General features: G+C 34.7%; 351 protein-coding genes and 2 tRNA genes (2 of these 353 cut by a window edge). 160 read left to right on the top strand and 193 right to left on the bottom strand.

Going from position 1 to position 461,373, the window contains the following annotated elements:
* Both BLR17_RS01345 and BLR17_RS01350 read left to right on the top strand, forming a co-directional pair.
* Positions 1-479, top strand: partial view of an efflux RND transporter periplasmic adaptor subunit gene (locus BLR17_RS01345; protein WP_066328349.1) — the 3' end only. The gene continues 589 nt to the left of window position 1, outside the view; only the last 479 of its 1,068 coding nucleotides appear in the window; its start codon lies off the left edge, out of view; its stop codon occupies positions 477-479.
* 117 nt (positions 480-596) lie between these two features.
* Entirely contained in the window at positions 597-3,773 is a 3,177-nt protein-coding gene (locus tag BLR17_RS01350; protein ID WP_066328348.1) for an efflux RND transporter permease subunit, read from the top strand.
* A 129-nt stretch (positions 3,774-3,902) separates the two neighbouring features.
* Here BLR17_RS01350 and BLR17_RS01355 read toward each other — a convergent pair whose 3' ends face one another.
* Entirely contained in the window at positions 3,903-4,103 is a 201-nt protein-coding gene (locus BLR17_RS01355; RefSeq protein WP_066328347.1) for a hypothetical protein, read from the bottom strand.
* Positions 4,093-4,503, bottom strand: a complete 411-nt coding sequence (locus BLR17_RS01360) for a carboxymuconolactone decarboxylase family protein (protein ID WP_066328346.1) — start codon at positions 4,501-4,503, stop codon at positions 4,093-4,095. The genes BLR17_RS01355 and BLR17_RS01360 overlap by 11 nt, the downstream gene beginning before the upstream one ends.
* A 362-nt stretch (positions 4,504-4,865) precedes the next feature.
* Here BLR17_RS01360 and BLR17_RS01365 point away from each other — a divergent pair, with 362 nt between their 5' ends.
* The 4 genes from BLR17_RS01365 (at position 4,866) to BLR17_RS01380 (ending at position 9,584) form a co-directional block, all read left to right on the top strand.
* Positions 4,866-7,328 carry a TonB-dependent receptor gene (locus tag BLR17_RS01365; RefSeq protein WP_066328345.1) on the top strand — a complete coding sequence of 821 codons (2,463 nt, stop codon included), beginning with the start codon at positions 4,866-4,868 and terminating at the stop codon, positions 7,326-7,328.
* A 63-nt stretch (positions 7,329-7,391) separates the two neighbouring features.
* The gene (locus BLR17_RS01370) at positions 7,392-7,721 is read left to right on the top strand and encodes a hypothetical protein (protein WP_066328344.1); all 330 of its coding nucleotides are present in this window, start codon (positions 7,392-7,394) and stop codon (positions 7,719-7,721) included.
* A 9-nt stretch (positions 7,722-7,730) separates the two neighbouring features.
* A complete protein-coding gene (locus tag BLR17_RS01375; protein WP_066328343.1) occupies positions 7,731-8,033 on the top strand; it encodes a hypothetical protein in 303 nt (100 codons plus the stop codon).
* Between the two features lie 3 nt (positions 8,034-8,036).
* Positions 8,037-9,584: a PepSY-associated TM helix domain-containing protein gene (locus BLR17_RS01380; protein WP_066328342.1), complete on the top strand. Its 1,548-nt coding sequence runs from the start codon at positions 8,037-8,039 to the stop codon at positions 9,582-9,584.
* Positions 9,585-9,649: 65 nt separating this feature from the next.
* On the opposite strand, the gene BLR17_RS01385 is transcribed toward BLR17_RS01380, so the two are convergent.
* Entirely contained in the window at positions 9,650-10,018 is a 369-nt protein-coding gene (locus BLR17_RS01385) for a toxin-antitoxin system YwqK family antitoxin (protein WP_066328341.1), read from the bottom strand.
* Between the two features lie 308 nt (positions 10,019-10,326).
* Between BLR17_RS01385 and aspS the strand changes: the two genes are divergently transcribed.
* The 18 genes from aspS (at position 10,327) to BLR17_RS01475 (ending at position 27,704) form a co-directional block, all read left to right on the top strand.
* Positions 10,327-12,075, top strand: coding sequence for an aspartate--tRNA ligase (gene aspS / locus BLR17_RS01390; protein WP_066328340.1), 1,749 nt, complete (start codon positions 10,327-10,329; stop codon positions 12,073-12,075).
* Positions 12,076-12,203: 128 nt separating this feature from the next.
* Positions 12,204-12,398: a cold-shock protein gene (locus BLR17_RS01395; protein ID WP_035634121.1), complete on the top strand. Its 195-nt coding sequence runs from the start codon at positions 12,204-12,206 to the stop codon at positions 12,396-12,398.
* Between the two features lie 236 nt (positions 12,399-12,634).
* Positions 12,635-13,000 (top strand): NADH-quinone oxidoreductase subunit A, encoded by a 366-nt coding sequence (locus BLR17_RS01400; RefSeq protein ID WP_066328339.1) that lies wholly within the window; start codon positions 12,635-12,637, stop codon positions 12,998-13,000.
* A 143-nt stretch (positions 13,001-13,143) separates the two neighbouring features.
* The gene (locus BLR17_RS01405) at positions 13,144-13,692 is read left to right on the top strand and encodes an NADH-quinone oxidoreductase subunit B (protein WP_066328338.1); all 549 of its coding nucleotides are present in this window, start codon (positions 13,144-13,146) and stop codon (positions 13,690-13,692) included.
* A 1-nt stretch (position 13,693) separates the two neighbouring features.
* The gene (locus BLR17_RS01410) at positions 13,694-14,215 is read left to right on the top strand and encodes an NADH-quinone oxidoreductase subunit C (RefSeq protein ID WP_066328337.1); all 522 of its coding nucleotides are present in this window, start codon (positions 13,694-13,696) and stop codon (positions 14,213-14,215) included.
* Positions 14,216-14,247: 32 nt separating this feature from the next.
* Entirely contained in the window at positions 14,248-15,486 is a 1,239-nt protein-coding gene (locus BLR17_RS01415) for an NADH-quinone oxidoreductase subunit D (protein WP_066328336.1), read from the top strand.
* Positions 15,487-15,489: 3 nt separating this feature from the next.
* Positions 15,490-16,020, top strand: coding sequence for a complex I 24 kDa subunit family protein (locus BLR17_RS01420; RefSeq protein ID WP_066328335.1), 531 nt, complete (start codon positions 15,490-15,492; stop codon positions 16,018-16,020).
* A 1-nt stretch (position 16,021) separates the two neighbouring features.
* Positions 16,022-17,389, top strand: coding sequence for an NADH-quinone oxidoreductase subunit NuoF (gene nuoF, locus BLR17_RS01425; RefSeq protein ID WP_066328334.1), 1,368 nt, complete (start codon positions 16,022-16,024; stop codon positions 17,387-17,389).
* 71 nt (positions 17,390-17,460) lie between these two features.
* Positions 17,461-18,510 carry an NADH-quinone oxidoreductase subunit G gene (locus BLR17_RS01430; protein WP_066328333.1) on the top strand — a complete coding sequence of 350 codons (1,050 nt, stop codon included), beginning with the start codon at positions 17,461-17,463 and terminating at the stop codon, positions 18,508-18,510.
* A gap of 3 nt (positions 18,511-18,513) precedes the next feature.
* Entirely contained in the window at positions 18,514-19,566 is a 1,053-nt protein-coding gene (gene nuoH, locus BLR17_RS01435; RefSeq protein WP_066328332.1) for an NADH-quinone oxidoreductase subunit NuoH, read from the top strand.
* A 91-nt stretch (positions 19,567-19,657) separates the two neighbouring features.
* Positions 19,658-20,203 carry a NuoI/complex I 23 kDa subunit family protein gene (locus BLR17_RS01440; RefSeq protein WP_066328331.1) on the top strand — a complete coding sequence of 182 codons (546 nt, stop codon included), beginning with the start codon at positions 19,658-19,660 and terminating at the stop codon, positions 20,201-20,203.
* A 1-nt stretch (position 20,204) separates the two neighbouring features.
* Positions 20,205-20,744: an NADH-quinone oxidoreductase subunit J family protein gene (locus tag BLR17_RS01445; RefSeq protein WP_066328523.1), complete on the top strand. Its 540-nt coding sequence runs from the start codon at positions 20,205-20,207 to the stop codon at positions 20,742-20,744.
* A 1-nt stretch (position 20,745) separates the two neighbouring features.
* Complete coding sequence (gene nuoK / locus BLR17_RS01450) at positions 20,746-21,066, top strand: NADH-quinone oxidoreductase subunit NuoK (protein ID WP_026712543.1); 321 nt, start codon at positions 20,746-20,748, stop codon at positions 21,064-21,066.
* A 6-nt stretch (positions 21,067-21,072) separates the two neighbouring features.
* A complete protein-coding gene (gene nuoL / locus BLR17_RS01455) occupies positions 21,073-22,956 on the top strand; it encodes an NADH-quinone oxidoreductase subunit L (protein WP_066328330.1) in 1,884 nt (627 codons plus the stop codon).
* A 9-nt stretch (positions 22,957-22,965) separates the two neighbouring features.
* Complete coding sequence (locus tag BLR17_RS01460; RefSeq protein ID WP_066328329.1) at positions 22,966-24,408, top strand: complex I subunit 4 family protein; 1,443 nt, start codon at positions 22,966-22,968, stop codon at positions 24,406-24,408.
* 52 nt (positions 24,409-24,460) lie between these two features.
* Positions 24,461-25,831 carry an NADH-quinone oxidoreductase subunit N gene (locus BLR17_RS01465; protein ID WP_066328328.1) on the top strand — a complete coding sequence of 457 codons (1,371 nt, stop codon included), beginning with the start codon at positions 24,461-24,463 and terminating at the stop codon, positions 25,829-25,831.
* A 156-nt stretch (positions 25,832-25,987) separates the two neighbouring features.
* Positions 25,988-26,704, top strand: a complete 717-nt coding sequence (locus BLR17_RS01470; protein ID WP_066328327.1) for a DsbA family oxidoreductase — start codon at positions 25,988-25,990, stop codon at positions 26,702-26,704.
* 10 nt (positions 26,705-26,714) lie between these two features.
* Positions 26,715-27,704 (top strand): Gfo/Idh/MocA family protein, encoded by a 990-nt coding sequence (locus BLR17_RS01475; protein WP_066328326.1) that lies wholly within the window; start codon positions 26,715-26,717, stop codon positions 27,702-27,704.
* 142 nt (positions 27,705-27,846) lie between these two features.
* On the opposite strand, the gene BLR17_RS01480 is transcribed toward BLR17_RS01475, so the two are convergent.
* Positions 27,847-28,191: a hypothetical protein gene (locus BLR17_RS01480; protein ID WP_139068366.1), complete on the bottom strand. Its 345-nt coding sequence runs from the start codon at positions 28,189-28,191 to the stop codon at positions 27,847-27,849.
* Between the two features lie 214 nt (positions 28,192-28,405).
* Here BLR17_RS01480 and BLR17_RS01485 point away from each other — a divergent pair, with 214 nt between their 5' ends.
* On the top strand, positions 28,406-29,275 hold the full coding sequence (locus tag BLR17_RS01485) for an AraC family transcriptional regulator (protein ID WP_066328324.1): 870 nt from the start codon (positions 28,406-28,408) through the stop codon (positions 29,273-29,275).
* A gap of 56 nt (positions 29,276-29,331) precedes the next feature.
* Here the strand turns inward: BLR17_RS01485 and BLR17_RS01490 are convergent, their stop codons facing one another.
* From BLR17_RS01490 to BLR17_RS01500, 3 genes are all read right to left on the bottom strand, one after another.
* A complete protein-coding gene (locus BLR17_RS01490) occupies positions 29,332-31,566 on the bottom strand; it encodes a glycoside hydrolase family 3 C-terminal domain-containing protein (RefSeq protein ID WP_066328323.1) in 2,235 nt (744 codons plus the stop codon).
* Positions 31,567-31,618: 52 nt separating this feature from the next.
* The gene (locus BLR17_RS01495) at positions 31,619-33,622 is read right to left on the bottom strand and encodes a glycoside hydrolase family 97 protein (RefSeq protein WP_066328322.1); all 2,004 of its coding nucleotides are present in this window, start codon (positions 33,620-33,622) and stop codon (positions 31,619-31,621) included.
* Between the two features lie 284 nt (positions 33,623-33,906).
* A complete protein-coding gene (locus BLR17_RS01500; protein ID WP_066328321.1) occupies positions 33,907-34,308 on the bottom strand; it encodes a hypothetical protein in 402 nt (133 codons plus the stop codon).
* Positions 34,309-34,593: 285 nt separating this feature from the next.
* Between BLR17_RS01500 and BLR17_RS01505 the strand changes: the two genes are divergently transcribed.
* Together BLR17_RS01505 and BLR17_RS01510 are read left to right on the top strand one after the other, a co-directional pair.
* On the top strand, positions 34,594-35,868 hold the full coding sequence (locus tag BLR17_RS01505) for a Y-family DNA polymerase (RefSeq protein WP_066328320.1): 1,275 nt from the start codon (positions 34,594-34,596) through the stop codon (positions 35,866-35,868).
* Positions 35,859-36,299 carry a LexA family protein gene (locus BLR17_RS01510; RefSeq protein ID WP_066328319.1) on the top strand — a complete coding sequence of 147 codons (441 nt, stop codon included), beginning with the start codon at positions 35,859-35,861 and terminating at the stop codon, positions 36,297-36,299. The genes BLR17_RS01505 and BLR17_RS01510 overlap by 10 nt, the downstream gene beginning before the upstream one ends.
* A gap of 144 nt (positions 36,300-36,443) precedes the next feature.
* On the opposite strand, the gene BLR17_RS01515 is transcribed toward BLR17_RS01510, so the two are convergent.
* The 36 genes from BLR17_RS01515 to BLR17_RS01690 all read right to left on the bottom strand — a co-directional run bounded on the left by BLR17_RS01515 (position 36,444) and on the right by BLR17_RS01690 (position 100,413).
* The gene (locus tag BLR17_RS01515) at positions 36,444-37,238 is read right to left on the bottom strand and encodes a hypothetical protein (protein WP_066328318.1); all 795 of its coding nucleotides are present in this window, start codon (positions 37,236-37,238) and stop codon (positions 36,444-36,446) included.
* A gap of 191 nt (positions 37,239-37,429) precedes the next feature.
* Positions 37,430-38,311 carry a pirin family protein gene (locus BLR17_RS01520; RefSeq protein ID WP_066328317.1) on the bottom strand — a complete coding sequence of 294 codons (882 nt, stop codon included), beginning with the start codon at positions 38,309-38,311 and terminating at the stop codon, positions 37,430-37,432.
* Positions 38,312-38,313: 2 nt separating this feature from the next.
* Positions 38,314-38,928, bottom strand: coding sequence for a hydrolase (locus BLR17_RS01525; RefSeq protein ID WP_066328316.1), 615 nt, complete (start codon positions 38,926-38,928; stop codon positions 38,314-38,316).
* 28 nt (positions 38,929-38,956) lie between these two features.
* On the bottom strand, positions 38,957-39,274 hold the full coding sequence (locus tag BLR17_RS01530; protein ID WP_066328315.1) for a GNAT family N-acetyltransferase: 318 nt from the start codon (positions 39,272-39,274) through the stop codon (positions 38,957-38,959).
* A 269-nt stretch (positions 39,275-39,543) separates the two neighbouring features.
* Positions 39,544-40,128 (bottom strand): PH domain-containing protein, encoded by a 585-nt coding sequence (locus BLR17_RS01535; protein ID WP_066328314.1) that lies wholly within the window; start codon positions 40,126-40,128, stop codon positions 39,544-39,546.
* A gap of 184 nt (positions 40,129-40,312) precedes the next feature.
* The gene (locus BLR17_RS01540) at positions 40,313-41,998 is read right to left on the bottom strand and encodes a sodium/sugar symporter (protein WP_066328313.1); all 1,686 of its coding nucleotides are present in this window, start codon (positions 41,996-41,998) and stop codon (positions 40,313-40,315) included.
* 52 nt (positions 41,999-42,050) lie between these two features.
* Positions 42,051-43,064 carry a UDP-glucose 4-epimerase GalE gene (gene galE, locus BLR17_RS01545; RefSeq protein WP_066328312.1) on the bottom strand — a complete coding sequence of 338 codons (1,014 nt, stop codon included), beginning with the start codon at positions 43,062-43,064 and terminating at the stop codon, positions 42,051-42,053.
* Between the two features lie 176 nt (positions 43,065-43,240).
* Positions 43,241-44,290, bottom strand: a complete 1,050-nt coding sequence (locus BLR17_RS01550) for a UDP-glucose--hexose-1-phosphate uridylyltransferase (protein WP_066328520.1) — start codon at positions 44,288-44,290, stop codon at positions 43,241-43,243.
* Between the two features lie 5 nt (positions 44,291-44,295).
* Entirely contained in the window at positions 44,296-45,462 is a 1,167-nt protein-coding gene (gene galK / locus BLR17_RS01555; RefSeq protein ID WP_066328311.1) for a galactokinase, read from the bottom strand.
* Between the two features lie 46 nt (positions 45,463-45,508).
* Positions 45,509-46,528, bottom strand: coding sequence for an aldose epimerase family protein (locus tag BLR17_RS01560; protein WP_066328310.1), 1,020 nt, complete (start codon positions 46,526-46,528; stop codon positions 45,509-45,511).
* A 242-nt stretch (positions 46,529-46,770) separates the two neighbouring features.
* On the bottom strand, positions 46,771-47,553 hold the full coding sequence (locus BLR17_RS01565) for a gluconate 5-dehydrogenase (RefSeq protein ID WP_066328309.1): 783 nt from the start codon (positions 47,551-47,553) through the stop codon (positions 46,771-46,773).
* 105 nt (positions 47,554-47,658) lie between these two features.
* Positions 47,659-49,674 (bottom strand): DUF2264 domain-containing protein, encoded by a 2,016-nt coding sequence (locus tag BLR17_RS01570; protein WP_066328308.1) that lies wholly within the window; start codon positions 49,672-49,674, stop codon positions 47,659-47,661.
* Positions 49,675-49,704: 30 nt separating this feature from the next.
* Positions 49,705-52,167: a glycoside hydrolase family 2 TIM barrel-domain containing protein gene (locus BLR17_RS01575; RefSeq protein ID WP_245683102.1), complete on the bottom strand. Its 2,463-nt coding sequence runs from the start codon at positions 52,165-52,167 to the stop codon at positions 49,705-49,707.
* 152 nt (positions 52,168-52,319) lie between these two features.
* Complete coding sequence (locus BLR17_RS01580) at positions 52,320-56,375, bottom strand: FG-GAP-like repeat-containing protein (protein ID WP_066328307.1); 4,056 nt, start codon at positions 56,373-56,375, stop codon at positions 52,320-52,322.
* A gap of 101 nt (positions 56,376-56,476) precedes the next feature.
* Positions 56,477-57,892 (bottom strand): glycoside hydrolase family 30 protein, encoded by a 1,416-nt coding sequence (locus BLR17_RS01585; protein WP_217635882.1) that lies wholly within the window; start codon positions 57,890-57,892, stop codon positions 56,477-56,479.
* Positions 57,893-58,031: 139 nt separating this feature from the next.
* Positions 58,032-59,975: a glycoside hydrolase family 127 protein gene (locus BLR17_RS01590; protein WP_066328306.1), complete on the bottom strand. Its 1,944-nt coding sequence runs from the start codon at positions 59,973-59,975 to the stop codon at positions 58,032-58,034.
* Between the two features lie 162 nt (positions 59,976-60,137).
* The gene (locus tag BLR17_RS01595; RefSeq protein ID WP_066328305.1) at positions 60,138-61,337 is read right to left on the bottom strand and encodes a hypothetical protein; all 1,200 of its coding nucleotides are present in this window, start codon (positions 61,335-61,337) and stop codon (positions 60,138-60,140) included.
* Positions 61,338-61,350: 13 nt separating this feature from the next.
* The gene (locus BLR17_RS01600; RefSeq protein WP_066328304.1) at positions 61,351-62,478 is read right to left on the bottom strand and encodes a glycoside hydrolase family 43 protein; all 1,128 of its coding nucleotides are present in this window, start codon (positions 62,476-62,478) and stop codon (positions 61,351-61,353) included.
* 4 nt (positions 62,479-62,482) lie between these two features.
* Positions 62,483-63,337 carry a glycoside hydrolase family 16 protein gene (locus BLR17_RS01605; RefSeq protein ID WP_083189403.1) on the bottom strand — a complete coding sequence of 285 codons (855 nt, stop codon included), beginning with the start codon at positions 63,335-63,337 and terminating at the stop codon, positions 62,483-62,485.
* A gap of 97 nt (positions 63,338-63,434) precedes the next feature.
* Complete coding sequence (locus tag BLR17_RS01610; protein ID WP_066328303.1) at positions 63,435-64,133, bottom strand: glycoside hydrolase family 78 protein; 699 nt, start codon at positions 64,131-64,133, stop codon at positions 63,435-63,437.
* Positions 64,134-64,137: 4 nt separating this feature from the next.
* A complete protein-coding gene (locus BLR17_RS01615; protein ID WP_083189400.1) occupies positions 64,138-68,334 on the bottom strand; it encodes a glycosyl hydrolase in 4,197 nt (1,398 codons plus the stop codon).
* 726 nt (positions 68,335-69,060) lie between these two features.
* Entirely contained in the window at positions 69,061-70,335 is a 1,275-nt protein-coding gene (locus tag BLR17_RS01620) for a DUF4998 domain-containing protein (RefSeq protein ID WP_074517105.1), read from the bottom strand.
* 25 nt (positions 70,336-70,360) lie between these two features.
* On the bottom strand, positions 70,361-71,557 hold the full coding sequence (locus BLR17_RS01625; protein WP_066328300.1) for a DUF4959 domain-containing protein: 1,197 nt from the start codon (positions 71,555-71,557) through the stop codon (positions 70,361-70,363).
* 16 nt (positions 71,558-71,573) lie between these two features.
* A complete protein-coding gene (locus BLR17_RS01630) occupies positions 71,574-73,544 on the bottom strand; it encodes a RagB/SusD family nutrient uptake outer membrane protein (protein WP_083189398.1) in 1,971 nt (656 codons plus the stop codon).
* A 37-nt stretch (positions 73,545-73,581) separates the two neighbouring features.
* Positions 73,582-76,794: a SusC/RagA family TonB-linked outer membrane protein gene (locus BLR17_RS01635; RefSeq protein WP_083189395.1), complete on the bottom strand. Its 3,213-nt coding sequence runs from the start codon at positions 76,792-76,794 to the stop codon at positions 73,582-73,584.
* 458 nt (positions 76,795-77,252) lie between these two features.
* A complete protein-coding gene (locus tag BLR17_RS01640) occupies positions 77,253-77,954 on the bottom strand; it encodes a SusE domain-containing protein (RefSeq protein ID WP_066328299.1) in 702 nt (233 codons plus the stop codon).
* Between the two features lie 9 nt (positions 77,955-77,963).
* Positions 77,964-81,167, bottom strand: coding sequence for a LamG-like jellyroll fold domain-containing protein (locus BLR17_RS01645; RefSeq protein WP_066328298.1), 3,204 nt, complete (start codon positions 81,165-81,167; stop codon positions 77,964-77,966).
* 511 nt (positions 81,168-81,678) lie between these two features.
* Entirely contained in the window at positions 81,679-82,929 is a 1,251-nt protein-coding gene (locus tag BLR17_RS01650; protein ID WP_066328297.1) for a DUF4998 domain-containing protein, read from the bottom strand.
* 11 nt (positions 82,930-82,940) lie between these two features.
* Positions 82,941-84,155: a DUF5000 domain-containing lipoprotein gene (locus tag BLR17_RS01655; RefSeq protein WP_066328296.1), complete on the bottom strand. Its 1,215-nt coding sequence runs from the start codon at positions 84,153-84,155 to the stop codon at positions 82,941-82,943.
* A 20-nt stretch (positions 84,156-84,175) separates the two neighbouring features.
* Positions 84,176-86,146: a RagB/SusD family nutrient uptake outer membrane protein gene (locus BLR17_RS01660; RefSeq protein WP_083189389.1), complete on the bottom strand. Its 1,971-nt coding sequence runs from the start codon at positions 86,144-86,146 to the stop codon at positions 84,176-84,178.
* Between the two features lie 12 nt (positions 86,147-86,158).
* Positions 86,159-89,428 (bottom strand): SusC/RagA family TonB-linked outer membrane protein, encoded by a 3,270-nt coding sequence (locus BLR17_RS01665; RefSeq protein ID WP_074517106.1) that lies wholly within the window; start codon positions 89,426-89,428, stop codon positions 86,159-86,161.
* Between the two features lie 533 nt (positions 89,429-89,961).
* Entirely contained in the window at positions 89,962-91,116 is a 1,155-nt protein-coding gene (locus tag BLR17_RS01670; protein WP_074517108.1) for a glycoside hydrolase family 88/105 protein, read from the bottom strand.
* A gap of 29 nt (positions 91,117-91,145) precedes the next feature.
* The gene (locus BLR17_RS01675) at positions 91,146-92,390 is read right to left on the bottom strand and encodes a DUF2264 domain-containing protein (RefSeq protein ID WP_066328295.1); all 1,245 of its coding nucleotides are present in this window, start codon (positions 92,388-92,390) and stop codon (positions 91,146-91,148) included.
* Positions 92,391-92,449: 59 nt separating this feature from the next.
* Entirely contained in the window at positions 92,450-96,544 is a 4,095-nt protein-coding gene (locus BLR17_RS01680; RefSeq protein ID WP_169817164.1) for a hybrid sensor histidine kinase/response regulator transcription factor, read from the bottom strand.
* Between the two features lie 153 nt (positions 96,545-96,697).
* Positions 96,698-99,817, bottom strand: a complete 3,120-nt coding sequence (locus tag BLR17_RS01685; RefSeq protein ID WP_066328293.1) for a beta-galactosidase, LacZ type — start codon at positions 99,815-99,817, stop codon at positions 96,698-96,700.
* A gap of 516 nt (positions 99,818-100,333) precedes the next feature.
* Positions 100,334-100,413 (bottom strand) — tRNA-Leu (locus BLR17_RS01690).
* A 288-nt stretch (positions 100,414-100,701) separates the two neighbouring features.
* On the opposite strand from BLR17_RS01690, the gene BLR17_RS01695 reads away from it, so the two are divergent.
* The 3 genes from BLR17_RS01695 (at position 100,702) to pth (ending at position 103,218) form a co-directional block, all read left to right on the top strand.
* Entirely contained in the window at positions 100,702-101,643 is a 942-nt protein-coding gene (locus BLR17_RS01695; RefSeq protein ID WP_066328292.1) for a ribose-phosphate pyrophosphokinase, read from the top strand.
* Between the two features lie 94 nt (positions 101,644-101,737).
* Positions 101,738-102,349: a 50S ribosomal protein L25/general stress protein Ctc gene (locus tag BLR17_RS01700; protein ID WP_066328291.1), complete on the top strand. Its 612-nt coding sequence runs from the start codon at positions 101,738-101,740 to the stop codon at positions 102,347-102,349.
* A 242-nt stretch (positions 102,350-102,591) separates the two neighbouring features.
* Complete coding sequence (gene pth, locus BLR17_RS01705) at positions 102,592-103,218, top strand: aminoacyl-tRNA hydrolase (RefSeq protein WP_066328290.1); 627 nt, start codon at positions 102,592-102,594, stop codon at positions 103,216-103,218.
* Positions 103,219-103,265: 47 nt separating this feature from the next.
* On the opposite strand, the gene BLR17_RS01710 is transcribed toward pth, so the two are convergent.
* Positions 103,266-105,944: a reprolysin-like metallopeptidase gene (locus tag BLR17_RS01710; protein ID WP_066328289.1), complete on the bottom strand. Its 2,679-nt coding sequence runs from the start codon at positions 105,942-105,944 to the stop codon at positions 103,266-103,268.
* A 209-nt stretch (positions 105,945-106,153) separates the two neighbouring features.
* Between BLR17_RS01710 and BLR17_RS01715 the strand changes: the two genes are divergently transcribed.
* The 4 genes from BLR17_RS01715 to bioB all read left to right on the top strand — a co-directional run bounded on the left by BLR17_RS01715 (position 106,154) and on the right by bioB (position 109,319).
* Positions 106,154-107,083 carry a bifunctional riboflavin kinase/FAD synthetase gene (locus BLR17_RS01715; RefSeq protein ID WP_066328288.1) on the top strand — a complete coding sequence of 310 codons (930 nt, stop codon included), beginning with the start codon at positions 106,154-106,156 and terminating at the stop codon, positions 107,081-107,083.
* 114 nt (positions 107,084-107,197) lie between these two features.
* Complete coding sequence (locus BLR17_RS01720; protein ID WP_066328287.1) at positions 107,198-107,635, top strand: hypothetical protein; 438 nt, start codon at positions 107,198-107,200, stop codon at positions 107,633-107,635.
* Between the two features lie 62 nt (positions 107,636-107,697).
* Entirely contained in the window at positions 107,698-108,135 is a 438-nt protein-coding gene (locus tag BLR17_RS01725) for a hypothetical protein (RefSeq protein WP_066328286.1), read from the top strand.
* Between the two features lie 98 nt (positions 108,136-108,233).
* A complete protein-coding gene (bioB, locus tag BLR17_RS01730; RefSeq protein ID WP_066328285.1) occupies positions 108,234-109,319 on the top strand; it encodes a biotin synthase BioB in 1,086 nt (361 codons plus the stop codon).
* A gap of 75 nt (positions 109,320-109,394) precedes the next feature.
* On the opposite strand, the gene BLR17_RS01735 is transcribed toward bioB, so the two are convergent.
* Both BLR17_RS01735 and BLR17_RS16355 read right to left on the bottom strand, forming a co-directional pair.
* Positions 109,395-112,826 carry an Ig-like domain-containing protein gene (locus BLR17_RS01735; protein ID WP_066328284.1) on the bottom strand — a complete coding sequence of 1,144 codons (3,432 nt, stop codon included), beginning with the start codon at positions 112,824-112,826 and terminating at the stop codon, positions 109,395-109,397.
* 281 nt (positions 112,827-113,107) lie between these two features.
* Complete coding sequence (locus BLR17_RS16355) at positions 113,108-117,088, bottom strand: T9SS sorting signal type C domain-containing protein (protein WP_083189386.1); 3,981 nt, start codon at positions 117,086-117,088, stop codon at positions 113,108-113,110.
* 203 nt (positions 117,089-117,291) lie between these two features.
* Between BLR17_RS16355 and BLR17_RS01745 the strand changes: the two genes are divergently transcribed.
* Complete coding sequence (locus BLR17_RS01745; protein ID WP_066328283.1) at positions 117,292-117,774, top strand: regulatory protein RecX; 483 nt, start codon at positions 117,292-117,294, stop codon at positions 117,772-117,774.
* Between the two features lie 81 nt (positions 117,775-117,855).
* Here the strand turns inward: BLR17_RS01745 and BLR17_RS01750 are convergent, their stop codons facing one another.
* The 4 genes from BLR17_RS01750 to BLR17_RS01765 all read right to left on the bottom strand — a co-directional run bounded on the left by BLR17_RS01750 (position 117,856) and on the right by BLR17_RS01765 (position 122,341).
* Complete coding sequence (locus tag BLR17_RS01750) at positions 117,856-119,010, bottom strand: beta-ketoacyl synthase N-terminal-like domain-containing protein (protein WP_066328282.1); 1,155 nt, start codon at positions 119,008-119,010, stop codon at positions 117,856-117,858.
* Between the two features lie 160 nt (positions 119,011-119,170).
* The gene (bioA, locus tag BLR17_RS01755) at positions 119,171-120,442 is read right to left on the bottom strand and encodes an adenosylmethionine--8-amino-7-oxononanoate transaminase (protein ID WP_066328281.1); all 1,272 of its coding nucleotides are present in this window, start codon (positions 120,440-120,442) and stop codon (positions 119,171-119,173) included.
* A 110-nt stretch (positions 120,443-120,552) separates the two neighbouring features.
* On the bottom strand, positions 120,553-121,170 hold the full coding sequence (gene bioD, locus BLR17_RS01760) for a dethiobiotin synthase (protein WP_066328280.1): 618 nt from the start codon (positions 121,168-121,170) through the stop codon (positions 120,553-120,555).
* A 52-nt stretch (positions 121,171-121,222) separates the two neighbouring features.
* A complete protein-coding gene (locus tag BLR17_RS01765) occupies positions 121,223-122,341 on the bottom strand; it encodes an aminotransferase class I/II-fold pyridoxal phosphate-dependent enzyme (RefSeq protein WP_245683103.1) in 1,119 nt (372 codons plus the stop codon).
* Positions 122,342-122,606: 265 nt separating this feature from the next.
* Here BLR17_RS01765 and BLR17_RS01770 point away from each other — a divergent pair, with 265 nt between their 5' ends.
* From BLR17_RS01770 to BLR17_RS01780, 3 genes are all read left to right on the top strand, one after another.
* Positions 122,607-123,143, top strand: coding sequence for a hypothetical protein (locus BLR17_RS01770; protein ID WP_066328278.1), 537 nt, complete (start codon positions 122,607-122,609; stop codon positions 123,141-123,143).
* Positions 123,144-123,485: 342 nt separating this feature from the next.
* On the top strand, positions 123,486-124,385 hold the full coding sequence (locus BLR17_RS01775; protein ID WP_245683104.1) for a transporter: 900 nt from the start codon (positions 123,486-123,488) through the stop codon (positions 124,383-124,385).
* Positions 124,354-125,910 carry a vanadium-dependent haloperoxidase gene (locus BLR17_RS01780; protein ID WP_083189439.1) on the top strand — a complete coding sequence of 519 codons (1,557 nt, stop codon included), beginning with the start codon at positions 124,354-124,356 and terminating at the stop codon, positions 125,908-125,910. The genes BLR17_RS01775 and BLR17_RS01780 overlap by 32 nt, the downstream gene beginning before the upstream one ends.
* A gap of 166 nt (positions 125,911-126,076) precedes the next feature.
* Here BLR17_RS01780 and BLR17_RS01785 read toward each other — a convergent pair whose 3' ends face one another.
* From BLR17_RS01785 to BLR17_RS01810, 6 genes are all read right to left on the bottom strand, one after another.
* Positions 126,077-126,358, bottom strand: coding sequence for a F0F1 ATP synthase subunit delta/epsilon (locus tag BLR17_RS01785; RefSeq protein WP_066328275.1), 282 nt, complete (start codon positions 126,356-126,358; stop codon positions 126,077-126,079).
* Between the two features lie 82 nt (positions 126,359-126,440).
* Entirely contained in the window at positions 126,441-127,952 is a 1,512-nt protein-coding gene (atpD, locus tag BLR17_RS01790; RefSeq protein WP_066328274.1) for a F0F1 ATP synthase subunit beta, read from the bottom strand.
* Positions 127,953-128,259: 307 nt separating this feature from the next.
* On the bottom strand, positions 128,260-131,124 hold the full coding sequence (locus BLR17_RS01795; protein WP_066328273.1) for a TonB-dependent receptor: 2,865 nt from the start codon (positions 131,122-131,124) through the stop codon (positions 128,260-128,262).
* 227 nt (positions 131,125-131,351) lie between these two features.
* Positions 131,352-133,196: a glutamine--fructose-6-phosphate transaminase (isomerizing) gene (glmS, locus tag BLR17_RS01800; protein ID WP_066328272.1), complete on the bottom strand. Its 1,845-nt coding sequence runs from the start codon at positions 133,194-133,196 to the stop codon at positions 131,352-131,354.
* A 9-nt stretch (positions 133,197-133,205) separates the two neighbouring features.
* Positions 133,206-134,888, bottom strand: coding sequence for a BamH family beta-barrel-assembly machinery protein (locus BLR17_RS01805; protein ID WP_066328507.1), 1,683 nt, complete (start codon positions 134,886-134,888; stop codon positions 133,206-133,208).
* 22 nt (positions 134,889-134,910) lie between these two features.
* Positions 134,911-135,714, bottom strand: coding sequence for a glycogen/starch synthase (locus BLR17_RS01810; protein WP_066328271.1), 804 nt, complete (start codon positions 135,712-135,714; stop codon positions 134,911-134,913).
* Positions 135,715-135,792: 78 nt separating this feature from the next.
* Here BLR17_RS01810 and panC point away from each other — a divergent pair, with 78 nt between their 5' ends.
* The 4 genes from panC to radA all read left to right on the top strand — a co-directional run bounded on the left by panC (position 135,793) and on the right by radA (position 139,681).
* Positions 135,793-136,671 (top strand): pantoate--beta-alanine ligase, encoded by an 879-nt coding sequence (gene panC / locus BLR17_RS01815; protein WP_066328270.1) that lies wholly within the window; start codon positions 135,793-135,795, stop codon positions 136,669-136,671.
* A 14-nt stretch (positions 136,672-136,685) separates the two neighbouring features.
* Positions 136,686-137,036, top strand: coding sequence for an aspartate 1-decarboxylase (gene panD / locus BLR17_RS01820; protein ID WP_066328269.1), 351 nt, complete (start codon positions 136,686-136,688; stop codon positions 137,034-137,036).
* Positions 137,037-137,171: 135 nt separating this feature from the next.
* Positions 137,172-138,320, top strand: coding sequence for an alpha/beta hydrolase (locus BLR17_RS01825; protein WP_066328268.1), 1,149 nt, complete (start codon positions 137,172-137,174; stop codon positions 138,318-138,320).
* Positions 138,320-139,681 carry a DNA repair protein RadA gene (gene radA, locus BLR17_RS01830; protein WP_066328267.1) on the top strand — a complete coding sequence of 454 codons (1,362 nt, stop codon included), beginning with the start codon at positions 138,320-138,322 and terminating at the stop codon, positions 139,679-139,681. Before BLR17_RS01825 ends, radA begins: the two co-directional genes overlap by 1 nt.
* 70 nt (positions 139,682-139,751) lie before the next feature.
* Here radA and BLR17_RS01835 read toward each other — a convergent pair whose 3' ends face one another.
* From BLR17_RS01835 to BLR17_RS01860, 6 genes are all read right to left on the bottom strand, one after another.
* Positions 139,752-140,516, bottom strand: coding sequence for a LytR/AlgR family response regulator transcription factor (locus BLR17_RS01835; RefSeq protein WP_066328506.1), 765 nt, complete (start codon positions 140,514-140,516; stop codon positions 139,752-139,754).
* Between the two features lies 1 nt (position 140,517).
* The gene (locus tag BLR17_RS01840) at positions 140,518-142,503 is read right to left on the bottom strand and encodes a sensor histidine kinase (protein ID WP_066328266.1); all 1,986 of its coding nucleotides are present in this window, start codon (positions 142,501-142,503) and stop codon (positions 140,518-140,520) included.
* Positions 142,504-142,679: 176 nt separating this feature from the next.
* The gene (locus tag BLR17_RS01845; RefSeq protein WP_066328265.1) at positions 142,680-145,091 is read right to left on the bottom strand and encodes a M20/M25/M40 family metallo-hydrolase; all 2,412 of its coding nucleotides are present in this window, start codon (positions 145,089-145,091) and stop codon (positions 142,680-142,682) included.
* A gap of 23 nt (positions 145,092-145,114) precedes the next feature.
* Positions 145,115-145,465 (bottom strand): hypothetical protein, encoded by a 351-nt coding sequence (locus tag BLR17_RS01850; protein WP_066328264.1) that lies wholly within the window; start codon positions 145,463-145,465, stop codon positions 145,115-145,117.
* Between the two features lie 5 nt (positions 145,466-145,470).
* Positions 145,471-146,022, bottom strand: a complete 552-nt coding sequence (locus BLR17_RS01855) for a YfiT family bacillithiol transferase (protein ID WP_066328263.1) — start codon at positions 146,020-146,022, stop codon at positions 145,471-145,473.
* Between the two features lie 2 nt (positions 146,023-146,024).
* Positions 146,025-147,554, bottom strand: a complete 1,530-nt coding sequence (locus BLR17_RS01860) for a carbon-nitrogen hydrolase family protein (RefSeq protein ID WP_066328262.1) — start codon at positions 147,552-147,554, stop codon at positions 146,025-146,027.
* A gap of 202 nt (positions 147,555-147,756) precedes the next feature.
* Here BLR17_RS01860 and BLR17_RS01865 point away from each other — a divergent pair, with 202 nt between their 5' ends.
* Complete coding sequence (locus BLR17_RS01865) at positions 147,757-148,092, top strand: single-stranded DNA-binding protein (protein ID WP_066328261.1); 336 nt, start codon at positions 147,757-147,759, stop codon at positions 148,090-148,092.
* 292 nt (positions 148,093-148,384) lie between these two features.
* On the opposite strand, the gene BLR17_RS01870 is transcribed toward BLR17_RS01865, so the two are convergent.
* The 8 genes from BLR17_RS01870 to metG form a co-directional block, all read right to left on the bottom strand.
* On the bottom strand, positions 148,385-148,570 hold the full coding sequence (locus tag BLR17_RS01870) for a hypothetical protein (protein WP_066328259.1): 186 nt from the start codon (positions 148,568-148,570) through the stop codon (positions 148,385-148,387).
* 80 nt (positions 148,571-148,650) lie between these two features.
* Entirely contained in the window at positions 148,651-149,169 is a 519-nt protein-coding gene (locus BLR17_RS01875) for a ferritin (RefSeq protein WP_066328258.1), read from the bottom strand.
* A 102-nt stretch (positions 149,170-149,271) separates the two neighbouring features.
* Positions 149,272-150,693 carry a hypothetical protein gene (locus BLR17_RS01880; RefSeq protein WP_139068365.1) on the bottom strand — a complete coding sequence of 474 codons (1,422 nt, stop codon included), beginning with the start codon at positions 150,691-150,693 and terminating at the stop codon, positions 149,272-149,274.
* Positions 150,694-150,794: 101 nt separating this feature from the next.
* A complete protein-coding gene (locus BLR17_RS01885) occupies positions 150,795-151,478 on the bottom strand; it encodes an HAD family hydrolase (protein WP_066328256.1) in 684 nt (227 codons plus the stop codon).
* A 112-nt stretch (positions 151,479-151,590) separates the two neighbouring features.
* Positions 151,591-152,229, bottom strand: a complete 639-nt coding sequence (locus tag BLR17_RS01890) for a hypothetical protein (RefSeq protein ID WP_066328254.1) — start codon at positions 152,227-152,229, stop codon at positions 151,591-151,593.
* A 132-nt stretch (positions 152,230-152,361) separates the two neighbouring features.
* The gene (locus BLR17_RS01895) at positions 152,362-153,234 is read right to left on the bottom strand and encodes a DMT family transporter (protein ID WP_066328253.1); all 873 of its coding nucleotides are present in this window, start codon (positions 153,232-153,234) and stop codon (positions 152,362-152,364) included.
* 99 nt (positions 153,235-153,333) lie between these two features.
* Positions 153,334-154,845, bottom strand: a complete 1,512-nt coding sequence (locus BLR17_RS01900) for a hypothetical protein (protein ID WP_139068364.1) — start codon at positions 154,843-154,845, stop codon at positions 153,334-153,336.
* Positions 154,846-154,998: 153 nt separating this feature from the next.
* On the bottom strand, positions 154,999-157,062 hold the full coding sequence (metG, locus tag BLR17_RS01905; RefSeq protein ID WP_066328249.1) for a methionine--tRNA ligase: 2,064 nt from the start codon (positions 157,060-157,062) through the stop codon (positions 154,999-155,001).
* A gap of 544 nt (positions 157,063-157,606) precedes the next feature.
* Between metG and BLR17_RS01910 the strand changes: the two genes are divergently transcribed.
* The 10 genes from BLR17_RS01910 (at position 157,607) to proC (ending at position 167,846) form a co-directional block, all read left to right on the top strand.
* Entirely contained in the window at positions 157,607-158,068 is a 462-nt protein-coding gene (locus BLR17_RS01910; protein WP_066328247.1) for a hypothetical protein, read from the top strand.
* Positions 158,069-158,200: 132 nt separating this feature from the next.
* Positions 158,201-158,740 carry a DMP19 family protein gene (locus tag BLR17_RS01915; protein WP_066328245.1) on the top strand — a complete coding sequence of 180 codons (540 nt, stop codon included), beginning with the start codon at positions 158,201-158,203 and terminating at the stop codon, positions 158,738-158,740.
* A gap of 119 nt (positions 158,741-158,859) precedes the next feature.
* Positions 158,860-160,251 (top strand): sensor histidine kinase, encoded by a 1,392-nt coding sequence (locus BLR17_RS01920; RefSeq protein ID WP_066328243.1) that lies wholly within the window; start codon positions 158,860-158,862, stop codon positions 160,249-160,251.
* Between the two features lie 191 nt (positions 160,252-160,442).
* The gene (gene serS, locus BLR17_RS01925) at positions 160,443-161,714 is read left to right on the top strand and encodes a serine--tRNA ligase (RefSeq protein WP_066328239.1); all 1,272 of its coding nucleotides are present in this window, start codon (positions 160,443-160,445) and stop codon (positions 161,712-161,714) included.
* Positions 161,715-161,733: 19 nt separating this feature from the next.
* Positions 161,734-162,681, top strand: coding sequence for an energy transducer TonB (locus BLR17_RS01930; RefSeq protein ID WP_066328238.1), 948 nt, complete (start codon positions 161,734-161,736; stop codon positions 162,679-162,681).
* Between the two features lie 21 nt (positions 162,682-162,702).
* The gene (locus tag BLR17_RS01935; protein WP_066328237.1) at positions 162,703-164,481 is read left to right on the top strand and encodes a tetratricopeptide repeat protein; all 1,779 of its coding nucleotides are present in this window, start codon (positions 162,703-162,705) and stop codon (positions 164,479-164,481) included.
* A gap of 75 nt (positions 164,482-164,556) precedes the next feature.
* On the top strand, positions 164,557-164,868 hold the full coding sequence (locus tag BLR17_RS01940) for a DUF4286 family protein (RefSeq protein ID WP_066328234.1): 312 nt from the start codon (positions 164,557-164,559) through the stop codon (positions 164,866-164,868).
* Between the two features lie 68 nt (positions 164,869-164,936).
* The gene (gene rsmA, locus BLR17_RS01945; RefSeq protein WP_066328232.1) at positions 164,937-165,716 is read left to right on the top strand and encodes a 16S rRNA (adenine(1518)-N(6)/adenine(1519)-N(6))-dimethyltransferase RsmA; all 780 of its coding nucleotides are present in this window, start codon (positions 164,937-164,939) and stop codon (positions 165,714-165,716) included.
* Positions 165,706-167,055 (top strand): magnesium transporter, encoded by a 1,350-nt coding sequence (gene mgtE / locus BLR17_RS01950; protein WP_066328231.1) that lies wholly within the window; start codon positions 165,706-165,708, stop codon positions 167,053-167,055. Before rsmA ends, mgtE begins: the two co-directional genes overlap by 11 nt.
* 11 nt (positions 167,056-167,066) lie before the next feature.
* Positions 167,067-167,846: a pyrroline-5-carboxylate reductase gene (gene proC / locus BLR17_RS01955; RefSeq protein WP_066328230.1), complete on the top strand. Its 780-nt coding sequence runs from the start codon at positions 167,067-167,069 to the stop codon at positions 167,844-167,846.
* Between the two features lie 81 nt (positions 167,847-167,927).
* On the opposite strand, the gene BLR17_RS01960 is transcribed toward proC, so the two are convergent.
* Complete coding sequence (locus BLR17_RS01960; RefSeq protein WP_066328229.1) at positions 167,928-168,968, bottom strand: glycoside hydrolase family 43 protein; 1,041 nt, start codon at positions 168,966-168,968, stop codon at positions 167,928-167,930.
* A gap of 623 nt (positions 168,969-169,591) precedes the next feature.
* On the opposite strand from BLR17_RS01960, the gene BLR17_RS01965 reads away from it, so the two are divergent.
* The gene (locus BLR17_RS01965) at positions 169,592-170,539 is read left to right on the top strand and encodes a 2-hydroxyacid dehydrogenase (protein WP_066328228.1); all 948 of its coding nucleotides are present in this window, start codon (positions 169,592-169,594) and stop codon (positions 170,537-170,539) included.
* 92 nt (positions 170,540-170,631) lie between these two features.
* A complete protein-coding gene (locus BLR17_RS01970) occupies positions 170,632-170,913 on the top strand; it encodes a TM2 domain-containing protein (RefSeq protein ID WP_066328226.1) in 282 nt (93 codons plus the stop codon).
* Between the two features lie 55 nt (positions 170,914-170,968).
* Here BLR17_RS01970 and BLR17_RS01975 read toward each other — a convergent pair whose 3' ends face one another.
* Positions 170,969-172,774: a GNAT family N-acyltransferase gene (locus BLR17_RS01975; RefSeq protein WP_066328225.1), complete on the bottom strand. Its 1,806-nt coding sequence runs from the start codon at positions 172,772-172,774 to the stop codon at positions 170,969-170,971.
* 139 nt (positions 172,775-172,913) lie between these two features.
* On the opposite strand from BLR17_RS01975, the gene BLR17_RS01980 reads away from it, so the two are divergent.
* The 3 genes from BLR17_RS01980 to BLR17_RS01990 all read left to right on the top strand — a co-directional run bounded on the left by BLR17_RS01980 (position 172,914) and on the right by BLR17_RS01990 (position 175,835).
* Positions 172,914-173,678: an exodeoxyribonuclease III gene (locus tag BLR17_RS01980; RefSeq protein WP_066328504.1), complete on the top strand. Its 765-nt coding sequence runs from the start codon at positions 172,914-172,916 to the stop codon at positions 173,676-173,678.
* A 24-nt stretch (positions 173,679-173,702) separates the two neighbouring features.
* Positions 173,703-174,644 carry an OmpA/MotB family protein gene (locus BLR17_RS01985; RefSeq protein WP_066328224.1) on the top strand — a complete coding sequence of 314 codons (942 nt, stop codon included), beginning with the start codon at positions 173,703-173,705 and terminating at the stop codon, positions 174,642-174,644.
* A gap of 153 nt (positions 174,645-174,797) precedes the next feature.
* Positions 174,798-175,835, top strand: a complete 1,038-nt coding sequence (locus BLR17_RS01990) for an NADP(H)-dependent aldo-keto reductase (RefSeq protein ID WP_066328223.1) — start codon at positions 174,798-174,800, stop codon at positions 175,833-175,835.
* Positions 175,836-176,004: 169 nt separating this feature from the next.
* Here BLR17_RS01990 and BLR17_RS01995 read toward each other — a convergent pair whose 3' ends face one another.
* Positions 176,005-177,966: a transglycosylase domain-containing protein gene (locus BLR17_RS01995; protein ID WP_066328222.1), complete on the bottom strand. Its 1,962-nt coding sequence runs from the start codon at positions 177,964-177,966 to the stop codon at positions 176,005-176,007.
* A 271-nt stretch (positions 177,967-178,237) separates the two neighbouring features.
* Between BLR17_RS01995 and BLR17_RS02000 the strand changes: the two genes are divergently transcribed.
* Positions 178,238-178,810: a porin family protein gene (locus BLR17_RS02000; RefSeq protein ID WP_066328221.1), complete on the top strand. Its 573-nt coding sequence runs from the start codon at positions 178,238-178,240 to the stop codon at positions 178,808-178,810.
* Between the two features lie 370 nt (positions 178,811-179,180).
* On the opposite strand, the gene BLR17_RS02005 is transcribed toward BLR17_RS02000, so the two are convergent.
* Both BLR17_RS02005 and BLR17_RS16460 read right to left on the bottom strand, forming a co-directional pair.
* Positions 179,181-179,588, bottom strand: coding sequence for a hypothetical protein (locus tag BLR17_RS02005; RefSeq protein ID WP_139068363.1), 408 nt, complete (start codon positions 179,586-179,588; stop codon positions 179,181-179,183).
* A gap of 11 nt (positions 179,589-179,599) precedes the next feature.
* The gene (locus BLR17_RS16460; RefSeq protein ID WP_169817163.1) at positions 179,600-179,740 is read right to left on the bottom strand and encodes a hypothetical protein; all 141 of its coding nucleotides are present in this window, start codon (positions 179,738-179,740) and stop codon (positions 179,600-179,602) included.
* 198 nt (positions 179,741-179,938) lie between these two features.
* On the opposite strand from BLR17_RS16460, the gene BLR17_RS02015 reads away from it, so the two are divergent.
* The 6 genes from BLR17_RS02015 to BLR17_RS16390 all read left to right on the top strand — a co-directional run bounded on the left by BLR17_RS02015 (position 179,939) and on the right by BLR17_RS16390 (position 184,995).
* Positions 179,939-180,763: an NAD-dependent epimerase/dehydratase family protein gene (locus BLR17_RS02015; RefSeq protein ID WP_066328217.1), complete on the top strand. Its 825-nt coding sequence runs from the start codon at positions 179,939-179,941 to the stop codon at positions 180,761-180,763.
* Entirely contained in the window at positions 180,763-181,707 is a 945-nt protein-coding gene (locus tag BLR17_RS02020; RefSeq protein WP_139068362.1) for a DMT family transporter, read from the top strand. Before BLR17_RS02015 ends, BLR17_RS02020 begins: the two co-directional genes overlap by 1 nt.
* A gap of 48 nt (positions 181,708-181,755) precedes the next feature.
* Positions 181,756-182,421, top strand: coding sequence for an SCO family protein (locus BLR17_RS02025; RefSeq protein WP_066328216.1), 666 nt, complete (start codon positions 181,756-181,758; stop codon positions 182,419-182,421).
* Positions 182,422-182,522: 101 nt separating this feature from the next.
* Entirely contained in the window at positions 182,523-182,762 is a 240-nt protein-coding gene (locus BLR17_RS02030) for a FeoA family protein (protein ID WP_026713995.1), read from the top strand.
* Positions 182,762-184,861 carry a ferrous iron transport protein B gene (gene feoB / locus BLR17_RS02035; protein WP_066328213.1) on the top strand — a complete coding sequence of 700 codons (2,100 nt, stop codon included), beginning with the start codon at positions 182,762-182,764 and terminating at the stop codon, positions 184,859-184,861. The genes BLR17_RS02030 and feoB overlap by 1 nt, the downstream gene beginning before the upstream one ends.
* A gap of 5 nt (positions 184,862-184,866) precedes the next feature.
* A complete protein-coding gene (locus tag BLR17_RS16390) occupies positions 184,867-184,995 on the top strand; it encodes a FeoB-associated Cys-rich membrane protein (RefSeq protein ID WP_139068361.1) in 129 nt (42 codons plus the stop codon).
* Positions 184,996-185,096: 101 nt separating this feature from the next.
* Here the strand turns inward: BLR17_RS16390 and BLR17_RS02040 are convergent, their stop codons facing one another.
* Together BLR17_RS02040 and BLR17_RS02045 are read right to left on the bottom strand one after the other, a co-directional pair.
* Positions 185,097-185,750 (bottom strand): metal-dependent transcriptional regulator, encoded by a 654-nt coding sequence (locus BLR17_RS02040; protein ID WP_066328212.1) that lies wholly within the window; start codon positions 185,748-185,750, stop codon positions 185,097-185,099.
* 82 nt (positions 185,751-185,832) lie between these two features.
* Positions 185,833-187,710: an Nramp family divalent metal transporter gene (locus BLR17_RS02045; protein ID WP_066328211.1), complete on the bottom strand. Its 1,878-nt coding sequence runs from the start codon at positions 187,708-187,710 to the stop codon at positions 185,833-185,835.
* A gap of 108 nt (positions 187,711-187,818) precedes the next feature.
* On the opposite strand from BLR17_RS02045, the gene BLR17_RS02050 reads away from it, so the two are divergent.
* The 5 genes from BLR17_RS02050 (at position 187,819) to BLR17_RS02070 (ending at position 192,826) form a co-directional block, all read left to right on the top strand.
* On the top strand, positions 187,819-190,071 hold the full coding sequence (locus BLR17_RS02050) for a TonB-dependent receptor (protein WP_066328210.1): 2,253 nt from the start codon (positions 187,819-187,821) through the stop codon (positions 190,069-190,071).
* A gap of 2 nt (positions 190,072-190,073) precedes the next feature.
* Complete coding sequence (locus tag BLR17_RS02055) at positions 190,074-190,577, top strand: thioredoxin family protein (RefSeq protein ID WP_066328207.1); 504 nt, start codon at positions 190,074-190,076, stop codon at positions 190,575-190,577.
* Entirely contained in the window at positions 190,574-191,719 is a 1,146-nt protein-coding gene (locus tag BLR17_RS02060) for a lycopene cyclase family protein (RefSeq protein WP_066328205.1), read from the top strand. The genes BLR17_RS02055 and BLR17_RS02060 overlap by 4 nt, the downstream gene beginning before the upstream one ends.
* A gap of 114 nt (positions 191,720-191,833) precedes the next feature.
* Positions 191,834-192,244 carry a BrxA/BrxB family bacilliredoxin gene (locus tag BLR17_RS02065; protein WP_066328203.1) on the top strand — a complete coding sequence of 137 codons (411 nt, stop codon included), beginning with the start codon at positions 191,834-191,836 and terminating at the stop codon, positions 192,242-192,244.
* A 249-nt stretch (positions 192,245-192,493) separates the two neighbouring features.
* On the top strand, positions 192,494-192,826 hold the full coding sequence (locus BLR17_RS02070; protein WP_066328202.1) for a 2Fe-2S iron-sulfur cluster-binding protein: 333 nt from the start codon (positions 192,494-192,496) through the stop codon (positions 192,824-192,826).
* A 291-nt stretch (positions 192,827-193,117) separates the two neighbouring features.
* Here BLR17_RS02070 and BLR17_RS02075 read toward each other — a convergent pair whose 3' ends face one another.
* The 36 genes from BLR17_RS02075 to BLR17_RS02250 all read right to left on the bottom strand — a co-directional run bounded on the left by BLR17_RS02075 (position 193,118) and on the right by BLR17_RS02250 (position 265,644).
* Positions 193,118-195,007 carry a peptidase U32 family protein gene (locus BLR17_RS02075; protein WP_066328201.1) on the bottom strand — a complete coding sequence of 630 codons (1,890 nt, stop codon included), beginning with the start codon at positions 195,005-195,007 and terminating at the stop codon, positions 193,118-193,120.
* A 175-nt stretch (positions 195,008-195,182) separates the two neighbouring features.
* On the bottom strand, positions 195,183-195,695 hold the full coding sequence (locus BLR17_RS02080) for a hypothetical protein (protein ID WP_139068360.1): 513 nt from the start codon (positions 195,693-195,695) through the stop codon (positions 195,183-195,185).
* The gene (locus BLR17_RS02085; RefSeq protein ID WP_066328199.1) at positions 195,688-197,076 is read right to left on the bottom strand and encodes an AAA family ATPase; all 1,389 of its coding nucleotides are present in this window, start codon (positions 197,074-197,076) and stop codon (positions 195,688-195,690) included. Before BLR17_RS02085 ends, BLR17_RS02080 begins: the two co-directional genes overlap by 8 nt.
* 180 nt (positions 197,077-197,256) lie before the next feature.
* Positions 197,257-199,695: a glycoside hydrolase family 2 TIM barrel-domain containing protein gene (locus BLR17_RS02090; RefSeq protein WP_066328198.1), complete on the bottom strand. Its 2,439-nt coding sequence runs from the start codon at positions 199,693-199,695 to the stop codon at positions 197,257-197,259.
* A gap of 127 nt (positions 199,696-199,822) precedes the next feature.
* Positions 199,823-203,320 carry a malectin domain-containing carbohydrate-binding protein gene (locus tag BLR17_RS02095; protein WP_066328502.1) on the bottom strand — a complete coding sequence of 1,166 codons (3,498 nt, stop codon included), beginning with the start codon at positions 203,318-203,320 and terminating at the stop codon, positions 199,823-199,825.
* A 105-nt stretch (positions 203,321-203,425) separates the two neighbouring features.
* Entirely contained in the window at positions 203,426-206,152 is a 2,727-nt protein-coding gene (locus BLR17_RS02100; protein ID WP_066328197.1) for an alpha-d-galacturonidase, read from the bottom strand.
* A gap of 44 nt (positions 206,153-206,196) precedes the next feature.
* A complete protein-coding gene (locus tag BLR17_RS02105; protein ID WP_066328196.1) occupies positions 206,197-207,090 on the bottom strand; it encodes a sugar phosphate isomerase/epimerase family protein in 894 nt (297 codons plus the stop codon).
* An 88-nt stretch (positions 207,091-207,178) separates the two neighbouring features.
* Entirely contained in the window at positions 207,179-208,324 is a 1,146-nt protein-coding gene (locus BLR17_RS02110; RefSeq protein ID WP_066328195.1) for a sialidase family protein, read from the bottom strand.
* 26 nt (positions 208,325-208,350) lie between these two features.
* On the bottom strand, positions 208,351-211,104 hold the full coding sequence (locus BLR17_RS02115; RefSeq protein ID WP_066328193.1) for a glycoside hydrolase family 78 protein: 2,754 nt from the start codon (positions 211,102-211,104) through the stop codon (positions 208,351-208,353).
* Between the two features lie 121 nt (positions 211,105-211,225).
* A complete protein-coding gene (locus BLR17_RS02120) occupies positions 211,226-212,785 on the bottom strand; it encodes an MGH1-like glycoside hydrolase domain-containing protein (protein ID WP_066328191.1) in 1,560 nt (519 codons plus the stop codon).
* Positions 212,786-212,922: 137 nt separating this feature from the next.
* Complete coding sequence (locus BLR17_RS02125; protein ID WP_066328189.1) at positions 212,923-215,385, bottom strand: glycoside hydrolase family 95 protein; 2,463 nt, start codon at positions 215,383-215,385, stop codon at positions 212,923-212,925.
* Positions 215,386-215,456: 71 nt separating this feature from the next.
* Entirely contained in the window at positions 215,457-215,984 is a 528-nt protein-coding gene (locus tag BLR17_RS02130; protein ID WP_139068359.1) for a hypothetical protein, read from the bottom strand.
* A gap of 50 nt (positions 215,985-216,034) precedes the next feature.
* Positions 216,035-217,447, bottom strand: coding sequence for an alpha/beta hydrolase family protein (locus BLR17_RS02135; RefSeq protein ID WP_066328501.1), 1,413 nt, complete (start codon positions 217,445-217,447; stop codon positions 216,035-216,037).
* 41 nt (positions 217,448-217,488) lie between these two features.
* A complete protein-coding gene (locus tag BLR17_RS02140; protein WP_066328187.1) occupies positions 217,489-220,278 on the bottom strand; it encodes a glycoside hydrolase family 78 protein in 2,790 nt (929 codons plus the stop codon).
* Positions 220,279-220,347: 69 nt separating this feature from the next.
* Positions 220,348-222,213 carry an exo-alpha-sialidase gene (locus BLR17_RS02145; protein WP_066328186.1) on the bottom strand — a complete coding sequence of 622 codons (1,866 nt, stop codon included), beginning with the start codon at positions 222,211-222,213 and terminating at the stop codon, positions 220,348-220,350.
* Complete coding sequence (locus BLR17_RS02150) at positions 222,213-223,130, bottom strand: glycoside hydrolase family 43 protein (RefSeq protein WP_066328185.1); 918 nt, start codon at positions 223,128-223,130, stop codon at positions 222,213-222,215. Before BLR17_RS02150 ends, BLR17_RS02145 begins: the two co-directional genes overlap by 1 nt.
* Before the next feature lie 60 nt (positions 223,131-223,190).
* Positions 223,191-224,771: a glycoside hydrolase family 28 protein gene (locus tag BLR17_RS02155; protein ID WP_066328184.1), complete on the bottom strand. Its 1,581-nt coding sequence runs from the start codon at positions 224,769-224,771 to the stop codon at positions 223,191-223,193.
* A gap of 120 nt (positions 224,772-224,891) precedes the next feature.
* The gene (locus BLR17_RS02160; protein WP_066328183.1) at positions 224,892-226,298 is read right to left on the bottom strand and encodes a glycoside hydrolase family 140 protein; all 1,407 of its coding nucleotides are present in this window, start codon (positions 226,296-226,298) and stop codon (positions 224,892-224,894) included.
* A 1-nt stretch (position 226,299) separates the two neighbouring features.
* On the bottom strand, positions 226,300-229,404 hold the full coding sequence (locus tag BLR17_RS02165; protein ID WP_066328182.1) for a DUF6298 domain-containing protein: 3,105 nt from the start codon (positions 229,402-229,404) through the stop codon (positions 226,300-226,302).
* 225 nt (positions 229,405-229,629) lie between these two features.
* Complete coding sequence (locus BLR17_RS02170) at positions 229,630-231,315, bottom strand: thrombospondin type 3 repeat-containing protein (protein ID WP_066328181.1); 1,686 nt, start codon at positions 231,313-231,315, stop codon at positions 229,630-229,632.
* A 33-nt stretch (positions 231,316-231,348) separates the two neighbouring features.
* Positions 231,349-232,017, bottom strand: coding sequence for a DUF3826 domain-containing protein (locus tag BLR17_RS02175; protein WP_245683105.1), 669 nt, complete (start codon positions 232,015-232,017; stop codon positions 231,349-231,351).
* 93 nt (positions 232,018-232,110) lie between these two features.
* Positions 232,111-233,832: a polysaccharide lyase gene (locus BLR17_RS02180; protein ID WP_066328179.1), complete on the bottom strand. Its 1,722-nt coding sequence runs from the start codon at positions 233,830-233,832 to the stop codon at positions 232,111-232,113.
* A 123-nt stretch (positions 233,833-233,955) separates the two neighbouring features.
* Positions 233,956-235,968, bottom strand: coding sequence for a RagB/SusD family nutrient uptake outer membrane protein (locus tag BLR17_RS02185; protein WP_083189436.1), 2,013 nt, complete (start codon positions 235,966-235,968; stop codon positions 233,956-233,958).
* A gap of 19 nt (positions 235,969-235,987) precedes the next feature.
* The gene (locus BLR17_RS02190) at positions 235,988-239,320 is read right to left on the bottom strand and encodes a SusC/RagA family TonB-linked outer membrane protein (protein ID WP_066328174.1); all 3,333 of its coding nucleotides are present in this window, start codon (positions 239,318-239,320) and stop codon (positions 235,988-235,990) included.
* Positions 239,321-239,689: 369 nt separating this feature from the next.
* Positions 239,690-241,708 carry an aceric acid hydrolase gene (locus BLR17_RS02195; RefSeq protein WP_066328173.1) on the bottom strand — a complete coding sequence of 673 codons (2,019 nt, stop codon included), beginning with the start codon at positions 241,706-241,708 and terminating at the stop codon, positions 239,690-239,692.
* Between the two features lie 143 nt (positions 241,709-241,851).
* Complete coding sequence (locus BLR17_RS02200; protein WP_066328172.1) at positions 241,852-244,320, bottom strand: pectate lyase family protein; 2,469 nt, start codon at positions 244,318-244,320, stop codon at positions 241,852-241,854.
* A gap of 5 nt (positions 244,321-244,325) precedes the next feature.
* Positions 244,326-246,659: a DUF5703 domain-containing protein gene (locus tag BLR17_RS02205; RefSeq protein WP_245683106.1), complete on the bottom strand. Its 2,334-nt coding sequence runs from the start codon at positions 246,657-246,659 to the stop codon at positions 244,326-244,328.
* 121 nt (positions 246,660-246,780) lie between these two features.
* Positions 246,781-248,205, bottom strand: coding sequence for a sialate O-acetylesterase (locus BLR17_RS02210; RefSeq protein ID WP_066328170.1), 1,425 nt, complete (start codon positions 248,203-248,205; stop codon positions 246,781-246,783).
* A gap of 95 nt (positions 248,206-248,300) precedes the next feature.
* The gene (locus BLR17_RS02215; protein WP_066328167.1) at positions 248,301-251,729 is read right to left on the bottom strand and encodes a glycosyl hydrolase; all 3,429 of its coding nucleotides are present in this window, start codon (positions 251,727-251,729) and stop codon (positions 248,301-248,303) included.
* A 102-nt stretch (positions 251,730-251,831) separates the two neighbouring features.
* On the bottom strand, positions 251,832-255,137 hold the full coding sequence (locus BLR17_RS02220) for a glycoside hydrolase family 2 TIM barrel-domain containing protein (RefSeq protein WP_066328166.1): 3,306 nt from the start codon (positions 255,135-255,137) through the stop codon (positions 251,832-251,834).
* Positions 255,138-255,216: 79 nt separating this feature from the next.
* Positions 255,217-256,335, bottom strand: a complete 1,119-nt coding sequence (locus BLR17_RS02225; RefSeq protein WP_245683107.1) for a glycoside hydrolase family protein — start codon at positions 256,333-256,335, stop codon at positions 255,217-255,219.
* A 112-nt stretch (positions 256,336-256,447) separates the two neighbouring features.
* On the bottom strand, positions 256,448-258,118 hold the full coding sequence (locus BLR17_RS02230; RefSeq protein WP_066328163.1) for a glycoside hydrolase family protein: 1,671 nt from the start codon (positions 258,116-258,118) through the stop codon (positions 256,448-256,450).
* 4 nt (positions 258,119-258,122) lie between these two features.
* Positions 258,123-260,324 carry an alpha-L-rhamnosidase-related protein gene (locus tag BLR17_RS02235; RefSeq protein ID WP_066328162.1) on the bottom strand — a complete coding sequence of 734 codons (2,202 nt, stop codon included), beginning with the start codon at positions 260,322-260,324 and terminating at the stop codon, positions 258,123-258,125.
* Between the two features lie 53 nt (positions 260,325-260,377).
* The gene (locus BLR17_RS02240; RefSeq protein WP_066328161.1) at positions 260,378-261,961 is read right to left on the bottom strand and encodes a sodium:solute symporter; all 1,584 of its coding nucleotides are present in this window, start codon (positions 261,959-261,961) and stop codon (positions 260,378-260,380) included.
* Entirely contained in the window at positions 261,958-263,022 is a 1,065-nt protein-coding gene (locus BLR17_RS02245; protein WP_066328160.1) for a Gfo/Idh/MocA family protein, read from the bottom strand. Before BLR17_RS02245 ends, BLR17_RS02240 begins: the two co-directional genes overlap by 4 nt.
* 120 nt (positions 263,023-263,142) lie before the next feature.
* Positions 263,143-265,644, bottom strand: coding sequence for an L-rhamnose mutarotase (locus BLR17_RS02250; RefSeq protein WP_066328159.1), 2,502 nt, complete (start codon positions 265,642-265,644; stop codon positions 263,143-263,145).
* 282 nt (positions 265,645-265,926) lie between these two features.
* Here BLR17_RS02250 and BLR17_RS02255 point away from each other — a divergent pair, with 282 nt between their 5' ends.
* A complete protein-coding gene (locus BLR17_RS02255) occupies positions 265,927-266,877 on the top strand; it encodes a helix-turn-helix domain-containing protein (protein ID WP_066328157.1) in 951 nt (316 codons plus the stop codon).
* 34 nt (positions 266,878-266,911) lie between these two features.
* Here BLR17_RS02255 and BLR17_RS02260 read toward each other — a convergent pair whose 3' ends face one another.
* Positions 266,912-267,868 (bottom strand): HU domain-containing protein, encoded by a 957-nt coding sequence (locus BLR17_RS02260; RefSeq protein ID WP_066328156.1) that lies wholly within the window; start codon positions 267,866-267,868, stop codon positions 266,912-266,914.
* 102 nt (positions 267,869-267,970) lie between these two features.
* Here BLR17_RS02260 and dprA point away from each other — a divergent pair, with 102 nt between their 5' ends.
* Positions 267,971-269,071 (top strand): DNA-processing protein DprA, encoded by a 1,101-nt coding sequence (gene dprA / locus BLR17_RS02265; RefSeq protein ID WP_066328154.1) that lies wholly within the window; start codon positions 267,971-267,973, stop codon positions 269,069-269,071.
* Positions 269,072-269,182: 111 nt separating this feature from the next.
* Positions 269,183-270,457, top strand: a complete 1,275-nt coding sequence (locus BLR17_RS02270) for a TlpA family protein disulfide reductase (protein ID WP_074517112.1) — start codon at positions 269,183-269,185, stop codon at positions 270,455-270,457.
* 88 nt (positions 270,458-270,545) lie between these two features.
* On the opposite strand, the gene trpS is transcribed toward BLR17_RS02270, so the two are convergent.
* Complete coding sequence (gene trpS, locus BLR17_RS02275; RefSeq protein WP_066328151.1) at positions 270,546-271,523, bottom strand: tryptophan--tRNA ligase; 978 nt, start codon at positions 271,521-271,523, stop codon at positions 270,546-270,548.
* 292 nt (positions 271,524-271,815) lie between these two features.
* On the opposite strand from trpS, the gene BLR17_RS02280 reads away from it, so the two are divergent.
* A complete protein-coding gene (locus tag BLR17_RS02280) occupies positions 271,816-272,577 on the top strand; it encodes a lysophospholipid acyltransferase family protein (RefSeq protein WP_066328150.1) in 762 nt (253 codons plus the stop codon).
* 53 nt (positions 272,578-272,630) lie between these two features.
* Here the strand turns inward: BLR17_RS02280 and BLR17_RS02285 are convergent, their stop codons facing one another.
* The 12 genes from BLR17_RS02285 to BLR17_RS02340 all read right to left on the bottom strand — a co-directional run bounded on the left by BLR17_RS02285 (position 272,631) and on the right by BLR17_RS02340 (position 291,107).
* Positions 272,631-273,050, bottom strand: a complete 420-nt coding sequence (locus BLR17_RS02285; protein ID WP_066328148.1) for a hypothetical protein — start codon at positions 273,048-273,050, stop codon at positions 272,631-272,633.
* A 109-nt stretch (positions 273,051-273,159) separates the two neighbouring features.
* Positions 273,160-276,861, bottom strand: coding sequence for an ELWxxDGT repeat protein (locus BLR17_RS02290; RefSeq protein ID WP_066328147.1), 3,702 nt, complete (start codon positions 276,859-276,861; stop codon positions 273,160-273,162).
* Between the two features lie 184 nt (positions 276,862-277,045).
* Positions 277,046-278,053: a recombinase RecA gene (gene recA, locus BLR17_RS02295; protein WP_066328146.1), complete on the bottom strand. Its 1,008-nt coding sequence runs from the start codon at positions 278,051-278,053 to the stop codon at positions 277,046-277,048.
* A gap of 179 nt (positions 278,054-278,232) precedes the next feature.
* Positions 278,233-278,742, bottom strand: a complete 510-nt coding sequence (locus BLR17_RS02300) for an acyl-CoA thioesterase (protein WP_066328145.1) — start codon at positions 278,740-278,742, stop codon at positions 278,233-278,235.
* Positions 278,743-278,802: 60 nt separating this feature from the next.
* Positions 278,803-279,186, bottom strand: a complete 384-nt coding sequence (locus BLR17_RS02305; protein WP_066328144.1) for a DoxX family protein — start codon at positions 279,184-279,186, stop codon at positions 278,803-278,805.
* Positions 279,187-279,191: 5 nt separating this feature from the next.
* Positions 279,192-280,340 carry a DNA polymerase III subunit gene (locus BLR17_RS02310; RefSeq protein WP_066328143.1) on the bottom strand — a complete coding sequence of 383 codons (1,149 nt, stop codon included), beginning with the start codon at positions 280,338-280,340 and terminating at the stop codon, positions 279,192-279,194.
* Positions 280,341-280,450: 110 nt separating this feature from the next.
* Positions 280,451-280,795 (bottom strand): L-rhamnose mutarotase, encoded by a 345-nt coding sequence (locus tag BLR17_RS02315; protein WP_066328136.1) that lies wholly within the window; start codon positions 280,793-280,795, stop codon positions 280,451-280,453.
* Positions 280,796-280,842: 47 nt separating this feature from the next.
* Complete coding sequence (locus BLR17_RS16395; protein WP_066328130.1) at positions 280,843-283,428, bottom strand: glycoside hydrolase family 2 protein; 2,586 nt, start codon at positions 283,426-283,428, stop codon at positions 280,843-280,845.
* A 24-nt stretch (positions 283,429-283,452) separates the two neighbouring features.
* A complete protein-coding gene (locus tag BLR17_RS16400; protein WP_066328128.1) occupies positions 283,453-285,906 on the bottom strand; it encodes a glycoside hydrolase family 95 protein in 2,454 nt (817 codons plus the stop codon).
* Between the two features lie 38 nt (positions 285,907-285,944).
* Positions 285,945-287,870, bottom strand: a complete 1,926-nt coding sequence (locus tag BLR17_RS02330) for a glycoside hydrolase family 97 protein (RefSeq protein WP_066328125.1) — start codon at positions 287,868-287,870, stop codon at positions 285,945-285,947.
* 35 nt (positions 287,871-287,905) lie between these two features.
* Positions 287,906-289,417, bottom strand: coding sequence for an alpha-L-fucosidase (locus BLR17_RS02335; RefSeq protein ID WP_083189376.1), 1,512 nt, complete (start codon positions 289,415-289,417; stop codon positions 287,906-287,908).
* Between the two features lie 46 nt (positions 289,418-289,463).
* Positions 289,464-291,107: an alpha-L-fucosidase gene (locus BLR17_RS02340; protein WP_066328119.1), complete on the bottom strand. Its 1,644-nt coding sequence runs from the start codon at positions 291,105-291,107 to the stop codon at positions 289,464-289,466.
* A 292-nt stretch (positions 291,108-291,399) separates the two neighbouring features.
* Between BLR17_RS02340 and BLR17_RS02345 the strand changes: the two genes are divergently transcribed.
* The 15 genes from BLR17_RS02345 to BLR17_RS02415 all read left to right on the top strand — a co-directional run bounded on the left by BLR17_RS02345 (position 291,400) and on the right by BLR17_RS02415 (position 322,237).
* On the top strand, positions 291,400-292,233 hold the full coding sequence (locus BLR17_RS02345; RefSeq protein ID WP_245683108.1) for a helix-turn-helix domain-containing protein: 834 nt from the start codon (positions 291,400-291,402) through the stop codon (positions 292,231-292,233).
* A gap of 358 nt (positions 292,234-292,591) precedes the next feature.
* Positions 292,592-293,035 carry a hypothetical protein gene (locus BLR17_RS02350; protein ID WP_066328111.1) on the top strand — a complete coding sequence of 148 codons (444 nt, stop codon included), beginning with the start codon at positions 292,592-292,594 and terminating at the stop codon, positions 293,033-293,035.
* 108 nt (positions 293,036-293,143) lie between these two features.
* Positions 293,144-294,433: a hypothetical protein gene (locus BLR17_RS02355; protein ID WP_066328109.1), complete on the top strand. Its 1,290-nt coding sequence runs from the start codon at positions 293,144-293,146 to the stop codon at positions 294,431-294,433.
* 73 nt (positions 294,434-294,506) lie between these two features.
* Positions 294,507-295,952: a T9SS type B sorting domain-containing protein gene (locus BLR17_RS02360; protein ID WP_066328106.1), complete on the top strand. Its 1,446-nt coding sequence runs from the start codon at positions 294,507-294,509 to the stop codon at positions 295,950-295,952.
* A 3-nt stretch (positions 295,953-295,955) separates the two neighbouring features.
* Positions 295,956-298,907: a PorP/SprF family type IX secretion system membrane protein gene (locus tag BLR17_RS02365; protein WP_074517114.1), complete on the top strand. Its 2,952-nt coding sequence runs from the start codon at positions 295,956-295,958 to the stop codon at positions 298,905-298,907.
* Between the two features lie 130 nt (positions 298,908-299,037).
* Entirely contained in the window at positions 299,038-312,510 is a 13,473-nt protein-coding gene (locus tag BLR17_RS02370; RefSeq protein WP_074517116.1) for a T9SS type B sorting domain-containing protein, read from the top strand.
* Between the two features lie 42 nt (positions 312,511-312,552).
* Complete coding sequence (locus tag BLR17_RS02375; protein WP_066328491.1) at positions 312,553-313,527, top strand: PorP/SprF family type IX secretion system membrane protein; 975 nt, start codon at positions 312,553-312,555, stop codon at positions 313,525-313,527.
* Between the two features lie 481 nt (positions 313,528-314,008).
* Entirely contained in the window at positions 314,009-314,707 is a 699-nt protein-coding gene (locus tag BLR17_RS02380) for a sensor histidine kinase (RefSeq protein ID WP_169817162.1), read from the top strand.
* Positions 314,701-315,390, top strand: coding sequence for a LytR/AlgR family response regulator transcription factor (locus BLR17_RS02385; RefSeq protein ID WP_066328100.1), 690 nt, complete (start codon positions 314,701-314,703; stop codon positions 315,388-315,390). Before BLR17_RS02380 ends, BLR17_RS02385 begins: the two co-directional genes overlap by 7 nt.
* A 145-nt stretch (positions 315,391-315,535) precedes the next feature.
* Positions 315,536-316,297, top strand: a complete 762-nt coding sequence (locus BLR17_RS02390; protein ID WP_066328096.1) for a dioxygenase family protein — start codon at positions 315,536-315,538, stop codon at positions 316,295-316,297.
* 16 nt (positions 316,298-316,313) lie between these two features.
* Positions 316,314-316,997, top strand: a complete 684-nt coding sequence (locus tag BLR17_RS02395) for a pirin family protein (RefSeq protein WP_066328093.1) — start codon at positions 316,314-316,316, stop codon at positions 316,995-316,997.
* Positions 316,994-317,497, top strand: a complete 504-nt coding sequence (locus BLR17_RS02400; protein ID WP_066328091.1) for a hypothetical protein — start codon at positions 316,994-316,996, stop codon at positions 317,495-317,497. The genes BLR17_RS02395 and BLR17_RS02400 overlap by 4 nt, the downstream gene beginning before the upstream one ends.
* Before the next feature lie 208 nt (positions 317,498-317,705).
* Positions 317,706-318,893: a phosphoglycerate kinase gene (locus tag BLR17_RS02405; protein ID WP_066328089.1), complete on the top strand. Its 1,188-nt coding sequence runs from the start codon at positions 317,706-317,708 to the stop codon at positions 318,891-318,893.
* A gap of 107 nt (positions 318,894-319,000) precedes the next feature.
* Positions 319,001-321,007: a LysM peptidoglycan-binding domain-containing protein gene (locus BLR17_RS02410; protein ID WP_066328084.1), complete on the top strand. Its 2,007-nt coding sequence runs from the start codon at positions 319,001-319,003 to the stop codon at positions 321,005-321,007.
* 204 nt (positions 321,008-321,211) lie between these two features.
* Complete coding sequence (locus tag BLR17_RS02415; RefSeq protein WP_066328079.1) at positions 321,212-322,237, top strand: DUF4837 family protein; 1,026 nt, start codon at positions 321,212-321,214, stop codon at positions 322,235-322,237.
* Here BLR17_RS02415 and BLR17_RS02420 read toward each other — a convergent pair.
* Genes BLR17_RS02420 through rnpA form a run of 4 tightly spaced genes read right to left on the bottom strand, consistent with a single transcriptional unit; the run spans position 322,234 to position 325,957 of the window.
* Complete coding sequence (locus tag BLR17_RS02420) at positions 322,234-323,040, bottom strand: OmpA family protein (RefSeq protein ID WP_066328078.1); 807 nt, start codon at positions 323,038-323,040, stop codon at positions 322,234-322,236. The two genes, BLR17_RS02415 and BLR17_RS02420, sit on opposite strands and share 4 nt — an antisense overlap.
* Positions 323,040-324,677: a S41 family peptidase gene (locus BLR17_RS02425; RefSeq protein WP_066328076.1), complete on the bottom strand. Its 1,638-nt coding sequence runs from the start codon at positions 324,675-324,677 to the stop codon at positions 323,040-323,042. Before BLR17_RS02425 ends, BLR17_RS02420 begins: the two co-directional genes overlap by 1 nt.
* A 2-nt stretch (positions 324,678-324,679) precedes the next feature.
* Positions 324,680-325,522: a DUF4349 domain-containing protein gene (locus BLR17_RS02430; RefSeq protein WP_066328074.1), complete on the bottom strand. Its 843-nt coding sequence runs from the start codon at positions 325,520-325,522 to the stop codon at positions 324,680-324,682.
* A gap of 54 nt (positions 325,523-325,576) precedes the next feature.
* Positions 325,577-325,957, bottom strand: a complete 381-nt coding sequence (rnpA, locus tag BLR17_RS02435) for a ribonuclease P protein component (RefSeq protein WP_066328072.1) — start codon at positions 325,955-325,957, stop codon at positions 325,577-325,579.
* 124 nt (positions 325,958-326,081) lie between these two features.
* Between rnpA and BLR17_RS02440 the strand changes: the two genes are divergently transcribed.
* From BLR17_RS02440 to BLR17_RS02470, 7 genes are all read left to right on the top strand, one after another.
* Positions 326,082-326,816, top strand: a complete 735-nt coding sequence (locus BLR17_RS02440; RefSeq protein WP_066328062.1) for a lysophospholipid acyltransferase family protein — start codon at positions 326,082-326,084, stop codon at positions 326,814-326,816.
* Between the two features lie 14 nt (positions 326,817-326,830).
* A complete protein-coding gene (locus BLR17_RS02445) occupies positions 326,831-327,817 on the top strand; it encodes an acyl-ACP desaturase (RefSeq protein ID WP_066328056.1) in 987 nt (328 codons plus the stop codon).
* Between the two features lie 115 nt (positions 327,818-327,932).
* The gene (locus tag BLR17_RS02450) at positions 327,933-328,586 is read left to right on the top strand and encodes an HD domain-containing protein (protein ID WP_066328055.1); all 654 of its coding nucleotides are present in this window, start codon (positions 327,933-327,935) and stop codon (positions 328,584-328,586) included.
* 159 nt (positions 328,587-328,745) lie between these two features.
* Positions 328,746-329,177 (top strand): hypothetical protein, encoded by a 432-nt coding sequence (locus BLR17_RS02455; protein WP_139068358.1) that lies wholly within the window; start codon positions 328,746-328,748, stop codon positions 329,175-329,177.
* Between the two features lie 158 nt (positions 329,178-329,335).
* On the top strand, positions 329,336-330,418 hold the full coding sequence (locus BLR17_RS02460) for an efflux RND transporter periplasmic adaptor subunit (protein ID WP_066328053.1): 1,083 nt from the start codon (positions 329,336-329,338) through the stop codon (positions 330,416-330,418).
* Between the two features lie 23 nt (positions 330,419-330,441).
* Complete coding sequence (locus BLR17_RS02465) at positions 330,442-333,690, top strand: efflux RND transporter permease subunit (protein WP_066328050.1); 3,249 nt, start codon at positions 330,442-330,444, stop codon at positions 333,688-333,690.
* Positions 333,683-335,134 (top strand): TolC family protein, encoded by a 1,452-nt coding sequence (locus BLR17_RS02470; RefSeq protein ID WP_066328049.1) that lies wholly within the window; start codon positions 333,683-333,685, stop codon positions 335,132-335,134. Before BLR17_RS02465 ends, BLR17_RS02470 begins: the two co-directional genes overlap by 8 nt.
* Before the next feature lie 89 nt (positions 335,135-335,223).
* Here BLR17_RS02470 and BLR17_RS02475 read toward each other — a convergent pair whose 3' ends face one another.
* The 10 genes from BLR17_RS02475 to BLR17_RS02520 all read right to left on the bottom strand — a co-directional run bounded on the left by BLR17_RS02475 (position 335,224) and on the right by BLR17_RS02520 (position 342,994).
* A complete protein-coding gene (locus tag BLR17_RS02475) occupies positions 335,224-335,964 on the bottom strand; it encodes a PA3715 family protein (RefSeq protein ID WP_066328045.1) in 741 nt (246 codons plus the stop codon).
* 78 nt (positions 335,965-336,042) lie between these two features.
* Positions 336,043-336,441, bottom strand: coding sequence for a hypothetical protein (locus BLR17_RS02480; RefSeq protein ID WP_066328043.1), 399 nt, complete (start codon positions 336,439-336,441; stop codon positions 336,043-336,045).
* Positions 336,442-336,512: 71 nt separating this feature from the next.
* Entirely contained in the window at positions 336,513-337,295 is a 783-nt protein-coding gene (locus tag BLR17_RS02485) for an enoyl-CoA hydratase/isomerase family protein (RefSeq protein WP_066328041.1), read from the bottom strand.
* 9 nt (positions 337,296-337,304) lie between these two features.
* A complete protein-coding gene (locus BLR17_RS02490) occupies positions 337,305-338,777 on the bottom strand; it encodes an ATP-binding protein (protein WP_074517118.1) in 1,473 nt (490 codons plus the stop codon).
* Positions 338,778-338,833: 56 nt separating this feature from the next.
* Complete coding sequence (locus BLR17_RS02495; RefSeq protein WP_066328034.1) at positions 338,834-339,391, bottom strand: CopD family protein; 558 nt, start codon at positions 339,389-339,391, stop codon at positions 338,834-338,836.
* A 6-nt stretch (positions 339,392-339,397) separates the two neighbouring features.
* A complete protein-coding gene (locus BLR17_RS02500; protein WP_066328032.1) occupies positions 339,398-339,916 on the bottom strand; it encodes a hypothetical protein in 519 nt (172 codons plus the stop codon).
* 2 nt (positions 339,917-339,918) lie between these two features.
* Positions 339,919-340,932 (bottom strand): ferrochelatase, encoded by a 1,014-nt coding sequence (gene hemH / locus BLR17_RS02505; protein ID WP_066328027.1) that lies wholly within the window; start codon positions 340,930-340,932, stop codon positions 339,919-339,921.
* A 145-nt stretch (positions 340,933-341,077) separates the two neighbouring features.
* The gene (locus tag BLR17_RS02510) at positions 341,078-341,944 is read right to left on the bottom strand and encodes a helix-turn-helix transcriptional regulator (RefSeq protein WP_066328025.1); all 867 of its coding nucleotides are present in this window, start codon (positions 341,942-341,944) and stop codon (positions 341,078-341,080) included.
* A 124-nt stretch (positions 341,945-342,068) separates the two neighbouring features.
* Positions 342,069-342,608, bottom strand: a complete 540-nt coding sequence (locus tag BLR17_RS02515; protein WP_066328488.1) for a YceI family protein — start codon at positions 342,606-342,608, stop codon at positions 342,069-342,071.
* 17 nt (positions 342,609-342,625) lie between these two features.
* Positions 342,626-342,994 carry a c-type cytochrome gene (locus BLR17_RS02520; protein ID WP_066328023.1) on the bottom strand — a complete coding sequence of 123 codons (369 nt, stop codon included), beginning with the start codon at positions 342,992-342,994 and terminating at the stop codon, positions 342,626-342,628.
* Between the two features lie 148 nt (positions 342,995-343,142).
* Between BLR17_RS02520 and BLR17_RS02525 the strand changes: the two genes are divergently transcribed.
* The 14 genes from BLR17_RS02525 (at position 343,143) to BLR17_RS02590 (ending at position 353,731) form a co-directional block, all read left to right on the top strand.
* Positions 343,143-343,538: an OB-fold protein gene (locus BLR17_RS02525; RefSeq protein WP_066328022.1), complete on the top strand. Its 396-nt coding sequence runs from the start codon at positions 343,143-343,145 to the stop codon at positions 343,536-343,538.
* Between the two features lie 21 nt (positions 343,539-343,559).
* Entirely contained in the window at positions 343,560-344,399 is an 840-nt protein-coding gene (locus BLR17_RS02530; protein WP_066328020.1) for a DUF5777 family beta-barrel protein, read from the top strand.
* 121 nt (positions 344,400-344,520) lie between these two features.
* Positions 344,521-344,955 (top strand): hypothetical protein, encoded by a 435-nt coding sequence (locus tag BLR17_RS02535; RefSeq protein WP_066328018.1) that lies wholly within the window; start codon positions 344,521-344,523, stop codon positions 344,953-344,955.
* Positions 344,956-344,973: 18 nt separating this feature from the next.
* A complete protein-coding gene (locus BLR17_RS02540; RefSeq protein WP_066328016.1) occupies positions 344,974-345,555 on the top strand; it encodes a globin family protein in 582 nt (193 codons plus the stop codon).
* 385 nt (positions 345,556-345,940) lie between these two features.
* Complete coding sequence (gene hemA / locus BLR17_RS02545) at positions 345,941-347,197, top strand: glutamyl-tRNA reductase (protein ID WP_066328015.1); 1,257 nt, start codon at positions 345,941-345,943, stop codon at positions 347,195-347,197.
* 83 nt (positions 347,198-347,280) lie between these two features.
* The gene (gene hemC / locus BLR17_RS02550) at positions 347,281-348,207 is read left to right on the top strand and encodes a hydroxymethylbilane synthase (protein WP_066328014.1); all 927 of its coding nucleotides are present in this window, start codon (positions 347,281-347,283) and stop codon (positions 348,205-348,207) included.
* On the top strand, positions 348,207-348,872 hold the full coding sequence (locus BLR17_RS02555; protein WP_066328011.1) for a uroporphyrinogen-III synthase: 666 nt from the start codon (positions 348,207-348,209) through the stop codon (positions 348,870-348,872). The genes hemC and BLR17_RS02555 overlap by 1 nt, the downstream gene beginning before the upstream one ends.
* 94 nt (positions 348,873-348,966) lie before the next feature.
* The gene (gene hemE, locus BLR17_RS02560) at positions 348,967-349,992 is read left to right on the top strand and encodes a uroporphyrinogen decarboxylase (protein ID WP_066328486.1); all 1,026 of its coding nucleotides are present in this window, start codon (positions 348,967-348,969) and stop codon (positions 349,990-349,992) included.
* 83 nt (positions 349,993-350,075) lie between these two features.
* Entirely contained in the window at positions 350,076-350,450 is a 375-nt protein-coding gene (locus BLR17_RS02565; RefSeq protein WP_066328009.1) for a hypothetical protein, read from the top strand.
* A gap of 10 nt (positions 350,451-350,460) precedes the next feature.
* On the top strand, positions 350,461-350,880 hold the full coding sequence (locus BLR17_RS02570; protein ID WP_066328007.1) for a hypothetical protein: 420 nt from the start codon (positions 350,461-350,463) through the stop codon (positions 350,878-350,880).
* Positions 350,881-350,916: 36 nt separating this feature from the next.
* Entirely contained in the window at positions 350,917-351,819 is a 903-nt protein-coding gene (gene hemF, locus BLR17_RS02575; RefSeq protein WP_066328006.1) for an oxygen-dependent coproporphyrinogen oxidase, read from the top strand.
* Positions 351,820-351,865: 46 nt separating this feature from the next.
* Positions 351,866-352,219, top strand: coding sequence for a four helix bundle protein (locus BLR17_RS02580; RefSeq protein WP_066327998.1), 354 nt, complete (start codon positions 351,866-351,868; stop codon positions 352,217-352,219).
* A 55-nt stretch (positions 352,220-352,274) separates the two neighbouring features.
* Positions 352,275-353,270 (top strand): porphobilinogen synthase, encoded by a 996-nt coding sequence (hemB, locus tag BLR17_RS02585; RefSeq protein WP_066327995.1) that lies wholly within the window; start codon positions 352,275-352,277, stop codon positions 353,268-353,270.
* Between the two features lie 62 nt (positions 353,271-353,332).
* Entirely contained in the window at positions 353,333-353,731 is a 399-nt protein-coding gene (locus BLR17_RS02590) for a c-type cytochrome (protein WP_066327993.1), read from the top strand.
* Positions 353,732-353,928: 197 nt separating this feature from the next.
* Here the strand turns inward: BLR17_RS02590 and BLR17_RS02600 are convergent, their stop codons facing one another.
* Entirely contained in the window at positions 353,929-354,636 is a 708-nt protein-coding gene (locus BLR17_RS02600; protein WP_066327988.1) for a class I SAM-dependent methyltransferase, read from the bottom strand.
* A 91-nt stretch (positions 354,637-354,727) separates the two neighbouring features.
* On the opposite strand from BLR17_RS02600, the gene BLR17_RS02605 reads away from it, so the two are divergent.
* From BLR17_RS02605 to BLR17_RS02635, 7 genes are all read left to right on the top strand, one after another.
* Complete coding sequence (locus BLR17_RS02605; protein WP_066327987.1) at positions 354,728-355,621, top strand: LysR family transcriptional regulator; 894 nt, start codon at positions 354,728-354,730, stop codon at positions 355,619-355,621.
* Positions 355,611-356,099: a methylated-DNA--[protein]-cysteine S-methyltransferase gene (locus tag BLR17_RS02610; RefSeq protein WP_066327986.1), complete on the top strand. Its 489-nt coding sequence runs from the start codon at positions 355,611-355,613 to the stop codon at positions 356,097-356,099. Before BLR17_RS02605 ends, BLR17_RS02610 begins: the two co-directional genes overlap by 11 nt.
* Positions 356,100-356,160: 61 nt before the next feature.
* Positions 356,161-357,318, top strand: coding sequence for a serine hydrolase domain-containing protein (locus BLR17_RS02615; protein WP_066327984.1), 1,158 nt, complete (start codon positions 356,161-356,163; stop codon positions 357,316-357,318).
* Positions 357,319-357,325: 7 nt separating this feature from the next.
* Entirely contained in the window at positions 357,326-358,039 is a 714-nt protein-coding gene (locus BLR17_RS02620; RefSeq protein WP_066327983.1) for a 3'-5' exonuclease, read from the top strand.
* A gap of 116 nt (positions 358,040-358,155) precedes the next feature.
* On the top strand, positions 358,156-359,595 hold the full coding sequence (locus BLR17_RS02625) for a nucleoside recognition domain-containing protein (protein WP_066327980.1): 1,440 nt from the start codon (positions 358,156-358,158) through the stop codon (positions 359,593-359,595).
* A 152-nt stretch (positions 359,596-359,747) separates the two neighbouring features.
* On the top strand, positions 359,748-359,933 hold the full coding sequence (locus tag BLR17_RS02630; protein ID WP_139068356.1) for a hypothetical protein: 186 nt from the start codon (positions 359,748-359,750) through the stop codon (positions 359,931-359,933).
* 268 nt (positions 359,934-360,201) lie between these two features.
* Complete coding sequence (locus BLR17_RS02635; protein WP_066327976.1) at positions 360,202-361,803, top strand: fumarate hydratase; 1,602 nt, start codon at positions 360,202-360,204, stop codon at positions 361,801-361,803.
* 77 nt (positions 361,804-361,880) lie between these two features.
* Here the strand turns inward: BLR17_RS02635 and BLR17_RS02640 are convergent, their stop codons facing one another.
* The 10 genes from BLR17_RS02640 to BLR17_RS02685 all read right to left on the bottom strand — a co-directional run bounded on the left by BLR17_RS02640 (position 361,881) and on the right by BLR17_RS02685 (position 372,132).
* A complete protein-coding gene (locus tag BLR17_RS02640; protein WP_066327975.1) occupies positions 361,881-362,084 on the bottom strand; it encodes a hypothetical protein in 204 nt (67 codons plus the stop codon).
* A 3-nt stretch (positions 362,085-362,087) separates the two neighbouring features.
* Positions 362,088-363,485 carry a radical SAM protein gene (locus BLR17_RS02645; RefSeq protein ID WP_066327974.1) on the bottom strand — a complete coding sequence of 466 codons (1,398 nt, stop codon included), beginning with the start codon at positions 363,483-363,485 and terminating at the stop codon, positions 362,088-362,090.
* Positions 363,475-364,215, bottom strand: a complete 741-nt coding sequence (locus tag BLR17_RS02650; protein WP_066327972.1) for a prolipoprotein diacylglyceryl transferase — start codon at positions 364,213-364,215, stop codon at positions 363,475-363,477. The genes BLR17_RS02645 and BLR17_RS02650 overlap by 11 nt, the downstream gene beginning before the upstream one ends.
* Positions 364,216-364,222: 7 nt before the next feature.
* The gene (locus BLR17_RS02655) at positions 364,223-364,882 is read right to left on the bottom strand and encodes a CoA transferase subunit B (RefSeq protein WP_066327970.1); all 660 of its coding nucleotides are present in this window, start codon (positions 364,880-364,882) and stop codon (positions 364,223-364,225) included.
* Between the two features lie 171 nt (positions 364,883-365,053).
* On the bottom strand, positions 365,054-365,755 hold the full coding sequence (locus BLR17_RS02660; RefSeq protein WP_066327961.1) for a CoA transferase subunit A: 702 nt from the start codon (positions 365,753-365,755) through the stop codon (positions 365,054-365,056).
* Positions 365,756-365,841: 86 nt separating this feature from the next.
* Complete coding sequence (locus BLR17_RS02665; RefSeq protein WP_066327958.1) at positions 365,842-366,264, bottom strand: GNAT family N-acetyltransferase; 423 nt, start codon at positions 366,262-366,264, stop codon at positions 365,842-365,844.
* A 27-nt stretch (positions 366,265-366,291) separates the two neighbouring features.
* Entirely contained in the window at positions 366,292-368,595 is a 2,304-nt protein-coding gene (locus BLR17_RS02670; RefSeq protein ID WP_066327956.1) for a penicillin-binding protein 1A, read from the bottom strand.
* A 9-nt stretch (positions 368,596-368,604) separates the two neighbouring features.
* Positions 368,605-369,084 (bottom strand): gliding motility lipoprotein GldH, encoded by a 480-nt coding sequence (locus tag BLR17_RS02675; protein ID WP_066327954.1) that lies wholly within the window; start codon positions 369,082-369,084, stop codon positions 368,605-368,607.
* Positions 369,068-370,378: a regulatory iron-sulfur-containing complex subunit RicT gene (gene ricT / locus BLR17_RS02680; protein ID WP_066327952.1), complete on the bottom strand. Its 1,311-nt coding sequence runs from the start codon at positions 370,376-370,378 to the stop codon at positions 369,068-369,070. Before ricT ends, BLR17_RS02675 begins: the two co-directional genes overlap by 17 nt.
* Positions 370,379-370,638: 260 nt before the next feature.
* Positions 370,639-372,132, bottom strand: coding sequence for a S41 family peptidase (locus BLR17_RS02685; RefSeq protein ID WP_066327945.1), 1,494 nt, complete (start codon positions 372,130-372,132; stop codon positions 370,639-370,641).
* Positions 372,133-372,184: 52 nt separating this feature from the next.
* On the opposite strand from BLR17_RS02685, the gene BLR17_RS02690 reads away from it, so the two are divergent.
* Complete coding sequence (locus BLR17_RS02690; RefSeq protein ID WP_066327943.1) at positions 372,185-372,565, top strand: hypothetical protein; 381 nt, start codon at positions 372,185-372,187, stop codon at positions 372,563-372,565.
* A gap of 103 nt (positions 372,566-372,668) precedes the next feature.
* Here BLR17_RS02690 and BLR17_RS02695 read toward each other — a convergent pair whose 3' ends face one another.
* From BLR17_RS02695 to cysC, 6 genes are all read right to left on the bottom strand, one after another.
* Positions 372,669-372,899 (bottom strand): ferredoxin, encoded by a 231-nt coding sequence (locus BLR17_RS02695; protein WP_066327941.1) that lies wholly within the window; start codon positions 372,897-372,899, stop codon positions 372,669-372,671.
* Positions 372,899-374,140, bottom strand: coding sequence for a peptidase U32 family protein (locus BLR17_RS02700; RefSeq protein WP_066327939.1), 1,242 nt, complete (start codon positions 374,138-374,140; stop codon positions 372,899-372,901). Before BLR17_RS02700 ends, BLR17_RS02695 begins: the two co-directional genes overlap by 1 nt.
* A gap of 6 nt (positions 374,141-374,146) precedes the next feature.
* Complete coding sequence (trhO, locus tag BLR17_RS02705) at positions 374,147-375,505, bottom strand: oxygen-dependent tRNA uridine(34) hydroxylase TrhO (RefSeq protein ID WP_066327936.1); 1,359 nt, start codon at positions 375,503-375,505, stop codon at positions 374,147-374,149.
* Between the two features lie 873 nt (positions 375,506-376,378).
* Positions 376,379-378,649, bottom strand: coding sequence for a helix-turn-helix domain-containing protein (locus tag BLR17_RS02710; RefSeq protein WP_066327934.1), 2,271 nt, complete (start codon positions 378,647-378,649; stop codon positions 376,379-376,381).
* Positions 378,650-378,671: 22 nt separating this feature from the next.
* Positions 378,672-380,444, bottom strand: a complete 1,773-nt coding sequence (locus tag BLR17_RS02715) for an ABC transporter ATP-binding protein (RefSeq protein ID WP_066327933.1) — start codon at positions 380,442-380,444, stop codon at positions 378,672-378,674.
* Between the two features lie 6 nt (positions 380,445-380,450).
* Entirely contained in the window at positions 380,451-381,071 is a 621-nt protein-coding gene (gene cysC / locus BLR17_RS02720) for an adenylyl-sulfate kinase (RefSeq protein ID WP_066327931.1), read from the bottom strand.
* 537 nt (positions 381,072-381,608) lie between these two features.
* Here cysC and BLR17_RS02725 point away from each other — a divergent pair.
* From BLR17_RS02725 to BLR17_RS16465, 3 genes are all read left to right on the top strand, one after another.
* Positions 381,609-381,815: a hypothetical protein gene (locus BLR17_RS02725; protein WP_066327930.1), complete on the top strand. Its 207-nt coding sequence runs from the start codon at positions 381,609-381,611 to the stop codon at positions 381,813-381,815.
* 654 nt (positions 381,816-382,469) lie between these two features.
* Entirely contained in the window at positions 382,470-382,595 is a 126-nt protein-coding gene (locus BLR17_RS16595; protein ID WP_255283851.1) for a hypothetical protein, read from the top strand.
* A gap of 218 nt (positions 382,596-382,813) precedes the next feature.
* A complete protein-coding gene (locus tag BLR17_RS16465; protein ID WP_169817161.1) occupies positions 382,814-382,954 on the top strand; it encodes a hypothetical protein in 141 nt (46 codons plus the stop codon).
* An 84-nt stretch (positions 382,955-383,038) separates the two neighbouring features.
* Here the strand turns inward: BLR17_RS16465 and BLR17_RS02730 are convergent, their stop codons facing one another.
* From BLR17_RS02730 to BLR17_RS02745, 4 genes are read right to left on the bottom strand one after another with little or no spacing between them, the layout of a single operon-like run.
* Complete coding sequence (locus BLR17_RS02730; RefSeq protein WP_169817160.1) at positions 383,039-383,398, bottom strand: lasso peptide biosynthesis B2 protein; 360 nt, start codon at positions 383,396-383,398, stop codon at positions 383,039-383,041.
* Between the two features lie 52 nt (positions 383,399-383,450).
* A complete protein-coding gene (locus BLR17_RS02735) occupies positions 383,451-383,729 on the bottom strand; it encodes a PqqD family protein (RefSeq protein WP_066327923.1) in 279 nt (92 codons plus the stop codon).
* A gap of 2 nt (positions 383,730-383,731) precedes the next feature.
* Positions 383,732-384,592, bottom strand: a complete 861-nt coding sequence (locus BLR17_RS02740; RefSeq protein ID WP_066327916.1) for a sulfotransferase domain-containing protein — start codon at positions 384,590-384,592, stop codon at positions 383,732-383,734.
* A complete protein-coding gene (locus BLR17_RS02745) occupies positions 384,582-385,496 on the bottom strand; it encodes a hypothetical protein (RefSeq protein ID WP_066327914.1) in 915 nt (304 codons plus the stop codon). The genes BLR17_RS02740 and BLR17_RS02745 overlap by 11 nt, the downstream gene beginning before the upstream one ends.
* Before the next feature lie 57 nt (positions 385,497-385,553).
* Here BLR17_RS02745 and BLR17_RS02750 point away from each other — a divergent pair, with 57 nt between their 5' ends.
* Positions 385,554-387,359, top strand: a complete 1,806-nt coding sequence (locus BLR17_RS02750) for an asparagine synthetase B family protein (protein WP_066327912.1) — start codon at positions 385,554-385,556, stop codon at positions 387,357-387,359.
* 53 nt (positions 387,360-387,412) lie between these two features.
* Entirely contained in the window at positions 387,413-388,666 is a 1,254-nt protein-coding gene (locus tag BLR17_RS02755; protein ID WP_066327910.1) for a nucleotidyltransferase family protein, read from the top strand.
* 74 nt (positions 388,667-388,740) lie between these two features.
* Here the strand turns inward: BLR17_RS02755 and BLR17_RS02760 are convergent, their stop codons facing one another.
* The 5 genes from BLR17_RS02760 to BLR17_RS02780 all read right to left on the bottom strand — a co-directional run bounded on the left by BLR17_RS02760 (position 388,741) and on the right by BLR17_RS02780 (position 396,353).
* Positions 388,741-389,307, bottom strand: a complete 567-nt coding sequence (locus BLR17_RS02760; protein ID WP_066327907.1) for an OmpH/Skp family outer membrane protein — start codon at positions 389,305-389,307, stop codon at positions 388,741-388,743.
* 248 nt (positions 389,308-389,555) lie between these two features.
* Positions 389,556-390,404: a class I SAM-dependent methyltransferase gene (locus tag BLR17_RS02765; protein ID WP_066327905.1), complete on the bottom strand. Its 849-nt coding sequence runs from the start codon at positions 390,402-390,404 to the stop codon at positions 389,556-389,558.
* Positions 390,405-390,656: 252 nt separating this feature from the next.
* A complete protein-coding gene (mnmG, locus tag BLR17_RS02770) occupies positions 390,657-392,528 on the bottom strand; it encodes a tRNA uridine-5-carboxymethylaminomethyl(34) synthesis enzyme MnmG (RefSeq protein ID WP_066327904.1) in 1,872 nt (623 codons plus the stop codon).
* 118 nt (positions 392,529-392,646) lie between these two features.
* Positions 392,647-393,066 carry an rRNA maturation RNase YbeY gene (ybeY, locus tag BLR17_RS02775; RefSeq protein WP_066327901.1) on the bottom strand — a complete coding sequence of 140 codons (420 nt, stop codon included), beginning with the start codon at positions 393,064-393,066 and terminating at the stop codon, positions 392,647-392,649.
* Complete coding sequence (locus tag BLR17_RS02780) at positions 393,063-396,353, bottom strand: DUF4175 family protein (protein WP_066327895.1); 3,291 nt, start codon at positions 396,351-396,353, stop codon at positions 393,063-393,065. Before BLR17_RS02780 ends, ybeY begins: the two co-directional genes overlap by 4 nt.
* Positions 396,354-396,513: 160 nt before the next feature.
* On the opposite strand from BLR17_RS02780, the gene gltX reads away from it, so the two are divergent.
* Complete coding sequence (gltX, locus tag BLR17_RS02785) at positions 396,514-398,019, top strand: glutamate--tRNA ligase (RefSeq protein WP_066327888.1); 1,506 nt, start codon at positions 396,514-396,516, stop codon at positions 398,017-398,019.
* A gap of 34 nt (positions 398,020-398,053) precedes the next feature.
* Here gltX and BLR17_RS02790 read toward each other — a convergent pair whose 3' ends face one another.
* The gene (locus BLR17_RS02790; RefSeq protein WP_066327886.1) at positions 398,054-398,695 is read right to left on the bottom strand and encodes a hypothetical protein; all 642 of its coding nucleotides are present in this window, start codon (positions 398,693-398,695) and stop codon (positions 398,054-398,056) included.
* 75 nt (positions 398,696-398,770) lie between these two features.
* On the opposite strand from BLR17_RS02790, the gene BLR17_RS02795 reads away from it, so the two are divergent.
* Positions 398,771-399,742 carry an SPFH domain-containing protein gene (locus BLR17_RS02795; RefSeq protein WP_066327884.1) on the top strand — a complete coding sequence of 324 codons (972 nt, stop codon included), beginning with the start codon at positions 398,771-398,773 and terminating at the stop codon, positions 399,740-399,742.
* 16 nt (positions 399,743-399,758) lie between these two features.
* On the opposite strand, the gene BLR17_RS02800 is transcribed toward BLR17_RS02795, so the two are convergent.
* The 4 genes from BLR17_RS02800 to BLR17_RS02815 all read right to left on the bottom strand — a co-directional run bounded on the left by BLR17_RS02800 (position 399,759) and on the right by BLR17_RS02815 (position 403,229).
* On the bottom strand, positions 399,759-400,013 hold the full coding sequence (locus BLR17_RS02800; RefSeq protein ID WP_066327880.1) for a DUF6327 family protein: 255 nt from the start codon (positions 400,011-400,013) through the stop codon (positions 399,759-399,761).
* A 5-nt stretch (positions 400,014-400,018) separates the two neighbouring features.
* Positions 400,019-400,369, bottom strand: a complete 351-nt coding sequence (locus BLR17_RS02805) for a phage holin family protein (protein WP_066327879.1) — start codon at positions 400,367-400,369, stop codon at positions 400,019-400,021.
* A gap of 28 nt (positions 400,370-400,397) precedes the next feature.
* On the bottom strand, positions 400,398-400,700 hold the full coding sequence (locus BLR17_RS02810) for a YtxH domain-containing protein (protein ID WP_066327876.1): 303 nt from the start codon (positions 400,698-400,700) through the stop codon (positions 400,398-400,400).
* Between the two features lie 411 nt (positions 400,701-401,111).
* Positions 401,112-403,229, bottom strand: a complete 2,118-nt coding sequence (locus BLR17_RS02815; RefSeq protein ID WP_066327873.1) for a glutamine--tRNA ligase/YqeY domain fusion protein — start codon at positions 403,227-403,229, stop codon at positions 401,112-401,114.
* A 143-nt stretch (positions 403,230-403,372) separates the two neighbouring features.
* Here BLR17_RS02815 and folB point away from each other — a divergent pair, with 143 nt between their 5' ends.
* Together folB and BLR17_RS16470 are read left to right on the top strand one after the other, a co-directional pair.
* Positions 403,373-403,732 carry a dihydroneopterin aldolase gene (gene folB, locus BLR17_RS02820; RefSeq protein WP_066327871.1) on the top strand — a complete coding sequence of 120 codons (360 nt, stop codon included), beginning with the start codon at positions 403,373-403,375 and terminating at the stop codon, positions 403,730-403,732.
* A 117-nt stretch (positions 403,733-403,849) separates the two neighbouring features.
* Positions 403,850-403,920: transfer RNA gene (locus tag BLR17_RS16470), tRNA-Cys, on the top strand.
* Positions 403,921-404,083: 163 nt separating this feature from the next.
* Here the strand turns inward: BLR17_RS16470 and BLR17_RS02825 are convergent.
* From BLR17_RS02825 to rnr, 3 genes are read right to left on the bottom strand one after another with little or no spacing between them, the layout of a single operon-like run.
* A complete protein-coding gene (locus BLR17_RS02825; RefSeq protein WP_066327869.1) occupies positions 404,084-404,764 on the bottom strand; it encodes a LysE family translocator in 681 nt (226 codons plus the stop codon).
* Between the two features lie 39 nt (positions 404,765-404,803).
* A complete protein-coding gene (locus tag BLR17_RS02830; protein ID WP_066328484.1) occupies positions 404,804-405,472 on the bottom strand; it encodes a head GIN domain-containing protein in 669 nt (222 codons plus the stop codon).
* A gap of 11 nt (positions 405,473-405,483) precedes the next feature.
* Positions 405,484-407,676 (bottom strand): ribonuclease R, encoded by a 2,193-nt coding sequence (gene rnr / locus BLR17_RS02835; RefSeq protein WP_066327867.1) that lies wholly within the window; start codon positions 407,674-407,676, stop codon positions 405,484-405,486.
* Between the two features lie 120 nt (positions 407,677-407,796).
* Between rnr and BLR17_RS02840 the strand changes: the two genes are divergently transcribed.
* Both BLR17_RS02840 and rpiB read left to right on the top strand, forming a co-directional pair.
* Positions 407,797-408,036 (top strand): hypothetical protein, encoded by a 240-nt coding sequence (locus BLR17_RS02840; protein ID WP_066327860.1) that lies wholly within the window; start codon positions 407,797-407,799, stop codon positions 408,034-408,036.
* 670 nt (positions 408,037-408,706) lie between these two features.
* Complete coding sequence (rpiB, locus tag BLR17_RS02845; protein ID WP_066327858.1) at positions 408,707-409,138, top strand: ribose 5-phosphate isomerase B; 432 nt, start codon at positions 408,707-408,709, stop codon at positions 409,136-409,138.
* An 82-nt stretch (positions 409,139-409,220) separates the two neighbouring features.
* Here the strand turns inward: rpiB and BLR17_RS02850 are convergent, their stop codons facing one another.
* On the bottom strand, positions 409,221-409,538 hold the full coding sequence (locus BLR17_RS02850; protein ID WP_245683109.1) for a DUF1294 domain-containing protein: 318 nt from the start codon (positions 409,536-409,538) through the stop codon (positions 409,221-409,223).
* A 44-nt stretch (positions 409,539-409,582) separates the two neighbouring features.
* On the opposite strand from BLR17_RS02850, the gene BLR17_RS02855 reads away from it, so the two are divergent.
* Positions 409,583-411,706 carry a Tex family protein gene (locus BLR17_RS02855; RefSeq protein ID WP_066327855.1) on the top strand — a complete coding sequence of 708 codons (2,124 nt, stop codon included), beginning with the start codon at positions 409,583-409,585 and terminating at the stop codon, positions 411,704-411,706.
* Between the two features lie 76 nt (positions 411,707-411,782).
* On the opposite strand, the gene tatA is transcribed toward BLR17_RS02855, so the two are convergent.
* Complete coding sequence (tatA, locus tag BLR17_RS02860) at positions 411,783-411,971, bottom strand: twin-arginine translocase TatA/TatE family subunit (RefSeq protein WP_066327853.1); 189 nt, start codon at positions 411,969-411,971, stop codon at positions 411,783-411,785.
* 212 nt (positions 411,972-412,183) lie between these two features.
* Between tatA and BLR17_RS02865 the strand changes: the two genes are divergently transcribed.
* The 5 genes from BLR17_RS02865 to BLR17_RS02885 are packed head-to-tail and all read left to right on the top strand — an operon-like array spanning position 412,184 to position 417,703.
* Positions 412,184-412,687: a peptidase gene (locus BLR17_RS02865; protein WP_066327852.1), complete on the top strand. Its 504-nt coding sequence runs from the start codon at positions 412,184-412,186 to the stop codon at positions 412,685-412,687.
* A gap of 51 nt (positions 412,688-412,738) precedes the next feature.
* Positions 412,739-414,223, top strand: coding sequence for a GH3 auxin-responsive promoter family protein (locus BLR17_RS02870; protein ID WP_066327849.1), 1,485 nt, complete (start codon positions 412,739-412,741; stop codon positions 414,221-414,223).
* Positions 414,224-414,225: 2 nt separating this feature from the next.
* Positions 414,226-415,905, top strand: coding sequence for a DUF6909 family protein (locus tag BLR17_RS02875; protein ID WP_066327846.1), 1,680 nt, complete (start codon positions 414,226-414,228; stop codon positions 415,903-415,905).
* 46 nt (positions 415,906-415,951) lie between these two features.
* Positions 415,952-416,935 (top strand): UDP-glucuronic acid decarboxylase family protein, encoded by a 984-nt coding sequence (locus BLR17_RS02880; protein WP_066327843.1) that lies wholly within the window; start codon positions 415,952-415,954, stop codon positions 416,933-416,935.
* Complete coding sequence (locus BLR17_RS02885) at positions 416,936-417,703, top strand: glycosyltransferase family 2 protein (protein ID WP_066327841.1); 768 nt, start codon at positions 416,936-416,938, stop codon at positions 417,701-417,703.
* Here the strand turns inward: BLR17_RS02885 and BLR17_RS02890 are convergent, their stop codons facing one another.
* Together BLR17_RS02890 and BLR17_RS02895 are read right to left on the bottom strand one after the other, a co-directional pair.
* Complete coding sequence (locus tag BLR17_RS02890) at positions 417,704-418,234, bottom strand: ORF6N domain-containing protein (RefSeq protein ID WP_066327839.1); 531 nt, start codon at positions 418,232-418,234, stop codon at positions 417,704-417,706.
* A 41-nt stretch (positions 418,235-418,275) separates the two neighbouring features.
* Positions 418,276-419,586, bottom strand: coding sequence for a phenylacetate--CoA ligase family protein (locus BLR17_RS02895; RefSeq protein WP_066327838.1), 1,311 nt, complete (start codon positions 419,584-419,586; stop codon positions 418,276-418,278).
* A 148-nt stretch (positions 419,587-419,734) separates the two neighbouring features.
* Between BLR17_RS02895 and purD the strand changes: the two genes are divergently transcribed.
* Positions 419,735-421,009, top strand: coding sequence for a phosphoribosylamine--glycine ligase (purD, locus tag BLR17_RS02900; protein ID WP_066327835.1), 1,275 nt, complete (start codon positions 419,735-419,737; stop codon positions 421,007-421,009).
* 75 nt (positions 421,010-421,084) lie between these two features.
* Here the strand turns inward: purD and BLR17_RS02905 are convergent, their stop codons facing one another.
* On the bottom strand, positions 421,085-421,315 hold the full coding sequence (locus BLR17_RS02905) for a DUF6341 family protein (protein WP_066327834.1): 231 nt from the start codon (positions 421,313-421,315) through the stop codon (positions 421,085-421,087).
* Positions 421,316-421,450: 135 nt separating this feature from the next.
* Here BLR17_RS02905 and BLR17_RS02910 point away from each other — a divergent pair, with 135 nt between their 5' ends.
* Positions 421,451-422,380 carry a DUF6427 family protein gene (locus BLR17_RS02910; protein ID WP_066327832.1) on the top strand — a complete coding sequence of 310 codons (930 nt, stop codon included), beginning with the start codon at positions 421,451-421,453 and terminating at the stop codon, positions 422,378-422,380.
* Here the strand turns inward: BLR17_RS02910 and upp are convergent.
* Positions 422,375-423,028, bottom strand: coding sequence for a uracil phosphoribosyltransferase (gene upp, locus BLR17_RS02915; RefSeq protein WP_066328481.1), 654 nt, complete (start codon positions 423,026-423,028; stop codon positions 422,375-422,377). The genes BLR17_RS02910 and upp overlap by 6 nt on opposite strands.
* A gap of 98 nt (positions 423,029-423,126) precedes the next feature.
* On the opposite strand from upp, the gene BLR17_RS02920 reads away from it, so the two are divergent.
* The 4 genes from BLR17_RS02920 (at position 423,127) to BLR17_RS02935 (ending at position 428,573) form a co-directional block, all read left to right on the top strand.
* A complete protein-coding gene (locus tag BLR17_RS02920; protein WP_066327830.1) occupies positions 423,127-423,732 on the top strand; it encodes a DUF4254 domain-containing protein in 606 nt (201 codons plus the stop codon).
* Positions 423,733-423,777: 45 nt separating this feature from the next.
* Positions 423,778-424,776 (top strand): glycosyltransferase family 9 protein, encoded by a 999-nt coding sequence (locus tag BLR17_RS02925; RefSeq protein WP_066327828.1) that lies wholly within the window; start codon positions 423,778-423,780, stop codon positions 424,774-424,776.
* A gap of 241 nt (positions 424,777-425,017) precedes the next feature.
* Positions 425,018-427,801, top strand: a complete 2,784-nt coding sequence (locus tag BLR17_RS02930; RefSeq protein WP_066327825.1) for an outer membrane beta-barrel protein — start codon at positions 425,018-425,020, stop codon at positions 427,799-427,801.
* A gap of 10 nt (positions 427,802-427,811) precedes the next feature.
* Entirely contained in the window at positions 427,812-428,573 is a 762-nt protein-coding gene (locus BLR17_RS02935) for a GLPGLI family protein (protein WP_139068355.1), read from the top strand.
* Between the two features lie 121 nt (positions 428,574-428,694).
* Here BLR17_RS02935 and BLR17_RS02940 read toward each other — a convergent pair whose 3' ends face one another.
* Entirely contained in the window at positions 428,695-429,744 is a 1,050-nt protein-coding gene (locus tag BLR17_RS02940; RefSeq protein ID WP_066327819.1) for a ferredoxin--NADP reductase, read from the bottom strand.
* 130 nt (positions 429,745-429,874) lie between these two features.
* Here BLR17_RS02940 and BLR17_RS02945 point away from each other — a divergent pair, with 130 nt between their 5' ends.
* The 18 genes from BLR17_RS02945 (at position 429,875) to BLR17_RS03035 (ending at position 447,222) form a co-directional block, all read left to right on the top strand.
* Positions 429,875-430,210, top strand: coding sequence for a PadR family transcriptional regulator (locus BLR17_RS02945; protein ID WP_026712854.1), 336 nt, complete (start codon positions 429,875-429,877; stop codon positions 430,208-430,210).
* Positions 430,211-430,220: 10 nt separating this feature from the next.
* Positions 430,221-430,892 (top strand): hypothetical protein, encoded by a 672-nt coding sequence (locus BLR17_RS02950; protein WP_066327817.1) that lies wholly within the window; start codon positions 430,221-430,223, stop codon positions 430,890-430,892.
* A 158-nt stretch (positions 430,893-431,050) separates the two neighbouring features.
* Complete coding sequence (gene porW / locus BLR17_RS02955) at positions 431,051-433,672, top strand: type IX secretion system periplasmic lipoprotein PorW/SprE (protein ID WP_066327815.1); 2,622 nt, start codon at positions 431,051-431,053, stop codon at positions 433,670-433,672.
* Positions 433,673-433,674: 2 nt separating this feature from the next.
* Positions 433,675-434,055 carry a bactofilin family protein gene (locus tag BLR17_RS02960; RefSeq protein WP_066328480.1) on the top strand — a complete coding sequence of 127 codons (381 nt, stop codon included), beginning with the start codon at positions 433,675-433,677 and terminating at the stop codon, positions 434,053-434,055.
* Positions 434,048-434,278: an AtpZ/AtpI family protein gene (locus BLR17_RS02965; protein WP_066327813.1), complete on the top strand. Its 231-nt coding sequence runs from the start codon at positions 434,048-434,050 to the stop codon at positions 434,276-434,278. Before BLR17_RS02960 ends, BLR17_RS02965 begins: the two co-directional genes overlap by 8 nt.
* A 540-nt stretch (positions 434,279-434,818) precedes the next feature.
* The gene (atpB, locus tag BLR17_RS02975; protein WP_066327810.1) at positions 434,819-435,982 is read left to right on the top strand and encodes a F0F1 ATP synthase subunit A; all 1,164 of its coding nucleotides are present in this window, start codon (positions 434,819-434,821) and stop codon (positions 435,980-435,982) included.
* Positions 435,983-436,077: 95 nt separating this feature from the next.
* Entirely contained in the window at positions 436,078-436,269 is a 192-nt protein-coding gene (gene atpE / locus BLR17_RS02980) for an ATP synthase F0 subunit C (protein WP_026712861.1), read from the top strand.
* Positions 436,270-436,392: 123 nt separating this feature from the next.
* Positions 436,393-436,893, top strand: coding sequence for a F0F1 ATP synthase subunit B (locus tag BLR17_RS02985; RefSeq protein ID WP_066327808.1), 501 nt, complete (start codon positions 436,393-436,395; stop codon positions 436,891-436,893).
* Between the two features lie 4 nt (positions 436,894-436,897).
* Entirely contained in the window at positions 436,898-437,431 is a 534-nt protein-coding gene (gene atpH / locus BLR17_RS02990; RefSeq protein ID WP_066327805.1) for an ATP synthase F1 subunit delta, read from the top strand.
* A 37-nt stretch (positions 437,432-437,468) separates the two neighbouring features.
* Positions 437,469-439,046 (top strand): F0F1 ATP synthase subunit alpha, encoded by a 1,578-nt coding sequence (gene atpA, locus BLR17_RS02995; RefSeq protein WP_066327803.1) that lies wholly within the window; start codon positions 437,469-437,471, stop codon positions 439,044-439,046.
* Between the two features lie 79 nt (positions 439,047-439,125).
* Complete coding sequence (gene atpG, locus BLR17_RS03000; RefSeq protein ID WP_026712865.1) at positions 439,126-439,986, top strand: ATP synthase F1 subunit gamma; 861 nt, start codon at positions 439,126-439,128, stop codon at positions 439,984-439,986.
* Between the two features lie 162 nt (positions 439,987-440,148).
* Complete coding sequence (locus tag BLR17_RS03005; protein WP_066327802.1) at positions 440,149-441,624, top strand: lipopolysaccharide biosynthesis protein; 1,476 nt, start codon at positions 440,149-440,151, stop codon at positions 441,622-441,624.
* A 33-nt stretch (positions 441,625-441,657) separates the two neighbouring features.
* The gene (gene dut, locus BLR17_RS03010; RefSeq protein WP_066327800.1) at positions 441,658-442,092 is read left to right on the top strand and encodes a dUTP diphosphatase; all 435 of its coding nucleotides are present in this window, start codon (positions 441,658-441,660) and stop codon (positions 442,090-442,092) included.
* A gap of 140 nt (positions 442,093-442,232) precedes the next feature.
* Positions 442,233-442,547 carry a GIY-YIG nuclease family protein gene (locus BLR17_RS03015; RefSeq protein ID WP_066327798.1) on the top strand — a complete coding sequence of 105 codons (315 nt, stop codon included), beginning with the start codon at positions 442,233-442,235 and terminating at the stop codon, positions 442,545-442,547.
* Positions 442,548-442,587: 40 nt separating this feature from the next.
* Positions 442,588-443,598, top strand: coding sequence for a sugar nucleotidyltransferase (locus BLR17_RS03020; RefSeq protein WP_066327796.1), 1,011 nt, complete (start codon positions 442,588-442,590; stop codon positions 443,596-443,598).
* A gap of 135 nt (positions 443,599-443,733) precedes the next feature.
* On the top strand, positions 443,734-445,083 hold the full coding sequence (locus BLR17_RS03025; RefSeq protein WP_066327793.1) for a tetratricopeptide repeat protein: 1,350 nt from the start codon (positions 443,734-443,736) through the stop codon (positions 445,081-445,083).
* Between the two features lies 1 nt (position 445,084).
* Positions 445,085-445,861 carry a lipoprotein insertase outer membrane protein LolB1 gene (locus BLR17_RS03030; RefSeq protein WP_066327792.1) on the top strand — a complete coding sequence of 259 codons (777 nt, stop codon included), beginning with the start codon at positions 445,085-445,087 and terminating at the stop codon, positions 445,859-445,861.
* A gap of 26 nt (positions 445,862-445,887) precedes the next feature.
* Entirely contained in the window at positions 445,888-447,222 is a 1,335-nt protein-coding gene (locus BLR17_RS03035) for a murein hydrolase activator EnvC family protein (RefSeq protein WP_066327788.1), read from the top strand.
* Positions 447,223-447,297: 75 nt separating this feature from the next.
* Here the strand turns inward: BLR17_RS03035 and BLR17_RS03040 are convergent, their stop codons facing one another.
* From BLR17_RS03040 to BLR17_RS03060, 5 genes are all read right to left on the bottom strand, one after another.
* Entirely contained in the window at positions 447,298-448,230 is a 933-nt protein-coding gene (locus BLR17_RS03040) for a transglutaminase family protein (RefSeq protein WP_066327786.1), read from the bottom strand.
* A gap of 6 nt (positions 448,231-448,236) precedes the next feature.
* A complete protein-coding gene (locus tag BLR17_RS03045) occupies positions 448,237-449,190 on the bottom strand; it encodes an alpha-E domain-containing protein (RefSeq protein ID WP_083189369.1) in 954 nt (317 codons plus the stop codon).
* 42 nt (positions 449,191-449,232) lie between these two features.
* Positions 449,233-450,669: a circularly permuted type 2 ATP-grasp protein gene (locus tag BLR17_RS03050; RefSeq protein ID WP_066327785.1), complete on the bottom strand. Its 1,437-nt coding sequence runs from the start codon at positions 450,667-450,669 to the stop codon at positions 449,233-449,235.
* 435 nt (positions 450,670-451,104) lie between these two features.
* Positions 451,105-451,959, bottom strand: coding sequence for a polysaccharide deacetylase family protein (locus BLR17_RS03055; RefSeq protein ID WP_066327784.1), 855 nt, complete (start codon positions 451,957-451,959; stop codon positions 451,105-451,107).
* An 18-nt stretch (positions 451,960-451,977) separates the two neighbouring features.
* Positions 451,978-453,009 carry a hypothetical protein gene (locus BLR17_RS03060; RefSeq protein WP_066327783.1) on the bottom strand — a complete coding sequence of 344 codons (1,032 nt, stop codon included), beginning with the start codon at positions 453,007-453,009 and terminating at the stop codon, positions 451,978-451,980.
* A 177-nt stretch (positions 453,010-453,186) separates the two neighbouring features.
* Here BLR17_RS03060 and BLR17_RS03065 point away from each other — a divergent pair, with 177 nt between their 5' ends.
* On the top strand, positions 453,187-454,782 hold the full coding sequence (locus tag BLR17_RS03065) for a L,D-transpeptidase family protein (protein ID WP_066327782.1): 1,596 nt from the start codon (positions 453,187-453,189) through the stop codon (positions 454,780-454,782).
* A 202-nt stretch (positions 454,783-454,984) separates the two neighbouring features.
* On the opposite strand, the gene BLR17_RS03070 is transcribed toward BLR17_RS03065, so the two are convergent.
* The 6 genes from BLR17_RS03070 to BLR17_RS03095 all read right to left on the bottom strand — a co-directional run.
* Positions 454,985-455,443, bottom strand: coding sequence for a c-type cytochrome (locus BLR17_RS03070; protein WP_066327780.1), 459 nt, complete (start codon positions 455,441-455,443; stop codon positions 454,985-454,987).
* A gap of 132 nt (positions 455,444-455,575) precedes the next feature.
* Positions 455,576-456,694, bottom strand: a complete 1,119-nt coding sequence (locus tag BLR17_RS03075) for a PQQ-dependent sugar dehydrogenase (protein ID WP_066327778.1) — start codon at positions 456,692-456,694, stop codon at positions 455,576-455,578.
* 61 nt (positions 456,695-456,755) lie between these two features.
* The gene (locus BLR17_RS03080; RefSeq protein ID WP_066327776.1) at positions 456,756-457,172 is read right to left on the bottom strand and encodes a very short patch repair endonuclease; all 417 of its coding nucleotides are present in this window, start codon (positions 457,170-457,172) and stop codon (positions 456,756-456,758) included.
* Positions 457,173-457,180: 8 nt separating this feature from the next.
* A complete protein-coding gene (locus BLR17_RS03085) occupies positions 457,181-458,860 on the bottom strand; it encodes a hypothetical protein (RefSeq protein WP_066327773.1) in 1,680 nt (559 codons plus the stop codon).
* A gap of 6 nt (positions 458,861-458,866) precedes the next feature.
* Entirely contained in the window at positions 458,867-460,324 is a 1,458-nt protein-coding gene (locus BLR17_RS03090; protein WP_066327771.1) for an McrB family protein, read from the bottom strand.
* 34 nt (positions 460,325-460,358) lie between these two features.
* Positions 460,359-461,373 carry the 3' portion of a DNA cytosine methyltransferase gene (locus tag BLR17_RS03095; RefSeq protein WP_066327768.1) on the bottom strand. The gene runs 197 nt beyond the window's last position, so only the last 1,015 of its 1,212 coding nucleotides appear in the window; the start codon falls outside the window, past its right edge; the stop codon is at positions 460,359-460,361.

Here is a 461,373-nt window from a genome sequence, read left to right on the forward strand (position 1 = left end):
TCGTTAATGTAAATACTTTAAAATTAAAAGTAACGGTAAACGAATCACAAGTAGCTAACTTAAAACTTGGAAACAACATTAGTGTGACCAGCAGTGTTTATCCTGACAAGACTTTTTCCGGAAAAATCACTTTCATTGCCGCTAAAGCTGACACTGCCCTGAATTTCCCGGTTGAAATTGAAATCACTAACAATGCTAACAACGATCTTAAAGCAGGAATGTACGGAACTGCTGTTTTTAAATCAAACCAACAAAAACAAAACCTTACCGTAATTCCCCGAACAGCTTTTGTGGGTAGTGTAAGCAGTAATCAGGTTTTTGTAGTTGAGAATGGAATTGCCAAACTAAAAACAGTTACAGCAGGAAGAATATTAGGTGATAAAGTTGAAATCTTAAATGGTTTATCAGATGGTGAAACTGTTGTTACAACAGGTCAAATTAACTTACAGGAAGGAAGTAAAGTAGAAATCATTAAATAAGTTATTAGTTAAGGGTTATATGTTAGAAGTTAAGACTTACTGGTTTTAAAATAGCTAACCTATATCGCATAACTTTTAACACATAACAAATAACAACCTTCTTAAAAGAGGAAAAATATGAAATTAGCAGAAATATCCATAAAACGTCCTTCCTTAGTGATTGTATTATTTACAATACTAACACTTGGCGGACTATTCAGTTACAGCCAGCTGGGCTATGAGCTGATACCAAAATTCGAAATGAATGTAATCACGGTTTCTACGATTTATCCGGGAGCTTCTCCCAGTGAGGTTGAAAACACGGTTACTAAGAAAATGGAAGATGCTATCGCATCGCTGGAAAACATCAAGAAAATTGATTCTAAGTCTTACGAAAGTCTTTCGGTAGTTTCCATCACACTGACTTCTAATGCCAATGTTGACGTTTCGATGAATGATGCCCAACGAAAAATCAATGCCATTTTAAGTGATTTGCCAGAAGATGCTAAAACGCCTTCGCTAAATAAATTCTCGCTGAGTGACATGCCAATTATTACTATTGGTGCTAATGGAAAAATGGACGAAGCTGCTTTTTATGACTTAATTGATAAAAAAATTGCGCCTGTTTTATCCCGTGTACAAGGGGTTGCCCAGGTAAATATCATTGGTGGTCAGGAACGTGAAATTCAGGTGAATCTTGATGCCACTAAAATGCAGGGTTATGGTTTATCGATTCCACAGGTACAACAAACCATTTTAGCTTCTAACTTAGATTTCCCAACTGGTAACATCCAAACCCGTGAGCAAAAAATCCTGATTCGTTTAGCGGGTAAATATAAAAGTGTAGACGAATTAAGAAACTTAGTAGTTTCCTCTAAAAACGGAATCCAAATTCGTTTACAGGATATTGCTGATGTACAGGACACTCAAAAAATTGCCGAAAAAATTGCCCGTGTCGATCAAAAAAGTGCCATTGTATTACAAATTGTCAAACAATCGGATGCTAATGCCGTTGCGGTAAGTGAACAGGTTGCAAAAACAGTTAAGAAATTAGAAAGCGACTACAAAGCCAATGAATTGAAATTAGAAACTGCTAAAGACAGTACCATTTTCACATTGGAAGCAGCTGATTCAGTTATTCACGATTTATTAATTGCCGTAATCTTAGTGGCATTAGTAATGTTGTTCTTCCTGCACAGCATCCGAAACTCATTGATTGTAATGGTTTCTATTCCTGCCTCATTGATTGCCACTTTTATTGGTATTTACCTAATGGGATATACCTTAAACTTAATGAGTTTATTAGGATTATCACTCGTGGTTGGTATTCTGGTGGACGACGCCATTGTGGTATTGGAAAATATTTACAGGCATATGGAAATGGGTAAGAGCCGTATCCGTGCTGCCTTTGATGGTACTGCCGAAATTGGCGGAACAGTAACTTCGATTACTCTTGTAATTGTGGTGGTATTTTTACCAATTGCCATGAGTACCGGATTAGTATCTAACATTATTACACAATTCTGTACCACGGTAGTAATCTCTACTTTATTATCGCTTTTAGCATCGTTTACTATTATTCCGTGGTTGTCTTCCCGTTTTGGAAAACTGGAACATATTGAAGGCAAAAATCTTTTTGGTAAAATCATTCTTGGTTTCGAAAGCATGCTAAGTCGTTTTACACACTGGGTTACCGGAATTTTAGAATGGTGTTTAGATCATTATATTAAAACCATTTTGATAGTATTGGTATTATTCTTTTCATCAACAATCGGATTGATGGGTGGTGGTTTTATCGGTGGAGAGTTCTTCGCTTCTTCTGATAGTGGAGAGTTTTTAGTGCAAATTGAAATGCCAAAAGACGCTTCATTAGAACAAACCAATTTCATGACCCAAAAAGCAGAGGCTTACTTAAAACAACAAAAATATGTACACAGCCAAATTACAACTGTAGGTCAAACTTCTGAAGGAATGGGTGCTACTCAGGCAACAGCCTATAAAGCCGAAATTGATGTAAAAATGATTGAACAGTCCGAACGAACAGACGACGCCTCGGTCTATGCAGCCAAAATGAAACGCCAATTGGAAAAAGTATTGGTAGGTGCCAAAGTTAAAACCGTTCCTGTAGGTATTATGGGATCTGCCGAAGATGCTAAATTAGGATTAATTGTAACTGGTCCTAATGTGGAAAGCGCTATGAAATTTGCCAAATTAGCCGAAGAAGAATTGAAAAAAATCCCTGGTACTACCGAAATTAAATTGACTGTTGAAGACGGAAACCCAGAAATCAATGTTCAGGTAGACCGAGATAAAATGGCGGCTTTGGGATTAAACCTGCAAACTGTTGGTATGACCATGCAAACTGCTTATAGTGGTAACACCGACGGTAAATTTAGAGCAGGCGAATACGAATACGATATCAACATCAAGTACAATGCTTTTGACCGAAAAAATATTGACGATGTAAGCAACCTAATCTTTATTAACGATCAGGGACAACAAATTAAATTATCTCAATTTGCAACAATTACAGAAGGTTCAGGACCTAGTAAACTGGAGCGTAGAGACAAGGCAGCTTCGGTTACCGTACAGGGACAAAACATTGGTGTTCCATCGGGAACTATCGTACAACAATGGCAGGAAAAACTGGATAAATTGGAAAAACCAACAGGGGTTAACTACATTTGGGGTGGTGACCAGGAAAACCAATCAGAAGGTTTTGGAACTTTAGGAGTTGCCTTATTAGCTGCAATTATCTTGGTTTATCTGGTAATGGTAGGTCTATATGACAGTTTTGTTCACCCGTTTGTGGTATTGTTTGCCATCCCGCTTTCGTTCATTGGAGCTATGCTGGCGTTGGCTTTAACTAACAATTCATTAAACATCTTCACCATTTTAGGTATTATCATGCTGATTGGATTGGTATGTAAAAATGCGATTATGCTTGTGGATTACACCAATCAGCGAAGAGCTGCCGGTGAAACTATCCGAAGAGCTTTAATTCAGGCAAACCACGCTCGTTTGCGTCCTATTTTGATGACGACTATTGCGATGGTATTTGGTATGTTCCCAATTGCATTGGCTTCAGGAGCAGGAGCCGAATGGAAAAACGGTTTGGCATGGGTAATCATCGGAGGTTTAATATCTTCGTTATTCCTAACTCTGATTATCGTTCCTGTAATCTATGAAATCATGGAGAAAATTATTTCGAAATTCTCTAAAGAAGAAAAAATCGATTACGAAGCCGAAATGGTTGCCGATTACGAACACAAAGAACTAAGTGAAGACGGTTTTAACCCAAAACACACGATGTAAACCCATCACTTTTCGATAAAAGAAACCACCTGAGATTTACTTTCAGGTGGTTTTTTGTTTTAATCAAAAAGATTTGAAATTATTACCAATTAGATATCAAAAAACGAGAATTAAAAAGAATTTCATTCTTCATTTTGATTCCCGTTCTGTAAGCTTATCAGCTGCCCTATCATAGTTGGAAACTACCTGTTTCAACTGTTGAATAGCTTCAGCTGTAAGTTCGCCTTTGGCGCCTTCAGCCACCCAGCGTGCCGATGAAATTAAAGTTGCTAATTCGTAACCGCTGAGTGTAATATGAAAAACCAGATTATTTTTTTTCTCAATGTGCATGTTGTGCCATATTTTCTTTCACATAATTACCTATCTGTTTCAATTCGCCGGCAAACTCATCATAATCCGTTTGCATGCCATTGAGGTAGGCACTCCAGCCAAGCGACATTTTTGCATAATGAACCGCTTCCTGTATTTCTTCATCTGTTGCACCAAAGAGTTTTGCGGTCTCTGCATGAAACAAGGTACAATATCTGCATTTAGTTTCTGAATGTAATGCTACCCCCATTAATTCTTTGTATTTATTCGGAATTAGTGTTTCCCCCAATTGAAGGCTTTTAAATAATTCCCATTCAAAATCTAAATACGCCTCGGGAATATCTTTCATAAATCCCGGAACAATGCCTAAATGCTCTCTGATTTCGGCTTCTACTTCTGAACGATTTCTAGCTATTGCCATCACTTTTGCTAATTTTTAATACAATTATTTCCAATCTGGATTTCATAAAAATTTGACCTGTAAATTTACGAAAAAAAGCAGCCATAAACAATTAATTAACTGAATAACAAAAAGTTAAACTACAAGAAATTAAATTTTATTAAATCTCCAAAAAGCATTAAAATCAAGATACGACTTAAGTCTTTCCTGTCCATAGAACAATCATTTAAAAACCAATAAAACCCTTCAAATCAACAACAAAGCATTCTTATTTTGAAAACAAACCTCAATTATTTTATTTTTATTTAGAATTAATAAAAATAAATTTGTTTTCTAAATTTACGCCGTTTACTTTTGTCTTATTAAAAATTATTCTAAATAAGATGAAAACAAAATTTATTCTACCCATTCTAAGTTTATTATTCGTCCTACTATTTTCAACCTCTATTTGGTCACAGGAAAGAGCAAGTATCAAGGGACAAATCACTTTAAAAGACAATCAGTCTCCCGAAAAAATTTCGGTTATACTAAAAAACACGCGTTTTGGAACAGTAACAGATTCAAAAGGAAACTACAAAATGCAACATATCAAAGCGGGAAATTATATTTTAAGAATTTCAGCAATTGGATATATAACAAAAGAAATCAAAATCAATCTTTCAAGTGGTCAGGTATTGATTCAAAATGCTGAAATCAGTCCTGATTCGGAAGAACTGACGGAAGTAGTGATTAATGGAGGCAAAAAAAACTTTTTTGCCAAGAAAGAAAATCAGCAAATAGCAAGATTACCGCTGAGAAACCTCGAAAACCCACAGGTTTACACAACAATCTCATCAGAATTATTAAAAGATCAGGTGGTAACCAATATTGATGATGCATTGAAAAATGCTCCAGGAGTACAACCACTATGGACTTCAACAGGTCGCGGTTCTGATGGTGCAGGTTATTTTTCACTACGTGGATTCGCCGTTCAGCCCAGAGCACTTAACGGACTACCTGGTATTTCTAATGGAAGTTTAGACCCGGCTAACATTGACAGAATTGAAGTAATCAAAGGGCCTTCAGGAACTTTATTTGGAAGTACTATCGTTTCATACGGAGGTTTAATTAATATTACTACTAAAACTCCATACGACCACTTTGGCGGAGAAGTAAATTACACAGCCGGTTCTTATGGTTTGAATCGTGTAACAGCAGATATCAATACGCCTTTAAACGAAGAAAAAACCGTTAATTTAAGAATTAATACTGCCTACCACAGCGAAAACAGCTTTCAGGATGCCGGATTCAGAAAGGCCTTATTTGTTGCCCCTTCACTTTCTTACAAAGCATCAGACCGACTTTCGTTCTTATTCAATACCGAATTCTTAAGTAACGAAGCTACTAATGCAACTATGTTGTTCTTAACACGTTCGACTCCATTAAAAGTCCACAATATAGACGAATTAGGATACGACAACAAACGTTCGTACACCAGCAACCAACTATCCATTAAAACACCTTCGTACAACTTACAAGGACAAATGTTTTACAAAATCAATGATTCATGGACTTCACAAACTGCAGTTTCAAGAACATCGGCTAAATCAGAAGGATATTACAGCTATTTATTCGAAGCCACAGCCTCATTCCCTACTATTACACAAGGAGTTGTATTTGGACGTTATATCAACTATCAAAATTCAACTACATTGGCTACCGATATCCAACAAAATCTTATTGGTGATTTCAAAATTGGAAACATGAGAAACCGCTTAGTTGCCGGCTTGGATTACTTCAATCGTCAGATTACAGACAATGGTACGGGTTATGTACTTAACGGAAGAGTTTACATAGGTGATGACAGCGTACAAAATGTAAACGAAAATGTATTTGGAATCACAAATCCATCACAATACATAACAACGGGTGACAATGGAAAACTCAGCAAAAACGCTACTGATGCGTTACTAGCCGGAGCAACTGTAAACAATAGCAAAACCAAACAAGAAGTATACAGTGCTTATGTATCAGATGTAATCAACTTTTTACCAAGTTTATCTGCCATGGCAAGTTTACGTGTAGACCGTTTTATGAATGCTAATAACGGAGGTTACAATCAAACAGCTCTTTCTCCTAAATTTGGTGTAGTTTTCCAACCTATTTTAGATAAAGTATCTCTTTTTGCTAACTACATGAACGGATTCACTAACGTAGCTCCTGCAGAAGACATAAATGGAAGTACAAGAACTCCAAGAGTTTTTGACCCGGAACATGCTGACCAATTAGAATTTGGAACCAAATTAAATTTATTCAATGACAAATTGTACGCAACTTTTAGCTACTACAACATTAAAGTAACCGATCGCGTTTACAACATCCGCAATTCGGCTACAGACGTTACTTATTATCAGGACGGAGCTCAAAACAACGAAGGTTTTGAAGCCGAAATTATTGCTAATCCAATCCAAGGTTTAAATATTGTGGCAGGTTATAGCTATGTGGATGCGGGTGTTACCAAAGGAGACATTAACACAGTGGGTTACCGACCAACCAGTGCAGGGGCTTACAATACTGCCAATCTATGGGCAAGTTACCGTTTCCAAAACGATGCTTTAAAAGGATTCGGACTTGGATTTGGAGGTAATTACTCCGGAGAAAACAAAATCACTCATGGCCTTGTAACCGGAACTTTTACCATTCCTGAATATACAGTGCTGAATTCTTCAATCTTTTACGGTAACGACAAATTCAATTTAACCTTAAAAATTGATAATATCGCTAACGCAGACACTTACGACGGATGGTCGACTATTCACCCAAGAAACATGAGAAGTGCATCAGCAAGTTTCTCTTATAAATTTTAACAGCAAACAAATAACAGCTTTCTTAATCCCCAATAAGAAAGCTGTTTATTAATTCAAAAAAATATGGTCGCATTAATTAGTTTAAATATCTTTTTAGGATTTTATGTCTTATACAATACTTCCAAAAAAGCAACATTAGAAAGCAACTTACAACTGGAAAAATGGATTCAGCAAAATCCAAAACCTTCACGTTTAATAGGCTTATCGATTTTAGCAATAGCTTATAGTTTTTTAATCAGTGTAAAAGCTATAGGCGCTTCTACTTTAATTTATTTCATTCAAATTATGGTCATTGGCAGTCTAATTATAATCTTAGCTCCGCTTAGGATTATTAATTACAAATTAGTATTAGGTACATTTTTTCTGGCTATTCTTTTAGAAACCTTCTGTTAAATCTTAATCATGCCGGCAAATCCAAAATATTTAACGCAATCCAAATGGCAACGTTTTGCCAAAATAACAGCCGCCATTTTAGGCGGTTATCTGGTTTCCATTAGTTTTCACTTAGCTATTGCCTCCTGGTTTAACAAAGCCAATACAATAATCACGATGACTTTTAGTGGTTTCATCCTTTGGGTAGCACTAATGGTTGTGGCATTTTTGGCAAAAAATGGCTGGAAAATCTGGTTCATTTACTTAAGTCTCAGTCTGCTTTTTTCAGCACTGCTTTATTTAGAACAAATTGATAATCCGACAGCTAACTAAATCATGAACAATAGAAATTACAATATCTTTTTCCATACCCATACCATTAGCGGAATTGTAATCAGCGTAGTTTTGTACGTTATCTTTTTTGCGGGTTCATTTTCTTTTTTCAGGGATGATATTGCTAACTGGGAACGTGGGGAATCGGCTAGTCTGTCTAAAGGAATCCAGATCAATTACAATCAGGCTCTGAAAACATTAGACAGCATACACGATTTACAGGGGAGAAAAATCAGTATCTACCAACCTCATAACGAAAAGAAAGTCGCTTTTAGTCTGGAAGCTACTAAAGACAGTTTAGCATCTAAGAAAGCCTGTGAAGCCCAATTTTTATACCTAGACAATTCGACTTACAAGGCTTCAACCTATGCTGAAAGCTACAATTTGGGGGAATTCATATACCGACTGCATTTTTTAGCACAAATTCCTTATCCGGTGGGTTATTATTTAGCAGGATTTACAGCCTTATTTTTTCTGTTTGCCATAGTAACGGGAGTATTATTGCATTGGAAAAAAATTGTCTCCAATTTCTATGTTTTCAGACCCAAAGAAAAATTAAAAACCTGGTGGACTGATGCGCATACTTCTTTAGGAATCTTGGGACTTCCTTTCCAATTTGTATATGCGGTAACCGGAACCTTTTTTATGATTAAATTGCTAATTGTAGCCCCGGCTGTTCAATTTTTATACCAGGGTGATCAGGATAAATTATACAAAGAGCTGGAATACACCACTAACGAATATCAATTTGAAAACAAAGCCTTAAAGATAGTTTTCGACATTAACCAAATGGTCGCTGATACTAAAAAGCAATGGAAAGATTTTGACATCACTCATGTAGAAATTCAGAACTACGGCGATACTAATATGCACCTGCTTGTAGAAGGGGAAGTAACCTACGATAAAAAATTTACTGCTATTGGCAAAATAGTTTACAAAGTAGCAAGCGGAGAGATTGTTGTTAAGAAAGACCCTTATGAACCAAGCAGCTATTTAGATATAGTAAAAAATGTGTTGTATCGCATCCATTTTGGGGATTACGGAGGTTATGCTTTAAAAATTATCAGCTTTATATTGGGAATTCTGACTTGTTTTGTCATCATTTCGGGAGTCATGATTTGGCTGGTTGCCCGTGATAAGAAAAATGTACCTGAGAAAAAAAGACGCTTTAACGAAGGAGTGGTTCGGATTTACTTAGCCATTTGTTTGAGTATGTTTCCGGTAACAGCAATGAGTTTTATTGCCGCGAAAGTTTTTTATCCTTTGGGACAAAACAATCTATATAGCGTCTATTTTATCAGTTGGTTACTATTGAGTATCTTTTTTATCCTTAAGAAAAATAACAACTTCACTAATCGATTTTGTCTGTTTTCAGGAAGTATTTTAGGCTTCATGATTCCAATTGCCAATGGAATAAAAACCGGAGACTGGTTTTGGATTTCATTTACAAATCATCAATTCCAACTCTTCTTTGTAGACGTTTTTTGGATTTTCCTTTCGACAATCACTTTATATGCGGCTTACAAATTGAAAACTACAACGAAAAATTAATTCCATAAAAAAAGGCTTCGCTGAAAATTTCAGCGAAGCCTTTTTCATAATTAACTATTGTAAATCTAATCCATATTATTAACTACTGCGTCCTTTTTCCAGTTTTTCACTGAAGCAATTCGGTTATCGGAATAATCCACTTCACTTAAAGTAGCAAATCCTTTTTCGCTGGCATCTGTCCAGAAAAACCATTTCCCTACTTTTTTTCCATTTTTATATTCAGCGATTGCTGTTTTGTTACCACTCTCATCATAAGAAACCCAAGTACCTTCCAGTTTTCCATTTTTAAAGAACCCTACTTGTTGTACCTGACCATTATCATAAAAATAAGTGGCTTTTACTTTTTTACCAAATGGCTCTAAAACTGGTTTCGCTTCCTGAGCAAAAATAACCCCTGAGAATAGTACTGCTACTAAAATTACAAACTTTTTCATATCGTTAATTTTTAATTATTTACATCCTTTGAATCAAAATTAGGAACAATATTTACATTAAAAAAACATTTTGGTAACAATTTCGTAACACATGTAAAAGCTTAACATTAGAAACAAAAAAGAAAGTAAATTCTTTCTAAAAAAGTGGATTTTGAGCAAAATTCTATCAAAAAATAACTTTCAACAAAAAATTAAAAAAGGAAAATGTAAAAAATTGTCTTTATAATAAGTACAATTGAGATAAAATTAATAATTAGTCCTAAATTTGCAGCGCACTAAAAAAAGAGCAAAAATCTAAAAATTATACCATGTACAGAAGTCATAACTGTGGCGAGTTGAACGCCTCACATATCAATACCGAAGTAACACTTGCAGGTTGGGTCCAAAAATCACGTGATAAAGGGTTCATGAATTGGGTCGATTTAAGAGACCGTTATGGAATAACACAATTAATTTTTGACGAAAGCCGTACTGAAAAAGCCGTATTCGAATTAGCGAAAACACTTGGACGCGAATTTGTAATTCAGATCAAAGGAATCGTTATTGAAAGAGAAGCTAAAAACAAAAACATCCCAACGGGTGAAATCGAAATTTTAGTTTCAGAACTAAATATATTAAACAGTGCCTTGACGCCTCCATTCACTATTGAAGATGAAACGGATGGTGGTGAAGACATCAGAATGAAATACCGTTACCTTGACATTAGAAGGAATCCTGTAAAAAACAGTTTACTATTCCGTCACAAGGTAGCAATGGAAGTTCGCAAATATTTATCTGATTTGGATTTCTGCGAAGTAGAAACTCCTTACTTAATCAAATCTACTCCTGAAGGAGCTCGTGATTTTGTGGTTCCTTCCAGAATGAACGAAGGACAATTTTATGCATTGCCACAATCGCCACAAACTTTCAAGCAGTTATTAATGGTAGGCGGAATGGATAAATATTTCCAAATTGTAAAATGTTTCCGTGATGAGGATTTACGCGCTGACCGCCAGCCGGAGTTTACTCAGATTGACTGCGAAATGGCATTTGTAGAACAGGAAGATATTTTAAATATTTTCGAAGGACTGACCCGTCATTTATTAAAAGAATTAAAAGGCGTTGAAGTAGACAAATTTCCTCGCATGACGTATGAGCACGCGATGAAAACTTACGGAAATGACAAACCGGACATCCGTTTCGGAATGGAATTTGGGGAATTGAATGAGTTTGCACAACATAAAGAATTCCCAGTTTTCAACGCAGCCGAATTAGTAATAGGAATTGCCGTTCCGGGAGCCGGAAATTATACTAGAAAAGAAATCGATGCGTTAATCGAATGGGTAAAACGTCCACAAGTAGGCGCATCAGGAATGGTTTATGTAAAATGCAACGAAGACGGAACTTTCAAATCATCGGTAGATAAATTCTACGATCAGGAAGATTTAGCAAATTGGGCAAAAACAACCGGAGCTAAAGCCGGAGATATGATTTTTGTACTTTCAGGACCAGCTAACAAAACCAGAGCACAATTAAGTGCTTTACGTATGGAATTAGCCACACGTTTAGGATTGCGTAATCCGGAAGTATTTGCTCCGCTTTGGGTTGTTGATTTCCCATTATTGGAATTTGACGAAGAAAGCGGTCGTTACCATGCGATGCACCATCCTTTTACATCACCAAAACCGGAAGACATTGCATTATTAGAAACCAAACCGGGAGAAGTTCGCGCTAATGCTTATGACATGGTTTTGAACGGAAATGAAATTGGAGGAGGCTCAATTCGTATTCACGATAAAGCAACCCAACAATTAATGTTTAAATATCTAGGATTTTCTGAAGAAGAAGCCAAAGCACAATTTGGTTTCCTAATGGATGCTTTCCAATTTGGTGCTCCTCCTCATGGTGGATTAGCCTTTGGTTTAGATAGATTAGTAGCCATTTTAGGTGGTCAGGAAACCATCAGAGATTTCATTGCTTTCCCTAAAAATAACTCCGGAAGAGACGTCATGATCGATGCTCCTTCGGCAATTGACAGCTCGCAATTAAACGAATTACACATTCAGTTAGATTTATAATAAATATCTTTCGAAAAGCTTTGAATACACTGAATATCAATTATTTTATGAAAATTTTTGATATTAATCATTTTCGTATGATATTAAACATTACATTTGCCTTATTATAAATTATTATTACTATTACAATGCGTACAGGTACAGTTAAATTTTTCAATGAATCAAAAGGTTACGGATTCATTACAGACGAAGAAACAGGAAAAGACATTTTTGTTCATGCTTCAGGAATCAGCGCGGAAGAATTACGCGAAGGTGACAGAGTGAGCTACGAAGAGGAAGAAGGAAGAAAAGGAAAAGTTGCTGCTAAAGTTGCAGTAATCTAAGCAAAATATTTTTTTGTTACGAATGCTCAAAAACGTCTCGATTAGTTCGGGACGTTTTTTTTATAATTAAAAGTTAAATTTTTAGTTTTTTTTAAGAAAACTGAAAAAGCTTATTTATAATCATTAAAAACTAGAAAAAAACGTCTTAAAATCAAGCGCTAATTTTTGTTTTTAGTTTGTGTTTTATAACATTGAAGCATATCTTTGTGACTTATTTTAGCGCAAATTTTATTATTATGCAATCAGAACAATTTAACTACCTTCCAATTCTTATGCAGGCCTTACTTGCAATTGGTTTCGTAGTAGGTACTATCTTCATTTCAGGGAAACTTGGCCCTAAAAGAAAATCAGCTTCTAAAGATAAAAACTTTGAGTGTGGAATTGAGTCAGTAGGAAATGCTCGTATTCCATTTTCAGTAAAATACTTCCTTGTAGCCATTTTATTTGTATTGTTTGATGTTGAGGTAATCTTCCTGTATCCATGGGCTATCAACTTCAAAGAATTGGGCTTGGAGGGAATGATTAAAATGATTGTTTTCATGGCTTTACTTTTAGTTGGATTTTTCTACATCATCAAGAAGAAAGCTTTAGAGTGGGAATAAATAGAGAATTCAGATTTTAGATCTCAGAATTCAGATTTAAAATCAAAAACTCTTCAAACTATAAAATATTGATTTAAAAAATTGATTTTACTTTTTAGGATTTCTCAAAATCTAAAATCTAAAATCAGAAATCTAAAATAAAAATGAGCGATTCAAAAATAAATATGGTTGCCCCTCCGGAAGGTGTTGTTGGTGAAGGTTTTTTTGCCACAAAACTAAATGACGTTGTTGGTTTGGCCCGTGCCAATTCACTTTGGCCGTTGCCTTTTGCAACTTCTTGCTGTGGTATTGAATTTATGGCCACAATGGCATCTCATTATGACTTAGCACGTTTTGGTTCAGAGCGTGTAAGTTTCTCTCCTCGTCAGGCCGATATGTTGATGGTTATGGGAACAATTTCTAAAAAAATGGCTCCTATTTTACGTCAGGTTTACGAACAAATGTCAGAGCCTAGATGGGTAATCTCTGTTGGAGCCTGTGCCTGTTCAGGCGGAATTTTCGATACTTACTCAGTTCTTCAGGGAATTGACAAAGTAATTCCGGTTGATGTTTATGTACCAGGCTGTCCGCCAAGACCGGAACAAATTGTTGATGGTGTAATGAAATTACAAGAACTAGTAAAATCAGAATCTGTAAGAAGAAGAAGTTCGCCTGAGTATCAAGAATTATTAGCTTCTTATAATATCAAATAAAATGGCATTAGAAAACACCGCTATTCAAGAAAAATTAGCAGCAACTTTTGCAGGAGAGGTTTTTAATTTCCAACAGGAAAGAGATATTTTCTCCTTTGAAATCAATGCTAATAAAAACACCGCTATCATTTTATTCTTAAAAAACGACCCTGATTTACGTTTTCATTTCTTAACCGACTTATGCGGTATCCATTATCCGGATAATCCGGTAGAAAAACAATTTGCTATTGTATACCACATGCACAATTGGTACGAAAACAAACGTATTCGAATCAAAGCATTTATTAACGGGAAAAACCCGGAAATAAAAACACTATCAAATATTTTCTTAACATCTAATTGGATGGAAAGAGAAACCTACGATTTCTTTGGCGTTAACTTTATTGGTCATCCACAATTGAAACGTATTTTGAATATGGATGAAATGACTTCTTTTCCAATGCGTAAAGAATTCCCATTAGAAGACGGCGGAAGAACCGATAAAGACGACCGTTTCTTCGGTAGAACAATAGACAATTGCTAAAAAAACAATATATAATTTTTCACATTCTATAAATGTCAGAACTATTATTACCACCAGAGCATCGCTATGCTAAAATAATAAAAGAGCAACTAAACGAAGACGGAAACGAGCTTTCTATCCTGAATTTAGGACCTACTCACCCGGCTACTCACGGAATTTTCCAAAACATTCTGTTGATGGATGGAGAACGCATTTTAGATGCTGAACCAACTATTGGTTATATCCATCGTGCTTTTGAAAAAATTGCTGAAAACAGACCTTTCTACCAAATTACTCCTCTTACTGACCGTATGAACTATTGCTCCTCTCCTATCAACAATATGGGATGGTGGATGACTTTAGAAAAATTACTGGGTGTTGAAGTCCCTAAACGAGCACAATATTTAAGAGTTATTGTAATGGAATTAGCAAGAATTACCGATCACTTGATTTGTAATTCTATTTTAGGGGTGGATACTGGTGCATACACCGGTTTCCTTTATGTTTTCCAATTTAGAGAGAAAGTATACGAAATCTACGAAGAAATTTGTGGTGCCCGTTTAACAACCAATATGGGTAGAATTGGTGGTTTTGAAAGAGACTGGACTCCAAAAGCATTTGAATTATTAAACACTTTTCTTGAAGAATTTCCACCAGCCTGGAAAGAATTCGAAAACCTGTTCGAAAGAAACAGAATTTTTATAGACAGAACAGTTAATGTAGGTCCTATTTCAGCTGAAAAAGCAATGTCTTATGGATTTACAGGTCCTAATTTACGTGCTGCCGGTGTTGATTATGATGTTCGTGTTGCACATCCTTATAGTTCTTACGAAGATTTTGATTTCAAAATTCCGGTAGGAAAATCAGGAGACACTTACGATCGTTTTTGTGTTCGTAATGCCGAAGTTTGGGAGAGTTTAAGCATCATTCGTCAGGCATTGGATAAAATGCCGGAAGGAAATGAATATCACGCTGAAGTTCCTGATTACTATTTGCCACCAAAAGAAGATGTTTACCATAACATGGAGTCTTTAATCTATCATTTCAAAATTGTAATGGGAGAAGTTCCTGTTCCAGTTGCCGAAATTTACCACGCTGTAGAAGGAGGAAACGGAGAATTAGGTTTCTATTTAGTAACTGACGGAAGCCGTACTCCTTACAGACTTCATTTTAGAAGACCTTGTTTTATCTATTACCAGGCTTATCCAGAGATGATAAAAGGGGCATTACTTTCAGATGCCATCGTTATTTTATCAAGTTTAAATGTTATTGCCGGAGAATTAGACGCATAAATTATGGAACGTATACATTACAAACAAGAAATAAATATGACCGACGCATTGATGAACCGCATCAATGAATTGATTAGTCATTATCCTGAAGACAAGAAAAAATCGGCTTTATTACCTGTTTTACACGAAGTTCAGGACGCTCACGATAACTGGCTGAGTATTGAGCTAATGGATAAGGTTGCCGAAATTCTTGAAATTTTACCTATCGAAGTTTACGAAGTTGCCACTTTCTATACTATGTACAACCTAAAACCAATTGGAAAATACATGTTTGAATTTTGCCAAACATCCTGCTGCTGCCTAAACGGAGTAGAAGATTTAATGGATTATACCTGCGAAAAGCTGGGTGTGGGCATTGGCGAAACCACTGCTGACGGACTTTTTGAAGTAAGGGGTGTGGAATGTTTAGGTGCTTGTGGTTACGCTCCTATGATGCAATTAGGGGATTTTTACAAAGAGCATCTGACAAAAGAAAAAATCGATCAGTTAATTGCTGATTGCCGAGATAATAAAATAATATTACACGATAAATAAGATGTCAAAGAAAATATTATTAGACAAAATCAACGTTCCGGGGATTAAAACCTACGAAGTATATCGCCAAAACGGTGGTTATGCTTCGGTAGAAAAAGCAATAAAATCGATGACTCCGGATGAGGTTGTGGAGGAAGTTAAAAAATCAGGACTTCGTGGTCGTGGTGGAGCAGGTTTCCCTGCCGGAATGAAATGGAGTTTTATTGATAAAAAATCAGGTAAACCAAGACATTTGGTTTGCAATGCCGACGAGTCAGAACCGGGAACTTTCAAAGACCGATATTTGATGGAATTTATTCCTCATTTATTGATTGAAGGAATGATTACTTCCAGTTTTGCTTTGGGAGCTAACCGCTCGTATATCTACATTCGTGGAGAATACATGTGGGTTTTCAAAATACTAGAAAGAGCCATTGCCGAAGCAAAAGCTGCGGGTTGGTTAGGAAAAAATATATTAGGTTCAGGATACGACTTAGAATTACATGTACACTGTGGAGCTGGAGCATATATCTGTGGAGAAGAAACCGCTTTAATCGAATCTTTAGAAGGTAAAAGAGGAAATCCACGTATCAAACCGCCTTTCCCAGCCGTTTCAGGTCTTTGGGCTAATCCAACAGTGGTAAACAATGTAGAAACGATAGCAGCAGTGCCTTGGATTGTAAACAATTCAGGTGATGATTATGCTAAAATTGGAGTTGGAAGATCCACAGGAACTAAATTAATTTCTGCTTCAGGAAATATTAAAAATCCGGGAGTTTATGAAATCGAATTAGGACTAAGCGTAGATGAATTCATGAATTCGGACGAATATTTAGGAGGAATGTCTTCAAACAGACCTTTGAAAGCCTTAGTTCCGGGAGGTTCATCAGTGCCGATTTTACCAGCCGATTTAATATTTAAAACTGCTAATGGTGAAGACCGTTTAATGACTTACGAATCATTGAGCGACGGTGGATTTGCAACAGGTTCAATGCTGGGTTCAGGAGGATTTATTGTTTATGATGATACGGCTTGTATTGTTAGAAATACTTGGAATTTCTCCCGTTTCTACCACCATGAATCTTGTGGACAATGTACCCCATGTAGAGAAGGAACAGGTTGGTTAGAAAAAGTATTACACAGAATCGAAACAGGTCACGGACGTGAAGAAGACATCGATTTATTGTGGAGCATTCAATCTAAAATAGAAGGAAATACTATTTGTCCTCTTGGTGATGCGGCTTCATGGCCGGTAGCAGCAGCTATTCGTCATTTTAGAGAAGAATTTGAATACCATGTTCGTTTCCCGGAAAGAATAAAAAACAGAGATCACTTTGTGAATGAGCCTTTTGAGAAAGTAAGACATTTGGTAAGCAAGCAAGTGATTTAAAATAACGTCCCGATGACTATCGGGATTGATTTCAAAAACAAGACACTCCGCAGGAGTAAAATATTGTAATAATGAAAGTAACAATAGACGGTCAAAGCATAGAAGTAGAACCAGGAACAACCATTCTACAAGCGGCACGTATGATAGGAGGAGAATCCGTTCCGCCTGCAATGTGTTATTATTCTAAACTAAAAGGAAGCGGTGGAAAATGCCGTTGTTGTTTAGTTGAAGTTTCCAAAGGAAGTGAAGCTGACCCAAGACCTATGCCAAAATTGATGGCATCTTGTGTAACAGGATGTATGGACGGTATGGAAGTCAACAGTAAAAATTCGGACAGAGTACGTGAAGCACGTCAATCAGTTACTGAATTTTTATTAATCAATCACCCGTTGGATTGCCCTATTTGCGATCAGGCAGGAGAATGTGATTTGCAGGATTTGAGTTTTGAACACGGAAAATCAAAAACGCGCTTTATAGAAGAAAAAAGAACATTTGAGCCGGAAGATATTGGTCCAAATATCCAATTACATATGAACCGTTGTATTTTATGTCAACGTTGTGTACAAGTAGCCGATCAATTGACTGATAAAAGAGTTCATGGTGTTCTAGACCGTGGTGATCATGCTAATATTTCAACTTGTATTTCGAAAGCTATAGACAATGAATTCTCAGGAAACATGATCGATGTATGTCCTGTAGGTGCTTTGACTGATAAAACTTTCCGTTTCAAATCGAGAGTTTGGTTCAACAAACCTTTCAATGCCCACAGAGAATGTACTACTCCGGGATGTTGCGGAAAAACTACGGTTTGGATGTTTGGAAATGAAATACAAAGAGTTACCGGAAGAAAAGACCAATACCACGAAGTAGAAGATTTTATATGCAACACTTGTCGTTTTGACAAAAAAGAAGTTACTGACTGGGTTATTGAAGGACCACGAAAATTTGATAAAGATTCGGTTATCAATCAAAATAATTATACCCGTAAAATGGAAATAGTTCATATCGCTACCGAAGAAGGAATTCTGAAAGGTAGAGAACAAGACCGTAAAAAAATCAGTATGACGGCAATACCGTTAAGCAAAGAAGAGCAGGAAGAATTTAACAATGGTAATCTATAAAAAATGGACAGTACAATTATTATAGAAAAAAGTGTTATCATTCTGGCTGTCTTTGCCATTACAATGGTTATGGCAATGTATTCAACACTTGCAGAAAGAAAAATTGCAGCTTGGTTACAAGACCGTATCGGACCTAACAGAGCTGGAAAAGGTGGTATTTTACAACCTTTGGCAGATGGTATGAAATTATTTGCAAAAGAGGAATTCGAACCCAATACACCGAATAAATTCTTATTCTATGTTGGGCCGGCTATTGCTATGAGTACCGCATTAATGACTAGTGCTGTTATTCCATGGGGTGATCGTCTTCACTTATTTGGCAGAGATATTATTTTACAGGCTTCGGATATTGATAATGCCATGTTGTACATTTTTGCAATCCTTTCTATTGGTGTTTATGGCATCATGATTGGAGGATGGGCGTCGAACAATAAATTCTCTTTGATGGGTGCAGTTCGTGCTGGTTCTCAAATGGTTTCTTATGAAGTTGCTATGGGTTTATCCATCATTGCTTTATTAATGATGACCGGTTCATTAAGTTTGAGAGAAATCAGTTTGCAACAGGAAGGTTTACACTGGAATGTATTTTACCAACCACTTTCTTTCTTAATCTTTTTGATTTGTTCTTTTGCTGAAACTAACAGAACTCCTTTTGACTTAGCGGAATGTGAAAGTGAATTGATTGGAGGTTATCATACGGAATATTCTTCGATGAAAATGGGATTCTATCTATTTGCTGAATATGCAAGTATGTTTATATCATCAACCATTTTAGCTGTTTTATTCTTTGGAGGGTACAATTATCCGGGAATGAGTTGGGCAGTTGAAAACTGGGGAGTAAATATTGCTAATGTAATTGGAATTGGAGTTTTATTTGCAAAAATCTGTTTCTTCATTTTCTTTTATATGTGGGTACGATGGACAATTCCTAGATTTAGATACGATCAATTGATGCATTTGGGATGGAGAATATTAATTCCGCTATCTATTTTGAATATCATGATTACGGGAATTGTAATTTTAAGACACGAATTACTAGCATTCTTAGGATTTTAATTAAGAAGAGAGAAGCGTAAGCGAAATAAAAGATACAGCTAAAAGCGGGTCCCGATAGCTATCGGGAAGCTTCAAATAAAAATAAAAAAAGATGTCAATAGAAACCATATCCTTATCAGGAAGAAAAATGCAAGTCTCTAACAAAGAGATGACTTTTTTTGAGCGTTTATATCTTGTTGCGATTGTAAAAGGATTAATTATTACACTAAAACACTTGTTTTCGAGAAAAGTTACCATTCAGTATCCGGAACAGGTACGAACACGAAGTACTGTTTATCGTGGACAACACATGTTGAAGCGTGACGAACAAGGGAGAGAAAACTGTACTGCCTGCGGCTTATGTGCTTTGTCTTGTCCTGCAGAAGCCATTACAATGAAGGCTGCTGAGCGCAAACCAAATGAAAAGCATTTGTATCGCGAGGAGAAATATGCCGAAATATATGAAATCAATATGTTGCGTTGTATTTTTTGCGGATTATGCGAAGAGGCCTGTCCAAAAGACGCTATTTACTTGACAACATCCAAAGTATTAGTTCCTTCAAGCTATGAAAGAGAAGATTTTATCTTTGGAAAAGATCGATTAGTGATGCCGTTAGAGATGGCTATCAAGAACACTCAACTTAAAAATGCTAACTAGAATGATACACATCCCTGATTTTGCGCACGCATCTACTATACAAATTGTTTTTTGTGTTCTGGCGTTTATCACAGTTATTACTGCTTTCTTAGCTATTTTCAGTAGAAATCCTATTCATAGTGCTTTATATTTAGTGATTTGTTTTTTCACTATTGCAGGTCATTATTTACTATTAAACGCTCAGTTTTTGGCTATAGTTCATATTATAGTTTACTCCGGAGCGATTATGATTTTGTTCCTCTTCACACTGATGTTGATGAATCTTAATAAACAAAATGAAGTACACAAACCACGTATCACACGATTGGGGGCTATTGTTTCTTTTTGTTTAATCTGTATTGTTTTGATTTTGGTATTTATCAATTCAAAACCAATCGAAGGAGAATACATTGCTACAGGAGAGGATTACCAATCTATAAAAGTTTTGGGACATGTATTATTGAATGAATATATGGTTCCTTTCGAATTTGCTTCCATCCTATTGTTAGTAGCGATGATTGGAGTTGTACTATTGTCTAAAAAAGAAAAAACGGAGAAATAAAATGACTAATATTTTAAATGAAATAGGCATTGAGAATTATATCTTCCTTTCTGTAATACTTTTTTGTATTGGAGTATTTGGAGTATTATACAGACGAAATGCTATCATCGTATTTATGTCGATAGAAATTATGCTGAATGCGGTAAATCTATTGTTTGTAGCTTTTTCAACCTATCATCAGGATGCACAGGGACAGGTTTTTGTATTTTTCTCTATGGCAGTAGCTGCTGCTGAAGTTGCAGTAGGTCTGGCTATTTTGGTATCGATTTTCAGAAATTTAGGTTCGATTGATATTAATAATTTAAAAAACTTAAAAGGATAAACGATAATGAATACGAATTTAGCTTTACTCTTATTATTAGCTCCTCTTTTAGGATTTTTATTTAATATTTTCTTTGGAAAAAAGATAAGCAAAACAGCTTCAGGCATAGTGGGTACACTTACTGTAGTTTTATCATTTGCACTTACGCTTTGTTTCTTTTCGAAAATCAATATTGACCAACAACCTATAAAAATTCAATTATTCGATTGGATTCAAATCAGTAATTTCCGAGTAGATTTTGGTTTCCTTTTAGACCAGTTATCTATTTTATGGCTGCTTTTTGTAACAGGAATTGGTTCTTTAATTCACCTCTACTCTATCAGCTATATGCATGATGATGAAAATATGCACAAGTTCTTTGCCTATCTGAATTTGTTTATCTTTTTCATGATTACTTTAGTTATTGGAAGTAACTTATTAGTATTATTCATCGGATGGGAAGGCGTTGGACTATGTTCTTACCTGCTTATCGGATTTTGGCATAAAAATCAGGAATACAATGATGCTGCTAAAAAAGCCTTCATCATGAACAGAATTGGGGATTTAGGATTATTAATTGGTATCTTCATCATCGGTTCGTTATTTTCAACTTTAGATTATACTACTTTAAAAACAGCTATCGCTTCGTCTGCTAATTTAGACTTAGCAATGATTTCACTTGCTGCTTTTGCCTTGTTTATTGGAGCTTGTGGTAAATCGGCTCAAATTCCATTATACACCTGGTTACCTGATGCGATGGCAGGACCAACACCGGTTTCGGCATTGATTCACGCTGCAACGATGGTAACTGCAGGTATTTTCATGATTACGAGATTGAATTATGTATTTGATTTAGCTCCTGAAGTTCAAAATATCATTGCCATTATTGGAGCAGTAACTTCATTAGTCGCTGCAACTATTGCTTTGGTACAAACTGACATCAAAAAAGTATTGGCATATTCTACCGTTTCTCAATTAGGATTAATGTTCCTGGCTTTAGGATTTGGGGCTTACGAAATTGCCGTTTTCCACGTAATCACACACGCTTTCTTTAAAGCTTGTTTGTTCTTAGGTTCAGGATCAGTAATTCACGCTTTGCACGGAGAACAAGACATGCGCAGAATGGGTGGACTAAAAAAAGTAATGGGAATCACTTTTATTACTTTCCTGCTTTCTACATTAGCCATTTCAGGAATTCCTCCTTTTTCAGGATTCTTCTCGAAAGACGAAATCTTAATGACGGCTTTTGAACATAATCAGGCACTTTGGGTTATTGCTTCTTTAGCTTCGTTAATGACTGCTTTTTATATGTTCCGTTTGTTATACCTGACTTTCTTCAACGAATTCAGAGGAACGGAACACCAAAAAAGTCATTTACACGAAAGCCCTGCATTGATTACTTTCCCACTTATTGTATTGGCTATTTTAGCAACAATTGGAGGTTTGATTAGTTTACCAACAAACAGCTGGTTAAACAGTTATTTAGCTCCTTTATTTTCGAAAGAAGCGCACGAAGCACATCATTTCGGAACAACTGAATACAGCTTAATGGCTGTAGCGGTTCTTGGCGGATTAATCGGAATCATAATTGCCTTTGTTAAATATATCAAACAAACACAAGTTCCGGCTGAAGATGCAGAAATTACAGGTCTTGCTAAAGTACTTTACAACAAATATTACGTGGACGAAATCTATGATGCTATTTTTGTAAAATCAATAAATGCTTTGTCAAGATTCTTTAGAGACTATGTGGAAACTACATTATCATCTTTAGTTTTTGGATTAGGAAAAGTAACCAACGAAATAAGTTATCAAGGAAAGAAATTACAAACAGGAAGTATTGGATTTTACTTATTTGTTTTTGTTTTAGGACTTTGCAGTATAGTAACTTATTTATTTTTAGCTCAATAATTTTATATCATGAATGTATCAGTACTATTAATTATACTTCTTGTTGGCGCATTTGCTACTTACTTTGCCGGTGATAAACTGGCTTCAAAAGTGGCATTATTATTCAGCTTAGTTGCTTTTGGATTATCTATTGCATTGTTGAACAGTTATAATGCTGGCGAAAATATTAGTTTCTTTAAATATTGGATTAACAAACCGGCTATTGCCTATTCGCTAACAGCAGATGGGTTATCCTTAATCATGCTTTTGCTAACAACAGCACTAACTCCTTTAATTATTTATTCTTCTTTTGAAAATGAATATAAAAATGCTAAGTCTTTTTATGCATTAATCTTGTTTATGTCATTTGCTATGACAGGAACTTTCTTAGCATCTGATGGCCTTTTGTATTATATTTTCTGGGAATTATCATTAATCCCTATTTACTTTATTGCTTTAATTTGGGGAAATGGAGATGTAGAAGAACGCAAAAAAGCAGTAGTTAAATTCTTTATTTACACACTTGCCGGTTCTTTGTTCATGCTAATTGCTTTTGTGTATTTGTACCAAAAAGCGGGTAGCTTCTTAATTGCTGATTTATACAACGTAAAATTAAGCAGAGTGGAACAATTCTGGATTTTCTGGGCATTCTTTTTAGCTTATGCTATCAAAATCCCAATCATTCCTTTCCACACCTGGCAGGCAAAAGTATATCAAAAAGCACCTACTGTAGGAACTATGCTTTTATCCGGTATTATGCTTAAAATGGGATTATATAGTGTGTTGCGTTGGCAAATTCCAGTAACTCCAATCGCTTCAAAAACCTATTTACCGATATTAATTGGTTTTGGAATTGCCGGAGTAATCTATGGTTCTATTGTAGCCTTAAGACAAAAAGATTTGAAAAAATTACTAGCCTATTCTTCATTGGCTCACGTTGGTTTAATTGCAGCAGGATGTTATACTTTAAATATTGATGGATTAAGAGGTGCTGTACTGCAAATGCTGGCTCATGGTTTTGTAGTAGTAGGTCTGTTCTTTGCCGCTGAAATTATTTTTAGAAGATACGAAACCAGAACAATTGCCGACATGGGAGGTATTCGTTCACAAGCACCAAAATTCGCTTCATTATTTATGATATTGGTTTTAGCTTCTGTAGCCTTACCTACAACATTCAATTTTATTGGAGAGTTTACTGTTTTATACAGTCTTTCGCAAATTAATATCTGGTTTGCATTATTAGGAGGAACTACCATTATTTTAGGTGCTTATTATATGTTGAAAATGTACCAACAAGTAATGCTCGGCGAAACTAATGCAAGAGTTTTTGCTGATGTAAGTTTTCACGAAACTTTAGTTTTAGTAATTATAATAGCTGTAATTTTCATTTTTGGTTTGTATCCAAGACCAATCAACAATTTAATTACTCCTGCTTTAGATCAGATACTAAGAACATTGTTTAGAATTCAATAATAAAGACCGACTATTTAATATCAGGTTGTAATCCTGAATCACAATAAAAAATATGAATACATTAATAGCTATTATAGGATTAGGTGTTTTATGCCTTTTGTTTGAAATTTTTGATGCCAGAAAAGCAATCGTTCCAATAGTGATAATTGGATTACTCGCTATTCTGGGATTAGATATTTCAGAAATTAACGATACTCCTATCGCTTACTACAACAATATGATTGTGGTGGGGAAATATTCATCGGCCTTTTCTGCGTTATTTATCATTCTTACTATATTTTTAGTAAGCTTAGGTCAAAAATTCTATGAAAACCGTCCCTCTAAATTTTCTGATTTTATTGCCATAAAAATCTTCTTATTAGCCGGAGCTGTGGCAATGGTATCTTTTGGAAACCTGGCTATGTTCTTTTTAGGAATTGAAGTACTATCAATTGCGCTTTATGTATTGGCATCCAGCAATCGCTTAAGTGTCAAAAGCAACGAGGCTGGTTTAAAATATTTCTTAATGGGATCTTTCGCTTCTGGTATTATTCTTTTTGGTATCTGTTTGATTTATGGAGCTATGGGAAGTTTTGACATTACTGAAATTAGCGAATTATCACACTCTGCCGAATTACCTATTTGGTTCCCTATTGGAATTGTATTAATTTTTATTGGAATGCTTTTCAAAATTGCAGCAGTACCTTTCCATTTTTGGGCTCCGGACGTTTACGAAGGTTCACCGGCTCTAACTACTGCTTTGATGAGTACATTGGCTAAAGTAGTAGCCATTGCTACATTATATAAATTAGTAAAAACTATGAATGCTGATATTTCTCCTGCTTTTCAATTAGTAATAGTTATTGTATCTATTGCTTCTATGACTGTTGGAAACATAATGGCGTTACGTCAAATAAATGTGAAACGTATGCTTGCTTTTTCAGGAATATCTCATGCAGGTTTTATGTTAATGACTTTACTAAGTTCTGAAAAATCCTCAGGAACTTTATTGTACTATACATCAGCCTATGCATTAGCTGGTATCGCAGCATTTACTGTTATTTTATATGTTTGTAAAACAAGAGAGAATGAAGATGTTACTAATTTTCATGGTTTAGGAAAAAACAATCCGTTGATGGCTGCTGTTTTAACAGCTTCATTATTATCAATGGCAGGAATTCCAATTTTCGGAGGTTTCTTCGCTAAGTTGTTCTTATTCACACAAACAATTCAGGCTGGGTTCATCGCTTTGGTTATTGTTGCTGTTATCAATTCAATCATAAGTGTAGGCTATTATTTCAAACTAATTTTAGCCATGTACACTAAAGAACCAAATGAAGCTGCAATTCCAACTTCAAAAATCTATTATGCAGTAGCAGTCATTTCGATAATCTTAAATATTGCATTAGGTTTCTTCCCTTCTGTTGTTTTGGATTTGTTGTAAAAATATCACAAACTATATATAAACCATCAAGATTAGTTTTGATGGTTTTTTCTTTTTAAAGAATATTCCTTTCCTAATAAAAACATAAAAATCAAACACTTCCAAAATCTTTTAACTAAATTTGTATATACAAATAAACTCTGTTGTTACTAAAAAATGGAAAATAAACTTAAAATACAAATCTGGTCAGACATTATGTGTCCGTTTTGTTATATTGGAAAAAGAAGATTAGAAAATGCAATTACACTATTTGGTCATCAGGATACTATTGAAATCGAATGGAAAAGTTTTCAATTAGACCCTTATTTTGTAGCCAGTAAGGATGATAATTTAGTCGATCATCTCGCAGAAAAATACCAAAAAGATAAAGATTGGGCTATCGAAATGTTAGAAAACATGACTCAAAATGCTGCTAATTCGGGATTAGAATTTCATTTTGAAAAAGCTATTATGGCCAATTCATTTAATGCTCATCGTTTGCTGCATTTAGCAAAACAACATCATTTAGGTTCTGAATTAAAAGAATTATTGTTTAAAGCTTATTTGACGGATGGTAAAGATATAAATGACATAGAAACGCTAAAACAATTAGGAATCCAGGTTGGTCTTAATAACTATGAAATTGATCAAGTTTTAAACTCCAATTCTTACTCTAGAGAAGTTGCAGAAGACATACAAATGGCACAAAAAATCGGAATTCAGGGAGTACCCTTTTTTGTCTTCGATAATAAATATGCTGTATCAGGAGCACAACATGTGGAAACCTTTGTGAAAACACTCGAAAAAGTCTGGGAAGAAGGAAATTTCCAATCAAAAATTACTATCTTGAATTCTGAAAATACCGACGCTTGCGGTATTGATGGTTGTAATTAAATAAATAAAAATGAGTGATAGTAAACCAATAAAAAATATCAGATGGGGAATCATCGGTTGCGGAGATGTAACCGAAAAGAAAAGTGGCCCTGCCTACCAAAAAACAGAAGGTTTTGAGATTGTTGCCGTAATGCGCAGAGATGCTGAAAAAGCAGCAGATTATGCAAAAAGACACGGGATTCAAAAACATTATTCCGATGCAGATGCACTAATCAATGATCCGGAAGTAGATGCAGTTTATATTGCCACTCCACCTGATTCGCATAAACTATACGGTTTAAAAGTAGCCGAAGCTGGAAAAATTTGTTGTATAGAAAAACCTTTGGCTCCAAGCTATGAGGAAAGCAAAGCTATTTATAAAGCATTTGAAGCAAAAAACATTCCCCTTTTCACTGCATATTACCGTCGTTCGCTACCCAGATTTAAGCAAATTAAAAAATGGTTAGACGCCAATAGCATTGGGCAAATCCGACATATTAACTGGCATTTAAGCAAACCTGCCTCTGCTCAGGATTTATCTGGATTATACAACTGGCGCACCGATGCTAATGTTGCCAAAGGAGGTTATTTTGATGATTTAGCCAGTCATGGATTGGATTTATTCAACTTTTTACTTGGCGAAATTAAAGAAGTTTCAGGAATTGGTTTGAACCAACAAAACCTATATTCAGCAAAAGACGCTTTAGTTGCCTGTTGGCTACATGAAAACGGCATTACAGGAACAGGAAGTTGGAATTTTGGCTGTGCCACCAGAGAAGACAAAGTTATCATTTATGGAAGCCAGGGGACTATTGAATTTTCAATTTTCGATGAAACTCCTGTTATTCTTTCAAATGAAAACGGAATTGTTCCGCTAATGATTGAACATCCTGAGAACGTTCAATTGCATCATGTTGAAAACATGAAAGAACAATTATTAGGCAATGGAATACATCCTTCCAATGGTAAAACCGCCACACACACCAGCTGGGTTATGGATAAAATAATGGGAACAATATAAAAACAAAAAAGTCCCTAACCACAGGGACTTTCTTTTTTAACTACACAAACTAATTAATTACTAACAAATAGCAAATTCTAACCATAATTACAGTATCATAATTCGTGCCAAAAATTTATTTTTCATTTTTTTTATTAAAATTCTACAATGCTTTTTTCACTTCTTCTGAAAATGGAACAGACATTATAGTCGCCGAATCGTCCAAAACCAAAATTTCATACTTCTCAACCTTTGTTTTAGATTCTTCTACCAAATAGTAAACTCCTTCTCTAAAGTTATTTAAATCATAACTCCTCACTAATTTACCGTCTGCCATCACATTCTCGGTATGAATCAACTTTTCATCAGCATCATAAATACTTACTTTAACTTGGTCTTTATCTTCTAAACCAAATGAAATCATTTTTTCTTGTCGAAATTTATTATGTAATGAAAAATTAACTGCAACCGCATAGACATTCATAGCCAACAAAACTATTCCTACCACTAAACTAATTTTAAAAATCTTTTTCATAGTACTATGTTTTTAGATTCATAATCATTTAACGATGTAAAGGTATGGCAAGCTATTGTTCGAAAAAGACAGTAGTTTTTCCAATTGATATGTTATTTTACCTTCTACTAAAACGTTATCGCTAAATATGGTTAATATTACATATTTTTTAGTTAACTTAGTATAGCCTAAGCAAATTCAAAATAAAATGAAATCTAACATACCAACACTTAAAATAATAGAACCTTCCTTTGGAAGTTCATTCACTTTAACCAAATACGACATTAATTACAACTCGCATTTTTGGCATTACCATCCGGAAATCGAATTGATATTTGTAAATGGAGGAGCTGGAAAACGCCAGGTAGGCAGTCATATTTCCTATTACAATAATGGCGACCTGACTTTAATAGGCAGTAATTTACCTCATTGTGGTTTTACAGATGAATTAACAGGAAATAAAAACGAAATTGTTATCCAAATGAAACCGGAATTTCTGGGAGAAAACTTTTTTGACATTCCTGAAATGCGAAACATTAAAAACTTATTTAATCAAGCCAAATCAGGAATTACTTTTGGAGGGAAAACAAAAAGAAAAATTGGAAAGAAAATTGGAAAAATGGAAGAGCAGTCACCATTTGAAAGGTTACTTAGCATTATAGAAATCTTAAACGAACTTGAATTAGCCACAGAAGACGCTACAGTTTTAAATGCTGAAGGTTTTAGGATGGAAATGCATGTTCAGGACAATGAAAGAATCAACTTAATCTTTAACTATGTAAAAGATAATTTTAAAGAACCTATCCGTTTAGATGATATTGCCGGAAAAGTAAGTATGACCGTACCTTCTTTTTGCCGTTATTTCAAAAAAATAACCCATAAAACCTTTACTAAATTCGTTAACGATTACCGATTAGTTCACGCCTGTAAATTATTAGCCGAAAAACCCATCAGTATCACCGAAATTGCTTTTGAAAGCGGCTTTAACAACTTCAGTCATTTCAATAAAACATTTAAAGAATTTACCGGAAAAAACGCTTCAGACTACCGACATGAATTAAAATCGTTTTTAGAGTAAATAAAAAAGTGTTGTAAATCATTTGAAATACAGCACTTTTTCATTCAATATACATCTTACTTTATAATTACATCAATTTCTTTTTTAATATCTCTGGAAGAATTTCCTAATTTCAATTTATATTTTCCTGGCTCAACAGTCCATTTTTTATTAGCAACATCATAATAAGCTAATTCTTTAACAGGAACTTTTATAATTACTTTTTGAGTTGCTCCCGCTTTTACTAAAATTTTAGTGAATCCTTTTAATTCCTGCGCAGCACGATCAATTTTAGAATCTGTTTTTGAAGAGTACAATTGCACCACTTCTTTCCCATCTACTTTTCCTGTATTTTTCAAATCAACAGCTATGGTAATTACTTCATCATTGTTATAGATTTCTTTATCAGAAAAAGCTTTTCCAAAAGTAAAATTAGTATACGACAATCCATAACCAAAAGGATACATCGGGCTAATCTTTTTTGTATCAAACCAGCGGTAGCCCACTAAAATTCCTTCAGCATAATTAACGGTTTTGTCTCCCGGAAAACTATTTGTAGCATGAGCCGGAGAATCCATCAATTTTTTAGGCATTGTCCAAGGAAGTTTTCCTGATGGATTAACCTTCCCTAATAAAACATCAGCCAAAGCATTTCCACCTTCAGAACCATTAAACCAACTCCAAACCAAAGCATTTGTTTTTTTACTGATTTCTTCCATTTCAAAAGGAGCACCTGCAATCATAACAACAATAGTCTTGGGATTTATTGCCAATACTTTTTTAATTAATTCTTCCTGACCAAAAGGGAGTTTCAAATCTTTACGATCAGAAGCTTCTGTTTCATAATCACGGTTAGAACCCGCAAAAATAATTGCCGCACCAGAATTCTTTACAGCTTCTAAAGCTTCCTGCAATTTAGCATCATCAAGCTGATCAATAGTTACAGGTCCTTTTGAAGTTATATTCCCTAAATTCCCTTTGTTTTTCTTTTCGTATCGCTCTAAATAACCTTCTGCATAATTGATTTTGATGGATGCTGGTAATCTGTTTTTCAAACCTTCTAAAGGCGTAATTTCTCTTTTAGTTTTTACACCGGCTCCAAACCCGCCTAAAGCGTTTTTCTTAGTTGCATTATTTCCAATAACAGCAATTGATTTTATACCATCTAATTTTAGAGGCAATGCATTATTATTATTTTTCAACAACACTACCGCTTCCGATGCAATTTCATAAGCATCCTGATAATGGCTTTCGGTAGCGAGACTTCCTTTAACACGGTCTTTACCATCCATAGCTTTTACCTGAAACAAAACATGCAAAATTCGTTTTACATGCTTGTCTATTTCTTTTTCAGAAACCTCACCAGCCTTTACCGCAGCAATCAATTTATCAGCTAAGAAATATTCGTTAAAAGGTTTTTTACTTCCCATTTCAATGTCCAAACCATTTTGCAATGATTTCACCGTTGAATGCACTGCAGCCCAATCCGAAACCACAACTCCTTTAAACCCCCATTCATCACGTAAGATTGTATTGAGCATATAATCATTCTCACATAAATATTCTCCTCTAAATTTATTATAAGCCCCCATCACACTATAGACATTTCCCTCTTTAATTGTTGCTTCAAAAGTTGGTAAATAAATTTCGCGTAGTGTCCGTTCATCTATTTGTACATCAACAAAATCACGGTTTGTTTCCTGATTATTAGCCGCAAAATGTTTCACACAGGCCATAACATCATTATCCTGTAAACTAACTACTAAGGGAACCGCCATTTTTTTGTTCAAGAAAGGATCTTCAGTCATGTATTCATAAGTTCTTCCTCCAAGTGGTGTTCGAACAATATTAATTGCAGGCGAAAGCAGCATATCTTTATCTCGGGCTCGTAATTCCTGTCCAACACTATTCCCGAAAAGAGAAGCCATTCGAGTATTCCAGGTCGCAGCTAATGCACCACTAGCAGGATAATAGGTTGCAAAATCATTATCTAATCCTGCTGGCTTCCAACTATCTCGTGAAATTTCTTCCCGAACGCCCAATGGTCCATCTGCCATTTTTAACTCCGGAATTCCCAAACGTGGTACGCCGCCATTAGCAAACATACTATTACCATGCAGCATTCCTATTTTTTCCTCAAGGGTCATTTTTGAAATTAATTCCTCAATATTTGTATCAAATTCAGAGCCTAAAGGTTTTTCTATAGGTCTTGCATTTAATAATCGCATATTACTAACCGTTTGGGAATTCGCATTGAGTCCCGTAAACAGTAAGATTGAAAAAACAGATAATCTGATTATTTTATTTTTCATGGTTGGTTTTCTTGATAGTTGATTTTTAGAACTAATTTGCTTTCAATAACTCTTATATTTTTTTAAATCGAACGGCTGTTCCACCCGCACCGCCAAGATGCAACCTTAGTATATCCGTTGCTTTTACCATTTTCCTGGAAATCATTATCGCAGATGGATTGTGAGTTTCATCAGTACCTTCGGCATCAGCATAAATTTGAGCTTCATAAGTGGCATTCGAATCTAAAAATGTCAATGGAATAGCTAAATCTCTGGCTTTTTCATTAGTAATACTTCCTAAATACCAATCGGCACTATTTCGGTCTTTACGAACAGTGGTAATGTATTGCCCAATTTCCCCATTGATAACTTTAGTATCTTCCCAATCTGTTGGCACGTCTTTTAAGAATTGTAAAGCTGGTTTCCCCTCATAATTTTCAGGAAGGTCAGCCATCATTTGAATAGGCGAATAAATAGTTATATATAATGCCAATTGTTGCGCTGCTGTACCGTGAACTCTTCTACCGGCATAACCTTGTTTTACCTCAACGTCAAAAATTCCCGGTGTAAAATCCATTGGTCCGGAAAGCAATCTGGTAAAAGGAATAATAGTCAAATGATTGGGAGGATTCCCTTCACTCCAGGCATTGTACTCTTGTCCTCTTGCCGCTTCCCTTGAAATCATATTTGGAAAAGTTCTTCGTTCTCCTGTATCCTTTATAGATTCATGATACAATACTGCCAAATCATACTGAGCTGCTTTTTCCAGAACATATCTGAAATAATTCACTCCAAATTGCCCGAAATGCCATTCTTTCATATTCAATTTTGAACCTACATGACCAATTTTAACGGTATGAATTCCCAGTTTTTTATACAAAGCAAAACCTTCATCAATTTCTTTTAAATAGTTAATTAGGTTCGAACCCGTTTCATGGTAACCTATAAGTTCAACTCCTTTTTCTTTACCGTATTCTACCACCTTCTCTAAATCAAAATTATCCGCCGATTTAGTAAAACTAAACATGTGCATGTGGTTTTCATACCATTTAGGTGTCCAACCTTTATTCCAACCCTCAATTAGCAAATGATGGAAGCCTTCTTTGGCAGTAAAATCAATATATTGTTTAGCGTGTTCTGTAGTAGCACCTTGCTTTTTACTCTCCCAAAATGTAAATTTCCCGATATGCATTCCCCACCAAATTCCAAAATATTTATAAGGTTTAAAATAAGTTGGATTGGCTAATTTATTCGGTTCGTTCAGATTCAAAATCAAATAAGAAGTAATTAAATCAGTAGGTTTTTCGGCAATTTGTAAAGTTCGCCAAGAAGACGTAAAACTATCTTTGACTCTTACTTTTACACCATCTGCCCAGGGTACCAAATCCGATTTAAGCTGAGTCCCTGTAGTATTAACCAAAGTCATACTGGCAAAATCGACCAAATTTGCCTCATGAAAACTCAATGCCAGCCCGCTTTTGCTTTCAATTGTCAATGGAGTTAAAACAGTATCCAGCGTACTTACCGGAGCATCTTTAAAGAGATATTCATCACGATTTTCTCTGTTTGCCGGAATCCACCAGGCTTTTCCATCTTCTTTCAAATTAAAGGTGGTTTTTTCATCCATGATGAAAATACTGTCTTTTGTTTCTTGTTTTGGATAAACATATCTAAATGCAATTCCATCGTCATAAGCGCGAAACTGAATCTCTAACTTTCGTTTATTGCCACTTCTTTGCTGCAATTCAATCACCATTTGGTTGTAGCGATTTCTAATTTGCTTTTTCTCTCCCCAAATCTGTTCCCAGGTCTCATCAAAAGTTGAATTTTCTACTTTCTTGATTTCAAAACCGCTACTTAAATCTTCATTATTTTTTAAGACAAACCCCATATCAGATGGAGAAATCACTTCAGTTTTTCCATGAGAAACAGCATATTTTGGTGCATTGTCAACTAACTGAAATTGAATTTTATTTTTTCCTTCGGGAGAAGCTAATTCATAGGATTTTGTTTTTTTGCTTTGTGCATTACAAATAATTGCAACTAACAACGGTAGAAACAGTATTCTTTTTAACATTTATTGAGTATCTATTTTTTAATAAAAGTTGCTAAACTTGAATAATAGCTTGCAAAAACAATTTAAATCATCGCGATTTATTATTCTCGCCTTTCATTTTCTAAATACTACGTTAGTCTTTAAAGGCTTTTTCACAAACTATACCCAAACTCTAAAGATATATTTTTTTTCGAATTATTAGAATATGTAATAAATAACTTCATTTTTAATGTCTTAACTCCTAAATTTTAACCAAAAAAAAAGACTCCCAAAAAGGAGTCTTCTTAATTACTAACCAATCTAAATTATTTAACAGCAACCGTTTTATGCACTACTAAAGAAGGAGCTGACATAATTGTTGCAGTTCCATTAACTACAAGTATTTCATATTTCTCCACTTTTGTTTTTGAATCAGCAACCAGGTAATATACCCCGTCAGCCAAAGGATTTAAATCATAAGTCTTCACAATTTTTTCTGAAGATTTCAACGGATTCAAATTTAAAGTATAAAGGTTCTCAATATGCAATAATTTATCATTTGAATCATACATTGAAACTTCAGCTTTATTCACATCTTTTATTGCAAAAGTTACCATCTTTTTTGAGCTGAAACTTTCAGCTTTAGCCGTTTTATGACTAGTTGCATGTGTATTCATAGCTAATAAAACAACTACTAATACGATACTAAGTTTTAAAATCTTTTTCATAACTAGAAATTTTAGATTTACATTTCTTTTAACTGGTTCAAAGATAGTATGCTAGCACAGAATTAAACTACAGTAGTTTTTCATATTTCTATGCTAAATTACCTTTTACGAAAACGTTTTAGTCAAAAAATGATAATTTTAAACATAATAAAGTTAAAATAGCATAGTTTTTCACTGAAAACTGAACTTTATTACCTTTTCGAAAAAATCAAAACAGAACATATTATTTCTGAAAATTAACTCCAAATACCTTTAAGCAACAACTCTATTACGTAATTTTGTATCATGTATGCCTTAGTCGACTGTAATAATTTCTATGCTTCCTGTGAACGTGTTTTCCAACCCGAATTCAACGACAAGGCTGTTGCGGTTTTATCCAACAACGATGGCTGTGTAATTTCCAGAAGCGAAGAAGCCAAAGCAGCCGGAATTCCTATGGGTGCACCTGCATTCCAAATTAAAGATTTGGTAAAAGAAAAAAACATCAAACTCTTTTCTTCCAATTATGCACTCTATGGCGATTTAAGCCGCCGTGTAATGGCAATCCTAAATCAGTTTACGCCCAATGTTGAAATTTACAGCATCGACGAAGCCTTTCTTAATTTTGACGGATTAAATATTGAAGGTTATCATGATTACGGCCTTCAAATGAAAAACCGTATTCGAAAATGGCTTGGACTCCCTATATGTATTGGATTTGCAGAAACCAAAGCCTTATCGAAAGTAGCCAATAAGATTGCCAAGAAATTCCAAGACAGAACCCAGGGCGTTTATGTTATCGACTCCGAGGAAAAACGCATTAAAGCCTTAAAATGGACCAAAATTGAAGATGTTTGGGGTATTGGCTACCGAATGACTAAAAAAGTAAAACTGCGAAATATCAACACCGCATTCGATTTTATACAACCACAACACGAAGCCTGGATAAAAAGTACAATGGGTGTAACCGGCCTTCGTTTAAAAGCAGAATTAGAAGGAAAATCGGTTTTGGATTTAGAACCTAACACCGACCCAAAAAACAGCATTGCCATTACAAGAAGTTTCCCTAAACAAATCTCCGATTTTGATTTACTTCGGGAACGCATCACTACTTTTGCTGCCGTTTGTGCCGAAAAATTACGTAAGCAAGAATCCTGTTGCCATACTATAATAGTGATGCTCGTTGTGGACAAGCATACGATAAAAACATCCAAATACTATTTTAACAGCGCCATTACTTTGCCATATGCAACTAATTCGACTTTGACTATTGCCAATACCGCTGTCGAATTATTAAAACAATTGCATCAGGGAAACGACCATTTAAAATTCAAAAAAGCAGGCGTAATTGTCAGCGAACTCATTGGCGAAAACCAGAAACAATTTCAATTATTCGAAGAAGAAAACCCAAAGCATCTGGCATTGATGAAAGCCATGGATCGTCTCAATACTAAAATTGGCGATACCAAAGTAAAACTGGCCAGCCAAAATTTGAAAAAAACCTGGGATATGAAGCAGAATCATTTATCTGACAGATACACCACTAATTTTAAAGAGATTCTCGAAATAAAATGTCTATAAAGAAAAACCAAAAACTCAGCTTTTACAAACCGGATTACGAAAGTGAACTGCGAATTCCTTTTATCCCTGATGGTGTTTCGGCAGGATTTCCCTCGCCGGCAGCTGATTTCACGGAAAACAATATCGATTTGAATAAAGAGCTAAGCGAAAATCCTCTGGCTACCTTTTATATTAAGGTAAAAGGAAATTCGATGATAGATGCCGGTATTGAAGACAAAGATGTACTGATTGTAGATAGAAGTATTGAACCACAGGACAACAAAATTGCCATTTGCTTTATCGATGGCGAATTTACCGTAAAACGCATCAAACTGGAAAAAGACTGCCTCTACCTGATGCCTGAAAACAGCAACTATACTCCGATAAAAGTCACCGAAGAAAACGAATTGATAATTTGGGGAATTGTGACTTATGTGATAAAAAAAATGTAAAATCAAACGAATTCGCTTTCACATTTTTAGCTTAAAAGATCAGCACTTAAGCACCAAAATACCAGACACTTGCTTCTTTTTTAGCAAACACTATTAGAGTGTAAAAAAAGGATAAGTATTTTATTTTCACCTATTGAAATATAATTATTGAATAGGCCATTCGACAGTCAAGATAAATTGCAAATTTATGTCAGGGAAAGAATAAGTTATAGTATTGGGTTTAGAAATCAGATAATCAGTAAATGATATTTCCTTATAATCAGGAACAGCATTTAATAAATCCTGAACTACATCGCCATCCTTATCGACCAAACCTACTCTTAACTTCTTATCTGATTTAATATACAAATCATCATTAGTTAAACCCCAATTAAGGTCTCCTTGATTTTCTTTAACAGTCGATACAAACCATCTTTGCATATTGTATCCATTCTGGAATTGATTACTAATTTTTAATTTACTAAAGCCGAATACAACATCTGCTAAACGATTTGGATCATTAGCGCCGTATTCAGGATCCCACGTTTGATTGATGTTATAAAATGAAACGACTTTCATCCCTGTAATTTTAATAGTATTACCTCGGGTTACATTAACTATAACTTGTTTCTCAGATATACCATTTTTACTATTCAACGCTCTAACCCGTATTGTTTTTTGTCCTGGTGTATCAAAATTAAAATACAACACTACTGAACTTCCAAAACCCAAATTAGAAAAATTTTTCACTTCAAGATTGTCTAATGAAGTACCTAAAAGTTCTATTTTTTCGTTTGCATTTACCGTTATTGAAAGAGTTTCTTCGATAGTTACATTGACTGTAGAGGGTACAAGCTCGATGTTAAAAGTGCTTAATTCAGCTGGTGTATCAATAGAGTTATCAGAAGCACAGCCTAACAGACTAAGACAAAAGAAACTGATAATTAGTAGATTTTTCATTTATTGCTTTTATTTTTTTTGCAAAATTACTTTCACTATACCTCAGAAGCAATACCCACTTTTAGTGATATTTAATTATAACTTAATAATGTGTTACCAATACCTTAAATAATCCATTTCAATCATAAAAAATGTGAAATCAAACGAATTCGATTTCACATTTTTTATAATTTAAAATTTACAACAACAATTTAAAATTTAGGAGGTGCAGGCAAAGGAACAAATTCCGTTTCTCCGGCAATCTTAGGAAAAGCCTGTTGGGTCCATCGCTCTTTGGCTTCTTCAATCATAGCCTTATCAGTAGCTACAAAATTCCAATAAATAAAACGTTCTTCAGGAAAAGCTTCGCCTCCAAAAATATAAACGCTTGTATTTTCTCCCATTTCAAATTCGCAGAGCGTACTTTCTTTGGCAACCAAAATTTGTTTTGGCTCAAAAATAGTATCTTCACTTTTAATACTTCCTTCGAGAATATACAAGGCACTTTCTCCAAATAAGTCCTTACCAATATTGACTTTCTGAGCCTTTGTATTCTTAATTTCAATAAAATATAACGGACTGTAAGCAGGCACTCCAGATTTTCTCCCGAAAGCTTCTCCGGCAATCAATTTAAACGAAAGACCATTTTCTGTCCAATGCGGAATTTCATTCTCTTCAATATGAACAAAAGAAGGTTCCATTTTTTCTAATTCTTTTGGCAATGCCACCCAAATTTGGAATCCATGAAGCATTTTCTCTGAACTACGCAAATATTCAGGGGTTCTTTCAGAATGGACAATGCCTTTTCCGGCAGTCATCCAGTTTACGGCTCCGGGTTTTATTTCAATCTCGCTCCCAAGGCTGTCACGGTGCATGATACTTCCTTCAAAAAGATAGGTCAGTGTGGAAAGTCCAATATGCGGATGCGGTCCCACATCCAGATTCTGATAATTCGATAAATGCGTTGGCCCCATGTGATCCAGAAAGATAAATGGTCCAACAGTGCGTTTTTGACGAAACGGCAACAAACGCCCTACGAGAAAATTACCGATATCAGCAGCGCGTTCTTCGATTATTTGTTCAATATTTGACATGATTAAATAATTTTTCCATCTTTAAATAAAACCTCAAAAAATCCCGGAACAGTTTCCTCACGATTCCAATCACGCTGTAATTCACAAAGCAGTTGATTTACCGAAATAAGTTGGCTACCAGCTTGTTCTATTCTTCGCAATGCAATAGTATGCGCTTCCGATGAAGTTCCGCCAACAGCATCCACTACAGGATAAACTTCAAAACCTTCTTTTAAAGCGTCAAGAGCGGGAAAAGTTAAACAGGCTTCCGTCCAGAGTGCCGCCATGATTAGTTTTTTCCTTCCTGTCGCCTTTACAGCTTCATAAAATTCCTTGTCTTCCCAGGCATTAATACTGGTGCGGTCGTAAGACACCGTATCGGCTAAAACTTCTTTTAAAGGAGCAATCGTATCCTTATTTCTACCCGTTTGGACATTTACAGTTGATACAATTACAGGAATATTATACACTTTTGCCGTTTTGGCCAAGCGTACAATTTGTTCCACTAAATGGGTTTGATCCATCGATTTGATGGAGGATACCTGAATGGGTTGATAGTCAATAATAATAAGTGCTGCATTTTCAGGACTTAGCAAATGATCATTTTTGGGGTCTCTAATAGGTGCTATACTGCTCATAGTAATAGTGAAAAGTTAAATTGATTAATTATAAGAATTTGAATCCGTGAAAACTATCATCAACGATACGTTTCCATTCCGGATGTCTTTTGATGTAAGCAAATACTAACGGACAAAGCGGAATAAGTTTGTAATTATTGTCTTCAATATAAGCCAACGTTTTTTCGATTACGGCTGTAGCCGCGCCTTTCCCTTCCAATTCGGGTTCTACTTCGGTATGGATTAAAGAAATCACATTGGGTTGTTCTTTGTAAACGATAAAGGCTTTATGTCCTTCAACAGTAATTTCAAACTGCTGCTCTGCTACATTTTTGATAAGAGGTATATTTTCAAATTCCGGTTTCATAATTAGATTATTAAATGGTTATTAGACAAAAAAACAAGCTAATTGGTACTTGGCTTCGTGTATCTTATTTTGTTTAACAAATTTACTATTCTAAAAAAGGAAACATCTTAATCTATGTTAAGAAGATATAGCAAATCGGATTTTAACCTTATTCAAATAAAAAAATGTGAAATCAAATTGCTTCGATTTCACTTTAAACAGAATAGCTCCAAAAGACTTTATTTAATAGACAAATTATATAAAAGTCACGTATCGCAGCTAAGTATAGTCTAACAATCGTAGGTTATGATTGGAAAAAAAGTTTTGACTTTTACTATCTCGACTTCTTTAAAATTATCAGCTAAAATTTTATCAATTTTATTGGAATGTAAACAAGTAATAATAATATTTTCATTATTTATCAATTCTAACTGAGAATAGTAATAACTTTCAAAAGCAAAATTTCTAAATCCACTATCTTTTAATCCATTCATAAAAATAGATATTTTAATAATTTGATTAGCTTCTATAATCTTTTCTTTATTATTTGATATATATATTAACTTATTTTGATCTATTATAAAACTACTATGTGAGCTTTTTATATAATAATTAATATGGAGAATAAATACAGGTAAAAAATACATCACAAAAAAGTAAACGAATAAATAAGTCGTTATTTTGAAAGTTAACTCATTGTATATTATTGCCATCAAAATTAGACACACTAATGATGCTAAAATTAGGTTTTTTAGCATTTGAAAATGGCTAAATATCTTTACTGAAATTTTCATATATCCTGATTTATTAAATTTACCCACTGTCTTATCCAAACTCGCGCAAGCATCCTCCTCACTATAATATTTTATACTCATTTCCTTTTTAACCAAATGTAAGAAAAAAGATTTTTTTATCTACCTAATCAATATTGTATAAACAAAAACGTATCGAATTTATATCCTTTGCGGTCACGAGCAAGATGCTCACGCGAGCAATAAAAAAATGTGAAATCAAATTGCTTCGATTTCACATTTTAAATTTAAAACTATTATTTTAATCTTACCAGAACTTCACGTACAAAGCAGCGATAATTAATAATGTAATGATGATTAATACTGTAGTTTGAGGTTTAACTTTAAACATTTCAGTATCTAATTCAAATGCTTTAGGATTCACTTTTGGTCCTGCGTAACTCACAGCAACCATCAAAATCATTGTAAACAAGAATGATAATCCCATACATACGTGGAACGGAATTTCGAATGCTCCTTTTCCGTTAGCATAGGCCGTGTATAAGAACGTTTCGTTTCCAAACATAGCCGGTGCATATTCGTTGAATAAAACAGATAATAAGAAACCTGCCAATACTCCTACGATAGCAGCTGTTCCTGTAGTTCTCTTCCAAAACATCCCTAAGAAGAACATCGCAAATACTCCCGGACTAATAAATCCTGTATATTTTTGAATATAAGTAAATCCACCTACTCCGCCAATTCCTAATAAGTCATTCCATGTAAACAATACAGCAAGAACCATTGCAGCAAAAACTGCATAACGACCAATATTTACCTGAGCTCTGTCTGAAGCTTCTTTTTGAATGTATTTTTTATGAACATCTAATGTATAAATTGTAGAAATACTGTTTACTTTACCGGCTAACGAAGCTACAATCGCAGCAGTCAAAGCCGCAACTGATAATCCTTTTAATCCTGTAGGTAAGAAAGTCAACATCGCTGAATAAGCACCGTCTTTCCCTCCTACTAATTGAGGCAAATGTCCTCCTTCATATAAAACGTAAGCCGCAATACCAGGCAACATTACAATTACCGGCATTAATAATTTCAACATACCTGCAAATAACAAACCTGTACGAGCCGTAGTTAAATCGGCCCCCAAAGCTCTTTGCGTAATGTATTGGTTACATCCCCAATAGTTCAGGTTGATAATCCAGATACCTGCTAAATAAGATAAAACTCCCGGGAAAGTCAAATACTTATCAATTTCTAATTGTGTAGAAGAAGCAGTTGGCCTAGGGATAATCATTTTGAAATGTTCCGGAGCTCTTTCCATCAAAACCTTAAATCCTGCAATTGCATCCTGACCTACTCCGAAATATTGTCCAACAGTTGTTAAAGCAATATAAGAAGTTACTAAACCTCCAATAATCAATACAGCCACCTGAATAACATCAGTATAAGCTACAACTTTCATACCTCCTAAAGAGATAATCAAAGCAAAAATAGCCAAACCTAACATGATAACATGAAGATAATCTCCTCCAGCTAATCCGTTAATAGCAACAGCTCCTAAGTATAAAATAGAAGTTAAGTTTACAAAAACATACAAAAACAACCAGAAAACAGCCATAATCAAAGCCGTTGTATCGTTATATCTGGTTTTTAAAAATTGAGGCATGGTGTAAATCTTGTTTTTCAAATAAACAGGAATAAACCAAATACCTACTATAATTAAAGCAATTGCAGCAACCCACTCGTAAGCGGCAACAGCAATTCCTAAAAAGAAACCTTCCCCACTCATTCCGATAAACTGCTCGGCTGAAATGTTGGAAGCAATTAGCGAAGCTCCAATAGCCCACCAGGTTAATGTTCCTTCTGCCAGGAAATACGCCTTAGCATCGTGTTCGTTTTTTTCGCGCTTGCGATAGATAATATATCCGTAAATTGATACCGCTAAAAAGTAGACGATAAATACTGCATAATCTGCAAATTCGAGACTTGAGCTCATAGTTATTATTTAAAATTATTAATTGGTTAACAAAGCCATTCCAAACGAATGCCTAACTTCTGATTTTTTGTTCCCATTTCCAGGCACTTTCCATAGCTTGTTCTAAAGTAGATTGCGTTTTCCACCCAAGAACTTCATTGGCTTTAGTAGTATCGGCATAAGCCAAAGTCACATCACCTTCTCTTCTGTCAACGATTTGGTAAGCCAGTTTTTGACCACTTACTTTTTCGAAAGCATTGATAACTTCTAAAACTGAACTTCCTACTCCGGTTCCAAGGTTAAAAGTTTCTACTTTGTCCTGATTCTTTTTGTTCAACAATCGTTGTAATGCCACCACATGCGCTTTTGCCAAATCCACTACATGGATATAATCGCGAATACAAGTTCCGTCCGGCGTTGGATAATCATTCCCATAAACCATTAATTCTTTACGCAAGCCAATTCCCGTTTGCGTGATGAATGGCACTAAATTTTGTGGAACTCCTATTGGCAATTCTCCAATTTCAACAGATGGATGCGCTCCAATTGGGTTAAAATAACGCAATAAAATCGCGTTGATTCCGCTTACCTTAGCCACATCAGTAATAATTTCTTCTCCTATTTGTTTGGTATTTCCATAAGGAGACATCGCTGGTTGTACCGCTGAATCTTCATTAATAGGCATTGTCTCGGCCTGACCATAAACCGTACAAGAAGAGCTGAAGATAAAATTAGCTTCCTGTTTTTTCTCTAATTCCTGCAATATATACACTAAGGCATTGATATTGTTTTCATAATACAACAAAGGATTCCCAACACTTTCTCCAACTGCTTTAGAAGCCGCAAAATGAATTACTCCATTTACATCAGCATGTTTTTTGAAAAAATCCTGAACTGCCGATTTTTCTCTTAAATCCAGTTTTTCAAAAAGTGGTTTTTTCCCTGTTATCGCCTCAATTCCTTTTAAAACGTCTTCAGATGAATTGGATAAATTGTCAATAACAACCACTTCAAAACCTTCATTTTGCAATTCGACTACCGTATGCGAACCTATGAAACCTAAACCTCCCGTTACTAGTATTTTCATAATTTTTTGTTTTTTAGTTCTACCAGAAATATTGTAAACATTCTTTTTTTTAAACCATTAAGTGAATTAAGAAAGTTAAGCACACTGTAAATATTAATTTTCTTAAATGCCTAAATGGTTAGAATATTTAGTTTTTCATACAAACCAGTAGAGCTATTTTTTAAATATCAGTTTAGTTATTTTTGTTTGTAATGTACCTCAGATAAATTTCGCAACATTTCGGCACTTTTCTCCGGTGTAATATCTCTTTGAGATTCTCCCATCATTTCGTAACCAACCATAAATTTTTTCACTGAAGCCGAACGCAACAATGGCGGGTAAAAGTGCATGTGAAATTGCCATTCCGGATGGGCTGAACCGTCTGTTGGTGCCTGGTGAATTCCTGAAGAATAAGGGAATGATGTTTCGAAAAGATTATCATACTTTGTTGTTAGTTTTTTCAAAACCTCAGCAAAAGCAGTTACCTCATCCTCTGTAAAATCAGTGATTTTAGTAATATGACGTTTACTGATAATCATGGTTTCAAAAGGCCAGATTGCCCAGAAAGGAACAATGGCAGCAAAATGATGGTTTTCAACCACAACGCGCTCTTTTACTTTTAATTCTTCATTTAAATAATCCTGCAACAAATTAGTTCCGTTTTTATCAAAATAAGCTTTTAAATTATCCTGTGTTTTTTGAACCTGAGTTGGCAACGAAGACTGAGCCCAGATTTGTCCGTGTGGATGCGGGTTACTACACCCCATTACACTTCCTTTGTTTTCAAAAATCTGCACGTGATTGATGTAATCAATGTTACCCAAATCAGTGTATTCTTTTTGCCATGTATGGATAATATTAACAATACCGTCTACATCCATTTCAGGCAACGTCAAATCGTGTCTTGGTGAAAAACAAACCACTCTCGAAATTCCTCTTTCCGGCTGTGCTTTAAAGAAACTTCCTTCTTCATTTCCTCCAAAATCAATTGGTTCCTGTTTTAAAGCAGCAAAGTCATTTTCGAAAACAAAACTGCTTTCGTAAGGCGGATTTACTTCGCCATTAGCGCGAACATTTCCGGCACACAAATAACATTCCGGATCATATTCTGGTAAAGCAACAGTATTTACAGCCTCTTTTTGTCCCTGCCATGGTCTTTTTGAACGGTGTGGCGAAACCAAAACCCATTCGTTAATCAAAGGATTATACCTTCTGTGCGGATCTTCATTAATATCAAACTTTCTCATGCTCATTATTTAGTGTATAGTGATGTTCCGTTACTTACTTTCACGTCGTAAATTTTCAATTCGATTCCGAAAGCTTCGGTATATAATTTTGAGAATTTATCTTTAATTTCCTGTTCGTGTCCTTTTTTAACTAAGTTGATGGTACAACCTCCAAAACCACCTCCCATTAATCGGGAACCGATAACTGCTGCTTCTTCTTTGGCTAAATCAACTAATAAATCCAACTCTTCACAACTTACCTCGTAGTCTTTAGACAAACCATCGTGAGTAGCAAACATCAATTCGCCCAAGAATTCAATTTTTCCGTTATCCAAAGCCTCACAAGCCTGAATCACACGGTTGATTTCTTTTACCACAAAAAGAGAACGTCTATAAACGTCATGACTCATTTTGTCTTTCAAGTCAATAATGGTTTGCTCGGTACAATCTCTAAAACTTTTTATTTCAGGAAAATTCGCTTTTACAATAGCAATTCCTTCTTCACATTGCTGTCTTCTTTCGTTGTAAGCCGAAGTCATTAGCGAATGTTTCACATTTGAATCAAACAAAATCAACGAATAATCAGCAAAGTTGGCATCGTGATACGTATATTCTAAAGTACGGCAATCAATCTTGATCACTTTGTCTTCCTGTCCCATAACGCTAGAAAACTGATCCATAATTCCGCATTTGATTCCCACCCAATGTTCTGATTTTTGACCTAACAAAGCAATATCAATAGGTTTGATATTCAAATTAAACAAATCGTTCATCCCGAATAAGAAACCACATTCTAAAGCCGCCGATGAAGACAATCCGGAACCAACAGGAATATTACTGCTAAACACACAGTTTACCCCTTCAAACTGGAATCCGTTAATTTTTAATTGATTGATAATTCCTCTGATGTAGTTCGTCCATTCGTTTTTATCCAAACTTACCTCAGCCGTAACATCAATTTCAAACTCGTCATTCAGGTCTAAAGCTACTACTCTGGAAGTATTGGTATTGTTTTTTGCAAAAGCAAAGCAAATAATCTTATCGATAGCCGCGGGCAAAACATAACCGTCGTTATAATCAATATGTTCTCCAATAATATTAATCCTTCCCGGAGAAAGCACTATTTTATCTGGCTCATTACCAAAGATTTCTTTAAAAGAAGCCGCCGTTTTGTTAATTAAAATATCATTCATTAGTTAAAAATTGGTATAGTGTTACTATTATTTTGATAAAACCTCATTACAGAGCTTCAAATTTATAAGTAGTTTTTTGAGTGTAAATATCTCCTTTTTTCAAAACCGAACTTGGAAAATTAGCATGATTTGGAGCGTCAGGGAAATTTTGAGTTTCAAAACAAATTCCGCTTAAAGCATGATAGCTTGCATTTTCTTTTCCTTTTAAATCAGGACCACAATTTCCGCCCACATAAATATGAACTCCCGGCTGATCGGTATAAACGTCCATTTTTAAATTCGTTTTTGGACTAAACAGCGTCGCTTTCACTTCGTCATTGTTTTCAACTACAAAAGTGTTATCGATATTTTGAGGACATTTTTTAGCTGTTCGATAATCAAAAAACGTATTAGCTACTTCCAGAATATTCCCAGTTGGAATACAATCTTCTCTGGTTTCTACCACTTTTTGAGCGTGTACTACTAAATCCTGATTCGAAACATCTGATTGATGTCCGTCCAAATTGAAATAACTGTGATGTGTTAAATTGATGATAGTATCTTCAGTAGTAGTTGCTTTGTATTCCAAAATCAATTCGTTTTCTTCTGATAAAGTATAAGTCAGACTTACCGAAAGCTCACCCGGATAATTTTCTTCGTTAGCAGTACTAACATAACTCAAAGTAATTGATGGATTTTCACCGGTTGTTACTGCATCTACATTCCAGATTTTTTGACTAAAGTTGTCAATTCCTCCGTGTAAAGAATTAACGCCATTGTTAATTGCTAATTGATACGTTTTTCCGTTTAGTTCAAATTTCCCTTCACTAATTCTACCTGCATAACGCCCTACAGTAGCTCCCAAATAAGGTTTACCTTCTAATTGAAATGATTTTTCATAGCCTTCAACAGTATCAAATCCTAAAACTACATCAACTAATTCATTATTCTTAGTTGGAATTTTTAATGCAGTTACTGTAGCTCCAAAAGGAATTACACTCAATTTTGCTCCGTTTTTATTAGTTAACTCATAAAAACTTGAAACAACAGAATCTAAATGGGATAAATTATTTTCAGATGCAGACATAGAATATGGTTTATTTTTCGTTTATTGGTTGAGAAAGCAAAAATAGAAATAAAGCGCATTAAACTATACCACTACCTACCAGTTTTTAAAAATAGCCACTAGATTAATTAAAGCTGTAACAATAAAATATAAAAAACACCTGCAAAAAATTTTACAGGTGTTCTTTAAATCTTTTTGAACTAAATAATACATAGTCCTTATAGAACTATTTCATATTTTATTAATTCGAATAATTAGCAAAATTACTCATTAGCAGGCTTACCAATGGTAGCTAAAATTCCACCGTCTACATAAATCACCTGACCATTTACAAACTTACTTGCATCAGAAGCCAGGAAAACAGCTGTTCCAGCTAAATCTTCCGGATCTCCCCAGCGTCCTGCCGGAGTTCTGCTAATAATAAAATCATTAAATGGATGACCATCCACTCGAATTGGCGCCGTTTGTGAAGTTGCAAAATAGCCCGGACCTATAGCATTTACCTGAATATTGTATTTTGCCCATTCGGTTGCTAAATTTCTGGTCAACATTTTCAGTCCTCCTTTTGCAGAAGCATAAGCGCTCACATTGTCACGACCTAATTCGCTCATCATTGAACAGATATTAATAATTTTTCCTGATTGACGTGCAATCATTCCTTTAGCTACCAATTTAGACATGATAAATGGACCAACTAAATCCACATCGATTACTTTTCTAAAATCAGCTACCGGCATATCAATAGCCAAAACACGCATGATAATCCCGGCATTGTTAACCAAAATATCAATTTTACCATGATTGGCTTCCATTGCTGCCACCTGTTTTTCGGCCTCTGTCTCATCGGTTACATCAAACACATATCCGGTTGCTTTGAAACCTTTCTTCTTGTATAATTCGATAGCTTCATCCAACGGTTCTTTGACATTGTTTGTAATAATTAATTCGGCTCCCGCACTAGCCAATCCTTCGGCCATAGCCATCCCTAATCCATGGATTCCTCCAGTTACTAAAGCCGTTTTTCCTTCCAGGTTAAATAAATTCATTGTTATTGGTTTTTTAAATTATTTGGTTGTTATTTTTAGTTTACCCTTATTTTAAAAAGGATGGAAAATTACAAAATATAGTTTTATTTTTATCCAAAACTATTATTATTTAAAATCAACCCGTATAATTTTACCACTATTAAATTGAATACTAACGCCTACATCTGTTTGGTTAATACTTCTCACCGGGAGTAATTCTTTATTTTTCCATTTTTCCCCTGATTTTTTCCAAAGCATCAAAGTAGCATAAGTATTCAATCCTTTATCTTTAGAAGCAGTATTAGCTACAAGATTAATTACAGAACTTTCATTGCTTTCCGGATGCAAACCTTTTGTATTAACTACTTCTGATTTCCCCCATCCTAATAGAGAAACCATCGCTAATTGGTATTTACCGTTATCAATAATCGTTACCTCGTGACCTTTTATTTTTCTTTTTTCAACTCGAATTTCCTTATCCAATTTAGGCAAAGCATAATGCCCCAAACGCATAGAAACAACTTTATCTGAATTATTTTTATCTACTCTCAAAATTCCGTTAGCCAAAGGAATATCGGCCAGACTGAATTTGATATTCTCATCTGTTTCTAAAACCACATCACGGTAATAAACTTCGTTTTCAAACTTTTTAAAAGTGTACAATCTAAAAGCTTCCCAATTATTTTCTTTGTTTTTTATAACATAATTCATCGCCACTTCCCCATTCGTTCCATCAGCCTGCCAGGGAAAAGCACTACTGTAAGACAAACGATTATAATTTTCAGTGGAACGGAATTTTTGCCAGTCATTTTTCACCTTTTCGTGGCACCAAGCCCTAACTTCAGAAGCGCCAATATTGGGATAATCGGTAATTAAAATATTGGAATCTCCCTGGTATTTATTATAAACCGCATCTTTTTTAAACTTGGTATCCCAATCACCATTATTTTCTTTAGCAGTCCAAAAAGGATTGTTATCAGGAACCAATAAAGCCAAAAATGCTTTCCCCATCCAATACACACTGCCTCTGCAGCTATAAACCTGAACAGCAGGTTCAAAAGCGCCGTAGAAACCTAGTGTAGGCACCTTATCCTTCATAAAATCAGGATGGGTAAAAAACTGCTTAATTACCCCGGAAGAAATTCTGCGCATCCAACCATAGTTAGTATTTCCGTCATTTTGAAAACCCATCAAAGGAAAAGGAATAATCGCACCGGTTCTGTAACTGATACTTCTGCCCCACATAATCATTTCCCCATTTTTACTGAATAAATTAGGATAATTGTATTTCAAGTCGCTAAAATTTTGTTCAAACTGAGCAGCAATCTCCGGATAATGTATCTTCCCGAAATACTCTGACCAAATCATCCCGTACATCTGAAAAGCCCACATACTGTAATAATCATAAGCCGGACTATCGTTGTACCAACCATTGCCTCTATAAGCTTTAAGAGATTTTTGCAAATACTCCAAAAGTAATTTCTCATTGACAACATAGCCTTGTTCTTTGAAAAAACTTAACACAAAAACATTAAAAAACTTCCAGTTAGAATCTACAGTTGGACCATCTCCATAGCTGAGCATAGTTTTTGCCAATTTATCTTTTTGTTCCTGCGGTAACGGATTCCACAAAACTTCAGGATTAGTAAGCATTGAAACAGCCAATGCCCCAAATTCTACTAATTTCTGACTTGCTCCTCCGTTTTTAGAACGCGGCTCAATATAAGAGGCACTGGCAGGATCAGTCAATTTTGCTATTTGACACCTGTAATAATCGGCTACTTTTATATTATTAATAACCAATTCCGGATTTTCCTTCAATAAAGGCGAAGCGATAAACAACGTCCTGCAAAGCCCTTCTAATTTCTCTGTTGAAACCTGTGCTTCATTTACAGGATAACTCTTCCCTTCCTGTTTGGGAAATTTCATCGGATCATCTAAAGAATGTACGTAACTAAAAGCTCCTTCAAGCAGGTACATCGCCGCATCTTTCCAGTGCTGCTTAGTCATTCCGGTATAAGGACTCAACTTATAATCGGGATTTACTATTTGAAAAGCCTCATTAGTTGTCGCTTTTTGTTGTGCAAAACAAGTCAGATTGCACGAGATTACTAACAACAAAAATGTTTTTAATTTATTCATATTTTAAAATTTGTCTTAACTCTAAAAAATCTATTTAACTGATTTAATTTTAATTTTTCCTTTGGTCAAAGCAGGCGAACTAACCTCAATTGCTATTTCACCCCTATCCTTAGTGCTCTTTACAATAAGCAAAGCTTTTCCTTTCCAGGCTTTTCTTTTATTAGCCATATACAAATCGGTATCTTTTAAATTGGCATTATCTACCCCCGCAATCACTCCCGCCCCCGATATTTTAAATGTAAGTTGGTTCTCTGCATTTGGGTCAATATTCCCTTCTTCATCAGTAATATCAACCGCAATATAAGATAAATCCTGACCATCAGCTGCTATTTCATTTCGGTCAGCAGATAATTTTATTTTAGCTGTCTGTTGAGCCGTTTTTAAGATTGTTGTTTCTGCTTCCTTATCATTTTCTAATCCAACGGCTTTTAATTCTCCTGCAATATAAGGAATTATAAAAGTGGCTTTAAACTCTTGGCTGAGACCAGTTTCTTTTTCTCCAATGACTTTGTTATTTAGATACAGCCTTACTTTAGGATATTTCGAGTAGACCTCAACCTCAATATTTTTTCCTTCATGACCGGGCCAGGTCCAGCTTTCCCAAGTAGGCCAAACTGCCCAGGAAGTCAGTTTAATTTGACCACTTTCAGGATTAGGTTCGCGCACTGCCATATACAATTTCTCAGCATTATTATACAGCATGCTTCGGTAATGAGAAATCGGTTTTCGCCATCCTGTTAAATCCACATCGCCACAGTAAGCGCCATGCCAAGGATATAAATTTCCTTCCCAATGTTCTCCGGCTGGTTCTCCAGGGTAGACGTAACGCCCAATACCAGATTCGCCCAAATAATCCATGGCTGTCCACACAAAATCACCAATAATGTAATTGTGTTTTTGAACCAAATTCCAATTAGCGAAAGCATCCTTAGGATAGGATTCTGTTTGTACAATAACACGAGAAGGCACTCTTGTATGATCCGATTCGGCACGATGCAATTGATAATTGTAACCCGCTACATCATGAGCTGCCATTAAAGGATCAAATATTTCCCAGTCTTTAGTCCAGGTTGTCATTGCCGATGTTACGGGACGTGTTGCATCTAAATTACGAACCGCACTGGCTAACATCTTTGCCGTTTCAACCGCTTCCGATTTTGCTCGTTCAATAATTTCATTCCCTATACTCCACATAATGATAGACGGATGATTTCTGTCACGCAGAACCATCGATTCTACATCATGTTTCCACCATTTGTCAAAAATACTCGCATAATCATAGATTGTTTTTTTCTCTTTCCAGCCATCAAAAGCTTCATCAATCACCAACATTCCCAATCGGTCGCAAGCATCTAAAAAAGCTTCCGAAGGCGGATTATGGGAAGTTCTCACCGCATTAAAACCTGCTTTTTTCAGCAATTCTACTTTTCTCACTTCGGCACGGTCATAAGCCGCAGCGCCTAAAGCACCGTTATCATGATGTACACAACCTCCGTTTAGCAATGTCTTTTTACCGTTTAATACAAATCCTTTTTCAGCAGAAAATTCGATAGTTCTGATTCCGAATTGCTTTGTAACAACATCAACTGGCAAATCACCATCCTTAATTTTTCCGGCTTTCATGATTTTTATTTCTGCAGTATAAAGATCTGGAGTTTCCGGTGACCACAAAATTGGATTCTCAATTTCTATATTTTGTACAATTTCTTTTTCTTCACCAGCTTTTAAATCAATCCCAAGACCATTATCAGTACTCATCGAAATAGTTTTAGAACCATTTACTTTTTTAATAGAAATCGTTGTTGAAAAAGTCATTGTTTGCAAAGTTTCTGTATCATTTTTCACCATAGTTTTAACCTGAACTGTAGCTTTTTCATTAGTCACTTTTGGAGTCGTTATTGCCACTCCCCATTGTTTGATGTGAATTGGATTTCTTACCATCAACCATACATTGCGATAAATCCCGGATCCGCTATACCATCTGCAATTTTTTTGTTGCGAATTATCCACTTTAACTGCAATGGTATTTTGTTGACCAAATTTTAAATAAGAAGTCAAATCATATTCGAAAGATGTATAGCCATAAGGCTGCATTCCTACTGATTTTCCATTGACAAAAACCTCAGCATTCATATAAACGCCTTCGAAATAGATAGCTATTTTTTGGTTTTTCCATTCAGCAGGAACCGAAAATGTTTTTCGGTACCAGGCTGTTCCCATTGGATAAAATCCTCCATCGCCTCCGCTTGGATTATCTTTTTCTGATTTCCCCTCAATACTCCAATCGTGGGGTAAATCTAATTCCCTCCAATTCTTATCATCAAAATTCACCGAACTATTCTCAGGCGAATCTCCTAAAGCGAATTTCCAATCGGCATTGAACTTTTGATTTCTTTCAAATCCAACTTTCTTTTTCGTCTGAGCCGAAACACCATTCACCATTAAGAAACTAAGTAAAAACAAAGACGCTACAAATTGTATCTTTTTCATCATTTTTTTTCTTGTATTTATTTTAATTGGCTTATCTAAAAATATCAAAATTAAAACTATGTAATATATACTATTTCAATAACTGTTTCTAAAAACAGTCCCTAAGAAAACATCCTACACACCCTCTTTAAACTTGTTAATCAAATAATTAAGAATTACTTTTTAATTATTAATTTTTGATTATTTATTCCTCCATTTGAAACATTCAATAAATATACTCCCGCCGGCAATGTTCCCATATTAATTTTTGAAACAATATCTGCTGTATTCTTACTTATTATCAATTCTCCTCTCATATTATAAAGCATAATGCTTTTATCACTCTGGATTATCCCCGAGTTGATTGTTAATTCATCAGATACTGGATTAGGATAAGCAAAAACTTCTAATTCCTCATTAGAATTCACACCAATTTGGCCATTAAAATAAGATAATGAATAACCAAAAACTTCCTTAGCAATTTTCTCACCAATAAGTCTCCCTGGCATATCATCCTGCGGAGGATGAATTCCGCCCCAAATTCTTGACAAACTACATTGATCGGAAGCATCTCTATAAGTAGCCCATTGCAATATCACATCTTCAGATGGTCCTTCTTCAAAAACCAAAAATTCATTTTTACGAGCTACAAATTCCCCCATCCCTCCCGGAAAATAAGCATCTCCAGTCAATAAAGTCATTACTTCGGCTCCTGCTCTGGAATAAGTTGAATGCCCTGAAATATATCCGGCAAAAGGAGGCGTGACAAAAGATGGTCTTTGATAAGGCCACCAATTTTCGGCTAAAATCCAGCCCGCACCAGCTACATCCGCATTTGGATTTTTAATTTGAGTATGTCCTTTCCAACTGTATAATTTGATCTTACCCAGATTTTCATTATTTGTTCCAATTAATGGATCACCTTCTTTAACAACCTCAATGAATCCAGGTTCCAATGGAATTCCGGTTATATTATAATTAGGCAAATTAGGATCTGAACTTTGTCCTTTTGAAGCCATATAACGAATAGCCGAAATAGGCCGAATATAATCATACCACCCTTTTATTCCCCAAGCTGTTATAGCACAATCGTGCATAGCTCCTCCTAAAACAAAATACGTCTTAATATCCCAGTCTAAATCAGTTAAAATATTACCTGTTCCATTAAACCTCTTCTTAAAATACTTACTATCACTTACATAATTCAAAATAGAAAACCAATGCCCCGGAGGAGTTTCTGAATTTGGACCATCTGCCCAAAATTCGGCTAAAACCCTTGTATAATCACCTCTCAACACTTTTTGTTCTGCATATGGCTGTTTTGTATATGGATTAATAAAATATCCTTTCCCGACATCTCCTCCTTGTAATGCATTATAAAAATTAGGATATTCTAAATAATTTTTCGGCAATTTCGAGAAATCAATATTACCTAAAGATTTTGGTGAAATATCTATACGAACACCGTCTTTTGGGTCAAGATGCGAAGACCATTTAGCCACCATTGAAAATCCCCATTTATAAACTTCACTTGATTTTGTATTTTGGGTTAAATTCAAATTTGGAGGCATCCCGGGATCATGATAAACAGTATAAGCATTACCTGATTTTTCAAAAACATGCTTATCCGATTCATTAAGAGAAAAAGGAAAAACATTTCCCCATTCAGGACTTAAAAAACTTGGTGTGGAACCAGGTATTGAATTTCCATTTTGATCTATAAACGAATCAAATTTTAAAGGTTGCCACCTATTTGGATCAATAGAAGAAATAGAATATTCCGCCGGATTCAATAAATTCAGAGGCTGATTTACCGGTTGGTAAAATATATTTTTATATTGATTAGCTTCATTAGATCCGTCAACAAGACCATAATCTATAACTGTTTGTGCTATATAATTCCCTAAAGCTGCGGCATCACCATTTGAATAATCTACAGAAGTATAAGTAATATCATAACCCAATTTATTCATTAAAGCGTCAAAATTAGCCTGAGCAATTACTTTTCCCGGAGACTTACTAAAACGATGAGTCAACAATCGATATGCTGCATAGCTTATCGCTTTTTTTCTTGAATCGGTAACATTTTCAGAAGGCAAAAACCCTTTAAATTCACTTGTAAAACCATGAACTTCTTTTCCCAATAAATAGGTTTGGGCTTTATCATCAAAAACTGCCCAAGCATCATACATAGCCATAGATGTATGGAATAAATTTCGGGCATGTACTGTTGGCCTTGCAAAATCTTTTCGAATGGCTGCCAACAATGCTTCATTCCAAAGACGGGCTACAGAAAACTTAGTACTTGGATCAACAACTGGGGTAGAAGACAAATAAACATCTAATGATATTTTTTCACTAGAACACTTATTACTTTTTTCAGTTACCGATACTACACCCCGATTAGTTGTTCCCCAGCGCACTTTAATCATTCCACCCGTTCCTCCTTCTACTATTTCACCTCCCGAAACTTCCCAAATAGCAGTTGAAGATGCATCAATAGGATAGGTATAAATTTCCTCACTATTATATAAAACATTTATATTTCCTGATAATGTCTTGGATTTCAAAAGAAAACAACTTCCCGAGCTAATAGTTGCATAGGGATTATAATTACAGGAAGTTCTATCCATACAACCATGTATTTTCTTAGTTGGCTCAATAGGTAAAATCTTAAAACCAGCTCCCTCTTTGGCCTTGATTATTTTATCTATCTGTACGTTTTGATAAGTTTCAACTAATCCGGAAGGCCAGGTTATTTTTAATTCGACAATTTCATTAGCCGAACCAAAACCAAAATGAATCCCCTTTAAACTATGCGAAAGAAATCCTGACCCATAATTGTATCTATGAAATTGACCTTTGTTTGTTTTTACTGATACTTTTGCCCCTATAGCATCTCTGTTAGAAACAGTACCTTCTAAATTTATTTCCAACCAATGTAAATCGATTCTGGGATTTGTAAAATCAGTCATTTTATTTTCATAAAAAAAGGAAGCTCGATCATTATTGGTAACCAAAACATCCAAATCACCATCATTATCATAATCAAATACCGCTTGACTCACGCTTATACTGAGCTCTCCTAATTTAGTTTTACCAGAACTATCTTTAAATAAATACTCCCCGTTTGATACTAAATTTTCAAAATACTTATTGTTATCCGTAGAAGAGGAACCATACATAAATCCATTGACAACAAATAAATCTTCATCTCCGTCCAAATCAAAATCAGAAAAATTCACATCCCAGGCCCAGCCGGATTTATTCACTCCAAATTGAGTTGCCTCATTTATAAATTTTCCATTCCCTGTATTTCTAAATAAGGCATTTTGATCTATAGCAGACACAAAAAAATCGAAAAAACCATCACTATTATAATCTCCAACTGCAATTCCCATATCATCCTGAGCATGATCTAGTCCATACAAAATTGCCTGTTCATCAAATCCCTGGCCTTTATCATTAATAAACAAATCATTCTTTTGATTTGTATAATCATTTGCAACATAAAGATCCATCCAGCCATCATTATTAAAATCAAAAGGCACACTTTGATAAGACAATTTATTAACGGCGCCTCTAAAAACATTACTTACATCTGAGAAAGTACCGTTCCTGTTATTTTTATACAATTTATTACTGCAAGTGGTTGACCAAACATTAATATAAATATCCAAAAAACCATCATTGTTATAATCAAACCAAGTTGCACTTGTATTTAAACAGCCATTATATTTTTGAAATCCGACTTGCTCTGTAACCTCCACAAAAGTTCCGTTTGTTTGATTATGGAAAAGTTGTACTTTCGAAGTGTTTGTTAAAAACAAATCAGGAAAACCATCATTATCATAATCTCCCCAAAAAGCTCCATTTTTATATCCTGCTAATCCTGCAAAAGTTTCAGCAGCCTCAGTGGATGGAAATAAATTAACTAATCCTGAACTATTAGTAATATCAGTAAAAGTACCGTCATTATTGTTTCTAAATAAGCTACTATGACTTGAAGCCACACCATCTTCATCTCTTGCCTTAGCTACTACAAATACATCTAAATCGTTATCTCCATCAAAATCGGCAACAGCCACACCATTATTTTTTTCTAAACCTCCTAAACCAATTGCTTTTTCAATTCTATCAAAAGTTTGTGCATTTAGAAAATTCAGATTGATAAAACAACTGTAAATCAGAATAAATAAAGAATATCTAAAGCTTGGCTTATTTGACAACATAATTCATATATTTTAAAAATAAACTTAGATTACAACTTAGAAAACACATTACAGATAAGTTATATCAAAAACAAATAATCGCATATTTTGTCTTCAACTACTTAATTGTTAAAAACAAAAGTATTGATTGACTTACCTTTTAGATTTAAAGCTACTTTTTTATCATTTAACTCAAGTAATACAGCTTTACCTTGTTCGTCCTGATTCATTAGTAACAGAACAACTTCTCCGTTTGGGTTCACAAAAGCTAAATGATCTTTGCCTCCCGAAGTTTCAAGTCTGTAAGCATCTGGCAATACATAATGACTCAGATGTTTCATTAAATAATATTCCGGATTATACTTAACCTCTTTTGTCTCTTTGTTAACAGCTATCAACATATTCTGCTTCCATCCCCAGGTGCTTTTTCCTGTTTCGTCAAGAATCATATTCCAATACATATAGCTACTTGCTCCATTCGCAATATACTGCTGCATTAAAGACCATGTATATTCTGCCGACTTCCAATTGTTCTCTCCATTACCGCACTCTGATTCGGTTTGCATTATTTTATATCCGGGATATTCTTTGTGCAATGTTGCCACTGTATGTTTAGCATCCCACTGAAAGCCGACACCCTTGATGTATTGCGAAGCTTTTTCATCATTTAAAACAGTACGTGTAAAATTGGGATTAGAAGTATTAACCGTTCCTAACCATATCTCTGTTTTCAAACCGTCTTTTTGAAATTGTGGTCCTAAAAAATTCCCCACATAATAAGCAATATCTTCAGGACGCCAGGTACAACTTTGCCATTGTGGCTGATATACCGGTTCGTTTTGTACCTGAACTATTGAAACATCAATCCCTTCTTTAGCATAGGCTTGTACAAATTTTGAAAAATACAAAGCGTATGCCTGTAAATAACGCTCCTCCATTTTAAAAGCTGTAGCATTATTACGAATAAATTTTCCTTTATTATCAATCGGCATCGCATCATTATATTTTCCCATGGCATAATGATTATTTACTTTCATCCAGGCTGGTGGAGTCCATGGTGAAGCCCAAATTTTTAAATTAGGATTCTTAGCCTTTGCCATTTTTATATATGGAATTAGGATATAACGATCTCTGTCTATATTGAAATTCACCATATCAAAATCTTCGTATACGTCATTATACGAATAATAACTTAGTGAATAATCATTAGACCCCAGAGGCATTCGGCAGAAATTAAAATTCATACCCTCTTTAGTAAAGAAATCTGTAATTATATTTTGTCTTGTTTTTTCATCCAAACTAAGTAAAGCTTCATAACCCATTTCATTAAAACAGGCTCCAAATCCATCCATTTTTTGCACCTTTTTATCAGGATAAATAATAATATCTGCCTTTTCACCTGAATTCTTAAAGCTTAAATCAGTACCTTTTTTCCATGGTTCTTTTTCAGTAGTATATTTCCATGTTACCTTTTGAGCGTTAACCCCAAAAGTAATGGACAACACACTTAAAAACATAAAAAGATTTTTTCCTGTCATTTTTTTAATCTTTAAAATTATATCAAAATTCATTTTGTAATTTACTATTTGTTTAACTTCTCATTTAACATTCGGTTTCCATTATTCAGCCATAAAAACAAACTACACTTTTTTAAAAGACAGAAGTTGTTATTATAAATCATTTCGACTCCTTCACCCATACTTTCATTTCCCCAACACCTCTGTTAGACCAGGAATAATAAGGTATAAAATTCCATTCTTTTTGTGCATCTTTAGCAATTATCTCATTGATTCCACCCAGCTTATTTGGATTATAGTTTATTTTGAAACTTTTTGCATCAAAATTCCCATCATAAGAATCCGAATTGTCAATTTTTTCCAAACAATACATCAATGGGCCATACTGTATGGATGTTTTCCCTTTATCATCTTCTATCAAAGGATTGGCTGTAATATTTCTCACTTCCATCGGTATATTTAAATCAATCTTATCTCCCCTTTGCCAATTTCTGTGAATTTTGATATAGCCACCCTCAACTTTATAGTCTACCTTCTGATTGTTAACCAATAATTTTACAGAAGTAGCAATTGAATTTTGGTAACCGTAAAGTTCAGAAGGAAATGCATTGGTAGCCCAGTCCGGAATACGAATTTTCATTGCAAATGTTAACTTTGATTCAGGATTAACGGCAATTTTTACATTCCCGTCAAGCGGATAATTAGACGTTTGGGTAAGATTTATATTTGTCTTTCCAAAAGGAATTCTGGCTTCATTAGCAATAAATAAATTAACAAAAATACCTTCTTTGTCTACATCATAAATAAGATTGGAAACAGAAGGAAGAAAGCGAATCATATTAGTAGGACAACAAGGACACTCAAACCATCCGGCTCTTGTTAAATTCCCCTGATTAAACTTATAGACACCATCGGATTCTAATGGATTAGGATAAAAGAAACATTTTCCATCTAATGAAACACCCGATAACAATCCATTATATAAAATACGTTCCAAAATATTATAATACTTTGCTCCACCAAAAAGTCGAAACATACGATCAGCCCACATTACCCCGCCTATGGCAGCACAGGTTTCGTTATAAGCAGTCAGATTAGGCAACTCATAATTTTTTCCAAATGCCTCTCCGTTATGTTTGGCACCAAGTCCGCCTGTCACATACATTTTTCGGTTTACCATATTATTCCAAATATTTTTTATAGTCTTCTTATAGCGTTCATCACCACTTATTGCTGCGACATCCGTAACTCCAGCATAGTAATACACTGCACGAACCGCATGACCCACCGCTTCATCCTGTTCAAAAAGCGGTTTATAATCCTGCCAGTATTCACCTCTTGGTTTACGATGTTCGGAAGTACCACGTAAATCAACAAATTTTTTAGCCATATCAAAGTATTTCTTCTTACCTGTAATTAAATATAATTTAATAAGCCCTGTCTCAATAATTTCGTGTCCCGGTACATCATAATTGTTGGGGTCACTAAAAACCTTAACCACTAAATCGGCATTTTTCAAGGCTATATTTAAAAAATTACGCTTGCCCGTAGCATAAAAATGGGTAGCAGCAGCTTCGTATAAATGCCCTGCATTATAAAGTTCATGACTCATACTCTCATTATCCCAACGTTTCTTACAATCACCCACCCATTTAGCCGGAGGAGCAGCAGGATTTATTGTTCGCCAGGTTGTTAAATAGCCGTCAGGTTCCTGACCACGTGCTATAATTGAAATGTATTTGTTCAGTAAAGCATCCAACTTAGCATTAGGGGCAGACATCAGTGTCAATGAAGCTCCTTCTATTATTTTATAAGGATCGGTATCGTCAAAAGGCATTTTCCCATTTACTTTTCCCGTACCACCTTTAATCACTTTTTCTGCGATAAGAAAGTTTTCAAAAATGCCCGTTTCTTCACATTTTGCAAAAGCAACGGGAATGGTTACTTGCTGTATCTGACGAATTTTCGGCAGCCAAAAATTGTCCGTCAACCGCACATTGCGCATACCTACTTTTTGTACAGGATATTTTGCGATTTCTAATGATTGCGAGAATGTAGTTAGGCCCGAAAGCATTCCTACTATGATTACAATAATCTTTTTCATTTTTTATTTTACAATATTTTAAGAGGATACTATTTTTATTTAGTAATGTGAAATTATTAAAAAAAACGTCAGTTCGATTTCAATATGATACCATAGAAATCAAACTGACGAAAATTTACAATGAAAAACAATTTTATCCCAAAAGTTAAATTTCAACAAAAACTAATTACTTGGCATTCCATCTGTCTTCATACCCTGTAAAATTAAAGCATTCATCATATAGAGAAAATCACTGCCATCATCCTCCCATGATCCATTAATTCCATAAGGCCAAAAATGAGTATTATCTCCTTTTACTACAGCATTAGGATCATTTGTCATCATTTTAAGTATTTCGTTAGCTCTGGTACCATGCCAAGTACCTGCGTACATCAATTCCCAATATTTCGCATGTTGCCCAACTCCTACTGTATGAGCCATTTCATGCATAGCGGTACCTGCTTTTTGATAGGCTGTATTAGCTCCCATATTAATCCAACCGGCAAAATTAGCATCGGCTGTAGGGGTTCCCGGTGAATAATTCACCGTAACATTTTTTACTATTGAAGTAAAATTATTGTAATATGTTGTTGCCAAATCAAATGCTGCCTTTATTCGATTCACAGTTGCAGCATCAGCACCATTTGGGATAAACGTATAGGTAAAATTACCTTTTTTGATAGTGCTTATTACGAATTCTTCACCATACAAAACCTTCAAAGGTGTAACTGCATATGGTCTGACATAGTACAATGTTTCAGGTGTCAAATTAGAAATACGTTGTTTAAACTTACTCTCCACCGTACTCCTGGCAATTTTGTTATTCGCAACGGTAGGCTCTTTTACAGTATTATATACCAATCCTATTTCCTGAATAGCTAAATCACCGTGTTCTTTCAACTCTACATCAAAAAATAAATCTTGTGCACCGGCTACTTTAATTGCTCCTAAAACCAATAATGGCGAAGCTAAGTCTTTAGTTTTAAAACTTATCTGATTACCATAAGCAACCCCTTTTTTATTTACTGCATAAGCTCTGGCATAATAAACTGTCCCTCCTTCAAGATTTGCAAGTTCTGCTTTGAATTCACCGGTCCCCTTAACAACACTTGCAATACTTTTTGAACCCTCATAATTAGGATTAACCATTGTTCCATAACACACTCCTCGTTCTGTAACGCTGGTTCCCCCATTGTTTTCAATTACCCCCCAAACAACAGCCTGCTTTGCCGCAATTTCTTCCGCCTCATTTGTTTTTAAAGTTGCTAAACTACCTGTTACATTATCAGGTTCTTCCACCTCTGAGCCATCTGAAGAACTTGCAGATGAACAAGACCATACTATAAAAACTAACAACAGTAATACATCAATACTTTTTCTCATACTTTTATTTTTATTAATTATTGTAAAAATCTAAATCCCATTTATCAAACCATTTTAAGATTAGCTTTCCCTTATCAAATTGAATAGGAAGCCAAACATAAGTTCCATCAATAGGATTGCTTGGTTTCCAACGGTCAGCCATAAAAATGAATTGATCTTTTTTTCCCTGTACTGGCAAAACATAAGTACTCTGCGAATGAAAGGTAAGCTCCGCCTCTTTCCCAACACAAGGATTTCCTAGTGATTCCCATGGTCCCCAAATGGATTTTGAACTAAACGAACGGGCAGCATTAGGATCCCAGCCCGTACATCCGGAAGTAATCATATAATAAATTCCATTCTTTTTAAAAACTGCCGGTGCCTCATTATGACCTGCTGGTTCCATTCTTGCCCATTTTTCGGTAAAGTCTAAATAGTCGTCGGTAAGTTCAGATATATGAAGTGTCAAATTATCTTCGGAAGAATGTATAAGATAAGCATGATTATCATCATCAACATACACTGTCATGTCTCTGGACATCTGTCCTCTTTCTAAATCACTACGAACCAGCATTCCATTTTTGACCGCTGTTAACCATTCAGGAGTCCAGGATTCTAATCTTTTCGCTCTAATTACTACTGAATTGAATTTATTATCTAAATTCATTGGCCAGACTCCTTTATTAGGACGAAACGATTTTATATACTTAAAAGGTCCTTTCGGATTGTCACTTACAGCAACGGCTGCTCTTGCTGCACTATAACCCTGATTTTTTAGTTCCAAATGAAACCACATAACATATTGCCCCGTTTTTTTATTAAAAACCACTTTAGGGCGTTCGATTATACAACCTTTAGTTATTTCGGAATTAGGATTATTTTCAACTTTCAAAACAATCCCCTCATTTTTCCAATTGTACAAATCTTTGGAAGAATAACAACTTACTCCTTGCAAAGCTGTATTACCACCACGTCCTGCAGTTTTATATTCTCCATACCAATAATAGATTCCATCTCTAAAAACAACCCCACCTCCATGAGCATTAATATGTGCCCCATCAGTGTCTTTCCATTCCATTCCCGGAATAAAAGCTTTGTTCTGACTAAAAACTGCAACAGTGGTCAGACTAAAAAAGAATGCTATTGAATAAATTAATTTCATTTTACTATTTCTTTTGATAAACTCTTACGTAATCAACAATATATTTTGACGGAAAACTGCTCGCAGTAAAACCGCCTCCTTGGTCTCCACCCACAGCCAAATTCAACAACAAATAATGTGGCTGTCTAAAAGGAAAAATCTTTTGATTTTTGCCTTGCATGGTATCCTTAATAATTGTCTCATTTAATAACTGATTATCAACATACAACCTAATAAAATCAGCATCCCAATCCATTCTCCACACATGAAATTCTTCAGCCCAATTGTCTTTTTTAAAATCTCCCAGCAATTGAGTTGCACTATCCCACTGGGGATCAATCTTATCCGACTTCCAAGCTACATTGGCCAAAACTTTCCCTCTGTAATATTCCATAATATCAATCTCGCCATTTGCCGGCCAATTGCCTTTTATACCCAAAGTCCAAAATGCCGGCCACATTCCTTTGGCAACAGGTATTTTAGCCCGCATTTCAAATCGGCCATACTGCCAGGAATTTTTCCCTTGGGTTATTAAACAAGAAGAAGTTATTTTTATAGAATCTCTTTTTTTAGCCCAATCCTGATGATTTTTAGAAATAAAATCAGGATTGACTTTGTGTTCTTTTTTAGCTTCAATAATCAAAAAGCCGTCTTTACAATAAGCATTTTCTTTTTGATACCATTGGTCTTCATGATTACGAACAAAACCTGTCTCATAATTCCAATTTTTTTCATCCGGAACACCATTGACTGAAAACTCATCACTCCAAACTAACTGATAACCCTTATATCCGGAAGGTCTCTCTGTCTTAGTAACAAAACCAAATACTACAATAAAAACAATCCCTAAAACCAAAAAATTAAATGAAAACAATCTCATTTTAAACACTTTTTTTGAATAAAAACATACTCGAATAATTATCAGAAAATGAAACTGATAATTATTTTAACTCATGAAAAAATCTAATTTTTAGATTTTAGTTTGCCTTAAAATTCCAAACCTGCCCTATAGTTGTGCCTCCTTTTCCGTCTTTAACCACTACTTTCCAATAATAATTAGCTGCATTTGAAGCATTAACATCAAATGTTTTTAAAGTCAAATCGGAAGCCACTTTTTCGGTTGGTGAATTTGCTGTCCCAAAGTACACATCGTACTTTAAGACATCAGCTGCATCAGCATCGACTGCTGTCCAACTTAAAGTTATTGTTCCTTTCGTTTGGTTTGAATTTAAAACTGGGGTAACTAAAGAAGGGGCAAATGGCAAATGGTTAACAACACCTTCGCCTTCAGTATAAAAAGTATTTATTGCAGAAAAACTACTGGAGGCATTTTTACTGTCTGTCGCTTTGACTCTCCAATAATATAATTTCCCTTTTTCTAAACTAATTTGTTTTGTTAAACCACTATTAACCGTTGAATTTAGATTTTGAGTAAAAACGTTATCTGTTGCGATTTCTAATTGATAAGTAACTGCATCATTTTGTGCATCGGTAGCAGCCCCCCATTCAAATTTGATTGCATTATTGATACAAACTAAATTATTAGTTGGATAATTTAAGATTGGAACAGAAGGAGCCGTATTATTGGTTGGTGTAGGATCATCTGATCCTCCACCACCACTACTACAAGAAGAAAATATAATACAACATAAAATAAATATACTTAGTCTTTTCATCTTTTTATTTTTTAATAATTTGGATTACTTCTTCAGGATTAGATTGAATTTTAACAAAATAAACTCCTGCTGGTTCTTTGTCTATATTGATATGTACTTTACCATTTTCTATTTGATAATTTGCAATTGAAATTAGCTTAGCATCTACACTATAAATCGCAATACTTACCGAATCCTCATTTGTTGGTAAATAAATATCAAATTCGCCCGAACTAGGGTTTGGAAAAGCTCTTACTGCGTCATACAGCGCAATAGTTTTGGAAAAACTTCCTTCACAAATTTTTGAAGTCTTTACTTCTAAAACATCGCCAGCAATTACACCTACATCAAAATTTGTTTCAGAAGTTTCAAACTGAACAACCCCATTTACAACCACTTGGTATGGTGCTGTACCAGATTCAATTGTAACATTTAATTTATCGGAGTTTGAAATTGCTTTTGCTGTAATAGCATTACTTTTAGGTATCTCTATAGTATAACATTGCTCGAATGTTTTTCCTGATATACTTATACATACAGAATAACTACCCGGAGCAAGATTAGAAACAGACAATTTATTATCTGTAAAATTGTAAGCAACATTATTTATAGTAGCTACATAATTATAAGTTGAGGTCGCAACAATATTAATTTGACCATTATTTTTATTTGGACAAGTCTCTCCAACTTGAGTAATAGCAAAATTATTGACAGGAACAGCAAAACATCCATTGGCATTTACCGTTTCGCCACTTGGGGTATTTGGACATTGATCTAAACTATTAATTACACCATCTTTATCATCATCTAACTGTCCATTAGAACAACCATTCGCATTTACAGTTTCACCAAACGGAGTATTTAGACATTGGTCTACAACATCCATTACACCATCTTTATCTACATCCGGATTAATAACTGTAATAACATCTGAATAAGCAGATTCTCTATTATCCTTACCTAATACCATCATTCTATATTCTGTTTTGGTATAAAGCAGATCATTAACATTTAACTTCGTATAATCAGTTGTCTCATAGAAAACAGAAAAATTAAGTTCCCCTTCCAATTTTCTTTGCAAAACATATTTATTAACCAAATCATTATTGATTCCAGTCCAAGTCAATTTTACACTTTCATTATTAGCAGATATAACATAAGATAAAGTTTCTGTCTTTGGACTAGTCATAGTTGGAATATATTCCTTACTGATATTAAATGCTTTTTTTGAAGCATTATTGGCATAATACTGTCCGGCAGGAGTTAGCACTGTATAATTACCTGTCCAACTTGCAATTACAGGAGCAGTTTTCAACCACTGGTAATTTTGCCAATCCGGATTATTCGTCTTCCATGTATCATTAATGGTTACAAACATGGCACGTGCATCCTGCACCCAGTTATAAATTGAGTACCGTTCTACAAAATCAAGATTATCTAAAACATTTAATACCGCAACTAAATCATTTTTATGCTTAGTAGCATTAGCATCTGTAAGTAAATTAGGTCCATCAGGAAAAGAGTTTCCTGTCCAGTTAGCTCCAATATTCCACTCTGTAATCCATATTGGTCTTTTACCATTTATATTATTATACACATATTCAAGATCAGATTTCCATTGAGCAGCTGTTTTATACCAATAACAGTGAATAGCTGTAAAATCAACACGATAATTATTTTCATCTGCTTTTTTCAAAAAGTTCGGAAGCCAACCGTTAAATGGATCTGATGGGGCAGGTGACCCCAATCTTAATCCTGATGCCAGAAGTCCCGGCCAACCACTAATTGCCTGATCAACCGTCATATTCGCCTGATCCGGACGATCCGGCTCATTATATCCTAAAAGATGTGTATAGCCTTCTTTAGTATAGGCAGCTTCAAAACCAGGCCAATATTGTGTTTGCCTTATAGGTACATACTCTACTTGCGGAGTGGTTGCGCTTCCAGAATTCCAGTTATAATACCAACTAACTTTTGTTCCATTACGTTCATCTAAACTACCTCCGGCTAAACCTTTTTTAGTAACCTGATGCCATATCATGGCTCTTATAAATGACACAGTACCTTTTAAATAAGCTGGCATAACCGGTATTTCTAAGTCTGCATCTTCAGCTATAAACACTCTGCTATAACCTGTACCGTCCGCATTTGATGCAAAAGTCACCATATGTCCTTTTTTTAATTTAAAAGACTTTATTTTATTGTCCAAAACACCTAAAGCTGTATATCGAATAATATCTTGATATTGTTGAGATGTCCCTCCATAATTTTCTTCAGTAAAAACTTCCAATGGTACATTAGCTATATAAGGAATAACAACTGAACCTGCCCCACTATTTAAAACATATACATTTCCATTACTTACAGCCGGAGCACCATTTACTGATACAAAAGTCAAATGAGAGCTAATAACATCATTAGGTGTACTATTTTGAAAATAAATTCTCGCGTCATAAGACTTCAAGTCGACTGTTGAATTTATTAATGGTGTATAGGCATTCTTGAGAGTTAATGAAGCGGCAGAATTTAAAACAACTTTGGATTTAGCAAAAGTGTTTGCATTTAAATTACTTGTAGTTTCCAAAGTTAATACTGAAGGAGCAATAATTTTTTCCGGTGCATATGCTTTATCTTCATATGTAACAGAACTAACAACCATATCTACTGTTCCATCAGCATAATTCTTACCTATTACAATATTTGATGCAGTATTCATAACCTCTTTTATCCCTAATTTTCCTATTGCAAAAGATGCCGCATCTCCCTTTAATGTAATATAGTATGTACCATCTGCAGTAGGATTAAATTTTAACTGACCTGTTCTCAATTTATTTAGATCTCCACAAGTAAAATTTTGAGTCGCTATAGGTGTACCTCCATTTTCAGAAGCTGAAACACTAACTGTCATACTATTACCAGTGGTACCTGATAATAATTCATAAATCCATGAAAAAGCATAACTTTTACCCCCCGTAACGGTGACCGGAAAAGAATAAACCGAAGTTTGATAAGCCGGATCACTCCAATTTAAATACATTAAACGACCACTGAAATTAGTTCCATCAGACTCATAGCTGTGTCCTGAAGTAACATCAACGTAACGAACTCCGGAAGTAGTATTTGCAGCATTCCAAGGAATACCGGAATAAGTATTTTTCCAACCGTATGCTGCGGGTGTACCAGTATTATTATTTGTTAAACCAGCCCATGTATTAATTAAATTTGAAGATTTAAGTTTTAAATCAGCAATACCAAAAAGCGCATAATCACCCGTTATTGTCAAATAATAGGCACCCTCTAATTCTGACATAAAAGTCAGATCTCCTTTTCTAATTTTATTAGCACTCCCAGTTGTAAATATTTTTGAAAATAAAGCACCCGATCCGTCTGCAGATTTGGATATAGAAACGTTCATTTTAGCACCTGCTGCAGCATTAGCTAAATATTCATACAACCAAGAAAATTCATACTGATAACCATATTCCAACTTAATTGGATAACTGTAAGTTGATGATGAATAAGTACTTCCATCCCAACGAATATACATCAAACGCCCTTGAAATGTTGAACCATCAGATTCAAACGTATGCCCGGATGTTACATCCATATACCTTACTCCACCACTGGAATTAGCAGTATTCCATGGCAAACTTGTTGAAGTATTAGCCCAGCCATAATCGGAGGGTTTTCCTGAATTATTCCCAATAAATCCAGCCCAGTTACTTAGCCCATTATCTGCACCATATTCAACTACCTGAGTTGTGGTGCTACCATCTGTAAGGTAATCCAATGTCTTAGAAGTCAGGTAATGCCCATCTTGGTATATATGTACCACTCCGTCTTTTACCGCATATCTGTAGGTTTGTTCCTGAGCATTATCGATTGAAGTACTTAAATTTTCTATTGCAGCTAAATTAACTGTATTATTAAAAGTAGTCTTATCTAAAGAAGTCCTGAATCCAAAATTATTGCCTTTATTTAATTGGACATCAAGCCCTCTTCCTACTGCAGAATTCACTTTTGCTTTTACTTCAAGAGTAAATTCACTAGCACCTGTAAATGGCAAAACCATAGTATCAAATCCTGTTGCATTACTAAATGCTCTTGTACCACTTAAACTCGTACTCAAAACCGTTTTAACCGGTAAATTTGGAACTTGGGCAAACATCCGTATGCTAAAGACTACTAGTGTCAACAATAAAAAGTATTTTTTTTCATTCATATTATAGAATTTTATAATTAGATTAAATTTTAGAAATTAAGACATTTAAAAAAGGATGCTTAATTAAAAAGAAGAACTCATTTTGTTTTAGACACTTAAAATGATGATTATATTTTTCATACATAAAAACAGTAAGCTTAAGCTTAGGGTACAGATATGTAAATCAAAAAACAAACCGTTGATTCAGTTTTATTATGAATGGAATAAGTCGAAAAAAAACTAATATTATTCAAAAATATGCTACACACATTTTTATCTGTTGACTTTATATAAATCCAATCGCAATTAACTTTTAGATTCATTAACTCAATCCAATTATGAATTAATGAATCTAAAATCTAATCCAATTGCCGTAGCAAACTCAACATTAACTAATAAATATTTGATTCGAAAAAATGATACGCATAATATTGTAACTGTAATCAATATGATTGTTTAATAACTCAAATAGCATAAATGAAACTGTAATTTTAATTACAATAAGTAATCATAATTATTTAAGTTGAAGTAATACACTTAAACAAACCGGAATTACAATAGAAATATTTTAAAATTTAAAACAGTCCTAAGTATGATTAGTTTTCTAAAATAAAATATTTCAGCTCTTCAACTCAATAGTTCGACACAAAAAACTGAGAAATAAAAACACATAAGCTTATTGTAGGAGTAATAATTTTTAAATATTACTCCTACAATAAAAAACTTATATTTTAATTCAATGTATTATTACAACTTAGCTTGCAACAACTTAAGATTATCTACAAAAAGAATTGGACTAGAACCACCTCCAACATTGGCTGTTTTATTGTATCCCATTCTAAATTTAACTGTTTTCGGTGTGGTAACTACAAAAACCAAACTATGATTTTTCCAAGTATCTGTAGCTGATGAAAAACCATCATAAATACCTAAACCATCCATCTCATAGCCCATCATACTAGATGCTCCGGTAACAGTTTGACCAACTAATGATTTCCATGTCAAAGTATATGTCCCAACCGGCAACGTAACCGACTGTTCTATATACAATTGAGACGGCGAAGGCAACCAATGCTGCTTAATTCCTAAAAGAGTTGTTTCTCCAATCGAATTAGTTGAAGCCAAAGGAGCAATTCCAAAAGGGACAGTATTACTTCCATAATTAATTGTTCCCAGTTTCTTATAAGTAAAACTACCAGATACAGGATATTCGGTCCAACCAGAAACATCATAAATATAATTATCTGTTGCTGCACCTGTTGGATTCGTTTCAAAACCTGCATTTACAATATAAGTACTAGTAACATCTGTTTGCGTATAAAAAGTTTTTTCAGGTGTAAAGAAAACATCTATGGAGCCTTCTTCCGGTTTATAAGCAGTCTTATACTTTAAATCTGTACCTGATTTAAAATCAGTTATAGTAAAAGCACTTTGAGTTGACGGAATAATTAATTGCTTTTGTGTATCATTAGTAGCGGTATACGTAAGAATAGAATATGCAGATTTTTTAGTATAATCATTTAAAGTTTCTAAAGTTCCATTAAGTACTCCACCACTACTAATCCCCGTGCTTATCTTTCTATTCATTATGTCTGCCAATAAAGTAGCTTCATAACGTTGTCCATATGTATTACCAATCTTAAATACAGGAATAGATTTATTACCTAGTTTATCATAGGTACGAACTTCAAAATTATAAATGTTCTCATCTAAACCATTAATAATAACATCCAGAACATCAACACCTGATGTCCTGGTAATTGGCACCACTACAGAATCTTTTCGGGAGTTCCAAAAAACACGCACTTCAGTCACTTTTGGATCAGAAATAATTAATCCTTTCACATTAACTCTGTTTTTTCCTCCATAGATATGCAAGGAATCTATCTTTCCAGTATAAGAAATTTCACCATTTCTTATAGAGTCCTGATACCCCTCGTCCATACTCGAGCAAGACCACAAACCAGCCAATAAAGCCACTAGCATTACGGTTTGTAAACCATATTTTTTTATTTTGTTCATAACAATATTTTTTTCTCGTTAAACATTAATTAGCACCATAAACCTGAATTTCACCAATAGCCATGGTTCCAATTCCACCCCAGTTTTTAAGAGATACAATTCTCAAATATCTAATAGGTGGTGCTGTTGCATCGAAATCCCAACTAAATCCAGCCGCTGCAGTATTGTAATCCTCTGCCGTTTGTTCTCCGAATGGAAGACCGGAAGGCTTAACCGCATTATAACTTCCTAATTTTACCCAAGTTTGATCAAGACTACCATCTGGATTTGGATTTGCAGAACCCCAAACTTCAAATTCTTTCAAATCTCCTGTGTAATAATAAGTTCTACCATTGTAATATTCCGGATAATCCCAAATAACAATACGACTCATCCTTTTCAATGCACCTGTATCAAAAGTTACTACATGTTGTCCCGGTACAGCACCATCAGTTAAAAATACTTTTGGCCAGTCCATAATATTTCCATCCCACATACCCGAAGGAATAGCTGTTGGATGTGTTTTTGTATCACCAGGTAAAGGAAAATGCTTATAAGCTGATTTAGGCAAGGCAAATTCTTCTAAAGGTGTTATACTCGTAAAGATTGTATCAGTAGTATTTAACCATCTGTCCCTTACAGTAATTGCGAAATTCTGTGCAACAGGCAAAAATCCTCTTACTGTTTTATTAATTACATCAGTAGAAGTATAAATACTTTTAGGATTAACAACCCAATCTCCCTGCACATCTTTTTGCATAACCAAAATTGAAAGATTTTCTCTTGTAAGATTTTTACCCGTAACATAAATACCTCCGAAAGCAGAACCTGTTTGAATACTTCTATAAACTTCCCATATCGCTGCTTCCAATGGTTTAATTTTTACAACAACAGGCTTAGAAGCTGTTTCACTCCTATTCACAGCATACAATTTAACATCATGTTCATCTGTATCTGCAAATCCTTCTACTGTAAGTGTATTATTATAATAAGAAGATTTTACTTCCATTTTTCTACCAGTAGCAAGAGTATATTCAGCTTTAACATACAATAAATCCTGATCTGATGGTAAGCTGTAAGTCAATTTAGCCTTGCCAGGTAAATTCTCAACAGTTACATTCTCGACTTCTCCTGGAGGAGTCGAATTATGTTCTAAAGGCTCTAAATTATTTTGATCACAACTGATAATCAACAAAGTTATCATTGTTGCAAAAACGCTTCTATTTACTATTTTCCAATTCATAACTATATATTTTTAATTACCAACCTAAATTTTGAACTAAGTTTGGATTTTGAATCATTGCGCTTTCTGGTATTGGCCAGAAATAATCTCTAGGACCAATAAACTGTTGTTGTGAAACAGTTACTTCCTGATAATATGAAGTCTGATCGGTACCTTTGATATTCCAACCTGTAATTGGGGCATTTAAATTTTGAGTAGCTAATTTCCATCTTTTCAAATCCCAAAAACGATGTCCTTCAAAAGCCAATTCAATTAATCGTTCTCTTTGAATAATATCTCTAAGACCTGTTTGAGTTGTTGGTTTAGATGGATTTGAAGAAAAATTTGTCCAAGATTCAACTACTCCTGCTAACCCTGCTCTTGTTCTGATACGATCTAAATATTGATAAACTGTTGCAGAAGGTCCTTCAGATTCGTTCAATGCCTCTGCATACATTAAATACAAATCTGCTAAACGAATTTCCGGCCATGCATATCCTTTATAAAATGAACCTCCTGTCGTATACGTAATCTGATTCCAATCAACTAATTTCTTTATAAAATAACCTGTTACATTCATATGAAATGAATGTGAAGCACCAGCCGGATCCCCAAATTTGCCTTTCAATCCCCAAACTGTTCCATCATCTGATTTTGAAGGACTATCGTATTTATACCATACTCCTCCATCAAAACTTAAATCTGCATAAAAACGGGGTTCTCTATCAAAATTAATTCTTGCTGTAACAAAACCTTCTTTTATATTAAATCTTTCTGCATTGGTTGCGACACGTAATTTTGTATCATTCGAAAAATCTAATGTTTTATCCTCATTGATTGGTACTCCATTTTTAGAATAAAACATTCTGGCTAGTTTAAGCGGTGGAGAAAGTATCTTTCTTGCATCATTATGATTATGCGCCGGATCCAGTGGAGGCATAGCTAACTTTTGTATATCTGAAGTCTGACTATTAGAGTTCCCCCAGATAATTTCTGAATTCCATCTTTCACACACTGCCTGACGAATACTCATTTGAGTCATAGTACCCGCTGAAAGAGTAAAAGGTGATTGAGGAAAAACATATAAACTTTTCCCATTTGCTTCAGCCGATTGAATTGCAGCTAAAGCTGCATCAGCGGCTAACTTCCATTTATTCGCATCGTATGTTGCATTAAATAAAGGAGTTCCATCTTTATTCACTAAAGTAGCATAATCATTATTCCCATTAAACAATGGACTTGCCGCCATTAACAATAATTTTGCCTTAACACTTAAAGCAATAGTTTTAGTGATTCTTCCTGCTTCTGTTGTTGGTACAAGCGCATTATCTTCTGGTAATTTTGCTGTTGCCGTATCCAATAAATCAGCTATATAAGATACACATTCGTCAACGGGTTGTCTTTTAACATTAATCTGATTTTCAGGAGCATCAATAGGAATGTTCGTTTTCATAAGAGGAATAGGGCCATACATTCTTAATAAATAAAAATGATAATAAGCTTTTAAAAACTCTACTTCTCCAATCCATCGTTGTCTTTCCGCAGCATTTAAATCTGGGACTTTGGATTCATCTGTAACATTCTCTAAAAAAATATTACAGTGACGAATTCCTGTAAACAATCGATAATTATCCCCAGGACCTCCTCCTGAATAATTCCCATCCCATACATTAAAATAAGGATTCGCTCTTCTTTGACTACCTCTTGCTATTTCAAACACATCACTGGTAATAGAAGTTTTGTAAGGAATCCAAATTTCATCCCCTCCTAAAAATCCAGGATTGTGATAAATACTCCCATCTTTTGGAAGATAGGAATAACAAGTAAATAGATATTTCTCCGCTTCGTTTCTTAGCTTAAAAGCATTATCAATAGTTGCTACATTATCAGGTATCACATCCAGGAAATCGCTGGAACATGCACCTACAGCAAACAAGGTTATAAATGATGATGCTATTGGTATAATAGATTTTCTTAATCTATTTATTATAGTGTTATTTTCTTTCATGATTATTATTTTTTTATGCCTTTATCATATTCACACATTACAAATCAAGTAATATTCCAAAATTGTAGGTTACCTGAATAGGATACCCTAAACCATTACCACCCATTTCAGGATCCCATAACTTAAATTGACTAAACACTACAGGATTCATTGTATTAGCATATAATCTCAAGCTCGAAATCTTAAACTTATCTAAAAATTCTTTAGACACATTATAACCTAGTTCAACACTTTTAAGTCTTAAGAAAGCTCCATTTCTCATCCACCATGTTGATACCTGATTATTATTTTCAATGAAAGTATTACTCAATCTTGGCCAAAAAGCGTATAAATTTCTATTGTCTTCTGACCAGTGATCGTCAGCAACCACTTTCAACAATCCATTTTGAGCTCCTCCATTAGTAACAAAAGGAGAAATATTTTGCGGATTGATAAAGAATGAAGAACGGGCAGAACCCTGAAAGAATATACTAAAATCAAATTTTTTATACCCCAATGTACCCCCAAAACCATATATAATTTCCGGTGATGTTGGATAACCGATAGGCATCTTATCTAATGCTGAAATCACACCATCACCATTGACATCTCTGTATTTAATATCCCCTCCTCCGTAAACTCCAAATTGTTTTGGGGAGTTAGCTGCTTCCTGATCATCAACAAATAATCTTTCAGCAATGTATCCATAATTTTGAGCAATAGAATTTCCTTTTCTATACAAATAACTTAATTCTGGCGGATAATAATTCTCATCATATTTTAAAATTTTACTCGTTGAATAGGTTAGATTTCCTCTTAAATTTGTAAACCAATTATCCCCAAAATGCTTGTTATAATTGATGGACATATCCAGACCTTTACTTTCGGCAGCTCCAAAATTGGTAGCAGGTGTTACAGAAAGTCCTAAAGTAGAACCAATATTGGAACGTGTTTGCAGAATATTAGAACGCGTTTGCTTAAATGCATCAATTACAATATCAATAGAATTGAATAATTTCAAATCCATTCCAATATTGATTTGTTTGGAACGTTCCCAACTAATTTTATCGTTGGCATATCTTGAAATAGAAACTCCATTACGGTAATATCCATTTAAATCTCCAAAACTGGCTCCGTAAGTACCATCATTCAAATTAACATTTGATAAATAAAAGAAACGATCTGTTCTATCCCCTATTTGATCATTACCAACCCATCCAAAACTGGCTCTGAATTTTAAATTACTCACAACATTAAGTAAGGGCTCAAAAAATTTCTCATTAGAAACTACATATCCTAATGCTAATGAAGGAAAGAAACCATATCGATTGTTTTTAGCAAAACGTTCTGAACCATTATAACCAAAGTTGAACTCCGCTAAATATCTTTTATCATATCCATAAGTAAAACGTCCTGAAAGACCAAAGTTCCTGGAAGGTAATGAAGCTTGAAGACTACCCGGATTACCTGATTCAGTATTTTGCAAAATATTAATTAACATACCCGAAACATCATGTTTTTCTGCAAAAGTTCTGTTATAATTAATAGCTGTTTGAAGATAAATTTCTGAATTAAGATTTTTGGTACCTTCACTATAATTTAAATATTCTGTACCAGCAATACCAATAGAACCCTCTCCTCCTGGATTTAGCAAGTTTAAAAACACCTCATCAGTATCAGGATTAATTGTGGCATTATAATAAAAAGGATTATACTGCCTTGAAAGACTATAGAAAGAATACCTTCTAACATATGCCATAGCTCTTGCACTTAAACCTTGGGTAATAGCTTTAAGATCTTGTTTCAATTCCAATTGCGTTTGAATTGTAGAAGCTTTACTGACCTGATACCCTCTTACCATTTCTGCATAAGGATTCGTTAACAAAGTAGTACTTCCATAACCTGCAACAGCTCCACCAAACAAAGGATGTTCAATATAAGGTAAATATTTAGATGGATAAACAGCTGGAAAAGCAACTGGATTAGACCAAATCGCTCTATTAAATAATGCCGTTCCTCCACCAACAGGACCAGTATAATCATCAAACTGACTATAAAATCTAATAATCCCCTCAGTACTTGGAGTTAGCTTAATATTAACATTACTTCTAAAGGAATAATTTCGTAATTTAATATTATTGTTGAAGTTATTTAAATTATCAACTTTCAACACTCCATTATCAATATTATAAGTACTCGCCACATAATATTGGGTTTTATCACTACCTCCACTTACACTCAAATTATATCCTTGATTGAACGTATAATCTTTTATCAGTTGATCAATCCAGTTATTATTAGGATATAGAATAGGATCAGCGCCAGCTGCAGTTCTGTCAATTTTAATTTGAGAATAAGGTAAAACACCTATTGGGTTACGGGTCAAAACAGCCTCATTAGCCAAATTCATATAGGTAATATTATCCGCAAACTTAAAATTCCTAGTATTACTAGACAGCTTATTTTCTTCACGGAATCTAACTTTTAATTTACCCGCTTTACCTGATTTAGTAGTAATCAACACCACCCCATTAGCACCACGAGCGCCATAAATAGAAGCTGCCGAAGCATCCTTCAATACCGAAAAAGCCTCGATATCATCCGGTTGTAAACGTGCCATGTCAGTAGTACTGGATTCAACACCGTCTATCAAAATTAACGGATTTACTTTTCCTGCTCCGAAAGAGCCTAATCCACGAATAAAGAAATCGGAATTATCAGCGCCTGGCTCACCACTTCTTTGGTAAGCAATCATTCCTGATACCCTTCCCGCCATCATAGTCGTTAAGTTACTTGAAGGCCCTTTGATTTCTCCAACAGGAATAGTTGTAATAGCGCTCACTAAACTTTCTTTCTTTTGGGTACCATAACCAACAACAACAACTTCATCTAAACCTTCAGAACTTGGCTTCAATGCTATTTTAAAATCCGTACGACTTCCTATTACTATATCTTGTGTTGTATAACCTACTGAACTCACCACTAATACTTTTGAATTAGCATCTAACTTCAACGTAAATTTTCCATCAAAATCGGTTATGGTTCCAATTTTTGAATCCCTTATCGAAACTGTTGCTCCAGGGATAGGCATTCCATTCTCGTCATTAATCTGTCCACTTATACTTTTTTGTTGCTGTACTTTTTCCTGTACTGTTTCACTTTTAAAACTAATAGTGTACGCATGAACCTGAGGCAAAGAAGCCAATACACAAAAAAGCGTAAGTTTCTTTTTCAAATCAAATCCAGATACACAATCAGGAGCTTTTTTCATCCTAATAAAGTTTGTCATGTTTGTTTGTAATTTTGTTGGTTAATTAATAGTTTGTTAATCTGTAAACAAATGAAGCACTAGATGAAATCTAAAATTAATTTAAAAATTTTAAATATTTTTTAAGACAATCTCAACTAATATTAACATATCATTCACATCACAAATTTACACGAACAGCTAAGTTCAAAAGGGGGTAATTACAAGATTAATAGAGGGTGAAATTAGTATTACACAACAAAAACACCTTATTTTTTAATATATTATAAAAAATTAGCTATAAAATCACACACTACATAATCCCCTCCCCCTTCAAACTGACAAATCTATTCTTAATAAAAATTTAAAAAATCCATTCGAATTTACACTTTACTTTTCTGCTAACAATTCAGGACAATCTTTCCATGATTAGTATTTTCAACAAACCATTAGTAGATTATTAAAAAGATATTTTTCTATTATTAGTTAACTTTAAAATTCCAAACCTGCCCTATAGTTGTGCCTCCTTTTCCGTCTTTAACCACTACTTTCCAATAATAATTAGCTGCATTTGAAGCATTAACATCAAATGTTTTTAAAGTCAAATCGGAAGCCACTTTTTCGGTTGGTGAATTTGCTGTCCCAAAGTACACATCGTACTTTAAGACATCAGCTGCATCAGCATCGACTGCTGTCCAACTTAAAGTTATTGTTCCTTTCGTTTGGTTTGAATTTAAAACTGGGGTAACTAAAGAAGGGGCAAATGGCAAATGGTTAACAACACTCTCACCTTCAGTATAAAAAGTATTTACTGTAGAAAAACTACCTGAGGCATTTTTACTGTCTATCGCTTTGACCCTCCAATAATATAATTTTCCCTTTTCTAAAGTAATTTGTTTACTTAGGGTTGTAATAGTAGAGGAGTTTACATTTTGAGTAAACGCATTATCAGTTGCAATTTCCAATTTATAAGATATTGCATCATTTTGAGCATCGGTAGCAGCACTCCACTCAAAAGTGAGTACATTATTGATACAAACTAAATTATTAGTTGGATAGGTTAAACCGGGAGTAGTTGGTGCTGTATTAGTTGTTGATGCGGGATCTTCCGAGCCCCCATCGCCACCACTACTACAAGAAGAAAATACAACTAAACTTAAAATAAAAAGGCTTATTTTTTTCATCTTGAAATCTTATTTTTTTATAATTTTAATAGTCTCCAGCGGATTTGAATCAACTCTCACCAGATATATACCAGTTGCCTCCTTCTCGATATTGAGATGTACTTTCCCATTCTCAATCAAATAATCTCTTTTAGACAATAACTTACCGTCAATAGTATATATACCAATAGCAACTTTACTATCATTTGTTGGCAGATAGATATCAAATTCACCTGAAGTTGGATTTGGTGATGCCGTTGCAACATCATAAAGTGTAATTTTTTTCGAAAGAACCCCTTCGCACACCTTGGCAGTTGAAACCTCCAATAAATCTCCCGGAGCCACAGCAACTTCAAAACCTGTATTATTAGTCTCAAACTGTAGCTGACCATTAACAGACACCTGATAAGGTGCCGTACCTGACTGAATATCGACCTGCAACTTATCTGAGGTCACTACAGTTTTGGCAGTTATAGCAGCACTCTCAGGTACAACTACTGAATAACATTGCTCGAAATTTGCTTCGGCAACAGTGATACAGATATCATAGGTTTTGGGTTCTAAATTTGGCAATGATAAGGTCTTATTCGTAAAAGAATATACTATGCCGTTTACCTTTGCACTATAGGTATAATCCGCTGATGCAGTAATGGTAATTTTCCCATTATTCTTATCCGGACAACTTTCTCCAACACTCTCAATTACAAAATTATCATTAGCTAAAGTGAGCTGGGCAATTTCCTGAGCTGTCAACGCATAATTATATACTTTAAAGTCGTCCACTTTGGCATTCAATAAAGAATCTGAATACTGACTACGTCCTATATAATTGAATATAGGTTTAAAATCCAACGGACTTATATTGATAGTATTTGACGTTGCAACCAATTTACCGTTAACATACATACTTGCACCCGAAGCACTAAGAGTAACCGCCACGTGAGACCATTGAGAAGTAACTAACTGCGGTGCTTCTAAAACTTGTTCGGAACCACCATTCTTAATAGCGAAACGTAATTTACCAAAATCCGATTTAGCCGTTAAAAACATATACTGATCTGTTCCATTCCCAAAATCAAAAATGCGCTGCCATACATTTCCTCCATTATAGTAAACCCAAGCCGCAACAGTAATTTCCTTATGATTGGCTATATCGGATGAAAGCTGTACGAAATTCGTAGTTCCATCTAAAGACAATGCCTTAGAACCCACTTTTCCTGTAGAATAGGCGGCAGTCCCATACACAGCAGCATGATTTAAATTCACTGAAGAATCGGATAAATTATTCTCAAATTTTAATTCTTCCACCAATGCATTCTCTCCTGTTGCCGTTGCAGAAACCTCACTTGAATAAGCCGAACGATTCAAAGATTTATCGACCGTCTTAATTTTATAAAAATATTGTTTCCCAGTAAGCACTGTATTATCAACAAATGAAGTGGCTTTTACATTTCGTGCAATCGTATTATACTCTCCGCCGGCTGACTCGGCACGAAAAACAATATAACTATCCACATCAGCCTCAGGACTGGCAGTCCAATTTAATTTTACAGATACTGCCTGAGCGGTAGCTACTAAATTAGAAGGCACACTTGGCGCTACAAACTCTATTGGTGCATCTACAGGAAGGAAACGCCATTGCTGATTAAAACCGCCATTTTTTTCCCATTGAAAAATATTTGCTCCCTCGGCTGTACTTGCATTATCTACATCCAAACAATTTGCACTATGACGGCTACGAATATAAAACCACCCATCTCCTGCATAGTCAAGATACCATTGTTGATTTGCGCTTTTAACATTATCCCACACAAGAATATTAGCTCCATTATCCAATGAAAAATTTAAAACATCCGGAGACTTAGCACTATTCACATTCGCAAATGTAAAATAACTAAAATCACCTCCTATCCTTGAGTCAACCGGAGTCACATCCCATTGCTGATAAGTTCCGCCTGTGTTTGCACCTTGTTGAACATTCGCTCCACGGTCTATAGAAGCACCTGCCACTTCGATTACTTTTCCACTATTACGGTTTACCAGTTTATAGCGTCCATTAATTACCGGCTGAATATCTTCACCATAAGTAATATTGATAACCCGTTCTGCATTAGTTTGTCCATTCTGATAACTTCCAACTGTTCCTCCCGGCATTTCTAATACAAACTCACGTTGTGGTCCCTGACCATCATAATAGACTGCTCTATCTTTAGAAACATAACGATAGGTTGTAGTTGCAGCCTGACGCTCAGAAGTTCCTCCAAAAGCCTGAACTTTACCTTGAGGACTTCGATATACTGCTGCTGCTGTCCAATTAGGACGGTGTTCTGCATATCCTAAACGCACACCATTACTGGCTTTACAAAGTTCACCGCGTGCATATTCTGCCCATCCCCACCAAATACCTGTTTGCATACCATATTCTATCCCAACAATAGCATCCATAACATTATGCATCTCATCTGCGGTAGCATAATCGCCATTAGATCTAACTGTCTGAAAAAAATTAGCGTAAGTATCAAAACTACCTGCTAACTGATGCGTATTCCCTTCGGTTAACCCGGCAGGATTCAGGTAATTGTACCAGTACAATGCCTGATCATTATTAAGTGTATTACCTCCGGAAATACGTATTGCATCAAATCGGGATTTTTTTTTCAATTCAAGGATAATATTATAAAAATCCTGAATTGTACCTTGGCCCGTAGCTGAATAGTCCGGTTCGTTAAAAGGTGAAACCGTAACCACATTAAAACCTGCATCCTGATGCATCGCAGTTGTAACATCTATTAATTTAGCCCAATTTACAGCACTACCATTAAAATAAGAATTCACACTAGGATGATCTGAATTTAGAGCGACCTTAATGTTAGTACCAAAATTTCTTTTAATGATATCTATTCTTTTATTGGTATTGGTAAGTGCATCACCCTGTAATTGTAAATCATTAAGTAAAGGCTGTGTAGGCATAAAAGACGATCTTATTATGCTCACATTTTCTTTCCCCATAAAACGAGACCCCTTGATGATATTTGCTTCATCAAGCCAGGCTAAATCCAATCCCCAAACTACAGGTTTAGAAACACCTGTACCTTTAAAATCATACATTATGGTTCTATCAGTAGCCCGATAAGCCTGTATTTTATCAGCTGTACTTGCTGTCTGCGCATTAGTTTGAGTAATCTTGACTCCAAACAACAACAGCATAATTATTATAATAGTAGTTTTTTTCATCAATTTGGTTTTTAATTAATTATACCCCCTTTACAATAGCAAAGGGAGCATAAGTTTATTTAGTAATAAATTTTCAACCCTAACCTACAGTTTTGCCTCCTTTACCAGCTGTTACATTAACTTGCAATTATTATTAATGTCACTTGTACAGTTAGTATATCCTTATCCGGACACATATCTGATCCATTATTTTAAAAGATGTATATAATCTTCCAGTAAAAGCGGCCTAAAGCCCAGTCACTACAAAATTTATATTGTTAAGAATCTATCCTTTATTAGATTTAGAATCAATAAGGAATTACAATTCCATATCATGGTTCTTGTTAAGGTTTAGTGCGTAGCAATCTATTACACCTATTTTCAAAGGCATTTTTAAGATTCTGATTCAGTAAGATTCTGGTAAAAAAAACAGTTGAAATACTTTGAAGAAGTAGTAATTACAACTTTAAAAAAAATAAAAGCAGCACGATAACTTTCATTATTATGCTGCTTTTTAAACTACAGAGTCAAATTAATTATTCTTTTTAAATAAACTGAAAGATAAAAAATGACCATATCTTTGATCTCCCTGTGTTGTTGAAATCCCTAGTGTAATTTGTTGAGACTGGGTAATCGTAAATGTAATAACTGCACTTTCAGAATTCATGGTATTTACAATTCTTTTAAACCCTAAAGTTGCTGAATTTGTTTCAAGAGCTCCACCACTTGAATCAGGCATTACAGTACCCTTTGCAACTGCCAGATAAACATAATCAGCTGTGGTGTAACCACTATTAAGACCGCTTCCTGATGCTAATAAAGGAGCATTGAAAATATAAGTCCCTGCATCTAATGTTATAGTTTGGTATATTTTTCCGTTAGTAATTACCGGAGCACCCCAACCAGATTCTAAATTGATTGTCCCCGGAGGGTTTCCGCAACAACCACCGTCCCAGCCACCATAACCGCCGTGATTTTTACAAGCATCATTAGTCGTCCAATCGGCTAATGTACCCCATCTGCCTCCATCTGTTGAAGAAGTTAAAAACGGACGCTTATTATTTTTAATCAAATAAGTAAGATCGATAACCTGAGGATCTTTCGAAACAAAATCTGTGTAAAAAATATCTATCGCATTTTTAACCGGTAAAAACAAGGAACGTTGTTTAAATTTACTTCCTATTTTATAATTTGTCACCACCAGTTGATTTTGAGTAACAGGCACTGTTACTGTATGCTCTACGTTAGAACCATCTGTATAGACAATTTCAGTTGCAAAAGCTCCTGTAGTTAAATCCATTGTTGCAAAATCAATTGTAAGAGAGAAATCACTGGATAATTTACTGGTAACAATCTTTCTATCTGTTAAACTTGCCTGATAGCGGGCTCCATAAGTCTGAGCACTAACAGATTGAGACACTGAACCATTCCCTTTAGCATCAAAAGTTTTCACTTCAAAATTATAAATGTTTTCCGGTAGATTTTCTATAATTTTAGATACTGCATCAATTCCTGAAGTCCTGTTAATAGCTACCACAGCAGAATCTCTTTTAGAATTCCAATAGACTCTCAATTCAGAAACCTTAGGATCTGAAATAATAAGTCCCTCAACCTTTACTCTATCCCTACCGGGAAAAAACTTTAAAGAATCTATTTTACCTGTATAGGAAATTGGTCCTCCTTCAGTAAATTTCAAATACTCATCAGCATTTGTGCAAGAGAATATACTTAAAACAATTCCTAACAAAATGACTACGTATAATTTATATTTTAAAAATTTCATAATATTTAAATTTAAAAGTTAGGATTACCATATACATGTACTTCAGAAACAGCCATAAATTTACCTCCAATCCAGTTTTCTAAACATTCTATTCTAAGATAACGAACTGCTTGTTTATCCAAAGGTATCTCATAATCTGCACCATCTCTGGCCGCTAAAAGATCATCATTATTTTCCTGTCCATAAGGCAAACCTGACGGTTTCTTAATTTCATATTCGCCTAATAATGTCCAATTACTGTCGAGCGTACCATCATTTAAGGTATTGCTTCCCCATATTCTGAACTTTTTCATAGCACCTAAGTAATAGTACATTCTTTGACCTCCAATAGGCTCTGAAAACTGCCAAAGTCTTAAACGGCTTAACTTTGTTTTTGCACCAATATCAAAGGTCACCAAATGATTCCCTACATCAATGGTTCTGTCTGTAAAATAAGACCCCCAATATTCTAAAAACTGACCATCAAATAAATTAGAAACAGGATAAGCATTATTAATTGTTTTTGCATCATTAGCAAGATGAACTCCAACATAAGCCGATTTAGGCATTAATTGCTCAAACAATGGTTTTATTGTAGTAACCAGAGTATCAGTATAATTCAACCATTTATCTCTAACCACAATTGCAAATTCCTGATCTACTGATTCAAAACCTCTTAAACTTCGTTTAATTTCATCTACCGAAGTATAAATACTTGTACGAAGAGGTACCCAATCTCCCTGTATATTTTTTTGCATCACTAAAATACCTATTTCTTCTTTAGTAGGGTTAGCAGCTGTGACGCGTATACCTCCAAAATCAGGTTGGACATTCAATGAATCAAAAATATCAAAAATTGGTGCAGGACCTGGATTTACAGATACCACAACCGGTTTTGATTCCGTCTCACTATTGTTAACCGCATAAATCTTAACCTCAGTAGTAGATCCACCAGCAAAACCTTCTAAAAGTAAAGAATTAGAATAATAAGAAGCTTTAGCCTCCATTGGCGTTCCATTTTCCAGAGTATATCGGGCAACTACATACAACAAATCATCATCTGTTGGTAAAGTATAAGTCAATTTAGCTTTTCCTGGTAAATTCTGAATGGTAATATTTGTTACCACCGCTGGCTGATTAGAATTGTGCTCTAAAGGTTCAGGGCCTCGATCCTCGCTACAAGCTGCAAAAACAAAGGTCAAACACAACAATAATATGTTTATAGGGGATTTTATAATTCGTTTCATAATCTTCATTTTTATGATTATTACCAACCTGGATTTTGAATCAGATTAGGATTTCTAATAAGTGTTGTTTCTTCAATAGGCCAAAAATAATCTCTTGGAGCTACAAAACGTTGTTGACTTAAAGTGACTACCTGATAGTAATTAGCCTCTGTAATTCCATAAACATTCCAGCCTTTTACAGGTTCATTAAATTCCTGAGTTGCTTTTTTCCAACGTCTGATGTCCCAATAGTTTTTACCCTCAAAGGCCATTTCAATGCTGCGTTCTCTATGAATAATTTCACGCATACCGTCTTTTGTAGTATATTTAGATGGATTATTAGAAAAATTAGTCCAGGAATCTACCACGCCGCTTAATCCGGCACGAGTACGAATAGCATCTACATATTTCAATACTTCTGTTGTAGCGGCAGTTCCGTCAGCTTCATTAAGTGCTTCAGCATACATCAAATACAAATCAGCCAAACGCAATTCAGGCCAGGCGTACTCTTTATACATAGTTCCTCCTCCAAAAGTTTGATCCCAGTTTATCAATTTTTTAATATAATATCCTGTTACGTTAAAATCAAAAGCATCTGCACTTCCTGCATAATCCTGGTATTTAGCTCTAATAACTTCTTTTGTTTCATCAGAACCACTAGAAGATTTATAAAAAATAGCTCCGTCAAAACCTAAATCAGCATAAAAACGCGGCTCTCTGTTAAAATTTAAAATCGAAGTTCTGTAACCTTCTTTAATATTAAATTTATCAGCTGTAGTAGCTTCTTTCAACTCTGTAATATCTCCAAACGTCAATGTTTTATCTTCCTCAATAGGCACTCCATTTTTAGTATAAAAATTAGTTGCCGATTCTATTGTAGGCGAAAACACTTTTCTGGCTTGAGAATGTGATACCGTAGTTGCTAAAGGCATCATACAAAGTCGTTGTAATTCATAAGTACGGCTATTTGGGTTTGCCCAAATAACTTCGTCGTTCCAAGGTTCTGTTACTGCTTGTGTAATATTCAGTTTCGTTTTAGCAGTTTGAGAAATAGTAAATGCCACATTGTTTTTATAGAATATTTTATGCCCATTAGCTTCGGCAGCATCTATTGCTTCCTTTGCAGCATCGGCTGCTCTTTTCCATTTGGTGGCATCATAAACCGGATTAAACAATGGTGTTCCATCTTTAGCATTTAATCCTACCATATCTGAATTCCCATTAAATAATGGACTTGCAGCCATTAGTAACAACTCTGCTTTAATACCAAGTGCCACTGGTTTTGTAACTCTACCTAATTCATTTAGCCTGTCTGTAATCTGTGGAGGCAATGCAACAGCAGCTTCATCCAGCAAACTCACTAAATAATCAACAGACGAGTCAATTGGCTCTCTTGGAACCTGAATCTGATCATTTGATGCATCAATAGGAATATTGACACGAACAACTGGAATAGGTCCATACATGCGCATCAAATAATAGTGGTAATAGGCTTTTAAAAATTTTACTTCAGCTATCCATCTTAAACGCTCCCCTTCTTGTAAATCCGGCACTTTAGTTCTGTCTTCAACATTCTCCAGAAAAACATTGCAATGTCTGATACCATCATAAAGTGGATAACGATCTCCAGGACCAGCTCCCTGATAATTACCTTCCCAAGCATTCATATAAGTATTTGCTTTTCTTTGTGTACCTGTTGCAATATTAAACGCATAACTGGTAATCGCAGCACGATTAGGCGGTATCCATGTCTCGTCTCCTGCCAGCATTCCTATATTATATACTCCATCCCCATTTTTAGGGATATAGGCATAACAGGTATACAAATATTTTTTAGCTTCATTCCTCAATTTAAAAGCAGACTCAACTGTAGTAATGTTATCCGGAACTACATCCAAAAAACTATTTTCACATGATTCTAAACCGAACAAACAAAGTACTACCATTGACGCTCCAAAAACTTTTTGAATTTTCTGGAAACTCTTATTTACTATACTATTTTTAGTCTTCATACTTTCTATTTTTTAAAAATCAACTTTTAGTCCCAGATTGTAAACCGATTGAATTGGGTAACCTAAACCATTTCCTCCCATTTCCGGATCCCATAGTTTGAACTTACTCCAAACTGCAATATTGTTTCCGCTCAAATAGACTCTTAAACCCTTAACCCCTATTTTAGACATTAATTTTTCAGGAGCATTATAGCCTACTTCAATTGATTTTAATCTTAAAAAGGCTCCGTTACGCATCCACCAGGTTGATACCTGATTATTATTAGCCACAAATGTATTACTCAATCTTGGCCAAAAAGCGTATAAATCTTTATTGTTTTCAGACCAGTGATCCTGTGCTATAACATTCAATAAATTATTCTGATAAGAACCATTTAACACAAATGGCGCTATATTTTCCGGATTAATAAAAAAGGATGTACGTGCTACACCTTGAAAGAAAATACTAAAATCAAATTTCTTATAACCTACTGTACCTCCAAAACCATACACTATTTCCGGAGCAGTAGGACTTCCTATTGGCACCATATCTGCTGCTGTAATCTGACCATCTCCGTTTACATCACGGTATTTAATATCCCCACCAGTATACTCTTTTACATCTCCTGTTCCCGGTCCACCAAATTGCAATGGCGAATTCACAACCTCATTTTCATCAACAAACAAACGTTCGGCTATATAACCATAAGTTTGATTCCAACTTTGACCTATTCTTGAACGATAAGCCATACTTTCCGGATAATTAATCTCATCATACACTAACACTTTATTAGCAGCATACGTAAAGTTACCTCTTAACTGTGTGTACCAATCATTATTGAATTGTTTATTGTAAGTAACAGCTAGGTCTAAACCTTTGCTCTCCACTTCTCCAAAATTAGTAGCAGGAGTTGCCGTAAGTCCCATTGTAGCACCAATATTTTCTCTGGTTTGAAGAATATGAGTTCTATTCTGTTTGTAAATATCTACTACAAAATTTAATGACTTAAACAATTCCAAATCCATACCTAAATTGATTTGTTTTGACTTTTCCCAACCAATGTTATTATTGGCATAACGACTTACATAAACACCTGGGTTACTATCTGTATACTGCTCTCCAAAAGCAGCACCATAATTACCATCATTAATATTAACATTTGACAGATAGAAAAAACGATCATCAATATTTCCTATTTTATCATTACCCACTAATCCATAAGTAGAACGAATTTTAAAATTAGTCACTACATCTTTAATAGGCTCCCAAAATTTCTCATTAGAAATATGATAAGCTAAACCAAAGGAAGGAAAGAATCCATAACGATGTCCACTGGCAAATCGTTCTGATCCATTATATCCAAAATTAAATTCAGTCAAAAATCTATTATCGTAACCATAAGTAAACCTACCTGAAAGTCCCTGATTTCTGTTAGGAAGTGTTTTCGCAACATCTGACGGATTTACCCAAGCAGAATTAGCCTGTACATAACTGGATAATAAATTAATCAACATACCACTTACAGCATGCTTTTCATTAAAAGTTCTATTATAATTAACCGCAGTTTCAAGATAAATACGAGAATCTAATACTTTATCTCCTGCTACATAATCCAAAGTTTCTGATCCGGTTGTACCAAAACTTCCCTGACCACCCGGATTTATAACTGAGATTTCAAGTTCTCCGGTAACAGGACTTATAAAAGATTTATAATAAAATGGATTGTATTTTCTGGATTCATTGTAATAAGCATACCTTCTAACATATCCCATAGCTCGGGCACTAAGTCCCGGAGTTATTGCTTTTAAATCCTGTTGCAATTCAACCTGTGCCTGAATTGTAGAACCTTTTGAACTTTGATACCCACGAACCATTTCGGCATAAGGGTTGACCAATATGGCTCCATTATCTCCTCCTGTCAAGGCACCTCCAAATAACGGATGCTCAATAAAAGGAAGATAACTGGATGGATATACTTTAGGAAATGCCACTGGGTTAGACCACATGGTAAGATTAAAAATACGAGCTCCTCCACCGATAGGCCCATTATAATCATCAAACTGACCGTAAAGACGAATAATTCCTTTAGTAGTAGGAGTTAATGTCATATCTACATTAGAACGTAAAGAATAATTTCTTAATTTAATATTAGAATTAAAATTATTCAACCCATCCACTTTTAAAACACCGTTATCAACGTTGTAAGTACTCGCCACATAATATCTTGCTTTTTGTCCACCACCGCTAACACTAAAATTATAGCCTTGATTAACTGTATAATCTTTAATTAATTGATCAACCCAATTATTACTTGGATACAAATACGGATCATCCCCTGCAATGGTTCTGTCAATTTTATTTTGATCATATACATCACCAAGACGAGGATTACGAGTACGTGTAGCTTCATTAGCCAATCTCATATACGTAATATTATCAGCATAATTAAAATTTCTGGAATTAGACGACATTCTGGTTTCTGTCCTGAAATTGAATTTAGTGATTCCATCTTTACCCATTTTTGTAGTAATCAATACAACCCCATTAGCTCCACGAGCTCCATACACAGCAGCAGCAGCAGCATCCTTCAACACAGAAAAAGTATCGATGTCATCCGGCTGTAAACGTGCCATATCAGTTGTTGTAGATTCTATACCATCAATTAAAATTAATGGATTTGAAGCTCCTGAACCAAAAGTTCCTAAACCACGAATAAAAAAATTCGCATTATCGGAACCTGGCTCTCCACTTCTTTGATAAGCTATCATACCCGAAACTCTTCCTGCTAACATATTAGTCAAGTTACTGGTAGGCCCTTTCAGTTCTTTAGGATTAATAGTAGTAATTGAACTCACCATACTGGCTTTTTTCTGAGTTCCAAAACCAACAACAACAACCTCTTTTAATCCTTCTGAACTTGGTTTTAAATTTACTTCAAAAACGGATTTGTTTTGAATTAATACGTCTGTTGATTCATAACCAACAAAAGCTACTACTAATATTTTGTCTCCTTCATTGATCTTTAATGTAAATTTTCCGTCAAAATCGGTCATCACAACATTCTTAGTACCTTTTACAAGTACACTTGCTCCCGGAAGCGGCATTCCATTTTCATCAGTTACCTGCCCACTAATTGTTCTTTGTTGTTGTACTATTTCTAGTTTTGTTATACTTATAACATTAGAAGCATGTGCCTGAACCTGAGATAGAGAAACCAATACAGACAATAATGTAAGTTTCTTTTTTAAATCAAATTCTAAAACACTATGAGTCTTTTTCTTTATTTTAATAAAGTTTGTCATGTGTGGTTTTAATTTTTAATGGTTAGTTAAATTATTATCATCTATTACTAATACTATTCGTAGATGAAGTTTTAGAGTTTTTAAAAGGCTATTTCATATAATTAATAATTAGAATTAGTTAGTTAGCGTGTCTGTGAAAATATATTAGCAATTAACGAAATAAATAAATGTTTATTTAACACTTACAAAAAAGGACGTGCAACTCCTCAAATGTTTTTTACAAAACAAGTATTAATTGGTTTAACCAGATATTAACATATAATTCACATCACAAATCTAGCACAAGGCTCTTAGCTTAAAGAGGGGTGTTTTGGAATAAAACAAGGGGTAAATTTACTATCTCGACTATAAATAACTATATTATTATACTTATAATAAAAAAGTATCTAAAAAAATTAACACTAATCATTTTTTCAAGACATATAAAATACTTTAAATACGAGAGAAAATTCTTTTATTTACTAAATAAACGTTAAAAAAAGAGCTGCATTTCCTGATTGAAACACAGCTCTTTTTTTAAGTTAATTATAAAACTATTTCACAAAACGATACATCTCTGATGCTGCCAATAAAAAAGCCCCTACACCAAAATCGGCTGTTGATTTTTTATCGACTACCTGCCCGGGAATAGCTTTTTCACCTATAGGCTGTACATACCCCACAGCTCCATCGGCCTGCAATGCAACATTAGTTAAGTAATTCCATGATTTTTCAACCACAGGCAAATAGGTCTTTTTATCTAAAATACCATTATTGATTCCCCATAAATAACCGTAAGTAAAAAATGCTGTTCCGCTGGTTTCAGGTCCAGGAGCATGTTCCGGGTCTAAAATACTTCTGGTCCAATAGCCTTCTTTTTGTTGGGCTGCCGCCAATGACTTAGCCATATCTTTAAAGCGGTTGATATATTCGTTTCTATGCTTAGCATTCTTTGGTAAATCCTGGATAATTTTGGCATAGCCAGCAAAAATCCATCCGTCTCCTCTGGCCCAAAAGTCTTTTTTACCATTGGCACTCTTGTGTTTAGGATAAACATATTTGGCATCTCTAAAATACAATTTAGCCTCATCGTCATACATAATGCTATTGGCATGTGTTAAATATTCTTGTAATTTTTCAAGATACAATTCGTTTCCTGTCACCTTATACAACTTAGTCATTACCGGCATTACCATATACAAACCGTCAACCCACCACCAATAATCGTTAGCAGCAGTACTCATCTCATACTCCATTACCTCACGGGCACGCGCAATTTTATGAGCATCCTTTTTTCCTGTAAAATTGTACAAATCAATATAGGTTTGAAAACAAATCTGCCAGTCTCCGAATAATACATGCTTGTCAGTTTCGCCATAATTGTATTTCCATTCTGATTTATCTTGAGATTTGGCTCCCATCCATTGGTTTTTCTCTGCCCAGGACATCGAATAATCCAGGTATTTTTTGTTTTTGGTAATCTTATAAGCTTCCATATTCCCGGTATGATAAGCTGCTATATTCCAAAAAGAATTCCCAAGTTCCGGATGTGTATCCTGCCAGTGAGTATTTACTTTATCAATAATAGCAACAATCTCCTTTTTAGACTGGGGAATTACTGTTTTTTCTTTTATTGCACTGGTTTTACAACTAACGATTACTAAAGAAAAAGCAATCATCAGTGCATAAAATAAATTTCTAAAATTCATAATTATAATAATTGGTTTAAGTGATATTATTATTTTATAGCATGGTCAATTGGAATTTGTTGTCCCGACCAAATTTTCTTTTGAGTCCAGGGCTGGTAACCCTCACTCCAAAAAGCATCGTTAACCGGTAACCCCAATACTAAAAAAGCTTCTGCACATAAATACAAACTTCCTGTTGAAATATACCCTTCCCCAATATTAGGCTGATGACCATAAAGTCCAATTTGAAGCCAACCATTCTTATCGAAAGTTTCCGGAGCATTGATCTGACGATGGACCATCGTGTACAATGCCGAACGAACCTGTGCCAGACTCACTTCTTTAGGCAATTCTTTCCAAAGCGCAATTTGCGATAATAATTGGAAAGCGCCAAAACGATAAGCTAAGGATCTCCCTATAGGAGGATAAGTTCCGTCAGGCGAAATAAGACGCTCCTGAATAGCCGCATAACGACGGGCTCTGTCCAATTCGGTTTTAAACTCATCCTTGCGCTGCCCATTTTGTTCATTAAGCGTTTTAAAAATATCCAATTGCATTGGATGAATCACAAAACTATTGTAATAATCCCAATGAAAATCAGGACCATCTCCATACATACCATCACCTAAATACCATTTTTTGTGTTGATCCAAGGCGTAATTTAATCGTTCCTTATCTTCATCCTTATCAAATTTAATGATAGCAGCTTCTACCATCCCTGCAAAAAGCAACCAATTGCTTTCGTATGGCTTGATAACCCTTGATGATTTTAATGCTTTAATCACATTCTCTTTTGTTGTTGTATCTAATGGTTCCCAAAGCTGTTTTGGTGCACGCAACAAAGCCTGAGCAAAAAAAGCGGCATCAACGAGTGGTTGTCCTCCTTTAACAAAATTCATAAAATCAGCAGCATTAGGATCAGTCGCATTATGAATGGATTTTTGGGCCAAAGCAATATACTTTGCCCTTAATTTTCCTTCAGTAGTTTCATCCGGACCTAATTCCAGCCACGGAGCCATTCCTGACAGCAATCGACCAAAAGCTTCCAGATGCGTTACATGGGTTCTGTCATCCCATGCGCCCGGAGATTTCTCAACAGGCATTTGCGCTTTTAATTGATTCTTACTTAAAGCATTCAGAACAGGATCCCCAATTTTAACCAAAGAAGACACAAAAAACTCCCTAACTTTTTCAGGCGAATCTTTATGAAGCCTTTTAGACTGTGAACAAAGTGTATGGATAACTCCAAAAAAGAGAAAGCCCAACAAAACAGCTTTCTGCAAATAATTTTTCATGAATTTTTAATTTAGTTTCTAATTTTTTCTTCTTCTGAATCAACAAGTTAAAACAGCAATTAAGTTGATTTCCAAAAACTTTCATTGAGAATGTATTTGTTATCTTTTACATTTTGATACTTCTTCTTAAATTCAGAAGGATTCATATCATAAAATTGCTGGAATTGCTTTCTAAAATATTTAATATCTCCAAAACCGGCCATGGAAGCCGCCTGACTTATTTGTAAATCGGTTGTAATTAATAAGGTAGCTACTTTTCTTAATCGCACATTACGTGTAAACTCAGTCACCGACTTACCAGTAATCTTTTTAATTTTTTTATAGACTAAAGAATGGCTCATCCCCATTTCACTGGCCAAATCTTTAATATTATAGTTTTCTACATCTAAATTAGCATCAATAACTTCTACAATTTTATCCAACAATTTTTTGTCTTCATCGGACAATTTTGGACTTGCCACATTTTTTGTAACCGAATTGAGCAAATAATTTTGTTCACTATCACGTCGGGTCAGGATTCCGTTAATTCGCGCCAGCAGATAATCATTATCAAACGGTTTGGTAATGTAATCGTCAGCACCTACTTCGGCACCTTTCAATTTCACCTCTTCCGAAGTTCCTCCGGTAAGCAATATTACAGGAATATGTTTTAAATCCTCATCTGTTTTTATATGTTTACAAAAGCTTACCCCGTTCATATCGCCCATTACCACATCAGAAATAATCAAATCAGGCTGTACTTTCCTGATTATTTCCAATGCTTTTTCGGCACTTTCGGCCGAAGTAACCCGGTATTTAGGCCCTAAAATTTTCTTTAAATAATTTCTGATTTGCGGATTATCATCAACCACTAAAATACTTTTTGCATCCTTAACTAATTCGTCAGCAATAACTCCTTCATCTATTTTCTCTAAAACATCTTCCTGCAAAGCCCTTTCCTCCAAAACATCCTCTAAAAACAACGTTCGATCACTTAAATCTTCCCTTATCTCTATATCTCCAAAATGCTCTTTCCCTGACAGCAATTTAATTTCAAATGTCGTCCCTGCTTTTTCATTATCAAAACAACGCACCTCTCCATGATGCTGACTAACAAATTGTTTCACTAAATAAAGACCAATACCAAATCCTTTACGCTTATTTGTAATATTTTTATTGGACTGATAAAACAAATCAAATATTCTCTTTTTATCATCATCCAAAACCCCTTCACCATTATCAGTCACATTAATAATTATCTGATTTTCGGTAGAACGCAAATTAACAGAAACCGCTCCGTTTTCTTTCTCTGTAAATTTCAGAGCATTCGAAATTAAATTAAACAAGGCTATTTCTATTTTTTCCCTATCTACATAAGCAAAAATCTTTTCTTCGGAAATACTAAAACTATAATCAATACCCTTTGTTTTAGCATGATGTACAAAACAACTAAACACTTCTTTACAAAGCTCGACAATATCGATTTTGGCAATTTTAAGTTTTCCCGTCTCGGTTTCCGTTTTTCTAAAAAGCAACAACTGATCTACCAAACTCAGTAATCTTCGGGAATTACTATACACCATTTCTATAGCTCCCGGCTCAATTTTTTGATTATCCCCATAAATAATATCTTTCAGCGGATTGATAATCATCGTTAAAGGCGATCGGAACTCATGAGAAATATTAGTGAAAAAAGTCAGCTTTTTTTCATTCAATTCCTTTTCCTGTTTAGCTAAATCCTGTGAAAGTTTCACTTCATACTTAAGTTGTGCTTGTTTTTTCTGGTATTTATCAACAACATATATTATAAAAGCAACTGCTAATAAATAAATCAGATAAGCAAACCAACTTCTGTACCACGGCGGCAAAATAGTAATAGGCAATGAAATAGTTTGAGAATTCCAAACCCCTTCTACATTAGTCGATTTGATTTTTAAGACATAATTTCCTTCAGTTAATTTAGAATAATTAGCACTTCGGATATTATTCACATAATGCCATTGAGAATCCCAACCTTCTAAGAAATAAGCATAAGATATTTTCTCGGGCAAACTATATTCTAAAGCTGCATAATCTATATTCAACATTGACTCATCATAAGGAAGCCTGAGCTTGTCTATTCCAAAAGCAGTCATCCCTGACTCTTCCAAAGCCTTATTGTTGACTTTAATAGAAGTAATAACCAGTTTAGGAAAATCATGAATTAAACTATTTATCTTAGTATCAATAACATTAAATCCTTTAATCCCGCCAAAGACAATTTCACCCGTAGAGAGTTTAAGAGCAGCATTATAATTAAATTGATTACTTTGAAGTCCATCGACATCATAATAACTTGTAATTTTTTCACTAGTTTGATTATACACAAAGACACCATTATAAGTACTACACCAATAAAGACCTTGATTATCTTGAACAATATTAAGTACCGAATTATTTGGAAGCCCATTCACTTGAGTTAAAAAACGCATTTGTAGGGTTTGGGGATTAAAAACTATTAAACCGGCACCTTCTGTCCCAACAAGCATTTTAGAACTTGAAACAGCAATAATAGAGCGTACAGGATATTTAACTTCAATGCTTTGACTTTGTAATGTCTTTGGGTTAAGCTTAATTAACTTGGTAAATGTTCCTAACCAAATATTACCCTGAATATCTTCGGCCATAGAAACAATCCCACTAATTTTAGCATCCACAAAGTCAAATTGATCAATTGCTTCATTGTAACGATACAAGCCCTCTTCATCAGGAGAGGCAGCCCATAAAACCCCTTCTTTACTCTTAAAAAGTACCCAGATATTTTTTTGAACAATATTATAGGTAAGATTAAAAAGTCGATACCTCTTAAAACTATGTGTTTGTTGATTAAAAACACAAACTCCACCTCCATAAGACCCAAACCAGATTCCTTTATGGTCTTTTAAAATTGTCGAAACGAAATCATTCGTTAACGAATTAGGGTTTTTTGGATTATAAGAATAATTGGTGAACACATTATTTTTTCTATCCCATAAACTGGCTCCGGCTCCGTCAGTTCCTATCCAAATGTGATCCTTATCCTGTTCACATAACGATAAGATAAAATCGCTAGGTAAAGTATTACCTAATTTTCCGCTTCTTGAAATAGTCAAAAAAGGACTTTTTCTATTTTCAACTTTATTTACACCTCCCCTTAAAGTTCCTATCCAAACCCTATTATCACTATCTAAGCACAAAGAAGTAATAGCATTACTGTTAAGTTTTTCTTCACCCAAATAATTACTTAATAAAGTAAAAGAATCAGAGGAAAAGTTGTACTTCACAACTCCATTGCCATTTGTAGCAATCCAAATTTCTTTTGTATCCGGCTTATATACTAAATCAGCAATAGGATATTGAATTTCTTGATTATTATAGAAACGATATGATTTATCTACAATATTGTATTTTAACAATCCCCCTTCAGTTGAAATCCAAACATTTGAAAATCCGTCATAAAAAACACATGTTCCAATCAAAAGTTCAGAAAAAACTACCGACAATCTATTGTTTTTAGTATCCATACTCACAATCCCCACACCTTGAACAAAACCCCATAGCCTACCCGATTTATCAAAATCGATGCCTTGCATATGGTAATTCCATCGCAATTTTCCTTTTACATAAAGAGGAATCTCTAAAATTGCACCTCCTTGTACAGAGCAATACAACAATCCTCCTCCTGCGGTAGCAATATACATCTTACCCTTATGATCCTCAACCTCATTAATAGTTATTTCTATCGGTTCTTTCTTAGCTGTCAGAGGATTTACAAAATACCTTCTGCTAAAACGATTAGTCAAATAACTGTAAACACTCAGTCCGGTTTTTGTCCCAATCCAAACTTCATCTTTAGTCCCTGCAATACTAACTATCCTATTATTGATTAAAGAATTGAAATCTCCGGGTTCGTTTCTGTAATTCAGAAAATTATAACCGTCATATCTGCTTATCCCATCATAAGTACCAAACCACATTAAGCCTCTCTTATCCTTATAAACAGCTGTTACTGCATTATTCGCCAATCCATTTTCTATACCCAAATAGCTAATACTGTATTTTTCCCCAACAGAATTTGGAACTATTGCCTGCAACTTTGCGGAGAAACAGAGTAATAATGCAATAAATAAAAGAGTTTGGTTTTTAAATGTAAGCATGTGGTTAGTCATTTGGTTAAATAGTAAAATTTTATTTTTTTAAAATCAAATTTTATTTTTTGGAAGAACTTAAATATATATGATTCTAAAAGTAGAAAAAACCTATGAAAAATATCATAGGTTTTTTAAAATAAAAAAACACATAAACCACTATTAATTTACTATTGAAATCACATAAGAATAACTATATTTTTTATCTAACAATCGATAGCTGTCATGAGGCAAACTTCCCCAACTATCATCACCTCCTACTCCTCTTTGTTTATAATCTAAATGCAGGTAAACCACCTCTTTAGAATCTAAATCCAAATCCGATGGATGTCGCTGCGACTTACGCTTTCCTGGATCCAAATCTTCGGTTGGAATATTCAGTGTACTAAAACCAATCGGCTGAACTCCTTCTATTTTCAGACCTTTCCCTTTAGAGTCATTTAGAACTAACCAGCGAACATCTGTTTTATAACCTGATTCCTGAGGACGTATGTAGTTTCTTGTAAACTGATTAATCACCTTATCTGAATAGACACCCATAAATGATGCAGTATTTCTATCTGCATAATTTTCCCAAGGACCTCTTCCGTAATAACTTAAATTATCATAAGCTCCGTTTAATTTCATACGCATCCCAAAACGAGGCAATTCAGGCAATTCTTTTCCATTCATATCAACAGAAGCTGTAATTTTTACAGAACCATTGTTTTGAATTAGATAATCTACACTATACGGAACTTCTACCTGAGCTAATTTGTATACCACTTTAACCAAAACTCCTTCTGAAGATTTTTTATCAAGATTAACACTTACCACAGTTGGATTCTTATGCGCTTCCCTCCAGATAACTAATTTATTTTGCATTCCGCTTCCAAAATCATTATCTGTTGGCGCACGCCAGAAATAAGGCGTTGGAAAACCAGAAATTATAGTTGACGGATCATTTTTCAATCCATACTTTACCAGTTCACCATTTTTCAAATCAAATTCACCCATTATATTTTCTGTTTCAAAAGAAAGCACATTACCCTTAACAGCATACTTAAATTTGGATGGACTTTTTGAAGCCAAAACATTATTTTTAAAATAATCTCCCTGTCCTATAGCAAATTGTTCTCTTGCGAATTCATGACCTTTAACAACTAAAGGTGTATCGTATTTTGAAACCGCAAATACATTTAAGAAATATTCTGCACCAGCATCAAGAGTTCCATAGTTGAGTTTTATTTCTTTGGTCTCTTCTGGATTTACATCTAAATTGAATTCACCTGAATTAACTTTTAACCCATTTTTTATTAACTCCCATTTAAAAGTATAATTAGACAGATTTGTGAAATTAAAATAATTTTTCACCAATAAATCCGTGTCATTTTTAAGCTGAAACTGAATATCCTGATACACTTTTTTCACTTCAAACAAACCAGGATGCGGAATTCTGTTTGCCGAAACCAATCCGTTAGAGCAGAAGTTTTCATCGTTATGCAAATGAGCACTTCCTAAATCTCCACCGTAAGCCCAAAACTCTACACCTTTTTCATTTTTAGTTTTCATACCCTGGTCTACCCAGTCCCAAATAAAACCACCCTGCATATGCTTACTTGCATGGATAATATCCCAATATTCCTGAAAATTACCGCTACTGTTTCCCATAGCATGTGAATACTCACACATAATATAAGGACGATCTTTTTTGGCATCTGCATATGTTTTCATACTCTTAATACTTGGATACATTGGACACACAATGTCAGTATTTTTATTTTCTCCAGCTTGTTCAAACTGAACCAGACGAGTGGAATCCGCCTGTTTTAACCAGTTGTACGCATCATAAAAAACAGGACCGTTACCACATTCGTTTCCTAAAGACCAAATAATTATCGATGGATGATTTTTATCAAAAGCAAACATTCTTTTGATACGGTCTAAATGAGCCGGAGCCCATTCCGGTAAATAAGCAGGATGCTTTTTCTGATCAAACCAATTTTGCCATTCGGCGCCCATTCCATGAGTCTCGATATTGGCTTCATCAACTACATAAAAACCATATTCATCACATAAATCGTAAAACTGCGTATCATGCGGATAATGACACATTCGAATCGAATTAATATTAAACTCCTTCATTAACTGAAGGTCTTTCTTCATTAAATCTTTATTTGGTACATGACCATTTACATCATCATGTTCATGTATATTAACCCCTTTTACAAGAACAGCTTTTCCGTTTACTAACAACTGAGCATTCTTAATCTCTACCTTTCTGAATCCTGTTTTCTTAGAAATAACTTCAAAAACATTTCCTTTACTATCGAGCAAAGTAATTGTATAACGATATAGATTAGGCGTTTCAGCATTCCATTGTTTTACGTTTTCAATTGTCTTTTGAAAGCTGATTTTTGGTTCTTTCGAATTTACTTTTTTGCTTTCCGAAAAAACAACTTTACCATCCTTATCAAACAATTCCACTTTAACAGCAGGATTTTTAATCTTATTGTTTTCGAAAGACTTTAAAGTAACATCAAGATTAAAAATCCCGTTTTTATATTGATAATCTAAATCACTTTTTACAAAATAATCCCAAACAGTCGTTTTAGGCATCGCCTGTAAATAAACATCACGCTCAATTCCGCTTAATCTCCAGAAATCCTGATCTTCTAAATAACTTCCATCATGCCAACGGAAAACCTGTACTGCAATTAGATTGTCTCCTTTCTTTAAAAATGAAGTAATATTAAATTCGGCTGGAGTTTTAGAAGCCTTTGTCATCCCTACCTCTTTTCCATTCAAAAATACTTTGGCATAACCAGTAATAGAACCAAAATGAAGTATGATTTCTTTGTCTTTCCAGAAATCGGCAATAGTAAAAGTACGTCGGTAACTTGCAACAGGATTATAATCTCCCCCAATGAAAGGAGGATTTTTAGGAAATGGATAGGTAATATTAGTATAAATAGGAATATCATAACCTTGCATTTCCCAGTTTGAAGGAACTTTTATTACATTCCATTTTGAATCATCTAAATTTTCAGAATAATAATCTAATGGTCTTTGTATCGGATTTTTAACAATATTAAATTTCCAATCTCCGTTCAAACTTTGATACAGCACTGACTTTCTAGGATCATTCCTCTTTAGTTCAGCATGATTACTGTATAAAAGAAACGAACTTCTCCCTTCAATTTTTCCTCTATCCAAAAGCTGAGGATTTTCCCAATCATTATTTTGTGCAAAATTAATTTGCGCCCCTAAAAACAGAACAAGGGCTAAAAAGACATTCTTCATCTAACTATTTTTGATTATCTAAATTTTAATTCCAAAACAAAATAGAAAATCGTCATTCCAAACCAGCTTAATAAAAACACACATTAAAAAACCATCCTAATTATTAACCAAAAAATAAAAATAGCCAACTGAAATAAGGAATGACAAAATCTACATCACAAATTTAGATAACGCCACAAAAGAAGGGAGGGGTAATACAATACAATAACGGGGACATTTCGACATTAACAGCCTAAAAACAGCCTTTATTCCAATATTTTAAACAAAAACCTTTTAAAAACAACCCAAAATCTATTTGAATATTCACCTAAAAAGAGGCACTAAAAAAGTGCTGTTTTCAGTCCCGAAATCACTCCAAAACGACAATAAAAAAGAATAAAAAAAGAGGCTATCTCAAAAATGAGACAACCTCTTTTAATTGGAACCAGAGCCGAACTTTTTTTGGTATGACTCCTATATTTTTTTTTTAATATTTCTTGTAAAAAAGAAAAGCCTCTTCTTTCGAAGAGGCTTTTGTACCCGGAGCCGGAGTCGAACCGGCACGGTTTCCCACAGGTGTTTGAGACCAGCGCGTCTACCAATTCCGCCATCCGGGCTTAGCAGACAAGAATAATAAACAATTATTCTAACGCAATAAAGAAAATCAGTCTGAGACCAAATGTCTTTCCTTTAACACGGTGCAAATGTAGAAAATATTATTTAAGTTTCTAATAAAAAATCTTAAAATTTTACTTTCACAGTCAAATTAATTTTCTAATTTTGCAGCTCGATAAAACAACATATACTAACACACTCCATCCGAGGTACTTACATACATTTTAAACTTTCAAAAAAAGTAAAAACCGAACTGTATCAAGCACAACGGAATAAAAACAACAAATTAAATGTCACAAAGAGAACCAGAAGCTAAAATTTTTGCTTGTTCAAAAAGTGTCTATCTAGCTGAAAAAATTTCCGAAGCATACGGAATTCCGCTAGGGAAAGTTTCTTTATCCCATTATAGTGATGGCGAATTCCAACCATCATTTGAAGAATCAATCAGAGGTTTACGTGTTTTTCTAATTTGCTCTACATTCCCTGACTCAGAGAATTTAATGGAGTTGTTATTAATGATTGACGCCGCAAAAAGAGCATCAGCAAGACACATCACCGCTGTTATGCCTTACTTTGGATGGGCAAGACAAGACAGAAAAGATAAGCCAAGAGTTCCGATTGGAGCAAAATTAATTGCTAAAATGCTGGAAGCAGCCGGAGCTACAAGAATCATGACCATGGATTTACATGCTGACCAAATCCAGGGATTCTTTGAAAAACCGGTTGACCATCTTTTTGCTTCAACAATATTTCTACCTTATGTAGAAAGCCTTAAGTTAGACAACCTAACTATTGCTTCACCTGACATGGGAGGATCAAAAAGAGCTTATGCTTATTCTAAATTTTTAGAATCTGACGTTGTTATTTGTTACAAACAAAGAAAACAAGCTAACATTATCGACACCATGGAATTGATTGGTGAAGTTAAAGGCCGCAATGTTATCTTAGTTGACGATATGATTGACACAGGAGGAACTTTAGCAAAAGCTGCCGACTTAATGATCGAAAGAGGAGCCTTAAGCGTTAGAGCTATTTGCACGCACGCTATCTTATCAGGAAACGCATACGAAAGAATAGAAGAATCAAAATTAAGCGAGTTAATCGTTACCGATTCTATCCCATTAAAGAAAGAATCAAAGAAAATCAAAGTGGTAAGTTGCGCTCCACTTTTTGCAGAAGTAATGCACATGGTACAAAACAACAATTCCATCAGCGGAAAGTTTATCATGTAGTCATTGCGAGGAACGAAGCAATCTCACTATAAAATGCACTGAAATATAGTGCTCAAAAAAAAGAGTTTAATTAATAACTATATAAATATTTAAAATGAAATCGATTACAATTAAAGGATCAGAAAGAGAAAGCGTGGGCAAAGTTGCTACTAAAGCCTTACGTAATGCTGGAGCGGTTCCTTGCGTGTTATACGGAGGAGATCAACCAGTTCATTTTTCAGCAGAAGAAAAAGCATTCAAAAACTTGGTTTACACTCCAAACGCTCACACAGTTGTGATCGAATTGGGTAACGGTAAATCATTCAATGCAATTTTACAAGACATTCAGGTTCACCCAATTTCTGACAAAATCTTACACATTGACTTTTTCCAATTGTATGATAACAAAGAAATCACTATTGAAGTTCCTGTAAAAATCGTTGGTAACTCTAAAGGAGTTATGGCAGGTGGAGATTTACGTATCAACAACCGTAAATTAAAAGTGAAAGCTTTACCAAAAAATCTTCCGGATTTCGTTGAAGCTGACATCACTCCTCTTGACATGGGTAACAAATTATATGTTACTAAAGTACCTACACCAGACTTCAAAATCATGCACCCGGATAACACAGTTATTTGCCAGGTGAAGATGTCTCGTGCTGCTATGAAAGCTGCTCAAGAAGCTGCAAAAGCTGCAAAAGCACCAGCAAAAGGAAAGAAAAAATAATCTTTTTTCAATCATACTTAAAAGCATCAGTTTTCCAACTGGTGCTTTTTTTTTGATTTAAAGCGAAACACAAGTCCTTCCAGCCAGCAAATGTTCCCGCTATCACCTTTATCTCTCCGTCCCAAAAGGACTTCGAGGATACCGGCTCTATCGGAGCTACAACAGCCAAGATAATTGCATATCCTGGAACAAAAATCCTCCAAGCAAATCAACAAATAACCAAATTAACTTATTTTTGCTACATGAAAAATTGGTTAATCAACCTCTATACAAAATCAAAAACAGAGGAAAACATAGACAACATGAAGAAATACCTAATAGTAGGGCTGGGAAATATAGGCGCAGAATATGTAAACACCCGCCATAACATTGGATTTAAAGTATTAGATTATTTAGCCAAAAAAGAAAAGCTTGATTTTCAAACAGTAAAATTAGGCTCCCTGGCCGAATACAAATTCAAAGGAAGAAGTTTTTTTCTTTTAAAACCGAATACCTATATGAATTTAAGCGGCAAAGCCGTTCAATATTGGATGGAAAAAGAAAATATTCCATTGGAAAACATCTTTGTTATTACCGACGATTTAAATCTTCCATTTGGCACCATCCGCATCAAACCCAAAGGAAGTGATGGTGGCCACAACGGATTAAAAAACATCAATCTTGTATTAAACACAAATCAATATACCCGTTTCCGTTTTGGAATTAGTGATGAATTCAAAAAAGGAAAACAAGTAGACTATGTACTGGGCGAATGGAACTCTGCAGAAAATGAAGCATTAACAGAGCGACTAGAGTTAGCTTCAGAAGTCATAAAATCTTTTGGAACTGCAGGCTTAGAAAACACTATGACTACATATAATGGAAAATAAAAAGAGGCGAGATATGTTCTCGCCTCCTCTATTTAAATCAGAAAACCTTACTTAATAATCATCTTAGCTGTTTTCTTTACAGACCCATCTAACAAAACCACAAAATAAACTCCTGATTGCGGTTTATGAGGCATCTGAATATTTTTATTAAACCCTCCGTTATTAGGATATTTTTCATCAAACAATCTTTTTCCTGCAAAATCATACACAAAAACCTCAAGTTCTTTATTAGCAGAAGTACTAATATACTGAACATTAAAATTCCCATCATTAGAAGCAGAACTTACGATTAAATCATTACTAGCATCACCATAAGGGATCAACTTATAATTTTGAGTACAAATCGAAACTGAAGCAGCATTTAAAACCCCCGAATCATTGGTATAAACATCCCTAATGCGCAAAGTCCAGGTACCTTGAGGATTTTCCCCATTAAAATCACTTAAAACCCCTAAAGGCACAACAGTTTGCAAAGCAGAATTACCACACGCCAATTCATCTCCAGCATCATCATAAATCAAATTCAATCTGCCATTAGTACTACCACAAACACTATATAATAACTTAACTATTGTTCCTTGAGGACTTACTAAATCCATTTGAATATCTGAAAAATAAGTATGCGTTATATCCAAGTTCACATTGACATCAGCAACAGATGAAGTAGTAGATGGAAAATTGATAATTCTGCTTGTATTAAAATTAGATTGTTCAGGAATAGCAAATGGAGTATCAAAATTAAAAGTCTGACAGCTCGACTCAACTATATATCCTATTGCAAATGCCTTGCTATTTACAGCATAGAAAATATTATCAGTAGGCTCAATTAAGATTCTGCATAATTTAGAAGAAACATTAGGAACTTTTATCGTCTCTGTTCCATCATTAGCAACAGCTGTAGCTAATGTAATTGGAAAAGTAACCCCATTATCGGTTGACAGTTTGATATTAACAGTAGAAGCTCCCGCCAAAGCATTTGTCCCGTTTACATTCCAGGTAATTGCCTGCTCCGTATCCTGAAACCAACTCAAATTCTCAACATTTTGAGAAGTCACCTCAAAAGGACCAGTTGAAGCATTTACAGTAACTACCATTTCATCTGATAAAGTTTGAGCCAAACCTTCGGCGGCATTATCTCTGGCCGTCAAAACAAAATGAAGTGTTCTCCCCACATCTGACACTGATTCCCATTTACTCCTTAATCTCCCCGCTAAAACATTATCAAAACCAGGCATATATCTTACTGGAGTACTAACAGGAGGAAACGATCTAAAAAGAGGACCATTGGTTTTTGTACTCACAGCCAAACTTAAATCTCCACTTGCAGACGTAGCCGTATCATCTTCTTCCCAAGTATATGTCACCACAGATGACGTGCTCCCTGTACCTTTTAGAACAAAAGCTGTACCTTTAGGAATAGTATAATCGGCACCCGCACTCACAGTTGGAGCAGCAGCAGCAATAGTTGTAACTACCGGACAAGACTTAGTTGCTAAATTATTCTGAATTTGACCAATACTTATGAATGAAAAATAATCACTGGAATGCAATTCCACATCATAATCTTCGGTAATACCTGCATAACCCATAATTGTAGAACCACTCCCCGGTTCAACACTCACACCTGTTCCTTCGATATCATAAGAAAAAGTATGATTTGCCCCTAACTGATGCCCCATTTCATGAGCAACAAAATCAATATCAAAAGTATCTCCTTTAGGAATATTATTTGAAGGTGAAGTATATGCACTACCTTTTCCAGCATTACAAACACAACCTATACAACCAGCATTTCCGCCTCCACCGGAAGCCCCAAACAAATGCCCAACATCATAATTAGCATTCCCAATTACAGCTGTCAAATTATTCTGCAACTCCGTTCCCCAAGTTCCATCAGTCATTGAAGTTCCCACTCCTACGTTGGCAACCGAATAAGGATCAGTTGAAGCATTAGTATAAATTATTTGATCATTATTTGCGATAAGCACAAGCTTTACAGCCAAATCCCTATTGAAAATTCCGTTAACCCTGGTTAAAGTTGCGTTCATAGCTGCTAATGCCGCACTAACAGTTCCTCCGAAATAAGCAGTATATTCCCCTGTACAAGACAATGCTAATCGTAAAGTTCTGAACTTTTTATCACTGGATACAATTTTTGATGTTTTGCTGCTAACTTTAGTTGAGATGGACTCGTCTACAGTAGTACAACTGAAAGGGAAGCGCTCTTTTATTTTACTTTTGGAATCAAAAACCACATAAACATCTTTGTTTTCTACAGCTTTCTCAATAAACTCCATCTGATTCCCTTTTCTGCTAATCATCGTTTGAATCCCCAAAGAGGACATACTAAAATTCAACAGAGCTGTCGCATCAGTAATCCCAACACCGGAATAGGAACGAATATCGGGATATTTAGCCTGAAGTTCCGGTTCAAAATTAGAATCTTCATGAACTAAAAATTTCTCTAAAACACCATTAGCATTGGGCACCGTAATAACAATATTATCAATCTCAGTCTGTTTCTTATCATGAATATTTTTTAATCTTGTCTTTAATGCTTCTTCTTCTAATTGAAACAAAACAGCATCTGTAGATTCTAAATTACCTAAAGCTTTGGCTGTAATTTGAACTGAAGACGGATCTATTCGTTTCCACGGATCTTTGTCCTGAGCATTAACTGCCGAAAAACACAATAAAAGAAACACAAACAGACTACTTATTTTCATGACCAACTGGATTTATGTCTCAAAAATAAAGTATTTAAATCAAAATGTATTCAACAGAACCGTTAATTAATACACGAAAACCAATCCGTTATTTAAATATTATTCGTCTTTTTAATGAAATCAACTAAAATCCATCAAAAAAATAGAATCGGCATACTGTAAAATTTAATTTAGATAGTATAAATTTGCACTACTATAAAACAATTGCTTTGAAGATTTTTCATTCTATAAAAGATTTCAGTTCTCCCAAAAAAACAATCCTAACCTTAGGAACTTTTGACGGGGTACATATTGGACATAAAAAAATACTTGAAAAAGTAATTCAGCATACACATGACGAAACATACGAAAGTCTGGTGTTGACTTTTTTTCCACATCCAAGAATGATTTTACAGGAGCGTTCAGAAATAAAATTACTAAATACTATTTCTGAAAAAATTGATTTGCTAGAACAATTAGGGATTCAAAATTTAGTCATACATCCTTTTGATGAAAGTTTCTCAAGATTAACAGCCGAGGAATTTGTAAAAACGGTATTAGTGGAACAATTCAAAATCCACAAAATTATTATCGGTTACGATCATCGATTTGGCAGAAACAGAACTGCTGACATCAATAATCTGATTGAATTTGGAGAAAAATATGACTTTGAAGTAGAGCAAATATCCGCTCAGGAAATCAATGATATTTCTGTAAGTTCAACTAAAATCAGAAATGCCATTAACGAAGGAAATATGTTTTTGGCCAACAAATATTTAGGCTACGACTATTTTTTAACCGGCACAATAATTAAAGGAAAACAACTCGGAAGAACGATTGGCTTTCCTACTGCCAATCTTAAGATTGAAGAAGACTACAAACTAATTCCGCTAAAAGGCGTTTATATTGTATCGAGTCAAATCAACAACCAAAAAGTTTTTGGCATGATGAATATTGGCCTTAACCCAACAGTGGGAGGCGAACAGCTATCGATTGAAATTCATTTTTTAAATTTTGATGGTGATTTATATGATCAAAAAATCAGTATTGCTATTCTAAAACGCATCCGCGGCGAGGAGAAGTTTGATTCTATTACTTTATTAAAAGAACAAATTGAGAAAGACAAAACCCAAACACTTTCTTATATCGAAACGCTTTAGAATCAAATAAAAAACAAGGCCGTTTTTTAAAATAACTCCTATATTTTACGTAAATTTGATAGACACATACCCTGTTTATCAAACATTTATTTTTTAACCCTAAAAATTAAGCGTATGAAACTGCCAAAAGAATTTTATAATGGAGTTATTATTTTTACAGGTATTGCTCTTTACTTTTTGTTGATGGAAGCGCTTCACCTTTCCAATGTCTACTTTTTACGACTATTCAACATCATTTTTGTTTATTATGGTGTAAACAGAACCCTGAAATCTAATTTTGCGGAAGGGAAAACAAATCTTCCTGACAATGCCATTTCAGCATTAACAACTTCACTAACTGGTGTATTTTTAAGCATTTCGGGCTTAGTTGCCTACATCTATGCCAAAGGAGGAGACAGCTACATTAAAACCTTATCGGATTCATTATTGTTTGTAGGAAGTCCTTCGGTAATGACTTATAACATTTCTTTACTTTTTGAAGGAATTGTTTCCGCTGTAATTGTAACTTTTTCACTCATGTTATTTTGGAAAAAGAAATATCCAACGGACTAAAATAACAAAGACATATCAACAAATATTTATAATTAGGTTACTAAATTTTAAATGCTATCCAAATGAAACCACCTAAAGAAATCTCAAACGGATTTATAATTTTTATAGCCATTGGAATTTACTTTTTACTCATGGAAGTCTTAAACCTATCTAATTTATTTTATTTACGACTTTTAAATATCTTTTTTGTTTTTTATGGAGTAAACAGAACAATTCAGATGAACCTTACTGAAGGAAAGAAAAAATTTGTTTCAAATGCAATCTCAGCCTTATTCACTTCAATCGTTGGTGTTATTCTTAGCATCATCGGTCTTATAGTATACAGTTATTTACAAGGAGGAGATGCATTTGTACAATCTTTATCTGCCACTTTTCTTTTTGGCGGAAATCCATCCATAGATGCTTATTCCATCTCATTATTGTTTGAAGGACTAGCTTCCTCGGTAATTGTGACCTTATTATTAATGCTCTATTGGAACAACCAATTTTCTACAGATTAAATTCATTTATCTTCTTTTAATCCAATTCCTTTTTAAAGCTATTGCATTGCTATTTTGAACATTTTGACTACTTTTGACCCATCAAAAAACACAATACAATGAGTATTACAAAACACAATTGGACAAAAGAAGAGATTATTGCTATATATAATAAACCGATGATGGATTTGCTTTACGAAGCAGCATCTATTCACAGAGAACATCACGACCCAAATGTGGTTCAGGTGTCTACTTTATTATCTATTAAAACAGGAGGTTGTCCGGAAGATTGTGGGTATTGCCCTCAAGCCGCACGCTATCATACTGGTGTTGAAGGAAACGATTTAATGTCAGTCAATCAGGTAAAAGCACAGGCATTACGTGCTAAAGAATCCGGTTCTTCACGTGTATGTATGGGAGCAGCCTGGAGAAACGTAAAAGACGGACCCGAATTTGATCAGGTATTGGAAATGGTTCGTACCATTAACAAACTGGATATGGAAGTATGTTGTACTCTGGGCATGATTACTGAAAATCAGGCACAACGTCTGGCTGAAGCAGGACTTTATGCTTACAACCACAACTTAGATACTTCTGAGGAATATTATAAAGAAGTAATTTCGACCAGAGGTTTTGAAGACCGTTTAGAAACTATTGAAAATGTTCGTAAGACCAATGTTACCGTATGTAGTGGGGGAATTATCGGAATGGGAGAAAGTATCGAAGACCGTGCTGGTATGTTAGTCGCTCTTTCTACTTTAAACCCTCAACCAGAATCAGTACCTATTAATGCCTTAGTTGCTGTTGAAGGAACACCTCTTGAAGAAGAAAAACCGGTTGAAATTTGGGAAATGATTCGTATGGTAGCTACTACCCGAATTGTGATGCCAGAAACACAGGTACGCCTTTCAGCAGGAAGAACTAATATGAGTCGCGAAGGACAAGCAATGTGCTTTTTTGCAGGAGCTAACTCGATTTTTGCAGGAGACAAACTTCTAACCACCCCTAATCCGGATGTAAATGAAGACATGAAAATGTTTGAGATGTTAGGTTTGAATCCACAAAAACCATTCACTAAGGTTTCACAACCAAAAACAGTTGAAGCCGAAGACTCTCAATTTGCTCCTCTGGGTGAAAAACCAAAATGGTCACGTCCGGGACACACTATTGAACGTAATGTGGAAGCATCAATTAAAGGAAAATAAACCTATTTACATACAACTAAAAAGCCATTAGATAAATAATTTTCTAATGGCTTTTTAGTTTGCGAACTCAACTCTCTAATAAATAATTTTACTGCTTACTTTTGTACCATCTGCCATCAATATATCAACTAATAACACTTGATGAGTTGCAAGCAGTTGTTGAATAGCAAATACACTAGCATTGATATCTTCTTTTCTATAAAGAGTTCTTCCTGCAGTATCATAAACAACTACCGTTTGCAATGAGATTACTGAAGATTTTACAGTTATAACTCCGTCTTGTACTGAAACCAAAACTTCATTGCTTGAAACTCCTTCTTTAACCGAATCTCCGGCACTTGTAGTTCCACTGTTTGAAGTTCCGTTATTTACAACTTCAGTAGTAGTAGTAGTAGTAGTAGTAGATGGTGTTGTTGAAACCACCACTTCTTCAACTGCATTTTTATCTGTATAACGCAATACAAAACGATTATTGAAAGCCCCTTTTTCAGTAGTAAAAGTATACGGACCTTTTTTAAGATCATGAAGCACTTTCAAATCCTTATCTTCTAAGAAAACATTCTGAGTAGCTAAAACCCCATCTGTACGATCAATACTAATCTGGAATTCCCCCACAATAGTCGATTTATACCCTAAAACTACACTGTCTTGTTTTACAAAAGGCAAGGCACGACCTTGAATAGTATATTTTTTAGTTTGATTCACACTATAAAAATCAACAAATTGATTCCCATCATAAGTTAAACCATCAAAACCTCCATCATATTCATTTGTAGCTCCTGTTATGTAACCTACCAATGTTTGCTTAAAAGCTCCTTCTTTATTAGATAAGTTCAGCCAAATTCTACTTTTTTGAATCGCTACAGTACTTGTCTTAGCTGAAGAGTTCAATTTAAAAAATTGCGAATTATTCACTCCTGAAGTACCTCCTTCAACACGCATGCTATTATTAAAAGTTAATGTTCCCCCTGAAGTGCTTGACGGCGCAAAGAACCCCTGACCAGCAGCAATTTTACCATCAAAATTATTAGCAGAACTATTAGTCACAACTCCTCCTGTACGATTATAAATAGCATAATCACTTGTTGTATAATTATAAGTTGCATCTCCTGCAACAGCACTACTTGGTGCCGAATTATGTGTCCAAAAATAAAGTGTTCCTTCTAAAACAGCCGCATTTGTATTCAAAAACACATCGGCATCAATAGCTGACGGATAAGGATTACCCAAAAGATGCACCTGATTCCCGGCTACTATGAAAGACACCACTCCATTATTAGGCGTTCCAATAAATGTTGGATTAGTATCAACAGCAGCAACAGTAATACTAAAAGTTTGTGGTGCTCTGACAAGATAACCTCTTCCTGCAGTCATAGTAGCCGCACCATTATAAATAATTTGCCAACCATTATTGTAACTATAGTATTTATCATAAAGTGTATTAGGCGACAAATTCTTTAAAGTTTGTGGTGTAACCGGCGAAGACCAATAGGTAAAATCATATCGTTTTACAGCAGCGGTATAACGTTTATAATTAATATTCCCTGTATTTACCGCATCATCATTAATTTGCACTAAACTCGCATTGTTTTCAAAAGTTAATGAAGCAGTAGTAGCTACATCAATACCATTTTCAATTTTCAAAGTACGTCCTGATTTTATAGTTACAGCAGTCGAACCTGTAATCTGACATGAACAACCTACAATATCAACATCGTTTGCATTTGTATAATCAGAAGCAAAAACTAATCTTTGATTAATCGTTGGAGTTCCATTAGACCAAGAACCAGTAGACCAAGTATTGGTTTCAGGAGCTACAATAGTAACTGTTACAGTATTCGAAGTACAACTTCCATTAGATACTGAAAAATAATAAGTACCCGGTAAAAGACTAGATATTGTTTGTGTTCCTCCAGCTGTAATAGCATAAGTATCATTATGTGTTCCTGTTTGAACAATAGTTCCAGATGTTGGTAATCCATTTAAAGGCACACTACCTGTAGGCACTTTACAAGTTGGATTTGTAGGGGTTCCTGCTGATGGAGTTGCTGGCACATTATTAACCGCAATTGACAACGCATTTGATACCGTTCCATTTCCACAAGCATTAACACCATAAACTGTAAGATTCCCCGAAGTAGCACCAGATGCAAAAGATATTGTTACATTATTTGTTGTACCTGAAATTACAGCTCCCGTCCCGGAATATGACCAAACATAGGAAGTTGCATTAGTTATTGTCGAAATAGAATACGAAACAGATAATGTTCCTTTACACACCGTAGCAGCTCCTGAAATTGTTCCCGCAGCAATAGGAAGAGGATTTACAACAACTGTTGTTGAAGCACATGATGTTGTATTACAAGTTCCTTCATATCGAACATAATAAGTTGTTGTTGAAGCAGGAGAAACAGTTATACTAGTTCCTGTTCCTACTAAAGTTCCTCCACAAGAACCTAAATACCATGTCGCTACAGCTCCTGTACCAGCTGTACCACCACTCAAAGTCAAAGTTGTTGAATTACCATTACAAATTGTAGTAGTTCCGGTAATACCTGTTGGAGCAACAGAAGATGAATTTACAATTGCTGTAACATCTAATCTTGAGGAACTCTCACAACCAGATACTGTTTGAGACGCATAATAATGAGTCCCATTAGTCAAAACTGTAGTTGATGCTAAAGCAGAACCACCAGTTGAAACCGAATACCAATTTATCCCAGTTCCTGTTGCTGTTAAATCTGAAACTTTTGGATTACCAGAACAAAATGATTGCGAAGCAGTTCCTGTTGGTGCAGCAGTATTAGTTACTGTTACAGTTACCGCTTTTCTTACGGTTGTATATCCACTATAAACAGCTTCTACATAATAAGTTTTTGTCGAATTAATTGTACCCGTATTATAAGTTGAACCTGTATATAGAAGATTCCCTCCAGTTTGTGAATCATACCATTTAATTGTAGCGTCATTTGATGGAGAAGCTGTTGCTGTTAAGGTTGAACTACCAGAATTGCATATTGAAGCTGGACTTGCACTAACTGAAACAGAGCTATAACCCCCATTATTCACTAAATCTTCAAAATTGGTCAATGCACTATTTCCCGTACATGATGCCACTTTAACACTTCCAATTTTTATTAAATCGGACGCACTACAATTCGAACCTGCACCAATCTGCCCTCCTGACTCTACTTCAATTGAAGAACCATTCGCTAATTGTAAATCATAATTCCCAGTTGAAAAATCTATTGATGCTCCATTTCTAACTATAAATCTTATCGGTCCTAAACATGATAAATCTAAATTAGAAGTCATTGTCAAAGTCATAGCATTTGTACCATCACCGATATTCAAAACACCTCCACAACTATTTAAAGGAGAAGTACCGCAAGTTAATCCTGTTGTAGTTCTTGATGTAGTAATAGAACATTGCGAAAACCCTTTAATTGAAAAGAATAAAACAACAATAAGAATTAAAAAATTTTTATAAGTAAAAATAGGTCTCATATTTTTTTGATTTGGGGCGGGCAAGCCTTTAATACTTTAATATTCAATTCATCAAACATGAATTATGAGACAAGATTAAATCTAATTTTTTGTTAGATAAACTAAAAACGTTGATGTACTTATATTCTCGTTGAAGTGCGTTTTACACACTTAAAAAAGTCTTATTTCTTAAGGGTTTTCAAATAAAAACAAAAACCATTTCTTAGTATTTAAACTGCATTTTTAACGAAAAAATCCCGAAAGCTAAAGCTATCGGGATGAAAAAAATTGATAATTTTACTTTAATAAACAATTTTTACGGTATCTGTTTTTTCATTTGCCAAGACAACTTTTACAACCAATACCTGATGTGCTATATGCAAATTTTGAATTAAATAATCCCTCAAGTCTATGGCATCATCCTGATAAATAAGCTGTCCTAAAACATTATAAACACTAACTTTTGAAATTACTGCTGATGAAGAACTTAGTTTTATATCATCAGCATCAACAGCAACCGATACATTTTTATCTAATGATGAAATCTCTGTATTTTTATCGGTATAACGCAAAACAAAACGATCATTAAAAGTACCTTTTTCAGTAGTAAATAAGTAAGGTTCTTTTTTTAGATTGTGAGTTACATTTAAATAGCTGTCTTCCAAAAATACATCTTGTGAATCCAAAATACCATCAGTTTGATTAATACTAATTTGATACTTCCCTTTATTAACAGATTGATATCCTAAAATCACTGTGTCTTTTTCATCAAAAGGCAAAGCCCGTCCTTGTATTGCTAAATGCAATCCTTGGTTCACAGTATAAAATTCAACCTCCTGATTCATTTTTAGAATACTTCCGTCAAAACCGGCATCATAATCATTAGTTGCCCCCTTTAAATACCCTACTAAAATTTGTTTAAAAGCCCCTTCTTTGTTGGTTAAATTCAACCAAACGCGATTTCTTTCTATCTGAGATTTAGAACTAAGCTTCTCATTTGTATTAATTTTAAAAAACTGAGAATTATTTACCCCATAATCTCCTCCATTAACTCGCATGCTATTATTAAAAATCAACGATCCGCCAGCAGCACTGGATAAAGCAAAAAAACCTTGCCCTGCAGCAATCTTTCCACTTGGCACATAACCTCCTGAAACAGCTTTAGTAGCAGTACTTACTATACCTGTTCGGTTATATGCAGCATAATCATTCGAACTATAATTTAAATTTGCAGTACCAGCTGTAGTAATTAAAGGTGCCGTGTTATGTGTCCAAAAATACAGAGTCCCTTCTAAAACCGTCGAATTTATATCTAAAAACAAATCTGCATCAATAGCTGAAGGATACGGATTGCCTAGTAAATAAAGTTTGTTTACTCCTAAAGACAAATTAATTACTCCATTATTTGGAACCCCAATAAAAACAGGATCAGCATCAACCTGAGGATCTGTAATACTAAATGTTTGTGGTGCTCTTATTGAATAACCATTCCCTGGCTGCATTGTTCCAGCTCCATTATAATAAATCACCCAACCAGTATTAGGATTATACCCATAATACTTGTCTGATAAAGTATTTGGTGATAAATTTTTCAACGTTTGACCAATAACAGGTGATGACCAATACGTAAAATCAAAACGTCTAATAGGAGTAGTAAAACGTTTATAATTAATTATTCCAGTATTAATTGCTGCATCATTTATTTGAACTAAACTCGCATTATTTTCAAAAGTCAAACTACCACTAGCAACATTAACTTCATCGGTCACTTTCAAGCTGTGAGTACCATTTATTACCACATTAGCTCCATTTGTCACTTGGCAGGAACAGCCTTCTAAATTAGAATTTGAATTAAAATTCTGTTGAAAAACAATTTTTCTATTAGCATCCGGGTCACCATTTATCCAGGTTGTTCCATCCCATGTTGAAATCTCACTTAATATTTGGCAATTCGTTGCCGAAGACACACATCCTGCTATATTTTTTATAATTACATTATAAGAACCAACCGCCAATCCTGATTTTACATTACTTGCCTGATAGTTCACACCATTATCAAAACTATAGGTATCAGTTGCACTCTGAACAGTAACTGTAACAGTACCCGTATTTACAGAGCATGTTGGTTGTATAATTGTGGTTACCGGAGTGGTCAACTGTGGTAAAAAAGTAATTTTCCTTGTTCGGGTATAACTGGCTACATTACAATCAGCTCCGGAAGAATGTAAAGTTACAAAAACACGATATTCAGCTGACTCAGCCGGAGTTCCGCCAGTTATACTCAATGTAGCAGTAGTGGCACCCGAATAAGCTCCTCCATCATTAACCACATTCCAGACTCCCGAAGTAACCGATTTTTTCCACTGATACGAAACTACATTTGCAGGGTAAGAAGTAGTTACTGTATACAAATAATTAGTTCCATAACACTGTGTCACGTTTGTTCCTCCAGAAACATTCGTAATTTCATTCACTGAAAGAGTTACAGTATTGGAAGTCACACTACAACTGCCATTAGAAACTACAACCTGAAATTGAGTACCATCAGGATATTGTGTACTACTTACATTATCAATTTTAATTTCTCCTGTCGAAGGATAAGAAGTATTTGATTCAGAACCTGTAAGTGTTATAAAACTCACATCTGTAAGTCTTTTGTATTTCCAGGTATAAGTCAATCCCGACCCCGAAGCTACTACTTTAAATTTCACCGAATTTCCTTCACATTCCAATTGATTTGTTGGCTGAGTAGTTATAACCGGCAGGGAATTCACTATAATAGTACCAGTAGCACTTATATTTCCGCAACCTCCGGTTAAAGGCACATTATAATTAAAAGTTCCAGATTCTGTCGGAGTACCACTAATTGTAATTACATTAGCTGACCAAGAAGCATTCAGCCCCAAAGGCAATCCTGTTACAGTGCCAATTCCTGTAGCTCCGGTTGTATTATGAGCAATAGAACTCATTAATGTATTCACGCATAAATTAGGAGAAGAGGATGCCGCAGTCACAGTATTCAAATTAACTACAAAAGCTCCCGACACAGCAGTAGTAACAGGTATTCCACAAGAACTATTTATAACGCAATAATAATATTTTGTACCTGCTGTTGAACTTGAAGGTGTATAAACATTTGAAATTGCCCCCGAAATAGAAGTCCCTCCTGAATTACTCGCCGTATTATTACTATACCACTGATAACTAAGAGAACTCCCAATAGCTGTAACCGAAATAGGCCCAAAATTTCCACCACATGTAGATTGTCCGGCCAAGGATTGACCAACAGACACTCCTGATACATAAACCGGCACTGGTGCTGAGTACTTTGTTCCACAGCTACTGGCACTTGAAGTATATTTCACTCTATACCAGGTCGTAACAGTCAAAGAAGAAGGAGAATAAGTATTTGAAGTAGCCCCTGAAATTGCGGTGTAAGTTCCTCCTGAAGACAAACTGTATTCCCATTGATAAGTAGGAGAAGGTGAATTAGTAGTAAATGTCAATGTTGACGGTGTGTCTCCAGAACAAATTGTTTGATTTTGTGGAGTTATTGTAGCTGTATAAGCATTCCCTCCTGTACCACACTCTAATGAAGTTCCGGAACAATTTGTTGTACAATCATTTCCAGAACCATAAATATTCGATGATCCCTGTGTTGTCATCGAACCTGTGGTATAAAACTGCCCGGTAGTTCCTGAAATAACTATATTACCATTATTCGTAGAATAATTTCCATAAACCTGAAACAATCCATTTACAGTAAAAGTTCCATTACTGTCACTATTAACAGTATTCCCATAGACAATTAAAGTAGCTCCTTGTTCAATTGTAATATTCACTTTATCGCCAATAATAAAATTATTTGAAGTAGAACCCAACGTACCTAATACCAAAGCAGCTCCGCTTTTTACTGTCAATGAAAAAGCAGTATTTCCTCCAATACTAGTAATACCACCAATAGTAGTAGTTCCCGAAGCAATGGTTAAACTCCCTCCTGCGTTTAAATTAGTAAGATTATAGCTAGAACCTCCGGGTTGATCCGTTACATCATTATTAAAAGTATAAGCACCGGTACTGATAATTAAATCCTGATCAAGAGTTAGAGGATTATTTACAGTTACGGTACTAGTGCCGGAAGGCACTCCGCTGGGTGTCCACGATGAAGCTGTAGACCAAACATAAGCAGAACCGGATGTAGTAATTTGACCGTGTATTTTTACAGAAAAAACAAATAAAAGAAAAAATGGAGAAAAGAGCCCTTTACGTAAAGTTATTCGCATAAATTTATAATTATCCAATTAAATGAAATATATTTTTAAGAAAAGAGGCGATTTAAATTAAACCATTAAGAATCAGAGATTAAAAGAAAATCGACAACAAGCATTTTTCATCGCCAATCAGCATTTTTTTCACAAAAAACAAACTTTTTAATAGAAATAAGTACTTTTACAACAGCAATCTAAGTCTAAATGAGGATTCAAAAATGAAAGAATTTTTTACTACAAAAGAAGCTTTACAAAAAATAGAACATTACTGTGCTTATCAGGAACGTTGTCATGAAGAAGTAGAACAAAAACTACGCAGCATGAAAATGAATTCGGATGAGATTGACCAAATCATTACCCAACTTATCAATGACAATTTCTTAAACGAAGAGCGTTTTGCCTGCAGTTTTGCCAGAGGCAAACACCGCATCAAATATTGGGGAAAAATTAGAATTACTAATGAATTAAAATTCAGAGGCATCAATCAAACGCTGATTAACATTGCCCTGAAAGAAATCAACAATGAAGAGTATTACACTACTTTTGACACTCTGGCAAACAGACATTGGGAATCCATTCGCGAAACTAATTCACTAAAAAAAAGAAAAAAATTTTGCGATTTTATGATTAGAAAAGGATTCGAAAGTAATCTTGTTTATGAGAAAGTCCGGGAATTGGAAAATAATACAACAGAAGAATAGATTTCTTTCGCAAAGACACACAAAGAAAAACAAAAAGATATACGAAATAAAAAATCACTTAGCGGAACTTTGTGTAACAACTTAAACACTCAACAAAACACTCACGGCATTTCCACCAAAACCTACAGCATTTACCAATACTTTTTTTATTGATTTGGTTTGTGTTTGTGCTTTCGCAAAAGGAACTCCGATAAACTGATTGTGTTGCATCATCAAAATAGCTAATTCCACACTTAAAATCCCTGAAGCTCCAAAAGTATGACCTATTTTCCACTTATTTGTAGTTAATAAAGGTAGGCTGTCGCCAAAGATTTTTTGAATCGCTTTATACTCGGTTAAATCGCCGGCTTTAGTTCCCGGAGCGTGCATTACAATGGCATCAACTTCGTCAGGATTTGTATTTTGCAAAGCCATTTTCATTGATTTCTGGAAACAAGTTGCTTCTGCCGAAATAGAAATATTGTGTTCTAAAATCTCTGTGGCATAACCAATTCCTTCGATGAAAGCCAAGGCATTTTCTTTTTTCCCTATTTCGAGACAACACACCGAAGCGCCTTCACCCAGAATCATCGAATTGAGTTTTTTATCCAAATTCAACGCCTGATTTGGATAAGCTTCTTCGCTGTGAGAATATATTTTTAAAGCTCTCATTTGGCCAATGGTAAAATCGGTAAGAGGTGCTTCACTTCCACCAACCAAAAATTTATCAGCCATACCGGCACGTAACCAAGCCACGCCATTTAAAAGCGAATGCAAAGCCGTAGAACAGGTAATAGAATGCGAAATTTCAGGTCCGGTACTTTGTAAATCATGTCCCACCCAGGAAGAAATATTCCCTAAAGTGGTTGTTGGTGAAGCCAAAGTTTGAGCTTTACCGGTTTCTAAATATTCCTGAAAATGTCTTTCAAACAAATCAGTCGCTCCTCGAGAAGAACCGATGTTTATTCCAAAAACCGAATTCTTATCCCACCCTGCATTTTTAACAGCCTGTCGCGAAGCCACCATGGCATACAAAACCGAGTTATCTAAGGATTTGTATTTGACATCTGACGCTTGTAATTCGGAGATTATTTCTTTCGAAACATCATCCAAAGAAGCAACCCAAGTTTCCTGATTATCTAACTTCTTTTTAGAGAAAAAATGTTTTTCAGAAAGGTAATTTTCCCAAATTGCTTTCGGGTCATTGCCCAATGGAGAAATGGATGCTAAAGCTGTTATTGAAATTATTGTTGACAAGACTTTTTTATTTTTAACCGCAAAGGTCGCAAAGTTTTTTATAAAAATGACAACTATTTAAACACGAAGAACACAAAGAAAGCACAATGCTCACAAAGCAACATTTAAAAAAATTAAATTGTGTTCTTAGCGCCTCCTTTGTAACCTTTGCGGTTAAACTTTAAACTATTTCCAATGCGTTTTCAACCACTTCATAGACTTTTTGCAATTGTGCATCAGTAATAATATAAGGCGGTAAAATGTAAACAATATTTCCTACCGGACGCAGAATGATTCCGTTTTCAATAAAGAAATTATAGAGTTTGGTACGCATGGTTCCGTAATAAGTTTCTTCGTTTTCTTTTCTTATTTCCAATGCAAAAATAGTCCCTAAAACCCTTGTTGCAATTACCTTTGGATGATTCTTAATACTTTCCTGAAACACCAAGTGATTCGCATTTACTCTTACCAAATTCGCCTGCATTTCTGGAGTTTGCAACAACTCAAAACTCGCTAAAGCAGCTGCACAACCCGTTGGATTAGCCGTAAATGTATGTCCGTGAAACAAGGCTTTATTGATATCATCATCATAAAAAGCATCAAATATTTCCTGTGTAAAAGTAGTAATCGCCATCGGAATTGTTCCGCCTGTCAAGGCTTTAGACAAACACATCATATCAGGAATTTGTTGACAATAATCCATCGCAAAAGTTTTTCCCGTTTTACCAAAACCAGTCATGACTTCATCAGCAATAGTCAAGACATTATTTGCTGCACAAATTTGGATTAACTCATCCAATGCTTCTGGTTCATACATCACCATTCCGGCTGCTCCTTGCACCAGAGGTTCAAAGATAAAACCCGCACAATTGTACTCCCGAATCACTTTTTTCAAAGCATCAAAACTGGCTTGCTCCTTACCTTTTACAGGAACAGGAATACGTACCACATCAATAAACATTCCTTGAAAGGCCTGCGTATAAAACGAAATTCCGCTGGCTGCCATAGCCGCAAAAGTATCACCATGAAAAGCATCTTCAAAAGCAATAATCGTAGTTCTCTTTTCGCCTTTATTGAAGAAAAACTGTAAAGCTACTTTTATAGCCACTTCCACCGAAGTAGAACCGTTATCCGAAAAGAATATTTTTTGTTGATTTTCAGGTAAAATTTGCATCAGCTTTTCAGCCAAAACTACGGCTGGTTCATGAGTAAACCCACCAAAAAGCACGTGTTCCAAAGTCGTTAATTGCTTATAAATCGCATCGGCAATAAATTTATTGGAATGTCCAAAAGGATTCACCCACCACGAAGCAATTGCATCGATATATTCTTTGTTGTTTTCGTCCCAAAGCAAAGCTCCCTGACCTTTTGTAATAGCTATAGGAGTTTGAGCAGTTTTATGTTGCGTATAAGGATGCCAAAGGTATTGACTGTCTTTTTCGATTAAGTTCATGTGTTAAGAATATAGAGAATAGAAAATAGAGAATAGAAAAAAGACTAAACGCTATAATTTTCGACAAAGATAAGAAAGTCTATTCTCTTTATTCTATACTCTATTTTCTGCTATAAATTCATTAATTTTTCCCGAAACAAATCGGCATATTCCCAAATTACATTTTGATCAAAATAGGGTTCTTCCTCAATTCTTCCAATGCAATTAATTCCGGTTTTTTTCAAAATTATAGATTCTGTTGCTTGATTTTCTTTTCCGTTAAAAAGAATCCCAGCTATAGCGATTTTTCTATTTTGTAATGCTTCAATTGTGAGCAATGTATGATTAATACTTCCCAAATAATGACGGGAAACTACAATTACTTTATAATCAGGTTTTATTAAATCAATGACACAATCGGTATCATTCAATGGGACAAATATCCCTCCTGCCCCTTCAACCACAAGATTATTGTTAGTAACCGGCTCTGTTATTTTTTTTAAATCAATAACAATATTATCCAATTCGGCAGCCAAATGTGGACTAGCCGGAGTGTTTAAAGCATAACTATTCGGATGAATTACAGTCTTATCATTAGACAAATAGGCTTTTATTTTATGACTATCTGAAGTAGCTAAATCACCAGCCTGAACGGGCTTCCAGTAATCTGCTTCTAATGCTTCTGTTATAATTGCTGAGGCAATCGTTTTACCTACATCGGTTCCAATTCCTGTTATAAATAATTTCATAATTTGGGTTTAACCGCAAAGTTCGCAAAGAAAGCGCAAAGTTCACAGAGAATTAACTTTTAAAAACCAATTCGCTCAACAACTGTAAAACATTTGAGATTTCATCCTTTGAATTAAAAGCATGCAAACAAAATCGTAATCGTTCCTGTCCTTCCGGAACAGTTGGCGAAAGTATGGGTTTGACATCAAACTCTTTTTCCTGAAGTTGTTTAGCAATCCATTTCACTTTTTCATTTCCTGGAATAATCGCCGACTGAATTGCCGATTTACTGCGAACAAATATTGGCTTTAAACCCAATAAATTCTTTTGCTGATTAAAATGAATGATATTTTCTCTTAACAAATGAATGTTGTTTTTTTCGGTTTCCAAATGCTGATAAGCAACTAAAATTGTGGCAACAGAATGAGGAGAAAGTCCTGTTGTATAAATAAAACTTCGGGCAAAATTGACCAAATAGTTTTTTAATTCTTCAGAACCTAAGATTGCAGCTCCATGACATCCCAATCCTTTCCCAAAAGTCATAATTCGGGCAAAAACCTTATCCTGTAAGCCAAACTGCTGAACTAATCCTGATCCGTTTATACCAAAAACACCTAAAGCATGCGCTTCGTCAAAAACTAAATAACAACCGTATTTTTCAGAAACAGTAATCAGCTCTTCTATATTTGGGCAATCACCATCCATAGAGAAAACACTTTCGGTAACAATATAAATGGTTGATGGTTTGAATTTCAGAATCAATCTTTCTAAATCTTCAAAATCGTTGTGTTTAAACTTATAGGATTTAGCATTAGACATCGAAATTCCGTCACGAATGGAAGCATGACTTAATTCATCGTATAAAATAATGTCGTTTCGCTGTGGCACAGCACTAAAAAAACCCACATTGGCATCATAACCCGAATTAAAAATTAATGCCGATTCTGATTGATGAAATTGAGCAATAAAATTCTCCGTTGCACTATACAAATTATGATTCCCAGAAAGCAATCGCGAACCTGTAGCTCCGTTTTGAGTATAGCCATTATCAACTAAATACTGATGGGTTTGATTAAAAATCAACTCTGACTTTGAAAAACCAAGATAATCATTGGAAGAAAAATCGATTAAATCTAAAGTTGAATTGAGTTTTCTAAGAGAATTGTTATTTTCTCTGTTTTTCAATTTCATATAAAGATTTAATGGCAATTTTTTCATAGAAGACAAAAATAAGTATCTTTTTTGATTTTTGTATTTTAAGAAAAATTTGTTTTTGTTTTAATCATTAAAAAAACGGTAAAAGAATTAGCTAAAAACTTAAAATTCACTTGTTATTTTTAAACAAACTATTTGTTTCGAAAACGTTTTAGATAGGATATACTGTTAACAAAACGTTAATATAGATAAAAAAAGAACTAAAAAATGTTCCTTTATCCGCCTTTTTCTACCGAACCACATGAAACAAATTGTTTATTTATTCTTATTTGTAACATTGTTTTACAATGCCTTAGGGCATTATCTGATATTTTCTTTTCAGGAAGAACAGGAATGGATAAGTGCAATGGAAAAAAGTAAAGATGAAGAATTCCAAGTCCTAGAATTAAATGCCTCATTATACTCATTCATTGAAGATACTGATTTTGAATATGTAAACGAAAATGTGATAATTGAAAATAAAAGTTATCATATCTTCAAAAAAAGAATTCAAAATAACATATTGAGTCTCTATTATTTACCCAATTCTTATGGTGATGTAATTGGTAAAAACTTAAATGAAATTGTAGATAATCAATTATTTAATTGTAGTTCTAAAGATTCTCCGGTAAAAAGATTATTGAAATCATTTTTGAAAGATTATATACCAAATACTTCTTTTTCTACTAATTTTTCAATCGATAATAATTGGGACACAAAACAGTGTTTCACATTATTAAACACTACGTTGCATTCAGGTTATTTGATTGGGCTAAGCCCTCCTCCTGAATTGATCTAATTTTATCCTCATTTCGGTGTTATTTAGTTGAATTGACTTATTGCCATAATTTGGCAAGTTAGGTTAAATGACTCTATGAATATAGTTTCCAAATACTATGATAGGTACATTTAATCTTGTTCAATTTGACTTGAACTCTTATGTCTAAATTTTCATAGTAAGAATCGCACATAGGAGTAAATAGTATTCCCGAATAATTTTATCCAGGGCATTTATAAATGCCGATCTATTTAATGCATTTCTTTTTGATGTATCAATCAAAAAGTCATGTATAATATCAATTTATAAAAATTAAAAATGAAGAAATTATACTTAAGCTGTATTCTGTTAATACCACTATTTATGAGCTCACAAACAGATATTGATGGCATTATGATGAGCAAAAACAATTTTTGTGTTGGAACTGTTTACCAGTATAGTAGCTGGGATAAGTATTGGGAAGGTACTTTTAAAAGAGAAAATTTAAATCTCGGTACTGTTTCTACAAAAAGCATAGGACTAATGGGTAACTATGGTCTTTCGGATAAACTTAATATTCTCTTTAGTCTGCCTTATGTTGAGACTAATGCTTCTGCCGGCACCATGAAAGGACAGAAAGGAATTCAAGACTTAACTCTTACCGTAAAATATGTCCCTTTCGAAAAAAAAATAGGTCATACAACTTATTCATTATATGCGCTTGGAAGTTTTTCTGTTCCTGTTACTGATTACGCTGCGGATTATTTGCCATTAAGTCTTGGTTTAAAAAGCAAAACAGCTTCGCTACGATTAATGGGTGATGTTCAGTCAGGTAACTTCTTTTCTACATTATCTGCTGCTTATATTAAAAGAGCCAATATAACTATTGACAGAAATTCATATTATACAAATAATGAAGTGCATTATACAAATGAAGTAGCTATGCCCGATGCCATTTCTGTAAACTTTAGATTTGGTTATCGCTCCAACCGATTAATTGCAGAAGCAATTATAGATAGCTGGACCACACAAGCTGGGGGTTTTGACATCACAAAAAACAACATGCCTTTTCCCAGCAATACCATGAATGCATTGAAATTAGGTCTGAATACAAAATACACCCTAAAAAGAATTCCTGAACTGGCTGTTGTTGGGGGGTATAATTTCGTAACCGAAGGAAGAAATATAGGGAAATCAACTGCTATTTATGGCGGTTTATTCTATGTTATTAATTTTAAAAAAACTGAACACGATGAAAAATGTACTACAAAAACTTGTAAATAAAAGTCTTTTCGTTTTGTTATTTGCATTCAGCTATTCTTGTAGTAATGACATAACAGAACGTAATGAAAATTTCACAAAATTAAATCCTTCCAATACTGATGAAGCTGCAGGTAAATGGAAAACATACCTTTTGACTACACCTGATGAATTTTCTTTAGATGTCCCGATAGCTACAAACACAGCAGCATACACGAGAGAAATCAACGAAATAAAAAGCTTTCAAGCTAATATAACTAGTGAACAAAAACGGATTATTAACTATTGGGCTGCTGGAGGTGTATTACGATGGAATGAAATAATGAGAACTTTGGTAGCCAGACATAACCGTCCGCCATATCAAAATGAAGATGGAACTTATCCGGCACCATCAAGTGCCAACCCTTTTGATAATCCGCAATTTCCATTTTCTAATCCTCCGTATGCTGCCAGAGCTTATGCTTATGTAAGTGCGGCTCAATATGATGCGCTAGTTGCTGCTTGGCATTATAAAAAATTATATAACAGAGCGGCACCCTTTACTGTAGATAATAATTTACAAGTTTTAGTTCCAAAAAGTTCTTTACCTTCTTATCCATCGGAAGATGCTGTATTAGCCGGAGTCACCATTGAGTTACTAAAATTATTATTTCCAACAGAAATTGCATACATAGACGGGAAAGCTGAAGAGCAAAAACTATATCGTATCATTAGCGGAGCCAATGTTCGTTCTGATGTAGATGCCGGAATAATACTTGGAAGAAAAATTGCAGGAAAATTTATAAACCGGGCTGCCGGTGATGGTGCCGGAGCTGCAATAGGAACTCCGGAATATTGGTCACAGTTACAAACACAAACAGCTGCAACAGGAGAAATACCATGGAAATCTCAAGAATCACCAATTAGACCACCAATGCTTCCTTTGTTCGGAAAAGTAAAATCTTTCCTTATGTCAGCCAACGATGTTATTGCGAATCGTCCTGTTCCACCGCCTTCAACAAAATCAGAGCAGTTTGCCAAAGAATTAGCAGAAATTAAAAGATATAGCCAAAATAATTCTAAGAAAAATATGCAAATAGTAACATTTTGGGCAGATGGAGTAGGGACTTATACTCCTCCAGGACATTGGAACGCTATAGCAGCCGAATCATTTGCAGAACAAAATTACAGCGAAGTTAGGTGGGCCAGAAACATGGCTTTATTAAACATTGCCATGATGGATGCTGCTATCAGTTGTTGGGATGCTAAATATACTTATTTTAATCCAAGACCATCACAGATAGATCCATCAATTAAAACAACTACCGGACTTCCGAACTTTCCGTCTTATGTTTCTGGGCATTCTACTTTTAGTGGAGCTGCTTGTACTGTTTTATCTCATATTATCCCCGCTAAAGCAAAAGACTATCAAGCTATGGCCACAGAAGCATCAAACTCCAGAATGCTTGGCGCTATTCATTACCGAAGCGATTGTGAAAAAGGGCTTGAATTAGGAAAAGCTGTGGGTGCTTTTGCTGTTGCAAGAGCAATTACAGACGGAGCTGAATAATAAGACAAGGCTGATTGATATTTGTTCAATTAGCCTGTTTTATATTGTCAGTTTATAATTTTGATAACTACTAAAAAGTCTGTTATGCTTTTTTAAATATCACAAATTTTGTCCATAAAAAAAACGTCAAGCAATGCTTGACGTTTTTCTATTTACACAAATTGTCTTAGTCGGCTAAAACAATTACTTTATTGTCTTTCATTTCAATAGTTCCTGAAGAAATAGCTAAAGTATAGTTTTGATCATTTACTTTCGAAAACAACTTTGCTGATTCTTTGCTAAACTTAAAACTTGGCGCTGTAATTTTTACAGTTCCTTTTTGAAGCAAGGAAACAATTGGAGCGTGATTATTCAAAATTTGGAAACTTCCATCAACACCTGGTAAAGTTACTGATGTTATTTCTCCTTTGAATAAAGATGCCTCTGGTGATACTATTTCTAAAATCATAATTTTTTGAGTTATGAATTATAAATTATGAATTATAAGTTTCGTAAAAAACTCATAACTCATAACTCATAACTTATTTATATTAAGCTTCAGCTAACATTTTTTCTCCGGCTTCGATAGCTTCTTCGATAGTCCCTTTAAGGTTGAATGCTGATTCTGGCAAGTGATCTAATTCACCGTCAATAATCATATTAAATCCTTTGATAGTATCTTTAATATCAACTAATACCCCTGGAATACCTGTAAATTGCTCAGCTACGTGGAACGGTTGAGACAAGAAACGTTGTACACGACGTGCTCTAGATACAGCTAATTTATCTTCTTCAGATAACTCTTCCATACCTAAGATCGCGATGATATCCTGTAATTGTTTGTATTTTTGAAGAATCTCTTTTACTCTTTGTGCACAATTATAGTGATCATCACCTAAGATGTGTGGAGTTAAAATTCTAGAAGTAGAATCCAATGGATCTACCGCAGGATAAATACCTAACTCAGCAATTTTACGAGACAATACAGTTGTAGCATCTAAGTGCGCGAAAGTTGTAGCTGGCGCAGGGTCAGTTAAGTCATCCGCAGGAACGTAAACCGCTTGTACAGATGTAATAGATCCTTTGTTTGTAGAAGTAATACGCTCTTGCATAGCACCCATCTCAGTTGCCAATGTTGGTTGGTAACCTACCGCAGAAGGCATACGTCCTAAAAGTGCCGATACCTCAGAACCTGCTTGTGTAAAACGGAAGATATTATCAACGAAGAATAATACGTCTTTTCCTTGATCAGATCCTGCTCCATCACGGAAATACTCAGCAATAGATAATCCTGAAAGCGCTACACGAGCACGAGCTCCAGGTGGCTCATTCATTTGTCCGAAAACGAAAGTAGCTTTAGACTCTCTCATTCCTGGCAAATCTACTTTAGACAAATCCCATCCTCCATTTTCCATAGAGTGCATGAATTCCTCACCGTATTTAATAATCCCTGACTCTAACATCTCACGAAGCAAGTCATTTCCTTCACGTGTTCTTTCACCTACCCCAGCGAATACTGAAAGTCCACCGTGACCTTTTGCAATATTGTTAATCAACTCCTGAATCAATACTGTTTTACCTACTCCAGCACCTCCAAACAATCCAATTTTACCTCCTTTTGCATAAGGCTCAATCAAATCGATTACTTTAATACCTGTAAATAAAACTTCAGAAGAAGTTGATAAATCTTCGAATTTTGGTGCCTGACGGTGGATTGACATACCATTCTCACCAGTTTTTGGCAATTCTGGCAAACCATCAATAGCATCACCTACTACGTTAAATAAACGACCGTAAACATCTGCTCCAATCGGCATTTGAATAGGACTACCTGTTCCTACTACTTCATATCCTCTGCTCAAACCATCTGTTGAATCCATCGAAATGGTACGAACAGTATTTTCTCCAATGTGAGATTGTACCTCAAGGATTAATTTAGTACCATCTTTTTTAGTGATTTCTAATGAATCATAAATTTTTGGAAGTTCAACATCCTTACCGTTGAAAACAACGTCAACTACTGGGCCAATGATTTGGGCAACTTTTCCTATTACTCTAGACATTACTTATGTATTTATTAAACAGCTATTTAGGTTTATGAAACTTACCTTATCAAAATTCAATGAATTAGGTGTTTTTTCAGAGCGCAAAGATAATTTTTTAAAATAAAAAATCAACAATTTTATTCAAAAAACATAAAAAAATAAAATGAGGCATAAAAACAGCCCTAAAACCGACTTTTAAAAGACGCTTTTTCCTAAAAAACAAAAAATCACTTCTTTATAAAAACAAGTGATTTTTTGTTAAGACTAATCTTCTAACATTCGCCCTAAAAACAGCAAAGATTAAAAGATAAAACTACCGACACCGCTATGGATTTATTGTCCATGAAGCAAAATACTGCTGACCTATCAATCCTGCGCCTAAAACCTGCGCATATTCTTTTCCGCCAATATTTGAAGCAGCAATTTTCAAAGTTGATTTAAGCGAAGGAATACTATAATTAATTTGCGCATCAAACACAGTAGCCGATTTCACCATCCCATCAACCATTGAAGACTCCCACTTATAATCAGAATTCCATCTTCCACTGATATTAAAACCAAAATTTTTAAATAATTTTTCATTTCCAAAAGAAGCTTTCACTCTATGCTTAGGAGTATTAAAACCGGCTTCAAAACTAGGATCTTTAGCCTGATTAAAATCAAATTCAGCATAATTATAATTCACACCAAATTCATAATCTTTATATATTTTTCTGGATAATCCTAAACCAAATCCAAAAGACCGAATTTCAACATCAGTATTAGTAAACAATTGATACACCCTAAAATTATCATTTTGCAACGCATGTAATGTTTGAACTCCGGGATCTGTGGGTCCGGCTAATACATTAGGAGCATCTTGCACCGTTCCATAATAAGGCGAAACAACATTTAAATTCCCAATAAAGTCATTATAAATATTATAGTATCCGCTTATATCTACCGACATTTTGTTTACATACGATCGATAACCTAATTCAAAAGCTTTCACTTTTTCCGGTTTCACATAATCCACATTTGCTTTTCTCAACAAAGCCGAAGCAGCAACGGGATTTGTAGGCGCCAGAGCGGCAAATGCCTGAACAGTTGTAGCCACATACGAATTTCCATAAGCCTCTTCTCCCGTCATAACTTTTGTTGCTCCACCATTAAAAAACTGGCCAGTAGTAGTGCTAACAGGCAAAGTTTCTGAATATCTGGACAAATTCTCCGGAGCCGAACCAATCAAAACTGCGTTCCCCACATTAAATCCTATATATTGATCCTGAGTCGTTGGGTTTCTAAAACCGGTTTGAAACGAAGCTCTGAAATTATGCTGCTTATTCTCTCCGGCCGCATACACCAAAGAAAGCCTTGGCGAAAAATTCCCATTAAAATTTTGTGATTTATCATAACGAACAGAACCTGTAAACTTCAACCTGTCATCCACAAACTTTTTCACCAACTGAGTATATGCACCATATTCATTATAATGAATCGGACTATCAGCATCAGTATATATCCTTCCATGCGAATTCAACCGATATTCTCTAAAAGAACCTCCAATTTGGATTTCAGCAAATTTTATTAAGTCCTTAAAATTATAATTCACATCCGAATGATATATCTTAGAATTATCTACTAATTTCGAACCTGATAACACATTTGGCTCTGCAATTACACTATTAAATGCCGATTTAAAAGCAGCTGTACCCGGCATCAACCTGCCAACATCAGCCTGCGACCTCGCATAGGAATGTGCTGCCGTTGGATTATTATAAAAAGGACTTGAAGGATTCCCAACCGCACCGGCATAAGTTGCCGCATAAGTCCCAAACCAAACATCATCCGATTTCCATGCCCTATTGACATTAATTCCTGTAAAAAGCATATCATAAGACTGCCCACCATCTTCAGAAGTTGTATAACCTCTCAAGAAAAAATTCTTGCCTTTAAATTCTAATTTATGCTGTTGCATAAAAAAATTATTCAAATAATAACGATTAGCCCCTTGATAAACTGCATTTCCAAATCCAAATTTACTCAACCAAATGATTTCGAAATTTTCATTTCCGAAAGGCCTGAAATGCAACGAAAGATCAATCTTAGTATTACTTGCTTTATTATCTGTCAAATCCGTTTCATTATACCCCGTTCTTGAGACATTTTCTTTTGGTAAATAATCCGCAAAACCCGACGGCAAACCAGCAGCAGCCCAAGCCCCACTGGCAATCATTTTTTGCCCCACATTATAGATATTAGTACTTACCTCATCACCATAAACATTAATCCCATCATAATTAAGATGACTTCTGTCCCTTCCACTAACCGTTTTATCATTGTAATTTGTGGCGTACCAATCAGTACCACGCATATATGTAAAATTGGCTTTTGCTGCAAAATGCTTATCAAAAGCATGAGCCATCCGGATTCCGTAATCAACAAAATCGTTTACTCCTGCTGCTTTTTGACTGGTTTGACCATATTTTACATAAGCAGTAATCCCCTGATAATTGAACGGACTTTTACTATTCATAAATAAGATACCATTAAAAGCATTGGCACCATACAAAGCTGAAGAAGCTCCTGGCAACAATTCTACACTTTGTACATCTATCTCAGAAACTCCCACCATATTCCCCAAAACGAAATTCAACAAAGGCGAAGAATTATCCATACCATCCACCAATTGCATAAAACGTGTATTGGCCACAGTAGCAAAACCACGCGTATTAATAGACTTGAAAGTCAAACTACTGGTATTCATTTGCACTTCTTTCAAATTTTCTAAACCATCATAAAAAGTTGAAGAAGCTGTTTTTTTCACATCGGCTATACCCATCCTTTCAATCGTAACCGGCGATTCAAAAACCCTTTCAGGTGTTCGGGATGCCGACACCACAATTTCATCAAGCACATTTTGCTCTTCTTTAAGAACAATCCCCATTAACTGTTTCTTCGAAGTAACCATAATTTTTTTGGTCACAAAACCAATACTACTAACTTCAATTTCAAAAGGAAAATTCAAAGAAGTCTTCAAAAGAAACTTCCCTTCACTGTCAGCTATCGTAACGGTAGTTTCACCAACAACCTTAACATTAGCACCGACAACGGGTAAATTATTCTTCTCAACAATCGAACCTTCAACTGTATTTTGAGCAAAACTTATGCTACAAATAAACATCGATAAAAAAAACAGACAAGCTTTCATATAGTTAAGTTTAATGATTTGGACTACTAAAATAATACTAATTTCACCACTATTTAAAAAACAAAAGCTTTAATTTAAAGAATCGTATGTTAAATTTAATTTTTTTTACAAAATTCGCAATCCATCTCTTTTTTGAAATAAAATCAAAACCTTTAAAATCGTAAAAAATCACAAAACAAAAAAAGCGAGATTTTCATCTCGCTTTCTAAAAATATATCCTGAAAAAATTATTCCACCGTTACTGATTTTGCCAGGTTACGTGGCTGATCCACATTACAATCTCTAAATACTGCAATATAATAAGACAATAATTGCAACGGAATTGTAGTAATTAACGGAGATAAAGCATCCGACGTTTCCGGAATTTCGATAACATAATCAGCCAATTCCCTCACCTGAGTATCACCTTTAGTCACAACTGCAATAATTTTACCACTTCTTGACTTAATTTCCTGAATATTACTTACAATTTTATCATAATGTCCTTGCTTAGGAGCAATTACAATAACAGGCATTTGCTCATCAATCAAAGCAATTGGACCGTGCTTCATTTCGGCAGCAGGATAACCCTCAGCATGAATATATGATATTTCTTTTAACTTCAAAGCTCCCTCTAAAGCCACCGGAAAGTTATACCCTCGGCCTAAATACAAACAATTAGGAGCATCTTTGAAAGCAGTAGCAATTTCTTTAGTTCTTTCAGCTGTCTCCAGAGCTTCTTTTACTTTCTCAGGAATCAATTCTAATTCCAATAAATACCTATGGAAATCAGAATGAGACAAAGTTCCTTTTGCTTTAGCTAAACGCAAAGCTAACATAGTCAACACCGTAATTTGAGTAGTGAACGCTTTCGTTGAAGCTACCCCAATTTCAGGTCCTGCATGTGTATAAGCACCTGCATGAGATTCTCTCGAAATAGAAGAACCCACGACATTACAAACACCGAAAACAAAAGCACCATGCTCTTTTGCCAGTTTAATAGCCGCCATAGTATCGGCAGTTTCTCCTGATTGGGAAATAGCAATAACTACATCAGTACTTTTTATGATTGGATTTCTATATCTAAATTCAGAAGCATATTCTACCTCCACAGAAATACGGGCAAATTCCTCAATAATATACTCCGCAACTAAACCTGCATGCCACGAAGTACCACAAGCAACAATAATAATTCTGTCTGCATTTAAGAATTTCTCCAAATGATCTTCGACACCCGACATTTGAATAATTCCTTTATCAGCATGCAGCCTTCCTCTGTAAGTATCTTTAATAACACTTGGTTGCTCATAGATTTCTTTCAGCATGAAATGATCAAAACCTCCTTTTTCAATTTGCTCCAAATTCATTTGAAGCTCCTGAATATAAGGATCAACCAAACTATCATCTTTAATTTTTCTAATCTTAATAGCTTTATTCAGACTAATATTAGCCATTTCACCATCTTCCAAATAAACCGCATTAGAAGTATATTCAATAAAAGGTGAAGCATCAGAAGCAATAAAATACTCCCCTTCTCCAACTCCGATTGCCAAAGGACTTCCTAATCTTGCTGCTACAATTTCGTGAGGATTTTTAACATCAAAAACCGCTATAGCATAAGCTCCCACCACTTGGTTAAGCGCTAACTGAACAGCCTTTCCTAATTTTATTTTTTCTTTTTTCTGAACTTCTTCAATCAGATTCACCAATACTTCTGTATCAGTATCCGAATGAAAAACATATCCACGCTTAATTAACTCTTCTTTTAATGGTGCGTAATTTTCAATAATTCCATTATGAACTATTGCTAATTCACCTGAATTTGAAAGATGAGGATGAGAATTCACATCATTTGGAACACCATGAGTAGCCCAACGGGTATGACCTATTCCAATAGAACCATTTGTTGTAATCTCTTTTTGTGCCTTTTCTTCAAGGGCAACAACCTTTCCTTTTGTTTTACAAACCTTAATAGCTCCATCATAAACCATTACACCGGCACTATCATAGCCACGATATTCCAGTCTTTTTAAACCTTTAATAACAATAGGATAAGCTTCTCTATGTCCTATATAACCAACTATTCCACACATATAATTCTATTAATTCGGTTTTGTGTAATATATTTCTAATTTTAATCTTTTCCCATCAGGGACAGAAGGATTCCCTCCATGCAATACCACACCTAAAGGATTCATAACCGAAGCCTGAGGCGCTTTAGACACTATTGTCCCGTCTGTTAAAGTAAAAGACGAACGCAATTTATTCATGGCACTGTTATTAATATTCTCAGTAACCACCACACCTAGTTTCACATTGGTAGAATCAGCATTTTTAACCAGATTTCGGATATGTCTGGTGATATTTATTTCATAAAAATATTCACCAGCTTTATTTTTTATTAACTGGCCTCCATAAATTAACAATCCGTTTTTAGCATTTGTTCCTGTTGACCCGTCATAAAGATAATCAACTACTGTAGTGCTATTAGTCAAATCATATAAATAAATACGGTTTGGTTTTTTAGTAGCCCCCATAGTTAAAGTATCGACATGAAAAACAAGATTAGCCTCGTTAATCATAATACTTTTTCCTGTCACAGGATCTTTACGTCTTAATTCATCCAACTGATCCGGAACATGATTCATACCAACTGTCTCATTTCCATTAGCATCATAACCTTTAACATCAGTTTTATCAAAAAGATCTAAAACAGTCATCGCTCCTTCTCCACCTTTTACATACAATTGACTATCTCCCGAAGTTTTGTTAGGATTATTTAAGGCCGTATCATAAGCTGGCTTCTTGGTATTTGTCAACAAACTTACTGTGTTCCCCGTTAAATTTAACACAATTGACTTAGGAACTCTTGTAGTTGTAGTCACATTATTTGTTGTAGTTGTATAATCTTCTTTATAATTGATGGTAACCGTCCCCGATTTAAAATCCATCATAGCCAACTGTCCCGGGTTAGAACCGGATTTCTCAACTTTAAAATACAATCCTCTGAAATAGTTTTTAAAAACATCATTAGTTATTAATTTTCCAGAGGCTGCTGCATCAATAATTTTGGTTTTAAAATAAGCCTTATTCAAAGCCAAACGCATGGCCGGAGCAGTCTTTGTAGTTGTTTTAACTTCCTTACCATCAGTTGTAGTAGTAGTTGTATTTTTAATTTCACTTTTATCAAAGAAAAAAGCATCATTTTGAGCAACAACACCATCATTTAACCTTACACCACCTTTTAAAGCATCAAAATCACTGCCTTGGTTTGTATAATATTTTTGTGATTCCAAAAAACCTGTTGCAGGATCTAAATCCCTCATAAAATAACCGTTTTCATAAACACTTAATTTAATAGCTCTTTTATTCTCATCGGCTGAACCATAAATAGAATCTAAAACATAAGTACTATTTCCAGTTGTTGCATTAGTAGATTCTATATGACTAAAATAAGGAATCGACAAAGTCACACTATCAATTTCAACATTATTACCTATAGTAGGATTTACAGAAGCCAAAACAACCTGAGTAGCAAAACTAGCTTCGGTAGTTCCAAAAACAGCATCCTCATAAATCCCCAAAGGATTCACAGGTAAATTATTAGAAGCAACCGGATCTATTTTTTGATTATACGACAATACATCATAAGATTTTGGTATCAAACCAAAATGTTCATCACCTATTAAATCTCCGCCTATAGAGTTAAAGTCTTTATCACAGGAAGCAAAAAAAACGACTGTTATTGCTAGTAGAATTATCTTAAAAAAAGAATTATTGCGCATATTTGGTACTAAAAAATTGGGTTTAAAGCATTTCTTTATAAAAATTACTATACGCATCGGCGAAAGCATCTTTAGGGACGTAAGGTAAAAAAGGTTTCCCTGAAGTTTCAATAAATTTTGTTAAACTTGAACTAAGATTTGGAGAAGCCACAATTACCGCGTCTGAATGCATTACAGTTGCCTTCATAATATTCTCATAATCAGGAACCGAAAGCATATCAACAGCTTCCTGAGGAACACCATCAAGTTTTACTTTGTTAAGCATTTCAACATCCAAAGTTCCGTCAAAAGATTGTCCATATACTGAAGTAACAATCTTCGTTTCAGAAAACAATGCCTCATTTTTATAAAAATGCTTCATGTATACCGGCAACATAGCTGCCATCCATCCGTGTACATGAATAATATCAGGCACCCAATTTAATTTTTTCACAGTTTCAACGACACCTTTTGCAAAAAAGATAGCGCGCTCATCATTATCAGGATACAATTGTCCGTCTTCATCAGCAAAAGTCGCTTTTCGCTTAAAATACTCGTCATTATCAATAAAATATACCTGAATTCTTTCTTTAGGAATAGATGCTACCTTAATAATCAAAGGCATATCTAAATCATTTACTACCAAATTCATTCCTGAAAGACGTATAACTTCATGTAACTGATGTCTTCTTTCATTAATATTACCATATCTTGGCATAAAAATTCGAATCTGTCCCCCTTGGTCATTTACCATCTTAGGAACATCATAAGACATTAAAGAAACCTCATTTTCAGCCAAATACGGCACCACTTCAGATGATACATATAATATCCTCTTATCTTTCATATTGCAATTTAGTTAGTTTGTTGGTAATAAAAACCACGCAAAATTACAAAATTTTATGCAGTTATTAACTAATATATTATGTTTGCACTCAATTTTAATAAAATTATCATGCCTATTTTCTATGGAAAAGTAGCTTTAGTTGAATTTTTAAATTCGGTTAAATCGACTAATTCCACTATTGGTTTTGTTCCAACAATGGGTGCGCTTCACCAAGGACACCTTTCCTTAATGCAACAATCACTAGCAGAAAACCAACATACTGTAGTGAGTATCTTTGTTAATCCAACTCAATTTAACAATGCTGAGGACTTGGAAAAATATCCCAGAACTCTAGAAGAAGACACTAAAAAAATTACCCAATTAGATCCAAACATAATTATCTATGCTCCTACTGTTGACGATATTTATGAAGGAAAAGTCACTTCACAGGATTTTGATTTTGATGGTTTAGAAAACCAAATGGAAGGCAAATTCAGACCAGGGCATTTTAACGGCGTAGGAACCATTGTAAAACGCCTTTTTGAAATTGTATCTCCTGACAATGCTTACTTTGGCGAAAAAGACTTCCAGCAATTACAAATTGTCAAAAAAATGGTAAGCAAAAATCATTTGAATGTCAAAATCATTGGTTGTAATATTTTCAGAGAAACGAACGGACTGGCGATGAGTTCCCGTAACGAACGCCTATCTGCAGAAGAAAGAGAGAAAGCTTCAATTATCTATCAAACCTTACTCGAAGCCAAAGAAAAATTCAAAACTCAAGATTGTAATGAAGTAAAAAATTGGGTCAATACAATCTTCGAATCCAATGACATTTTTGATTTAGAATATTTTGAAATTGCTGACGAAGAGACACTTATTCCTTGTGAGAAACAATCAAAAGATAAAAATTATCGTGCATTTATAGCCGTATTTGTTAATAATATTCGTTTGATTGATACCATTTCATTAAAATAATTTACTTTTGCACCATGCAAATTCAAGTTTTAAAATCAAAAATTCATCGGGTAAAAGTAACAGGAGCCGATTTAAATTACATTGGCAGTATCACCATCGATGAAACCTTATTAGAAGCATCTAATATTATTGAGGGGGAAAAAGTTTCTATTGTTAATATCAATAATGGAGAACGTTTTGACACTTATGCCATAAAAGGAGAAAGAAATTCAGGCGAAATTACACTTAACGGTCCGGCTGCCAGAAAAGTACAGAGAGATGACATCATCATTATCATTTCTTATGCAACGATGGACTTTGAAGAAGCAAAAACCTTTCAGCCCTGGATTATTTTCCCAAACGAAAACAACAATTCATTAACATAGATAAAGATTAAAAATTTAAATCGAAGCGTTTCCAAGAGAAGCGCTTTTTGTTTTTATAAGCTTTATTTTACTTTCATAAAAAATCAGTATCTTGCTTTAAAGTTTAGAATCCTTATTTTAAATCCCCCAATTATTATGAAACAAGCGCTACTTTTATTCTTTTTTTCGGTTTCATTATTTGCCCAAAAAAACACCGAATTAATCAAATCCAACAATCTTGGAGAAACCAGAGAAATATTCGTTAGCCTGCCTTCTTCCTATGAAAACAGCCCTACGAAAAGATATCCTATCCTATTATTATTAGATGGCGATTATTTATTTGAACCTTTTCAGGGCGCTATAAAATATGGTGAATATTGGGATGACCTTCCTGAAACCATCATCATAGGCATTAAACAAAAAAGCAGCCGCATGGACGATTGCGCTTTTGATGAAGCTCAAGGCACTCCAACCAAAAGAGCCATAGCTTTTTACAATTTCATTGGCGAAGAACTGATTCCTTTTGTAGAAAAAAAATACAGGGTTGCTCCTTTTCGAATTATTGCCGGGCACGATACTACAGCCGGATTTTTGAATTTCTTTCTTTACAGAGACAATTCTTTTTTCAATGCTTACATCTCACTAAGTCCTGAATTAGCTCCGGGAATGCAAAACCAAATTGCCACTACTTTAACCAACACCAAGAAAAATATTTTTTATTACCAATCTTCGGCTGACGGAGACATTAAACAATTGCGCCAACCAATTGAAGAATTAGATGCCAATATTAAAGCCATTGCCACTAACAATCCCTTAGTAAACTATCAATACGACAAATTCAATAATGCTTCTCATTATTCATTGGTTTTATATTCGGTTCCAAATGCTTTGTACCAAATTTTTGACAGCTACAAACCTATTTCTTCAACAGAATTTGCCGAAAAAATTGTCATTCTTCCATCAGGATACGTCGATTATCTCATTAAAAAATATGAAAACACCACTCAAAAATTAGGTATGAACGTTCCTATTCGAATCAACGATTTCAAAGCCATAGAAGCCGCTATTTTAAAAAACAAAGCTTACGAAGAATTGGAAAAGCTTTCCCAATTAGCCAATAAAAATTACCCAAAATCGATGCTTGCCGATTACGAATTAGGCTTAATGTATGAAAAACTAGGCGACAATAAAAAAGCCTCCAACAAATACCAACGCGCTTCACAATTAGAAGAAATTGGTGATTTAACGAAAGATATGATGTACAACAAGTACGAGGATATGAAAAGTTTAAGCGTAAAAAAATAATGTCAAAAGTTAAAACCTCTTTTTTCTGTCAGAGTTGCGGAACTTCCTATGCAAAATGGCAGGGACAATGCAACGCCTGCAAAGAATGGAATACCATTGCCGAAGAAATCATTCAAAAACAAGACAAGGTAGCCTGGAAAAGCGAACCAACACCCGCTAACAGAGCGCCAAAACCTTTAAAAATTACCGAAATCGATTCGACCCAGGAAATTCGAATGGATACTACAGATACCGAATTGAATCGTGTTCTTGGCGGAGGAATTGTTCCCGGTTCGCTTACGCTTTTAGGCGGCGAACCCGGAATTGGAAAAAGCACACTTTTACTCCAGATTTCTTTAAAACTACCCTATAAAACTTTATATGTTTCGGGCGAAGAAAGTCAGAAGCAAATCAAAATGCGCGCTGAACGAATTACACCCAGCAGCGATAATTGCTACATTTTAACCGAAACCAAAACCCAAAATATTTTTAAGCAAATTGAAGCTATCGAACCTGAAATTGTAATAATCGATTCGATTCAAACGCTTCATACTGATTATATAGAATCGACTGCGGGAAGCATTTCGCAAATCAGAGAAACCACTGCCGAACTGATTAAGTTTGCCAAAGAAACCAACATTCCTGTAATCCTCATTGGTCATATTACAAAAGACGGAAACATAGCCGGACCAAAAATTTTGGAACACATGGTCGATACGGTTTTGCAATTTGAAGGCGATCGCAATCACATTTACCGAATCCTTCGTTCGTTAAAAAATCGTTTTGGTTCTACCTCCGAAATTGGTATTTACGAAATGCTGGGCAGTGGTTTACGCGAAGTTTCCAACCCTTCGGAAATATTGATTTCGCATAAAGACGAAGAACTTTCCGGAACCGCCATTGCTACCACACTCGAAGGCATGCGTCCGCTGATGATTGAAATTCAATCCTTAGTTAGTACAGCAGTTTACGGAACACCACAACGCAGCACCACTGGTTACAACGCCAAGAGACTCAACATGATTTTGGCAGTTTTAGAAAAAAGAGCTGGTTTCCGACTGGGCGCCAAAGACGTTTTCCTGAATATCACCGGAGGAATTTCGGTTGATGATCCGGCTATCGATTTGGCCGTCGTAGCCGCTATTTTATCTTCTAACGAAGACATTCCGGTGGACAAAGGTTTCTGTTTTGCAGGCGAAGTAGGACTTTCAGGCGAAATACGTCCGGTAAACCGCGTTGACCAACGCATTCAGGAAGCTGAAAAACTCGGATTCTCTACCATTTTTGTATCGAAATACAATAAAATTGCCTTAAAAAATACGGGGATTAAAATTGAACTAGTTGCCAAAATCGAAGATGTAGCAGCTATGCTTTTTGGGTAAAACTTATTTTTAAAAACAAACCCGACAGTCCCGATGTTATCGGACTATCGGGTTTAGTAAATCTAAATCATCAAATACCCATCCATTTTTTAATAGCCTCGTTATAACTTCTACCAGAAGTAATATTCGTTTTTCTATTGTTATTCAATGTGATTACAAATCGGCTGTTAAAATACTTTTGAACTTCCATAACCTGATTCATATTAACTATAACCGAACGATGTACCCTTAGAAAATTTTCTGGTAATCTCATCTCTAATTGGGATAGAGATTGCTCGATCAAATGGCTTTCTTTATTGGTATAAACTGTAACATATTTTTCATCGGCTTCAAAATGAGTGATCTCATCCAGCTTTATAAAAATGAGTTTCTCCCCCTTTTTTACTGTTATTGAAGTCATCTTTTTCTCTTCTTTTTGACTATAAAATTCTTTTAAAACCGACATGATAGCATTAGAAGACAGATTGTTTTTTAAACTACCCAATTTTTCAACAGTTTGCTGTAAACGTTCCAATCTTAAAGGCTTCAACAAATAATCAATACTATTGGTTTCAAAAGCTTTCAAAGAATATTGATCAAAAGCCGTACAGAAAATCACAATAGGTATTTTCTCTAAACGTTCCAATAATTCAAAACCATTCAATCCTGGCATTTCAATATCCAGAAAGATCAACTCAGGTTGTAATTGATTGATTTTTTCTACAGCCTCAACTCCATTCTTAGCTTCGTCCAATACCTGAAAAGTTTCCGGAAAATGCTCCAGTAATTTCTGCAAACGTGCTCTTGCCGGCAGTTCATCATCTATAATTAAAGTCGTATACCCTTGATTTTTCATTTTAAACATTAGCTATAAAAATGGTTATTTCTTTTTGAGGTTGATTACGCCAACTCATTTCAGCTTTATCTCCATAACTAAATCGCAACAAATCATACACTGTTTGCAAACCATGCCCACTCAACAAACCTTCCGAAAAATCGGGACCGTTATCCTGAATCGAAATTAAAATACCCTTGTCTTTCTTACTTACTTTCAGGACAATTTTACCTTGTCCTTCAATTTTAGAAATTCCGTGTTTGATGGCATTTTCTACCAAAGGCTGCAAAACAAACATGGGAATTTCAACCTTCAATAAATCATCATCAACATCGATAGAAAAATCCAAACGGTCTCCAAAACGGATTTGTTCAATTTCTAAATAATTCTGAACCAAATTTAACTCATCACCCACGGTATTTACTTTTGCCCCTTTTCGATTAATACTATGTCGAAATAAATCCGACAAAGACAAAGCCATTTTTTCGGTTTTATCTGCATCAATATGTGCTAAACCGGCTATTGAATTTAACGCATTATACAAAAAATGCGGATTGATTTGTGATTGCAATGTTTTGAACTCAGCTTCTGCTTTGGCTTCCCTCAAACGGCTCAATTCAAAATCTTTCTCTTTAACTAAAGACTCTGAATAATGATTCAGATACAATAATATTCCTCTACCGATTGCCAATCCAGCTGAGAAAAAAACATAAGGCAAAATAAATTCAAAAAATCCTTCTCTATCTGATTCTAAAAATATTAAAGTAAGTGGTGCTGTAAAAGAAACAAAAGTAAAAATAACTTTCAATACCAATTGATAACTAATTCTTTCATTCCCTTTAATACTAATTTTTTCTAATCCCCATAAAATAAAAGAAATTAAAACCGAAAGCACTATAGCAAATGGTATTTGAAAAAGAATTTGGCTATTCCATCCAATAACCGAATTAAAACTTGTCAGATAATCATATAAATTGACGAGATTCACTAAATGAAGCAGTATCAAAAAAACTGGAAGCAAGTAGTTAAGATAGGAATACTTGTATTTTCTATCTTGAAAATAGCTAAACATTAAAGCAAAGACCAATAAACCTAAGGCACTAATAATTCCCCAAACTTTAAATTCATGCATTTTTTTATTGGTAAAACTGCTCGCATAACGCCAAGGATAGTTAGCATACATATACGTTTTGAATTGCTCTATAAAATTATCTGAATATAGTTTTTGCAATAAAAATTTGTCAGCATCTGTGAGTTTTGAATTTTCAGGTTTATGTTTTATTGAATTAAAAATATTGTTTACTGACGACTCTTCACTTAATATTTTGTCATCTCTAACAAAACAAAGTGATCTTAAAAACTCATATTGAATGTATAATTTCCTTTCCTCATGGAAAAGTACTTTATTAATATCAATAAAGATATAATATGGACCATTTCTATCATTTAAAACTTGATCTCGAAAAAAACGAGAACTAGAAATATTCCCTAAATCATTGGGTACTTTAACGGCATTAAGTCCTTGAGCTTCTACTGTAACGCTATGATTTGGATTTGGATCAAACTCAATTTGTATTGTAGACCCCATCAAACTGTAAACTGGAATTCCTTTAAATAAGGTATTATAATTGTTTTTTAGAACAGATTCAATTGGTTTCCCAACAAAGCTTGTGAAAAAATCGATAGTTTTATTTGGAATAATAATTCGTAATTCCTGTATTATTTCCTTAATAATAATACTATCCTGTTGAGAGGCATTTTCCAACGAAATTAAAATTGGACCTTTTATCTTATAAACGTTTTCGGTCTCTCCATCAAACAATCGGTCTTTTATATATTCCCATTTGTATTTTTCAGAATTAACATCTGGAGTTTTAACATATACCGTATCATTTGGGTTTCCATTTTTGTTAAAAGCCAATTCCACATTTAATGGAGTTGAATCTTTTGAAACAACAACAAAGCTGGTAATTACCAGAATCAATATTAATACGATTAGTTTTTTCATAGTTATTTGGTTGGTTTAATTATTTTAGGCAAATGAACTAAACCAAGTCATTTGAAAAAACATTTTTCCGACGAACTGCAATTTAGGAGAATTAATTGCTTTTTATAAAAAAAATTGCACAAAAAAACCAGTTGATTTCTAAAAACTAACTGGTTTGAAATTACAATCTAAAAGTTTTAATTACTGCTATCCTTTTGAATTTCCACAGAAGGTGTTACTTTAACTTTAACCGGCCTAACAAATCTGACTTTAGGAGCTACAACCGGAACCGTATCCCGAATCACTCTCGCACTTGGACGAATGGCTTTTTTAACCGCAATAGCATCCGTTAATACAAAAGGAGTTGGCATCATCCAGTCGGCACGTTTTTTCATGGCAAATGATGGATTTTGCAATAAATCAAACGAACTTTCTAACAACTGCATATCCAAAACGGTTCCCGCATTGATATTAAATTCCAATACCAACGGCTCATTATCCACCACATAATAACTCAACAGGCGCTTTCCTTCCCTTTCGTAAATTTTCCCTTTTTGTTCTAAATGTGAAACGCCATTCGCTCTGATATTGTACAAGTCCATTTTTTCATTGGCAAAAATATCATAGCGATTGACTTTTCGGTTAGGAGCAATTCGAATCTTCAAATAACGCTGATTATCCGAGATACTATCCGTTAAAAAATCAATAGTAGGTTGTGCGATACGTTTTAAAGGTGCTTTAGCAGCAAAAGTAAAATGAGTATCGTATTTACTAAAAAGCGGAATAGCTTCCAATCCTTTTGCCTCTTGCGGATTTTCTCCCAGATAATTTTTCGTCCAATCGTCCAGATTTTTATCATACGTTAACCATTGCGCCGTATTAACATCAGCATCATAGAGATAAACCAAACTATTTGATTTTGCCTTTCCTTTTTCATACTCAGATGCTGTGTGCCCTTTCGCAAAAAAACCAATGGAGGCCAAAAGAAAAAGCAGCGACCAGGTTCCTTTTTGAACAAAATTCCCCAAAACAGGCAACAGCAATCCAAAACAAAGTGCAGTTAAAATTGCACTTCCATATACTATTTTCAAACCTAAACCTACGGGAAACATCACAACAAAAGGAGCGATAATCAATAAAGCAGGAACGCAAAAAATAAGGTTTAAAATCGGATTGTATTTTTGAGTAAGAATATAAAATCCAAAAGCAAAAATCCCGAAATAAACCGGAACAATCAAAAAACCGGCACCTGTTAATCCAAAAGCAATTCCTGCATTAAGAAGCAACCAAATGAACAAGGGAGCTACAAAATGATTGGCTGTGATTTTATTGGGAGCAAAAAAATGATAAAAAGCAAAACAAACAGCGATACTTAATAAAACAAAAGCCGCAATATAATCATGCCCATTATAAGTGAATCCATTGAGCAAATCATTGTATTGCGGATAAAACTGCAACAATAGTTTCCAACCCAAAAAAGTAATTAAACCCGAAGCAAACAAAGAACCCAGAAGAGGGATAAAACCTTTTATAATTTTTTGCATCGTTAGTATTCTCTTGGCAATTCCTAAAAAGACAAAGAATAAAAACAAAACAAAAGCAATAATCAGCATAGGCATTACCCAACTAAAAGGATAACTGATAAAACCAAAAGGAATTGAAAAATACACCTTATCTTCTAGGGCCTGAACACTGTTTAAATCAGCATTAGAAAAATAACTAAGCAAAGGCATCAGATAAGAACCCTGATGTGCTAAAGAATTGACATCTAAATGTTGTACATCATCCTGAGCCGTGTGGTAATTATAATGTCCGTCAATGAAAGCAAAATTAAAACCCTGTATTTTCCCCTGCTCTCTAAAAACCGTCAAATCGGTATCATTAGGCAACATTTTATAAATGCTATACATTAACGAATTGGAAACCGTAAACGAAGGACTGGCTGCTGCAAAATTTTCTACCATTCCTGCATTTCCTTTAGTGGTTTCCATTAACATATAACTGGGCCCCGATGTTCCCCGGGCTTCAAAATTCAGCACCAAACCTACTTCTTTAGCCCATTGATGTTGTGTTACAAAAAGAGCAGCTCCGTTTAAACCTAATTCTTCAGCATCGGTAAACAGAATAATAACATCATTTTTATGTGCCGATTTAGTATGTAAAAAAGCACGAACACTTTCTAAGATAGTAGCCACTCCGGAAGCATCATCACTAGCTCCAGGAGAAGCCGAATGCGGTGCACTGTCATAATGCGAAAGTAACAATAACGCTTTGCCATTTTCACTCCCTTTAATTCGGGCGATGATATTGTGTGACTTGGTTAAATTACCCCAGTCCGTTAACGTAAATCCATCCTGAAACTGGGTTTCCAGCCCCAATTTATGCAACTCATCCTGTAAATAATTCGCCACTTGATTGTGATAATCTGAACTTACAAAATGGGGTTTTTGGCTCATTTTTTTAATGTGTACCAAAGCTCTTTTGGTCGAAAACTCTTCTAAGGGTTTCTCGTCATTTGTTGTCCATTGTGGCATGATACTGAGATACACAAAAGCAAGAATTCCAATAAAGAACAGTACAAATACTATGGAAGATAAATCTTTTTTCATTTTAGGCAGATTGGGAGGGTTTTTTAATTGTCTTTTCTGACAAGGATATACATATCATTTTCTAATAACATATAACCCTGATCATATAAGAAATAGTATGTGTTTCCTGTTTTAGTTTTCAAAATATTTGTGAAAAACTCAAAATCAAAACCTTTACTCAGCAGTTTGGTTCTGGTTATTTTCGATTTTCCATCGGTATTGAGTTCGGCAAGAATGCGATAATTTTTACGCAATTTATTATTAATATTACGCATGATATTATTACTATCCTTATTCATCTTGTTATTATAGGCATTGCGACAACCATCGCTGCAAAACTTCTTGTCTTCGCGACCTATAATTTTTTCACCACATTCTAAACAACTTTTTACCATAATTTTTAAAATTGTCCCTTATAAAATAAGGCTTGTTCTATATGCGCCAGATGATGATTACAATGCCAGGCATAAACGCCAATAACTTCCTCTAAGCACAACGTTTTATTCGTAGCCGGATGAATAAATTGTTTCTTTAATTCCTGTTCACCAAAAGATTTCAATAACAAAACCCAACGTGCATGCACCCCTTCAATTATTTGAAGTGAAGCCGTTAAATCATCATCCAGTCCATCAGTAAGCTCAGCCCACAAATGCTCTTCATAAGGTTTAATTACAGGTTTATCTTCGGTTAATGCCAATTTAAAACGAACAAAACTATTGATATGACTATCCGCACAATGATGTACTACTTGTTTTATTTTCCAGCCATTAGGCCTGTAAATCCAATTTACTTCATTTACCGAAAGGTTTTTAGTGAGTTCTTTTATTTTGAAAGGAAAACATTCAATGGCTGTAATCCAAGTATCCAAATTTCCTTGAGTTATACAATCCGGTTTTTGAAATTCTCCTATTGGAAATCGTAAACTTTCCAAATCATACAATTGGTCATTCATACTTAACTTCTTAGTTTTTTAATTCGATACAAATCATGACGACGGTCTTTTAAGATATTGACACTTCCGTGTTCGTGTAATTCTTTGAGCAAATCCAAATCGACATCCACAATCAAAGTCATTTCGGTATTTGGTGTTGTTTCGGCCTTTATTCCATTACTTGGAAAAGCAAAATCAGATGGCGTAAAAACTGCCGTTTGCGCATATTGAATATCCATGTTATTTACTCTTGGTAAATTACCCACACAACCAGCAATAGCCACATAACATTCGTTTTCTATAGCTCTGGCCTGTGCACAATGTTTCACACGGGTATAGCCATTTTGAGTATCGGTAAGAAAAGGGACAAATAGAATATTCATTCCTTCATCGGCCATTAATCTTGATAATTCCGGAAATTCAACATCATAACAAATCATGATTCCTATTTTACCACAATCGGTATCAAAAGTTTTAATGGTATTTCCTCCTGTTATACCCCAATAAAATATCTCATTTGGGGTAATATGAATTTTAGTATAGGTTTCATAAGTTCCATCTCTTTTGCATAAATAACCACTATTATATAACACACCGTCAACTAAAGTAGGCATACTTCCCGTGATGATATTGATATTGTATGAAATGGCTAATTCCTGAAATCTTTTCCGAATGGGCTCGGCATATTTAGCCAGTTCCCTGATGGCATCGGCTTCGGACAAATGGTTATAATCAGCCATAAGAGGTGCAATAAACAATTCCGGAAAAACAGCAAAATCACTTCCGTAGCCCGATACTGCATCAATGAAAAATTCAGCCTGTTCTATTAAGGCATCTAAATCCTTCAGCGGACGCATTTGCCATTGAATCAAACCCAATCGAATCACACTTTTAGTCGCATTGATAATTTGCGGACTTTCATCATAATAAATATTATTCCATTCTAATAAAACGGCAAATTGTTTGGATTTTCGATCACCTTCCAGATAGTTTCTCATCACACGCATCACGTGAAATTCGTTACTCAACTGAAACGACAGTACCGGATCGTGAATTTCTTTTCTTCTTACTTTATCAATATATACTTTAGGAGTCAATTCATGGGCATACTTTCCGTAATTCGGAATTCGTCCCGCAAAAACAATAGATTTTAAGTTTAATTGTTCGCAAATTTCTTTTCGGGCATCATACAATCGTCTCCCCAAACGCAATCCCCGATATTTAGGCACAACAAAAACATCAATTCCGTATAACACTTGCCCATTTGAAGTATGCGTAGAGAAAGTATAATCACCGGTTATCTTAGCATAATCGTGATTTTTTTCTACCAAACTTTCTTCGACTATAAGTGACAATGCAGCACCTACCACAATATCATCAACCAAAATAACTAATTGTCCTTCGGGAAAAATTTTGAGCAGTTTTTTAATATCCGATTCTCTCCAATAATCATCTATCATTTCAGGATAAGACTCAATCATGGATTTTTTCAAATCTTTATAATCTTGAATTTTCAGATTACGTAGTTCGACTTTGTTGATTTCTGCCTGCATAAAATACACTGATTTACTGCAAGATACAAAAAAATAGTATCCGTTTACAAACGTTTACAAATATTTACAACCGAAAGTAAGTAACTAACAACCGAATAACTATAGGTTGTTGATGCAATTTTGTCTCGTCGAAATGAAACAACATCAATTTCAATGACAATAACAAATTTCAATTTTTATTAACTATTAAATTTTATACGCCATGAATGCATTAAGAAACAAAGTACAGTTGATAGGTCATTTAGGAAATGAACCTGAAATCAAAAATTTTGAAGGAGGAAAAAAGTTAGCCAACTTTACATTAGCCACCAATGAAAGCTACAAAAATGACAAAGGAGAAAAAGTAGAAGAAACCCAATGGCATCGTTTAGTAGCCTGGGGAAAAACTGCTGAAATCATCGAAAAATATGTTACTAAAGGAAGAGAAATTGCAGTTGAAGGCAAATTAACACACCGCAGTTACGATGATAAAAACGGCGAAAAACGTTATGTGACCGAAGTAGTAGTTTCTGATTTGCTTTTGTTAGGAAAGCCATGAGTTAAATGGATTTTTAACCGCTAAGTTCGCTAAGTTTTTACGTAAAGCTCGCAGAATTATTTACCGCAGATTCACAGATTTTTCAATTTGAATTTGCGGTTTTTAATTTTAAAATTAACAGCAAAGGATGCATTTTTTTACGCAAAGCAAATACAAAAGATAGAGCTCTTAAATAAACTTAATGTCTTTATGGTTTCTTTTAAAAACTTTGCGGACTTTGCGGTTAAGTAAGGATTTAGATAAAACAGAAAACCCATCTCATTTTTAAAACGAGATGGGTTTTTATATTTATTTAGGCTACCTTTTTAATCAAATCAAACATTGGGCAACGTTTGCAGCGTTTATTTTCCGATTTTCTGTATTTTTCACAACAAGAAGATTTACAGTTTTCCACTTTTTTGATGACAACAAGAGCTTCTTTTTTCTTTTTGTCTTTCTTCTTTTTTTTGCTGTCTTTCTCTTTTTCTTTTTTGCCCATCTCACTATCAGTTTAAAACTGAAGCAAATATAAATCAAAAAATATTATTTTTATGTATTCTAAATAAACTTTAACGTTTTTTATTTGGGATTATTCGTTGTTGAATTGGCAACTGCCAACTGTTGAATGTCTCGATCAAACAAATACAAACCTCCTTTATCGTCACCAATAAGGTTAATTTTATCCAAAATATTCTTAGCAGTAGCTTCTTCTTCGATTTGCTCAGAAACATACCATTGTAAAAAGTTATGCGTCGCATAATCTTTCTCAGAAAAAGTAATATGAACCAATTCGTTAATCGAATCAGATACAAAAACTTCATGTTTGTATAATTCTTCAAACATTTCTTTGAAAGTAGTATAACTTGTTTTAGGCGCTTTCAAATCGGTAACCTGAGCATGACCGCCACGTTCATTGACATATTTAATCAATTTAAGCATGTGAGCTCTTTCTTCGTCGGACTGGGCATACATAAATTGCGCAATACCTTCTAAACCATGAACCTCAGCCCAACAAGCCATGGATAAATAAGTTTGAGAAGATTCGGCTTCAATACGGATTTGTTTATTTAATGCAGTTTCTATATTTTTTAATAACATAAAATCGAAATTTAATGGATTATACTTCAAGTAAAGTTAAAGAAAATAAAGCAATTCTTTCTTTTTAAAAGAAAAAATTAACGGTTACAAAACATCTTAAACTCAATAAAATCCATCAGCAAACTTACGCATTACATATTGCTTTAACTTAGTATCATAATAACCAAGAATATAATAATCCTTAAATTTCAATATATTCTCTAGTGTTATGTTTTTATTGGTACTCAAAAAATAATACAATTTATTAATTCCAAGCGGTTGTTGTTCCTGATTTAAAAAATCAAAATTGCGATCCAATGTACGTGTAAAATAAACAGTTTTAAAGTGTTCTATTGTTGAAAAATTTTGATTAAAAACTTCATCCTCTTCATCAAATCCATTCACAATATAATTTTGATGTTGAAACGAATCACCTTGTTTTTTAGGCTTTGCAACTCCTCCAAAAGTAATAAACGTATTTTCTTTATTTTTAAAAACTGACAAACCTATATCTAAAGTCTGTAAATGCTGTAAAAATCTTTTTGGACTTCTTATTTCATTGGGGTTTCTTAAGTCTGTCTGAATGAATAAAGGAGCATTTTTAGATCTTTTATCACCCTCATTTAAAACCCTAATGGTTTTTAACGTTAGATCCGAATTAAAATCTTTTATATCCAGTAAAAGTTCTGATTTACTTGTATTAATTTGATAAAGTTGACCATCCTGATAAAAAGAATTACTCATCTTTTTTAAATCTTGAAGAACTGATTTAGGAAAATTTTTCTCTAATAATTCATTATTTTCTAGATTAATATCAAATGCCTGAGTCTTTTTATGATTGTGATCTAATGTTAAAATAATATGGTTTTTATGAATGTAAAGCTTACTTTCTTTAACAACCTTATCCAAAGGATTATAATCGAAAACATCAATTTTCTCAATTGGGTATGCTTTTATTAAATCATTAAAATTATAGATTTTCTCTTTTCTATCTTGAAAACTGAAAGAAGAAAAATCAAATCCTTTCTTTGCTATTTTCGCATCTTGAAAAGTATAAACAATCAACCCATGCATAATTCTATGTTGCGCTAGAATATAAAATGAATTATTCGTCTGAAATGTTGTTACAGCAAACTCATTAGCCGGAAACTTAAAATTTGAAACTGTATGAGTTTTAGTTTCTAAATTAAATTTAAAAGAGAAAACAACAGCTATTTTATTGACAATATCATACATATTATTAGAAGGAATAGCCAAAGTCAAATAGAGTGTTGGATCTCCAACTTTATTGAAACTACATCCTATTATTGATTTACCTTTTAAATTTTGAAGTAAAAAAACACATTCTCTTTTCAGAAACAAAGTACTATTATACTGTAGAATTGTAATCTTCTCAATATCCTTAATAAAAACAAATACTTCATGTGTTTTTTCGTTTTCAACGCTAAGAATTTGATTGTCTTCAATCGAATTACTAAAAACTGATGACGAAATAAATTTAGTATCTTTAAGATTATTTCTTAAATCAATAGGATAAGTATTCAATATGGTTTGACTCAACAGCATCGATGAGCAAAGCAAAGACAAAAGTTGGAATAGTTTTTTCATACGTTTTTACTTTCAAAAACTATTCCGTTTTTCTATCATTATAACCTTTTTAAAATTTCAGTAATATTTTCAAAAGCACTAAAATTTTCATGTTTCACTTCATGGTCAATTTTTTCATGTGCCCAAGTGGTGTGAAACGGAACATGAGCTGCGTGTCCGCCGATGGCTAAAACAGGCAAAACATCGGATTTCAAAGAATTTCCAATCATGTAAAATTCTGAAGGCTGGACTTCCAAACGTTTAATCAAATCCAGATAATCCTGTTCCTGTTTATCGGACATCACCTCAATATGATGGAAATATTTTCCTAAACCTGAGTTATGCAATTTACGGCGCTGGTCCAGTAAATCGCCCTTAGTAGCAACAACTAATTTGTATTTGCCATACAAAGCTTCCAGGGTTTCTTCGACTCCGTCTAAGAGAACAATAGGTTTCTCTAATAATTCCTTGCCATATTCAACAATCTTTTCAATTACTTCAACCGAAATAGTATTGTTGGAAATAGTCATAGCTGCTTCAATCATCGAAAGAATGTAGGCTTTGATGCCGTAACCGTATATCGATAAATTTTTTATTTCTATTCTAAAAAGCTCCTGAGCAATCCCCTGATGCGAAAGGTAATCGCTCATTAATTCGCAAAATTTCTCTTCTGTTTCTAAGAAATAAGTTTCGTTTACAAATAAGGTATCGTCGGCGTCGAAGGCAATTACTTTTAGGGACATGGTTTTTTGTTTTTGATGCAAATTCGTAAATTATTTTCTTTTAAGGAAATCATTTCTTTAAAAAACAAAAGAGGCTCAATAAGCCTCTTTCATTGTATTTCATAGAAATAAATTAACTTTTTTCGTATGGAAAATTACGCCCTACTTTTCGCATCATGTGTTCCATCATAGCTTGAGGATTACTCATTACATCTTCATCCATTTGCTTGTAAAAACGCCATAATAAATCGCCGTCTTTTGCATTGTAAATATTCATTGTCAAATCGGAAGTGGCTACTTTTCCGGTTCCAAAACCTATAAGTAAGCTTTTTACAATTGCACCACCTTCACTACCTGTTTTTTGGTAAGCATAAGTACATTTGATAACAGCGTCAACGCCTAAAATTTTAGCTAAAGCATCTGGAGTTAGGTCATCTATTTTATCAAAATTCCCGCTTTGTTTCAATAAAACATTTGTTCTTTCAGGATCTTGTACTGTAACAGAATAATCAGATGACTTTCTTAATAAATAAGTGTACAGACCTGATTGAAGGCTAAGTGCCGATTTTTTTTCTTCCTGAGCATTCGTCTCCGGATTGAAATTCTTAGGAAGTCTTTTGTATGAGATAGTAGATTTAAATGGTAGAACCGCCACAGTCTTGTGAGATGAAATCGCTTCTTTCAGATTTGGAGATTCAAAAATTTGTTTGGTTGATTGTGCCTGAATTAGTGTTGTTGCTATCAGACAAATTAAAAAAGTAATTTTCTTCATGTTGGTTTTGTTAAGATAATTAATACAACAGCAAATGTATCAATTATCTTGAAAGAAAAAACTGTTAAATGTATTTTTTAAAGACAATTCTTTAAAAAATACAGACCATACATTTATATAGAAAACAAAATACTACTTTTTAAAACCAATTGGTTTATTGTAAAAAGTGATTCGTATTCCCAAAAGTAAAAAAACGGCACCAATAATTCGAAACCAACTCATTTTTTCGTCTAAAAATAACCAGGCGAGTAATGTGGCTAAAACAGCTTGTCCTAATAAACTCAGTGAAACTCTTGTAGCTTGCAAATGTTGGGTAGAATAACTAATTAATAACCAGGCGGTCAGTTGGCAAACGGCGCCTTGAATAAACAAAACCAGCCAGGCTGCGTTTGAAAAACCGATAAAATTTTCTCCGGTAATAGCACAAATCAAACCTAAAAATAAGCTGGAAGAAACCAATACAATACTCATAAAAGAGAGAATGTTTACTTTAGATAAAATACTTTTACTGATTAGGATGTAAGTAGCGTAGAGCATTCCGGATAAAAGGGCGAATGTAAAAGCCAAGTCAAAATTGAGATTTCTGAACGTTTCAAAACCAACTAAAATAACCATTCCCATGAGGGCAATAGCTGTTCCAATCCAAAAATTTATCGAAGGTTTATTTTTTAAAATTAAAAAAGAGCCAATACCCACCCAAACCGGTGATAAATTTGCCAATAAAGTAGCCTGTGTAGCACTCGATTTTTGAATGGCAATATTCCAAATTGCGATGTCTGTGGCAAATACAATTCCGCTTATTATCGCCAGAATGAATATTTTAGATTTTGGCAATTTGAATTTTCCACTAATAATTACATAAGGTAATAACAGAATAGCGGCAATAAACATGCGGTAAAATGCAGAAATCAATCCGTTAGTCAAATGAAGTCGGACCAAAACAGGGAATATTGAAATACAGAGTATCCCTGCTGCCAGAGCCAATTTGGGTTTTGTATTATTCATTTGTCAAAAATAATAATTGCCACAATATAAATTATGGCAATTATTATTCTAATTGAATTTTGAAATTTCTTTGTTTAATAATGTTAAACGGTAATTATATTAATTTTCAATTTCTATAATACTATATTTTTTATCTAAATTGTTTAGATACGACAAGTAAAATTTATTGTTATGTCTGTAGATGTTTTTAAGGTTTAATCCCCATGCAAGATTTTTTTCTTTTTCTATGCTTTTTTCCTGTTCATGAATTTTGTCAAAAATATTTTTTTCTACTTCACCTTCAACATGATTAAAGTTATCATCAAACAAACATTCTATCCGTGTCGATTTTGTATAAGAATAACTATTATACGCTCCCATAAATGGATTAAATGTTGGGGTAAAAAGCAAACCACCCATTGCAAATCCTCCCATTGGAATTCCTCCCATAGGCATCATACCAAAGCCGCCACCTCCACTTCGCTGAACATATCCGCCTATTGTAATTTGTTTAATATTTTTATTATTAACAAAAGCAATGATACCAAGTTGTCCGTTGTTTACTTTTCTTAAAAATTTTGAAGATTTTTCCAGCTCTCTAACTCTTTTGTTGTCTTTAAACCACATTGAGCTGTTTTCCTGAATAATAGGTCCGTTTTTAAAAGGAATACTATCATTAGTATCTGTAATATTAAGTTCTTTGAGTACTATTTTATTATTAAAATTTGTAGCAGTTAATTTTAATTGTTTTGGTGAACACACAGCTTGATATAAAACACCATTATTGTATAATGAATTATGTGAAGAGGAATCATAAGACTGGTCTAATTTGGGTTTCTCAAAAACTATTTCTTTTTTTGAAAAATCAGTTGTATTTACACTTATAATTGATGTATTATCATTTTGATTATCAAATGTAAAAACGAGTTCATTTCCAATTTGATATAATTTTACTTTCTCTGATGTAGATTCGATGGCGCTTGGACTATTGAGATCGATTTTAGTAAGAGACCCTGTGTTACCCCAGGCATTTGATGTCAACAATTCATAAGGAGTTTTATGTATAGATTCATCACTTGATATGATATCATAGGAAACAAAATTAAAATCAACAGCATGTTTTAATAAATGTTTTTCTTTTCCAAATTCATAGAAATTAACATACCCTGTTTTTTTCTCTGAAGTCATTAAATAAAAAACATTATTATGAGTAATTGCTTCTACATATTTTTCATTTTCTAATTTAAAATCTAAAGGAAATTGTGCAACCGTCCCTGATTTAAAATTAAACTCTATGTAACCAAATTTTTTATTGGTATTATTTTTAAAAAAAATGCAATAAATATCTCCCTGAATGCTATACCCTATAAATGTTTTAAATTTTCGATCTAATTTCTCTCCATTTAAAGTAGCTACTTGTTTAAATTTCTCGTCTAATAATGATAAAATAGTTTTTTCATTATCCTCAATTAACAATACTAACTCTTTGGTTTTATCATTAGAAATTGTAATAGACTCCTTATCACTAAAGAACTCACTCGAATAGTCAACAGATAGGGAGGCTACTTCTTTTTGAGCTCTTAAAACAAGCATTGTCATCAATAAGATGAAGCTAAATAGTATTTTTTTCATAGTAAAAGTTATTTCGAGCGAAATATAATACAATTTCAGTTATCGGATTGAATTTTTATCACTATTTTAATTAAAAAAACCAGCATTTAAAATGCTGGTTTTGTAATTTATCATATCAAATTAAGATTGAAATTATTTCGATAATCATGTAAACTAGTTTATCGTCTCGCCATTCCCAACTCCGTCAGCATCCGGATTTACGAAAACCAATTTTCCTTCGGCATTATTCGTCATCAAAATCATTCCCTGACTTTCTACACCACGAAGTGCTCTTGGAGCTAAATTAGCCAAAACGGTTACTCTTTTTCCAATAATATCTTCGGGTTTGAAGCTTTCGGCAATACCTGAAACAATGGTACGAACGTCGATTCCGGTATCCACTTTTAGAATTAAAAGTTTGTTGGCTTTTGGCATTTTTTCGGCTTCCAGAATCGTTCCAACTCTCAAATCCATTTTGGCAAAATCCTCAAACTGAATTAAATCTTTTTGTGGTTCTGCTTTTTTGTTTTCAGCCTGATTGGCTGTTTTAGTTGCTTCCAATTTATCAATTTGTTTTTGAATGGCTTCGTCTTCAATTTTAGTAAATAATAATTCTGCTTCGCCAATTTGGTGTCCCGCCGGCATTAAATCAGCCGTATCTGTAATTGTATTCCAATCGATTTTTACATCGCCTAAATTTAAAATGCGTTTTAATTTGGCAGCAGTAAACGGAAGGAAAGGCTCGCAAAGCGAACTCAAAGCAGCAGCAATTTGCAAAGCCACATACATTTGGGTTTGTACGCGTTCCGGATTATCTTTAATCACTTTCCAAGGTTCTTCGTCGGCTAAATATTTATTTCCTAAACGAGCTGCATTCATCATTTCGCCTAAAGCTTCACGGAAACGGTATCTTTCGATAGAACTCGAAATTACTGCTGGATAAGCCTGTAATTCCGCTAAAGTTTGCTCATCCACTTCCGAAAGTTCGTTTGGAGCAGGAACAATTCCGTTGTAGTATTTATTGGTCAACACCACCACACGGTTGATGAAATTTCCAAAAATGGCCACCAATTCATTATTATTTCTCGCCTGAAAATCTTTCCAGGTAAAATCGTTGTCTTTGGTTTCCGGAGCATTCGATGTTAAAGCATAACGCAAAACGTCCTGCTGATTTGGGAATTCTTCCAAGTATTCGTGCAGCCAAACCGCCCAGTTTTTAGAAGTCGATAATTTATTTCCTTCTAAATTCAGGAACTCATTGGCAGGAACATTATCCGGCAAAATATAACTTCCTTCGGCTTTTAACATCGCAGGGAAAATCACACAGTGAAAAACAATATTATCTTTTCCGATAAAGTGAACCAATTTTGTCTTTTCGTCTTTCCAATACGGTTCCCAGTCTTTTCCTTCTCTCGCAGCCCATTCTTTGGTTGACGAAATGTAACCAATTGGCGCATCAAACCACACATATAATTTCTTTCCTTCGGCACCTTCAACCGGAACATCAATTCCCCAGTCTAAGTCACGGGTTACTGCGCGAGGCTCTAATCCGCCGTCAATCCAGGATTTCACCTGTCCGTACACATTCGGTTTCCAGTCGTTTTTATGACCTTCCAAAATCCATTCTCTCAAAAACGCATCGTAACGATCCAGTGGCAAAAACCAGTGTTTTGTTGATTTCAAAATTGGAGTTTCTCCTGTAATAGTCGATTTTGGATTAATTAAATCAGTTGCATTCAAGGTCGAACCACATTTTTCGCATTGGTCACCATAAGCTTCTTCATTACCGCATTTTGGACAGGTACCGGTTACAAAACGGTCAGCCAAAAACTGATCGGCTTTGGCGTCATATAATTGTTCGGTTACTTCTTCAATAAAATCACCGTTTTCGTATAATTTTCTAAAATACTCCGAAGCCGTTTCATGGTGAATTTTAGCCGAAGTTCTCGAATAATTATCAAATGCAATTCCAAAATCAGAAAACGATTTACGAATAATTCCGTCGTATTTATCGATTACTTGCTGCGGAGTGATGCCTTCTTTTTTAGCTTTCATTGAAATGGCAACTCCGTGTTCGTCGCTTCCGCATACAAACAACACATCGCGATTTTGCAAACGCAGGTAACGCGAATAAATGTCAGCCGGAACGTAAACTCCCGCCAAATGCCCAATATGAATAGGTCCGTTAGTATAAGGCAAAGCCGCCGTAATGGTATATCTTTCTGGATTTTGTATCATGTGTTGATTCTATTGTTTTTATTTGTCACATGTAATTCGCCTTTTATAACCGGATTTAACACCCCTTTTTTGTCAGACTCATTTCATGATTCAATTTTATTGCGTGCAAAAATAAGGAATCCAATTGAAAATTGTGCGGATTTTATTTGGAGCTATTTCCTGCTCTTCTCTATATCTTTTCCTGATTAAAAAATTCAGGAAAAGGATGCCGCTGCGATCAGGGCTAACAGAAAAATTTTAAACTCAACATTCTCATTACAGCAAAAGAAAAATCTTAATTGATTCAATTTTGTAACTTAAAAAACATTATACACGCATTTTTAGCAGATTTTTAAAAAAAAATTCGAATACACACGAATTTGCGAAACAAGGTTCATTATAAAAACAGGGATAAAAATACTTTCATTATTTTATAATTTTCCGCTGAAATTCCAGTATAGCTCTTTTAGACAATCCCTTATTGAAATTTGTAAGTTTTTTTGTAAAATACGTTTTTTTGTAATAAAAAATTTATATTTGCAAGAAAATTAACAAAACAATTCAGATGAAAATTTTAAAAAAAATTATGTTGTCAGCTATTGCTGTTTTAGCTTTAAGCTTATCTTTTTCTTGTAGTAATGATAGTGATTCTTCTAGTAAAGATTACATCCAATTCAAATACAATGGAAAAACTTATACTTTTGATACAGGATATCAAACTTCGTTAACCTTGGATTTAATAGGGTACTCAGGTGAGGGCAATACACTTAAAAAAATTGATTTATGGTTACCTGTTAATGCTACAGAAGGAAGTCATACAATAGTTCATGATTTATCAAATATTGAAACAACTTATCAGGCTGATTTTACTTTTATGCCTGAAATTGAAAACATGGATGCTACATCAGGAACTATTAATATTACTACTCACGACAGTAAAAAAATAGAAGGCACATTTAATTTTTCTGGAGAAGTTGATGGAGAAACTATTGAGATTACTGAAGGTAAATTTAGTGTATCGAGATAATTATGAGTATTTAAAAAAGGGGCTGTTTCACTTTTGACACAGCCCTTTTTTTATTCATTTCATTTTAAAAAAACATTTCTATTCCTCAATTATTTCCCCGAAATTTGCAATCCACTCATTAAAAAACTCAAAATGGAATTCGGAAGCATCTTAATATCAGAAACCGCAGCCAACAGCGAAAACCCTCAAGACGTGATTAACTCTAATATTTCGGTGATTAACCTGATGCGCGAAGAAAAAATGGATGACGATCTTATTCATGAAGATGCCTTAATGAGTTATTATCTGGATTATTATACTTCCCAATATACTCAGGGTAACTTTGCACAGTTTGTTTACAATTCAGGTTGGAATAAAGAACTGAACGAACTCATAGAAGAAGGTCTGCAGTTATTGGGTGCCGAAAAACACCTGGAACTTTTCAGAGAACAAAGCAAAAAAGTACGTTTAATGAGCAGTGTAAAATTAGCTAAATTCTTAAAAGGCAAACTCGAGGGAGTAAACCCAATCAGAGATTCTTTAAACAACAATACATTTTTCGAATTAGAAGAAAATATTGTAAAACTCAATGCTGCTTTTTTAACAAATCATCCTGATACCCAAATCCTTCCGGTAGATGCTATTTTTGAACTTTTAGAAGATTATTTGGAACGCGAAATCAAAAGAAGTTAAAAAACAAAACAAAAAAATTTCAAATTAGTTGCCTATTCATTAGGTTACTATCAAAATAAATTTATTTTTGTAAGTATAACTTCTATGCTTTTTATACTAAAAGTCACCAATACTAATTCATGGAAATAGTTCAACAGTTTTCGAAATTATTTGCATTGGATATCCGCAATACAATGGGAATTTTGTTTTGGGGAAACTTTATTCTGGCTATACTTGTTTTTACTTTTCGATTTACATTCATGAGCAAACAATCACATAAGCAATTATTGGTTTTTGGTTGTTCCAAGATTTTACTATCCTTTGCCTGGCTCGCCTTTTTTCTGCGTGTTGATACTGTTTCCTACGACCCAATAAAATTTATCGTTACTAATACTTTAGTTTTTTCAGGATATTATTTGGAATCAGTCGCCATGTTAATGATTGTAAAAAGTCGAACCGAAAAATCATTTCAAAACCAATTTATTCTTTTCATAACAACACTTTTAAGCTTTTATATTGCTGTTGCTATGGAAGCCCCTGCCAATATCCGTGTTTCTTTAGCATCAGTTAATATATTTTTACTGCTTATAGTTCCCACAATACTTTTTTTGCTGGAATCCAATGGCAGTACATTCAGAAGAATTCTCGGTTTTAACTACATTGTTTTATTGGCAACACTTATTTTCAGAATCTTTTACCCTTTATTTAAAACCTCAACCACCCTCTATTCTACAGATAACACACAAAAAATTATATTTTTAATTATATTTCTGATGATGACCATAAGCGGCGTAGGTTATTTGCTTTTGTTACAAGAAGAAAAAGAGAAACAGATAAAAAAATTATTAGACGACAAGAACCAATTTTTCTCTATCATCGCTCATGATTTAAAAGGGCCTTTTAATGGAATTATTGGATTATCAGAATTATTACTTGAAAAAGACAATGAATTAGACAACAAAGAAACCAATGAATTCATTGAACTCATTCACCAATCATCCAAAAACACCTTTTCACTGTTAGACAATCTTTTAACCTGGGCGCAGTCACAAACAGGCAGCTTGGAATTTAACCCTAAAAAAACCGAAATAAGTACCATTACTGACAAAACTATACATTTATTGGCCAATATTGCCAAAAGTAAAAACATATGTATCCAATCGGAAATTGATAAAAATCAACACATAATTGCCGATAGCAATATGCTCGAAACAGTCTTTAGAAATTTAATTTCGAACGCTATAAAATTCACTGAGAACAATGGCAAAGTAATTATTTCAATGAAAAAAGAGCACAACCAGATTGTATTTTCAGTTCAGGACAACGGTACTGGTATTGCTCCGGAAAAGATTGCAAACTTATTTGGCATCAATGAAAAAAACAATACTTTAGGAACCAATAACGAAACCGGCACAGGCTTAGGATTGATGCTTTGCAAAGATTTTGTTGAAAAACACGGCGGTAAAATTTGGGTAAAAAGTGAACTAGGAAAAGGCAGTACTTTTATGTTCAGCATACCTGAAAGTAACTAATTCCAACCCTTTTCAAAGCAAAATAATCCGCTCTAATTCAATATTCTTACTTCAAATTCCAGAATGGCAAAGGCTTAAACCTTTTTTTACACATTTGTTGCTTCTCTAATCAAACTTTGTCGTGTTACTATTAAACATTTCCTTAAATTTGCTACCGTTATTAGAAAATTTATAGTTATAAAAATCCAACTATGTTACAAATTGCATTTATTAGAGAGAATCAGGAAAAAGTAATCCAAGCTTTGGCTAAAAGGAATTTGGATGCCAAAACAGTTGTGGAAGAAGTGGTTGAACTTGATGAGCGTCGTCGTGCTACGCAGGTAGAGTTAGACAACATTCTGGCTGAATCTAATAAATTGTCCAAAGACATTGGCGAATTGATGAAAGCAGGTGAAAAATCCAAAGCAGCCATCTTAAAAGAAAAAACGGTTAGTAACAAAGAAAAAAGCAAGAAACTGGCTGAGCAGGCTGATGAAATTGCAGCTGAATTAACTGAAAAACTATATACTTTACCAAACCTTCCGGCTGACATTGTACCTGAAGGGAAATCAGCCGATGACAACCTGAATGTTTTTCAGGCGGGAGAAATTCCTGTTTTGCATGAAGGAGCTCAACCGCACTGGGAATTGGTAAAAAAATACGACATCATTGATTTCGAATTAGGAAATAAAATCACCGGTGCCGGTTTCCCGGTTTATAAAGGAAAAGGAGCCCGTTTGCAACGTGCTTTGATTAATTATTTTTTAGACAAAAATACAGCTGCAGGTTACAATGAGGTACAAGTACCTCACTTAGTTAACGAAGCTTCAGGATATGGAACAGGACAATTGCCAGACAAAGAAGGACAAATGTATCATGCAACAGTGGACAATTTATATTTGATTCCTACTGCTGAAGTTCCGGTAACCAACTTATTCAGAGATGTTTTATTGAACGAAAGTGAATTACCTATTTTAACTACAGCTTACACACCTTGTTTCCGTCGTGAGGCAGGTTCTTATGGTGCTCACGTACGTGGATTGAATCGTTTGCACCAATTTGACAAAGTAGAAATTGTACGTATCGAACATCCTGAAAAATCATACGAAGCTTTAGACGGAATGGTGGAACACGTAAAAGGAATTTTGGACGAATTGAAATTACCTTATCGTATTTTACGCCTTTGCGGTGGCGATATGGGATTCACTTCGGCTTTGACTTATGATTTCGAGGTATTTTCTACAGCACAGGATCGTTGGTTAGAAATCTCTTCTGTTTCTAACTTTGAAACTTTCCAGGCAAACCGTTTGAAATTGCGTTTTAAAGATAAAGACGGTAAAAATCAATTAGCACACACCTTAAACGGAAGTTCATTGGCTTTGCCTCGTGTATTAGCCGGAATTATTGAAAATTACCAAACTCCGGAAGGAATTGTAATTCCTGAGGTGTTACGTCCGTATTGCGGATTTGATATTATAAATTAACAAGCTATAATTTTATAATATGACAAAACATCGATTGGCTTTTTTATTATTAATTATTTCGAATATAATATTTGCGCAAAATAACTTAAACAAAACTATATACCTGGATTCTCTTTGGAAAGAAACATCCAAAGAGAATTGCAAATATTATAGAATCGTAAAAGATTATTATAATGATAAAGAAATTTATCGCTTTGAAGATTATTACAAAAATGGAACCCTTCAAATGGAAGGTGATTCAAAATCTAAAGACATTCTTTTGAGTGAAGGTGAATTTATTTATTATTATGAAAATGGTAATAAAAAAAACATAACAACTTATATTAAAGGAAGACCAGCTGGTAAGTCTTACAGTTGGTATGAAAACGGTAATAAAAAAGCCGAACAAGAATACATTACTCAACAAAAAGATGAACTTAAATCTGATTTAATAACTATCCAGTATTGGCAAGAAGACAATATTCAAACAGTTATTAATGGGAATGGATATATTGATGAAAAAGGAGAAAAAATACAAGAAAAAGGAAACATCAAAAATGGTTTAAAGGAAGGCATTTGGAAAGGTAACGATTTTCAATACAAATTAAGTTTCACCGAGGATTATAAAAACGGAAAATTAAAAAAAGGTGCATCAATTGATTCTCTGTTGGTAAAAAACACTTATTATGAAGTTTTTGACTATCCAAGACCAAAGAATGGAATGCAACATTTTTATGCATATCTTGCAAAGAAATTTAACATTCCAAAAGAAAAAGAAAATATTAGTGGAAAAATACTCCTGACTTTCATCATTAACAAAGACGGAAGTACCGATAAAATTAGAATAGCAAAAAGCTTAGACGAAGTACTTGATAATGAAGCTATTCGATTAATTAGCGAATATCCTGAATGGGTGAGCGGAAAATATAGAGGCATTCCAGCTAGAGTCGAATTCTCTATCCCTATTAGAGTGGTAGCAAGCAAATAACAACCTTTCAAACAACAAATAATGAAAAAAATCCTCTTACATATTTGTCTGTTTTTTTCATTAATTTGTTTCTCTCAAAACGAGCAATTAGCTCAGTATTACTACGACAAAGGCGATTTTGAAAAAGCTAAAATCAGCTATGAGGAATTATTGGCAAATATTCCTCAAAACATGCAGTATTTCCTTCGAACTGTAGATTGTTATCAGCAATTAAAACAGTTTGATACAGCCGAAAAAGCTATTCAGGATCGATTTACTAAATACAATCAGGGTAGTCTTTTAGTGGAGTTGGGCTATAATTATCAATTGCAAAAAGATGCTGCCAAAGCCAAGATTTATTACGATCAGGCTCTGGAACGCATCCGAAAAAACCCCAATGAAGTTTACGGAATTGCGGCTTCTTTTGACCGGAAAGTACAATTAGAGTACGCTTTAAAAGCCTATCAAACAGCCACCGAAATTCAGCCCAATTTTAATTTCAATTACCAACAGGGTTTGCTGTACGGACAATTGGGAAATTTTGATATGATGATTACCACTTTTTTGGACGAAGCTTATACTAATCCTCAAAATTTAGTTGTAATTCAAAATCAGTTATCGCGATTTATAACCGATGAAGCCGATGTGAGTTTTAGTGATGCCTTACGAAAAGCCTTAATCCTGAAAGTTCAAAAAAGTCAGGATTTGTTTTGGAATCATTTTTTAAGTTGGTTTTATATTCAACAAAAAGAATTTGCTAAAGCCTTTATTCAGGAAAAAGCCATTTATAAGCGTAATCCCGAGTCGCTTGCTACAATTTTAAATCTGGCCAATTTAGCCATCGAAGAAGAAAATCAGGAAATAGCTAAGGAAATTTTAGATTTTATAGTCGAAAACACCAAGGATTTAGGCTTATTGGTTCAGGCAGATTCCTATTTGTTAGAACTAAAAATTAGTAAAGCAACCGAAAAAGATTTTGCCACCATTAACGCAGAAATCGAAGCTTTGTTGAAACAATTTGAAATAAGTCCTTTTAGCTTATCTTTGCAGCTGATTCAAGCGCATTTTGTGGCGTTCAATCTCAAAAACCCCGAACAGGGGAAAACGATTATCAAAAGAGCCCTGGAATTGCAATTGAATGATTACGAAGTGGCTCAGTCTAAAATGGAACTGGCGGATATTTTTCTTTTTGAAGAAAAATTCAATCAGGCGTTATTGTATTATTCGCAAATTGAAACAGATTTAAAAAATGATGAAGTAGCTCATGAAGCCAGTTTAAAAGCGGCAAAAACAAGCTATTTTAAAGGTGATTTTCCTTGGGCACTGAAACAGTTTAAAGAACTAAAATCGGCAAATACACAGCTGATTGCCAATGATGCTTTAGAGTACTTTTTGTTAATTAACGACAACACCGTTGCCGATTCGACACAGACGGCTTTGAAAGCTTTTGCCAAAGGAGATTATCTGTTGTATCAAAACAGAAATCAGGAAGCCATTGCACAGTTTCAATTGATTTTAAAAACCTTTAAAGGAAATGAAATTGAGGCGGTAACCCAATTGCGATTGGGGAAAACTTATGAAAAAACAGCCGAATTTAATTTGGCTTTAAGCCAATACCAAGCCATAATTGACCATCATAGTGACGGTATTTATATGGACGAAGCACTGTTCTTTTCGGCAGAAATTTACAGTAAAAAGTTAAACGAGTCCGAAAAGGCAAAACCACTCTACGAGAAAATAATATTCAATCACCAGGATAGTATTTATTTTGTAGAAGCCCGAAAAAAATTCCGGGAATTAAGAGGCGATAAAAACTTATAAAAAGTTGAATCGGTTAATCGTTGATCCGATTAACCGATTAACCGATTAACCGATTCAACGTTTAAACAATAGAAAATGATTATATACAACGTAACCACTAATATTCACGAAAGTGTTCATGACCAATGGATAATCTGGATGCAGCACAAACACATTCCGGAAATGCTGGCAACAGGTAAATTTACTAATGCCAAATTAGTTCGTGTATTGGTGGAAGAAGAAATGGGCGGAGTTACATATTCGGCTCAGTTCACTACAGATAGTCTGGCTACTTTAGAAAAATTCTATCAGGAAGAAGATGTGGTATTTCAGGCGGAAGGGCTAAAGCTTTTTGGCGACAAAATGCTTACTTTCAAAACCGAATTACAAGTTATTTCTGAACACTAATTTAGAGTTCAGAATGCAGAATTAAGAAAGCAGCATTCATTCTGTTTTCACATTAAAAAGCAACAAACATGGACAAAGTAAAAGCCAAAAAACATCTCGGACAACATTTCCTGAAAGATGAAAGTATTGCTAAGGATATTGCCGACACCCTGAGTTTAGAGGGCTATGATGATGTATTGGAAATTGGACCGGGAATGGGTGTTTTGACCAAATATATGCTGGACAAACCCATCAATACTTATGTGATTGAAATTGACACCGAATCGGTAGAATATTTAAATGCACATTATCCAAAATTGCACGGAAAAATCATTTCTAAGGATTTCCTGAAATACAATATCAACGAAGTTTTTGAAAACAAACAATTTGCCATCATTGGTAATTTCCCATATAACATTTCGAGTCAGATTGTTTTTAGAGTATTAGAACTTAAAGAACAAATACCGGAATTTTCAGGTATGTTCCAAAAAGAAGTTGCCGAACGCATTTGCGAGAAAAAAGGAAGCAAGACTTACGGAATTTTATCTGTATTGGCTCAGGCTTTTTACGACACTGAATATCTTTTCACTGTTAGCGAGCATGTTTTCAACCCACCTCCAAAAGTAAAATCGGGGGTGATGCGTATGCGTAGAAAAGAAGATTTTAGTTTGCCTTGCGGTGAAAAATTATTCTTTACGGTGGTAAAAACAGCCTTTCAACAACGTCGCAAAACATTACGCAACAGTTTAAAAACACTCAACTTATCGGATAATTTACGAGAAGATAGTATCTTTGACCTCCGTCCGGAACAGTTGGACGTGGCACAATTTATCGAACTTACTCAAAAAATAGAAGCCGATGGAATTTAAAATCAGTAAAGACTTAATTCTCGAATTAAAACAGCACATTGCAAATAATCATGATAAGGAACTGGAATCCTTATTAAATGATATGCACCATGCTGATATAGCCGAGGTTTTGGACGAACTTGATTTTGACGAAGCTACCTATATTTTTAAAGTATTAGACAGTGAACAAACAGCAGAGATCCTTCTTGAATTAGAAGACGATTTGCGTGAAAATATCTTAAGCCGACTTTCGCCAAAAGAAATTGCTGAGGAGTTGGACGAGCTGGATACTAACGATGCTGCCGACATTATTGCTGAACTTTCCCAGGACTTAAAAGCGGAGGTAATCTCCGAGCTACAGGACGTTGAACACGCTAAGGACATTGTGGATCTTTTGCGTTATGACGAAGATACTGCCGGGGGATTAATGGGGAAAGAGTTGGTAAAAGTCAACGAAAATTGGAATGTACTGACCTGTGTAAAAGAAATGCGTATTCAGGCCGAAAATGTTTCCCGGGTACATTCTATTTATGTCGTGGACGATGAAAACCGCTTAAAAGGACGACTTTCGCTAAAAGACTTATTGACTACTTCGACTAAAACGCATATTAGTGATGTTTATATTAGAAAATTAAACTGGGTAAAAGTAGATGATAAAGATGTTGAAGTGGCGCGTATTATGCAAAAATACGACTTAGAGGCTATTCCGGTAGTAGATGAATTAGGACGACTTGTGGGACGTATTACTATTGACGATATCGTAGACGTAATTAAAGAAGAAGCTGAAAAAGACTACCAGTTAGCAGCGGGTATTACCCAGGACGTTGAAACGAATGACAGCGTTTTAGAACTTACTAAAGCACGTTTGCCCTGGTTACTTATCGGAATGGTGATTGAATTAATAGCATCCATCGTATTAAAAGGCAATGAGGACGCTTTTAGAAAATACGAAACCTTAATTATTTTTGTGCCTTTGCTTTCTGCTACAGCAGGTAATATTGGTGTACAGGCATCGGCAATCGTAGTTCAGGGATTGGCTAATGGTTCATTGAAAGAATTTAGCCGTGTTTATTTTAGTAAAGAAGTTTCCGTGGCGATGATTTCAGGAACTATTATTTCCTTGCTTCTTTTGGGATATCATTCTGCTATGTATCAGCAATATTTAGTGGGACTGGCTATTTCCATTTCGATGCTCGTAGTTATCCTGTTTGCGGCAACATTAGGAACCTTAGTACCGCTTTTTTTACATAAAAACAAAATTGATCCTGCTATTGCAACAGGACCCTTTATAACTACTGCAAATGACATTTTTGGGATTATCCTTTATTTTGCTGTAGCCAAAATGATTTTAGGAATTTAAATATTTTTTTGATGAAAGTACATATAATAGGAGGTGGTAATTTAGGAGCTGCTATTGCATTAGGAATGGCAAAAAATGCCAGTGAACACCAAATTACAGTAACCAGAAGAAATACAGCCAGTATTCTTTATTTAGAAAAATTAGGCGTTACTGTTTCTTCCGACAATAAACATAACATACAAGAGGCAGATGTCATTATTTTGACCATTAAACCGTATCAGGTAGATACCGTTCTGGCTGAAATTCTTCCTGTGATTTCTAATAAAATTATTGCTTCGGGAGTGAGCGGATTGTCTATCGAAGCTTTGCAAAATAAAATAGGCGAAGGACATCAGGCTATCCGAATCATGCCTAATATTGCTGCGCAATACGGAGCATCGGCAACTTGTATTTCGTTTAACGAAAAACACGCAGATCAGGGACAAAAATTAGTTACTATATTCAAAGAATTGGGAACAGCTCCGGTTATTGACGAGAAATTAATGGATGCCGCTACGGTTTTAGCTGCCAGTGGAACTGCTTTTGCTTTGCGTTATATCAGAGCGTCCATGCAGGCAGGAATCGAAATTGGGTTTGACTGGAAAACGGCTTTGGCAATCTCAGCACAAACTGTAAAAGGAGCTGCCGAAATGGTTATGGAAGAACAAATCCATCCGGAACAATTAATTGACAGGGTAACAACACCACAAGGCTGTACGATTACAGGATTGAGCGAAATGGAATCTCACGGATTCAGTTCGTCATTAATCCGCGGAATTAAAGCGGCTGTAAAGAAAATCAAGGGAGTTTAATTCTTTCTTTTACAATACAAAAAGGGCTTCTCGATTATTTTTGAGAAGCCCTTTTTTCATATAACTAACTAAAGGCAAATATTATTTCTTCTTTGTTTTCAAAGCCATATCATTATCATCAACATCCTGACCAAAATCAGGCATGCCGTCTTTAGTCCATTTTAAAACTCTGGCATGTGTGTGACGGTTAGGATCAGATAAGGCATCACCTTTGATTTTTTCATAATCACGGGCATGGTAAATCATGATGTCGGTTTTTCCATCTTCTGCTACGGTGAAACTATTATGTCCCGGTCCATAACGTTTGAATTTTTCGTTAGTAAAGAAAACCGGTTTATCTAATTTGTTCCAGGATTTTGGATCAAGTAAATCGGCACCTTCTTTAGCCCAAAGCAAACCTAAGCAATAAGTTGCATCGGTAGCGCTGGCGGAGAATGTTAGGAACACTTTTCCATTGCGGATAAGTACAGCAGGACCTTCGTTTACTTTGTATGTATGCATTTCCCAGTCGTAATCCGGCTGGCTAATCACCACCTGTTTATCACCTAATGTAGTAGGACTGGTCATTTTGGCAATATACAAACTGGTATTTACTACATTTCCGGGACCTCTGTCCACCCAAATCATATAACGTTGCCCGTTCATTTCAAAAGTAGTCGCATCAAGAGAAAAAACATCTCTTTGGCTTATAATTTGTCCTTCTTCTTTCCATTCTCCTTTTGTAGGGTCTTCGGATGGATTTGATAATGCATATTTATGAATACTCCATTTTTCTTCGGCTGAACCGGCAGCAAAATAGATATACCATTTACCATCAATTCGGTGTAGTTCAGGAGCCCAGATATGGTTACCCATTGGTCCTTTAGTATGTTTTCTCCATACTACCACCGCTTTTGCATCTTTGATTCCGTTGATAGTTTTAGAACTGCGAATTTCAATACGGTCGTATTCCGGTGCCGTTGCAATAAAATAGTAAGTACCATCACTAGTTTTGGTTACAAATGGATCCGCTCTTTGTAAGACTAAAGGATTGTTGAATTGATTCTTTTTTAGTTTTTGCGAATGTACCGTCATTCCCAAACTAATAAAAACAAATAGAATACTAAGACGTAAAAAATTCATGTTTTGCTCGTTTTATTTATTGTAATTACAAATTTTCAATTTAAATGTAAAAAATACATTTGTAAAAAAGAATGTAAATATAGTTTTTTTAAGTTTTCATTCATATAAAATTTTAACATTGCTGAAATTACAAATAGCACACACCTATTATTTGTAAAAATAATAATGCAAATACCTGATAATCATGCATTTTATCGTCAAAAAAAGCAACATATCGAAAACTTATAAAGTTGTTTTTATAAAATTAAAAATAGCCGTAATTTTATAAAAGCAAACCCCGTCTACACCTGGCTTTTCTAATTAATGGTTTAATATGTAACTAACACTAAACAAACATTATTATGAAAAAGTTATTCAACATGATTTACGACAAAATCTCACGTTTTTTATTCGGAAACGAAACTATGGTGAGATACTGAACTGAAAATAAATCAGCAAAAAAGACAGCGTATGTAAAAAACTTTACTTTAGGTTTGATTAATTCAACATAAAACCATTTCTGAGTTTACCTTAAATTCAGAAATGGTTTTATGTTTATATAAATACAGCCTTGCTTATCCTTCCCTTTACCCTTAAAAAACCTATTTTTTTGCTAATTTTGATACCTCAACCGAAAAATAATTATGAGCATCAAAATTCTTCACATCGACAGCAATCATCCGGTATTAATGCAACAATTGCAGCAATTGGGTTTTGAAAACCATGAAGATTTTAAATCATCGAAAGAAATCATTGAATCCAAAATTCAGGACTATCACGGAATCGTTATTCGAAGCCGTTTTAAAATTGACAAAACCTTTATAGACAAAGCCATAAATTTGCAGTTTATTGCCCGTGTAGGAGCCGGTTTAGAAAGCATCGATTGTGATTATGCTGCTTCTAAAAACATAGCCCTTATTGCTGCTCCCGAAGGCAACCGAAACGCTGTAGCCGAACATTCCTTAGGAATGATTTTATCTCTTTTTAACAACATGAACCGCGCCGACAGAGAAATTCGCGCAGGACATTGGAACAGAGAAAGTAATCGCGGTCATGAACTGGACGGAAAAACCGTTGGTATCATTGGCTATGGAAATATGGGAAAATGGTTCGCTAAAAAACTAAGAGGTTTTGACGTGGAAGTCCTGTGTTATGATATCAAAGAAAATGTAGGCGATGAAAATGCCAGACAGGTTTCTTTAACCGAATTACAACAAAAAACGGATGTACTAAGTTTACACCTGCCGTGGACTCCGGAAACCGATAAAATGGTGAATACTGACTTTATTAATGCCTTCACAAAAGCATTTTGGATACTTAACACCTCCCGAGGAAAAAATATCGTTACCGCCGATTTAGTTGAAGCCTTACAATCCAAGAAAATTTTAGGAGCCGGTCTGGATGTTTTAGAATATGAAAAACTATCATTTGAAACCTTATTCCACGAAAAAAATACACCCGAAGCTTTTCAGTATTTATTAAATGCCGACAATGTATTGTTGTCACCACACGTAGCAGGATGGACATTTGAAAGTCACGAAAGATTAGCACAAACTATCGTAGATAAAATCAAAGCTTTATATTCCAAATAAGAAATAACAGACTGTTGTTAAACACTTTAAATTTCCATTTTCAAATATAATTTCATAAATTTAGTTATTGATAATCACTAAATTATGGGATTATGGAAAATTCAAAACACGAACACTGGAATCAACCGCAACAATATCAAGAAGACAATAAAAGAATTGCGGCGGGAATATTAGCAATTATTCTGGGACCTTTTGGAATCCATAAGTTCTTGCTGGGTTATACCAAAGAAGGAATTATTTGGCTAGTACTCAGCCTGATTAGTTTGGGCTCCATTACAGGATTACTTGGACTTATAGAAGGCATTATTTATTTGACCAAATCGGATGAAGAATTTTTAAGAACTTACCAGATAGGCCGAAAACCCTGGTTTTAAATAAAAAAGTCGCTTACTCTAGAATAAGCGACTTTTTTATTGGTATAAAATGAGATTATAATTCTCCTTTTTCATTAAATTTTCTTTCCAGTTCCATTTGAAACTCTTCCATTACCGGTTTCATGGTACTCTCAGGAATATCTGCAATTCTTATATACATTAATCCATCAACGGCATTATTAAATAAAGGATCAACGTTAAAAGCAACCACTTTTGCATTTTGTTTGATATACTTTTTAATCAATACCGGCAAACGTAGAGCTCCCGGTTCTAATTCGTCAATAATTTTATCAAACTTATTTAAATCGGCTTCTGTCTCATTGAAGATAAAATCTTTATCGGCATCTTTCAGTTTTACCTTATATGCTTTTTTAGGATGGATGTATTGCGCAATATAAGGATCATAATAATTTGATTTCATGAACTCAATCATCAATGATTTTGAGAAATCTGAGAACTGATTACTGATACTCACACCTCCAATAAGGTATTTATGTTCCGGGAAACGGAGCGTGGTATGAATAATTCCTTTCCAAAGCAAGAACAACGGCATTGGTTTTTGCTGGTATTCTTTAATAATAAAAGCACGTCCCATTTCGATAGACTGATGCATGGTTTCGAACAATTCAGGCTCAAAACGGAACAATTCATTCAAATAAAAACCTTCAATACCATATTTTGGATAAATTTCTCCACCCAATCCCATTCGGTAAGCGCCGGCAATTCTTTGGGCTTCGTCATCCCATAAAAACAAATGGTGGTAATATTGGTCAAACTTATCTAAATCAATAGACTCATTCGTTCCCTCTCCTACTTCTCTAAAAGTTATTTCACGTAAACGTCCTATTTCATGTAAAATACTCGGAATCTTGTCTGCTTGCGTAAAGAAAACTTCATAATTCTTACTTTGCAACAATCGGCAATCGGTTTCCCTTAAAGCATTCACTTCCGAGATAATTTTTTCTTCATTAGCCGGAGTTGCAATTTCCTTAGGATTTTTGGTAATTTTTAAATTAGGAGTTGTAATTAATTTGCTTTCTTTTTCAAAAGGATTTGCCAGCATGTAGGTTTTCTTTCTCAGGAATTCCGAGTAAGCATCAATACTTTCGTACTCATTTTGTTCAGCTACCGAAATAGGTTTACCAATTCTAACCTTAATCACACGGTTTTTTTGACTAAACAATTCCGAAGGCAACTTAGCCGTTCGCAACGTCCCGCTTATTTTAGAAAGCAAATAAAATAAACGACTATTTTTAGCATGAAAATAAATAGGAACAACAGGTACCTGAGCTTTTCTGATTACTTTAATCGCTCCTTCTTCCCATTGCTTATCAACGACTAACTGTCCGTCTTTATAACTGGAAACTTCACCTGCAGGAAACATTCCAAGTGGTTTTCCATCGCTAAGATGACGCAGTGTTTCTTTGATACCTATCACACTTGATTTTTTATCCTTATGATTCTCAAAAGGATTCACCGGCATGATGTATTGCTTTAATGGCTCGATTCGATGCAAAAGAAAATTGGCAATAATCTTGAAATTAGGCTCTCTTTCCAGCATTAATTTCAATAGTAAAATCCCGTCAATTCCTCCAAGTGGATGATTGGATATCGTAATATAAGCCCCATCTTTAGGCAAACGTTTATAATCTTCTTCCGGAATTTCAAACTTTATTTGCAAATCGTCAACAATCCCGTTTAAGAAATCAATTTCTTTTAAGTGTTTGTTGCGGTTATAAACTTTATTTAGAGTGGAAATTTTTAGCACTTTCATTAATAGCCAACCGGAAAAAGTCCCTAAAACCCCGTATTTCTCAACATTTATTGCTTTTGCAACTTCTTTGGCGGTAACTAAACCCATTTATTTTTTCTTTTTTTGAGAGAAAAACAAAGATAGAAAAAAACTCCATTATCCGACTATGAGCCCGGTTTGATTTTAAAATTTTATAGCCCTGCCCATTTATTTTTTAGTATTTTTGGAATTCAAAAAAATTAAAAAAATGAGAATTTTATCCTATAATGTTAATGGAATTCGGGCTGCAATTTCAAAAGGTTTTATCAATTGGCTGGAACAAGCCAAACCCGATGTGGTTTGTCTTCAGGAAATTAAAGCTACACCTGACCAATTGCCGCTAATGGATTTTGAAATGGCGGGCTATCCCTACCATTATTGGTTTCCTGCTACCAAGAAAGGCTATAGTGGGGTTGCTATTTTATCGAAAACAAAACCAAAAAATGTTGTTTATGGCACAGGAATTGATCACATGGACCACGAAGGCAGAAATGTTCGTGTTGATTTTGATAATTTCTCAGTTATGAGCCTTTATTTGCCATCAGGGACTAATATTGAAAGACTCAACCACAAGTTTCAGTTTATGGATGATTTTCAAAATTATATCAATGATTTGAAAAAGGAAATTCCAAATCTGATCATTTGTGGAGATTACAACATTTGTCACGAAGCTATAGATATCCACGATCCGATACGAAATGCTAAAGTTTCAGGTTTTCTTCCGGAAGAACGCGCCTGGCTGGATGCTTTCTTAAAAAACGGATTCATTGACAGTTTCCGCCATTTAAATAAAGAGCCGGGGAATTATTCCTGGTGGACAGTACGTGTAAAAACCGCCAGAACAGATAATAAAGGCTGGCGTATTGACTATTGTCTGGTAAGTGAACCTCTGAAAGACAAAATCAAGAAAGCGCTTATTTTACCGGAAGCAAAACATTCCGACCACTGCCCCGTTCTTGTAGATATAGAATAATATAAACCATTTTAAACTATAAAAATGATAAAAAAAATCTCCTTAGGCTTATTAGTTTTAGCAGTTTCGACTTCTTGTGTTTCTAAAAAAATATATACTGACTTAGAAAACAAATTCGCCGAATTAAAAAAAGAAAACCGAAGTTTATCGGATGAAAATGAAGCGCTTTTAAAAGCAAAAAACCAACTGGAATTGGATCGTGACGGTTTGAAAAACGATTTAGCCAAGTTAAAATCAGAACGTGATAAATTAATAGCCGATCAAAAAGCGCTGAACGAAAAAATAGCGCGTTTACAGGATTCTTACAATGCACTAGAAAAAAACAGCAATGATGCATTAGAATCTAATTTGAAGAAAAACCGTGATTTATTGGCGGAATTGGAAGCCAAACAAAAAGCCTTATCTATTGAACAGGAACGCTTAAGCAAAAGCGCACAACGCCTGAAAGAATTAGAAGACATGATTGCGGCTAAAGAAGCTACCATGCGAAAACTAAAAGAAACTTTATCTAAAGCCTTAAATGGTTTTGAAGGCAAAGGTTTGACAGTAGAACAAAAAAACGGAAAAGTATATGTCTCTATGGAGAACAAATTGCTTTTTAATTCCGGAAGCTGGGCGGTGAGTTCAGAAGGAAAAAAAGCAGTGGTTGAATTAGGAAAAGTACTAGCTGACAATCCTGATATTGCCGTACTTATTGAAGGCCATACCGATAACGATCCTTACGGTGGTTCAGGACCAATTGCTGACAACTGGGATTTATCGACTAAAAGAGCAACAGCAATTGTTGGTATTTTAAGCGAAAACAAAGGTATTGACAGAAAGAATTTGACCGCCGCCGGAAGAGGAGAATTTTCACCATTGGCTACTAATGAAACTGCCGAAGGAAAAGCGAAGAATCGTAGAATCGAAATTATTTTAACACCAAGATTGGACGAAATTGCCGAAATGTTGAACGAAATCAATTAGAGATTCATTAAAATAAAATTTAAAAAGGTTCGAAGTACTGCTTCGAACCTTTTTTTGTTAAAAATATAAAAAGGGCAATCGTAATCAGAATAACTAATTTTTATATTTGTTTTCAATTAAATTAGTCTCTTAGAAACTTAGCACCTAAAAAAAATGAAATACACGACTTTACCCAATACCGATATAAAAGTGAGCAAAATATGTTTGGGAACAATGACTTTTGGCGAACAAAACACCGAAGCTGATGGTCATGCTCAAATGGATTATGCTCTGGAAAAAGGAGTTAATTTTTTTGATACAGCCGAGATGTATTCGGTACCGGCACGTCAGGCAACTTATGGAAGTACAGAAAAGATTATAGGAAGCTGGTTTAAAAAAACAGGGAAAAGAAAAGAAATTGTTCTGGCTTCAAAAATTGCCGGACCTAATCCGAGTTTTACTTACATGCGCGAAAAGAATGATTTTTCGCCTGCCAGTATCAAATATGCTTTGGATAAAAGTTTGCAACGTTTACAAACCGATTATATCGATTTGTACCAATTGCACTGGCCGGAGCGCAAAACCAATTTCTTTGGGCAACGCGGTTTTAAAGTACAGGATGATGCCTGGGAAGACAATATCCAAGCGACGCTACAAACTTTAGAAGGATTTATCAAAGAAGGAAAAATCAAACACATCGGACTTTCGAATGAAACACCTTGGGGAATCATGCGTTTTCTGGAAGAAAGTAAATACAAAAATTTACCAAAAATTAAAACGGTTCAAAATCCGTATTCTTTACTAAACCGGCTTTTTGAAGGAGGTTCAGCCGAAATCTGTATGAGAGAAAATGTAGGTTTACTAGCCTATTCTCCATTGGCTTTTGGAGTTTTGTCCGGAAAATTTTTAACCGGATTTGATCACCCTAATGCCCGAATCAGATTGTTTCCACAATTTTCAAGATACAATAGTGCCGAATGTACTGAGGCAACCAAATCCTATAGCCAGATTGCAAAAAAACACGGCATTTCATTGGCTCAAATGGCACTTGCTTTTGTAAACCAACAGGCATTTGTAACCAGTAATATTATTGGAGCGACAAATTTGGCACAACTGAAAGAAAACATCACTTCAATTGATGTGGTTTTATCAGAAGAAATCATTAACGAAATCAATGCGGTTCACGCAATCATTCCTGATCCGGCACCTTAATTTTAACCGCAGAGTTAGTAAAGATTTTACGCAAAGAACACAAGAATCACCACCGCAGATTCGCAGATTTTAATTTATGATCTGCGAATCTGCGGTTATTTTTAATGGTTTAAAATAAAAAACTAAAAGAACTTTGTGTTAGCTTCGTGCTCTTTGTGGTTAACTATTTTTAAAACTCAAATTCCTCCTTCACCATTAGTGAATCAACAGCCGTAGTATCTTTTACCTTAATACGGAGTAATGATTTAGCCGGACCGGTTAAAACTGTTTGTTGTTTTTTGAAAATAGTATCATCAACCGTAAGCAGTCCGCGTTTTATCATCAGATTAGTCAGAAAAGAAACCTGATTCATTGCCGATGCTTTCAAATTTCCTTCGTCATCAAACAGGTACATGAATTTTTTCGGACTCGGAATAATCCGAGCCAGATACAAGCATTCGTTGAAAGTGAGTTCGGCTGGAGTTTTCTGAAAATAATACTGTGCTGCTTCGCCAATTCCATACACATTTGGTCCCCATTCGATAATATTAAAATACACTTCCAGCATACGGTTTTTGCTCACAATTCGGTTGTTTTCCAAAATATAAACCAATAGAATTTCCTCTAGTTTTCTGGACAAAGTTTTCTCTCTGGTCAAGAAAACATTTTTAATCAACTGCATACTAATCGTACTGGCGCCACGGCTAAATTTTCTGGTTCTGATGTTTTTAGCAATAGATTGCTTAAAAGCTTCATTTATAAAACCACGATGTGAAAAAAACGAAGGATCTTCAGTAGTCAGGACACATTTTTGCAGATAAGGCGAAATTTGGTCTAAAGGAGTATAATTGGTATTGGCTGTACCCACTAAAACGGGGCGCTGCAACACACCATCAATAATGGCCCGGTAAACAAATTCGCCGTTGAGCTTAGTTAAATTTGCCTCTCCGTATTTGGTAATTTTTAAATTCTCTTTCTTCAGATTACTGTCAAAAATCAAACGGTTGGGTTTGTTTTTATTGTATTCAAAATTCAAATTATAATTGAAGGTTCCCTCAGCCTCCATGCCTTCAAAATGAGTAAACAAGCCATCAGGAAGCGAGGTGATAAAATCCTGCGCTTTCATTTCAGGAATAGTAACTTTGAGTTTATAAATCGTGTCTTCTTCTGTTTCATAAGCCAGATAAGGATGGAATTTCACTTTGTTAAACTGTACCGTCGAAGTACTGTCTACCGCAATAAAATCAGAACCTAAAAGGAAACGATAATCAAAACGGGCATTTTTTATCAATACATCTTTTTGAGCAATTCGTTTATGATTGATTTTCAAATTGGCTATCGATGCAAAACCATCAATGTGCAACTCACCTCCACTTTTATCAATATTTTCAACATTCAGACGAATGGAATCAAAACTCGAAATTAAATTGTAGCGTTCATCAAAATAAGGTACTTTAATTGCTCCCGTATCGATGTTAAAAAATCGGATATCCGCTTTTTTATGTCTTGGATCCGCGAATCCTTTTATTTTCCAGCGTTGCGCAAAAGTATTCGTCTTTACCTGAATTGCGGTTTCGAGTTCTTTGTTAGCCAACATTAATTTTTCAATATCAATTGTGGCTTTTTTTCCGTTATCATCGAGCCTGAAAGTCAGATTCTCGATATCCATATCAGTCGGAATCAAATTGAGTATTTTCGAAATAATACGATAAGCAAAAGCAGCATAATCCTTTTTGTCGTTTGTGGATTCTTCGTCTTTATTTCTTTTCAAAAAAGCTTCAAAGTTCTTTAGTTTTCCTTTTTTGGTCAATTGAATATAACCGTTCTTGATTTCCAAAGTTCCTAATTGGATATCGCCCACAAATAAACGCCAAAGATTAACACTCGTCTTGATTTTATGAATATTCAACAGCGTATCGGCATGATTAGGAACCAAAGTGACATCTGTAAAATGAACTCCCGAAATTCCGTCAAAAGCAGCTTCTTTTACCAAAAACCGACTATCATAATCCGTTTCCATTTTATTGGCCGTTTTGGCAATTATCTGGTGTAAAAGTGCTTCTCTAAAACTAAAAACACCAATAACAGCAATCACCAATAAAGCAACTGCTATTTTTACAACTAAGATTATTTTTTGTTTTCTCGTCCTCATGGCACTATATCATTTCTGGCAGCGGGCTAAAATAATAACTTTTTCACTTCGATTGTACATCTTAACTTAAAGTTTAGAAATACTTCATTTGGCTACAAAATTAAAGCTGAAAAATCACAAACATCTTAGGTAGTTTCCAATAATTTCTACTATTTTTCTCATAAAACACTGCCATACAGAAAATTACACCAAAATGTTAAAACCCCAATAAACACTAGGGTTTCCAATTGTTTAAACTAAATTTGCGTACTCAAATTTAACAAAATTAAACATGAAAAAAGTTATTTTATCGGTAGTAGCCGTATTCGCATTTGGAATTGCAAATGCACAAGAAGCAAAAACTGTAAAATTAGGAATTAAGGCTGGTGCAAATTACGATTGGTTAGCAACAGGAGAAGCATCTGTTTATGATTTACGTCCGGAAGTAGGTTACCATGCAGGTTTGGTTTCTGAATTCAAAATGTGTGATAAATTCGCTTTCCAGGTTGAAGCTTTGTACTCTCACTCAAGCTACAAATTTGACGGAAACGGAAACACAAGTGGCAGTAAAATAGAAATTAACGAAATAACTTTACCTGTTTTAGCTAAATTCAACCTAGTGAAAGGTCTGTCTTTAGAAGTTGGTCCTCAAGCGGGTGTTATTTTAGACACTAAAGTAACTGGTCCCTATGCGAATACAAATTTCAGAAAGTACAACATCGCTTCTGCTTCTGGATTAGCTTATGATTTCAAATCAGGAGCATTCGTTCAGGCAAGATATGTTTATAACTTTCTGGATTTAGTTTATGGCCCGACAGGAAACAACCGTTTTGGAATCCAGGCTTCTGTAGGTTACAAATTCTAATCCTTTTATCTTAGAAAGAATAAGAAAACCACGCAAATTGCGTGGTTTTTTTGTACCTAAAAAAACCGGGCAACTTTTGAAAAGCTGTCCGGTTAACTGATTTATATCTCACTAGTCACACCCCCGCTGCTGCACGAATCCTTTCGTGTGGCACGTCTTGTTTAAATACAAAACATTTTAAAAACACTCTCAATTACTTATTTATTCAAGATAATTATTGTTCGCGTTTTATAAATTCAATAGAACATTACAGTTTTAAAGATTAAAATAAATATAAAAAATGTAGCTTTATTAATCACATGCCACACGAAAGGATTCGTGCGGCACCGGGAGATAGCTATATATGCCTATTTAATCAAGATCCTCTTTGTTATTTAAATCCTCCCCAGTATTTATTTACTAAATAGCCAGTTAACATAAAGAAAACAACAGAGCCAACAACGAAAACAAAAACAAAGATATTTCCTAATGCTTTTTGTTTTTTACTTTCAGTAATAAATCTTTTCTCAATTTTAAGATATAAATTATCTCTTTTAAAATACCAATGGTTGATATAATAAATTAAAACACCATATGATATGTAAACAATCATATACAAATTACCTGACATTGCATATAGTTTGAAAAATTTATTCAATAAGAGATTAATTGTTATTGAATTAATAAACAAACCTATACTCAAGTAAATTACAGCTCCATTTAATGCTAAATTAGAATTTGGAGTTGTTAACATATAGCGATATAATTTATAAAAAATATAATGATAAACTTTTTTCACATTTCGTTTTTTTAATAATTATCAATTCCTGTTTTTTCCAAAAACTTGTCTCCATAATAATAATCGAAAACGCCATAAGTTCCAACTGCTATAAGTCCAATAGAATTACTTACTGCTACAAATGTTAAGGTCGTATTTATACCAAACCTCAAATAATCTGAAGTTTGAGCTTTATTATTTATAAATTGAGGATAGCGCGGATTTGCAATCTGTGCCCGCTCCACTTGGAAACTAAAACAAATCTACTAAAAACTGTCCACTTCAATCAATAATCCTAAAAAAGAACAAACTGTAACCTCAAAAGTCAAATAATTATATGGAAATTTGCATTTCTAAATAATCAAAATCAAATGGAACAAATTAGCATTTTAGGTTGCGGCTGGCTGGGACTGCCTTTGGCGAAAGCCTTAATCAGCGAAGGCCATTCGGTAAAAGGTTCCACAACCTCAAACGACAAAAAAGAACTACTGGAAAATGCCGGAATTGCACATTATCCCATTGCGCTGGAAGTTAAAAATTTCTCCGCTCCTGTAGCTGATTTTTTGGAAAACAGTCCAATCCTGATTATTGCTATTCCACCAAAATTAAGAGGAAAGAATAAAGATTACTCGGACGCGCAAAACAATTCGTTTGTTCAAAAAATTAAAAACCTTATTCCTTATATCGAAAAATCTTCGGTAGAAAAACTGCTTTTCATTAGTTCGACTGCCGTTTATGGTGAAGCCGATACAATTATTGACGAAAACAGCCCCACTGTTCCTGTGACCGAAAGCGGTAAACAATTACTCGAAATTGAACAGTTGTTATTGGCCAATACTAATTTCAAAACAACTATTTTGCGTTTTGGCGGATTAATTGGTCCGGACAGAAATCCTTCCCGCTTTTTAGCCGGAAAAGAAAATGTACCAAACCCCGATGCGCCGGTCAATCTGATTCATTTGGACGATTGCATTGGTATTATCAAAAAAATCATTGCAAATACTGTTTGGAACGAAGTCCTTAATGCCGTGACGCCTTTTCATCCAAGCAGAAAAGACTATTACACACAGAAAGCATTGGAAGAAAATCTGATTCCGCCAACCTTCAATCACGAAATTCCTTCGGCAGGAAAAACAATTGTATCGGAGAAATTAGCTCGATTATTAGATTATACATTCACTCAACCTAATTTATAGTGATTCAAAAAATAAAAACGGCTGTTTCTACCAAAATTAATGCTATTGGACTTCCCATTTTAGCATTACTTTGGGTTGGATTTTTTTGGGGCACTACCTGGATTGCGTCCAAGGAAGGAGTGCGTTATATTCCCGGAATTCAAATGGCTGCAATTCGTCAATTTTTAGCCGGAGCGCTTTACATTATCTATCTCTTATTCACCAAATCACCTTGGCCAAAAGGAAAACAATGGAAAACTATTGTGATTTTGGCTATATTGAATTTCACCCTTAGCAACGGACTCAGTACTGCAGGAGTAAAATACATCAGTAGTGGTCTGGGCGCCATCATTGCCGCTATTTTCCCTATTTGGGTAGTGATTATCTCCTATTTTAGAGGAGAACGCATTGCTAAATTAGCTGTAACCGGTGTTTTCATCTGTTTTAGTGGCGTATGCATTATCTTTTATGAATATTTAGCTGATTTCTTAAAACCGGATTTCCAACTCGGGATAATCCTTTCGGTTTTGGCAACCATTACCTGGGCTTTTGGAACTTTATACACTAAGAAAAAAGCAGCTTCTTACAATCCCTACTTTAGTCTGGGATTCCAAATGTTCATTTCCAGCATTCTGTTGTTTGCATACAACGGTGCTACCGGAATTTCAGTAAGTTTAAACGAAATTCCAATGAGTACCTGGATTGCAATTGCTTACTTGGTTGTGGTAGGTTCGCTCATCACTTTTACCATTTTCATTTATTCTTTACAACATCTTCCTCCGGAATTGAGTAGTCTTTATGCTTATATGAATCCTGTTGTAGCAGTACTTTTAGGTTCAATTATCTTTGGAGAATCACTAAGTATTTCAATAGCCATTGGCGGAATGGTAACCTTATTCGGTTTGTATTTAGTAAACAAATCCTTGCGCCAAAGCCGTAAAAAAACAAACATTTTAATCAAATAAAGCTTCCTGATTTCCAATACAGTTTTTGTATTTTTGCAAAAAAAATTCATGAAATCTGTTTTATACAAATACCGAATCTTCATCGGTATCTTTTTTATTTTTTCAGTAGTTACACTTTCACTTTTTTACGGGGCTTTAAAACCTAAAAAAACACTTCCTATTTACAATCCTGCCGATGTTAATCCGGAACTGGTGGACAGCACCGTGCAATATGTGAGCAAATACCATACGATTGCTGATTTTTCGTTTACCAATCAAAACGGCAAAACCATCACTCAAAAAGATTATGAAGGCAAAATTTATGTTGCCGATTTCTTTTTTACCACCTGTGGTACCATTTGCCCAAAAATGACCACTAATTTAGTTGATGTTCAAAAAGCGATTATCAACAATCCAAAGGTAATGTTACTCTCACATACCGTATTTCCGGAAGTGGATAATGTCGAAGCCTTAAAAGCCTATGCTATAAAACACGGTGTGGATGACCGCAAATGGAATCTGGTTACCGGAGATAAAAAACAAATTTATGCTATGGCCAGAAAATCCTATCTGGCGGTAAAAATGGGTAAACCAAGTGAATTATACGACATGGTTCATACCGAAAACTTTGTACTGGTAGATGCAAAAAGAAGGGTTCGCGGTTTTTATGACGGCACTAAAAAAGAAGAAATTCAGCGACTAATTGAAGACATCAACTTCCTGTGTAACGAATAAATAACAAATTAACAGCCCTTAAACACAAATACTGATATTTATCATTTGACTTAGCAATATAATACGTATTTTTGCAATCTTAATTCAATCTAAATAAGACCTTGCGTACCACTATACATTCATTAAAGAAAAGCGAAAAAGCAATTATCAAAGATTTTGATATTGACATCATCCCGTTAAAACTGCTTGAAATGGGTTGCTTACCGGGAAACACAGTCGAATTACTTCAGATTGCTCCTTTTGGAGACCCTTTGTATTTAGATGTCAACGGTTCTCACGTAGCCATTCGGGTAGAAACTGCTAAAGAAATTGAGGTAGAACTAATCAATACTGCGCTTTAATGATGCATCAAAATATTAATGTAGCTTTAATTGGAAATCCCAACGTGGGAAAAACATCTGTCTTTAATCAATTAACAGGATTAAATCAGCAGGTAGGGAACTATCCCGGAATTACGGTGGAGAAAAAGATTGGTTTTTGCAAATTAAACCATAATATCAAAGCTAATATCCTGGATTTACCGGGAACTTACAGCCTTAACGCCAGTTCAATTGACGAAAATGTTGTAATTGAAATGCTGCTCAACAAAAACGATAAGTTGTATCCTGATGTAGCCTTAGTGGTTACTGATGTGGAGAATTTAAAAAGAAACTTATTGCTTTTTACACAAATAAAAGATCTTGAAATTCCGACGATCTTAGTCATTAACATGGCTGACCGAATGGAAAGCAAAGGAATTTCACTTAATATCCCTTTTCTGGAAGAACAATTAAAAACTAAAATTGCCTTAATTAGTTCAAGAAAAGGTCAGGGTATCGAGGAATTAAAAGAACTTATTATTACCTACAAATCCATCACAACCGAACCTTGTTTAAACGCTTCGGTCATTGATCAGGAATATTTTGATAAATTACAAAAAGCTTTCCCGGATCAATTGTTGTACAAACTTTGGCTGGTAATCACTCAGGATGTTAACTTTCTAAATTTAGAAAGAAAAGAAATCAAAAGCACCTTTACCAAATCACATACGGAATTAAAGCGCTTACAACAAAAAGAAACTATTAAACGCTATCAGTTCATCAGCGAAGTACTCAAAGGAGGATTAGCTGTAGACAAAAGCATTGCCAAAGATTTCCGTTCCAAATTAGACCGCGTTTTAACGCATAAATTTTGGGGATACATCATCTTCTTTGCGATACTTTTTGTTATTTTCCAATCCATTTTCGATTGGTCTTCGGTTCCGATGGATTATATCGACAGCACTTTTGCTACTTTAAGCACCATGGCTGCCGAGCATCTTCCTGAAGGTATTTTGACCGATTTAATTTCGCAGGGAATCATACCGGGAATTGGTGGAATCCTGATTTTCATCCCTCAAATTGCCTTTTTATTCCTCTTTATTTCCATACTGGAAGAAAGTGGTTATATGAGCCGTGTAGTATTTATAATGGACAAAATCATGCGCCGTTTTGGATTATCCGGAAAAAGCGTGGTACCCTTAATTTCAGGAACTGCCTGTGCTATTCCGGCAATTATGGCTACCCGAAATATCGAAAGCTGGAAAGAACGCCTTATCACCATTCTGGTAACCCCTTTCACAACCTGTTCAGCCCGATTACCGGTTTATGCCATCATCATTGCTTTAGTAATACCTGATCATCGTGTACTGGGCTTCTTAAACCTTCAGGGACTTACCTTAATGCTGTTGTATCTTTTAGGTTTTGGAATGGCTATTTTATCGGCTTACGTATTGAATAAAGTAATGAGAGTTAGCGGTAAAACATTTTTTGTGGTCGAAATGCCTAATTACAAGTTACCATTATTGAAAAACGTAGCCATCAATGTAGTCGAGAAAACCAAAGCCTTTATTTCGGGTGCAGGAAAAATAATTCTGGCCATTTCCATTATTTTATGGTTCTTAGCTTCTTATGGACCAGGAGAAAAATTTAAAGATGCCGAAAAAATTATTAATTCAAAAACTGAAAACCAAACCATTTCGAAAACAGAATTAGACAATAAAGTTGCCGCTTTTAAATTAGAGAACTCCTACATAGGTATTATGGGTAAGACCATTGAGCCTGTTATTTCACCTTTAGGATACGATTGGAAAATTGGCATTGCCATCATTAGTTCTTTTGCAGCCCGCGAAGTATTCGTAGGAACTCTGGCTACTATTTACAGCGTAGGAGGAACAGATAATGAAACCACCATTAAAACCAAAATGGAATCGGAAGTACATCCTGAAACAGGAGCTAAAATATTCAATTTTGCTACGGGAATTTCACTACTTTTATTTTATGCCTTTGCAATGCAATGTGCAAGTACACTTGCTATTACTAAGAAAGAAACTAACAGTTGGAAATGGCCTTTGGGACAGCTTATTTTCATGAGTAGTTTTGCTTATCTTACAGCTCTAATTGCTTATCAAATTTTAAAATAAAACCAATGTTTCAAGAAATCATAGCCTTTTTAGCCCTTGGGATTGCCGTTATTTTTCTTTTCAAAAAGTTCTTTTTGAAAAAGAAAAAAAAGGATAATAACTGCGGAGGAGGCGGTGATTGCGGATGTCATTAAATTCAAATGACTTATATGGTACATTTTAAACCATATAAGTCATTTGAGCTTTTAAATTATTAAAAAAAAAGCTAATATAAGTTAGCAATCAATAACAGATACTAACTTAATTTCACAAAAAGATTACTCGCTATTTTATTTGAAACATTAAGATGATTTTCATCCACCTTTATACGAAGTGATAAATCAAAACTTTCCTTTCCTATAATCTCGATATTTGAACCCAGAGAAATCCCTTGTTTATCGAGATATTTTAAAAACTCAGAAGAAGTATCTTTTACACCAACGCAAATTCCTTTTTGTCCTTCGGTTAATTCCGAAAGTAATTGTTTGTCCATTTTAGGAAGTTGTCCCTGAGCATTCGGGATAGGATCTCCGTGAGGATCCTCAGTAGGATTTCCTAAAAAATCATCGAGTTTATTAATTAGTTTTTCCGATTTTATATGTTCCAATTGCTCAGCAATATCGTGTACCTCATCCCAGGAAAAACCTAATTTTTCTACTAAGAAAACTTCCCAAAGACGGTGTTTTCTAACAATCATTTTAGCTTCTAACTTGCCATTATCAGTAAGAGTAACACCCTGATATTTTTTATAATTAACCAGGTCTTTTTCGGCTAATTTCTTCAGCATATCCGTTACTGACGAAGCTTTGGTTTCCATCACTTCGGCAATAGCATTAGTACTTACACCCGAAGTCGAAACTACAGTTAAGTGGTAAATTGCTTTAAGGTAATTTTCTTCTGAAAAAGTCATTTTTTTAAGGTTCTAAGTTACTAAGACCCTGAGTTGCTAAGAAACTAAGATAAAAACCTCAGTAACTTAGCAACTCAGTAGCTTAGTCACTATTTTTAACAATCAGCAAAGGTATCGAAATTTTATGTCTCAATTTGTCTACTGTGGTTCCAAATATTAAATCCTTAAATCCGGTATGACCATGCGTACCCATTACCAAAACATCAAATTGGATTTCATTTACAATCTTAGGAATTATTTTATCCGGTTTTCCAAAACCCAATTGAACAGCCACTTTAAATCCTTTTTCAGAAAGAATTTGCTGGTATTCTTTCAACAACTTTTCATCCACTAAAGTTTCGTGGTCATCAATATGTTCCCCATACACCATAGCTCCAACTGTTTCTACTACGTGAATCAAAGTATAATTAGCTTCTTTCCCTCCCAATTCAAAAGCACTGTTCAATGCAATTTCATCTGCCGAAGAAAAATCAACTGAAACCGCAATATTCTTTTTAGCATAAGATGCTGCTTTTGAAAAATGCAACTTCAAATTATGTGGAGAATGATTCTGGAATGCATTTCTTGTTTTCGTAATAAAAGGTTTAAAAACGATATAAAGCAGTAAAATCAGGAAGCCAAACGCTAAAGGAACTACTGTCAGCCATAAAACTATTGGATTTTCAGAAGCTTCAAGCCATCCTTTGATTTCATCAAAAACCAATTTTGCATTCAGCGAAACAATAATCGTAGCAATAATCCAGGAAACTATTTGCGTAGCTTTACCAATATGAAAACCATTCATTTTTTGTTTATCACTTACAAAATGAATCAAAGGAATAATGGCAAATCCTAATTGCAAACTCAAAACGACCTGACTAAATATCAATAATTCTCCTGTAACTTCTTCTCCAAAAATACTAATTACAATTACCGCAGGAACTATAGCGATTAAACGTGTAATAATACGTCGAACCCAAGGCTGAATCCTCAAATTCAAATAACCTTCCATTACAATCTGCCCCGCCAAAGTTCCGGTAACCGTTGAACTTTGTCCGGCAGCAATTAAAGCAACAGCAAACAAAACAGGTGCCCATTGAGTCCCTAATAAGGGTTGTAAAAATCGATGTGCATCCTGAATTTCGGCAACTTCATGCATCCCGCTTTTAAAAAAAGTAGCCGCTGCCAGAATTAAAATAGCAGCGTTAACAAAGAACGCTAAATTCAATGCAATAGCCGAATCAATAAAATTATACTTCAAAGCCTGTTTGATTCCTACTTTAGTCCTATCAAAATTTCGGGTTTGTACCAATGAAGAATGCAAATACAAATTATGTGGCATGACCGTAGCCCCAATAATCCCAATGGCAATATACAAAGCTGTATCTGTGGGCATCGAAGGAATTAAACCCAAAACCACCTTATCCATTTCCGGCTGGGCAAAAATCATCTCAAAAATAAACGAAATACCAATCACCGTAACCAAGGCTATAATGAAAGCTTCCATTTTTCGAATTCCTTTATTAATTAGAAACAACAATAAAAAAGTATCCAAAACCGTGATCAATACCCCTTCAATAAGCGAAATTCCGAATAACAAATTAATACCAATTGCCATCCCTAAAACCTCAGCTAAATCACAGGCAGCAATGGCAATCTCAGCCAAAAAATACAAAATGTAATTAATAAAAGGCGAATAGGTTTCTCTGGAAGCCTGAGCCAAATCACGCTGGGTCACAATTCCCAAACGCGCACTCAAACTTTGCAACAGCAAAGCCATCATATTACTCATTAACAAAACCCAAAGTAAGGAATAACCAAACTGGCTTCCGCCGGCAATATCAGTAGCCCAGTTTCCCGGATCCATATAACCTACACTTATCAAATAAGCCGGACCAAAAAAAGCCAATATCTTTTTAAAAACTGATTTTTTATTCTGAGTCGCAACCGACTGATGTACTTCTTCAAGTGACTTTCCCATTATGAATTCTAACTAGTTAAGGCAAATGTAATTATATTTTTTTGTTATCTAAAATATAATTTTTAGCTTTGTCTAAAATTAAAACATTTATCAATCTAAAATATAATTTTGAAAACTCTATTCTTCTTTAGCTGTATTCTAATCAGTACCATTTCATTTGCTCAAGCCACCATAAAAGGAAAAATCACTTCTGACGGCTTGCCGCTTCAACATGCCAACATCACACTTAAAAATACTAAAAACGCAATTGTCAGCAACGAAACCGGAAATTACAACCTCAATAAAGTACTGCCCGGAAACCACGAAATAATAGTTTCTTATATCGGTTTAAAAACCCAAACTAAAAAAATCACTGTAACCGACACTACCGAAATCGCATTGGATTTTGACCTGAAAGAAAACAATACTCTTGATGAAGTGGTTATTACCGGAACACTAAAAGCGGTTAGTCGTCTTGAAAGTCCTGTACCTGTTGAAGTTTACAAACCTACTTTTTTCAAAAAAAACCCAACAGCCAATATATTTGAAGCCTTACAAAATGTAAACGGCGTTCGCCCGCAGTTAAACTGCAACGTATGCAACACAGGAGACATCCACATCAACGGATTAGAAGGTCCTTACACCCTGGTTTTAATTGACGGAATGCCAATAGTTAGCGGATTATCAACCGTGTATGGTTTATCAGGAATCCCTAACTCTTTATTGGAACGAATAGAAATCGTAAAAGGACCAGCTTCCTCTTTATACGGAAGTGAAGCCGTGGGTGGATTAATCAATATTATTACCAAAAATCCTAATAACGCTCCCGTTTTTTCGGCAGATGCCTTTACCAATAACTGGGGAGAACTCAATGCCGACTTAGGTTTCAAAGGAAACATAGGTAAAACAGCTTCGGTTTTAACCGGAGTAAATTATTTTAATTACAGCAACCCGATAGATAACAACCATGATAATTTCACCGATTTAACACTTCAGGATCGAATTTCGGTATTTCAAAAATGGAATTTCAACCGAAAAAACAACAAACTTTTCTCTATGGCAGGACGTTTTTTCTATGAAGACCGTTGGGGAGGCGAAATGCAATGGGAAAAGAAATACCGTGGCGGAGATGAAATATACGGAGAAAGTATTTACACCAAACGCTGGGAATTATTAGGAGCTTATGAGCTACCTATTGCCGAAAAAATGCTGTTTTCATTCTCTTATACGGATCATGACCAAAACTCAGTATATGGAAACATTCCTTATCTGGCACAACAACGCATCGGTTTTGGACAATTAACCTGGGACAAAAAAATAAACAGCCATGATTTTCTTTTTGGAACAGCGCTGCGTTACCAATATTATAACGACAACACTCCTGCAACTTTAAAAGAAGACATAAACTGGATTCCGAGTTTATTTGCACAGGACGAAATCAACCTGAATGAGAAAAACAAATTGTTATTAGGGGCAAGATATGACTACAACAAAAATCACGGAAATATTTTCACTCCAAGACTGGCTTACAAATTAAAAATCGATGACAATAACATTTTAAGATTCAATACCGGAACCGGTTTCAGAATTGTGAATCTTTTTACCGAAGAACATGCCGCCTTAACAGGTTCTCGCGAAGTAATTGTTCAGGAAGAATTAAAACCGGAACGTTCATACAATGCCAACATCAATTATTTGAAAAAAATATTCACCAAAAACGGTAATTTCATCGGATTGGAAACCACAGCCTGGTATACTTATTTTACTAATTCGATTATTCCTGATTATGATACGAATCCAAATCAGATTATCTATAAAAATTTAAATGGTTATGCGGTTACTAAAGGAATTAGTACCAATATCGATATGGTATTCAATTCTGGTTTGAAACTTATTTTAGGAGCAACTTACATGGATGTTTCCAAAACCGAAGACGGAATTAAAACCCGTCAAATGCTTACCGAAAAATTCACCGGAACCTGGGCAATTTCCTACCGTCTCAAAAAATGGTTTTTAGACATTGATTACACCGGAAACATATACGGACCGATGCGTTTACCAACTCTGGGAGATTTAGACCCAAGAAAAGACTACTCCCCTACATGGAGCATTCAAAACATACAGTTCACTTACAATAAAATCAAAAATATCGAAATCTATGCCGGTATAAAAAACCTGTTGAATTGGACTCCTAACAAAGGAAACCCGTTTATCATTGCTCGTGCCAATGATCCTTTTGATAAAAATGTACAATACGACAGCAACGGAAATGTTCAGGCAACTCCTGATAATCCTTATGCTTTAACTTTTGATCCTGGCTATGTTTATGGTCCGAATCAGGGAATCCGAAGCTTCTTTGGATTGCGATATACCTTAAAATAAAAATGAAAAAACGAATCTTCATAGTACTGATTTTCTTTTGGGCAATTCCTTCGGGTTTTGCCCAACTGAAATCTTATACTTTTGAGGAAGCAGCCCAATTGACTAAAGAAAATCCAAAACCTATTGTCGTTTTCATTCATACCAATTGGTGTAAATACTGCAAAATGATGGAGAATTCCACTTTTAAAAATCCTGAAATCATCTCCATGCTCAACGACAGCTTTTATTTTGTCGCATTAGATGCCGAAACCAAAACAGATATCAGCTTTGAAAACCATACTTTTAAATTTCAGCCTACAGGACAAAATACAGGAATACACGAACTGGCAACCGCTTTAGCAACTCTAAACAACCAGGTTAGCTACCCCACAATTACCATTCTGGATAAAAAAAACACTATTTTGTTCCAGAAACAATCTTACTTAAATGCGAAAGAACTAATTCCGATACTGGAAAAAACACTAGAAATAGCTATTTTTGAGAAGAATTCGTTCCCAAATCCATGAAACACTACCATTATATTTTTACAGGTTCAGGCTTAGCCGCTTTAATGACGGTGTATAAAATGCTGCAATCAGAAAAATTTAAAGACAAAAATATTTTGTTAACGGATGAATCTCCTAAAAAATCCAATGACAGAACCTGGTGTTTCTGGGCAAAAGAAAAAACGATTTGGGAAGCAGTCATTTCTCAAAAATGGAATTCGGCTTTGTTTGCCAATGAAGATTTTCGTCGAAATTTAGAACTACAGCCGTACCAATACAAAATGATTCAAGGAATTGACTTCTATGATTTTGTTTTTGAAGCCATTTCAAAAGAAAAAAACATCACTTTTCTAAACGAAAAAGTAACCAACATCAACGAACTGGAAAATCACGTTTATGTTGCTACCGAAAATAATTCGTTTACTTGTGATCAGGTATTCAACAGCATTTACAATAAAAATACCGTTGCAACGCAAACGAAATTTCCGGTTTTACAGCAGCATTTTATTGGCTGGAAAATAAAATCCGAAGAAGCCTTTTTCAATCCGCAACAAGCCACTTTTATGGATTTTTCGGTAGCTCAAAAAGGTAATACCCGTTTTATGTATGTTTTGCCTACATCCAAAACAGAAGCTTTACTGGAATATACTTTATTTTCACATTCGCTTTTAACAACAGCCGAATACGAAGATGCTATAAAAGAATACATTGAGAAACTCGGAATTAAAAACTACGAAATCGTCGAAAAAGAACAGGGCAGCATCCCAATGACTTGTTATCCATTTTGGAAAAAAAACACCAAAAGAGTCCTTAATATAGGCACTGCCGGCGGATGGACAAAAGCCAGCACAGGTTATACTTTTAAAAATTCGGATAAAAAATCTTCGCGATTAGTGGACTTTCTCCAACATCAAACCGATTTTAGAAAATTCCACCGCAAAAACAAATTCTGGTTTTACGATTTGCTTTTGTTAGATATTTTAGACCGACAAAACGAATTGGGTTCCCGTATTTTTTCTTCGATGTTTAAAAAAGGAAATCCGGCACTGATTTTTAAATTTCTGGATGAAGAAACTTCATTGATTGAAGATATAAAAGTGATTTTAAAATGTCCAAAATTGCTTTTTATAAAAGCATTATTGCAATCAGGTCGGTATTTATAAACTTCACAAAAGGCTATCAAACTATAACAAAACTTTATAATCCAAGTCATAGAGTTCGTTAGATTCTTCGTAACTTTGCGTATTCGAAAATTATAACTATAAAACACAGAAGATATGTATCCACAAGAAATGGTACTTCCAATGCAGGCTGAATTAACAGCAGCCGGTTTTCAAGATTTACACAGTGCACAAGACGTAGACAACGCTATCAAAGCTGAAGGAACAACATTAGTAGTTGTAAACTCTGTTTGTGGTTGTGCTGCAAGAAACGCACGTCCGGGAGCAAAAATGAGTTTAGAAGGAGCTAAAAAACCGGATCATTTAATCACTGTTTTTGCAGGAGTTGATAAAGAAGCGGTTGATGCTGCAAGACAACACATGTTCCCTTTTCCTCCATCTTCGCCATCTATGGCTTTGTTCAAAAATGGAGAATTGGTTCACATGTTAGAGCGTCACCACATTGAAGGTCGTCCAGCTGAAATGATTGCTGAGAACTTACAAGATGCTTACAACGAATTTTGCTAATAAGGCATAGCAGACAAAATAATTTACCGCAGATTCACAAATTTTTCAAATGTGAATTTGCGGTTTTTTTTTAAAACTATTAAGAAATTAAGGGAATTTAGCATTGTAATACTTAACCGCAAAGGGCACTAAGTTTTTCGCAAAAAAAGCAAAGCCGAAACACATCTTAACTAAACTTAATTCCTTAATGGTTTATTAAAAAACTTTGCGAACTTTGCGTAAAACCTTCACATCATTGCGGTAAAAAATTTGGAAAAAGAACTCAAAAATATCAACTTCACCGTTATTGAAAACGGAATTCAAATTCCCATTACAACGCGTCACGGCAGCTATCCTAATTTGATGTATTTGCTCAAAGAAGAATTGCAGTTGGAAAGTTTTGGTGAATGTGGCGGTGTAGGCCGATGTGCGACCTGCGTGGTAAAAACAAGCGGAATTACAGGAAATTCAGCCGTAAAAGACCGAAACGAACCCGCAACCTTATCCAAATTAGGATTTAACGAAGCCAATATTCGTCTTTCCTGCCAAATCTACATCACCGCCGATTTAAATGGTGCTGAGATTAAAATTTTGGAAATTTAAGCATCTGTATTTCTTTTGTCCTTAGCTTTCGTAGTCGAGAGTCAAATGTTTGAAGAATACGTAAAAAGAAAAGCTGTTTGAGCGTAGCGAGTTCTTTTCTTTTAGTATTCGAAAACTAATTTGACCGACGAGAAAGCGCAAGACTTGATTTTTTTGTTTCTTTTTTGATCAAGCAAAAAAGAAAATTAAAAAAGCCACAACATCTGTTGCAGCTTTCTCTATAAAATTCCATTGCATGTCTTGTCTCACTTTGTGTGATTGCTTCGTACCTCGCAATGACAAATAGTTGTATTATCTTCTTTTCACATAATCCAGTTGTTCGTCCTGGTCGATAATTTCAAATTCGGCATCTTTTTCCCAAATTTCCATCTCACAAGGCTTACAGTTGAATTTCAATTTGTATTCGTTTTCACCATGTTTTAAAGTTAGCGGTTCTGCGACTTTCTCACCCATGGTTTCACGTTGAAAACGGGCACATTTACCCAATTCGTATTTCACGCAATATTTAGTTGTCATCACACGTGCTTTCCCGGGATCCCATTGCAATTCGAATGCTTTTTCAATCTCGGTTACGCCATGTCTTTTATAAAAAGCTCTGGCTAATTTATTCGAAACATTAAATGTAAAATCCAATTTCTCTGTTGGATAAGGATGGTCTGTCGGTACGATTTGGAATTCTTCCCTGTGGTATTCGTTGATTCGAATATCAATCAATTGTTCCAAAGCTATTCTTCGAACTTCATTCACTTTCGAAATTGGTAAAAACCAATTTTTAGAAAATTCCACTTCGATAGCATCAACAATAAAAGGCGTATTTCCTGTTTTGGCTAAGTTTTTAGAAATATTCGGAATTACCGAATCCTCGCTTTTAGCCACTTCTTTTTCAGTTTCCAAAGTTGCAATACTTTGGTGTCCGTCTTCATCTGTAACCGTTAATTGAAATCCGTTTTCAGTTTCTGAAAATCGCATTTCAACCCCGATTTTTCTAACCGCAGCATTTTCTTTTTCTACAATTCGGTTGAATTCCGCATCCGAATTACGATAAATCATCGTTCCTACCGGAATATTCTTGAATGTATTTGGCACTACAATATCATTGACGATAATATTAATTTGTACCCCATCAGCAATACCTTCTGCATTGATAAAATACAATCCGTCACCGTTGTTCAGCTTTTCGGAATTTTCAATCACATAACCATTGGCTTTGATTTCGGTTACTTTACCAATGTGCTGTCCCTGTGATTTTGGACTTTCCCAGTTCCCGATTTTTTCTTTTCGTTGGTTTACAAAATAATCGGTATAGCCCCTATTGAAACTTCTGTCCATTTCCGGTTCGAAATTATAGAAGGTTCTTCCCGAAGATGCTTTTTGAAAATTCTCATTATTTTCTAAGAAAGCATCGAGTTTCTTTCTTAAAAATGAAGTGTTATTTTTTACGTAAACAATATCTTTTAATCGACCTTCTATTTTGAAAGAAGTAATTCCTGCCTCAACCAAAGCCGGCAATTGGTCACTTAAATCCAAATCTTTTATCGAAAGCAAATGACTTTCTGTCAACAAAGTCGTTCCATTTCCGTCAATCAGATTGTATGGCAAACGGCAGTTTTGAGCACAAGAACCGCGGTTAGCACTGCGTTCCCCTCCTGCAATACTCATATAACAGTTTCCACTGAAAGATACACAAAGCGCTCCAGAAACGAAGAATTCCAATTCTACATCAGTCGCTGCAGCAATATCTCTTACCTGATCCAAATTCAACTCTCTGGCCAAAACCACACGCTGCATTCCGGCATCTTTCAGGAATTTAACATGTTTAGGGTCGCGGTTGTTAGCTTGTGTACTGGCGTGGATAACAATTGGAGGCAAATCCATTTCCATAATCGCCATGTCCTGCACAATCAGTGCATCCACCCCAATATCGTATAATTGATAAATTAACTTTTTACAATCTTCTAATTCGTTGTCGTACAAAATGGTATTGATTACCACAAAAACCTGTGCCTTAAATAAATGGGCGTATTTCACCATTTCGGCAATATCGGCAACAGAATTGGTTGCATTAGTACGCGCGCCATAATGTGGCGCCCCAATATAAACAGCATCTGCACCCGCATTGATAGCGGCAATTCCCTGAACCAGATTCTTAGCCGGAGCAAGAATTTCTACTTTCTTTTTCATATCAATTTACTTCAATTCCTCATTTTCCGGAATCAGGCTGCAAAAGTATAAAATAGTTCTCAAAAAATCAGGGGTTTAGGAGAATTAAGATTTAAATTGATTGACAAACAAATACTTACAAAGTAATTAAAATTATCCCCAAAATAAGATAAAAATAATTATCTTTTAGTTTCTATTATTTTAGATACTTTTTTAACCAAAATTTACTATTACAAAACGTATGAAAATTATTTTCATATTCTACTTCTTTTTGCTTTTGTTTTGGTTTAATGTGTCTTTGTCTTATTGAAATTTGCCTAATTTCTGGAACAATATTTAAGTCATAAACACGATTCAAAGTAGAAACAATATACTCAGCAAAACATTTTCCAGCATTTAGTTGCTTCGTCACATTATCATTACCTTTTTTCAATTCAATAAGTAAAATAAACAAACTATTATTATGTTCAGAAAAAATTATATAATCACAAAATGAAGTTACTTTTGCTACTCCTCTATTAAAAAAAGGAAATAATCCTTTTGGAAAATCTTTTAAGGGTAATTGTTTATCAAATGAAAAAGACAAATATTTTTTATTATCACTTACAAACTCAATCTCCATTTTCTCTTGAAGTTCTTGAAGTTTTGTTATTTTATCTTCTTTAAAAAAATCATCTAGAATATTTGAGACACAAACTAATTTACTCATCTTCCCCTCCATATTTTAATGAATAAAATAATTCTTCTGCAATTTTATTTTGTTCTTCAATAGTAACATCTACAGAAGGAATTTCAAAACCACTTTCATCAACTTTTAAAAGTTCGACTGTAACTTGTTTATTACTTCTTTGTTTCAAAGGATAATTAAAATAATGAACAGCTACATCTTCTTTATTAAGAAACTCATCTTTTCCATAGCCAAATTCAGTTTTAAGCGATACTATTTCTGGCTTATCAGAAGAAAGCATAATCAAATTATTTAATTCTCTAACTACATAATCACTATGAGTACTTATCAACAACCTAAATCCTTTATTTATTAACCTAGCAAACAATCTAGTCAAAATAATTTGATTATCAGGATGCAAGTTAATTTCAGGCTCATCAATAATAATTAAATCATTTTTTTGAGCAATATGTTTTAAATACACCACTAAACTTGACAATGACTTGATTATAGACGCAGTCATATGTATAGGTAAAACTCTTTTTGGAGCCTTATCTGATTTAAATTGTATTTCTCCTTCACTAGTAATTTGTACTTTACCATGAAGTAGTTCGCTTTCAATTTCCAAAGCAAAATCAAAAAAATCACTTGTTGTTTTTTTAGTTTCTGCTAGATCATCTGCAATCATCAAACCATCTTTTATAGGTAAAGGATATCTAGTCGTTTTTTTAAATAACAAATCGAATCTATCAATCTTATTTTTACCAGTCATAGCATGAAAATGATCCACAGCTTCTTGTTTACTAATAGATAACTCTTTACTAAATGTATAAATAGAATTTCTTTCAACAGGAAGTATATAAGTTGAACTTATTGGATGTATTGCTAAAAGTGATAAAATTGATGATAATAAAAAGAAATTTAAAGTATCAATGTCTTTATTTGAAATCGTTTTTTCTTGAATTTCCAAAACTAAAAAATCTGTTGATTTTGCTTTATTTACTTCAATTTCTATTTTTCGTATTGAAATTGTAGCTTGAAATTCACAATTTATAATTTGATTTTTAAATTCCTCATTAGTCTCATTAAAAAGAATTTCTGTCTTTTCAAAATATTGTTTTGCTAAATCTTCTCCAATACCAAATAAACTATCAAAATTGTCTTTAAAATTATCGATTATATTTTTCCTGTATGAATTTAAAGCATCAAAATTGATAATATAATTTGTCTTTCTTTTTTCAATTAATTCTTTTGCCAAAACTTCATCAGAACCAATATGGATTTGAGACTTAAGCAAACCATAAACCATATAAGCCATATATGTTTTCCCTGTACCATTTGGCCCACAAAAAACATTTAATTTTTTTGAAAGATCTATTGATCCTTCTTTCACTGCACCTAATTCCTTTATATGGATTTTCATTTTATTTATGTTTGAAATATTAGCAATGTTACAAAAATAGTAAATTTATATTTGGTTATTTTTCTTATTTTAAATCAACAAATATATTATAAACTAATCCCAATCAATATCATACTATAAACAACAAAAAAAACACGAACATAAATCCGTGCTTTTAAAAACTAAGTAAATTGGAAAAGATTATTCTACTTTAATATTCACAGTTCCTAAACTAATATTCCCTGCTGTAGTCGCTTCCAATGTTATGTTCTCTGCTTTTTTATTGGATTGTAAAATCACTAAGCATTTTCCGTTGTACAATTTACGATAATTAGCTTTAAAAGGCTCTAAACTGGCTTGGTAACCATTATCAACTCCAACAATTTTAGCGCCGCCTGAAACTTTAAAATTAATTAGATTATCGGCTTTTGGCAAAGCGTTTCCGTCTTTATCCTGTAACGTAACGGTTACGTAAGCCAAATGATATCCATCATTTTTAATCGCAGTTTTATCGGCTTGTAAATTGATTTTAGCTGCTTCGCCTGCGGTATGAATTTCAGTTTCCTTCACTATTTTACCTGCTTTTCTGGAAACGGCTTTTAGTGTTCCTGCTTCAAAAGGCACTTTCCAGGCAATATGCAATTCGTCTCCTTGTTTCGCTTTCGAACCTAATGATTTTCCGTTTAGGAATAATTCTACTTCATCGGCATTATTGTAATAGGCCCAAACATCAATTAGCTGTCCCACTTTCCAATTCCAATGTGGCAATAAATGCAACACATTCTTATCGCTCCATTCGCTTTGGTACATATAATACACATCTTTCGGGAAACCTGCTAAATCTACAATCCCAAAATACGAACTGCGCGCTGGATAAGGATACGGATCAGGTTCTCCAATATAATCAAATCCGGTCCAGACAAAAGTTCCTGCTATAAAATCATATTTTTTTGCTGCTTTCCAGTTTTCCTCATGCGTTGTTCCCCAATAAGAAGCGATATTATCATAAGCCGTAACCGTTAAATCAGAATTCCCGTCAAAGGTTTCTCCGTATTTTTTGGGCCAAAATCTAATTTCATCGGTTGGCATATCATAATGTCCGCGCGTTGCATAAGCCGAAACACTCTCGGAAGCAACGATTTTTTGCCCTTTAAAACGCTCCGGAAATGTAGCATAATCGGCATGTTTGTAATTAAACCCTAAAAGATCTAAAGCTCCCGATTGATAGATAAAATTCTTCTGTGGCTCATTCTCTGTTAAAGCCGAAGTTACCGGTCTGGTTTTGTCTAAGGATTTTACAATTTGAGCTAATTCTCTGGTAATACGAACACCGGTACTGTCAAACTGCTCACGAATTTCGTTACCAATACTCCACATCATCACCGATGGATGGTTACGGTCTCTTTTGATGAAATCTTCCAGATCCTGTTTGTGCCACGCATCCCAATCTTTGTGGTAATCGTTGGTTACTTTTTTCTTTTTCCAGACATCAGTAAATTCATCCTGAACAATAAAACCCATTTCGTCGCATAGTTTCATCATCTCCAATGAATGCGGATTATGAGACATTCGGATGGCATTCGTACCCATTTCTTTCAGCAAAGTCAATTTTCTTCTGATAGCGTGAATGTTCTCCACCGCTCCCAAAGCACCATTGTCGTGATGCAGACAAACGCCTAATATTTTCGTTGGTTTTCCGTTTAATGAAAAGCCTTTTTCGGCATCGAAATTGAAATAACGAACTCCAAGCGGTGTTTCATAAGTATCAACTACAGTCGAACCATCATAAACCTTTGTTACAATCTTGTATAAATACGGATTCTCAGTATTCCAAAGAATTGGGTTTTCTATCTTAGTGTTTTGTTTAACTTGTAAAATTGAATTTGCTGGGATATTTCCATCAGAGATTGCTTTTGCAACTTCAACATTATTTTTATCTAAAATTGTCGAGACTAACTTAAAAAGTTTATTGATACCCAAACCATTTTTCACATCAACATCAATATCAACAATAGCTTTTTCTTTGGTGATTCCACGCGTAGTTACATATGTTCCCCATTGTGCTACGTGAAGTTTTTCGCTGGCAACCAATCGCACATTTCTGTAAATCCCGGAACCGGTGTACCATCTGGAATTGGGCTGTGCATCGTTATCAACTTTTACAGCGATGATGTTTTTCTGGGTTCCAAAATGTAGATAAGGAGTTAATTCGTAGGCAAATGAAATGTATCCGTTTGGTCGCATTCCCAATGAATGTCCGTTAATAAATACTTCGCTGTTTTTGAAAACACCGTCAAATTCAACCGAAATCGATTTGTTTGCTAAATTTTCAGGCAATGTAAACGTTTTGCGGTACCAGCCTTTTCCTGCCGGTAAAAATCCCTGCGCCTGTTTGGTTTTACTGTCTTTATCGAAAGTACCTTCAATACTCCAATCATGAGGCAGGTCTAATGCACGCCAATCATTCGCATTGAAATCAGCCTGTATGGCTGTGGGATAATCACCCAATTTAAAATTCCAATCCGGATTGAAATCGGCAACTATTCGGCTTTCTTTTTTTGTTGACGCACAGGCAACCAGGAATAACAAAACAGCCGCTGTTCCTATTTTTTGTAAAACACTTTTATGTCCTTTTACCATTATCACTTTTTATTAACCAGTTAATGTTAGCACGCAGATTTAGTAGATATGCGCAGATTTTTTTAAAACTTATGTGGCATCCAAAAATCTTTTTTCTTGCCTCTTTGCTCTATTTTCTATTTTCTTTCTATTGAAACTCAAAAGACTCCAATCGCAATCCTTTCATGTTATCCGATTCGATTCTGACTTTATATTTTCCCGCATTGATATAACCTCCCGAAGTAGTGTTTAACAATTTCCATTTTTCGGTTGGCGCCGGAAATTCTATCACATCATTTCGCAACAGGATTCCGTAAGCGTCTTCGATAATCAGCTTTACTTTTATCGGTTCGGCATTCATATTCATGTATCTGAAACGCATCAAATACACATTGGCAACACCCGGATTTACTTCAAATTCGATGCTGTTTGGCGTATTAGCTGTAAATTCAACATAATCGCTGCTCTTGAAATTGCCTTTTACAATTCCGTCTCCTTTTGTTTTAGCAGCTTCGGCTTCCAATTTTAACGAAGGTCTATCATCCTTCAATTTTCCTAAATCGGAACTTGGTACAACCACAATAGTAAACGCAGCAGTACCATCGCCTTTATTACCAAAAAACACTTTCTCTCCTTTTTTCACTTCTTTTTCGAAAATACTAAAAACAACTCCATTGCTGTTTTTAGCCGTTACTTCCGATTTTTTATAATCGGCAAGCCAAGGCAAATTTGTTTTTATATTCGAATCTACCAATACCGAAACTGTGGCATCTTCTTTCGAAACAAATGAACCGGAAACATTGTTTTTATTCGAAAATCGAAGATAATCGGCAGCATACAAATTGGGTGGCAATTGAGTAAATACCGCCTCAGCATCCTGATATTGTTTCTGATTAAGATTCAACCACGAACCTACTTCAAAAGGAACATTTGCTGTAACATCTAAAATATTCTTTGACGAAGGTGCAGCTGCTTTCACCGATTTGTCTTTAGAAGCAATGGCAATTGCCGAAATAATTCCTTCGCCTGAAGTCACCTTTGGAAAAGAAATCACCAATTGACCGTTCTTGCTTTTTACCACAAAGGTTTTTTTCACCGCTTTAGAAAAACCAACTTCGTTCCAAATATCAAAATCTTTCAGAACAACATTGTCATTAATTGCCACATCAAAAACGCGCCAGTCTTTACAATTCAATCCGCCGCCGGTTCCATACCAAGGCTCAGAGAAATACAAATCGACCAAATATTCGCCATCTGGCACAGGAAATTCATATTTCAGTTTATCCATTCCGTAACGGAAATTCTGGAACAAAACATCATTTTGAGTACCATCAACTAAGTCAGAGGTACTGCGCTGACTTGCAAAATAAGCAGGTACATTTTTAAAATCATCAGCCCACGACAGAGAACCCCAAGTGTTGGCTTCGGTTTTATGCACATCGGCCAACCATAAATTTCCTGCTGTATCTTTGAAATCCGGCCCGCCACAATTTACGCGGTAGATGTAATTGTAATTGGCTTTTGACGAAACTACCTCTTCTTTTGAACTTAACGATTTCAAATGTGGCGCTTCAGGTAAATTGTTCAACACAATATAATCCTGAGCCACTTTCTTGCCATCTACATAACCCACGGCATACAACACATTGTAAGCAATATTGACATTATTCCACTGAAAATGCTTTCCTCTTCCCGGATTTTTCAGTTTCCCTAAAGACTGATTATTGACATCATTAAACAATTCCACCTCATCACAATTGGAATACACATCGATCCCGTTTTTGATTCCGACAGATTCCCAACGGTTTGCCCAGGTATGCGAAACGATATAGACCATTGGATTGGTTTTCTTCGACACATAATTGGCTCTGTACATATAATAGGCATCCAGAGGCTCTCCCCAAATGCTAAAAAGTCCTTTGTAATTTACAGGTCCAACCTGATCAATCGCTCTGAATCCTTCACCATTTTGCTCACGTCCTGGATTTTCATGCGAACTGAACAACCAGTTGAATTGTCCCGCTACCTTATCTTTTACCGATTCGGCTTCGCGAACTTTTATCTCCATTAGTTGTGAAAAACGGTTTTCGCTCAGAATCCCTTTTTGGTCAAATTCGCCTTCGTTATGCAAATCGTGCGAACGCCAGGCACCATATTCCCCATTCAGTAATTGCTCTGAAAGCTCCACATGATAATTAAACGGATTTCCGCCATAAGTTCCGGACCAGTTTTGTACCACATTCCAGTCGGTTCCTTCACCGCCGTTGCAAGTGGTAACTTTTCGCTGCGATGAAGCCGTTGGATCCATTTCGCGAATAATCTTTGTACATTCTTCAGCAAATTCCTTCGGAATGGTACTTTCGTTTTGCAATCCCCACAACACTACCGACGGATTGTTGCGACGCTCTTTAATCCATTCGCGTAATAAAGTTTTGAAATTAGCCTTGAATTCCGGCGTATCATACCAAACATGAGCCGAAAACTGACTCCAAAATAGTATTCCACTTTCGTCTAACAATTCCTGGTATTTTAAATTGTGCGGTTGGTGTGCTTCTCTAAAAGAGTTGAATCCGGCTGCTTTTATTTGTTCGATTCGAGCTTTTATTTGGATGTCCGAAAAAGCGTGACTTTGACCTAACTGATGTTCGTATTCACAGGTACCGTTGATAAAAACGGGGTTATCATTAATGAAAAATCGCTTATCCTCTCCCGCTCTGTCCACAGGCCAGGAAATCCAACGGATTCCATAAGGCGTAGTGATTTTATCTAAAATACTGTCTTTTTTTCCTAAAATAGTAGTTGAAAGCCTATACAAATACGGACTATCAGGCGACCATAAATTAGGGTTTTTTATCTCATTGAATTTTTGTGAAATCTCTTTAGTTTCACCTGCTGAAAGCACTACCTTATTATGAAAAGAACCAAAATTTTTTCCTTCTTTATCAAAAAGAGTACTAACCACATAAACCGTCCTAGTCTTACTCCCATGATTTTTAACTTCTACAGTTATATTTACTTTTGCATTTTCTTTAGTCGTTGATTTATCATTCCAAATATGAACTCCAAAAGGAGCCACACGAACCTCATTGGTAATCACTAAAGTTACCGGACGGAAAATCCCCATTGGTTGTGAACCTTCTGAAAATCCCCATTCGCCAGAACAACCACCACAGACCCAAGGCAAATCGGCAATAAAAGCAGGATGAGCCGCTTTGACTACAATTCGGTTGTCGGCATTGTATTTTATGGCATCCGTTATGTCTAAGGTAAAAGTAGTCCGGCCGCCTTTGTGTTGCCCTACTTCTTTTCCATTCACCCAAACCGTGGCATAGCTGTTCACGCCTTCAAAAAACAAAAAGTATCTTTTCCCTTGTTGCGGTTTTCCAATTTTTAGGCTTTTCGAATACCAGGCTGTTCCGTGCAAATTGCCATGTTTCATTTGGCGAAAGCCTTCATACTGATCCCAATTATGAGGTACATTAACTTTTTTCCAATTGGCATCGGAATAATTTACGAAATCCTGTTCTGAAGCAGGATTGGAATCCACCATTGTGGTTTTCCAATTGGCATTCAAAGGGATTTCTTCACGGATTTGCGCCCATGAAAAAGAAGTGATTAAAAATAATATGTATAGTAATTTCTTCATTTTTTTTAAACCATAGAAGGCATATAAGTTCATTGAAGTTGGAATATTTTCATTATTTCAAATATCACACTTCGATTGGCTCAGTGTGACATATCGTAATTCATTTTAATAAAACAACCAATCTACGGCTTCTTTTTCGTCTTTTCCAATATAACCCACATCACGTGGTTCTATTTTTTGGTTCCCGTCAATAAAGCCTAAAATAAGCACTCTTCCTTTACCTAAAGTCAGCTGATTCTCTCCTGCTTTAAAACTGTAAGTATGAATATTTACCCTTGGTAATTCTTTTAAATTCATTGCATTTGCCAAAATTACTTCGGCTTCACCCATTTCATTTCCTGCCGCATTGGTTTCTAAACTTGGAGGCAATAAAAATCGTTTTTGGTCCGAATTAAAATAACCCACAACCAGTTTTACCGGAGTATCATTCTTGAATTTTAAAGTTGTCCCTTCGATATTTTGCTGGTCTTCCACAAACGAAATTCCTTTTAAATGCTGCAATTCCGGAGCTACTTTTACAAATTCAGAAATGTCAGTTCCATATACTTTTGTACCTTCTTTTACTTCATAAGTTGCTGCTTTTGGACTTAACACAGTAACTTTTGCTGTTTTCCATGGTGCAACTGCTTTTTGAGTAATTTTCCCGTTTTTAGCATCTTTTAAAAGACTAATATTCCTTTTTAAATTAGCCAGTTCTCGCTCATAATGCGGCAACAGTTCAATCCATGTTTTATTGAATCCATCATCGCCACCAATCGGTATTCGACGTTGCGCAGTTTGCATACTATTAGCATACAAATACGAATCTTTAGTCAGTTTTACCAATTCTTCATAATAGGTCAACGCCTTTTCTAAATGCGGAACAGCTTTATCCAAATCGGCAATGTCATTAGAATAGCTGTATCTTAAAATCAATAAAGCTGCTTCTACCTTTTCTGAAAAACAATTCGCGAAAGCATTGTAGCAGTACACATCATTTTTTAAACGATTGAATTCGTCTTTCTCTTTCGTAATTCCTGGAGTTGCTTTATTAATTGCTTCCACGGCTATTTTTCCGTGTTGAACAATTTCGCTTATAATTTGCGTTGGCGTTTCACCAATATGCGCTTCATGATTCCATTCTTTTTTAGCATATTCCAAAAGCAATTCGCCTACAGGTCCGCAGGATTCATGGAATCCCGGATACACGCGCCACTTAGCCGGATTGACTAACTGACTTTCGAACATACCTAATAACAAGGTTTGTCTGTTTCCTTCGGTAATCCCGAAACGTCTTAGTGTTTTAGGAGCGATTTCGCCTATTTGCTCATAAGCTTCTAAAATATTTTTTCCAGCTTCAGCATCTGTTCCGTATTTCTTTTCGAATTGCTTATCCCAGTAACCAATTTCCTGAGTACGGTCTCTTTTACTGTCCCAGGCATATCTCGCCCAGGCTTTGTACCAAATCCAGTCACGATCCATTTCCAACAAACGTTTATTGGTTTTATCAGCCGTATAAGGCCAGTCCCAGTAAGAAGCCTGAGGATATAAATGCAGTGCGTTTGCACCATGAATATTGTGCATTGCCTTAACCGTTTTTTGGATAAAATCAGGAGAACCATATCTAAACGGCTCCAAATTGGCCAAAATATGTACATTCTCAATATGAATTGAACCTAAAGAACTCAGTTGTTTGTGTGTTTCTCCCCAAGGTCCGCCCGGCGTATAAGTCGTTAAGGATTCCCCGGTGTACTTACTCATGGTGTATAAATTTTTATACAAAGGCAACGCCTTAGCCATTACCGCAGGAGCATCTGTATCGTGCGAACGCAGGATAATTGGTGGTTCCTGAGTTTTTCCTAAAGCTTTCATACCGTCTTTTACACCCGGAATAATTGTTTTAGTAAACCAATTCACATCGTCTTCAACCGTATTCATCGCTTCACCCAAACATACCAACAAACCAACATTTGGATATTTTTCTATAAATGCAGTGATTGATTTTTGAGTATAATCGGCAATTAACGGAGTGATAACACGTTCCCTTTCCTGAGTTTTTAAGTTGTAATGATCTGCAAAAGGCTTAGACAGAATAATGTTGTAGAACATCTGAATTACCCAAATCCCTCTTTTGTTAGCTTCTTCGGTCAGAAATTTGAATACTTCTTCATTTTTCTTAAAAGTTTCGTCGCTAACCTCAACGGCAAACGGATAATCTTTTAGTTTTACCAAAGAAGCAAATGGATGTCCGTTCCACAAATACAAGGAGTTCATTCTGTTCTCGACCATCATATCCAGGTACTTTATCCAAAGTGCTTTATCATAAAACCAGGGAAAAGATTCCGGAGTATAGGGATATTCATAAACGCCACGACCTTCAAGATAGGTGGTTTTTTGCATTCCAATGCAGGTTCCTCTTAATACCATTTCAGGGCTGTCCTGAATTGTTATTTCTGAAGGTATTTTGCCTTCTTCTTTAATGCGGTCAGCCAATTCTAAGGCACCATACAAAGTACCCGAAGCATCAAAACCTTCAATGAAAATGGTATTTTTTTCAGAGTTGATTTGGAAACCTTCTTTATTAGTTAATTTACTATCATCAAGCTTAGCGTTTTTTGTGTTTTGCTTCCAAAAGTCAGTTCCTTTTTCGCCAATGATAATTATTCTATCTTTTGATTTTTTAGGTGCTTTATCAGCAAAAACTACTTTGAATCCTTTTGTTCCTGCTATTTCCGATAGTTTTTCGGCTCCAAATTGCGCTCTGGGTGCATTGGCATCACGAACAATCGTAAGGCTTTGCGCCGTCGCAAAAGAGACGTAAAAACTTAAAAAAAGTAAACTTATATATTTCATTATTTTTTAAAGTATTAAGTATCGAGAATTAAGTATTAAGATTATTAATTCTGAAAAATTTTCTTCAAATAAGCCACATTCGCACCATAATTCGCTTTTACATTATGTACATCTGTGGTGTCACGGGAACGTTCTACAATCAACCAGCCTTTCCAGCGCATCTTGTCTAAAGTGGCTTTGATTTTAGGCATGTTTATCTTTTTGTCATTTTGCAACCAAAAACCATCGGTATTCGAAGCATGAATTTGAGCCAAATGTTTTTTACCTAAAATGCTCAATTCTTCCGAAATGTCTTTTTTGTTTTCAATCGCATTCGAAAAATTAAAAGAACTCTTGATTTGTTTACAACCTATTTCTTTTAAAAAGGCTTTCTCGGCAGTTGCATCCAGAGTCGTTTCAACAGCGATAACACCACCTATTTTAGCCACCTGTTTTCCTGCCCATTGCAAACGTTCGATAATAACAGGGCGCAATTCCGGATTTTTCTTCAAATCACATTGATTACCCAATGGCAAATAAGCCACTTTTACATTCATAGTTTTCATGGCATCAATACAATCCTGAACCATTCTTTTTACGGTTTCTCTCTTAGCAAAAGATTGTCCATAGAAACCTGACATCGCAATAGACGAAATCCCTACATTGAATTCCTTAGACTTATCCTTGAATTTTTTCACCTCAACAGGATCAGCCAGTTTGCTGTCAAAGGTTTCGCGATTTCCTAAACCGCCCATGTCCAGTTCGATTCCGTCCGCTTTCAGTTGGCTCGCTAATTCAAATGCACCTAACTTCTGTCTTTTTAGAATCATCCAGTCGCAAACGGCTACTTTATAGTTCTGCTTTTTTGATGATTGAGCCGTAATTGTGTTATTGAAAGTTCCTGATAAAACAACGAACGACGCGATAATTAAGCTCTTTCGAAAACTAACTAACTTCATATTTTTTAATTTTTACCATTAAGATATTTAAGAGAGTTAAACGTATTGCTTAATTAACTTAAATATCTTAATGGTTAATTTTTTAATCTTATTCCTCTTCGGCTTTAACCGCTTTCACTTCTTTACCTTCGTCTCCGGGCCAGATTCCGTTTTTGATTGGAAGTGCTTTTAATTTTGTCGGATTGATTTTCACATATTTCAATCTTTCTCGTCTCCAGGTATAAACTACATGCACCATTCCATCTGAACTCTGAATAATTGACGGATAAGAATACTGACTGATTTTTGAATCTTCTAAAACCAATGCCGCTTTCCAGTGAATTCCATCATTTGAAATTGAAAGATTCAAAGGTGTTCTAGGTCCTTTAGCTTCAGTTCCCGGAGGCAAAACGTGATTGTAAACTAACAAGTGTTTTCCGTTTTTCAAAGTTACCGCATCAGTTCCTGAGTTGTTATTTGGCAATCCTATTAATTCTAAATCTGACCAGTGTTTTCCGTTATCTTTAGAAAATGTACTGTAAATAGCTCTGTTTCTTGTTCTTCCAATAGCCTGAATACTTCCGTCTTTATGGAATAAAATACTTGGCTGAATCGCATTGATTTTTTGTTTTCCTCTTGACAAAGTATCTCCCATAACCCAGGTTTTTCCAAAATCAGGAGTTGATTCCATACGAAGTCTCCATCCGTCACCTTCGATACTTGACGGAAGTAATAAAGTTCCGTTGCTTAACAATACTGGTTTGTTTTTAATTGGCCCTAAGAATCCGTCAGGCATTTTCTCCGCTTCTGACCATGTTTTTCCACCATCCTTAGATCTTCTTAGCATTCCCCACCATTCTGATGGTTTTGGTCCAATTTTATAAAACAACATCAAGTCGCCACCAGGAATTTGATACAAAACCGGATTCCATGTTGGTAATCTCGGCCCTTCTTTCATTACACCGTCGGCAACCTTAATTCCTTCAGTCCATTTGTCGCTTCCTTTAGGTTTTCTGCTTACATAAATACAAACGTCCGGATTTCTTTCAGCCGTTCCTCCAAACCATGATGCCACTAAATCTCCATTGGTTGCTTCCACAATGGTTACCGCATGACAAGAAGGATAAGGTGCTTTATCATAAATAAATTCGTCCACTAAAATTCCTTCTTTCCATGTTTTATGTTTTAAAGAAACGCCACAACTTCCTAAAGTTATTAACCCGATAAGCATTAATGCTATTTTTAATCCTCTCATTTTTATTTATTTATATAATTATCTTTTTACTTTAAACTAATAGAATAATCTCCCGATGGTAAACTTAAAACCTGTTGGTTTCCTTCTGCTTTATGGACGATTTCTGTTTTATCTAGTTTTGATTTATTTACGCTGATTTTTTTAGAATCTGTTGTTGACAAATAAACCAAAGCCGTAGTATTGGCCGGAATACTAATTTTCCATTCTAAAGCATTCTTTTCCTTTTTCCAATTGCTTTTAATCAATCCATACACTGATTCGTAAGAGGCATTTACATAAGTCAGTCCTGCATTGAAATCCGGTTTCATAATGATTTGTTTGAAACCCGGAGTCTCAGGATTGCTTTTGATTCCCGCTATATTTTCGTAGTACCAAATCATTAAATCGCCCAAAAGCATCACGTGATTTTGTGAGTTCATCGATGGGTCGGCAGTGTTTCCGTTCCATAATTCCCAGATGGTTGTTGCGCCATTTTCAACCATAAATCCCCAGCTTGGGTAAGTTTTATTCGAAGCCAATTTATAAGCCAAATCCCCTCTTCCAAAATTCGTCAGCGTTCGCATCAAAAACTGCGTTCCGATAACACCCGTACTAATATGGCCCTGCTTAGTTACTTCAACTTCGTGAACCATACTTTGGAAAACTTTATCTTTTAGATTTTCAGGAACCATCCCGAAAGCTAACGGCAATACGTTTGCGGTTACGGTATTGTTAGCGTAGTAGTTTTTTTCAGTATTCAAAAATTTGGCATTGAAAGCTTTTTTGATTCTCACAGCTAAATCATCATAATGCGCTATATCAGCATCGGCATTTGCGATTACAGCAAACTTTTTCATAATATTCAAAAGCTGATAGTAAAAAGCACTCGACAACAATTGACCATCTGTCATACGGGCAGGATCTTTGGAACGGATTAATTCCAATGATTCCGGTGGCACACACCAGTCACCGTATTTATCCTTGTCCATTAAATCATTTTGCAGATAATTTTCTTCCATATACACCATCCATTTTTTCATAGACGGATATTGTTTTTTAATCACTTCTGCATCAGCAAATTGTTGGTACAACATATCGGCCACCGTGATATACGTTCCCGGCCAGGTCACATTATCACCATAATAACGCCAAAATGCAGGCGCAACATCCGGTAATCCTCCGTCCTGAGTTTGCGAATATTTAATATCGTCCAGCCATTTGGCATACAAAGTCTGGTTATCGAATAAAAAACTTTCTCCATAAGCACCCGTTGTTCTGTCTCCTAACCAAGGCTGACGCTCGTTGCGTTGCGGACAGTCGATGGGCATTCCTTTGTAATTGCCTCTGATTCCCCACCAGGCATTTTTGAAAATCTGGTTCATCGTCGCATTAGAAGATTCAAATGTTCCGGTTGTTTTAATATCGTCATACACCACTTTTCCAACGAAATTATCCAATGTTGGTTTGCTTGGAAAGCCTGAAATTTCTACAAACCGAAAACCATGAAATATAAAACGTGGTTCCCAAGTTTCTTCGCCTTCGCCTTTCAGTGTATAAACATCGGTAGTTTTGGCATCACGCAAATTGGCAATGTATAATGAACCATCTTTTTGCAAAGATTCAGCAAATTTCATCGTGATTTTATCACCTGATTTTCCTTTCACTTTCAGTTGCAACCAACCCACCATATTCTGACCCATATCAAGAATATAAGTTCCTTTGTCCGTCGCTTTAATCGAAATTGGTTTTACTTCGCCTTTGATTTTCATATTCGGCGTCATCTGCGCTTCATAAAAACCGCCCGGTTCCTGAACGTATCTGGCATTTACCCAGTTTTTATCATCAAAATTGGTTGTCGCCCAACCTTTCATTTCCTTACGGGCATCGTATTCTTCCCCGTCGTATTCGTTGTTGGACAAAATCGGTCCGTCAGTGGTTAATTTCCAGCTGTCGTCTGTTCTAATTACGTCTTTTGTTCCATCAGTATATTCGACAAACAACTGCAAAGCCATTTTCGGCAAACCAAAAGATTTGATTTTGTATGGTTTGTAATCCTGACGCATCGCAAAAAAACGTCCGTTTCCTAAAATCGTTCCCAGCATATTTTTGCCTTCCTTCAATTGCGAGGTCACATCAAAAACATTGTATTTTACGTTTTTGGTATAATCCGTCGGAACAGGAGCCAATACCTGATCGCCAATCTTATTTCCGTTGATGTACAGTTCATACAAGCCCATTCCCATGATATAGACTTTGGCACTTTTAACCTGCTTTTTCACATCGATTTCTTTTCTTAAATAACGGGCTGATAACTTCGAATATTGAGAAATGCTGTCATCCTTCGATAATTTTTCATAGCCAATCCAGCGTGTCGATTTCCATTCGGAATAGGTTAGAATCCCGATGCTGAAATGGGCATTTTCTGCTGATTTTATTTCGCCTTTATTGGTAAAAACAATTACTTTCCAAAAGGCATTGTCTCTGTCGTTTAACTTTTTTCCGTTGTAAAGAACATTAACCGATGCATCAGCTGCTACTTTTCCGCTATCCCATAAATCGGCTTTACCGGCATTCAGGTTTTCTAAAGTCGAAGCGACCAAAACTTGATAAGCAGTTTGTTTTACATCGTTGACATCTGCTTTTATTTGCCAGCTCAAACGTGGTTTCAGCACATCGATTCCTTCCGGATTGTTCAGCATTTCGCATTGCAAATTGGTCACGCTGATTTTTGTTTGGGCTTTCACCAAAGAAAAACAGAGCGATGCAATGAGGATGAATGTATGTAAAATTATTTTTTTCATAAAGTGTAATTTTTATTTCACGCAGATTTCGCAGATTTAGGCAGATTTTATTTGAATAAGATTGATATAAAAATCTGTGTTTATCTGTTTCAATCCGCTCAAATCTGCGTGCAATTCTTTTCTATTCCGATATTAATTTCTCCAATCTCTCAGAAGCGGCAATCTCTTTCCCATTTTTGAAAACTCTGAAACCTTTTCCTTTACCGTATTTCTCCCCTGTTTTATCCCAAAGAACCGTAATAATATTACCGTGATACAACACATTATCCAGACAGAACCAATCCCATTTTTCCTGAGGAATCAACGGATTAACTTCAATTTTTTCATTGGCTCTCGGGCGTAAACCCACCAATCCTGTAATCATCAAATCGTTAAAAGTAGAATGATTGTAATAACGGCTTCTTTCTTTGTCGCCCATCAACCAATAACCCGTAGTTTCATCCAGATATTCGCCTAAATAAGGTCTTCCTCGGTAATATTGTGATTGCACATACAATTCCATCTGTTTAAAATAATCAGTTTTGCCAACAAAACTTTGATCGTAATTATTCAAAACATTAGCCATTGCGGTCAAAGTTTGCGAAGTAGCAAAAGGCCAGATAGCGCCATCCCACTCACAGGTTCCGGTTCCGTGAGTCCTGAAACGCGGACTTCTTCTTTCAGCTGTTGTCAAACCAAAAGGAGCCGAAAACCCTTTTTCATCCTTAATTTGTTCCCAGGCTTTTTCAAAACCTTTGTCTTTTTGTGGCAGGTTAAAATACCAAGGAATAAACCCAATTGCTTCTCTTACCTGTGCCAGCGTATCTTTTTCGGTAAACGTTTCAAAGAATTCACTTTTCTTATTCCATAATTTGGTTTCCACCAATTGTTGCAAAACATCGGCTTTAGCCTTGAATTTGGCTTCCACTTCCTTATCGCCTTTCATCGCTGCCATTTTGGAAATCGCCATAGCATTGCCATACATATAACTGTTAATCGTCGGTCGTGCGTTTTGCACTTTACGTCCACCGCTCAACGATTCTTCCATTCCGTCTTTTACATCATGTTGCCAAAACAAACCATCTTTGCGCTGACGATCTTTTTCCCAAACAGCATAATCAGTAACCATATCCGGATACATATCCAATAAGAATTTTTCATCCTTATTGACTAAATAACGATTATACAAAGCATCGGCTGTCCAACTACTGAATTTGTACAATTTATTCATTGGCTTACCCTCATTACCACGATACCAGATTTTAGCATACTGTTCAATGTATTTTGGATCGTGTACCCAACGGAACTCATTGATGTGATGCCCAACTGCACAAGAAATCAAATTGTATTTATCAGCATACGAACGTTGTACCAAAAACTCGGTAATTCCATAACCTTGAGGAGTCTTGATAATGTGTTTTCTCGCACTCCACCAACGGAAATAATAGATTTCCTCAAAATTTTGCTGCGGACATTCAAACAAAGGAATATTCGATTTCATCCAAACCCAGGCACTGTCATTCGGAATGGCAAATTTTAGATTTTCATCTTCCATTGTGTTGAAATAATCCACATAATGTTTGAAATTATCGGCTTTCAATACAGCTCCTTTTGAAGAATGTCCCATCGTCGATTTACAACTACTGAAAGCTGCAATCAGGATAATAAAAACTATTATTTTGTATTTAAATTGGTGTAACATTTGTTCTAATTGATATGTTATTTAAAATTCATTTGTTATTCCCCTCTTTTTAAGAGGGGTGGCTGAAAGCCGGGGTGTTTTTTCACTACATTTTTTCCACCCCGCCCTACGGGCACCCCTCCAAAGGAGGGGAAAAATTAATTTCCATAAAAAGTATAAGTCTTTCCAGCTTTCATATCAATATCGTATTCATTGTATTTTGGAAGCTTGAATTTCTTAATAGTAGCTTTTTCAGATATAACAGCTTTTTTCACATCAGCCGATTGAAACAATTCGTTTGGATTTTGACCTTTGGCTTTTTTCAGTTGGAAACCGTCAGCTTTTAATGTGCTTTCCAATCTCAATCTGCAATTTCCATCTAATTTAGCCTGAATTTTCAACATCGAAACCTTATTATTTTTCCATTCCAAATCTACAACATAACCTCCTCTGGTTACAATTCCTTTTATCGAACCGTCTTTCCAAACCGTTGGCAAAGCAGGCAATAATTGAATCGCACCTTCCTGACTTTGAATCAGCATTTCGACAATTCCTGAAGTACAACCAAAATTACCATCAATTTGAAACGGTTGGTGTGCATCAAGCATATTCGGATAGGTTCCACCACCTTTGCGTTGTTCCGGAGTAACCAGTTTTAATTGGTCATTCAATAATTTATAAGCGTGATTCCCGTCTAATAAACGAGCCCATAAATTCACTTTCCAACCCATAGACCAACCGGTTGATTCATCCGTTCTGTAAATCAAAGATTGTTTAGCTGCTTCAAATAATTCAGGTGTTCTAAAAGCTGATATTTGGTTACTTGGAAACAATCCATACAAATGCGATACGTGACGGTGATTGTCTTTTGGATTGTCCCAGTCGTCCTGCCATTCCTGTAATTGATTGTATTGTCCAATTTTCATTGGAGGCATTTTAGCCAAAGCTTCTTTAACTTTTTTAGCAAAAACCTGATCACCAGAAACAATATCGGTAGCCCTAATTACATTCGAAAACAAATCAAACAGCAATTGGTTATCCATCGTAGTTCCCGATGAAAGTGTAGCCGCTCCGCTTCCTCCCGGATGCGTATTTTCCGGAGAAACTGACGGCACTACTACCAAATAACCTGTATTAGGATCTTTTACCAAAAAGTCTAAGAAGAATTCAGCTGCACCTTTCATAATAGGATAAATCTCTTTCAGGTAATTTTTATCTCCTGTGTACAAATATTTCTCCCATAAATCCTGAGAAACCCAAGCTCCTCCAGTAGGCCACATTCCTGAAGTGGCGTGATCTATAGGTCCTGTAATTCGCCAGATATCAGTATTGTGATGCAGCACCCAGCCATTGGCATTGTACATGATTTTTGCAGTTTCATGACCTGTAACAGCCAATTCTTTTGCCATTTGAATAAAAGGCTCATGCATTTCCGAAAGATTAGTTACTTCGGCAGGCCAATAATTCATCTCAGCATTAATGTTCATTGTATATTTACTTTCCCAGGCAGGGAATAACATATCATTCCAGATCCCTTGCAGGTTAGCCGGTTGTCCTCCGGGTTGCGAAGAAGAAATCAATAAATAACGACCAAATTGAAAATACAAAGCCGCTAATTGCGGATCAAATTGTTTAGAGAAATTTCGAATACGTTCGTCCGTAGTGGCATTTGCAGCAGCATTTGTACCCAAATCCAATGCAACGCGATGGAAGAATTTTTGGTAATAAGCTACGTGAGATTTTTTGATTTCTTCGAAGTTTTTAGTCAAAGCCGCTTCAAGAAAACGTTTACATTTTTCCTCCTGATTTAAATCTAAAGTTTTGTAATCAACAAAGTTAGTAGCGATAGAAATGTATAAAGTAGCTTCATCTGCTCCGTCGATGCTAATAATTCCGTTTTTTGAACTAACTGAACCGCCTACGTTTTTAACTGCGGTACGTCCCTGAAATTTTATTTTCCCTTTTAGACCTTCAACTGTACTTCCCACTCCTGACAATACACTTTGATTCCCGTCCGAATAAGGTTCGGTTTTATCAAAAGGGCTGTTCATCATCACATTGCAGGTAATCATTCCCGGTTTACTTGCCGTCAATTTTACAGCTACAACCTGATCAGAAAAAGCTGTTAAAATTTCTCTTTTATATTCAACACCATTCACTACATATTTCACCGTAGCCGTAGCATTATCAATATTTAAATCGCGATAATAATTGGTAAATTTATCATGCCCCGAAAAAGAAACATACACACTTCCAAAAGTCTGATACGGCATTCCATTATTGGTTTGCGACATCATTTCTTTATCTGCCAGGGTATGCGCTTCATCAAATTTACCATCGAAAATTAATTTTCTAACCACCGGTAAAGCAGCTAATGATTTAGAATGTGCATTTGAATTTGGCGAACCAGCCCAAATGGTTTCTTCGTTTAATTGTAATCTTTCAATACTTGGATTGCCAAAAACCATCGCTCCCAAACGTCCATTACCCAAAGGCAGGGCTTCGTTCCAGATAGCAGCCGGTTTATCGTACCAAAGTTTTAAATCAGATTTGGATTGTGCCATCACAGCAAATGAAAAGAATCCAAAACAGATTACAATAATTTTATTTTTTAAGTTCATATTTTATGCTTTTTGGGCGAAAACCCTAATTATTTTTTGGTACAAATTAGATATTATTATGATAGCTATTTTTATTTAGTTGTCATTTCTGACATTAATTTTTTATTTCCAATTATTAATTGAAACAGTATAACCCCGAAAATCCCAAGTATTAAAATCCCAAGTATTTCAAATGAATAAATAACAACATCTTTTTTTATTTCTTGGATTTCTTTTTCTCTACAATACAAATTTATGTTTGCATCACTTGCTGAATATTCTACACATATTTCATCTCCAACTTCTCCTTTGTATGAATTAAAAGTAGAACCTTCGTATTTTTTACCATCAACAAAAAATTCATAATATGCTGAATAAACACTTTTCCCAGATATTGACACAACTTTGGCATAAGTTGATTTTGTATTCGAAGAAACAATTTTTCTTATGCTGTTTTGTTTATTAACAACGTAAAAAGAAAATGAAAATATAACCAGAAAAAAAACAAAACAAACAAGTAACATTTGCCTAAATAATTTTGATATTTTACTCCAGTCAATTCTTCTATTAACTTTCTTTTTATGTTCTTTCTCGTAGAGGCGTCTTTCTCGTCTATTCAATTATTCTTTGTTTATTATTACGGTTAACTTGTTAATTAGTGTCTATTCTTTTACTTCTTAACCTCATTTACTTTAAGATTCTTCTCTCCAAACATTTCATATAATTTGTCAATATCTTTCAATGCGTTGGCGGGTAAATTTTCACCTTTAGCACCAAAAACATACATTTTTTCATAGGGTTCAATCACACAAGTCGATTCATCAATTTCGCCTTTTTCGTTTTGAACCTTTTTCAAATCTAATCCTAAATATTTCGCCATAAACGGATACATCGCCATGCGTTTTGATTCTCCGTAATTATGTCCTTCTTTTGGAAAATGAGCATTTTCAACTAAATTTTCCTTTCCGTACAATCCATAGGTTTTCTTAACAAATGGATATTCTAATTCGGGTACAGTTGCTGTCCAATCACCACCATCAGAAACAATCAGCTGTGGCTTTGGCGCAGCCATTGATGCAATCTCAGCATTATTGGTTCCGTTTCCACAAAGATGCAAACCGCGACCACTTTCGCAAGGACAACCTCCCGAAAAATGAGAAGACGTCATCACCACAGGAACCGAAACTTTTATTCTGTCATCAATAGCGGCCAAAAACATCGTTTGAGAACCACCACCTGAACCACCAGTTGCAGCTACACGGCTCATATCTGCATATTTTTGAGTAGCCATATAATCTAACAATCGTTCGGCACTTAAAACCTGAATAGTTTGAGCAATGCTCTGACGATGCAATGTTGATGGAAACTGCAACGTAGATTCGCCCCAGGCAAACAAATCAAAATCAACAACCACTGCTCCCATTTTTGCTAAAACAGCACAACGCAATTGCTGGTCTTTTCTATATCTTCCATCACCAAAATGACCATTAGGCGTAATGATTACCGGAGCTTTTCCTTTTAAAGGATACGGTTTGTAAATAGAACCCGTTGCATAAACACCCGGAATAATTTCTAAACCAATATTCTCAACTGTATAATTTCCATACTTTCTTATCGGTGTCAAAATTGGTTTTTTCTTTGGCATTGGCGGTGCTTTGTCTAAACCAATCGAACTAATGATACACTGCTTTAAATCGGCTTTTCTGGTTTCCCAGGCTTTCAAATTAGGATACAAATCAGCTAAATATTCCAAACGTTCTTTACCAACATTATCCGAATTTCTTGCATATTCAAACTTTCGAATAACATAAGTCGAATCATTTTCCTTAAAAAAAGTAAGATCGAAGGGAGCTAAAATTGCCGTTAATGAAACTTCTAAATTGCCCTGACGGATTCTCCAGTCGGCATAATCCAATTCCTTTTCTTTTAATAAACCATCTTTGTCTTTGATAGTTACCTTAAAAATCGATTCTATCTTTTGGATGGTTTTTGTAATTGGTCCGCGATAATTATCGTCTGATGTTTGCGCATTCCCTTTTGGCAACAACAAAAATAGAAATACCACCAGAAATACCTTCTTCATTTTATCCCTTTTCCTCTTTAAATTTATCATTTTATTTCTATTTACAAAGCAGATTCCACAACATATATTCCTGAACCTAAGACAAATGAAGATTTTTCTTCATTATCCAAAACTTTCAGGACATTTTTAGAATCGCTTAGTATTTTACCATTCACTTTGATAATTGCATTCTTTTTAACCGGCAATTTTACCGTTGCCGTTGTATTTACCGGAATCGTAAATTTGAAAGCTACCTTGTTATCTTTTTTCTCCCACTCTGAAGCAATTTCTCCAAAAACAGAATTATACGTTCCTTTAACAAAAGTCATATCACCTACCATTTCCGGTTGCAGGAAGAAATGTTTGAATCCCGGATTTGCCTCATCTGCAACTATACCAACCAAACTTTTATAAAACCATTCCTCAATTTGCCCCATCATAAAGTGATTCCATGAATTTCCTTTTCTCGGATCCCATTGTTCTGTTAAGGTGGTCAAACCAAATTTAATCTGGAAACCATAACCCGGTGCATCATAATGATTGTGCATTTTGTACATCACCTCATTCAAACCGTTATCAGCCAAAACCTGAAATAAATAACGATTTCCAACATCTCCTGTAGTCAATCTGTAATTTCTTGCTTTGATGTCGTTAACCAAATTGTCTAAAACCGCCTGCTTATCTTCCGGAGCAACCATATTTAAAAACAACGGAACAGCATTGCTAAACTGACTTCCTGTACCGTATTGTTTCGTCTTTGCATCAAAGAACTTGCCATTAAATGCATTTTTTACACTTTTTGCTAAATTTTCATAAATAACGGCATCTTCTTTTTTGTCTAAATATCTTGCAGCTTTAGCCAATAAATCAATTCCAAAATAGTAATGACTTGTAGCCGAAAGCGCTATAGGACTGTTTTTAGAATACCCCGCTGCATGATCTCCGTAATCATACCAGTCGCCTAATCCATGAGAAACAATTCCGTCTTTTGACTTTGATGTCAAATAATCAACATATTTTTTCATTACAGGATAATATTCTTTCAGCAAAGAATCATCTCCGTAATATTCATAGTACATCCAAGGCAGGATAACTCCCGTTACTCCCCATTCCGGCGAATCGGTAAAATCACCACCAAAAACAACATATTCAGGAACAATTGACGGAATTAAACCACCATCACGTTGTGAATCGGCAATATTCTGCATTGTTGCAGGAATAAAACTTTTCAGATTGTAATTAAATAACAATCCCGGACCGTTTAAGTGAATTTCCTCAATCCAGCCCAGTTTTTCACGTTGCGGACAATCGGTGAAAACACTTTGAAAATTACTTTTTATAGCATTATTAATCAGCCAATGTGTTTTGTTGAAGATGTCATTGGAAGATTCAAAAGTTCCTGCTTCGCCAGCCGAATTGTATATAAAATTCGATTTTAAATCAACCAATGTTGGCAGATTTTCATTTTTGGTTTCTTTGTAATTGATATTCTCAATCTGCACATATTGAAACCCATAATAACTGAATTTCGGTTGCCATTCTTCAATCCCGTCGCCTTTCAGCGTATAGTCATAATAATATGGTTTTCCGGTTTTTCCCTGACCGACTGTTCCGTCTTCATTCAGGCTTTCGCCAACCCAAACACGAACCGTTTGTCCTTTTTTTCCTTTTACTTTTATGGTTGTAAATCCGGAAAGATTTTGTCCCATATTGAAAATGTAAAAATTAGGTTTCAGCTCTTTGGCTTCCTTAACTTCGTATCGTTTTTGGATTGTAATTGGCGTAGTTGTCTGCGGTTTCAAAACACCTTTTGGCGCTTCCTGAACGACTACTTTTTTCCAGTTGGTTTCGTTAAACCCCTTAAGGTTCCAGCCTTTTTGTTCCAAATTAGCATTGTAATCTTCTCCTCCAAAAATACTGTTATAAGTAATTGGGCTTTTGCTGTATTTCCAACTTGCATCCGATTTTACAATTTCTTCCGAACCGTCTTTATAAGTAATTTTCATTTTAAAAAACAAAGTCGGCGGACCAAAACTCACATAAAATTTAGAATATCTTTCGGCAAGCGTGTTATACATTCCGTTACCCAACAAAACACCGATTACGTTTTCTCCTTTTTGAAGTTCTTTGGTATTTAATTCGTAAACATTGTAATTTACGGTTTTGTCGTAATCTGTCCACAACGGTGCAAACTCACTGTTCCCGATTTTTTTACTGTTGATGGTCAGTTCATAATGTCCCAAACCGGAAATGTAAACCACAGCTTCTTTGATTTCTTTATTTACCGAAAATGGTTTACGAAGCATGATACTTCTGCGTGACAATGAATCGGAGGCATTAATCAAAGCGTCTTTTTTCTGTCTGTTAAAAGTTGCCGTATGGTAATTTCTGCCTTCCGGCAAATGACTATCAGCCTTTGTAATGGCACCAATCCAGGTTGGATTTAAATCCGAAGGTTGCGTTCTGAAAGAATTGGTTTCACTCCATTGAGAAGCTTTTTTATCATTCGACCAAACTCGTACTTTCCAGAAATATTTCGTTTCGTTTTTTAATGCTTTTCCATTGTAACGTAAATCCTGACTTGCAGCAGAAATGACTTTTCCACTATCCCAAATATCTCCTTGATTTTTATTCAATTTTTCAACAGAAGAAGCTACCAATAGCTGATAAGCAGTTTGGGAAATATTGTACTCTTTAGAAGTCAATTTCCAACTAAAAACAATAGATTTTGTGCTTACAGCCAAAGGATTTACAGCCGCATTACAGCTTAAATCACTGACTTTAACTTGACCATTCGAAATAAAAGTTGCTAAAAGACAAAAGAGAAATAGTATGTTTTTTAAATTCTTCATATTTTATTTTTGCACATAAATTTGGCAGATTTTATTTTGTGAATTTTTAAATATTTCAATCTTTTAATCTTACAATTTCTTTGTAACCAATGATTTAATATTAAAAACTGCTTCCGGGATTTCCATACCTGTATTTTTTAAATCGTCGTAATCTTCTGTATCAGGTGCTGTATCCGGATTTGGAGTATAACGTTGTTCCCCGGTTCTGAACATGATGCGCTCAAAACCATCTACTGGAGCATAAAAAATACGTGTTGATTCTTTACCATCATTTACTTTTATCGTATAAGAACGTGTTTTTACATCTAACTTAACCGTAACAGTATATTCTTTTCCAGCTTCGTATTTAGCAACACCACCAGAGCGGGCACCATTTTTTGCAGTTATTTCTCCATTCGAATCAAATACCAATCGTACCGCAGGAAGTCCTTGACGGTTTTGAAATTCAACTTGTAATACGCCATGATTATTTTGTTCCGGTTTTACTGTAAACGTAGCTTCCATTTTTTGTGCAAAAGGAATCACACGTTCTACACGGGAATAATCAAACATGTCGTGGTCTCTTAAAGTAAGCCATTTTACACCGTCGGCTTTCTTTTCTATTTTGGCGGAAGCCCAGGAAAGATCATAGGTATTCCACATCTTCAATTCTTCGCCATTAAGCAAATTATTGAAAACGTCGTTTACATTTTCTTTTACAACTGAAGTCACCGGAACCGGAATTGAAGCCACCCAAATATCTTCTTTGTTCACACTATAACCTACCCAAATCTTTCCATCAGGCGGCGTGCCATTATCTTCTGTAATTCCGCGAACATATTGCGGCCCTGCCGATTTATAGTTTCCACCGTAACGCATCGGGCTGATTTCGCCGTGAACCAACAATAAATCTTTATAATTTAAACCATCGTCAGAAGTTGAAATAGCCAATGGCCAACGGTATTCCGATGGATTATACAAGGTGGCATAACGACTATCAGAGGTTTTTTGTCCCCAAATTTTAGCATTACTGTTTACAAAACCCGGTGCTCTTAATGGCATGTATTCCCAGGTTTTTCCACCGTCTTTACTAACCGAAGTTAAAGCGTGTTTCCATAAACCTACTACGTTTCCGTTTGGCAAATGATAATAACTAAAGGCTTTATACGGTTTTTGTAACGGAATCAATTCGTCATCGCGATCGGCCTCTTCCACCCATTGCTGAACTACCAATGGTTTCGAAAGAATTTCGGCACAGGCTTTCTTCAAATATTTATCTTTTGACTGTGTATAAAATGGAAATACCGACTTTGATTTATCCCATGTTTTATTGTAACGAATGAAATAAATAGGACCAAAACTTCCGTCTTTCTTGATCTCACGAATTACACGACCGATTCCTTTTCCGTCATTCGGATCGTCTTTTTCATCCATTGCAATGCCATAATAACCTAAAGCATACAATTTTTTATCCGAAGAAGTATAAAATCCCATACGCTGGTGCATGATGGCATCCAGATTTTTAGCAACACCTTCCACACCTTCTTTTTTCCAACCGTCAGGAATGTGGTAAATAGGGAAAATTACCTTAGGCTTTGTCCAGGTATTTCCATCTTTAGAAGTCATAATCAGCGTTTGACTTGGCGGAATATGTTCTCCTGATGGATCGCTCAGATAATGCAGATAAAAAGTATTATTCCAATAAGCCATCATCGGTTGGTGATTGTAAGTCCAGCCAAAACCATCCGCTTTTTCAGGATGCTCACGGCTGGCACGCATAATTTGCGTAGCATGAACCCCCACTGCCGGACTCAATTGCCCATGATGATAATCGATATTCGAAAGGGTTTTTCCAACATATTTTACCGTATCATTTTGCGCAACAATAGTTGTACAACTTGCAATTGTAATGGCTGCTGCTAAAATGCTTTCTTTTATATTTAGAAGTGTATTCATTATTTTTTATTTTCAATTAAAACTTTCAACTTTTTCTTTGAAATAGTTGTAATCGTTCCGTGCTTGTGTCCTTCCGGAAGTTGTATTTTTGAACTTACGTTTTCAAAATTCTTAAAATCAGAAGTTCGGATTGCCTGGTAATTTTTGGCTCCATAATTATCATAATAAATCAACCAGTCATTATCTTTCTTCAAAACCGTAGGTCCTTCTGAAAGATGGTCTGTAAACGGCTCAGAGATATTTTCAAATGGTCCTAATGGCGTTTTTCCAAAGGCTACTTTTATATTTCGCATTGGTCGTGTATTGTCTTTTAAAACCAAAACATAATCATTTTTGGCTCGTTTTAAAAGCACACAATCAATTACGCTGAAACCGGGTTCGAAAAATAATTTGGTATCCGAAAACGTTTTGAAATCCTTAGTCGTTACATAATACATTCTATGATTGTTTTTCTCTTCTTCCTGTCCTTTTGCATATCGAAACGGAATAGTAGAAGCCCAAATGATGATATATTGATCCTCCTCGTCATCATAAAAAATTTCAGGAGCCCAAACATTCACTACTTCCGGTTCGTTTTTCATCACGTGAATATACTGCTGTTCTGACCAGTGTATTAAATCCTTGGAACTGGCATAACCAAAACCGTCTCCGCCTTTCCAATCGGTAGTCCAAACCATGTGATACACATCATTTTTACCTTTTACGATGGAAGGATCACGCATGATTTTGCTTTTTCCTGCTTCGGGTTTTAAATAAGGCCCGCCCAAATCTTTCCAATGGTAACCGTCTTCGCTGGAGGCAAGGTACAAACCTGCTGTTGCCGGTTCTCTAAAAGAAGTGAACAAATAGGCTTGTTTCGAATTGGAACAACTCAAAACAGAAAAACTAACTATTAATATGATTATTATTCTTTTCATATTTTAATTTTTAATTCAAATCCTGCAAGACTTAAAAAGACCTTACAGGATTAGTAATTTTTATTCGACAACGGCTGCGGCGTTTAATGAAGCTCCTTTGTTGACTACTTTCTTCACATTATTAAAAACGTTGTTTTTCAAATAAATTCCTTTGGTTTTAGCACCATCAGCTTCTAAGAAAACATCGGTAGCAAACATTGGAAAATTATTATTAATCATCATATTTGAAACATCCGTCAATTTAATTAATGGTGTATTGGCAACTGGTTTCATTGTGGCCACATTGTCTAAAATCAAATTATTTGAATTTTCGATTTTGAAAGCAGCACCCGTCTTAGTTGTAATTTTTGCATCGTGAAATTCTACATTATCAGCTGTGTTCAATAAAAAACCTTCTTCAGACTGAATATTGATATTTGAAAAAGAAATGTTTTGAACCGGCATCTCAGAAATTCCATAAATAATACCCGCATTTTTAACATTAGTTCCCGTTAAATTACTGATATGAATGTTTCTGAAAATTGGAGTACGTTCAGAAACAGGCTCTTCTTTGCTTGACTTATCATAAAACAGGTCCATTACAATAGCTTCTCCTTTGATGTCTTTCATCACGATATTGTCTACACGGATATCTTCAACAACTCCACCACGACCACGAGCCGATTTCAAACGGATTCCTCTGTCAGTTCCGTCAAAAACACAATTTGAAATCGTAACTTTTTTGATTCCTCCCGACATTTCGCTACCAATAACCACTCCACCGTGACCGCTTAACATCGTACAATTGGTAATCGTAACATTCTCGGTAGCTACGCCATATTTACGTCCGTCTTCGTCTCTTCCTGATTTGATGGTAATACAATCATCGCCCACGCTGATATGGCAATTAGAAATATGTACGTTTTTGCAGGAAGAAGGATTGATTCCGTCAGTATTAGGCGAATACGGATTATTAATCGTAATTCCTGTAACGGTTACATTCTCACAAAACTCAGGGTTTATAGTCCAAAAAGGAGAATTTTGAAAAGTAACTCCTTCGATTAAAATATTCTTACAGTTAAGTACCTGAAAGAAAGAAGGTCTGAAAAAATGCTTATCAATTGTTCTTTTATAATAAGCTTCATACTTAATTCCCGGGTTTTGTTCCACCCACATGGTTTGGTATTTAGTTGGCGGAATAGGACCTTTAGCAGTTTCAATTCGGTACACTTCATTCCACCAGGCTTTTCCTTGTCCGTCGATAACTCCTCTTCCTTTGATACTGATGTTTTCTGCATCTTTAGCATAGAATAATGGTGAAAAAGTTTTCATCATTATTCCCTCGTAACGCATTTCTACATAAGGCAAATAATCATCGAAATTCTCAGAAAATTTCAAAACTGCACCTGCATCTACATAAATACAGATATTACTTTTTAATTTTAAAGCACCTGTTAAATAATTTCCGGCAGGAAAATAAACCGTTCCTCCTCCATCATTAGCGGAAGCTTTATCAATAGCAGCCTGAATCGCTTTGGTACACAAAATTCCTTTATTGTTTCCACCTACATTTAGAATGTTTATCCAACCTTCATTTTTAGCATTGGCAACATTGAATCCGATAAGAAAACAAAGTACCAGTATTATATTTTTAATTTTCATAGTATTATATTTATTAGACCACAGATTTCACAGACTAATACGGATTTTTTTATCTGCTGAATCTGCAAAATCTGCATGAAAAATTTGGCACGCAGATTAGGCAGATTTTTACAGATTTATTTATTTTGATGTTAAAACTAAAACCCAATCATTACCATCTACTTTTTCCCCAGGAGGATCAAATTTTAAAACACCTGAATTTTTAAATTCGCCTATTGCTTTTTCTACACCATTTCGAGGATTAAACCAAGCCGCATTTACTTTTGCTCCTTTGATTTTACCCATATTTAACGACATCGTTTTTCCGTTATAGGTATAAACCAAAATATAATCTGTTCCTCTGGTTGCTGCCAGATAATCGTATTTTACACCTTGATTAGCAACAATCGATTCATCCGGAACACGACTAAAATAATTGCGTTTCAAGATTAATTTCTTTACAAATTGCATTTGAGCTGCTCCGGGAGCATTCAACTCATCACTCCAAATGGCTTTGTTTCCATAAGCGCCTTTCTTTTCTCCCTTATGATACATTTGCATTACAGCATTATTTCCATAAGTAAAACCGGCACCTCCTGCAAAAACTGACCAGTAAGCATATCTTCTCAAATCCTGATCTTTCCATTTAGGCTGTAAAGTATCGTGTAAACCATGAGGAATTCCTTCGTAAGATGGTTCTCCGTCTAATGTTGGCTTAGTAGGTTTTAGAGCAAAATCTCTCAGGACAAATTTGTAATTATCTTCTTTAAAAGAACCTGGTAAAGTATCCTGATCGTATCTTCTGTGACCTGATTGGAACATATTAAAATCCAACCAGCTTGCATTGTGATAATTTTCAGAAGAATCGGTACGACCAAATGGATGGAAAGTCACTAACTGATTTGGATTATTCTTTTTTAAAGTACTTCCAATAGCATTCCAAATATCTGTGAATTTATCGCCATAAGTATCTCCTCCGTTCATCCAGATAACATTAGTACGGTTTTTAAATCTATCGGCTAAGAACTTCGCATATTTTTCAACCTGAGCTAATGTTACTTTACTGTCTTTAGCACTGATATTAGTTCCCCAAACCGGTACCATTGCTAAATACAATCCGTTTTTTTGAGCAACATCCAACGCATAATCTACGTGATCCCAAAAATCATATTCAGCAGGATTTTTAAAATTACTTCCAGGAGTTGTCAATGGTTTAGAAACATCAGCATCAACTAGGGCAGCATCGCCATAAACATTCTTTGCTGTTATATTATGCAACACCATCACCTGAATAACATTGTAACCTTTTGCTTTTCTGTCCTGAAAATATTTATTGATTTCCTCACGACTCAATTTCCCAAAAGTTAACCAACCTGTATCTCCCAACCAGAAAAACGGTTTTCCATCCTGAGTTTGAAAATAGTGTTTGTTAGAGGAAACCTGAAGTTTTTGCAAAGGCTTCGCTGTGTTCTGCCCCTGAACGGAAACAGTCACAAAGCTCAATCCTACAAGTGTAATTATTCTGCCAATAGTTTTCGATATTATCATTTTATTTCTTTTTTAAGTAAGCTACAATTTTAGTTTCTTTTGCCTGCGGCGCTGTTAAAGTAACAATGGTTTTTCCCTGAATGGTTTCTTTAGAAATAACATTTCCATTTTCAGGATTAATCCAAAACACCTCATAAGTACCTGCATATTTTGATAAATCAACAGTCGTTTTATTCGCTTTTGACAGATAAAAAAGATAGGCTTTTCCATCGTCTTTCAAAGTCCAAACAGCGCTATTGTAATTTTCGTCCTGAGCAGTTTTCATGTTTGCCAATGATTCATAAAAACCTGCAACACTAATTTTAGGAAGCGCAGGTAAAGAGCCACCCGCCATTAAAACTGACCAACCAAATCTATTAGCTCCCGGAGTATTATAAATAACGGCTTTATCAGCATATTTATCACGGTATTCACGAACCGCTCTATAAGTTTGTTCATCCGTTTCCTTACCCACTTTCATTTGACGGGCATGTTGTCTTGGCGCTAAATTCACGCCTCCCTGAGGTGCATATAAACTTCCGTCATCTTTATAATACCAGTATCTAATATCGATTACATCAACTGTAGCCGCTCTGGCAGCATCATTCAAAATAGCATCCTGTACATCTTTAGTTGCACTTAAAGCTATTTTAGATTCGTTTTGATGTGTTTTTTTATAATTCGCCACAACATCTATCCAAAATTGCATAAACGACAAAGGCCCTGTATATTCGGCACTGGTAAACTGCAATACATTGGCATTGTCTTTAAAGTTCTCTAAACTTTTTTCAATAAATCCCTGATGTAATTTTTTGATATTTTCGTTTTTAACATCATAAAATTGTTCGGCAATAAAGATTCTCTTATCACCCATGTAAGGAGGTGGTTCAGGAAGTCCTGTATTATTTATATTATTAGCTGGTCGCCAAGGGGAACTTGCCCAGTGCGCTCCTGCTTCTAAAATATTATGCTGGAAATACTGCTCATTCATCAATATTTTATTTTGTTGAGCAGCTAAATCGGCAAAAGTTTTCAAACGATCCCAATACCAGGTATTGAATCTGGTTAAATCGTATTTACTCAAATGATCCCAGGCGGTACCCTGACCAGTTCTGTCAAAAGGCTGCTCGTAAAAAGGCGCCCAAACATCGGCGTCTAATCTGCGAATGCGCTCGTGATCGGCCATACGTTGTTCGTACCACAAACCATAATTATGATCCAAAGCCACTTTGTTATTATCAACTAAAAACTGAACTGTTTCAGATAGATTATCGGTATAACCCAATCCGTAATGTCCGGGTACAAAACGCGTAACATGAGGTCTTCCTTTTGAAACATCCGAATCACGCAAACTTCCTCTCCACCATGGAATATCAATAGTTTCACCGGCAAGCAAGCCTTTATCAGAAATTAAAAGACCATTTTTGATGGTGATTTTTGAAGCCACTTCAGTTGATTTAATTTCTGCCTTAACTTCATCAAAAACTTTCGCTTTTGAGGAATTCACAGCAATTGGATTTCTGGTTGCTGCCTGACTAATCCATTCTTTTAAAGTAGTTTGTTTTTTATACGATTCAGCAGTAAGAATTCTGGCCTGTTCAATCGTTGGGCTTGAAGAAGGTTCAGTACCTAAATCTAAAATTTGAGCCTGCATTGGTAATTTACCCAAACGTTGTTCCAATAAGGCATAATACAAACTTCTAGGCGAAATATGATTGTTTACATCAGCCCAATGTCCGTTTCCGGCCCATTGTGCCCAAACTCCAAAAGCCCAGTTGTCAGCCGTAGGCGGACTGTAATTTTCAATTTTAGAAGCCGATGATTCCCAGATTACACTATTAGCCGCATTCCATCCCAGTCCGCGAGCATCCTGTTCTTTGTTTTTAAAACTAATGGCATTCCCATCAATTAATACCACGTCAAAAAGTATTCCTGTAGCCCAGCTTCCTATTGAACCACTGAAGCTATAAGGCAAATACGATTGGCATTGTAAAAAAACATTTGGTCCAGCCGTGGCATAACCGCCAACAGCAAAATCATTATAACCATATTCCGAATAACAACGTTGGAACAAGGTTTGTTGCCCTTCGGTATAAAAAGTATTTCTTCTAAAAGCAGCAATTTCTGAGATTGGATTCAAAGAAATACAATCTTCAACGGTGATTCTTTTTGCTGATTTTAATATCGAAACTGCACCTCCTGCAAATTGTTCAAAATTAACTTGTCTTACCCAGGCATCTTCTGTATTCTGAATCGAAATACCATGCCAACGGTGTTGCTCGTCTTTTGGATTGGTAGTATCAAAATCTGATTTTAAAGTCAAATTTTCAACTCCAATATTATTGATTCGACCAGCCCAATTATAAATTACAACTTCTGATGGAGCTAATTTTTCGTTCAAAGCATTAGTCAATGGAGCATCGATGGTGATTTTGTTAGCCTGTACCTGAGTCACTTCCCTATCGGCACGAATTACAAAATCATCTTTTTTCCAGCCTACCCATCCTGTTTCTGCTCCAAAATCAACCATGCCTAGTTTATCAATCCATTGTTGGTTGATAGGAGTATTCACTAAAATACGATCGCCTTTTTTAATATTCGGAGTATTTTTTAAAGCTAATGTAGTCGCACCTAAAGCTGTAAATTCTTCGGCTAATTGAAATTTATCTTTTAGGACACGATTGTTTATTCCTGAAATGTTAACAATTGCTTCTCTATTCGTTCCTGTTCCCAAAATAACTGTTCCATTATTTCCGGCTCCACTTCCTCTTAAAACAATTCCGTTTGCTTTAATATTGATAACTCCCGAAACCTTAAAAATTCCTTTGTCTAAAAGAACAGCTCCTCTAAAACCGTTGGCATCCGCCTTAAGCGAAGCCACATAATCTACAGCAGCCTGAATCGTTGATGTAGCATCACCAGAAATTGCAGGTACAAATGCCTTAACCGTAATTGTAGGAATTGCATATTGTGCAGCGCGATAACCTGCAAAGGAGAAATCAGGGATTTCATTTCCTGAATTATCTTTAGTCCTAATTAATTTTCCAGCCTTATCCTTAGTGATTGTTGGAAAATTATTTTGAGCATTTAAAGCAGTTACTAAAAACAACAACAAAAGTGTCTCCATACGAAGACACTTGTTGATTATTTTGCTAAAACAACTATTTATTTTATTTGAATATTGAAATTTATTTTTCATACAATACCATTTATAACTATAAAACAGCATCACTGTTTTAAACCATTAAGGCATTAAGAGAATTTAGGCTTAATCTATCTTCATTTCTTAATGGTTTATTTTTTATTTTAAATGACCAATCTACACTCATAATTGGTTTAAACAGTTAAAAAACTATTGCAGTAAACTAGCCGAAAGCGTATCTCTATTATTATCAGCATTTGTCCAATCTACTTTTTTTGTTGGATCAATTCCGTTAAAGTATTTTTCGATATTGCTATAACCATCTCCATTTAAATCACCATTAGCATCTGAAGCATCTTTAGGATTTAAACCGTATTTCTTCTCCCAGGCATCAGGAATTCCGTCATTATCTGAATCTTTATAAGCTTTTCCTTTGTATTCAGGATAACCTCCTACCTGATCAGGATGAGTAATAATTCCTTTTTTATAGGAATCAGCAGGCAATCTTCTTTTGATAAATTCTTTTCCAATAGTATTTTCTAAACCGTCTTTAACTTCAATTTTTCCGGTGCGAACTTGTTTGATAACACGCTCATCAACTGCATCTCTTTTAGGCAAAGTAGCTCCAACATTGTTTAAAACAAATTCATAAGCCTCCTGAGCACTCATCATAGTAATTTTTGGCATTGGGAAAGCCTTATTTTGCTTAATGAAAGCCAATTTATCCTTAGCCTGCTCGAAGTTAAGATTTTCTAATTGAACTCCACCATTCCAGTTGTCTTTAGTAACTTCAGGAACTCCATCTATATAATTTCCATTTACATAAGCTCTACCAAAAGCTTTAGGTTCTATATATCCTGATTCTGGCTTTAAGATTCGGTAACTAATTGGTTCACCTTTTGGAGTGATAGGCCCTGGTTTAAAATAATTATTAATGATATTAAACATCGAACGGTAATCCCCTCCATCAAGTGAACGGTTCCACCAGTTGAAAACCACATTATTCACAAAATTAAAATCGCCATACATACCGATGGAACAGTTTCTTGAAATATTATCTGCCCAAAGGTTACGCATAAAAGTACTGTTTAAACCACCTATTGTACTTCCAAAAGCATGGTTATAAGTATCTAATCCTTCTGCCGAAATTGTGTTTTGAATGGTAATATTACAAGCAGGTAATTTTTCTAATTTCGCTTTTGGATTCGCTTGGAATTGATGACGATATAATGAAATATTTTCGTCTAATCCCCAACTTGTCGAACAGTGGTCAATAATAACATTTCCTATTACATTTCCTCCTAAGGCATCGTCTCTTCGGCTTACTTCAGTTGCCCCTCTTCTAAAACGCATATGTCTGATAATTACGTCATGCGTATCGATTTCTAAGGTTTCACCAGCAATACAAATACCATCACCAGGAGCTGTTTGTCCAGCAATAGTAACATAAGGTGCACGCATACTGATGCGGTTTTTCAACTTAATGATTCCTGAAACATTAAAAACAATAATTCTGGCTCCAACAGCTTCACAGGCTTCTCTAAAAGTTCCCGGACCGCTATCTTCTAAACTGTTTACAACGAAAATTTTTCCGCCTCTACCACCCTGAGTATAAGCACCACCACCTTCGGCTCCGGGAAAAGCAGGAATTGCTGCAGGAACAAAATCTTTTGGATAAGATGCCCAAGGTAAATAAGGACGACCTTGCAGAGCCTCCTTTTCAAGAACTTGTTTGTTATCTGCCCAAATTTTTGCTAATCTAACTTCTTCTTGTGCTAAAACTGCATCAGTTTTATCCTGAATCTCTTTTGGAATATCAGGATACTGCGCATGCATAACTGAACAGCTAAATAAGACTAAACTTAAGCTGAACAGGGTTTTTAATGAATTTTTCATTTTTTGAGGGTTTAAGAATATATTAATTAAAATCTATTTTTTATTTTTTTCTCTTTCTTCCAATCTTTTATGCCAATCAGCACTTTCTTTGTTCAAATCATAACCTTGCTTAGAAAGATAGTTATTGATTCTTCCTTTGTATTTTCCAAACCAGCCATGTTTTTCCTTAGAAGAACCTCCATCCATAGCATGTTCTCTTGCTTCAACAAGTGCGTCATAGATGTATTTTTTTTGCTCATTCGTTAAGTTAGGCAACATATCGTTGTAACCTAAAACTGTGATTGGCAAAACACCATAAGTCATTCCGTCTTTCACCTGAACTATTTGACTGTTATTTAACTTTTTACTTAGTTTTTTCAAATACGATTTATGAAGCGATAAGATTTTTTTATCAGCATCATTTTTTAAGCCATCAACTTCTTTTTGTTGCTTCTCCTTATCAGTAACAGTCTTTTTAATTTCAGCGATCTTCGCATCACGGGTTTCATGAATTTTATTCAAAGAACGGTATTGCTCAGCAATAATATCTCTAACTGCTAATTGATCTTCTTTTGAATTTAATTTCAAATCATCAACAATTTTTTGCGCTCTTTCATTGGTCACTTTCACATATTCAGCATCCGCTCCTGATTGTGCCAAAACTGCACTTGAACCTAAAAAAAGGAATAAAGCCCCCACAGCTAATTTTTTATACATTTTCATCTTTTATCTTTTTTTAAAACTTTAGTATTATAAAACAAAATTCTTGCTTCATCATTTACAGACGAAGCAAGAAGTGTGCCATTTACAATTAAATTATTTCTTATATTCAGCTAATCCTTGTTCATTTTTAGCCAAAGTATCTTCATTATTATCCAAGTTTTTCCAATCTACTTTTTTGGTAGGATCTATACCATTAATATACTTTTCGATGTTAGAATATCCATCACCATTTAAATCACCATTTGCATCAGAAGCATCATTTGGATTCAAACCGTATTTTTTCTCCCATGCGTCTGGCATTCCATCTTTATCAGAATCTTTATAGGCTTTTCCTTTGTATTCCGGATAGCCACCTACTTGAGAAATATCAGTAATAATTCCTAACTTATAAGAATCCATCGCTAAACGACGGTGCTCAAACTGATAGAAAGTTTTACCTTCTAAACCTTTAGCATATTCCGGTTTTCCAGTTTGCACCACTCTTAAAATACGAGTATCTACAACGTCTCTTATTGGCAATTTAGCACCTACATTTTTAAGAACATAATCGTAAGTTTCATTAGCAGTCATAAACTTTTTCAACCAAGGCATTGGGAATGGTTTGTCAAAACGCATTTTAGGAAAATAAGTAGAAGCTTCTTCAAAAGACATATGTTCTCCTTTTTTGTTTTCCATTTGCACACCACCGTTCCAGTTGTCTTTAGAAACTTTTTCGTTTCCTTCCACTACATTTCCGTTTACATAAGCTCTACCAAAAACCATGTAAGGCAATTTACTTCTTCCTGATTCTGGTTTCAAAATTCTGTAACTTACAGGATCATTCAAATCGGTAGCAGGTCCTGGTTTAAAATAATTATTGATGATATTGTATTGAGCCGTATAATCTCCACCGTCAATAGAACGGTTTACCCAGTTAAAGATTACGTTATTGGCAAAATTGAAAATTCCGTTCCAACCGATTGATGGATTTCTACCGGTATTAGAAGACCATAAATTTTTAATAAAAGAACAATTTTCTCCACCTAAAGTACTACCAAAAGCGTGATTGTAAGTATCCAGTCCTTCTGCAAACAAACTGTTTTGAATAGTTACATTTACAATACCCATTTTCTTTTCAGGTCCACCTGTTTCATCGTCATACATATGACGGTAGAAAGACATATTCTCGTCTAATCCCCAAGTAGCCGAAACGTGATCAATAATTACGTTACCAACAGGATTTCCTCCAATAGCATCATCACGACGACCTACGAAAGTTTCCCCTCTGCGGAAACGCATGTGACGGATTACCACATCATGTGTATTAATCCAGATTGTTTCACCCGCTACACAAATACCATCACCAGGAGCAGTTTGCCCTGCAATAGTTACATAAGGAGCACGAACAATCAACGGACTTTTTAATTTAATAATTCCAGAAACATTAAAGACAATAATTCTGGCTCCACCTTGTTCCAAAGCTTCACGCAAAGTACCTGGCCCTCTGTCCTCCAAGCTTGTAACTACATAAACTTTACCTCCGTGACCACCAAAGCTGTACATTCCTCCTCCTTCAGCACCTGGAAAAGCAGGAATGGAAGCCTGTGGCAAATCAGTAGGTCTGGATGCCCAAGGAACAAAAGGTTTTCCCTGTCTTGCTTCCTGTTCAACAATAACTTTAGCTTTTTCCCAAGCTTCATTTGAAAGCTTCTCAGCTTCTGCCTTAATCGCATTTTCTTTCGCCTGAACTTCAGGTGAAATTTTAGGATATTGTGCAAAACAATTTACACTGCTTCCCAAAACCAAAAAAGCCAATAAAAAATTTAATTTTTTCATTTTAAAATTATTCTTAATTAATAAAAAACATTTGGTTAGAATTGCTATTTATTAAATTAAAATTTTGTAGTTGTAAAAGTAGAAATGCCTGAATAATTTCAGGCATTTCTTAGTTTTATTATTTTAATTTTGATAGTTGAAAGTTCCATCAGAACCATTAGCATCTTTCCATCCAATTGTTTGTTGCAACCATGGATTAAGACTTAAGACAGTATTAGAAATTCCACTGATATAATAGTTTTGTTTCCAATCAATAGTTACTCCAACATTGTTTACCGCATCCATCGGAGTAGAAGGAGCAACAAGCACAAAATATGTATTATAAAAAGTCTCTAAAGCTGTAATTTGAGCATTAAAAGTAGCCGTAGCTGCATCTGGATCAACAGAAATAGCAGCACGTTGCGTTACTAGTGGATCAGCTGATACATTACCTACCTTATAATTCAAATAATTACCTGTACGTTTAGTTCCATTAATAGGAGCTAAACCTAATTTAGCACATGTTGTGTTATTCGCAGTAGCATCATCATTATACAACATCCAACGCTGGATATCCCAAAAACGTTTTCCTTCGTAGGCTAGCTCTACTCTTCTTTCATATAAAACTGCCTCAATAGCTTTGTATTTATCTGCCAATGTTCCTATTCCGTAGTTATTTGCAGAAGGAATACCTACACGATTTCTAATTTTACCTAAATACACTAAAGTATTTGCTATATCTCCTTTAGCAGCATAACATTCAGCAATATTTAGCAATAACTCCGCATAACGGTATTCTATAATATCCGTACCAGAATATTGAAAATTTGACGTATTACTCGCAGTCGGATTTGACATTTTACGTATAAATGCAGGACTGGCTACATCATTTTCTTGATTATTTGCCTTAGCATAACCATAAGTTGTTGCTGTCTTGTTATATCTATATGCCCAAACTGTAGCCTCAACAACTTGGCTTGTCACTGTATTTGTGTATGGCCAATAACTTCCGGAAAAAGCAAATGTTCTATAAAAACGTGGATCACGATTCTTAAAGAAGATAAAGGGATTATAACCATTTATTGCCGTTCCGCTCGCATTTGTCGGACGAGAACCATCATTCATTGGAAACAAGTCAATCATTTCTTTAGGAGCTAGAACTTTACCACTTCCACCCTGACTCTTTAGTCTCATAGCCTTTTCCCAAGAATTATTTCTATCAAGAGATGTTGTTCCAGTACCTAATAATCGAACAGTAATTGCTTCATTAATCTTTTTATTATCGTTAATGTAAAACATCTCAGACCATTGTTTTGCAGTTGTTCCATACAAACCATATCCATCAGTGGTTAACTGTGTTTCAGCAGCCAATCCGGCATCCAAAGCTGCTTGCCATCTTGTATTATCAGTATCCCAGTTTTTATTAAATAAAGGACTGGCATAAGTTAACAATACTCTTGACTTTTGAGCCATTGCAGCACCTTTTGTAAAACGACCATAATTAGCCGTATCCCAGTTTGAAGGTAATAAAGCCGCAGCCTTATCCAAATCTGCCACTATCAATGCTACCACATCTGCTACAGGAGACCTAGGTACTTGAATAGTTGGATCATCGTTAGTTGCGTTTTGAACTGTTGTCACTATAGGAACACCACCATAAGTACGCATTAAATCATAATATTGAAGTGCACGTAAATAATACATCTGCCCTTTTACACCATTGCGAAAAGTCTCAGATAAATTAGCCGATTTTGCATCTATATTCTGTATTACTTCATTACAATCTCTAATTCTGTTATAAGGTGAAACAGGAATTGAAGTAGACAAGGCTGCTCCATAATAACCATTAGCATCAGTTGCATTTGTTAATGTCATATTTGGATTAATCCAATTTGAAATTGTACCACCAACTTCTTCAGTATCACCCGTTTGAGCAGTAGTATATAACCCAACTACCGAAGATCTAGGATCTACATATGCATTAAAATAATCATAATACAAGTTATTTACATACCAAGTCATATATTTTTCACTTTCATAAAAGTGATCGTCAACAAACTGATACTGTTTCTTTTCCTGTAAAAAATCATCACTACAAGAAGCTACTAGACCTAGTAGAAGTGACAACATTAAATATTTATACATTTTTGTTTTCATAATTTCGTAAGTATTTATATTAGAATGAAACATTCAGATTAAACGACCATGTTCTAAGTGTAGGGTACTTAGTAGTAGAATCATCATACATATTTCGATATTTTTTTGGATAAGGATTATATAAATCCCAAAGATTTTGACCCGAAATTCCGAAGCTCAATCCGTCAAGTTTTATGGTTTTAAGAACCTCTTTTGGAATATCATAACCAACTGTTAAATTTCTAACTACACATCTGAAATTACTAACCTGCCAGAAATCTGAGGGGTCAAAAATATGATTACCCTGTTGCCCCATATTTGGGTATTTACCATTAGGATTATCAGTTGCATCATACATATCAGTCCAAAAAATCTCATGTGCCCAATCACCATGTGTACTACTAGTTCCTTGTTTAATTTTATCAATGGTATTAAACCCTCCCCAAGAAGTGGCTATTTGGGTTTTAAAAGTCAAATTAGAATATTTGAATCCTAAATTTGTGGTAAAACCATAAGTCCTATTTTGATTTAGTAATTTTTGGTAATCTTCATTTGCTACAATTTTACCATCAGCCGCACCTCTTTGACCTGTTGCAGTATTATAAGTACTTGCTACATCCTGATAAGCAAGCATTCCTTTGAATATAGTAGACATATTACCCCCAAAATAACTTGGAGTACCTCCAAAAGCAGTAGCATGCTCAGTTAAATAATTCCAATAGTTGGTGATATCTTCATCTGTACGTAAAATACCATCTCCTGTTGAAGTCCCCTTCCAAACTTTGAATCCCCAAACAGGTGTATACAATGAATTCCCTACTCTTCTATCATTAAATGATGGATCTCTATCAGCTGCTTCTGGATATTGTTTAATTTCATTGTTAGAAAAACCAAAGTTGACACCAACATTATAACTAAAATCACCTTTGATTTTATCATGCCAGTTAAGACTAAATTCAGAACCCCAAGTATTAACAGCAGCATAATTTTGCTCTGCAAAAGCCCCTCCTACCGAAATAGGAACTCCTGCTTGTCCTGCAAGAGAAACCAAGGCATCTGTTGTTTTGTCAAAATAATAATCTGCACTAATTTGTAATCTGTTATTGAAAACAGCTAAATCAATACCGTAATTATTTTTAATTGTTGTATCCCATTTAACATCAGGGTTTGCCGTAGCCCTTGGAGATATACCATTACTTAACGTCCCGCCCGAAGTACCAAACTGATATCCTTTATCTGTAATAATATCATATAATGTCGACCAACGCCATGCTGAAATATTATCTTTTCCAGTCTTAGCAATGGAATAACGTAATTTTAAATTATCTACCCATGATACATTATCGCTAAACCATTTTTCTTTGGAAATTACCCATCCAAATTGTGCACCCGGGAAAAAGCCCCAATAATTTTCAGGAGCAAATTTAGTAGAAGCGTCTGAACGGAAAATAAATTGCGCCAAATATTTGTCTTTATAACTATAATTTAAACGACCTAAATAGGAAAGCGTTCCTCCTTCTCCTCTATGAGCATAAGAATTACCTGTATTCATCGTACCAGCAGTTTCAGATGTTCCAATATAGTCTATATCAGTTCCTTCATAAGCCATTCGATTACTAAACCATAACGACTCCGAACGCTCTATCCCAGCCATTGCATCAACAGCATGATCCCCAAAAGTCCTAGCATAAGATGCAAAAAGGTTAGCCTGAGTCATTTTATTAGTATCTGTATTATAATACACTCTAGAAGATTGTGTATTTTTAACTACACTATAAGTAGATCCGGCATTCAGCAAGTGATTTCCAGCAGTTTCGTAATTACCAATTTGAAGTAAATCATAAGGTAATTGCATCTGCTCTACAGCACTGTTAGATTCAGTTCTGGCATAGCTACCTTTAATACTCATTCCTTTAATAAATGGTACTTTATAATTCAAAGACATATTCATGGTGTAAGAAAACTGATTTTCAGTTTGTTTACCCGCATCCAAAGCCGCAAAATAATTCCACCCTGCCACATTTCTAGAATTAGCAGATCCCATATTTCTGTCTGAACGATTAAATGGAGATGTCCAATAAGTCTTACCATTGTAATCAGCTTGCCAAGGCACGTATTTTGGCATATGCAATAAAAGTGCATAATCCGCTTGTTCTGAATCAGCAATCGACCCAAAACTACCATCACTAATAGTTGAAGCAGCTTTAGTAAATGACTTTTCAAGATCAAAAGTACTTGCAGAAAGTGTTCCTGAAAAATCTAAATTTTCACTCATTTTAACATTAACCCCAGTTCTAAAATTCCATCTATTATAATCTTGTTTCCCAAGATTAGCCCCTTGTGTATAATAATTTATACCTGCATAATAAGTAGCTTTTTCCGTACCTCCACTCATATTTAACACATGTCTTTGTTGCGTAGCTGCTTTCCAGGCTTTTTTCAACCAATCATAATCCAAATCTTTCATAGCTTCCAACTCATTAGCCGAAAAATAATGAGCTGTGTTTGAATCTGATGTTGAATTTAAAAATCTATTTTTCCAAACACCATGTTCATAAGCATTCATAGTTTTAATATGACTTATCGCATCATTAACCGCAAATTGGGAATAGTAAGAAAACTTTGTTTTCCCTACTTTTCCTCTCTTTGTTTTTACAACAATAGCTCCTTGCGACGCTCTAGCTCCATAAATAGCTGCCGAACCATCTTTTAAAACCGTAATACTTTCAATATCAGAAGGATCCAATCTATTAAAAGCCTCTTGTGAAGGACCACCATTTACAGGATCCACTTGAACCATATCATCAATAACAATTAAAGGAGAGTCTGATGATACACCTAAAGTAGAAAATGAAACATTTTGACGTATAGTAATATTTGCAGTTCCTCCTGGACGACTAGATCCATTCGCATTATTAACAGATAATCCAGGCACTAAACCTCTCAAAGCTTCAGATAAATTTGACACTGGCAAATCTTTCACACTTTCAGCATCCAAAGTAGCAACAGCACCTGTCAAATGTGATTTTTTCTGAGTACCATAACCTACAACCACTACTTCATTCAAAGTAGAAGCATCTTCTTGCATGGTTACATTAATAGTTGTTGATGTTCCTACTGCCCTCTCTTGCGTTTTCATACCTACATAGGAAAACTGAAGCACTGCTCCTTTAGGAACCTGAATTTTATAGCCTCCGTCAATATCAGTTAGGACACCATTTTTAGTTCCTTTTTGGATAACGTTAAGACCTATAACTCCCAGCCCATCTTTGTCCACCACTTTTCCTGTGACAGTTGCATTTTGAGCATAACCAGTCCAGCTCATAATACTGAACAGTAATACACTAAATACCATTTTAAATGTTTGTTTCATAAGTGTGTTTCTTTTGGTTAAAAAAAATTAATTGTTTAGTTTGGTTTATTTATTTCTGTTTAAAAGTGAGAAATCGCAAGTAAAATTTTGAATCTTAATTATTTATTGTCTTTTATCTATCATTATATCCACATCATTCTTACATCTTAACAAAATGTAAACGTTTACATTTTGTACTATTTTTAGTATTTTACTATTTAGTTAATAGTAACTAAAAGAAATGTAAACGTTTACATCTGTCAAAAGTAATAAAATTTTATTACTACAATGCTTTTTATGGATTTTTTTTTATGTTTTTTTTAGCTTTTGCTTCTTTTTTTTATGTTAATTTTTCATTATCGAAATATTACATGAATTTTAACAAGTTTATTAGTGCGAAAACCAAACTGTCATCTCTTTACTGTTGCCATTTCCCCATGAAAAGTAGGGTACTAATCTTAATGAAAGCTGTTCTTTAGTTTGTTTTAAAGGCTGATATAGCTTTTTACTATCCCAGGAATTGGCATCAAAAGAAGCTTTTGCGGTAATTGAAATTAAATTTCTGTTATTTAATTGTATTGTTTCGGTCTTAAAATCAGAATTCGTATCCAAAATAACTTCATTTACAGAACCCGGCTTAGAAATCCCATCTGATTCCAAACAATAAACTATAGGTCCTCTTTTAACAGCCACCTGATTTTTAGTTTCTTCCACTAAAGGATTGGCTTCCATTAACTGCACTGGCATAGGAATATTTAAACTCACAACATCACCTTTTTTCCATTGACGCTCAACAGTTACATAAGAACCGGAAGCTGCATTCGCACCTATTTCCTCACCATTTACTTTTATAGTAGCTCCATTACTCCACCCCGGAATTCTTAAAAACAAGGCATAATTCCCTTTTGGTGCTTTATCAATTGTAATTGTAATTGCTCCATCCCAAGGATAATTCGTTTGTTGGTGCAACTGAATAGCAGCTCCTTCTTCTGTTGTTGTATTTAAATTGTTACTTCCGTATAAATTAACATACAATCCTTTGTTAGTAAGACTGTAAGCATAATTGGCCACTTCAGCTACGGTTCTGGTTACATTAGGAGCACAACAATTAGACAAAGCAATATATCCTTCACGTGTATTACTCCATCTTTGTTCAAAAGGTAAATCGGCAGAAACATTCAAAGGATTGTTATAGCAAAATTTATTTCCATCTAAATTCATTCCGGACAACACACTATTATATAGTGCTAATTCTAATACATCAGTATATTTTGCATCAGCTGTTATTTGAAACATTCTCCAATTCCACAAAACATTACCAATATTGGCACAGGTTTCCGTATGCGCTGTAGCATTAGGCAATTGGTACGGACGACCATAAGCCTGGTGGATTTTTTGAACTACGCTTGGATCATAAGAAGTTCCGTCAGGAGAAACGCCATCATACAAAGCACCGCAAGCACCCGTGATATACATTTTGCGGTAAGCTACATCATCCCAAATAGACTCTAAATTATCCAATAATTTTTTCTCACCCGTTTCGGCATACAAATCGGCAACACCAGCGTATAAGTAATTGGCTCTCACCGCATGACCCATAGCAGTAGTTTGTTGTCTAAACGGAATTCGATCCTGATTATCATCTGTTCCATCCGCCGTAGTTCCTTTTATATCAATTAAATTTTTAGCCAATTCCAGGTATTTTGGGTTTTTAGTGGTACGATACATTTCGACAATTCCCATATAATGCGAAGGACAAATAGCATTTCGGGCTAACTCAGGCGAGGCTTTTTTGTAAAAATCATACAAATAATCAGCTACACCTTTAGCGATATTCAAAAAATTAGTTTTCCCGGTAGCACGGTAATGTACACAGGCAGCAGTCATTAAATGTCCCATATTATACTTTTCGAAGCCCAATTGTTTTTTTACTTCTTCAGGACCTAATGTTCCCCAACGCTCATCAATTAAAACCGGAGTATGTAAATAACCATCTTTGCGTTGCACTTTTGCAAACATTGCTATAGCTTCGTCCATTTGCTTATCCAATTTTTTATCTTTGGTAACTGCATAAGTAGCCGCCAAGCCTTCAAAAATCTTATAAAAATCTCCATCGTGAAAAGAAGGGCCTTTGAAAGTTCCTTTTCTATCTCCGGCTGCAATTTCAAAGTTGGCATAAGCATGCGAAACTTCATCATTATGATACAAGTCCCACATAAAAGGCAAGGTTTCCTTGTTCTCGACATTCAATTGTTCTTTCCAAAATCCGTTAGTCCAGTTTACATCCTGCAAACCTACACTTCGCAATTTAGAATAAGGACTCGCTGAATTATCTACCAAACCTTTGTTTTGGGCAGCAATAACAGCCGAAAAAAGCACGGCTGACAATAGAATGATGTTCTTTTTCATTTTTATAATTTATTTAATTCAAAAGTTATAAAATTTAACCACAAAGCTCTCAAAGAGAACGCAAAGAACACAAAGCTTTGCGAAAAACTCTGTGTCCTTTGCGGTTAAAATTATATTATCAGTAGCAAAAACTGCTACTATTTTTATTTTACAAATACATTGATAATTCTGCTCATTGTATCTCCATCAGCATCTTTAACTGAAATTACCAATGAAGCAAATCCTTTTTGACTTGCTGTAAACTCCAATTCTTTTCCTTTTAAAACTGCTTTTCCATTGTTTGCTTCTGAAAATGAATACGCTGGTTTTTTCTCATATCCTTTGAAATAATCCGCAACAGAGAAAGTCAATTTTTCACCTGCTTTAACAAAATAGTGTGGTTGCGCCATCCAATTCAAATAATCCTCTAATTGGGTGTAACCATTTCCGGTTCCTGCATTTGCATCAGCGAAATCTCCCTGAGCAGAATTTGGATTTAATCCTTTTGATTCTTCCCACCAATTTGGCAATCCGTCCTGATCGGTGTCCCAGTCGGCAGGACGGCTTTCTGAAGGAAAAACTGGCCAACCTCCCAGATCGGCTTCATTATCAATCATCCCTCCTAAACCGCTTTTACTTCCTTTATAAGTATAAGTGCCTTTCAACGTTTCATCAATAATTCGATTATCATGTTTATCAAAAAATGGTTGTGTAGCTCCTACATCTGACAATACATTTTTATAAGCCGCCACAGCCGATTGCGTATTTACATGTGATTCAAAAAATGGTTTTGGCAAAAACACATCATAATCAACTATTGCGTTATTAGACACTGTAAACTTTCTTCCTTTTTCCTGATTTTTAAGATCAAAATAACCTGGCATTACATTACCATCAAAATAATATTGTTGTTTTCCTTTTCCAACACCCTCAATTTGGGCATTTAAGGCTACAAATATTTTAGTTGAAGCACCCGGTTTGTAATAATTGCCCACAAAATTTACTTCATTAGCACCACCATCTGTAGCTCGTCCACCCCAATTATAAACCACATTGTTTCTAATATCTATTTTTCCACCATAATAACCATCACCATTTAATCCACCACCAATACTCCAATTTCTTCCTTGATTGTGAGCTAATAAATTATGGTGAAAGCTACCTACATCACCTCCAATAGTAGCAGCAAATCCATGCATTTTCCCAGCCGGATATTTATCATGTCCTGCTACATTTAAAGCTTCAGAAATTAAAGTTCGTTGTAAACTAATATTATGCGCTCCTCTTGAACTAAAAGATTCATCAATAGTCCAGCTGATAGAACAATGGTCTATAATACTGTTATTGGCACCTGTTAAACCCATTCCATCGTAAGTAGTTCCGCCACCGATGCGAACTTTCAAAAATCGGATAACTCCATCATTTCCGGTCAAACCAATAGGCGCTCTTGTAATTGTGATTCCTTCTCCCGGAGCTGTTTGCCCTGCAATAGTCACAAATGGTTGACTAACAACCAAACGAGATTTTAATTGGATATTCCCTGAAACATTAAAAACGATAGTTTTTGGTCCTACTTCCTGCTCTACAGCATCACGCAAACTTCCCGGTCCGCTATCATTCAAATTAGTTACTGCGATTACTTTTCCGCCTCTTCCTCCAATGGCAAAACGTCCATAACCTTCAGCACCCGGGAAAGCAATTTGTGCCGGTTTAAAAAACCATACTTTTCCTTTTGTCACTTCTTTCGATCCATCAATTTCATCCACTCTCCAGTAATAGGTTTTCAAATTATTTAAAGACGCGTTATCAACTGTAGCTTCTTTCTTTGTTAAATTGCCTTTAAATTCCGGTGAATTATGATTGGCTTCAGCAACTTTTTGTTCATTTTCTCCAAAATAAAAATCACGAGAAACAGCTCCTTCAGGCGAATTCCATGTTAATTTGAAATTATTATCTAAAATTACGTGTTGGTCATTATTAGCCGGACTTGGCGTATTGGCTTGCTTTTTTAAGTTTGGCAAATCCAATTCGAAACCATTAATTACTACTTTTTGAATTTTCCCATCTGCTTTTGTATCTGCTTCAAATCGGACAACTACGTCTTTTCCTGCTTCGGCAGTAAAATTAACATAAGCAGTAGCCGCCTGAATGCTTGAAGTCACTCTGTTCGTTGGCTGAATTGTTTGTGAAAGCACACCATTTACATACACTTTAACAGGAGCATAATTAGCCAATTCAGGACTATCAAAAGTATTGCTAAAAGCCAACAAACTGTGTTGTCCTTTTGACAATCCGCTAATAATCATTTCAAGATTTTTATCAGCAACTATACCATCACTTGTTAAACGAGCATAAAATGGCGCCTGCATTCCTGTTTTGTACCAACTCGAATTAATCGCCCCGTTTACCGCCACTTTTATATCGCCAAAAGTTTTCTCAAAATGCGTTCCTTCGCTTATAGGCCAGGAAATATAATTAGGATCATTTACTTCTAAAGTCCTGCGTGATGCTAAGTCAAAATCGACTTTTAATGATTTTGTAGCCGAATTTACATTCTGATTTTGCGCACTCAAAATCGATGTAAACGTTATCATTGTTCCTGCACAAAAAGCAAGCTGCTTAACTAAATTCATAATTTTTATTTTAAATTTTCTTTTTCTGTAAGAGTAGTTCCTAACAGATTTACAATATCCTTTTCTCTCTCTTTTGGAAAAACGTTCAGAAAAGTTACTTTCCCTTTTTCCATTTTCACTTCAACAGTAGTATTTTTTGGTGCATGCAACTTAAAGTGTACATCCCAAGTTGCTGGCCAGGCCGGAAAAATATAAATTTTATCCCCGTTGGTTTGCAACAGCATTTCCTGCATTCCTATCATCCCTGAACCTCCCCAGTTGTGATCAGGAACCCAGTCATAACCCGGTCCCCAAAAAGCAGGGAAACGTCGGTCTGAATTTGCCATTTTTAACAAATTGTATTTCGCCGCTTCTTCGGTTAATCCCAATCTCGCTGCAAAAATATTATCCTGTTTCCAGCCTACATGACTTCTGAATTTCAATGCATCCGTATCATATTTCCAGGTATTCAAAGCGGTTTTAAAATCTGCTTTTCCAAGACCGTATATTCCCCAGGGAAATACTGAATACAATTGTGGCACTTCAGAATTATTGATTCTTTCCCAGCTTTTGGCCGGAGCCAATGTTTTATTTCCTCCAAATTCTCTGAAATTCAACGGCGGAATTCGCGTTTGAAAAGCTTTCAAATACTCCAAATCTTCTTTGGACAATTCTTTTTCAGAAAACTGCAATAACTTCTCAGTAATAACTTTTAAAGCCGAAATTGTACTATTCGAATTATACGCCATTTTATAAGTCTCAGCTCCTGAACCAGGATACAAAACCAATTTCCCTTCACCATCCAAAGCTTTTCGACCACGTTGTTTCGCTAAATACTGATAATGCTCATCAAAAAAACGAAGACAACTAATGATAAACGGATTGTATTTTCGAATATCTTCATTTGCATATTCTTTTTGCTGAATCATCATCTGGCAAAACTCAAAAACTGTATCCCATTCATATTCAAGCCAGGCATTGTATTCCATTCCTGCATCATAATCTGCCGGACGTTTCCATTCGTATTCAGCAGGATTTGGCAAAGCAAAATTTTCTAATTGCTCGGTAAAAGCCGCTCCACCATGTTTCCAATATACCTGAGAACGTAATTCGGCATTTTTTTGCAAACTCAAATAATAATCCAATTGCGATTTCATCATATCAAAATCACCACTTTTAAGCATTGGAGCATAAACCAATCGCTGATTTTGCGCCGTCATTGTTCCTCCACCCCAATTCCTGAAATCAGGAGTAAAATTCAAATCCTTATTAGTATAAACCGGATCTACAGTAAATAATCCACCATTGAATTTGGTTGGGTATTTTCCATAGGCATTACAACCCAACATATAGCGAAACAACTGGTAATTTTGACCGATTTGATAAACGGAATCCTTTTTTGTTTTCTCATTTTCAGTAAAAACAAAACTTCGTTTCCAAAAATCATGCCACCAACTAATAGTTTTTTCTTCAGCCTTATTATTTTTAATCTTTTTATAGCTTGAAATCTGATTTTTCAGTTCTTTATTCCACAAAGTCGCATCCACCGATTGATTGGTATACAACTGTATTTGAAACTGATGTTTCTTTGCAGCTTTCACACTCGAAAGTCGGTAAGCTTTGAAATCCGTATCCTGATAAATTCCGTTATAAGTTCCATCGGCTTTCAAATTACTTCCGGTTATGAATCCTCCAAAAGTAAGATTCGCCAGCGGATTCATCATTTGGTCTTTTACCGACTCCATTTTTTGTTGCTTTACAGCCACATCAAAAACAGTATATTCTCTGTTTCTGTGATAAAATTTCAGACCGTTACCTTCAAAAGCAATAGAATCTTTATAAGTGATAATATCACCCTGAGGGGCCCATTTATAAGAATTGGCATTATTGGCTTTGCCTTTAGAATCACGGTTTTTGTAACGCCAACTCTCATAAGCAGCCGTCATTTTCAAAGGCGTCTTGCTCTCTAAATCAACATGAATTACCGGATTGAAAACGTCCACCCACAATTTTACTGTAGTTCCGTTTTGCGAAATACTAATACAACCATCTTTCAACAACAATTCCTGTTTAAAACCCTCATTATCCTTAAAAGGATTAGGACTCAAACTCACTTTCACCCGTCCTAATTTCAATAAAGTATTGTGTTCGTCAAAAGTTCCGCTACGGGAAAAATAAAAATACAAATCGCCTTTTTCTACCCATACATTCGCACCAATATCACCCCCACCCAACGGCATGGATTCTGAGGAATTCTGGCTTTGTGTATTCCAAACCTGATTGTAATTTTCAAGCGTAGCAATTTGCGCTTTGACACAAAACGTTAAAAATAGTAGAAATATGGAAATTAAATTTTTCAAACTTGACATTTTTTAAGTCCTGTTTGTCATTCCGACGAAGGAGGAATCTTCGTTAGTTACTCACTTTGCTGAGATTCCTCCTTCGTCGGAATGACAAAATTGTCTATATTTTTTTAAAACCTTACCAATTATCCGTTCTAAACGATGAAACTGGTAAACCTCCTGTGCTGAAAATTTGTGCTTCGGCGAAATCTTTGAACAAATAACGAACAGCAACCGGCTTAATCACCTTATCCGAAGTCAGCACTACAGATTTTCTTCTTACTTCTGCTTTTGCAGGATAAAACACCTTATCCTCTCCTGCAATTTGAAATCCGGTTACTTCTTTACCATTAGATGTGATACCATTTGGCGCTTTGTCGAATGAAACGGTCACTGAATTATCCTTAATTTCCATTGCTTTATATTCCGGACTTTCAAATTCAAAACCGGTAATTCCATAAGTTTTCGTCAAAGCCAAATAACCTAATCGGGTTCCTCCGGCTTCTTTATGAATCGGATGAATATTATTTTCTTCACCAATATCCATCAAAACCGCCATTCCGGAATTCGAAATTTCATTCGAAGCTTTCAACTGAGCTTCACGCAAATAAGCCGAATTGTATTCTTCTTTATTGTCTTTTGGATGAAATTGAGCATAATTAAAAGGAGCAATTTGCGCATAATAAAACGGGAAATCACCTTGTCCCCAAAGTCCTCTCCAGCTGCTCACCATCTTTTTCATCAAATCTTTGTATTGTCCGGCGCGCTCATAATTCGATTCACCCTGATACCAGATACAACCTTTGATTCCGTAACCAATCACCGGCGAAAGCATCCCATTAAATAAAGTTGTCGGCACACGATTCGGATCTTTGGCTAATTCTTCTTTTGTAGTTGGAATTTTAACGTTCGTAAAATCTTTCAACATTTCCTGATTCATCCAGGCTTCCATGCTCGAACCTCCGTAAGAAACATGAATTAAGCCCACAGGCACATTCAAAACTTCCTGCAACAATGAACCAAAATACCAAGCCGTAGCACTAAAATTGCCCGTAGTTTGTGGGCCGGCTGTATACCATTGTCCTTCAAAATCTTCATTTGGTGTCAACACCGTAGCTCTTGGAATCGTAATGAAACGGATTTGTTTGTTGGTCGAATGTACAATTAGCTCGTTTCCTTTATATACGGCTTGCCCGGGAAATCCTTTCAAAGGCATTTCCATATTAGACTGACCGGAACACAACCAAACTTCTCCAATTAATATATTTTTAATTGATTTTGTTTCCTTAGCATCCGAAACTGTAATTGTATAAGGACCGCCAGCCACAGGCGTTTTCAAAGCTATTTTCCATTTCCCTGTTTCGTCAGCCTTTACTTGATAGATTTTGGCATCCCAGGAAGTTTTAATTTTGATGCTTTGATTTTTATCAGCCCAACCCCAAATAGGAACATTACTTTGCTGTTGCAACATCATATTATCCGAAAACAAAGCCGGTAATTTTATTTTTGCATTGATTTGGAAACTTCCTAAAATCAAAAAAAACGTAATAATTGAATTTTTCATCACTAAAATTTCATTTTAATTCTATTAAACTCTCACCATTAAGAAGTTAAGTTTCATTTAGCTTAATACTCTAAATATCTTAATGATAAAAAAACTTATTTTTCACTTTCTAATGTCACCGGCCCCAGCAAACCTGCTTTTAGTAAATTCTCAGCTTCCACTAATCGATAAGGCGCAGTTGTCCAGGTTAATCGATCTTTTTCCGGTAATTTTTGATCACCAATCAGGCGGTTAGCCCAGGTATTTGTCACTTTAATTATTATTTTATTTTTCCCTTTTTGCAATGCTTTTGAAATGTCGGTGCGATATGGAAAAGTCCAAATCGTTCCGCAATCTATCCCATTAACAGTCACTTCGGCAAGATTGGAAATCGAACCTAAGTCCAGATACGTTGGCGTTTTTGTATCCTGATTCCAAACAAATTCCTTAGTGTACACCGCAGTTCCCGAATAATATTTAATATTTTCATCAGTCGATGTACTCCAATCAAACAATTTATCAATTTTCAACTCTTTTTCAGGTCCTTTGAAACCAGCGTCAAATTGTAGCGTCCAATTTTCATCTAAAGTTTGAATTGTTTTTAATTCAGACCAATTCGTTCCTTTCACAACACTATTTTCCTTAGTCGCATTTTTAAAAATCACAAAACAAGACTCATTTTTATCCAGTTGCAAAGTGATAACAGTTCGACCGTTTTCAACTTCCCATGCCTTTAATGCTGTGGTTTTATCGGTCACAGGATTGTATAATTCCGGTATTTTTCCGCTTTCGCGAAAAGAAAATATAATATTCCTCTTTTCCTCTAATTGGTTCGAAAGAAAATAAACTTCTTCGTCAGCACTTCGTCGGTGTGTCCAGGCAATTGTTCCTCTGTCATTATGCTTCAAATCCGAAAACAATACATCTGGTGCAATTCCAATTTTTGTAAAATCAGCATCCAAAAAAGGCAGTTCAATAACTGTACCTTTTTCCAATTTCCAAGAAACAGCACCCTGATTGTTTTTAGTTATTTCTTTCCCTTTCGTCCATAATTCGTCAACAACAGCCTGCCATCTTTTAGCCTCTGCCTCTGATTGAAAACTTGGAGTCCCAATTGGTTTTTCATTAATAAAAATGGTCGCTCCTTCTTTGACTAATTGCAACATTTTTTCGGCTACAGCCAAAGAAACAATCTTATTCGGTGCCATTTTATGACTTCCCGGAAACAACAAAGCTGCATATTCAATACCTCCGCCAAAATCTACTTTACCATTCACCACTTTAGCTCTGTTCAACAACACATCAGCATTAAAAGAGTCGTATTGATAGCCATTCATTGGGTTTACCCATTGTGATAAATCGGTATTGTTTTTAGAAAAAGTTACTTCTTTAGGCATTTTGGTTGCCGGCTGTCCTTCGTTTTCTAATCGCGTTTTTTCACTCGCCACTCGTTCCTGTCCAAAAACATTTGGAACAAAAGGAAACAAGCGATCAGGAACAAGAGAACGCGACGGCAAATCTTCGCCAATAAAAACGGCTAAATCCACAACCGGTTTTCCTTTTTGCAATTGCAACTGCACTCTTTGGCAATAATCAAACCAGGCTTTTCCCGGTTTCCACCAGGTTTGGTCTCTTTGGAAAAACGTTCCAATATCGTCCAAAGTCATTCCCGGTTTTCTGTCCGTCCACGGATTGTGTACAAAAACATGATAGAAAAATCGGTTGATTCCCAATGCATAATTTCTATCAGCCAAAGTTTTTAAATTCCCCGGATGCTCATCCCAGTCCATTCGTAAAGCCGTAAAAGCTTCGGCCTGAATAATATCTTTTCCATAAATATGACCTCCCGAAATAGCGTCTAACATATCAAAAGGCTTATCGTGTGTAGGGCTTTTTAACCAAAATTCCCCACTTGGATAATCCACATATTTAAAATGTAGCAAAGCATCGCTCATCATGGTTGGCGCCACATTTTCGGAACTGAATTTTACATTCGCTTTTTTAGCAATGTCAGCCACCGTAGCATAAAAATTATCAGCTACTAATTCGGCTATCGTTTTTCGAACATCGTATAAAACTTTTTCAGAAGTCGAAACGCTTTCAATTGGAATTCCCGCCATTACCGGCAAATAATCCACTATATTGTAACCACGACGTTTTTGAAACTCAGCCTGAAAAACAGCAGACCAATTCTGACTGCCACATTCCCAGCTATCCAAATGTAAAATCGCCAATACCTTCGAAGTCAGTTCAGGACCTGCTTTTCGAATAGCTTCTCCAAACCAATGATCCAGTTGAAAACGAACTAACTCCGGATTGAATTTATCAACCTCCAAACCTTTTCCTGCGCCACCAGTTGCATTTTCATGTCCGGTTGAAGTATGTCCCATTCGGATAATTTTCCATTTGCCTTTTGGGGCTTTCCAAGTCAAATTACCGTCAGCATCAACAAATTTCGAAATATTGATGATTGCAGATTTTTGGAACGCATCAGAATTCGGAATTTCTTCTGTAGTTGTTTCCGGACTTAATCGCCATATTGCTCCCGATTTACCTTCGTAATTACCAATTTTAAGCTGATTTGAAAGCGTAATTTTACTCACTTTTAAATTGGATTGCTTCCATTTGGCAAAGTCCAAATCTTCAGCACCAGGTTCGGTTCCGGTCGGATCAAAAACAAATCGGAAATATTTAGCCGTAACCGGATTAATACTGCTTGTCGTTCCGTAATCGGTATTTTGCCATCCTTGACGCGGTGGTTGTAATCTTTGATGAAATTTAAAATTTATCCCATCATCACTGGTTTCAACAATGAGTCGTTGCGCCTGAAAATCCAATCCTTTGGTTTGAATAGTAATTGTGCGACACAAAAAAGGTTTTTCAAATTCGTATAAAATCCATCCTTTATCGCTAATTTTCAGATTCCCGTCTTTGGCTGGATTTACCAGAAAAGAAGCTTCTTCTCCATTTGAAGTTGTAACTTTAGGAAGTAAGACTTTTGAATTTTGTTCGAACTCTTTTATCGGAATAGCAAAAGTGGCAATGTCCTTATAATAATCTTTATAATGTTCCGGAGTTGTTAACTGCGTTGTGATTTTTTTCCCATCAAGGATTTCTGTTGTTGACCAAACTACTTTTTGCATCGACATTTCGGGCGTAATCCACGGACCTCCCGCCACAGCAAAACCATCGGCAGCATGAAACGCCAATTTTAAACCCAAACGATCTGCTTCGGCGAAAGCCCAATGCACCATGTCCCAAAACTCAGGACTCAATTGCAAAACAGGCGGTTCAATCAAAGGCGGATTTGCCGGTCCTTTTATCGTCATTAAATAAGCACCTGCAATTCCGGCTTGTTTCATTGCTTCCAAATCGGCAGTGATTCCCGATTTAGAATAAGCCGATTTCATCCAATACCAATACACCCAAGACTTTGAGGATTCAATTGTAGGCTGAAATAATCCATTTTCTTTTTTATGAATTTCCTGTGCAGATACAAATCCCGCAAAGAGTAAAATAAGAAAGAAATATTTTTTTTGAAACATTGCTGTTGTTATTATCCGTTTACATTAGTCATTGCGAGGAACGAAACAATCTCACTTAGTTGCTCTCGTTATGAGATTGCTTCGTTCCTCGCAATGATATCATTAATACTTAAATTTCTTCAAATTAGTTTCCAAACCGTTTTTCGCATCCGAAAAAGGCATCAGATAAAAACTATATTGATAATCTCCCGAAGGAATTTGATATTTTTCCATTGGTGCTGATACCGGCGACCAGCTGTCATTTCCACCTACGCCCATTTGTTTTAAATCGACATTGACAGTCAAAAAACCTGGATTTACAAGATCATAAGTATGTTTGGCATCATCCAGATTTTGTTGCGTATAAGGCCAGGCACTCATATTCAAAACCTTGTCTTCGTTTACAACAATTAAGCCAGAACTCTTCGTTGGATTTGTAAAAGCCATCCATCGCACTTCCGTTCTGTTAGCGTTTTCCTGAGGCATCACATAAGGCTCGATAAATTTGTCTATTGGCAAAGAATAACGTCCAACTGTAAAGCCAAAACTACGGTCACAATAATTTTCTAATTCTCCTTTTCCGTACCATGAAATTTGCCCAAAATCCTGATTGATTCCCAATTGCATTCCAATTCTAGGAATGTTTGGTAATTTTGGATTCGCATTTAACTGATAATTGACTTTCACAATTCCGTTTGCATTGATATTATACACCACTTTTACGGCAGCACTGTCTTTAATGATTTCATAATCACTGCTGATTTTTATATCACCAGCCGATTGCTCCATTTTTATATTTTTCAACATTGGCTTTGCCAAATACCATTGCTTTAAAAGTTTATGAGGTTTCCATCCTTTACGGTCATTATCGGTCAAAGCACGGGTGAAATTTGGCAACAAATCGGCTTTTATTTGTTCTTTGCCTTTATAAACATAAGAACTCAAAGCACCATTAGCTTTATTTATTTTTATGCTAAAATCTCTTCCGTTGATAGCATACGCTTCTTTAGTTTCCTGCAAATTGCTTTTTTGTTTGGCTTCCGCCAAAACTACTTCGGTTTTCTTTTGCAACAAAAATTGATCAGTTGCAACTGCATAACCTTTTGAAGCCCAAAACTCATCCTTAGCTAATTGAAATTCGATATTCAGGAAATACTCCGAATCCTTTTTCCTATTTGGAAGGTACTTCTTTACATCTAAAACATAATCTCCTCCCGCCGGAATATCGATTGGTTGAAGTACAAACTGTTTAATTAGATTTCCGTTTTCTAAAATTTGAATTACAGGAATAAAATCCCTTAAATTTTGAACTACCTGTCTGTTATGGATATTCAGTTTAAAATCGGTACTCAAGCTTGAAACTGCAGGCTGATAAATCCATTTGTTTTCATACATCGCAGCTTTTGCTCTGCCATCGGCCGAAACCATACCGTTAATATTGAAATTGCCATCATGTTTTTTCTCTCCGAAATCACCACCATAACCTAAATATTCCTGACCGGTTTTAGCATCTTTTCGAAGCAATCCCTGATCTTTTAAATCCCAAATACAACCTCCAATAACACGAGGCGTATTTCTAAATTCATCCCATAATTCTTTTAAATTCCCGGTAGAATTACCCATAGAATGTGAATACTCTACAAACAAAATTGGGCGTGTATCTTTCTTTTGATCAACTAAAAATTTAGGAGTAAAAACTCCCGGATAAAAACGGCTTACCACATCTACATAAGGTTCGTCCTGTGGGTTTTCATATCGATGCGAATGATCAACCGTTTTAGGATAACGTGGATCTAATGGATCGATATAACCATCTAATCTTGGATTTCCCTGCGCCGGTTCGTAATGTACCGGTCTTGTAATATCATAATCATGTGTCCATCCTGCCATGGCCGCGTGATTAGGTCCTTTTCCGGCTTCATTACCCAAACTCCACATCACAACCGACGGATGGTTTTTATCACGATGTACCATTCGGGTCATACGCTCCAGGTAAGCATGTGTCCATTGCTGGTCGTTGCTTAAAAACCCACCTAAACCATGGGTTTCCAGATTAGCTTCGTCCATTACCATCAAACCGTATTTATCGCATAATTCATAGAAATAAGGATCCTCCGGAAAATGACTTGTACGCACAAAATTAAAATTATACTTTTTCATCAGTTTAACATCTTCTTCTAAATCCTGATGATTCACTGCTTCACCACGACTAGGATGATGACCATGATGATTTACCCCATAAACATAGGTTTCTTTTCCATTAATAAGCATTTTTCCATTTTCTTTCGAAAATTCGATAGAACGAAAACCAAGCTTACAAGTTTTGACCTCACTAATGCTTCCGTCAGGATTTTTAAGTATCATCACGAGCGTATATAAATTGGGTTTCTCAGCACTCCATTTCAAAGGATTTTTGATCGTTTCCTGAAAAAATCCAAAACGCACTTTATCCAAACGAGGCGAAACTTCGCTGATAATATCAATCGCTTTTCTGCTTAAATCTTTTTCAAATAAAGGTTTATTTTGAGCATCATACAGCTGCACTTCAAAAGTGTGATTTTTAATCGTATCTCCTGTTTGATTGTCTAAACGTGGACGCAATTGAAAAACCGCATCCTGATATTTTTTATCCAATTTGGTTTGGTAAAAAAAATCGGCGATACGTAATTTTGGTTCTGCCATAATATATACCTCACGCTGAATTCCGCTTAAACGCCAGTGATCCTGATCTTCTAAATAAGAACCATCGCTGTAGCGAAAAACACGAACCGATAAAATATTTTCACCCTTTTTTAAATAAGGTGTAATATTAAATTCCGATGAATTACAACTATCTTCTCCATAACCCACAAATTCACCGTTAATCCAAACCTGAAATGCCGAACTTACCCCGCCAAAATGAAGCGAAACAGTCATCCCATCCCAATTTTCGGGTACAGTAAATTTACGTTGGTACGAACCAACAGGATTATCATCCTGAGGCACGAAAGGCGGATTTACCGGGCGGAACGAATACACCGCACTTTTGTAAATAGCCATCCCATAGCCTTTCATTTCCCAATTAGAAGGCACTGCAATTTTGTCCCAGCCTTTTACTCCATTTTTATAAAAATCCTGAGGCGCTTCCTGAAAGTTTTTGGCAAATTTAAAATCCCAATCACCATTTAAAACTTTAATCCTGCTTTTATTTCTGTTTCCCTCCAAAGCATCGGCAACCGTAGCATAAGAATAAGCCGTGGCTCTTGCCGGTTCTCTGTTCATACTGGTTATCATAGGATTTTCCCAGGGAGTATCAACATATTTTTCTTTAATTCGTGGTACTCCAGCCGGTTCACCTGTAACCAGTTGGGCTTGGCTAATACCAATACCAAACAAACAGCATACTATCGAAAATCGAAACTTTAAAAAATTATGAATTGACTTAAACATTGATTTTATTTTTTAGTGTTCTTGTCATTCCGACGAAGAAGGAATCACAAAATTTGTCTTAATTCTTAATACTTGGCACTTAATTCTTCTTAACTTTCACCGGCGGTGCCACAAAATTAATTTGGCTTTTCCCTAAATCTTTAGAAGTAGCCACTGCAATTCCGCGTTGTTCCCCTTTGTTTACCGCACAATAAAAATGATATACTACTCCGTCGTGTTTTACCACAAATGATTTGTGGGCAAACATATTATCATACGGTTCTGAAGATTCAATTAAATTATCGCCTTTCCATTCTTTCCAATTCACCAAATCGTTTGAAACTGCAAATCGGTTAAAAGCACCCTGATCCCAACCGGTCCAGAAAGCTCCAAAGTAGAACATCACCCAGGTATCATTCACACGCTGAATATAAGCATCACCTGTAATTCCTCTGTGGTGATTCAGTAAGGCTTTTTTGCCATAACGTTTCCAGGTTTTCATATCGTTAGAAACCGCCATCCCAATACGTTCTGCACCTTTAGCAGGATTTAAACTATCGCCACGGGCATTATAATACATGATAAATTTGCTTCCTGTAATACGTTCTTTGTCTTCAATAACCGAGTTTTTGTACATTGTACTGTTATCCCAAAAACTTACATCTTTGTCTTTTGGTGTTAAGACCGGTTTAGGTAAACGCTCAAATTCGTGTGCTTTTGTTGGAGCTTCTTTTGTATAAGCCATTCCGATTGATAAAACACCAGCTTCGTATCCTGTTGTATTTCCACCAAAATAACTCATCCAATATTTTCCATCATATTTATTCCATTTATAAGAACCACCCCAAGTTGGATCCTGCAATGAAATATATCCTGCTTTTTGGTTCACATCCCATTCTGATTCATCTTTTGAAAACGACATTACTTTCCCTAAATGTTTCCAATTCAATAAATCATTACTCTCTGCAAGCCAGGTTTCATAACCTCTTCCATCATAAATCAGATAAGTCATAAACCATTTTCCGTCTTTTCTAAAAACAGAAGGACAGTCCATTTTATACGAGTTATCCGTTGGCACCATTACCAATCCGTATTTATATGGTGTTTTGATTTCGTTGTAAATCTCATTCATTACACCATCGGTGATTTCTCGTTTTTTGAATTTGGTGGCACAGCTTGCTATTAGCAAAACTGTGATTCCAATTACAAGATATTTCATTGTAGTTTTCATTTAAAATAGTGTTATTTTTTGGAACACGGATTTTAGAAATTTGAGAAATAAATATTAATATCTGTTGCTATCTCCCTAATCTGTTTAATCTGTGTTGCTATTATTTCTTTTCCAATTCTTTTAATCGGGCATCCATCACATCACGATTCAATTTCACTTTGACCATTCCTGTCGGGTGAAATCTTTTTTTCAAATCGATGGCATTATACACAATCGTGTAAACATCGTTGCCTTCAGGAATTAAACACAAAGGAGTACGCATAATATCCCACCATTTATCCACCTTAGTTTCTATTGGCCAATAATGTGCTTCCGACCAATTCACCCCGTCTTTAGACAAAGAATAGCCCATCATATTAGGCAAATGATGTCCCCAGCCATCAGGTCCGCCATCAAAAATAGCGATGTACAAACCATTTGGTAACTGACTCACAATAGGATTTTCAACAAACAAAGGATGTATCGACTGAATAGGTTTCAACCCTTTATTGAGACGGAACCAAGGTCCTTCTAAACTATTGGATTCGGCTAAAGCCACAAACCAGCCTTTTCCAGATTTTTTAGGATAATCTTTCCAACTTTCAAAAGGATAAGCACCACTGTAAAAACCGTAAAACTTATTACCTACCTGATACGGAAAAAACGAAGCCACTCCCTGACGGCCTTCCCAAGGTTGAGAATCCAATCCCGGTTCCATAATGATTCCCATATCTTTATAAGGTCCGGCAATTCCGTTGATGCCTTCTACAGTAGATTCACAACGCCAAATACGGCCAAAAGAATGATTCGGTTCAATTTCTTTACTCACCGTGTAAGCCAAATAATAACCGTACCATTTGTTTGCTTTTTCATTAAAAACAGGCATATACGACCAAATCGCTGCACGACGATCGTTCATCGGGTTATCGTCTTCTGTAATGGCATAAGTTCCGCTGGCTTGTAAAATAGTCGATTCCCTTTTCCAGTGAATCGCATCTTTACTTGTCCAATGCCCGATTTTAGTTTTCACACGGTCATAGTACATTTCAACACCTTTTTCTCCCGCTCTTTCTGTTGGAAACATGTGATAGGTATCGTCTACTTTTACCACACGACCGCCTTCAAAACCGCCCTGAATTCCTTCAGTTCCCTGCATTCCTTCGTCGATTACGGGTTTATTTTCTCCCCCAATAATTTCGAATAATGGTTTTTCATCTGAGAATCCTTCAACAATAAACGTTGGGTTCCATAATCTTCCATCTAATTGTCCTGCATTTGTGGAAACTAAAGTTTCTTTCATTTTTACGACTCCCAAAACAGCATACAAACCTTTTGCTGATGGCAAAATCGTGTGTGTCCCTTTTTTATAAGAAATCGCATAAACATCTACGGACGGTAAACCTGTAATTGTCACTCCATCTTGATATACAAGAAATGCAGAATCTGTAGTATCTAATTGTAGAAATTCATTATTACTTTTATCCTGAAAAGTACCAACAAACACTATAGCATCTTCTTTGAATTTTAATTTTAAAGGCGCATTCGTCCCGTTTTTATATTGATCCAACGGAAGCGTTACTCCTGTAAGCCCTTCCAATTCCGGCGCCAATCGAACAATATTATTTTTACTACCCGAAAAAACATGCGCATATTGTGTTGTTTTGAATGTCTTGTAATTGGATTTTACTACTTCGAAAGAAGCTGGCTGCCAGTTATTTTTTTGAGCATGAACTGAAATCACACTCAAGAAAACAACGACTAAAAGGATATTATTTTTGATTTTTTGCAACATAATATTAAAGTGCTTTGTAACTAATTTGGTAAGCTACATTAGGCTTAACCGTTAATTGATATTTGTTTTTTGCTAACTCAACAATCGTTCCCGAATTAGTTTTTGGCATAGTTTTACTTTCAATAATCAGCTTTCCTTCGCCTTCGGCAGCATTTACTTTAATTTGAGTTTTACTCACATACAATGCAACTTCCCCGTTTGGTGTTGGCACTTGTCCTTGCATCCATTGTAATCCGCCTAAATTTGGTTTGATTTCGTACTCAGCATAACCCGGAGCAGTTGGTTTTACACCCAAATAGTATTTCCCTAACAAATAAATTGGACTGGAACCCCAGGCGTGACAAAGACTTTTTCCATAAGGGCGTCCATACATTTCTAAATGTGCTGCCCCTTTTTTGGTTGGGTTGTATTCTTCCCAAAAAGAGGTAGCGCCTTCTTTTAACATTCCTCCCCAGTAGTCTTTCATTTCTTTCAAAACATAATTCTGTTCGCCCATAGCGCACAAGGCTTCCAACTCGTAAAAACGCATGTATGGTGTTGTGATTTGAAGAACATCTTTATTGAGCAACACTTTATTTTTTACACTCTGTTTTTGTTCTTCAGTAAAATAATTGAAGAAAATACCGAACATATTAGCGTATCTGGTTACAATATCCTGCATTTTACCGTCGATACGCTGGTGCTTCATCACGTTTTCTTTTTTATCCCAAAACACATCGAATAATTTCGTTTTTAAATCATCAGCTAATTTTTTATATTGTTTTTGGTCTGCATTTTCACCTGCAATTTCAGCACTAACAGCCATGGCTTCTAAACTTCTTGCCAAAAGCATTTGCTCAAAACTCACCTCACCTGTTTTTGGTAATCTGTTTGCCCAGTCAATAAAAACCCAATCCCCTTCCAATGGTTCGAGGAATCCGTTTTTGTTTCTTCTTTCTAAGCAGAATTCCATCAACGATTTCATTCGAGGATAAAAAGTTTTGATAAATTTCGTATCGCCTGTATGCAAATAGTAATCGTAAACACCCACAAACCAATACAGCGAATAATCCATTATGATATTAACATGAGCCGTCACAGGTTCTTTCCCACGAAGCGCTAAAAGTGTTCTTTCTACCGAAGCCGAATCAAAGAATAAATAATAATTCATTAAATAACTTTGATAAGCGTCGCCAGACCAAACCCAACGATCGCGTTTAATCCCGTCTATAAAAAATTCACGGGATGTTAAATGCATCGTGTAAGCCGACACATCCCAAATTTTATTCAATTGTTCGTCTGAAGATTTGAATGCACCACGATAATCTAATGGTAAATATTCATAAAGCATCGAAATCGAATCGTATTTCACTGTTGGATCAGCTTTTACCTGAACATAGCGGAATGCTTTGGATCCATTATGTGTGTAGGTTTGAGGCTGATTTCCATCAAATGATAAATGGTCTAAGGTTTCACATTTGGCCGTATCCATCGCTTCCTCACGAGATTCACCATAATACAATGCTACTTTACCTTTTCCTTTTACGCCATGAATTTTAATGTAACCAAAAGTTTCTTTACCAAAATCCACTAACTCACCAGCAGCTGTTTTTTCTGTTTTTTTGGCATTCCAAGGCTTTGTTGTTAGTTTAAAACCGGAAGGTTTATTCTCAGGCACATCAAAATTCCAGGAACCAACAGGCACCCATGGTGTCCCGGATTGTTGTGCTTTTCCATTTTCATCAATCCAAAGTTTATCTTCATTGGTCACCTTCCATGACGCATCAGATTGAACATACTTACCGGCAATATAAATAGCCGGCAACACTTCCTGATTATATACTTTAAAGGAAATTTTATGTTTTCCGGCAGGAATTTTTAATGATTTTGGCTGTCCGTAAATTTGAACACCATCTAAAAGTAATTGAAAAGATCCTTCCGTGTAGATTTTTACATCGTCTGGTTGTGGAATTTCTACTTCTGTTTGAAAAGTGACCAAGGCATAAGGACTATAATATTGCCAAAGCGGTGGAAATACCGCTTCGCGTTCGGTACGTCTTACCTGCATTTTATTACTTAACCAAACTTCAAAATCTCCCGGATACCAAATCCAGGTGGCTTTGCTATTTTTTTCCTGTGCAACAGCCGAAGATGAAGTGAAAAAGAAAAATACAACAATAAAACTAATCGAAAATCTAAACATTGAAGTTGAAAATCTGTTTAACATATTTACGGTTTTAAATTTTGGTTGATTTTTTGGTTGTCCTAAAATTACTCTGATTAGTTAAAATTAAAAATCAGATATAAAACAAAGATGGTAATCCCCAATAAACCAAATAATAGTTTTACACGCTTACTGGTTTTAGGAACATCGGTTTCACTAACAAAAGTAGTTTCCGGATTTTTATCGGCCAATGAAATCAAAATTGCTGCTAATGTCAACACTACAAAAATGTAGAATGAAATTAATAAAAAGTGAGGCCATGCTGTATAAACATCCGCAGGAAAAACCCATAAATACAATACCCCTACAAACAAACTAAAAGCGGAACCCCAGGATAATGTAGCGTTTACCGCTTTCTTAGTAGTACGTTTCCAGAAAACACTCAATAAAAACACCACTGATAAAGAAGGTGCTAAGAAACCTAAAACCGCCTGAAAAATATTGAATAAATTCTGTCCTTTAATATTATCAATAGCTACTGCAATCAGGATTGCAAACACACATCCGGCAGCAATAGTTAAACGTCCAATTCTAATTTGGTCTTTGATAGTAGCTTCCGGATTGATTTTCTTTACATAAATATCATTCGTAAAAACGGTACTCAATGCATTCAATGACGAACCAATAGTTCCTACCAAAACGGCAATCATAACACAAATTACCAAACCGTTCATTCCGCTAGGGAATAAATTAGTTACCATAGTCATATAAGCCAAATCGGAATTTTTACCTAATTCAGGAAATAAAACGGAACAAAGAATTCCCGGCAAAATAAACAATGGCAATGCCATTACTTTTAACCAACCGATAAAATTCACACCTAATTGACCTTGTTCTAAATTTTTGGCTCCTAATACACTTTGCACCATCGACTGATCGGTACAAAAGAAAGCCACTGCAGCAACCGGATATCCTAATAAAATTGCCGGCCAAGGATAATGCGCATCAGATGCAGGACGCACTAAATTCCAGAAATTAGATGGTGTTTTAGCAATCAAAGCTTCTACTCCTCCTACTTGTTGTAAACCTAAATAAGATAAGGTTAGTGAAACCACAATTAGCAAAATCATTTGGAAAACATTCACTTTTGCAATGGCTTTTAATCCTCCTGCATAAGTGAAAATTCCGGAGAAAATCACTAAAACGGTTACACTCTGCCACATTGGGATCCCTAAAATCTGGCGTACTAAAACACCCCCACTAAATAACCCCAATGACAACCAGCTTACCAAAATTTTCACCATGGCGTACCAGGCTAAAATAGTCTGTGTACTATCACCATAACGTTTCCCCATATATTCAGGCATCGTGCTTACCTTACTTGCAATATAACGCGGTGCAAAAACCATCGCCAAAAGCAATAAAAACACAAAAGCGTACCATTCGAAATTTCCTGCTACAATTCCCGTAGCATAACCAATACTCGCAAAAGCCAATAACGAAGAAGGTCCCACATTAGTTCCCCACATGTTGAACCCGATATTGTACCAATTAAGTGAATTTCCTGCCAGAAAAAGTGTTTCGTTTTTCTTGCTTTGCTTCACACTCACCACATAACCAATGACTAATAAAGTCACTAAATAAACCGCAACGATTATAAAATCTAAAGCCGTTAACTTATCGTAGATACTGTTATTCATAGGTTATATTCTTTTAAAATATCAGCAATTTTTACTGGCATTCCTGTTTGTAATGTTCTGTCCATAGCCTGCAATAAAGCTACGGTTCCAATTCCTTCTTTCATATCCGGATAAGCGGTAAATCCCTGCTCAATGCTATCAGCAAAATATTCTAAATAGTTTTGGTATTCTCCACCATGATGACTTTGCCCTTCAAAACGGAAATAATATTTTAAAGTCGCATCACCCCAAGTGATTACTTTTTCTTCACCGGTTTTGTCGGTCACCGCATAACGCAATTCATGATAATCAGCCTGGCTGGCACCTTCAGTAGCTCTCAAAATAGTGCTCATTCCGCTGTCTCTTTGAGCTGGCTGTGTTGGCGAAGTATAAACACCACTCACTCTGGCAATTCTTCCATCAGTCGCTTTGAAGATAAAGTGCATCGTATCTTCATTCTTCAATCCCGCCGATTTTCCGTTGCTGCTAATCATTCCGTAACCCATCACTTCTTCAATATTTGGCAAATACCATCTGATAAAATCTACTGGATGACTCAAACCGCCATACAACCATTTGAAAGATTGCAATAAAGACCATTCTTTCTTCAAAAACCATCTGTGGTCCGCGTGATATTGCGCTTCAATCGTTATCAAATCACCTATTAAACCAGCTTCATAATCGGCTCTTTGTCTTTTTGCAGGTTCAAAAAATCTAGAGCTTTGTCCGATGAAAACCTTTTTCCCTGTTTTTTCGCTCAGTTCCAATAAGGCTGCCGCATCTGATAAATCATCAATAAAAGGCTTAGTACAAACAACATGTTTTCCGTGCAACAAAGCCTGTTTTACATGTTCAGCATGCAAATGATCCGGCGTGTAAATGGCAATGATATCAATAGCCTCGTCTTTTAACAAATCATCATAATTAGTTGTATAGTGAGGAAAATCAAATTCTTTCGCTCTTTGCTTACACAATTCTTCATTTCTATCACACACTTTTACCAACTCTACTTTGCTGCTTTCTATAGCTGCTGACATGGTACTACGTCCTTCTCCAAGACCTAAAATGGCTATTTTTAACATCGTTTTTTAATTATTTTTTTATCTAATAGACGGATTAAAATCCATCCCTACAATATCACCGAGCCTATGGCTCTTTATCATGATTCTCTTTACTCTTTTTTCTTTAATCTTTTTTCTGTTCTAAAGCTTCTTCAAAAAATTCCAAACTTCTCCGGGTTTTGTCCCTTCAACTCCGGTTTGGTATTTTTTCATTATCGCATTCCAGTCGTCTACACGAGGATTATTCTCAACCGTTTTTGGATTTAATTTATCCAGACTTTCTCCTTTTGGAATACTGATTACCAACATCAATTGTCTTCCGTTTTTGAAAACCTGTAATTGTTGGAAATCGGCATTACAGAAACCTTTGGCTATTTCAGGCCATTTCTCAAATTGGGTAGTGTGATAATCTACATATTCTTTTTGCATTTTAGCATCGTCTACAAGATTTGCAGTCAACACAATATTTTCCCATTCCGATGCAACTTTAACATCTTTACATCTTTCAAAATTTTGAAAATCGTAAATTGGGTTTTCGTAGATTTTAATTTCCAATGCCGGGAAAGCCAATGCCAGTTTCTTTTTGGTTCTTTCCGGCTGATTCATCAAACCATAAATCACCAGATGATTTTCCCATTGGTACAATTCTTCACCTACAATTCGGAAACCTTTTATAGTCGATTTGATTTTTTCAATATCAAAATCTTTTCCAACTAATTCAATCGCAACCGACTTAGGCATTTCCTGTAATCCCCAGGCATCATCAACAACAACTTCCTTTTTCAAATTAGCAAAAGGAGCGCGAATACCTGCATTTTCTTTTATTTTTGGATCTACAAAAGCATAGTTGTCTTTCCAGATATTTCCTGCAGGTCCATTGTTGTTTTTTAAGATTTTCTGAATCGGAATCCAGTTGTTTTGAATAGTAAAATGCTGTGATCCTTCATCGGTGTACAAATACAACCATAAAAACGGATCGTGTGCATACGGACTGAAATACACTTTGTCAATATAATTCTCTTCAATTCGGCTGTCTGCCTGAGAAGAAAGCGTGTAGATTCCCGCCACATCATGCAAATGTTTCGCATAATGATGGATTTTGTTTCCAATAATTTTATTATTTCGCATCACATTTTCGGTGTGTGTCCATCCCCATCCCATCGAAATTCCGCTGTACGCCACATCTGAAATTTCGTTGTGCTCAATAGTAAGACCTTTCACAAAACCGGCTGCAATTCCTAAACATCCCCAATCTTCATTGGCAACATTGGTAATTACATTATCAGCCACCAACTCATCCGAACAAACTTCTCTTTCGTCTTTTACAACCAATGGTAAATGAGCTTCGAAAGGCTCTTCGGAGAAAACACCCAGATTAATTCCGTTTCCACCAATGTCTTTAAATAAATTTCCCTGAACACGATTGTGATTTGTTCCTTTATTGAAATCCAAACCAGTCGAAGACAAATGCTCAAAACTACAAGCTTCAAACGCGGTGTTATTTGCAAAATTCACTTCAACAGCAGCACGTGGTCTTCCCACCCAAGCCTGATTTTCTAAATTAGCCTGATTAGGAGTTCCCGGAACTTTTAACTTATAAGCATCCAGCAAATACATTCCCGCCTGCAAAGGCACGTGACCTTGTTGCGACGGACGCAGCCAATTACTGTATTGAAAAGAAATTCCTTTAAACTTAAAATAACTTACTGGTGAATCGATGGTACCTTTTACATCCACTAAATTCTCTAATACAGGTGCAGTAACTTTGGCGGAAGCCATATTTTCTCCTGCTCTTGGGATATAATAGATTTTGGCTTTTTTTCTATCCAAAAACCACTCTCCTGCCTCGTTCAATAATGACATCCCATTATTCAGGAAGAATGCCGAATTTCCGTTATTCTTAGAAATCCACGGCGCAGGCCACGGATGCTCACTCTGAATACGGCTTTCCGGTTTTTCAAATGAAAGTCGGGCGCTGTCTTTGACAACTTCGATATTTTTAATACGTAAATTAGCAATAGCCCACCATTGTACGATGAACATTTCCATTCCCGGCTCAAACTTAACCGACTTATCTTTAAAAGGAATCCAACAAGTCTCCGTTTCCTTGTCCCAGGATAAAATACGATCCATTTTGTCTCCGGCAGTACTTTTAGCTCTAACAGCTTTTACATCATTTACCCAAAGTTGACGATAATTAATCACTTCACCTGCAATTTGAGGAGCATCGGCTACCCAAACAGCTCCCGGTTTTAAACCGTTTATAGAAGTTGTCGTTTTTTTCCAATTCTTAATGTTCATTCCACCACTAAAAACAGGCTTTGCATTCACATCGGCTTCAATTGTGGTTGGACTATCAGCAGTTCCAGAATCCTCAGGTCTTACAAACAAAGGTTCGTCAAAATAATAAGTACCGTCTTTTATGATAATATGAATTCCTCCTTTTACCGAAGCATCTTTCAATCGACGCAGTTCTCTGGCTTTTCTCAATGCCATATGTACTGTTGCCAGCGGACTAGCTTTAGTTCCTTCATTCGAATCTTTACCGTTTGTAGCCACCCAAATATCAGCAGCCTGCATAGAAAACACAGTAAAAAATACTAGTAAAGAAGTCAATAGGCTAAGTCGATTTTTTAAAAACATAAAAGCTATTTTAAATTATAATTGAATTCTGATTCTCATCAATTTTAACACCATACTCACTCTCAAAACAAACAAAATGTAAACGTTTTCATTTTTAATGTTAAAAAAAAAGTCTTTCGACTCTGATATGCTTGATAATAAATAAATTGGGTTGGGCAAGTTAATTATTTTAATATAAAAAAAATCATAGTTTTAAACAACGGTCGATTTTATAAAAAAGGATAAAATTATAATAAATAAATTTAATAATTATCTTTATACCAATTTAATAGAAATTAATTTATGAATTCCTTTTTATTGCCAAAAACCATAACTGAGAAAGATGAACACGGTAACTATGGTGTTTGGTGGCACGAAAACAATCCGGGACCATTAAAAAAACTGCCTTTCATTAGTCAGTTTGGCAGCATGAAATTCTCCAAAGTCCGTATTGACGACACCATGCGACCACACCTTAATGACGGTATCGAGATACATTATGTGAATAGTGGCAAATACGACTGGGTAATCGAAGGCAAAGAAATCGAATTGCTACCCGAGAATTTATCGGTTACCGCTCCTTGGCACGAAAACGGAAGTCTTTCCGGAATTATGGATATTGGTCAGATCAACTGGATTATCATTAAACCTTTTGAATTTTCAAAAAATATAGCTTTAGATCTGGGTAATTGGAGTAAATTATCTAAAAATTTCCAGCAAAATCTAGGCGAAATGATTGGTGATGCCAGCAATTCGGTATTGGAAAAAGCCAAGAATTTTAAAAAATATTTTGACGAAATACGAAACGAATTAACTTTTCAGGAAGAAGGTTTTGAGATAAAAGTTCAAAACATTCTGGAGAATCTTTTCATCGATTTACACCGCCAACTTTCGAATAAAATTCAAAAAAACCAGGAAGACGGCAGCTTTATTGAAAAACTAACCCAATTACTAAAAAGCGATTTAACTCGAAAATGGCATATTGAAGATTTGGCTTCAGAATTTAATATGGGCAAAACTAAGTTTACTTATGAAGTTAAAAAACTTACCGGTTTCCCTCCTAACAGTTTCATAATTAGCTTAAAACTCGAAAAAGCCATCGATTTAATTCAAAACAACAAGGACATTAGTATGGCCGAAATTGCTTTTATATGCGGATTTTCGTCATTACAACATTTTACCTCAACATTTTCACAACGCAACGGAATAAGTCCAAGGAAATACCAACTTCAACAACAGAAAAAAAAGAAATAAAAAAACCTATTCAGTAACGAATAGGTTTTCTAAATTATAATGATTGAACCAGCAACCAGGCTTCCGGATTTTCTGATTCCCGAACTTCATTTTTAAGTTTCTGAGCTTCGGCATAAGTAGCAAAACTACCATAAAGCACAGGATACAAACCGTGTTCGTTAATATCTAATCTTCTGGCATTATAGCCCAATTTTTTTAACTTTTTCACAACCTGATTTGCATTGCTTTCATCTCTAAAAGCTCCGGCTACCACGTGGTAAGGCAATTTAATTTCTTCCTTTTCTTCTTTATTGGCTTTTACAGAAAGTGTTACAGGAGCCATCGGGCTTTTGATAAAAAAAGTAGCCTCCTGAATTTTAGACTCTACTTTCTTTTGTACTGCTTTTTCAACTAAAACCGTTTGAGTTTCAATTTGATTATTCCAAACGGAATAAGCTGCTGTACCCGCTAAACCTAATCCTAAAATAAAAATAGCAGCATATTTCAAATACGAACGACCACTTCTTTCCTCAGGAACTAAGGCAATTACTTCCCTTTCTTCAACAACGGCAGGTATTTCCTCTGTAGCTTCTCTTTTAACCGCCGGAGCGATAAAAGAAGACAAACCAAAGGAAGAAGTCAAATAATTCTTTTGTTCCGAAGGTGTAAAAATTAAATTATCTGTAGCGCCTAAAACAAAACTACCTACATTTTTAACCATTAAGGCTCTGTTTTGTTCCAATTCCTTTTTCCAGTTCAACACCTGATATTGAATAGCACTAATAGCATATTCATAAGAAGTTTTTTCAGCTCTGGCAATATGATTTGCTAATAAACCATCATTATTTTTAATGTTGGTGTTAAAAGAAATCAATTTTTTAGGCGGATAAAAAGAATTTGCACTCTCAACCCACTGCGCCGATTGGATTTCAGTCAAAAAAGCACCGAAACCAGGAACGGTAACGCATTGATAACGATATAATAGTTGGCTTATGTAGTGTTCTATATTCATACATACAAAGTTATACATCCAATATAGTTATCAAAATTTTATTCACAATTTTTATTAACAATCCAGAAGAAAATTTATACATTTCAATTTCAAATATTTAGCATGACAACATCCGATTTATTTTACATATTAGCTTTACAGCGAATCGAAGGTATTGGCGACATTATGGCGAAAAAATTAATCAGTCATTGTGGTTCAGCCGAAGCTGTTTTTAAGACCAAAAGCAGTCAATTAGCAGCGATTGATGGCATTGGTTCCACATTACTTAAAAATCTAAAAGACCAATCGGTATTTGACAAAGCCAATAAAGAATTGGAATTTATTCAAGCTAATAATATTAGTACAGCCTATTTCCAGGACGAAAATTACCCCGACAAACTCAAACATTGTGTTGACGCACCGGTACTCCTATTTACCGCCGGAAATATCGATTTAAAAAACCGAAAAATTATCAGCATTGTCGGTACACGCCAAATTACCTCTTACGGAACCGAATTTTGTAAAAAACTGATTGAAGATTTAATCCCGCTCAATCCGGTTATCGTCAGTGGTTTTGCTTACGGAGTGGATATCGTAGCACACCAACTGGCTATGGAAAACAATTTGCAAACCATTGGTGTTTTAGCTCATGGTTTGAACCAAATTTACCCAAAAAACCACAAAAAATACATGGCTAAAATGGAACAAAACGGCGGTTTTATGACGGAGTTTTGGAGTTCAGCCAATCCTGACAAAGAAAATTTCGTCAAGCGAAACCGCATTGTAGCCGGAATGGCGGAAGCCACGATTGTTATCGAATCGGCGGAAAGAGGCGGTTCTTTAATTACTGCTAATATGGCGAATGATTACAACCGTGATGTTTTTGCCGTTCCGGGACGAACTACTGATAAATACAGCACAGGCTGTAACAACCTGATCAAAACCCAAAAAGCAAACGTACTCACCAGTGCCGCCGATTTAATTTACATGTTGAATTGGGACATTAAAGAAGAACCCAAAGCCGTCCAAAAACAATTGTTTGTTTCCCTCGACAATGAGGAACAAAAAATATATGATTACCTTATAAAAACAGGAAAAGAATTAATGGATATTATTGCGCTGGAATGTGAGTTCCCTATTTACAGGGTTTCTAGCATTTTATTGAATATGGAACTCAAAGGAGTAATCAGACCCTTACCGGGAAAATTATTTGAGGCGATTTGATAAGTTACCGCAGATTTCTTCGCCAGCTCACTAAGGTTTTTGTCTTAGATTAAATTTGTAAGATTTTTTTATTATTTTTAACCCACGCAACTGATTAAAAAGCCATAAAAAATGAAACAAAACCAGCCACTTAGCCCTATAACTATATTTTTAGAGAAATCATTGATTCTATTATTCTTTTTGTTACAACTCTCAATTGTAACTTTCGCTCAAAACGCAAATAATAAAGAAAAAATTGAAGAGGAAAAACAATTCATATTCAATACAAATTATTTGAATCTTGAAAAATTCAAAGGAGACACCTTACCGGAAAGAGTCTCTAAAGAAATTGAACAAATAGCTTTTAATAATAAATCAAAATTAGACGACTTTATTAAAACTCATAACCCCTCAATGGAATTTATAAAAACAGCGAAAATAAATTTGGAGTATTTTACGCCTAATGCTTTCTATTCATTTGAACAAAACAACAAATACAAGAACCAAAATGCTTATTATCGAAACATCGATAAATGGAAAGCAAAACGAAATGAATTATTTTCAAAGATCAAAATAAGTAATGATGAAGCTTTAAGCGCACCAAATTATCAAAATCTTGTAGCAAACATTTTACTACGCAAGAAAGAAGAATTATGGAAAGAAGCTTCTGGAGAAAATAAAGAAGAGTTTTACAAAGAATGGTACAATAGTTCTATTGTAGAAGGACAAAAGCTCTTTGCAGACGATCCTGTAAATATATTAACCCAAAAAATCATCCAAAAATTCTACACAGGAAAATCAGCTGAATTTGCTTATGTTATACTTCTAAACGGCTCCATTAAAGAAGAAAACAATAAAAATCTACCTCAGATATTTGAAAATTTTAAAAAGCAATTTCCAAATAGCCCTTATATTTCACAATTGCAGCCCAAAATTGATATAATCATAGAAAAGAACAACAAAACTCTAACAGACAAAATGATTTTTGTAAAAAACGGTGAACAATTCAATACCTTCGAAGAAGTCATAAACCAATTCAAAGGGAAAACTGTTTTAATAGATATGTGGGGAACTTGGTGTGACCCTTGTAGAAAACAAATTGCCCAACACAGCGAAGCCTTACATCAATTCTTCAAAGACAAAGACGTACAGTTTGTCTACATTGCTAATTTTGATATTCATAATCCTGAAAATTGGAAAAAAATCATAGCTTATCAAAGCATTGAGGGATTTCACATTCTAGCCAATGATAACCTAACTAAAGATATCATGACTAAATCAAAAGGAACAGGCTACCCAACTTATATAATTCTAAAGAAAGATGGAAGTTATGAACTTTCAAGAGCAGGTTATCCAATGAATAGAGAAACATTAATTAAACAATTGGAAGATGCCATAAATCAATAATTTGACAACTTAAGAAAACAAAAAAACCGCAGATTCACAGATTTTAAAATTATAATCTGCGAATCTGCGGTAAATTATATTTAAAAAATTATCCCACCTCGAAACCTAATTTTTCTCTAACTCTTCCTAAAACTTCATTAGCTATAGCCGAAGCTTTTTCCGCTCCTATTTTCAACAAGGCATCTACTTCCTGAAGATTATTGATGTAGTAATGGTACTTTTCTCTTTCGGTTTTGAAAGTTTCACAAATTAATTCAAACAAAGCCTGTTTGGCGTGACCATAACCGTAATTTCCGCCCAGATAATTGGCTCTCATTTGTGCAATTTGCTCTTCATTGGCTAACAAAGAATAAATAGCAAAGGCATTACAAGTATCCGGATTTTTAGGAGCTTCAAGTGGTGTACTGTCGGTTTCAATACTCATTACCTGTTTGCGTAAGGCTTTATCATCCAGGAAAATATTAATGATATTATTAGCCGATTTACTCATTTTTCCTCCATTCGTACCCGGAATCAACATACTATCATCCTGAATTTTAGCTTCAGGAAGCACAAAAGTCTCCCCCATTTGATGATTAAAACGGGAAGCCACATCACGTGTCATTTCCAAATGTTGCAATTGATCTTTACCAACCGGAACAAACTCGGCATCATACAGTAAAATATCAGCCGCCATCAACATTGGATACGAAAACAAACCTGCATTGACATCATCTAATCGATCGGCTTTATCTTTAAAAGAGTGCGCCAAAGTCAATCGTTGGTATGGAAAGAAACAACTCAAATACCAGGATAACTCTGCTGTTTGTGGCACATCCGACTGACGGTAAAAAACCACTTTATTGACATCCAACCCAAATGCCAGCCAGGCTGCCGCTACACTGTAAGTATTATTTCTTAAAGTTTCTCCGTTTTTTATTTGAGTCACCGAATGCAAATCGGCGATAAAAAGAAAAGATTCATTTGCTGAATTGTTGGACAATTGAATTGCCGGAATGATTGCTCCAAGTAAGTTTCCTAAATGTGGAGTTCCAGTACTTTGAACTCCGGTAAGTATTTTTGCCATTATGATTTATTGCTGTCGCTAAAATTTTATTGAACCGCAAAGTTCGCAAAGTTTTTTATTTTTTACCTCAAATTCGCAAATTTTAAAAATTTACTTAGAATGAATCTTATCGACTATTTTTTTAAACCATATGAATCATATAAGTTTAAAACTAATTCTTAAAAAAACAAAACGGATAACTTAAATGAACTTAAAGTACATTTAAGCTTCAAAACAGCTAAAAAAACAACTTATATGACTTATATGGTTTAAAATACTGAGACTTTACATTTGATTCCTTATTTTTGAACATATGAAAGGCATAAAAATAATTTTTTGGATTCTTTGGCGCATCTGGTTTTACATCCTGATGGCGATTCCTATCCTGATTATGTTTCCTTTTTTGGTACTTTCGATTCTTTCCGAGAAAGGCTATCCTTATTTTTTCAAAATGGCTCGAATCTGGGCAAAATTCATCCTCTTCGGTATGGGTTTTTATCACAAATTGGACAGCGAACAACCAATTGATTCTCACAAAAGTTATATGATTGTAGCCAATCATACTTCGATGACCGACATCATGCTGATGCTTGCTATCATTAAAAATCCTTTTGTTTTTGTTGGCAAACAGGAATTAGCCAGAATTCCTCTTTTTGGTTTCTTCTACAAAAGAACCTGCATTTTAGTTGACAGAAGCGATTCGCAAAGCCGAATGGCTGTTTTCACGAAGGCCCATAAACGAATTGAACGTGGACTGAGTGTATGTATTTTCCCCGAAGGCGGCGTCCCGGATGACGAATCGATAATTTTAGACCATTTTAAAGAAGGCGCTTTTAAACTGGCTATTAAACATCAAATTCCTATTTTACCTATCAGTTTTGGAGACAACAAAGAGCGTTTTCCTTATACTTTTTTTGCCGGAAGTCCGGGAATCATGCGGGTAAAAATCCATAAACAAGTTGAAACCCTGGACAAAACAAGCACAGACAGAAAAGAACTTCGTGAAAACGTAAGAGCTACTATTTACCAGCAATTATTAAAATTTGGAAACGAGAAAAAAACTGAAACGACTTAAAATAAAAAAATCACCTGAGAACCAAATGATTTTTATATTTTAATACTAAAGCGTTATTGCGTAACAACAACTTCCACATCCTCAAACACATCAACACCAGCATCATCTTTTCCTTTGTAAAATTTAAAAGTATAAGTTCCTGCTGATTGGGGAACAAAATTAAAATAAGCATCGGACAATGGCGGTAATGCTTCTGAACAAGTTTCCCCTACTTTAGTATTGGCATAAATACCTATTGTTCTCGTTTTTGATTCAGAACTAGAACCATAATCATAATATATTCCTCCGTAATTATAACAGGCCGTAGGCATTTGATACTTCAACTCGATTTTGTGAGATGCTCCTACAGCGAAAGTTGCCGGCATAGTATAACTTTCAATGGGTAAAATATAATAATTATATTTATCTCCTTCATCTACACTACAACTTAATAAAGAGGTCATTAAAACTAAAAACAGCGCAATTTTTTTCATTTTTTGGGGGTTATAAATTAATAATCTAATCTCGGTTCTTATTACTTAGACCCTAAAAAGAGAAAAAGGTTGCTTTGAAAATCCTTTTATTTAAATAAACCTATCTAAATTATTTTTTAATTATCATTAAACTAATTGGAATGTCTAAATATACTTTGGCAATATATACTCCGACGGCATAATCATCCAAACCTAATTGGATTGTTTTATTAACAACAGGGTAAAAATCTTTTGAAATTAAATTAGCGTTAACTGCATATAACTCAACAAAAATAGTTTGTTTTTCAGTTGGAACAGTAACTTCAACTAGTCCCTTTGTCGGATTAGGAAAAGCGTAAACTGCTTCAGGCATATCAAAAATTTCCTTACTATAAACACCTTCGCAAGACTTTGCTGATTGCACCTTAAGGACATCTCCTTTTTTTACTTGAACAGAAAAATGGGAATCAGTGGTCTCAAATTGGGAAATATCATTAATAAAAATCATAAACGGAGCGGTTCCTTCTGTGATTTCCACATCAATCTTACTTAAATTAACAGTAGATTTACCATTCATTGTTCCTCCCTTTCCAATTGTTACAGTATAACATTGATTGAAAGATTTCCCTTCAACAGTTATACACAAAGGATAAATTCCAGGTTCTAAATTTGAAATAACTAAAGAATTATTTTCAAAATTGTATGTGTTAGAATTTATTTGTGCTACATAATTATATTTCTGAGCAGCAACAATAGAAATTTCTCCATTATTCTTTCCTAAACAAGTCTCTGATTTCGTTTCAATTAGAAAATTATTATATGGTAATAAAAAAGGCTGAATAACGATATCCACTTTAACTATGTTACTATCTGAACCTCCATCATTAACTTTATATGTAAAACTATCTGAGATCGTTTCAGAATTATTATGAACATAAGTAAAGGATCCATTTGAATTTAGAGTTAATTTTCCATTGATTGGATTGGTTACAACAATGGCTGTAAGAACATCATTATCTAAATCTTTATCATTATAAAGCAAACTTGTTCCTCCGTCAGATAATGTTGTTGCAGTTCCTCCTTGCGACACATTTATTTGATCCATAACTGCAACTGGAGGATTTAATCCAAAATAATTAGTTATGTAAAGTTCATTTCCACTCACTTTATTTCGAGCTCTGAAATACAATTTATTTTTAGTCGCCCCTAATTCTTCAATTGTAATATTATCATCAATATTTTTAGAATTGACAACATTTATATTTAAGGATTTTGCTTCTTTTGAAGCATCATTTACAAGCCATATTTTATTAGGATTAGATTCGGCCAAGTATAATAAATTATTTTTATAACATGTTAGATTTCGTATATATAAAAAATCTTCTGTGTCTGAACCAGCTACTTTCTCAGTTGTAACTCCATTAGTTCTCCATAATTCTTTATCAACTTTGGAATAATTTGACACTAAAAAATAAACATAATTCCCACATGTCAAAATTGTATTTATATCAAGGTCGGGCATTGTTGGATGCGTTGCACCATCAAATAATAAAACAGTCCCTTCTAGAGTACCATTTGTTTTATAAACAGCTTTTCTTGAACTATCCGGATTTTTAGCTACAAAGTACAATTCATTATTCAATATAGTTGTAAATTGAATTTCACTATCAATATTATCCCCAAAAGATTTTATATGGTTTGTTCCTTCTACTGTTCCGTTTGAAACCCATAAATCATGAGGTCCATAAGTAGTACCGGATGAATTAGCAAATAGAATTAGTTTATTATTAACAGCATTTAACACCCTTAAATCTGGCAATTTCATAATTTCAGTTGTTCCTAATTCAGTTCCATCAGTTTTCCACAAAGACATTCCACTAACTGGATTAATCGCTGAAAAATAGATAGTGTTATTTAATACAACAAAATTACTAGGATAACTGCTTCCTGAACCTAAAGTTAAATCTTTTACCATGAAGGTACCAGATTCTGTACCATTACTTTTCCATAATTCAAAACCATGTACACCATCATTAGCATAAAAATAAAGCTCATTTTTTATAACTGAAAAAGGCTGTTTATCATTATAATTTCGCATACTGCTTTTATTACCAACATTTATATCCTTTACCATTACAGTTCCACTTTCAGTCCCATCACTTTTCCACAACTCATAGCCATGAGTACTATCAATTGCACTAAAAAAAAGTGTTCCATTTATAACCTTCAAATCTGAAAGATCATCTATACAACTATAACCAGGATTTATATCTTTAACTGATTTGGTGCCACTTATCGTCCCATCACTCTTATATAATTGATTTCCATATTCTGTACCTCCAGCTCTAAAAAACAAACTCCCATTTACATCAGTAAACCTAGAAGCATTGCTACTATTTAAATGGTTTAAATCAGCAAAAAGTGATGTCCCAAAGGATGTTCCATCTGTAATCCATAATTCGTTCCCATACTTCTCATTAAGCCCTGTAAATATCACACTATTACTAACATTTACATAAAAGACAGAATTCAAGGTCTCAATCTCATTAGACAATTCAAGCGTCCCTAAAGTCGTTCCGTCACTAACCCATAACGTCCTTTTAGTGGAATTTGTACTATCACTATAAAAAAACAGTTTGTCATTGTTCACAAAAACTTTAGATATCTGTGCAGATGCATTTCCAGTGTTTGGCCAATATCCTGGATTTTCATTTATATCCTTCAATAGTACTGTACCATCACTAGTCCCATTTGTTTTCCAAAGTTCATTACCATGAACTCCATCATCTGCTACAAAGTAAATTTCGTTTTTGAATTTTACGTATGAAGTATTAGACACACTTTTACCTGTAGAATTTATATCTTTTAGTATTCTTGTTCCTAATTCGGTTCCATCCGTAATCCACAATTCAGTTCCGTGAGTACCATCATCAAATTGAAAAACTATTTGGTTATTAATAACATTTCCTTTTAAAGTAGTTTCAGAATTTGAAAAGTACCCTCCCGTTCTTATATTCTTAACCATTATCGTTCCTGATTCGGTTCCATTACTTTTCCATAACTCAAATCCATTTATACCATCATTCGCAAAAAAATAAAAATTATCGTTCAGTATCAAAAATTGATTTCCATAACTCAAATCTGAACTATTTGGATTAATATCTTTCACTAAGTTTGTACCTCCATCAGTTCCATCACTTTTCCATAATTGTGTTTGATTATTTCCATTATTAGCAACAAAATATAAGTTATTTTTAAACACAAACAAATCACTAGGAGAACTCCCTGAAGCACCAACATTTATATCTTTTACCATATATGTTCCTGCTTCAGTTCCATCTGTTGTCCATAACTCAAATCCATCTATATTATTAGTAGCCGTAAAAAACAATTTCCCATTAAAGTTTATCAAATTTAAAGGACCATTATAATCATTTTGATCATTCTGTTTAATATCCTTTACCAGTTGAGTTCCGTTCTCCGTTCCATCACTTTTCCATAATTCTGAGCCATGAAAACCATCATTTGCTATGAAGTATAATATATCATTTATTACTACCAGAGAACTAGGATTTGAAGAACCTTGTCCTAGTTTTATATCTTTGACCATAAAAGTTCCTTCTTTTGTACCATTAGAAAGCCATAACTCCCTACCAAAATTCTTAAAATCTCCATCAGTAGCACTGAAAAAAAATCCAGTTTTAAATGGGGTTAAATTTTGAGGATCGCTATTCGAGTGGAAGTTCAGTTCAACTAAAGTAGCATCTAATGTCTGAGCAAAAGTTATTTGGGAAATTAAAAGTAAAAACAAAAAAGTAAAGTTAGATTTCATCTGATTTTCATTTTATTCATTAAAAACATTTTGTAAGTTAATTTTTGATTAAAATCACTAAAAAAGCTTTCATTAAACTCAAAAATAAGGAAAATTTATTACAAATAAACCTATTGCTTTTCCGAACTAACAAAAAAAGCTCGGAAAAAACCGAGCTTTTTGGAAATCTTAAAAAGATAAATATTTAATTATCAGCTAATTCTTTAATTCTGGATTTGATTTTTTCTTCCAGTTCATCAGCTAATTCAGGGTTGTCTTTAATTAATGTTTTAACAGCATCACGACCTTGTCCTAATTTAGTTTCACCATAACTAAACCATGAACCTGATTTTTTCACGATTTCAAATTCTACTGCTAAATCCAGAATTTCCCCTGTTTTAGAAACTCCTTCACCATACATGATATCAAATTCGGCTACTTTAAACGGCGGCGCTACTTTGTTTTTAACAATCTTAACTTTAGTTCTGTTTCCAATAACATTCTCCCCATCCTTAATTTGAGAAGAACGACGAATATCTAAACGTACCGAAGCATAAAACTTCAAAGCATTACCTCCTGTAGTCGTTTCAGGATTTCCAAACATTACTCCGATTTTCTCTCTCAACTGGTTGATGAAGAAAACGGTACAATTGGTTTTACTAATAGTTGCTGTTAATTTTCTCAAAGCCTGAGACATCAAACGGGCATGAAGTCCCATTTTAGAATCTCCCATTTCACCTTCAATCTCACTTTTTGGAGTTAAAGCGGCTACCGAGTCAATTACCACAATATCAATTGCTCCTGAACGAATCAAGTTTTCAGCAATTTCTAAAGCCTGCTCACCATTATCCGGTTGCGAAATAATTAAGTTTTCGATATCTACATTTAATTTCTCAGCGTAATTTCTGTCGAATGCGTGTTCCGCATCAATAAAAGCTGCAATTCCGCCTGCTTTTTGCGCTTCGGCAATAGCATGAAGGGTTAAAGTGGTTTTACCTGAAGATTCCGGCCCATAAATTTCGATAATTCTTCCTTTTGGATATCCACCTACTCCAAGTGCTAAATCCACACCTAAAGATCCCGAAGAAATTACCTCAACTTCTTCAATCGCCTTATCCCCCATTTTCATAACGGTCCCTTTTCCGTAGGTTTTATCAAGTTTATCAAGGGTAAGCTGTAACGCTTTTAATTTGGCTTCTTTCTCTGTACTCATCTTCTATTTCGCTTTTCTATCGTTAAATTATTTATATTATTTACCACTAATCAGAAATTCAAAAAGTTCATTAACTACTTTGAATTTCTATTAAATTTCATTTTTTGTGCTCGTAAAAATACTTCTTTTTTTAATGCAAATTTTTCGTTTAAAAAGATTTTATAATCAAAAAACAAAGTTTACACAAACAAGGCTTTCAGCTCCGTAGCCTCTTCGGGTTTCATTTTTCCTGCCAACACCAAACTCAACTGTTTGCGTCTTAAAGCGGCATCATAACGTTGTTTTTCCAATTCCGTTTCAGGAATGATTTGGGCGACTTCTACCGGCGTTCCTTTTTCGTCAACTGCAACAAAAGTATAAATGGCCTCATTGGCCTTAGTTTTAATTCCGGAATTTCTGTCTTCGACCCAAACATCAATATAGACTTCCATCGAACTCTTAAACGCCCGGGAAACCTTAGCTTCAATAGTTACCACACTTCCCAGTAAAATAGCTTTTGTAAAAGCCACATGATTCACCGAAGCCGTAACCGAAATATTTCTCGAATGACGCTGCGCTGCAATGCTGGCCGCACGATCCATTCGGGCTAATAATTCACCCCCAAAAAGATTATTGATATGATTGGTCTCACTTGGCAAAACCAAATCAGTCAAAACAGTTAAAGATTCTGATGGAAATTTAGGAGTCATCTGATTCTAGATTTTGTTATTGATATTGCAATTGTCATTGATTTTTATCATTGACATTACCTAACTCAACCAATACACCGCCATCACTGCCGGAATAAAATAAATAACGATGGTTCTGGCACCGTCATAATCCTTGGCTAATCGTTGACCAAAAAGCATCATCAACAAAGTAATCGCCGAAAATAACGCCCCGTAATAACCAAAAAGCCTTCCCTTATTTACTAATAATTCGATACAACCGACAAAACACAAAATAGTCGAAATCAATTCCATTACAACCAAATTGATTAAGGCTAATTTCACGTGATTTTTCAATTTGGTTTTAGCAAAATGCTCTTTTAACCAATTGACATTATCTTCCCAATAAAACAGTTTTTCATAACTGGATTGCAAAAAAGTAATTCCGAAAAATACCAGAAGTAAAAGCGAAGCCGGATTATTCATAATCGTTATTTTTTGTGAATTAAACGTGTGAGTTTGATTGATAAATCGGTTAAAATGATTTTTGCATTTCCGTTACGCTCAATATGATACATAGCATCCGAAAGCTCTTTAAAAATATCCTGAATATTGTTTCCGTTTACAAAAGGCGCAAAATTTTCCAACTTGAATTTATCGACTTTTGGTTCGAAATAAACTAAACTGGGTGTTTCGTAATTAATCAACAATGCCTGACGGAACATTTCCATACAAAACTGCAAAAACTTCTTTTGGGCTTCTCTTCCCAAAGCCGCAATTTTTTCACTCCAAAGAATCAAATCCTGAATGGCTGCCGCATCTTTTTTAGCCTTGAAAGCCGCGCGAACCCAGGTTACAAACCATTGTTCAAACGGATGTTCCTCGTCATTATCATGCAATAAATGCAAAGCCGCATTAAAATTCCCCTGTGCCTGATGCGCTAATTTTGTTGCTAATTTTAAATCAATTTGCTCACGGGTAACCAAAGCTTCGGCAATAACCGCTTCGCTCAGTCCGTTAAAATGTAATATTTGACAACGCGAACGAATGGTTTGGATAATGTCTTCTTCATTTTCAGAAATCAGAATAAATATGGTTTTTTCAGGTGGTTCTTCCAGTAATTTCAACAATTTATTGGAAGCAGCGATATTCAATTTATCGGCCATCCAGACAATCATGATTTTATAACCGCCTTCATACGCTTTTAAAGAAAGTGATTTCAGGATTTCCTGAGCATCATCAACACGAATTTCTCCCTGTTTGTTTTGAACTCCTAAAACGGCATACCAATCAAACAAACCACCATAAGGATTTTGAAGAACAAACTCTCTCCAATCGGCAATAAAATCAATACTCTTAGGGTTTTTCTTTACCTCATCGGTGGTAACGGTAGGATAAGCAAAATGCAAATCGGGATGGGACAGTTTTTGGAATTTTATGTTACAGGCGTGATTTTCGCCATCATTTTCTCCGTTTTGGTTGCCACACAAAATATATTGTGCATAAGCAATTGCCATAGCCAGAGTCCCACTACCTTCGGGACCTACAAACAATTGTGCGTGCGGAATTCGTCCCAAATCAGCACTTCTGCTAAGATGGTTTTTAATGTGTTCCTGCCCTAAAATTTCTGAAAACTGCATAAGGCAAAGATAGCAGAAAATGGATAAGTCTAAAATTTTAGATTACAAAGTTTCTCTGCCTATACAGCTTGATTTAGAGCTTCAAAAAAATCAAGTCGAACAGATTCAATTTAAGGCAATTTATAAATCTGTTCCATCGGCAGCCATTTTTCGCCATCCTTAGCTCCCGGAGGTGCCTGCTGAAATTGCCACATTAATTTCTCCCATTCCTGCACTTTTGGATTGGCAGTATCCATCATTTGTTTGCGTTCCGGACTGAAAGTTTCATCCACTTCCATAATCATAAACAGGCGATTTGCCAATATGTAAATTTCCAAATCAATAATTCCGGAATCCTTGATACTTTTCGTGATTTCCGGCCAGGCGTTTTCTTTAGCATGATAACGCTTGTACTCCTGAATTAATTCCGGTTTATCAATTAAATCACAGGCGTAACATAGTTTTCTTGTAACCATATAGAGCTTTTAATAAATTAGTAAAAACTATTTCTTTCGAAAATTCACTATTCCAGAATAGAACCTAAAACTTCTAATTCTGATAATTTAGCAGATTCCCCTTCGGGGATGTTAGTAAATGTTACCCTGATAAAACGTCCTGAAACAGATTGTGATAATTTTTCTATTCTAACTTTACTCGCAGAAGATGTGTTTGACAAATCAACAATTGTTGTCCATTGATTATCCGTATTTAATGTCTCAATTTTATAACCCAACTTAGTTTCTTTCGGGAAGGTCAATTTTATTTGTTCCATTTTCACATTTCGTTCTAAATCTACCTGCCACCAGTTACCGGATTTATTATCTGCCGCCTGCCAAAAAGTATCCGGATTTCCGTCTCCAACCAATCCGGAAGAATGTTCAACCATTTCATTACTTGCTCTTGTTGGATTGTTCAACCCAAAACTACTAATGCTGTTTTTTGAATCATTTGCAGTAAATGGAACATAAGGTCTGCTTATCACTACCGGAGATTTTCCCTCTGTAAATTGCGGTAAGCCTTTAGTAATAATTTTTACAACCGCATCCTTTAATCCCTGAGAAGTTGCTCTAATTACCGTCTCTCCACCAAAATAAGAACGAAATTCGGCAGCGGCTAATCCGTCTATAATTTCTATATCTGATTTAGGATTAAAAGTAATCGTTCTTCCTGTTGGGAATTCTCCCGGGCCGGATTCGATACTCAATTTTACCTCTGGTGAATTACTTAATCCAACACCTGCACCATCTACTATACTTACTAACAAATGAGCATCATCTGTTCCATCATTCACAATTACAGACTTATCTGTGGTCAATTGTATGGCTGCTGCTGTGCCTTGAACTCTCTCTGGAGGTGCCGCTACACCGGTATATTCATTACGATACCAATAATAGGATCTTTTAGGTATTCGTGCATAATCAACAATTCCCATGGAGCCAAATCGCTTTCCAGCTACACTGCCATGATCAAAACCGCACCATATAGCCTCTCCGCTTCTCCAGTCATAATGCCATGGGTATTTTTTACTTTTATCTTGATTTTGCCCCAAAGGCAAATCACCCCAGCCAGGTATATATTTTCCCGGACGAAAAGTTTCTGTTGAACCGTACTCACTCACTACACTGGCCACACCCGGATTTATAAAAAGTCTGGCTCCATCACCATTATACCCTGCTATATCTCCGATTTTATCCATGTCTCCGCGTTGACATCCGCCAATAGCTACCGGACGGGTGGGATCCAACTGATGCCCCAAATCAACCTCTTTTTTTAACAACTTTCGGGTTGGTTCTAAGGTTTCTTTAGTTGTAAAAAAAGGTTCATTACTGGTACTCCAAACAATAACTGACGGATGATTACGATGAATTCGTATCATATCAGTCATTTGTTCCAAAACACTTTTATCGAAAGCTTCCCAATCTTCAGGATTTGTTGGATAAGCATTACTTCCTTCATAATCTCCTTCTTCACGAGTTCCTCCCGAACCCCAAAAAGGCACTTCGGACCAAAATAACATTCCTTCTTTATCACAGGCTTCAACAAAAGCGGGATCATGAGGATAATGCGATCCACGGATAAAATCAAAACCTGCTTCTTTCATCATTTTAATATCTCTCAAAAAAGCATTATTTGTAACGGCATCACCCCAACCGGCACGATCCTGATGTACATTAGCACCTTTAAAATAATAACGCTCTCCGTTAAGAAAAAAACCTTTATCGGCAGTGAATTTAATACTCCGGAATCCTAATGGCGAAATAAAATCATCAACCTCCTTACCATTAGTTTTGATGATTGTCTTTACGCTATACAGGTTTGGCGTTTTGGGACTCCACAATTTTGGGTTCTTAATAACAGCACTTGTTTGATCAAAGAACACTGTTTTGCCCGCAGCAATAGTTTTAGCAGATGAAAACTTTGCAACCACAGCACCTTTACTATCAATAATTAAAGTAATTACAGTTGCAGCAACCGTAACTTTTCTTTCATTTATTACTTCTGTCTTTACATTTACTGTAGCTTCTTTGGCAGAAACATTAGGTGTAGTTACAAAAGTACCGTACCATGCCACATGCAAAGGATCAGTAACTACTAATTTCACATCCCTATAAATCCCTCCGCTAAAAACATGCTCACCTGCTCTGGGCGCTACACGGGAATCCCACAAATTATTTAAACGCACCGCTACAACATTGCGACCCGTCTTAATCGCTTTCGTTATATCAATTTCAAAACCTGTATAACCAGAATTGTGCTTTCCAACTAATTCTCCATTTACAAAAATTTCTGCTGTACGATAAGCTCCTTCAAAATCCAAACTGATTCTTTTACCAATCCACTCAGCCGGTATATCAATGTACTTACGATACCAACCGTAACCTTTATAAAATTGAGCCGATTGATAATAAGGCATACTAAATGAATGCGGAATTCCGATATTTTCCCAATTTGAATCGTCAAAACCAGCAACTTCCGCACTGGAATAATCTCCTAATTTGAATTTCCACTCTCTATTGATGTTAATATTTTTTCTGACTGTCTGTGCTTCCAGATTGATTTGAAAACTGATTAAAAGAGTAAAAAAAAAGATTATCTGAATTAATTTCATAAATGATGTAGTATATAAGGTTTCTTATCGAAAATCAGTCGATGTAAAAGTTTGGGTTTGATTATTTGACATCTTTAAATCCAATACTTTTCCATTATAGCGAATTTTAGCGGCTGTTCCTCCAACACTTTTTATAGCAATCTGCTCTATTTTCTTGTGAGCCCAAACCATGCTTACCTCAAATCCTCCACGAGCTCTCAATCCTTTTACGGAACCATTAACCCAGGTATCCGGCAAAGCCGGCAATATATCAATCACATAAAAATCTTTGTAAGGTTGTTCGTCATCTGAATACAATTCCTGACTTTGTAATACCATTTCTGTCATACCAGATGTAGCACCAAAATTACCATCAATTTGAAATGGCGGATGCGCATCAAATAAATTAGCATAAACTCCTCCTACACTTCCTCCTCCTGTTTTTTCGGTATAATTTAAAATATCCCGTATCATTTTATAGGCATGATTTCCGTCACGTAATCTCGCCCAAAAATTAATTTTCCAAGCTTTACTCCAACCCGTACCTTCGTCTCCTCTGAGCTCTAATGATTTTTTACATGCTGCTGCAAAATCAGGTGTATTTATAGCAGATATTTGATTTCCCGGATGCAAACCAAACATATGGGAAGCATGTCTTTGATGTGGGGTTGATTCTTCATATTCTTTAGACCATTCTAACAATTGCCCCTTACTGCCTATCCTTAACGGAAATAACTTAGCGCGCTTGTCAATGAGTTCTTTGCGAAACTGATCATCTATATTAAGAACCTTAGTAGCTTCGATTAAATTTGTAAATAAATCCCAACAGATTGACATATCCATAGTAGCGGCTGTTGTAACGGCATAATTTTTTCCATTAATTTTAAACTCATTTTCAGGAGATGTTGATGGGGCAGTTACCAAATAGCCCTCTTTTTCAATCAACCAGTCAAAACAAAACAAAGCCGCTTCTTTCATAACGGGATAAGCCTTAGTCCTTAAATACTCTTTATCCCCGGTAAAACTATAATGCTCCCACAGGTGTTGACAAAGCCAGGTTCCTCCCATATACCAATTGGCCCAGGTAGGTTCCCCATCTCCCACATCACCTACTGCATTACTCAATCCCCAAATATCCGAATTATGATGTGCTACCCAGCCTTTGGCTTTGTAATATTCATTTGCAGTAACACTTCCTGTTTTAGACAAGTCCTTTATCCAATCCAATAATGGCCTATGCATTTCGGACAGGTTTGTTTGTTCAGCCAACCAATAATTCATTTGTGTATTAATATTAATTGTGAAATTAGAACTCCAAGGCGGACGCATTTCTTTATTCCAAATACCCTGTAAATTTGCCGGACGTCCTCCTTCACGAGAAGAAGCAATTAATAAATAACGGCCATATTGATAAAATAAACCTTCTAATTGCGGGTCTATAGCTCCTTTAGAATACGATTTTATACGCTCATCCGTAGGCATCATCAGTTGATTTTTATCCGTCAAATTATTTGACAAATCATAACTTACTCTGTTAAAGTAATTTTGATAATCGACAATATGTTTCTCTTTTAACTTAGCATACGGAAGTTTTTCAGCTTTGAGTAATAAATTTGACGCAATGGCTTTTTCATCTTTCCCTTGAGAATCCGGACATTTATCAAAACCATTAAAACTGGTAGCAGCAGTCAGATAAATAACAACCTCTGTAGCTTTAAAAACGTGAAGCCCATTTTTATCTGCTTTTACAACACCGTCTTTCAATACTGTTTTTACATTTGACTGAAAACGCATTCCGTTACATCCACTTGTATCCGCCCATAAAATAGGTTCACGATCTTTAGGATTATAATAACTTGGATCAACACGACTTGGCGCTTTTCCACTCATAACCAATTGATTATTCCCTTTAGGAAGTACTGTTTTGGCTAGAGCACTACTTAAATCAATATCTAATGTAAGCGCTTTAGGTTTTGAGGCTGTAAATCTTACAACCATCACATTATTAGGAGCAGAAATAAACATTTCCCTAACATATTCAATACCATTTACCTTGAAACGTGTAGTTGTAGTAGCATTATTTAAATTTAAATCCCTGTAATATTCTGTGGGTTTAACACCATTAAAATTTTGATTAATTTTCAAATCGCCAAGTGGCAGAAAACTTTCGCTGTAATAGCCCTGCATTTTTTTGCATAAATCTGTTGCAAGCTGATAATCCTCTTTTTGTAATGCTTCTCTAATTGGCTGCAAATTTTTATATGCATCAGGATTTACATTTTTCTTCTGCGGACCACCTGACCACAATGATCCTTCATTCAACTGAATTAATTCATTTTCCACTCCGCCAAAAACCATTGCCCCAATTTGCCCATTTCCTATTGGTAAAGCCTCTACCCACTTTGTTGCAGGTTTATCATACCAAAGTTTAAGATTTTGCTGGGCGACGCTCATTGTCGAAACAGTTAACAACAACAATACATTAAGTCCTATTCTCATTTGCAATACTTATTAAATTTAACCCCTTTAGATTTTTTCTAATTCTTCTCCTTTTGTTTTTCTAAAACAGCTACAAATCCACCTCTTGGAAGACATTCAACATTTAAAACAGCTCCTTTTTTTACATTGATAATTTCCACATCAAAAGATTTGTCGTTTACCCCATCCTTAATGAGCTTTAATTTATAATTAGCCTTATCTAAAAAACCAAAATCAATTTTTAATGTTTGCTTTTCATCTTTACCATTAAGTCCCCCTAAATACCATTGATTTCCTTTTTTTCGAGCCATAATAACTTTTTCTCCGGGATAACCATCAACAAGTTTGGTCTCATCCCAAGTTACTGGAACTTTTTTGAGAAATTCTTTAGGCTCTACAGGCAAACTATTATAAGCTTCCGGCCTATCGGCAAAATGCTGTAAAGCTGATTCAAAAACAACTGACAATGCCAGTTCATGCCCATAAGAAGTAATATGAGGATGCTGCGAATTTGAAAAAGTTACCGGAGTATAATCCATAGAACCAATTACATTTCGAGTAAAAGGCAGCGTAGCATTATGTTCCGCAGCCTTATTGGTAAGTGTTGGTTTATTGTTATACCATTCGGCACCGTAAACTGCTTCAGTTGTCATTAAGTTCGGATAGGTTCTAGCCCACCCTCTTGGAACTGTAGCTCCATGAAAATTCACCATTATTTGGTATTTTGCAGCATCTTTCAAAATATCAAGATAAAGCTTCATCATATCCTGTTGGTCTCCGGCAAAAAAATCAACTTTAATACCATATATTCCAATTTCTTTAAGCCAGGCCAATTCTTTAGCTCTTTTTTCAGCTGTTAACATACGGTCATTTGGAGTTGGTTCAAGCCAGGATGTACCTGAATTATACCATATCAAAGGTTTAATTCCTTTGCTTTTGGCATAATTTACAGCAGCTATTATATCTCCACCGTTAGTCATAACATCCCACTCCCAGTCAATAAGCACATAAGGCCATTTCATTGCTACAGCCAAGTCAGTGTATTCAACCACTTTTTGATAATCCTTAGAACCTCTATTATACGCCCAATAAATCCAGGAAACTGGCCCTGGTTTTATCCAATCCGTTTCTTTTAATTGATTTGGTTCACTAACATCCATAATTAAAGTCGATTCAACCACATCAGACAATTGACCAATTATCAAAGTATGCCATTGTGAATTCCATGGCAACATTGTTTTAACTCCTGTTTGTTTGAAATTATCTCTGGGGGAAGCATAACTTACTTTGTATTCATTCGGATTTTTCAAATTACTCAATCTTGCAGCGCAATTATTTTCTGTACTATTTGCTTCCGAAATCAATACCCAAACAGGATTATTATTTACTTTGAATAAAGCCGGAAATCCCCATTCCTGCTTATTGTTATTTGCTTTTCCGCTGTCTGAAAAAGGGAAAAAATCTTCATACGATTCTGTATAGGACTGCAACCAACGATTAGTAGTCGATGGAAAAACATAAGTTGTCATCTCGTCTATGACATTTACTAATGCATCTATTTTATCGGTGAATTCATAACGAAATGCTACACCATCATTATAAACCCTAAAAACAATATTCAGAGGTTTGTTATTTGAATTTACATATTTAAAAACTTTCTCAACACCCTGATTAGCGCAAAGTTTTCGCTTACCAGCAATCATTTCATATTTTTGGTTCACCTCTTTAACTTTAGATGCATCTACCAGTTTCAGGTTATCCGTAAACTGCTGATCATCTCTGACAATACCCATAGGTGAATTGGGCAGTACTTCAATATATTCTAATTTGTTTTTATACAAAATCTTAAAAGATACTTGTCCAAAAGAGTTATTATCCGCAGTAACAATCACCTTAATCTTTTTATTTGGCGACAAAATTTCCTGAGCATTTATTGAAAATATGCTTGAAATAAATAGACATACAATTAAACCAATGTATTTCATTGTTTCTTATTCGGTTTTGTGATTAAAAAATATTTTCAGAGGTTAATTCCTTCTATTTTTAAAGTAAAGGGATTTTCAGTAATTTTTTCTTTTGGCAAAATAATTTTAAGTCCCTGTTCATTCTGTTCAAATTCTAATTCATTTGGGAAACCTAACAAAGAAATTTTCCGAACTTTACCTTCAATAATTGGCAAAGACGCAATAAAAATCGGTTCAGATGACCATTTAAGACAAATAGCATATAAATTTTTATTTTTGGATGTAAATCGTATTACTCCTTCACCATATTTTTTCCAGGCTCTTGTTCCATAAATTCCATCACCATTTATTTTAAGCCAGGAACCTACTCCTAAAAGAATTTCTTTTTGTTCTTGTGGAATAGTACCATCACTTTTTGGAGAAATATTCAACATGAGATTACCATTACGGCTCACATTCTCGATCAATCTTCTGATTATTATTGCTGAATTGCTTAGTTTCATTCCCTCTACATAACCAAACTTATCGCCAATAGGGTCATCTACTTGCCATACGTAATCCGTAAGCTCTTTTGGTGCTCTTCCTTGACGTTCAAAATCACGAATACTGCCTGAAAGATAAGCATCACTTTTTGTACTTATAGACACGGGCTTCTTCCATTGTGCCGCCCTGTTGTAATAATAGGCAGCAAAACGTAATTTTACAGCATCTAAACTTCTGCTGTTTACACCATTGTCAAACCAAAACATATCGGGCTTGTATTTATCGACTAATTCCTGACAACGAGCCAACCATTCTTCCAAAAAAGCCTGACTTTGGGGTGCATAAATCTGATCTTCTATCACTTCTTCTCCACCTACTGCTGGTTTACGCACAGGCTCCGGCTGAGGAGGTCCATAAAAATCAGCATAAGCAGGATCAAATAAATCTGTTTTCGTACCGAGTTTTGGATACATAAAATCCCAATGCTCCATTCTGTGGTTTGATACTCCAAATTTTAAACCCTTTTTACGAACAGCTTTACTTAATTCGCCTATAAAATCAATTTTAGGTCCCATATCTTTTGAGTCCCATTTAGTAAGTTTACTGTCGTACATTGCAAATCCATCATGGTGCTCAGCTGTTGGTACCACATATTTAGCTCCGGATGCTTCAAATAAATCGGCCCACTCCTGAGCATTGAATTGCTCCATTTTAAACAATGGAATTAAATCTTTGTAGCCTATTTTATCTACAGTTCCTCCAAAATGTTCTGTATGCCAACGCTGAACTTCCGGATTGCTATACATATGACGCGGATACCATTCACTTGCATGTGCAGCAACAGTATATACTCCATAATGAATAAAAATTCCAAATTTTCCATCTAAAAACCATTCCGGAGTACTATAATTTTCTTTTATAGATTCCCATGTTGGCTTATAGGGCCCTTTCGGGATAGCCGCAGCCTTTCCGCCTGGGAGCTCAATTGTAACTCTTGGAGGCGAAGGTTGATTTTGTGCATGTAGACTCTCAACTGTCTGACTTAATATTGTTACAATCATTAACACTTTGAAAAATCTTCTCATTTGGCTAAATTTATTATTAATTCGTTTTAACGAGACTATTCAAATTTTAAACAATTTCCAAAGCATTAGCATACGAAGCTTCCGGTTTTTGACTTGGGAAATACACTTCAAGAGCCTGTTCAGTTTGTTTAAACTTCAATTTTTCTCCTGTACTTACTAATTTTATTTGTCTTATTTTCTCAGTATGATTTGGATTTGATTTCCCTAAACTTTTTATAGCAGCCACGCCATTCTCCGGCCAGGCCATTACCGTAGCATACAGTTTGTTATCTTTTTGAGCAAAACGAATATCTTCGGCTGTATAAGGTTTCCCTTTCCCTTCGTTGAATCCCTGAGCAGTCAAAGCTCCGGCACTTGCTTGTTGTGGGCCTTCGCCAAATACTTTCCAGGGACGCGTACCATAAATACTTTTACTGTTCAACTTCATCCAAACACCGATTTCTTTTACGATTTCTCGTTCTAACTCATCGATACTTCCATCGCCACGCACCGGAATATTCAACATCAAATTTCCGTTTTTACTCACCACATCTACCAGCGTATGAATAACTGTTTTAGCCGATTTGTATCGTTTGTTATTGTAAACACCACGATCATAATGCCAGTTTCCAATGCAGGTATCGGTTTGCCAGGGCAAAGGCTCGATATTGTTACTTTGCCCTTTTTCGATATCCCAAACCATCGTTTTACGTTGTTGTTCGGTTAGAATTTTACCCGTAATAACTGTCTGAACCGTTTTATTTTTTTGCAAACTTTTATTATACATATGCGCTGCAATACGTAAACCTGCATCACTCACAGGCCACAATGGTAATGCTGTATCGTCAAAATAAATCATATCCGGATTGTATTTCTCAATCAGATCAATTGTTCTGTCGTGGAATTTTTCACAATAAGCTGATGATGGTACTGAAGCTCCGTCTGCCCAATCCCACTGACTATGCACCGATGCTCTATCTGAAGTTTTTACACTTAAGGGGTGATTTTGTGCATACAAATCCTGAGGATCCAAACCTTCCCACCAGGTTCCTTTTCCATCCGCTTTAGTTAGTTTTCCATCATAAGGCACTCCTGCTAAAGGTCCATTTTTATCAGCACCCTGAGCAGTATCAAACCAATTCCAGGCATGGGCAGCGTGAACACTCACGGCAAAAGGTAATCCTGCTTTACGGGCGGCTTTTTCCCATCCGGCAATGATATCTTTTTTAGGACCAACTTTAGTCGAATTCCATTGTGGTTGGTATTTGCTGTCATACAAATCTAAATTATCATGATGATTGGCCATTGCCATAAAATATTTGGCTCCGGAATCTTTATACAAATTCACCAATTCTTCCGGATTCCATTTATCGGCTTTCCAAACATTGATTACATCTTTGAATCCAAATTTTGACGGATGTCCATACTTTTCCAAATGGTATTTATACTGCCTTGAACCTTCTTCATACATCCCTCTTCCGTACCAGTCTCCTGCTTCAGGTTCACACTGAGGTCCCCAATGTGCCCACATTCCAAATTTAGCATCACGAAACCAATCCGGAACCTGATATTTCTCTAACGAATCCCATGTTGGTTCAAATGGTCCTTTGAAAGCTGGGGTATTTAAAATTTTCGAATAACCTAACATTGGCGACAAATAGAGTCCAGCTAATGCTGATATCCCTAATTTCAAAGCGTTTCTTCTTTCCATTTTTTACAATTTAGATAGTGTTTTATATATTTCCGATTTCTTATATTTTTTTAAAACTAAAATCAAACAATAAAATAACCGCTCAAGCATTTTTAAACTAGATATTTTAGTTATAATTTTGATTATTAGTTTTTTTTACGCTTTATTTTTAAACAAATGTAAACTGACAACATCATATATATTTTATTCAAAAACGATTTTTTATTATTCAAAAACGATTTTTTCATCTTTTCTTATCATTATGTCCAAAAATGTTTTCAAACATTCCTTTTCCTTACTACACATTGATTATGTGAAACTTAACCACAAATGGAATTTCAACAATGTAATTAGCCCCTACTACCGATTATATTATATTGATGAAGGAATGGGTTCTATTTCGAACGGTTCGGAAAAAATCATTTTGGAACCCGGCTACTTATATCTTATTCCGAGTTTTACAATTTGTAATTTGAATTGTGAAGAATATCTAAGCCAATATTTCATCCAGTTTTTCGAAGAATCTCCCGATGGAATTTCATTATTTAGTCAAAATAGAAATGTAATGAAATTAGCTGCGACTGAAACCGACATTATCCTAATCAAAAAAATGCTCCAGGGCAATCCCGGAAGAGGAATTAACCGATCAAACAATCCGAAAGAATATGAAAAAGAAGCTTTTTATAAAGAATACCGTTCTCTTAACAACACTATGAAAACGCATCTGAAATTTGAAAATCAAGGAATTCTGCTTTTATTAATTTCCAGATTTTTAAACGATACAAATTTCAAACAAAATGCTCCACAAAGCACACCCTCAAAAATTCTGGACAGCATGAGCTACATTCAGCTTCATTTAGACAAAAACCTGACGGTTGCCGAATTAGCCCAAAGAGTGAATCAAAATCAGGATTATTTTTCGAAACAATTTCAACTCCATACCGGACAACGTCCTTTAAACTACATTCACGAAAAAAAAATAGAACGGGCGCAATACCTTATTGCCACAACCACTAAAAGTCTTTTAGAAATTGCGCTGGATACCGGTTTTTCTAATTTGCCGCACTTTTCAAAAATATTCAAACAAATAGTAAGCCTTACTCCGGGAGAATACCGTAATCAAAATGATTTTTACTTAAAAAATTAGATTGTTCCGAACAAAAAAGAAAAACTAATTATTACACACCTAAAAACTACCTGAAAAAGCCGCCAAACGATTATTTTTTCACAAGGCAACACAGTCTTTTACAACAAAATAAGATAATTAGTAATAAATTAAAATCCATTACTTAAAAAGTAATTCATTATCAAAAAATTACTAACAAACACCATTTTAAAGGACTTCTCAAGGCATATTAGAACTCAAAAATATCGTTTAAAATACAAATTTATCCGACAAAATACATTTTTTTTCAAGTTTTGTAATCTTTTTATAACTAAAAATAAGGTTTTAAAGTAGTAATTGTATATTTTTGTTTATGCATTATTAATTTTAATCCTATTTTATGAAAAGTAAAGCCTTTTTTTTCTGCCTATTTTTTTTCGTAGCTATGAATATTGTCTCAGCTCAAGACAAAAAAACGAACCAAAGTATCATTAGTACTACGGCAACAATAAGAAAGTATTATGATTTAAAAGAACTACAAAACTTAAAAAAAGGAGAATTATTAGAATTATACATTGAACGTATAAACGTTCTTGTAAAAACATTGCCTTATATCGCTTTGGCAACAAAACCAGGAGTAACATTGACCGATTTAGGAATCCCTAATGACAATGAGAACAAAAAAGTATTAGCTGAACAGGAAGAAATCACCAATGATTTTCTAAGTACTACGGTTGCTTTTCAAAGAAAAATGACCCCTTACTCAGATACAAAAAACCTAATAGCGGCTATTTTATTCTACGAAAACACCTTAAAATCATTACATGAATTCAATGAAATGTAATTAAAAACAATATAAGCAAAGAATTACAAAATCACGAAAAGCCTCACAATAAAACTACAAGCCTCAATTTTACAACAATTTAATTTAATCATTTAAACTTTAAATCCCATGAAAAGTGTAACCCAAATTTTAAGCATATTCCTTTTGGTAGTTTTAGGGGCAAACGCACAACAGGAAAAAGGAATAACTGGTTCAAATAATTGGCTAAATAACTGGACAGAATTCAGACCAAATAAAGTAGATTATGGCGAAGCTAATCAGATTTTAACAGGTACTATTTCTGTAAATACCAAGCTGATTAAAAAGAACAAATACATCCTCCAGGGAAATGTCTATGTTACTAATAATGCAACATTAACAATAGAACCCGGGACAACTATTATTGGCGACTCTCAATCAAATGCCGCTTTGATTATCACAAAAGGAGCCACAATAATTGCCGATGGACTTGAGACAGATCCAATTGTTTTTACTTCTAATAAAAGCATTAAAAAAGCCGGAGACTGGGGAGGATTAATAATTCTGGGTGATGCCCCTATCAATAAGTTTGGAAACTCTTCATCAGTAAATTTAGGACTGGACACTTCGTTAACCAATTATGGTGGCAACAACGCAGAGAGTAATTCCGGAGTTTTAAAATTTGTCAGAATTGAATTTGCAGGAAAAAAAGTAAGCGGAGAGGAAAATTTTAATGGCTTATTATTAGCAGGCGTGGGCAACAAGACCATTCTTGAAAACATCATGGTAAGTTATGCTGCCGGAGATTCTTTTGAAATATTTGGAGGCGATCTAAAATTAAAAAAAATGGTGTCTTTCAAATGCAACAGGGATGATTATAAATTCAACTACGGTACACAATGTAAAATCAGCAATTCATTAGCCATCCGTTCTTCGTATTTAACCAGTAGTTTAGGTGCCAGATGTATTAATGTTGCTTCTTATGACAAAAAAGAAGAAGTAGATTTTTCTAAAAATCAAACCCTGGTTACTGCTTCTAATTTAACCCTAATAAACAACAGCAACAATATAGAAACCGACATACAGTCCGGCTTAATTAAAGAAGCTGTTTACATAGGCGAAAATGCCGCAATTAATTTCGAAAAAACAGTAATATCCGGCTTTAATCCGGCTGTGATACTGAGCGATAAAATTGCTGTTAACCAGGAAAATTTACAAAAAATACGTTTTGAAGCAATGTATTTTAATTCATGTAAAGGAAATATTTTCACAGAATTCAATGAAAACAATGAAGATTTAGAAAACTGGTATGGAAACAGCATTTTTTTCAATGTTTATTCCAAAGGTAACAACGCAGATACATTCATCGATTTTGCTAACGAAAAAATCCCAGACTATAGATTGCGTATTGGAAATATTACCGCCTCTAATGATGATTAATATTTTTAAGACACAAACCCGTTACTATAACTCTTAATGTAGTTGAGTAGTATAACTAAAAACTGCTAAGAATATGAACAAAATTACCCCAATCTTTTTTTTCTGTTTCATATTATTTCTTTTACCGTCGAGAAGCAGTGTTTACGCACAATTCTCTATTGGTAATCCTTCTTTGCAATTTAGTCAAATTTGTGCCAATTCATCTTTCAACACCTTTAGTGTAAGTTTTACCTTTTCACCGTCTGCATCATTAAGCCCTACAAATCAATTCATTGTAGAACTTTCTGATGCAACTGGCTTTTTTAGCAACCCAACAATACTGGCCACCACTAATCCCGGAGCTGTTACCACTTCTCCTGCAACAATATCTTTTTCGGTTCCAACAAATACAGCCGGAGAACAATATAAAATACGCATAAAAAGTACTGGCCCGGTAGCCAGTAGTTCTAATTCATTGGCTTTTTCTGCCTATTACAAAATTCAGGATTCACAATTCACCATAAATAATTTTAAATCAACAGCTACTTATTGTGCCGGCGGAAGTTATCTGCTAACTATTGACAATCCTGGTACAGGAACCAATGATTCCCCTTTAAAATATCCGTCTTTAACATACAATTGGTACAAAGAACCGAGTTTGACTCCCATTGCAACAGGACAAACTCTCACTGTAAGTCAGCCCGGAACCTACTATGTAAAAACCAATTATGGCTCCTGTACGTCTGATTCTTATTCGAATAAAGTAACCGTTAACGAAGCAACCAGCGCAACCAGCACCACAATTACATCCAGTTTAGGAAATCCATTTTGTTCTAATCAAGGCAGTACAACTCTAACCACAGTTAGCGGAAACAGTTATCAATGGTACAAAGACAACAAAATCATATCCGGAGCAACCAATCAAAGTTACATTACGAATCAGTCCGGACTCTACAGTGTAACCGTTAATTATGGCGGTTGTGTTGCCAATGCTTCTATAGATTTAAAAACCTATTCTTTTAGCAGCAGCATTAATATTCCTGCTACAAACTATATTGATACGGAATCAGCAGAAACTTTATCAGTATCTGTAACATCATCTGCTTCTAATCCTGAATACAAATGGTATTTAAATAACAACATTATACCTAATGCAAACGGAAGCAACTATGATGTAAATACAACCGGAAATTATAAAGTAGTTGTTTCACAAACATCGGGCTGTGTTTCCTCTGAAGAACTAACTTTTACAGTTCAAGCTTTAATGAATTCTAATGCTACCGAAATTCCCAATTTAATTAGCCCTAATAATGACGGAGTGAATGACACCTGGATTATACCTCAGGAATATACCAGTGGAACCGAAACAGAAGTTTTAATAATTAGCGCTATTGGAGAAATCGTACTCAGAACAAATAATTATCAAAATAATTGGCCGGAAAATGCAACTAACTTCAAAAATGTAAATCCGGTATATTATTATATAATTACCACAAAAGATGGCCAAACAAGAAAAGGATCTGTAACGATTATTAAATAATATATGAGAAATATTCTTTTAATAATCGGTATAATCCTTTGTTCATTTCAACAAGTTTCCTGTCAGGAAGACGGTGTAGTATCTTTTAGACTCCCAATTCGAAATTCTTTAAAATTTAACCGATACCTAATCAACCCAGCATTCAGCTTTGTTCGGGAACAAAGTTCATATATCAGTTTTTATACAAAAAGACAATGGGCGCAATTTGACAATGCCCCACAAACTTACTTATTTGGATATTCCGGCAGAATTACCGAAAATCAAGGCGTTGCTTTAGGTTTATTTCAGCAAAACTATGGTGTGCTCACCACTTTTGGAGGTGTTGCCAATTTTGCCCAAAACATTATGCTTGAAGAAGACAGCAATTTGACATTTGGATTAAATGTTGGCTTTTACAAAAGCGGAATCAACAAAGGAAAGATAATTACTAATTATCCTGATCCGTCCTTAGACAACATTCCTTCTAATGCGTTACTTACCGTAAATCCCGGAATCAATTACGGAACCGCATTCCTTGATTTTGGGGTTTCAATCAACAATCTCATTTTATACAATCTTAAGACTTCCAAAACTATAGCAGACGATCCCGAAAAAAGCATCGAGGCGCATATCATGCACACAGGCTATCTGGACACCTATGGTTTTTTTGACAAAAGTAAATTTTCGGCCTTAGTTAAATCCGAATTCAAAAAAGACAAAACGGTTATTTCGGGTTTGGTACAATTTAATATTCCTAATGGGGTTTGGGCTCAGGCCGGCTATAACTCTGTTTACGGAATGTCTGCGGGCGTTGGATTGAATATTTCAAATAAGATTTCAATTGAATACAATTTTGAAAAAGGAACAGGCAATCTGTCCAATTTCGGACCTTCACATGAAATCGTTTTTGCCTATAAATTCAAAAACAAAACATTTGACTACGGCGATGATGATGACGACGAAGGAGCCATTATTCCATCAGCAAACAACAGAAAATACGTTCCTGTAAAATCAAAACAGTCCAAAGTTACTCCTGCTAAAAACGATCAAAAATTAAAAGCCGAACAGGAAGCGAAAAGACAGGAAAAATTAAAACAAATGGCTGCTGCAAAAGCTAAAGCTGATTCTTTAGCGAAAATCAAACAACTTGCTGAAACTAAAACAAAAACCGAAACAATAGTTCAGGCAAAACAGGCTGCTAACGCCAAATTAAGAGAAAACGCTAATGCTAAAGCCGATTCAATATTAAAAGCAAGACAAAAAGCCTATGCAGAAATTAAAGCCAAAGCCAAGGCTAAAAATGATTCATTAATACAAGCCCGACAAAACGCTTTAACAGCAGCTAAAACCAATACGAAGTCAGCAGTTACATCAGTACCAACTCAAACAAAAATTGTTACCGATAATAAAACAAAAGCAGATGCATTGGCAAAAGCAAAACTAGCCGCTGATGAAAAAGCGAAGGCTGATGCATTGGCGAAAGCAAAACTAGCAGCCGAAGAAAAAGCGAAAGCAGATGCATTGGCGAAAGCAAAACTAGCCGCTGATGAGAAAGCGAAATTAGCCGCTGATGAAAAAGCAAAAGCCGACACATTAACGAAAGCAAAACTCGATGCCAAAGAAAAGGCTAAAGCTGACGCATTAGCGAAAGCAAAACTAGCTGCCGAAGAAAAAGCAAAAGCAGATGCATTGGCCAAAGCGAAATTAGCCACTGATGAAAAAGCGAAGGCTGACGCATTAGCGAAAGCAAAACTCGATGCCGAAGAAAAAGCGAAGGCTGACGCATTAGCGAAAGCGAAACTCGATGCCGAAGAAAAAGCAAAAGCCGATGCATTAGCGAAAGCAAAACTAGCTGCTGATGAAAAAGCGAAGGCAGATGCATTGGCCAAAGCAAAACTAGCTGCTGATGAAAAAGCGAAGGCCGACGCATTGGCCAAAGCAAAACTAGCTGCTGATGAAAAAGCGAAGGCCGACGCATTGGCGAAAGCAAAACTCGATGCCGAAGAAAAAGCGAAAGCAGATGCATTAGCGAAAGCGAAACTCGATGCCGAAGAAAAAGCGAAGGCCGACGCATTGGCGAAAGGAAAACCTATAACTCCTCAAAACGACGAAAACGCTAAATCGATGGATAATTTAGCAGGAATGATTAAAGAAATAAAGAATAACCAACAGGATTTATTAAAAAGATTTAACGAAACTGTTGCTATAAAAGATAAAGACCTTAAAGATTTAAAAGAAGAAAATGACTTAAGCGAGAAAGGTATTTTTAAAGCTCCAAAACCATTTAAAAGTGTTTCGGCCGAAAACAAAGCTTTGGAATCATTAAAAACCGAACTAGAGCAAGTTAGCAACAGCCAAAAAGAAAAAATCAACGAATTAGAACGCATATACCTTTTAAGGCTTAAAAAAGTATCTGATAAAAACGATGAGTACAATCAATTCTATCGTGAAACTCTGGACAGATTAAAAAGAGAGCAATTGGAAGTTGGACAATCCATTCAAAATCTAAATGCTTCTTTGGAAAAAATAAACTCGGAAACCGAAATAGAGAAGAAAAGAAGAATCAAACGTGCATCATTTGAAAACGATCAGGAAAGATATGCAAAAGACAGAACAACATTAAACCAAATTAAGGAGAAAACTCCTTTTAGTGCAGCTCCGTTAAAAGCGGAAGATTTTGATTATGGTGAAGAACAATCTTCAATGCAAATTGTCAAGAATGTCAAACACACAGAAAACGGTTATTATTTAATTCTTGCTGTGCATAATGATGTGACTAAAAGAGACCAGTTTTTAACAAAAACAGTTGCTTCAGGACAATCTAACGTTGATTTCTTTTATGATGTAAATACGAGTAAATATTTCATTTATTATCAAAAATTTGACACTATAGATGAAGCCAAAAATGCCTTAAAAAATAAAGACAACAAATTATATAATGCTAAATTATCAATAGTTAAAATAGAAAATAATTGATTTAAAAAAGACGGTACTATTTAAAAATAAATAAACACAGTTTTGTACTGATATTGGTTTTCATGCCCCTGAAAACCAATATTAGTACAAAATTTCGATATGACTATTATGGAATATTAATTCCCTTAACATGAAAAAAAACTACCTACTAATAGCAATACTAAATACTATTAATAAACCTTTCTTTTTTTTACATAAGATAAAAAAAACTGGTTTTTTAAATATCCTATTCTTTTTAGGATTGTTTCTGAATACAAACTCCAACGCTCAGACTTTTAACACTTTTGACATTAGATATGCTACCGAATTAAAAGGTGACATGCTTGTAATTGGGAATAATCTTCTTGGAAAAGACAACAACCCTTTAAATGACAACAGCACTAATGAAAGCGTATCAATGCAGTATATTGATATTGACAGTGATGCCTCTACTTTTAATTCCAGCAGTGCCGATTTAGCTGTACCAAATACTGTTGATTGTTTTAAAATTGCTTATGCCGGATTGTATTGGGGTGCTTTAATTAAAACTGGTGACAGCAGAACGGACATCAATAAAGTTAAATTTAAAACGCCCGGAAGTTCAACTTATACAGATGTAACTGGTGAACTTATCTATGATGCCAATGTAGCCCCAATCGTTCCTGATGCAAACAAGCCGTATGCCTGCTATGCAGATGTGACCTCTATAATTTCCGGTTTAACAAGTCCTCAGGGAACTTATACAGTAGCTAATGTAAAATCAAGTACTGGACTTAATGGTTCTACAGGTTTAGCTGCGGGATGGACATTGTATGTGATTTATGAAAACCCGAAAACAACCACTAAATACATGGTTTCTTATGATGGTTTTAGTGCTCTTTATGATGGTAGAACTCTTGACATTCCTATTTCCGGATTTAGAACACCACCTTCAGGATCAATCAATATAAAATTTGGTTTTGCAACATTAAATGGGGACAAATCTTCAAATAACAGTAATAAAACTAAAGTTGAAATTAACAATGGTACTGCAAACGGTACATCTTTAACCACGACTCTAAGACCATCAAATTATTTTTTTAACAGTTCTATCACTAATTTAGATAGTTATTTTACTTCAAGAAACCCTAATGGCACTAACAGTTTAGGATATGACACCGGTATTGAACAACTTTTGAATGTTAATCAATCTACAATTGGAAATAATGCGACAAATGCCCAAATCACTCTACAAGTTGCAAGGGGTCAGGCTAATCCAATATTTAGTTTTTTCAATGCCTTTCAGGTTAATGTTATTGCTCCGGATATCTCCCTTACTAAACTAGTAAAAGACATCTCAGGTAATGATATCGGAAATACTGATGTTGCTCTTGGAACCAATTTATATTATGAAATTGGTTTTCAAAGCACCGGTAATGACAATGTGACAAATTTCACCTTAAAAGATGTTCTTCCTAAAAATGTAATATTTAACTATCCTTCGGATATTATATCATTACCTACAGGTGTAACACATAGCTATAATGCTACAACAAGAGAATTACTTTTTAATATACCAAACAGCTTAGTTGAAGTTGGTGATGTTAGCCAAACCATCCGCTTACATGTTCAGGTTGTTTCCAGTTATAAAGACTTATTGGATGCCTGCTCAAATGAAATCAAAAATCAGGCTTTTGCCAGTTATCGAGGTACTATCAACACAACACCAAGAGTTGATGAAGGTAGTTTTGCTTCAACAGTTTGTAATTTTGGCACACCATCATCTACTAATTTTTTAGTAAATATTAATGGGCAAACCTTTAGTAGTAATGAAGTACTATGCGGGGCCAGTGTACAATTATCAGGACCTAGTGGCTATAGTTCATACTCTTGGTCTACAAGTCCTACAGGAACTCCGGTTATAGGCACTAATCAAAATTATAACGCTACGGCTACCGGAACCTATTATATTACCTCCACATCTCCCTGTGCTACGGTAACTGAAGCTATAACAGTTAATCCTTTTGGCAATACAGTTACCAATCCTGTTATACCATTTGCAGATGAGGTAGCTGTTTGCCCTAATAATGGAAAGGATCTTCCAAATATTTTTCTTTGTGGTGCCAATGCAACCCGATATATTCAAACTAATATATCAGATGCTTCAACTATTGTTTGGGAAAAATTAAATGAAAACAGTTGTACCGCTGTTACAGTACCTAATTGTGCCAATGAAAGCACATCATGTCAATGGAATAGCGTTGGAACAGGGCAAAACTATACTGCAAATACATCAGGTCAATTTAGAGTTACCATAAATTATCCGGGGGGTTGTTACAGTATTTTCTATTTCAATGTATATCAAAATGTATTAAATCCAACTGCTACCACCAGAGATATTATTTGTAGTAAAAATGGAGAAATAACGATTGGCGGAGTTCCTTCAGGATATGAATATAGTCTGAATGGTTCTACTTATCAATCGTCTAATGTTTTTTCTATCCCTACGGCAGGTGCTTATACAGTTTATATCAGACAGGTGGGTGTTACGACTAATCCTTGTATTTTTTCTGTAACTAATATACTTATCAGACAAAGAAATTTTACAACTTCTACAATTGTTACTCAGCCAATATGTTATGGAGATAAAGGTGCTATCAAAATAGGTGCTCAGGATGCCTATCCCCAATATTACTACAGGATCCATCAAGGCGCAACTTTAGTAAACAGTGTAGGCCCAATATTAGCTAGTGATTATGAGTTTGCCGGTTTAAATCCGGGAACCTATACTGTACGCGTATGGACAGATGATGGTTGTGATTATTCCACTACTATCGATATAATTCAACCTCCACTATTGTCAGCAACTTCAGCATTGACAAAACCACTTACCTGTACTGATGGAGAAATAACTATTTATCCTAGTGGCGGAACGCCTCCTTATGCTTATTATGTAAATGGCTCGACTTCTTCGCAATCAACTCCACAAATTACAGTTAGCAGTGCAGGTACATATTCAATTCAAATAGTAGATAGCCAAAATTGCAGCACTACAACTTCTATAACGGTTGCTGCTATAGCACCTCCGGTATTCACCATTAGTAAAACGGATATAAAATGCTATAACGATACTACCGGAGTTATTAATTTTAATGTTACAAATGCTAATGGATATACCTTAGCTTACAGCATTAATAATGGAACAACTTATTCAGCAAATCCAACATTCTCCAACCTAAGCGCAGGGACTTATAATGCCATTGTAAAATATTCTTTGGCAGGAACTGACTGTTTTACTACAGCCCAAACGATTACCATTACACAGCCAGCCGCAGCATTAACAGCTACTGCAAGCATAACAGAACTGGCAGGTTGCGGACCTGCAGGAGAAGGAAAAATAAGCATTACTAATCCGCAGGGAGGCACAGCACCTTATGAATATAGTTTTGACAATCAAGTTACATGGACAACTGTAAATGAAGCCTACAAAGCTCCTGGAACTTATACAGTATATGTAAGAGATGCCAATGGATGTATCTATTCAATGTCTAATATAATTATAGCTCCACCACCGGTTACACCAACAATTACAATTGCAAATCCAACTTATAATTGCGATGGAACTGCTAATAGCAATGTAACTGTAACAACCATTCCCAATGCAAATTATACTTATCAATATCTGTTGGATGGGGTTGCAAACACAAATATCCCTGCTACTATTTTTACCAATTTAACAACAGGGAATCATACTATTTCCGTTAGATACAGTTCAACCAGCAGTGCTTTATCTTGTATCCCACAAACTGACTTTTTAGTTGTAGTTCCTTCTGGTAATGCTTTTACAGCAACTGTTTCAGGCGTTCAAAACCTGAGTTGCTCAGGGGCAAACGATGGTAAAATCACAATTACAGCTGACAATTTTAATACTGCTAATGGATTTCAATATTCCATTGACAATGGGATTAGTTGGAACACCCAAATGACTTCTCCTTATACAATTACGGGATTAGCTGCAGGAACCTATAACATTAAAATTCGTTATGGCGCAACTTCCGGAAACACTTGTGAGCAATCGTTTACTCCAGTAATTACTGCGCCATCTCCATTAGTCACTACTGCCAACATAAATAGCCCAGCCAGTTGTTCAGTTGGAGCTACGATTTCAACTGCTTCAACAGGAGGAACAGCTGCTTACAGATATGAATTATGGAATGCTACAGCAACCACTAACATCATACCTTCACAAAGTTCAGCGATCTTTAATAATGTTGCACCCGGAACTTATATTGTTCGCAGTTATGATGCTAATAACTGTACGGATGACAGCAATGTAATTACCGTAGTCGCTCCTCCGGGATTATCAGCGACTCTAGATCCTAGTTCGGATATTTGTTTTGACAGTCTGAATCAGGCAACATTAATCGTTACTGCTTCTGGAGGAACTGCTCCTTATGTCTACAGTCTGGACGGTGCTCCGGCTCAAAGCAGTAACACTTTCAACAATGTAGGTATTGGCACTCATACAATTGTTGTTACCGATAGCTATGCCTGTACCTCAACTATAAGTAATATCAGCATTACTCCGCAATTAACAGCAACAATCTCAAATATCAAAGAATTAGATTGCAGCAGCACCCCAAATGCAGTTATCACAGTTGCAATAACCGGAGGAAACAGCCCTTTTACTTATAAAGTCAAACAAGGATCTAGCAGTTATGGTTCCAATAATACTGTAACAGGAACATCATTTACTTATGCTACTGCAACAGCAGACGTCTATACTTTTGAAATTACAGATGCGAAGGGCTGTGTTGCTACAACCACTGCAACCATAAATCCATTAACACCAATTACAGCTACATTAAATGCCGTAAATCCTTCTTGTAATGGAGCTTCAGATGGCTCAGTACAAATCATTCCATCAGGCGGAATAAGTCCATACACCTACAGTAGTGATGGAACAAATTACGTTTCAACTTCCTTATTTTCGGGATTAGCAGCGGGCAATTATACCTTCTACATTAAAGACACCAAAGAATGTATCATCACAAAAACACTAACCTTAACCGAACCTACAACTTTAACCACAACAGCAACAGTAGTTCCGTTTAGTTGTAGCCCTTCTAATACCAAACAATCCGCAACAATTACAATTGTAGTTCCTACAACCGGAACCGCACCTTACACCTACAGTTTCAATGGCAGTAGCTATAGCGCCATCAACACTCTGACTCTAAATGATAATGGTAGCAATCAAAATGTTAGCTATTCGGTAAAGGATGCTAAAGGCTGTACATTTAGCAATAGTGTTAGCTTATCGAAACTAAACCCTCCTATGCCAGGTACAATTGGAACCAGCCCGATTAGTTGTTTAGTAACCACTAGTACGGTAACCGTTACTCCTGCTCCGGGAACAGGTGTTGGCACATTGAATTATGAGATTATTTCTCCAATTTCAGCAGTAACATCCAATTCTGCCGGAGTGTTTAATGGGTTAGCACCAGATACCTATATTTTCAAAATAACCGATGCTAATGGCTGTTATTATACACAATCACATAATGTATTACCTGTTATACCAATTACCATTTCAGGCAATGTAACAAGTGATGTACTTTGTAAGGGAGGAAATTCAGGAAGCGCTATATTCACCGTTTCCGGATTTTCAGGAACCTACAGTTATAGCATTAATGGGGCTACAGCCATTACAGGACAAACAGCTGCAACAATTAATTTATCCAATAGATCAGCAGGCACTTACACTATTTCAATTACTGACGAAGCTACAGCGTGTACAGCAAATACTTCTGTAACTATAACAGAACCTGCAATTGCCTTATCATTGACTGCTTTGGCTTCAAATATTAATTGTAATAATGATAATTCTCAAATCACCATAACCGCTTCAGGAGGAACAACCAATTACACCTATGCGGCTGTCATTTCTGGCGGTACCGCTCCTACGACGTATAGTAATAGCAAAATAGTGACTGTTGACACAAATTCAGGAAACAACTTATCATGGGATGTCTATGTAAAAGATGCCAATGGTTGTATCGAATTCACAACGGTAACTATTAGTACCGATCCGCTGCCAACCGTAAATACACCTGCATTAGCTTCCAACCAATGCACTGCTTCAACAGCTTTTACATTTACAGCCACCGGAACCGGAATCGCTCCATTAAATTACAGTATCAATGGAGGTCTTACTTACCAAAGCAGCCCTACATTTACAGTCAACACAGCCGGAAGTTATACCGTTACAATTAAAGATGCCAATGGTTGTACCGCTACAAGCAATAATCCGACCATAGTTTACCCAAAACTAACATTAAGCGCAGTCCTAAACAAAGACATCACTTGTAGCCCTACCACTGACGCTCAAATTACCTTGACCGCTACCAATGGAAACAGTGCTGGCTATACCTATGCATATTCTAATAATAACGGGACCTCTTTTATAACGATGGCTTCCACTATTTTTAACACTAATACGCCAGGCAGCTATACTTTTAAGGTAACCGATGCCAATGGTTGTACTGCCGAAACTTCAACAGCTATTGTATTAACCGCTCCGGTCACTCCGGAAATCATTGACCACACTCCTATTCAAGAAATTTATTGCAACGGCGAAGCAACCGCAGCAATTAAGATAAACATTGATAGCAGTAAAGGAATAGCACCATTTAGCTATAGTATCGATGGAACCAATTTTCAATCTTCAAACGTTTTTTCAAGTTTAGCTGCCGGAAACTATACCGTAACATTAAAAGACAGTAAAGGTTGTACAGATAGTTATCCTATTACTATTAACCAGCCTGATGCTTTAGATTATATCCTCAAAGCAACTCCAATTACATGTCCTGTTAATACTCCAGGTTCTATTACAATTAAAAGAGGAGCAGCAGGATTAGGAGGCACAGCACCTTATACATATACACTAACTAATAATGCTGGTTACCCAACACAAATAGTAACCAACGACCCTGGAACTTCTGATTATACTTTTGGGGGATTAAATTTTGCTACATATTATATTACTGTGACAGATGCTAATGGATGTTCCTTAAAAAAATCCGAAAAAGTAGCTTCACCTCCTGATAATCTTGACATTGAGATAGAGCCAACAGCTGATTGTATCTCAGGAGGAACCGTCAAAGTAACTGTTGGAGGAGCTGTATTAGGAACAGGTCCTTTTTACTTTGCTATTTACCAACAGCCGTACCCGACAACTCCCACTTTTGATGGAGTTGGGATTGTTGAATCTCCTTTTCAAGCAGCAGATGCTTCAGATCCAAAATCAACTACTTTTACAGGATTACTCCAAGGAGTATACTATTCGTTTATGGTTTATGATGCATCTACCGGATGCTCTTATATCAGACAAGCCGAAACTCCTACGATTAAAGCAACCAGTCTGGCTACTTTAAGAGTTGTAACCGATGTGACCTGTAAAGGAGCCAATGATGGAACAGTTTCGATTACTTTGGATAAAGATCCATCTGCTGCTCCCGGATACAACCCTCCTACCTCAGTTGATTATGCCGTTTATGATTCAAAAACCAATATGCCTTTGTCTCCAGTCCCTAATGAAGACTTTGGAATTGCTGTTGGTTCTTATCCATTTGTGATGCCACTAATTGGAGGTCTTGCACCTGGTTCATACTATGTAGTAATCACCGAGCACGGAGGAACAAATGATGGTTGTAGTAGTGCAACACTTCCTTTTGACATCTACGAATCGGCTACTGAATTGGAAGTTACAGCTACGATTACTAAAAAAGACAACTGTAATCTTAATGCAGGTCAGATTGTAGCAATTGCCAAAGGAGGAACTACAATGTCCAGAGAAGATGCATTAGCCGTTCCGCCTCAGGTAGCTACCGCAATTCCATACCAATATCAGATTTTAACTGATACAGACACTCCTCCTCTATCTAATAATTCAAATTGGGGAACAACAAACACCTTCTACAAAGAAGCAGGCAACTATATTGTTTATGCGATGGATGCCAATAAATGTATTAAACCATTCCCTATCACATTAGATTCTGATGCTGCTCCTACTATAGCTACTCCAGCTACAATCTGTTATGATGGCAATCCATTTACAATAACCATTACCGGAACTGTTGACCCGGCAATTGTTGGCAGCAAAACCTACAGCATCAATGGCAGCAGTTTTCAAAGCAGTCCTAATTTCACCTTTAATGCAGCAGGCACTTATAATTTAGTCATTAAAGATGGTAATAATTGTACTGCCAATGTTGATTACATAGTTTATCCGCAATTACAACTTGATGCAGCCTTAACTAAGGAATTAGATTGTACTACATCTCCAAATGCAGCAATTACATTAACCGCTACAGGTGGAAACACTTCTCCTTCGGCTAGTTATAATTATGAATCTTCTCCTGATGGTACAAGTTGGTCTACAATGGCGACTAATGTATTTACTGCAACAACAGCCGGAATCTATTACTTTAGAGTTACAGATAACAACAATCCAACGAGTTGTCAGGCTACTACGAGTTTAACTGTAGATCCTAAAACACCAACCGTTTTCACTACTGCTGAAACCAATGTTAATTGTAATGGCAGCAATGAAGGAACAATTACCGTAAATGTAAGTTCCGGTGTAGGTCCATATCAATATAAATTAGACGGTTCTGTTTCTTATGGTTACCAGACTTCTAATCAATTTAATTCATTAACAGCTGGAACAAACTATGTTGTAACGGTAAGAGACAGTAAAATGTGTGAATACTCAAGCACTCCAATTACAATTACCCAGCCAACTCCTTTAAGCGCAACTTCGGCATTAACCACACCTTTAAGCTGTGGTACAGGGAATGCAACACAAGCAGCAACAGTAACAATAACAGCTATTAACGGAACAGCGCCATATACCTACAGCTATAATGGAGGAGTAAGTTATACTTCATCAAACACCTATCAGTCATTTACAGGTACCACTTTTAATGTTTGGATAAAAGATGCTAATGGCTGTACTTTTGAGCTGATAAATGGTGTTACTATTCCACCTTTAAATCCGCCAACAAATATAGACTTTAGCGGAACACCTATTTATTGCGCACCGGTCGCTAATCAAACCAGTACCGTGACTTTAACAACAACAAACGGTGTATTGCCTTTAAGTTATAAAATCGTATTTCCTGTAAGCGCAACATCAAATGTTTCTGGTGCTTCAAATGGAATTTTCACAGGATTATTACCTGACACATATCTCTTCCAAGTCACCGATGCTAATGGCTGTAGCTATCAAGAATCTTACACCGTTAATCCGGTAACTAACATTAATGTTTCAGGACAATTAATTAGTAATGTGACTTGTAATGGCGGAACTAACGGAACAGTTCAATTTACCGTAACTAATTTTACAGGAACTTATAGTTATTCCATCAATGGAACGCCAACAGCTACAGGACAATCAAATGCTACAATTACACTCCCGGGATTAGCAATTGGAACCTATACTATAGTTGTAACAGACGAAACAACAGGCTGCGAAGCAACAACTTCGGTTACCGTTTCAGAACCTGCCCCTTTAACATTAACACCAGCATCCAACATCAATGCAAATTGTAATTTTGGTGCTCAGGTATCGGTAACCACTTCCGGAGGAATTGCACCTTATAGCTATTCATTTGTACCAAGTGGAAGCGGTGCCGGAACTTACACCAACTCCCCTTCTGCCGTTTTAGACCCTGCGGTATCAACAACTTGGGATGTATGGGTAAAAGATGCCAATGGTTGCATTATTTCAAGTCCGCTTGCCATTACAATTACTACTGATCCTATGCCATCAGTAGCAGTTAATCCATACAGTCAATGTCCATCGGCAACAGGAGAATATACTTTTACACTTTCAGCAACGGGAATCGCTCCTTTTGAATACAACATTGGTTCAGGATTCCAAAGTAATCCAACATTTACGGTAAATACTCCGGGAACTTATAATGTAACCGTTAAAGACAAAAATGGATGTACTACTACAGCAAATGCTTTAATAAACATCTTAGCTGCCTTGCAACTGGAGGCGGATATTACTGCGTTGCCAAGTTGCTCCAATGGTGATGGAACATTAACACTTACAGCCACAGGAGGATCAGGCAACTATGAATACAGGATAGATTCTGGTGCTTATCAGGCATCTGCAAACTTTACTAATCTATTTGCTGGTTCTCATACAGCTACTGTCAGAGATATTACCACAAGCTGTACTTTTTCTATTCCGGTAAGATTAGAAGCAGCAACTCCTGTAACTGGTTTTGCTCTTTCAAAAACCGATGTAAGCTGCAATGGAGGCAGCGATGGTGTAATTACTGCTACAATGGCTACTCCTGCTCCAGGCATAAATGACAATCCAGTGTATATGTACAGTCTTTCCGGTAGCGCAGTAAGACCAGCACAATCCTCCAATATCTTTAGCGGATTGATAACGGGGAATTATACTGTTACGGTAACCTCAGCCAGAGGTTGTACAGCAACTGAAAATATTAGTATAGCACAACCTGCTATTATTACAGTTCCTGCTCCGGTGGTGTCTCAATTTGGATGTACCAGCGGTTCGAATACTACTAATTTTGCAACAATCACTGTTAACGGAGTAACGGGCGGTTCAGGAATTTATAACTATGAATTTATCAAAGGCGGAACAAGGGTTCAGTTTGGAACTAACAATGTATATACCGAAACCAATTTATTAGGTGGAAATTATACAATAAATGTTTATGATAACAAAGGCTGTACAGCTAGTGTTCCGGGAAGTATAAATATTAATCCATTCATTGGTTTAGATAAAATTACTGTTAATGTAAACAATGCTATCACTTGTACTAATTTAGAAGACATTACTGTATTGGTAAGTACTACAGGAGGAACTCCAACCAACTTACAATACACCCTGGTTGACTATAATGCTACTACAGGAGTTTCAGGTGCTAAATATCCATCACAATCTAATACAACAGGGGTTTTCACCGGTTTAGTAGTTGGAAATTATTTAATAACCGTACTCAATCCAGACACAGGCTGTAGCATAACATCAGTACATTATGTAAATGAACCGAATACTTTCGATTTAAATATTAATACTACTGTTGATGTTAGCTGTTATGGAGGAAATAATGGCAGTGTCAATGTTACTTTGATAGACAGAGTAATTAGTGCCGGCAATCCGGATCAGTCCGGCCCATTTAACTATACCATTGTTGATGTACTCAATAATCCTGTTAGCTCTGGAACAAGTGCCACAGCAGGACCTGTAACCATCAATAATTTGCAGGCAGGCAGCTATACTATAAGCGCTATCTTAACGAATAGTCCATATTGTTCGGCTACTAAAAACTTTACAATTGCCCAACCTTCAGCTGCTTTAACAATCGCCGAAACGCATACCGAAATCACCTGTATTTCCGGAAATAATGACGGAAGTATCACAGCAACAGCTACTGGTGGTTGGTCAGGAGGTTATCAGTTTGAATTGGTTGGTCCGGTAAATGTGGCTTATTCAGCTCAAAGCAATTTTACAAATCTGACAGCCGGAAATTACACTGTTAACGTAAGAGATAGTAAAGGTTGTATCGCTTCCGCAAATGTGACTTTAGTAATTCCAACACCAATCAGCATAACAGCAAGTTCCAATGCAGCAATGGTGAGTTGTTTTGGTGACAAAAATGCAACTATCACAGTTACTACCTCTACCGGCGGACAAGGTTCTAATTACATGTATACCCTAAACACAACTTCGTTGACTCCTGCTACTTCAAGTGGTCCGCAGGCATCTCAGGTATTCTCAGGTTTAGGAGCAGGAACTTATACCGTTACAGTTACTGATGGCTACAACTGTTCGGCAACTTCGGCTCCAATTGTTATTAGCGAACCCACAAAAGTAAATGCAAGTTTAACAGTTGCCAGCACCCAAAGCTGTTTGAATCAAACCACGCTTACCTTAAGCGCAACAGGAGGAACCGGAACTTATACTTACAGTGCTGATGCTGCCTTTACAACTGTTTTAGGTTCATTCGTTTCATCGGTTAATTTCCAGATTCCACCCGGAACCTATACGTATTATGTCAAAGATGCTAATGGATGTATTTCCAATGTTTCTAACCAAATAAAAATAGATCCGTTGCCTGCATTAAAAATAAATGTTGACATCAGAAATGCAGTAATAAATTGCGCCGGAGATAATACCGGAGTAATCGCTGCAACTGCCGAAGGAGGATTAGGAAATTACAGCTATAGTTTGCTGGATGGTTCGGGAGCAACTATTCAGGGACCAACTGCTTCGGGTAATTTTACCGGACTATTTGCAGGAAATTATCAAATTAAAGTTGACAGTGGTGATTGTACGACTACCTCATCAACAATAACTATTACACAACCTTTGGCACCGTTAACAGCTACTTATGTGATTACTCCGGTTAGTTGTAATGGAGCCAATAATGGCGTATTTACAGTTAATGCTTCGGGAGGAACGGGCATCATCAAATATGCGATTTCGCCTAATTTGAATCAGTTTTTCGATTCTAATATTTTCGATAATCTCGCTCCGGGAAATTATAATGTAATTGTTCAGGATGTACTGGGATGCTACGTGAAAATCAATTTTGATATGACCGAACCAACCCCAATCCGTGCAACAACTATTGCAAGTTCTGTAATTCCTGAAGTTTGTTATGGGGATAAAGATGGGGCATTTAGTATCAATATCACCGGAGGAGTTCTACCTTACAGTGTTAACTTAGACAATCCAACAGGAACCTATACTACGGGTACGGCGACTCAAACGCAGTTTGATTTTACCGGATTGACCGGAGGTAAACATACCGTGTATATTTTAGATGCAAATGGCTGTTCTTTCGAATGGGATGTTATCATGGATGAATCGGTTAAAATAAACCCGGTTGCAATTGTTGATTATGGATGTGTGAATAATTCTGCCAGTAATTCGGTTACAGTTACAGTTGATGCCAGCATAACAAACCCATCTGATTTGGATTATTCTTTAGACGGAGGCGCTTATCAGGTAAGTAATGTATTTACAAATGTAGCTGCCGGAACGGACCATTATATTGATGTAAGACATACCAATGGATGTATCAAACGAACTGCTGATTTCAATATTCTACAAATTGATCCGTTGACTCTAACGTTAACTGATGGCGGTCTAAACGAAATTATTGCAACAGCAGCCGGTGGTGGCGGTGGCTACCAATACACTTTTAACGGAGAAGAGAACGGCACTAAGAACAGCTATATCATTTACAAATCGGGAGATTATACCGTGCAGGTAACTGACGCTAATGGCTGTGTGGCCAGCGCTACCCGCTATTTTGAATACATCGATGTGTGTATTCCAAATTACTTTACCCCTAACGGAGATGGTGTAAATGACGGATGGGCTCCGGGATGTACCGAAAACTATAAGGATTTAACATTCGATATTTTTGACCGATACGGACGAAAAATTGCCACTTATCGTACAGGCCAAAAATGGGATGGAAAATATAATGGTAACGAACTGCCTTCGGGAGATTATTGGTATGTTTTAAAACTCAATAACAAAAAAGATAATCGGGAATTTGTGGGTCATTTTACACTTTACAGATAACAAAAAACCAAAGCCATGTGGACCCAAATTAAAAATAGTACGATGAAAAAAACAGCATTATTAATTTTTCTCCTGATGATAACTTTTGGTTATTGTCAGGAGATGAATATACCTGTTCACACCCAATATTTAGCCGATAATCATTTTGTGATTTCACCAACCTTTGCCGGAATTGGAGATAATCTCAAAATTAGAGCCAATGGATTAGCTCAATGGGTTGGCATTAAAGACGCCCCAAGAAATCAATCGATTTATGCCGATTTTAGAATTGCGGATCGTTCCGGAATTGGAGTTTCTTTTTACAATGATAAAAATGGAAACACCCGACAAACGGGAGCTAAATTCTCATTTGCCCAACATCTTATTTTAGATTATTATACCAAACAATATTTGTCATTGGGAATTTCGTACAATATCAATAATTTTAAAATTGACATCGAAAATTTTAATACCACTTATGAAATTCCGATTTTAGACCCAAGCGTAACCGACAATCGTTTTAATTCAAACAACAACTTTGATATTGGCGCTTTGTACCGATATGATAATTTTTATTTCAGTTTCAATGCCAGTAACATCCTGGCAAAAAATATTGATAAGTATTTTGGTGCCGAACCTAATTTACTTTTGAATTATCAAATCTATTCCGGTTATGTAATAAAAGGTCCTGTTAACAGCAGAGAAGAATACGAACCTTCGGTATATTACCAATTATTTGCCAGCGATAAACGTTCCAGTACAGACATCAATATTAAATACCGAAAATTCAATAAGTATGAAGATTACTATTGGGCCGGAATATCCTATCGTTTCCTTAATGACCAGGTTTTCAAGCCTCTTAATTTAGGTCCTATGTTAGGTTTTAAAAAGTCCAATTTCTACTTTGGATATTCTTATCAGGTTACACTAAACCCGTTAATGACTTTCAATTCAGGAACCCATATGGTTACTATAGGAATGGATTTCTTTGCCGGAATTAGCAATTGTCCTTGTACACAAAGTCCTGTTCATGATTGATATTTGACCCATAAAATTGAGGTTCTAAAAAAAAGTAATCGCAGGAATTCTGTTTTTTACCTCAATAATTAGAAAGCTAAAAATAAGAAGCTTAAATTTGAGGAGTAAACTTGTTTTCATGAAAAAAAACATTACTTCTTATCTATTAATTTTTTTCGTGTGCATAGCATTCCTGCTATTGCCTTATATGTTTACATCTAACGGAGGCGTTTTAAAACTGCCTAATTTAGTAAACAATCCTCATGATCGAATTTACTTTTTCATCTATTCGATGTTGCTGATTTTCTTTCTGTTTAATTATTATTATCTTATTCCTAAAATTTATTTTTCAAAAAAACAGCTGTTATATTTCGGGATAATAAGTTTGTTTTTACTCTTTTTCCTTTGGATTTCAACTCATTTGGACCATCCCGATCGCAATTTTTTGGATTTTAATAAATATCCTAAATTTCATTTAAAAAGACTTCCCCCTCCACCCAACATGAAAAAACATTTTGACGGAGGACCACCTACTCAATACAGTCACACCATTTTAGTTTATCTAATTGGGGTGGTTTCCAGTTTATTATTTGCCATCAATAATCGATTGAGAAATGTCGAAAAAGAAAAAATGCAATCGGAATTGTCTTTCCTAAAAGCGCAAATCAATCCGCATTTCCTGTTTAACACCCTGAATAGCATTTACGCTTTAGCCATTAAAAAAGATGATAAAACGGCCGATGCCGTGGTTCAATTATCAGAATTAATGCGATACATCATTACCAATGCTAATGACGATGTTATAGCTTTAGACAAAGAACTAAACTATATTGACAATTTTATCCAACTGCAAAAAACAAGATTAGGAAATACCGTTGAGATAAAATACGAGCTCGATGGTAATGTATATGGCAAATGCATCACACCACTCATTTTAATTTCGTTTATTGAAAACGCCTTCAAACATGGAGTAAACCCCAATCAGGATTCAGAGATTAATATAAAAATCAACATTGAGGACGAATTTTTAACTTTATTTGTATCTAACAACAAAGTAGATTCTGTTCAGTCTCAAAGTGGTATTGGATTGCAAAACACCATTGAAAGATTAAGTCATTTGTATCCAAAAAAACATGAATTATCAATTGATGATTCTCAAAATAAATATACGGTTACTTTAAAAATTAATGTAGGATGTTAAAAGCAATTGCTCTTGATGATGAACCTCTGGCACTGGAAGTGTTACAAAGTTTTTGCAATCAAACGGAAGGCATTACTTTAGAAAAAACCTTTACCAAATCAGAGGATGCTTTTAAACATTTGAAAAAATACCCTGTAGATTTATTGTTTTTAGACATCAATATGCCGTCAATTTCAGGTATTGATTTTTACAAAAAACTGCCACACAAAACAATGGTCATTTTCACTACTGCCTACTCAGAATATGCCGTTGAAGGTTTTACACTCAGTGCAACCGATTATATCTTGAAACCGTTTTCTTTTGCACGTTTTAAACAAGCAGTTGAAAAAGCGGTTTACCAATACAAATTACAAAACCAAAACCCGGAGCAACTCTATCTTTTTATTCGTGCCGACTATAGTTTGATTAAAATCCTATTTTCAGATATTTTATTCATTGAAGGATTAGACGATTATCTTAAAATTCATATTCAAAATCAAAAAACAGTAGTAGCCCGAATGACTTTGAAAGCCATTTTAGAAAAACTACCTTCTCCGGAATTTGTTCGTGTACACCGATCCTTTATTATACCTATTTCCAAAATTGACAAAGTGCGTAATAAAATCATCTATATCAACGATGAAGAAATTCCGGTAAGCGCCAGTTACGAAGCAGCATTTTTTGCCCTACTCAATAAAGAGTAAAACTGCTTTTTCTATTCCGGAAATATATATTTTTTACTGACTATCATCCTTTTACCTCAGGTTTCTCTCCAAACACCTCAATCTTTTTTTCAAACTTTAGAATTAAAATACTTTTATATCCATAAACCTATAAATTGTATTTAGCATGGAAAGAAAAGATTTTTTAAAAGGATTAGGATTAGTAGGATTAGGATCTTTAGCTATTCCGATAATAAGTTCTTGCGGTAGTGACGAAGATTCTTCTTCTACTGATTCGAGCGCAACCGACAATACTGAAGCCACCGATACAGGAAGCTCTTCGGGTTCATCAGGATGCAGCGTTACAGCAACTGAAACAGCAGGTCCGTTTCCTACTAAAACGCCTTCATCATTAGTGAAATCAGATATTACCAGTGACCGAACAGGAGTTCCGTTAACAATAAACATCACCATCAAAAATAAAAATGCAAGTTGTGTGGCTCTTGAAGGAGCCTTAGTAGATATTTGGCATTGTGATAAGGATGGTTATTACTCTGAATACGGAGGAACCGGCATGCAATCAGCTGATTTTACTTCGGTACATTTTTTAAGAGGAAGACAAACTACTAACGCCAATGGACTGGTAAGTTTTACATCAGTTTTCCCGGGTTGGTACAGCGGGAGAGCAACACATATTCATGTTCATATTTACAATTCTTCAGGAACTTCTTTATTAGTTACTCAAATAGCTTTTCCTGAAGGTTCTGGCAGTGCTGTTGTTTTAGTAAATGCATCAACCGCTAACGGATATACAAAAGGCATGAGCGGTTATACTTATAATGCCAATGATAATGTGTTTTCAGATGGTGTAAGTACAGAAATGTCAACAGTAACAGGAAGTGTTGCTACGGGTTTTGTATTAACACATACCATAAACGTAGCCGCTTAATTTAAAACATCAAAGCATGATTAATCAAAGTCAAGCTCAAATTTATCTTGCAAATGCAAGAAGACAAAGGCAAACAAAGGGTTACCATTGTTGGTCTGTGTTTAATGCTGAAAATTATCAAGAAAAAACAAGTACAATTTTGGGGACTTTATTTCTTTTTAATTATCAGATACTGGCGCCAAATCACAGCACAACAATGGTAACTCATGCCGATTGTATTTACTATATTTTACCACTTTATGGAGGAATTCATCTTGAAGACGAACATTATAACGAAAAACTCATTTTAAGTCAAAAGATTGAACAGATTGTTCCCGAGAATCCAGCTAAATTTGAAATTTCAAATCCATTCGAAGAAAACATAAGCTTCCTAACCATAGCATTCAAACAGCAAACAAACAAACTTAAAAACCAATTACTTTCTTTTAATTTTAAAGAAAATAATAAATTAATTCCAATTTTCGAAAACAAAATTGCCTGTACTTATATTGGGAATTTTGATGGTCGAAAAGAAGCAGCATATCCGTTAAAAAACAAACAAAACAGCATTTTTGTATACATCATTCAAGGCGCATTCGAATTTGAAAACAGACTACTTGAAGCTGGCGACGCCTTAAGCTTAAAAGAAATCGAAGCTGTAGAATGGGAAGCACTTTCTGAAAATGCTCTCTTGTTACTAATCGAAATACAATTAGCATGAATTATAAATCCAAAATACAATTGGCCTACCGCTTAGTAATTGACAAAGATTCCGCTTTTGTTTGGGACAAATATGTTTTTGAAGACAGCTATCAGGAATATCTACTACAACACCAGCAATTCAATTCCAAAGAAAATCCCTTAAAAACATTCAGAGAATTACTCGCTGAGAACGAAAAAGCAACACAATTGCATTATCTGACGGGTATTGCTGCGGCAAATTATGTGCAGCAACTCAAAGGGAATTTTTATCGCGTGACCGATGCACTTGGCAATAATTACTTTCCATTTATAAATTACCGCTTAGACATCATCAATACCGATATCGCGGATATAAACAAACACAAAATAGGCATTACTTTCTATTCCCCCCTGCTCACCTATTTAGGAATGGTCGACAATCATTTTTTACTTTCCAAAAACACTGACGACAGTAATCAATTTGAAACTTTTATGATTCCTGCTCAGGCTAATCTTTCCGTCTGTTATCTGAAAGAATAAAAACTGGTGTTGAAGCATATTTATAGAACAGACAAAATTTAACTTTTTACATACATTTTTTTAAAATAAGAAATATTACATCAAATTTTTGACCTTTTACATCGTTTTCGTTGCAAAAAATTGATTTTTTTGAAAATTTGAAATTTAATACTACTAGAAAATTTCTATATTTGTTTCACTTTCAAAAAAACAATCTAAAATTAAACTAATGAAGACTTTAAACGATTTTGATTTTAAAAATAAAAAAGCAATTATCCGCGTTGATTTTAACGTGCCTTTAGACGAAAATTTCAATGTAACTGACGTTACTCGTATCGAGGCTGCAAAACCTACTATTTCTAAAATCCTTGCTGACGGTGGAAGTGTAATTTTAATGTCACACTTAGGACGTCCAAAAGGAGCTGAAGATAAATATTCATTAAAACACATTTTAAAAACAGCCAGCGAAATTCTTGGTGTACCTGTAAAATTTGCTGCAAACTGTGTAGGTGAAGTAGCAAAACAAGCTGCAACAGAATTAAAAGCCGGTGAAGTTTTATTACTAGAAAATTTACGTTTCCACGCTGAAGAAGAAGCCGGAGATGTTGCTTTTGCAAAAGAATTGGCTTCATTAGGGGATATTTATGTAAACGATGCTTTTGGAACTGCTCACAGAGCGCATGCTTCAACTACTATCATTGCTCAATTTTTCCCAACAGCTAAATGTTTCGGTTCTTTATTAGCTAAAGAAATTGAAAGCATTGATAAAGTATTAAAAAACAGTGAAAGACCTGTAATTGCTATTCTTGGAGGATCTAAAGTATCTTCAAAAATTACAGTTATCGAAAATATCCTTGACAAAGTAGATCACATGATTCTTGGTGGCGGAATGACTTTTACTTTCATTAAAGCACAAGGAGGAAAAATTGGAAATTCTATTTGTGAAGATGACAAACAGGAATTAGCTCTTGAAATTTTAAGAAAAGCAAAAGAAAAAGGAGTACAAATTCATATTCCTGTTGATGTTGTTGCGGGAGATGATTTCTCTAATAATGCAAACACTCAGGTTGTTGATGTAACTAATATTCCTGATGGTTGGGAGGGTATGGATGCTGGTCCTAAATCATTAGAAAACTTCAAAAAAGTAATTTTAGAATGTAAAACTATTCTTTGGAACGGACCGTTAGGAGTTTTTGAAATGGATACATTTTCAAAAGGAACTATCGCTCTTGGTGATTATATCGCTGAAGCAACTGCAAACGGAGCTTTCTCACTTGTAGGTGGTGGAGATTCAGTTGCAGCAGTAAAACAATTTGGTTTTGAAGACAAAGTAAGTTACGTTTCTACAGGTGGAGGAGCTATGCTGGAGATGCTTGAAGGCAAAACTTTACCTGGTATTGCAGCTATTTTAGAGTAAAATATAACAATTTTAACACTTTTTATTGATTTTTTTAGTTTTAACCTCTTAAGTTTGCAAAAACGAATTTGTAACCGTTTAAAATTAAGGACGTTGACAATAAAAATATGAGTATAAAAAAAATCACTATATCATTTTTTCTACTACTAACAGTTCCCCTGTTTTCGCAAGAAATCGCCGAAAGCAAGGGAATTGCTGTTTTAGAAACCAAGCTTTCTTATCTCGATTCCATAAAACGCAGCTTTGTTAATGATGACATAGCCAGTTGTGTAGACAGTTTGTGGACAAAAGAACTCACTGACTTAAACATCTACAATGATCTTACTAAAGATATTGAAAGCATAAACACCGATGAGAAAGTTGATTATGAATTGCCTACTGAATTGTTAAAATCCAGGCTCGAAGCCATGAATGCTAAATCTCCGTTTAACATTCAGTACAATCAGGGATTAGAAAACATCATCAAATCGTTCTTAAAAAACAGAAAAAAATCGTTTGAACGTCTGATGTCTATTTCAGACTATTACTTCCCAATGTTTGAAGAAGTATTTTCCAAACAAAATATCCCTTTAGAAATCAAATATTTAGCCATTGTAGAATCGGCATTAAACCCAAAAGCAGTTTCCAGAGTGGGTGCCACAGGACTTTGGCAGTTTATGTATCAAACCGGAAAACAATACAATCTAAAAATTGACTCTTACATTGACGAACGCAGCGATCCGTTGAAAGCAACAAATGCTGCCGCTCAATACATGGCAAATATGTTTGCTATTTTTGGAGATTGGGAATTGGTTTTAGCGTCTTACAATTCAGGACCAGGAAATGTTTCAAAAGCGATCAGACGTTCCGGTGGTCAACAAAACTTCTGGAGCATTAAACAAAATTTACCTAAAGAAACTCAAGGCTATGTTCCCGCTTTCTTAGCTACCATGTATTTGTACGAATACCATAAAGAACACGGAATCAAGCCTAACAAAGCTATTGTACAACACTTCGCTACCGATACGGTAATGATAAAAAAACAAATGTCTTTCAAACAAATTTCTGATTTATTAGACGTTCCTGTCTCGCAACTACAATTGCTAAATCCGTCCTACAAACTCAACGTAATTCCTCAATATCAGGATCAGAGTCATTATTTGCGTTTGCCTAAAGAAAAAATTGGAGTATTTGTTTCCAATGAAGACAAAATCTACGCTTACATTCAACATGAAGCTGATTTAAAAAACAACAATCCTTTTTTCAAGAACGTGACTGCAACAGCTATTGCTGCCACAATCGAAAAACCGTCTTACCCTGCGGGAAGTTCAACCCAATATTACAAAGTAAAACAAGGGGACAACTTAAGTTCTATTGCCAACAAATACAATGTTGACATCAACGACTTAAAAAAATGGAATAAATTAAATGGTAATTCGGTTTCATACGGAAAAATACTTACCATAGTAACTTCTGAAAAAGAAAACAATACTGCTGTTGTTTCTGCAGATACTAAAATAAACAAGACTGAAAAGATAAAAAAAGAAGTCAAAGCCGATACGCTGATTGCTAATAATAAAACAACAAATTACATTGTTCAAAAGGGTGACAATCTAAATCGTATTGCTGAAGAAAACAAAGTAACTGTTGCTCAAATTAAAGAGTGGAACAAACTTTCAGGAAACACAATCCAAGCTGGAATGAACTTACAGCTTTCCGATAAAGAAACCGAAGCTAACGAAGTAGCTGTTACTAATCCTGCTGTTGAATTAAAAAACATTGAATACACTGTTCAAAAAGGAGACAATTTGGGAAATATTTCTAAAAAATTCGGAACCGCTATTGCTGATTTAAAAGAATGGAATCATTTAACAGACAACAATATTGCTCTGGGAAAAACATTAATTGTTGCTAAAGACGAAATTGCCATTAACACCTCTAAAGCTACCGCTGCTTCATTTAAGAAAAACAAACTTGAAAGCGCTGCTTTACAAAGAGACTATTTGGTTAAAAAAGGAGATTCATTGTTTAGTATTGCAAAAAAATCCGGTGTTACTGTTTCAGATATTAAAAAATGGAATGGTATTAACAACGAAGATATCAAACCCGGAATGAAATTAAAAATAGGAGGTTAATCCAAGAACAAATACACAAAAAGGGCTTTATTTAACAACAGAATAAAGCCCTTTTTTATTTCTAAAACTCATTTAGATCAAATTTTATTACTCATTTAAAAAAAATGGAACGATATTAGCGGTATTAATTCGTAAGAAACCAGAATCAATTATTAAACAACAATTCATACTTACAAACTGAATTACCGTTTCAACCAATGCAAAATGAATAAAATCCATTTTATATTGCTTTTCCTTTCCATTTTTTTTATTTCCTGTAAACAGGAAGACACTACCCCTAAAAAAACCAATGGAAAAATCAATAACATCTCAGTGATTATAGATGATTTATTGTGGAATGGTGAAATTGGCGACAGCATCCGAAATAAATTTGCCTCTCCTGTTATTGGATTACCTCAGGAGGAACCACTTTTTACCATCAATCAGTTTCCTGTAAAATTGATGGAAGGTTTTTTGACCGACAGTCGCAATATCATAGTCATCAAAAAGGATACTAAAGAAGATTTTAAAATTCTAAAAAACAAATACGCTTCTCCCCAAAACATCTTTCAAATTTCGGGTAAAACAGCCGATGATATCCTGTGCTTAATTCAACAAAATGCACCTGAAATAATCAAAATAATTCATCAAACAGAAATTGAAGAATGCCAACGCATTAATCGAAAATCGCTTTTGGCTCCAAAATATTTTAAAGACAAATTCAACATCAAACTTGAGATGCCTTCGAGCTATCAATTAATGCTGCAAAAAGATCATTTTGCATGGTTTAAAAAAGAAATCATCAGCGGAAATACGAGTATCTTAATCTATGAAATTCCGTTAAGCAGCATTGAAAACAAAGCAAACAAGATTGCCCGCATTACCAAAATGAGAGATTCCATTGGAAAACTATTCATCCATGGAAAAGAAGACAATACGGACATGATTACCGAAGAAGCCTACGCTCCTTATTTTTCAAATATTGTGCTCAACCACAAAAGAGCTTATGAGACTAAGGGTACATGGGTATTAAAAAACGACTTCATGTCAGGGCCATTCATCAATTATGCAATTGTAGACAAAGACAACGATCGTATATTGGTTTTAGAAGGATTCTGCTATGCTCCTTCAAAAGAAAAAAGAGATTTGATGCTTGAAACCGAAGCCATCATAAAATCGCTTGAAATCAACAAAAAATCACTTCAGAAAGAAAAACCAAATATTATGGCGCTACTTGAAGATCAAAATTAATTCTTAGTAATTAAAAACTCTACTCTTCTGTCGTAATCATCTCCTTTTCCTAAAGGAAATTGATTTCCCAAACCTCTATAATTCATTCTCAAACTATTTATATTTCTTGAAATCAGGTATCTGAAAACGTTTTTAGCCCGATTCAAAGAAAGTTTTCTTTCTTTAGTCGCTCTGTCTATAGCATCTTTATAAAAATTAGGTGTACAACACACATGACCCCGAATCTCGAACTCAATGCCCTTATTTTTTTGAAGAATTTCGGCAATCCTGTCCAATTCCTTTTTAGAAGCCTCAGTAAGATTACTGCTTCCTAGCTCGAAAAAAATATTTTCAAGAAAAATTCTGTCCCCCACCTCATGATGATCCTGAAAAGAATTATACAAGCCTTTTCCGAAACTATTTCGCTTCACCACTAACAAATCCACACGTCTGTTTTTTGAACGAATATCAGCCAGACTTTCTCCGGAAAAATTATCAATAAGCACACGCCCTTTTCCTTCTACTATAACAATTTTACTTTTGTTAAATCCATTAGCAATCAAAATTTTCCGAACCGCATTGACCCGATTTTGCGATAATGTCAAATTATAATCGTTATTGCCTCTATCATCACAATAACCATAAACCTGAATGGATTCTAAATTGGTCGTATCTATTTCCCGAACAAAATCTACAACAGCCTGTTCTTGATTTTTATCTATACTATACTGGTCAAACTTAAAATAAACCGTTCCAATTTTTTTCTCCTGGGCATAGAGAGTCCCAAAAATAAAAAAGGAGAGGAATACAAGCGATTTTGACATTAGATTTTCAAGATACTCTTATAATTAGCCGAATCATTTAAAATTTTAACTGCTTTTTTAATTTCAGAATTGGTTTTCATATAATATTCATAAAAACCTTCCTGATATTGATAACGCTTAATAATCTCTTCCAAAATCAAATTTCTGATCTCCTCCTGATTATTATCCAATTGTGCTTCTTCACTTTTTTGTACTACGGCAAGCAATTGATTGTATTCATTAATAATAGCACCATCAATTGCTTCCTTTTTAGCTGTCGCTAAAGTATTTTTCAAAGACTCTTCGGTTTCTGTATCAAAAGAGATTTTCTGACTTTTCAAAAACTGTTTGAAATCCTGAAAATCGGCATTAGTAAAATCAGGAATCTGATTTCCAAGATTCGGATGCTTATAGTAATATGCAGTTGCATAATTAAAGATTCCGTCATTTTTAATTAGTGCATTAGCAATGGTGCTGGTTTTAGATTCAGGCATTTGCACATCAGGCAAAATTCCTCCACCATCATATACCGTTCTGCCTTTTCTTGTTTTAAAAGAATTGTAATTGGTTTCTTTTGTGCGGATAGCCAATCCATCTTTGTCTTTGTGTGCATAATCCAAAGCCTGAATACATCTTCCTGAAGGTGTAAAATACCTTGAAATCGTAACTTTTAACTGGGTATTATAAGTCAAATCAATTGGTTTTTGAACTAAACCTTTCCCAAAACTTCTACTACCCACAATCACCGCACGATCTAAATCCTGTAAGGCTCCCGAAACAATTTCGGATGCCGAAGCACTTTTGTCATTTACAATAATTACCAGTGGAATATCTAAATCTACCGGATCAAAAGAAGTCTTATAAGTATTATTGTGTTTTTCGTTGATGGATTTAGTGGTTACAATCACCTCATTCTTTGGCACAAATAAATTACAAATATTGATGGCCTCGTTTAAAAGTCCGCCGGGATTGTTTCTCAAATCCAAAACAATTTGTTGAGCACCTTGTTTTTTAAGTGCTAACAAAGCTTCTTTAGTTTCATTGGATGCTTTTTTATTAAAACGACTTAAAACGATATAACCTGTTTTGTCATCCATTTTAGCATAAAAAGGAACCGATTTGATTTCGACTTCGTCCAATGAAATTTGAGTCGTATTCATTTTACCCTGACGAAGGTATTTGATGTCAATTTTAGTGTTTTTGGCTCCTTTCAAAAGCTGAGAGGCATCTTCTTTAAAATCACTTAAAACCACATCTCCTATTTGAATAATTTCGTCTCCCGGTTTAAAACCGGCTTTATCGGCAGGAAAATTTTTGTAAACTTCACGCAAAATAAGTTTCCCTGACTTTTGCGTAATCAACGCACCAATTCCGGTATATTCACCCGTATTATTAATTTTAAACTTCAATACATCCTGTTCATTAAAATAAACCGTGTAAGGATCTAAACTGGCCAGCATACCTTTGATGGCAGCATCCATTAATTCCCCAGGATTAGTTTGGTCAACGTAATTGGTGTTCAGTTCTTTAAAAAGCGTGGTGAAAATTTCCAGTTGTTTAGCAATTTCAAAAAAATCGTCTTTAAAACTAACTCCAACATATAAAAATGCAGAAGCAACTACAGGAATCAGGTATCTTTTTTGTAAAAGGCGAATCATTTTTATTGAATTTTTTTCTTAAAACGTTTTCTAATAAAATGTAGAATTACCGCTAAAATAATCAAGAAAGGCCAGATACTTAATAATACTATGAAGAAATTTGAAATCTCATTGAATCCCGATTTTATGGCATTCCAAATTTTTGAAACATAAGAAATTGTTGCACCTCCTTCATTAGCTACAGTTTTATAAAATTCAATAGTAATAGTACTCATTGAAACCTGACTTTGCATGTAGCGCAGTTGCCCTTCTTTAGCCTCGATTTCCTCACGAATAGTAGAAAGTTGCGCTTCGATTTCCAACATTTCGGAAACCTTATTTGCTTTCTTTAAAAGTTCCAGATAACGAGCTTCAAGTACTTTTTTAGCTTTTAATCGGGCATCTACATCTATGTATTCTTCTGTTACATCTTGAGAAGAGATTTCTTTATTGTCAAAATAAGTTACTCCTTTTGAAATATCGTCTAAAAATAAATCGAAATTTTTGCTTGGAACTCGAACTGCTAATCTTCTAAAAACAGAATTATTATCTTTTCCTTCGGTATCATTTTGAATAACGGCATGATGTTTTTTTACCGCTGCTATTATTTGACTGTAAGTTTCTTCTAAATCATTACTTTCAAACCTAATATCTCCAGTCTTAATAATTTTTTGTTCAATATTTTCTTCAGATTTTGCAATTACTGGCTTAACAAATTTTACCTCATCAACTTTTGGAGGTGGTGGTGGAAGTAGGACTGTCCCTACTTCATTCACACTCATCATTTTATCTTTGCCAAAATCATCCGATTTTTTACAACTAGAAGAAAATACGAGAATTATCAAAAACAAGAATAGATTTTTCATAATAAATCAATTTAGAAAAACTAATTTAATGAATATTCGTATAAAAATATAATTCTATTCTTTTTTTAAACTTTGAGCTACAAATTTCTCAAACAACTGGATGGTTTTAGTATTGATTTCTTCGTAAGACAAACGCTCTTTGGTTTGATAAAAAAACATAAAAGCATAAGGTTTGTCTAGGTTATCCAGAAGAATATGCTTGTTAAGTCGGTAGGTTTCTCTGAGAATTCTTTTAAAACGATTTCTGTCAACAGCTTTCTTGAAGTATTTTTTTGAAACTGAAACACCCATTTTAATTTTTTCATTTTCATTCAAAGAACCGGAATGATACACCAAACGCAAAGGATATTTCGAAACTGATTTCCCTTCGGAGAACAACAATCCAATAGTAATTTTACTTTTTAGTTTTTCGTTTTTTGGATAGTTAAAGGTCATTTTTAAGGATAAAAGTCATTTTTTCAGAAACACAAAGGTACAATTTAAGGCTAAACCTATTATTATTTAGGAATTAAATAGTGCTAAAAAATTATTTACTACTTTTGCAGCTAATTTTTTTGAAATGCAAAAACTTATTTCCTATCCCATATCGGTAATTTATTATTTGTGTTTTGGACTTACGTTAGTTATTTTCCACCCAATTCAGTGGATTTGTCTGAATGTTTTTGGTTATCACGCACACAAAAAAAGTGTCGATTACCTGAACTTTTTTTTGCTAAAATGTACTAACTTAGTAGGAACAACCTATACATTTGAAAACAGAGAATGTATTCCGGAAGGAGTCCCTTTGGTATTTGTAGCCAATCATCAAAGTATGTACGATATCGTAGCGATGATTTGGTATTTGCGTAAATTTCATTGTAAATTTGTAAGTAAGAAAGAGTTAGGTAAAGGAATCCCGAGTGTATCCTATAATTTAAGACACGGAGGAGCTGCCTTAATTGACAGAAAAGACCCTAAACAGGCCATTCCCGAAATAAAAAAATTAGCCGAATATATTGAAACCAATAAGCGTTCGGCAGTAATTTTTCCTGAAGGAACCCGAAGCAAAACCGGCAAACCGAAAGAATTTGCCCATACTGGTGTAAAAATATTGTGTAAAAACGCACCTTCGGCCTATATAGTTCCTGTAAGTATTAATAATTCGTGGAAAATGGTAAAATTTGGGTTTTTCCCTGTAGGTTTAGGAAATCATCTTACCTTTGTAATTCATAAACCTTTAAAAGTGAGTGAATTTAGCTTCCCTGAATTAATGCAAATCACGGAAAGTGAGATAGTAAAAGGAATACAATTTTAATATATATAAATAAAATGTCTATAAAAAACATTCGATTAGAAGTTATGCAGTTTTTGGAAAAAAACGTGACTGGCTATATGGATCAGTATTTGATTCCTGTGGAACAAATATGGCAGCCAACTGATTTTTTACCAAATTCTGAAGGAGATAATTTCTTAGAAGAAGTAAAAGAGCTACGCGAAATCTCAAAAGATTTACCTTATGATTTTTGGGTAGCCATGGTGGGAGACATGATTACGGAAGAAGCACTTCCTACTTATGAAAACTGGTTAATGGAAGTTGAAGGTGTAGATAATGAAGGAAGAAATGGCTGGTCGGCTTGGGTACGTCAATGGACTGGTGAAGAAAACCGTCACGGTGATTTACTAAACAAATACTTGTATTTATCAGGTCGTGTGAACATGCGTGAAATTGAGATGACCACACAACACCTTATCAATGACGGATTCGACATTGGCACAGGAAGAGATCCTTACAAAAACTTTGTTTACACAAGTTTTCAGGAATTAGCAACCTATGTTTCTCACAACAGAGTTTCGCAATTAGCCAAAAAATACGGCGATAAGAAATTATCCAAAATGTGTAAGATGATTGCCGGAGACGAAATGCGTCACCACCATGCTTACAGTCATTTTGTTAGCGAAATTTTCAAAGTAGACCCAAGCGAAATGATGCTGGCTTTCCAATACATGATGAAAGCAAAAATCGTAATGCCTGCGCATTTCCTGAGAGAATCAGGGCAAAAAATCAGCTCGGCATTTGAATTGTTTTCGGATTCAGCACAACGTATTGGTGTTTACACTGCCAATGATTATGTGGAAATCATGCAAAAACTGATTGAAAAATGGGAAATTGAAAAAATTTCCGGCCTTACAGACGAAGCCGAAAAAGCCCGTGATTATCTGATGAAATTACCTGCCAGAATGGCTAAAATTTCAGAAAGATTGGTCATCCCAAAAGAATCTCATATCTTTAAATGGGTTGAACCGGCTAGATTGTAGATTTCAAATTTTAGAATTCAGATTTCAGATTTTTGAAATCATCAATTATAAATATTAATAAGCTGATTTTTGAAGTTAGACCTTTAAAAATCAGCTTTTTTTATCCTTTTTCACTATGAATCAAAACGAATTAATAAGCAACACTATTCTTTTTGTAAGACAGCAATTAGAAAATGCCGAAGGCGGGCACGACTGGTTTCACATTGAAAGAGTATATAAAAACGCCTTATTGATTGCTAAAGAAGAAACCTGCAACTTACAAATAGTACAACTCAGCGCTTTACTTCACGATATTGCCGACAGTAAATTCCACAATGGTGATGAGACTTTGGGACCAAAAATAGCCCGAAAATTTCTGGAATCCCAAAATGTTTCGGAACAAGATATAAATCATGTCATCAATATCATCGAAAACATCTCTTTCAAAGGAGGTAATTTCGAAAAAAACTTCAATTCTATAGAATTAGACATTGTTCAGGACGCCGACCGTTTAGACGCCATTGGAGCCATTGGAATTGCCCGTACATTCAATTATGGCGGTTTTAAAAACAGAGCGCTCTACGACCCTAAAATCGCTCCAAAATTAGACATGAGTGCCGAGGAATACAAAAACAGTCAGGCACCAACCATCAATCATTTTTATGAAAAGTTATTATTACTTAAGGATAAAATGAATACTACCACAGCAAAAAAAATTGCAAGTCAAAGACATCATTTTATGGAAAACTTCCTGGCACAATTTTACGCTGAGTGGGAAGGAGAAAAATAATTCAAGCGTTTTTTTATTGTAGTTTTAACAAAAACACTGATTTTATCACAACACAAACTGCTTTTTAACAGATTTTTTAATGGTTTTATCATAATTAACAAATATTTATTAACTAATGCTTGCCAGAATGCTTTAGTAGACATAGATTTGCAACACTAAATGAAGAAGGCAATACAACACATTATCCCTTTATGTATGCTGCTGTTATTCAGCAACGGTTCTTTGTTTGCCCATACACTAACAAAAAAAACACTGTTAGCCGGTTCATTAAAAACAATCTCAAAAGAAATCGCTAATCAAACAACTGATTTAGAAAATCTTTTTAACAATCAAACTGCTTTATCTGACGCAGTTTTTGAAACTTACCATAAAAAAGAAATCCTTAATTCTGACAACGAAGAAGAAGATTCAGAAACTATGACTTCAAAAAAGTCTATAGAAAAACAATCTTACCAACTTTCTTTTTTAAATCAACAAACGGTATCCGTTTTTATATCTTACATCAAGAAAACTCAAGCTTTCTGCAAAGAGCTTTCCTACCTACCCTCTTGTAATTCACTTTACATTATATTCGAGGTTTTCCGAATTTGATTTCAACTTTTTAAACAAACACATCAGCATTTTACTTGCTTATACCCTATTGCCTGCTCTGTTTTAATTGAGACAAGCCAAATAAGGTACTTAGGTCGTTGTTTTTATTGCTCCGACTTAAAAAATCATCCCATTGTTTTAAAAAGTTAAAGAATATCATGAAAAAAAATGCAATTTTCATAGGTCTTATGGCCGCATTATGCACTATTGGCTGCAACTCACATAAAGAAGAAAAGAAAGAAGAAGCGACTTTCAATGTTACGAATCCTGTAGCAATGGATACTTCAATTGTTAAAGAATATGTGTGTCAGATTCACTCGATTCAACATATTGAAGTAAGAGCACTGGAAAAAGGATACCTTCAGAAAATCTACGTAGATGAAGGACAAAAAGTTAAAAAAGGACAAGCCTTGTTCGGAATTATGCCAAATGTTTATCAGGCCGAATTGCAAAAAGCAAAAGCAGAAGGAAATGCGGCTTCGATAGAATACAAAAACACCAAACTTCTTGCCGATAACAAAGTAGTTTCCCAAAACGAACTGGCTCTTTCAAAAGCCAAATTAGACAAAGCCAATGCTGAAATCAATCTAGCGGCAACTCATCTTGGATTCACCAATATCAAAGCCTCATTTGACGGTATTGTAGACCATTTACTTGCAAGAGAAGGTAGTATGCTGGAAGAAGGTGAATTATTAACTTCACTTTCTAACAACAGCAAAATGTGGGTCTATTTCAATGTTCCTGAAGCGGAATATTTAAATTACATCATGAGTGCCAATAAAGACAAAAAGCAAAAAGTAAATTTGCGAATGGCTAATGACATGGTATTCAATCAATCAGGTATTGTAGAAACTATCGAAGGAGAATTCAACAACGAAACAGGAAATATCGCTTTTAGAGCTACTTTCCCTAACCCGCAAGGTATTTTAAGACATGGAGAAACAGGTACTATCCTGATGACAATACCGTTGAAAAACGTACTTATTATTCCACAAAAAACAACTTTTGAAGTCTTAGACAAACGCTATGTTTTTGTAATCGATAAAAATGGTTACGTAAGACAAAGAGAAATTACAATTGGAGCCACTTTGGAAAATCTTTTTGTTGTGAAAAAAGGATTAGAAGCAAACGACCATATTTTATTAGATGGATTACGATTGGTTAAAAACAATGAGAAAGTGAAATTTAATGTTCAAAACCCTAAAAAAGTATTGACTACTCTTGATGTTTACGCCGAGTAAAAAACCCCTTAAATAACAACAAAATGTTTAAAAAGTTTATTCAGAGACCGGTCTTAGCGATTGTTATTTCGGTCATTATAGTCTTTATGGGGTTACTTGCCATCAAACAATTACCCATTTCGCAATTTCCTGAAATTGCGCCAACTACCGTAAACATCTTTATCGCCTATCCGGGTTCGAGTTCAGATGTATTGGTAAAATCAACTTTAATTCCCCTGGAAACCGCTATTAACGGGGTACCGGGAATGCGCTACATTGCCTCAGATGCTACCAGTGCGGGTGAAGGAACCATTCGTGTCATTTTTGAACCCGGAACCGACCCCAACGTCGCCGTAATCCGGGTAAAGACCAGGGTCGACCAGGTAATGCCCTTATTACCTGACTTAGTACAACGCGAAGGGGTTATCATTACACCTGTTCAGCCAAGTATGTTGATGTATGTGGATTTGTATAGCAAAAAAGGGCATGAAATGGACGAAAAATTCCTTTACAACTATGCTTATACCAACATGCTTCGCGAAATACAACGTATTAACGGAATTGCAAGTGCACAAATCCTTGGAAGCCGTAAATATGCTATGCGTATTTGGTTAAAACCGGATCGTATGCGTGCTTACAATATTTCGGCAGAAGAAGTAATGGAAGCTATGCAGGAACAAAGTATTTTGGCACGTCCCGGGCGTCTGGGACAAAGTTCTGGTATAAAATCTCAGGCACTTGAATATGTATTAACCTATAAAGACCGTTACTCTACTCCTGAGGAATACAAAGATGTAATCATTAGAGCCAATGCTAATGGTGAGGAAATTAAATTAGGTGACGTAGCAAATGTAGAATTAGGAAGTGAATTTTATGATATCTATGACAACTTAGATGGTAAACCATCTGCTTCTATCGTTTTAAAACAAACTCTTGGAACCAATGGTAGTGATGTAATTAAGGCTGTAAAAAACAAATTAAAAGAACTTGAAAAAGATCTTCCTCCGGGGGTAGGTTACAAAATCAGTTATGACGTATCCAGTTTCTTAGATGCTTCTATCGAACAAGTAATAGACACACTTAGAGACGCCTTCGTTTTAGTATCAATTGTAGTATTCCTGTTTTTAGGAGACTGGCGTTCCACATTAATTCCGGTTATTGCTGTACCGGTATCGTTAATTGGAGCCTTCTTTGTAATGCAAATGTTCGGCTTATCTATTAACCTGATTACGCTATTTGCTCTGGTATTAGCCATTGGTATTGTGGTCGATGACGCCATCGTCGTCGTCGAGGCCGTTCACGTAAAAATGGAAGAAGAACATCTCACTCCATTTAAGGCTTCCAAAGCGGTATTAGGTGAAATTGGAGGAGCTATTATTGCTATTACCTTAGTAATGGTTTCGGTATTTATTCCTATTTCCTTCATGACAGGACCTGTGGGTGTATTCTATCGTCAATTCTCAATTACAATGGCGGGATCTATTATCATCTCGGCAGTTGTAGCCTTGACCCTTACACCTGTACTTTGTGCAATGTTATTAAAACACAACCATGGTCATGCTAAGAAAAAATCACCGATTGATCGTTTTATCGATTGGTTTAACAGAGGATTCGAAAAACTAACTGGTCACTATGTGGGTATTTTAAAACACATTGTAAACCGAAGAGTAATCACTTTCGGAATTTTGATTGGATTCTGTTTTGCAACCTATTTTACTAACCAAGCGCTTCCGGCAGGATTTATACCAAGTGAGGATCAAGGAATGATTTATGCAATTATTCAAACACCTCCGGGAACTACATTAGAACGTACTAATGATGTTGCAAAAAAATTACAAAAAATCTGTGAGGAAATTGATGGTGTATCTTCTGTATCATCCTTAGCGGGTTATGAAATCATGACTGAAGGACGTGGTTCTAATGCGGGTACTTGTTTAATTAACCTAAAACCTTGGGAGGAAAGAAACCATTCAGTTCATGAAATCATGGAAGAATTGGAAAACAAATCCAAAAATCTTGGGGCAGTTATCGAATATTTTGAACCACCTGCAGTACCTGGATTTGGTTCATCAGGAGGTTTCTCTTTGCGTTTATTAGATAAAACAAACGGAACAGATTATCAGGAATTCCAAAGAGTAAACAACGACTTTCTTGCTGAATTAGAAAAACGTAAAGAACTAACTGGAATCTTTACTTTCTATTCTGCTAATTATCCACAGTTAAAGTTAGACATTGATAATAAAGCAGCCATGCAAAAAGGAGTAACTATCAAAAAAGCGATGGACAATTTGAACATCCTTATTGGTAGTACTTATGAACAGGGATTCATCAAATTCGGTCAGTTCTTTAAAGTATATACACAGGCAGCTCCTGAATACAGAAAAATTCCTTCCGATTTAGAGAAGTTATTCGTCAAAAATGAAGCTGGTGAAATGGTTCCATATTCTTCTTTCATGAAAGTAACAAAACAACTGGGACCTAATGAGATAACGCGATACAATTTGTACAATTCGGCTGCTATCCGTGGATTACCGGCTAAAGGTTACACCAGTGCCGATGCTATTAATGCCATTAAAGAAGTTGCCAAAGTAAAATTACCAAGAGGATATGATATTGCCTGGGAAGGATTATCGTATGACGAGGCTAACAGAGGAAACGATGCGCTGTATGTATTTGGTATTGTATTGATATTCGTTTATCTGGTGTTAGCGGCACAATATGAAAGTTTCTTATTGCCATTGGCGGTATTACTATCCTTACCTGTCGGATTCTTTGGTTCATTCGCATTATTACAATTAATGGGATTATCAAATGACGTGTATGCACAAATTGGGGTTATCATGCTTATTGGATTACTCGGTAAAAATGCCGTACTGATTGTAGAGGTCGCCGTCCAGAAGCGTTCGCAGGGAATGAGTATTGTAGATGCGGCTATGGAAGGAGCTAAATTGCGTTTCCGACCTATTTTGATGACATCATTTGCCTTTATTGCAGGATTAATTCCGTTAGTTATTGCAACGGGAGCAGGTGCTATCGGTAACAGAACTATTGGAGGTTCTGCCATGGGAGGAATGGTTATCGGAACCTTGTTTGGAGTTTTCGTTATTCCGGGATTATACTACACCTTTGCCAAAATGAGCGATGGAAAAACTATGATTCAGGACGAACATAACGAACCGGCTTCTGAAGAGTTCATGAGAGCTAGTGAGGGCGAAAGCAAACTCAAATTAAAACTGAAAGAAATGAACAAAAAACTGAAAGAATTAATGAAAAGAGAAGAAGAAAATGAATAATCCAATTTTCAAATTTATAAACATAAGGTCAGTTGTAACACTGACCTTATCCTCCCTGTTTTTTCAAAGCTGTATCCCAACAAAAACCGTACGCGATGAAAAAAAGGATTTGCCGGAACAATTTCAAAATGTAGCTTCAAAAGACACTACTAATTCGGCTCAAATCAAATGGAAAACCTTTTTTAATGATGCTAATTTAGCTGCACTTATAGACACTGCTTTAGTTAACAATCAGGAGCTGAACATCATGTTGCAAAAGGTAGATATGGCTAAGAATGAAATTCAGGCCAGAAAAGGAGAATACCTTCCGTTTGTGGGTATTCAGGCAGCTGCGGAAGTAGAAAAAGTAGGTCGTTACACCAGCCAGGGAGCAAACGACGCCAACACTGAAATTAAACCGGGCAAAGAATTCCCTGAGCCGTTACAAAATTACAAAGTAGGTGCTTTTGCCAGCTGGGAACTGGACGTTTGGAAAAAATTACGCAACGCTAAAAAAGCAGCCGTAATGGAATACCTTTCTACTGTTGAAGGTAAAAACTTTATGGTTACGAGCTTAATTGCTGAAATTGCCGATTCTTACTATGAATTACAGGCTTTAGACAACAAACTGGCCATTCTTACTAAAAACTTAGAATTGCAAAACAATGGACTAACAATTATCCGTTTGCAAATGCAAGCCGCTAAAGCAACTGCTCTGGGTGTACAAAGACTCGAAGCAGAGGTATATAAAAACACCGGCGAACTGTATAATGTAAAACAGGATATTGTTGAAACTGAAAACAGACTGAATTTCCTAATCGGTCGTACTCCTCAGCACATCAATCGTGATTCTGACCATTTTATAGAACAAAACATAGACCCAATTTATGCCGGTATTCCTTCTCAGCTGTTAACTAACCGTCCGGATATCAGACAGGCTGAATACGAATTACAGGCCGCTAAATTGGATACAAAAGTTGCCAGAGCTAATTTTTATCCGTCGTTTACGTTAAAAGCAGGTGTAGGTTTAGAATCTTTCAAAACCCAATACCTTACTACCATGCCTGAATCATTGATTTATGGTTTAGCAGGCGATATGGTAGCTCCTTTAATCAACAGAAATGCGATTAAAGCGGCTTATTACAATGCGAATGACAAACAGTTACAAGCTGTTTTTGATTATGAAAAAACCATTTTAAATGCCCATATCGAAGTATTGAACGGTTTATCAAAAATTGAAAACCTGAAGAAAAGCTATGAGCAAAAAGAACATCAGGTGGCTGCTTTGACTAATTCTATCGAAATCACTAATAAACTTTTCAGCGCGGCCAGAGCCGATTATATGGAAGTTTTATTAACGCAACGTGATGCTTTGGAATCCAAATTACAATTGGTTGAAACCAAGAAAGAACAACTAACTACCAAAGTTAACATGTACAAATCATTAGGTGGTGGATGGAACTAATGTACCATTTTAAAGTTTGATAGTCTTTAAAAACACCCCTAATGAAAGACAAAGCCACTCTACTTCGGAGTGGCTTTGTTGTTTATATATTATTTTACTAAAATGTATTTTTTCTGTTTTTCATCAAATCTTAAAATACTTTGTTTGGAACTTTGTTTTTTGATGATTTCTTTATCGCAATCAGCATCATAAAAATAATCTTTGAACTTCGTTTTGACAACAATGTCATTAAACTTATCTGTTAACTTATCATTGATAACAAAAACACTTTTTGAGGTTTCAAATGAAGCGTTTTCACAACCACCTCCATTATCACCATTTGATTTTTCAAGTTCAAAATCGTGTAGCACTTCCACTATTTGGTTGTTTTTAAAATAATAGAGATTAATCGAATTTGAACTAAATGGATTTACACTAGAACTTCCGTTATAACTATATCTTATTCCAAAAGCTCTGGTATTTTTGTTCAAATAATAAAGTCCGGTATCAATCTTTAATTCATCAAATCTCAAAGCATCAGAAGTCCATTCCGCTTTTTTAATGTATTTCGATTCAATTGATTTAGTGTTTTTATTCCACACCAATAGGTTATTGTCAATATCAAAAAATTCCTCACATTCAGGATCACGATTACTAATAACCGGCAAAACAATAATTACTTTATCATTTTGATTAGGAATCACTTTTAAGCATATTTTATCAGCTAAAAGATTTTTTTCATTGACTTTTAATGCTGTAACTACTTTGTTAATGATTTCTTTCTCTGAAAATTCCTGTCCAAAAAAGGGATTTGAAACAAAAAACAAAACCGCAAAAAATAATTTTTCCATATAGTAACCTAAATTACAATCGAATAACTAAAATTTTATCTCTTCCACCAACTGAAAACTGAACACTGACCACTTTTTCTAAATCCCCTTTGCTTTCATTTCCAGAATCACATCCGAAGGATTCAGAAAAGTAGGTGCTTGTTCCGTGATGCTTCCGGCACGTTTTTTATTGAGTTTAAAAACTACGTCCTGTTCACTGGTGAATAACAAGGCGCTTAAAAAAGGCTTATTTATTAACGAAAACAAAATAGGATAGGTTTCCTCAAGAGAATAAAAACTTTCAGTCTCTTCGGTTTTAAAACGGCTTATAACCGACATTTTCATCACATCATTCTGTAGCAAAACCGGACGAACATAAACATTCTTGATTTCGGTATCACCAATAGTCTTTGCCAGCGTTAATTTGGCAAAAGTTTTATCTTCTATACTTTGTTTTACTCTTTCCCAAAAAAGCGCAAAAATAGGCTCGTATGACATTTATTTTTTTGATTATTAATTTCTGAAAAACTGTTCCCGTCACTACAGGACTGAACACTGACCACTAAAAACTATTCTCCTGTAAAAACGGCTTTTCTTTTTTCCAAAAAAGCTTTGGTTCCTTCTTTGAAATCTTCGGTACCAAAACATTTTCCAAAGGATTTTATTTCGGTTTCAAAACCATTCTCCCCTTCTTTGTAATTGGCATTAACTGCATGAATCGCCATACTAATAGCTGCCGGAGAATTTTTAATGATTTTTTGAGCTATTTCATTACAAAAAGAAACGAGTTCCTCTTGTTTTACCACGTGATTCACTAAGCCCATTCTATAGGCTTCTTCTGCCGAAATCATTCCTGCAGTAAGAATCATTTCCAGAGCACGTCCTTTACCTATCAATTGTGGTAAACGTTGTGTTCCTCCATAACCGGGAATTACACCTAAGGACACTTCCGGCAATCCCATTTTTGCATTGTCTGAAACCACACGAATATGACAGGCCATAGCCAATTCTAATCCGCCTCCAAGAGCAAATCCATTGATAGCCGCGATAACAGGCACTTTTAAATTTTCAACAAAATTGAACAGGGTTTCCTGTCCCTGAGCCGATAATTGAATTCCTTCTTCTACTGAAAATTCGGCAAATTCAGCAATATCAGCACCTGCCACAAAAGCTTTCTCTCCACTACCCTTTAAAATAATGGCACGTATATCCTGATGTGTCTCTAATGTGGAAAAAGCATGATGCAATTCTTCGATGGTTACTTTATTTAAAGCATTTAATTTTTCAGGACGATTAATGGTGATGGTTGCAATATTATGCTCTTTTGCAATCAAAATGTTTTGGTAGCTCATTGTGTTGATTTAAGAGTTAATAATGGGTAGCGAAACTGTAAAACGCGTTCCTTTGCCGTAAGTTGTTTCAAAGTTAATACTGCCTTTATAGTTTTCGATAATGTTTTTTATAATCCCTAATCCTAATCCCATTCCACTGCTTTTAGTGGTAAACTTAGGCTCGAATATTCGATTGATATCTTCTGCTCTTATTCCAATTCCGTTATCTTCAACAACAATTAACACATTATCATCCTCTTTTCTTACCGAAACAGCCACCCTCTTCTCCTCTTGTTGTTCAGGAATAGACTGAATTGCATTTTTTACTAAGTTAGTAATAATTCGGATTAATTGGGTACGATCGATCTTGGAAATTATCTCAGCTGCCTCACTTTCAAAAACAATCTGATTTTCATTAAAAATATCCAAAGCCAATTCGACAACCTCAACCACATTGAGGGTTTCATTTTGCTGTGCCGGCATCGAAGCAAAATTCGAAAATGCCGAAGCTACTGAATTCATCGTATCAATTTGCTGAATCAGCGTTTCGGAGTAATCCCTCATTTTTTGAACAATGTTAGGGTCTTCCGGATTAAATCGACGTTGAAAACTCTGCACTGTCAATCGCATAGGCGTTAGCGGATTTTTAATCTCGTGTGCCACCTGTTTAGCCATTTCACGCCAGGCTTCTTCCCTTTCGCTTTGGGCTAATTTAACAGCACTTTTTTCCAGTTCATCCACCATTTGATTGTAACCATTAATCAACAAATTGATTTCTTTACTGCTGGCCGAAAGTAAAATCTTCTCGTTTTTTTTGTTCAAACGGGTTTCATTTAACTTATCGGATATAGTTTTCAATGACTTAGTAATATAAGACGAAAGAAAATAAGCCAAGGCAAAAGCCACTATGAGCATAAAAGAATATACCTGCCCCAAACGAATTAAAAAACTATTTAACTCTTTGTCATAAAAACCATCGTCCTCCTGATACGGCAGATTTAAAACACCTAAAGGCTTAAATTTATCATCCTTGATTTGGGTAAACGAAGAACGATTTTTAATACCGTTGATGGTTTTAATATCCACATAACGTTTTTCGATTGAAGAGCGAACCAATTTAAGAATGTATTTCGGAATGGGAGGAGCACTTTTATCTACAGAAAAAGATTCTTTAGACGATTTCAACAATTTACCATCAAGGTCATAAATATTAATTTCAATATTATGAATATGCGCCAATTCATGGATTTTATCCTTAAAAATCAAATCCAAATTCTCAGTCGTCAATGGATAAGTTGTTGTAGAAAGGATATAATTAATATGCTCTTTAACCGCATTTTCTTTGCGTTCTAAGCGTTCACGATGGTATTCCTTAGCTTCATTTTTAAATTGAACAATCGAAATAGAAGCTAATAAAACAGAAGCAACAATTATCACCACGATCATCGAAAGGAAAATTCGAATCCGTAATGAAAGCATGGATAATTTGAAGCTTTTTAGCATATTTTTTTTAGTATTCAGTGTTCAGAATTTAGTGTTCAGCGCCAACTGAATACTGCTTACTGCCTACTGTTTTTCTCTCTTATTCTCTTGTAAAATTTAAAACCCAGCATAATTAAAACCGAGAATAATACAATCCCGATAACGCCATAAATCCAATTTACAGCATTTTTTAATACAACTAAAAAAACAACAGCAAAAAGAATAATGGTAGCTCCTTCATTCCATAATCGCATGAAATTAGTAGAATAGTTTACCTCATCATTTTGTAATTGTTTAAATATCTGATGGCATTTTAAATGATACAAATACAGCACAAAAACAAAGCCAAGTTTTACATGCATCCACGGCATTTGTAACCAGGCATTACCTGTAGATGTAAACAACAGCATCCAAAAAGCAAAAAAACTGGCTAAAACCGCCGATGGCCAAGTGATAATATACCACAGGCGATAACTCATGATTTTGAATTGTTTTTGCAAAATTTCCTTTTCCGGCGAAGGTTTATCTGCCGCTTCAATTTGGTACACAAACAAACGCACAATATAAAATAAACCCGCAAACCAGGTAATTACAAAGATTAAATGAAGTGACTTTAGGTAATTGTAATACTCCATAGAAATTTAATCAATTAGAACTGGTTTAGAATTTTTAGGAATTTTTAAGTCTGAATTGAAATTAGGAAAAATCAGTTTCTTATTTTCATCATTTAACATATGAGATTCTATAAAAAACCATCTTCTACCATTATCTTTAGATACTGCTAACAAGTAATACGTAGCTTCTACTCTCCCTTTTGGGGTTTTAATTATTGTTTTTTTAGGCACAATACAATGAAGTTCTTTTCCGGCATTATAAATTCTTTGTGGTTCACCTAAAATTTGATTTTCAAACACATACCCTTCTTTTTTCATTTTATCCAAAGTGTTTTTCATCAAGGAAAACAACTTTTCTCTTCCTCCTCCAATTTCTATTACTTTTGGATAAGTGTAATCTAAAATTTTATTATAATCACTATTTTTCATAGCACTAATAATAATTTCACAATCACTTTTAATTTTACTTGAAAATTGATTTTGAGAAAACGCACAATTACATACTAGAAAAATAAAAATATAAAACTTTTTCATAAGTAAATCCATAGCTATTTCGCCCAATTGTTAATCCAATTCCCCACCGTTTGACACCATTGATCGTCGTCATTCAAACAAGGAATAGCTAAGAATTCTTCACCTCCGTTTTCTTCAAATTCTTCTTTGGCGCGCATAGCAATTTCCTCTAAGGTTTCCAAACAATCGGATACAAAAGCAGGTGTTACCACTGCTAATTTTTTGATTCCTTTAGCAGGCATTTTATTGATTTCAACATCGGTATACGGTTCCAGCCATTTATCACCTGCTAATCGGGATTGAAATGTCAGACTGTATTTGTCCTGAGGAATTCCTAATTGTTCAATTACCAGTTTCGTAGTTTCATAACACTGATGACGGTAACAAAATTCATGCGCAGGAGAAGGCGTATTACAACACGAACCATCTATTTTACAATGGGATTTGGTTACATCGGTTTTGCGAATGTGACGCTCCGGAATTCCGTGATACGAAAACAACAAATGATCATAATCAAAACCTTCCAGATGCTTTTTCATTGAATCAGCTAAGTTTTTGATGTAATCGGGTTTATTATAAAAAGCCGGAACATCTGTAAAAGTCATTTGAGGAAATTTCTTTTTGCGAATTTCTTCTGCTTTCACTAAAATTGTTAAAGTTGAAGCCATTGCATATTGCGGATACAACGGAAAAAGCAACACTTCAGTAACGCCTTTATCGTGTAATTCCTGTAAACCTTTTTCAATTGTCATGGTTCCATAACGCATAGCCAGTGCCACAGGAACATTAACCAATGGTTGTACTTTTTGCTGCATTCTTTCTGAAAGAACTACTAGCGGTGAACCTTCATCCCACCAAATTTTGGCATAAGCATGTGCTGATTCCTCTGGTCTTTTTCTCAAAATAATACCACGAACTAATAAGGCACGCAACAAATACGGAACATCAATTACGTATTTGTCCATTAAAAATTCGTCTAAATATGGTTTTACATCTTTGGGGGTTGGACTTTCTGGTGAACCAAGATTAACTAATAATACTCCTTTCATATTTTGTTTTTTTAACCCTGTCAGGGTTTTAAACGCTGACAGGGCTGTGTGTTTAAATTTTCGTCAAAAGTAGTACAAGCCACTTTTTAGAAACATGATAATTGTTATTTTTTATTTATTGTTTAATTTAAAAAATCAATTCCTACTATGCATTTGGATTGATTGACATGAGATATTTTTTGGGAGTGGTTCCAAATTTCTTCTTAAAAGCCGAAATAAAATGACTTCCCGTACTGTAACCAATTTTTAAACCTACTTCGTTTACATTATACGAACCACTATCGAGCAATTTTCTGGCAAAATCCATTTTGTAATCAAACAAAAAACCATAAACCGTATCACCATAAATTTGTTTGAAACCCATTTTTAACTTCTTCAAATTCAACCCAACCTGATCGGCTAATTCCGGCAAACCGGGTGGTTCAGCCATATTAGCTATGATAATTTCTTTGGCCTTTTTAATTTTCAATACATTTTCTTCATCGACTAAAAACGGACATTGTTCCGCATTTGGATCTTCATTTCGATTGAAAAAAAGACTCAACAACTCGTATCCTTTGCCTTTGTAATATAAATTTTTGATGGAAGGATTCAGATTGTAGTGAAACATCTGATTTAAAACAATTGCCATCGACGGACTGATATCACTTTCGTTATAATATTTTTTATCCTGATTTTCCTTGCTTAAAAAAGGAATATGCTCGGCATCACTGGTAAACAATCCGTGAAATTTTTTAATAGAAACAAAAATAGAAATCAACCAGGATTTTGGTGCAATCTGAACGTTTAAAGGCAATTCTTTTTCAGTATTATAAAACAGTAAAGCCTTTTCTTCCTTGAGATTAAGCACATAATTACCTTGGTTAAAAATATAATTGGCACTTCCTTTTAATCCAAAATGAAATTGTATCAAACCCAATTGAACAGGACGCTGAAAAGTTAAAACCTCATCGGTATTATTTTGAAAACGAATCAAAATAAAATCATCGTCAATTTTTATTTCTTCCTCCATATTTTATGCAACTTAATGTAGTCGTTTTTAATTAAACGTCTCATTTGGTGTTTCAAAATTAAATCTTTTTCATGGTTTATCGTTTACTTGACACAAATTATTACATAATCTTTAATTTTATAGTTTATCTCAAAACAGCGGTCAGCTGAATTGCTACCTTATTAGCCACTTTATTCTTAACTATTGCCGGTATTGAGATATCAAAATCACTTGCATTAACCCAAAAATTTGTCTGTAGATTCACCCCCGATGTTGTTTTACACATTTTAGCCGAAGCTTTAATAGCGACACTTTTTCCGTGAAGCTCTAACTTACCGTTGATTACAAAATCTTTGGGAGTTGCTGTTAGACTATTAACTTCAAATCCTTCTATTTTCCCTTTAAATATTGCTTTAGGATATCGGTCGCTTTCTACATAATTCTCGTTAAAATGTTCTTCCATCAGCGCGACTTTAAATCGAAAAGCTTTCATTAATGCTAAACTGGCTATTTCTCCTGTTTCAGTATTTACAACCACAGTTACATTATTATTGATCGCTTTTACTTCTTCAAAGGAAGGTACCGAAGCCTCAAAAATAACATTGGCTGATTTACTCATTATTTTTCCCTGTGCCATTATAAAATTAGACAGAAGAAAAATACTAATTACAATTATTTTTTTCATTTCTTCCATTCTTTAAATTATTCCTCTAAAAGTCCGTCTTGCTGCCATTTAGCGACCACATCTATTGTTGTCTGAGGCAGTCTTGGACCGCCCTGAGGCATGAGTAAACTATTTCCGTTATTTAAAGAAATCCGATTCAACAAACCACGATTTTGCATTGCATTTTTCACCTGAGAGTAGGTCACTAAAGACATCGGAGCACCATTTGCAGGTGTTGCTCCATGACAGGAAATACAATTATTGTCAATAATCGATTTTACATTTTGCTTATACGTAACAACACCTTGAATAGGCGTATTATCCATTAAAGTTTCCGAATTCTCATTAGAACATGCCATTAAAAAGCCTGAAAAAATTAGCAGCGAAAAAAGATTTTTTGGTTTCATAACAAATTGATTTATAGTTTAAAAATGCTTTGTAATTCATATACGCTGAAATGATATATCTGGTTTTCACGAAACAATTCTTTTTTCAAACAAAACCAATCTTTCTCTTTTTCCGTAGATAATCCTGAAGACCTAAACAACCCATCTTATGAACAAAAAGATACTACTTGGAATTTTAATCCTGCTGATAGCTGGCATTTTTATCTATCGCTACACCTATCAGGATCATCGGAATATTAGCAGCGAAAAGGCAACTTACACCCTTACTATTGCTGTATTAGAAAAAGAATTTGCTGCAAATGACAGTCTGGCTTCAGCCAAATACCAAGACCAAACCATTGCACTCTCGGCTCAGATAACCGAAGTTGATTTTGAAAACAAAGCCGTTATTCTCAACCAAAAATTGTATGCTGTTTTTGACAGTTTGCCAAAAAATATCATTCCCGGAAAAACACTAAAAATCAAAGGACGCTTTTTAGGTTATGATGAACTATTGGAAGAATTTAAAATGGATCAATGCACAATTGTAAATCCTAAAAACTAACAATCCTAAAAAATATATTTTATGAAAAAATTCATTCTATTTCTGTTATTGTTTCCGGTAGTAAGCTTTTCACAAGATGATTTGTTAGCCGGAACAGACACAATCCGAATTAAAGAAAAAGTTGTATCAGCCTTTAAAGGCTTAAAAATTGTCAATTTGGAATCGACAAAACTGGCGGCAAAAGGCGATTTGTATTTTATCGTTGCCCACAGGTTTGGTTCCGTAAAAGATGGATTCGAAGGTTTCTTTGGACTGGATAATGCCAATACCCAACTAAAATTTGTTTACGGATTAACCGATTATTTGACAATAAGTGCCGCCAGAAACGAACAAGCCTATGATTTTGCTACGAAATACACTTTAGTTAGCCAAAAAGCAGAAGGTTTTCCATTTAGCATAGCTGGATTTACAAGTTTAGCCATCAATAATAAAATAAAAGAAAGTTTGTATCCAAAACTCACTTTTGACGACAGACTAACGTATTTACAACAACTATTAATTTCCCGAAAATTTTCAGAAAAACTATCCTTAGAAATAGCACCTACTATCTTTCATGAAAATTTTGTCGACAATCCACAGCAAGATAACACACAATACGCCATCGGAATTGGAGGACGTTACAAATTATCCAAACGATGGTCACTTAATATGGATTATGCGGCACATTTAAACCGAGCTTCTAATTCAATTTATAAAAACCCACTCTCAATAGGTTTTGACTTAGAAACCGGCGGACACGTTTTCCAAATGCATTTCACCAGTTCGCAAGGCATTCATGAAGCCGGATTCCTGGGGCAAACCACTGGCGATTGGACTAAAGGCAATGTGTTCTTTGGATTTAATCTGCTTCGCGTTTTTTAAAAACACAATTATTGTCCAATCTTTCAGTATTTGAATTCATTCTAAATTACATCTTTTTGCAAATAAAACAAAACCAAACAAAAAGAACTACCGTAAATAAATTTTCAAAAACCCACCGATTATGAAAACTTATAAAATCATTAAAAAAGGATTAGTACTTGTTGCCGGAATTGCATTGCTTTTCATTGTCATTTTACTTTTCCACATTATTACTGCTAAACCAGCCGTTTATGAAACACCTAACTTACAGGTAAGCCGAATTGATTTTAAATCAAATATCGACTCAGCGCAGGCAAAACAAATTTGTACCGATTTGAGATCCATAAAAGGTTTAACCTCTGATTCTATCATTGTAAAAAGAAATGTTGTAGTCTATTTTCACAACAATAAAATTACCAACTCTGAGAAAGTTTTTAATGAACTCATGAGCAAAAGACCTTATGAAGCACATCGCTTCATCGTACCGGCTAACCTGGCCAACAAAGAAGTTTGTCCAATGGATCAAAATAGTTTCAGTTATAAATTATCTAAAACCATAAATCAATTTTTTAATTAATCTTTAAATTCAATTATCATGAGAAATTTTTCAAAAATCACACTAAGTATGTTACTAATTGCATCAGTAACATTAACATCATGCAGCAAGGATGATGATCCGGAAGTAAAAGCATCTATTTACAGTCGTTTAGGTGGAACAACGATGGTTGCTGACCCGGATAATCCAGGTCAAATGATTGAACAGGGACGTTTAAGTTTCAGAAAAGTAGTAAACTCAGCCATCGGACTCATTGTTGCCGACATTACCAATAATGCATCCGGAAATTTAAAAGCGCATTTTGCTCCGCTGCTGGCAGAAACAGGAAGCACTCAAACAACAAGTATTGCTAAACTATCAGATAATTTAACTGATTTCTTTTCATACAATACAGGAGGAACAAACGCAGTAAATGCCTATTCCGGTTTGAGTATGGCTGCCGCACATAATCCGGCTGTTAATGCGCGTATGGGAGCAAAATCTACTAACGCCGATTATACTAAATTTGAAGGCTATGTGGGCGCTGCTGCAAATGCTAACGGTGTTGCCTCAAATACTGAACTTTATACGGACATTGTAGCTGTTTTAGAATCACTAAGAAGCACTATTGTTCAAATGTAATCCTCATTTTAAGTAATAACGCTACTCATTTTCCGATTAGCGTTATTACTTAATTATACACTCAACGTACACGTACCAACACAATTCCGATTTACCATAAAATAAAAAAACTACACAAAAAAGACTGTTTTATCAATATCGAATCAGAACCCTAAGCGATATTTTTTTACAGATAATTTTGGAATCTACCAATAATGCTATTTAGAATAAATCTACATAGTCAATCAAAAACCACCTGATTTCACTCTATTTTTAAGTCTAACAGCTATTATAATTACGATTTTAGGCCAAATTAACACTAAGCGATATAAAAAGAACTTACAGCGTTGTTTTTATAAAATAGTTAATAATAATTTTGTAGAACTTTTTTAAGGAAAGTATAATTATGGAAAGTTATAACATGTCCAAAAACAGCACTTTTTACGCTTTAGGTTTAAGTTACAAAAAAGCAGATGCAACCATTAGAGGGAAATTTAGCTTAGATGCCAAAGCACAATCTATTCTCTTAATGCAGGCGGAAGCAGAAGGTATTGAATCTTTGATAGTAACTTCAACTTGCAACAGAACTGAAATTTATGGTTTTGCCAATCACCCTTATGAGTTAATCAAATTACTTTGTGAAAACAGTAACGGTTCGGTTCAGGAATTTCAGGAAGTAGCCTATATTTATAAAAATCAGGAAGCGATCAATCACATGTTCCGTGTAGGAACCGGATTAGACAGTCAGATTCTGGGTGATTTTGAAATCATCAGTCAAATAAAAAATGCTTTCAACCAAAGTAAATCCTGCGGTTTAGTAAATACTTTCATGGAACGCTTAGTAAACTCAGTAATCCAGGCAAGTAAAAAAATCAAAACAGACACTGAAATTTCTTCTGGTGCAACTTCCGTTTCATTCGCATCAGTTCAATATATCATCAAAAATGTAGCCGATATTGCCAATAAAAATATCCTGCTTTTCGGAACGGGAAAAATTGGTCGAAACACCTGTGAAAACCTGGTAAAACACACTAAACACGAGCAAATTACCTTAATCAACAGAACCAAAGACAAGGCGGAGAAATTAGCCGAAAAACTGGATTTAGTAGTTAAAAATTATTCTGATTTGCAATTGGAAATTCAAAAAGCCGACGTTTTAGTAGTAGCTACAGGAGCACAAAACCCTACAATAGACAAAGCCATTCTGAATCTTAAAAAACCATTGTTGATTTTAGATTTGTCCATCCCTAAAAACGTACATGAAAATGTAACCGAAGTAGAAGGCGTGACATTAATTCACATGGATCATTTATCGCAAATAACTGATGAAACTTTAGAAAACAGAAAAGAACATATTCCTGCTGCTGAAGCCATTATTGAAGAAATAAAAGACGAATTTAAAATCTGGACAAAAGGCAGAAAATTTGCACCAACTATTAATGCTTTAAAAGCCAAATTAAACGAAATTAAAAATTCGGAATTGGATTTTCAAAGTAAAAAAATTGCCGATTTTAACGAAGAACAAGCTGAAATCATCAGCAACAGAATCATCCAAAAAATCACCACGCATTTTGCTAATCACCTCAAAGACGAAAACACTTTGGTTGATGAAAGCATCGAATGGATTGAAAAAGTCTTTAAAATTGAAGCTGTGGTGAAATAAAAGATCAAACACAAATTACACCAATTTTCACAAATTAATTAAGTCACAGTTACACTTTCAGTATCTATGGCAAAAAAATAAAAATGGCAGAAAAAACAATACGTATAGGTACAAGAGATAGCGAACTCGCTTTATGGCAGGCACATACTGTTCAAAACAAACTAAACGATTTGGGTTATAAAACAGAAATTGTTGCCGTAAAATCACAAGGCGATATCATCCTTGACAAACCCCTTTACGAATTAGGAATCACCGGAATTTTCACTAAAACATTGGATATCGCCATGATTAATGGTGATGTGGATATTGCCGTACATTCTATGAAAGATGTTCCTACTGCTCTACCTACAGGAATTGTTCAGGCTGCCGTTTTACAAAGAGCCAATACACTTGATATCTTGGTTCACAAGGGAAACCTTGATTTTCTGGAAAATAATGGAACCATCGCAACCGGAAGTTTACGTCGTCAGGCACAATGGTTAAACAAATACCCTAATCATACCGTAGTGGATTTACGCGGAAACGTAAATACCAGAATGCAAAAACTACAGGAAAACAATTGGAACGGAGCTGTTTTTGCAGCAGCAGGACTGGAAAGAATCAACTTAAAACCAGGTGATTATATTGATTTAGACTGGATGATTCCCGCACCGGCACAGGGTGCAATGTTAGTAGTGGCTATGGCTGATGATGACTATACATTAGACGCTGTATCCCAATTAAACGATATCGAAACAGAAGTTTGTACCTATATCGAACGCCAGTTTTTAAGAACTTTAGAAGGCGGTTGTACCGCTCCTATTGGTGCTTTGGCAAAATACAATGAAGAAGAAGATACCATTCATTTTGATGGCGTTTTATTTTCATTAGACGGAAAACAAAAAATTGAAATCAACAAAATTGTGGATATTTCGGAATGGAAAAAACTGGGATTCTATTCAGCTAAGGAAATTCTGGATAATGGCGGAACAGAGTTGATGAAAAATATTAAGGAAAGTTTGAAAAAATAATGAGCAATCCAATCCATATTTTATCTACAAAAACACTTGCAAAACATCAAAAACAAGCCTTATTGGATCTTGGTTTTTCGGTTACTGAAACTAATTTTATCAAAACCGAAAATACTGATTTTGATTTAAAAGAAATCAACGACAATCTGATTTTTACAAGTCAAAATGCCGTTCAAAGTGTATTGCATCATTCCAAATGTGGTGAATTAAAATCCAAAAATGTATTCTGTGTAGGCTTAAAAACCAAATCCCTGTTAGAAGAAAACGGTTTTACGGTTGAAGTTTATGTAGATTATGCTTCTGATTTAGCAGAAATCATCACCTTGATTTACAAATTAGAGAATTATACATTTTTCAGTGGTAATTTGCGCAAAGAAACGCTTCCAAAAGCCCTGAAAGAAGCCAAAGTCAACTTTAACGAAATTCAGGTGTATGAAACCATTTTGACCCCACAAAAAATAAAAACGCCGGCAGATGGAATTTTGTTTTTTAGTCCGTCAGCTATTGAAAGTTACCTGAAAGAAAATAAGATAAAAAACGAAATATGCTTTTGCATTGGCGAAACAACAGCAGAAGCATTGGAAAAAATTACCAAAAATATAATTGTGGCTGAACAGCCTTCGATTGAAGATGTTATAGAAGCTGTAATTGAAGAATATAACTAAACATTTTAGCTATGAGCTTTTAGCTTTTAGCTTATTTAAAATAAATAATTATAATGCTAATAGCTAAATGCTAATAGCCAATAGCTTAAAAAAAATGATAAAAAACGACCTATTCTTAAAAGCACTAAAAGGAGAAACAGTACAACGTCCACCAGTTTGGATGATGCGTCAGGCAGGAAGATATTTACCGGAATTCCGAGCTTTGCGTGACAAATACGATTTTTTCACCCGTTGTGAAACTCCGGAATTAGCTGCCGAAATCACCGTTCAGCCTATTCGTCGTATTGCTCCGGATGCTGCGATTCTATTCTCAGATATTTTGGTGGTTCCAAGAGCGATGGGAATTCACGTAGAATTAAAAGACAACTTAGGTCCGATTATTCCAAATCCTATTCGTACGATGGAACAGGTAAATCAGGTTTATGTTCCGGACGTGAATGAAACTTTAGGCTATGTTTTTGATGCTGTAAAACTGACTAAAGAAATGCTGAACGACGAAGTGCCTTTGATTGGTTTTGCCGGTTCACCTTGGACTATTTTCTGTTATGCTGTGGAAGGAAAAGGTTCGAAAAGCTTTGATACGGCTAAAGGATTTTGTTTCTCAAATCCTGTAGCTGCTCATACTTTATTGCAAAAAATCACCGATACTACCATTTTATATCTGAAAGAAAAAGTAAAATCAGGTGTGAATGCCGTTCAAATTTTTGATTCCTGGGGAGGTATGTTGTCTCCAACAGATTATAACGAATTCTCATGGAAATACATCAATCAAATCGTGGAAGCTTTGGCTGAAGTAACTCCGGTAATTGTTTTCGGAAAAGGATGCTGGTTTGCTTTGAACGAAATGGGAAAAAGTAAAGCTTCTGCATTAGGTGTTGACTGGACTTGTTCGGCCAGAAATGCACGTTATTTGTCAGGTGGAAATGTTACTTTACAAGGAAATTTTGACCCTTCAAGATTGCTTTCGCCAATTCCAACCATCAAGAAAATGGTTCATGAAATGATTGACGAATTCGGTAAAGACAAATATGTGGTGAATTTAGGTCACGGAATTTTGCCAAATATCCCTGTAGACCACGCTAAAGCGTTTATTGACGCTGTTAAAGAATACGGAAATTAATTATTGACAGTTGTTAGTTGATTGTTGTTTGAAAAAATCATAGTAACTGTCAACTAACAACTAGCAACTAACAACCAAATAAAATGCTAAACAAAGGCTTAAGAGACCAGGAAAGTATACGAATAGACAATGTGCTAAAAACGTTGCATTCGTTGGTTTTTGTGCCTAAAAAAGCATTTGACCAAGACCAAATTGAAGGAGCACTAAAAGATTTCGGGCTGAATATTGAAAGTTTAATTTCAATTACGCCAAATGACTTAATTGTACTTTTAGACAGATTGCATCTGGACTGGAATCAAAAAGAACAATTTGCTGATTTTTTAGTTGGCTTTTCTAAAGAAAATCAATTTGATTTCGCAGAAAAAGCCATTAGCATTTACAATCACATCCAAACGGAAAGCAAGACTTTTTCGTTTGGAATTTTTAATAAAATAGCTTCCGCAAAAGCCAATTTATAATGAAATAGCTATGAAGTTAAAATATAGTTTATTATTTGTTCCTTGTTTGTTGTTTTTGTCATGTAAGACCTATACAGTAACACCTGAAAGTTTTAAGAGCCAATTTAGCAATGTTGATTATGATCTTTCTACATCAAAAAGTATATCTGGTTCAATCTATTATAATGGTTTTCAAATTAAAAAAATCAATGTAGTTGATAAAAATGGAGAAACACAAATGCTCGATAATGCTCCATCATTAGAAATGCGGGTCACATTGAATAATGGAAAGCGTAACCATTTTTATTTTGACAGTATGAAATTAAAAAATGATACGCTAACTGGCTATAAGGCTCGATTGTTACCATGGATGACTGTTAAAATTCCTTTTTCTGAGGTTGTTAAAATAGAAATTCAAGAAAGTGGAAAGAAAATAAAATATATGAATTAATTTAATCTCCACATATTAAATTAGAACCAATTTATAATGAAAGAACAATTTTACGCCTACATACAAAATCTCCAAGATCAAATCGTAGCCGGACTGGAAGCAATTGACGGTCAGGCCAAATTTAAAGAAGATCTTTGGAAACGTCCGGAAGGTGGCGGCGGAAGAACACGCGTAATTGAAAACGGAAAAGTTTTCGAAAAAGGAGGAGTGAATATTTCGGCTGTTCACGGTAAATTACCGGATTCCATGCAAAAATTATTCAACGTAGGTGAAGCCGATTTTTTTGCCTGTGGACTGAGTTTGGTGATACACCCAAAAAGCCCAATGGTGCCAACAGTTCATGCCAACTGGCGTTATTTTGAAATGTATGATGAGAACGGAAACGTAATCCAGCAATGGTTCGGCGGCGGACAGGATTTAACGCCTTATTATTTGTTTGAAGAAGATGCAATCCATTTTCATCAAACATGCAAAACCGCTTGCGACAAGCATAATCTTGAGTTTTATCCAAAATACAAAAAACAATGTGATGGGTATTTCTGGAATGCGCATCGCAACGAAGCCCGTGGTCTTGGCGGATTGTTTTTCGATTATTGCAAAGCAACAGAGCAAATGTCAATGGAAAATTGGTTCAATTTCGTTACTGAAGTTGGAAATAGTTTTCTTCAAGCCTATGTGCCAATTGTAGAACGAAGAAAAGATTTACCTTATACTGAAGCGCAAAGAAACTGGCAGGAAATCCGTCGTGGACGCTATGTGGAATTCAATTTGGTACACGACAAAGGCACCTTATTTGGTTTAAAAACCAACGGAAGAATTGAATCTATTTTGATGAGTTTACCACCACATGTACAGTGGGTTTACGACCATCATCCGGAAGCGGGAAGTGAAGAAGAAAAGTTAATTAATATATTAGAAAATCCGATTGAGTGGATATAGAAGCAATTAGCTCTCAGCTTTTAGCAATTAGCCTAAATTTAAAATTATGAAAGATTATAAAAATTTTACAGTTTGGCAAAAATCACATCAATTAACCCTTGACGTTTATAAAATATTAAATACTTTTCCAAAAGAAGAACTTTTTGGCTTAACGAGTCAAATGAAAAGATCCGCAAGTTCAATACCAACTAATATTGCTGAGGGTTGCGGTAGAAATTCAGACAAGGATTTTGCTCGATTTTTAATTATAGCATTTGGGTCTGCAAATGAATTAGAATACCAATTTATATTGAGTACTGATTTAAGTTTTATCAGTAAAGAGTCAAGTGAAAAACTATTATCTCAAATTGAAGAAATTAAAAAAATGCTTAATAGTCTAATTTCAAAATTAAATAATTAATCGCTGAAAGCAGAAGGCTAATTGCTGAAAGCTAAAAGCTAAAAGCTAAAATATTATGTTCCCACTACAAAGAGGCAGAAGATTACGCGTTAACGAATCGATTAGAAGTTTAGTTCGTGAAACTACATTAAGTCCGAGTGATTTTATGTTTCCTATGTTTATTGCCGAAGGCGAAAACGTAAAAGTAGAAATCCCATCGATGCCGGGAATTTTCCGCCGTTCGATAGATTTAACGGTGGAAGAAGTGAAGGAATTATTCGATTTAGGCATTCGCGCGGTGAATATTTACGTAAAAGTAAGTGAAAATCTAAAAGACAATACCGGTAAAGAAGCCTGGAATCCAAACGGATTGATGCAACAAACTATCCGAGCCATTAAAGCGGCCTGTCCTGAAATGATAGTAATGCCCGATGTAGCTTTAGATCCCTACTCCATTTACGGGCACGACGGAATTATTGCCAACGGCGATGTCGAAAACGATTCGACTAACGATGCTTTGGTAAAAATGGCGGTTTCTCATGCCGAAGCCGGTGCCGATTTCGTAGCTCCTTCGGATATGATGGACGGTCGCGTGTTACGTTTGCGTCAGGGATTGGATGCAGCTGGTTTTCACAATGTGGGAATTATGAGTTATTCGGCTAAATATGCTTCGGCATTTTACGGGCCTTTCAGAGACGCTTTAGATTCTGCACCTAAAGAAGCTGACGTTGTTGTTCCAAAAGACAAGAAAACCTACCAAATGGACTATGCAAATCGCATCGAAGCCATAAAAGAAGCCCTTTGGGATGTCGAAGAAGGTGCCGACATGGTGATGGTAAAGCCCGGAATTGCCTATTTAGACATCGTTAGAGAAGTTAAAAACGCCGTGAATGTTCCGGTGACGGTTTATCATGTTTCAGGCGAATACGCAATGATTAAAGCCGCTGCCGAAAGAGGATGGCTTGACAACGACAAAATCATGATGGAGCAATTAATGTGTATTAAAAGAGCCGGAGCCAGCCTGATTTCGACTTATTTTGCCAAAGAAGCAGCAATACTTTTAAAGAAATAAACAGTTTTTAATTTAAAACCAAAAAATAATTTATTTTTGGAATCACTAAAAACGAAAAACACATGAAAAAACTAGCATTTATAGCAATAGTTGTTTTTGCCTTTGCTTGTAAAAAAGAAAGCAGTGAATCTTTTGGAAAAGAAGACCAAAACACCACTGTTGCTAAAGAAGACAAAGAATTAGCACCGGAAGAACTTGGAAAAGTTATCTTTGAGAGCAAAGGAAACTGCATTTCCTGTCACAAAACGGATGAAAAACTAATTGGTCCCAGCCTACAGGATATTGCTAAAATTTACAAAGAAAAAAATGGCAACATAGTTACTTTCTTAAAAGGAGAAAGCGAAGCCATAGTTGATCCTTCGCAATTTGCCGTAATGCAAGCGAATCTTACATTAACAAAGACATTTTCAGATAAAGAATTACAAGGCTTAGAAGCTTATATTTATTCGAATTTAAAATAAATTTCATACAATAAAAGGAAGGAGCAATTTCCCGCTATCATTCCAATCTTTCCTTTTTTAAAGAAAAAAACGAAAGGATTTTCCCTTCTATCGGGGCTAAAAACACAAAAACCATTCAATGTTCTGAATGGTTTTTGTGTTTTGTAATAACTTCTTTGCATACTTAGCGAAAAAACTTTGCGTCCTTTGCGGTTAAATCACTTTATCCCTCCAAAAGCCCCAAAACAAGCATTTTTATGCAAAATTTCCGTACTTGAAAAACCTACTTTTTTCATTAAATCCAATTGGTAGGTCATCGATCTTGGTGTATCTTCTTTTTCGATATAATCAAAAACTTTCTGCTGGTATTCCCCTCCTCCATGGTCATTCAAATAATTGGCATACATTTTCCAAACCAATTGATTTACTCCCGGATGATCCTGAATCAACAAATCGGAAATCAAAAAACAACCGCCAGGTGTCAAACTATCATACAATTTTTGAAAAACCATTTCCCAATCGGAATCCTCACGTAAATGGTGCAAAACCGCACCTGCCAAGATAATATCAAAATGATTTTTGGGTAATTCAATATCCCGAATATCACCCTGAATCGTTTCCACTTTTCCGTTTGTTGCTGCCGAAACCCGTTCCTGAGCTTTATCCAACATATTCTGACTCAAATCAATCAAAGTACAATTCAAATCAGGCACCTTAGACAACATTTTCAAGGTATAATTTCCGGCTCCGCAACCTAAATCCAAAATAGTTTTAGCTTCCGGTTTTACGGCTCTTGCAGTGCAGGTAATTAATTCTAAAGCAATTTTAGCATCCATCGTGGCCACCTGCCCTGTTTCTAAATTGGAGAAACGTTCGACCTCGTTGTCAAAACGTTCCCTGATTTCTGTTACTGTTGATTTTTTCATGATTATTGGTTTTTATTTTTACAAACCTATAATTTTCATTTATGACTTAAAAATGCTTATTTTGTCAATTATTAATACTTAAAAAGTATTTATGGAATTGCGTCACTTAAAATATTTCTTAAAATTAGCCGAAGAACTAAGCTTTGTCCGTGCTGCCGACAAATTATTCATTTCCCAACCGCCGTTAAGCAGACAGATTAAAGAACTGGAAACCGAACTGGGCGCCACACTTTTCGAACGAAATAACAAACGCGTAATCCTAACCGATGCCGGTAAATATTATCAAAAAGAAATTCAGGAATTAGTTCAAAATCTGGAACGCATTAATTTAACTACCAAAAAAATCAGTCAAAATCAAAGCGGCGAATTTCGGATTGCCTATGTGAGTTCCACTTTTTCAGGAGATATTTCAAAGCTGTTACAATTTCTATCTGATAAATATCCGTATGTCAATTTTCGCCTTTATGAGGTGCCGACAGTCAAACAAATCGCTGCTTTAGAAGAAGGAAAAATTGATTTTGGAATCATTCGCGCACCTTTGCATTCGCCAAAAATAGCTTCGCAACTCTGGTTTAAAGATAGTTTTTCACTGGTATTTAATCGAAATAAATACAACATTACATCCGAAGAAGATTTGGCACATTTGAAAGAAGAAACATTTGTATTTTTTAATAAGCAATATGCGCCTTATTTTTACGATGCTTTATTACAGATTTGTGCCCAATATGTTTTTAATCCCAAGGTTGTTCACGAATCCAATAATATTTCGTCGATTATCCAGTTGGTTAAAAATGGATTGGGCATTTCGATTGTGCCAACCGCCATTAAAAAAAGTCATAATTATCCCGAATTAGAATTCGTAGAACTTAAAAAAACGGCTCTTTTCACTGATATTTTATTGGCTACGCCAAAAGGAAATCCCTCGGAAATTTCAAAAGCAGCAATAGCATTCTTAATGGAACAAAATAGTAAAAATGAAAACTAACGATCAAAATATAGCTTACTTTAAAACCCCTCTGGGAATTGCCAAAATCATTGGCGATGAAAACGGAATTTCGGTTATTTCAATTGCTGATGAAGGCACAGTTTCCGAAACAATTCCTGAAGTTTTACAGGAAGCCGTTTCTCAATTGAATGATTATTTCGAAGGAAAAAGGACGGATTTCAATTTTAAACTGAATCCATCCGGAACCGAATTCCAGCAAAAAGTATGGAAAGCCTTAGTCGAAATCCCTTTTGGAAAAACGATGAGTTATTTGGATCTATCCAAAAAATTAGGCGATGTCAAAGCCATTCGTGCTGTGGCTTCCGCCAATGGTAAAAATCCGTTGTGGATTGTGGTACCCTGCCACAGGGTCATTGGAACTGACGGTTCTCTCACAGGTTATGCAGGTGGATTGTGGCGCAAAAAATGGCTTCTGGAACACGAAAACCCATCGCGAAAACAAGAACTTTTGTTCTAAAAATTAAAACATACCTTTATCGTTTTTTATGTAAATTCGTACTGAAGCTAATTCAAACCTCATGAAAAAACTCAAAAAATTCCTTGTCAAATTACTCATTTTCATTGGTGCTCTAATCCTTTCGCTTTATATTTTCAAGAAAGACTATTTGTTAAGAGCTATTAGAATTACTTATTTCAACGGACATTCAACTGCTTTTTTAGATGATTATCAGTATTTTGACAATCGAATTATTCAGAAAAGTAACCAACCACAAACTTGGAATTTAGCCAAAGATTACAATCTGGTAAAACCAACCGAAAGACTTGAAAAACTACATGAGGAAATTGGCACAGTTGCTTTTTTAATCATCAAAAATGATAGTATCTGGAACGAAAACTATTATGATAATTACAGCAAGGATACTAAATCCAATTCTTTTTCTATGGCCAAAAGCATTGTAACCGCTTCATTGGGAAAAGCCATTATGGAAGGGAAAATCAAAAATTTAGACACAAAAGTAGGTGACTTTTTCCCTGAATTCAAAAAAGGTAAATCGGCACAAATGACTGTTGGCGACCTGGCTTCCATGTCCTCGGGCTTCGAATGGGACGAAGCCTACTACGACCCATTTTCAATCACTACTCAGGCTTATTTTGATAAAAATTTAACTCCGGTCATATTAAATTTGAAAGGCATTGAAGAACCGGGAAAAACATACAAATACTTAAGCGGCAACACCCAACTTCTGGCAATGTGCATTGAAAAAGCTGTTGGAAAAAGTCTGGCTGATTATGTTTCAGAATCCTTCTGGAAACCTATGGGAGCTGAAAGTGATGCTTTTTGGCAAACCGATAAAAAAGACGGAATGGTAAAAGCCTTTTGCTGTATTGCCAGTAATGCCAGAGATTTTGCCCGATTTGGAAAACTCTATCTGCAACATGGAAAATGGAACGGTCAACAAATTTTAGACAGCGCTTTTGTAACTAAATCAGTGACTCCAAGATTTAAAAATTCGCCACAATACGGCTACGGCTGGTGGCTGAGTACTTTTAACAACAAAAAAGTTTTTTACATGCGTGGGCATTTGGGACAATATGTAATTGTAGTTCCGGAAGATAATCTGATTATTGTAAGATTAGGGAATCATGATCAGCCAAGTACTACCGGCTCACCACACAGCGATGATTTTTATGTCTATTTAGAAGAAACTTATAAAATGCTCCAACAAGCCAAATAATAAAACTATGATTGAAAAGATAAACCTCAACAATATCCTTTTTCTGGACATTGAAACTGTTCCGGAAACAGCAGATTTCAATTCTTTAGACTCAGAAATGCAGGCTTTGTATGAGCAAAAAACCCAATACCAACGTAAAGAAGAAATCTCCGCCGAGGAATTTTATGATCGTGCCGGAATTTGGGCCGAATTCGGAAAAATTGTCTGTATCTCCGTTGGATTTTTTGTCATTAAAGGTGATGTTCGGAATTTCAGAGTGACTTCCTTTTTTGGAGAAGAACCAAAGCTTTTAAAAGATTTCAATAATCTGTTGAACAATCATTTCAACGGTCCACAACATCTGTTGTGCGGACATAATGCCAAAGAATTTGACATTCCGTTTCTGGCGCGACGCATGATTATCAATCAAATCCCCATTCCTGACAAGTTGAATTTATTTGGTAAAAAACCCTGGGAAATTCCGCATTTAGATACTTTGGAATTGTGGAAATTTGGCGATTACAAACATTTCACTTCATTAAAACTAATGTGCAAAGTCCTCGGAATCCCTTCTCCGAAAGGCGATATCGACGGCAGTCAGGTGGGACATGTTTTTTATGTGGAAAAAGACATTGACCGCATTGTCACTTATTGCGAAAAAGACACCATTGCCGTAGCGCAGATTTTCCTCCGCTTAAGACGGGAAGAGTTATTGATTGAAGAGGAGATTATTCATGTATAAATTTCAATAACAATTGCAAAATTCAATAACAATAAAAAAACTCCTTTTGGGATTGAAATTGATTTTTGATATTGAGATTGACATTGAATTATTATTTTTACAAAAATTAAAAAATTATGGTATTAAGCAGATTTTGGTTAGCTATTTTTATTTCGTCAATTGTATTTATTGTGGTGAGTTTGTTCACTGCTCAAACTTACACCATTGATTATGTTTTGAATGGAAAAAAAGACGATCCCATCCTGATTTCAGAGAAATATGTGGAACAACTTCCTGCCTTTATCAAAGACAGCATAAAAAAAGCTCCAGATCAAACCCTGATTATCAATCGTGATACACTCAATGCCGACACGACTTATGTGTATAAAAACAAGACCGTAAAAGTTTTCAGTGGTATTCAAAAATCGGACGGTTTACTGCCTACCTGCAAAAATACTTTGATGGATTTGGTATTGCCGCTTATGGCTTATTTGGCTTTTTTCTGTGGCCTAATGGAACTTTTAATCATTTCGGGAGCTTCAGGAAATCTGGCTAAAGCACTGAGTCCGGTATTTGTAAAAGTGTTTCCAAGTATTCCTAAAAACCACCCTTCGATTTCATATATGACCCTGAATTTTGCCGCCAATTTTCTGGGATTGGATTCGGCTGCTACGCCTTTTGGACTCAAAGCGATGGAAAGTTTACAGGAAATAAACCCCGAAAAAGACAAGGCCAGCGATGCCCAAATTATGTTCATGTGCTTGCATGCTTCAGGGCTTACGTTAATTGCCACTTCCATCATTGGATACCGCGCTGCGGCTAATGCAACCAATCCTGCCGATGTGATGCTCCCTTGTATCATTACTTCTTTCATTGGTACCATTGCTGCATTTTTAATTGTGGGAATAAGACAAAAAATCAATTTTAAAAGCGCCTCTTTAGTGCTGTCCTTAATGGCATTAATTGCTGCTATTGTTGGTTTGCTGATGTATGTAAATCATCTGGATTTAATTGGTAAAAACTATTTTACTTCAAATCTATCGGGATTGATTTTAGTGGGTATTATTGCTCTAACCTTGTTTTTTTCGTTCAAAAAGGAAAAGAAATTTACCGAGGCAAACACCACCGTTTTTGAAGCTTTTGTATCGGGAGCCAATAACGGAGTAAAAACCGGGGTTACTATTTTCCCTTATGTTTTGGGAATGTTGGTTGCTATTTCATTGTTTAGAAACAGCGGCCTATTTGAAATCATCAGCAACGGACTTGGGTTTGTTTTCTCAAATATGGGAGTTAATAAAGAAATTGTAGACGCTTTGCCTGTTGCCTTATTGAGACCTTTCAGCTCTGCAGGTTCCAGAGGATTTTTAATTGATTCGATGAATACTTTTGGCGCCGATTCTTTAACAGGACGTTTGAGCAGTATTTTTCAATGCAGTGCCGAGAGTACTTTTTATGTAATTGCTGTTTATTTTGGTTCGGTAAATATTAAAAACACACGTTATGCCTTAGGCACGATGCTTCTGGTTGATGTGGTTTGTGTGATTACCGCGATTTTTGTGGCGAGCTGGTTTTTTTAGAGAATCATAACCGCAAATAATCTTTGAAAATTTGCGGAATTTGTGGTTAATTGAATTTTAATATCTAAAGAAAATAATAGAAAATTATTGCCGTTATCTTAGGGATTTTAATCTATTTTTCATTCTTTTGAATTTTATACAAACAAATAAAAATGTCAAAGTACACTAAATATATAGCAATTGGATTGCTAATCCTATTCTTACTTACCAGTTTATTGAGTTGCGGTGTTGTTTATACCAGAAATAATTCATCATCGGGTAAAATTCCCCCAGGACAGGCTAAAAAAATGACGGGAAGCAAAAGCGCAAAATACTATGCTCCAGGTCATAATAAATAATCTATTAATCACTTTAAATAATTAAAAAAATGTCAAAATACACTAAATACATTGCTATAGGATTGCTAATTCTATTTTTAGTTACCAGCTTATTAAGCTAGTTTTTAAAACATTAATCAGACACATAAAGAGATGGTATTGCATAAATATCATCTCTTTTTGCTTGTTTTTATAACAAAAAGTTTGATTTTACGAAGGAATCACAGCTGTTAAAAGACTGTGGCTACGCTAAATAATTTTTATATTTGTCAAAAAAAATAAAATACCAATGGACTTTATTTATCAGGATCCTTATCCAATTTTAAAAGACGATACCCAATACCGTAAAATAACTTCAGACTACGTAAAAGTAGAAAAACTAGGAGACCGCGAAATCCTAACTGTTGACCCAAAAGCTTTGGAATTACTTTCGCAGGAAGCCATGAAAGATGTTTCATTTATGTTGCGTACTTCACATTTGGAAAAATTAAGAGCTATTCTTGACGATCCGGAAGCAACCGACAACGACCGATTTGTGGCTTATAATTTATTACAGAATGCCGTAGTAGCTATCGATGGGGAATTACCTTCCTGTCAGGACACCGGAACAGCGATTGTAATGGCCAAAAAAGGAGAAAATGTATATACGGGCGTTGATGATGCCGAATGGCTTTCTAAAGGTATTTTTAATACTTATATCGAAAGAAACCTTCGTTATTCTCAAATTGTACCTATCAGCATGTTTGAAGAAAAGAACTCAGGTTCGAATCTTCCGGCTCAGATTGATATTTATGCTAAAAAAGGTGCTTCTTACGAATTTCTGTTTTTAGCAAAAGGAGGAGGTTCGGCTAACAAAACCTATTTGTACCAACAAACGAAATCCCTATTGAACGAAAAATCATTGGATGCTTTTATTCGTGCTAAAATAATGGATTTAGGAACTTCTGCCTGTCCGCCTTACCACTTGGCTTTAGTGATTGGAGGAACTTCTGCCGAAGCAACCTTGGCAGCTGTTAAAAAAGCCTCTGCGGGTTATTATGATAATTTACCTACTACAGGAAACATGGCCGGTCAGGCTTTCCGTGACTTAGAGTGGGAAAAAAGAGTGCAAAAAATTTGCCAGGAAAGTGCTATTGGAGCGCAATTTGGAGGTAAATATTTCACTCATGACGTTCGTGTAATCCGTTTGCCACGTCACGCTGCTTCTTGTCCTGTAGGATTAGGAGTTTCCTGTTCTGCCGACAGAAATATCAAAGGAAAGATTACCAAAGACGGAATCTTCGTAGAGCAATTAGAGGTAAATCCAAAACGTTTATTACCTGAAACGCCACCGCATTTAGAAGAAGCTGTAGAGGTTGATTTGAACCAACCAATGAGCGAGATTCTTAAGAAATTATCTCAATACCCAATTAAAACACGTTTGAAATTAAACGGAACTTTAATTGTGGCTCGTGATATAGCCCACGCTAAAATCAAAGAATTACTGGATGCCGGAAAACCTATGCCGGAGTACTTTAAAAACCACCCGATTTATTATGCTGGTCCTGCTAAAACTCCGGACGGAATGCCATCGGGAAGTTTTGGTCCAACAACTGCAGGACGTATGGACGTTTATGTAGAAGAATTCCAGAAAAATGGTGGAAGTATGGTGATGCTTGCCAAAGGAAACAGAACTAAGGATGTGATGAACGCTTGTAAAACTTACGGCGGATTCTATTTGGGTTCTATTGGTGGTCCAGCTGCTATTTTAGCAAAAGAAAATATCCTTTCAGTTGAAGTAGTTGACTTTGAAGAATTAGGAATGGAGGCCGTTAGAAAAATCACTATTAAAGATTTCCCTGCTTTTATTATAACTGATGATAAAGGAAATGATTTCTTTGAGAATTTATAATCTGAAATTCTAAACTTAGAATATTTTTTACCGCAAATTCACAAATTAAAACTGTGAATTTGCGGTTTCTTTTTTTATCAGGCAGTCAATATACTACCACAAATACCTAAGCCAATCAGCAAATACAAAGCGGCTAAAATAAAAAATACTTTGGCTGTTCTGGGTTTGTCTTTTTTCATTGCAAAACCTATAATGGATAATAATATTGGTGGTACAACCATTATCATTATCATGATTACAATAATTCCTCCAAAATCTATATTACCTTCTAATGCTATCATAACTTAAGTTTTTATTAGATTTCTCAATTCTTCCAGACGTACTTTTTTATCATCCCTGTAAAACAAATTCATCGTCTCAAAAGGAATGATTTTATAATCTTTATCAACTATGTGCACACAGGATTTTTTAATCGCTCTGACATCAAAATTATAAGCATCAATAAACTGCATGATGATAATTCGAAATAAATTATCATAACCTAAATCGGGAGCATCAATTGACGGCAAACAACACATAATGGATTTTAGATTTTCTTCGGCTACTTCAACTGAATTTCCAGTGCTAAAAAGTTCTATCATTTTTTCCTTAAGCACATCATCTTGTTCGTAAATGATAGTGTTTTTACTGTTATCCAGTAAGTCATTCGGGTTGATATAACGTGTTAAAGGAAATACTTCATTGCCTAATTTTAATGCATAACCCATTACCAAAGCATCGGGATTACAAGGAACCGGTAATAAATCATCAGGATTAAAAATAGTAGTTTGTTCCAAAATTTTACGCCTTACTTCGGTTAACGTCATCCGATCGGTTTCGGGATTAAAATTTTCCAATCGACCGGCAATTTGTGTAGGTTGAAAAGTAACTCCCCGAACGCATTTTTGCTGTAAAGCAAATTCGATTATTTTACCTATTTCGTTATCATTCAATCCTTTTTGAAGCGTAACAACCAAGGTAGTAGAAAGATTCAATTCGTTCAGATTTTCAATGGCTTGTTTTCGAATTTCATTCAAATCGGCACCACGTAATTCTTGCAACACACTATTTTCAAATGAATCAAATTGCAAATAAATTTCAAAATCAGGAGCATAGCTTTTTAATTGTCTGGCAAATTCCTTGTCTTTGGCAATTTTAATTCCATTGGTATTTAACATCAAATGCCTGATTGGAAGTGATTTTGCGTAATCCAATATTTCAAAAAATTGCGGATGAATCGTAGGCTCTCCGCCGCTTATTTGTACTACATCCGGTTCTTTTTCGTTGCGAACAATGGCATCCAGCATGGCTTTTACTTCTTCCAAAGTACGATGTCTGCCATAAGTGGGCGAAGAACCCGCATAACAGGTAGGACAGCTTAAATTACATCTATCTGTAATTTCAACAACCGTTAAACAGGAATGTTGTTCATGATCCGGACATAAACCACAATCGTAGGGACAGCCATAATCTGTTTTGGTATTAAATTTATAAGGCATTTCAGAAGGTTTATTGTAATTTCTGATGTTCTTATAGTATGAAATATCATCTGCAATCAACACTTTGGATTTTCCATGTTCCAGGCAATTTTTGAGCATATACACCTTATCGTTTTCAAAAACAATTTTAGCGTCAATTCGTTTTAAGCATTCCGGACAAAGACTTAAAGTATAATCGTAATAGGTGTAATTTCTAACTGGCATTTTTAAATAAGCTTAAAATTGTTTTATGATAATAAATTAAACACAGCAAACACAATAACTGAATACTGCTTAAACCGAAAAGAAAGAACACATTGGGTTTTAAAAATTCAATACAAAAACGAAATGCAAAATAAGCAATCATGAAATACCGGAAGAGCATACCGTTTTTAAGTTCTTTATCTTTTAATTTCCATAAAAATAAAAATAAAAAGCTTACAAAAATCAATTCATACAAAGCTAATGGATGTCTTTTTAAACCATCGCCAAGGTTCATTCCCATAAAGAAGGAAGTTTTCTCCCCATAGGTAAATTCATTTATTCCGGACAGAAAGCATCCTATTCGGCCAATAAAAATCCCCAGAAGAATTGGAAAAACAAATAAATCTCCCGAAGATTGTTTTTCACCGATTATTTTTTTCGAAAGTTCTACTCCTAATAAACCTCCAAACAAACCACCCATAATGGTTTTAAAATTGAAAATAGCAACCCATGATTCAACCGAATCCGGAAGAACAGGATTCTCCAGAAAACCCATAATTCTCGAACCTAAAAAAGCACCAAGAATTGCTCCAAGAATAATGGAAAGTCTATTGATGCCTGAAATATGATCCGTTGATTTTTTTCGAAGAAATAAATAATAGCGAAATCCCAAAAAGAAAGCCAGATATTCTAAAACCAGATGAATATTTATTTGATATCCTAAAAAAACTGGGGCGAAAGGCAGAGTCATTTCTTTCTTAATCTATCACCATCTCAGGAATATCACCTTCAATGATTAAATTCGCTTCAGTCGAAGCGATAATATGTTCAACTGATATTCCCGGAGCTCTTTCTAATAACTTAATTCCTTTTGGAGTAATTTCCATGACGGCCAGTTCGGTTACTATTTTTTTGACGCAACCTACACCAGTTAAAGGCAAAGTACATTTTTTAAGAATTTTAGACTCTCCTTCTTTGTTGACGTGCATCATCGCCACAATGATATTTTCGGCAGAGGACACTAAATCCATCGCCCCTCCCATTCCTTTAACCATTTTACCGGGAATTTTCCAATTGGCTATATCGCCATTTTCAGCCACTTCCATAGCGCCAAGGATTGTCAAATCGACATGCTTACCGCGAATCATCCCAAAGCTCATTGCCGAATCAAAAAAACTAGCTCCGGCTAACGTGGTAATAGTTTGCTTGCCCGCATTGATAAGATCAGCGTCTTCTTCGCCCTCAAAAGGAAAAGGCCCCATGCCCAGAACGCCATTTTCGCTTTGTATTTCAACGTTTATTCCTTCAGGTATATAATTAGCCACCAGAGTAGGAATTCCTATCCCTAAATTCACAAAATAGCCGTCTTTGAGTTCCCGGGCAATTCTTTTGGCGATATCTTCTTTTGTTAAAGGCATAATTTTATTTTTTAAAACATATAAGTCATATAAGTTTTCTATTCAAATAGAACATTTTTTTGAACCATATAAGAAATTGAAGTTCATTTAAGTGCTATTCAAACTGAACAGTAATCCCGAAACTTCGGGACTGATCACTGAGCACTATTTCTTTTCTCTAGTTTCTTTCTTCTATTCTCTTTTTCGAACCGTTCTCTTCTCAATCCGTTTTTCATATTTCTCACCCTGAAAAATACGTTGTACAAAAATTCCGGGAATGTGAATTTGATTAGGATCTAAGCTTCCGGCTTCAACCAATTCTTCCACTTCGGCAATGGTTATTTTTCCGGCACCTGCCATTACAGGATTAAAATTTCGAGCAGTTCCTTTGAAGATTAGGTTTCCTGCCGTATCGCCTTTCCAGGCTTTTACAATGGAAAAATCGGCATTGAAAGCCTGTTCCATCACATACATTTTCCCGTTGAATTCGCGGGTTTCTTTACCAATCGCTACTTCGGTTCCATATCCCGCCGGAGTATAAAAAGCCGGAATTCCTGCCTGAGCCGCACGACAGCGTTCAGCCAGAGTTCCTTGCGGAATTAATTCGACTTCCAATTCTCCCGAAAGCATCTGACGTTCAAATTCGGCGTTTTCTCCCACATAGGAAGAAGTCATTTTCCGGATTTGTCTTTTTTGCAAAAGCAATCCCAGACCAAAATCGTCCACACCGGCATTGTTTGAAATACAACTGAGATTTTTAGTTCCTTTTTGAACTAATTCGGCAATAGCGTTTTCAGGAATACCACACAATCCGAAACCACCAAACATAATAGTTGCATTATCGTAAATACCTTCTAATGCCTCCTGAACCGAATTTACTTTTTTATTAATCATAAGGAATTGTAGTTTTTGATTCTTAAAAATAAGGCTTTATTTCTAAAAATAAAAAACAATATTACAATTCGAAAAAAATAAACCCTTTATAATTTCTTATGAAAATGATAAGCGCTAATGGTAAAATCCTCTTTGAAGTAGAGTTTATGCGCAGTAGTTCTGGCCGGACCGGAATCTAACTGAATCGAAACACAGTTATTTTCCAAAGCAATTGCTTTCAGGTGATTTAAAAGCTGGCTTGCATAACCCTTACCTCGGTATTCTTCCAATGTTGAAAGATCATCCAGATAAAGCATTTTACCACAATACAACATCGTATAGATACGATAACCGGCAATTGCAACCGTTTTATCCTTTTCCTGAATATAAAGCAAATGATAGCCTTCTTTTTGTAAATTCTGAATTTGAGAAACAAAATTTTCTCTTTCTAACATAGGTCGTAATACAGAAATAGCTTCCCAGCAGGAAGCTATTTCTGTATCTGTAATTGCAATTTTAATTTCAGTCATGATTAACAAATAAAATTAAAAACGGCTTTAAAATTCAAATTCATCTGTTGTTTGGGTTGAATCTTTTGCAACAGTATCTCTTACTTTTCTAGGTTGGTAACAATCAACTTTTATAGAAAGATTGGCCGGACGTTCAAAATCTTCTTTGGACACTTTTAAATTCGGATCTTCATAACACAACTTCATAAAATATCCCCAAACAGGCAAAGCAGCAGTAGCTCCCTGACCGTAAGTAAGGCTTTTAAAACGTGCCGAACGGTCTTCGCAACCTACCCAAACTCCGGTTACTAAATTAGGAACCATTCCCATAAACCATCCGTCTGATTGATTTTGTGTTGTTCCTGTTTTACCGGCAATTGGATTCTTAAACACATACGGATAACCTGTCCAACGGTTGTCACCGCTACCTCCGTATTCCGTTCTTAATCTGGAACCCGAACCTCCTTCGGTTACACCTTCCAGTAATTTAACCACAGCAAATGCAATATCTTTATTCAATACATCATGCGATTCCGGTATTGGTTCATAAATAACTACTCCGCTTTTATCTTCAATTCTGGATAAAAACTGAGGTTTATTATACACTCCCTGATTAGCAAAAGTACTATAAGCAGCTACCATTTCTTCAACCGTAATATCAACTGCTCCAAGCGCAATAGAAGGCTGAGCCGGTATACTAGTTTTAACTCCTAATTTATGAGTTAATTTAATAACCGCTTCCGGACCTACTTTATCAATTAATTTAGCCGAAACGGTATTGATCGAATTAGCCAATGCTTTTTTCAAAGTTACCATTCCAAGGTAAGTATTGTTTGAGTTTTTTGGCGTCCAGGTTTCGGTCACGTGATGACGTCCAACAGGAATTGTAAATGGTGCATCAATGATGGTATCACAAGGTGACATGTTCAATTGTTCGATTGCAGTTGCATAAACAAAAGGTTTAAAAGTAGAGCCTACCTGTCTTGCTCCCTGAGCTACGTGATCGTATTGAAAATACTTATAGTTAATACCTCCCACCCAGGCTTTAATATGTCCTGTTTGAGGTTCCATTGCCATTAATCCAGATTGCAGGAAGTGTTTGTAATAACGAATAGAATCCAGAGGTGTCATAATAGTATCTCTTTCCCCTTTCCAGGTAAACACAGTCATTGGCACTTTTTTATTAAAAGATTCAATGATTTCCTCATCGGTTTTTTCCATCGATTTCAGAATAAACCAACGGTTAGAAGCCTTCATTGCCTGCTTTAAAATACGATTGGTTTCTTTTTCGGTAATATTTACAAAAGGTGCATTTTTATTGTCTTTTTGTTCAATAAAAAATTGTTCCTGTAAATTAGCCATGTGTGCAGCCACAGCTTCTTCGGCATGTAGTTGCATTCTGGAATCAATCGTAGTGTAAATCTTTAATCCGTCTTTGTAAATGTCATAGTCTGATCCATCCGGTTTTTTATTCGTTTCAGCCCATTTTTTCATGTATTCTCTCAAATACTCTCTAAAATAAGTTGCTGTTCCTTCACGGTGGCTTTCTAATTTAAATTTCAACTTGATTGGTAAAGCCTGTAATTTTTCTTTCTGAGCTTCAGTAATCATATGTGATTTTTCCATTTGCGCAAGCACCACATTTCTGCGGTTTTTTACACCAACAGGATTTCTTACCGGATTATACAAACCTGAATTTTTAAACATTCCCACTAACATTGCCGATTCATCTACGGTTAATTCTTTAGGTGTTTTTGAGAAATAGGTTTGTGAAGCCGAACTTACTCCAACAGCATAATTTCCAAAATCATACACATTGCAATACATAGCAAGAATCTCATTCTTAGTATATTGTCTTTCTAACCTTATAGCAATAATCCATTCTTTAGCCTTTTGAACAATACGAAACGGTAAAAATTTAGAACCTTCACCGTGGAATAATTGTTTGGCTAATTGTTGGGTCAATGTACTTGCACCTCCATTAGTTCCTAAACTCAAAATGGCTCTCAAAGTCCCTCTTCCATCAATACCTGAATGTTCATAAAAACGCTCATCTTCGGTTGCTACTAAAGCATCTACAAGATTTTTTGGTAAATCAGAATATTTTAATTGGGAACGGTTTACCTGAAAATATTTTCCAATTACTACTCCATCAGAAGAAATAATTTCGGTAGCTAAATTGGAATCCGGATTTTCCAAGTCTTCAAAAGAAGGCATGGAACCAAAAAGTCCCCAGGAAGCAAATAGGAAAAAAAGAAAAACTCCTCCTAATCCATAAAAGAAAAACTTCCAGAATTTTTTTGCATAATACTTTACATCGTGTTCTGCATTATTTGTCTTTTTAACTGCCATAACTATTTTTTATTCTTTTTTTTCAATTCTTAAACCAACTTCTGTAATACCCTCTAATTGAGTAACTCCGGGAACTTTACCTCCTTCTCTAACAGCTTGTTTGATGTTGAGTTTGTATTTTCCTCTAAATTTTACATTCTCTTTATAATACAATTTACTTTCTTTAATATCGGTAAATCCATCACCCAAAAGTGTTCCATCCGGTGCTGCCATTTGATATTCCAGCGTATCTACTTTGGTATAACCATTCGGTTTTTCTAAAGTTACAATCAAAAAAAGATTGTTAAAAGGATAATTATTATTGTCCCTGATATTTATAAAAAGATCGTACTTTTTAGCAGAATCCAATTCTGGCAAGTTGAAAGAAACAACACTATCCTTATGCCATCCACTACCAACAGATTTGTATTCATCAAAAACCCTTTTTTTATCACAAGAAAAAAAGAGCATGCTCACTAAAAGTATTAAAACGCTATTTTTTAGCCTCATTTTTTTTAATAATTATAGGTTTTCTGGGTCCTTTAGACTTTTTCTCAGAAGCTGGTTTTTGCTCATTTGGAGCAGTTTGAGCTGGCTGAGCAGGTTTATTTGATTGTTTATTTTTATTCGATGGCTTTTTAGCAGTTGGAGCAGCAGCCACTGAATTTTCAACTGCTTTTTTAGGCTTTTTATTGTGTCTTTTACTCTTTTTTGGCTGGTCAAAACGAGTTAAACTCTCCTGCCCCATCGCATTATTAAAGTCTTTTTCAACTTCCTGGGTTACCTCAATAGCATAATCTTCAAGCGAAGCTACTTTCTTTTTCTGCTTATTTTCGGCTATAATTTCCTTAACCTTATCAATTTTTAATACATGCCAATTGGCAAAATTGTTCGTATAGGCAAACCACATCAAACCTTTAAAAATATCCTGTTTTTGACAAACGGCATCCCCTTTTTCGGTAATTAATTTGGTTTCAAATTCAGGAAATCCTTTCAGGGCATCCATGTAAGTATCTAATTCATAGTTCAAGCAACATTTTAATTTACCACACTGACCCGCTAATTTTTGCGGATTCAGAGACAATTGTTGGTAACGTGCTGCTGAAGTATTTACACTTCTGAAATCAGTTAACCAGGTGGAACAGCATAATTCGCGTCCGCAGGAACCAATTCCTCCTAAACGGGCCGCTTCCTGACGGAAACCTACCTGCTTCATTTCAATTCGGGTGCTGAATTCCTTAGCAAAATCTTTAATCAACTGTCTGAAATCCACACGGTCATTAGCAGTATAATAAAACGTAGCTTTTGAACCATCTCCCTGAAATTCAATGTCAGAAATTTTCATTTCCAGCTTTTGTACAATGGCTAATTCTCGTGCACGAACTTTCATTGGTTCTTCTTTACTTCGGGCAGCAGTCCAAATATCGATGTCTTTTTGAGAAGCTTTTCGGTAAATTTTTGGAATATCATTCGCATCAGGATTAATACCTTTTTTCTTCATTTGGATACGAACCAATTCCCCTGTAAGAGTTACAATACCAATATCATGACCGGGAGAAGCTACTGTAGCTACTATATCCCCCATACTTAAAGTCAATTTTTCAGTATTGCGGTAAAACTCTTTTCTACCATTTTTAAAACGGACTTCAACACAATTAAAAGGGGCTTCGCCATTAGGCAAACTCATATTAGAAAGCCAATCGAAAACCGTTAATTTGTTGCAGCTATCAGTGCCACAAGTACCATTATTTTTACAACCTTTAGGTGCGCTACCATCAGAGGTTGAACAACTTGCACATGCCATAATTTTATATGTAGTGTTGCGACTTGCGCAACTTAAGTTCTTAAAACGTTGAATCGGTAAAGATAGTATATTTTAAGTTTACCTCACAACCGTTAAAAATGCCTTTAGCTCTTAATTTTTTATTAAAAAAAACCATTACAATTAAAATGTAATGGTTTAAAATTGAATATTTTAATACTTACTTTCTAAGTTTCATTAACTGAAATAATTTTAAATTACTAGCTTTTGCTACCAATTCAAAACTTTCGTTTTAGTTATTCTTATTCTTTTAAACTTTTAAAATCTTGAATATATAATCCTTTGGCTGTATTTGTAGGATTGAATGCCGCAAGATTGTCATTTCTAAAAGATATTGCGCTTTTAGCACTTTGGTTATTAGTCCGTAAAGTTTGCCCGGTAATTAGTTCAAGAGCCTTTTTTAAATATGGGTCTTTTACGTTTCCAAATTCTACCAGATTTGAAAAAGTATCGTATGGATTAATTTCATAATTAGGTGTTATTTTTGACGGATTTACATCTTTGTCTTTATTGTAATAGGCAAAAGTAATAGGTTGCAATTGCCATTGGTGTTTGGTACTTCTATTAGCGTATGAGGCATAATCGTAAGCAGGAGAGTCATATAAGGTTATCGATCCTACAAATTTACCAACTGTATCATCGCCTATCGTAACCACGTCAATGTATTTTTTTAAACATTGAATGGTGAGTTCACTAGCAGAAGCCGTTTCAAAACTAACTAGGACATATATTTTAGTTAAAGAAAGACTATTTACACTTTCTTCACTCTGAAAAGTGGGTTCGTTATCTACTAAGTTGTAAATTTTAACTTTATCTGAAAGGTATTCAAAACCATCATCGCTATTATGTTTATCATTAAAATCTAAATAGATATAAGGCTTATTTGTATTACTTCCGTTAATCATTTGTGCCAATGCAATTGCAGTTTCTAATGAGCCACCACCATTATATCTTAAATCTAAAACTAATTCATTAATTCCATCCAATTTCATTTTAGCGAAAGCTGCATTAAGTTCATCATTATAATCTGCTTTGAAACCATTAAACACTAAATAGCCTATGTTTTTACTGCCATATACTTTCTTTTCGTAATAAGCAATAGGGTTTTCGTCAATATCAAGTTGGGAAACAGTTACAGTAGTCGCTTTATCGGTGGTTACCATAGCAGTACTTGTAAATCCCACACTTGCAGCCAAAGTAAGGGTTACTTGTGTGTCTTCTAACTGATTATAATTGCTTGCCGTAAGTTGACTTCCATTTATTTTTGTAACAACGTCACCTCTTTTCAATCCTGCTAAAGCAGCAGGTGAACCAGGTACGATATAATTTATTAAGGCTACTAAATTTACATTATTAGCATCTTTAGGGTAAAGACCATAATTAAAACCACCACTTTTTTGGACTTCGGCAATTTTTGAAGCGCTCACAACTTCATTGCTGTTTTCAATCCAAGAAAATTTATCAATCGTTCCTCTTTGATAAAGAAGCGAATAAAAAAGAGCATCAGGAGTCTTACCGTTAATAAAATTAGCATAGTTATTGTTGGAAGTAATTTTGCTATCAGATAAATTAGAAACTTTGGATTGCCAATAATACCAGGAATTCATTGCTTTCCAAACAAAATCATTTATCACATCTGGCGTGGTGGTGGTGGTTTCATTAGAATCAGAATCCTTACTGCAAGAAGTAAAAACCAATCCCACAAGCAACGTTAAAAGGACATATTTTAATTTCATTATAATTCAATTGTTTAAATTAGCATTTGTAGCTATTAAAAACTCTAAAATTATGAAAATTATTACATCAAAAACCATCTATATTTTACTTTCATTCGGATGTTTCTTTCTGTCATCCTGTTCCAAACAACTTTTAGACATCAAAAACCAAACCTATAAAAGCTATAATAGGAATACTGAAAAAGGATATATCGTTAGTTTTGAACTAAATAATAGCGCAATAATTCCAAAATCGATTGTGATAAACGGAATTGTTCAAAATATATCTATGGAAAACAAAATGGGCACTACCTATCAAGTAAATGTGATTGCTCAAACCACTTTAATTCATAACTACCAAGTAAAATTAGAGGAAAAAGAAAACGGAATTTATTTTGAAAAAGATTCGCAACTATTTTTTCAAGCTGTTAAATTTAAATTAATTGAGCAGTAACATTTATATTCATTTGATTTAATTCAAAAAGCTAAAATTTACAATAAAAAATCCTGTTTCGAAATATTCAAAACAGGATTTTAGTATTTAGAAAACAATATTTTTAAGTTTCTTTCACCGAAATTATCTTTACAGGACAAGCTTTGGCAGCCAATTCAACACTTTCGGCAATACTGTGATCATGCGATTTTAAGGTAAAAAAACCTTTGGCATTTTGCGAATGCAATAAAACTGATTTACCGTCTTTTTTAGACATTTGAAACTGTAATGGAGCCATTTCAACACAATAATTACAACCAATACATTTATCTCTTTGTAAGGTAACTATAACCATCAGGCTTCCACAATTTTATAAAGTTTGTCAGACATACGGATTCGGAACGGTAATTTAAACGTACAGTCGTCTCCCTTAGTAGCTTTTTCAGCGGTGCTGTCATTGACGTACATTTCTTCGATAATCATTTCCTGAGCACCGGTATTAGGTCCTGTAATTAGGATTTTGTCTCCAATTTTAATGTCGTAAGCCTCGATTTTAAACTGACCAATCTCGGCTTTTGGAAAATAATGGGTTCCTTTTCCAATATATACTTTTTTCTGAGTAGCAACAGAACCAGGAACTTCACTCCATTCCCCTAATTCCTGACCCAGATAATATCCGGCCCAAAAACCACGATTGTAAACGGTATTTAAAGCTTCCATCCACACCACTATTTTTTCTTTAGAAAAAGTGCCTTCATAATAACTGTCAATGGCTTCGCGATAGGTTTTGATAACGGTTGCCACATATTCCGGAGCACGACCGCGACCTTCAATTTTCAATACCTGAATACCCGAATCGATTACCTGATCCAGAAAATCCAGCGTACATAAATCTTTTGGCGACATCATGTATTCGTTATCCAGCTCGATTTCGAAACCGCTTTCCTGATCGATAACTGTATATTTTTTTCGGCAATTTTGTTTGCAGGCACCTCGGTTTGCCGAAGAATTATGCGAATGCAAACTTAGATAACATTTGCCAGAAACCGCCATACACAAAGCGCCGTGACCGAAAATTTCAATTTCTACTAATTTTCCTGATGGCCCTTTGATTTGTTCTTTTTCAATTTGAGAAGTAATGCTTTTTACCTGACGCAAACTCAATTCGCGACTTAAAACCATCGTATCGGCAAAAAGACTGTAGAATTTTATGGTTTCAATATTGGTAATATTCAACTGAGTAGAAATATGCACTTCCATTCCAATGCTTCTCGCCATCGCAATTACTGCCTGATCTGATGCAATTACTGCCGTAATATTAGCTTCTTTAGCTTTGTTCAATAAGGTTTTAACTACCGATAAATCGTGATCGTAAATGATGGTATTTAATGTTAAATAACTTCTCACATTTTTAACCTCACAACGACGGGCAATTTCCGGTAAATCATCTATGGTAAAGTTCACTGTAGAACGGGCGCGCATATTTAATTGCTCAACGCCAAAGTAAACCGAATCAGCACCATTATCTATTCCAGCCTGAAGTGACTCAAAGTTCCCGGCGGGAGCCATGAGTTCAATTTTATGAATCGATGTCATGATAAATTAGTCTAAAATCTTATATAATTTATCCGATAAACGAATTCGGAACGGAACAGCAAAAGTCAATTTATCACCAGCCTTAGCCTGAATTCCTTCATATCCATTAACAAACATTTTGTCCAGAATCAATTCTTGATTTCCGGTTGTTGGTCCTGAAATTAAGATCTTATCTCCCAAATTCAATTCGTTATTTTCAATGGTAAAAAGTCCAATTTGCGCTTTTACATAATAATGCTCAGCTTTTCCAACTAAGGTCTTTTTTACTTTTATTTTCTGACGAATATCAGCTGATTTTGAAGCGGTTGCTAAAGCCGTATCCGAAAGTTCACCTGAATGTTTGAACTTCAAACTTTCGGATTTTCCTTTTCTGAATACTTTATTACCAACTTGTTTTCCTTTTCGCAATTTTAATTGTTCTTCCCAAGGCAAATGCGTGATTTCCTGACATTCGATTGAACAACAATTTTCCATAGCGGCCTTACAATCATCACATTGGATAAACAATAAATGGCAGCCATCATTAGCACAATTGGTATGATTGTCACAAGGTTTTCCACATTGATGGCATTGCGAAACAATATCATCAGTAATTCTTTCGCCTAGACGATTATCAAAAACAAAGTTTTTTCCAATGAATTTGCTTTCTAAGCCTTCTTCTTTCAATTGCTTGGCGTAATTGATGATTCCCCCTTCTAATTGGTAAACATTTTTAAAACCCTGGTGTTTAAAATATGCACTCGCTTTTTCACAACGGATTCCTCCGGTACAATACATTACCAGATTTTTATCTTCTTTGTGGTTCTGAAGTTGCTCGTTGATAATAGGCAAACTTTCTCTAAAAGTCTCCACATCAGGAGTAATGGCGCCTTTAAAATGACCCACTTCACTTTCGTAGTGATTTCTAAAATCAACCACAATTGTATCCGGATCATCAAGAATATCGTTGAATTCCTTAGCCTTTAGGTGAATTCCTTTATTAGTTACATCAAAAGTGTCGTCGTTCAATCCGTCGGCAACAATCTTGTGACGTACTTTTATTGTCAATTTCAAAAATGCATGATCGTCATGTTCTACGGCTACATTCAAACGAATGCCTTTCATGAAATCATACACCTCCAAAGTTTCTCTAAAAGCTTCAATATTTTCGGCAGGAACGTTCATTTGAGCGTTAATACCTTCATGAGCAACATAGATTCGACCCAGGGCATCTAGTGCATTCCAGGCTAGAAATAAATCGTCGCGAAATTTTTTAGGATCTTCAATTTTGGCATACGCATAGAAAGACAACGTGAGACGTTGTTTACCCGCTTGATCAATTAGTTCAGCTCTTTCTTCTGCGCTTAAGGTGTTGTACAGTTGCATGCTATAAACAGTTTAAGGTTAGAATATTTTTTGCAAAAGTATAAAAAATAAATGGTTTAGTTGTTACACGAAGATTCACAAAGAAATCTCATTTCAAAAGTCAAGCACTGGATAAGGGTTAGCGAGATTGCTTCGTTCCGATAGTTATCAGAATGAAAAAATGAAAGAAAAACCCAAATATAATTAGATATTTTTATTTTGAATGTTACTTTATATCGTTTTACGATATGTTAATCGTTTATGGCTATTATTGAAGATTAAAGTTGACAGATTTTTTTTGTTTTGGATTTTAAAATTTCTATATTTTATAACGTGATAAAACGTTTTCAAACTTTCAAATTACTGATAAACAATATTATACTGTTTTATTAAAGATTCAGGAGTGATTTCTGTCTTTGTTAAAAACATGGGGTTATTGTGAATAAGTTTGGCTTTTAATTGCCGTTAGAATTTACAATCTTTGTATCTGACAGCTGAGCATAAAAAAAACCACAGATCCTACCCTGTGGTTATTTGTAAGGCCTCACAAGTTCTTATTTATTAACTTTATATTTTCTAAAATGAGTTTTAACGATGCTTCATCTTGGAAAACTATTTCTGAATGCCTTTTTTATTTTTCCGGTATTGTTCTAAATATCTACCGTGCTAATAAACGATTTTAGATTAGTTTTAAAATGCCCGTCTTTCAAAGACGGGTTTTTTTATATAGTAATTTTTGTTATGCTTTTTTACTATATCATTTCATGTTGTAAAAGTATAAAAAAAACTTTGCTTTTAAATAAAAAAGTGCTTTTTTAATTTAAAAACTTTTCAATAAAGTATCTTTAAGTTAGATTGCTTAGTTACGAAGCTATCGTAACTCGCAATGACTTTTTAGTTCAAACTCGCTTTAAACATTCGCAATTCTTCCCAGCTGTATTTGTCACCAAATTTTTCTTTCATCGGAGTAAGAGACTCTTCTTTATAGAATTTAAAAGCTTCGGCTAATTCGTCAATTTTATCCTGAGGCAAGACTTCGCTTATCGAAATTCTTTTGCCCTGAATTAATTTTACCAAATGACCTTCAATAGTTTGAACGGTTAGCTTGCGAATATCGGCAATATCTTCAATCGAATTTTTAGCTATCCACAAGTCAAAAGTTTCTTCAATAGTAGATTTTTTAGGTGCTGCCTTGTCTTTTTTCTTAGAAATATAGCGATTCAAATCGACTTCGTCTTCAATCAAATTCACATGCGTTTCTTTGAATTGATTTTGGATAGCTTCTTTTTTCCTCGAAAGATATTTTTTGATTTCATCCGAAGTTAGTTTTTCTTTCGAAATAGGCTCATTGGCAATAACCGTTTCAATTAAAAGTTTGGTTTTCATCAATCGCAAAACCGCTTTCGACTGCAATTCTTCTAATTCAGACAATTCTTCAAAATAGGCTTTTGCTTTTTTGAGCCGTTTAATTTCTTCAATTTTCCACAGAATTTCAAAAACCAAATTGTCCATCGGTTTGAAAAAATAATCAAAAGCTGCCTGAATTCTGGCAGAAACATGAATTAAATCTACCGTTTCATTGGCAAAAATTTTATTCAATTGGATGATGAATTTTTTGGATGGATCCAAAAGCAATTCGATACTTTCCAATTGTTTGGCTGCCCAAAGTGCATTTTTAGATTTTGCCGAACTTTCCGTTTTATCCGAATAACTGAATTTATGATTACGCCATTCCTGAGCCAAATCATACCAATCGAAACTGTTAATCAGATAATTATGGATAAAATTCTTGGTTTCAAAATGCAGCGAATTTTTCAAAACTTCTTCCGAAGCTTTATTCTGTGCATATTCCATCACATCCTGATCGTTTGAAATACCGTTCATACGTAGCGGAGAAAGCAAAACTAAGCCTTCTAACGAACGCAAACGCGACAGAGCCACATAAGCCTGCCCAGGCATAAAAACCTGCGAAACATCAATCGCAGCCTTGTCAAAAGTTAATCCCTGACTTTTATGTACTGTAATGGCCCAGGCCAATTTGATAGGATAATGCACAAAAGTTCCCAAAACCTCCTCCTCGACTTCCTTAGTCAACGGATCGACTTTGTAACGGATATTTTGCCATTCGTAACGCTCTACTTCTATCGTTTTATTTTCTTCGGGAAAATGAACCAGAATTTCCTGACTGGAAAGTGATTTGATAATTCCCATTTTACCATTGAAATAGTTTTTTTCGAAATTCAAATCGTTTTTAACAAACATGATTTGCGCTCCCACTTTCAATTGCAAATTGTGTTCGACAGGAAATATTTTCTCAGGGAAATCACCAGTAATTTCAGGTTTATAGGTAATTAATTCTCCTTTTAAATCCTCCAAAGCCTGAGCATTCATAGCATCGGCTTTGGCATTGTGAGTCGTTAAAGTGATATAACCTTTATTGGCTTTTAAATCAAAATCAGGTTTTACATATTGGTTCAAAACCTGAACGTCTTCGGGAGTAATCTGGTTATTTCTCAGATTATTTAAAACCGAAATAAAACTAGTATCGGTCTGACGGAAAATCTTAGACAATTCAATATACAAAGGCGGACTTTGCTGAATAACATGCGAATGAAAAAAGAATTTTCCCTTGTAATAATTGCGTAAAGTACGCCATTCCTCATCCCGGATTACCGGTGGCAATTGCAACAAATCACCAATAAACAAAACCTGAACACCACCAAAAGGAGTCGCTTTTTTCCGAACGGTTTGCATCATATAATCCATAGCATCCAGCAAATCGGCACGCAGCATACTTACCTCGTCAATCACCAGCAATTCCATATTTCGAATTACCGATTTTTTCACCCCATTCATCTTAAAATGCCTGCGCAAACTTTCCTTAGTTTCAAATTTTACCGTTTCCGAAAACTGTGATTCAGCAGTATGCGAAGGAATGAATCCGCTAAACGGCAATTGGAACATCGAATGAATCGTAACACCGCCGGCATTTAAAGCCGCAATACCCGTAGGTGCCACAACCACAGTATTTTTATGGGTTGTTTCAATTATTTCACGAAGCAAAGTGGTCTTACCCGTTCCTGCCTTACCCGTCAAAAAAACCGAACGCTGGGTTTGATTGATGAATTGTAAAGTATATTTTGCGGCTTCGGATAAGGTTTGCATGTGACGTAAAGATTAAATACAATTACAATTGGTCTTCAAACATTTCGCAAAAATAACTTTTCTGAGCAATTAAAGTATCAAAATCCCCTTTCTCAACAATACGTCCCTCTTTCATCACATAAATAACATCGGCTTTTTTCAATTGAAACAATCGATGAGAAACTAAAATAATCATTTTTTCTTTCCCCCAATCTCTTAGCGAATTATACAATTCTCCTTCAGAAAAAGCATCTAAGGCGCTGGTAGGTTCGTCCATAACGACCAAATCGGCATCACGGTAAAACAATCGGGCTAAGGCTAGTTTTTGCCATTCGCCACCGCTTAATTGTTCACCCATCCAAAAAGTCCGTCCTAATTTTGTATCAAAACCATGTTTTAATTTATCAATGACAACCTTTGCACCACTATTTTCGGCGGCTCTTTTTAAGGCTTCTAAATCATTGGTTTCTTTAGCGCCTAAACTGATATTTTCGGCAACACTTAAAAAATATTTTTCAAAATCCTGAAAAAGGAAAACACTATTTTCCCGGAATGTCTCTTTATCAATATTTTTTAAATCCAATCCATCAATAACAATACTTCCATTTTCATAATCATACAATTTCCCTAACAATTTTACCAAAGTAGATTTTCCCGAACCATTAGCACCAACAATGGCTATGATTTGTCCCTTTTCACAGGATAACGAAATGTCTTTAAGAATTTCTCTTTTGGTATTCGGATAAGAAAAATGTAAATTATTGATTTCTAATTTCGAAGGTTTTACCGGAAAAGGAACAATGGATTCCTTAGAAATTCTTTCCGGAATATCAAGAAATTGAAAAAGATGATTAATGAACATTCGGTGTTGGAATAATTGCACCAAGGCTGTCAAAAAGCTTTTTGTTCCCGATTGTAATTTTTGGAAACCTTGTAAATAAATCACAAAAAGTCCCGGTGTAATAAGTTGTTCCCAGGTATTTTGTGCCAAAGACAGAAAAATAAAACCTACCAGAACAATTTCACCCGCTTCAATAATGACACTGTAAAAATTCTGCTTGTTTTGAATAGATTTTCGTTGCTTAAACAAATATTCCCTTAAAACACTGTAACGGGCAATAAATTCTTTTCCAAAACCAAAAAGACGTACTTCCTTAGCATAACTCAATCCCGTTAAAACCTGTTGTAAATAATTCGATTCGCGTTCTATTTTGGCCAACTTCGTTTCCTCATTAAAACTTTTTCGGGAAAAAAACCATTTAACTGCAAACAACGGCAGAGAAAGAACCACAATGATTACTGCATATTGCCAATAATAATAAGCCAGCATACTCGCAATCATCACAACACTCGAAAATTGCATCAACAGATTACTGAAACCATTTAACAACTGAGCCGCTTTAAAAACCGCTTGTTGTTGCGCCAGATGTAAGGTATCGTGATAGACCGGATTTTCATAATAGGAGAAATCAACTGAAATGGCTTTGTCCAATACACGTTTCGATAAATAATCACCTACTTTTTGTTGGTACAAACCATTTACGTAAGTTGCTAATTGTGAACAAATGGAAGCAACTAATTGCAAAAGACAAAAACCAATAACCCAAAAAATAATTTCGTTAAAATTATGTCCTTTGGGAGTGGTAATAATATCAATAATTTCTTTGGTAATATAAAGTGTAGCAACCGGAACCACCGACTGAAATAAAACCAAAACAAAATAACTCAGAGCATTTCCGGGAGAAGCTTTGTAGATGATTTCTAAGATTTGAAGATAATCCTGAACGATTTTTTTGAATTGAAACTGTTTTTTCAAAATGGATTATGGCTTTAATTGAACTTTTGGTTGTAACTTATTTTCTAACAACCAACTAGTTATTATTTCTAATGAAGTTTCAATGCTTCTATCAGTAGTATCAACAATAATATCAGGATTTACGGGTATTTCATACGGACTATTGATTCCAGTGAAGTCACTAATTTCTCCTTTTTGAGCTTTGGCGTACAAACCTTTAGCATCTCTTTGAATACAGGTTTCAAGTGGTGTAGCTATATAAACTTCGATATAATTTTCAGGACCTACAATGCTTTTAGCAGAAATTCTATCCTCTTCAAAAGGTGAAATAAAAGAACTGATAACCACTACACCGGCATCGTTAAAAAGCCTGGCAACTTCAGCCACACGACGGATATTTTCCTTTCGCCCTTCTCTGCTAAAATCTAAATCACGGTTCAGATGCATGCGGGTATTATCACCATCCGTAATGTAAGAACGTATTTGCCTGTTGAAAAACCATTGATCTAATGCAGCAGCCAGAGTCGATTTTCCGGAGCCCGAAAAACCACTAAACCAAACCGTAAAAGCGATATGCCCATTTAAATCCTCACGGTCTTTACGGGAAACGGAATAGTTTTGTTGAAACAAATAGTTTGTTACACTCATATTTGTAAATTATAAAGAGCCAAATTTAATCTTTTAGCTGTAGTTTTAATAAAAAAACAAAGTTTTATTATCAAAGTGTTTTATTACAAAAAAATACTACTTTTGTTTCAAATTTTTAAACCTACTAAATAAATAATTATCATGGAAAAAGAAAAAAAACAATGGATTGCTCCTGTAGCAACTGAAATGGAAGTTAATACCGGTGGTATGCCAAATACTTTTGAAGACGTTATCTTCTCTTCTTAGTTGAAATATAAATTAAACCTATTTAATGGCTATTATTTTTTAATTGCTCATTAAATAAAAAAATTAAAGTCCGCTCGTAATAAAGCGGACTTTTTATTTAAAAAAACATTATCATTTTTCTTACTAATATTTGAAAAATAATTTTAGTTTTGCTTTAAATTATTAAAAAATAAAACTTATGAATACAGAAAAAAAACAATGGATAACGCCTCAAGCTACTGAAATTGAGGTGAATGGTGGTGGTATTACCGATATCTTTGAAAATGCTTTCTATCAAGTGTCATAAATTTTATGATTAAAAAAGCATTTTTTTGTACATCTAAAAAAAGTCTACTTTATCGAAAAGTAGACTTTTTTATTAATAATTTTAACTGTTTATCAAAAAAAATAAAGAGTGTAGAAAAGAAACAATGGATTACTCCTCAGGCTACTGAAATTGAAGTAAATGGCGGTACAGATCTTGGTTATCAGGAATTAGATTATGGTACAATATCATAAATGTTCTTAAACTTAGATATTTTATAAAAAAGTCGGATTTTAATAAAATTCGACTTTTTTATGCCTAAATAGTGACGTTTAACGATACTTTTAATAATTAAAAACACTATTTTTGTTTCATATTTTAAACCTACTAATAAATAATTATCATGGAAAAAGAAAAAAAACAATGGATTGCTCCTGTAGCAACCGAAATTGAAATTAATGGTGGTCCAAATCCTACTATTTCAGGTGAGGATTCAGTTTATCATGTATCATAAATTTTAGATAAAAAAAGTACATCTAGTAAAAAGTCTACTTTATCAAAAAGTAGACTTTTTTGTTACTAATTTTAACTGTTTGTCAAAAAACGAATTTAAATTTCTAAAACCTACAAAAAACAAAACTTATGAATACAGAAAAAAAACAATGGATAACGCCTCAGGCTACTGAAATTGAAGTGAATGGTGGTGTAGATCCTGGTATATACGAAGTAACCAATGGCACCATAACAGCTCTTTCTTAAATATTTGGAATTTTAAAAAATAAAATTACTTTCCATAAAAGTGGTCTTAATTCATTCCTAAAAGCACTATTTACAAATAATTTCTAATTTTTTTACAAAAAAATATTACTTTTGATTCAAATTTTTTAAACCTGCATAAAACAAATCTTATGAATACAGAAAAAAAAGAATGGATTACTCCTTTAGCAACTGAAATTAATGTGAATGGAGGGACTGATTTTGGTAACAATGAAAGTTATGTTACTGGTTTTGGTAATCACGGAAGTATTTCTTAAAAAAAGTAAATACTATTTTAGTTACTCTAATTTAATCAAAAGTCCACTTTTATGAAAGTGGCTTTTTTTATATGACTTAATGGCTTATTTACAACATTTAAGTAATGAGAATGGAGTAATATCGAGTTTTGAAAAAATTTATTATAAAAGTAGATACTTTTTATAAATAAAATATCTTTGCGTCTGATTTTTATTATTAATCTAATTACACAAAAGTTATGGAAACAAAAAGAAAATGGGTAAATCCCGAAGCAACAGAAATGGAAATTAATGGTGGAACTGTCCCAGGACAAAATGAAGCCTGGATTGGAGGAGGAGGAAACCACGGAGTAGGATTACCTTCAACGAGTGTTTCCTAAATAATCATTTTGATTATCTTACAAAATCTACCACAAACAAATTAATAGTTCACTTACTCCCCAAAAGTGAACTTACACAAAATATTAAACAAGAAAGTAATTTTTCTCATTGCAGTTACCGCAAATGAATTTACCGTTTACTTTTACCCAGGAATGCCCCTCTTTCTTGTATTTATTTTTTTCAATACCTACAAAATAATCAAAAGGAATTTGGTATTGCAACAATAAATACACCGCCTGCCAGGATTGATGGCGACAAACATTTTTCCAGAGAATGTATTTATTGACAATGTATATAGCCAGTGCAATATCTTTTGCAATTACTGTTTTTTCTGCTGTTAATATTACTTTTGTATCCTGATTTTTACAAATTTGCTCTGTAAAAGCTTTTCTGGATTTTATGGCTAATAACAAATTTCTATAAATAGCAAGCCAGAACACCATCAAAATTAATTTTCGCTGGTGCCGGCTTAAAATAAATGTGTTTTTAAGCTTTTTAAGAAAAAAATTCATTAATGTACTCTTTAGCAATTAAATCGGCTAATACAGCCTTTAATTGAACTTCACAGAGTTCCTGCTCTACTTCGTATTCTGCCATTAATTGTGCTACAATTTCGTTATAAACTAATCCTTCAGAAATATATTGAATAATGGAAGTGTAAGTGGTATTCAAACTAATGTATTTGTTATCTTCGATAGCATACAAAACACCCTCTTCTTCTAAAGGGGTAAACAATACTTTCTCCGTATTTAAAAGGTATTTTTGATTATCCATAATTATTGTATTTGATTTATAACTTCTTCCCAGTACCCCAATCGTTTCATCATCGATTCGTTTACTGTCATGATTTTTTGTATTTGTTCTTTAGTTAATTCTTTTTTCCAACGTCCCGTTTCTCCCTTAAAAAAGAAAGCCGAAGACGGAATTGCTTTTTCTTTAAAGCCTTTGTTTTCTTCCTGTTGCTTTAATTTTTTAAAATCTGTTGCTTCAATAGCCTTACGAATCGCATCATCAGAATAATTCAATTGCATTTTTTCTACGGCTGTTTTAAAAGTTGCAAAAGCATTCATTTTCATATCTTCATAGCGAATAACATGAACCGGAACATCTTTTTGCTGCATCCAGCTCGAAGCGTGCATGGCCCAAGTTCCCATCAGTTGGTAATATTGCTGACCTGCTTTCCCTTTCTTAACAAAAGCACCTTCTTCACAATTCATGTATTTATCAATCGTTTCATCAATACTCAATCCCGTGTGATTAGCCAATGAAAGTACTACATCCAATGGATTTCGAACTAAATACAAAGCTAAACGGCTACCTTTGTTTGGAATGAGAGGCAATCCATCCCATCGGGAAAAAGTATAAGCATCGTGTATTTTTACAAATAATTCTTTTTGAGCGAGCTGTGCTTTGTATGAAAAAGCCGTTTTTCTTAAAGATTCAAACTCTCTTGGTCTTAAATCATCGGTAGATAAGTCTAAAATACTCTCGATATATTCTTTAGCCGAAAAGATACCATCTGTTTCCATTTTATTGATATCAATTTCGCCCTGATTCAACAAAGCGGTCAAAAAACTTCGAAACCAGGTATTTCCTGACTTTGGATAAGATGCTAGCCAAATGATATTATTTTTCATCGGCTTCTATAATTTGATTGATAATAGCATCGGCAAAACTATCAAAACTCGGTTTATCTTTAGGCCTTACAGCTGTCCAAAAAGGGACTTTTTGCGAAATAATACTCAGGGTTTTAAACTGTAACAACTGCTTGTTCATGCCGTGAATCCAGTTATTTCGATAAATATTATCACCTAAACGTTTCATTCCATCAGTAGATTTTAGTCTTTCGATTTGGATGCTATCTCCTTTCATTTCCAGAAAAATAATTCCTTTCACTTTTTGAGAAGTAGCCACAAAATCATCATGAAAAGCAATACCAAACTTATTGATTTCAGCACGCAATTGCTTTCCATCAGAAAGTGCATATACCTGTTGATTATTCATGGTATTTTCCCAGGCTCTTAAAACGGGATAAGAAGCAATGGCAACACATTGATTGTCTTCAACCATAATTAAAGCAGTATCATCGGTAAAATAAGTATAGCCTTTTTCTTTTAATTTTAAAGCCGTTGTTGATTTACCCGTTCTGGAAGGAGCCGCAAAAAGCCATAATCCATCTTTTTTATCCAATACTCCTGAAACATGAAAAGGAATTTGGTCCTTTTGAAAAAGGATTGCAGCAATACAATTGGAATAAAAAAACAACAGAATACTATCCCAATCTTCACAAAGCGGCTCAATGACTACTTTATTTCCATCAGTAACAAAATAACGGGCAATATCAGGCATTTGATAAAAAAACTCATTCTCATTGAATTGTGTAAATGGTTTTTTTACAGTTGGTTCTTTCTTGAAATCAGGTACTACAGTACCTAAAACCACTTCAAAATCAGGAATTACCTCTTCTTGATTCATCACAAATGAGGGAAGCAGAATGGTTGAAGTACAGCGTAAATTAAAAACCTTGTAATTATATGGCATTAGCTCACTTTATTTTAATATTTTATTAACTTCGCAAATGTAAAAAAATACAGTGAAATGAAAGGATTTTTTGGAATTTTAAACTTGAATAATGGAAATTTTCAAGAAGTAACAAATAAGTATCTCAATACTAAATCACTAAAGAATGGAAATACTTCATTACTAACCGATCAAATCCTATTAGAAGATTTTGCTCAACCAATTTCTAAAAACAATAAATTTCCTGATTTACAATATGTGGGTTGGTGCCGATTAGATAATATTGAAGAATTACAATTGCAACTGCAACTTTCTGATGATGTTAAAGAAAAAGAAGTAATAGTAGCTGCCTATCAAAAATGGGGAAAAGATTGTGTCAAACATTTCATTGGCGATTTTAGTTTTGCAATTTGGGATGAAATGAAAAAATCGCTTTTTTTAGCTAAGGATCAAATGGGTATCCGTCCGCTTTTTTATATGGAGGAGGATGAACTACTCTATTTTGGAACAACAATTCCGTCAATTAAAGCAGCTTTACTCAAAAAACCGGCGTTAAATGAAAACTATATCGCTAAAGAACTTCGCAATTATCCTCAGGAAGTAGAAGACACTTTTTTCAAGAACATTAAAAGACTCAAACCGGCTCATTCTATTGTTATAAGTCCCGGAGAAAAGATAGAAGAAATTCGTTATTGGGAACTCAACACAGTAGATTTAAGTTATTGTAAAAACAATGAAGATTATTATGCCCTTTTAAGAAAAACACTTGAAACAGCTATAAAATCCAGAATCAGAGGTAAAAAAAATGTAGGATGCCAACTTTCGGGCGGAATGGATTCCTCAGCCATTGCCGTACTTTTATCTCGATTAATGGATAAAAAACAGCTGCATACTTATTCGTTTGTTCTGGATGAAACCACAAGAGCTTACTCTGATAACGGTATTGATGAACAAGGCACTCAGGAAGAAATTATTAACTATGCGAATTTAATTCGTGAAAATCATCATCCAATTACCGGTTTTCATTATAAAGATGTATTTGAAGAAATTCATAAACATAATGAGGTAATGGGTGGCGTTGCCAATAGCGATTGTATCTGGCAGGATAGTTTATACAAAATAGCTGCAGAACAAAACCAGATAGAAGTGATTTTTAGTGGTTTTCCTGGTGATGAAGGCATTTCTCAAAATGGAAATAATTATTTTTACGATTACCTGAACGATTTTAATATTAAAGGTTTATTTCAATTTCTACTTGATTTTAGACGGGGAGCCATTCTAAAAACCGTACATTATTACAAAGCAAAAAAAGTAAAAACAACTGCCTTCGATTTTTCTGAAATACAGGAAAAAAGAAATTTATTAAATCCCAAATCTTCATTTTACAAGGAATTAAAAGACATTTCTTTTGCTTTTAATCCCAGTTTCAAAAACTGGCAAAAACAACAAATTTGCAGAGCACATACTAGTTTACGAACCGAGTCAGAAGGAGCCTATGCTAATCAATATAATATAGAAACTGTATATCCCTTGGCTGATATTCGATTATTGGAAATCATGTACAGTTTACCTACGGAATTGTTTAAACCCAAACCCTATTCCAGAGCCTTATTTAGAAATTTAGCCATTGGAATCTTACCGGAAAAAGTACGACTACAGCCTAAAAGAAGCGGGGCTAAAACCCTTGCTTTTGCGGATTACTGGATTTTTACAAAAGCAGAAGAATTAAAAATTTATAACATTAAAAACCATACGGGTTTAATGATTTCCGAAGAAGAATACCTGCAAAAAGAAGCCGAAAATGAATTGATGAAAATGAAACGATTAAATAATTTAAAAGAAATGGATTATTTGATAAGTTTGAATTTACCCGATATTTCTTAAAAAAATTGCACTAAAAAAACTTAATTTAATTATTCCTCAACTAATTCTTCTCAATGATTACTATTTCAGACATCAAAAATAAATATGGAATTTCTATGGCATTAGTTATACTATGCACTAGAGTATACTTTAAAACGGCTGAAATAGACGATTTAAACACTTTTATTGCGTCCAATGATATAGAATGGTCAGATGTATTCAAAACATGTCGTAAACACCGAATCAGATCGTTTATCTATCGGGTACTATTAAAAATAGAAATTCCTGAAAAAATAAGATTAGAAATAAACATAGAACTAAAAAGAAATTCTGTTCAAAATATAAAACTTGCTTTAGAAACGGAAAAATTGATTAATATACTAAATCAGCAGGGAATAAAAATACTGCCTTACAAAGGAGCAGCATATTCAAAACAATTTTTTGGAAATATTAATATGCGAGAATCATCTGATATTGATTTGATACTAAATCCAGATGATCTATCTAAAATATTTCCAATAATGAAGGAACTAGGATTTCAATCCTATCAATTAGAATACTACCATAGAATTGGACATAAAAAATTTATAAAGACACATAAGGATTTTAATTTTGATAAGTTTTTAGGCGAAAAAATAGAATTTCACGTGGAATTTCATTTTAATATTATTAATAAAAATTTACACGTTAATAAAAAATTAAATTATTTTGACTGGAATAATCCCCAAGAAAATCAACTAATTAATAAAAAAATCCATTTTATAAATCCAATAGAACATTTTAAGGCTGTATGTATGCATCATCTGCTTCAGGATCAACTTGGACACCTTAAAACCATAATTGATTTAACACAAGGAATGAATTGGGTCGAAAACTACCAAATTCAAAACAACAATGAGAATAATAACTCAGAAACGTTCACGCTCCTAAATAAAAATCTCAATACCAATATTGTAAAAGCAACAATAAATCAACTACTAGCAACACAGTTTAAAAATAAATTAGTTGAGAAAAAAAAGATCGATATACTAATTCATTTTATCTTAAGCAATAACTATCAAAAAATGCGAAATAATAAATTCCCAATTTGGGATGCTATTAAATATCATTATTCTATTATTACAAGAACTAAAGAATTTTATATTACATTAGAAGATAAGTTCTTCTATTTATATAATCAAATACTTAGCACCTTTAAACCACAAGCAGTTGATTATATGATTATTAAAATAAATAAACCATTCCACTTTTTATATTACATAGCCAGACCAATAAGGTTACTATTTCTACCTCAAGATCCACAATCAGCTACTAAAAATAAGATATAAGTGAATTATTTTTGAAACAAAAAAAGCCTTCAATTCTTAAGAATTGAAGGCTTTTTTATTTTTTTGAAACAGAACTATTTCTTTTCTTCCGCTTTAGTTTCTGATTTTTCAGAAGCTTTATACTTCTCATTCAAGGCTTTAATGATTTCTTTAGTGATATCATATTTATCTTCTGCATATAAAATTGAAGCAGCATCACCTGTTCCATAGATATACGCATATCCTTTTTCCTTGCCGTAATCCTTAATAAATTTTTTAACTCCCTTTATAAGAGTATCCATTTCAGCACCGCTTGATTGCTGTAATTGTTGTGCTAAAGCTTGTTGGGCATAACCTAATTGTTGCTCTCTTTTTTGCAATTCAGCTCCTCTTTTTTGAGCCCATTCCTGACCATTAGCCTGAGCCTGACTTTGGAAATTAGCAGCATCCTGCTTAAAACGATTAATCTCGGCTTCTAATTGTCTTCCTTTTTCTTCTGATTGTGCTTTATATTTTGCCTCAAGGTCTTTCGCTTCTGTATATTCCTTCATTAATTCCGAAGTATCTACATAAGCTGTTTTCATTTCTTTGACTTCGGCAGTTTTTTCGTTGCAAGCAAAAACTGAAATAGAAATTGCGATAATTAATAATAATTTCTTCATTTGGATAAAATTGTAATTGAATGATGTGTTGGTAGCAAAAATATAAAAAAATAGATAGTATCCTAGAAAACACCTGAAAAATGGGAAAAATTTACATTATTAGATTTCGTTATAAACAAAACAAAACCCATAATCTAAAGCTATAAAAAACGGATTAAATAAATTAAAAATAAGGTTAAAACAAAAAACAGCTAATAATTGACACCATAAACCGCTAAAAAGGCGCTTAAAAAGCCTTAAAATGAGTTTTAGCTGTTTTTAAGAACATAAATTAACGAAGAATACTCCGAATTTTGTTTTGCTTTTAAATTTGATTGTAATCCGATAAAAAATGCTTTTATAAAATTCATTTTTCCGTTTTTGTATTTTTCCGAAAGCAAACTCACGTAAAACGAATCAAATTTCATTGGAAGTACTTTTTCTAATTTCATATTTTCTTTTTGGAAAAGCATCTGAATTGCTTTTTTGGAAAAATGCCAAAAATGAATGGGCACATCAAAAGCAGCCCAAAAAGTTCCGTAATGTTTTGCATCAAAAGATTTGAAATTAGGAACAGCCACAATTAAAGTTCCGCTGGGTTTCAATAAACGCTTTAATTCTTTAATCTGAAAATCCAAATCAGGCACATGTTCTAAAACATGCCACATCGTAATAACATCAAAAGAATGATTTTCTAATGCTGTTGTATTTTCTACAAATGAAATTCCTTTATTAATTGCAATTCCTTTAGCTCTGTCGCTGGGTTCAATCCCCACAGTTTGCCAACCGTCATTTTTTGCCACAGCTAAAAAATCTCCGGTTCCGGCACCAATATCAAGAATTCTCCCTTTTTGTGATTGTTGTGAATTAATTAAATTCAATTTATTTTTAAGTGCAATCCCTTTTACAAAGTGATAGGCTTTTTCAAACAAGGATCTTTTATTATCGGTGTGTGAGATATAATCTTCACTTTCGTAATACTTACCTAAATTTTCTAAATTGGGTTGCGGATGTGTTATTAGCATATCCAAATCTTCATCATAATACAAATCGAAAGTTTCTTTAGAAACAGAATGGTCTTTTACGGTAAGAAAATGTTTTTTGTTTGAAATATCCATTTTTTAGTGGTCGGTGGTCAGTTTAGTCTTCAATTAATGAAGACAAAATTATACATTAAAATTTATACTAATTTTTAAAAGGAGTAATAAACCAAAATATTTATTACTCCTTTTTATTATTTTAAATCACATACTTCCCAGTTATAACAAGGCTTACGGACGTAGTTTCACGTGGAACAAATCAGTATTAAGTGTTCAATTTAACAGACAGCAGTCAAACTGCCTACTAAAAACTGAACACTGAATACTAATTTATCTTCCCATATAAATCAGCAATACCGAAATATCACTCGGAGAAACTCCGCTTATTCTTGAAGCCTGCGAAATGGTTACAGGACGAATCTTATTTAATTTTTGTTTTGCTTCAATAGACATCGACTTGATTTTATTATAATCAAAATCTTCGGGAATTTTCACATCTTCAAGTCGTGTTAATTTATCCGCATTATTTCTTTCCTTTTCAATATAACCTGAATATTTAACCTGAATTTCTGCCTGTTCTAAAATTTCCTGATCCAAATTATTTTCGTCAACATAATTTTGCACTTTTTCAAATTTAATCATGTCTTCTAAATCAATTTGCGGACGAGAGAAAATCTTAAACATCTTATCTCCCTGAGAGATTGGTGCACTTCCCTTAGATTCTAAAATAGGATTGGTTTCTGCAATCGTAACACTGGTCTCTCTGAAAAAAGCAACCATTTTTTCCGATTCATTCAGCTTGCGCTCCATTCTTCGCAAACGGGCTTCTGAAGCTAAACCAATTTCGTGCGACATTGGCGTTAATCTAAAATCGGCATTATCCTGACGCAATAAAGTTCTGTATTCAGCACGAGAAGTAAACATTCTATATGGCTCTTCCGTTCCTTTTGTAATTAGGTCATCAATTAAAACTCCAATGTAAGCTTCGTCACGTTTTAAAATTAACGGCGCTTTTTCATGTACTTTTAAATGCGCATTGATTCCTGCCATCAGTCCCTGAGAAGCAGCTTCCTCATAACCTGTAGTTCCGTTAATTTGTCCGGCGAAATATAAATTATCAACCAACTTCGTTTCCAAAGTATGCTTTAATTGTGTAGGAGGAAAATAATCGTATTCAATTGCATAACCCGGTCTGAAGAATTTTACGTTTTCAAAACCGGCAACAGTACGCAACGCTTTGAACTGAATATCCTCAGGAAGCGAAGTCGAAAATCCATTTACATAGACTTCACAGGTATGCCATCCTTCCGGTTCAACAAATAATTGATGACGCTCCTTATCAGCAAAACGATTAATTTTATCTTCAATAGAAGGACAATATCTTGGACCTAAACTTTTAATTCGACCGTTGAACATTGGCGAACGATCAAAACCAGATCTCAAAATATCATGAACTTCTAACGAAGTATACGTCATGTGACATGATCTTTGATACGTCAACGGAGTTGTCAAATCAGAATAAGAAAACTTATCCGGTTTAGCATCCCCTTTTTCTTCATTCATTTTAGAATAATCCAACGAACGTCCATCAACACGAGGAGGCGTTCCCGTTTTCATTCTGCCCGCTTCAAAACCGGCTTCAACTAAATCTTCGGTAATTCCATGTGCGGCACTCTCACCTGCTCTACCTCCACCAAATTGTTTCTCTCCAATATGAATCAATCCGTTCAGGAAAGTTCCATTGGTCAACACAACCGATTTGGAACGAATTTCAATTCCAAGTGAAGTTCGAATTCCTTTTACTTTACCATTTTCAATAATCAAACCTTTTACCATTTCCTGATAGAAATCAAGATTTGGAGTTCCTTCCAACATCATTCTCCATTCTTCGGCAAAACGCATACGGTCACTTTGAACACGCGGAGACCACATTGCAGGTCCTTTTGACTTGTTCAACATCTTAAATTGAATTGCCGTTCGGTCTGAAACAATTCCTGAATAACCTCCCAGCGCATCAATCTCACGAACAATTTGACCTTTTGCAATTCCACCCATAGCAGGATTACAAGACATCTGGGCAATGTTCTGCAAACTCATAGTAACCAACAAAGCTTTGGAACCCAAATTTGCAGCAGCAGCAGCAGCTTCACAACCTGCGTGCCCAGCGCCCACAACAATTACATCATACTCTTCTAGAAACATTTTTTCTTTGGTTTTAGATTTTGGTTTTAGATTATTTCCAGAACTTCTATCTATATTTTATTATACTTGTTCCACGTGGAACACCATTATATTTTTACTTTAAAAATTTGAAATTTATTTACTGTTCCACGTGGAACATAGCTATTTTTTCATCTTCTTTTAAACGCATTAAACGTTCATCTTCTTCTCCTTTGTCTTTATAACCGCAATAATGCAATACACCATGAACTAATACACGCTTTAATTCTTCTTCAAAAGAAACATTAAAATCATTTGCATTATCCATAACACGTTCTACAGAAACAAAAATATCACCGTTTAATTCGTTACCAACAGTGTAATCAAAACTAATGATATCCGTAAGTGTATCGTGGTTTAAGTATTCAAGATTGATTTTATGAAGATAATCATCATCACAAAAGATATAATTAATCTCACCTTCATTCTTTTTTTCAGATACAATTACAGCCGATAACCAAGCAGCTATTGCTTCTTCATTATCTAAATTAAAGTCGTTTTCGTAATTAAAATTTATCATTTTGTCTTAAAATATTCTTGAACCTTGCGGTTAAAATTGGAGCGCAAAGGTAATGATTGTCTGTTTAATATCTCTATGCTATGTAAATATTCTAACAAAGAATTGGGTAAAGCTCTCGATTGATTAAGAAAATCTTTATTATTAGTTTCAGACTGTCTTCTGTTTTCCTCACCTTGTTGCTGAACAGCATTATTCAATTTTAATAATTCCTGTTTGATATTCATCACTTTTTGAAGCGTTTCATTCTTAAAACCTTTGTTTAATAATTGCTTTTCTAATTGCTTCATTTGTTCTAAAGCATTCTCTCCTTTATTACCCAAACCTTGTTTTTTCAATTCGCTGTCTAAAGCTTCACGGAGTTCTTTTTGTTGTTTATAAATTTCCATGATAGCTTTGGCATCTCCTTCACCTCCATCACCATCTTCACCTTTTCCGGAATTTTCTTTTCCTTCATTCCCTTCTCCTGGTTTGATTCCTTTCTTAATTTTATCACCTAAACTTTGCTGTTTAGAAATGATATCCGGTAATTGCATTCCTTCTCCCTGTCCCGGTTTTGGTTTTCCCTGCCCCATAGAAGACAAAGACATTTGCATACTATTAAGCAATTCACTTAAAAAATCTCCCAACTTGTTTGCAGAAGCAACGGCATATTGTTGATGTGATACTCCTTTAGAAATTTCAGAATCAGATAATTTATCAATAGCTTTATCGATATTGTATTGTACATTTCCAACTTCTTTAGTAATATCCTCCGTGAATTTAGGATTACGCAAAGACATAGCAAACAAACTATCATCAACGTGTTTGAATTGAATACGTAAATCCTGTTGTAGTTTTATATTCTTATTGAAAGCAGGCGAAGCAGAATTTATCGATTTAAAACTCTTCATTACCGATTCCTGAGACAAAGAAAAGGCTAATAAATTATCTAAAATCTGGCGAAGCATTTTTACATCTTCTTCCATCTGTTCCATCTCTGCTCCTTCCATTCCCTGATCCATTTTTTTAGACATCGCTTTCATTTTCTTAGCAGCACTTTTTTGATTAGGTTTTGCTTTTGAAGTATTATTTTTTTGCAATTCTTCAGAAGCTTTCTTCAAATCCTCATCAATGCTTTTTTCAGTTTTATCATCTTTAGGAATATCTAAAGGTGATTTTAATTGTTTGTTGTCTTTATCCAATTCATTCAAATCTTCCTGAATTTTATCGAAATCTTTATTTATTTCTTGTTGTTTAGAATTGGTATTTTCCTTTTCATTCTCCGAAAGTTTGTCTTGTTTATCGGATAATTTATCTAATTTATCAGCAATTTGTTCAGCCTTTTTCTGAACGTAATACTTCTTAGTCAACTCGACTAATTGCTGTAAATTTTTAACTTGGTTTTTACTCTTTTGCTTAAACTGATCTAATTTTTCAAGCAAATCTTCATTCTTCATTTTATCATTTAGAGATTTTAATTCCTCTAAAAGCTTTTTGTTTTTTTCTAATTCTTCATTGTTGTTTTCAATGCGTTTTTCTAGTTCTTTTTTAAATTCGTCCTTAGCTTTAGTCCCGATAGCCATCGGGATAGATTCCTCTAAATTATTTTTCATTTTATCCATGAAATTGCGCATCATCTCATCCTGCCTTTTTTGCTGTTGGATAAAATCATTTACTTTCTGTTGGTCGTTGAATTCAAAATTTTCTTTTTCTTTTCCTGATTTCTGAATCTTATCCAATTGAGAAAATTGTTTATCCTGACGCTGCAATGATTTTTGCAAACCCTGAATATTATCATTTTGTTGTTTCAAAATTAAATCCTGTTTCTCCTGAGCAGTTACAATTCGATTAGAAAAAACAGAAGATTTTGAACTTTTAAAATGATGCAAAATATCATTATCAAAAACTTCAAAATAATAATCATAGGTTACACCTTCTATAACCGGAAGATTAGCAGGAAAAGAAAAAACGAATTGGTCAAAAACACCAGACTTAACAGCAATTGTTCCACGTTTGGCAGTAGCCGGTTTATTGGATTCATAATAGACTACTTGCAATTTAGATAAACCATAATCATCACCTATTTTTCCTAAAAGATAATTAGCAGCAAGCTTTAAACTATCCGGAGCCTGATTCACTGTAATCGTTGGGTACTGATCTTTAATAACTGTTAGCTGATAATTCAATTTTTCGAAGTTAGAAACCGCATTATTCGAAGTAATTATTTGATAATCTGTATTTTCTGAAACTTTTTTTGATAAAATAAAGCTATTATCTGATTTAGAAAACGGAAAAATCATATTTGCATTAGAAAACACTACTTTTTGGGTTGCCTGTGTACTCATTTTCCAAGTTACCACTGTCCCTTCCGGAATAATAGCATTACCAGTTCCTCTAATTATTTCAGCTTTTCTTTTCAAATGCGAAGGAAAATTCAATAGCATTTCGAAATTTAAAATCGAAGGAACAGCAACCACTTTTAATTCGTAATCTTCCGAAGAAACTGAATTTCCTTTGATATAAAACGAAAGATTTTGAGTTGGTTTTTCAATCTTAAACTCAAATTCACCAGGCTTTGTATTTTCCATAAAATAACTTTCATCATTAATAAAAATCATTGCATTTTCAGGAATCACTTTTCCTTTCGTTTTTACTTTTACAACAAAATCTTTGTTTTGTTCCGTTTGTAAACTGGAATTCAAAAGCACAAATTCAAAAGGAGCCTGCGGTAAAAAAGAAACATTAAAATGCACTACCCTATTTAAACTTTGGGTTAGTATCGAATTATTTCCAGAAAGATAAAACGAAGCAAAAAGAAAAATCGGAATTAAAGCAAGCGGTAAATACTTTTTATTCGAATTAAAATTAATAGCATTTGAAAATGGAATCGGCTGCAAGGCATTAGCCTTTTGTTCAATCGAAGCTAAAAGCAATTCGGATTTATCAGTAGTATTATCAGGATTTGAAAGTTGAATAAAGTTCAGTAATTTATCTTTTACATCCGAAAAATGATTTCCAATTATAGCCGAAGCATCATTGTAATCAATCCCTTTTTGAAATTTAAAAAGTTTAAAAATTGGAAATAAGATAAAACGAAAAAGCAAAAAGACTTCTACTCCAACAAAAGTCCAAAACAAAATGGTTCTTCCCATTGGCTTTAGCCAAAGGAAATATTCAATAAAAAGCGTAAAAAGAAAATACAACAAACCCAGACCAATAAAGAGAACGACGCCTCTTATCAATTCGTTTAAATAATACTTTCTAATAAAAGCTTCTAATTTTTGATATATGAAATTGGAACTATTCAAAGTTTTTTACTTTTTAATAACCCATAAAAGTAATAATTATAACATAATCAATGTCAAAAACAATTTCAATATCAAAACAAAAGAGAAATATTGAAAAACTTCTAACTTCTAACTTCTAACTTCTGACTTCTAATTATCTTTGTGTCAAAATTTATAAAAGATGTCAAACCCAATTCGTGTGCGTTTTGCACCAAGTCCAACGGGACCTTTGCATATTGGCGGAGTTCGTACTGCCTTATTTAATTATTTGTTTGCCAAAAAACATGGTGGAACTTTCTTTTTAAGAATTGAAGATACTGACCAAAATCGTTTTGTTCCGGGAGCAGAACAATACATCATGGAAGCTTTGGAATGGTTAGGAATTGCTCCTGATGAAACTATTGGCAAGAATGAAAAATTTGGTCCTTACCGTCAAAGCGAAAGAAAGCATTTATATAAACAATATGCTGATCAATTGATTAATTCAGGTTGGGCATACTACGCATTTGATACTCAGGAATCTTTAGATACTTATAGAAAAGCGGAAGAAGAACAAGGAAAAACTTTTATTTACAATCATACTAACAGGGAAAAACTGGATACTTCTTTAGTAATTTCCGCAGAAGAAACATCTCATAGAATTGCTAACGGAGAACATTATGTTATTCGTTTTAAAACTCCTGTAGACGAAATTTTACATTTAAAAGATATTATCCGTGGTCATGTAAAGTTTGAAACTAATCTTTTAGACGATAAAGTTTTGTTTAAAAGTGACGGAATGCCAACTTATCATTTGGCTAATATTGTTGATGATCATTTAATGCAAACTACGCATGTAATTCGTGGTGAGGAATGGTTGCCATCAATGCCTTTGCACGTTTTATTGTATCATGCATTTGGTTGGGCAGCTCCTGAATTTGCTCATTTGCCTTTGATTTTAAAACCGGTTGGAAACGGAAAATTATCAAAACGTGATGGCGATAAATTAGATTTCCCTGTATTCCCTTTAGAATGGAAAACAGAAGAAGGAATTTCGTCAGGATACAGAGAAAAAGGATTTTTCCCGGAAGCAGTAGTCAACTTCTTAGCTTTGTTAGGCTGGAATGACGGAACAGATAAAGAATTATTTTCACTAGAAGAATTAGTTGCAGCTTTTGATTTAAACCGAGTACATAAAGCAGGAGCTAAATTTGATCCGGAAAAAAACAAATGGTTCAATCACCAATATTTAGTTCAGGCTAATGATGAAAAATTAGCAACAGATTTTGCTATACTATTAAAAGAAAAAGGGTTCTCTCCTACTTTAGAATTAACTACAAAAATTGTTTCACTAATTAAAGAACGTGCAAATTTTGTTTCAGAATTCTGGGATTTAAGTGATTTCTTTTTTGTAGCTCCAACTGCTTATGATGAAAAAGCAAAGAAAAACTGGAAGGAAGAAACTCCGGCTTTAATGCAGGAATTAATTTCAGTGCTCGAAGAAATCACCGATTTTACTTCTGTTAATATTGAAACCATTGTTAAAGACTGGTTAACTAAAAATGAAATTGGAATGGGTAAAGTAATGCAGCCTTTCCGATTGAGTTTAGTAGGAGCTTTAAAAGGTCCTCACCTATTTGACATTGTTGAAATCATCGGAAAAGATGAAACCATTTCAAGACTTCAAAAAGCTATTGAAAGCATATAAAACTAAAAGTCCCGACAATTAATCGGGACTTTTTTTATAGATAAATAATAACATTTCCGTTTAAAATTCCTGGATTTCCTTTAAAATGATAACCCAAGTTTTTAGAATTCAAGTTCCCTAACATATTTGAAATTCCGTATTGATAGGAAACATTCAGTCTAAAATGTTTGGCTCCAGCTGTAATTCCTGCCGTTGGATAAAAATTAAATTTACCAATATCAACAATATCTTTGGCTTGTAAAGTAGTTCCTGAAATCACATTGTTTTCTTTTCCTGACTCTACTTTAAATTTTCCATTTACCTGAACTAATGGTCCAAATTCAACCGATAGACAATTTTCAATTAAAACATAACTTAATTGCAATGAAATTTGAGCTGAAGGTAATTTATAATTTACATCTTCTTTACCAAAAACCAATTCGTCTGTAGCTACCGAAAAGTTATTTTCAGAAAACTGAATAGCATACACCATATCCCAATTGTCATAAAAATTTCCACGCATAGAAAGACCTGCATTCCAGCCATTTCCTGGTTTTGTATCAAAATTATTGGTGTTTAGAGTAAATTGATTCACTCCTGCAGTAATTCCAATTCGGTTTGAATCACGATAATTATATTGGGAATAACCTGATATTGAAACTAAAAACAACAAAAAATATAACGATGACTTTTTCATAAGAATACTTTTAACAAGCGCAAACCTAAAGTTTTTTTGTAATTTAACAGATAATTTTTAACTAATTTATTTGCTATGAGTGTACCATTTCTTTTTTTGTTATTTATTGTATTATTTATTTTCCTTTCCTCCTTCTTCACCGTTAAACAACAAACGGCTGTTATTATAGAGCGTTTTGGAAAATTTCAAAGTATCAGACATTCGGGTTTACAACTAAAAATTCCTTTAATCGATCGAATTGCCGGGCGTGTGAATTTAAAAATTCAACAATTGGATGTAATTATTGAAACAAAAACTAAAGATAATGTTTTTGTCAAACTAAAAGTTTCAGTTCAGTTTATGGTGGTTAAAGAAACCGTTTATGATGCTTTTTATAAATTAGAATATCCACACGATCAGATAACTTCTTATGTATTTGACGTAGTACGTGCCGAAGTTCCAAAGTTAAAATTAGATGATGTTTTTGAACGAAAAGACGATATTGCTGTTGCGGTAAAAAGAGAATTAAACGAAGCCATGACTACTTATGGATATACAATTATTAACACTTTAGTTACCGATATTGATCCGGATATTCAGGTAAAAAATGCAATGAACCGAATTAATGCTGCCGACAGAGAAAAAACAGTAGCAGAATATGAAGCGGAAGCATCAAGAATTAGAATTGTTGCTAAAGCAAAAGCTGAAGCTGAAAGCAAACGTTTACAAGGACAGGGAATTGCCGATCAAAGACGTGAAATTGCCCGTGGATTAGTAGAAAGTGTAGATGTTTTAAACGGAGTTGGAATCAATTCTCAGGAAGCTTCTGCCCTAATTGTGGTTACCCAACATTATGATACTTTACAAGCAATAGGTTCAGATACTAATTCTAATTTGATTTTGTTACCAAATTCTCCACAAGCCGGAAGTGATATGTTAAACAATATGGTAGCCAGTTTTACTGCCAGTAATTTAGTAGGTGAATCTATGAAAAAGAATATTAAATCAATTAAAAAGAAAACGGAAGAACCAGAAAAACCTTCAGAAGAAGATAATAATCAAATATAAAACTAAAAAAGAGGCTTTAATCGCCTCTTTTTTTATGTCTAAACCATTTTATAATAATTGGTATCAAAATTCTTAAAACAGTTGCGTATGAGCTAAAAAAAGTGCTTTTAACGCTATCTATAACATTAGTTGTAAGATTTAAAAAAGTAAAACTCTCTTTTGTCTTTTGAATATTAAAAACTAACTTTTGATAGCTGATTTCTTTTTCGATTTTTAAAATTTCAAGTTCCCTATCAATTTGAGCATAAGAAGAATATTTTTTTGTTTGCATAATAATTAATCATTAAAAAATATTTCTGAAAATTTCTCTAAAATAGGTCCTTCAACAATTTTATCTTTTATTAAAAATAATAAAGCAGTTATTACAACATAGATAAAACCAACACTAAGAAAACCAATAGTATAACTTTCAAAATAATTACCAATAGCAAAAGCTAAGGCAACTGAAAAAAATAAAAGTACCATACAAATACACACTAAAATTAAGGTGAACTTAAAAATCATTGTAGTTGATTTCATAGCCATCTTAAACGCTAATAATTTATAGTAAGAAAGATTCTTTTCTATATAATCCTTAGTTTGTTCCTGTATATTTTCTGTATGTTCTTTTAATTCATCAAAAGCCATAATGTTCTGTTTCTATATTCTAAAGAAATTAATTTTTATGAAGTTTAGCATTTTTTTCTTTTAAATCAGCTAATTTCTTTTCTAAAAAAGTAATTACATCTTCTGTTTTATAACTCATATTAGAAAGCATTTCTTCATAAGTATGTTCTAAATCAACTTTGGCATTAACTAATTTAGTTTTCATTCCTTTTTCAAGATCTTTGTATCCATCTTTAATTTTTTGTCTGGTTTTATCTCCTTTATCCGGAGCAAACAAAATTCCTAATACAGCTCCTATTGCAGCACCACTAGCAAGAGCTATTAAAGTTTTTCCTGTATTACTTGTTGCCATAATATGTTCTTTTTAAGTTTCTTATAAAGATACTAATAAATTTAAAAAAATTCTTAAAAGAATTACTATAAAAAAATTATAATATTTTTCATTCATAAAAGAAAATTAAATATTCGAACTCATACTAAATTTAAAATAAAGTAGTACTATTTACAGGTTACCACTTCATAAGTATCGTTTTATTAATCAAACACAATTTTAAGTCTAAAAAAACACTAAAAATCAAAATAAAGACTTGTATTAAACGAAAAAATAAAGAATGAATATTTTATCAAAGAATTTAAAAAAATAGCTTAAAACTAAAATATAGAAGTTGTTTTTAATTGTAAAATTCTATAATTATTTTATAAAAAATAGATTTTTATAATAATAAAAAAAAGCGCTTAATAAGCGCTTTTTGATAATTATAATTTATTTTAAAAAATCTTCAATAAATTCTAATTCTCTTTCGGTAGAACTCTTAGGAGGATTTTCTTTTAATTTCAAAATTTCATCTTTAAAGGAATTTTTGAACTCCGAATCAAAATCTAATTTGTTTAAATTTAAAATAGCTCTTGATCGAACAAAAGTAGATTCACTTCTTAAAGACATCGTGAATAACTTTTGTAATTCCTCTATTTCATAATCAGCTGTTTTTAAAACTGAATATTTCAAAATCAAATTAGCAAACAACAAAGAACTTTTGTTGTTATTAATATTCTTTTTGAACGAATTTTGTAATAAACTGTAATTAGAAATTCCGGCTAAGGTCTCTCCTATTGCTTTTCTAATTGCAATACGCTCTTCGCGTGTACCAACTTTAAAATATTTATTGATATCTTTTAAAGCATTATTAATACTATTATTGTCTTTTTTTCCTTTTTCTTCCCAGGCATCTTTTAAACCTACAGTCTTGTTAAATACTAATTTAGAAGAAGTTGAATCCTTATCAACATTAAAATAACCCAAACGTTGAAACTGGAATTTATCTCCCGAAACAGCTGTAGCTAAGCTTGGTTCCACAAATCCTTTTATAATTACTAACGAATTTGGATTAATAAATTCTAAAAAGTTTTTCTCTTTATGACTGTCTGGTGCTTCATCAATAAACAAACGATCATATAAACGAACTTCTGCTTCAACTGCATGCTGTATAGAAACCCAATGCAAAGTTCCGGCAACTTTTCTTTTAGAAGCTTCTGTCCCGCTTCCACTCAAAGAATCGGTATCATAAGTTACATGAATTTCAGTAATATTTCCTGCTGCATCTTTTACAACACTTTCTCCTTTAATGATATAGGCATTTTTAAGACGTACTTCATTACCCAAACTCAAACGGAAAAATTTAGCAGGAGCCTCTTCTAAAAAGTCTTCTCTTTCTATATATAATTCTTTAGAAAAAGGTACTTTTCTATAACCTGCATTTTCATCTTCCTGATTGTTTTCGGCATCCAGAAGTTCTTCTTTTCCTTCAGGATAATTAGTAATAATCACTTTTACAGGATCTAAAACTGCCATAACACGAGGCGCAGTTTTATTTAAATCATCTCTTAAACAAAATTCTAATAAAGAGAAATCTATAATATTTTCACGCTTGGCAACTCCAATATTGTCACAGAATTTTCTAATAGAAGCAGCTGTATAACCTCTTCTTCTTAAACCGGAAATAGTTGGCATTCTTGGATCATCCCATCCGGAAACAAAATTTTCCTGAACTAATTGTAACAACTTTCTTTTGCTCATTACAGTATAATTCAGGTTTAAACGAGCAAATTCATATTGATGTGGTCTAACAAGATTTTCATCATAAATTTGATCTAAAAACCAGTTGTATAACTCCCTGTGCATCACAAATTCTAAAGTACAAATAGAATGAGAAACCTGCTCTAAATAATCACTTTCCCCATGAGTATAATCATACATAGGGTAAATACACCAATCATCACCCGTTCTGTGATGTTCTTTATGTAAAACGCGGTACATAATAGGATCACGCATTAACATATTAGAAGAAGCCATATCAATTTTAGCTCTTAAAACATGAGTACCTTCTCCAAAATCACCTTTTTTCATTCCTTCAAAAAGAGCTAAATTCTCTTCTATAGAACGATTTCTATACGGACTATCAACTCCAGGCTGAGAAGGCGTTCCTTTTTGTTCCGCCATAGCCTCAGAAGATTGACTGTCAATATAAGCTTTACCGTTTTTAATCAATAAAATTGCCCAGTCATACAATTGTTGGAAATAATCAGAAGCATATAATTCCTTATCCCATTGGAATCCTAACCATTGCAAATCTTCTTTGATAGCATCTACATATTCCTGCTCTTCCTTAGCCGGATTAGTATCATCAAAACGCAAATTTACAGGCGCATTGTACTTTAATCCTAAACCAAAATTCAAACAAATTGATTTAGCATGTCCAATATGCAAATACCCATTAGGTTCAGGAGGAAAACGAAATCTTAATTTATTTTGTGGAAAACCATTAGTTAGGTTTTCTTCGATAATTTGTTCTATAAAATGCAGTGATTTTTCTTCGGTTGACATGTCGTAATATTAAAAAGACAAAGTTATCAAAATAGTTCATTAAATAAGAATTCATAGAATTGCTTATTTGCTTAAAATCTATAAATTTCAAATATATTTGCACTTTTCAACAAAATAAAACAAAGCAATAATAAAACAGATACATGCAAACTATAAAATTAAAAAATATACGCACTTTTTCCTATCATGGATGTTTAGTCGAAGAAGGAAAAATAGGCTCTGAATACACTGTTAACTTAGAAATTAAAGCTGATTTACAAAAATCAACACAATCAGATGAATTAGTAGATACGGTAGATTATGTACATTTAAATAAAATTGTGGTGGAAGAAATGGCAATTCGTTCGCAATTATTAGAACATGTGGCTAAAAGAATCAATACCAGAATTTTTAATGAATTGCCAATGGTAATGAAAACTACTGTTGAAGTTTCTAAAATCAATCCTCCTATTGGTGGTGATGTTGAATCAGTTACCATTATCTTAGAAGAAAATAGAAATTAAAATACCAACTATTATAAAATTCCAAATTCCAAAAGAATTGGATTAAGTTTTTTTATTTGGAATTTGACATTTGGAATTTAGATTATTTATTTTACCTTTGCAGTCCATTAAAACAATGGCGTCGTGGCCGAGCGGCTAGGCTGGGCTCTGCAAAAGCTCCTACTCCGGTTCGAATCCGGACGATGCCTCAAAAAGAGATACAGAAATGTGTCTCTTTTTTTTTTATATTTAGTCATTGCGAGCGCAGCGAAGCAATCCTACTTTATTATTCACGCTATGTGATTGCTTCGCTACGCTCGCAATGACATAAAAAAAACCGCTTATCAAAGCGGTTTAAATATTCAATTTTTATTATTGTTTCTCAATATTTTGAAAAGCTTTTTTAACCATTTCTTTTTCTTTTGGAAACCAACCCTGAGTTATTAATACTACTCCGAAAACCATTAAAACAATACTGATTCCTTTTTTAATTCTGAGAATATTTCCCGGAGTCATTTTAGACTGTAATTGTTTAGCCAATAAAATTTTAATACAATCAACCAGCAAATAAGTGATAATTACGGTACTAAAAAAAGTCATCATTCTGGAAGTCTGCATGTCTAATTTTGGTCCTACAGAGATAATTACAGCTAGCCAAAAACCTAAAACACCAATGTTGATAACATTCAAAAAAAGTCCTTTTATAAACAAACCAAAATAGTCTTTTTTAATAATCTCGTTATCTATTTTTTTGGTATTAATTCGTTTCTCTTTGTGTAAACCGATATACGAAATAACTCCGTAAGCCAACATTAAAATACCTCCAAAAATAAAAAGAGCCGGTTTATCTTTCAAACTTTGAATTAGTCTGAAACTCCCCAGATAAGCTATTGCAATAAAAATAATATCTCCAGAAACTACCCCTAAATCAAAAACAAGAGCGGCCCTGAATCCTTTTACAATACTGGTTTCCAGTAAAATAAAAAAAACAGGACCAATCATAAAACTCAGGAAAACTCCCCAGGGAATACCTGATAAAATATCGTTAATCATTAATTTTAGAATTTATTAAAGAATAAAAATACATCTTTTTTATTCTTTTTCTTCGATTTTTCCTCCTAAAATTGTTTGTTGATTAATTTGCTTTGGTTTTCCATAGATAGAAACTGTTCCTCCTGCTTTTACTTTTGCATCAACTAATGTACTTGCATTAATTTCAGCATTTCCTCCGGCTGAGAGATTTACAGTAGTTTGAGAAGTATGCAAATTTCTGGCTTTCAATATACCTCCTGACATGATAACCACATCCTGATTAGCGGCAGCTCCGCTCAATTCAATCACTCCACCGGTTACAGCTTTAACATTTACTTTTTGAGCATCTACTTTTACATTTATTTTAGCTCCTTCTTTAGCACTTAAATCAAAAATAGTTTGTTTAAAAACGGCATCACCTGAAACTGAAGAACCTTCAGTAGCCGAAATTTCATCTATATTTTTATAATATAATTTAATAGAAACAGCATCGCCGGATAACATTTGTTTTAATTGCATTCTTAATTTCAATTCACCATTGTTATTGACTACCTCTACTTCTTTTTCTTTATCACCGCTAATAATAACCTTATTTTCATTCGAAGCTATTAACGTAACTTTCAGTTTATCAAATACTTTTACTGAATTAAAATCACCTAATTTTTTGGTTATTTGTGCAAATGTTACTTGTGATGTAATTGCAATTACTACTAAAAATACTTTTTTCATTTTCATTTTCATTAATTTACTGTTTCTTCTGATCTTCTTAAAAAATTAAAATCCAATTGTTTTTTAACTAAATCGGCATTTTTAACCTTAACGTAAATTTCGTCTCCTAATTGTAATAATTTGTTTGAAGTTGCTCCAACCAAGGCATATTGTTTCTCATCGAAAGTATAATAATCTTCTTTAATGTCTCTGGTTCTGATCATTCCTTCACATTTATTTTCGATAATTTCAACATAAATTCCCCACTCAGTCACACCCGAAATAACACCTAAAAACTCCTGATCCTGATGATCCTGCATGTATTTTACCTGCATGTATTTTATCGAATCCCTTTCGGCATTGGTAGCTAAACCTTCCATTGTAGAACAATGCAAACATTTAGTTTCAAACAATTCCTCATCAGCCGATTTTCCGCCGTCCAGATAATACTGTAACAAACGATGCACCATAACGTCAGGATAACGACGAATAGGTGAAGTAAAATGTGAATAATATTCAAAAGCTAATCCGTAATGACCAATATTATCCGTAGAATATTTAGCCTTACTCATACTTCTGATAGCCAATGTATCGATTAAATTTTGTTCTTTTTTTCCGCTTACATCTTCCATCAGTTTATTCAACGATTTGGAAATATCTCCAGGATTACGGAAATCAATTTTATAACCAAATTTTGCAATTACATTTTGCATCGCAATTAATTTATCTTCATTTGGTTCATCGTGAATTCTGTAAACAAATGTTTTCTTTTGTTTACCAATAAATTCTGCTACTCTCCTATTAGCCAATAACATAAATTCTTCAATTAAATGATTGGCATCTTTAGCTATTTTAAAATAAACGCCTTCCGGTTCACCTTCGGCATCCAAATTGAATTTTACTTCTACTTTATCAAATGAAATAGCTCCTTCATTCATTCTCCTTTTGCGGAAAATTTTAGCTAATTCGTCCAATTTAAGCGTTGCTGAGACAATTTCTGGAGAAACCTGATAAGAAGTTCCGGTTAATGAAATTTCTTCCGGAATCACATCGTTTTTAGTTTCTATGATGTATTGTGCTTCTTCATAAGCAAATCGTTGATCAGAAAAGATAACTGTTCGACCAAACCATTGATTGACAACCTGGCATTTTTCGGTAATTTCAAACACAGCCGAAAAAGTATATTTCTCTTCCTGCGGACGCAACGAACAGGCGAAATTAGATAACACTTCAGGTAACATTGGCACTACTCTATCCACCAAATACACCGAAGTGGCTCTTTGATAAGCTTCATCATCTAAGATAGTTCCTTCTTCTAAATAATGCGAAACATCAGCAATGTGAATACCAATTTCGTAGTTTCCATTTTCCAATTTTTTAAAAGAAAGTGCATCATCAAAATCCTTAGCATCTTTTGGATCAATGGTAAAAGTCAGCGTATCTCGCATATCACGACGCTTAGCAATTTCAGCCTCAGATATCGAAGTATCAATTTTTTGAGCATAAGTTTCTACTTCAATAGGAAATTCAGCAGGCAAACCATATTCGGCTAAAATTGCATGAATTTCAGTATCATGTTCTCCTGGTCTTCCCAGAACTTTAGTCACTTTTCCAAAAGGGCTATCGGCTCTTTTAGGCCAGTCTTCGATATGAACTAAAACTACATCTCCGTTTTGAGCTTCCCCTAAATTATCTTTTGGAATAAAAATATCCGTGTACATTTTTGGATTGGCAGTCGATACAAAAGCAAAGTTTTTTTGAATATCAATTACCCCAACAAAGTCAGTTTTAGCTCTTTCTAAAACTTTAATAACTTCACCTTCAGGACGTTTTCCTCTTCTTCGATTATAAACGTAAACGCTTACTCTGTCTTTATCTAAAGCACGATTTAAATTATTCGTTGGAATAAAAATATCTTCTTCAAATTCATCACAAATAAAATAAGCAGTTTTTCTACTTGTCATATCTATAGTTCCTTCGTAATAATCCTGGCTAACCGCTTTGATTAAATATTTTCCCGGTTCCGATTCTGTAATTTTCTTTTCGGCAGCAAGAATCTTTAAATCTTTTATAATTTGATTTCTGCTTTGCGTATCATCTTTATCTAAAATAGCAGCTATCTGCTTATAATTAAAGGCTTTATTAGCACTGTTAGATAATATTTTTATAATTTTATCAGAGAAATTTTTCTCTTTCTTGGCAGGCTTTCTTAATCTTTTTCCCATACGTCTTTTCTTAAAAGTCGAAAATTACAAAATAGTTAGGCAGTTCTAAAGAAAAGAATCAGTTTTAAATAAAATATAACGTATTAAGAATAGTTTCAAACTTTACAAAAACCACTCAATATGGAAACTTTTATTACCATTGCTACTTTTGATTACGTTCACGAAATCGAAATTCTAAAACACCGTTTAGATCAGGAATCTTTACAATACTTTTTTGAAAACGAAATCATGTCTTCCATCGCTCCCATGTATTCAACGGCTCTTGGCGGAATCAAACTTAAAATTCATCCTAACGATTTTCAAACCGTAAAAGCAATTCTTCAGGAAATGAAATACAATAACAATCTAAAAATTGTTTAAGCTTTTCAAAGTTGTCAACATATATTAATATTATAAAAAAGAAATTTTAAAATTTTAAAAAATATTTATTGTTATTATAGTATGTTAATAGCCGCAATAATTTTTTTAGAATTTGTTTTTAAATGAAGTTTTTCTTCGTTATCAAGAGTTATTAACATAGTTATTTTTAGCTAAATATTTAATTTTTAAGGATTTTTAAATTGTAATTAACAACCGTTGATAACCTGAAATTAATTTAAATTGTAAATAAGTTCGTTGTTAATAAATGTTAATAACCTCAATTTTGAATATTGATAACTATTCTAAAAATTCAGGAAACTTTGTTTGGATTTTTAATCCCGGTTTTTGATTATAAATTTTTTCTTTTCAAGCAAAAAAAACTTCTAATTTTCTTTCTATACTTATTAACATTTTATGTTAAATTAAAGTTATTTGAAAATCAGCTAATTATGAATTGCTATTAACAATGTAAAATTTTAACAAATTAATTATAGGATACTAATTGATTTACAGTAATTTATAAATTATCATAAATGTTAATAAAGTACTTATCTATCTCAAAATGTGCTAATTATAAGTTAAAAATAGCTTCTTAATTTCCCTTATTTTAAATAAACAATAAAATACAAATTAGTTTTGGTAAATTTGCTGCAAATTAAATACATATAAAATGAAAATTTCAATAGGAAACGATCACGCAGGACCAGAATATAAAAAAGCAATTGTTCAATATTTAGAATCAAAAGGACATCAGGTAACTAATTATGGAACTGATACAGAGGCTTCTGTAGATTATCCTGATTTTGGTCATCCTGTTGCTAGTGATGTTGAAGAAGGAAAAGCTGATTTTGGAATTGTTATTTGCGGAAGCGGTAACGGAATAGCGATGACTGTTAATAAACACGCCGGAGTTAGAGCTGGTTTATGTTGGACAAAAGAAATTGCATATTTAACACGTTTGCATAACGATGCTAATATTGTGAGTATTCCGGCACGTTATACATCAATTCAACAAGCTGTTGAAATTGTGGAGACTTTCTTAGAAACTGCTTTTGAAGGTGGAAGACATCAAAATCGTGTGGATAAAATAGCATGTAAATAAAAAAAAATCGCGGTGCTACGCACCAAATAAAATAGTAAAGCCCGGTGAAAAACCGGGCTTTTTTTATGTTCAGATGTATTATTTAGATTTTATTTTGTAAAAAATTAAAATAGATATAAATCAATGTAATTTGGATTATAACAATCAACCAAAATTTTAATAAATAACTCCGTTTAGAAGTTTTATGGCTGAAAATCAGCATTGCTAATCCTAATCCAATAGTTCCGCCAAAAAGTGTAAAACTCAAAAGTGTTCTTTCAGGTATTCTGTGTTTGTTATTTTTTGCTAAATATTTGTCATAGCCAATGAGTATAAATGCAATAAGATTCAGAATTAAAAAACGGTAGAATAAAAGCATTATTGACAAATAATAAAAAGTTAAAGATAGTATTTTAGCCATTCGATTTAGCTAAATTGCCACTTGATTAAAATTTACAAATTAGAATGACAAATATAGATTTCATCTCAAAAACCGTTACTACAAGCCCGAAAAATATTGAAAAAACCGTTCAGCTTTTACAGGAAGATTGCACCATTCCGTTTATTTCCCGTTATCGAAAAGACATGACCGGAAATTTGGATGAAACGGTTATTGAACAAATTGCAAAATTGCAAAAAGAGTACGAAACCATTGTAAAACGCAAAGAAAGTATTTTGAGTTCTATTGAAGAACAAAATGCCTTAACTCCTGAATTGAAATCTAAAATTGAGCAAAGTTTTGATCTTCAATACATAGAAGATTTGTATTTGCCGTATAAAAAGAAAAAACGTACTAAAGCTGATGTTGCCCGTGAAAATGGTTTGGAACCTTTGGCTAAAATTATAATGTCACAAAATAACGATGATGTTGATTTCCTGGCATCAAAATATTTAAACGAAAATGTAATCAATGAAGATGCCGCTTTGCAAGGCGCAAGAGATATTATTGCCGAATGGATTAACGAAAATATCTTTGTTCGTAAACAATTACGCCGATTGTATCAGCGAAAAGCAACGATAACAACAAAGGTTGTAAAATCGAAAAAAGAGGAGGAAGGGGCTCAAAAATTTAGTCAGTATTTTGAGTGGGAAGAAAATCTAACCAAAGCACCGGCGCACCGTTTAATGGCCATGTTACGTGCCGAAAATGAGGGTTTTATCAAGTTTAAAGTCGAAACAGATATTGATGAAGCCTATGATATTATTGATGAATTAGTGTTAAAAGGACAAAATAATTGTACACCTCATGTACAATTGGCTATTGAGGACAGTTATAAACGATTACTGCAACCGGCAATATCCAATGAAATTCTGCAAGAGGCAAAAGCCAAGGCTGACGGAAATTCTATTCAGGTTTTTGCTAATAATTTAAGTCAATTGTTATTAGCTCCGCCTTTGGGAGAAAAACGAATTTTAGCTATTGATCCGGGTTATCGATCTGGTTGTAAAGTGGTTTGTTTGGATGAAAAAGGGGATTTATTATACAATGAAACCATTTATCCGCATGCGCCACAAAACGAGCAATCCATGGCGATGAAAAAGATAAAATCCATGGTCAATGCCTATAATATTGATGCTATTTCTATAGGAAACGGAACCGCTTCACGCGAAACCGAATTTTTGATCAAAAAGATTGCGTTTGACCGTCCGGTGCAGGTTTTTGTAGTTTCCGAAGCCGGAGCTTCGGTATATTCGGCTTCTAAAACGGCCCGTGAAGAATTTCCAAATTATGATGTAACCGTTCGTGGTTCGGTTTCTATAGGAAGAAGATTGAGTGATCCTTTAGCCGAATTGGTAAAAATTGACCCAAAAGCCATTGGTGTAGGGCAGTACCAACACGATGTAGATCAAAGTAAACTAAAAGAAGAATTGGATACCACAGTGGTGCGTTGTGTGAACTCGGTGGGTGTAAATTTAAATACAGCCAGTAAACATTTGTTAAGTTATGTGAGTGGAATAGGAGAGAAGCTGGCCGAAAATATTGTGAATTATCGTTCGGAAAACGGTCCTTTTGAAGATAGAAAACAACTAAAAAAAGTACCACGTTTGGGCGATAAAGCGTATCAGCAGGCGGCCGCTTTTATTCGTATTAAAGAAGGTAAAAATCCATTGGATAATTCGGCTGTGCATCCTGAAGCTTATGCTGTTGTTGAAAAAATGGCCAAAGATTTAAAATTGAAAGTAAACGATTTAATTGGGAATAAAGAAAAGACAGCTTTAATTAAGCCCGAAAATTATATTACCCCTGAAATAGGTTTATTAACCTTAAAAGACATTTTAAAAGAGTTAGAAAAACCGGGATTAGATCCTCGAAAAGCGGCTAAAATCTTTGAATTTGATCCAAATGTAAAATCGATTTCCGATTTAAAATCCGGAATGATTTTACCCGGAATTGTTAATAACATTACCAATTTTGGCTGTTTTGTGGATATCGGAATCAAAGAAAGCGGTTTGGTTCATATTTCTCAGCTCAAAGCCGGTTTCGTGAGTGATGTAAATGAAGTAGTAAAATTACACCAGCATGTTGAAGTAAAAGTCACTGAAGTAGATGAAGACAGAAAGCGTATTCAGTTGACAATGATTTTGTAAAATCATTAAAAATAAAAAAATCCAGATTCGAAATGTAATCTTTCCGAATCTGGATTTTTGATGAAAAAAGAATTTTTTATTTTGTCTCTTCTTCGCTTTTCTCTTCTTTTTTATCAGCTGGTTTTTGGTCGTCTTTTGCAGCATTTTTGAATTCTTTAATTCCACTACCAAGACCTTTCATTAATTCCGGAATTTTTTTACCTCCAAAAAGTAATAAAACTACTGCCAATATAACAAGGATTTCTGTAACTCCAAATCTTCCCATGATTGAATAATTTATGCCGAAGCAAATTTGTATTAAAAACTGGCAACAAAGATAATTAGAATAACTTAACAGGAACTCATTTTAAGGCAATTATTTAATTTATATAACGTTAAAAATTATCTAATTTTTTTTTATCATTTATAATGATAAGCTAATGCAGGCAAAGCACAAGGATTGACATTAATTATTTATATTTGTGGAAAAGCAAAAACATGTCCGAAAAAAGGTTAAAAAGAAAAAAATTGCACAAAAAGTTGTTCACAAAAAACCGTTTGGTTATTTTGAATGAGGACACTTTTGAAGAAACTTTTTCTTTAAAACTGACTTTAATGAATGTCTTTGTGGTAGCTTCGCTGGGTGCTATTTTTCTAATTGCGGTGACTACTTTTATTATTGCTTTTACACCGCTTCGCGAATTTATTCCGGGTTATTCTTCAACAAAATTAAGGAAAGATGCCACCGAATTAGCTTTAAAATCCGATTCCCTAACTTTAGTTTTAAAGAAAAATCAGGCGTATATTTCATCTATACAAAAAGTACTAACAGGAGAATTAGATTATGCTAAATTCAATAAAGATTCCATTTTAGCAGCAACAGAAGATACAATTCAAAAAACAGATTTATTACCTTCAAAAGAAGAACTTGAATTGAGAGCTGAAGTAGAGAAAGAAGATAAAAAAGGACAGTCAGTTACTGTCAAAAAGAAGAAGAAATAATTAATTAAGTATATTCATTTTTTCTTCAACCATCATAATTAGCAAAACAAAATGTCAATCAAATCTATAGCGGCAAAATTATTTGCTCAACATATTCACAAAAAAACAGAGCTTTGGACAAATAATCCTGTAGCGACTCAAAAAGCGGTTTTTGAAGCATTAATTAAAGAAGCACAACAAACGCAATTTGGTAAAGACCATCATTTTGACCAAATAAAAACTACCGAAGATTTTGCCAAACAAGTTCCTATTAGGGATTATGAAGACTTAAAATCGTATATTGAAAAGGTAGTTAAAGGAGAGGAAAATGTGTTGTGGAAAGGCAAACCCTTGTATTTTGCCAAAACTTCGGGAACTACATCCGGGGCTAAATACATTCCGCTTACCAAAGAATCAATGCCTTATCATATCGAAGCAGCCCGAAATGCGATTTTGAGTTATATTCATGAAACAGGCAAAGCCGATTTTGTAGACGGAAAAATGATTTTTCTGCAGGGAAGTCCTATTTTAGAGGAAAAATACGGAATTAAATTCGGACGACTTTCGGGAATTGTGGCGCATTTTGTTCCGAGGTATTTACAGAAAAATAGAATGCCTTCCTGGGAAACCAATTGTATGGACGATTGGGAAGCTAAGATTGATGCAATTGTCGAAGAAACTTTCGATGAAAATATGACGGTGATTTCGGGGATTCCATCCTGGGTACAAATGTATTTTGAGCGTTTGCAGCAAAAAGGAGGAAAGACTGTAGGTGAAATTTTCAAGAACTTTAATTTGTTTATTTACGGCGGTGTTAATTACGAACCTTACAGAGCGAAGTTTGAAAATTTAATTGGTCGAAAAGTAGACAGTATCGAATTGTTTCCGGCTTCGGAAGGATTTTTTGCCTATCAGGACTCTCAAAAAGAAAAGGGAATGTTGCTGTTGTTGAATTCGGGAATTTTCTACGAATTCATTAAGAGCGAAGAATTTTACAATCAAAATCCAAGACGTTACACTATTGGCGAAGTAGAATTAGGAGTGAATTATGTGTTGATTATTTCTACTAATGCGGGATTGTGGGGCTATAATATTGGAGATACGGTTCAGTTTACTTCTTTAGCGCCTTATCGTGTGATTGTTTCTGGTAGAATTAAACATTACATTTCTGCTTTTGGAGAACATGTTATTGGTAAAGAAGTGGAAAGTGCTTTGCAGGAAGCCATGGAAGGAACTAACATTCGGGTAAATGAGTTTACGGTGGCACCACAAATAAATCCTGCCAGTGGATTGCCGTACCACGAATGGTTTATTGAATTTGAAAACGAACCGGATGTTTTGAACACTTTTGCGGAAGCGATAGACAACGCCATGCGTAAACAAAATATTTATTACGACGATTTGATAGTAGGGAATATTCTGCAAAAAGTAGTTATTACCAAAGTTCCTAAAAATGGTTTTCAGGAATACATGAAATCCATTGGGAAATTAGGAGGACAAAATAAAATTCCGAGACTTTCCAATGATAGAAAAATTGCTGACTTTTTATCTAAATAATTATGAAAGAAGTTAAAAACATATTGAGAACCAGAGCTCAGGAATCCTCGGCGGCTATTGAAAAAATGTACATTACTATGAGACATTTGTTCAATAGGGGTTTTTACAAACCTATGGGGGTTTCGGGAGATACTTTGAGGGAAGCGTTGTTAACTTTGCGTCCTGAGATTTATGGAAATATAGCTGATGAAAAAGTAGAATTAAAAGGACTTTTGTATGTTATTGAGCGTTTGCCTTTAGGAATAGAAGAATGTCGTTATATCAATTTAACTTCTGATGAAGGTTATTCCAAATCACATTTCCAAGTTATAGTTCCTCCAAAAAGAAAACGCAATTGTTACCGAATTGATGAGGAACAAATGAATATTGAAATTACCCGAGGACGTTCGGATATTTATGATATTCTGACGCATCTGACGTTTATTTTTATAGAATCGCATAAAATAAAAAACAGGGTTTTGATTGATGATGCCGGCGAAGTTTCACGGGATTGGCTGAAACTAGAGGAGGCGGTTTTGAAAAGACAAAAACTAAGTTTGATTGACAAAGAAATAGCCATTTCTCATGCGGCTAATATTTTGGGTCGAAGCTTTGAAGATGTATTGGAGATTTATGATGATTTTGGTTCAGAAGAGGCACCGGATCGTTTTCTGCACATCATTTTTTGGTTAGGAAAATTAGCGATGGAAGAAGTGGTTAGCAACAACAAAAGAACCATTACTTTTAGTCCGATACTAAGAGAGCGTTTAGGGCATCATATTCACGGCGAAATATGGGCAACGAACATCAAGGAGGTTTTAAAGACAAATGGACTTTTAGACCGCCCAATTCATGTGATAAGTGCTAATATGCATTCGGTGATGAATTCTATTTTTGCTAAAAGTGCTTTAAAATCGACTTTTAAAGGTAAATCAGATTTTGAAATTTTTGAAGAATTAAGTAAACCTACTGCAAATGGATCCAGGACTAAGGTTGAAGAAGCGGCTTTAAAACAGGGAATGATTTCTTTACCTGAAACTGAAGGAACAAATATCGATGTACAAATTTTTGATACGGAAAAAATTGATTGGAGTACTACTCCTTTTTCAAAAGCTAATTTTGCAGGAGCAAAACCTGTTTTGATAGTAATGGATTATGCCTTTGGAGAACAGGCTTATGAAACCGTTGATGAGTTGTTGAAACCCTATAAAAAGAATGTTTTTCTCAATGTAGAATCGGTGTCGATTATGGGAAAAGCAGGAATTTTAGAAGGGGGAAAAGGTGATATTATGATTCCGAATGCCCATATCAATGAGGGTACGGCTGATAATTATTTCTTTGAAAATGAATTAACTCCCGAAATGTTTCAGGGCAATCATATTTCGGTTTTTGCAGGTTCTATGGTTACCGTTTTGGGAACTTCGTTGCAAAACAGAGATTTGTTGAAGTTTTTCCACGAATCGACCTGGGGTGTTATCGGATTGGAAATGGAAGGTTCGCATTATCAAAAAGCGATACAATCGGCCTCAAAAATCAGAAAAAGTATCCCTAAAGATGTAAAAGTGCGTTATGCCTATTACGCATCGGATAATCCGTTAGAAACAGGAAGTACATTGGCTTCGGGCGGATTAGGAACAACCGGAGTGAAACCTACTTATTTGATTACCATTAAAATATTAGAACAAATTTTTAATATCATTTAGAATAAAAAGAGGAACAGTTTGCTTCGTTCCTCGCAATGAAATATATATGAAAAGAATATTGATTACAGGGGCGGCAGGATTTTTAGGTTCTCATTTGTGCGATCGTTTTATTAAAGAAGGCTATTTTGTTATAGGGATGGATAATCTCATTACGGGCGATTTAAAAAACATCGAACATTTGTTTAAATCAGAGCATTTTGAATTCTATCATCATGATGTTACTAAGTTTGTTCATGTGCCGGGAGAATTGGATTATATCCTGCATTTTGCTTCTCCGGCCAGTCCGATAGATTATTTGAAAATACCAATTCAGACTTTGAAAGTAGGTTCATTAGGAACACATAATTTGTTAGGTTTGGCAAGAGTTAAAAAAGCCCGAATTTTAATTGCTTCGACTTCTGAGGTCTACGGAGATCCATTGGTGCATCCGCAAACAGAAGATTATTATGGAAACGTAAATACGATAGGTCCAAGAGGAGTTTATGACGAAGCCAAACGTTTTCAGGAATCCATAACCATGGCTTACCATACTTTTCACGGTGTAGAAACGCGTATTGTTCGAATTTTTAATACTTATGGTCCAAGAATGCGTTTGAACGACGGACGTGTAATTCCGGCTTTTATAGGTCAGGCTTTGCGTGGTGAAGATTTAACCATCTTTGGCGATGGGATGCAAACGCGTTCGTTTTGTTATGTAGACGACCAGGTGGAAGGAATTTTCCGTTTGCTGCATTCTGATTATGTGTATCCGGTAAATATTGGAAATCCGGACGAAATTACCATTAAAGATTTTGCCGAAGAAATCATTAAATTAACCGGAACCGACCAAAAAGTGGTGTATCATCCGCTGCCAATAAATGATCCGTTACAACGGCAACCAGATATTACCAAAGCTAAAGAATTGCTGGGTTGGGAGCCAACAGTAAATCGTGCTGAAGGAATGAAAATCACCTATGATTATTTCAAATCTTTGTCTCCTGAGGAGCTTTCAAAAGAAGAACACAAAGATTTTACGGATTATATAAAATAAATGGAAACGCCTTTAGTATCTGTAGTTATTCCAACATTCAATTCTGAGAAATACATTTCAGATACTATTATTTCTGTCCAAAATCAAAGCTATCAAAATTGGGAAATAATCTTAGTTGACGACGGTTCGACTGACACAACCCGAACAATAATAACTACTTTTTTAACGGATAAAAGAATTCAATTTTATCCGTTAGGAAAGAATTCAGGTACAGGAGTGGCACGAAATTTTGGAGTTACTAAAGCTGCCGGAAAGTACATTGCCTTTCTTGATGCGGATGATTTGTGGAAGCCTGAGAAATTGGAAAAGCAAATTGATTTCTTGAAAAAGAATAATTTAGCGTTTACTTTTTCTTTTTACGATTGTATTGACGAACAAGGGAATTCATTAAATAAAAGGGTAGAAGCACCACGAAATTTATCCTATTCGCAATTGTTTTTTTGCAATTATGTGGGCAATTTGACTGGAATTTATGATGTGGATTATTTTGGAAAAATCGCTATTCCTTCTATTAGAAAAAGACAGGATTGGATGCATTGGCTCACTATTTTAAAAAAGATTAAAACGGCAAAACCGGTTCCTGAAAGTTTGGCCATCTATAGAATCCGGGAAAATTCGCTTTCTACTTCTAAAACTGCTTTAATCCAATATAATTTTGCTGTTTACAGGCAATTTCACGGCTTTAATTTAGTGCTTGCTGTATTTTGTATGATTGGTTTTTTATTCACGCAATTAGCCATAAAACCATTTTATTGTAAAGCAGACTGACTATTTTTTGTATCCAATTTTGGTTCTTGGTTTTTCCTCTTCTTTTTTCTCGGTTAATTCATCTAAATAAGAGAAAACTAGTTCAATATTTTTACCCTGATTTTCCAGTTTCTTCTGAATTTGGACAATATCTAATTTCATTTCGGTGGTATCCAAAAGCATCTGTCTTACTTTGACAAAAATTCGCATAATTTGAATGTTGGTCTGAATTGCTTTTTCGCTGTTCAAAACACTCGATAACATTAAAATGCCGTGTTCTGTAAAAGCGAAAGGTAAATATTTTTGATGTTGACCTCTTCCTTTCTTTAAGGTCGCAAATTGCGACCTTAAAGAATTGTGTTCACTTTCAGTGAGTTGAAACATAAAATCTTCTGGAAATCGATTAATATTTCTTTTTACTTGTTCTTTTAATCTTTTGGTTTCAATTCCATAGAGTGTTGCCAAATCTCTATCCAGCATTACTTTTTGATTTCTAATGTAGTAAATGGTATTAGAAATTGTTTCTTCCGAAAGTATAAGTCCTGAGTTCATCGCTTTATAATTAGAAATACTAATATACGATTTTATTTACATTATAATAGTGATGTAAATTGCTTTAGTTTTCCTCTGGCGGTTCTTTCTAAGTTATTTTTTCTAATAAATTTAAAATCTAAGTTGGGTTCAAGATACAAGCTAATGGCATCTTTTATTTTCTGAATTTGTGCCAAATCTAATTCGGTTTCACTTACATATTCAATCTCAAAAGTGTCAATTTTAGTTTGTTTGATGACAAATTCCTTTACATTTCCATCGTCTTCAATAATCGATTTGGTTACATAATAGAAGGTCAATCCAGGCGATTTTTTACCACTTGGAAGAATTGCCACATCATTGGTACGACCGATTAGTTTTTTCAAAATAGGTTTTTCCAAAGTGCTTTTTTCGTCTAAAATACCAATATCACCAATGTCGTAACGAATAAACGGATGGGCTTTGTTGAATAATGAAGTAATCACAATTTTGCCTTCAGTTCCATTTGGAACAGGATTATTATTTTTATCTAAAATTTCTACAAAAAGCGTTTCGGAATTAATTCGCCATTCTTTTTGAGGTGATTCAAAAGCAATTAAGTCCAGTTCAGAAGCGCCGTATTCGTTAATAATTGGAATTCCGAATTGTGTTTCTAAAAGGATTTTATCATCTTCAAAAAGCATTTCGGAAGTGACCATACATACTTTTAATCTTGGGCAAATGTCTCTTAGGATGAGGTTTCGCTTTCGCAAAAATTTGGCAAACAAAACAATGGAACTGGTGTAACCGTTGAGGTAATCGAATTTGGTATGCGTAAATTTTTTCAGCACTTTTTCTAAAGCCTGATCTGATAAATCAAAAACAGGAAAGCGGTAACGTTTACTTAAAAAGTCCTTGAATCGTTCTTTGTGATAACCTATAAAATCCAAAGGAATGCCGTAAAATCGCGCCTGAAGCGAACGATTAAAATCGATTCCAAACCAGCCAAAACGGTACATATTTGAAGCCCAGGTCAAGGCATGTGTGTATTTGTCTTTGGCAAAAATAAAAGGTTCACCACTGGAACCAGAGGTTTTGTTGAGGTAAATATTTTTAGAATTGTAGCCTTTTGAAAGTCGGTTTTGTAATGGAGATTGAAGATTGCTTTTGTTTAGAATAGGTAAGTCTTCCCATTTTATATCATTTTTAGAACCTACTAAATTTTGATAAAAAGCATTGTTTTGTAAATGATATTCAACAATGGTTTGTTTTTGATTTTCAATAAATTGTTTTTTTTCTTCGGCGGAAAGTGCTACTATTTTGTCCAAATCGGATTTTGCTTTCCTAATTGGAAAACCATTTAATAACAGCGTAATGTCGAAAATAGAAAACATGGGAGTGCTTATTTCTTCAAAAATAATATTCTGGTGAGAACTAAAGGTGTAGAATAGACAACTTTTTGATAAATAATTATTTTTTACGTTTAAAAGCAATTATTTTTGCAGCACTCTAAAATGAGTTTAGCAACTAAAATTAAAAGACATGAATATATTACTATTGGGTTCAGGAGGAAGAGAGCATGCATTTGCATGGAAAATGGTTCAAAGTCCGCTTTGTGACACTCTTTTTATGGCTCCTGGAAATGCCGGAACTGCTGAAATTGCAACGAATGTAGCGATTGCCGTAACTGATTTTGAAGCGATTAAAGCTTTGGTTATCAAAGAAAACATCGAAATGGTTGTGGTAGGTCCTGAAGATCCGTTAGTAAAAGGTATTTATGACTTTTTCTTAAATGATGAAAGTTTGAAAAATGTTCCTGTGATTGGTCCGTCAAAATTAGGAGCAACATTAGAAGGAAGTAAAGAATTTGCCAAAGAATTTTTGGTAAAACACAATATCCCAACAGCTGCTTATGATAGTTTTACTGCTGAAACTGTAGAAAAAGGATGTGATTTCTTGGAAACATTAGCACCACCTTATGTATTAAAAGCTGATGGATTAGCAGCCGGAAAAGGAGTTTTGATTATTCAGGATTTAGAGGAAGCTAAAGCTGAATTAAGAAATATGTTAGTTGGTCAAAAATTCGGTGCTGCGAGTTCAAAAGTGGTTATCGAAGAGTTTTTAGACGGAATTGAGTTGAGCTGTTTTGTACTGACTGACGGAAAAAGCTATAAAATTTTACCAACAGCCAAAGATTACAAACGTATTGGCGAAGGGGATACTGGATTGAATACAGGTGGAATGGGAGCGGTTTCTCCGGTTCCTTATGTTGATGCTGTTTTGATGGAAAAAATTGAAACACGCATTGTAAAACCAACTATTGCAGGTTTACAAAAAGACGGAATTCCATACAAAGGATTTGTTTTCATTGGATTAATCAATGTTAAAAACGAGCCTTTGGTGATTGAATATAATGTGAGAATGGGTGATCCGGAAACAGAAGTAGTTGTTCCAAGATTACAATCTGACCTTGTGGAGTTGTTTTTGGCTGTAGCCAATGAAAAACTGGATGAATTTGAATTGAAAATCGATCCTAGAAGTGCTACAACTGTAATGCTTGTTTCTGGTGGTTATCCTGAAGATTTTGAAAAAGGAAAAGTAATTACCGGCTTGGAAAATGTTGAAAACTCTATTGTTTTCCACGCAGGGACAAAATTAGACAACGGAAATGTAGTGACTAACGGAGGTCGTGTAATGGCGATTACTTCTTATGGAGATTCTTTCCAGGAAGCTTTGGCGCAATCGTATAAAAACGTTGCCGAGATTAGCTGGGAAAATGTTTATTTCAGAAAAGATATTGGTTTCGATTTAGTTTAATCGAAACCAATTAAGCATAAAAAAACGTCCCGATAAGCAATCGGGACGTTTTTTTTATTTGATTTTTTTCTATTCTTATTTCAAGAATGAATGTGCTGTAGTATCTTGATTTTCAGTTCCGGCATCATCAAAAATACGTAATTGTTTAATCCAGTAAACAATTGCAGCTGAACAGATAATCATAAAAATCCAGTTTAAAGTGTTTGCTCCAAACCAGCTTACAAGTTCTAAAGAACGTAATCCATCTAATGGTTTGAAAAGAAAATCAACAAAAAGTGTTTGTATTCCTTCGAAAAATGCTTTCATGATATAGAATTTAAATTTTATTAATTGTTGTTGGGTAAATATGAAAATGATTATCCGAATAATAATTTTGCTGTAACTCGTTTCCTTTTTTGAACAAGTAGTATATTTACAGTCACAAAAGTATAAAATATCCGTATGATTACAAGTGTTTTTAAAAAATCTACACCATTAAATTTTTCTTTAGTAGTATTTTTGATATTGTTTTTTGATTTTATCTATCAAATTCAGGATTTATCTTGGTCTCATTCGGCAATTTTAGTCGCTAAAAAAGTGGGGATTGGGTTATTAATTTTGTTTTCGGCATTGATTACTAACTTCATATCAAAACGTAACGGACTTAGTAAAGACAGTGCTTATAGTATTTTATTTTTCCTGTTGTTTTTGCTTTTTTTTCCAAGTCTTTTTGATGATATCAATTTGATATTTGCTAATTTTTTCATCCTTTTGGCTTTTCGAAGATTAATTTCTTTGCAATCTCAAAAAGCTTCCAAAGAGAAGATATTTGATGCTTCCTTGTGGATTTTTGTGGCTTCCTTATTTCATTTTTGGTGTATTCTTTATTTGGTATTGGTGTTTATTTCTATTATTTCACATGTTATTGGAGATTATAGAAACTGGCTTTTGCCTTTTATTGCTTTTTTCGCAATAGTGATTATTTTTACAATGTATGCTTTAGTCTTTAATGCTGATGTCATTAGTTATATAACAAGAGGAATTGAAACAAATTTTAGTATTGATTATTTTACTAATAATTATCAAAATGCCGCCTTGTCTATTTATGCTACAGTGGCTTTGTTTTTTGTCATTTCAATGGTAATGACTTTGTCTTCAAGACCGTTGCAATTACATGCTTCTTTCAAGAAATTACTATTTTCTTTTTTAATTGCTGTGGCGATTTATATAATTTCTGCTGATAAAAGTAATGATCTATTAGTCTTTACTATTGCTCCTTTGGCAATGATGGCAACAGCCCATATTGAAATGCCTCAGCAGAAATTGAATCAGGAATTGGCTTTAGGGGTTCTAACGTTATGTAGTTTGTTTGCCTTTTTTTCTCAATTATAATTTAATTCCGTAAGCCAGATCTCCGGCATCCCCAAGACCAGGAACAATGTAACTGTGTTCATTGAGTTTTTCATCCAAAGCTCCTATCCATAAATGGCAGTTTTCAGGTAAATGTTTTTCTAAATAGGCGATGCCTTCGGGTGCAGCAATGGTTACAGCAATGTGCATGTTTCTTGGTATTCCTCTTTCCATTAATCGGTTGTAAACGGCAACAATAGATTGCCCGGTAGCTAACATAGGGTCAATTAGTAAAACACATTTGTCATTAATATCTGCAATGGCCTGATATTCGACTTTTATTTCAAAATAATCGTCGTTATTTGGATGGTATCTGTAGGCCGAAATAAATCCGTTTTCGGCTTGATCAAAATAATTTAGAAATCCCAAGTGCATACTTAAACCCGCTCTTAAAATCGAACAAAGTACAACGGAATCGGCAATTTGAGTTGTTTTTTTGATTCCTAACGGTGTTTGGACATCGATAGTTTTATAATCCAATTCCTTGCTCAGTTCGTAAGCCATGATTTCACCTATGCGTTCTATATTTCGTCTGAAACGCATGGCATCTTTATGAATGTTAACCTCACGTATTTCAGCTAGAAAATGGTTCAGAATACTGTTTTTTTCAGATAAATAATGAATTTGCATGGCAGAATAATTTTGGTTAAAAGTGGCTGTGAGAAAGTTGGTTTCTAATTTTTTTATAAAAGTATAAAAAGTATCTTTGTCCAAATAAAAAGATAAAGATGTTTTCAAAATTAGCCTATTCCGTTTTTGAACAAAGTATCAAAGATTATCATCAATTTGATAATGTTGACCAACCGATAAACAATCCTTACCCAAAGGATCAGTTTGAACATTTATTATACCTGAAAAACTGGATTGACACGGTTCAATGGCATTATGAAGATATCATCAGGGATCCGCAAATTGATCCGGTAGCGGCTTTAACTTTGAAAAGAAAAATCGATGCTTCTAATCAGGAACGTACTGATATGGTGGAATATATTGATAGCTATTTTTTACAAAAATACAGCAAGGTAGTTGTAAAAGATGAGGCTAAAATCAATTCAGAAAGTCCTGCCTGGGCTTTTGACCGTTTGTCAATTTTAGCGTTAAAAATTTATCACATGTATGAAGAAGCTACACGTACAGATGCTTCTCAGGAACACAGAGATAAATGTCAGGAAAAGTTAAATGTACTTTTAGAGCAAAGAACTGATTTATCAACTGCTATCGATGATTTATTAAAAGATATCGAAAACGGTGATAAATTCATGAAAGTGTACAAACAAATGAAAATGTACAATGATGATGAATTGAACCCAATTTTGTACCAGGGAAAAAAATAAAAATTGGCAGTACTTTTGTCCAATTCAATACAACATATAGCCGTCATGAGACTTTCCGCAATGGGAGACGTCGCCATGACGGTTCCTGTTTTACGGGCTTTTGTAAAACAGCATCCTAATATCAAAATAACGGTCATTTCCCGTCCGTTTTTTAAGCCTTTTTTCGAATCGATACCTAATGTTGCTTTTTTTGTTTTTGATGAAAAAGAACGACATAAAGGATTTTCGGGTCTGATTCGATTGTTTAAGGATCTACGAAAGTTAAAAATCGATGCTTTTGCCGATTTGCATAATGTACTTCGTTCTAAAGTCGTGAGAACACTTTTTGCCTTGAGCGGAAAAAAAGTAGCTGCAGTTGATAAAGGACGTGAAGGGAAAAAAGCCTTAACCCGAGATGAAAATAAGGTTTTCAAGCAATTGCCAACGATGTTTGAAAGACATGTAAAAGTGTTTGAAGAACTTGGTTTTGCGGTTGATTTATCTAATCCACAATTTCCTGAAAATGCCGTTTTGAGTGCTGCTATTTTGGAAATCATTGGAACTAATCATCAAAAATTAATCGGAATTGCGCCTTTTGCACAGTATGATTCTAAAGTTTATCCTTTGGATTTAATGCAGGAAGTTATTGCCCAATTGGCACAAAATTCAAACTACAAGATTTTACTTTTTGGGGGAGGAAAAAAAGAGACTGAAATTTTAGAATCTATATCAAGTCCTTACTCAAATGTCATTAATATGGCCGGGAAAATTAAATTCCAACAAGAACTGCAATTAATCAGTAATCTTGATGTGATGCTTTCTATGGATTCCGGTAATGCACATATTGCAGCAATGCTGGGTGTAAAAGTGGTTACGCTTTGGGGTGCCACACATCCATTTGCCGGTTTTTCTCCATTTAATCAGCCATTGGAAAATACCTTGGTTGCTGATAGAAATGTGTTTCCAAAATTACCTACTTCAGTATATGGAAATAAAAAAGTGGTAGGCTACGAAGATGCCATGCGAACCATTACAGTTGATTCTATAGTAGAATTGCTTAAATAATTGCAATTGAATAGCTTAAGTAGTATTCTTAGTAAAGCTTGATATTTCCTCAGTTTTTTTATTGAAAGAATAATTTTACCAATTATTTAACAAATGGCTTTTAAATTATAAGTGTAAAAAATACTATTTTGGCTGTCTGTGAGTTAGGTCTTACAATTATGGATTAATTCAGGGAAAATAGGAACTTTTTTTATCAAGTTGCTTTTTTAAATGTTAATACAATATAAACAGAAACTATTTTATGCCAAAAATTACATTAACAATTGCCATTTTGTTCTTATCCTCTTTTTCAGCTTTTTCTCAAAAAGTTACTATTTCAGGTTTAATAACGGATAGTAAAGATAAAAGTCCGGTACATAATTCAGTTGTAGCTTTACTTACTCCTGTCGATTCTGTTTTATATAAGTTTACCCGTTCGGATAAACAGGGTAAATTTAATTTCAAAGAAGTAAAATCAGGGAATTATATATTGATGACTTCGCATAATCAATATGCTGATTATGTAGATGCCGTAATTGTTAACGGAGCGGATATAAAACTAGGAAATATTGCTTTGAAAAGTAAGATAGAACTTTTAAGAGAAGTTGTTATTAAAACAGGTTCAATTCGAATTAAAGGTGATACCACCAGTTACAGAGCCAGTGATTTTAAAGTGGATGCCAATGCTAATGTAGAAGAATTACTTAAAAAACTGCCAGGTATTCAGGTAGATAGAAATGGAGTGATAAAAGCTATGGGTGAAACCGTACAAAAAGTATTGGTTGATGGTGAAGAATTTTTTGGAGATGATCCGGGTATGGCAGTAAAAAATTTAAGAGCCGATGCTGTAAAAGAAGTTCAGGTTTTCAATAAAAAAAGTGAACAGGCCGAATTTACAGGGATTGATGACGGAAAAACCCAAAAAACAATTAATCTGAAATTAAAAGAAGATAAGAAAAAAGGGTATTTTGGTAAAATAGACGGAGCCAATCAGCCGTTTACAGATGCTGATTCCAGATACAACAGCAACCTGATGTTTAGCTCTTTTAAAGGCAAAAGAAAATTATCCGCATTTTTATTGAATGGAAATACAGGTCAGGATGGTTTGAGTTGGGAAGACAGCGAGAAATTTGGAGCTCGTGATGGGAATATAAGCATGAACATGGATGATGATGGAAATGTAAGTTACGAATGGGTGGGAGGCAGTAATGACGGAGAACCGTATGTGAATACCCAAAACGGTTTTATCAAAAACACCAATGCCGGCATACAGTACACTAACAAGTGGAATGAAAAGCAAAACCTGAATGTATCACCTAAATTTAATCAGCAAATTTACACCAATAATAATAGAAGATTTTCCCAAACACAGGTGGGAGATACTTTTTTGAATGACGAAAGTTCAACGGAAACCAATGTTAACAGAAGGAACTTTAAACTCAATGCAATTTATGACGTAAAATTAGATTCGGTAAACTCCATAAAATTCTCTGCCAAAACTAATTTTTATCAAACCCAAAGTGATGAATTTACCAATAGAAAAACCACTGGTGAGGCTGATATTTTGAAAAACAAACAACAGCGAACATTCATTACTGATTCTGATAAGTCTTCTTTATCAGCGGGTTTATTGTTCAAACATAAATTTGCCAAAGCCCGACGTACATTTACATTTAGTAGTAGTTGGAGTCGTTTAAGTACCAATTCGAACAACATTTTAAAGTCGTCTAATGAAAGTTATGTTAATGGTAATTTTGATTCAAAAGTGGATGTAAATCAAAATAAAATTGGCGACAGAGCAAACCAAAATTTGACAGCAAGTGTAAGTTATTCGGAACCTTTAGCCAAGCAGTTAGCATTACAGTTTAGTTATCAATTAACTTATGATAAAGGTAAAAACAACTATTTTACTTATGATTATTCGGAAGATACAGATAAGTATGATGTGTTAGTTGCTTCATTGTCTAACCAGTTTGAGCAAGCAGTTGTTACACAAAGACCTAATGTAAGATTGAGTTATAACGCTAAGAAAATCACTTACAGCGTTGGAAGTGGTTTTGGTTTTACCACTTTCGATTTACAGGATTTAAGCTTGAATAAAGAATATAAGCGCAATTATACTAACTTTTTTCCGTCGGCTAATTTCTCCTATAAGTATAAAAGTAATAGCAATTTGCGTTTTGATTATCAGGGATCAACAAGACAGCCTTCTCTGGAACAATTACAACCATTAAGAAACAATCAGGATTTCTTTAATCAAACTCTGGGGAATCCTGATTTAAAACAATCTTTTACGAATAGAATAAACATCAATCAGAATAGTTACGATATGCTGACCGAAAGGCAAATGTATCAGGGACTTTCTTTTAGTACAACAGCTAATCAAATTATTTATAATAGTACTATAGATCCTGAAACGGCTAAAACTATTTCTAAACCTATAAATACCAATGGCAATTTTTCGGCAAATTACTATTTCGGTTATGGTTTTAAGATTAAGAAAATTGATATGTATACTGATTTCAGGCCAAATATTAACTATAATAAATCGGTAATAAGTATCAATGATAAACTGGGTGATGCTAAGAATTTAAACACAGGACTTTCAGTTTCTATGTACAAATACAAGCAAAAGAAATATGATATTAGCTTAAGTAACAGGTTTTCTTATAATCGAAGTAGTACTACTCAAAATAGCGAAGTAAAATCATTTAACACCAATGAGTTGAATTTTAATTTAGGAGTTTATTTTGGTGAAAAATGGAAATTATCAACGGATTACAATTTAAATACCAGGCAAAAAACAGTCGATTTTCAGGACAATCTTACTAATCAATTGTGGAATGCCCGATTGCAGCGCACATTTAAGAAAGATGAGTTTACGGCTTATATAGTGATTAGAGATATTTTAAATCAAAATATAGGTATTCAAAGAAATGCATATAATAATACGATCTCTCAGGAACAAAACGATAGACTTAAAAGGTATGCAATGATAGGCTTTACTTGGAATTTTAAAAACGGTGGTGAAACAGCAAAAAAATAACTTTACAACTATGAAATCAATTCTTTCTTTTATTGTAGCATTAATTTTTACAACTTCTGCTTTCGCACAGCAATTTGTGGATAAGGCGGTTATTGAATTTGAAGTAAGTACTAATCTTAAAAAAACAATGAGTAATGATAGTTGGGGTGAAATGATGAAAGACAACCTTTCTGATCTTAAAATTTCTTACTTCAATTATACTTTTGCTGATAATAAAAGTATTTTCAAATTTGACAGATGGAGTCCAAAAACCAGAATTCCAAAATATTTGAAAGATTCAGATGAAGAAAATAGCTGGTATTTTAATTTTAATACTGGAATGATGAACAAGCAAAAACAAATAGGAGGAACTCTTTTTGTTACAAACGATAGCATTCCAAAAATTGAATGGAAAATTACCAATGAAAACAGAGAAATAGCGGGTTACAATTGTCGAAAAGCCGTAGGCAAAATCATGGACGACGTATATGTATTTGCTTTTTATACAGATGATATTACCATTTCAGGTGGTCCAGTTTCTATCAGTGGTTTGCCGGGTATGATTTTAGGACTTACTATACCAAGATTATATACTTCTTATATAGCAACCAAAGTTGATGTAACACTGGTTAATGCAGCAGATATAAAACCTGTCGCCGCCAAAAAAACCTATAATGTAAAAGAGTTAAAAACTATTTTTGAAGATAAATTAAAGGATTGGTACAGCGATGGTGATGACAAAGAAGAAGTTAAAAGACAAAAGAATATGTTCTTGTGGAATGCTTTTTTGTGATTCACAATCTTATGTTATTTTGGATAAAAATAAACCATTAAGAAGTTAAGTTTTAAAGGGAAAAACCCTTAATTTCCTTAAATCCTTAATGGTTTAAAAATATTTTGAAGATGTTGTTTATTTACACATCATCATAATCCACATAAATAGTGTCTGATGTTGGGTGCGCCTGACAGCTCAAGATTAAACCTTCGGCAATTTCTTTATCGGTTAGGATAGAGTTTTTCTTCATTTTAGCACTTCCTTCGGTTACACGGCAAAGACAGCTGCTGCAAATTCCGCCCTGGCAGGAATAAGGTGCATCGATTCCCTGTTTTAAAGCTGCTTCAAGGATAGTTTCTTTTTGAGACATTTCGAATGAAGTTTCTTCATCATCCACCATAATAGTGATTTTAGAATGACCGGTTAAATCGGTAATAACTTCCTCATGAGCTGATGCTGTAAAAAGTTCAAACTTAATAGCCGAATCTTTTACGTTTTTCTCTTTTAAAACACCCGATACGGTATCAATCATAGCTTCAGGACCACACAAAAAGAATTTTTCAAATTCTAAGGCTGCGTGTTTGTTGTTCAATGCATAATTCACCACCGATTTGTCTATGCGACCAAACAAAGCATCATCAGCTTTGGCCTGGCTATATACATAATGCACAAAAAAGCGGCTAACATATTGCAAATGCAAGTCGTGTAATTCCTGGTGGAAAATGGTTTCTTCCGGTGATTTATTTCCGTAAACTAAAACAAAGGAACTTTTAGGCTCACTTTTTAAAACCGATTTGATGATAGACATAACCGGAGTGATTCCGCTTCCTGAAACAAAAGCGATATAGTTTTTTTGTTTGTTAGCTTCAGGTTCCAGAGTGAATTTTCCTTCAGGCTTTCCAACTTCGATTACGTCTCCGGCTTTTAATGTTTTATTTGCAAATTGAGAAAATAAACCATTTTTAACCGCTTTAACCGCAATGCGTAACTCTCCGCTTTCAGGCGAAGAACAAATAGAATAAGCGCGACGAATTTCTTTTCCGTCAAGGGTTAATCGAAGATTTACATATTGTCCTGCAATGAATTTATAATTTTCTTTTAATTCTTCAGGCACATTAAAAAGTATAGAAACGGCATTGGCAGTTTCTCTTTTTACCTCTTTTATAAGGAGTTTCAAAAAATTTGGCATGTGTTTTTAATTTTTAGCAAAGATAACAAACGGAATAAGTTCTAAAAATCAAAAAGATTGAAATTTATATACCTAAATTTGTTATGTATAAGAAACTTATGTATGTTTGTTATTCAAAATGAAAGCGATTATGAAAAATTCACAATTATACAAGGGCAGTTTGAACACTATTATCATGAAATTATTAGAAGAAAATGGTAAGATGTATGGTTATGAAATTACTCAAAAAGTAAAAGCTATTACACAAGGAGAATTGAATATTACCGAAGGGGCGCTGTATCCTGCATTACATAAACTGGAAGCCGATGGTTTTCTTGATGTAGAAATTGAAAAAGTAGATAATCGTATGCGAAAGTATTATAAACTAACAGAATCAGGAGAAAAAGAAACCGTAAATCGACTTTCGGAATTGGAAGATTTTATCAGAAACATGCAGAGTTTAGTGAATCCAAAATTAGAATTTTAATTTTCGAGCTATGAAATTAACTAACGAACAAATCGCAATAATTGACCAAACTTTAATGGATAAAGGTGTGGTTTATGAAGAAATTAAACTGGAATTACTGGATCACATTGTAACGGATATTGAATTAGAAACTGAAGAGTCTAATTTTGATGTTGCTTTTTCTAAAGCTATCCTTAAATGGGAAAGAGAATTGGAAGAAATTAATCCTTTGGAAAAAATTGTGACTCCAAGAATAGTAAAAGAAAAATTTTCTAAGATTACTAAAAATCAATTCAAATTTTCTTTACTAGCGGTTGTTATTTTTAGTGTTTTAATGACAGCCATTACAATGTTAGAACCTGAAGAATATGTTTATTATAATTTACATTTGTTTTTTTATTGGGTATTTTCTTTAATATGTTTAATCAACATAATAAATATGTTTTTTATCTGGAAATTAAAAACAATTACAATTTATGGACGTTTTTTTCAAGTATATGTAGGTCATACGGCCTTTAATCTTTATCTGATTTATTCAGGTTTAAACAGACTAAGTGATTTGTCTCGTCATTATAGTTATAAAAGTATTTTTATGAACTTCTTTGAATGGTTTTTTAAGGGTTTCTTCTTTTTTATGGCTGTTTATTTAGTTATGATTGCAATAGAACATTTTAAAACAGTCAAAAAATATAAATTGGTTTGATTTTTTGCAAAAGCTATAAAATCAAGAAGTTAATAGCGTAAAATGAATCCATAGAAAAGAATAGATGTTTAAATTTCTATATTTCAAAAAGAAACGTATTTTTACCAGTCATATACTAAAAAACTTTTTTAAAAGTTTAATGATAAAAACGCCAATCATTGAAAACCAATAAATTTAAATATTCAATTCCCCTGGGGTGTTTGTGTGTTTTGGTAGCCTGTTCTACTAGAAATGATACTTTTTTAGCTCGAAATTCACATGCTTTAAGTACAAAATACAATATTTTATATAACGGACAAATAGGTTTAGACAAAGGTATTAAAGCCATTGCAGCCAGTAATCAGGATGATTTTTGGGAAATCTTAGCTATTGAACCCATGAATGTTGATGGTGATTTAGTGGTTGCGGATACAACAAAAAATGCTGATTTTGCTAAGGCGGAGGAAAAAGCCACCAAAGCCATTCAGAAACACTCCATGAATATTCAGGGAAGAGAGCGTAATTCTCAAATTGATGAAGCTTATTTGTTATTAGGAAAATCCCGTTATTACGACAAACGATTCATTCCGGCATTGGACGCTTTTAACTACATTTTGTATAAATATCCTAACAGCAGCCGAATTGATGAAGCTAAAATTTGGCGTGAAAAAACCAATATGCGTTTAGGTAATGATGCTTTAGTAATTAAAAATATTACTAAAATGCTCAAAGAAACCCATCCTAAAAAACAGGTTATGGCTGATGCCAATGCACTTCTTGCGGCTTCTTTTTTGAATTTGGAAGAAAAAGACAGTGCTATTGTCAAATTAAAGAAAGCGGTCAATTTTAGTACACATAATAATGAAAAAGCCAGATACCGTTTTATTTTGGGACAATTGTACCAGGAAAAAGAAGAAAATGATCAGGCGAGAGCTTATTATGAGGCGGTAATTAAAATGAACCGTAAATCCGACAGGAAATACATGATGCAATCTCAGGCAAGATTAGCGCAGTTGTTTGATTATCAAAACGGAGATAAAGTAGCCTTTGTTGAAAAATATAATAAACTTTTAGAAAACAGGGAAAATCGTCCGTATTTGGATATTTTGAATTACCAAATGGCGGTTTTTTATGATAAAACAGCCAGAGAAGAAAAGGCTATTGAATATTACAATGCCTCTTTAAAGAAAACGCAGTCTAATAATTATTTAATGGCTTCCAATTATAGAAATATTGGAAATATACATTTTAGAAATGCACATTATTTGCAGGCTTCTAAATATTATGACAGTACTTTAGTGAAACTGAATCCTAAAACCAGAGAATTTATTCATATTGAAAAAGTGCGAAAAAATCTGGATGAAGTTATTTTCTATGAAGCCATTGCAGTTAGAAATGATAGTATTTTGAAAGTAGTGGCAATGCCTGAATCAGAAAGGCTTGCTTATTTTCAAGGTCAAATTGAAAAATTTAAAAAGGCAGACGATGCTAAAAAAATCTTAGAAGAAAAAGAAGCTCAAAAACAAAAAAATATTGAGAGAAATAATAAATCAACAACTGACAATGCTCCTTTAGGTGCCAATGGAAAACCGATAGCCGCAGTTCCATTTGCTCCGCCATCGATGGCTAGTCTTCCTGCTGAAGCTGATTTTTATTTTTATAATCCGAATACGGTGTCATTTGGGAAAGTGGCTTTTAAGAAAAATTGGGGTAAACGTACTTTAGGAGGATATTGGAGACTTTCATCTACTGCGGCTTCTAATGCAATTCAGCCTAAAGATACAACACCACTTGCACAACAAGATGTAGTAACCGATTCTATTGTAAAAGAGAAAGAGCTTAATCCAAGATATAATCCTAATTTTTATCTCGATCAATTACCTACTGCAACTACCGCAATTGATAGCATTGCAAAAGAGCGCAATGATGCCTATTATCAGTTGGGCGTTATTTATAAGGAAAAGTTCAAAGAATATGATTTGGCTGCTAAAAAATTAGAGCAGTTATTAGCCAATAAGCCGGAAGAAAAATTAGTGCTTCCTAGTTTGTATCATTTGTATAAAATTTACCAAATTACCAATAATGACAAAGCACAGGAAATTAGAAATAAAATTGTAAGCCTATATCCTGATTCGCGTTATGCACAAATTTTAAATAATGCTAATGTGTTGGTGGAAGAAGGAAGTCCTGACGAAGTTTACAAGAAATTATATCAGCAATATACTAATGAAGAGTTTGAAGCAGTTTTAGGAAAAATAGACGGATTAATCAATCAGTTTTCCGGCGAAGAAGTAGTTTCTAAATTGGAATTGTTAAAAGCAAATACTATTGCAAAACTTAATGGACTATCGGCTTACAAAGTGGCTTTGGAAAATGTAGCCGCTACCTATCCGAATACTGAAGAAGGGAAGAAAGCCAATAGTATTTTGGCAGAACAAATTCCGTTATTGGAAAACATGAATTTTGATTTTAAGGATTCTAAAAATTGGAAAATTCTTTATCCATTAGCGTTGAATGCTGCAAAAGATAAAAAAGCAATTGAGGATAAAATAGTTAAATTCATTCAGGCAGAAAATGCGCAAAAATTAAATTTAGCTTATAATTCTTATGATGCAACCAATGGTTTCGTAATCATTCAAGGCATTACAACACAGGAATATGCTAATAGCGTTGTGAATGTTTTAAAAGAAGATCCAACGTATAAAATTGAAACGCCGGCAATTATTATTTCTAACGAAAATTATAAAATCATTCAGATTAAGAAAAATCTAAATTCGTATTTAGAATCCAAAAAACCATAATGATGTTTACTAAGAAAAAAGAAAAGCCCTATACCGACCTTTTAGGAAAAACCAATAGAATTGTTGAAGGAACTGTCATAAAAGGTGATATTGTTTCGAAAGCTGATTTTAGATTGGATGGCGAATTAATTGGGAATTTTCAGTCTACAGGAAAACTGGTTATTGGTCCTACCGGAAGTGTTACAGGAGATATCAGTTGTAACAATGCTGATATTGAAGGTAAGTTTAATGGGAATATTCAGGTAGCTGAATTGTTGAATATAAAATCCAAAGCAAGTATTCATGGTGAAGCAACTGTGGGAAAATTAGCCGTAGAACCCGGAGCCGATTTTTGTGCTTCCTGCACTATGAAAGAAAATCAAAAGCCTGAAACAAATGGATAAGAAACCTAATAAAAAGAATTCAGCTAAATGGCTGGCTTTGATTAATATTCCTATTCAAATGGGAGTTATCATTTTTTTGTTTGCTTATTTAGGCGACTGGCTTGATGAAAAACATCCGCACCCCAAAATCTACTACAACAAAATATTAGTTATGATAGGCGTGTTCTTAGCATTGTATAATGTAATAAGACAGGTTAATGAAATTAATAAGGATAAAGATTAATTAAAAAAGGTTTTAGGTAAAACAAAAAAAATGTTTTTAAAAAATTATAAAACATATTTCTTTTTAGTCGTTTCATTACTAATAGTTTATGTAATTCATCAGTTGGTTTTTTATATTTTTAAAATTGATCAGCAACTTTTTTATTACAGTCTGGAAAAGTTATACGCTATCTTTTTTTTACTGTCTTTTATTATTATTTCGATTTTATTAAAGATAAAAGAACGCAATTTTGATCAGGTAGGAATGTCGTTTTTGCTATTGACTACTTTTAAAATTGGTTTTTATTATTTGCTGTTGAAACCTATTCTGAAGATTAGGCATTATGATATAACAATAGAGAAGACGAATTTTTTTGTCATGTTTATTGTTTTTTTGGCTATCGAGACAATTGTAACTATAAGAATATTAAGCGAAAAGCCTTAAAATTGAGGCTTTAATGAGAGATTAAAAAAAATATATTTTTATATCCTTTTAGATATTAATAAAAAATGTACCTTTGCGCCAAATTTTAGAAACGTAAATATAACATATTTAGTAATTATGGTGATTTTAAAGAGACCACTTAGATTGATTTTAGTAGCATTTTTAGCGTGTCTTCCATTGGTAAGTTTTGCAAATCAGGAAGTTGATTCGTTACAAGTACATGAAGAAGCAACTCACGAAGTAGCAGCCGAAGGACACCATGAAGGAGGTCATGCTGAGCCAGCTGATTTAAAATCTAAAATTAAAGCTTTTATTAATCACCACGTTTTAGATTCTCATGATTTTTCATTAACTCAGGATGATGAAACAGGAGAAAACTGGGGATTCCCATTGCCGGTTATCTTATGGGATAACGGTTTGCAAATTTTCTCTTCAGCTAAATTCCACCATGGAAAAGAAGTAGCTGAGTCAAATGGTAACTACTATGTATTGAACCATCACGATGGTAAAATCTATAAAACGGATGCTACAGGAACTATTCATGAAAATGAAGAAACAGGACATCCGGATAATATTCGTCCTATCGATTTTTCAATTACTAAAACTGTAGTTTCTATTATTGTTGCTGCAATTTTAATGTTCTTTATTTTTACAGGTTTAGCAAAATCATATGCTAAAAATGGAGGAATTGCTTCAGGTGTGGGACGTTTCTTTGAACCACTTGTAGTATATGTTCGTGACGAAATTGCAATCCCAAACATTGGTGAGAAAAAATACAAAAACTACATGAGTTATTTATTGACCATCTTCTTCTTTGTATTGTTCTTAAATATCTTTGGTTTAACACCACTTGGAATTAACGCTACTGGTAACTTTACGATTACTTTTTCATTAGCGATTTTAACTTTCTTAATTACAAACCTTACTGCTAATAAAGAATATTGGGGACACATTTTCTGGATGCCGGGTGTACCAAAACCAATGCGTATTATTTTAGCACCAATTGAGTTATTAGGTATTTTCATTAAACCTTTCTCATTAATGATTCGTTTGTACGCGAATATTTTTGCAGGTCACATTGTATTGATGAGTATCATCGCTTTAATGTTTATCTTTAAAAGCTGGATTGGAAGTAGTTTATCATTTGGATTAGCATTTGTATTGTCTATCTTAGAGATTTTGGTAGCCTTCTTACAAGCTTATATTTTCACAATGTTATCAGCTCTTTATTTTGGTGCGGCTGTTCAGGAACACCACCACGAAGAAGAAGGGCACCACTAAAATTGTTTAATTGTTATTTGTTTAATCGGGTTAAACGAAAAAACAAATTAACGATTCAACATTAAATTGAATGTTTAATTTTTAATATATATATCATGGAAATTCCACAAATTATTGGAGCTGGATTAATCGTTATCGGAGCAGGTTTAGGTATTGGTAAAATTGGTAGCTCTGCTATGGACGCTATTGCTCGTCAACCAGAAGCTTCAGGAAAAATCCAAACAGCTATGCTTATCGCAGCTGCACTTATTGAAGGTATTGGTTTCGCAGCTTTATTCGCAGCTTAATTAAAACTAAAAAAATCAATAGTTACAACGGTTGGTTGTAACTGTTGATTTTAAAATTAAAACATTACATTGCAGCAATGCAAGAAGATTAAATTTAGAATATAAAACTTAGAATTATATATAATGGAAAAGTTAATTAATCAGTTTGAGTTTGGTTTGTTTTTTTGGCAAGTATTAATATTTGTTGGATTAATATTTTTATTGAAAAAATTCGCTTGGAAACCTATTCTTGATGCAGTTAATGAGAGAGAAGAAGGAATTAAAAATGCATTAGAATCTGCTGAGAATGCAAGAAAAGAAATGCAGGTACTTCAGGCTGATAATCAAAGAATCTTAAACGAAGCAAGAGCAGAGCGTGATGCTATGTTGAAAGAAGCTCGTGAAATGAAAGAGAAGATGATTGCTGATGCAAAAGGTGAAGCTCAGGCACAAGGTGAGAAAATGATTGAGCAGGCTAAAGCAGCAATTAACAGCGAAAAAAATGCAGCTATGGCTGAATTGAAACTACAGGTTTCTACTTTGTCATTGAGTATCGCAGAGAAATTATTGAAAGACGAATTATCTAACACTGAAGCTCAAACTAAATTAGTTGAGAAAATGTTAGGTGACGTAAAGCTAAACTAATATTATGGCAGGTACAAGAGCAGCAATTCGTTACGCAAAAGCGATTCTTAGTATGGCAGACTCTATAGGAGTGGCTAACGAGATTAATAACGATATGGTTTTAATTGCTTCCACTATTAAAGGGAACTCTGAATTAAATGCTTTTATTCAAAGTCCAACTATTAGTGTTGATGTAAAAGAAAATGCACTATTGGAAGTTTTTGCTAATGTCAATGGTGTAACTAAAGGTTTCTTTCATTTATTATTTGAAAATAAAAGATTTGAAATCCTTGAAGCTATTGCAGAAGCATATTCTGAATTATTTGATGAGGCTAATGGTTTAGAAGTAGCTGTAGTAACTACTGCTATTGCTATGGATGCCGGTTTAGAAGCTAAAGTTTTGGCTAAAATAGCATCTTTGTCAGATAAAAAAGTAACAATTAAAAATGTAGTAGATCCTGCAATCATTGGAGGATTTATTCTAAGAATAGGTGATAAGCAATACAATGCTTCAATCGCTAACCGATTACAAGTATTAAAAAGAGAATTAAGTAACTAGTTTTATTGCACATTAAGTGTCTAAATTATAAATTAAGATGGCGGAAATCAAACCTGCTGAAATTTCAGCAATATTAAGAAAGCAAGTAGAAGGTTTTGAATCTGGCGCTACGCTAGAGGAAGTGGGAACTGTACTTCAAGTTGGAGATGGTATTGCTCGTATTTACGGGCTTTCAAATGTACAATACGGAGAGTTAGTAGAATTTGAAAATGGTCTTGAGGCTATTGTATTGAACTTAGAAGAAGATAACGTAGGTGTGGTACTTTTAGGACCATCTACAGGAATCAAAGAAGGTTCTACTGCAAAAAGAACACAACGTATTGCTTCTCTTAAAGTAGGAGAACAAATGGTAGGACGTGTAGTAAACACTTTAGGTCAGCCAATTGATGGAAAAGGACCAATCGGTGGAGAATTATACGAAATGCCATTGGAAAGAAAAGCTCCTGGAGTAGTTTTCCGTCAGCCAGTAACTGAGCCATTACAAACAGGTGTAAAAGCAGTAGATGCTATGATCCCGGTTGGTAGAGGTCAACGTGAGTTGGTTATTGGTGACCGTCAAACAGGTAAATCAACTGTTTGTATCGATACTATCTTAAATCAAAAAGAATTTTATGATGCTGGTAAACCAGTATTCTGTATCTATGTTGCAATTGGACAAAAAGCTTCAACTGTAGCTGGAATTGCAAAAATGTTAGAAGAAAAAGGAGCAATGGCTTATACAGTTATCGTTGCTGCTAATGCTTCTGATCCTGCTCCAATGCAGGTTTATGCGCCTATGGCAGGTGCTGCTATCGGAGAATACTTCAGAGATTCTGGACGTCCGGCTTTAATTGTTTATGATGATTTATCAAAACAAGCTGTTGCTTACCGTGAGGTATCTCTTTTATTAAGAAGACCACCGGGACGTGAGGCTTATCCTGGAGACGTTTTCTACTTACACTCTCGTTTATTAGAGCGTGCTTGTAAAGTTATCGCTGATGATGATATTGCTAAAAACATGAACGATTTACCGGAGTCTATCAAAGGAATCGTTAAAGGTGGTGGTTCATTAACAGCTTTACCAATTATCGAAACTCAGGCTGGTGACGTTTCTGCATATATCCCAACAAACGTAATCTCTATTACTGACGGACAAATTTTCTTAGATGGTGATTTGTTCAACTCTGGGGTTCGTCCTGCTATCAACGTAGGTATTTCTGTATCTCGTGTAGGAGGTAATGCTCAAATTAAATCAATGAAAAAAGTATCTGGTACTTTAAAATTAGACCAGGCTCAATTCCGTGAATTAGAAGCTTTCGCGAAATTTGGTTCTGATTTGGATGCTGTTACTTTAAACGTAATCGAAAAAGGAAAAAGAAACGTTGAAATCCTGAAACAAGGTTTGAACGATCCTTATACTGTTGAAGACCAAGTAGCTATTATCTATGCTGGTTCTAAAAACTTATTGAGAAATGTTCCTGTTGCTAAAGTAAAAGAATTTGAGAAAGATTTCTTGGAATTCATGAATGCTAAACACAGAGCTACTCTTGATGCTTTGAAAGCCGGAAAATTAACAGACGAAATTACAGATGTAATCGAGGCTGTAGCGAAAGAAGTTTCTGCAAAATATAACTAATATTAGTTGATAGTTGTTGGTTGATAGTTTTTAGAGAGAATCTGTCAACCAGCAACAAACAACAAACAACAACAATATAATGGCAAATTTAAAGGAAATCCGTAATAGAATTACTTCCGTTTCATCTACGATGCAAATCACATCGGCGATGAAAATGGTTTCTGCAGCTAAGCTTAAAAAAGCTCAGGATGCAATTACAGCCATGCGCCCTTATGCCGAAAAATTAACGGAATTATTACAAAATCTTTCTGCAACTCTTGAAGGAGGAGTAGGTGAAGAATTCACTACACAACGTGAAATTAAAAAAGTTTTATTAGTAGCGATTACTTCAAACAGAGGTTTATGTGGTGCTTTTAATTCAAATGTAATTAAAGAAGTTAAAAATCGTGCTACATTTTATGCAGGAAAACAAGTTGATGTTTTTGCCATCGGTAAAAAAGGAAATGATGTTTTAAGCAAAACCAATACAGTAATCGATAATCAAAGTACTGTTTTTGATGATTTGACTTTTGATAATGTTGCTGCTATTGCCGAAACATTAACTCAAAAATTTGTTGGTGGTGAGTATGACAGAATCGAATTGATTTACAATCAATTTAAAAATGCCGCTACTCAAATCGTTCAAACAGAACAATTTTTACCATTAGCTCCTGTTAAATCAGATTTAAATGTAGCTGCCGGAGATTATATTTTCGAACCATCAAAAGAAGAAATCGTGTTGACTTTGATTCCTAAATCATTAAAAACACAATTGTACAAAGGAATCCGTGATTCTTTTGCTTCTGAGCACGGTGCGCGTATGACGGCTATGCACAAAGCAACTGATAATGCAACTGCATTGAGAAATCAATTGAAATTAACATATAATAAAGCACGTCAGGCTGCTATTACTAACGAAATCTTAGAGATTGTTGGTGGAGCAGAAGCTTTGAACGCTTAATTGAAAAGTTTATTTTCTTATATAAAAATAGCCGCGTGATTAACGCGGCTATTTTTTTTGTTACAACTGTTTATAAAAAGAATAGAATCACTAAAATCCTACGCTGATTAAACCAAAGATTTAGTTATTTTTGTTTTTTGAAAAGCATTAAGACAATACACTTTGGGTTTATATAAAAATCTTTTTAAACAAACGGCCATTTACGGACTTGCTACGGTGATTCCCAGGATGTTTAGCTTCCTGTTAGTGCCTTTATATACTGATTTGCTTCCCAAAGACGAGTATGGGAAAGTTACCATCATATTTGCATGGATGATTTTTTTCAACGTCATTTTGGCTTATGGAATGGAAACCGCTTTCTTTAGATTTTACAATAAAGAAGAAGATAAACAGTCGGTTGTAGAAACTTCAATGGTTTCTATTTTTTGGACTACTATTATCTTTCTTGTTGCAGCCATTTTGTTCCGAACTACTCTAGCCGATTGGTCCGGAATAGACTCTCAATATATTACGTATTCCATTTGGATTTTGGTTTTGGATGCCTTGGTTATTATTCCTTTTTCAAAATTAAGAGCATTACAAAGACCTATAATGTATGCTATCATTAAAATTGGGAATGTCCTGGTGAATCTTTTACTAAGTGTGCTGTTTTTAGTGTATTTGCCTAAATTATCAGAGCACAATCCAACAGGATTGGTGAGTTCTTTTTATATAGAAAATTTTCAGGTGGGCTATATTTTCTTAGCCAATATTATTGCCAGTTTGTTAACGTTTGTGGTTTTATCGCCGGATTATGTTTTCTTAAAATGGAAAATTGATTTTACTTTATGGAAGCGAATGATGGTATATGGATTACCTATTTTAGTAGCCGGAATCGCTTTTGCCATCAACGAACAATTTGATAAAATTCTATTGTCTAAATTACTGCCAAAAAGTATCGCCGATGATGAAGTAGGGGTTTATTCGGCTTGTTATAAATTAGGCTTGTTTATGGTTTTGTATCGTACGGCTTATACACTTGGGATTGAGCCTTTCTTTTTTAGTCATGCTAAAAATGAAAATGCACCGCAAACTTATGCGATGGTAACGAAGTATTTTGTCATATTCGGTTCATTCATTATGTTAAGTGTGATTGTTTTTGCTGATTTGTTCAAATTCATCATGATTCGTGACGATTCGTATTGGGTGGCTATGAAAGTGGTTCCTTTGATAATTCTGGCCAATTTCTGTTTGGGAATTTATACGAATCTTTCCGTTTGGTACAAGTTGATTGACAAAACCTATGTAGGGGCTTATATTTCTATTGTTGGCGCTATCATTACTTTGATATTAAACTTTTTGTTAATTCCTTCAATGAGTTATGTAGGTTCGGCTATAGCAACATTGGCGGCTTATGGAAGTATGATGCTGATTTCGTATTATATGGGCAATAAATATTATCCAATTCCTTATGATTTTCAAAAAATAGGAGGTTATTTAGGTTTGTCTATTTTGTTTTCCGTAGTTTCCTTTTATTATTTTAGAGAAAATTATTTTGTTGGAATCAGCTTATTATTATTGTTTCTTTATTTTATTTACCATAACGAGAAAGAGACTTTAATGGGTATTCTTAAAACGAAAAGCAAACCGCAACAATAAGCGGTATTTGTTTTTTATAACAATAGTTACAAAATGAAAATAAACATTATCAATAAATCGCAACATGCATTGCCTGACTATGAAACGATAGCTTCAGCAGGAATGGATTTGAGAGCAAATTTAACCGAATCAATCATCTTGCAACCTTTAGAAAGAACGATTGTAAAAACAGGTCTTTTTATCGAATTGCCGATAGGATATGAAGCACAGGTAAGACCCAGAAGCGGACTGGCGGCGAAACACGGAATTACTGTGTTGAACAGCCCTGGAACGGTTGATGCCGATTATCGAGGTGAGATAGGAGTAATATTAGTGAATTTATCCAATCAGGCATTTGAAATTCAAAACGGAGAAAGAATTGCCCAATTAATTATTGCTAAACACGAACGCGCCGAATGGATTGAAGTGGAAGAATTAACTGAAACATCAAGAGGAGCAGGCGGTTTTGGCAGTACCGGGGTGAAATAATTCCTGCGAAAGCAGGAATCTTGTGTTCAATTTAGGAAGCAAAAACAATTCCTGCGAAAGCAGGAATCTTATATTCAATTTAGGAAGCAAAAACAACTTTTTTTGAAAGCAGGAATTTTAAAATAAATTACAGTCTTAAAATGAAATTATGGTTTGTTTATATTATGTCAAATAAACATAAAGGAGTAATTTACATTGGAGTAACAGATAATTTAATAGAACGAGTTAAAGAACATAAACTAAAAGTTTATTCAAATTCTTTTACGGCAAAATATAATTGTGATAAATTAATTTATTTTGAAGAATGGGAAAATGGTTTTGATGCTACAAAAAGAGAAAAACAATTAAAAAAATGGAAAAGAGATTGGAAGGTAAATTTAATAGAAGATATGAATCCAACGTGGTTGGATGTAAGCTTAAATTGGAATTTCAATTTTAATAAAATAAGAGAATAAAGTTTAATTTAAAAGATACCCGCATTCGCGGGCATGAATTATGAAAATAATCGTTCCAATGGCCGGACGTGGTTCACGTCTTCGTCCTCATACATTAACTATTCCTAAACCATTAATTCCGGTTGCCGGAAAACCAATCGTTCATAGATTAGTGGAAGATATTGCCGGAGTTTTGAATCAGGAAATAGAAGAAGTAGCTTTTATTATCCATGAAAGTTTTGGTGAAAAAGTAGAACAGGATTTAATTGCCATTGCCGAAAAATTAGGTGCCAGAGGAACTATTTATTATCAAAATGAAGCTTTAGGAACAGGACATGCTATTATGTGCGCCAAAGATTCGCTTTCAGGTCCTGCGGTAATTGCTTATGCGGATACTTTAATCAGAGCTGATTTTGAATTGGATCCAACAGCTGATTCGGTAATTTGGGTAAAACAAATTGAAAATCCGGAAGCTTTTGGTGTGGTAAAATTAAATGAGAAAAACGAAATCATCGAATTGGTAGAAAAACCCAAAGAATTCGTTAGTGATTTAGCGGTTATCGGAATTTACTATTTCAAAGATATCGCTGTATTAAAACAGGAATTGCAAAATGTTTTAGATAACAATATCCAAAATGGTGGTGAATACCAAATTAACGATGGTATCAAAAACATGATGGCTAATGGCAAAATCTTTAAAACCGGTGAAGTAAGTGCCTGGATGGATTGCGGGAACAAAAATGTAACAGTTGAAACCAATTCACGAATGCTGGCTTTCCTTGCAGAGGATAAAGAAAGTTTAGTTTCTCCAAAAATAAAATTGGAGAATTCTACTATTATTGAGCCTTGTTTTATAGGTGATGATGTGGTATTAATCAATGCAACTGTTGGTCCGAATGTTTCTTTAGGAAATGGCTGCCACGTAATTGACAGCAGTATTAAAAACAGTTTGGTTCAAACGCATGCACATATTAAAAATGCTAATCTGGATAATGCCATGATTGGGAATCACGCCAGCTTTGATGGTAATTTCACAAGTATTAGCATAGGTGATTATTCGGTATTAGAATAATTTAGGACACTAAAACCGTATACTTTTGTCATTTCGACGAAGGAGAAATCACACAAGATGTTTGTTCTCGTTATGTGATTTCTCCTTCGTCGAAATGACACAAAAAAGGACATATAATGTGATTAATTCGGTAAAATGAAAAAGTTTGTTTCTTTAATGATAATGTTGGTTTTGCTATGCAATTCGGCTTTGTCATGGGGACAAACTGAACCCGAAGATATAAAGCCTGATGAAAATAAATTTAAAGATTATTTTTTTGAAGCTTTAAAGCATAAGGCAATTGAAAATTACGATAAAGCTATTGTGGCTTTAGAGCGTTGTTTGAAGATTGATGCTAATAATGCTACGATTTACCATGAATTAGGTAAAAATTATTTGGCTTTAAAAGATTATAAAAACGCCTATGCTGATTTTGAAAAAGCCTATAGTTTAGATCCTAAAAACAAATGGTTTTTAATAGGGATGTATGATGTGGATTATGCGACTAAGGATTATGCAGATGCGGTTAAGGTGATTAATAAACTCATTTCGTTTGATTCAAAATTCAAAGAAGATTTGACTTCTCTATATATGAATATTGGTGAATTTGATAAAGCATTGGCGCTTATCAATGAGTTGAATGAAACGGTTGGAAAATCGGAAAGGAGAGAAAATTATAAAATTCAAATTTTATCTCAGGGGAAATATCAGGATGCTGAAATAACGAATCTTGTTGACCAAATCAATAAATACCCTAAGGTCGAAGAAAATTACATTTCACTGATTTATTTGTATTCCAAAAAGGATGATTTAGAAAAAGTACTGGAAACGGCCCGAAAACTGGAAACGGAAATTCCAAATTCAGAATGGGCGCAGGTGAGTTTGTTTAAAAATTATTTAGTCGCTAATGAGAGTGATAAAGCTATTAAAGCGATGAATATTGTTTTGGGAAGTGCTAAAATTGACAGTAAAATAAAACACCGAATTTTCAATGAGTTTCTCATTTATGTAAATACTCATCCTGAATTTACAGCTGATTTAGACAAAGCCATTTCTTATTTTGATAATGATTCGAATGTGAATGTTGCCAAAGAAATTGGGAAATATTACCATAATAAAAAGCAATGGGATAAGGCTGTAAAATATTATCAATTGGGACTTAAAAAAAGTACCACTCCGGATGTAGAATCCACTTTGCTCCTGATGGATGTTTATACCCAATCTTCGGAGTTTGATAAAATGGCAAAAATGGCCAGTGAGATGTTAGAATTGTATCCGGCACAACCCCAGTTCTATTATTATGCAGGATTAGCTTACAATCAGTTAAAACAGTTTAAAAAAGCTAAGGAAATACTGGAAATAGGCATGGATTATGTAGTAGAGGATATTACATTAGAAATAAATTATAATATTCAGTTAGGAGAAGCATATAATGGATTAGGAGATATTAATAAAAAGGTATTTTACTTTTCTAAAGCCGATCAATTATTAAAAAAACAAAAATAAAATGAAGAAATTCTTAGTATTCTTAGTAGTCATTTTTATGGTTTCCTGTAAGCCCAAAGCCATAGTTACTTCGGCAACCGTTACAGAACCAGTTGATTATATGAAAGCAAGTAAAATAATTGACAATCATTACAGCAATAAAAACGACTTTTCTACATTATACATTAAAGCCAATGCACGTTATGCCGATGACAAACAGGCACAAAATGTAGCCGCCGAAATCAGAATTAAGAAAGACCAGCAAATTTTAGTGAGTCTTCGTTTTCTGGGTATTACAATGGCAAAAGCGTCTATCACGCCTACATCGGTAAGTTATTACGAAAAAGTAAAAGGGACTTATTTTGAAGGTGATTTTAGTGCTTTGAGTCAGTGGTTAGGAACAGATTTGGATTACAGTAAAATCCAAAATATGTTGGTTGGAGAAGCTTTGGACGATTTAAACAAAGGAAAATATACCGAGATTTTAATGGATAATCTGTATCGTTTAGATGATGCTAAAAACGGAAATACAAAAAAAAGTTTTTATTTTAATTCAAATGATTTCAGTGTAAACAAGCAGGAAGTTACTCAGGAAACTGAAAACAGAACCATCCAAATTTCCTATCCGGAAAGAGTGGCTTACAAAGAAGCTAATTTGCCGGCAAGTATTGAGATTAGAACATCTCAAACTAAAGGAAAATCGGAAATTAATTTAAATTACAATTCGGTTTCATTTAACGAAGAACTTTCTTTTCCATATAGTGTTCCTGATGGTTACAAAAGAATATTAATTAAGTAAATTTGCAAAAAAAGAAAATTTTTAAGATGCCAAAATATTTCCTTAGTCTGTTATTTGTTTGCTTGACTTCAGTGATGTGGAGTCAGTCGCAGCAAGAAAAATTAGAACAACGAAAAGCTCAAATTCAAAAAGAGATTAGAGAGAATGAAAAGATGTTGAAAAGTGTCAAATCAAAGGAAAAATCGGCTATGAATGTTTTTTTGATTCAAAAAAATAAAATCAAGCTGAAAGAAACTTTGATTAATACAACCGAAAAGCAAAAAAGACTTTTGGCAGATGATATGTATCGTAATCAACTTCAAATCAATAAGCTCAACAGAGAATTGAATGTACTTAAAGAAGATTACGCTAATAAGATTTTAAATTCATATAAAAGCCGTTCAGAGCAAAGCAGAGCGATGTTTATTCTTTCTTCGGAGAATTTTTTGCAGGCTTATAAAAGAGTTCAATATTTAAAGCAATATACCAGTTTTAGAAAATCGCAGGGTGAGGAGATTTATGCTAAATCAACAGAATTGATTAAGTATAATGAAAAATTAAAAATTCAAAAAATAGAAAAGCAAAAGTTAATTGCCGAGAACGAAAAAGAAAGACAGTCGCTTTTGAAAGAAAAACAAGAGCAGGAAAAATTGGTTAATCAGATTAAAAAAGATAAAAACCGAATTGTTTCTGAAATTCGAAAAAAACAGCGAGAATCTAAAATTATTGATGCTCAAATTAACCGTTTAATTCGTGAAGCCATTGCAGAAGCCAACAGAAAAGCCGCTGCTGAACGCGCTAAAGCGGCTGCTTTAGCCGCTGCCGAAAAATCAAAAACTTCAGCAACCAAAAAAGGTTCGTCTAAAGAAAAAACATCCGCAACAGAAGAGAAGGAAGTTAGAGAGACGGTTTCAAGAGGTCCGGTTTCTTCTTCAAGAATTGAAATGACCCCGGAAGATAAATTAGTTGCCGATAATTTTAGAGCCAATAGGGGTAAATTGCCGTGGCCGGTAGAAAAAGGATTTATTTCTTTAGGGTATGGAGATCAGCCACATCCGGTGTATAACACTTTGGTGGTTCATAATAGCGGGTTGGAAATCACCACTAATGAAGGGGCTAATGCCAGAGCTGTATTTAATGGAGAAGTGGTTCGTGTTCAGGTAATATCTCCTGTCAATAAAGCCGTTTTTATTAAACATGGAGATTATTTTACAGTTTATCAATATTTGAGTTCTGTTTCGGTCTCATCGGGAGACAAGGTAAGTGCAAAACAAAGTATTGGACGCATCAGAACTAATGGAGATACCGGAAAAACAGTATTGAAATTCATCATTTCGCAAAATACCACTTATTTGAACCCTCAGGGTTGGTTAGCGAATTAAAAATAGAATTGAAAATATAAAAGCGAATCGAATGATTCGCTTTTTTTATGTTCTGATTTGAAATTTTCGGAAAAATTATTGCTGTTGTTGTTCGGCGTGATTTAACTGTAATTCAAATTCAACAGAATTTTTTTGTAATTCGACATCGTTGATTTCTTCAAAATGCCTTCCGTCTTCATAACCTATAGAAACAAAAACCGAAAGCGTTTGTTTAGAAATGCCTTTAAAAGTTCCTTTAACAGGTGTACAATCGTTAAAATTCATTCCCACCGATAATTTGACATGATTGTCCATTGTCCAAATATTATTAGTAGGATCAATGCCCAGCCAACCTTGTTTTGGGGTGTAGATTTCAACCCAGGCGTGGGTAGCACCTTCACCTCTAAGACCGCTTTCGTTGGGACAAATATAACCACTTACATATCTTGATGGAATGCCCGCAGTTCTCAGAAGCTGTAAAAGCACATGTGCAAAATCCTGGCAAACACCTTTGCGGTGTCCCAAAATTTCATCTACTGTTGTTTCAATATTTGTAATGCCTTTGGTATAGGTAAAGTTGTTGTAAATGTATTGGCTGCAATCAAAAGCAAGAGCGATGATTGATTTGTTTTCGTAATCAATTTCTTTTAGAATACTATTAATTTCCTCTTGTTTTTCGATGCTTTCCGGAGAACAAAGACGTAACAAATAAATATCGTTGTGCAGGTTTAAATCCTTAGCCTTAGTCTCGTCAATTTCCGGAATTTTTAGCGAATGATTTACGCGAACTAACATTCGTGATTCGATGGTCATTTCATTATGCGCTTCTAATGTATTAAAATTTCCCACTCTGTTGCCATGATAATCGTTGGTGTAAGACACGTTAGGATTTTGTGTAATGGAAAGCTGGTATTGCAATACATCCTGATTTTCAAAATTATGAGGAAACAAACGAATCTCATTGATACTTTCTTTTATGGGTAAATTGTATTTGTATTTGGTAATATGGATAATGTTGAAAACGGCCATTGTTTTTTAGGTATATGAGAAAAATAATTTAGAGAAATCCATTGAAAATTCATTCAACTGATCTTTGGTGTTTTTGAGTACCTGCTCTAATTGATAGTTACTAAGATGATGGTAATCGGTGTATTCAATGTAGCTTTTTAAGCGTCCAAATTGGTTGCGCATGGTGCGGGCTTCCATCAGGTTATTGTTTTTGAAAACACATTCTAAATAGGTTTCGATTAATCCTAAAGTAAATATCACCGAGTGTGCAAAATCAGGATTGAAAATGACATGTTGGATCACTTTGCGATTGTGCGGAATATTACTGTAGCTTTTAAGATATAATTCATAACCGGATAAAGACAATAATAATTTTCGCCAATAGAGTAAATCTTCTTTTCCGTCTAAATTGTATTCAATGGGAGCATAATAGGATTGCGTCATCGAAATAGTTTGTAAGCATCGTTCAATATGTTTGCCAATACTTGAAAAACACCAGCCTAATCCTCTGGGCATAGTAACATGAAAAATCCCATTGTAAAGCAGGAAATCCTTATTCAGTTTGGCTAAAATACTGATGGCTTCGGGCGTTTCAAGACGGCTGGGTAAGTCGGCAGCATTAATGTAATGATACATTGAATTGATGTGCTCCCAAAGTTCTTTAGTAATTTTATCCTGAGAACCTCTGGCATTTTCACGGGCTTTGGTAATTAGATTCCGTACCGAGTTGAGATTTTTGTTGTCGCAAATAACATATTTCAATACAAAATTGGTGTCGTGTTGAAATTCGGCGATGTGTTCCGGAGCTAAATCGGTATAATATTTTAATAAGGGTTTGTATCCCTGGTAATCATTTGTCTCCTGATCAAAAGACATGATGTAAAGCGTATTGAGGGTAAGCAACATCCCATCGGTTCTTTCCATATATCGGTTAAGCCAAAACATTCCGTCGGCTACACGACTGAGCATATTTACTTCCATAGTTATTTTTTTAAGGTTTTAAAAAACAATTTCAAATTGTATTTATTTCATTATCCAGGTGTCCTTGCTTCCTCCGCCTTGTGAAGAATTTACAACCAGTGAACCTTCTGTTAGCGCTACTCTGGTGAGTCCGCCGGGAACAATTTTCACCCCGTTAGGACCACACAAAGCATAAGGACGCAAATCGACATGACGCAACTTTAATTCGCCGTCAATGTAGCAGGGAACGGTGCTTAACTGAATAATGGGTTGGGCGATAAAATTGCGCGGATTATTTAAAATAGCCACTTTGGCTGCTTCGAGTTCTTCTTCGGTAGCTTTGTTTCCCATTACCATTCCGTAGCCGCCACTTTGATTGGTTTCTTTGATAACCATATTTCCCATATCCGCAAAAACCAATTCACGTTCTTCCGGATTTTCCATTTGGTACGTAGGTACATTTTTAAGAATAGGTTCTTCGTTCAGGTAATATTTAATCATTTGAGGTACAAAAGCATAAATGGCTTTGTCATCGGCAACACCGTTTCCTACGGCATTTACTAAGGCAACATTACCCATTTTATAAGCACTTATCAATCCCGGAACTCCAAGTGTACTATCGGGTTTAAAAACCAGTGGGTCTAAATATTCATCGTCCAGACGACGGTAAATTACATCTACCTGTTGCAATCCGGAGGTGGTTTTCATGTATACTTTGTGATTGTTTACTACCAAATCCCGACCTTCTACCAGCGGAATTCCCATTTGTCTGGCCAAAAATGTATGTTCATAATAGGCCGAATTGTAAACGCCGGGAGTTAATAAAACCACATTGGGATTAGGAATACTTCTGGGTGACAGCGAAACTAAAATGTTATGAAAAATCATAGGATAGTTGGCTACCATACTTACATTATTAGCACGGAACATTTCCGGGAAAATACGTTTGGTAATTTCTCTGTTTTCCAGCATATAACTGACTCCGCTGGGACATCTTAGATTGTCTTCCAGCACATAAAATTCTCCTTTTTCTCCCCGTATTAAATCGATTCCGGCAATGTGAACATGGATGTCATGCGGCACTTTGATTCCGTGTGCTTCCGGTAAATAATGCGGACAGGAAGCGATTAATGAAGCAGGAATTATTCCTTCTTTTACAATCAGCTGTTCGTTGTAAATGTCTTCTAAAAACAGATTTAAGGCTTTCAAACGTTGCGCAATTCCGGTTTCGACTTCAATCCATTCGTTTTTAGTGATGATTCTGGGGATAATGTCAAAAGGGAAGATGCGTTCTATTCCCTGATTATCATCACTATAAACAGTAAATGTAATCCCCTGATTCATAAAAATATCCGAAGCCTGTTTCTGTTTTACATTTAGTTTGTCAAGATTTAAACCTTCTAATGTTTGCAATACTTGTTTGTAAGCGTCTCTTACGCCGTCCTTCGAAAACATTTCATCCCATCCCTTTGGGCTTAATTTCGGTGTTAAATTTACCATCTGTAATTATTGAAAAATTAATAAAAACTAAATTTGATTAAAAATAAATCAGTCTTTAGGCTAATTTAATAAAATTTACAGTATGATATTTTGTTTTATATGTGAATAATGTAATTAATGTAGCATTCGTTTTTTGCTGCTGTGTTTTTTGAGAAATAGTGTTTTTAAATTCATTTTTTTTCAAATTTCTCAACAGTAAAATCAATAATAAAATGAGGATGAGTAGAGGAACACAGATTTCACAGATTTCACGGATTTTAAGAAAATGTTTTTGGATTGGGATATAAGAGTCACTAATTCCAGAGTATTCGCCTTACAGATATATTATTATTTCTGCCACAGATTATATGGATTACACGGATTCTCTTCTGTTATTTAAAAAAATCTGTGTAATCCGTGAAATCTGTGTTTGTCTTTTTTAAAATCCAGAAATGATTATTTCGTGTTTTTAAAAGTCGCTTCCATTGCTTCCATCATACGAGGAGTAGACCAGGTTCCGGATACAATCATGCGTCTGATGGTGTAAAGCGGATCGATGGAATCTCTTTTGGTTGAAAGGATAAAAGCCATTTTATAACCGCTTTTTTTAATTTCAGGAATGGCTTCCTTATTCCATAATCCAAAAGGATAAGCAAAGTAATTTATTGGTTTTCCGATAATTTCCTCGAGTTTGGCTTTTGGTATAACCAATTGCGTTTCCCAGTCCTCGCCGGCATATTTAGTTACCATGTGGTGATCCCAGGTGTGGGCTGCAATTGTATGTCCGGAATCGGAGAGTGTTTTAATATCTTCTTTGCTTAAATAATTAGGTCGGTTGATGGAAACGGTCATTACAAAGAAAACCCCTTTGAAATTGTATTTTTTCATTTCGGCTGCGCCAATGCTGTATTGTTCGCCTCTGGTATCATCAAAAGTAATCATGACCGGTTTTTCCGGTAAAGCTTTGTTGTATACCAAATAGTCATACAATTGATCCGGTAAAATACTGTGATATCCGGCATCCGACAAAGCTTTCATTTGTTCTGCAAAAAGGTTTGGTTTTACCGTATAAGTTTTGGTCATTTCACCTGCCGATGCTGAGAAATCTTTGATATTATGATAGCATAAAATAGGCACTTCTTTTCGGGTCAATATCTCGGCAGCATTGGCCATAACCAGTTTTTCCTCTTTTTTGGGACTTGCCTTAGTTTCCGAAACTGCTACTTCTTTTTGAGTGGAAACTTCTTTCTTTTGTTGGCAACTTACGGCTAAAAATAGACCAAGTATTCCTAATGATATCGATTTTTTCATTTCCTGATCAACTTAAAATTATTGAAACTGAATATAGCTTGGTCTTGGCGCAAACTTTAATAATTGCTCCGGAGTGTACATTTTCCAGTCGTTCCAATTGTCATTTTTGTAGAACAATTTAAAACCTGTAAACTGCACCGGTTCTCTGTAAATGTATCTTAAATAAGTAGATCGTTTTAAAACCTGACTTCCAAAACCGTCCATGTCCATCACAATTTGAACTTCGGGAACTCTTTTGATGGCTTTGTAATTAGTTACCATTCCTTGTGTAAAACGGTGAACGACTAATATTTTTGGAGTTAATTTTTTTTCGCGAACAATTCGGGCCAGAATGTCTATCGCATCATTGATATCATCGGCAGACATGGTGCCAATTTTTTTACCCGGAACATGACCAGTTTTCATTGAAAATTCTGGATCGATTCCTAAATGAACATTCGGCAAGGCAAGGTAATCTACCAGTTGACTTACTTCGTCTTTTACATTACTATGACCAACCTGAATATCCAAAAATACCAGAGCGTTAATTGGTTTTGCCCAGCTTAAAAGGGTGTCAATTTGTTTGAAAGGCATTCTCATGTTGTAACGGTTACCGGCACCGGGAGCGCCTTGTGCGGAAACGGCAATATAGTGAAAAGCCGGAATCGTAGTAACAGTAGAATCGGCGGCTTTCCATTTGGCCACTTCTCCCTGTAGTTTTTCAATCATTTCGGCTTTCGGGTATTCGCCTAAAACGCCCATTCGTTTGGAATACAAGTTACCATAAAAAGCAATGATTCTATGATAAGGCAATAAGGCTCCCGGCAAAGGATAAGGCGCTTTTACAGGCCACATACCGGTTGTGTCTTTGTTGCTTAGTGCGATCATTCTTCGGTTGTAATCGGCGGTGTCAATGGCGGTGATTGGTTTCTGTTTCTTAACCGAATCTGTTTTTACAGCTACACTGTCTTTGTTTGTCGCTTCTTTAGTATTGGATTTGCTTTGATTGCAATTGGTGAAAAGGAAAAATAATGCAGGACTGATAAGTAGGGCTAGAGTATATTTTTTCATAAAGAAGCATATTTGGGTTTAATACAAATGTAACTTTTTAAGTAACGACTTTTTCATATAATTTGTATTCTGTTAGTAAAAAAAACAAGATTTTTTTTAGTTTTTTCATCCTTTTGGTTTGCTGTTTTGTTGTTTGAAAAACAATTGTTTCCTATCTTTATGTAAACTAATTATGCTATGAGGAAAATTACTTTATTTGTTATAGTTATTTTAATTGGTTTTTCTTTCAGTTCCTTTTCTCTTTATTCAAAAGAGTGCACGCAGGTTTTTGCAGTACCATTTTCTCAAATACAGGAGGTTTCTCCTTCTGTTATTCCTGTCAACAAACAGCTGATTACTACTTTTTTTAAAAAGTATTCTAATTTACAACCCTATCAGTCTAAGGTTACTTCATTGTATGTAAATAGAAAATTCAATTCCATTTGGTTCAATGCTGATTGCGAATTGATTCCGCTTGCCAGGTTGTTATATTCTAAAACAAATTCGTTAGAGGAGGAAGCCGTTGAAGGCTGTATTGATTATAAGGAAACCATTGACGGGATTTTTGATTCGAATACCGCTTTGCATCCGCTGTCTTATAATGAAACAGAAATCATGTTATCTGTGCTTTATGTGTATTATATACAAATGGTATATGATGATTTAGATAGGATTCAGTTACAAAAAAAGGGATGGTTTTTACAAGGAAAAGATTTGAATTATAATGAATTTCTGGATGCGTTATTAGAGAATCCCAAGTTGTTAGATCGTGCAGAAAAATACCAATTCAGTCAATATTACAAATTGCGTTCGGCTTTAAACAAATACCGCGAGATTGAAAAAAAAGGAGAATGGAATACGATTGAATACGATTCGACCATTCAGAATTATAAACCCTATGACAGTTGCCGAACGATTAGTCAAATCAGACACCGATTGTATATCATGGGCGATTTAGAAAAAGATTCCCAAAGTCAACTGTATGATCATGAATTAATGAATGCGGTGTTGCGTTATAAAAAACGATACGGTTATTATGCTAATTATTTTATAAGTCCGCAACAAATTAAACAATTGAATTTGCCAGTTCAGCATTACATTAAGAAAATAGCACTTAATATGGAACGCTGCCGATGGGTAGATCCCGAACTGGATAAGGCCGATGAATATCTCATGGTTAATATTCCTGCATTTAAACTGAATTATTTTAAAAATGGGCAGCGGGTTTTGGAATCCAATGTTGTGGTGGGGCAGGATTTAATGCAAACCGTAATTTTTAGTGCCTGTGTTAAAACAATTGTTTTTAGTCCGTATTGGTATGCGCCACAAAGTATTATTGACAGCGAAATAAAAAGCGGAATGAGCAGGGATAAGAATTATTTAGAATCCCGGGATATGGAATGGAATAATGGAGATGTGCGACAAAGACCCGGACCTCAAAATTCTATGGGATTAGTGAAGTTTCTTTTTCCAAACAGTAATGATATTTACCTGCACGATACGCCTTCTAAAGCATTGTTTAATTTGGATTATCGGGCGTACAGTCATGGATGTATCAATTTGCAAAAATCCCGTGAATTAGCACATCTTATTTTGAAAGACGACCCCGACTGGCCAGCTGATTGTATTGACTGGGCAATGAATAGAAAAGAGGAGAGTTATTGCGAGTTAAAAAACGAAATTCCTATTCATTTGGCCTATTTTACGGCCTGGGTGGATGAATATGATGTGCTGCATTTTTATGATGATCTTTATGGCAGAGACGCTCAATTAGAAATTGATTTAAGAAAATAAACCATTAAGAGAGTTAAGAAAATTAAGCGCAGGACTCAATGAAATTCAATTTCTTAACGGTTTAAAATAAGGAATATTTTATTCAGTTGATTCATAAAAATAGCAAACCATTAAGGAAGTTCAGAAATTTAAGCTCAGGGCTTAATGAATCTTAACTTTCTTAATGGTTTAAAAAAAAGAATGTTTTTATTATAATCTAAAGTTAAGGTTTCAATAAAGCAACTTCTTTGATCGTAACCATTTTTTTGGTTTTATTACTCCAGGAATTCATTACATAATTCATCACATCGGCAACTTCTTCATCGCTTAAACCTGCTGGTGGCATAATGCCATTGAATTTTTTTCCGTTTACGATAATTTCGCCTTTTTGACCGTATTTTGCGGCGTGAATACTTTGTGTTCTTTTGTTTTTCAACCAGTCAGAACCATCCAGAGGTGGAAAAGTCGTTCCATTTCCATTTCCGGTTGCCATATGGCATTGAATACAAAAATCGGTATAAACCTCTTTACCACGGGCGATGCTTTTTTGCAAAGGCGTTGGCTGTTGTTCTTTTATCGAAAGATATTCGTTTTCAGAGTTGGTAAAAGAGGTTGGATTTGAAAGATACAAACCACCCAAAAGTAGTAGGCTTACGCCAATATTTATTTTAGTAAATAGCATGTTAATCTAATTAGGTTTAATTTGTTGAAGCACTGCTTCAGTTTTTTTACCGCAGATTCGCAAATTATTATAAAAAATCTGCGAATCTGCGGTAACTTTTTAAATAGCTCGTAAAATCTGATTTACTGTAATTTAGTTGGGTATAATTTTTACAATTCCTTTTCCTTCTACGCCCATGTAGATAAAACCATCAGGTCCTTGTACTACATTGCGCAAACGACCAACATTAGTCGCGATTTTTTGTCGGCCAATGACTTTGTTTCTGTCTAATTTTACCAATTCCAAATATTGGAATTTCAGCGAGCCTACCAATAAATGTCCTTTCCAGTCCGGGTATTTATTGCTGGTAACGAAAGCCATACCACAAGGAGCAATAGATGGCGCCCAATAATAAATAGGATCTTCGATGCCTTCTTTTTGTTGGATGTTGCTTATAATGCTGTTGTCGTAATCAATACCGTAAGTTACCACCGGCCAACCGTAATTAGCTGCTTTTTTGATAATGTTGATTTCGTCGCCTCCTTGTGGACCGTGTTCATTTTCCCAAATAGCGCCAGTCACGGGATTTTTTGCCAGTCCCTGCGGATTGCGGTGACCGTAAGAATAAATCGCTTCTTTGGCATTGGCTTGTCCCACAAAAGGATTGTCTTTGGGGATGCTTCCGTCGTCATTCAGGCGGTAGATTTTTCCGTTATCTCTGGTAATATCCTGCGGATTCACAAAATGATTGCCGCGTTCTCCTGCCGAAAAATACAAATGACCTTCGTTGTCAAACACAATTCTGGAACCAAAATGCTGTCCTTTGGTGGTATTCGGACCGCATTTGTATAAAGATTCTATTTGAACGAGGCTTTCGTTTTCGAGTTTGGCTCTGATGAGTTTGGTGTTACCGCCTTCACCTTCGCCCTCGGTAGCCGCGTAAGTAATGTAAATCCAGCCGTTTTGCGCATAATTAGGATGCAATACAATATCCATCAAACCACCCTGACCTCGATTATAAACTGCAGGAACATTTTTGACTTCTGTTTTTGTGCCGTTTTTAAAATGATATAAAATCCCTGATTTTTCGGTAACCAGCATCGAGCCATCGGGAAGAAAAGCCATTCCCCAGGGATTGTTAATACCATCGACAACGGTTTCTAAACTGTAGTTTTTAACTGCTTCCTGTAGCGGAATGGCATCGTTTGTTTTCAACTGCGCTTCACAGCTGAAAATGATAAAAGAAAAAAGGAATATCGCTAATGATCTCATGATTTGGGAATTAAAAAGTGGTTTTAAAGGTAGTGAAAAGTTTAATAGAATAGTTTTAAGATTATGAGCTTCTTAAAGCAATTTCATTTTCAATGATTGTAACACACTCATCAAGATTTTTTGCTATTTCTTTTGACCAGAACCGAAGTACTTTCCAGTTTTGAGATTCGAGATAAGCAGTTACTTCAATATCCCGTTGCATATTCCTTTCGATTTTTTTAATCCAGAATTCTGCATTGGTTTGTGGTTTCTTTCTGGTTTCCCAGTCTTTTCCATGAAAGAATTCTGAATCTATGAAAATGGCAATTTTGAGTTTTTTAAAGGTAAAGTCCGGTTTACCGAAAACGGTTTTGTTGTTTTTGCGATAACGATAGCCTAAATTCCACAATGCTTTTCCTAAAATAATTTCAACCTTAGTTGCGGTGCTTTTTATTGCACGCATATTTTTGGAACGTTGTTGTGGATTGTGGACGTCCATGATAATCCTTATTTTAGTTTATCAATTTTTTGAAAATATTGTAGTACTGTATCTAATTCATTATCATCATTGTGCTTTGCTAACAATAATTTATTATCAATTGTGCAAAAGCATTTTCCGTTTAGTTTTTTAAAATTTTCTTCTACAAAAGTTTGGTAATCTTCTGTTTTTAAATTTGATTCATAAAATTCAAACCCACAAGCTTCTTGATTATTGAAAAATTTCAAAAAGTGCTTTCTAAATCTATTTTTAACCTCATCTCTAAAAACTTGAATTTCAAATTCATTGAAATGCGTATAGGCTTTTAAAACATACAAAAAGTTGATTTTATATTGATGAACAAACAACGTATCTCTATCAAATAATCGTTCTTGAAAATGGTATGAAGGTACCGGTTTGCCTTTTTTCTTTATAACATGATTATCATAATTATCAATATCGTCAATATAGCCGTAAATAAAGAAGTTTGGAGAAATGTTATAGCCTTCGGTTAATTTGTCCCTGTATCTTAAATTACCTAAGTGTTGTTGTCCCTTTTTGTTTAGTAAGTCAATATTGAACTGAATCACGTTTTTAGCATAGGTAAATTGCTTATATTTTGACACTTTACCTGCGGTACTATCCGATTTGTAGTATTTAGAATCACCAATATAAAAAATATTGCTGGTGTCGATTAACGATTTATAATCATAAATATGGTCAATGATTTTACCATCATCATTGTTTTTTAGTTTATCTATGGTAATCCCATCAACTTCTAGTGTGTTTAGTTTATCAGAAAATAATTTATCAACCATATCTTCAAAAACCAGATTGTAGTTGCTGATGGCTAAAAAATCTTCACGTTTTCGTTTGCCACTGCTTTTGTCAAATTGCGCAAAATACATTTCGCATAAGACGTACATTCGTTTTAGTGTATCGTTAAAGTAACGGTGTTTGATTTTACGCAGTTTTACTGAACCGTTTTGGCATAAGTTATCGAATAATTTCCCTGTTATAAAACTGAACGATTTATCAATTTTAAGGTTTAGTTTATGTTCTTTGTTTAAATGGTTTAGAATGGAAAAGAAATAAGTTAATAGTTCTTCTTCTGTATTTATAATTTTCTTTTTATTGGTTATTTCAACATATATGGGTGTTTTACCATTTGTTACAATTGGCATTGACTTTCTGATCGTTTTTTCCCACTTAGGCTTTTTTGCTTGGTTTGATACAAACTCGATATGCTTGAATAATATTTGTTGTTTGTTCTTTTTGTAGAAATTCACAAAACTTAATAACAAGTCCAGAAAAGAATATTCTTTATCCCCTAAATTAGTATTTAGTTCAAACGTTTCTGAATTATGGATGATTGAAGTTTGATTGTAACGTTTTCTGAATTCCGTTAAACTGTTGTAAAAATGTATCGATAATTGGCGTACCCAATTGTATTGCGTTTTATGTTTAACCGATTCGTTATCAATTAAATCAACTAGTTCTTCTTTAGAACAATCAAAAACGGTTTCCTTATTCTCTGCCATAAAGACTTTTGGCAGCATAAAAACCAAACTATTTTTTTCAAAAGAATGGTAATAGCCTACAGACGTAATTGTTCCTTCCAAACCGTTTTGCTTATAAAACTTTGGATCATCAAATACTTCTTCAAGTAAATCGATTGGATATATTTCGTTCTCTATCAGGATTTTCATCTATTCCTATTCTAAAACTTGTTGTGGTTCTGCTGCTTGTGCTAATGGAGTTTCTTCTTCTTTTATTTCTAAAGATTTTTTTGGTAACAACTCAATTCTTTCAAACAATTCTTTGATTTTCTTTTTACCATTGATATTCATTGGGAAGAAATCTTCATACGAGGTATTTTGCTCAAATACGTTATTGTCTTCGTCTTTAAAAACATCATTCCACAAATAGAAAATCACTTTGTTTATGAATGGTTTTAATGCAATTATGTTATCCTTTTCCGGTTTAATAAAGTAATTCCCAATACATTTATCCATTCCTAAGGATGGATTATTTTTAATGTGGTTCAAATTAACTTTTTCAATAAATTTTATCCAACTGTATTTTTGGCCGTCTTCAATATCAATTTCAAAATCAAATGAATCGTTGTTATTACCCAATTCATCTTTTGGATCGTAGCAAATAGGTACATACTCCCAATCCCATCTTCTCTTAAAGGCGCTATCCATAGGGAATAAAGACTGGTCTGAAGTATTCATGGTTGCCAGAATACTCAAATTAGGTGGTAACTTTAAGCCATTTACTATGCCTTCATGATTTTCATCTTTGAATGCTTCATGCATTAAATACTCTTTTAACTCTTTACTTGGCGAAACGGTGTAAGTTGAAGTACGGTCTAATAATTGGAATATTTCTCCAAAAATTTCAGCACAATTACCTCTGTTTATTTCTTCAATAACTAAATAATATTGATTTGCTGAATCTTGCCAAGCACGCTCGTAAATATTGGTAAAGGCTTGAGGTACGAATTTATAATGAACCTCATTTACGAAATATTCACCTTCATCATTAGTATATTTTACTTTATCAGTAATAGGCTTATATCCTCCAATAAAACTTGCATTGTCATACTCTGGATGAAAGGTTACTCGTTCGTAAAAGTGTTTATCAATGTTTTTAATTATCTTATCTACTTTATGCGATTTTCCTGTGCCAGGGGCGCCGTAGTAGATGGTGTTTTTGTTTGATATTTCTGGACTTGTATTTTCTTCTAAATCAATTTGATCATCTGCAATTCCTATCTCATGATTTTTATTTTTTAGAATTGTTTTATAAAAATCATATAGAGGACTTCCAGAGGGAAAAAATTCAAACTCATAAAGACTTAAATTTATAGCTCTAAAAACAACGATGTCTTCAACTTGTGCATTTAATTGGTCTCTTAAAAACCCTTTCAATTCACCATCAATCCGTGATTCACTTGAGGAAGCATAAATTCTAGTACTTATCTCTGTATTATTTAAACTAATAAATGCTGAATCATCGGAATGAACCTTAAATTTAAAAGTTATTGCTCTATTTGGATCGGGAGCTTTGTAACTAAATTTGAAGAATAATTCTGAAGGATCTAAAGGGAATGCTATTTGTTTACCATCTCTTAAATCTTGCTTAAAAAGATTTCTAATGTATATCATAAAAAACGGTTTTTATTTTTGGTATAGTTAAGTTTTATTTTGCTTTTTGGTAAAATTTTTTAAAGGAAAAATATACCGATTCAGCTATTTTTTTTGCCATTAATGGTGGAACAGCATTACCAACTTGTACATAAGTTTCTTGCTGATTACCAATGAAAACAAAGTCGTCTGGAAAAGATTGTATTCTTGCTGCTTCTCTTACCGATAAAGTTCTGTCTTCTGTTGGATGAATGTACATATAACCATCCATTCCAATATGTGCTAAAACAGTCCAAGATGGATTATTTTCAACTAATCGCTTAAGCCTATCTTTAAATATATCCTCTCTAAATGGAAGTATTTTTCTAACATCAGGAGGTAGATCCATATAGATACACCCTTGGTGCATATGAGCAAATACTTTTTTAGCCCTTTCATTTGTTAATCTACAGATATTATTTTTAACAGTTTTGCCTGTTTTTTCTCGCATTAGTTTTTGAAATTGGTCTAGCTTTGTATGTTTACTATATTCTACTTCTGAAATTCTCCAATTGTCAGTAATCTTTGGAAGGTCAGATATAGCACTTTTTACAGTAATATGTTTATCTAATTTTTCAATATCAATTTCTGAATCATTTGGGTTAATATTAAATTTCCCTTCTTTATACCAATGGGTTATTTCAGGATATTTATAACCCATTCCCTTTTTAAATCCTACCAAAATCATTCTTCTTCGATTTTGTGGAACACCATAATTTACGCTATTTAATACTTTGACCTCTTTAACTAATTCGTATTCAGGTAAATCACGCTCTATTATTTCTTTTACCGCATTGAATGTTGCTCCTTTATATTTTGTTAAAAATTGAGGAACATTCTCCATCACAAAAATATCTGGACGAAAAAAATCTACATAATTGAAATAATCTAGAAATAAATCATTTCTTGGGTCATTAGTAATATCTTTATCATCATGATCTTTATAAACAGATTGTATTTTTGCATGACCAATTGTACTAAAAGTAGGACATGGAGGCCCCCCAATGATTAAATCTACTTTTTGTCCATTC

Source organism: Flavobacterium glycines (assembly GCF_900100165.1).
In the GTDB taxonomy this organism is placed as follows: domain Bacteria; phylum Bacteroidota; class Bacteroidia; order Flavobacteriales; family Flavobacteriaceae; genus Flavobacterium; species Flavobacterium glycines.

What these genes read in the sequence shown, in the direction of transcription:
- BLR17_RS01350 (WP_066328348.1), top strand. Translation starts at nt 597, where the DNA reads ATGAAATTAGCAGAAATATCCATAAAACGTCCTTCCTTAGTGATTGTA.
- BLR17_RS01355 (WP_066328347.1), bottom strand. Translation starts at nt 4,103, where the DNA reads ATGCACATTGAGAAAAAAAATAATCTGGTTTTTCATATTACACTCAGC.
- BLR17_RS01360 (WP_066328346.1), bottom strand. Translation starts at nt 4,503, where the DNA reads ATGGCAATAGCTAGAAATCGTTCAGAAGTAGAAGCCGAAATCAGAGAG.
- BLR17_RS01365 (WP_066328345.1), top strand. Translation starts at nt 4,866, where the DNA reads ATGAAAACAAAATTTATTCTACCCATTCTAAGTTTATTATTCGTCCTA.
- BLR17_RS01370 (WP_066328344.1), top strand. Translation starts at nt 7,392, where the DNA reads ATGGTCGCATTAATTAGTTTAAATATCTTTTTAGGATTTTATGTCTTA.
- BLR17_RS01375 (WP_066328343.1), top strand. Translation starts at nt 7,731, where the DNA reads ATGCCGGCAAATCCAAAATATTTAACGCAATCCAAATGGCAACGTTTT.
- BLR17_RS01380 (WP_066328342.1), top strand. Translation starts at nt 8,037, where the DNA reads ATGAACAATAGAAATTACAATATCTTTTTCCATACCCATACCATTAGC.
- BLR17_RS01385 (WP_066328341.1), bottom strand. Translation starts at nt 10,018, where the DNA reads ATGAAAAAGTTTGTAATTTTAGTAGCAGTACTATTCTCAGGGGTTATT.
- aspS (WP_066328340.1), top strand. Translation starts at nt 10,327, where the DNA reads ATGTACAGAAGTCATAACTGTGGCGAGTTGAACGCCTCACATATCAAT.
- BLR17_RS01395 (WP_035634121.1), top strand. Translation starts at nt 12,204, where the DNA reads ATGCGTACAGGTACAGTTAAATTTTTCAATGAATCAAAAGGTTACGGA.
- BLR17_RS01400 (WP_066328339.1), top strand. Translation starts at nt 12,635, where the DNA reads ATGCAATCAGAACAATTTAACTACCTTCCAATTCTTATGCAGGCCTTA.
- BLR17_RS01405 (WP_066328338.1), top strand. Translation starts at nt 13,144, where the DNA reads ATGAGCGATTCAAAAATAAATATGGTTGCCCCTCCGGAAGGTGTTGTT.
- BLR17_RS01410 (WP_066328337.1), top strand. Translation starts at nt 13,694, where the DNA reads ATGGCATTAGAAAACACCGCTATTCAAGAAAAATTAGCAGCAACTTTT.
- BLR17_RS01415 (WP_066328336.1), top strand. Translation starts at nt 14,248, where the DNA reads ATGTCAGAACTATTATTACCACCAGAGCATCGCTATGCTAAAATAATA.
- BLR17_RS01420 (WP_066328335.1), top strand. Translation starts at nt 15,490, where the DNA reads ATGGAACGTATACATTACAAACAAGAAATAAATATGACCGACGCATTG.
- nuoF (WP_066328334.1), top strand. Translation starts at nt 16,022, where the DNA reads ATGTCAAAGAAAATATTATTAGACAAAATCAACGTTCCGGGGATTAAA.
- BLR17_RS01430 (WP_066328333.1), top strand. Translation starts at nt 17,461, where the DNA reads ATGAAAGTAACAATAGACGGTCAAAGCATAGAAGTAGAACCAGGAACA.
- nuoH (WP_066328332.1), top strand. Translation starts at nt 18,514, where the DNA reads ATGGACAGTACAATTATTATAGAAAAAAGTGTTATCATTCTGGCTGTC.
- BLR17_RS01440 (WP_066328331.1), top strand. Translation starts at nt 19,658, where the DNA reads ATGTCAATAGAAACCATATCCTTATCAGGAAGAAAAATGCAAGTCTCT.
- BLR17_RS01445 (WP_066328523.1), top strand. Translation starts at nt 20,205, where the DNA reads ATGATACACATCCCTGATTTTGCGCACGCATCTACTATACAAATTGTT.
- nuoK (WP_026712543.1), top strand. Translation starts at nt 20,746, where the DNA reads ATGACTAATATTTTAAATGAAATAGGCATTGAGAATTATATCTTCCTT.
- nuoL (WP_066328330.1), top strand. Translation starts at nt 21,073, where the DNA reads ATGAATACGAATTTAGCTTTACTCTTATTATTAGCTCCTCTTTTAGGA.
- BLR17_RS01460 (WP_066328329.1), top strand. Translation starts at nt 22,966, where the DNA reads ATGAATGTATCAGTACTATTAATTATACTTCTTGTTGGCGCATTTGCT.
- BLR17_RS01465 (WP_066328328.1), top strand. Translation starts at nt 24,461, where the DNA reads ATGAATACATTAATAGCTATTATAGGATTAGGTGTTTTATGCCTTTTG.
- BLR17_RS01470 (WP_066328327.1), top strand. Translation starts at nt 25,988, where the DNA reads ATGGAAAATAAACTTAAAATACAAATCTGGTCAGACATTATGTGTCCG.
- BLR17_RS01475 (WP_066328326.1), top strand. Translation starts at nt 26,715, where the DNA reads ATGAGTGATAGTAAACCAATAAAAAATATCAGATGGGGAATCATCGGT.
- BLR17_RS01485 (WP_066328324.1), top strand. Translation starts at nt 28,406, where the DNA reads ATGAAATCTAACATACCAACACTTAAAATAATAGAACCTTCCTTTGGA.
- BLR17_RS01490 (WP_066328323.1), bottom strand. Translation starts at nt 31,566, where the DNA reads ATGAAAAATAAAATAATCAGATTATCTGTTTTTTCAATCTTACTGTTT.
- BLR17_RS01495 (WP_066328322.1), bottom strand. Translation starts at nt 33,622, where the DNA reads ATGTTAAAAAGAATACTGTTTCTACCGTTGTTAGTTGCAATTATTTGT.
- BLR17_RS01500 (WP_066328321.1), bottom strand. Translation starts at nt 34,308, where the DNA reads ATGAAAAAGATTTTAAAACTTAGTATCGTATTAGTAGTTGTTTTATTA.
- BLR17_RS01505 (WP_066328320.1), top strand. Translation starts at nt 34,594, where the DNA reads ATGTATGCCTTAGTCGACTGTAATAATTTCTATGCTTCCTGTGAACGT.
- BLR17_RS01510 (WP_066328319.1), top strand. Translation starts at nt 35,859, where the DNA reads ATGTCTATAAAGAAAAACCAAAAACTCAGCTTTTACAAACCGGATTAC.
- BLR17_RS01515 (WP_066328318.1), bottom strand. Translation starts at nt 37,238, where the DNA reads ATGAAAAATCTACTAATTATCAGTTTCTTTTGTCTTAGTCTGTTAGGC.
- BLR17_RS01520 (WP_066328317.1), bottom strand. Translation starts at nt 38,311, where the DNA reads ATGTCAAATATTGAACAAATAATCGAAGAACGCGCTGCTGATATCGGT.
- BLR17_RS01525 (WP_066328316.1), bottom strand. Translation starts at nt 38,928, where the DNA reads ATGAGCAGTATAGCACCTATTAGAGACCCCAAAAATGATCATTTGCTA.
- BLR17_RS01530 (WP_066328315.1), bottom strand. Translation starts at nt 39,274, where the DNA reads ATGAAACCGGAATTTGAAAATATACCTCTTATCAAAAATGTAGCAGAG.
- BLR17_RS01535 (WP_066328314.1), bottom strand. Translation starts at nt 40,128, where the DNA reads ATGAGTATAAAATATTATAGTGAGGAGGATGCTTGCGCGAGTTTGGAT.
- BLR17_RS01540 (WP_066328313.1), bottom strand. Translation starts at nt 41,998, where the DNA reads ATGAGCTCAAGTCTCGAATTTGCAGATTATGCAGTATTTATCGTCTAC.
- galE (WP_066328312.1), bottom strand. Translation starts at nt 43,064, where the DNA reads ATGAAAATACTAGTAACGGGAGGTTTAGGTTTCATAGGTTCGCATACG.
- BLR17_RS01550 (WP_066328520.1), bottom strand. Translation starts at nt 44,290, where the DNA reads ATGAGAAAGTTTGATATTAATGAAGATCCGCACAGAAGGTATAATCCT.
- galK (WP_066328311.1), bottom strand. Translation starts at nt 45,462, where the DNA reads ATGAATGATATTTTAATTAACAAAACGGCGGCTTCTTTTAAAGAAATC.
- BLR17_RS01560 (WP_066328310.1), bottom strand. Translation starts at nt 46,528, where the DNA reads ATGTCTGCATCTGAAAATAATTTATCCCATTTAGATTCTGTTGTTTCA.
- BLR17_RS01565 (WP_066328309.1), bottom strand. Translation starts at nt 47,553, where the DNA reads ATGAATTTATTTAACCTGGAAGGAAAAACGGCTTTAGTAACTGGAGGA.
- BLR17_RS01570 (WP_066328308.1), bottom strand. Translation starts at nt 49,674, where the DNA reads ATGAATAAATTAAAAACATTTTTGTTGTTAGTAATCTCGTGCAATCTG.
- BLR17_RS01575 (WP_245683102.1), bottom strand. Translation starts at nt 52,167, where the DNA reads ATGATGAAAAAGATACAATTTGTAGCGTCTTTGTTTTTACTTAGTTTC.
- BLR17_RS01580 (WP_066328307.1), bottom strand. Translation starts at nt 56,375, where the DNA reads ATGTTGTCAAATAAGCCAAGCTTTAGATATTCTTTATTTATTCTGATT.
- BLR17_RS01585 (WP_217635882.1), bottom strand. Translation starts at nt 57,892, where the DNA reads ATGACAGGAAAAAATCTTTTTATGTTTTTAAGTGTGTTGTCCATTACT.
- BLR17_RS01590 (WP_066328306.1), bottom strand. Translation starts at nt 59,975, where the DNA reads ATGAAAAAGATTATTGTAATCATAGTAGGAATGCTTTCGGGCCTAACT.
- BLR17_RS01595 (WP_066328305.1), bottom strand. Translation starts at nt 61,337, where the DNA reads ATGAGAAAAAGTATTGATGTATTACTGTTGTTAGTTTTTATAGTATGG.
- BLR17_RS01600 (WP_066328304.1), bottom strand. Translation starts at nt 62,478, where the DNA reads ATGAAATTAATTTATTCAATAGCATTCTTTTTTAGTCTGACCACTGTT.
- BLR17_RS01605 (WP_083189403.1), bottom strand. Translation starts at nt 63,337, where the DNA reads ATGAGATTGTTTTCATTTAATTTTTTGGTTTTAGGGATTGTTTTTATT.
- BLR17_RS01610 (WP_066328303.1), bottom strand. Translation starts at nt 64,133, where the DNA reads ATGAAAAGACTAAGTATATTTATTTTATGTTGTATTATATTTTCTTCT.
- BLR17_RS01615 (WP_083189400.1), bottom strand. Translation starts at nt 68,334, where the DNA reads ATGAATGAAAAAAAATACTTTTTATTGTTGACACTAGTAGTCTTTAGC.
- BLR17_RS01620 (WP_074517105.1), bottom strand. Translation starts at nt 70,335, where the DNA reads ATGAACAAAATAAAAAAATATGGTTTACAAACCGTAATGCTAGTGGCT.
- BLR17_RS01625 (WP_066328300.1), bottom strand. Translation starts at nt 71,557, where the DNA reads ATGAATTGGAAAATAGTAAATAGAAGCGTTTTTGCAACAATGATAACT.
- BLR17_RS01630 (WP_083189398.1), bottom strand. Translation starts at nt 73,544, where the DNA reads ATGAAAGAAAATAACACTATAATAAATAGATTAAGAAAATCTATTATA.
- BLR17_RS01635 (WP_083189395.1), bottom strand. Translation starts at nt 76,794, where the DNA reads ATGAAAAAAGCTCCTGATTGTGTATCTGGATTTGATTTGAAAAAGAAA.
- BLR17_RS01640 (WP_066328299.1), bottom strand. Translation starts at nt 77,954, where the DNA reads ATGAAAAAAATAAGCCTTTTTATTTTAAGTTTAGTTGTATTTTCTTCT.
- BLR17_RS01645 (WP_066328298.1), bottom strand. Translation starts at nt 81,167, where the DNA reads ATGAAAAAAACTACTATTATAATAATTATGCTGTTGTTGTTTGGAGTC.
- BLR17_RS01650 (WP_066328297.1), bottom strand. Translation starts at nt 82,929, where the DNA reads ATGAAATTTTTAAAATATAAATTATACGTAGTCATTTTGTTAGGAATT.
- BLR17_RS01655 (WP_066328296.1), bottom strand. Translation starts at nt 84,155, where the DNA reads ATGAAACGAATTATAAAATCCCCTATAAACATATTATTGTTGTGTTTG.
- BLR17_RS01660 (WP_083189389.1), bottom strand. Translation starts at nt 86,146, where the DNA reads ATGAAGACTAAAAATAGTATAGTAAATAAGAGTTTCCAGAAAATTCAA.
- BLR17_RS01665 (WP_074517106.1), bottom strand. Translation starts at nt 89,428, where the DNA reads ATGACAAACTTTATTAAAATAAAGAAAAAGACTCATAGTGTTTTAGAA.
- BLR17_RS01670 (WP_074517108.1), bottom strand. Translation starts at nt 91,116, where the DNA reads ATGAATTTTAGAAATTTATTTTATGCACTGATGATTGCTTTTTCTTTA.
- BLR17_RS01675 (WP_066328295.1), bottom strand. Translation starts at nt 92,390, where the DNA reads ATGAAAAATTATTTGCAGAAAGCTGTTTTGTTGGGCTTTCTCTTTTTT.
- BLR17_RS01680 (WP_169817164.1), bottom strand. Translation starts at nt 96,544, where the DNA reads ATGCTTACATTTAAAAACCAAACTCTTTTATTTATTGCATTATTACTC.
- BLR17_RS01685 (WP_066328293.1), bottom strand. Translation starts at nt 99,817, where the DNA reads ATGAAGAATGTCTTTTTAGCCCTTGTTCTGTTTTTAGGGGCGCAAATT.
- BLR17_RS01695 (WP_066328292.1), top strand. Translation starts at nt 100,702, where the DNA reads ATGTCACAAAGAGAACCAGAAGCTAAAATTTTTGCTTGTTCAAAAAGT.
- BLR17_RS01700 (WP_066328291.1), top strand. Translation starts at nt 101,738, where the DNA reads ATGAAATCGATTACAATTAAAGGATCAGAAAGAGAAAGCGTGGGCAAA.
- pth (WP_066328290.1), top strand. Translation starts at nt 102,592, where the DNA reads ATGAAAAATTGGTTAATCAACCTCTATACAAAATCAAAAACAGAGGAA.
- BLR17_RS01710 (WP_066328289.1), bottom strand. Translation starts at nt 105,944, where the DNA reads ATGAAAATAAGTAGTCTGTTTGTGTTTCTTTTATTGTGTTTTTCGGCA.
- BLR17_RS01720 (WP_066328287.1), top strand. Translation starts at nt 107,198, where the DNA reads ATGAAACTGCCAAAAGAATTTTATAATGGAGTTATTATTTTTACAGGT.
- BLR17_RS01725 (WP_066328286.1), top strand. Translation starts at nt 107,698, where the DNA reads ATGAAACCACCTAAAGAAATCTCAAACGGATTTATAATTTTTATAGCC.
- bioB (WP_066328285.1), top strand. Translation starts at nt 108,234, where the DNA reads ATGAGTATTACAAAACACAATTGGACAAAAGAAGAGATTATTGCTATA.
- BLR17_RS01735 (WP_066328284.1), bottom strand. Translation starts at nt 112,826, where the DNA reads ATGAGACCTATTTTTACTTATAAAAATTTTTTAATTCTTATTGTTGTT.
- BLR17_RS16355 (WP_083189386.1), bottom strand. Translation starts at nt 117,088, where the DNA reads ATGCGAATAACTTTACGTAAAGGGCTCTTTTCTCCATTTTTTCTTTTA.
- BLR17_RS01745 (WP_066328283.1), top strand. Translation starts at nt 117,292, where the DNA reads ATGAAAGAATTTTTTACTACAAAAGAAGCTTTACAAAAAATAGAACAT.
- bioA (WP_066328281.1), bottom strand. Translation starts at nt 120,442, where the DNA reads ATGAACTTAATCGAAAAAGACAGTCAATACCTTTGGCATCCTTATACG.
- bioD (WP_066328280.1), bottom strand. Translation starts at nt 121,170, where the DNA reads ATGAAATTATTTATAACAGGAATTGGAACCGATGTAGGTAAAACGATT.
- BLR17_RS01765 (WP_245683103.1), bottom strand. Translation starts at nt 122,341, where the DNA reads ATGAAATTGAAAAACAGAGAAAATAACAATTCTCTTAGAAAACTCAAT.
- BLR17_RS01770 (WP_066328278.1), top strand. Translation starts at nt 122,607, where the DNA reads ATGAAACAAATTGTTTATTTATTCTTATTTGTAACATTGTTTTACAAT.
- BLR17_RS01775 (WP_245683104.1), top strand. Translation starts at nt 123,486, where the DNA reads ATGAGCTCACAAACAGATATTGATGGCATTATGATGAGCAAAAACAAT.
- BLR17_RS01780 (WP_083189439.1), top strand. Translation starts at nt 124,354, where the DNA reads ATGAAAAATGTACTACAAAAACTTGTAAATAAAAGTCTTTTCGTTTTG.
- BLR17_RS01785 (WP_066328275.1), bottom strand. Translation starts at nt 126,358, where the DNA reads ATGATTTTAGAAATAGTATCACCAGAGGCATCTTTATTCAAAGGAGAA.
- atpD (WP_066328274.1), bottom strand. Translation starts at nt 127,952, where the DNA reads ATGTCTAGAGTAATAGGAAAAGTTGCCCAAATCATTGGCCCAGTAGTT.
- BLR17_RS01795 (WP_066328273.1), bottom strand. Translation starts at nt 131,124, where the DNA reads ATGAAAGCTTGTCTGTTTTTTTTATCGATGTTTATTTGTAGCATAAGT.
- glmS (WP_066328272.1), bottom strand. Translation starts at nt 133,196, where the DNA reads ATGTGTGGAATAGTTGGTTATATAGGACATAGAGAAGCTTATCCTATT.
- BLR17_RS01805 (WP_066328507.1), bottom strand. Translation starts at nt 134,888, where the DNA reads ATGCGCAATAATTCTTTTTTTAAGATAATTCTACTAGCAATAACAGTC.
- BLR17_RS01810 (WP_066328271.1), bottom strand. Translation starts at nt 135,714, where the DNA reads ATGAAAGATAAGAGGATATTATATGTATCATCTGAAGTGGTGCCGTAT.
- panC (WP_066328270.1), top strand. Translation starts at nt 135,793, where the DNA reads ATGTTTGCACTCAATTTTAATAAAATTATCATGCCTATTTTCTATGGA.
- panD (WP_066328269.1), top strand. Translation starts at nt 136,686, where the DNA reads ATGCAAATTCAAGTTTTAAAATCAAAAATTCATCGGGTAAAAGTAACA.
- BLR17_RS01825 (WP_066328268.1), top strand. Translation starts at nt 137,172, where the DNA reads ATGAAACAAGCGCTACTTTTATTCTTTTTTTCGGTTTCATTATTTGCC.
- radA (WP_066328267.1), top strand. Translation starts at nt 138,320, where the DNA reads ATGTCAAAAGTTAAAACCTCTTTTTTCTGTCAGAGTTGCGGAACTTCC.
- BLR17_RS01835 (WP_066328506.1), bottom strand. Translation starts at nt 140,516, where the DNA reads ATGAAAAATCAAGGGTATACGACTTTAATTATAGATGATGAACTGCCG.
- BLR17_RS01840 (WP_066328266.1), bottom strand. Translation starts at nt 142,503, where the DNA reads ATGAAAAAACTAATCGTATTAATATTGATTCTGGTAATTACCAGCTTT.
- BLR17_RS01845 (WP_066328265.1), bottom strand. Translation starts at nt 145,091, where the DNA reads ATGAAAAAAGATTTATCTTCCATAGTATTTGTACTGTTCTTTATTGGA.
- BLR17_RS01850 (WP_066328264.1), bottom strand. Translation starts at nt 145,465, where the DNA reads ATGGTAAAAAGTTGTTTAGAATGTGGTGAAAAAATTATAGGTCGCGAA.
- BLR17_RS01855 (WP_066328263.1), bottom strand. Translation starts at nt 146,022, where the DNA reads ATGAATGACCAATTGTATGATTTGGAAAGTTTACGATTTCCAATAGGA.
- BLR17_RS01860 (WP_066328262.1), bottom strand. Translation starts at nt 147,554, where the DNA reads ATGCAGGCAGAAATCAACAAAGTCGAACTACGTAATCTGAAAATTCAA.
- BLR17_RS01865 (WP_066328261.1), top strand. Translation starts at nt 147,757, where the DNA reads ATGAATGCATTAAGAAACAAAGTACAGTTGATAGGTCATTTAGGAAAT.
- BLR17_RS01870 (WP_066328259.1), bottom strand. Translation starts at nt 148,570, where the DNA reads ATGGGCAAAAAAGAAAAAGAGAAAGACAGCAAAAAAAAGAAGAAAGAC.
- BLR17_RS01875 (WP_066328258.1), bottom strand. Translation starts at nt 149,169, where the DNA reads ATGTTATTAAAAAATATAGAAACTGCATTAAATAAACAAATCCGTATT.
- BLR17_RS01885 (WP_066328256.1), bottom strand. Translation starts at nt 151,478, where the DNA reads ATGTCCCTAAAAGTAATTGCCTTCGACGCCGACGATACCTTATTTGTA.
- BLR17_RS01890 (WP_066328254.1), bottom strand. Translation starts at nt 152,229, where the DNA reads ATGAAGAAAATTACTTTTTTAATTTGTCTGATAGCAACAACACTAATT.
- BLR17_RS01895 (WP_066328253.1), bottom strand. Translation starts at nt 153,234, where the DNA reads ATGAATAATACAAAACCCAAATTGGCTCTGGCAGCAGGGATACTCTGT.
- BLR17_RS01900 (WP_139068364.1), bottom strand. Translation starts at nt 154,845, where the DNA reads ATGAAAAAAATACTATTTAGCTTCATCTTATTGATGACAATGCTTGTT.
- metG (WP_066328249.1), bottom strand. Translation starts at nt 157,062, where the DNA reads ATGATACAAAATCCAGAAAGATATACCATTACGGCGGCTTTGCCTTAT.
- BLR17_RS01910 (WP_066328247.1), top strand. Translation starts at nt 157,607, where the DNA reads ATGAAAATTTTAAAAAAAATTATGTTGTCAGCTATTGCTGTTTTAGCT.
- BLR17_RS01915 (WP_066328245.1), top strand. Translation starts at nt 158,201, where the DNA reads ATGGAATTCGGAAGCATCTTAATATCAGAAACCGCAGCCAACAGCGAA.
- BLR17_RS01920 (WP_066328243.1), top strand. Translation starts at nt 158,860, where the DNA reads ATGGAAATAGTTCAACAGTTTTCGAAATTATTTGCATTGGATATCCGC.
- serS (WP_066328239.1), top strand. Translation starts at nt 160,443, where the DNA reads ATGTTACAAATTGCATTTATTAGAGAGAATCAGGAAAAAGTAATCCAA.
- BLR17_RS01930 (WP_066328238.1), top strand. Translation starts at nt 161,734, where the DNA reads ATGACAAAACATCGATTGGCTTTTTTATTATTAATTATTTCGAATATA.
- BLR17_RS01935 (WP_066328237.1), top strand. Translation starts at nt 162,703, where the DNA reads ATGAAAAAAATCCTCTTACATATTTGTCTGTTTTTTTCATTAATTTGT.
- BLR17_RS01940 (WP_066328234.1), top strand. Translation starts at nt 164,557, where the DNA reads ATGATTATATACAACGTAACCACTAATATTCACGAAAGTGTTCATGAC.
- rsmA (WP_066328232.1), top strand. Translation starts at nt 164,937, where the DNA reads ATGGACAAAGTAAAAGCCAAAAAACATCTCGGACAACATTTCCTGAAA.
- mgtE (WP_066328231.1), top strand. Translation starts at nt 165,706, where the DNA reads ATGGAATTTAAAATCAGTAAAGACTTAATTCTCGAATTAAAACAGCAC.
- proC (WP_066328230.1), top strand. Translation starts at nt 167,067, where the DNA reads ATGAAAGTACATATAATAGGAGGTGGTAATTTAGGAGCTGCTATTGCA.
- BLR17_RS01960 (WP_066328229.1), bottom strand. Translation starts at nt 168,968, where the DNA reads ATGAATTTTTTACGTCTTAGTATTCTATTTGTTTTTATTAGTTTGGGA.
- BLR17_RS01965 (WP_066328228.1), top strand. Translation starts at nt 169,592, where the DNA reads ATGAGCATCAAAATTCTTCACATCGACAGCAATCATCCGGTATTAATG.
- BLR17_RS01970 (WP_066328226.1), top strand. Translation starts at nt 170,632, where the DNA reads ATGGAAAATTCAAAACACGAACACTGGAATCAACCGCAACAATATCAA.
- BLR17_RS01975 (WP_066328225.1), bottom strand. Translation starts at nt 172,774, where the DNA reads ATGGGTTTAGTTACCGCCAAAGAAGTTGCAAAAGCAATAAATGTTGAG.
- BLR17_RS01980 (WP_066328504.1), top strand. Translation starts at nt 172,914, where the DNA reads ATGAGAATTTTATCCTATAATGTTAATGGAATTCGGGCTGCAATTTCA.
- BLR17_RS01985 (WP_066328224.1), top strand. Translation starts at nt 173,703, where the DNA reads ATGATAAAAAAAATCTCCTTAGGCTTATTAGTTTTAGCAGTTTCGACT.
- BLR17_RS01990 (WP_066328223.1), top strand. Translation starts at nt 174,798, where the DNA reads ATGAAATACACGACTTTACCCAATACCGATATAAAAGTGAGCAAAATA.
- BLR17_RS01995 (WP_066328222.1), bottom strand. Translation starts at nt 177,966, where the DNA reads ATGAGGACGAGAAAACAAAAAATAATCTTAGTTGTAAAAATAGCAGTT.
- BLR17_RS02000 (WP_066328221.1), top strand. Translation starts at nt 178,238, where the DNA reads ATGAAAAAAGTTATTTTATCGGTAGTAGCCGTATTCGCATTTGGAATT.
- BLR17_RS02015 (WP_066328217.1), top strand. Translation starts at nt 179,939, where the DNA reads ATGGAACAAATTAGCATTTTAGGTTGCGGCTGGCTGGGACTGCCTTTG.
- BLR17_RS02025 (WP_066328216.1), top strand. Translation starts at nt 181,756, where the DNA reads ATGAAATCTGTTTTATACAAATACCGAATCTTCATCGGTATCTTTTTT.
- feoB (WP_066328213.1), top strand. Translation starts at nt 182,762, where the DNA reads ATGATGCATCAAAATATTAATGTAGCTTTAATTGGAAATCCCAACGTG.
- BLR17_RS16390 (WP_139068361.1), top strand. Translation starts at nt 184,867, where the DNA reads ATGTTTCAAGAAATCATAGCCTTTTTAGCCCTTGGGATTGCCGTTATT.
- BLR17_RS02040 (WP_066328212.1), bottom strand. Translation starts at nt 185,750, where the DNA reads ATGACTTTTTCAGAAGAAAATTACCTTAAAGCAATTTACCACTTAACT.
- BLR17_RS02045 (WP_066328211.1), bottom strand. Translation starts at nt 187,710, where the DNA reads ATGGGAAAGTCACTTGAAGAAGTACATCAGTCGGTTGCGACTCAGAAT.
- BLR17_RS02055 (WP_066328207.1), top strand. Translation starts at nt 190,074, where the DNA reads ATGAAAAAACGAATCTTCATAGTACTGATTTTCTTTTGGGCAATTCCT.
- BLR17_RS02060 (WP_066328205.1), top strand. Translation starts at nt 190,574, where the DNA reads ATGAAACACTACCATTATATTTTTACAGGTTCAGGCTTAGCCGCTTTA.
- BLR17_RS02065 (WP_066328203.1), top strand. Translation starts at nt 191,834, where the DNA reads ATGTATCCACAAGAAATGGTACTTCCAATGCAGGCTGAATTAACAGCA.
- BLR17_RS02075 (WP_066328201.1), bottom strand. Translation starts at nt 195,007, where the DNA reads ATGAAAAAGAAAGTAGAAATTCTTGCTCCGGCTAAGAATCTGGTTCAG.
- BLR17_RS02080 (WP_139068360.1), bottom strand. Translation starts at nt 195,695, where the DNA reads ATGAGTAAATTAGTTTGTGTCTCAAATATTCTAGATGATTTTTTTAAA.
- BLR17_RS02085 (WP_066328199.1), bottom strand. Translation starts at nt 197,076, where the DNA reads ATGAAAATCCATATAAAGGAATTAGGTGCAGTGAAAGAAGGATCAATA.
- BLR17_RS02090 (WP_066328198.1), bottom strand. Translation starts at nt 199,695, where the DNA reads ATGGTAAAAGGACATAAAAGTGTTTTACAAAAAATAGGAACAGCGGCT.
- BLR17_RS02095 (WP_066328502.1), bottom strand. Translation starts at nt 203,320, where the DNA reads ATGAAGAAATTACTATACATATTATTTTTAATCACTTCTTTTTCATGG.
- BLR17_RS02100 (WP_066328197.1), bottom strand. Translation starts at nt 206,152, where the DNA reads ATGAAATATATAAGTTTACTTTTTTTAAGTTTTTACGTCTCTTTTGCG.
- BLR17_RS02105 (WP_066328196.1), bottom strand. Translation starts at nt 207,090, where the DNA reads ATGAAGTTAGTTAGTTTTCGAAAGAGCTTAATTATCGCGTCGTTCGTT.
- BLR17_RS02110 (WP_066328195.1), bottom strand. Translation starts at nt 208,324, where the DNA reads ATGAGAGGATTAAAAATAGCATTAATGCTTATCGGGTTAATAACTTTA.
- BLR17_RS02115 (WP_066328193.1), bottom strand. Translation starts at nt 211,104, where the DNA reads ATGAAAAAAATAATTTTACATACATTCATCCTCATTGCATCGCTCTGT.
- BLR17_RS02120 (WP_066328191.1), bottom strand. Translation starts at nt 212,785, where the DNA reads ATGTTACACCAATTTAAATACAAAATAATAGTTTTTATTATCCTGATT.
- BLR17_RS02125 (WP_066328189.1), bottom strand. Translation starts at nt 215,385, where the DNA reads ATGAACTTAAAAAATAAAATTATTGTAATCTGTTTTGGATTCTTTTCA.
- BLR17_RS02135 (WP_066328501.1), bottom strand. Translation starts at nt 217,447, where the DNA reads ATGAAGAAGGTATTTCTGGTGGTATTTCTATTTTTGTTGTTGCCAAAA.
- BLR17_RS02140 (WP_066328187.1), bottom strand. Translation starts at nt 220,278, where the DNA reads ATGAAGAATTTAAAAAACATACTATTTCTCTTTTGTCTTTTAGCAACT.
- BLR17_RS02145 (WP_066328186.1), bottom strand. Translation starts at nt 222,213, where the DNA reads ATGAATACACTTCTAAATATAAAAGAAAGCATTTTAGCAGCAGCCATT.
- BLR17_RS02150 (WP_066328185.1), bottom strand. Translation starts at nt 223,130, where the DNA reads ATGAAAAGAATAATAATCATATTAATAGTTAGTTTTTCTGTTTTGAGT.
- BLR17_RS02155 (WP_066328184.1), bottom strand. Translation starts at nt 224,771, where the DNA reads ATGAAAATTAAAAATATAATACTGGTACTTTGTTTTCTTATCGGATTC.
- BLR17_RS02160 (WP_066328183.1), bottom strand. Translation starts at nt 226,298, where the DNA reads ATGATAATATCGAAAACTATTGGCAGAATAATTACACTTGTAGGATTG.
- BLR17_RS02165 (WP_066328182.1), bottom strand. Translation starts at nt 229,404, where the DNA reads ATGGAGACACTTTTGTTGTTGTTTTTAGTAACTGCTTTAAATGCTCAA.
- BLR17_RS02170 (WP_066328181.1), bottom strand. Translation starts at nt 231,315, where the DNA reads ATGAAAAATTCATTAAAAACCCTGTTCAGCTTAAGTTTAGTCTTATTT.
- BLR17_RS02175 (WP_245683105.1), bottom strand. Translation starts at nt 232,017, where the DNA reads ATGAAAATGTATAAAAAATTAGCTGTGGGGGCTTTATTCCTTTTTTTA.
- BLR17_RS02180 (WP_066328179.1), bottom strand. Translation starts at nt 233,832, where the DNA reads ATGAAAAAATTAAATTTTTTATTGGCTTTTTTGGTTTTGGGAAGCAGT.
- BLR17_RS02185 (WP_083189436.1), bottom strand. Translation starts at nt 235,968, where the DNA reads ATGAAAACAAAAATGTATAAATATTTAATGTTGTCACTTCTACTAGGT.
- BLR17_RS02190 (WP_066328174.1), bottom strand. Translation starts at nt 239,320, where the DNA reads ATGAAACAAACATTTAAAATGGTATTTAGTGTATTACTGTTCAGTATT.
- BLR17_RS02195 (WP_066328173.1), bottom strand. Translation starts at nt 241,708, where the DNA reads ATGAAAAAGAACATCATTCTATTGTCAGCCGTGCTTTTTTCGGCTGTT.
- BLR17_RS02200 (WP_066328172.1), bottom strand. Translation starts at nt 244,320, where the DNA reads ATGAATTTAGTTAAGCAGCTTGCTTTTTGTGCAGGAACAATGATAACG.
- BLR17_RS02210 (WP_066328170.1), bottom strand. Translation starts at nt 248,205, where the DNA reads ATGAAAAATTCAATTATTACGTTTTTTTTGATTTTAGGAAGTTTCCAA.
- BLR17_RS02215 (WP_066328167.1), bottom strand. Translation starts at nt 251,729, where the DNA reads ATGTTTCAAAAAAAATATTTCTTTCTTATTTTACTCTTTGCGGGATTT.
- BLR17_RS02220 (WP_066328166.1), bottom strand. Translation starts at nt 255,137, where the DNA reads ATGTTTAAGTCAATTCATAATTTTTTAAAGTTTCGATTTTCGATAGTA.
- BLR17_RS02225 (WP_245683107.1), bottom strand. Translation starts at nt 256,335, where the DNA reads ATGAAATATCTTGTAATTGGAATCACAGTTTTGCTAATAGCAAGCTGT.
- BLR17_RS02230 (WP_066328163.1), bottom strand. Translation starts at nt 258,118, where the DNA reads ATGTTGCAAAAAATCAAAAATAATATCCTTTTAGTCGTTGTTTTCTTG.
- BLR17_RS02235 (WP_066328162.1), bottom strand. Translation starts at nt 260,324, where the DNA reads ATGTTAAACAGATTTTCAACTTCAATGTTTAGATTTTCGATTAGTTTT.
- BLR17_RS02240 (WP_066328161.1), bottom strand. Translation starts at nt 261,961, where the DNA reads ATGAATAACAGTATCTACGATAAGTTAACGGCTTTAGATTTTATAATC.
- BLR17_RS02245 (WP_066328160.1), bottom strand. Translation starts at nt 263,022, where the DNA reads ATGTTAAAAATAGCCATTTTAGGTCTTGGAGAAGGACGTAGTACCATG.
- BLR17_RS02250 (WP_066328159.1), bottom strand. Translation starts at nt 265,644, where the DNA reads ATGTTTTTAAAAAATCGACTTAGCCTATTGACTTCTTTACTAGTATTT.
- BLR17_RS02255 (WP_066328157.1), top strand. Translation starts at nt 265,927, where the DNA reads ATGAATTCCTTTTTATTGCCAAAAACCATAACTGAGAAAGATGAACAC.
- BLR17_RS02260 (WP_066328156.1), bottom strand. Translation starts at nt 267,868, where the DNA reads ATGAATATAGAACACTACATAAGCCAACTATTATATCGTTATCAATGC.
- dprA (WP_066328154.1), top strand. Translation starts at nt 267,971, where the DNA reads ATGACAACATCCGATTTATTTTACATATTAGCTTTACAGCGAATCGAA.
- BLR17_RS02270 (WP_074517112.1), top strand. Translation starts at nt 269,183, where the DNA reads ATGAAACAAAACCAGCCACTTAGCCCTATAACTATATTTTTAGAGAAA.
- trpS (WP_066328151.1), bottom strand. Translation starts at nt 271,523, where the DNA reads ATGGCAAAAATACTTACCGGAGTTCAAAGTACTGGAACTCCACATTTA.
- BLR17_RS02280 (WP_066328150.1), top strand. Translation starts at nt 271,816, where the DNA reads ATGAAAGGCATAAAAATAATTTTTTGGATTCTTTGGCGCATCTGGTTT.
- BLR17_RS02285 (WP_066328148.1), bottom strand. Translation starts at nt 273,050, where the DNA reads ATGAAAAAAATTGCGCTGTTTTTAGTTTTAATGACCTCTTTATTAAGT.
- BLR17_RS02290 (WP_066328147.1), bottom strand. Translation starts at nt 276,861, where the DNA reads ATGAAATCTAACTTTACTTTTTTGTTTTTACTTTTAATTTCCCAAATA.
- recA (WP_066328146.1), bottom strand. Translation starts at nt 278,053, where the DNA reads ATGAGTACAGAGAAAGAAGCCAAATTAAAAGCGTTACAGCTTACCCTT.
- BLR17_RS02300 (WP_066328145.1), bottom strand. Translation starts at nt 278,742, where the DNA reads ATGACTCCTAAATTTCCATCAGAATCTTTAACTGTTTTGACTGATTTG.
- BLR17_RS02305 (WP_066328144.1), bottom strand. Translation starts at nt 279,186, where the DNA reads ATGAATAATCCGGCTTCGCTTTTACTTCTGGTATTTTTCGGAATTACT.
- BLR17_RS02310 (WP_066328143.1), bottom strand. Translation starts at nt 280,340, where the DNA reads ATGCAGTTTTCAGAAATTTTAGGGCAGGAACACATTAAAAACCATCTT.
- BLR17_RS02315 (WP_066328136.1), bottom strand. Translation starts at nt 280,795, where the DNA reads ATGGTTACAAGAAAACTATGTTACGCCTGTGATTTAATTGATAAACCG.
- BLR17_RS16395 (WP_066328130.1), bottom strand. Translation starts at nt 283,428, where the DNA reads ATGAAATTAATTCAGATAATCTTTTTTTTTACTCTTTTAATCAGTTTT.
- BLR17_RS16400 (WP_066328128.1), bottom strand. Translation starts at nt 285,906, where the DNA reads ATGAGAATAGGACTTAATGTATTGTTGTTGTTAACTGTTTCGACAATG.
- BLR17_RS02330 (WP_066328125.1), bottom strand. Translation starts at nt 287,870, where the DNA reads ATGAAATACATTGGTTTAATTGTATGTCTATTTATTTCAAGCATATTT.
- BLR17_RS02335 (WP_083189376.1), bottom strand. Translation starts at nt 289,417, where the DNA reads ATGAGAAGATTTTTCAAAGTGTTAATGATTGTAACAATATTAAGTCAG.
- BLR17_RS02340 (WP_066328119.1), bottom strand. Translation starts at nt 291,107, where the DNA reads ATGGAAAGAAGAAACGCTTTGAAATTAGGGATATCAGCATTAGCTGGA.
- BLR17_RS02350 (WP_066328111.1), top strand. Translation starts at nt 292,592, where the DNA reads ATGAAAAGTAAAGCCTTTTTTTTCTGCCTATTTTTTTTCGTAGCTATG.
- BLR17_RS02355 (WP_066328109.1), top strand. Translation starts at nt 293,144, where the DNA reads ATGAAAAGTGTAACCCAAATTTTAAGCATATTCCTTTTGGTAGTTTTA.
- BLR17_RS02360 (WP_066328106.1), top strand. Translation starts at nt 294,507, where the DNA reads ATGAACAAAATTACCCCAATCTTTTTTTTCTGTTTCATATTATTTCTT.
- BLR17_RS02365 (WP_074517114.1), top strand. Translation starts at nt 295,956, where the DNA reads ATGAGAAATATTCTTTTAATAATCGGTATAATCCTTTGTTCATTTCAA.
- BLR17_RS02370 (WP_074517116.1), top strand. Translation starts at nt 299,038, where the DNA reads ATGAAAAAAAACTACCTACTAATAGCAATACTAAATACTATTAATAAA.
- BLR17_RS02375 (WP_066328491.1), top strand. Translation starts at nt 312,553, where the DNA reads ATGAAAAAAACAGCATTATTAATTTTTCTCCTGATGATAACTTTTGGT.
- BLR17_RS02380 (WP_169817162.1), top strand. Translation starts at nt 314,009, where the DNA reads ATGAAAAAACATTTTGACGGAGGACCACCTACTCAATACAGTCACACC.
- BLR17_RS02385 (WP_066328100.1), top strand. Translation starts at nt 314,701, where the DNA reads ATGTTAAAAGCAATTGCTCTTGATGATGAACCTCTGGCACTGGAAGTG.
- BLR17_RS02390 (WP_066328096.1), top strand. Translation starts at nt 315,536, where the DNA reads ATGGAAAGAAAAGATTTTTTAAAAGGATTAGGATTAGTAGGATTAGGA.
- BLR17_RS02395 (WP_066328093.1), top strand. Translation starts at nt 316,314, where the DNA reads ATGATTAATCAAAGTCAAGCTCAAATTTATCTTGCAAATGCAAGAAGA.
- BLR17_RS02400 (WP_066328091.1), top strand. Translation starts at nt 316,994, where the DNA reads ATGAATTATAAATCCAAAATACAATTGGCCTACCGCTTAGTAATTGAC.
- BLR17_RS02405 (WP_066328089.1), top strand. Translation starts at nt 317,706, where the DNA reads ATGAAGACTTTAAACGATTTTGATTTTAAAAATAAAAAAGCAATTATC.
- BLR17_RS02410 (WP_066328084.1), top strand. Translation starts at nt 319,001, where the DNA reads ATGAGTATAAAAAAAATCACTATATCATTTTTTCTACTACTAACAGTT.
- BLR17_RS02415 (WP_066328079.1), top strand. Translation starts at nt 321,212, where the DNA reads ATGAATAAAATCCATTTTATATTGCTTTTCCTTTCCATTTTTTTTATT.
- BLR17_RS02420 (WP_066328078.1), bottom strand. Translation starts at nt 323,040, where the DNA reads ATGTCAAAATCGCTTGTATTCCTCTCCTTTTTTATTTTTGGGACTCTC.
- BLR17_RS02425 (WP_066328076.1), bottom strand. Translation starts at nt 324,677, where the DNA reads ATGATTCGCCTTTTACAAAAAAGATACCTGATTCCTGTAGTTGCTTCT.
- BLR17_RS02430 (WP_066328074.1), bottom strand. Translation starts at nt 325,522, where the DNA reads ATGAAAAATCTATTCTTGTTTTTGATAATTCTCGTATTTTCTTCTAGT.
- rnpA (WP_066328072.1), bottom strand. Translation starts at nt 325,957, where the DNA reads ATGACCTTTAACTATCCAAAAAACGAAAAACTAAAAAGTAAAATTACT.
- BLR17_RS02440 (WP_066328062.1), top strand. Translation starts at nt 326,082, where the DNA reads ATGCAAAAACTTATTTCCTATCCCATATCGGTAATTTATTATTTGTGT.
- BLR17_RS02445 (WP_066328056.1), top strand. Translation starts at nt 326,831, where the DNA reads ATGTCTATAAAAAACATTCGATTAGAAGTTATGCAGTTTTTGGAAAAA.
- BLR17_RS02450 (WP_066328055.1), top strand. Translation starts at nt 327,933, where the DNA reads ATGAATCAAAACGAATTAATAAGCAACACTATTCTTTTTGTAAGACAG.
- BLR17_RS02455 (WP_139068358.1), top strand. Translation starts at nt 328,746, where the DNA reads ATGAAGAAGGCAATACAACACATTATCCCTTTATGTATGCTGCTGTTA.
- BLR17_RS02460 (WP_066328053.1), top strand. Translation starts at nt 329,336, where the DNA reads ATGAAAAAAAATGCAATTTTCATAGGTCTTATGGCCGCATTATGCACT.
- BLR17_RS02465 (WP_066328050.1), top strand. Translation starts at nt 330,442, where the DNA reads ATGTTTAAAAAGTTTATTCAGAGACCGGTCTTAGCGATTGTTATTTCG.
- BLR17_RS02470 (WP_066328049.1), top strand. Translation starts at nt 333,683, where the DNA reads ATGAATAATCCAATTTTCAAATTTATAAACATAAGGTCAGTTGTAACA.
- BLR17_RS02475 (WP_066328045.1), bottom strand. Translation starts at nt 335,964, where the DNA reads ATGGAAAAATTATTTTTTGCGGTTTTGTTTTTTGTTTCAAATCCCTTT.
- BLR17_RS02480 (WP_066328043.1), bottom strand. Translation starts at nt 336,441, where the DNA reads ATGTCATACGAGCCTATTTTTGCGCTTTTTTGGGAAAGAGTAAAACAA.
- BLR17_RS02485 (WP_066328041.1), bottom strand. Translation starts at nt 337,295, where the DNA reads ATGAGCTACCAAAACATTTTGATTGCAAAAGAGCATAATATTGCAACC.
- BLR17_RS02490 (WP_074517118.1), bottom strand. Translation starts at nt 338,777, where the DNA reads ATGCTAAAAAGCTTCAAATTATCCATGCTTTCATTACGGATTCGAATT.
- BLR17_RS02495 (WP_066328034.1), bottom strand. Translation starts at nt 339,391, where the DNA reads ATGGAGTATTACAATTACCTAAAGTCACTTCATTTAATCTTTGTAATT.
- BLR17_RS02500 (WP_066328032.1), bottom strand. Translation starts at nt 339,916, where the DNA reads ATGGATTTACTTATGAAAAAGTTTTATATTTTTATTTTTCTAGTATGT.
- hemH (WP_066328027.1), bottom strand. Translation starts at nt 340,932, where the DNA reads ATGAAAGGAGTATTATTAGTTAATCTTGGTTCACCAGAAAGTCCAACC.
- BLR17_RS02510 (WP_066328025.1), bottom strand. Translation starts at nt 341,944, where the DNA reads ATGGAGGAAGAAATAAAAATTGACGATGATTTTATTTTGATTCGTTTT.
- BLR17_RS02515 (WP_066328488.1), bottom strand. Translation starts at nt 342,608, where the DNA reads ATGAAAAAAATAATTGTAATTAGTATTTTTCTTCTGTCTAATTTTATA.
- BLR17_RS02520 (WP_066328023.1), bottom strand. Translation starts at nt 342,994, where the DNA reads ATGAAACCAAAAAATCTTTTTTCGCTGCTAATTTTTTCAGGCTTTTTA.
- BLR17_RS02525 (WP_066328022.1), top strand. Translation starts at nt 343,143, where the DNA reads ATGAACAAAAAGATACTACTTGGAATTTTAATCCTGCTGATAGCTGGC.
- BLR17_RS02530 (WP_066328020.1), top strand. Translation starts at nt 343,560, where the DNA reads ATGAAAAAATTCATTCTATTTCTGTTATTGTTTCCGGTAGTAAGCTTT.
- BLR17_RS02535 (WP_066328018.1), top strand. Translation starts at nt 344,521, where the DNA reads ATGAAAACTTATAAAATCATTAAAAAAGGATTAGTACTTGTTGCCGGA.
- BLR17_RS02540 (WP_066328016.1), top strand. Translation starts at nt 344,974, where the DNA reads ATGAGAAATTTTTCAAAAATCACACTAAGTATGTTACTAATTGCATCA.
- hemA (WP_066328015.1), top strand. Translation starts at nt 345,941, where the DNA reads ATGGAAAGTTATAACATGTCCAAAAACAGCACTTTTTACGCTTTAGGT.
- hemC (WP_066328014.1), top strand. Translation starts at nt 347,281, where the DNA reads ATGGCAGAAAAAACAATACGTATAGGTACAAGAGATAGCGAACTCGCT.
- BLR17_RS02555 (WP_066328011.1), top strand. Translation starts at nt 348,207, where the DNA reads ATGAGCAATCCAATCCATATTTTATCTACAAAAACACTTGCAAAACAT.
- hemE (WP_066328486.1), top strand. Translation starts at nt 348,967, where the DNA reads ATGATAAAAAACGACCTATTCTTAAAAGCACTAAAAGGAGAAACAGTA.
- BLR17_RS02565 (WP_066328009.1), top strand. Translation starts at nt 350,076, where the DNA reads ATGCTAAACAAAGGCTTAAGAGACCAGGAAAGTATACGAATAGACAAT.
- BLR17_RS02570 (WP_066328007.1), top strand. Translation starts at nt 350,461, where the DNA reads ATGAAGTTAAAATATAGTTTATTATTTGTTCCTTGTTTGTTGTTTTTG.
- hemF (WP_066328006.1), top strand. Translation starts at nt 350,917, where the DNA reads ATGAAAGAACAATTTTACGCCTACATACAAAATCTCCAAGATCAAATC.
- BLR17_RS02580 (WP_066327998.1), top strand. Translation starts at nt 351,866, where the DNA reads ATGAAAGATTATAAAAATTTTACAGTTTGGCAAAAATCACATCAATTA.
- hemB (WP_066327995.1), top strand. Translation starts at nt 352,275, where the DNA reads ATGTTCCCACTACAAAGAGGCAGAAGATTACGCGTTAACGAATCGATT.
- BLR17_RS02590 (WP_066327993.1), top strand. Translation starts at nt 353,333, where the DNA reads ATGAAAAAACTAGCATTTATAGCAATAGTTGTTTTTGCCTTTGCTTGT.
- BLR17_RS02600 (WP_066327988.1), bottom strand. Translation starts at nt 354,636, where the DNA reads ATGAAAAAATCAACAGTAACAGAAATCAGGGAACGTTTTGACAACGAG.
- BLR17_RS02605 (WP_066327987.1), top strand. Translation starts at nt 354,728, where the DNA reads ATGGAATTGCGTCACTTAAAATATTTCTTAAAATTAGCCGAAGAACTA.
- BLR17_RS02610 (WP_066327986.1), top strand. Translation starts at nt 355,611, where the DNA reads ATGAAAACTAACGATCAAAATATAGCTTACTTTAAAACCCCTCTGGGA.
- BLR17_RS02615 (WP_066327984.1), top strand. Translation starts at nt 356,161, where the DNA reads ATGAAAAAACTCAAAAAATTCCTTGTCAAATTACTCATTTTCATTGGT.
- BLR17_RS02620 (WP_066327983.1), top strand. Translation starts at nt 357,326, where the DNA reads ATGATTGAAAAGATAAACCTCAACAATATCCTTTTTCTGGACATTGAA.
- BLR17_RS02625 (WP_066327980.1), top strand. Translation starts at nt 358,156, where the DNA reads ATGGTATTAAGCAGATTTTGGTTAGCTATTTTTATTTCGTCAATTGTA.
- BLR17_RS02630 (WP_139068356.1), top strand. Translation starts at nt 359,748, where the DNA reads ATGTCAAAGTACACTAAATATATAGCAATTGGATTGCTAATCCTATTC.
- BLR17_RS02635 (WP_066327976.1), top strand. Translation starts at nt 360,202, where the DNA reads ATGGACTTTATTTATCAGGATCCTTATCCAATTTTAAAAGACGATACC.
- BLR17_RS02640 (WP_066327975.1), bottom strand. Translation starts at nt 362,084, where the DNA reads ATGATAGCATTAGAAGGTAATATAGATTTTGGAGGAATTATTGTAATC.
- BLR17_RS02645 (WP_066327974.1), bottom strand. Translation starts at nt 363,485, where the DNA reads ATGCCAGTTAGAAATTACACCTATTACGATTATACTTTAAGTCTTTGT.
- BLR17_RS02650 (WP_066327972.1), bottom strand. Translation starts at nt 364,215, where the DNA reads ATGACTCTGCCTTTCGCCCCAGTTTTTTTAGGATATCAAATAAATATT.
- BLR17_RS02655 (WP_066327970.1), bottom strand. Translation starts at nt 364,882, where the DNA reads ATGCCTTTAACAAAAGAAGATATCGCCAAAAGAATTGCCCGGGAACTC.
- BLR17_RS02660 (WP_066327961.1), bottom strand. Translation starts at nt 365,755, where the DNA reads ATGATTAATAAAAAAGTAAATTCGGTTCAGGAGGCATTAGAAGGTATT.
- BLR17_RS02665 (WP_066327958.1), bottom strand. Translation starts at nt 366,264, where the DNA reads ATGACTGAAATTAAAATTGCAATTACAGATACAGAAATAGCTTCCTGC.
- BLR17_RS02670 (WP_066327956.1), bottom strand. Translation starts at nt 368,595, where the DNA reads ATGGCAGTTAAAAAGACAAATAATGCAGAACACGATGTAAAGTATTAT.
- BLR17_RS02675 (WP_066327954.1), bottom strand. Translation starts at nt 369,084, where the DNA reads ATGAGGCTAAAAAATAGCGTTTTAATACTTTTAGTGAGCATGCTCTTT.
- ricT (WP_066327952.1), bottom strand. Translation starts at nt 370,378, where the DNA reads ATGGCATGTGCAAGTTGTTCAACCTCTGATGGTAGCGCACCTAAAGGT.
- BLR17_RS02685 (WP_066327945.1), bottom strand. Translation starts at nt 372,132, where the DNA reads ATGAAATTAAAATATGTCCTTTTAACGTTGCTTGTGGGATTGGTTTTT.
- BLR17_RS02690 (WP_066327943.1), top strand. Translation starts at nt 372,185, where the DNA reads ATGAAAATTATTACATCAAAAACCATCTATATTTTACTTTCATTCGGA.
- BLR17_RS02695 (WP_066327941.1), bottom strand. Translation starts at nt 372,899, where the DNA reads ATGGTTATAGTTACCTTACAAAGAGATAAATGTATTGGTTGTAATTAT.
- BLR17_RS02700 (WP_066327939.1), bottom strand. Translation starts at nt 374,140, where the DNA reads ATGACATCGATTCATAAAATTGAACTCATGGCTCCCGCCGGGAACTTT.
- trhO (WP_066327936.1), bottom strand. Translation starts at nt 375,505, where the DNA reads ATGCAACTGTACAACACCTTAAGCGCAGAAGAAAGAGCTGAACTAATT.
- BLR17_RS02710 (WP_066327934.1), bottom strand. Translation starts at nt 378,649, where the DNA reads ATGCAAACCTTATCCGAAGCCGCAAAATATACTTTACAATTCATCAAT.
- cysC (WP_066327931.1), bottom strand. Translation starts at nt 381,071, where the DNA reads ATGAGTGTAACAAACTATTTGTTTCAACAAAACTATTCCGTTTCCCGT.
- BLR17_RS02725 (WP_066327930.1), top strand. Translation starts at nt 381,609, where the DNA reads ATGATTAAAAAAGCATTTTTTTGTACATCTAAAAAAAGTCTACTTTAT.
- BLR17_RS16595 (WP_255283851.1), top strand. Translation starts at nt 382,470, where the DNA reads ATGAATACAGAAAAAAAAGAATGGATTACTCCTTTAGCAACTGAAATT.
- BLR17_RS16465 (WP_169817161.1), top strand. Translation starts at nt 382,814, where the DNA reads ATGGAAACAAAAAGAAAATGGGTAAATCCCGAAGCAACAGAAATGGAA.
- BLR17_RS02730 (WP_169817160.1), bottom strand. Translation starts at nt 383,398, where the DNA reads ATGGTGTTCTGGCTTGCTATTTATAGAAATTTGTTATTAGCCATAAAA.
- BLR17_RS02735 (WP_066327923.1), bottom strand. Translation starts at nt 383,729, where the DNA reads ATGGATAATCAAAAATACCTTTTAAATACGGAGAAAGTATTGTTTACC.
- BLR17_RS02740 (WP_066327916.1), bottom strand. Translation starts at nt 384,592, where the DNA reads ATGAAAAATAATATCATTTGGCTAGCATCTTATCCAAAGTCAGGAAAT.
- BLR17_RS02745 (WP_066327914.1), bottom strand. Translation starts at nt 385,496, where the DNA reads ATGCCATATAATTACAAGGTTTTTAATTTACGCTGTACTTCAACCATT.
- BLR17_RS02750 (WP_066327912.1), top strand. Translation starts at nt 385,554, where the DNA reads ATGAAAGGATTTTTTGGAATTTTAAACTTGAATAATGGAAATTTTCAA.
- BLR17_RS02755 (WP_066327910.1), top strand. Translation starts at nt 387,413, where the DNA reads ATGATTACTATTTCAGACATCAAAAATAAATATGGAATTTCTATGGCA.
- BLR17_RS02760 (WP_066327907.1), bottom strand. Translation starts at nt 389,307, where the DNA reads ATGAAGAAATTATTATTAATTATCGCAATTTCTATTTCAGTTTTTGCT.
- BLR17_RS02765 (WP_066327905.1), bottom strand. Translation starts at nt 390,404, where the DNA reads ATGGATATTTCAAACAAAAAACATTTTCTTACCGTAAAAGACCATTCT.
- mnmG (WP_066327904.1), bottom strand. Translation starts at nt 392,528, where the DNA reads ATGTTTCTAGAAGAGTATGATGTAATTGTTGTGGGCGCTGGGCACGCA.
- ybeY (WP_066327901.1), bottom strand. Translation starts at nt 393,066, where the DNA reads ATGATAAATTTTAATTACGAAAACGACTTTAATTTAGATAATGAAGAA.
- gltX (WP_066327888.1), top strand. Translation starts at nt 396,514, where the DNA reads ATGTCAAACCCAATTCGTGTGCGTTTTGCACCAAGTCCAACGGGACCT.
- BLR17_RS02790 (WP_066327886.1), bottom strand. Translation starts at nt 398,695, where the DNA reads ATGAAAAAGTCATCGTTATATTTTTTGTTGTTTTTAGTTTCAATATCA.
- BLR17_RS02795 (WP_066327884.1), top strand. Translation starts at nt 398,771, where the DNA reads ATGAGTGTACCATTTCTTTTTTTGTTATTTATTGTATTATTTATTTTC.
- BLR17_RS02800 (WP_066327880.1), bottom strand. Translation starts at nt 400,013, where the DNA reads ATGCAAACAAAAAAATATTCTTCTTATGCTCAAATTGATAGGGAACTT.
- BLR17_RS02805 (WP_066327879.1), bottom strand. Translation starts at nt 400,369, where the DNA reads ATGGCTTTTGATGAATTAAAAGAACATACAGAAAATATACAGGAACAA.
- BLR17_RS02810 (WP_066327876.1), bottom strand. Translation starts at nt 400,700, where the DNA reads ATGGCAACAAGTAATACAGGAAAAACTTTAATAGCTCTTGCTAGTGGT.
- BLR17_RS02815 (WP_066327873.1), bottom strand. Translation starts at nt 403,229, where the DNA reads ATGTCAACCGAAGAAAAATCACTGCATTTTATAGAACAAATTATCGAA.
- folB (WP_066327871.1), top strand. Translation starts at nt 403,373, where the DNA reads ATGCAAACTATAAAATTAAAAAATATACGCACTTTTTCCTATCATGGA.
- BLR17_RS02825 (WP_066327869.1), bottom strand. Translation starts at nt 404,764, where the DNA reads ATGATTAACGATATTTTATCAGGTATTCCCTGGGGAGTTTTCCTGAGT.
- BLR17_RS02830 (WP_066328484.1), bottom strand. Translation starts at nt 405,472, where the DNA reads ATGAAAAAAGTATTTTTAGTAGTAATTGCAATTACATCACAAGTAACA.
- rnr (WP_066327867.1), bottom strand. Translation starts at nt 407,676, where the DNA reads ATGGGAAAAAGATTAAGAAAGCCTGCCAAGAAAGAGAAAAATTTCTCT.
- BLR17_RS02840 (WP_066327860.1), top strand. Translation starts at nt 407,797, where the DNA reads ATGGAAACTTTTATTACCATTGCTACTTTTGATTACGTTCACGAAATC.
- rpiB (WP_066327858.1), top strand. Translation starts at nt 408,707, where the DNA reads ATGAAAATTTCAATAGGAAACGATCACGCAGGACCAGAATATAAAAAA.
- BLR17_RS02850 (WP_245683109.1), bottom strand. Translation starts at nt 409,538, where the DNA reads ATGGCTAAAATACTATCTTTAACTTTTTATTATTTGTCAATAATGCTT.
- BLR17_RS02855 (WP_066327855.1), top strand. Translation starts at nt 409,583, where the DNA reads ATGACAAATATAGATTTCATCTCAAAAACCGTTACTACAAGCCCGAAA.
- tatA (WP_066327853.1), bottom strand. Translation starts at nt 411,971, where the DNA reads ATGGGAAGATTTGGAGTTACAGAAATCCTTGTTATATTGGCAGTAGTT.
- BLR17_RS02865 (WP_066327852.1), top strand. Translation starts at nt 412,184, where the DNA reads ATGTCCGAAAAAAGGTTAAAAAGAAAAAAATTGCACAAAAAGTTGTTC.
- BLR17_RS02870 (WP_066327849.1), top strand. Translation starts at nt 412,739, where the DNA reads ATGTCAATCAAATCTATAGCGGCAAAATTATTTGCTCAACATATTCAC.
- BLR17_RS02875 (WP_066327846.1), top strand. Translation starts at nt 414,226, where the DNA reads ATGAAAGAAGTTAAAAACATATTGAGAACCAGAGCTCAGGAATCCTCG.
- BLR17_RS02880 (WP_066327843.1), top strand. Translation starts at nt 415,952, where the DNA reads ATGAAAAGAATATTGATTACAGGGGCGGCAGGATTTTTAGGTTCTCAT.
- BLR17_RS02885 (WP_066327841.1), top strand. Translation starts at nt 416,936, where the DNA reads ATGGAAACGCCTTTAGTATCTGTAGTTATTCCAACATTCAATTCTGAG.
- BLR17_RS02890 (WP_066327839.1), bottom strand. Translation starts at nt 418,234, where the DNA reads ATGAACTCAGGACTTATACTTTCGGAAGAAACAATTTCTAATACCATT.
- BLR17_RS02895 (WP_066327838.1), bottom strand. Translation starts at nt 419,586, where the DNA reads ATGTTTTCTATTTTCGACATTACGCTGTTATTAAATGGTTTTCCAATT.
- purD (WP_066327835.1), top strand. Translation starts at nt 419,735, where the DNA reads ATGAATATATTACTATTGGGTTCAGGAGGAAGAGAGCATGCATTTGCA.
- BLR17_RS02905 (WP_066327834.1), bottom strand. Translation starts at nt 421,315, where the DNA reads ATGAAAGCATTTTTCGAAGGAATACAAACACTTTTTGTTGATTTTCTT.
- BLR17_RS02910 (WP_066327832.1), top strand. Translation starts at nt 421,451, where the DNA reads ATGATTACAAGTGTTTTTAAAAAATCTACACCATTAAATTTTTCTTTA.
- upp (WP_066328481.1), bottom strand. Translation starts at nt 423,028, where the DNA reads ATGCAAATTCATTATTTATCTGAAAAAAACAGTATTCTGAACCATTTT.
- BLR17_RS02920 (WP_066327830.1), top strand. Translation starts at nt 423,127, where the DNA reads ATGTTTTCAAAATTAGCCTATTCCGTTTTTGAACAAAGTATCAAAGAT.
- BLR17_RS02925 (WP_066327828.1), top strand. Translation starts at nt 423,778, where the DNA reads ATGAGACTTTCCGCAATGGGAGACGTCGCCATGACGGTTCCTGTTTTA.
- BLR17_RS02930 (WP_066327825.1), top strand. Translation starts at nt 425,018, where the DNA reads ATGCCAAAAATTACATTAACAATTGCCATTTTGTTCTTATCCTCTTTT.
- BLR17_RS02935 (WP_139068355.1), top strand. Translation starts at nt 427,812, where the DNA reads ATGAAATCAATTCTTTCTTTTATTGTAGCATTAATTTTTACAACTTCT.
- BLR17_RS02940 (WP_066327819.1), bottom strand. Translation starts at nt 429,744, where the DNA reads ATGCCAAATTTTTTGAAACTCCTTATAAAAGAGGTAAAAAGAGAAACT.
- BLR17_RS02945 (WP_026712854.1), top strand. Translation starts at nt 429,875, where the DNA reads ATGAAAAATTCACAATTATACAAGGGCAGTTTGAACACTATTATCATG.
- BLR17_RS02950 (WP_066327817.1), top strand. Translation starts at nt 430,221, where the DNA reads ATGAAATTAACTAACGAACAAATCGCAATAATTGACCAAACTTTAATG.
- BLR17_RS02960 (WP_066328480.1), top strand. Translation starts at nt 433,675, where the DNA reads ATGTTTACTAAGAAAAAAGAAAAGCCCTATACCGACCTTTTAGGAAAA.
- BLR17_RS02965 (WP_066327813.1), top strand. Translation starts at nt 434,048, where the DNA reads ATGGATAAGAAACCTAATAAAAAGAATTCAGCTAAATGGCTGGCTTTG.
- atpB (WP_066327810.1), top strand. Translation starts at nt 434,819, where the DNA reads ATGGTGATTTTAAAGAGACCACTTAGATTGATTTTAGTAGCATTTTTA.
- atpE (WP_026712861.1), top strand. Translation starts at nt 436,078, where the DNA reads ATGGAAATTCCACAAATTATTGGAGCTGGATTAATCGTTATCGGAGCA.
- BLR17_RS02985 (WP_066327808.1), top strand. Translation starts at nt 436,393, where the DNA reads ATGGAAAAGTTAATTAATCAGTTTGAGTTTGGTTTGTTTTTTTGGCAA.
- atpH (WP_066327805.1), top strand. Translation starts at nt 436,898, where the DNA reads ATGGCAGGTACAAGAGCAGCAATTCGTTACGCAAAAGCGATTCTTAGT.
- atpA (WP_066327803.1), top strand. Translation starts at nt 437,469, where the DNA reads ATGGCGGAAATCAAACCTGCTGAAATTTCAGCAATATTAAGAAAGCAA.
- atpG (WP_026712865.1), top strand. Translation starts at nt 439,126, where the DNA reads ATGGCAAATTTAAAGGAAATCCGTAATAGAATTACTTCCGTTTCATCT.
- dut (WP_066327800.1), top strand. Translation starts at nt 441,658, where the DNA reads ATGAAAATAAACATTATCAATAAATCGCAACATGCATTGCCTGACTAT.
- BLR17_RS03015 (WP_066327798.1), top strand. Translation starts at nt 442,233, where the DNA reads ATGAAATTATGGTTTGTTTATATTATGTCAAATAAACATAAAGGAGTA.
- BLR17_RS03020 (WP_066327796.1), top strand. Translation starts at nt 442,588, where the DNA reads ATGAAAATAATCGTTCCAATGGCCGGACGTGGTTCACGTCTTCGTCCT.
- BLR17_RS03025 (WP_066327793.1), top strand. Translation starts at nt 443,734, where the DNA reads ATGAAAAAGTTTGTTTCTTTAATGATAATGTTGGTTTTGCTATGCAAT.
- BLR17_RS03030 (WP_066327792.1), top strand. Translation starts at nt 445,085, where the DNA reads ATGAAGAAATTCTTAGTATTCTTAGTAGTCATTTTTATGGTTTCCTGT.
- BLR17_RS03035 (WP_066327788.1), top strand. Translation starts at nt 445,888, where the DNA reads ATGCCAAAATATTTCCTTAGTCTGTTATTTGTTTGCTTGACTTCAGTG.
- BLR17_RS03040 (WP_066327786.1), bottom strand. Translation starts at nt 448,230, where the DNA reads ATGGCCGTTTTCAACATTATCCATATTACCAAATACAAATACAATTTA.
- BLR17_RS03045 (WP_083189369.1), bottom strand. Translation starts at nt 449,190, where the DNA reads ATGGAAGTAAATATGCTCAGTCGTGTAGCCGACGGAATGTTTTGGCTT.
- BLR17_RS03050 (WP_066327785.1), bottom strand. Translation starts at nt 450,669, where the DNA reads ATGGTAAATTTAACACCGAAATTAAGCCCAAAGGGATGGGATGAAATG.
- BLR17_RS03055 (WP_066327784.1), bottom strand. Translation starts at nt 451,959, where the DNA reads ATGAAAAAATCGATATCATTAGGAATACTTGGTCTATTTTTAGCCGTA.
- BLR17_RS03060 (WP_066327783.1), bottom strand. Translation starts at nt 453,009, where the DNA reads ATGAAAAAATATACTCTAGCCCTACTTATCAGTCCTGCATTATTTTTC.
- BLR17_RS03065 (WP_066327782.1), top strand. Translation starts at nt 453,187, where the DNA reads ATGAGGAAAATTACTTTATTTGTTATAGTTATTTTAATTGGTTTTTCT.
- BLR17_RS03070 (WP_066327780.1), bottom strand. Translation starts at nt 455,443, where the DNA reads ATGCTATTTACTAAAATAAATATTGGCGTAAGCCTACTACTTTTGGGT.
- BLR17_RS03075 (WP_066327778.1), bottom strand. Translation starts at nt 456,694, where the DNA reads ATGAGATCATTAGCGATATTCCTTTTTTCTTTTATCATTTTCAGCTGT.
- BLR17_RS03080 (WP_066327776.1), bottom strand. Translation starts at nt 457,172, where the DNA reads ATGGACGTCCACAATCCACAACAACGTTCCAAAAATATGCGTGCAATA.
- BLR17_RS03085 (WP_066327773.1), bottom strand. Translation starts at nt 458,860, where the DNA reads ATGAAAATCCTGATAGAGAACGAAATATATCCAATCGATTTACTTGAA.
- BLR17_RS03090 (WP_066327771.1), bottom strand. Translation starts at nt 460,324, where the DNA reads ATGATATACATTAGAAATCTTTTTAAGCAAGATTTAAGAGATGGTAAA.